Below are 445082 nucleotides of genomic sequence, written 5' to 3' on the forward strand. Positions count from 1 at the left end.
GGCCTGCAGGCTGCCGCCGGTCTGTGCGCCCAGCTGTTGCAGCTGGCCCAGCAGGCCGCGCCCGGCCGGGTCGTCGCCCACGGCGGTGAGCAGATGCACCGGCAGGCCCAGCCGCGCCAGGTTCTCGGCCACATTGCGCGCCACCCCGCCCGGGGTCTCGCGCAGGGCCGCTGGGTTGGAGGTGCGCATTTGCAGCGGCGCCAGGCTGCGCAGCTTGCGGTCCACATTGCTGCCGCCTATACACACGATGGGGCGCGCCTGAGGCAGCACATAGGCGCGCCCGAGGATGCGGCGCTCCCGCGTGAGGGCCGCGATATGCCCGGCCACCGCCGAGCGCGACAGCCCCAGCTGCTGGGCCAGATCCTGCTGGCTCACATAGGGGTTGGCGCGCAGCAGCGCGTAAAGCTGTTCTTTCTTGCTGTCCATCGCGGCATTCTAAAACAATTGTCCGTCCGTGAGGACAAGTGTCCTTGTCGCCTTCTCAGGGGCAGCCAAGCCGGCCGGATCGGACTAGAGTCAGCAAGTCAGGGAGCTTGCGGCGCAAAGACCGTCTGCCTTGGAGACCTCAGGTGCACCAGGATGCCGTGCTTGCCGATTTGCATGCGCCGCCCGCCGAGCCGCAGGGCGCCTGCGATTTCCAGCTGCTGTTCAACACGCTGCCGGGGCTCTACCTGGTGCTGGATCCGGCGCTGCGCATCCTGGCCGCGACCGACGCCTATTTGCGCGCCACGCTGACGCAGCGCGAGGCGGTGATCGGGCGCGCGCTGTTCGAGGTGTTTCCGGACAACCCCGACGATCCCATGGCCGACGGCGTGCGCAATCTGCGCGCCTCGCTGGAGCGGGTGCAGCAGCGCCTTGAGCCCGACCGCATGGCGGTGCAGCGCTACGACATCCGGCTGCCCGACGGCAGCGGCTTCGAGGAGCGCTATTGGCAGCCGCTGAACCTGCCGGTGCTGGGCCCGGACGGCGCGCTGGCCTGCATCGTCCACAAGGTGGAGGACGTGACCGAGGCACAGCGGCGCAGCCGCGAGGTGGCCGCGATCAACAGCCGGCTGCGCCAGGCCGAGCAGGGCTTGCAGGAGTTCGCCGCCATCATCGAGTCCTCCACCGATGCCATCCTCAGCGAGCGGCTGGATGGCGTGATCGTGAGCTGGAACCATGGCGCCGAGCGCATGTTCGGCTACAGCGCCGCCGAGGCCATCGGCCGGCCCAGCGCGATGCTGCTGCCGCCCGATCGCGGCGAGGAGCAGTCGCAGCTGCTGGCGCGGGTGGCGCGCGGCGAGTGGGTGGCGCATTTCCAGACCGTCAGGCTGGCCAAGGATGGCCGCCTGCCGGACATCGCCGCCACCATCTCGCCGATGCTCAACGAACATGGCCAGGTGGTGGGCGCCTCCACGATCGCGCGCGACATCAGCAATGCCAAGCGCGCCGAGCGCATGCTGCGCGAGAGCGAGGCGCGCATGAAGGAGCTGTTCGAGAACCTCAGCAGCGGGGTGGCGATCTTCCGCGCCCTGCCCGATGGCCGGGACTTCCAGCTGATCGGCTTCAACCGCACGGCCGAGCGCATCGAGAACGCCAGCGAGGCCCAGGTGATGGGGAAGCTGGTGCAGCAGGTCTACCCGGGCCAGATCGGCCAGGCGCTGCTGGAGGCCCTGCGTCAGGTCTGGCGCAGCGGCCAGGCGCAGCAGGCGCCGGTCTCGCTGCGCGGCGAGGACGGGCAGATCGCCGGCTGGCGCGCCAACTACATCTGCAAGCTCTCGCTGGGCGAGCTGGCGGTCATCTACGACGACCTCACCGCCGAGAAGCAGGCCGAGGAGCGCATGCTGCAGCGCGCCCATTACGACGCGCTCACCGGCCTGCCGAACCGCACCCTGCTGACCGACCGTGTGCAGCAGGCCCTGGTGGCGGCCAAGCGCGGCAAGGCGCGGCTGGCCGTGCTGTTCGTCGACCTCGACCGCTTCAAGCCCGTCAACGACGAGCTGGGGCATGGCGTGGGCGACCAGCTGCTGTGCGAGGTGGCGCTGCGCATGCGGCGCTGCCTGCGCGAGTCCGACACCGTGGCGCGCGTCGGCGGCGACGAGTTCGTGGTGCTGCTGCCCCAGGTGGCCAGCGGCGCCGATGCCCTGGCGGTGGCCGAGAAGATCCTCTATGCGCTGAACCAGGACTTCGAGCTCGCCGGGCGGCGCGTCAACATCGGCGCCAGCATCGGCGTGGCGCAATATCCCGAGCATGGCGGTAGCGAGGAGCTGCTGGCCAAGAACGCCGACGCGGCCATGTACCGGGCCAAGAACGAGGGGCGCAACTGCGTGCGCATGGCCTGACGCTGCATGGCCGCAAATCCTTGTGCGGTCCGCAGAGTGGCAGAGCGGCGCTCGATGCGTAAGCGCATCGGCAGCGTTCATGTTGCTGCCCGGATATTGTTGCGCCCGCCCTGCTTGGCTTCGTAGAGCAGTTCGTCGGCGCGCTTGATCGCGGCATCAAGCGGCTCGTCCGCGCGCTTGATCACCAAGCCACCGCTGAGGGTGATTGTTGGCCCGTTGATGTCACCGACATGGATGAGTTGCGCATGCGCACGTAGGCGCTCGGCAGAGGCCAGCGCCTGATCGCTGCTTGCAAGCGGCAGAAGCAGCACGAACTCCTCGCCGCCCCAGCGACAGACCAGATCCGAACTGCGCTTGGTACTTCGCAGCGCTGTGCCCAGGTCCTTCAGCACGGTGTCGCCCACCGCATGGCCATGGCTGTCATTGATCTTCTTGAAGAAGTCGATGTCCATGATCAGCACAGCGAGGACCAACTGTTGCCGCTGCGCCAAGGCCAGCAGGCCTTCGGCCTTCTCATAGAAGCCGCGTCGATTCAAAGCCTGTGTAAGCGGGTCGGTACGCATCAGAAGCTTGGCCTGAATCAGGGCTGCGCGTAAGCGCACGGCCATCATGGCCAGCAAGCCGAACAGCAGCACCATCAGCCAGGCCGAGCCGCTTTCCCGTGCCGCTGCCAGATAGAGCTCACGCCTGCGGAGGCGATGCACCAGCCAGAGCTCATCGTCGATGACGCTGCTGCTCAGCCAAAGATCACCACCATCGTCAGCGTTCCAATCAATCAGCTTGTGGCTCAGCGGCGGATGCAGGCGCATCCCCGGCGCGAATCCGCTTTGCTTGGCGATCAGACGCTGGTCGCCGCTGACCATCATGGTCTCGCCCAGTGATCTGCCGACATTGGCCAATTGCTCCAGGGTGTTGATGCGCAGATCGACCGCCACCACGCCCAGCATGTGTTCGGCCGCGTAGACGGGTTCGGCAAACGTCACGATCCAGCCCTGACCGGCCAGATCCTGGTATGGCCCCTTCAGAATCATGCGACGCGCGGGATTGCGCGTCGGGCTCGACGCCTCCCAGTAGCCGCGTTCGTAGAGGGCGTCGCTGAAATGGAAGCTGCCAACTTTGCCGTGTGGCGCGATGTAGATGAAGCGCTGGGCCGAGAGGTAATAGAGCCAGGCCAGATCTGCGTCGTACTGAAGCGCTGCCTTGATCTGCGCATCCATTGCCATGGCGGCCGCGAGCTCGCGGCTTTGTTCGTTGCTCAGCGGAAGGGGGGCGCTGCCGCTGGCGATGCCCGCCGCGTCTGGCTCCGGCAGCAGCGACCAGCTGTCTTGCCCGGCGTGCCGCTCGGCGTTGGGCGCCGGGCTGGGCTGCACGGCGCCCGTGGCATAGCGCTCCTGCATCAGCTTGCGCATCACGGTGACACGGTCGCGATGCAGGGCGACAAACTTGGCAAGCAGCGCGCTGCGACTCGCGAAGGTGCTCTCAGCCTCGGCGCGCAACTGCTCCAGATGGTGGACGAAGGTCGTCGCGCAGATCGTCGCCATGATCAAGCCCGACAGAGCGAGCCAGACGAGGGCGTGATGGCGCAGTTTCAAGGTGGACGGCAGCAGGCTCGGTGGCATGGGCGTGTATGTGTCGACTGGTGGCTTCCCGGCGCGCGCTCATGCGCGGCATTCGAGGCAGTAGCCGTTGCGGCCGGCCCGCTTGGCCCGGTAGAGCAGGGCGTCGGCTGCGCGTATCACCTCGTCGGCCTGCAGGTCCAGGCCGCCGTTCCAGACCAGCGCGCCGACGCTTGTCGTGACCTGTACCGCCCGATCCTCCAGTTGGAAGGGAGGGCGCATGGCACTGACCAGATTCTGCGCGATCAACTCTGCATCGGCGACCTGATCGAGCTGCTCGACAACGATGATGAATTCGTCGCCGCCCAGACGCGCTATCGCATCCTCGCTGCGCAGGGTTCGCGACAGGCGGCCTGAGAAACCGCGCAGCAGCAGGTCACCCACCTGGTGACCCAGGCTGTCGTTGATGGATTTGAAGCGATCGATGTCGAGGTAGAAAAGCGCCATGCCGCGCTTGCTGAACCTGCCGCGATGCAGGGCCTGCGTCAGCGCCAGTTCGAAACCACTGCGGTTGAGCAGGCCGGTCAGTGCGTCGGTCTGGGTCAGCCGGTGTAGTCGCCGCTCCTCCAGCTTCTGGCCGGTCGCGTCGGCGACCACGATGACCATGCCTATGGGGGCCTGCTGGTCGGCCGCAAACTCTGGCAGGAAGCGCGTCTGCCAGCACGCATAGCCACGAGCGGTGGTCTTCTCGACTTCGAGGCTGCCGACCTGGCCGCCAAGTGCACGCTCGACGTGCGGAATGATCTCGGCGTAGTCCGCGCCACCCAGCACGTCGGCAAGCCGTTGGCCGTAGGCCTGATCCCGATCCAGTCCCATTAGCTGGGCATAGTTGCGGTTAAGGAAGCGCAGGCGGCGTTCGGTATCGACAAAGGCCACGCCCATCGGCAGGCGGTCGGTGACGCTGCGCAGCCGCGCCTCGCTCTCGCGCAGTCCGGCCTCGGCTGCCTTGATCCGCGAGATATCGCGTAGCACGGTGGAGAAATACTCGATCCGGCCGCGCGAATCGCGATGCACGATCAACATGTGGCTGACCGGAATTTCACGTCCCTGAGCGTCCAGCACCGCGGACTCACCGCTCCAGCTGCCGTTGACCAGGGCCTGCGGCAGGATCTCGCGCAGCCGCTTTTGGTTGGCCCAGTCAGGCATGCTGCGGCTCAGATCCAGCCCGCCCAGCGCCGCACCGTCCGTCAGGCCCATCGTGCGCCTGGCGGCGGTGTTCATGTAGAACAGCCGGCCCAGTCGGTCGTGCTGCATCACCCAGTCGCTGCTGCTCTCGAACACCGCAGCCAGCATGCCTTGCGCCACTTCGCTGGCACGCCGCTGCGTGATGTCCTCCACCGTGCCCACATGGCCGACGATGCGCCCGTTGACACGCATGGGTGCGCTGCGCAGCGAGAGCTCCAGCTCGCGGCCATCGCTGCGGCGTACGCGCTTGATGCCGTCCAGCAGCAGCTCCCGGCGTCGGTCGGAGCGGCATGCCGTGTCGGTGGTGATCGCGTCGGATGCGGTCTCGGGCAGCAGGGCGGTCCAGTCGTCCGGATGGCTGGGTGCGGGAAGGCCGTGGATCTGGCGCCAGGTGTCGTTGACGTAGACGATCTGGCCGTGCAGGTCGCAGCGGAACAAGCCCAGCGGCGCGGCGTCCTGCACCGCCACCAGCTCGGCGGCGAGCTCCCGGTGGGCGGCGCGGGTGCGGTCAATGTCGTTCAGCACGCGCCCTAGCCGGCGAGCCCATGCCAGTGCAAGGCCGCTGAGCAGGCCGCCCGCGAGCAGTGCCGACAGGGCCAGACGATTGAAATACTGCATGGCCCCCATGAGGTCCTGGCTGAGCAACACGCTGACGGGCGCGTGGCGCAGACGCTCGGCGCTGAGGCGGCGCTGGGCGCCGTGATTGATCAGTCCTGCCGAGGTGATCTCGGCGCTTTCCCTGGCGCGCAACTGCAGATAGTCGGGGTGACTGCTGAGGTCGGCGCCCACCAGATTGGGATCGAAGGGCGTGCGCATGATCATCACGCCGTCATCGCGGATCCAGCTGACAGCGCCCGCGGCCTCGGGCAGGAAACGAAGCTGCTGCGCGGCCAGGCGGTCCAGACTCAGCGAGCCGGTGAGCACCTTGACGCCGGCAGCCGGCGCCGACATGCGCAGCGAGATCGGCAGTATCCAGCTCCCGTCGGTGCGGCTCAGCGTGGGCTCGCCGAGTTCCAGACGTTCGGCAGGTCGTTGCAGCAGCCGCTGGAAATAAGGCCTGTCGGTGACGTCGACGTCGGTGGCGGAAGCCGCTGCCAACGGGTAGCGCAGCCGTCCCGCCGCGTCGATGAGGCCAAGCTCCAGCAGTCCACCGCTGGCCCTGCTCATGGCTTGGGCCTGCGCCATGAAGGCCGGGTTACGCTCCGCCCGGACATTAGGCTGACGCTGTAAATGCGCGGCCAGCTCATGCAGCCCGGTATCCAGCAGCAGGAACAACGCATCGCTCTGGCTGGCAACGCTGCCGCGCAACTGGCGCAGATGGCGGGTATCGTCCGCGGCGATCTCCTGTCGCAGCGCTAGCAACAGCCACAGCAGGGCGCCCCACAACAGCAGCACGAAGCACAGCACCGCATACCAGGTGCGGCGGGCCTGGTTCAGCTGCGGCGGAATCCAAGGCTTGGCCGCAACGCTGTCGCTCATGTATCGGCACTCCGGGCGGCCGGTGCTGCCAGCGGCCGCATGAAGCTGATGAAATGCAGCTCATCGCCCTCGGGCATCAATGCGAACGCCAGCTGGACTGGCAGCTCGTGACCGTCCTTGTGCAACGCCCTCACTTCAACGGCTTGCCACGGCACATGGCGCTGTCGCGTCGCCAGGAAGCGTTCGACACCCAGGCGATGCGCCTGGCGCAGGTCAGGGGGCTGCAGGCGCTCGAGAGGCTGGTTCAGCAACTCGTCGGGCTGATAGCCCAGCACGGCCTGCACCGCGGGGTTGCAGTGTCGAATGATGCTGTCGCTATCGATGATCAGGATGGCGTCGCGACTGGTCTCCCAGATGCCGCGCAGGCGCGCTTCGCTGGTGCGCAGCGCCAGGGTGGCCAGTTGTTGCTCATGCACGTCGGTAATGAAGCCGGCCAGGTGCATATGGCCGGTCTCGCTGTCGCGGCGCAACTGTGCGCGGGAGCGTACCCAGCGCCAACCCCCGTCCGCCATGCGCACGCGCAGGGTCAGGTCGCAGGCAGCACCGGTGTCGCGATGGTCTTTGAAGATGGCCAGGGTGCGGTCGCGGTCATGCGGATGGATCAACGCCTGCAAAGCGGCGATATCGCGTGGCATCGCGCCACTGGCGTGGCCCAGCATGCTTTCCATTCGCTCTGAGACGTAGACGGCACGGCCGCTCTGGTCCCAGTCCCAGAAGCCATCGCCGCCGCCGGTCACGGCGTTGCGGAAGCGCTCCTCGCTGGCGCGCAGGGCCTCGGCCTGGCGCCGCGTGCGACGTCCGTTGCGATAGACCAGGCTGGCGCTGCCCAGGCTCAGCAGCACGGCCGCCGCTGCCAGCGCGCTCACGAACACCGTCTTGATGAGGCGCGCGCCTTCGCCCAGCGTGGCCGAGAAACGGACCTCCAGTTTGGTCAGGCGTGTGTCGATCGCGTCGATGCTGTCCAGCTGGCCGTTCAGGCTGTCGTCGCGTTCGCCACGTTGCACCCGTTCGTGCAGTTGCAGGGCCAGACGATTGATCTCATCGATCAGGCGATCGCCCTCGGCCCAGATCCGCAGCGCCTGGCTCATGATCGCCAGCTCGCTGGTCCAGCGATGCAGGCGGACCATGCTGCCGACGTCGGCCATGTCCGAGCCCCCCGCGGCGAGGTGCCGGCCTGCCTCCGCGTCGTCGTGATGGGGGCGTGCCAGGGTCTCGCGGCTGGCGCGATACGCCAGGGTGATGCCGACCGAGTCGCGATAGCGCTGCCAGTCCGCATCGGCGCCGCGACGCGCGTAGTCGTGCAGGGAGCGCACCGCCGCCTTTTGCGCCTTGGTCCAGAGGCTTTCTGCGCCAACATAGGCGCGCGCGCCCGAAAGCAGATCGAAGCCGATGGCGGCCATGGCGGCGAGCGCGAACAGCACTGCGGCGAAGCCCAGACTCAAGGCGTGCGCGCTCAGCAGCCCCTGCGCGGACCCATGGCGTTTGGCGGCGGGCGTCGAAAAATTCTTTGTCCTGCTCATGATTGCTCAAGGGGTTGCAGCAGGTCGGGCAGCTGCTCAACGGGGCCTGGTCGCCTGAACAGATAGCCCTGAAAGGCCTGACAGCCCTGGCTCATAAGAAAGCCCAGCTGTGCTTCGGTCTCCACGCCCTCGGCGACCACGCCCAGGCCGAGATTGTTGGCCAGGGACAGAATGGTGCGGGCGATGGCCGCGTCATTGCGGTTGAGCAGGACATCACGGACGAACGATTTGTCGATCTTGATCTGGTCCAGCGGGAGCTTCTTGAGATAGCTCAGCGAGGAGTAGCCGGTGCCGAAATCATCCAGCGAGAACTGCACGCCCAGCCCGCGCAAGGTGTTCATCTTCGCGACCGTGCCGTCCAGGTCGTCGTGCAGCATGCTTTCGGTCAGCTCCAGGCGCAGACGGGTGGCGTCGGCACCGCTTTCGCGCAGCGCGCGCAGGACCTTGCCGACGAATTCGGCCTCGTGGAACTGGCGCGCGCTGACGTTGACCGCCACGGTCCAGCCACGACGCAGCGGATGGTCCGCCCACTCGTGGATCTGCTGGCAGGCCTGCTCCAGCACCCACTGACCGATGGGCAGCACCAGATTGGTCTGTTCGGCCAGGGGGATGAAGGCGGCCGGTGGCACCATGCCGCGCTGCGGGTGCTGCCAGCGGATCAATGCTTCGACACCGAGGATGCGCTGCGCGCCGTCGACGACGGGCTGGTAGTGCAGCAGCAACTCGTCGCGCTCGAGCGCCAGGCGCAGATCGCGCAGCAGCGAGGCGCGTGCGGTGATGTCGGCCTGCAGCGATGGATCGAAGAAGCGCAGGCAATTGCGGCCATCCGACTTGGCCTTGTAGAGCGCCATATCGGCCTGCTTGAGCAGTTCGTCGGGTTGGTCGTCGAGGCTCCTGAAGAGCACGATGCCGATGCTGGGCGGGGCGCTGACCTTCTGGCCGTTGAGCAGGTGCGGTTGCGCCAGCGCTTCGCGGACCTTCTCGCCGAGGTCGCCGCAGCGGCTCGTAGCGATCTCCAGGTCTGCACCCAGGTCGTCCAGGATGACAACGAATTCGTCCCCACCCAGTCGAGCGACGGTATCGCTTTTGCGCACCGTATGGCACAGGCGCTCGCCAACCTGCCGCAGCAGTTCATCGCCGACCGCATGGCCCAGCGTGTCGTTGACTTCCTTGAAGTTGTCCAGATCCAGCAGCAGCAGTGCGCCGTGGTGGCGACTGCGTGCCACGCTCTGGATGGCGTGCTTGAGCCGGTCGCCCATCAGGCGGCGATTGGGCAAACCGGTCAAGGCATCGTGCAAGGCCATGCGCTGGGCCTCCTGCTCGGCGTTCTTGCGCTCGGTGATATCGGCGCGAATGGCGATGTACTGCACCGGCTTGCCGCTGGTACCCATGAACGGCACGATGGTGGTGTAAACCCAGTAGAGGCTGCCATCCTTGGCGCGATTGCAGATCTCACCGTTCCAGACCTGCCCGCTGGCAATCGTGTGCCACAGCCCTTCGAAGAAGGTTCTGGGGTGGTGGCCGGAGTTGATGATGCGATGGGTTTCCCCAATCAGCTCCTGGCGGCTGTATTTCGAGATGCTGCAGAACTTGTCGTTGACCTGGGTGATGACGCCGCGGGCGTCGGTGATCGCGACGATGGCATGGGCATCCAGCGCCGCTTTGAGCTCGGCCACCTCGCGCAGCGAGTCCATCAGCTGGAGCTGCGTTCGCTCGCGCTCGGTGGTGTCCATCACGATGGCCAGCACGCCCTCGATTTGGCCTTCGGGGTCGTACTCCGGCACGAGCCTGGCGAGGCGGTAGCGCTCGTCGTGACCGTTGTTTCCGGCGTCGACGCGGTAGTCGAACTCGACGCTCTGCCCCTGCAAAGCCTGTTGCAGCTTGGGGCGCACGAGGTTGCGGACCGAGGGCGTCAGGATCTCGTCGACATGGCGGCCCAGCACCTGCCCGGCCGGCTTGTTCAGATAGCGCAGATGCGTGGTGTTGGCATAGCGGTAGCGCAGCTTGAGGTCCATGCGCGCGATGGCCAAGGGTAGGTTGTCCATCAAGGTCTGCAACTCGTTGCGGCTGCGGCGCAGCTCCTGCTGCGACAGCTCCAGTCTTTGATAGGGCTCGCGCAAGCTGGTCAGGAACGTGGCGCGGTAGATGAAGCCATAGGCCATTACCTTGTAGACATGGCCCAGCAGATTGCTGAGGTCGGATGCGGCCTGGTAGCTGGCCAGCGAGAACTCGCCCAGGCCCATCATCCAGCACGCCACGCCCAGCAAGAGGGTGCGTCGTTCGGGCTGGCAATGGTGGGTCCACAGCAGCCAGGCGGCGGCGGCCAGATTGCCCAGACACAGCAAGTACTCGACGGTGGCTTTGAACGGCGTGACGCCTTCGCCCCGCACAAAAGTGGCGGGGAAGAGCTCCAGGTGGTAGCTGCCCAGATAGCCCAGCACGGCCGCCAGCAGGGTGCCGAGCGCCAGCCATGTCAGGCGATAGCCGCGCAGCGGGATGCGGGCCGCGACCAGCGCGACGGTCGCCAACTCGATCAGGCGTCCGCTGAGCCAGAAGAAGATGGCCTTGGAGGTGCTGTTCTCGGTCAGCAGCGTCGGCATGCCCTCGTAGGCCAGGGCATGGATCAGGTCCAGTCCGGCCACCGCGCTGAAGCCGAAGATCAGCAGCTTGTGCGAGGCGCTGAAGGGCGAATGCTCCAGGCTGTGCCAGGCCACCAGCACCACCATCACCGAGACGATCACGGCGAACAGTTCCAGCAGCAGATGCAGGGTGACCATCTGGGGCGATCCGGCCTCACCCAGCGCGACGCGCGGCAGCTGCGACACCACGGCCATCACCACGGCCGCGCCGGCGCAGTAGAAGAGCGCGCGCCGGTCCTGGGCCGGGTCGTCGATGTTGCCTGTGTTGCGCATGTCAAGTCTCCTGCCTGGCCGGGCTGCCTAGCGGGGGCCGGCCATGGCCATGCTAAGGCCGGCAGGCCGCGAGGGGCGGAAGGCGAGGCGGGACGGATCCAGCGCGGCCAGCAGATCCTGCGCCGGCATCGGGCGGGCGATCAGAAAGCCCTGCAGTTGCTCAACACCGCAGGCCACCAGGCACTCCCGCTGCTGTTCCGTTTCCACGCCCTCGGCGACGGTGCGCAAGCCCAGCGAATGCGCCATCTGCAGCGTGGCCTTGACGATGGGGAGGCTGCCGGTCTGCAGCGCCAGCACGAAGCTGCGATCAATCTTCAGCTCGGTGACCGGCAGCCGGTGTAGGTAGCTCAGGCTGGAGTGACCGGTGCCGAAGTCATCGATGGACAAATCCAGGCCCAGCTCGCGCAGGCGCAGCAGCTGCGCCTGCGTGTGTTGCGGCCTCAGCATGGCGGCGGATTCGGTGATCTCCAGGCACAGCCAGCGCGGCGCGACGCCATGCTGGCGCAGCAACTCGGCAATGCTGTCGACCAGATCGGCCTGCTCCAGTTGCTGGGGCGAGAGGTTGATGGACATCTGCAGGTTCAGCCCCATGGCCAGCCAGCGGGCCTGCTGGTCGATGGCCTCGCGCAATACCCACAGGCCGATCGAGCCCATCAGACCATAGCGCTCCGCCACCGGGATGAAGCTGGCTGGGCTGATCCAGCCCTGATCGGCGCGCCGCCAGCGCAGCAGGGCCTCCACGCCCCGTAGCCGGCCGCTGCACGCGTCTACCTTGGGCTGATAGACCAGGCTCAACTCCCGCCGCTCGATCGCCCGGCGCAGCGCGCCCTGCAGCTCCAGCTCCTCGCGTGCATCGCTGAACATATGGGGCTCAAATGCCAGCCAGTCGGCGCCGGCGCGGCGCGCGAAGTCGCAGGCGGTCCTCGCCATCGGCACCAGCTGCAGCAGTTCGCCCGTGGAGTCCGTACGGGCCCTGCCGAGGTGGCAGGCGAGCGAGACCGAGCGACCGTCGAGCTCGTAGGGCTGCAGCAAGGCCTGGCAGAGTTGTTCGGTCCATGGGGCCAGCGCTTCATCTTCACCCGCATGCCTCAGCAGCAGGGCAAACTGCTGGTCGCTGCTGCGGAAGAGCGTCGCCCCGTCGGGCATCTGCAGCTCAATGCGCTGCTTGGCCTGGCGCAGCAGCTCATGGGCCAGCTCGTGGCCCCATGAATCGCAGACTGTCTGGTAGCCCGACATCTCGATCAGCAGCAGGGCGGCTTCGGACTGCTCGGCCTCGACCATCGCAGCCAGCGCGGATTCGAGCGCTGCGCGGTTGGGCAGGCCGGTCGCGGCGTCTAGGTGGACCAACTGCTCCAGCAACTGGGCGCGTGTCTGCAAGGCATGGTTCTGCTGCTGCAGCCGGCTGGCGGTGCGGGCGTCGTTGATGCTGAGCCACAGCGCCGCGGCAAGAATCGAGACGATGAAAAGTGCCACCAGGGCGGTCAGCTCACGCCCGGACAAGGTGCCCTCGGTGCGGCAGATGGTGCCTGGCAGGAAATCCGCTGCGGCCACGCCAACGTAGTGCACCAGGCCCAGCAGCAGACCCAGGGCCACGGCGGCCTGGGCGCGCCGTCGCAGACCCTGACCGCTCGGCGCCGCGAGCAGCCAGCGCTTCAGGCCGCGCGCGGCAATGCCCAGGCCCAGGGCCAGCAGCACCGAGAGCAGCACCAGGCCCGCATGCCAGTTCGGGCCGGGGGTCGTGTCGGCTGCCAGGATGCCGGTGTAGTGCATGCCGCCCAGCGCCAGCGCAAAGCCCAGCAGCCGGGTAGCGTCGAGCGCGCTGGCGGGGCGCCTGGCGCGCCGCAGCGCGCTCAGCAGGGGCGATGCGCCCAGCACCGACAGCAGCAGCGAGGCGAAGGTCTGCGCGCGGTCGAAGCTCAGGGGCGGGCCGGGTTGCCAGCCCAGCATGCCCAGGAAGTGAAATGCCCAGATGCCGCAACCCAGCACCAGACTGCGGCCGATGTGCCAGCGCCTGGCCAGAGCGTCATCGCCGCTCGCCTCGCCGGCCGCCACGTGCGAGCCCATCACGAACACCGTCCACCAGCAGCCGATGGCGATCAGCAGCGATACCAGCACGACCTGGGGGTCGTGCTCCACGAAAAGAAAACGGTACAAGTCCATGATGGGCCTCGCGTCAGCGGAATACGCCCACCGCCTCGGCCAGGCGAACGGTCTGCTGGTGCAGGCTTGCCGAGGCTGCCGCGCTCTGTTCCACCAGGGCCGCGTTCTGCTGGGTGATCGAGTCCAGATGGTTGACCGCATCGCCCACATGGGCGATGCCGCGGGTCTGCTCATTGGCGGCCGCGCTGATCTCGGCGATCAGATTGGAGACCTTGCGCACCTGGTCGACGATCTCGCCCATGGAGCTGCGGGCCTCGCCGACGATCTTGTGTCCGCCATTGACCTTGCTCACGCTGTCGTCGATCAGGCCCTTGATCTCCTTGGCTGCCACCGCGCTGCGCTGCGCCAGGCTACGCACCTCGCTGGCCACCACCGCGAAGCCGCGTCCATGCTCGCCGGCGCGTGCCGCCTCGACCGCTGCATTCAGGGCCAGGATATTGGTCTGGAAGGCGATGCTGTCGATCACGCCGATGATGTCGGCGATCTTGCCCGAGCTGGCGCTGATTTCGCTCATGGTGGCCACCACTTCGGAGACCGATTGGCCGCCGCGGGCCGCCGCCTCGCTGGCCGCCGCCGAGAGTTGGTTGGCCTGCTGGGCCGAGTTGGCCGTGCCGCTGACGGACTCGGTCATCTGCGTCATCGAGGATGAGGTTTGCTGCACGCTGGCAGCCGCCTGTTCGGTGCGGTTGCTGAGGTCGTCGTTGCCCTGAGCAATCTCGGTCACCGCATGCTGCACCGTGCGCACCTGTTCTGCGACATCGTCGATCAGCCAGCGGAACATCAGGCCCAGTTGGCTCACCGCACGCAAGCTCATGCCGATCTCGTCGACGCGCTCCATATGGGCGACGCTCTGGCTTTCACCAGTGGCGACCTTGAGGGCCTGGTTGCGCAGCTGCTCCAGCGGGCTGGCGATCTGGGCTTCCAGGAACCAACTGCCCAGCAGCGTGGCAAGAGTCATCAGCCCGATCATGGCGCCGGCCTTGCCGGCCGGCAGGTCCAGCAGCAGCGTTGCCAGGCCGCTGGAGCTCAGCAAGGCCACGAGCGCCCAGCGTATGCGCCAGCGCACCGACAGCGTCTTGAGCAGCGTGGTCCAGCCCAGCCAGCCCTTGCGCAGCAGCAGGCCCTTGTGCATGCGCAGATGCGAAGCGCGGCCTTCGCGCATCTCGCGGTGCAGTTGGTCAGCGGCCTTGATCTCCTCGCGGCTGGCTTTGGTGCGCACCGACATGTAGCCAACCTGCTGGCCGTTACGTACCACCGGCACGGCGTTGGCGCGCACCCAGTAGTGATCGCCGTTCTTGCGACGGTTCTTGACCAGGGCGGTCCAGGGCTCACCGTTCTTCAGCGTGGCCCACATGTCGGCAAAGGCCTCGCGCGGCATGTCGGGGTGGCGCACGATGTTGTGCGGCTGGCCCGCCAGCTCTTCGCGGGTGAAGCCGCTGACCTCGATGAAGGCGGCGTTCGCGTAGTTGATGTGGCTCTGCGTGTCCGTGGTGGACATCAGCGTCACGTTGTCGGGAAACTCGTACTCTCGCTGGGTAACCGGCTGGTTGTTGCGCATCGAGGCTCTCCTGTTGAGTCGGCCATCTGCTGACCGTCGTAGTGCATGTGTTTATTTGAAATAAGTGTATAAAATGAACAAAATGAATGCAAGCGGCCTGACTGCGACTGGCGTGCAATAGCGCACAGCCGACGGTTCCTGAGGGCCGTTGCAGCCGCCATGCCTGCCCTACAACGCTGAATGCCATGCTGTTGAAATCCATTCGCCAGTTGCTCGGCCCCGGCCTGTCCACCGAGTCCTTCGCGGCCTATCGGGGGCGGCAGTTCTTCAAGCGGCAGTTGCTGGCTTCGCTGCTGGTGCTGGCACCTCTGCTGGTTCTGCACAGCCTCTGGTTCTACGAGCGCGATCAGCAGCGGCGCGATGCCGAGGTCCGTTTGCTGGAGGAGGGTGCCAAGCAACTGGCGGAAAAGACCCGATTCACGATCGAACGGCTGGATCAGTTGTTGCGTTTCGTGGGGCAACGCGAAGAGGTGCGGAGAATGGACGTGGAGGGTTGCCAGACCCTGCTGCGCGGCCTGCCCAAGATCATTCCGCTGGTGGCCAATGTAGGGGTGGTGGATCTGGATGGTGGCCTGGTCTGCATGTCGCACGAAGGTGATGCGGCCAAGACCCGCTTCGCGGATCGGCCCTGGTTCCAGGAGGGCCTGCGCGTCGACGGTCTGCATGTCGGCAAGCCCTATGCTGGTGTCGTGACCCAGCGTCTGCAGTTCAATCTGGTGCGCCCCCTGCGGGATGGCGCTGGGCGACGCATAGGCCTGGTCACCGTCGCGGTCGACTTGCGGCAGTTCAACGAGCAGGTGCGGTCCCAGGCCCTGGCCGAGCGCGGCGGCGGCATCGTGCTAGTGACCGAGGACGGCTACATCTTCAACCGAAGTCCGGGACTGGAGGACTTTGTGGGCCAGCAGGTCCGTGCCGATGCCCTGCAGCTGGCCAAACAGTCCGTTGGCAAGATCTTTTATCCGCGCTCCCTGGACGGTGAGCCGCGCATGACTGCGGTGGTTCACCTGCCTGAGTACAAGCTGTACGCGATCACCGGGATCGCGACGCGCTACCTCGAAGAGGTGCGCCGCCAGGCGGCGCTGAGCGGCGGCGTGACGGTGCTCATGGCCATGTTGCTCGCGGCAATGACGGCCCTGTATGCCGCACGCTGGTTGACGCGCCCGCTCATGAGCCTGACGCAGAGTGTGCGTGCCTATGCGGCCGACCCTACCGCCGCGTTGGCGGACGAAAGCCTGACGGGCGAATTCGGGGAGCTGGCACGTGAGTTCAACCGCATGGTCGACGCGCGTGCCAAGGCGGCGCAGGCGCGCGAGGCGCAGGCGCTGGCGGAGGCTGCCAACGAGGCCAAGTCGCGCTTTTTGGCCAATATCAGCCACGAGGTGCGGACGCCGATGAATGCGGTGCTCGGGCTGACCCAGCTGACCCTGCGCACCGAGCTGGACGAGCAGCAGCGCAACTATCTGAACAAGACCCGCGAGGCGGCGGAAACACTGCTTAGCCTGCTGGATCAGTTGCTCGATCTCTCGCGCATCGAGGCGGGAAAGTTCCAGCTGGAGCAGCGTAGCTTCCGACTGGACGAGGTGCTGGACAGGCTGGTGCTGATGGTCGGTCAACAGGCCCATGACAAGCAGCTGACACTTCTTTATGAGCTGTCCTGCGAGCCCCTGCCTGCGGTGGTCGGCGATCCCTTGCGCTTGCTGCAGGTGTTGGTCAATCTGTGCGGCAATGCGATCAAGTTCACCGATCAAGGCATCGTGCAACTCAAGCTGGAACGCGTGCCCGTCGGCTCGGAGGCCTTGCAGCTGCGCTTTCGCATTACCGATACCGGCATCGGCATGAGCGAGCAAGAACTGCAGCGCGTTTTCGAACCCTTTGTACAGGCAGATGTCTCGATCACCCGGCGCTATGGTGGCAGCGGCCTGGGCCTGGCCATCAGCCGGCAGCTGGTCGAGTTGATGGGCGGGCAACTGAGCGCGCGCAGTGCCAGGGGGCAGGGCAGCGAGTTCACCTTCAGCCTTCGCCTGCCGCTGGCCGAGCGAGCCGTGCCGCCCCCGCCGCTGGCGGGGCTGGCGGGCTTGCGGGTTTTGGTGGTGGACCCGAATGCGCGCGTCCGCGCCATTCTGGCCACGCAGCTCGAAGAGCTGGGTTGCCGATCCATCACGCTGAGCGATGTCGACACGGCCTGGCGGGTGTGGCAGCACAGCGCGGCGGTTGCATCGTTCGATGTGATTTTGATCGACGTGGCACTCGCCCGACAGCCGGCTTGGAGTCAACTGCTGCGCGCCCATGGTGGCGAGTCTCGGCCGCGCATCGTGGCCCTGACCCGGCACGGCGACGAAGAGGCGCTACAGCAGCTGCGTCAACTGGGGTTGGATGCCTGCCTACCCAAGCCCTGGCGCCCAGCGAGTCTGGCGGCGCAATTGCAGGGCCGGTGCGAGCGGCCCGGCGCCATCGGGCCGGGTGATGGGCAGCTCAGCCAGGCGGCGCAGGACTGCCTTGCGCAACTGCGCGGTCGCCGGCTCCTGCTGGTCGAGGACAACGACTTCAACCAGCTGGTGGCAGGAGATCTGTTGCGCGAAATGGCCGGGATGGAAGTCAGCATCGCCGGCAACGGCGAGGACGCCTTGCAGCAGCTGGCTGAGCAGGTCTTCGACATCGTGCTGATGGACATTCAGATGCCCGGCATGGATGGCTATGAGGTGACCCGACGGATACGCAGCAATCCCGATCTGCGCGGCCTGCCGGTCATTGCGATGACGGCGCACGCCAGTCACCGAGACCGGGAGCTGACGCTGCTTGCGGGCATGAACGATCATGTCACCAAGCCCTTCGAGCCTGAGACCCTGCTTTGCACCCTGGCACACTGGCTGCAGATCCAGCGCAGCTAAGCCCGAACCTACGATGACGACCAACACCGACACGCTCTGCGTCGACACAGGACTGCGCCGCTGCTTCGGCAAGGCGAGCTTGTACCGTCAGTTGCTGCAACGCTATCTGAGCCAGCACGCCACCATGCCTGAGCAGCTGGCGGATATGTATGCGCGTGAGCCGGCGCTGGCGGCGCGCCAAGCGCACAGCCTGATCTCGACCGCCGGTAGCCTGGGGGCGCTGGGACTGTGCCAGTTGGCGGCGGCACTTGAGGCCGCCATTGAGCAGGGTCAGATGGAGCGGACGCTCGCGCTGATGCAGGCGCTGGCACTTGAGCACAATGCACTCTGCGTCGCCGCTGGGCGATATTTGTCCGCGCCTCACGCCTCTCCTTGATACCCATGCCGCGCACCGCCCCCCAACCCGATTCCACCAGCGCCTTGGCGCTGCCCGCGTCTTATTCGACCGCCGAGGTGGCGAATCGGCTCAGGGTCTCCATCCCTACCGTGCAGCGCTGGGTGGATCAAGGGCGGCTGAAGGCCTGGAAGACGCCTGGAGGACATCGTCGACTGGACGCGGACAGCGTCGAGCATTTCATTGCCGCTGCTGGCGGTGCCGAAGCGGCCTTGCCCAAGGGCCTGGCCGGGCAGCCGGCCAAGGTTCTGCTGGTGGAGGACAACCCGAGTGACCGCCTGCTGCTTGGCACTTTGGTCGAGCAGCTGTGGCCCGCCGCCCGGCTGATCGTCTGCGAAAACGGATTTCAGGGCCTGATGGCGCTGGGGCGGGAAGCTCCCGACGTGGTGCTCAGCGATATCGTGATGCCGGAGATGGACGGCATCGAGATGCTGCGCCAGATCAGCCAGTTAGCCGGACCTGCGCCGCGGCTGCTGGTGGCGATCTCGAGTCTGAGCGGCGCGCAGATTGCGCAGCTGGGTGGCCTGCCACCGAGGGTGTTGCGCGTGAGCAAACCGCTTGAGCCGGAGCTGGCGATGGCGGCGGTGGGCTCGGCGTGGCAGCAGGCCTGCTGAGTGATTTGTGAGCGCGATGCAGATGCACCATCCCACCCCCCAAGCCTTCATCGTCGATCTCGACGGCACCCTGGTCGATACCCTGGGTGACTTTGTGGCCGTGCTGCAGCGCGTGCTGGCGGAACTGGAGCTGCCCCTGGTGGGGCGCGAATTCGTCGAGCACACGGTGGGGCAGGGCAGTGAGCATCTGATCCGCAGCACCCTGGCCGAGGTGGGCGGCGCGCCCAGCCTCTACGACCCGGCGTGGCAGCTCTACCAGCGCTTTTACCGCGACATCAACGGCCAGCATGCCGAGGTCTTCCCGGGCGTGCGCGCGGGCCTGGACGCGCTCAAGGCCCTGGGCCTGCCGATGGCCTGCCTGACCAACAAGCCGGCCGCCTTCGCGCGCGAGCTGCTGGCGCGCAAGCAGCTCGCCGGCTATTTCAAGCTGGTGTTCGGTGGCGACGATTTCGAGCGCAAGAAGCCCGACCCCCTGCCCCTGCTGAAGACCTGCGAGGCCCTGGGCACCGCGCCGGCGCATACCTGGATGGTGGGCGACTCCAGCAACGATGCGCGCGCCGCGCGTGCCGCCGGTTGCCCGGTGGTGCTGCTGAGCCATGGCTACAACCATGGCCAGCCCATCCACGCAGTGGATGCCGATGCGGTGTTCGACTCGCTGGAGGAATTTCCGCGCTGGCTGGATGCGAAAGTCAGCCGCGACCCGAACGCTCGCGCTTGATACCCAGCAGGGCATCCTTGAGCTGCTCGTCGGCGGGCGACTTGCCGAGCCAGATCTTCAGCAGCACGTTGTAGAACTCGGCTTCCTTGATGGGCTCGCCCTGCACCTTGCCGTTCACATAGACCACCGTGCCGGTGCCAGGCACCCAGTCGACGCTGAAATGCTCGCCGGTGCTCATGCGCTTCTTACTGGAGAAGATTTCGGCCACGCGCAGCACGCCGTTGATGGCCTTGGAGAACTCCTCGCGTGTGGAGTTGTCTTCCATGCCCTTGGTGAAGAGCTTGCCGAGTTCGTTGCCGTCGATCTCGCGCAGCATCTGGATATGAAGGCGTTTGGCGCCCGTCGCGCCCAGCACGGCCTCGGGCGACGTGGCCTTGGCCGCCAGATAGAGGCCGGCGGTATAGACCTTGAAGAAGGCCTTGTAGCGGATGCCCGCGCCATTGAGCTGCAGCTTGGCGCCGCCGACCTCGGCCGTGGGCTCGTACTTGACCCCGGCCACCTCGACGTTTTGCGCCAGCGCGGTCAGGGGCAGGGCCATGGCCATCGCAGCCGCGGCCATGGAGGCCAGGATTACTCGTCGCATTTGTCTCGCTCCGTTCAGAGTCTGTCTACGCCTGGACCCAACGACCTGCAGGCTTGTGGGCCAAGTATCTGCCATCGACGCGCCTGCTGTGCATAGGGGCGACGCGTAAACCGTGCGAGCCGTGACCGCTGCTACACTTGGCCGCATCATGTTCATCACGCGCAAGCAGATCAAGGGGTCGAACGACCGGGGAGCCTGGCCCTGGCGTCGCCCCCACGACTTCGCCTGAAGCCGCTGCTGCTTGCTGTCTGCCGCCCGTTCCGGCCGGCCTAGATCCAAGACCTTATGCTTTGAGCCACCCCCGGCTTGGAGTGGCCGCAGCGCGGCAACCCTGAGACGGCGTGCGCCTGCCCGGTGCGCGCCCAGAAACGCAAGGTTTGAGCACGTGATCACCGAACTTGAATTCCAGAGCCTGGCCGCCCAGGGCTACAACCGCATCCCCCTCATCAGCGAGGCTTTTGCGGATCTCGAAACCCCGCTATCCCTCTACCTGAAGCTGTGCGCCGGTGCCGGCAATGGCCGCCACAGCTTCCTGCTGGAATCGGTGGTGGGCGGCGAGCGCTTCGGGCGCTACTCCTTCATCGGCCTGCCGGCGCGCACCGTGCTCAAGAGCAGCGGCCTGCGCACCGAGGTGCTGCGCGATGGCGTGGTGGTGGAGACGCACGAAGGCAATCCGCTCGATTTCATCGAGGCCTACCAGCAGCGCTTCAAGGTGGCGCTGCGCCCCGGCATGCCGCGCTTCTGCGGCGGCCTGGCTGGCTACTTCGGCTACGACGCGGTGCGCTATATCGAGCCCAAGCTGGCCAAGACGGCGAAGCCGGGCGGCCTGGACACGCCGGACGTGATGCTGCTGCAATGCGAGGAACTGGCCGTCATCGACAATCTCTCGGGCCGGCTCTACCTGATCGTCTATGCCGACCCGGGCCAGGCCGAGTCCTTCCACAAGGCCAAGAAGCGCCTCACCGAGCTGCGCGACAAGCTCACCTACAGCGTCTCCGCCCCCCAGGTCAAGCGTGGCCAGGCCCATCCGGTGCAGCGCGAATTCGCCAAGGCCGACTACCTGGACGCGGTGCTCAAGGCCAAGGAATACATCGCCGCCGGCGACATGATGCAGGTGCAGGTGGGCCAGCGCCTGTCCAAGCGCTACACCGAATCGCCGCTGAGCCTGTACCGCGCGCTGCGCTCGCTCAACCCCAGCCCCTACATGTATTTCTACGACATGGGGGAGTTCCAGATCGTCGGCGCCTCGCCCGAGATTCTGGTGCGCCAGGAGCGCACGCCGGTGGGCCAGAAGGTCACCATCCGGCCGCTGGCCGGCACGCGCCCGCGCGGCGCCACCCCCGAGCTGGACCTGGCCCTGGAAGCCGAGCTCAAGACCGACCCCAAGGAGCGTGCCGAGCACCTGATGCTGATCGACCTGGCGCGCAACGACATCGGCCGCATCGCCAAGACCGGCTCGGTCAAGGTCACCGACGCCTTCGTGGTGGAGCGCTACTCGCATGTGATGCACATCGTCAGCAATGTCGAGGGCGAGCTGAAGGACGGCATGAGCAGCCTGGACGTGTTCCGCGCCACCTTCCCGGCCGGCACGCTCACCGGCGCGCCCAAGATCCGCGCGATGGAAATCATCGACGAGCTCGAGCCGGTGAAGCGCGGCATCTATGGCGGCGCCTGCGGCTACCTCAGCTTTGCCGGCGACATGGACCTGGCCATCGCGATCCGCACCGGCATCGTGCAGGACCAGGTGCTCTATGTGCAGGCCGCGGCCGGCGTGGTGGCCGACTCCGTGCCCGAGCTGGAATGGCAGGAAACCGAGGCCAAGGCGCGCGCGCTGCTGCGTGCCGCCGAACTCGTTGAGGAGGGCTTCTAAATGCTCTTGATGATCGACAACTACGACAGCTTCACCTTCAACCTGGTGCAGTACTTCGGCGAGCTGGGTGCCGAGGTGCGCGTGGTGCGCAACGATGAGATCACGGTGGAGGAGATCGGTGCGCTGCAGCCGGACCAGCTGGTGTTTTCGCCCGGCCCCTGCTCGCCCGCCGAGGCCGGCATCTGTGTGGAGGCGATCCGCGCCTTCCAGGGCAAGCTGCCCATCCTGGGCGTGTGCCTGGGCCATCAAAGCATGGGCGCGGCGCTGGGCGGCAAGATCGTGCGCGCCAAGACCCAGATGCATGGCAAGGCCAGCACCATCACCACCGACCAGCAGGGCGTGTTCAAGGGCCTGCCGCGCGAGTTCAGCGTCATCCGCTACCACTCGCTGGTGATCGAGGAGGCCAGCCTGCCGGCGGTGCTGGACATCACCGCGCGCAGCGAGGACGGCGAGATCATGGGCGTGCGCCACCGCGAGCTGGCCGGCACGGCCACGCCGATGGAGGGGGTGCAGTTCCATCCCGAGTCCATCCTCAGCGAGCATGGCCATGCGATGTTGAAGAACTTCCTGCAGGGGGCGCTATGACCGTGGTTGATCTGCGCAGCGATACCGTCACCCAGCCGACGGCCGCGATGCGCGCCGCCATGCTGGCGGCGCCGCTGGGCGACGATGTGTTCGGCGACGACCCCAGCGTCAACGCCCTGCAGAGCGCCCTGGCCGAGCGCCTGGGTTTCGAGGCCGCGCTCTTCATGCCCACCGGCACGCAGAGCAATCTCTGTGCGCTGATGAGCCATTGCCAGCGCGGCGACGAGTACCTGGTGGGCCAGTTCGCCCATACCTATCGCTGGGAGGGTGGCGGCGCGGCGGTGCTGGGCTCGATCCAGCCGCAACCGCTGCCGCACCAGGCCGATGGCTCGCTCGCCCTGGCCGACATCGAGGCCAATATCAAGCCGGACGACGCCCATTTCGCGCGCACAAGGCTCTTGACGCTGGAGAACACCATCGGCGGCAAGGTGCTGCCGCTGGCCTATCTCTCGGCGGCCTCGCATTTGGCGCTGGGCAAGGGCTTGTCGCGACATCTGGACGGCGCGCGCCTGTTCAATGCCGCCGTGGCCTTGGGTGGGGACCCCTACCAGGCGGCGCGCCAGATCTGCAGCCATTTCGACAGCGTCTCGGTGTGCTTCTCCAAGGGCCTGGGTGCCCCGGTGGGCTCGGTGCTGTGCGGCAGCCGCGACTTCATTGCGCGCGCGCACCGCTGGCGCAAGATGGCCGGTGGCGGCATGCGCCAGGCCGGCGTGCTGGGCGCGGCGGCCCAGCATGCGCTGGACCATCATGTGGCGCGCCTGGCCGATGACCATGCGCTGGCGCAGCGCCTGGCCGCCGGCCTGCAGGGCCTGCCCGGCGTGACGGTGGAGGCCCCGCAGACCAATATCGTGTTCGTGGATGTGGCGGGCCCGTCGCAAGAACGGGCGGCCGGCGTGATTCCGCACCTGAAGTCGCGCGGCGTGCTGGCCACCGGCCTGTATCGCCTGCGTTTCGTGACCCATCTGGATGTGGATGCGGCCGGCGTGGACCGTGCCATCGCCGCCATGCGTGACTATTTCGGAGCCTGATATGCCGATCACCGACAACGAAGCCCTGACCCGCGTCATCGAGCACCGCGAGATCTTCCACGACGAGATGCTCACTCTGATGCGCCGCATCATGAGCGGCGAGATGTCGCCGGTGATGTCGGCGGCGCTGCTGATCGGCCTGCGCGTCAAGAAGGAGACCATCGGCGAGATCACTGCGGCGGCCCAGGTGATGCGCGAGCTCTCCAACAAGGTGCCCGTGCCGCCCTCGCCGCATCTGGTGGACGTGGTGGGCACCGGCGGCGATGGCGCCCATACCTTCAACATCTCCACCTGCTCGATGTTCGTGGCCGCGGCCGCTGGCGCGCAGATCGCCAAGCATGGCAACCGCAGCGTTTCCAGCAAGACCGGCAGCGCCGATGTGCTGGAAGCCCTGGGCGCCAACATCATGCTGACGCCGGCCCAGGTGGCCGAGAGCGTGCTGCAGACCGGCATCGGCTTCATGTTCGCGCCCAACCACCATCCGGCCATGAAGAACATCGCGCCGGTGCGGCGCGAGCTGGGCGTGCGCACCATCTTCAACATCCTGGGCCCGCTCACCAACCCGGCCGATGCCAAGAACATCCTGATGGGCGTGTTCCACCCGGATCTGGTGGGCATCCAGGTGCGCGTGATGCAGCGTCTGGGTGCCGAGCATGCGGTGGTGGTCTATGGCAAGGATGGCATGGACGAGATCTCGCTGGGCGCCGCCACCCTGGTGGGCGAGCTGAAGAACGGCGAGGTGCGCGAGTACGAGATCCACCCGGAGGACTTCGGTCTGGCCATGGTCAGCAACCGCAGCCTCAAGGTGGCCGGCCCGGAAGAGTCGCGCGTGATGCTGCTGGGCGCGCTGGCCGACGAGCCCGGCGCTGCGCGCGACATCGTGCTGCTGAACGCCGGCGCCACGCTCTATGCCGCCAACGTGGTGGGCAGCATTGGCGACGGCATCGCCAAGGCACGCCAGGCCATCAGCAGCGGCGCCGCGCGCGCCAAGCTCGACCAGTTCGTGGCCACCACCCAGGCCCTGGGGAAGAAGGCCTGAAAACCATGTCGGACATCCTGAACAAGATCAACGCCGTCAAGCATGAGGAAGTGGCCGCCGCCAAGGCGCGCCGCTCGCTCGCCAGCCTGCGCGAGGAGGCCGAGGCGCTGCATGACACCCGTGGCTTTGAAGCCGCGTTGCGCGCCAAGATCGCCGCCGGCCAGAGCGCCGTGATCGCCGAGATTAAAAAAGCCAGCCCCAGCAAGGGCGTGCTGCGCGCGGATTTCCGCCCGGCCGAGATTGCGCTGAGCTATGCGAAACATGGCGCGGCCTGCCTGAGCGTGCTGACGGATGAGCGCTTTTTCCAGGGCTCGGTGGCCTATCTGCAGCAGGCGCGCGCCGCCTGTGCGCTGCCGGTGCTGCGCAAGGATTTCCTGGTGGACGAGTACCAGGTCTACGAGGCGCGCGCCATGGGCGCCGATGCCATCCTGCTGATCGCCGCCAGCCTGGACGACGCCTTGATGGCCGATCTGGAGGCCTGCGCCCTGGGCCTGGGCCTGGACGTGCTGGTGGAGGTGCACGACGGCGCCGAGCTGGAGCGCGCCCTGCGCCTGAAGACGCCGCTGCTGGGTATCAACAACCGCAATCTGCGCAGCTTCGAGGTGACGCTGCAGACCACGCTGGGCCTGCTGGACCGCGTGCCCGCGGAGCGGCTGCTGGTGACCGAATCCGGCATCCTGGGCCGCGCCGATGTGCAGACCATGCGGGCCGCCCGGGTCAACGCCTTCCTGGTGGGCGAGGCCTTCATGCGCGCGCCCGATCCGGGCGCGGCGCTGGCCGAACTGTTCGCGGCCTGATGGCTTCGCTGACCGACGCGCTGCGCGGCGCCACGCTGGATGCCGGCTGGCAGGCGCCGCTGGACGCCTGGCTGGCGAGCCCCGCCGGCCGCGATGTGCTGGCGCATCTGCAGGCCCGTGAGGCGGCCGGCGCCACCATCTACCCGCCCGATCCGCTGCGCGCGCTGCGCCTTACGCCGCTCGCCCAGGTGCGCGTCGTGATCCTCGGCCAGGACCCTTATCACGGCCCGGGTCAGGCCGAGGGCCTGGCCTTCTCGGTGCCCGATGGCAACAAGCTGCCGCCCAGCCTGCGCAATATCTTCAAGGAGCTGCAGCGCGATCTGGGGCAGCCTCCGCCCATGAGCGCCCACCTCGGGCCCTGGGCCGCGCAGGGCGTGCTCTTGCTCAACACCTGCCTGACGGTGGAAGACGGCGCGCCCGCCAGCCACGCCAAGATCGGCAAGGCAGGCGGCTGGGAGGCGCTGACCGACGCGCTGATACGCGCCGCGGCCGCCGACCCCGCGCCCAAGGTCTTCATGCTCTGGGGCGCCCATGCCCAGGCCAAGGCGCCCTTGATCGCCGCGGCCGGCCCGGCGCAGCTGGTCCTCACGGCCAACCATCCCTCGCCGCTGTCGGCCACCCGGCCCCCAGCGCCCTTTATCGGCTGCGGGCATTTTTCCGAGGCGGCGGCCTGGCTGGCGGCGCGGGGCCGGCACATCGCCTGGTAGCCCGCTGGCCTTGCCCGGGGGAGGGTTTGCGATAGGTTAAGTCCAGTGACGTACCAATTGACGCTTTATCGTCTTTGGTACTAAACTGGTATTAACATGAATCGCCCCAACTCCCCGGCCGCACGGCCCGGCCTTTCCCCCGCCACGGCGCCCCTGAACCAGGTGCGCTATCTGGTCGGCGTGGATGGCGGCGGTACCGGCACGCGGGTGCGTTTGAGCGAGCGCTCGGGCCGTATTCTGGGGCAAGGCGAGTCCGGCCCCTCGGCGCTGGGGCAGGGGGTCGAGCAGGCCTGGCGCCATGTGCAGGAGGCGCTGGCCTTGGCGGCCGTGCAGGCCGGGCTGGCGCCGCTGGATCTGAGCCAGGTGGCGATCGGCCTGGGCCTCTCGGGAGCCAATCTGATCGAGGCGGTGGCCGAGTTCCACGCCCAGCAGCCCGGCTATGCCCTGGTGGCGCTGGACAACGATGGCTTCACCTCGGTGCTGGGTGCGCATGGTGGCCGGCCGGGCGGCGTGATCGCGGCCGGCACCGGCGCGGTGGGCGAGGCCTTGCGCGCCGACGGTTCGCGCGTGTGCATCAGTGGCTGGGGCTGGATCAGCGGCGACGAGGGCAGTGGTGCCTGGCTGGGGCTGAAGGCGATGCGCCACGCCCAGCAGGCGCTGGACGGCCGCGCCGTGCCCGGCGCACTGGCGCGCGCGGTATGGGCGGTGGCCGGCCAGGAGCGCCACACCATCCTGGCCTGGTGCGCCAAGGCCGGCCAGCATGGCTACGCCACGCTCGCGCCGCTGGTGTTCGAGGCCGCGCCCGACGATGGCGTGGCCCGGGCCTTCCTGGCCGAGGCCGTGGCCGAGCTGGAGAGCCTGGCGCGCGCGCTGGACCCGAGCGAGCAGCTACCCCTGGCCTTGAGCGGCAGCATCGCGCTGCGCTTGCGCGAAAAATTCTCAGGCAATATGCGTGCCCGTTGTGTCGAGCCGCAAGGCGACTCGGCCGATGGCGCACTGCTGCTGGTACGCAGTGCACTCAACTCAGAACCGGGTGTGTGATGTCGACCAAACTGCCGTTCCAATTCAAGCCTGACGCCGAAGCCGCCTCGCCGCTGTACATGCAGCTGGCCCACAAGCTGGCCCAGGCGATCCGCGAGGGCCAATACCAGGCCGACGAGGCCCTGCCCTCGGAGCGCGTGCTGTCCGAGGCGCTGGACCTCTCGCGCGTGACCGCCCGCAAGGCGATCGACCGCCTGGTGGAGCAGGGGCTCATCATCCGCAAGCGCGGCAGCGGCAACTACATCGCGCCCAAGCTGGAGCAGCCGCTCTCGCGCCTCACCAGCTTCTCGGAAGAGCTGCACCAGCGCGGCTTCCAGCCCAGCTCGCGCTGGCTGCTGCGTGGCTTTGCGATGGCCGCGCCCGACGAGCAGCTCTCGCTGGGCCTGGTGACGGGCCAGCGCGTGGCGCGCCTGGAGCGCCTGCGCCTGGCCGACCGGGTGGTAATGGCCTATGAGGTCAGCGTGCTGCCCGAGGCGGTGCTGCCCGACCCGGAGGCGGTGGACAGCTCGCTCTATGAGCATCTCTCGCAGGGTGCTGGTGCGCCGGCGCGCGCGCTGCAACATATTCGTGCCATCAATGCGGATACCAAGCTGGCCGGCCTGCTGGAAGTTCCAGTCGGCCAGGCGGTCTTGTTCATCACGCGGGTGGGCTATCTGGAGTCGGGTCAGGCGGTGGAGCTGACCCATTCGTATTGCCGCAGCGATTACTACGACTTCGTGGCGGAGATGAGGCGTGACGGATGAGCAAGGTTGAAGGGTTTGTTCTGACGCCGCAGGGCTTCGTCCGCGGCGCGCTGGAACAGACCGATGGGCGCATCACGCGCATCACGGGCGAGGCAGTCAGCGAGTCCGAGGTGCGCAACGGCAAGCAAGACCTGCCCCTGGTGCTGCCCGGCTTCATCGACATTCACGTGCACGGCGGCGGTGGCCGCGACACCATGGAAGGCGGCGATGCCGCCGCGCAGATCGCACGCCTGCATGTGCGCCATGGCACCACGGCCCTGCTGGCCACCACCATGACGGCGCCGCTGGATGAGATCCGCGCCGCGCTTGCCGCCCTCGGCCCGGCCTGCCATAGCCGCGTCTCGCAGGGGGCACGCATCCTCGGCGTGCATCTCGAGGGCCCCTACATCAACCCCGGCAAGCTGGGCGCACAGCCCGACTTTGCCAAGCCCGCCAGCATCGAGGAAATCCAGGCGCTGAGCGCGCTGGCACCGATCCGCCTGATCACGCTGGCGCCCGAGCTGCCCGGCAATCTGGAGCTGATCACGGCGCTGCGCGCGGCCGGCTTCCAGGTGCAGATCGGCCACACCCTGGGCACTTACGAGGACGGCGTGGCCGCACTCGAACGCGGCGCCGGCGGCTTCACCCATCTCTTCAACGCGATGACCGGCCTGCACCACCGCGAGCCCGGCATGGTGGGCGCGGCGCTGGCGCACGCGCGCTATGCCGAGATCATCCCGGACCTGCTGCATGTGCACGAGGGCGCCGTCAAGGTGGCCCTGCGCGCCATCCCCTGCATGTTCTGCGTCACCGATTCGACCGCCGCCGCGGGCATGCCCGACGGCGATTACCAGCTGGGCCGCCACACCGTCACCAAGTGCATGGGAGGCGTGCGCCTGCCCGATGGCACCCTGGCCGGCAGCACCCTGACGATGGACCAGGCGCTGCGCAATCTGGTGGACCTGGGGCTGGAGATCGCGGACGCCTCGCGGCGCGTCTCCAGCTACGCGGCCGAATACATGGGCTTGAGCGAACGTGGCCAGCTGGCCGTGGGCGCCTGGGCGGATCTGGTGGTGATGGACCGTGACTTGCAGCTGCAACGCGTGGTCGTTGAAGGGGAAGAGATTGACCTCGCGAATGTATGAGGAGTGCCTGAGCGCTCCGGCCGTGGTGGCGCGCCAGCTGGCCGCTGATCAAAATGCTTATGCCGCCCTGGGCACGGCGCTGCGCGACAAGCCGCCCACCTCGCTCTTGACGGTGGCGCGCGGCAGCTCGGACCATGCCGCCCACTACATGGCCTATCTGATGATGGCGCGCCTGGGCCGCCTGGTGACCTCGCTGCCGATGTCGCTGATCACCCTGTACCAGAGCAAGATCGCCTGTGAGGGCCTGGTCTCGCTGGCCTTCTCGCAATCGGGCCAGAGCCCCGATCTGGTGGCGCCGACGAAGTTCTTCCGCGCCGGTGGCGCCCGCACCGTGGCCTTCGTGAATGCCGAGGGCTCGCCGCTGGCCGAGGCCGCCGAGCATGTGTTCCCGCTGCATGCCGGCGTGGAGCAGAGCGTGGCCGCCACCAAGAGCTATATCGCCCAGCTGGTGGCCGGCGCCCGCGTGGTGGCCGCCTGGAGCGAGGACGAAGACCTGCAGGCCGCGCTGCAGCAGCTGCCGCAGGCCTTGGAGCAAGCCTCTGCCAAGCGTTGGGATGTGGCGGTGGACGCGCTCAAGGACGCCGACCGCCTGTTCGTGATCGGCCGTGGCACCAGCCTGGCCGTGGCCATGGAAGCGGCGCTCAAGTTCAAGGAAACCTGCGGCATCCAGGCCGAGGCCTTCTCGGGCGCCGAGGTCAAGCACGGGCCGATGGCGCTGGTGGACGAAGGCTATCCGCTGCTGGTGTTCGCGCCGCGCGGCCCGGCCCAGGCCGGCCTGCTGGCCCTGGCCGATGAAATGCGCGGCCGCGGCGCGCGCGTGCTGCTGGCCGCGCCCGAGGGCACGCCGGGCGCCGAGCTGCCCCTTGCCTGCACCGGCAACGAGGATCTGGATGCGATCGCCGCGGTGCAGAGCTTCTACCCCATGGTGGAGGCGCTGGCGCGCGCACGCGGGCTGAACCCCGACCAGCCGCGCCATCTGGCCAAGGTTACGAAGACGCACTGATTAAGGTTCATCGCCCATGTCCAAGGCATTTCATCCGGGCCAGTTGGTGATGGTGGACATCCAGGGCAAGCGCCTGGATGCCGAGACCGCCGCCTTTTTGCGCCGCCACCAGATCCGCGCCGTCTGTCTGTTCCGCAAGAACCTCGGCACCGAGGCCGAGGTGCAGCAGCTCACCCGCGACCTGCGCGAGGTGATGGGCCCCGAGGCCCTGATCGGCCTGGACCAGGAGGGCGGCTCGGTGGTGCGTGCCACCTTCCTGCCGCAAGCGCCCTCGGCCATGGCGCTGGGCGCGGCCGACGACGAGGACCTGGCCGAAAGCGTGGGGGCGGCCGTGGCGCGCGGTCTACGCAGTATCGGCATCAACTGGAACTTCGCGCCGGTGCTGGACATCAACAACAACCCGGCCAACCCGGTGATCGCCGAGCGCAGCTTCTCCGAGGACGCCGATGACGTGACCCGCCTGGCGGGGGCCTGGATGCGCGGCTCGCTGCGCGCGGGTGTGGCCTGCTGCGTCAAGCATTTCCCTGGCCATGGCGACACCCATGTGGACTCGCACCTGGCCCTGCCAACGGTGGACAAGAGCCGTGCCGAACTCGACGCGCTGGAGCTGCGGCCCTTCAAGGCCTTCTGTCACAAGCCCGGTGAGGCGGCACCCGCGGTGATGACGGCGCACATCGTCTATCCGCAGATCGACCCCGAGCATCCGGCCACCCTGTCCACCAAGATCCTGGGCGACATCCTGCGCCGCGAGTGGGGCTACGAGGGCGTGGTGATCACCGATGCGCTGATGATGAAGGCCATCTTCGAGCGCTACGGCTATGCGCGCGCCGCGGTGCTGGCGATCCAGGCCGGTGCCGACATGATCCTGGCCCAGGGCTCGCTGGACGAGCAGGGCCAGTCCATCGCCGCCCTGGAGGCCGCGTTTGCGCGCGGCGAGCTGAGCCAGGCGCAGGGCGAGCGCGCCCGCGCCCGCCTCGATGCGCTGGCGCGTGCCTACCCGGTGCAACATGCCGGCTACGCCGGCGCGCAGCGTGCGGACGACGACGCCCTGATGCGTTGCGCCTGGGCGCGTGGCCTGACGCTGCTGCGTGGCGCCCAGGCGCCCGACCTGCAGGCGCCGCTGCGCGTGTATGTGCAGGGTCAGGTGCCCACCGACGGTGTCTCCGAGGCCGGCCCCACGGGCGCCCAGGTGGCCGCGCTGTTCGACGGCTTTGCCGATGCCGAGGTGCTGGTGCTGCAGGACATCGCCACGCTCGATTGGGCCCGGGTGCCGCAGGACGGCCGCAAGACCGTGATCGCCTCCACCCAGCGCGCCCGCTATGACGAGCTTGGGGGCCTGGCCCAGGGCTGGCGGCCGGATCTGCACCTGGTGCTGTGGAACCCCTTCCAGGCCCTGGACGTGCAGGCGCCCACCGTGATCACCTGGGGCTATGCCGATGGCGCGCTGGAAGGGCTGAAGCAATGGCTGGAAGGCCGGGCCCCGGCCACGGCGCAATCGCCCGTGACCCTGAACTGAACGCCGCACAGCAACGCCAGGAGACTTCATGTCCAGCCGCCCCACTCTTGCGCCGATGCGCTGGATTCCCAGCCTGTACTTTGTGCAGGGCATGCAGTTCTTCGTGGTGATGCTGATCGCCGGCCTGATGTTCAAGAACATGGGCGTGGCCAATGACCAGATCGCGCGCTGGACTGGCGTGTTGGGCCTGGCCTGGGCCTTCAAGCCGCTGTGGAGCCCCTTCCTGGAACTGGCGCGCAGCAAGAAACTGATCGTGGTGGCAATGCAGTTCACCGGTGCGGTGGGCCTGGGCCTGATGGCGCTGGCGCTGCAACTGCCGATGTACTTCGCCGCCAGCATCGCGGTGCTGTTCCTGCTGGCCTATGCCTCGGCCACGCACGACATCGCCTGCGACGGCCTCTACATGGCGGCCCTGGACAGCAAGCAGCAGGCGGCCTATGCGGGCTGGCAGGGCGCGTTCTTCAACGCCTCCAAATTCCTCACCCTGGGTGGCCTGCTGGTGCTGGCCGGGCATCTGGAGAAGAGCCTGGGGGTGTTCAATGCCTGGTCCATCATCTTCGCCGCGCTGGCCCTGCTGCTGGCCTTGCTGGCGGCCTACAACGCCTACGCGCTGCCGGGCACGCTCAACACCGAGCATGCGGACCTGACGGTGAGCAGCGTGTTCGCCACGCTCAAGGAGGTGGTGGCCGATTTCCTCAGCAAGCCCGGCATCTGGCTGGCGATCCTCTTCATCGTGCTGTTCCGCTTCGGCGAGGGGCAGGTGCAGACCATCGGCCCGCTGTTCCTGATCGAGGCACGCGACAAGGGTGGTTTGGGGCTCAGCACCGAGCAGGTGGGCGGCATCTATGGCACGGCGGGTACCGCGGCCTTCCTGGTGGGCAGCATTCTGGGCGGTTATTTCACCTCCTGGCTGAGCCTGAAGCGCGCCATGCCCATGCTGATCCTGGCGATGGCAGTGCCCAACGCGGTGTTCTACTACCTCAGCGCCAGCCTGCCCACCGATCTGTTCCACATCGGTGCGGCCATCAGCGTGGAGATGTTCGGCTACGGCTTCGGCTTCGTCGGCATGATTCTCTACATCATGCAGGCGGTGGCGCCGGGCCGCTACCAGACCGCGCATTACGCGCTGGGCTCGGGCGTGATGCAGCTGGGCTTCATCTTCTCCAAGACCATCAGCGGCGACATCCAGCTGGCGATGGGCTACCAGAGCTTCTTCCTCTGGACCATCGCCTGCGGCCTGCCGGCGCTGCTGCTGATGTTTTTTGTAAAGATTCCGGCGACGGCGTCGCCGGCCACCAGCAGCTGAGCCATGCGCAGACGGTTGCTGGCCATGGGCCTGGGTCTGGCGGCGCTCTCGGCCCATGCCGCCGAGCGCTTTTTCGACGACTTCAGCTACGCCGACCTGCAGCAGCTGCGTGCCGGCGGCTGGACCCCGCGCACCCAGGCCGGCCACCCGGGCGTGGAGGGCGCGAGCTGGAGCGAGCAACAGCTGCAGCTGCTGGCCGATCCGGCCCAGCGCGGCAACCGCCTGCTGCGCCTCAGCGCCAGCACCGATGGCAGCGGCGCGGGCACACGCCAGGCCCAGCTGTGCCACCAGCGCAAATACCTGGAGGGCACCTATGCCGCACGCGTGCGCTTCAGCGATGCGCCGACGCAGGGCATCGATGGCGACCCCGTCATCCAGACTTTTTACGCGGTCACGCCGCTGCGCTTCGACTACGACCCCGAGTTCAGCGAGCTGGACTGGGAGTACCTGCCCAATGGCGGCTGGGGCAGCGCGCAGACGCGGCTCTATGGCATCGCCTGGCAGACCGTGCAGCTCAATCCCTGGAAGAGCTACAACCAGGCGCATGAGGAGTTCGGCAGCCTGCAGGGTTGGCATCAGCTGATGATGCAGGTGGGCGATGGCCAGGTGCGGCTGTTCCTGGACGGGCGCCAGATCGCCCAGCATGGCGGGCGCAACGTTCCCGTGTCGCCGATGTCCATCAACTTCAATCTCTGGTTCTCGCCCGGCGGGCTCTTGCCCAGCAGCGCCGCGCCGCGCGTCTACGAGCAGGACGTGGACTGGGTGTTCCATGCGCGCAAGGAGCTGCTGAGCCCGGCTCAGGTGGAGGCGGCGGTGGCGGCCTATCGCGCGGCCGGCCAGGCGCGGGTGGACGGCGTGCCGGCCGCGCAGCCGGCGCTGCCCAGCCCCTGCGATTTCTGATTCCGGGTCTGAGGAGGCCCGTCCCTCATGCATCAGCAAAAGCGTCTGGCGTCGGTGGATGCCCTGCGAGGCCTGACGGTGGCGGCGATGCTGCTCGTCAACAACCCGGGCGACTGGGGCCATGTGTTCTGGCCCCTGGAGCATGCCGAGTGGCATGGCTGCACGCCCACCGACCTGATCTTTCCCTTCTTCCTCTTCATCGTCGGCGTGTCGCTGTCGCTGGCGCTAGGGCCGCGCCTCGACGCGGGGGCGGCGCCGGGGCCGCTGCTGCGCGGCGCCCTGCAGCGTGCCGGCCGCATCATGGCGCTGGGCCTGCTCCTGCACCTGCTGGCCTGGTGGCTGATGCACAAGCCCGAGTTCCGCGTCATGGGGGTCTTGCAGCGCATTGCCCTGTGCTTCGGCTTTGCCGCGCTGCTGGCCTGCGGCTGGCGGTCCGCCAAGGCGCAGTGGGCCTTGCTGCTGGCGCTGCTGCTGGGCTATGGCGGCTTGCTGCTGGGCGCCGGCGATCTGAGCAAGGCCGGCAATATCGCGTCCTGGCTGGACACGCAGCTGCTGTGGCGCTTCGCCTACGAGTGGGATGCCGGCACGGGCCGCGCACATGACCCCGAAGGTCTGCTCAGCACGCTGGGCGCGCTGGCCACCACCTTGCTGGGCTTGCGCGCGGGTGCCTGGCTGCGCCGCGGTGCGCGGCGCGAGCTGTGCTGGCTGGCGGCCGGTAGCCTCCTGTTGGGGGCCCTGGCCACGGCATGGCTGCCCTGGAACAAGCAGCTCTGGACCCCCAGCTTCGTGCTGTGGACCGGCGGCTGGGCCACCGCGGCCCTGCTGCTGGCCCACCAGCTGGTGGACCGGCTGCAATGGCGCCCGCTGGGGCGCGCCTTCGGCGTGAATGCCATCGCCGCCTATGCGGGCGCCTGGATGTGCACGGTGCTGCTGGAGGGCCTGGGCTGGATGGCGCCCCTGTATGCCGCCGGCTTTGGCTGGCTGGCTCGGCTCGCCGGGCCGAGCATGGCGTCGCTGGCCTTCGCGCTGGTCTTCGTGGCCGTCTGGGCGCTGATCGTCCGTTGGCTCGATCGTCGCGGCTGGTACTTCAAGGTCTAGCCAGGCAAGCAGGCCGCGCTTGTACGATCTGCCGGCGCACTGAAAGAAATGAAGGATCTCCCGCATGAGCCAGCGCTTTGCCGTTCGCATGCCACCCGATGTCCGCTCGGTGCGGATCGGCGATCACGAGGTCGTCTTCATCGACGACTTTCTGGAGGACCCGGACGCGCTGCATGCGCAGGCGCTTGAACAGCGCTTCCAGCCTTATCCGGGCGTGCGCGAGCACAAGGGCTACCCGGGCGTGCGCGCCGAGGCGCCCGGCGATTACACCCACCATCTGGTGGCACTGGTGGAGCCGCTGATACGCATCAACTTCGGTGTGCCCGAGGCGCTGCCGCTGCGCAAGAGCATGTGCGCGTTCTCGCTCATCACCGCGGCGCCCGGGCAGCTGGGGCCGCTGCAGCGCACGCCGCATTTCGATGCCAGCACGCCTCATCACATGGCGGTGCTGCTCTATCTGTGTGGCGAGCAGCATGGCGGCACCGGCTTCTACCGGCACAAGGCCACCGGCATCCAGCGCGTGACGCCCGACAACCGGGATCGCTACCTCGATGCCTACCAGCAGGAGCTCGCACGGCGGCCGCCCAGGCCGCGCTACTTCGCTGACTCCGACGAGCATTTCGAGCTGCTGGGCATGATGCCGGCACGCCGCAACCGGCTCGTCGTCTATCCCGGCAGCCTGCTGCACAGCGCGTGCATCAATCCGGCCATCAGCCTCTCGGACGATCCGCGCAGCGGCCGCCTGACGGTCAATTCCTTTTTCGACTTTGGTTTGATACCAGCGCCGATGTGACGAAAAAAAGCCCGGCAGTTGCCGGGCTTTTGCATTCGGTCAGCGACCGATCAGAACTTGGCGCTCAGGCCGAGGCGGTAGGTGGTCTCGCCCTGGAAGGACCAGGCCGGGAAGCCGGCGCGCAGCGGATCCTTGATGCTCGTGTTGGAGGCATCGGCGGCGCCGTACTGCACGTCGTCCTGCTTGAGCAGGTTGATGACTTCCAGCGACAGCTTCAGGTTCTTGTTGATGTTCCAGCCGAAACTTGCATCCAGCGTGCCGTAGGCATCGTGCATGCGGTTGCCGTACCAGAAGGCGCCTTCGCGAATCATGTACTTCGAGCGCCAGTTGTAGGCCAGGCGGCCGGAGTAGGTTTCGTTCTCGTAGTAGCCGACCAGGTTGACGTTGTGCTTCGAGGCCTGGGTGAAGATGCCGAGGTTGTCGATGTAGCTGCTGGCCGGTGCGGTGCCTTCGGTGAAGGTGTAGTTGGCAATCACGCCATAGCCGTTGTTGAAGGCATGGTTGGCCTGCAGTTCCAGACCGCGGATGCGACCGCCGCCGGCGTTCACGAAGCTCTGCACCGTCCAGTTGTCCAGCTTGGACACCGGATCCACCAAGCCCACCTTCTGGTTGTTCTTGACCTCCGCGGTGATGAAGTTGGAGATGTCCTTGCTGAAGAAGGTGGCCGACAGCAGGTTGCCCTTGCCGTAGTAGTACTCCACACCGATGTCGGCGTTGCTGGACTTCATCGGCTTGAGCGACACGCTGCCGTTGGTCCAGGTCTCGTTGCCGACGCGGTCATCGTTGTAGCCCGACACCGTCACGCCGAACATATTGGCAAAGTTCGGGCGTGTGATGGTTTGCGAGGCGGCGACGCGCAGCACCATGTTGCGGCTCAGGTCGAAGGCCAGGTTGGCGCTGGGCAGCACGTCGTTGTAGCTGGACTTCTTGGTGGCGGTGTTGCGGCCCCAGTTGAGGTTGCCCGAGTAATCGCCGGCGGCCAGCGGCGTGCCGTCGAAGGCATAGCCGGTGCTCTTCACATCGGTGGAGATGTAGCGCAGGCCGAAGTTGCCGCGCATGTTCTGCGCGTCGAACTCAAGCATGCCGTAGGCCGACTTGTTCTTCTCGTTCAGCTCGCTGAAGCCGGAGCGGTCCTCGATCCAGGAGGCGATGTTCTTGTTGGTGTTGGCGATCATCGCGCCGATGTTGGGGCGCGGCACGTCCCAGCCACCCACGCCCACCGAGCCGCTGTAGAGGCTGGCGGTGTCGACCGGTGCAATCGTCGAGTTCCAGACCGGGCGGAAGGTGCGCTTCTCGAAGGTGTGGTCGGCCATGCGGATGCCGGTCTTGAACGAGGAGATCGCGCCCCAGGCCAGGTCGAAGGTGGCGTCCAGCTGGGCGAACTTCTCCTGATCCTTGTTCGGACCCTGCGACGAGGCCCAGGTCTCCGGCGAGCTCTGCTTGGGCAGGGCGCTCACGCCGAACGATTGATCCTTGCTGGGGCTCAGGACGATCTGCTTGCCGGTGGCATCGATGGTGCCCTGCCACTTGGCCGGCGTATCCCACCAGCCGTAGGCGTAGTTGGTGGTCAGCGAGGTGCCGCCCTTGGCCTTGGTGCTGCCGGCGACCAGGTCGAACTTGGCGCCATCGACGCGGTAGTGGCCGTCGAAGGTGACGCTGTCCGAGGTCATGGCTGCGGCGCGGGCCCAGTTCTGGAAGAACTGGTTCATCAGCGGCTTGGCGGCCGTGGTGGTGCTGTGCAGGCACACGCCGTTGGGGTTGAAGTCGGACTTCACGGCGGTATTGCGCTGGTCGCAGTTGGCGTCGTGGAAGATGTAGTCGCTGCTGTTCGAGTTGTCAGCGCCCAGCTTCAGGTGCAGGACATTGAGGCCCAGCTCCAGGCCGTCGATCGGCTTGGCTTGCAGGATGACATTGACGGCATCGCGCTTGCGATCCTGCACGAAGGCGGTCGGCGCGACGTCCGAGGACCAGCGGCTGTCAGCCTCGATGCCCTGGCGGATGTAGGCGCCTTCCGAATGGCCGCCGGCGATCAGCGCGCCGAAACGGCGGCTCTGGTCGCGCCAGCTGTAGAGGCCGGAGACTTCCTTCTCGTCATCGCTGATCGTGCCCTTGCCGTACTTCACGCTGGCGAAGGCGGTGCCGGCCGCCATGTCCAGCGGCTTGCGGGTCTTCACGATCACGGTGCCGCCGATGCCGCCTTCGGTCAGGTCGGCCTGGGAGGACTTGTAGACCTCCATGCCGCCGATCAACTCGGGGGGCAGCAGGGAATAGTTGAACGAACGGTCGATGTCCATCTGGTCGTACCAGCCGGTGGACGCGACGGTCTGGCCGTTCAGCGTGGTGTAGGTCATCTGCGGGTCGGAGCCGCGGATCGACACCGAGGCGCCCTGGCCGAAGGCACGACCCACCGAGACGCCGGGGATGCGGCCCAGCGATTGGCCGACGTCGGAGTCGGGGAGCTTGCCCACATCTTCCGCGGACACGGCGTCGACGACCGCGCTGGCGTTCTTCTTGATGTTGACCGCGGTCTCCAGCGAGGCGCGAATGCCGGTGACAACCACCTGATCCAGCTGCGCCGCCTCAGCCTTCTTGTCGGCCTGTTGGGCTTGCGCGCCAAAGGCGGCACCAAGCAGGGTGATCGTCACCGCTGCCGCGATAGGGGTCTTTCTGACCTTCATGAACTGCTCCTCGATATGGCCGTTGGCTTCGTGCTCGGCCTGTTGAGACTCGGAGCCAAGGCGCATCACCGTGTGAGCGGCATGCGCCTGGCGCCTCGAAATGCAATGCAAATGCAACCAATGCCATGCCACTATAGCCATCAGTAGTGCCACTTTGCTACCACTTTTAGGGGCGTGTTTTCCCTGCTGTGGTGAGCCTGCAATAGCGATTAAGACGCAAATCTGGCCGTTATTGGGGCTACAGGTACGGCATGCCCCGTGATGGTGGTGGCCGGGCTTGGTAGTAAATTGGTATCTATCGACGTCTGCGAAAGCGGGAGATTGCTCCATCGGGCCGTGCGCATGCCATCCCGGCGCAGCGGGCGAGCCGCTTCTTGGGGTCCGCTGCGCTGGATGTCGAAAATTGTTTGCGGCCCAAAAATGCTGTGCTATAGTTGCGGGCTTGCCTCGGAGGGGTGGCCGAGTGGTTAAAGGCAGCAGACTGTAAATCTGCCCGCTAACGCGTACGCTGGTTCGAATCCAGCCTCCTCCACCAAGGCAAACGACAATTCAAGCGATTGAAGCTTGTTTGGCGCAAGGGTCGAAGGGCCTGAGCGATGAGCAAGTGATACTCCCGGGCGGGAGTAGTTCAATGGTAGAACCTTAGCCTTCCAAGCTAATGACACGGGTTCGATTCCCGTTTCCCGCTCCAGTCGGCTTGCTTGGAAGGTGAATGTGTCGGCACTGGTTTGTTGATCTGTGGTCAATAAACCTGTGTCGATGCCCATGTGGCTCAGTGGTAGAGCACTCCCTTGGTAAGGGAGAGGTCACGCGTTCGATCCGCGTCATGGGCACCACCTCTTTTCTTCTTCCCCTTCTCTGATCTGATCGCCAGGAGCGCAAGATGGCAAAAGGTAAATTCGAGCGTACCAAGCCCCACGTGAACGTGGGCACGATTGGTCACGTTGACCACGGCAAGACCACGCTGACTGCTGCGATCGCCACCGTGCTGTCGAAGAAGTTTGGCGGCGAAGCCAAGGCTTACGATCAGATCGATGCGGCCCCTGAAGAAAAGGCCCGCGGCATCACCATCAACACCGCCCACGTCGAGTACGAAACGGCCAACCGCCACTACGCTCACGTGGACTGCCCTGGCCACGCTGACTATGTGAAGAACATGATCACCGGCGCGGCCCAGATGGACGGCGCGATCCTGGTGTGCTCGGCCGCTGACGGCCCGATGCCCCAGACCCGCGAGCACATCCTGCTGGCTCGCCAAGTGGGCGTGAAGTACATCATCGTGTTCCTGAACAAGTGCGACATGGTGGATGACGCCGAGCTGCTGGAACTGGTGGAAATGGAAGTGCGCGAGCTGCTGTCCAAGTACGACTTCCCCGGCGACGACACCCCCATCATCAAGGGTTCGGCCAAGCTGGCGCTGGAAGGCGACACGGGCGACCTGGGCGAGCAAGCCATCATGCGCCTGGCCGATGCGCTGGACACCTACATCCCCCAGCCGGACCGCGCCGTTGACGGCACCTTCCTGCTGCCGGTGGAAGACGTGTTCTCGATCTCGGGCCGTGGCACCGTGGTGACCGGTCGCGTCGAGCGCGGCATCATCAAGGTCGGCGAAGAAATCGAAATCGTCGGTATCCGCGACGTGCAGAAGACCACCGTGACCGGCGTGGAAATGTTCCGCAAGCTGCTGGACCAAGGTCAAGCCGGCGACAACGTCGGTATCCTGCTGCGCGGCACCAAGCGTGAAGACGTCGAGCGCGGTCAAGTGCTGGCCAAGCCCGGCTCGATCAAGCCCCACACCCACTTCACGGCCGAGATCTACGTGCTGTCGAAGGAAGAGGGCGGCCGTCACACCCCGTTCTTCAACAACTACCGTCCCCAGTTCTACTTCCGCACGACGGACGTGACCGGTGCCGTGGAGCTGCCGAAGGACAAGGAAATGGTCATGCCCGGCGACAACGTCGGCATCACCGTGAAGCTGATCGCTCCGATCGCCATGGAAACCGGTCTGCGCTTCGCCATCCGCGAAGGTGGCCGTACCGTCGGCTCGGGTGTGGTTGCCACCATCCTCGAGTAAAGTCTGAAAGACCACAGGGGCATAGCTCAATTGGCAGAGCGTCGGTCTCCAAAACCGAAGGTTGGGGGTTCGAGACCCTCTGCCCCTGCCAGCAGTCACTGACCTGACGCTGGTATAGTGGTCAAAGCAAGCCCGCGGGATTTGGTCCCGGCGGGCTTTGCTGCTGTTGGGTCAATTCATTCCGTATGCGTGCCGAGTCCGCTCAGGCGGGCTTGAAAGTTAGTTCAATGTCGAATCCTCAAGTCGAAACAGTCACCACCAGCGCCGACAAGGCCAAGCTGGCGGGTGCTGTGCTGCTGCTGATTGGTGGTCTGGTGGCGTTCTATGCGCTGGCCAAGCAAGGCCCGATCGCGCAGTGGGCGGCGCTGCTGGTGCTGCTGGCGGCCGCTGCGGGCGCTTTCTTCACCTCCGAGTCCGGCAAGTCGCTGGTGGCCTACGGTCGCGACTCCCTGCGCGAAGTGCGCAAGGTGGTGTGGCCCACGCGCAAGGAAGCGACCCAGATGACCGGCTATGTGTTCGCCTTCGTGGTGGTCATGGCCTTGTTCCTCTGGCTGACCGACAAGACGCTGGAATGGGTCCTGATCGACCTGATTCTGGGCTGGAAGCGCTAAAGGATTCCCGATGAGCGAAGAACTGAACGTCGTTGCGAACGAAGCGGCAGTGCCCGCTGGCCTGCCCAAGCGCTGGTATGTGGTGCACGCCTATTCGGGCATGGAAAAGGCCGTCGAGCGCAATCTGCGCGAGCGCATCGATCGCGCCGGCATGCAGGACAAGTTCGGCCGCATCCTGGTTCCGACCGAAGAGGTCGTGGAACTGAAGAACGGCAAGAAGGCGGTCACCGAGCGTCGCTTCTTCCCCGGCTATGTGCTGGTGGAAATGGTGATGGAAGACGACACCTGGCACTTGGTCAAGCACACCTCCAAGGTGACCGGTTTTGTGGGTGGCGCGAAGAACCGCCCGGCCCCGATCTCGGAAGCCGAGGTGATGAAGATCGTCAACCAGATGCAAGAAGGCATCGAGAAGCCCCGGCCCAAGGTCGAGTGGACGGTGGGCGAGATCGTGCGCGTCAAGGAAGGCCCGTTCACGGACTTCAATGGCGCTATCGAGGAAGTCAATTACGACAAGTCCAAGGTGCGCGTCTCGGTCACGATCTTCGGACGTGCCACGCCGGTGGAGCTGGACTTCGCGCAGGTCGAGAAAGTTTGAGAGCCTGGTGAGGCTCGCTCACTGCGCAAGCGGTGGGCATCTCACTCGTAGTCAGTCCGCAACGAGATGCGGACAAGAGGAGCAAGGGTACGAGGCGTGAGCCTCTAGCCCCTTGCGCTAGCACTCAGGCGTTGCGGCGAGGCCGCCGTGGCGCTGTCAGGAGAAATCATGGCCAAGAAAATTGTCGGCTTTATCAAGCTGCAAATTCCGGCTGGCAAGGCAAATCCTTCGCCTCCGGTCGGTCCCGCGCTGGGTCAGCGTGGTCTGAACATCATGGAATTCTGCAAGGCGTTCAACGCCCAGACGCAGAGCTATGAGCCGGGCCTGAAGCTGCCGGTGGTGATCACCGCCTTCGCGGACAAGAGCTTCACCTTCGTGATCAAGTCGCCCCCGGCGACCGTGCTGATCAAGAAGGCTGCCAAGATCGAAAAGGGCTCGCAGCGCCCCCATCTGGACAAGGTCGGCAAGCTGACCCGCGCCCAGCTGGAAGAGATCGCCAAGACCAAGCAGAAGGATCTGACGGCCGCCGACATGGACGCCGCCGTTCGCACCATCGCTGGTTCCGCCCGTTCGATGGGCATCATCGTGGAGGGTGTGTGACATGGCTAAGCTGACCAAGAAGCAAAAAGCTCTGCAAGGCAAGGTCGAGACCACCAAGCTGTACCCCCTGACCGACGCCCTGGGCCTGGTCAAGGAACTGGCTACCGCCAAGTTTGACGAATCCATCGACGTGGCCGTGCAACTGGGCATCGATGCCAAGAAGTCGGACCAAGTGGTGCGTGGCGCCGTCGTGATGCCTCACGGCACCGGCAAGACCAAGCGCGTGGCCGTGTTCGCCCAAGGCGCCAAGGCTGAAGAAGCCAAGGCCGCCGGCGCCGACGTGGTTGGCATGGAAGACCTGGCCGAGCGCGTCAAGGCTGGCGACATGCCTTTCGACGTGGTCATCGCCTCGCCCGATACGATGCGTATCGTCGGTACCCTGGGTCAGATCCTGGGCCCGCGTGGCCTGATGCCTAACCCCAAGGTTGGCACCGTGACCCCGGACGTCGCTACCGCCGTCAAGAACGCCAAGGCTGGCCAAGTCCAGTTCCGCGTTGACAAGGCCGGCATCATCCACGGCACCATCGGCCGTCGTTCGTTCGACACCGACAAGTTGGAAGGCAATCTGCGCGCGCTGATCGAGGCCCTGAACAAGGCTAAGCCGGCGTCGAGCAAGGGTGTCTACCTGCGCAAGGTCGCCGTGTCGTCCACCATGGGCGTCGGTGCTCGCGTGGACATCGCTTCGATCAACGCTCAGGCTTCGGCCTAAGCGATTCAGATGAGGCGCGGCGCTAGTCTGGCGCCGTGCTGATGAATTGGTGGGGCGCTGCTGGTTTCGGCCGGCGGCGCGTCATCCAAGACCGCTGGAGATGCGCCCCTGAGGTACTGGGGGCAAGGCTTAATCGGAAGCTCAGTTTCCGTCCAGCGCAGATGGCGGTCCCGCTGTAAGGAATGTTTCCTGACAGAAGGTCGCTGAATCCCGGTGTGTCGGAGGCCGCGAGGCCAAAGACACGTTTTTGTGAGGAGTAGACCTTGAGTCTCAATCGCAACGAGAAGGCAACCGTCGTCTCCGAAGTGGCAGCGCAAGCCGCCAAGTCGCAGACGCTGGCGCTGGCCGAGTACCGTGGCCTCACCGTTGAAGCCTTGAACAAGCTGCGCGTCACCGCGCGTGCCCAAGGTGTGTATCTTCACGTGCTGAAGAACACCCTGGCACGTCGTGCTGTCGCCGGCACTTCGTTCGAAGCTGCTTCGGAGAGCATGGTCGGCCCGCTGATCTACGGTTTTTCCGAGGACGCGGTCGCTGCCGCGAAGGTCATCGCTGACTTCGCCAAGACCAACGACAAGCTCGTCATCAAGGGCGGCGCTTATAGCGGCAAGGCTCTGGACGTCAACGGCATCAAGGCCCTGGCATCCATCCCCAGCAAGGAAGTGCTGCTGTCCCAAGTGGCTGGCCTGCTCATGTCGCCGGTGCAACGCACCGCCGCCGTGCTGGCTGCCCTGGCTCAGCAAAAGGGCGGCGGCGCTACTGCCGAAGCCCCGGCCGAAGCTGCTGCTTAAGACGCTACGTCCCCTGCAATCTATCTGTTATTAGGAAACTATCATGGCATTCGATAAAGACGCATTCCTGGCCGCTCTGGACAGCATGACCGTTCTGGAACTGAACGATCTGGTCAAGGCAATTGAAGAGAAGTTCGGCGTGTCCGCCGCTTCGATGGCTGCTCCCGCCGCTGGCGGCGCTGCTGGCGGTGGCGCTGCTGCTGCTGAAGAGAAGACCGAGTTCAACGTCGTGCTGCTGGAAGCCGGCGCGAACAAGGTTGGCGTGATCAAGGCCGTGCGCGAAATCACCGGCCTGGGTCTGAAGGAAGCCAAGGACCTGGTCGACGGCGCTCCCAAGGCTGTCAAGGAAGCTGTGGCCAAGGCCGACGCCGAAGCCGCCAAGAAGAAGCTGGAAGAAGCCGGCGCCAAGGTCGAACTCAAGTAAGACCTTGGGGGCGGGGTGGCGCAAGCCGCCCGGCTCCACTGTGCTAAAGGGGTGGTCCTGCGGGCCTCCCCTTTAGTCGTTTCAAGGGTAAACACTCTTGAGGACAGCTGAAAGGATCGCGTGCGGTATGATGCGCGGTTCTTTCAAGTGTTCTCTGATCCGACTGCAGAGAGCCGGTTTGGTCGGGCCTTGGTGCAATGCCAGGGTTGTCCGCCAGCGGTTGGTAGTGGCCAACCACCAAGCATCGAGCGCAATACTCGAGAAGCCAGTCGCCGACGAAGCCCGTCCCACGGCCAGGGGTGGGCTCTCGACACGGAGTGTTTATGGCGCAAGCAACCCCCTATAGCTATACCGAGCGCAAGCGAATCCGCAAGAGCTTCGGCAAGCGTGAGAGCGTTCTCAACGTTCCCTATTTGCTCACCATGCAGAAGGACTCGTACGTCGCCTTCCTGCAAAAAGACGTCCCCCCTGCCAAGCGCAAGCCCGAAGGCCTGCAAGCAGCGTTCCTTTCCGCGTTCCCGATTGTTTCGCACAACGGTTTCGTGGAAATGAAGTTCCTCGAATTCAATATCGCCAAGCCCCCGTTCGACACCCGTGAGTGCCAGCAGCGCGGCTTGACCTATGCAGCGGCCGTGCGCGCCAAGCTGCAGATGATCATTTACGACCGTGAGAGCCCGCAGGCCAAGACGGTCAAGGAAATCAAGGAACAAGAGGTCTACATGGGCGAAGTGCCCCTGATGACCGATTACGGTTCCTTCATCGTCAATGGCACCGAGCGTGTCATCGTCAGCCAGCTGCACCGCTCGCCCGGCGTGTTCTTCGAGCACGACAAGGGCAAGACCCACTCGTCCGGCAAGCTGCTGTTCTCGGCCCGCATCATTCCCTACCGCGGCTCCTGGCTGGACTATGAGTTCGACCCGAAGGACATCCTGTACTTCCGCGTCGACCGTCGCCGCAAGATGCCGGTCACCATCCTGCTCAAGGCCATTGGCCTGAACCCCGAGCAGATCCTGGCCCACTTCTTCGTGTTCGACAATTTCCGTCTGATGGACTCCGGTGCCCAGATGGAGTTCGTGGCCGACCGCCTGAAGGGCGAAGTGGCCCGCTTTGACATCACCGACAAGAGCGGTGCCGTCATCGTCGAGAAGGACAAGCGCATCACCGCCCGCCACGTGCGCCAGCTGGAGCAATCCGGCACGCAGCATGTGACCGTGCCCGAAGACTTCCTGCTCGGCCGCGTGCTGGCCAAGAACATGGTCGACGGCGACACCGGCGAGATCATCGCCAAGGCCAACGAAGAGCTGACCGAAGCGCTGCTGAAGAAGCTGCGCAGCGCCGGCATCAAGGAAATCCAGGCGCTCTACACGAACGAGCTGGACGAGGGTGCCTACATCAGCCAGACCCTGGCCTCGGACGAGACCGACAGCCAGCTGGCCGCACGCGTCGCGATCTATCGCATGATGCGCCCCGGCGAGCCGCCTACGGAAGACGCGGTGGAAGCGCTGTTCAACCGCCTGTTCTACAGCGAAGACACCTACGACCTCTCGCGCGTGGGCCGCATGAAGTTCAACGCCCGTGTGGGCCGCGACACGCCGGAAGGCGCCATGACCTTGTCGAACGAGGACATCCTCGACGTCGTCAAGATCCTGGTGGAGCTGCGCAATGGCCGTGGCGAAGTCGATGACATCGACCACCTGGGCAACCGCCGCGTGCGTTGCGTGGGCGAGCTGGCCGAGAACCAGTACCGCTCGGGCCTGGCGCGTATCGAGAAGGCCGTGAAGGAGCGTCTGGGCCAGGCCGAGACCGAAGCCCTGATGCCGCACGACCTGATCAACTCCAAGCCGATCTCTGCGGCCCTGAAGGAGTTCTTCGGTGCCTCGCAGCTGTCGCAGTTCATGGACCAGACCAACCCCCTGTCGGAAATCACGCACAAGCGTCGCGTTTCCGCCCTGGGCCCGGGTGGTCTGACCCGCGAGCGCGCCGGCTTCGAAGTCCGCGACGTGCACCCCACCCATTACGGCCGCGTCTGCCCGATCGAAACGCCGGAAGGCCCGAACATCGGTCTGATCAACTCGCTGGCGCTGTTCGCTCAGCTCAACGAGTACGGCTTCCTGGAAACGCCTTACCGTCGCGTCGTCGATGGCAAGGTGACGACCCAGATCGACTACCTCTCGGCCATCGAAGAAGGCAAGTACGTGATCGCCCAGGCGAACGCGACGCTGAACGCCGCTGGCGAGCTGACCGACGAGCTGGTGTCTGCGCGTGAAAACGGCGAATCGGTGCTGACCTCGCCCGAGCGCATCCAGTACATGGACGTGGCGCCGACACAGATCGTCTCGGTGGCCGCCTCGCTCGTGCCCTTCCTGGAGCACGACGATGCGAACCGCGCATTGATGGGCGCCAACATGCAGCGTCAGGCCGTGCCGGTGCTGCGTCCCGAGAAGGCCCTGGTCGGTACGGGCGTCGAGCGCGTCGCCGCCAAGGACTCGGGCACCGTGGTGGCCGCACGCCGCGGCGGTATCGTCGACTACGTGGACACGAACCGCATCGTGATTCGCGTGAACGACGATGAGACCGTGGCTGGTGAAGTCGGTGTCGACATCTACAACCTGATCAAGTACCAGCGTTCCAACCAGAACACCAACATCCATCAGCGCCCGATCGTGCGCCGTGGCGACAAGGTGGCTGCGGAAGACATCATTGCTGACGGTGCATCGACGGACATCGGCGAGCTGGCCCTGGGCCAGAACATGCTGGTCGCCTTCATGCCCTGGAACGGCTACAACTTCGAAGACTCGATCCTGATCTCCGAACGCGTGGTGGCCGAAGACCGCTACACCTCGATCCACATCGAGGAGCTGGTGGTGATGGCCCGTGACACCAAGCTGGGCAGCGAAGAAATCACCCGCGACATCCCGAACCTGAGCGAGCAGCAACTGGCGCGCCTGGACGAATCGGGCATCGTCTACATCGGCGCCGAGGTGAACCCTGGCGACGTGCTGGTGGGCAAGGTCACGCCCAAGGGCGAGACCACGCTGACGCCGGAAGAGAAGCTGCTGCGCGCCATCTTCGGCGAGAAGGCTTCCGACGTGAAGGACACCTCGCTGCGCGTGGATCAGGGCACCAACGGTACCGTGATCGATGTGCAGGTCTTCACCCGCGAAGGCATCCAGCGTGACAAGCGCGCCCAGCAGATCATCGACGACGAGCTGAAGCGCTTCCGCCTGGACCTGAACGACCAGCTGCGCATCGTCGAGGCCGACGCCTTCGACCGTATCGAGAAGCTGCTGAACGGCCGCGTGGCCAACGGCGGCCCGCAGAAGATCGCCAAGGGCACGGTCATCGACAAGGCCTATCTGGCCGGCGTTGAGAAGTTCCATTGGTTCGACATCCGTCCGGCCGAAGACGAGGTCGCCAACCAGCTGGAATCGATCAAGAACTCGCTGGAGCAGACCCGCCACAGCTTCGACCTGGCGTTTGAAGAAAAGCGCAAGAAGCTGACGCAGGGCGACGAGCTGCCGGCCGGCGTGCTGAAGATGGTCAAGGTCTACCTGGCCGTGAAGCGCCGCCTGCAGCCTGGCGACAAGATGGCCGGCCGTCACGGCAACAAGGGTGTGGTGTCCAAGATCACCCCGATCGAAGACATGCCCTATATGGCCGACGGCACGCCCGCCGACATCGTGCTGAATCCGCTGGGCGTGCCCTCGCGGATGAACGTGGGTCAGGTGCTGGAAGTCCATCTGGGCTGGGCCGGCAAGGGCATCGGCCTGCGCATCGGCGACATGCTGCAGCAACACTCGGCCGTGGCCGAGCTGCGCAAGTTCTTTGACGAGCTGTACAACCAGAGCGGCGGCAAGGCCGAGAGCCTGGACGAGCTGAGCGACAAGGAAATCGTCGAAATGGCGCAGAACCTGTCGAACGGCGTGCCCTTCGCGACGCCGGTGTTCGACGGTGCCAAGGAAGAAGAAATCCGCGGCATGCTGAAGCTGGCCTACCCGGACGACATCGCGGCGAAGAAGGGCCTGACCCCGACGCGCACGCAGGCCTTCCTGTACGACGGCCGCACCGGCGAGCAGTTCGAGCGCCCGACCACCATCGGCTACATGCACGTGCTGAAGCTGCACCACTTGGTGGACGACAAGATGCACGCCCGTTCGACCGGCCCGTACTCGCTCGTCACGCAGCAGCCGCTGGGTGGTAAGGCGCAGTTCGGTGGCCAGCGCTTCGGTGAGATGGAAGTGTGGGCCCTGGAAGCCTATGGCGCGTCCTACGTGCTGCAGGAAATGCTGACCGTCAAGTCCGACGACGTGAACGGCCGTACCAAGGTCTACGAGAACATCGTCAAGGGTGAGCACGCGATCGATGCCGGCATGCCGGAGTCGTTCAACGTGCTGGTGAAGGAAATTCGTTCGCTCGGCATCGACATCGAGCTCGAGCGCAACTAAGCATAGGAACAGGAGAAACACATGAAAGGTTTGCTGGACCTGTTCAAGCAATTCACGCCCGACGAGCACTTCGACGCGATCAAGATCGGGCTGGCCTCGCCCGAGAAGATCCGTTCGTGGTCTTTCGGTGAGGTGAAGAAGCCCGAGACCATCAACTACCGGACTTTCAAGCCCGAGCGTGATGGCCTGTTCTGCGCCAAGATCTTCGGCCCGATCAAGGACTACGAGTGCCTGTGCGGCAAGTACAAGCGCCTGAAGCACCGCGGCGTGATCTGCGAGAAATGCGGCGTTGAAGTCACCCAGACCAAGGTGCGTCGCGACCGCATGGGTCACATCGACCTGGCCGCACCCTGCGCTCACATCTGGTTCCTGAAGTCGCTGCCCTCGCGTCTGGGCCTGGTGCTCGACATGACGCTGCGCGACATCGAGCGCGTGCTGTACTTTGAAGCCTATGTGGTCGTTGACCCCGGCATGACCCCGCTGAAGAAGTTCAGCATCATGAGCGAGGACGACTACGACGCCAAGCGCGTCGAGTACGGTGACGAGTTCATCGCGCTGATGGGTGCGGAAGGCGTCAAGAAGTTGCTGGAAGATATGGATCTCGACGTTGAGATCGACAAGCTCCGCAACGACATGACCGGCTCCGAGCTCAAGGTCAAGAAGAACTCCAAGCGCCTGAAGGTCATGGAAGCCTTCAAGAAGTCCGGCATCAAGCCGAACTGGATGGTGCTGGACGTGCTGCCCGTGCTGCCGCCGGACCTGCGTCCGCTGGTGCCGCTGGACGGTGGCCGCTTCGCGACCTCGGATCTGAACGATCTGTATCGCCGCGTCATCAACCGCAACAACCGCCTGGCCCGTCTGCTCGAGCTGAAGGCCCCTGAGATCATCGTGCGCAACGAAAAGCGCATGCTGCAGGAAGCCGTGGACTCGCTGCTGGACAACGGCCGTCGTGGCAAGGCCATGACCGGCGCGAACAAGCGTGCCCTCAAGTCGCTGGCCGACATGATCAAGGGCAAGAGTGGTCGCTTCCGTCAGAACTTGCTGGGCAAGCGCGTCGACTATTCCGGTCGTTCGGTGATTACCGTGGGCCCGACGCTGAAGCTGCATCAGTGCGGTCTGCCCAAGCTGATGGCGCTGGAGCTGTTCAAGCCCTTCATCTTCTCGCGCCTGGAGGCGATGGGTATCGCCACCACCATCAAGGCCGCGAAGAAGGAAGTCGAATCCGGCACGCCGGTGGTCTGGGACATCCTGGAAGAGGTCATCAAGGAGCATCCGGTTCTGCTGAACCGCGCGCCGACGCTGCACCGTCTGGGCATCCAGGCGTTCGAGCCGGTGTTGATCGAAGGCAAGGCAATCCAGCTGCATCCGCTGGTCTGCGCGGCCTTCAACGCCGACTTCGACGGTGACCAGATGGCCGTCCACGTGCCGCTGTCGATCGAGGCACAGATGGAAGCCCGCACGCTGATGCTGGCCTCCAACAACGTGCTGTTCCCGGCTTCGGGCGAGCCCTCCATCGTGCCGTCGCAAGACGTGGTGCTGGGCCTGTACTACGCCACCCGCGATCGCATCAACGCCAAGGGCGAAGGCCTGGTGTTCTCCGACGTCAGCGAAATGCTGCGCGCGCTGGAGAACGGCGTGGTCGAGATCACCGCCAAGATCGCCGTGCGCCTGACCGAGTACAGCAAGGGTGCGGACGGTGAATGGGTGCCCGAGACCAAGCTGGTGGACACCACCGTCGGCCGTGCCCTGTTGAGCGAGATCCTGCCCAAGGGCCTGCCGTTCTCGAACATCAACAAGGCGTTGAAGAAGAAGGAAATCTCGCGCCTGATCAACACCTCGTTCCGCAAGTGCGGCCTGAAGGAAACCGTGGTGCTGGCAGACAAGCTGCTGCAATCCGGTTTCAAGCTGGCCACGCGCGCGGGCATCTCCATCGCCATCGACGACATGTTGGTGCCCAAGGAGAAGGTGCAGCTGATCGAGCGTGCCGAAAAGGAAGTCAAGGAAATCGAGCAGCAGTACGTCTCGGGCCTGGTGACCGCCGGCGAGCGCTACAACAAGGTGGTGGACATCTGGGGCAAGACCGGCGACGAAGTCGGCAAGGTCATGATGACCCAGCTGTCCAAGCAGAAGACCATCGACCGCAACGGCAAGGAAGTGGATCAGGAGTCCTTCAACTCCATCTACATGATGGCCGACTCGGGTGCCCGCGGTTCTGCGGCCCAGATTCGCCAGCTGGCTGGTATGCGGGGCCTGATGGCCAAGCCGGATGGCTCGATCATCGAGACGCCGATCACGGCGAACTTCCGCGAAGGCCTGAACGTGTTGCAGTACTTCATCTCCACCCACGGTGCTCGTAAGGGCCTGGCGGATACGGCGTTGAAGACCGCGAACTCGGGTTACCTGACGCGTCGTCTGGTGGACGTGACCCAGGATCTGGTCGTGACCGAAGCCGATTGCGGCACCGACAACGGCATCGCGATGCGCGCCCTGGTCGAGGGTGGTGAAGTGATCGAATCGCTGCGCGACCGCATCCTCGGCCGCGTGGCAGCCATCGATGTGCTGCACCCCGAGACGCAAGGCCTGCTGCTGCCGGCCGGCCATATGCTGGACGAAGACAACCTGGACATGCTGGAACAAGCCGGCGTGGACGAGGTCAAGGTCCGCACGCCGCTGACCTGCGCCACGCGCTTCGGCCTCTGCGCCAAGTGCTATGGCCGCGATCTGGGCCGCGGCGGCCTAGTCAACACCGGCGAGGCCGTGGGCGTGATTGCTGCGCAGTCGATCGGTGAGCCGGGTACCCAGCTGACCATGCGTACCTTCCACATCGGTGGTGCGGCTTCGCGTGCAGCGGTGGCCTCCAGCGTCGAAGCCAAGTCGGACGGCATCATCGGCTTCAATGCCACGATGCGCTACGTCACCAACGGCAAGGGTGAACTGGTGGTGATTTCGCGTTCCGGCGAAATCATCATCAGCGACCAGCATGGCCGCGAGCGCGAGCGTCACAAGGTGCCGTACGGCGCGATCCTCAACATCAAGGCCGACCAGACCATCAAGGCTGGCCTGATCTTGGCGAACTGGGATCCGCTGACCCGACCCATCATCACGGAATTCGCCGGTCAGGCGAAGTTCGAGAATGTGGAAGAGGGCGTCACCGTGGCCAAGCAGGTCGACGAGGTGACCGGTCTGTCCACGCTGGTGGTGATCGATCCGAAGCGTCGTGGCGCCGCCAAGGTGGTGCGCCCGCAGGTCAAGCTGCTGGACGCCAATGGCAACGAGGTGAAGATCCCCGGTACCGACCACTCGGTGACGATTGGCTTCCAGGTCGGCTCGCTGATCCAGATCCGCGACGGTCAGGACCTCGCGCCTGGTGAAGTGCTGGCGCGTATCCCGGTGGAAGGCCAGAAGACTCGAGACATTACCGGCGGTCTGCCGCGTGTGGCCGAGCTGTTCGAAGCCCGCTCGCCCAAGGATGCCGGCGTGCTGGCCGAGCAGACCGGTACGGTCTCCTTCGGCAAGGAAACCAAGGGCAAGGTGCGCTTGGAGATCACCGATCCGGACGGCAACAAGCACGAAGAGCTGGTGCCCAAGGAAAAGAACATCTTGGTGCACGAAGGCCAGGTGGTCAACCGCGGTGAGCTGATTGTGGACGGCCCGGCCGATCCGCAAGACATCCTGCGCCTGCTGGGTATCGAAGAGCTGGCTCGCTACATCGTCGACGAAGTGCAGGACGTGTATCGCTTGCAGGGCGTGAAGATCAACGACAAGCACATCGAGGTGATCGTTCGCCAGATGCTGCGTCGCGTGCAGATCACGAACTCGGGCGACTCGAACTACATCGTCAACGAGCAGGTGGAACGCTCGGAACTGCTGGACACCAACGACCGTCTGCGCAAGGAAGGCAAGATGATTGCCACCCATGCTGACGTGCTGCTGGGTATCACCAAGGCTTCGCTGTCGACCGACTCCTTCATCTCGGCGGCTTCCTTCCAGGAAACCACCCGCGTGCTGACCGAGGCTGCCATCATGGGCAAGCGCGACGAGCTGCGTGGCCTGAAGGAAAACGTCATCGTCGGCCGTCTGATCCCGGCCGGTACTGGCATGGCCTTCCACGATGCTCGCCGCGTCAAGGAAGAGATGGACGACGCCGAGCGCCGCGCCATCGCCATGCAGGAAGCCGAGGAAATGGCTGCAGCGCAGTTGGCCGCCGTGGACGACGCGAGCGATCGCAGCGCCGACTGATCAAGTCAGCGCGGGCTTTACGCCTAGAAGGGCTGCCGATTCGGCAGCCCTTTTTTCATGCCGGATCGGATTTCGGCGGCTTATGAGGCGGTGGGCGGCATCGCCCATTCGCCAAGCCACTGATGATGGGTAATCCCTTTGTGGCTGAGGATCAGGGCATAGCGTGTCGCGATCCAGTCGATGGGCGCAATGCTGTGCTCGGCGACGAATCCGGGCTGGTAGAGCATCGTCATGTGAGGCGTGCTGGACGCATCGGGCCGAAGTCCGAAACGGCGTAGTTCGAGTGCGAGCAACTGCCTCAGTCGTGCAATGCCAGCGGCGCTGCTGGCATCGCAGCGCAACACGAAGGCTTTGCTTGGCGGAAAGCTCATCGCGTGGTCGAAGACGATGGGCAGTGACGTGCAGCTGACGCGCGCCGCGGCAGCGCGGGCGGCGTCGATGGGTGCTTGAGGGATTAACTCCCGGAACCTTGCAACGGCGTGCAGCGTGATGTGCAAGCGCTCGGCTGGCAAACAAGCGCTAGTCAGTCCATGCCGGCCGCGCAGCGCCGCGGCCGCTCGAGCGATCTGCTGCGCATCCTCGGGCTGGGGGAAGAGGGCCAGGAACAATGTGTAGCCTTCCGGCTCGCCGCGCCAGCTGTTGATGACTTCAGGCCGGAACAGCCCCGTCCTAGCAGGCTCAAGACCCGGCAAACTCAGTTGCTCGGCCATGGTGCGCGTGATGCTGACCATCCGGCTTACCTTTCACGGGCTGAATTCGAGCGGCGCCGTGCTGTCCGCCACGCTTGGCTGGCTCTTGAGCCAAGCCTGTGGCGTGAGGATGCTCAGACCGAAAGCGCGCGCACGCTTCGCCAGTGCGAGCACGGCGCGGTCGCGCGAAATCAGCCAGGCGCAATGCTGAGCAATCGCCAGATCGATGAACATTTGATCGTCCGGGTCGCGGCACATCAGGCGTACCGCGGGTGGCGAGGGCTCATGGACGGGCGAGCACCATTGCTCGAAGGCCGCCTCAATGCTTTGGATATCGGGCCGCCGGCTGGCAGCAATACCTCTCCCCAGCACATGCAGCAACTCGGCGCGCATCGGCGGACTGCCAACCCAGCGCAGGCTGCCGGCTCGCAGCGCCTGTGCCAGCGGCAGCACCGAGGGCTCGCCAAAAACCAGCCAATCCATCACAACCTGGGTGTCGATGACGGCTTTTGGGGGCATGGGCGAGCTTGACACGGCGGAACTCTGGCAGGGCACAGGCTGGGAGCATAGCGTCCGCCGGGGCGGCCGGCACGCCACTTGTGCATGCGCCCGCTTGTGATCTACAATCGCGGGCTCTTCAATGGGCCTTGCTGCGCCTAGGCATCAGCGTCCGGAAAGTTTGCGCACAGCGTCATGCGGCTGCATGGTGTCGTGCGCTTTTGGCTTTTCGTCAGATGTTGCGTGGCAGGGTTGCTGGCCGTCGTGGTCAGTCCATCGAAGACTGTGACTTCAAACGGGAACAAGTTACTTATGCCAACCATCAATCAGCTCGTGCGCCACGGCCGTCAGGTCGAGGTCACGAAATCCAAGTCGCCGGCGATGCAGGACTGCCCGCAGCGCCGCGGCGTTTGCACCCGCGTGTACACCACGACCCCGAAGAAGCCGAATTCGGCGCTTCGTAAGGTTGCCAAGGTGCGCCTGACCAACGGTTTCGAGGTGATCTCGTACATCGGCGGTGAAGGCCACAACCTGCAAGAGCACAGCGTCGTGCTCGTGCGCGGCGGCCGTGTCAAGGACTTGCCCGGTGTGCGTTACCACATCGTGCGCGGTTCCTTGGACCTGCAGGGCGTGAAGGATCGCAAGCAATCGCGTTCCAAGTACGGCGCCAAGCGCCCGAAGAAGTAAGCATTAAGAGTTTGTCATGGCGCGGCACTAGCATCGTCTGGGCTGTCGTCGGATATTTAGCGGTTTGTGCTGGCTCAGTAGAGCGGTAGCAGCCGAGTAAGTGGATGACCCCTGATGTTGGTGGTCGTTCAACGGTAACGGGCTTAAGCCCCGAGCCAAACTGAAGCAAGAGGAAGAATCCCATGCCACGTCGTCGCGAAGTACCCAAGCGCGAGATCCTGCCTGATCCCAAGTTCGGCAATGTTGATCTGTCCAAGTTCATGAATGTTGTGATGGAGTCCGGCAAGAAGGCCGTCGCCGAGCGCATCATTTATGGCGCTCTCGAGCAAATCGAGAAGAAGGTCGGCAAGGATCCGCTGGAAGTGTTCATCGTCGCGTTGAACAACGTGAAGCCCATGGTCGAAGTGAAGTCACGCCGCGTTGGCGGTGCGAACTACCAAGTTCCCGTGGAAGTTCGCCCCGTCCGCCGTATGGCTCTGGCCATGCGTTGGCTGAAGGAATCGGCCCGCAAGCGCGGCGAGAAGTCGATGGCACAGCGCCTCGCCAACGAGCTGCTGGAGGCCTCCGAAGGCCGCGGCGGCGCGATGAAGAAGCGTGACGAAGTGCACCGCATGGCAGAAGCCAACAAGGCCTTCTCGCACTTCCGCTTCTAAACTACACCGTTCCAGCCGCCTCGGGTTTTTACCAACCCGTTGGCGGCTCAATGCATTTGGAGTCACATCATGGCCCGCAAGACCCCCATCGAGCGCTACCGCAATATCGGTATCTCTGCGCACATCGATGCTGGCAAGACCACCACGACCGAACGTATCCTGTTTTACACGGGCGTGAACCACAAGATCGGTGAAGTGCACGACGGCGCTGCCACCATGGACTGGATGGAGCAAGAGCAGGAGCGTGGTATCACCATCACGTCGGCTGCGACCACCTGCTTCTGGAAGGGTATGGACATGTCCTATCCGGAGCATCGCTTCAACATCATCGACACCCCTGGGCACGTGGACTTCACGATTGAAGTCGAGCGTTCGATGCGCGTGCTGGACGGCGCTTGCATGGTCTATTGCGCCGTGGGTGGCGTGCAGCCCCAGTCAGAAACCGTCTGGCGCCAAGCCAACAAGTACAAGGTGCCTCGTCTGGCCTTCGTGAACAAGATGGACCGCACCGGCGCCAACTTCTTCAAGGTCTATGACCAGATGCGTCTGCGCCTGAAGGCCAATCCGGTGCCCGTCGTGATCCCCATCGGCGCTGAAGACAACTTCAAGGGCGTCGTCGACCTGATCAAGATGAAGGCGATCTACTGGGATGAGGCTTCCCAGGGCATGAAGTTCGACTACCGCGACATCCCTGCCGAGTTGCAGGCTGACGCGCAGAAGTGGCGCGACAACCTGGTTGAAGCGGCTGCCGAGTCGAGCGAAGACATGATGAACCAGTACCTGGAAACCGGTGAGCTCAGCGAAGCTGAAATCATGCAAGGTATCCGTGTGCGTACGCTGGCTGCTGAAATCCAGCCGATGTTCTGCGGCACCGCCTTCAAGAACAAGGGCGTGCAGCGCATGCTGGACGGCGTGATCGACTTCCTGCCCTCGCCGGTGGACGTGCCTCCCGTGCCTGGCACGGATGAGGACGACCAGCCGGCCTCGCGCGACGCTTCCGACGAAGCGAAGTTCTCGGCTCTGGCCTTCAAGCTGATGACCGACCCGTATGTCGGTCAGCTGACCTTCGTGCGCGTCTACTCGGGCGTGCTGAAGTCGGGCGACTCGGTCTACAACCCGATCCGTGCCAAGAAGGAGCGTATCGGCCGTATTCTGCAGATGCACGCCAACCAGCGTGAAGAAATCTCGGAAATTCTGGCCGGTGACATCGCTGCCTGCGTGGGCCTGAAGGACGTGACCACGGGCGAAACCCTGTGCGATCCCGAAGCCATCATCACGCTGGAAAAGATGGTGTTCCCCGAGCCGGTGATTTCGCAGGCCGTCGAGCCCAAGACCAAGGCCGACCAGGAGAAGATGGGTATCGCCCTGGGCCGTCTGGCCAAGGAAGATCCGTCCTTCCGTCTGCGTACCGACGAAGAGTCGGGCCAGACCATCATCTCGGGCATGGGCGAGCTGCACCTGGAAATCATTGTCGACCGCATGAAGCGCGAATTTGGCGTGGAAGCCAACGTCGGCAAGCCGCAAGTGGCCTATCGCGAAACCATTCGCAAGACCGCCACCGATGTGGAAGGCAAGTTCGTGCGTCAGTCCGGCGGTAAGGGCCAGTACGGCCACGTCGTGCTGACCGTCGAGCCGCAAGAGCCGGGCAAGGGCTTCGAGTTCGTCGACGCCATCAAGGGTGGCGTGGTGCCTCGCGAGTTCATTCCCGCGGTGGAAAAGGGCGTGATCGACAGCCTGCCGAACGGCGTGCTTGCGGGCTACCCCGTGGTGGACGTGAAGGTCACGCTGACCTTCGGTTCCTACCATGAAGTGGACTCGAACGAAAACGCCTTCAAGATGGCCGCTTCGATGGGCTTCAAGGACGGCTGCCGCAAGGCTTCGCCGGTGATCCTGGAGCCGATGATGGCCGTGGAAGTCGAGACGCCGGAAGACTACGCTGGTACGGTGATGGGCGATCTGTCCAGCCGTCGCGGCATGGTGCAGGGCATGGACGACATGGTCGGCGGCGGCAAGATCATCAAGGCCGAAGTGCCCCTGTCCGAAATGTTCGGCTACTCGACCACGCTGCGTTCGGCCACGCAAGGCCGTGCGACGTACACGATGGAGTTCAAGCACTACGCCGAAGCTCCTAAGAACGTGGCCGACGCCATCATCACTGCCCGCGGCAAGTGATCCCAAGCCGGGGCGCATGCCCCGGCTGCTTGATTTCAAGAATCGTCTTCGCAGAGGCTCTCCCGGTTGCCAGTCGCCGGGGCATCAGGGCACTGCGGAAACGCTAAACCAACAGACTGGCGGATGCTCTTTTCTGGAGAATTGAAATGGCAAAAGGTAAATTCGAACGTACCAAGCCCCACGTGAACGTGGGCACGATTGGTCACGTTGACCACGGCAAGACCACGCTGACTGCTGCGATTGCCACCGTGCTGTCGAAGAAGTTTGGCGGCGAAGCCAAGGCTTACGATCAGATCGATGCGGCCCCTGAAGAAAAGGCCCGCGGCATCACCATCAATACCGCCCACGTCGAGTACGAAACGGCCAACCGCCACTACGCTCACGTGGACTGCCCTGGCCACGCTGACTATGTGAAGAACATGATCACCGGCGCGGCCCAGATGGACGGCGCGATCCTGGTGTGCTCGGCCGCTGACGGCCCGATGCCCCAGACCCGCGAGCACATCCTGCTGGCTCGCCAAGTGGGCGTGAAGTACATCATCGTGTTCCTGAACAAGTGCGACATGGTGGATGACGCCGAGCTGCTGGAACTGGTGGAAATGGAAGTGCGCGAGCTGCTGTCCAAGTACGACTTCCCCGGCGACGACACCCCCATCATCAAGGGTTCGGCCAAGCTGGCGCTGGAAGGCGACACGGGCGACCTGGGCGAGCAAGCCATCATGCGCCTGGCCGATGCGCTGGACACCTACATCCCCCAGCCGGACCGCGCCGTTGACGGCACCTTCCTGCTGCCGGTGGAAGACGTGTTCTCGATCTCGGGCCGTGGCACCGTGGTGACCGGTCGCGTCGAGCGCGGCATCATCAAGGTCGGCGAAGAAATCGAAATCGTCGGTATCCGCGACGTGCAGAAGACCACCGTGACCGGCGTGGAAATGTTCCGCAAGCTGCTGGACCAAGGTCAAGCCGGCGACAACGTCGGTATCCTGCTGCGCGGCACCAAGCGTGAAGACGTCGAGCGCGGTCAAGTGCTGGCCAAGCCCGGCTCGATCAAGCCCCACACCCACTTCACGGCCGAGATCTACGTGCTGTCGAAGGAAGAGGGCGGCCGTCACACCCCGTTCTTCAACAACTACCGTCCCCAGTTCTACTTCCGCACGACGGACGTGACCGGTGCCGTGGAGCTGCCGAAGGACAAGGAAATGGTCATGCCCGGCGACAACGTCGGCATCACCGTGAAGCTGATCGCTCCGATCGCCATGGAAACCGGTCTGCGCTTCGCCATCCGCGAAGGTGGCCGTACCGTCGGCTCGGGTGTGGTTGCCACCATCCTCGAGTAAATCTTTTGCGTGACCGGCCCGGTGTGCTTGCGCGCCGGGCCCGCACCAAACGTGGCATAGACCCAAGCGTCGCGCCACACGTTCTTTGAAGGAATCGTCATGCAAAAGCAAAAGATCCGCATCCGTCTGAAGGCCTTCGATTACAAGCTGATCGACCAATCGGCTCTGGAAATCGTTGAGACCGCCAAGCGTACCGGCGCCATCGTCAAGGGCCCCGTGCCCCTGCCGACGCGCTTCGAGCGTTTCGACATCCTGCGTTCGCCGCACGTCAACAAGACCTCGCGCGACCAGTTCGAAATCCGTACGCACCAGCGTCTGATGGACATCGTTGACCCCACCGACAAGACCGTCGACGCTCTGATGAAGCTCGACCTGCCGGCCGGCGTCGACGTCGAAATCAAGCTGCAGTAAAACGCAGCAATCACTGACTGAGGCGGCTTGCCGCCTCAGGAGGCGAGATAAGGGGCGATCGTAAGATTGCCCCTTTTTCGTGACTCGGCGATGACGGCGCTTGCGGTCAAGCTAGGGTTCACGCTATACTCGCCAGCTTTTCCGCGTAAGCATTTGCTTGCGCGGTTTCGGCGCATCATCAAAACGGGCTTGCATGGAAATGCGGGCCGGTGGTCGATGGTGCACTTGGTCAGCCCGACCAATCGATGTCGGGTGTGTGTAAATGGCTCTCGAGGCGTAGGCCGAAGAGGGCTGGAGAAAAACCATGAGTCTAAGCAATCGTCTCGGATTGCTGGGCCGCAAGGTGGGCATGATGCGCATCTTCACGGACGATGGCGACGCCATCCCTGTGACGGTGCTGGACGTGTCCAACAACCGCGTGACCCAGGTCAAGACCGAAGAGACCGACGGCTACAGCGCCATTCAAGTGGCGTTCGGTACGCGCAAGGCATCGCGCGTCACCAAGCCGGAAGCTGGCCACCTCGCCAAGGCGGGTGTCGAGGCTGGTGAAGTCCTGAAGGAATTCCGTGTTGCCGCCGATGTGGCTGCTGAGTACAAGGCCGGCGCACAAGTGCCCGTGACCCTGTTCGCCGCAGGTCAGTTGGTCGACGTGCAAGGCACTTCCATCGGTAAGGGCTTCGAAGGCACCATCAAGCGTCACAACTTCAGTTCGCAGCGCGCGTCGCACGGTAACAGCCGTTCGCACAACGTGCCTGGCTCGATCTCGATGGCGCAAGATCCTGGTCGCGTGTTTCCCGGCAAGAAGATGTCGGGTCACCTGGGCGACGTGACGAAGACGATCCAAAACCTGGACATCGTGCGCGTTGACGAAGCTCGTCAACTGCTGCTGGTCCGCGGTGCGGTGCCGGGCGCCAAGAACGGCCACGTGGTCGTGCGTCCCGCTGTCAAGGTCAAGCTCAAGAAAGGGGCCAACTGATGCAGCTCGAGCTCCTGAATGAGCAAGGTCAGGCCACCTCCAAGGTGGACGCTCCTGATACCGTGTTTGCTCGCGATTACAACGAAGCCCTGGTGCACCAGGTGGTCGTGGCCTTCCAGGCCAACGCCCGTCAAGGCACCCGCGCCCAGAAGGACCGCGAACAAGTTCATCACTCGACGAAGAAGCCGTTCCGCCAAAAGGGTACGGGCCGCGCACGTGCCGGTATGACTTCGTCGCCGTTGTGGCGTGGGGGCGGTCGGATCTTCCCGAACATGCCCGACGAGAACTTCTCGCACAAGCTGAACAAGAAGATGTACCGCGCCGGTATGGCCGCCATCCTCTCGCAGCTGGCTCGCGAAGGTCGCCTGGCCGTGGTGGATTCGATCGCGATCGAAGCCCCCAAGACCAAGCTGCTGGCTGCCAAGTTCAAGGCCATGGGCCTGGACTCGGTGCTGCTGATCTCGGACGTCGTGGACGACAACCTGGCGCTGGCTTCGCGCAACCTGGCCAATGTGCTGGTTGTTGAGCCGCGTTACGCCGACCCGCTGTCCCTGGTGCACTACAAGAAAGTGCTGGTCACCAAGGCCGCAGTGGAGCAACTCAAGGAGATGCTGGCATGAGCGCCGTGAAATATTCTGAAGGCCGTCTGGCCTCGGTGCTGCTGGCTCCCATCGTGTCCGAAAAGGCCACGGCGGTTGCTGAGAAGCACAACCAAGTGTTGTTCAAGGTCCTGCGCGACGCCACCAAGCCCGAAATCAAGGCCGCCGTTGAACTGATGTTCAAGGTCGAAGTTGAGTCGGTGAACGTGGTGAACGTGAAGGGCAAGGCCAAGCGCTTCGGCGGCCGTGCCGGCCGTCGCGACCACGTCAAGAAGGCGTATGTCGCTCTGAAGGCGGGCCAAGAGCTCAACTTCTCCGGGGAGGCTGCGTAATGGCCGTCGTTAAAGTCAAGCCGACCTCGCCTGGCCGCCGTGCCGTGGTGAAGGTGGTGCACAAGCACCTGCACAAGGGCGCTCCGGAAGCTTCGCTGCTGGAACCCCAAAAGCAAAATTCTGGCCGTAACAACAACGGTCACATCACGATTCGCCACAAGGGCGGTGGTCACAAGCACCACTACCGCGTGGTGGACTTCCGTCGCAACAAGGACGCGATCCCGGCCAAGGTCGAGCGTATCGAGTACGACCCCAACCGTACGGCCCACATCGCTCTGGTGTGCTATGCCGACGGCGAGCGTCGCTACATCATCGCTCCGCGTGGTCTGGAAGTGGGTTCGACGATCTTGAGCGGCGCGGAAGCCCCGATCAAGGCCGGCAACACGCTGCCGATTCGCAATATCCCGGTGGGTTCGACGATCCACTGCATCGAGATGCTGCCTGGCAAGGGTGCCCAGATCGCTCGCTCGGCCGGCACTTCTGCCGTGCTGATGGCGCGTGAAGGCACCTACGCTCAAGTGCGCATGCGCTCGGGTGAAGTGCGCAAGATCCACATCGACTGCCGCGCCACGATTGGCGAGGTGAGCAACGAAGAGCACAGCCTGCGCCAGTACGGCAAGGCCGGTGCGATCCGTTGGAAGGGTATCCGCCCGACCGTTCGTGGTACCGCCATGAACCCGGTGGACCACCCGCACGGTGGTGGTGAAGGCCGTACCGGTGAGGGTCAAGCCCCTGTGTCGCCGTGGAACACCCTCACGAAGGGCTACCGCACTCGTAACAACAAGCGCACGCAGACGTTCATCGTTTCGCGTCGCAAGAAGTAAGGGGTAGGCCATGACTCGTTCACTGAAGAAGGGCCCGTTCGTTGACGCTCACCTGTTGGCCAAGGTCGACAAGGCAGTTGCCAACAAGGACAAGAAGCCCATCAAGACCTGGTCGCGCCGCTCGACGATCCTGCCCGAGTTCATCGGTCTGACGATCGCTGTGCACAACGGCAAGCAGCACGTGCCGGTCTATGTGTCTGACCAGATGGTCGGCCACAAGCTGGGTGAATTCGCACTGACTCGTACCTTCAAAGGCCATCCGGCCGACAAGAAGGCCGGGAAGAAGTAAGGATGCCAACGATGGAAACCAAAGCAATCGTTCGTGGCGTTCGCCTCTCGTGTGACAAGGGCCGCCTGGTGGCGGACCTGATCCGCGGCAAGAAGGTGGACCATGCGCTGAACATCCTGGAATTCACCCAGAAGAAGGCGGCCCTGATCATCAAGAAGGCACTGGAAAGCGCCATCGCCAACGCCGAGCACAACGACGGCGCTGACATTGATGAACTGAAGGTCACCTCGATCTATGTGGAACAAGGTGCCACGCTGAAGCGTTTCTCTGCCCGCGCCAAAGGCCGTGGCAACCGCATCAGCAAGCCCACGTGCCACATCTTCGTGTCGGTCGGCAACTGAAGGCTGAAGGAAGACTATGGGACAGAAAATACATCCGACCGGCTTCCGCCTGCCCGTCACCCGTAACTGGGCTTCGCGCTGGTATGCGTCGAACCAGAACTTCGCCACCATGCTGGCCGAAGATCTGCGCGTTCGCGAATACCTGAAGGCCAAGCTGAAGAATGCTGCCGTGTCGCGCATTCTGATCGAGCGCCCCGCGAAGAACGCCCGTATCACCATCTTCTCGGCACGTCCGGGCGTGGTGATCGGCAAGAAGGGCGAGGACATCGAAAACCTGAAGGCCGAACTGACCAAGCGTCTGGGCGTGCCGGTGGCAGTGAACATCGAAGAAGTGCGCAAGCCTGAAATCGATGCTCAGCTGATCGCCGACTCGATCACCCAGCAGCTGGAAAAGCGCATCATGTTCCGCCGCGCCATGAAGCGCGCGATGCAGAACGCGATGCGTCTGGGCGCCCAGGGCATCAAGATCATGTCCGCCGGCCGCCTGAACGGCATTGAAATCGCTCGTACCGAGTGGTATCGCGAAGGCCGCGTGCCTCTGCACACCCTGAAGGCTGACATCGACTACGGCTTCTCCGAAGCCAAGACGACGTATGGCGTGATCGGCGTGAAGGTGTGGGTCTACCGCGGTGACCGCCTTGCCAATGGCGAGGCACCGGTGATCAACACGCCTCCGGGCGCTGAAGACGACCGTCGTCCTCGTCGTAACGCCCGTCCGGGTGCTCCGAGCGGCCGTGGCCGTCCCGGCAGCGACCGTGGCCCGCGTGATGGTGCAGATAAGCCCGCTGACGCCGCCGCTGGCGACGCAGCCAAGCCCGCCGCAAAGCGTGTGGTCCGCAAGGCCCCCGCTGCCGGTGAGGCCAAAGGAGAATAAGCATGCTGCAACCTGCTCGTCGCAAATACCGCAAAGAGCAAAAGGGTCGTAACACTGGTGTTGCCACCCGTGGTGCTGCCGTGTCCTTCGGTGACTTCGGCCTGAAGGCCACCGAGCGCGGCCGTCTGACGGCTCGCCAGATCGAAGCTGCACGTCGTGCGATTTCGCGCCACATCAAGCGCGGTGGTCGTATCTTCATCCGCATCTTCCCGGACAAGCCGATCTCGCAAAAGCCTGCCGAAGTCCGGATGGGTAACGGCAAGGGCAACCCTGAGTACTACGTCGCTGAAATTCAGCCTGGCAAGGTGCTCTATGAGATCAACGGTGTGCCGGAAGCCCTGGCTCGCGAAGCGTTCACGCTGGCTGCTGCAAAGCTGCCCCTGCGTTGCACCTTCGTCGCGCGCATGGTCGGCGCCTGATTGGAGAACACCATGAAAGCATCTGAACTGCGTGGCAAGGACGTCGCTGCCTTGGAAAAGGAAGTGACCGATCTGCTCAAGGCCCATTTCGGCCTGCGCATGCAAAAGGCGACCCAACAGCTGACGAATCACTCGGTGCTGGGCAAGACCCGTCGCGACATCGCTCGCGTCAAGACCGTCTTGGCCGAGAAGAAGAAGGGAGCCGTGTAATGACGCAAGCTCAAGAAAAGAACACGCGCACCCTGGTTGGTCGCGTGGTGAGCGACAAGCGCGCCAAGACCGTCACGGTCCTGGTCGAGCGTCGCGCCAAGCACGAGCTCTACGGCAAGATCGTGGCCCGTTCCCGCAAGTACCACGCCCACGACGAAAAGGGCGAGTACAAGATGGGCGACGTGGTCGAGATCGCTGAAGGCCGCCCCCTGTCCAAGACCAAGAGCTGGGTCGTGACCCGCCTGGTCGAAAAGGCAGAAGCAGTCTAAGTAGGCCTTGTGCCTGTGCGTCGCGGGGTTTTCAACGCCGCGGCTCACACAAACGGTCGGAACGCTGGAATACTGGCGTCCGGCCGTTTTTCATTGGCGCCCAGCCATGTCCCTGGTGGATGTGCTGGGCGTCGTTCATACAGAAGGAGCGAGACATGTTGAAGATTGGTGACCGCCTGCCCTCGGGCAAGCTGCAGGAATTCATGGAAGTTGAAGGCAACGGCTGCTCCTTGGGCCCCAACACCTTCGAGATCGATGCCCTGACGGCCGGCAAGAAGATTGCCATCTTCGCACTGCCTGGCGCCTACACCCCTACCTGTTCGGCCCAGCATGTGCCGGGCTATGTCCAGCAGGCCGAGGCGCTGCGCGCCGCCGGCGTCGATGAGATCTGGTGCATCTCAGTCAACGACGCGTTCGTGATGGGGGCCTGGGGCCGCGACCAGAAGACCGCCGGCAAGGTGCGCATGATGGCCGACGGCAGTGCGGACTTCACCAAGGCCACGGGCTTGACGCTGGACCTGACGGCCAAGGGCATGGGCCTGCGTTCGCAGCGCTACTCCATGTTGGTGGTGGACGGGGTGGTAAAGACGCTCAATATCGAAGGCCCCGGCAAGTTCGAGGTCAGCGACGCCGGCACCATGCTGGCGCAAGCCAAGGCCGCCTGAGCGCTGCCGTCGGCCGGGCGCCGTCTCGGCTGAGGCGGCGCCTCCAGTATTTGTGCGGTACCGCTTGACATGCGGAAGCCATCTAGTGCACAATCCAATGCTTCGCCGAACGTCAGGCGCATCTTGTGGTGCGTTATGGCCTCGGGTTCGCCCTCAACCACCGGGCGCTTCAAGCGAAGGCTGAACAGCCAAGCGGGAAGCGAACGGGCTACGGGCCCAAGACTGACCGTTGAATTCGCTGCGAATGGTCGCATCGGTGGATACGGGAAAAGTTGGGGACAGACATGATTCAAATGCAATCGCGACTTGACGTCGCGGACAACACTGGCGCCAAGTCCGTCATGTGCATCAAGGTGCTTGGCGGGTCCAAGCGTCGTTATGCCGGCATTGGCGACATCATCAAGGTCAGCATCAAAGAAGCTGCGCCGCGTGGCCGCGTCAAAAAGGGCGAGGTCTACAGTGCTGTGGTCGTGCGCACTGCCAAGGGCGTGCGTCGCCAAGACGGCTCTTTGGTCAAGTTCGACGGCAATGCCGCCGTGCTGCTGAACGCCAAGCTGGAGCCGATCGGCACCCGTATCTTTGGCCCCGTGACGCGTGAACTGCGTACCGAGCGCTTCATGAAGATCGTGTCGCTGGCACCTGAGGTGCTCTAAGCATCGTCAAGTCAAAGGTATTGCCATGAACAAGATTCGTAAAGGCGACGAGGTCATCGTGTTGACCGGCCGCGATAAGGGCAAGCGCGGCACTGTGTCGCAGCGTGTCGATGACGCACACCTCGTGGTGGACGGCGTCAATATCGTCAAGAAGCACGTCAAGCCCAACCCCATGAAGGGCACCACCGGCGGCGTGGTCGACAAGACTATGCCCATCCATCAATCCAACGTGGCGATTTTCAACGCTGCATCCGGCAAGGCCGATCGCGTGGGCATCAAGCTCCTCGCCGACGGCAAGAAGGTGCGCGTTTACAAGTCGACCGGCGAAGAGATCAAGGCTTAAGAGGTCCGACATGGCTCGTTTGCAAGCGTTTTATCGCGAAAAAGTTGTGCCAGGCCTCGTTGAGAAGTTTGGCTACAAGTCGATCATGGAAGTGCCGCGCATCACCAAGATCACGCTCAATATGGGTGTGAGCGAGGCGGTCGCCGACAAGAAGGTCATGGACCACGCCGTGAGCGACCTGACCAAGATTGCCGGCCAGAAGCCCGTGATCACGAAGTCGAAGAAGGCTATCGCCGGCTTCAAGATTCGTGACGGCGTGCCTATCGGCTGCATGGTCACCCTGCGTGGCGTTCAGATGTACGAATTCCTGGACCGTTTCGTGACGATCGCGCTGCCGCGCGTTCGTGACTTCCGCGGTATTTCGGGTCGTTCGTTTGACGGTCGCGGCAACTACAACATCGGCGTCAAAGAACAGATCATCTTCCCCGAAATCGAATACGACAAGGTGGATGCTCTGCGTGGTCTGAACATCAGCATCACGACGACTGCCAAGACGGATGATGAAGCCAAGGCCCTGCTCGGCGCCTTCCGCTTCCCGTTCAAGAACTGAGGTGATCTGTGGCTAAAACTTCGATCAAACAACGTGAACTGAAGCGCGAACAACTCGTCGCCAAGTTTGCCAAGAAGTACGCGGACCTGAAGGCCATCATCAACGACGCCAAGAAGTCGGATGAAGAGCGTTACGCCGCTCGCCTCGAGCTGCAGAAGCTGCCCCGCAATGCATACCCGACTCGCCTGCGTAACCGCTGCGAGTTGACCGGTCGTCCGCGCGGTACCTTCCGCAAGTTCGGCCTGGCCCGTAACAAGATTCGTGAGCTGGCCTTCAAGGGCGACATCCCCGGTGTCGTCAAGGCCAGCTGGTAATCGGCAGGTTTAGGAGATTTCGTATGAGCATGAGTGATCCTATCGCCGATATGCTGACCCGCATTCGCAACGCCCAGAGCGTTGAGAAGGTCAGTGTCGTGATGCCTTCCTCGAAGCTGAAGGTTGCGATCGCCAAGGTCCTGAAGGACGAAGGCTATATCGACGGTTTCGCGGTGCGCGGCGACGCAGCCCGCCCGGAGCTGGAGATCGCGCTGAAGTATTACGCCGGCCGTCCGGTGATCGAGCGCATCGAGCGCGTGAGCCGTCCCGGCCTGCGCATCTACAAGGGCCGCCACGATATTCCTCAGGTCATGAATGGCCTGGGTGTGGCGATTGTCACCACGCCGAAGGGTGTGATGACTGACCGCAAGGCACGTCAAGCCGGTATCGGCGGCGAAGTGCTCTGCTACGTCGCCTAAGCGCAAGGAGAGACAGACAATGTCCCGCGTAGGAAAAATGCCGGTCGCCGTCCCGCAAGGTGTGGACGTGACGATCACCGCTGAGCAGATCAGCGTGAAGGGCTCCCTGGGTACGCTGGTTCGTCCGGCCAATGCTCTGGTGAGCGTGAAGAACGACGCTGGCAAGCTGACCTTCACTCCGGTGAACGAGTCGGCCGATGCCGATGCGCTGAGCGGCACGATGCGCGCTCTGGTGGCCAATATGGTCAGCGGTGTGAGCAAGGGCTTCGAGCGCAAGCTGAACCTGGTCGGCGTGGGCTATCGTGCCCAGGCTCAAGGTCAGAAGCTGAACCTGCAAATCGGTTTCTCTCACCCCGTGGTGAAGGACATGCCGGCTGGCATCAAGGTTGAGTGCCCGACCCAGACCGAAATCCTGATCAAGGGTGCGGACCGCCAAGTGGTGGGCCAGATCGCTGCTGAAGTTCGCGCGATCCGTCCTCCCGAGCCTTATAAGGGCAAGGGCATCCGCTATTCCGACGAGAAGGTCTCCCTCAAAGAGACCAAGAAGAAGTAAGGAGCAGCGCCATGTTGACCAAAAAAGAACAGCGCATCCGTCGCTCGCGTCAAACCCGTGCACGTATCGCCGTGCAACGTGTGGCTCGCCTGACGGTGTTCCGCTCCAACCTGCACATCTACGCCAGCGTCATCTCCGACGACGGTTCCCAAGTGCTGGCCAGCGCCTCGACTGCCGAGAAGGAAGTCCGCGCTCAGCTGGGCGCCGATGGCAAGGGTGGCAACGTCGCCGCTGCGACCCTGATCGGCAAGCGTATTGCCGAAAAGGCGAAGGCTGCTGGCATCGAGAAGGTGGCTTTCGACCGCGCGGGCTTTGCCTACCACGGTCGTGTCAAGGCTCTGGCCGAAGCTGCTCGCGAAGCCGGCCTGCAGTTCTGACGCATAAAGGAATTCGAAATGGCAAAGTTTCAAGCACGTGCGCAGACTGAAGGCAATGACGACGGCCTGAAGGAAAAGATGATTGCGGTCAACCGCGTCACCAAGGTGGTGAAGGGCGGCCGTACGCTGTCTTTCGCGGCACTGACGGTGGTGGGTGACGGCGACGGCCGTATCGGCATGGGCAAGGGCAAGGCGAAGGAAGTTCCGGTCGCCGTGCAGAAGGCCATGGAGTCGGCACGCCGCAATATGGTCAAGATCAACCTGCGCAACGGCACTATTCACCACAGCGTGAACGGCGAGCACGGTGCTGCACGTGTGATGATGATCCCGGCCAAGGTCGGTACCGGCGTGATCGCTGGCGGCCCGATGCGCGCTGTGTTCGAAGTGATGGGCGTGACCGACATCGTGACCAAGAGCCACGGTTCGACCAACCCGTACAACATGGTTCGCGCCACCCTGGACGCCCTCAAGCGCTCCACCACGGCCGCCGAAGTGGCAGCCAAGCGCGGCAAGTCGGTCGAAGACATCGTCGGCTGATCGCTGCACTGGAGAGACACATGTCTGACAAGAAAACTCTGACGGTCAAGCTGGTTCGCAGCCCCATCGGTACGCGTGCCTCGCATCGCGCCACCGTGGCTGGTCTCGGCCTGCGCAAGATGAACAGCACCAGCGTGTTGGAAGACACGCCCGCGGTTCGCGGCATGATCAACAAGATCGCCTACCTCGTGCAAGTGCTCTAAGCACGTCACGGACTAAGGACAACAAGATGCAACTCAATACCATCAAGCCTGCCGCTGGCGCCAAGCACGCCAAGCGTCGCGTGGGCCGTGGCATTGGCTCGGGTCTGGGCAAGACTGCCGGCCGTGGCCACAAGGGTCAAAAGTCGCGCGCCGGTGGCTACCACAAGGTTGGCTTCGAAGGCGGCCAAATGCCTCTGCAGCGTCGTCTGCCGAAGCGTGGCTTCAAGTCGCTGGCTCGTCCCTTCAATGCCGAAATCACGCTGAGCGATCTGCAAGGCCTGGCCGGTGATGAAATCGACGTGCTGACGCTCAAGGCTGTGGGTCTCGTGCCCGAGCTGGCCAAGAACGTCAAGGTCATCCTGTCTGGCGCCATCAGCCGCAAGGTCGCGCTCAAGGGCGTGGCTGCGACGGCCGGTGCCAAGGCTGCCATCGAAGCCGCTGGCGGCTCGGTCGCCTAAGGCGGCAAGGGATCAGGCGAGTGGCTACCAACGCAAACCAACTGGCCAAGAGCGGCAAGTTCGGCGACTTGCGTCGCCGGCTTGTGTTCCTGCTGCTGGCGCTGGTGGTGTACCGACTCGGGGCGCATATCCCCGTGCCCGGTATCGATCCGGCGCAGCTGCAGCAGTTCTTCAAGGGTCAGGAGGGTGGCATCCTGAGCCTGTTCAACATGTTCTCGGGCGGTGCGCTGTCGCGCTTCACCGTCTTCGCGCTGGGCATCACGCCCTACATCTCGGCCTCCATCGTCATCCAGCTGATGACGTATGTGCTGCCGCAGCTGGAGTCGCTGAAGAAGGAAGGCGAAGCAGGGCGTCGCAAGATCACGCAGTACACGCGTTACGGCACGCTGGGTCTGGCCATTTTCCAATCGCTGAGCATTGCGCTCGCGCTGGAAAGCTCGCCTGGCTTGGTGATTGCGCCTGGTTTTGGTTTCCGCCTCACCGCGGTGACGAGCCTGGTGGCCGGCACGATGTTCCTGATGTGGTTGGGCGAGCAGATCACTGAGCGTGGTCTTGGCAACGGGATCTCGATCCTGATCTTCGGCGGTATCGCCGCGGGTCTGCCCGGCGCGATTGGTGGCTTGCTGGAGTTGGTGCGCACCGGTGCGATGGGCCCTGTGTCCTTCCTCATCGTGGCTGCCATCATCGTGGCCGTGACTTATCTGGTGGTGTTTGTCGAGCGCGGTCAGCGCAAGATCTTGGTGAACTACGCCAAGCGCCAGGTGGGCAACAAGGTTTACGGTGGTCAGTCTTCGCACCTGCCGCTCAAGCTGAACATGTCGGGTGTGATCCCGCCGATCTTCGCATCGTCGATCATCCTGTTGCCGACCACGCTGGTGAGCTGGTTTGCCACGGGTGACAGCATGCGCTGGTTGAAGGACATCGCTGACATGCTGCGTCCGGGTCAGCCGATCTACGTGCTGCTCTACGCTGCTGCGATCGTGTTCTTCTGCTTCTTCTACACGGCGCTGGTGTTCAACAGCCGTGAGACCGCAGACAACCTGAAGAAGAGCGGCGCCTTCATCCCCGGGATTCGTCCCGGTGAGCAGACTGCCAAGCACATCGACAAGATCCTGTCGCGTTTGACCATGGCTGGCGCCATCTACATCACTGGTGTGTGCCTGCTGCCTGAGTTCCTGACGCTGAAGTACAACGTTCCGTTCTACTTTGGTGGCACGTCCCTGTTGATCATCGTCGTGGTCACCATGGACTTCTGGGCCCAGGTTCAGTCTTACGTGATGAGTCAGCAGTACGAGTCGCTGCTGAAGAAGGCAAATTTCAAGGCTGGCTGAAAGGCCGACCTGAAGGTGAATTAGACCAACAGAGCAAGAAGCGTAGGCATGGCGAAAGACGACGTCATACAGATGCAGGGTGAGATTCTGGAGAACCTCCCCAACGCTACGTTTCGAGTGAAGTTGGAGAACGGTCATGTCGTTCTCGGTCACATCTCCGGCAAGATGCGTATGCACTACATACGCATCCTGCCTGGCGACAAGGTGACGGTAGAACTGACACCGTACGATTTGAGTCGTGCTCGCATCGTGTTCCGGGCGAAGTGAGCTAAGGTTTCCCCGGGCACGCTGTTTGAGCGTTAATGAGTAGGTCAAGGAGCAGACCATGAAAGTTTCGGCATCCGTCAAGAAGATGTGCCGCAATTGCAAGATCATCCGTCGCAAGGGCGTGGTGCGTGTGATCTGTACCGATCCGCGCCACAAGCAGCGCCAAGGCTGATTGCTGCACGACACGAGCGAATTAGAGGACGCACATGGCACGTATTGCTGGTATCAACATTCCGCCGCAAAAGCACACTGAGATCGGTCTGACTTCGATCTACGGCATTGGCCGTACGACCGCACAGAAGATCTGCACCACTTGCGGCATTCCGTTCGACAAGAAGGTCAAGGACCTCACCGACGCTGATCTGGAAAAGATCCGTGACGAAGTGGGCCGCATGACCATCGAAGGCGATCTGCGCCGTGAGATGTCGATCAACATCAAGCGTCTGATGGATCTGGGCTGCTACCGCGGCTTCCGTCACCGCCGTGGCCTGCCGATGCGCGGTCAGCGTACGCGTACGAACGCCCGTACCCGCAAGGGTCCGCGTAAGTCCGCCGCTACCGGCAAGAAGTAACGCGCGGCCCCACTGAAGAAAGCTCATCATGGCAAAAGCACCCAATAACTCGGCTGCCCAGCGCGTTCGCAAGAAGGTTCGCAAGAACGTTGCCGACGGCATTGCGCACGTCCACGCTTCGTTCAACAACACCATCATCACCATCACCGACCGTCAAGGCGGCGCCCTGTCCTGGGCTTCGTCGGGTGGTCAGGGTTTCAAGGGTTCGCGCAAGTCGACGCCCTTCGCTGCCCAGGTGGCTGCCGAGGTGGCGGGCCGCGCTGCTCAAGAACAAGGCATCAAGAACCTCGACGTCAAGATCAAGGGCCCCGGCCCTGGCCGTGAATCGTCGGTTCGTGCCCTGGCTGCGCTCGGCATCCGCATCAACTCGATTTCCGACGTGACGCCGGTGCCGCACAACGGTTGCCGTCCGCAGAAGCGTCGTCGTATCTAAGACTTCGTCTTTAGTGCGATAATCGCGGTTTTGACCCCCGCGCCGGCGGGCACGCAAGTGCCGCGCCGGCTGTTTTGCTGAGGCCCATGACGCATCCCCCGGATGTCTCGCAAGCCTCCTAAGACCACCGTTCGAGCCTAGAAAAACACTGGCCGGACTCGCGCAAGTTCAGCTGCTTCCTGCGGCAGACCTGCGTCAGATTGAACAAGGACACGCAAAGTGGCACGTTACCTCGGCCCCAAGGCCAAACTTTCCCGCCGTGAAGGCACCGACCTGTTCCTGAAGAGCGCCCGCCGCGCCATCAGCGACAAGGCCAAGTTTGATTCCAAGCCTGGTCAACATGGTCGCACTTCCGGCCAGCGCACCTCGGACTTCGGTCTGCAACTGCGTGAAAAGCAGAAGGTCAAGCGCATGTATGGCGTGCTGGAGCGTCAGTTCCGCCGCTACTTCGCCGAGGCCGAGCGCCGCAAGGGCTCGACCGGCGTGAACCTGCTGACCCTGCTGGAATCGCGCCTGGACAACGTCGTCTATCGCATGGGCTTCGGCTCGACGCGCGCTGAAGCACGTCAGCTGGTCTCGCACAAGGGCATCACCGTGAACGGTGAAGTCGTGAACATCGCTTCCTACCTGGTCAAGGCTGGTGACGTGGTCGCCGTGCGTGAAAAGGCCAAGAAGCAGCTGCGCATCATCGACGCATTCAAGCTGGCTGATTCGATCGGCCTGCCGGCCTGGGTTGCCGTGGACGGCACCAAGCTGGAAGGCGTGTTCAAGAAGGCTCCGGACCGTGATGAATTCGGTGCCGAAATCAACGAATCGCTGATCGTTGAGTTGTACTCGCGCTAATCGACCCGTGTCTGCCGAGCGGCTCCTGAGGGGCCTGCTCGGCTGTTCCTCGTCCGGGTCTGGCTATTGCTGGCCTGCACCCGGTTGGTCCATCAGCCTTATCGGTGTAACGAACCGAGGGTATTGAAAGAAAGACCTCATGCAAACCAATCTGCTCAAACCCAAATCCATCAATGTGGAGCCCCTGGGCGGTCACCGCGCCAAGGTCACCCTGGAGCCGTTCGAACGCGGCTATGGCCACACCCTGGGCAATGCCCTGCGCCGTGTGCTGCTGTCCTCGATGGTGGGTTATGCGCCGACGGAAGTCACGATCGCTGGGGTACTCCACGAGTACTCGGCCATCGATGGCGTGCAAGAAGATGTCGTTCACATCATGCTCAACCTCAAGGGTGTGGTGTTCCGTCTGCACAACCGTGAGGAAGTGACCCTGGTCCTGCGCAAGGAAGGTGAAGGCCCGGTGACGGCTGCCGACATCCAGACTCCGCACGACGTCGAGATCATCAATCCGGACCACGTGATCGCCCATCTGTCGCAAGGCGGCAAGCTGGATATGCAGATCAAGGTCGAGAAGGGTCGCGGCTATGTGCCCGGCACGATGCGCCGTTACGGCGACGAGCCGACCAAGAGCATTGGTCGTATCGTCCTGGACGCTTCGTTCTCGCCCGTGCGTCGCGTCAGCTACGCCGTCGAAAACGCCCGCGTCGAGCAGCGTACCGACCTGGACAAGCTGGTCATGGAAATCGAAACCAACGGCGCCATCTCGCCCGAGGAAGCGATCCGTGCTTCGGCCAAGATCCTGGTTGAACAGCTCGCCGTGTTCGCACAGCTGCAAGGCACCGACCTGGTCGACGCCTTCGACCAGCCGGCCCAGCGTTCCAGCAGCTTCGATCCGATCCTGCTGCGCCCGGTCGACGAGCTCGAGCTGACGGTGCGTTCGGCCAACTGCTTGAAGGCCGAAAACATCTACTACATCGGCGACCTGATCCAGCGCACCGAGACCGAGCTGCTGAAGACCCCGAATCTGGGTCGCAAGTCGCTCAACGAAATCAAGGAAGTGCTGGCCTCGCGTGGCCTGACACTGGGCGCCCGCCTGGAAAACTGGCCGCCGCAAGGCTTGGACAAGCGTTAATAAGAAGTTTTGAAAGTGGCTGGGGCGCTGACCAACCCCAGCCGGTGCACCCGGCAGTACCTGATACGGCTGCCGGCGATTATTTAATGAAAGGACAGCACCATGCGTCACCGTAACGGACTCCGTAAGCTCAACCGTACCAGCGAGCACCGCGCCGCCATGCTGCGCAATATGGCTGTGTCGCTGCTGCGTCACGAAGCCATCAAGACCACGGTCCCCAAGGCCAAGGAACTGCGTCGCGTCGTCGAGCCCCTCATCACGCTGGCCAAGGTGGCTACCGTGGCGAACCGCCGTCTGGCATTTGCCCGCCTGCGCGACCGCGAGATCGTCACCAAGCTGTTCAACGAGCTGGGCCCGCGTTACAACACCCGTCCGGGCGGCTACACCCGCATCCTGAAGATGGGTTTCCGCGTCGGCGATAACGCTCCGATGGCTTTTGTCGAGCTGGTGGATCGCCCCGAAGTGGCCGAAGCCACCGTGGAAGCCGCTGCAGAATAAATTCTTCTGCATCGCGCATCGAGAAAGGCCAGCACCAGCTGGCCTTTTTTTCGTCTGCAGCAAGGTCTGCCGTAAGACCTAAGGCAGCCGCGCTTGAATGGCGCTAAGCTGCGCGCTTCGCTCGAGCGGGCATGCCGTAGGCCCGTGTTCGAGCTCACATCCTGCTGATCTTCATGTCCATCCTGCGTCGCCTATTTTTCTTCGTGCTGCTCGGCCTGGCATCCGTTATTGCCGCGCATGCCGATGATTTCCTCGAGCCCGAACAAGCCTTCAAGCTGGCCGTGCGCACACTGGATGAACGCAGTGCCGAAGTCAGCTTCGTCATTGCGCCCGGGTATTACATGTACCGCGACCAGTTCAAGTTCGAACTGCAGGGCGTCGGGCAGTTGGGCGCCGTGAGCATTCCCGATGGCAAGAAGAAGTACGACGAGACCTTCCAGAAGGAAGTGGAGGTCTATCGCGATGGCCTCAAGGTGCGCGTGGCGATCGAGCAGGGCGCACCAAGTCTTGAGCTGCGCGTGACCGGCCAGGGCTGCGCCGACAAGGGCCTGTGCTATCCCCCCATGACACGCCCCGTCGTGTTGAAGCTCAAGCAGTTCGGTGGTGATGGCTCGGCGAGTCTGCTGCCTGCCGCCGAAGGCTTTGGCAGCTTTGGGGCTGCTAACGACAGCGGCGGGCTGTCGCCTGCCGTGGGCACGGGGGCCAAGTCGACGCTGGCCGGTTCGGGTGACAAGCCAGCCAGCCGCCTCGACGAGGTGCTGCAGTCCGGCCGTTTCTGGCTTGTGGTGGGCCTGTTCTTCATTGGCGGCGTCGGCCTGTCGCTGACGCCCTGCGTATTGCCCATGGTGCCCATCCTCGCATCGATCATCGTGGGCGGCGGCGGCAAGGTCTCGCGCGGCCGTGGTTTCGCACTGGCGCTGGCGTACTCCCAAGGCATGGCCTTGGTCTATACCGCCCTGGGCATCGCGGCAGGCTTGGCAGGGGAGGGCTTGGCGGCCTATTTCCAGTCCACGCCGGTGCTGATCGTCTTCGGCCTAGCGCTGGTGCTGTTCGCGCTGTCGATGTTCGGCGCCTACGAGCTGCAACTGCCCAGCCGTTTTGCCAACAAGCTCAACGACACCACGCAAAAGCTCGAGGGCGGCCGCTTCGTGGCGGTGTTCCTGATGGGGGCGGTGTCGGCGATTCTGGTGAGCCCTTGTGTCACGGGCGTGCTGGCCAGCGCCTTGCTCTACCTCAGCAAGAGTCAGGACGTGGTGCTGGGTGGTTCGGCCCTCTACGCGATGGCCAACGGCATGAGCGTGCCGCTGCTGCTGCTGGGGCTGTCGGCGGGCACCTTGCTGCCGCGCGCGGGCCCCTGGATGGACGGCGTGAAGCATTTCTTCGGCATGTTGCTGTTGGCGGTGGCGCTCTGGACCGTGCAGCCCATCCTGCCTGATGCGCTTCACCAGGCCCTGGTAGGTGCCTTGCTGGTCGGCAGCTCGCTGGCCCTGGGCCTGTTCAAGCCCTGGCATGTCAGTGCCGGTCCGCGTGCTTGGCTGCGCAAGACTCTCGCGTTCGCGGCGCTGGCCTTTGGCCTGCTGCAATGGGTGGGGGCCGCCGCGGGAGGCACCGATCCGTTCAAGCCGCTGAGTGGCGTGAGCCTGGCGCAGGCGTCGCCGCTCAAGAGCGGCGCGGGCCCGCTTGCCGCGGGCGCATCGGCCGAGTTGCCGTTCAAGCTTGTTCGCGACGTGGTCGAGCTGGACCAGATCCTCAAGACCGCCGGCAAGCCGGTGATGCTGGATTTCTATGCCGACTGGTGCAAGTCCTGCAAGGAGATGGAGCGCTTCACCTTCAGCGAACCGGCGGTGCAGCAACGCCTGGCCAAGGCGGTGCTCTTGAAGGCCGATGTCACCGCCAATTCGGCGGCGGATCGCGAACTGCTCAAGCGCTTCAAGCTCTTCGGCCCGCCGGGCACCATCTTCTTCAGCCCGGCCGGCGAGGAACTGCAGGGCGTGCGCGTGATTGGCTTCCAGGACGCGCCGCGCTTTCTTTCTTCGCTTGAGGCTGCCGGCATCTGACAGAACTCGCAATAGTGCGCTATACTGCTAGCTTCAGTCGCGGGGTGGAGCAGTCTGGTAGCTCGTTGGGCTCATAACCCAAAGGTCGTAGGTTCAAATCCTGCCCCCGCAACCAAATACAAGAACTTCGGTTCAGCAAGAGCCGCTCACCAGTCGGGCGGCTTTTTTGTTCAGATCAGTCGCGGGGTGGAGCAGTCTGGTAGCTCGTTGGGCTCATAACCCAAAGGTCGTAGGTTCAAATCCTGCCCCCGCAACCAAGTCAAAAGCCGCTAGCTCCTAGCGGCTTTTTCGTTTCAGGCGCTCGTGACCTCATCCTTGGCGGGCTCATGCACCGCCAGGCGCGCGGGATTGCGCAGATCGATCACCACGGTGTGGGCCGTCTTGTCTTCGATGGTCTGGCAGTTGCTGTCCCAGAAGATCTGCACAAAACCCATGAAGCCGGTGGCCATGCCGGCGGCGTAGCCGCCGTAGCGCTTGAAGCAGGTCATCAGGGTTAGTGGTTTGCCGGTCAACTCGACCACGCGCAATCCGAGCAGGCGCTTGCCAGCCGTCTGGCCGGGCCAGGCCACCGGCAGCAATGTGAAGTACAGCAAGGCCCAGCCGTAGCTGAGCCCGATTTCATCGATCCAATGCTTGATCTGGCCGCGCAAGTCCAGCGGCTGCTTGGCGCGTTCCTTGGCGAGCTTGGCTTCCAGTTCGGCGATGCGCCGGTCCTTGCTGTCTGCTTCGTCACCCGTGCTCGCCGACTCCGCAGCCGCATGCGGCTGGGCGGCGCGCGGTTCACGGGTCAGGTCTTGCCAAGTCTGCTGCGCTCCCAGCGCCAGCATCACGGCGACGATAGCCCAGCCGATCCGGCGTGGCTTCTCGGGCTTGCGGCGCAGCCAAAGCAAGCCACCGACGCCGGTGGCACATAGCCACCAGATATTGCCAAGATTGGATGTCAGCGAGATCAGCAGCAGGTCGATGAGCATCGCCATCGCCCGCTTGGCCGGCGTGGCCAGCGGCTTGCCGAGCAACTCGGGCGCCACGTTCAGGTCCTCGGGCGTGACCCAGGCACGCACGTCGGTGCTGCGGGGGCTGATCAATGCGCGCATGTGGTTCGGTTGCCAAGCATTTTTCGATCGCGGACTGTAGCGCTCATTGGGGCTGCCGTTCCAGTTCGCGCGCGATGAAGGTCTCAAAGCTCTGCCAAAGCGGCTGCCAGTGCGCCGGCCTGCCCTCGAGTTGCTGCAGGGCACAGGCCACGGCCTCCAGCGTGGAGAGCTGATGCTCGGCATGTGCGCGCCGGATGCGGTAGGCCGGTGCTGGTAGGCTCTGTAGCGACAGCCGTGGCAAGGCCTGCAACCAGGGGTTTTGATAGAGCAGCCTGCGGCTCTTGCGCCAGGTGCCGTCCAGCACGATCAGCTGCAGTTGAGCCAGCTGGTTCAGCCGCGCGAAGTCCGCTGCTGGGGTGGCGGGCAATATGGGGTCGGTGGGGCTGCTCGGGTACAGCAGCAGGCTGTAGCGCCCGTCTGTATCTGGATCGGGCGCGAACTGCTCGCCCACGCGCAGCTCGCAATGCTGCAAGGACAACGACAGCAGGCGCGCGGTGCCCTTGGCCTGCCGCTGCTCCGAGGGGTGCTGCAGGATCAGCACCCGCACCTGATTCGACACCGGCTGCACCAGTTCGCACAGGCAGACGCGCAGCGGGCGCTCGCAGCGCGGGCAGAGGGCGCGACTCACAGCGATTTGAGCGGCAGCGGTGCGCCGCTCTTGACGCTGCGGATGGCGAAGTTGCTGGTGATGTCCTGCACCATGGGATGGGCTTGCAGCTTGCGTACGCTCTGTTCGTAGTCGGGTAGGTCGCGTACCACGACCTCAAGCAGATAGTCATGTGCACCCGACACCACATGGCAGGCCACCACCTCGCTCATCGCCTGCATGGCGGCCTCGAACAGGCGCACCGCGTCCTCGCGATGGTGCATCAGGCGCACGTTCACGAACACGGTGGTGGCGAGCTGCAGACGCTGGCGGTCCAGCACAGCGCGGTAGCCGGCGATGTAGCCGCCTTCCTCCAGGCGCTTGAGGCGCCGCGCGCAGGGCGTGGGCGAGAGCGCCACGCGCTCGGCCAACTCGGCGATGCTGAGCCGGCCTTCGGCCTGCAACAACTCGAGCATTTGCACATCGATGCGATCCACAGCGGGGCTCCTTGGACGAAAAACGCCTGATTCTCGCAGTCATTGGTGAATTCGCGCGCAAACGAAGCGGTAATGTGGGAAAGCTGGTCGATTCGGCTCGAGCTTGCTCGCGAAAATGCGTGCTGGTAGTAACCCTAGGCGCACATGCAGATAATTCCCCGCCCCATCCCCGCCACCGCCGGCATGAGTGCCAGCTTTGGTCGCGAGCGCCGCGATACCGCGGGCTGGATCGCCCTGGGCATCACGGTGTTGATCTGGGCCGGCTTCTTTGTCTCGCTGCGCGCCGGTGCGCGCGCGCAGCTGGCGCCGGCCGAACTGGCGTTGGTGCGTTTCCTGCCAGCCGGCCTGGTGTTCGCGCCGGTGCTGTGGATGCGCTGGCGCCGCTTTGCCGCTCTGCCGTGGTCGGCCTGGCTGAGCATCGTGGCCGGCGCCGGGCTGCCCTACTTCTTGATCGCCGGCTGGGGCATGAAGCATGCGCCGGTGCTGGACGGCAGCACCCTGATCCCCGGCACCATTCCTCTGTTCGTGGCGCTGCTCAACGCCCTGCGCGTTGGTCGGGCCGCGTTGTCCAAGCCAGCGCCGCTGGCCATGATTGCCGCGGGCGTGGCCTGCTTGCTGGCCTTCAATCACGGCCAAGGTGATCTCGCCCAGGGCTATGCCCTGTTTCTGCTGGGCAGTCTGATGTGGGCCAACTACACGCTGGTGCTGCGCCGCGCTCAGCTGGCGCCCGTCGAAGCGGCTGCGCTGATCTCCTGCGTGTCGCTGCTGCTGCTGGCACCCTGGTTGCTGCTGCATCCGCCGCTGGGCCTGCTGAGCATGTCGGGACACGACATGCTGCTGCACGGTGCCATCCAGGGCCTCGGCGTGGGGCTGGCGTCCACCCTGTGCTATTCCTACGCGATCGCGCGCCTGGGCGCTCAGCGAGCGGCCACGGGTGGCGCGCTGGCCCCCGTGCTGGCGGCCCTGATGGCCATGCCCTTGTTTGCGGAGTTCCCCGGCCCGGTGTCGGTGATCGGCATGGTGCTGATCGTGGCCGGGGTGATCTGGACCCAGCGCTGAGTTACTGCGCCTCGGGCTTGGCCTTGGGCGGGCGCTGATCGGCCCGGCGCGGTGCCGGCCGGCCATGGCGATCATCACGGCCCGAGGGGCCGCCCGGGCGCTGGCCACGCGGGTCCGGCCGGCGCGCCGGTGGCGGGGCCGCGCGGCGAGCCTGCTCTTCCTCACGCGCCTGCTCCAGCAGGGGTTCCAGCGCCTCCAGGGCTATGCCCTTGAGGGCACAGAAGTTGGCCGGCGTCAGCGTGGTGCGCGAGAAATCGTGCAGGAGCTGGGCGCGCTGGCGCTGCTGCTGTTCTTCCTCGGCGCGGCGTGTCTCGGTCAGATTGCGGCGGCGCGCCAGCTCCTGCACGGCCGCATCGCGGTGTTCCTGGCTCAGCTCACCGGCCGGCTGGCCATCGAGGTCAAAACGATGCTGGGCCTTGCTGAGCGCGATCAGGTAGCCGGTGCCACCGGTATAGCGGCGCAAAAAGGCCGACAGCATCTGCTTGGTGAAGACGCCGGGCGCCCGCTCCTGGATGTCGGCTTGGATGCGCAGCTTCAGCGGCTTGGCGCCGCCGCTGAACAAGGCAGGGAACAGTTGCTTGAGCTGGGCGGCGCAGGCGGCCGGGCTCTGATCGACCGGCGCGGCGGGCTGCGGATTGGGAGACGACATGGATGGCGCCGGCTGGCGGCTTTGTGAGCAGGAAAGGCGGCATTGTGCCCATGCCGCGCCAGCCCTGGCAAATCTCACCCCATTGAGCTGGGCCGCGACAGTGGCCGCGTCGTCGTAGATGCGCGCTATTTACCCGTGGCGCAACCGGGTTTGCAGACCACCTCGGTGCGGCCCAGGATGCGCTTGGACTGCAGGCTGGTGGGTGGGCGGTGCTTGCCGCACTTGAAGCAGGAGCGGGTGTGGCCGCTGCCCAGAAACGGTGATCCCCCCAACTTCGACTCATAGCGCAGGCCGTCTTCGCTGACGCTGGTGTAGGTGTCTTTGCTCATTGTGGTGGCTGTCTGGTTCGAGCCCGTTCCGCCTTGTGTGCGGCCGGCCTCGGTTGATGGTCGCTTGCTTCCCTCTCGGCTCATATTAGGCGCTCCGCTTGTGACAGCGCCATCTCGCTTGCCCGGGGGTCATGCGATAAACCACAAGCATGTTGCGGGCCAGGGGCGGACGCCTGCCATCGCCGAGCGCGGACTGAGGCATCATGGCGCCTTTATCCACGAGCCGAGCAAGCGTTCCATGCAAGACCTGCCCCCCGAGGCACTGGACCAGGTGGCCAGCTACTTTCAGGTGCTGTCCGAGCCCACGCGCTTGCGCATCCTCAACCTGCTGCGCGGCGGCGAACGCAATGTGGGTGACCTGGCGACGGCCTGCGAGTGCACGGCCGCGAACGTGTCGCGCCACCTGAACCTGCTTACCAAGCAGGGCTTCGTCAGCCGCGAGGGGCGCGGCACCAGCGTCTTCTATCGCATCGCGGACCCCTCGGTCTATGCGCTCTGCGATCTGGTCTGCGGCAATATCGCGCGCCAGTTCGAGCAGCAACTGCAGGCGCGCCAGGCCTTTGTGCAGCGCCCGGCGGGCGCGGCGCGCAAGAAGGCCGGCTGAACCGGCGCACTCATTCCACGCACCGAATCCAAGATGGCCAAACTGTTTTTCCGCTATGCCGCCATGAATGCCGGCAAGTCCACCGCCTTGCTACAGGTGGCGCACAACTACGAGGAGCGTGGCCACAGCGTGCGCATCTTCACGGCCCAGGTCGACGATCGCTATGGGCATGGCGTGGTTACCTCACGCCTGGGGCCACAGCGCCATGCGGAGGTGTTCGATGCGACGACGGATTTCCAGGCTCTGCTGGGCGAGCAGCCGGGCATTGCCTGCATCCTGGTGGACGAGGCGCAGTTCCTCACCAAGGCCCAGGTCTGGGCCTTGCACGAGATCGCGCATCTGCGCAATCTGCCGGCCATCTGCTATGGGCTGCGCACCGATTTCCAGGGCGAGCTGTTCCCCGGATCGGCCACGTTGCTGGCCCTGGCGGACGAGATGGATGAGATGAAGACGATTTGCGACTGCGGTCGCAAGGCGACGATGAATATGCGGGTGGATGCCAACAACCGCAAGATCACCGAAGGCGCGCAGGTGGAGATCGGCGGCAACGCCCGCTACCGTGCGGTTTGCGGGCGCTGCTTCAGGCAGAGCTGAGGGGGCTCCAGCTCCTCAGGGCTTCTTGCTCAGCTGCTCTTCCAGTTCCTTGCAAGACGGGGCGCAGACGGGCTGCGACTTGCCCAGCAGCTTCTTGGACTTGAGCATCGCGCGCGGGCGGTGCTTGCCGCAGAGGAAGCACGACATGGTGGCCGCGCCGAAGGAAGAGGTCGCCGCAAAGGGCGAGCCGGGTGCTTTTGATCGGTAGCGCAAACCATCGGCTTCGATGGTGGTTTTGGTACTGTCCTTGGCCACGCTGGTCCTGAGTAGAGTGAGAGTATTGATGCCAGACGGTTGGCGTCAGCCCCGATTTTCCTCTATCTGGGCCACGCACACGTCCAAACCTCTATTTTCCACCATTGCCGGCTCCCCATGATTGGGGGCAATCCGGTTGGTCAAAACCCACGGAACTGTGGTGCGCGTTTTTCCTGCCAGGCGCGCACGCCCTCGGCAAGGTCCTGCGAGGCGTTGGAAACGGCGATGTCGGAGCGCAGTTGGTCGACGTCCAGCCGGCCGCTGGCGATCGCGTTCAAGTGCAGCTTCATGGCCGCCAGGGCCAGTGGCGCATAGCCGGCCAGGCGCGTGCAAAGTTCCTCGGTCGCGGCCTGCAGGGCGCTGCGGTCGGGCAAGAGCTGGTCCAGAAAACCGCAGTCCCTCATGGCCCGGGCATCCAGGGTTTCGCAGGCCAGCAGCACGCGCTTGGCCACGCCCACGCCGAGGCGATTCACGTAACGCTCCAAGCCGCCGCGGTAGAAGTGCAGGCCCAGGCGCGCGGCCGGCACGAACATCTCGCAGCTGGGCACGCCCAGGCGGAAGTCGCAGGCCAGGGCCAGGTCGGTGGCGCCGCCGTAGACCCCGCCTTGGATTGCCGCCACCGTCACCGGCCGGGCGTTCTCCCAGGCGTTGGTGAGGGCCTCGAACAAAGCCCCGGCATCCACGCCTGGAACTGCTTCCATAGCGTCGATATTGAAGCCGCTGCAGAAATGCTTGCCCTCGGCCTGCAGCAGCAGCACGCGCACGGCGGCGTTTGCATTCACCTCGCGCAGCTGCGCGCCGAGGGTCTGCAGGTCCAGCAGTTCGAGGCGGTTGGCCACATGGCTGCGTCTGAGGGTGATGCGCGCCAGTGCGCCATCGATCTGAAGGGAGGGGGTCTTGTCGGGCATCGGCACAGTCTAGTCGTGTGACTCGCGCCACAAGCCTGAGCGAGTCAGTCGGACATAGGCCGGCCGGGCGACATTTGCCGGCCGTCAGCCTCGCGTCAGAACCGGGCCCCGCCCTGGGGTAGTCTGCCGGCGTTTACCCCAAATCAATTTCGACCGACCGGTCGGCTGGGAAATTTGCGCTTTGTCAATGCGGCCCTGTACCAGGGGTGCTTGGAGGCATTTTGTTTAGAGTGGGCTCATGGACTTCTCGATAGCAAGCATCCTGATGCTGGATGGCGTGACCAACGGGGCCATTTACGCCTTGCTGGCGCTGGCTACCGTGCTGGTGTTCGCGGTCACCCGCGTGATCTTCATTCCGCAGGGCGAATTCGTCGCCTTCGGGGCGCTCACCATGGCGGGTCTGCAACTGGGCCAGACCCCGCTGACCGTGCATTTCCTGATCGCGATGGGCGCCCTGGTTGCGCTGATGGATCTGGCAGCCGGCTGGCGTGCCGGGCAGGCCCTGCCGCGTGCCGCGGCAGTGGCGCTCAAGTCGGCCGCGCCGGCGCTGTTGATCGGCCTGCTGGCGCTCTGGGCAGCGCCGCAAAAACTGCCCCTGGTGTTGCAGGCGCTGCTGACCCTGGCCATCGTCACGCCCATGGGCGGCCTGGTCTACCGCCTGGCCTACCAGTCGCTGGCGGATGCCTCGGTGCTGGTGTTGCTGATCGTCTCGGTGGGCGTGCACTTTGCGCTCACCGGCCTGGGCCTGGTGTTCTTCGGTGCCGAGGGTTCGCGCAATCCGAGCTTCTGGGATGCCAGCTTCAACGCCGGCCCGCTGATGCTCTCGGGCCAGACCCTCATCATCATCCTGGCCTCGATCGCGCTGATCCTGATGCTGTGGCTGTTCTTCGAGCGCAGCCTCTATGGCAAGGCGCTGCGCGCCACCGCGGTGAACCGATTGGGAGCGCGCCTGATGGGCATCTCCAGCACCGCGGCGGGGCGGCTGTCCTTCACCATGGCGGCCTTCATCGGTGCGCTCTCCGGGCTGCTGATCAGCCCCACCACGACGATCTTCTACGACAGCGGCTTCCTGATCGGCCTGAAGGGCTTCGTCGCCGCCGTGTTCGCAGGCCTCTCCAGCTATCCCGGCGCCGCGCTGGGTGCGGTGCTGGTGGGCCTGCTGGAATCCTTCAGCTCCTTCTGGGCCAGCGCCTTCAAGGAAGTGATCGTCTTCACCTCCATCCTGCCGGTGCTGCTCTGGCGCAGCCTGCGCGACCCGCATACCGAAGAGCATTGATCGCCATGCAATCGCGCAAACTTCTTCCCGCACTGGGCCTGCTGGTGCTGTTCATGCTGCCGGTGCTGCCGGTGCCCGAGTTTTGGATCACCCAGCTCAACTACATCGGCATGTTCGCCCTCGTGGCCCTGGGCCTGGTGCTGCTCACCGGCGTGGGCGGGCTCACCTCCTTCGGGCAGGCCGCCTTCGTGGGCGTGGGGGCCTACACCACGGCCCTGCTGTCCACGCGTTATGGCATCTCGCCCTGGCTGGCCCTGTTCGCCGGCCTCGCCTGCACGGTGCTGATCGCGCTGCTGCTGGCCTGGCTGACGCTGCGCATGTCGGGCCATTACCTGCCGCTGGCCACCATCGCCTGGGCGCTGAGCCTCAACTACCTGATCGCCAACACCGAGTTCCTCGGCAAGTACGACGGCATCCTGGGCCTGCCGGCCCTGAACCTGTTCGGCCTCAGCCTGCAGGATGGCCGCGCGCTCTACTACCTGGTGTGGATCTTTGCGCTGGCGGGCGCCTGGGGCGTGAAGAACCTGCTCGACTCGCGGCCCGGCCGCGCCATCCGCGCCCTCAACGGCGGCACCGTGATGGCCGAGGCCATGGGCGTTTCCACCTTCCGCTACAAGGTCGTGATCTTCGTCATCGCGGCCATGCTGGCCTCGGTCTCGGGCTGGCTGTTCGCGCATTTCCAGCGCACCGTGAATCCCAGCCCCTTCGCGCTGAAGATGGGCATCGAGTACCTTTTCATGGCGGTGGTGGGCGGTGTCGGCACGGTCTGGGGCGCCTTCGTCGGCTCCGGGGTGCTGAAGATCCTGGAAGACCAGCTGAAGGAATTGCTGCCGCGACTGTTGGGCAGCAATGGCAACTTCGAGGTCATCGTGCTGGGCGTGCTGCTGGTGCTGATGCTCAAGTACGCGCCCAAGGGCTTGTGGCCCTTTTCCCAAGGCCTGACGGCGCGCTGGCTGCCGGCGCGCCGCCGCGCGCACGACTGGGCTGGCGCCGCGCCCCTGCCGGCGCGCGACAAGCCCGAGCCCGGCGAACTGCTGCTCGAGGTGGACAAGGTGCGCAAACAGTTCGGTGGCCTGGTCGCGGTCAACGACGTCAGCTTCAAGATCCGCGCCGGCGAGATCATCGGCCTGATCGGCCCCAACGGTGCCGGCAAGTCCACCACCTTCAACCTGGTCTCCGGCGTGCTGAGCCTGACCAGCGGCAAGGTCAACTTCCGCGGTCTTCCGGTGGGCGGTTTGAACTCGCGCCGCATTGCCGAGCGCGGCATGTCGCGCACCTTCCAGCATGTGAAGATGATTGCCGACATGACGGTGCTGGAGAACGTCGCGCTGGGCGGCTATCTGCGCAGCAGCAGCGGCACCCTGCGCGCCATGCTGCGGCTCGACCGCGCCGAGGAGCGCTGCCTGTTCGCCGAGGCCGAGAAGCAGCTCCAGCGCATCGGCATGCAAGGCCAGATGCACGAGCTGGCCGGCAATCTGGCCCTGGGCCCGCAGCGCCTGATGGAGATCGCGCGCGCGCTCTGCACCGACCCCGCCCTGCTGCTGCTGGACGAACCCGCGGCCGGCCTGCGCCACAAGGAGAAGCAGGCCCTGGCCGAGGTGCTGCGCCAGCTCAAGGCCGAGGGCCTGAGCATTCTGCTGGTGGAGCACGACATGGAATTCGTGATGGGACTGACCGACCGCATCGTGGTGATGGAGTTCGGCACCAAGCTGATCGAGGGCACCCCCGAGGAGGTGCAGGCCAGCCCCGAGGTGCGCGCCGCCTACCTGGGAACCGAGCACTGACAACACCATGGCAAACGAACTGCTGACAGTACGCGACCTGCATGCCGGCTACGGCCGCGCCGAGGTCTTGACGGGCCTGAACCTGCTGCTGCCCGAGGGCAGCGTGGTGACGGTGATCGGCCCCAACGGCGCCGGCAAGAGCACCACGCTGAACGCGCTGATGGGCGTGCTGCCCGCCCGGGGTCAGGTCTTGCTGGATGGCCAGGACATCAGCGCCCTGAGCCTGGAAGAGCGCGTCATGCGCGGCCTGGCCCTGGTGCCCGAGAAGCGCGAGCTCTTCACCACCATGAGCGTGGAGGACAACCTGGTGCTCGGCGGCTACCGTCCGATGCGCCTGGGCCAGCGCGACTGGCGCGAGGAGCTGGAGAAGGTCTACGCCCTGTTCCCGCGTCTGAAGGAGCGTCGCGAGCAGCTCTCGGGCACGCTGTCCGGCGGCGAGCGCCAGATGCTGGCGGTGGGCCGCGCCCTGATGGCCAGGCCCAAGGTGCTGATGCTGGACGAACCCAGTCTGGGCCTGGCGCCGCTGATCGTGAAGGAAATCTTCCGCATCGTCGCGCGCCTGCGCGACACTGGCGTGAGCATCCTGCTGATCGAGCAGAACGCCCGCGCCGCGCTCGAGGTGGCCGATTACGCCTATGTGCTGGAGACCGGCGAGATCGGCCTCGAGGGGCCGGCCAGCGAGCTGGCCAACGACCCGCGCGTCATCGAGACCTATCTGGGCGCGGCCAAGAAGCAGGGTTGAGCAGGGCTGATCAGGCGAGCAGCGCTTCGCGCTGGTCCAGATCGGCCACCAGCGCGGCCCAGTCCTGCGCGCCCAGCCAGGGCTTGGCGCCTTCCAGCACCGCGCTGAACACCTCGCCCGGCATCTGCTTGCGCAGCTCGGCATAGAGGGCCGCGCGCTCGCTGCGCGGCAAGGCCGGCGTCATCCAGCGCAGCACGAGGCCGCGTTCGGCCGGGTCCAGCGAGGCCAGGATCTGCTCGTGGATCTGCACCAGCTCGGCGTCGTCATAGCCCTGCCACAGCAGCTCGTTGTGGCGCGTCTCCTCGATCTGCATGTGCTCGAAGTTGTCGGCCACGAACAGGGCCAGGTGGCGGTACAGGCGCAGATCGGCCGTTGGGCTGGGGGCCTGACGCACCGCCAGGGCCTCGGCCTCCAGCGCGGCGATGGCTTCCAGATGGTCCTCATGCTCGCCGGCAATGCGCTGCGAGCCGCCCGGGCTGCGCGCCTCGATGGCGGGGTGCACGAAGCGGTTCTCGTGCTCCAGGTGCTGGCGGCAGAGGTAGAGCAGGGTGTCGAGCTGATCCAGCGCGGCGCGGCTGGCCTCGCTGTCGCCCGCATCCAGTCGGCCGATCTGCGTCAGCGTGTCGGTCATGAAGTGGCGCAGCGCACGGTGGATCGTGGCGTACATGTCGAAACGGGCGGGCTTGTGCATGGGGACTCCTTGAGGCTGACGCCACCTTGGCGTCGGTGCATGCAGTCTCGGCAATGCGGTGCCCGCTCACATCGCCCGAAGGAGCCATGGCCCGCCCGGCGCGGTGGGCCATGACAGATGGCACCGTGGCTTCAGTCGTCCCGGTCAGTCATCCATCAGGCAGCGCAGCGGCACGGGTTGCAGCGGCGCGCGCGTGCCCCGCCCGCCACTGGCCTCGGGCCAGCCCAGCAGGGTCTGCGTGATGGGCCCGCAGATGCGGCCCTGGCAGGCGCCCATGCCGCAGCGCGTCTGCAGCTTGGCGTCGCGCCATTGCGGCCAGGCCTTGAGAGCGCCCAGGCTGACATCCTCGCAGCGGCAGATCAGGGTCTTGGCATCGGCCAGCTGCAGCAGCTCGGGGCGCAGCGCGAAGCCGCTGGCGAGCCGTCGCGCAAAGGCGAGCTGGCCGGCATGCCGACGCGCATAGGGCTTGAGCCCCTGGCCCAGCATCGCCGCGGCCGCCATGGCGCCCTCCAGGCTGGCCTTGTCCACGCCGCCGATGCCGGTGCATTCGCCGGCGGCGAACACCCCCGGCAGCGAGGTCTGCAGCTTTGCGCCCACGGCGATGGCGCCATCCTGCAGGGCGCAGCCCAGCAGCTCGGCCAGCTCGGTATTGGGCAGGAGGCCGAAGCCCACACCCAGCGCGTCGCAGGGCTCGGCCCATTCGCGCTGGCCATCCGTCAGCAGCACGGCCTCGAGCTTGTTCTCGCCCAGCGCGCGCAGCGGCCAGCAGCCCGGGGCGTAGGGCAGGCCGCGCAAGCGCCAGCCCAGGCCCAGGGCCTGCGCCATCTTGCCCAGCGGCAGACCGGCGGCAAAGCGGGCCAGCGCGCCGCGCGGCGCCTGCTCGTAGATGCCCAGCAGCCGGGCGCCGGCGGCGCGCAGGCTGGCGGCGCTGGCCAGCAGCAGCGGGCCCGAACCGGCCAGCAGCACGCGCCGGCCGGCGATCGGCCAACCGCCCTTCACCAGGGCTTGCAGGCCGCCCGCGCCATGCACGCCGGGCAGGGTCCAGCCGGGGAAGGGCAGCATGCGCTCGCGCGCGCCCAGCGCCAGCAGCAGCTGCGGTGCGCGCACGCGCAGCGTTTGCTGGCCGGCCGCGTCGTGCAGCAGCAGCTCGTGCGGGCTCTCGGCCGCCACCACCGCATGGCCGGGCAGCATGCTGAGCCGGGGGTGCTGGCGCAGCGTATCGACCTGGGGCAGGGCAGCACCGCGCCAGATCTGGCCGCCCGGGCGCGGCTGGTTGTCGACCCAGATCACGCTGCGCCCGGCCGGCAGCAGGTGGCTCACGGCCGCGATGCCGGCCGGCCCGGCGCCCACCACGATGGCATCGGCCTGCAGATGCTTGGTCATGCCAGGGTCTCCACCAGCATGCCCTCGACCGCCAGGCTCATGCAGGCGAGGCGCTCGGGCTGGCCATCGATGCGCACGCGGCATTCCTGGCAGACGCCCATGCCGCAAAAAGCCTGGCGCGGCTGGCCGCTGAGCGAGCGGCGCGTGGCCCCATGGCCGGCATGCGCCAGCGCGGCGGCCACCGTCACACCCGCGGGCACCTCGGCCTCGATACCGTTGATGATGATCTTCATGCGACGAACCTTGCCGGGGCATAGGGTGCCGGGCTCAGCGCTGGCGCGCGGCCCAGGCTCAGATCGGCCAGCAACTCGGCGCTGGCCAGCGAGGTGGTGATGCCCAGACCCTCGTGCCCGGTGGCCAGCCACACGCGCGCCAGCTCGGGGTGCGCGCCGATGAGCGGCTGACCATCGGCGCTGGCCGGCCGGATGCCGCTCCAGCAGCGCAACAGGCTCAGCTCGGGCAGGCCGGGCAGATAGCCGGCCGCGCATTGCAGCATGCGGCGCAGCATCGCCAGGTCCAGCGGCGCATCGCTGCGGCCGACCTGGCGCGAGGAGCCGATCAGCAGCTGGCCGCCGGGGCGCGGCTGCACATTGAAGGACACCGTGTCCTCGTGCGCCAGATGCGCCTTCTTGATATAGCCCAGCTCCACCAGCTGATGGCTTACCGCCGCGGGCGCGCGCTGGGTGATGGCCAACTGGCCCTTCTTGGGCAGCAGGCAGCCGGGCGGCAGAAAGCGCTGGCTGGCCAGGCCCGCGCACAGCACCACCATGGCGCCCCACAGCGTGCGGCCGTCGGCCAGGCGCAGGCTCGCGCCGTCGATGGCCGTGACCTCGCCGCGTATCAGCTGCACCTTGGCCTGCTGCAGCCAGGCGGCCGCTACCTTGGGCGGGTAGACGCGCGCATCGCCCGCCACGCGCAGGGCGCCGGCCAGGCCCGGTCGCAGCTGGGGCTCCAGGCGCGCCAGCGCGGCGGCGTCGAGCAGTTCAGCGGGCAGGCCCCGCGCCGTGAGCCAGGCGCACTTGCGCTCGGCCAGGGCGAGCTCCTCGGCGTCGGCGGCGATCCACAGCGTGCCGCAGCGCTCATGCTCGGCCAGCTCGGCATGGGCCGGCGATTCATCCAGCCAGTCCTGCCACAGCCGCAGCGAGCGCTGCGAGAGCTGGAACTCGCTGGCGTCGCCGCCATCCTCGGCGTCGACCACCAGCAGATGGCCCATGGATGCGGCGGTGGCGCCGCCGCCCAGCGCGGCGCGCTCGACCACCGCCACGCTCAAGCCCTGGCGCGCGTATTCGCGTGCGCAGGCGGCGCCGACGATGCCGCCGCCGACGATGAGGACGTCTGCCGATCTCACCGCTGCGTGATGCCCCAGGCGAACGGGTCGCCGGGCTGGAACACCAGGGTCGCGTCCAGATTCACATGGGCACGGCCGGTGATCGTCGGCAAGACCTGACCCTCAGCGCCGGCCTGCTTGGAAACTTGATAAGAGGCCTCGAACACGCTGCCGATCACGCTTTCCTGCAGCCACAGCGCGCCCGGTGCCAGCTTGCCGTCGGCCGCCAGGCAGGCCACCTTGGCGCTGGTGCCGGTGCCGCAGGGCGAGCGGTCGTAGGCCTTGCCGGGGCACAGCACGAAGCTGCGGCCCTGGTGGCCAGCCTGCAGGGCGGGGCCGATCAGCTCGATGTGGTCGATCTCGGCGCCATCGGCGCCGCCGATTCCCTGGGCCGTGAGGGCCTGGCGCATGGCCCAGGAAAATTCGGTGAGACGCTCGGCATGCGCCAGGGTCAGCTCGAGGCCATGGTCCTCGCACAGGAAGAACCAGTTGCCGCCCCAGGCCACGTCGCCATGGAAGACCCGCCCGCCCAGCTCGACCGGCACGCGCTTGGCCAGGCGATAGGCCGGCACATTGGCGATGCTGACGCGGCCGTCGGCGTGCAACTCGGCACTGATGCGGCCCACCGGGGTCTCGATCTTGTGCACGCCGGGCTTGATGCGGCCCAGGTAGGCCAGCGTGGCGATCAGGCCGATGCTGCCATGGCCGCACATGCCGAGGTAGCCGACGTTGTTGAAGAAGATCACGCCGGCCGCGCTGTCGGGCAGCTCCGGCTCGCACAGCAGCGCACCCACCATCACATCCGAGCCGCGCGGCTCGTTGACGAGGGCGCTGCGCCAGGCGTCGTGATCGTTCTTGAAGCGCTGCAGCCGCTCGGCCATGCTGCCCCGGCCCAGCTCGGGCCCGCCGGAGACGACGGTGCGCGTGGGCTCGCCGCCGGTATGGGAATCGATGATGCGGGTGGGCAGGGCAGGGCTCATGGTCTCTTGCTACTCAATCACTCATTCAATCACTTGCTGCGCGAACTGGCGCAGATAGTCCAGCAGGGCGTCGCTGGCGGCCGCGGCCTCCTCGCCCTTGCCGGCCGCGATGGCGCGCGCCAGCAGCAGGTGGCAGCGCGCACCTTCGCCGATGTCGCCCTGGTGCTGATAGGCGTACCAGAAGCGCCGGCACTGGATCACCATCGGGATCACCGCGGCCACCGCGAAGGGGTTGCGGCAGGCCGCGTGGTTGACGCGGTCCAGCGCCTGGTCGGCCTGCATATAGGCGGCCAGATCGCCGCGCTTGGCGGCGTCCAGCATGTCCTGCGCGCATTGCACCAGGGCCTCGCGCTGCGGCGGCGTGGCGCGGCGCGCCGAGCTGGTGGCGATCAGGCGCTCCAGCGCACGGCGCGCTTCCAGCAGATCGAGATGCTCGGCCAGCAGGATGTCGCTCACCAGCAGGCCGCGCCGCGGCAGCTGCACGATCAGGCCGTTCGCCACCAGGCGCATCAAGGCCTCGCGCGTGGGCGTGCGGCCCAGGCCGGTGCGCTCGATCAGGTCCGCCTCGACGATGGGCGCGCCCGGCTTCAACACCAGGGTGGCGATCATCGATTCGATGGCGTCGTAGGCCTGGTCGGCATAGCGGCGCTTGTCGGCTTCGGGGGCCATGTCGTCGGATTTCACGGCCGGCCTGGTGGCGACCTTGCTGGCGGCTTTGCTGGGGGCCTTGGCGGCGGGGGCTTTCTTGGGGACGGCTTTGGCGTTCATGCCGCGATCATCGCAGCAGCGGGGCCCGGCCCCGCTGCGGGCAAACGCGCAAGCTGGTGCTCAGAACAGGGCGTGCAGGTCCGGGCGGGTGTCCAGGCCGCGCTGGATGATGGCCTGCACGCGCTCGCGCTCGGCGCCCACCAGGGGCAGACGCGGGCGGCGCACATGCTCGTTGCCCACGCCGGCCATGGCCTCGGCCAGCTTGATGTTCTGCACCAGCTTGGCGGAGACATCCAGGTGCAGCAGCGGCATGAACCATTGGTAGAGCTTGAGCGCCTCGTCGTAGCGCTTGGCACGGATCAGCTTGTACATGGCCACGGTCTCGGCCGGGAAGGCATCGCACAGGCCGGCCAGCAGGCCGTCGCAGCCCAGCACCAGGCCTTCGAAGCTGAGGTCATCCACGCCGATGAAGAGCTGGTAGCGGTTGCCCACCACATTGCGCAGGTCGGTGATGCGGCGGATGTTGTCGGTGGACTCCTTGATCGCCACCAGCCAGGGGCAGTCGGCCAGCTCGGCGAAGTCCTCGGGCCTCAGATCGACGCGGTAGGACACCGGGTTGTTGTAGACCATGGTGGGCAGGGCGGCGGCATTGGCCACGGTGCGCACATTGGCCATGGCCTCGCGGGTATCGGCCGGGTAGAGCACGGCCGGCATCAGCATCAGGCCCTGCACGCCCAGCTTGGCGCAGCCCTCCACATACTTGAGCGCCTGGCGCGTGCTGGTCTCGGACACATTGGCCAGCACTGGCACCCGGCCGCGGGCCACGCGCAGGGCGGTGGCGGCCACTTCCAGCTTTTCTTCCAACGTCAGGGTGCTGGCCTCGCCCAGCGAACCGCCGGTCACCAGGCCGTCCACGCCGTTGGCGATCTGGAACTCGAAGTGGCGCTCCATCTCGGCGATGTCGAGCTCTTCGTTGGCGGTGAACTTGGTGGTGACGGCGGGGAACACACCGGTCCAGCGGGGCAGGTTGACAGCGCTCATGAGGCAGCCTTTGAAAGCGAGTTAATATATTTGGAGAATATTTCTTGAAAGAGAGCTTGTCAACCCCAGCTTGGATCGCGGGTGCGGCAATCGCCGCCTCACTTACAATCCGCGGTTCTTCCGCCCGTATCAGTCTGGGCGGACCTAGTCCAAAGGGATATCGACGTGTTTATTTCGAATGCATATGCGCAAGCGGCCCCGGCTGCCGCGGCCGGTGGCGACCTGATGAGCCAGCTGGGTGGCATGCTGCCCCTGGTGCTGATGTTCGTGGTGCTGTACTTCGTGATGATTCGTCCGCAGATGAAGCGTCAGAAGGAGCACAAGGCCATGATCGACGCGCTGGCCAAGGGCGACGAGATCGTCACCTCCGGCGGTCTGCTGGGCAAGGTCAGCAAGCTGGGCGAGACCATCGTCAGCCTGGAAGTGGCCAACGGCGTGGAACTGCAGGTGCAGCGCTCGGCCGTGGTGCAGGTGCTGCCCAAGGGCACGGTCAAGTAAGACCGGCCGGCCCGCCGCTTGCGGGCCTCTTGTTGAATTGAATTCTCCCAGCCCGGCCCATGCCAGACATGGTGCCGGGCTTTATTCAGAGGCGTACCAGCCTGGTGCGCCCATCGGCCTCCCGAGGATGCCCTCATGAATCGTTATCCGTTGTGGAAGTACGCGCTGCTGCTGGTCGCGCTGCTGATCGGATTGGTCTACACCCTGCCGAATCTGTTCGGCGAGGCTCCGGCCGTGCAGGTCTCCAGCGCCAAGGTCACCGTCAAGGTGGACGCCGCGCTGAGCAGCCGCATCGAGCAGGCGCTCAAGGATGCCGGCATCCAGCCGGACTTCGTGCAGCTGGAGGGCAACTCGGTGCGCGCCCGCTTCACCGACCCCGATGTGCAGATCAAGGCCAAGGACGCGATCAGCAAGGCGCTCAACGCCGACCCGGCCGAGCCCACCTATATCGTGGCGCTGAACCTGGTGTCGCGCTCGCCCAAGTGGCTGGCGAGCCTGCATGCCTTCCCGATGTACCTGGGCCTGGACCTGCGCGGCGGCGTGCACTTCCTGATGCAGGTGGATATGAAGGCCGCACTCACCAAGAAGGCCGAGGCCCTCACCGGTGATCTGCGCACGCTCTTGCGCGACAAGGGTATCCGCCACGCCGGCATCAGCCGCGACGGCAACAGCGTGATCGTCAACTTCCGCGAGGCCGAGCTGCGCGACAAGGCGGCCGTGCTGCTGCGCGAGCAGCTGGCCGACGTGGAGTGGACCCCGCTGGGCGCGGGCAGCGAGCTGCAGCTTTCGGGCGCGCTCAAGCCCAAGGCGATGGTGGCGGTGCAGGAGGCTGCGCTGCGCCAGAACATCACCACCCTGCACAACCGCGTGAACGAGCTGGCCGTGTCCGAGCCGGTGATCCAGCAGCAGGGCCTGGACCGCGTGGTGGTGCAGCTGCCCGGCGTGCAGGACACCGCCAAGGCCAAGGACATCATCGGCCGCACCGCGACGCTGGAACTGCGCATGGTGGATGACAGCACCGAGGCCCAGGCGGCCGCGGTGGGCAGCGCCCCCGTGCCCTTCGGCACCGAGCGCTTCACCGAGCGCGGCGGCGCGCCGCTGATCGTGAAGCGCCAGGTGGTGCTGACCGGCGACAACCTGAGCGATGCCCAGCCCGGCTTCGACGAGCACCAGCAGCCCGCCGTGCACCTGACCGTGGATGCCAAGGGCGCGCGCATCATCAAGGATGTCTCGCGCGAGAACATCGGCAAGCGCATGGCCATCATCCTGTTCGAGAAGGGCAAGGGCGAGGTGCTGACGGCGCCGTCGATCCGCGGCGAGCTGGGCAACCGCTTCCAGATCTCGGGCGCGATGACCACGCAGGAAGCGGCCGACACGGCCCTGCTGCTGCGCGCCGGCTCGCTGGCCGCGCCCATGACCATCATCGAAGAGCGCACCATCGGCCCCAGCCTGGGCAAGGAAAACATCGACAAGGGCATCCACAGCGTGATCTGGGGCTTTGCCGCGGTGGCGCTGTTCATGTGCCTCTACTACATGCTGTTCGGCGTGTTCTCGACGCTGGCGCTGGGTTTCAACCTGCTGCTGCTGGTGGCGGTGCTGTCGATGCTGCAGGCCACGCTCTCGCTGCCGGGCATTGCCGCCATTGCGCTGGTGCTGGGCATGGCGATCGACTCGAACGTGCTGATCAACGAGCGCGTGCGCGAGGAGTTGCGCGGCGGTGCCTCGCCCCAGGTGGCCATCAATGCCGGCTATGAGCGCGCCTTCGCGACCATCCTGGACTCCAACGTCACCACGTTGATCGCCGGCATCGCCCTGCTGGCCTTCGGTTCGGGCCCGGTGAAGGGCTTTGCGGTGGTGCATTGCCTGGGCATCCTGACCTCCATGTTCTCCTCGGTGATGTTCTCGCGCGCCCTGGTCAACCTCTGGTACGGCGGCAAGAAGAAGCTCAAGTCGGTGTCGATCGGGCAGGTGTGGAAGCCTGCCGCTGAGCCCGGCACCACGGACGCCCCGCAGGCCTAAGAAAGCGAATCATGGAACTCTTCCGTATCAAGCGGGACATCCCGTTCATGAAGCACGCGTTGGTCTTCAACGCGATCTCCTTCCTGACCTTTGCCGCTGCCGTGTTCTTCCTGATCACGCGCGGCCTGCACTTCTCCATCGAGTTCACCGGCGGCGCGGTGGTCGAGGTCGAATACTCGCATCCGGCCGAGATCCTCAAGACCCGCGAGCACATCGAGTCGCTGGGTTTTGGCGAGGTGCAGGTGCAGAACTTCGGCACCTCGCGCGACGTGCTGATCCGCCTGCCGCTGCGCGGCGACATCAAGCAGGATGTGCTGGTGGACCGCGTCTTTGGCGAACTCTGCAAGGTCGAGGGCGGCAGCATCTCGCAACGCCAGGGTGTTACCGAACAGGGCGAGACCGTCAGCAAGCAGATCTGCGCCAAGGCCGATGGCGCCGAGCCGGTGAAGCTCTCGCGCAGCGAGGTGGTGGGCCCCTCGGTGGGCGCCGAGCTGGCCGCCGATGCGGCCAAGGCCCTGGCCGTGACCGTGGTGGGCATCATGATCTACCTGGCCTTCCGCTTCGAGTGGAAGTTCGCGCTGGCCGGCATCATCGCCAACCTGCACGACGTGGTCATCATCCTGGGCTTCTTTGCCTTCTTTCAATGGGAGTTCTCGCTGCCGGTGCTGGCGGCGGTGCTGGCGGTGCTGGGCTATTCGGTGAACGAGTCGGTGGTGATCTTCGACCGGGTGCGCGAGGCCTTCCGCAAATACCGCAAGCTCACCACCCATGAAGTGATCGATCACGCCATCACCTCGACCATGAGCCGCACCATCATCACCCATGGTTGCACCCAGCTGATGGTGTTGTCGATGCTGATCTTCGGCGGCCAGACCCTGCACTATTTCGCGGTGGCGCTGACCATCGGCATCCTGTTCGGCATCTATTCGTCGGTGTTCGTGGCCGCCGCCATCGCGATGTGGCTGGGCGTCAAGCGCGAGGATCTGGTGAAGGTGCCGCTCAACAAGGAAGATCCGGACGACCCGAACGCCGGGGCGCTGGTGTAGAGTGATCCGCAGAGAACTCCCGCCACTTTCCTGATTCAATGACCCCGACCGCCGACGCCCGTTCCAAAGCCCTGGCTACGCAAGCGCGGCGCGTCTATCTGGACGCCCTCGTGCGCGGCGCGGCGCATGTCGCCAAGGCGCTCGGCGAGGCGGCCCACCAACTGTTGATGCAGCCCGCGGAGTACGCCCTGCAGGTGGTGCGCCGCGATGCGGTGAATGCCTGGCAGCGCCAGGGGCCGGCCTGGCAGAGCGGTTTCGTCAGCGGCCTGCGCCACGCCGCGGTCTATGGCGTGGCCGAGCCCAAGGGCGGGGCGGGCGGCATCGGCAGCATGCCCACGAACACCGGCGCACAGGCGCTCAGCCTGGTGGACGACCTCACCATCGAACGCGAGATCACCGGCTCGCGCCTGGTGCTGGCGATGATGGACAAGGCGTCCTGGGAGTACACCGACCTGCGCACCCGCATGCAGGCGCTGGAGCACAGCGAGGACCTGCCGCCGCATGATCTGCTGCGCGCACAAGTGATTTCGCGCGTGGTGCTGGAGGCCTGGCTGCGCGCCGGCCTGGGCCCTTCGGAATGGCAGCTGCTGCAGCCCTGCCTGCATGAGGAGCTGGGCCTGCTGCTCAGCGAGGCCTATCACGAGACGAATCGCTGGCTGGTGGCCCAGCGGGTCATGCCCGAGGTGGACCTGCGGCCCTTCATACGCCGCACCCGCGGTGCGGCGGGTGAGGGGCCGAGCTCGGGTTTCGGTGCCAGCGGCCCCGGCAATGCTTACGCCCACACGGCTCCGGGCGGTCGCGGGCCTGCGCCGCCGGCGCAGGGCGCGGCGGTACGCAGCCAGTCCGCCACCCAGGCCGAGGAGGTGCTGGCGCAGCTGCAGCGCGTGCTGGCGCGCAATGTGCCGGACATGCTGCCGCGTGCCGCCGCCGCGGTGAGCGCCGCGAGCGCGGGTGCGCCCCGCAGCGCCAGTGCGCCGATGCCGGCGCCGGCAATGGTGACGGTGTCGGCCCGCCTCAGCGCCGCCATCAACCATGCGCAGGACGCGCTGCAACGCCGCCCCATGCCGGCCGAGAGCGCCAAGGCCACCGCACCGCAGGTGCTGGACGACCTGAAGGCGCGCAACCAGGCCTTCAAGCAGGTGCTCAAACAGGCGGCCGACACGCCGGCCGAGCGCGCCACCATCGAGGTGGTGGCCCTGCTGTTCCAGAGCATCCTCACCGAGGAGCGTATTCCGGCCTCGGTGCGCGTCTGGTTTGCGCGCCTGCAGATGCCGGTGCTGCGCGTGGCCGTTTCCGAACCCGATTTCTTCGCCACCACCGACCATCCGGCGCGCCGCCTGATCGACCGCATGGGCGCCTGCGTGATGGGCTTCAATGCCGCGCAGGGCGATGTGGGCGATGCGCTGGAGCGCGAGATCAAGCGCGTGGTGCAGGTGGTCGAAGCCTACCCCGACACCGGCCGGCGCGTGTTCCAGACCGTGCTGACCGAGTTCGAGAAATTCCTCGCGCATTACTTCGAGCAGGAGAACCAGGCCTCGGTGAAGGGTGTCTCGCTGGCGCAGCAGGTCGAGCAACGCGAGACCATGGCGATCCAGTACACCATCGAGCTGCGCAAGATGCTCAACGAGGTGCCGGTGCAGGATGGCGTGCGCGAATTCCTGTTCCAGGTCTGGGCCGATGTGCTGGCCGTCAGCGGGGTGCGCAACGGGCCGCAGTCCGAGAACACCAAGCTGATGAAGCGCGCGGCCGCGGACCTGATCTGGTCGGCCAGCGCCAAGGTGTCGCGCGAGGAGCGGGCCGAGGTGATACGCCGCCTGCCGCCCCTGCTCAAGACCCTGCGCGATGGCATGAGCCATGCGGGCCTCGGCAGCGACAAGCAGGATCAGCACATCCGCGCCCTCAACAATGCCCTGGCCGCCGCCTTCACCGCCAAGACCGCGGCGATACCGCGCGAGCGTCTGGACGATCTGATGGGTCAGCTGGAGGCACTGGAGGCCATGCTGCCCGAGGGCGAGGGCGAGCTCAACGAGTCGCTGGTGCGCGATCTCTCCAGCCATGAGACCGAAGACCTGGAAGTGGTGGCCGAGGGCGGTTCCATGCCCACGCCGGCGATGCTGGCCTGGGCCCATGAGTTGCAGGTGGGCGGCTGGTACATGCTGGACTACCGAGGCCGCAACGATGCGGTGCAGCTGGCCTGGCGCGGCGTGCGCCACGGCCTCACGCTGTTCGTCTCACCCAAGGGGCGCGGTGTGCTGTTCCAGCTGAATCGCCTGGCGGCCTTCCTGCAGGCCGGTCTGCTGCTGCCGGCCCAGGACGAGGCCCTGACGGTGCGCGCCACGCGCAATGCGCTCGCCAAGCTGGACGTGGATCCGAGCCGCCTGGTGAATTGATCGCCCGGCGGGCTAGTGAATGAGGCGGTCTTCGGGGGCGACGAAGAGTTCGTCCAGGATCAGCGCATCGGGCTCCTCGCCCAGGCTCCAGAACACCATCAGCACGATGATCTTCAGGTCCTCCAGGTCCATCGGCGCACCGGGGATGGCCATCGCGCGGTCGATCACCATCTCGCGCATCGGCGGCGGCAGCACGCCGGCCGAAGCCAGGAAGCTGATGAAGCCCACCGAGGCCTCGCCCAGATGGTCCAGCTCGTCGACCGAGTAGACGCGCATGCTCGTGACGCCCTGTTCGCCCTGGTAGGACTCGGCCGCATGGGCCAGCCCGTCCAGCCAGGACAGCGCCTCCTGGATCTCATCGGTCTCGAAGCCTACGGCCGACAACTTGCGCGTCAGCTGGGCGTGGTCCGGGCAAGCGTCCGGGCGCCAATAGGTTTCGTAGAGGTAGACGAGGACGTCAAACATGGGCGCACTATAACCCAGGGCTCCCAAGCCTCCGGCGCGCAAAGGGGGCTGAAAACGGGCTTGAATTGGGGTTGCCGGCGCGCCATCCGGTCAGATTTCAGGGCCGCTTTCAGGTCCACTTTCAGGCCTGTGCACGGCGCTGAAACAAGGCGCCCGGCAGGCGTGCCACCGCCCCGGTGAGCTCGAGGTCCAGCAGCAGGGCACTCAGCTGGGCGGCGCTCCAGCCGCCGCGCGCCATCAACGCATCCAGCGACACCGGGTCATAGCCCATCGCCTCCAGCACCAGACCGGGCTCGTCCAAGGCGGCGCGCGGCGCCGGCAGGGGTGCTGCCGCCGTCGCCGCGCGGTGGCGGGTGCTGGGCTCCAGCGCGTCCAGCACCTCCTGCGCGTTCTCCACCAGCGCCGCGCCCTGGCGCAGCAGGGCATGGCAGCCCTGGCTGAGCGGCGAGTGGATCGAGCCGGGGATGGCAAAGACCTCGCGGCCGGCCTCACTGGCCAGGCGTGCCGTGATCAGCGAGCCCGATTGCAGCGCGGCCTCCACCACCAGGCAGCCGCGCGCGAGCCCGGCGATGATGCGGTTGCGGCGCGGGAAGTTGGCTGCCAGGGCCGGCATGCCCAGGGCGTATTCGCTCACCAGCAGGCCCTGCTCGCTGAGCCGTTCGGCCAGGGCCTCGTGGCGGCGCGGGTAGATCTCGTGCAGTCCGGTGCCCAGCACCGCGATGCTGCTGCCAATCCCCTTCAGCCCGCCCTCATGGGCGGCGCCGTCGATGCCCAGGGCCAGGCCCGAGACGATGCAGTAACCCGCCTCGCTCAGCGCAGCGGCGAAGTGCAGGGCGTTGTCGCGGCCCTGGTGCGAGGGATGGCGGCTGCCGACCACGGCCACCGCGTCGCTGCCCAGCAGCGCGCGCCGGCCCTGCAGATAGAGCAGCAACGGCGGATCGGGGCTGTTCAGCAGGGGCAGGGGATAGTCGGCGTCGCCCAGGCAGAGCAGGCTGCGGCGCGCGTCGGCGGCCAGCCAGGCCAGCGTCCGCGCCAGCAACTCAGGCAGCTGCGGCAGCGGCTGTTGCAGCGCCTTCACCAGCTCGGGCCGGATTAATGCGCCCCAGGCTGGCGGCCCGGCCGCCAGCACCGCCTGGGGGCTGCCCAGGCTGGCGAGCAGGCGACGCACGCCTGCCAGGCCCAGGCCGGGGGTTTCCAGCAACTGCAGCCAGGCGCTCAGCTCATCGCGGTCCATGGTGGCGACGCGATGTGCGCGCAAGCGCTCAGGGCTGGGTGAAGCGGTCGCCGGGCGCGACCGGGTCCTTGACCGAGACGATCAGCGCATAGGACACGCGCTGGTAGACCTGGAACACGAACAGCAGGCCATGGCGCTCGTCGGGCAGGCGGATTTCCTGCGGCTTGTCGCCGGTCTTGTCGCGTGCGATGCGGCCGGCCTGCCAAAGCGCCAGCACATGGCCGCGTTCCATGCCGTCCTGCTTGCCGCGGTTGATGGCGACGATCTGGTTCTGGCCGGCGGTGAGCGCTTCTCCATAGATGGAGATGACCTGGCCAGACACCGGTTGGGCCGGCGAGTGCGGCACATAACGCTCGAAATTGCGCGGCGGCACCAGCGAGAGGCGGTCGCCCTCGCCCATTTCCTGGCGCGCGGTGCGGATGCTCAGGGTCGCCGGCACGATCTCGACCTTGCCGTTGGCGTCCGGACCCTCACGGCCGGGGCGCAGCATGTCCGCCGTGCCCAGATAGGGGGCCTCGTAGCCGAGGATTTCCTTGCTGACCGGATCGCGCAGCGGCGTGGTTTTGCGGAACACGCGGTATTCGCCGCCCTGGATCAGCTCGCCGCGGGCATAGGCGAGGTCGCCGCGCGTCAGCAGCACGCGGCCTTCGGGCGTGGCGACGATGCGCGGCGCCAGCGCCAGCTCATCGGTATCGAACACCACCGCATCGGTCAGGAAGGGCTCGATCAGATGCTGGGGGATCGCGGTGATGGGGTTGTCTTCCAGGCGGCTGCTACGCACCCGTGGCGACAGCTTGGTGGTGCCGGCCGCCTGCGCCGATGCGCTGTTCATCGAGCGCGCCAGCTCCAGCCGGGCGCGGCCGTTGCTCTTCACCAGCAGCAAGACCTGACCCGGGTAGATCAGGTGTGGGTTGGAGACCTGGTCGCGGTTCATTCCCCAGAGCTCGGGCCAGCGCCAGGGGCTGCTGAGGAAGAGCTTGGAGATGTCCCACAGCGTGTCGCCGGGCTTGACGGTGTGCGAGTCCGGCGCGCCGGGCGCCAGCTCGGAAATCGGCACACCGGCATCGGCCACGCGTTGCGCGGTCTCGCGTTGCTCGGGGGTGATGGGATAGTTGGTCGCGTGGCCAGGGCCGCTGGCGATGCAGATGCTCAGGCCAAGGAGGCCGGCAGTGAGTCTTGCGTGGGAGCTCAAGGGCTGCCTTTCTATCGTCATTGCAGGGCGTTTTTTGCTGGTGCAGGCGGCGCACGCGCGGATCGGCGAAAATGCCGCCTCAGCTCGCGGCGATTCTGCCCCCATTCCGGGGTGGTCGCAATGAAAGCGGTGGGCGCCCCGGCGCTCTTGCAAGCACTTACAAACAGACGTTGTGCGGCGTCCACAAGGCGCGCATGGAAGCCCCGATGGCCAAACTGAACATCCTCCGTTATCCCGACCCCCGCCTGCATACCGTGGCCAAGCCCGTGGCCGAGGTGGACGAGCGCATCCGCCAGCTCGTCGACGACATGCTGGAAACCATGTATGCGGCCGAGGGCGTGGGCCTGGCTGCCACCCAGGTGGACGTGCATGAGCGCGTGGTCGTGATCGACACCTCGGAGGACCGCAACAAGCCGCGCGTGCTGATCAACCCCGAGCTGATTGCCACCAGTGCCGAGTTCACCGAGGGCGAGGAGGGCTGCCTGTCGGTGCCCGCCATCTATGACAAGGTGCCGCGCCACAGCCGCGTCACGGTGCGTGCCTTGGGCCGCGACGGCCAGCCGCACGAGTTCGACGCAGAGGGCCTGCTGGCGGTGTGCGTGCAGCATGAGATGGACCACCTGATGGGCAAAGTGTTCGTCGAGTACCTGAGCCCGCTCAAGCGCGAGCGCATCAAGACCAAGATGATCAAGAAGACCCGCGAAGAGCAGGGCCGCGGCCGCTGATGGGTATGCGCGTCGTCTTCGCCGGTACCCCGGAGTTCGCCGCCAGCGCGCTGGCTTCGCTGCTGGCGGCAGGTTTTGAGCTGCCGCTGGTGCTGACCCAGCCGGACCGCCCGGCCGGCCGCGGCATGAAGCTGCAGGCCTCGCCGGTCAAGCAGCTGGCGCTGCAGCACGGCATCAAGGTGGCGCAGCCGATCAGCCTGAGGCTGGACGGCAAATACCCCGATGAGGCCGCGGCCGCACGCCAGGCCTTGCTGGACGCGCGCCCGGATGTGATGGTGGTGGCGGCCTATGGGCTGATCCTGCCGCAATGGGTGCTGGACCTGCCGCGCCTGGGCTGCCTGAACATCCATGGCTCGCTGCTGCCGCGCTGGCGGGGCGCCGCGCCCATCCACCGCGCCATCGAGGCCGGCGATGCCGAAACCGGCATCACCATCATGCAGATGGATGCGGGCCTGGATACCGGCGCCATGCTCATGACCGAGCGCCTGCCCATAGTCGCCACCGACACCACCGCCAGCCTGCACGACAAGCTGGCGGCGCTGGGCGCGCGCCTCATTGTCGAGGCCTTGGAGCTGGCGGCCTGCGGGGGCTTCCATCCGCAGCCCCAGCCGGAGGCAGGGGTGACGTACGCCCACAAGATCGAGAAGAGCGAAAGCCAGATCGACTGGCGCCAGCCCGCCGCCCGGATCGAGCGCCGCCTGCGCGCCTTCGACCCCTTCCCGGGCGGGCTGGCCCAGCTGGGCGACGAGGCGCTGAAGGTCTGGCGCGCCGAGGTCTGCGAGGGCCGCGGCGAGCCCGGCGAGGTGCTGGCCGCCGACGCCACCGGCCTGCTGGTGGCCTGTGGCGAGCAGGCGCTGCGCCTCACCGAGTTGCAGCGCGCCGGCGGCAAGCGCCTGCCGGCAGCGGCCTTTCTGCAGGCGCGTCCGGTCGCAGTTGGCGAACGCTTGAAATCCGCCGCCTGAGCATCATCTAAACGGCTCCAGCCACTCCAACGGAGAGACCCCGATGTTCAACATCATGAAGACCGCCATCCTGATGGCCGCCATCACCGCCCTGTTCATGGCGATCGGTGCGCTGCTGGGCGGGCGTAGCGGCATGATGCTGGCCCTGGTGGTGGCGCTGGGCATGAACTTCTTCAGCTACTGGTTCTCCGACCAGATGGTGCTGAAGATGTACAACGCGCAAGAGGTGGACGAGACCTCGGCGCCGCAGTTCTACGCGATGGTGCGCGAGCTGGCCGCCAAGGCCGAACTGCCGATGCCGCGCGTCTATGTGATCAACGAAGAGGCCCCGAACGCCTTTGCCACCGGGCGCAATCCCGAGCATGCGGCCGTGGCCGCCACCACCGGCATCATGCGCGTGCTCTCCGAGCGCGAGTTGCGCGGCGTGATGGCGCATGAGCTGGCGCATGTGAAGCACCGCGACATCCTGATCTCCACCGTCAGCGCCACCATGGCCGGCGCGATCTCGATGCTGGCCAATTTCGCGATGTTCTTCAGCGGGCGCGATTCCGAGGGGCGGCAGACCAACCCCATCGTCGCCATGCTGGTGATGATTCTGGCGCCCATCGCCGCCAGCCTGATCCAGATGGCGATCAGCCGCGCGCGCGAGTTCGAGGCCGACCGTGGCGGCGCCGAGATCTCGGGCGACCCGCGGGCGCTGGCCTCGGCGCTCGACAAGATCCACCGCTATGCCCAGGGCATTCCGCTGGGCCCGGCCGAGGCGCACCCGGAAACGGCCCAGATGATGATCATGAACCCGCTCTCGACCGACGGCATCAAGGGCTTGTTCAGCACTCATCCGGCCACCGAGGAGCGCGTGGCGCGTCTGCTGGCGATGGCGCCCCGCTGAATCCACATTTAAGACCGGCGCCGCAATGGCCGATAGCTCCGGGATGAAGCGACTTCTTCTCCTGCTGCTGCCCCTGCTCGCCAGCCTGGCGGCCTGCGACCAACTAGGCATCGAAGATCCGGCCAAGCTGGCCGCCGCCAAGGAGGCCGAGGGCAAGGCCGTGGGCAGCGCCTGCCGCCACGCCCTGCGCGCCATCGAGGACTGCTACACCCTCAACCCCAAGGCCCAGAAGGCGGCGGTGTTCGCCGGCTGGAAGGAGATGGACGAGTACATGCGCGAGAACAAGCTCGAGGGCGTGGCGCCGGTGGTGCCGCGTCCTGGTAGCGCCAAGGCTGGTGAAGGCGAGGCCGAAAAGGTTGAGAAGGCCGAGAAGGCGGATGACAAGGCCAGTTCCGTCAAGGACGGCAAGGGCGCCAAGGCCAAGCATTGATGGGGGCGGGTTTCCTGCATCTGGCACCCGCCGGCCAGCACTTGGTCGAATCGTGATGGCTGCTCAGGTGGCATGGATTGCATGATGCGCAGCACCAGATTCATACGGAGCCACTCATGAACACCACCCGTCGTTTTGCCGCCCTGACCCTGATCACCGCCGCCGGCCTGGCCGCCATGGGCTCGGCCCAGGCCTGGAGCTGGAGCATCGGCTCCGAGCGCGTGAACGGCTCGGGCGAAATGAGCACCGAGACGCGCGACGTCGGCAGCTTCGACGCCATCTCGGTCACCGGCGGCTTCAAGGTGCAGGTGCGCCAGAGCAGCAGCCACAAGGTCGAGATCAAGACCGACAAGAACCTTCTGCCCTATCTTGAAACCAAGGTGGTGGACGGCAGCAAGGGCCGCACGCTCGAGATCGGACCCAAGCGTGGCTATTCGCTGAATGCCAGCAACACGCCCATGATCAGCATCGACATGGCGCAGCTGCGCGCCGTCGCCATCGCCGGTTCCGGCGACGTGCGCGTGGAGGCGATGAAGACCGGCGAGCTGGACGCCTCGATCGCCGGCTCCGGCGACATCCGCTTCGAGGAGCTCAATGCCGAACGCCTGGCACTGAAGATTGCCGGCAGCGGCGATATCGTGGCCAGCGGCCGCGCCGCCAACCTGAATGTCTCGGTCTCGGGCAGCGGCGACGTGAAGGCGCGCGCCCTGGTGGCGGAGGACGCCAAGGTGCGCATCGCCGGCAGCGGCGACGTGATCGTGCAGGCCAACAAGAAGCTGGACATCTCGATCGCCGGTTCGGGCGGTGTCAGCTATCTGGGCAACCCCGAGATCAGCATGCACACGGCCGGCAGCGGCACGGTGCGCAAGCTCAACAACTGAGCGCAGGCCGCACGCCGCAAGCCCTGGCGGCGGCGCCAGCCCGAAGCCCATACGACAATCGCCGTATGGGCTTTTCTCCTTGGGCGCAATGGCGTCATCCCGAATTCCGGCGCGGCGCGCGCGAGATGCTGGGTATCACCCTGGGCATCTCGGCCTGGGGGCTGGTGACCGGTGTGGCGATGGTGAAGAGCGGGCTGTCGCTGTGGCTGGCCCTGCTGATGAGCCTGATCGTGTTCGCCGGCAGTTCGCAGCTGGCGGCCCTGCCGCTGATCGCCGGCGGCGCACCGCTGTGGGTGCTGTGGGCCACGGCCTTCTGCGTCAACCTGCGCTTCGTGATCTTCAGCGCCCAATGGCGCCTCTACTTCGGGCATTTGCCGCGTTGGCAACGCCTGACCCTGAGCTATTTCGCGGCCGACCTCAATTACGTCGCCTTCATGCGGCGCTTTCCTGACCCTCGGGCCGAGCCCGAGGCGCAGCAGCCCTATTACTGGGGAGGCGTGGCGCTGAACTGGTGTGCCTGGCAGCTGCCCTCGATCGCCGGCATCCTGCTCGCCGACCGCGTACCCACCGAATGGGGCCTGGGCTTTGCCGGCGTGCTGGCGCTGCTGGGCCTGACCTACTCGCTGCTGTCCTCGGGCAAGTCCTGGATCTCGGCGGGCGTGGCGGGCTGCGCGGCGGTGGCCGCCTACGCGCTGCCGCTGCGGCTCAACATCGTCGTGGCGATCGCCGCGGCCGTGGCCATCGGCCTGCTGCTCGACCATTGGAAGCCCGACGCCGCCAAGCCGGAGCTGCGCGCATGAGCAATTGGGAGGTGACGCTGGGCATCCTCGGTCTGGCCCTGATCACGCTGCTGACGCGGGGCTTCTTCCTGCTGCCCAGGCGCGAGCTGCCCATGCCCGACTGGGCCAAGCAGGGCTTGCGCTACGCGCCGCTGGCGGCGCTGGCGGCCGTCATCGTGCCCGAGATCGTGCTGACCAAGGGCCAGCTGGTGTCGACCTGGCAGGATCCGCGCCTGTTCGCCGTGGCCGTGGGGACGGCCTATTTCTTCTGGAAGCGGGGCATTCTCGGCACCATCGTCAGCGGCACGGCGGTGATGCTGGCCTTGCGCCTGGGCCTGGGTTGGTAAGCTAGCGGTTTGCGGCGCCGCTGGCGCGCCGCCCTGATTACCAACCAAGCAAGCCCATCATGAACGTCCTGCGTTTCTCCGATCTGGTTGCTGCCGGCCAAGTGGCCGGGCAGCGCGTCTTCATCCGTGCCGACCTGAATGTGCCGCAGGACGATGCCGGCAATATCACCGAAGACACGCGCATCCGCGCCTCCATCCCCTGCATCGAGCAGGCCCTCAAGGCCGGCGCCGCGGTGATGGTGACCTCGCACCTGGGCCGCCCCACCGAGGGCGAGTTCAAGCCCGAGGATTCGCTCGCCCCGATCGCCAAGCGCATGGGCGAGCTGATGGGGCGCGAGGTGCCGGTGCTGGCCAACTGGGTGGACGGCGTGAGCGTGGCGCCCGGCCAGCTGGTGCTGCTGGAGAACTGCCGCGTCAACAAGGGCGAGAAGAAGAACAGCGAAGAGCTGGCCAGGAAGCTGGCCGCGCTGTGCGACATCTATGTGAACGATGCCTTCGGCACCGCGCACCGCGCCGAGGGCACGACCTATGGCATCGCCCAGTTTGCCAAGATCGCCTGCGCCGGCCCGCTGCTGGCGGCCGAGATCGATGCCATCGGCAAGGCGCTGGCCGCGCCCAAGCGGCCCCTGGTGGCGATCGTGGCCGGCTCCAAGGTCTCGACCAAGCTGACCATCCTGAAGGCCCTGTCGGAGAAGGTCGACGGCCTGATCGTGGGTGGCGGCATTGCCAATACCTTTTTGCTCGCCGCCGGCCTGCCGATCGGCAAGTCGCTGGCCGAACCCGACCTGGTGGGCGAGGCCAAGGCGGTGATCGAGGGCATGAAGGCGCGTGGCGCGGCCGTGCCCATCCCGGTGGACGTGGTGGTGGCCAAGCGCTTTGCCGCCGATGCCGAGGCCACCGTGAAGCCGGTGGCCGAGGTGGCCGACGATGACCTGATCCTGGACATCGGCCCGCAGACGGCCGCGCATTTGGCCGAGCAGCTCAATGCGGCCGGCACCATCGTCTGGAACGGCCCGGTGGGCGTGTTCGAGTTCGACGCCTTTGCCCATGGCACCGAGACCATCGCGCGCGCCATTGCGGCGTCCAGCGCCTTCTCGATCGCCGGCGGTGGTGACACCCTGGCGGCGATTGCCAAGTACGGCATCGAAAAGGAGGTGGGCTACATCTCCACCGGCGGCGGCGCCTTCCTGGAGGTGCTGGAAGGCAAGACCCTGCCGGCCTTTGAAATCCTGGCGAAACGCGCCGGATCCTAAGGGTTATCCCCGGGTGGGTGTTGCTCTGCAGCCCCACCCCATCAGCACTTGCGTTAGATCAAGTGCGTACTTGCCGTCACCCCGTTAGGCTAGACCTGTCGATAGGAGTGCGCGTGGCCCGAGCCGCGCGGTGCTCCATCCGGCGCTTGTCCAAAGCACTGAAAGGTTGAAGATGAGATCCAAGAGCCTCTCACCGCGCTGGGCCCTGTGTGCCCTGGTCGCAGCCGCCTTCGCCGTCCCGCATGGGGCGCAGGCCGCCGATGCCGATGCCGCCAAGGCGCTGGCCAAGAAGAACGACTGCTTCAAGTGCCACGCGGTCGACAAGGACAAGAAGGGCCCGTCCTTCCAGAAGATTGCCGCCAAGTACAAGGGCAAGGCCGAGGGCGAGGAAAAGGCCATCAAGAACATGACCACCGGCCCCAAGGTCAAGCTCGACGACGGCACCGAGGAAGAGCACAAGATCATCAATACGAAGGACGCCGACGCGATCAAGAACCTCGCGCAGTGGATTCTGTCCAACTAGCGGCATAGCATCCGCTGGGCCCGCTCAGGCGGGCCCCTCCAGGCCTGCCAAGGGCCTCGGCACAACTCCAAAGAAGAAGAACTATGCGCGGCACTCCTTTTGGGCGATGGGCCCGTCGACTGGGTCTCGGTTTGGGTCTGGCCTTGTTGGGCCTGGGTGCGGTGGCCGACAACGAGGGCTGCCTGAGCTGTCATGCCACGGGCACGCACAAGCTTGAAGTGCCGGACGCGCAGGGCAAGCCGCGCACTTTGGCGGCCATGTCGGCGAAGGCCTATGGCAAGAGCGTGCACGCCAAGCTGGAATGCGTGGCCTGCCACACCGCCATCAAGGACCAACCCGCGCCGGGCAATGGCCACCAGAAGGATGGCGCGGCCCTGCCCAAGTCGGCCAGCTGCGCCGATTGCCACCAGCAGCTCTGGGACCAGGCCAAGCAGGACGGCAGCGCCGCCGCCAAGCCGCGCCTTGGCCTGGTGGCCGAGAACGTTGCCGCCTACAAGCAGTCCTTCCATGCCCGCGTGAGCAAGAAGGACGCGAACAAGGTCAACGCCAGCTGCGACAACTGCCACGACACCCACAGCTTCGCCATTCCCACCAAGGGCAGCACCGAGCACGCGCGTTGGCGCAGCAACAGCGCCGCCATGTGCGGCGAGAAGTGCCATAGCGACGAACTCGACGAGTACGCGGAGTCGGTGCACGGCAAGGCGGCGCTCGAGAAGCATGACAGCAAGGCCGCGGTGTGCTCCGACTGCCATACCTCGCACGCCATCGGCAACACCTCGGCCAGCGCGGTGAAGCTGGCCATCACCGCCAGTTGCGGCAGCTGCCACGCCGAGAACTACCAGTCCTACAAGGCCACCTACCACGGCCAGATCAGCACCCTGGGCTATGCCTACACCGCCAAGTGCTTTGACTGCCACGGCAGCCACGGCATCCTGGAGGCCAAGGACCCCGATTCCAAGGTCCATCCGGACAACCGCATGGACACCTGCCGGACCTGCCACAACGGCAAGAAGGAGCTGGCCGAGGCGCCCAAGGGCTTCGCCAGCTTCCAGCCGCACGGCCATCCGCACGACTTCGAGCGCTATCCGCAGATGTGGATCGGCTACCAGATCATGGTGCAGCTGCTGGTCGGCACCTTCGGCTTCTTCTGGCTGCACACCTTGCTGTGGTTCTACCGCGAGTACAAGGACAGGCAGCAGGCCAAGCTGCGCCCTCATGTCAAGCTGGATGCGCTGCCGCCCGAGTTGCAGGGCAAGCATTTCAAGCGCTTCGGTGCGATCTGGCGCCTGGCCCACATCAGCTTTGCGCTCAGCCTGATGATCCTCACGCTCACCGGCATGCCGCTGTTCTATCCGGATGCCGCCTGGGCGCCCTGGGTGATGCAGGCGCTGGGCGGGCCCAAGGTCGCGGGCCTGATCCACCGCGTCAATGCGGTGATCTTTGCCGGCGTGTTCTTCTGGCACCTGTTCTATATCGCGCTGCGCATCTGGAAGAAGCGCAAGACCTTCCGCATCTTCGGCCCGGATTCGCTGGTGCCCAATCTGCAGGACGGCAAGGACATGCTCGCCATGTTTAAGTGGTTCTTCGGCAAGGGCCCGCGCCCGGTGTTCGAGCACTGGACCTACTGGGAGAAGTTCGACTACTGGGCGCCGTTCTGGGGCGTCACCATCATCGGCGTGAGCGGCTTGATGATGTGGCTGCCCAATATCACCGGCGCCTGGCTGCCCGGCTGGGTCTTCAATGTGGCGGCCATCTTCCATGGCGAGGAAGCCTTCCTGGCGGTGGTGTTCCTGTTCACCGTGCACTTCTTCAACAACCACTTCAGGCCCGACAAGTTCCCGCTCGAGGTGGTGATGTTCACCGGCACGATGAGCCTGGAACATTACCGGCGCGAGCATGCGGTGGAGTACGAGCGCCTGCTGAAGTCCGGCGAACTCCAGAAGTACGTGGTCGACGCACCGGCGGCGCCCATGACGCTGGCCTCCAAGGTGTTGGGTTTCACCCTCATTGCGGTGGGTCTGACCTTGCTGGCCGGGGTGGCGATCGGCTTCTTTTCCGGCACTTGATGCGGACTTGATCGAGAACAACTGACCCGCACAAACATGTCGATACAAGCGTGATGTGAATTTCGAATCGCCGTCGGGCCGAACCGATGGCAACAGTTCCTGGAACAAGGAGAAAGCTATGAAGCAGCAGCTGACTCGATGGGGCATGGCCGTGATGACGGCGATCGCCCTTGCAGCGTGCGGCGGCGGCGGGTCCGATCCGGCTCCTGCACCGACACCCACGCCCACCCCCACGCCGGCTCCGACGGTCAAGGAACTGCTCAGCAAAGCGGCCGCGGTGGCCAGCAATGACACCGCCACCAACACCTCGGCGCCCTTCCTGACGGTGCAGGACGCCGGCGTGGCCGCCGTCACCATCGCCAGCCCGCCCAAGGTGAACTTCGCCATCTACTCGGATGGCCAGCTCAAGACCGGCCTGGCCATCACCAACGTCAGCTTTGCGATCGCCAAGCTGGTGCCGGGCAGCAATGGCGAGCCCGACCAATGGGTGAACTACATCTACCGCAAGGAAACCGCGGCGGCGAATGTGGGCCCCAACAACAAGCCGGTGCTGGCCACGGCCATGCAGGCTACCACCGACGGCAAGCAGACCGATGCGGCGCTGCTCGCCGCGCAGCTGGTGGCCAGCCCGGACGGCTACTACACCTACACCTTCAAGACCGACATCAAGGACCCCGCCCAGACCAATGGCGTGGCCTTCGATGCCACCAAGACGCACCGCGTCGCGATCCAGCTGAGCTATCAGAATGCGGCCGGCGAGACGGTGCGGGTGAATCCCTACTTCGACTTCACCATCGATGCGAACGGCAAGTCGGTGCCCGTGACCGACCCGAGCAAGACGCGCAAGATGACCGATGTGGCCAGCTGCAACGGCTGCCACGAGAAGCTCGCCCTGCACGGCGGCGGTCGCGTCGACACGCAGTACTGCGTGATGTGCCACAACCCCGGTACGGTGGATGCCAACAGCGGCAACAACCTCAACCTGGCGACCATGGCGCACAAGATCCACGCCGGCAAGCTGCTCAAGGCCAAGCTGGACGCCGGCAAGGGCGGCGAGGACTACACCATCTGGGGTTATCAGAACACCAAGGTGGGCTTCGCCGAGGTCGGCTTCCCGCAGGATCTGCGCAATTGCACGGTCTGCCACTCGGGTGCCAACGCGTCCACCCCGCAGGGTGACAACTGGAAGGACAAGCCCAGCAAGGAAGCCTGCCTGACCTGCCACGCCAATGGCACGGGCTCGGACTGGGAGACCAGCCACAAGGTCTACGCCGGCACGCTGGTGAAGGCCGGTGCGGCCGCCAAGGATCTGAGCAACGCGCAATGCGTCGAGTGCCACAAGGCCGGCACCAATATCGGCTCGGACCGCGTGCACTGGAACCAGAACGAGGAGAACGGTGCCAAGTACAAGATGAACATCGAGAGCACCAGCTACGACGCTGCCACGCGCAAGGTGACCGTCAAGTACTTCCTCTCCGATCCCACCAACAACAACGCCGCCTACAACCTGGTGACCTCGGAGTGCACCGGCACGGGCGCGAGCCTGGCCTGCGCCAACACCACCAAGTTCGGCAATCTGCGCTTCTATCTGGGTTACCAGAACCAGATCGGCCAGCCCGCGGGCGTGACCGAGTTCAGCGCCAACAACACCGGTGGCAGCGCCGCCAACGTCTATGCCTACAAGGGCACGAACGATGGCAGCAACCACTACACGGTGGACATCGTGGTGCCGCCCGACACGGCCACCTCGGTCGCCTTCGGTACCGCCCGCGTGGTGAGCATCGGCCAGATCAAGGAGCCCAAGCTGCAGGTCAAGTGGGCCACCGACCCGCGCCCTGAAGTGACGCCCAAGGTGCTCGTCAACACCGTGGTGAAGAACACCTTCAAGGAGCTCGCGCTGAGCGGCACGCTGCAACCGCGCCGCGTCATCGTGGCGAGCGAGAAGTGCAATGTCTGCCACGGCGCCCTGGGCACGACCTCGGGTTCCAACACCCTGGCCGAGGCCTTCCACGGCGGTGCACGTGACACGGTGGAAGCCTGCGTGGTCTGCCACGATGCCAACAAGGTGTCGTCGACGGTGATGACCAATGGTCTGGTGCTGAACGAGTCCTACCAGTTCAAGCGCATGATCCACGGCATCCACGGCAACTCGAAGCGGACCTATCCGTTCACGCACGGCAATACCGTGGTGGGCGTGTTCAACAAGGACGGCAGTTCGGCCACCGGCGGTGCACCGCTGGCCGCGAATGTGGAGAACTATGCCGCCGAGGTCGCCTGGCCGGGTGTGGGCGTGAATTGCAACGTCTGCCACGTCAACAACTCGTACAAGCAGGATCTGAGTCCGCTGGCGTCGGTGGTGAAGAAGGACACGGGGGTGACTGACCCCGGCCTTTGGAGGGTGATCACACCCAAGGCGGCAAGCTGCACCGCCTGCCACGATTCGAGCAAGGCCATCGCCCACGTCACCTCCTTCGGTGGTGCCGCCTTCGGCGACAAGACTCAGGCGCAGTTCCTGGCCGGTGCGCGTGAGACCTGCGATGACTGCCACGCCAGTGGCGGCTTCAAGGGCGTGGACATCGTCCACGGTCAGAAGTAGTGATGTGTCCGGGCGGCCGGCGGCTTGCGCCGTCGGCCGGGCTCGGCTCGCCAGACCCGCAGGGAGTTCGAATGCGTATCACAGCTTGGATGGCAGCCCTTGCGGTGAGCTTGCTGGCTTGCACGGGTTGGGCCCGTGCCGAGGCCGAGCCGACCGGTGCCGCCTTCTGCGTCACCTGTCATGACAGCGACGACCTGCCCGACATGAGCCGCTCGGCCCATGCCGCCAGCAAGGATGCGCGCGTGCCCGATTGCATCAGCTGCCACGGGCCCAGCGAGGCCCATGCGCACAAGCCCAAGGATGCCAAGACTCAGCCCAAGCCTGACCGCATGTTCAGCAAGGCGCTGGCCATGCCTGCCCATGAAAGCAGCGCGGTGTGCCAGACCTGCCATGAGAAGGACGCCAAGCGCGCGCTCTGGAACGGCAGCCAGCACCACAGCGCCGATGTGGCCTGCAACAGCTGCCACAAGATCCACACCAACAACGACCGCGCGCTCGCCAAGGCCAGCCAGACCGAGCTTTGCTATGCCTGCCACAAGGAGCAGCGCGCGCAGCTCAACAAGCCCTCGCACCATCCGGTGCCGGAGGGCAAGATGAGCTGCTCGGATTGCCACAACGTGCATGGCTCGATGGGCCCCAAGCTGGCCAAGCGCGACAGCACCAATGCCACTTGCTACAGCTGCCACGCCGAGAAGCGCGGCCCCTTCGTGCACCAGCATGAGCCGGTCAGCGAGGATTGCGCGAGCTGCCACAACCCGCATGGCAGCACCGTGCAGGCGATGCTGAAGTCGCGCCCGCCGATGCTGTGCCAGCAATGCCACACGCCCCATGTGGCCGGCGGCGTGGGCGCGGTGGGCGGGCAGCCCGGCGTCTTCACGCCGCTGCAGCCCGGCCAGCCGGCGCTCATCGGCGGCACCAGCAGCGGCAAGAACGTGGTGAACCTCTGGCAGGGGCGCAGTTGCATGAACTGCCATACCCAGGTGCATGGTTCCAACAACCCCTCGGTCAGCAATCCAACGCCGCACCTGATGCTGCGCTGAGACTCGGAGAGCATCCATCATGACTCACGCAAGGCAGACCGCACTGACCCTGGCGCTGCTCACCGCGCTGGGCGCGGTGCATGCCGAAGGCAGCGAGGTTGAGTCCACCATCCATTTCGGGTTGGGCATGCTGGGCAGCGGGCGCGCGGACAACACGCGCTTCGGCCAGTACAGCGGCGTGCGCCTGGGCGATCGCCCGGTGGGCCTGCTGAGCCTGGACTACCAGCGCCGCGACGACGAGGCCGGCACCTCGATGTGGTTGCGCGGCAGCGATCTGCTGGGCGAGACGCGCGAACTGGCGCTGGGCTGGAACAAGCAGGGCGACTGGAAGCTGCGCGCCCGCTACGGCGAGACCGTGCGCCACGACCCCAACAGCGTCAACACGCTGCTCACGGGCGCCGGCTCGACCAGCCCGCAAGTGGTGGCCGGCGCCGCCGGCGGCGGCAGCGAGCTGCACCTGAAGCAGCAGCGCAGCGGCTTCGGCATCGGCCTGTGGAAGGCGCTCGGCCCGGCCCTGTCGCTGGAGCTGGATCTGAAGACCGAGGACAAGGTCGGCACCCGCCTGTTCGGCGTGGGCATGAACTGCCCCAGCCTGCTGCTGCCGACCTGCCGCGGTGCCACCGGCATCAGCACCGGCTCGGCGCTGGTGATGCTGCCCGAGCCCATCCATGCGAATCACAGCCAGGTCGAGGCCCGGCTCAGCTATGCGGGCGAGCAGCTGCGCGTCAGCGCGGGCTACTACGGTTCCTTCTTCAACAACCGCTACGACGCCCTGACGCCGCAAATCCCCGGCAGCCTCAACAACCCGGTCGGCAGCCTGCTGCCGCTCAGCCCGGGCCTGCTGACGGCGTTGAGCCAGCCGATCGCGCTGGCGCCCGACAACCAGGCGCACCAGCTGGACATCACCGGCGTCTACACGCTCACGCCGATCGCGCTGCTGAACTTCAAGCTGGGCATGGGCCAGGCGATGCAGCACCAGAACTTCGCGGCCTCGGGCCTCAGCGGCGCGCCGGCCGGCGTGGCCGACCTGGGTGGGCGGCTCGACAGCACGCAGGCGCAACTGGGCTTCAGCCTGCGGCCCACACCCAAGCTGGCACTGCAGGCGGAATGGCGCTACGAGGATCGCGACGACAAGACGCCGATCCAGCTCTACAACGTGGAGGACAAGTCCTTCTATACCAACCGCAGCCTGCCCAGCACCAAGTCGCGCGGCAAGCTGCAGCTGAGCTACCGCTTCAGCAACAATCTGCGCGGCACCCTGGTGGGGCAGTTCGAGGCCATCGACCGCGGCGTCTTCACCGCCAGCAGTGCGATCTCGGGCGTGAGCGCGCTGCGCCAGCGCACCGACGAAACGGTCTACAAGGCCGAGCTGCGCCACAGCGTGTCCGAGTTCTTCAGCGGCAGCCTGGGCTTCGAGCGCAGCCAGCGCGACGGCAGCAACTGGCTGAAGGACAACAGCGGTCTGGGTGTCAGCGAGGTCAGCGACCCCACCAACCCCGCCAACGGCTTCGCCACGGCGATCTTCATGCCGACGTTGGCGGATCGCCAGCGCGACAAGCTCAAGCTGCGCGCCGAGCTGCAGCCCAGCGAGGCCCTGACCCTGCAGTTCAGCGCAGAGGGCGGGCGCGACCGCTACACCTCGCCCAGCAGCTATGGCCTGCAGCGCACCGAGATGGACATGGTGGCGCTGGACGCCGACTACGCGCTGTCCGACAACTGGCACCTCAACGCCAATCTGTCGCAGGGCATCCAGACCCTGCACCAGGCGCGGCCGGCCGGCTACCTGCTCTCGTTCCGCAACAAGAACATCGGCGTGGGCGCCGGCTTCAGCGGCAAGCTGTCGGCCAAGTTCAGCGTGGGCGGCAACCTCGGCTATGTTGACGATGTCAATGTCTACACCCAGGCGCTCGACGCCATGGCCGGCGCCGACAGCGCGGCCCTGCTGGCGGCCACCGGTGGCCTGCCCGATGTGGTCTATCGCCAGACCTCGCTGCGCCTGTTCGGCCGCTACGAGATCGACGCCAAGTCCGCGTTGCGGCTGGACCTGGTGCACGAGCGTTCGCGCCTGAGCGACTGGAGCTGGGGCTACCAGGGCCTGCCCTTCGCCTACTCGGACGGCAGCACCGTGTGGCAGCAGCCCAATCAGCGGGCCACGTTGATCGCCATCACCTACAGCTACAAGTGGCGCTGAGCGGGCCCGTGCCAGGGCGCCGCCCCTTGCCGTCTTGCGATATGTCAAGAGCGGGGTAGGCGTGGCCTTTACGATAGGGTCCATGCATGCGCCCGTTCCCGAGTCGAACCCACCCCCCGTGCTGAACGCGCGCGGCCTGGCATGCCGCCGTGGCCGCCGCACCCTGTTCCGTGGCCTGGACATGCAGCTGCGGCCCGGCAGCATCACCTGGTTGCGCGGCACCAACGGCAGCGGCAAGACCAGTCTGATGCGCATCCTGGCCGGCCTGTCGGCGGCCACCGAGGGTGTGCTGCAATGGTGCGACGGCGCGGGCGGGCAGCTCATCTATATCGGCCACAGCAATGCGCTCAAGGATGACCTGACCCTGGCCGAGGCGCTCGCCTTCCTGGCCCGCCTGCAGGGCCTGGACGATGCCGATGCGCGCGCGCACCGGGCCCTGGGCCTGCTGGGCCTGGCCTCGCGCCGCGAGCAGCCGGTGCGCACGCTCTCGCAGGGCCAGCGCCGCCGCGGCGCGCTGGCACGCCTGGCGCTGGACGACGAGCTGCCGCGCCCCTGGATACTGGACGAACCCTATGACGCCCTGGACCGCGACAGCATGGCCACCCTCTCGCGCCTGATCGAGGCGCATGCCGCGCGCGGTGGCATGGTGCTGCTGACCAGCCACCAGAGCGTGGACCTGGCCGGGGCCGCCGAGTTCGATCTCGAACCCTGGCGCTGCGCATGAGAGGGCTGCTGTGGGCCGTCACCAAACGCGATCTGCTGCTGGCGCGGCGCCGGCGCGTCGAGGCCTTGCTGCCGCTGGGCTTCTTCGTGGTGGCGGCGGGGCTGTTCCCGATCGCCATCGGGCCGGAGCCCAACACCTTGAAACTGATAGGGCCAGGTGTTGCCTGGGTCTGCGCGCTGCTGGCGGCGATGCTGTCGGTGACGCAGATGTTCGCCAGCGACCACCACGACGGCTCGCTGGAGCAGATGCTGCTGGCCGCCGAGCGCCTGGAGTGGTTGGTGCTGGGCAAGGTGCTGGCGCATTGGCTCAGCTCGGGCGTGCCCCTGGTGCTGGCCTCGCCGCTGATCGGCGTGCTGTTCGACATGCAGGCGCAGGCGATCGCCACGCTCGCCCTGAGCCTCTTGCTGGGCACACCGGTGCTGAGCCTGCTGGGCGCGGTGGGCGCGGCGCTCACCCTGGGCCTGCGCAGCGGCGCCTCGCTGGTGTTTCTGCTGGTGCTGCCGCTGACCGTGCCGACACTGATCTTCGGCACCGGCGCGGTGGGGGCGGTGGACGCCGGCCTCTCGCCGCAAGCGCATCTCTCGCTGCAGGGCGCGCTGCTGCTGCTGACCCTGCTGGGCGCACCGCTGGCCGCGGCCGCGGCGCTGCGCATCTCGCTCGATTGACACCGGTGTCATCATTCACGCCATGATCTTGCGCTTCAACACCTTTGCCGCCCCCTCGCGCTTCTACGGCCTGGCCGGCGGCCTGCTGCCCTGGTTCTGGGCCTCGGCCCTGCTGTTCGGCCTGGCCGGCCTGTATGTCGGCTTTGCGATGGCGCCCACCGATTTCCAGCAGGGCGAGGCCTATCGCATCATCTTCATCCACGTGCCCGCGGCCTGGATGTCCATGCTGATCTACATGGTGATGGCCTTCTGGGCCGCCTGGGGCTGGATGCTCAATGCCCGCATGGCCTCCATGTATGCACGTGCGCTGGCGCCCACCGGTGCGCTGTTCACCTTCATCGCGCTGTGGACCGGCGCGCTGTGGGGCAAGCCCACCTGGGGCACCTGGTGGGTGTGGGATGCGCGCCTGACCTCGGAGTTCATCCTGCTGCTGATGTACCTGGGCTATATCGCCCTCACCGAGGCGATCGACGATCCGCGCCGCGCCGCCAATGCGGGTGCGCTGCTGGCCCTGGTCGGCGCGGTCAACATCCCCATCATCTATTTCTCGGTGCGCTGGTGGAATACCTTGCACCAGGGCTCCACCATCAGCATGACGGCCGCGCCCAAGATGGTGAGCACCATGCTGACCGCCATGCTGCTGATGACGCTGAGCTTCTGGGCCTACAGCTTCGCGGTGGTGTTCACGCGGGCGCGCGCCATCGTGCTGGAGCAGGAGGGCGAGACCGAATGGGTGCGCGCCCTGACACATTCGCGGGAGCAGGCATGAACTGGCAGTCGCTCGACAATTTCCTGCACATGGGGGGCTATGGCCTCTATGTGTGGGGTTCCTACGGCCTCACGCTGGCGGTGATGCTGGTCGAGGCCCTGGCCGTGCGGCGCCGCCAGCGCCAGGCCTTTGCTGCCGCGCGGCAGCTCGCTGCTGAAGATCCGGAGACCTACCGATGAAGCCCCGTCACAAACGCGCCGCCCTGGTCCTGGGCGTGCTGTCCATCGTCGGCCTCGCCGCCGCCCTGGTGCTGAACGCCTTCAACAGCAATCTGGTGTTCTTCTACACGCCCACCCAGATCGAGGCCAAGGAAGCCCCGGTGGGGCGCACCTTCCGTGTCGGCGGCCTGGTGCAGCCGGGCAGCGTGGTGCGCGAGGGCGTGACGGTGCGCTTCGTCGTCACCGACACGGTGAAGAGCGTGCCGGTCAGCTACGAGGGCGTGCTGCCCGATCTGTTCAAGGAGGGCAAGGGCGTGGTGGCCCAGGGCCAGCTGGGTGCCGATGGCCATTTCGCCGCGCGCGAGGTGCTGGCCAAGCATGACGAGAACTACATGCCGCCGGAAGCCGCCGACGCCCTGCAGCGCGCCGACAAGATGCGCGCCAAGATGCAGGGCACGCTCAGCCCCGCGCCCACGCCTGCCAATGGAGCCCAGAAATGATCCCCGAACTCGGACAAGTTTTGTTGCTGCTGGCGCTGGCCGTGGCCCTGATCCAGGGCGTGCTGCCGCTGGCCGGCGCCCAGCGCGGCCGCGCCGATTGGATGGCGCTGGCGCGCCCCAGCGCCTATCTGCAATGCCTGCTGGTGCTGGCCGCCTTCGCCTGCCTGACCTCGGCCTTTGTGCGCCACGACTTCTCGGTGCTCTACGTCGCCTCCAACTCCAACTCGCTGCTGCCGCTGCCCTACCGCATCGCCGCGGTGTGGGGCGGCCATGAGGGCTCGCTGCTGCTGTGGGTGCTGATGCTGAACGTCTGGACGGTGGCGGTGGCGCGTTTCAGCCGCAGCCTGCCGAACGTGTTCGTGGCGCGCATCCTGGCGGTGCTGGGCCTGGTGGCCGCGGGCTTTCTGCTCTTCATGCTGGTGACCTCGAACCCCTTCGATCGCCTGCTGCCCGCCGCTGCCGACGGGCGCGACCTGAATCCGCTGCTGCAGGACCCCGGCATGGTGGCTCATCCGCCCATGCTTTACATGGGTTATGTCGGTTTCTCGGTGGCCTATGCCTTTGCCATCGCGGCGCTGATCGGCGGCAACCTCGACGCCACCTGGGCGCGCTGGACGCGGCCCTGGACCACCGCGGCCTGGATCTTCCTGACCTTCGGCATCGGCCTGGGCAGCTGGTGGGCCTACAACGAGCTGGGCTGGGGCGGCTGGTGGTTCTGGGACCCGGTCGAGAACGCCTCCTTCATGCCCTGGCTGGTGGGCACGGCGCTGATCCATTCGCTCGCCGTCACCGAGAAGCGCGGCAGCTTCAAGGTCTGGACCGTGCTGCTGGCCATCATGGCCTTCTCGCTCTCGCTGCTGGGGACCTTCCTGGTGCGCTCGGGCGTGCTGTCCTCGGTGCATGCCTTTGCCACCGACCCGCGCCGCGGCCTCTTCATCCTGATCTTCCTGGTGCTGGTGATCGGCGCCTCGCTGCTGCTGTTCTCCTGGCGCGCGCCCAGCGTGGGCCTGGGTCAGCGCTTCGGCCTGCTCTCCAAGGAAACCTCGCTGCTGGTCAACAACATGCTGCTGGCGGTGGCCTGCGGCGCGGTGCTGCTGGGCACGCTCTATCCGCTCTTCCTCGATGCCATGGGCATGGGCAAGATCTCGGTGGGGCCGCCTTACTTCGACACCGTGTTCACCCTCATCATGGCGCCCCTGCTGATGCTGATGGGCATCGGGCCGCTGATGCGCTGGAAGGAAGACGAGCTGTCCGGGCTGGCGCGGCGGCTGCGCTGGGCCCTGGTGCTCGCGATCGGCGCGGCGCTGCTGACGAGCTGGGCGGCCGGCCGCATCGCGCCCGCCACCACCGGCGCGCTGGCGCTGGCCTACTGGATCATCGCCTCGATGGGGGTGGATCTGCTGGAACGCCTGCGCCCACGCGGTGGCATGAGCGGCGGCGTGGTCGGGCGCATGCGCCTGCTGCCACGCGCCATGGTGGGCATGTGGATCGCGCACCTGGGCGTGGCGCTGTTCGCCTTCGGCGTGGCCATGGTCAAGACCTACGAGACCGAGCGCGACGTGAAGATGACGGCCGACGCCAGCACCGAGGTGGCGGGCTACCGCTTCCGCATGGTGTCGGTGAGCGACGTGCAGGGCCCCAACTATGTGGCGGCGCAGGCGCTCATCGAGGTCAGCCGCGATGGCCAGCTGCTCGCCACCCTGCGCCCCGAGAAGCGCATCTACAAGGTGCAGAGCAACCCCATGACCGAGGCGGCGGTGGACAGCAATCTGCTGCGTGACCTCTACATCTCGATGGGCGAGCGCCTCGACAACGGCGACTGGATCGTGCGCGTGCAGCACAAGCCCTTCATCAACTGGATCTGGCTGGGCTGCCTGGTGATGATGGGCGGCGGCCTGCTGGCCACCAGCGACCGGCGCTACCGCAGCCGTCAGACGCGCAGTGCGGAATTGCCCGCGGGCATGGCGGGGGAGGGCACGCGATGAACCGCTTCCTGCTGCCGCTGGGCGCCTTCCTGCTGCTGGCCTTGTTCCTGGCCCTGGGCCTGCGCCTCAATCCGCGCGAGGTGCCGTCGCCCTTGATCGACAAGCCGGCGCCGGCCTTCCAGGCCAGCACACTGGCGCGGCCCGAGGCGACCATCAAGCGCGAGGACCTGCTGGGCAAGGTCTGGGTGCTGAATGTCTGGGCCTCCTGGTGCGCGGCCTGCCGCGACGAGCATGCGCTGCTGGTGGACTTCTCGCGCCGCGGCGTGGCGCCCATCTACGGCCTCAACTACAAGGACAAGCGCGAGGACGGCCTCGGCTGGCTGGGCCGCTTCGGCAACCCCTATACCGACACGCTGTTCGACCCCGAGGGCCGCATCGGCATCGACTACGGCGTCTACGGCGTGCCCGAGACCTTTGTGATCGATAAGGCCGGGCTGATCCGCTACAAGCACATCGGGCCGGTCACGCCCGAGGTGCTGCGCGACAAGATCGAACCGTTGCTGAGGAAACTCGATGCCAATGCTTGAGCGCGGAATCCTGCATGCCCTGCTGGCCTTGCTGCTGGGCCTGAGCCTGGCCGCCGCCCGGGCCACCGAGGCCCCGGTGGTGGCCGCCAACCCCGAGATCGAGGCGCGCATGATGGTGCTGGCTGCCGAGCTGCGCTGCCTGGTGTGCCAGAACCAGACCATCGCCGATTCGCATGCCGGCCTGGCCGAGGACCTGCGCCAGCAGATCCGCGAGATGCTGGCCAAGGGCATGAGCGAGCGCCAGATCCTCGACTACATGACCGAGCGCTACGGCGATTTCGTGCTCTACCGCCCGCCGTTCAAGGCCAGCACCTTGCTGCTGTGGGTGGGCCCGGGCCTGCTGCTGCTGCTCGCCCTGGGCACGCTGTGGCGGGTGCTGCGGCGCCGCCAGGCCATGGCCCCCGAGGCCTTCGATCCCGACACCCCTGACGAAGACGCCGCCCGATGACCTCTCATGACGAACTCAAGACCCGGCTGACCCAGCTGGATGCGTTGATTGCCGGCGGCGTGCTCAATGGCAAGGAGGCGCGCCAGGCGCGCAGCCAGCTGGAGGCGCAGCTACGCACCGCCCAGCAGGTGCCGGCCGCCGCGGGTGGGCCGACGCGACCCTCGCCGCGCCTGCTGGCGGGCCTGGGCCTGTTCGCCCTCACCCTCACCGTCGCGGGCTATGCCTGGCTGGGCAATCCGGCCGGCTGGTCGCAGACGCCGGGGGCCCGGTCGGTGCAGGCGGAAGCGCCCGCCGATGGCGCCGCCCACGCGATGGAGGCCAAGCAGTTCGAGGCCATGGCGGAACGCCTGGCCGAGCGTCTCAAGAGCCGGCCCGACGATGCCGAGGGCTGGACCATGCTGAGCCGCTCCTATGCGGTGCTGGGTCAGTTCGACAAGGCGGTGACGGCCTATCAGCGCGTCGTCAAGCTGCGCCCCGACGATGCCCAGGTGCATGCCGACTACGCCGACGCACTGGCGATGGCGAATGGCCGCAAGCTCGATGGCGAACCCGAGCGCCTGCTCAAGCGTGCGCTGGAGCTGGATCCCGACAATGCCAAGGCCCTCTCGCTGGCCGGCACCCTGGCCTTTGACCGCGGCGACGCGGCCACCGCGGCGCGCCATTGGGAGCGCGCGCTCCAGCGCATCGAGCCCGGCAGCGAGCTGGCGCAGCAGCTGCAGGGCGCGCTGGCCGATGCGCGCCAGCGCGCCGGCCTGCCGGCCAAGCTCGCCGAGGCCCCCGCCCAGGCGCGCGCCGAGGCAGCGGTGCCCGCGCAACCGGCCGCGGTGGGCGCCGCCCTGCGCGTGCGCGTGAGCCTGGCGCCCGAGCTCGCTGCCAAGGCCGCACCCGACGACACCTTGTTCGTGTTCGCGCGCGCCTCGCAAGGGCCCAAGGCGCCGCTGGCGATCCAGCGCCGCCAGGTCAAGGACCTGCCGCTCGAGCTCACGCTGGACGACTCGATGGCGATGAATCCGGCGCTCAAGCTTTCCAGCGTCGAGCAGGTGGTGGTGGGTGCGCGCATCAGCAAGAGCGGCAATGCGATGCCGCAGCCGGGCGACATGCAGGCGTTGTCGCCGGCGCTGAAGGTGGGCGGCGCGGCGGTGGAATTGCAGATCAAGCAAGTGTTGCCCTAGTCCGAACCCTGGCTTGCCATCTTTGCATGCCAGGCAAAGGAGTCGGCATCGCCATGCAGCAATCGCGGGAGTAAGCTCACCTGCCCTAGAACGACGATCAGGAGACCTGGATGAGCAACAAGCCTTTGTCGCCGGCCGAAAGCGCGCTGCGTGAAGCTGCACTCGAGTACCACCGCAGCCCCACACGCGGCAAGATCGCCGTCACGCCGACCAAGGCGCTCTCCAACCAGCGCGACCTCTCGCTGGCCTACTCGCCCGGCGTGGCCTATGCCTGCCTGGCGATCGAGGAAGATCCGTCGCTGGCGGCCGAGTACACCTCGCGCGCCAACCTGGTGGGCGTGATCACCAACGGCACGGCGGTGCTGGGCCTGGGCGACATCGGCCCGCTGGCCGGCAAGCCGGTGATGGAGGGCAAGGGCTGCCTGTTCAAGAAGTTCGCCGGCATCGATGTGTTCGACATCGAACTGGCCGAGCGCGACCCGGACAAGCTGGTGGACATGATCGCGGCGATGGAGCCCACCCTGGGCGGCATCAACCTCGAGGACATCAAGGCGCCCGAGTGCTTCTACATCGAGAAGAAGCTGCGCGAGCGCATGAACATCCCGGTGTTCCACGACGACCAGCATGGCACCGCCATCATCTCCAGCGCCGCGCTGCTGAACGGCCTGGAACTGGTGAGCAAGGACATCGCCAAGGTCAAGGTGGCGGTGTCGGGCGCGGGCGCGGCGGCGATCGCCTGCCTGGATGTGATGGTGGGCCTGGGCGTGCAGCGCGCCAATGTGTTCGTGTGCGACTCCAAGGGCGTGATCCAGAGCGAGCGCGAGGACGCCAAGGCCGGCAAGCTGGACGAGTCCAAGCAGCGTTATTGCCAAGTCACGGGCGCGCGCACGCTGGGCGATGTGGTGGAGGGCGCCGATGTCTTCCTGGGTTGCTCGGCCGCCGGCGTGCTGACGCAGGCGATGGTTAAGACCATGGCCGCTCAGCCCATCATCCTGGCGCTGGCCAATCCCGAGCCGGAGATCCGCCCCGAGCTGGCCAAGGAAGTACGGCCCGATTGCATCATCGCCACCGGCCGTTCGGACTATCCGAACCAGGTCAACAACGTGCTCTGCTTCCCCTATATCTTCCGTGGCGCGCTGGACTGCGGCGCCACCAAGATCACGGAGGCCATGAAGCTGGCCTGCGTGCGCGAGATCGCCGCCCTGGCCAAGGCCGAGACCAGCGACGAGGTGGCCGCCGCCTATGTGGGCCAGGAGCTCAGCTTCGGCCCCGACTACCTGATCCCCAAGCCCTTCGATGCGCGCCTGATCCTGCGCATCGCGCCGGCGGTGGCCAGAGCCGCAGAAGAATCCGGCGTGGCCGAGCGTCCGATCAAGGACCTGGCCGCCTATCGCCAGTCGCTGGAGCGCTTTGTCTACCAGACCGGCATGTTCATGCGCCCGGTGTTCTCCGCCGCCAAGGCCAACCCCGCTCGCGTGATCTACGCCGAGGGCGAGGATGAGCGCGTGCTGCGCGCGGTGCAGGTGGTGCTGGACGAGGGCCTGGCCAAGCCCACCCTGATCGGCCGCCCCGAGGTGATCGCGATGCGCATCCAGCGCGCCGGCCTGCGCCTCAAGCTGGGCGAGGACGTGCAGGTCATCGACCCCGACAACGACGCGCGCTTCCGCCAGTACTGGGAGACCTACCACAAGGCGATGGGCCGGCGCGGCTTCACGCCCGAGATGGCCAAGGCGGCGGTGCGGCGCTCGGCCACCACCATCGGTGCACTGGCCATCAAGCTGGGCGATGCCGACGCGATGATCTGCGGCATGGTGGGCCGCTTTGATTCGCATCTGGAGCATGTGGCCGACCTGATCGGCCTGAAGCCCGGCGCCCAGACCTTTGCCACCATGAATGCGCTGATGCTGGACAAGCACACGCTCTTCATCACCGACACCTTTGTCAACGACGCGCCCAGCGCCGAGCAGCTTGCCGAGATCGCCGCGATGGCGGCCGAGGAGGTGCAGCGCTTCGGCCTGCCGCCCAAGCTGGCCTTCGTCTCGCACTCGATGTTCGGCTCCAGCAAGCGCCCCTCGGCCCTCAAGATGCGGCGCGCGCACGAGCTGTTCGCCGCTGCCCATCCGGAGATCGAAAGCGATGGCGAGATGCACGGCGATGCCGCGCTGTCGGAAAGCGTGCGCCACGCCTTCCTGCCCGACAGCACGCTCACCGGCTCGGCCAATCTGCTGGTGCTGCCGACGTTGGATGCCGCCAACATCCTCTTCAATGTGCTGAAGATCACCAGCGGCCAGGGCGTCACGGTGGGCCCGGTGCTGTTGGGTGCGGCCGCGCCGGTGCACATCCTCACGCCCTCGGCCACGGTGCGCCGCATCGTCAACATGACGGCGCTGGCGGTGGCCGATGTGCTGGCCGGGAAATCCTGAGTCGCCGTAACTCTGCGTAACCGATAGAGCCCTCTAATCCGGGCTCATAATCGTTCGCCTGTAACTGAATTACTGCGAGTGCCCCATGTCCCGAGCCACCAAGATCGTCGCCACCCTCGGCCCCGCTTCCTCGACCCCCGAGGTGCTGGAGCGCATGATCCGGGCCGGCGTCGACGTGGTGCGGCTGAACTTCTCGCACGGCAAGGCGCAGGACCATATCGACCGCGCGCGTCTGGTGCGTGAGGCCGCGGCGGCGGCCGGCAAGCAGGTGGCCATCATGGCCGACCTGCAGGGCCCCAAGATCCGCGTCGGCAAGTTCGAGCACGGCAAGATCGAGCTCATCAACGGCAACAAGTTCGTCCTCGATGCCGACCGCAGCGAGCTCGGCAATGACGAGGCCGTGGGCCTGGACTACAAGGAGCTGCCGCGCGATGTGAAGCCCGGCGACACCTTGCTGCTGAACGATGGCCTGCTGGTGCTGACGGTGGACGCGGTGCGCGGCGCGGCGGTGCACACCACCGTCAAGCTGGGCGGCGAGCTGTCCAACAACAAGGGCATCAACAAGCAGGGCGGCGGCCTCACCGCGCCGGCGCTGACCGCCAAGGACATGGAAGACATCAAGACCGCGATGAGCTTCCAGGCCGAGTACGTGGCGGTGAGCTTCCCCAAGAACGCCACCGACATGGAGATGGCGCGCCAGCTCTGCAATGTGGCCGGTGAGCCCTATCGCCACAAGCCCGGCCTGATCGCCAAGATCGAGCGCAGCGAGGCCATCCCGCATCTGGAAGCCATCCTCAAGGCCAGCGACGGCATCATGGTGGCGCGCGGCGACCTGGCGGTGGAGGTGGGCAATGCGGCCGTGCCGGCGCTGCAGAAACGCATGATCAAGCTGGCGCGCGAACTCGACAAGGTGGCCATCACCGCGACCCAGATGATGGAGTCGATGATCGTCAACCCGGTGCCGACGCGCGCCGAGGTCAGCGACGTGGCGAATGCTGTGCTGGACGGCACCGATGCGGTGATGCTCAGCGCCGAGACCGCGGCCGGCAAGTTCCCGGTCGAGACCATCGAGCAGATGGCCGCGATCGCGCTGGAGGCCGAGCGGGCCGAGTTCGTCAGCCTGGACACCGATTTCGCCGGCCGCCAGTTCGGCCGCATCGACCAGAGCATCGCGATGGGCGCGCTCTTCACCGCCTACCACCTCGGCTGCAAGGCCATCCTGGCGCTCACCGAGTCGGGCTCCACCGCGCTGTGGATGAGCCGCCACCGCATCCAGGTGCCGATCTATGCGCTCACCACGCAAGCGATCAGCCAGACCAAGATGACGCTCTACCGCAATGTGCGCCCGCTCTTGATGCCCAAGTACGAGGACCGCGACACCGCGCTGGCCGCGGCCGAGAAGATCCTGGTGGACAAGGGAGTCCTGATGCCCGGAGACACCTATGCCATCACCTGTGGCGAACCGATGGGTTACCCAGGCGGTACCAATATGCTCAAGGTCTGCCGCGTCGGCTGACCAAGCCCCTTTGCTGAGCCGGCGCGGCTGCCTGCTCACCGGCCTGGCATGGCCGGGCGCGGTGCGCGCGCAGGCGCTGCCGGAGGTGCCGCTGGCGCTGGGCCAGTTTGCCAACATGGCCTTCGTCGGTCCGCTGCTGGAGCTGCTCGCGCAGGGCGCGGGTTTGCGCTGGCGATTGCTGCCGCTGCCCTTCGGGCGCGTTGTCGCCATGGCCGAGCGTGGCCAGGCCCTGGGCTTTGGCCTGGGGCGCACGCCGGCGCGCGAGGAGATCCTGGATTTCAGCAAGGCCTTGTTCGTCAGCCGGGTCTGGCCGGTCAGCCGGCGCGATCTGGGCCTGAACCTGCGTGGCCCGGAGGACTTGCGCGGACTCAAGGTCTGCATGGGTCGCACGGTCAGCTATGGGGCGGCGCTGGATGCGGCCAAGGGCAGGCACTTCCAGGTTGAGTACTCCGACGGCGATCCGGCCGCGCGCCTGCGCATGTTGATGGCGGGGCGCTGTGACGTGCTGCTCACCACGCATCGCAGCGCCGACGCCTGGCTGCTGGAGCGCCGCCTGCGCCAGGCCGGCGGCTATTCCGCCGCCCTGATGGTGGGCCCGCAGGCGTTGGTCACCGATCCGGTCCACATCGCCGCCGCCAAGGGCAGCGAATGGGCGGCCTACCTGCCGCGCATCGACGCGGCCCTGGCGAAGGCGCGCGAGCAGATACGCGAGTTGGTGGACAGCGCGCTCTAGGCGTGCGGTCAGCTGTTCTGCGCGCTCTTCACCAGCGCCGCGATGCGCGGCGTCATGTGGGTGGGCAGCAGCTCTACTTCCTGGTGGGCGCGCGCGAAGACGCGGAACAGCTCGTCGGTGAAGCCATGGCCCACGTCCTCCACCCCGGCGAAGCTGATCTCGGCGCGGCGGAACTGCGGCAGCCGCGCCGCCACGCGCCGCGCCTGGGCGCGGCTGTCCAGCGCCTGGCCGGGGCCGGCCAGCAGGCGCAGATTGATGGTGGTGCGGTCGAACTCGATGCCGGTGCCGTCCATGCTCCAGGCCTCCATCACCTGGTCCAGCGTGCGCGTGGTGTCCAGCGCCACCGACATATAGATCGAGCTGCCCTGGCGCGGCAGCGGCCGGCCCGGCTGCCAGCCGGTGCTCTCCCAGGCGCGGCGCTGGAAGGCCGTGCCATTGGCATGGATGTCGAACACATCGGCCAGCTGCGAGCTGAAGAACAGGCCGCGGCCGGTGTGCTGGGCGGGCTGGCTGGTGAGGCGGCCCTTGCTCAGCTCCAGCATGGCGTGCTGGGCGTCGGCGATGTCGAAGGCCTCGCAGATCTTGCTGAACACGCCGCAACCGTCGTCCGACACCAGCAGCTGCGCGTGGCTGGGGGTCTGGCGCAGCGAGACGGTGACGCTGGTGCCGCCGCTGTGGTCGGCGGCGTTGTTCACCAGCTCGGTGAAGCCATGCTGGACCATGCGGGCCACATGCCGGGGGAGCTCGAAGTTGGGCGCAAAGTCGCGCTGCCAGGGCAGATCCTCCTGCAGGCCATGCAGGGTGTAGCTGCGCACCACCTGGCGCAGCAGGCCGGGGCCGTAGACAGGGCGCCGGCTGCTGCCGCTGCGCGTCAGCCATTGCGCATCGACCAGGCGACGCAGCGCGGCCAGGCTGGCGCGGTGGCTGGCGCCGGTGCGCTCTTCCACATGGGCGGCCAGGTCCAGCGCATGCTCGCGCGCGGCCGCCGTGATCCAGAGCGTCAGGTGATCAAGGGCAAGTCGGGTCATAGGCAAGGGCGTCGGCAACAGGCCAAGTTGCAGCCTAATGGCAGGCCGTGGGCGCCGCAAGCGAGCTTGCACGCCCCCGCGGCTGAGGGGACACTGGGGCGACGCCGCGCAACAGGCATGCCCGCGCAGGGCCGCACCGCTAGAATCGCCAGCAGTTACGGTGCGGTTACATGGCGAGGCCACGCTGCCCCATGTCTGCGCCAGCAGGATTTATCACTTCCTCGGAGAACTTCCATGGCTCTCGTTTCCATGCGCCAGCTGCTGGACCATGCCGCCGAACACGGCTACGGCATCCCTGCCTTCAACGTCAACAACCTGGAGCAGGTGCAGGCCGTGATGGCCGCCGCCGATGAGGCCGGCGCCCCGGTGATCCTGCAGGCCTCGGCCGGCGCGCGCAAGTACGCGGGCGAGAGCTTCATCAAGCATCTGGTGATCGCCGCCGTCGAGTCCTATCCGCATATCCCGGTGGTGATGCACCAGGACCATGGCCAGACCCCGGCGATCTGCCAGGGCGCCATCGACCTGGGCTTCAGCTCGGTGATGATGGACGGCTCGCTGCGCGCCGACGGCAAGACCCCGGCCGACTTTGCCTACAACGTCGACGTGACCCGCCAAGTGGTGGCGCTGGCGCACAAGGTGGGCGTCACGGTGGAGGGCGAGCTGGGCTGCCTGGGTTCGCTGGAAACCGGCCAGGCCGGCGAGGAAGACGGCATCGGCGCCGAGGGCGTGCTGGACCATTCGGCCCTGCTCACCGATCCCGAGGAGGCCGCCCTCTTCGTCAAGGAAACCGGCCTGGATGCGCTGGCCATCGCCATCGGCACCAGCCATGGCGCCTACAAGTTCAGCCGCAAGCCCACCGGCGACATCCTGGCGATCAGCCGCGTGAAGGAAATCCACGCCCGCATTCCCAACACCCATCTGGTCATGCATGGCAGCTCCAGCGTGCCGCAGGAGCTGCTGGCCATCATCAACCAGTACGGCGGCAAGATGAAGGAAACCTACGGCGTGCCCGTCGAGGAAATCCAGGAAGCGATCAAGTTCGGCGTGCGCAAGATCAATATCGACACCGACATCCGCCTGGCGATGACCGGCGCGGTGCGCAAGTTCCTGGCCGAGAATCCCGAGAAGTTTGACGCACGCGAGTGGCTCAAGCCCGCACGCGAGGCCGCCAAGGCCGTATGCAAGCAGCGTTATATGGAGTTCAATTGCGAGGGCCAGGCGGGCAAGATCAAGGCACGCAGCCTGGTCGACGTCGCGGCGGCCTATGCGCGCGGCGAGTTGGCTCAAGTCGTGCAGTAACAGACTCCACAAGAAGAAGGACGATTCGCGTTTGTGGCCCGAGGGTGCGAGCCCCCGGGCCCTTTTTTTGCCCGCTCGATGGCGGGCACTCGGCCGGCCGCGCGCCTAAAATCCAGGCCTCTTCGTTGGAACCCCCGCCATGACCGCTGCTTTGCTGAACTCCTCGCTGACCTCGCTTCCCCTCATCGCCCGTGGCAAGGTGCGCGAAAACTATGCGGTGGGCAGCGACCGCATCCTGATGGTGGCGAGCGACCGCATCTCGGCCTACGACGTCATCATGGGCGAGCCCATCCCGGGCAAGGGCGCGCTGCTGACGCAGATGGCGCTGTTCTGGTTCAAGCAGCTCGAGGGCATTGTGCCCAACCACCTCACCGGCGAGGACCCGCTCTCGGTGGTGAGCGAGGCCGACAAGGCGCAGGTGCGCGAGCGTTCCATGCTGGTCAAGCGCCTCAAGCCCCTGCCCATCGAGGCGGTGGTGCGCGGCTATCTGGCCGGCAGCGGCTGGGCCGAGTACAAGCAGAGCGGTGAGGTCTGCGGCGTCAAGCTGCCGGCCGGCCTGCAGAACGCCGGCAAGCTGCCCGCGCCCATCTTCACGCCGGCCACCAAGGCCGAGATGGGCGACCACGACGAGAACATCAATTTCGCGCGCTGCGTCGAGATCATCGGCCAGGACCTGGCCGAGCGCGTGCGCGACATCTCGATCCAGCTCTATCAGCGCGCCGCCGACTATGCGCTCGGCAAGGGCATCATCATTGCCGACACCAAGTTCGAGTTCGGCCTCGATGCCGACGGCACGCTGACCCTGATGGACGAGGTACTGACGCCCGATTCCTCGCGCTACTGGCCGGCCGAGAGCTATGCGGTGGGCAGCAACCCGCCCAGCTACGACAAGCAGTTCCTGCGCGACTGGCTGGAGCAGGCCCAGGTGGACGGCAAGCCCTGGGGCAAGGTGGCGCCGGCGCCGGCCCTGCCTGCCGCGGTGATCGAACAGACGGCGGCCAAGTACCGCGAAGCGCTGGAACGCCTGACGCGCTGAGGCCCAGCAGGGAGCAGGCCATGCAAGAGATCAAGTCACGCCTGCTCAAGCAGCTGGATCAGCAGATCGCCGCCGCGCCCTCGCCGGTGCAGGCGGCCTGCTTCAAGGCCAAGCGCGCGATGCTGCTGGCGCGCCATGGTGCGCTGGTGGAGGCGCGCGAGGAACTCACCGGCCTGCATCAGCTCGCCTTCCAGCACCCGCATCCCGAGATCGGCGCCTGGCTGCACATGGCCGAGGGCCTGATGAGCTATTACACCGATTTCAGCGCCAGCACCCAGGACAAGGTGCAGCGCGCCTATGCGATCGCCAAGTCGGTGGGCATCGGCGAGATCGAGGCGCTGGCCTGCGCCTGGCTGGCCCAGCTGGCCTATGTGCGTCACGACCTGCCGGCGATGCTGGCGCATGTCCGCACCTGTCTGCAGACGGCCGCGCCCGAGCATCGCGTGGCGCGCAGCCGTGCCTGCATGTGCATGGGGCTGGCCTGGCACTATGCCGGCGCGCAGGAGCTGGCCCAGCCCTGGTATGCGAAGGCGCGCGCGCATGCCGCCGCCGAGGGCGACGACGCCACCCTGTCGGCGCTGATGTACAACATGGCCGAGATGCGCACCGCCGAGGCGCGGCGCCTGGCATTGGCGGCCCCGGCGCAGGCGCGGCCGGAGCTGCTGCTGGGGGTCGACTCGGTGCGCCACTACGATGCCGCCGTGGGCGCGGCGGCGATGGCCGGCCTGACGCCGGTGTTGCGCGCCCAGATCCTGGCCATCCAGGGTGACTACGAGCAGGCGCGCCAGCTCTACGAGGAGCATCTGCCGCTGGCGATGTCGCGCGGGCTGGAGCGCCTGGGCAGCAGCCTGCTGGCCGATTTGGCCTGGTGCCGCATCAACTGCGGCCAGCGCGAACATGCGCTGCATCAGGCCCGCGAGGCGGAGATCGAACTCGATCCGCGCTGCGATGTGGACGACCGGGCCGCCACCCACAGCCGCCTGGCCCAGGTCTATGCGGCGCTGGACGATCAGGCCAATGCCCAGCGCCACACCGCGGCGGCCGAGCGCGAATGGGCCGAGTTCGCGCGCCAGCAGCAGAGCTGGCGCGAGCAGCTGGCCGCCGCCGCGCTGACGCCGTCTTAGAACAGCGCCATGCTGAGCTTGCGGCGGTACTGGTCGATCAGCGGGTCGCTGGGCGCCACGGTGGTCTGACCGGCCAGCTGCAGGGCGCCGCCCTTGGGTTCGCCGGCCGTCGCCGCTGCCTTGGGGGCGGGCTTGGTCAGCAGTTCCAGGATCGCCACATAGGCCTTGCGCGCCGCCTCCTGGTTCCAGCTCTTGTCGCGCATGATGATCTCGAGCAGCTCGTCCATCGCCTCGGTATGGCGCAGCGCCGCCAACTGCAGCTGGGCAAGGGCGTAGCGGGCCTCGAAGTCGCGCTTGTTGGCGGCGATCGCGGCCTGTAGCGCACCGGCGTCGAGGCTGGGCGCGCGCTCGGCGGCGGCCAGCCAGATCGCCAGTGCAGCGAAGCGGGCATGCGGGGTGATGGTGTCGGCAGCGCGCGCGGCCACCGGCTCGAAGGCGCTGCGCGCGGCCGCCACCTGGCCAGCCTCCAGCAGGGCCTTCACCAGATCGAAGCGGGCCTGCTCGTTGGCCGGGTCGGCCGCCACCGCCGCTGCCAGCTTGTCGAGTGCCGAGGCGGTATCGCCCTCGGCCAGCAGGGCCTCGGCCACGGCCACGTCCTCCTCGGCCGCCAGCTCGTCGGGGCTGGGTACATGCTTGTCGAGGAACTCGCGGATCTGCGCCTCGGGGATCGCGCCCACGAAACCGTCCACCGGCTGGCCGCCCACGAACATCACGCAGAAGGGGATGCTGCGCACGCCGAAGGCCTGGCTCAGCTGGCTGGCGATCTCGGGCTGCTCGTCGCTGTTGAGCTTGGCCAGCTGGAAGCGGCCGGCATAGGCCGTCTCGAGCTTTTCCAGTACCGGGCCCAGGCTCTTGCAGGGGCCGCACCAGGGCGCCCAGATGTCCAGCAGCACGGGCTGCTGCACAGAGGCTTGCAAGAGGTCTTGTTCGAAGTTCTGGAGGGTGATGTCGATCATGTCGTCTCGGGGCCTGCGAGGGAATCGGAGGCAGTTGGAGGCTGCCGCCTACAATTCAAGGTTTTCCAGCCTATGGACAGCGCCGTGCAGACTATGCAGAACGCCTCTCCCCTGGTTGGCGTGGTGATGGGTTCCAGCAGTGACTGGGAGACCATGAAGCACGCCGCCGACATTCTCTCCGAGTTCGGTGTCGCTTTCGAGGCGCGGGTGGTCTCGGCGCATCGCATGCCCGACGACATGTTTGCCTACGCGGAAGCCGCCGAGGGCCGTGGCCTGCGCGCCATCATTGCGGGCGCCGGTGGCGCCGCCCATCTGCCGGGCATGCTGGCCGCCAAGACGCTGGTGCCGGTGCTGGGCGTGCCGGTGGCCAGCCGCCATCTGCAGGGCGTGGACTCGCTGCATTCCATCGTGCAGATGCCCAAGGGCATCCCGGTCGCCACCTTTGCCATCGGCACCGCCGGCGCCGGCAATGCGGCGCTGTTCGCGCTGGCCATGCTGGCCCAGGACGATGCCCAGCTGCGCGACAAGCTGGCCGCCTACCGCGTGCGCCAGACCGAGGTGGCGCGTGCCATGAGCAAGGACCTGATCTGATGAGCGGCAAGCCTTTGCTGCCGGGCACGGCAACCCTGGGCGTGATGGGTGGCGGCCAGCTGGGTCGCATGTTTGTGCAGGCGGCGCAAAGCCTGGGCTACCGCACCGTGGTGCTGGACCCGGACGCGGTGAGCCCCGCCGGCGCCGTCGCGCACGAGCATATCCAGGCCGATTACCTCGACGAGGCGGGCCTGGCGCGGCTGGCCGCGCAATGCGACGCCATCACCACCGAATTCGAGAACGTGCCGGCCGCGGCGCTGGAGCGCCTGGCGCAGCAGCGCTTCGTGGCGCCCGCCGGTGCCGCCGTGGCGGTGTGCCAGGACCGCGCCGACGAGAAGGCGCATTTCCAGGCCAGCGGCGTGGCCTGCGCACCCTATGCGCTGCTGCGCAGCGACGCCGACCTGGCGGCCGTGCCGGCCAGCCTGCTGCCCGGCATCCTCAAGACCGCCCGCATGGGCTATGACGGCAAGGGCCAGCTGCGCGTGCGCAGCGCGGCCGAGCTGGCCCAGGCCTGGGACGAACTGAAGCGCGTGCCCTGCGTGCTGGAGCAGATGCTGCCGCTGGCGCTCGAGCTCAGCGTGCTGGTGGTGCGCAATGCCGCCGGGCAGGTGGTGAGCTTCCCGGTGCAGCAGAACCTGCACCGCGACGGCATCCTGGCGGTGACCCAGGTGCCGGCGCCGGCCGCCAGCGCCGCCCTGCAACAGCAGGCGCGTGAATCTGCGGCCCGCATTGCCGCCAGCCTGCACTATGTGGGCGTGCTGTGCATCGAGTTCTTCGTGCTGCAGGATGGCGCCCTGGTGGTCAACGAGATGGCGCCGCGCCCGCACAACTCGGGCCATTACACGATGAATGCCTGCGACGTCTCGCAGTTCGAGATGCAGGTGCGCGCGCTCGCCGGTCTGCCGCTGCCAACGCCGCGCCTGCATTCGCCCACCGTGATGCTGAACCTGCTGGGCGACCTCTGGTTCGAGCCCGGCAGCACTGCCGAGCGCAGCCCCGACTGGGCCGCCGTGCTGGCCCTGCCGGGCACGCATCTGCACCTCTACGGCAAGACCAGCGCGCGCCGTGGCCGCAAGATGGGCCATCTCAACATCACCGCGGCCACGGCCGCCGAGGCCGAGGCGGTGGCGCGCCAGGCGGCGGCCCTGCTGGGCCTGCCGGCCGACTGGTGAGGATGGGTGAAGACGCCATGCTGCTGAACGGCCAGGACCCCGCCGCCATTGCCCGCGCCGCCCAGGCGCTGGCCGATGGCGCCTTGGTGGCGCTGCCCACCGAGACCGTCTATGGCCTCGGCGCGCGCGCCGACAGCGATGCCGCGGTGGCGCAGATCTTCGCGGCCAAGGGCCGGCCGGCCGACCATCCGCTGATCGTGCACGTGCTGGACGTTGCCGATGCCGAACGCTTTGCGCAAGACCTGCCCCCGGTGGCGCGGCGCCTGATGCAGGCCTTCTGGCCCGGCCCGCTGACGGTGATCGTGCCGCGCGCCGCCGGCATGGCCGCCGCCGCCGCGGGCGGGCAGGGCAGCATCGGCCTGCGTTGCCCGGCCCACCCGGTGGCGCGCGCCCTGCTGGCCGAGGCGCGCAAGCTGGGCGTGCTGGGTGTGGCCGCGCCCAGCGCGAACCGCTTCGGCCGCGTCAGCCCCACCTCGGCCCAGCATGTGCTGAGCGAATTCGAGCCCGGCCTGCTGGTGCTGGACGGTGGCGATTGCGAGGTGGGCATCGAGTCCAGCATCGTCGACTGCAGCCGTGGCCATCCGGTGCTGCTGCGCCCCGGCGTGCTGACCGAGGCCGAAATCGCCGCGGTGGCGGGAGAGCCGCTGGCGCCGCGCGATGCCGCGGCACCGCGCGCCTCCGGCACGCTGGCAGCCCATTACGCGCCCAGCGCGGTGGTGCGGCTGCTGGCGCCCGCCGAGTTGCAGGCGGCCCTGTCTAAAGAAACCCCTCATGCCCTGGCGGTATATTCGCGCACGGTCGCCGTGCCGCAAGGCCTGCTGCAGCGCGTCATGCCCAGGCATGCGAGGGCGGCGGCCCAGGAGTTGTTTGCAGTCTTGCGCGCGTTGGACGCGCAGGGCGCACGCGAAATTTGGATCGAAACCCCCCCGGCCGATGCGGCCTGGGATGGCGTGAGGGACCGCTTGTCCCGCGCCGCAGCCGCTTTTTCTGATTCAGCCTCCTGAGGCGGGCGGTCAAGTTTTCTCTCGGAGCGTTCATGAAGAAGAGTTTCAAGCAAGGGTGGGGGCAGGCCGGTCTGGTGCTGCTGGCGGCTGCGGCGGCCATGTTGGCGGGCTGCGGTGGCGGCAGCAGCCAGATCGAGCCCTTTGCGCCCACGCGCATCATGGCCATGGGTGACGAGGCCAGCTACCTGACCGCCGAAGGCAAGAAGTACGCGGTGAACGCCGTGGACGACACCACCCTGGCGCTGAAGTGCCAGAACAACCCGATCTGGGTGCAGGCCCTGGCCACCCAGTTCGGCCTGGTGTTCCCGCAGTGCAACCCCGACAACGTGGCCACGCCCAAGGGCATCATGTATGCGCGCCCGGGCGCCAAGGTCGATGGCGTGAAGGCGCAGATCGACCAGCAGTTCTCGGCCGGCGGCTTCACCAGCAAGGATCTGGTGGCGATCCTGGTGGGCAGCAACGATCTGCTCGATCTGTACCGCCAGTTCCCGGCGCAGAACCGCGACACCCTGCTGGCCAGCGCCGGCGAGCGTGGCCGCGCGCTGGCCGACCAGGTCAACCGCGTCGCCAATGCCGGCGGGCGCGTGCTGGTCGTGACCCTGCCGGACCTGGGCCTGACGCCCTATGCCGCCAAGGAAAAGGCCACCAAGACCGACACCGACCGCGCCGCCCTGCTGAGCGCGCTGACCCAGGCCTTCAATTCGCAGATGCGCCTCAACGTCATCAACGACGGCCGCATGATCGGCCTGGTGCTGGGCGACGAGATGTCGCAGGCGATTGCCAAATACCCCGAGGGCTTTGGCTACGCCAACATCACCGTGGGTGCCTGCAAGGTGGCGCTGCCCGACTGCACCACCAAGACCCTGCTGGACACCGCCTCCGCCGACACCTGGCTGTGGGCCGACGACTACTGGCTGGGCAATGGCGGCCAGAACCGCCTGGGCCTGCTGGCCCAGACGCGGGCGCGCAACAACCCCTTCTGATACCCGCCTCGCAGGACCGCTGCGCAACCCCGACACCGTTCCGCGGTGTCGGGGTTTTTACTTGGTGGCGACCTATTTGTGGAGAAATATAGTCATCGCTCTAAAAAAGAACGACCGTTCTTTTTTAGGCTAAAGATAAAACTCGCAACGAGGTAGGAATGAGCAGCATCAAGACATTGAGCCTGGCGGCGCTGGCCGCCGCCGCCCTGAGCGCCTGCGGTGGTGGCACCGGCGCCGCCGACAATCGCGACGACCCGCCGCCGGCGCGCGGCAATATCGCCACCGCCGTGCTGGCCGGCAAGGCCACCATCGCCGACATCGACGCCGGCACCGCGGCCAAGAGCCTGCAGCCCCTGTCCGGCAAGGCCAAGTGCGATGTCGACATCCGCTACATCGTCTACTTCACGCGCGACCCGCTCGGCCAGGCCGCCACCGCCACCGAGGGCGTGCTGGTGCCCAGCGGCAGCGACCCGGCCTGCAGCGGCGAGCGCCCGGTGCTGCTGTATGCGCATGGCACCAGCACCGCCCACGCCACCAATATGGCCGACGTGAAGAACAACAGCGAGGCCGCGCTGGCCATGGCCATGTTCGCGGCCCAGGGCTTCATCGTGGTGGCGCCCAACTACCTGGGCTACGACAAGTCCAGCCTGAACTGGCACCCCTACCTGAATGCCGAGTCCTCGGGCGTCGACATGGTGGATGGCCTGCGCGCCGCCAAGGCCCACCTGGCCGCCGAAAGCGCCGTCAAGCCCTCCGCCAAGCTGCTGGTGAGCGGCTATTCGCAGGGCGGCCATGTGGCGATGGCGGTGCACAAGATCATCGAGCGCGACTACGCCGCCGAGTTCACCGTGACGGCCTCGGCGCCGATGTCCGGCCCCTACAACATCGTCGGCTTCGGCGATGTGGTGGTGAATGTGCAGCCGAATGCCGGCGCGACCATCTTCGCGCCCATGCAGCTGACGAGTTATCAGAAGTCCTACGGCAACATCTACAGCACGCCCTCGGAGGCCTACCAGGCGCCGTTCGACGCCAGCGCCGAGAGCCTGTTTCCGAGCGACAAGTCGGTCAGCGAGCTGATCGCCGCCGGCAAGTTGCCGGCGGACCCGACCTTCACCAAGCTGTTCGGCACCGGCGGCCTGTTGAAGGACAGCTTCCGCGCCGGTTACGCGACGGGCGGCTTCCGCAAGGCGCTGCAGACCAACACCCTGCTGGGCTGGACGCCCAAGCGCCCGATCGCCCTGTGCGGCGGCAAGCAGGATCCGACGGTGTTCTTCGACATCAACACCAGCGTCTCCGCCGCCGACCTGAAGTCGCGCGGTGCGCCGCTGATGGGCGCGTACGACCTCGAGAACCTCTCCAGCCTGCCCGCGGGCGTGGCCGGCCAGACGGTCTACTTCGGCTTCCAGCAGGCCAAGGCCGCGGCCGGTGCCTCCGCCCAGGGCCAGTACCACGGTGGCCTGGTGCCGCCGTTCTGCACCGCCCTGGCGCGCGGCTTCTTCCAACAAGTGCTGGCCAGCGGCCTGTGAGTCGCAGCAGCACGGAGATACAGACATGAACCACAAGATTTCTTCCGGCCTGCTGGGCGCCCTCCTGATGGGCCTGGCCGGCGCCTGCGCGGCCCAGACCCACACCGTCTATCTGGGCGGTGCCCATATCGATGTGCGCGCCGTCTCGACGCCGCTGACCCATGCCTCCCTGCCCGATGCGCGCCTGAGCGTGGGCGACCAGGACACCCTGGGCTTCGGCTACACCTACCGCTTTGCGCCCAGCTGGAGCGCCGAGCTGGCGCTGGGCCTGCCGCCCACCCACAAGGTCTATGGCGAGGGCTCGCTGAAGCCCTTCGGTCAGATCTCGGCGGTGCAGCAGCTGCCCCCCACGGTGTTCCTGAACTACCACTTCGGCGAGCTGTTGCCCAAGCTGCATCCCTTCGTGGGCCTGGGCATCAACTACACGCGCTTCCCCAAGACGCGCAGCACCGTCGCGGGCGATCTGGCCTCGGGCGGCGCCACCAACATCAAGCTGGCGGACTCCTGGGGCGCGGCCGGCCACGTCGGCCTGACGGTGCAGTTCGACAAGAACTGGTCGCTGGTCAGCACGGTGGCGATGGCCAAGGTGAAGAGCGAGGTGACGGCGGTGAGCCAGACGCGCGAGGGTGTGGTGACGCGCAACACCACCGTGGACTTCCGTCCCATCGTCACCACCCTGTCGCTGGGCTACAGCTTCTAAGGGTTCCTCACGGCGCGGTGCGCGCCGCCCCCGGCATGTCCTGCGCGGTCCAGCGCAGCAGGGCGTCCAGGGCCGGCCGCGCCGCCAGCGCGCGGCCGTGGTTGACGATGGCCACGAAGGCGTAGCGCTGGCCCGAGACCGAGAGCACATAGCCGGCCAGCGCGGTCACGTCGCGCAGCGAGCCGGTCTTCAGGTGCGCGCGGCCCTGGGCGGCGCCAAAGCGCTTGGCATCGCCGCGCGCCAGCGTGCCGTCCTGGCCCGCCAGCGGCAGCGAGGCCAGCATCTCCGGCATGCTGGGGCTGGCCCAGATCTGCAATAGCAGGCCGCCCAGCTGTGCGGCGCTGAGGCGTGAATCGCGCGACAGGCCCGAGCCATTGCTGAGCAGGAAATCGCCGTCGCCCAGGCGCTGGGCCAGCCAGTCGCGCAATTGCTGGCGTGCCAGCTCCAGCGTCACCGGCGCGCCGTCCACCGGCCTGGCCAGGCTCAGCAGCAATTGCTCGGCCATCAGATTGGCACTGAACTTGTTGATGTCGCGCACCACCTCGGCCAGCGGCGGCGAGGCGAACTCGAAGCTCGGGGGCGTGGCCGGCGCCTTGCCCTCCAGCACCTCGCCGCCCAGCTTGCCGCCGAGCTCGCGCCACATCGCCGCCAGCAGGCGGGCGTTGAAGGTGCGCGGATCGGGGTCGGCCACCGGCCAGCGCAGCTCGCCACAGGCGGCCGGGTAGCTGCCGCCGAAGCGCGGCCGCTTGCTGTCGCTCCACTGCGCCTTCAGGGCGCCGCGCCAGTCTTCGCAGGCGCCGCCGCTGAGCGGCAGCTGGCTCAGCGCCGCGCCGCCGTCCAGCGGCGGTACATCGGTGCTGACCCAGGCGACGCGCCGCTCCGGGTCGGGCCGGAAGCTGTAGGTCAGGGCCTTGTAGTTGAGCAGCAGGGCGTCGGGCTGCACATTGCCGGGGCGCCAGGGCTCGCCGTCAAAATCCGCCGGGCTGCCCGCATAAGGCGCGAAGGCGCTGCGGTCCAGCACGATATGGCCGCGGATCTCGCGCACACCCAGGGCCTGCACCTGGCGCAGCAGCAACCAGAGGCGCTCCAGCACCAGCTTGGGATCGCCCGTGCCCTTGATCACCAGATCGCCCTCCAGCACGCCGCTGTCGGGCTGCAACCTGCCGTTCAGCCAGACCGGCGTGCGCCAGGTCCAGGCCGGCCCCAGCTGTTCGAGCGCGGCCCAGGTGGTGGCCAGCTTGGCCAGCGAGGCCGGGTTCATGGCCTGCCTGGCCTGCCACTCGAACTGCGCGCCCGTCGGCCGGATCGCATGGATCCAGATGCCCAGGCTTTCGGGTGGCAGTTTCGCCTGCGCGAGGGCCTGCTGCACCGGCTCCAGCTCGGCCGGCCAGGGCGCGGCGGTGGCCGCGGGGGCGCCGGCAACGGCGCCGGCCAGCAGCCATGCCGCGAGACCTGTTCGGAGGGGATGATGCAAGCTTGTCAAGGGCATGGCGACGATGATCGCACGGCTACACTTGCCCCCATGACCGTGCTGCTGGCCCTCGATAGTTCCACCGAAAGCATGGCGCTGGCCCTGATTACCCCGGCCGAGCGCCTGCTGCATGAGGGCGAGGGCGGCGCCAAGGCCTCGGCCCAGATGGTGCCCGCCGCGCTGGCCCTGCTGGCGCGCGCCGGCCTCGGCCTCGCCGACGTGGACGCGATCGCCTACGGCCAGGGCCCCGGCGCCTTCACCGGCCTGCGCACCGCCTGCGCGGTGGCCCAGGGCCTGGCCCTGGGTGCCGGCAAGCCGGTGTTGGCGATCGACAGTCTGATGCAGGTGGCCGAGGATGCGCGCCAGCAGGCCGCGGCCGCCGGCACCGCGCTGGGCGAGCGGGTCTGGGTGGCGATGGACGCGCGCATGAACGAGATCTACGCCGCTGCCTATGGCTGGCAGGACGGGCGCTGGCAGGCGCTGGCAGCGCCCGCGCTCTACAGCGCCGAGAGCCTGAACGCCCGCTGGGCCGACGCGAGTTCGCTGCCGCCCACCGCGGTGGCCGGCTCGGCGCTGGCGGTGTTCGGCGCCGCGCTGCAGACGAGGGCCGCCAGCCGCTGGCCCGAGTCGCGCTCGCGCGCCGCGGCGCTGGCCGAGCTGAGCCAGCAGGCCTGGGACGCCGGCGCGCTGCGCGACGCCGCCGAGGCCATGCCCGTCTATGTGCGCGACAAGGTGGCCTTCACCACCGCCGAGCGCCTGGCCGCACGCGCCGCATCATGAGCGCTCAGCTCGCCGCCGCCTGGACGCCCGTGCCGGGCCCGCTGGCCCAGTTCGGGCTGCGCGCCATGACGGTGCAGGACCTCGACGCCGTGCTGGCGATCGAGCTGCGCGCCTATCCCTTTCCCTGGTCGCGCGGCAACTTCATCGATTCACTGGCGGCCGGCTATGGCGCCTTCGTCTGGCACGACAGCCTGGGCCAGTTGCAGGGCTATTTCCTCGCCATGAAGGGCGTGGACGAGCTGCACCTGCTCAACATCACCGTGCGCCCCGAGTACCAGGGGCGCGGCCTGGCGCGCCTGATGCTGGACGGGCTCAGCCACTGGGCGCGCGCCCAGGGGGCGCAGCAGATCTGGCTGGAGGTGCGCCAGAGCAATGCGCGCGCGCGCCAGGTCTATGCCCGCTACGGTTTTACCGAAGTGGGCCTGCGGCGTGCCTATTACCCGGCCGCAGGCGGGCAGCGCGAAGACGCCATCGTGATGAACCTGGCGGTGCCCCAATGAGCTATTCGGAACGCCAGCAGGCCATGCTCGAGGCCATGGGCATCAAGGTCTGGACGGCCCCTCCCGCTGCCGCACCTACCGCACCCGCTGCCGCAAGCGCGGCCCCTCCGTCACCCGTTGCCGAGGCGCCGGTGCCGGTCGCTGCCGTGTTGCCGCCCATGCCGGTAGCGCCAGTTACGCCGCCCATACCTGCCGGTGCGCGCGAGCAGGCGATTGCCGCGATGGACTGGCCGGCGCTGCGCGAGAGCGTGGCCGGCTGCCGGGCCTGCGGCCTGTGCGAGGCGCGCAAGCAGACGGTGTTCGGCGTGGGCCATGAGCATGCGCACTGGATGGTGGTGGGCGAGGCGCCTGGCGAGCAGGAAGATCTGCAGGGCGAGCCCTTTGTCGGCCAGGCCGGCAAACTGCTCGACAGCATGCTGCGCGCGCTGGGCCTGGGCCGCGCCGAGGGCCCGCCGGAGCGACAGGTCTTCATCGCCAATACCCTGAAGTGCCGGCCGCCGCGCAACCGCAATCCCGAGCCCGCCGAGCTGGCCCAGTGCGAGCCCTATCTGAACCGCCAGATCGCCCTGGTGCAGCCGCGCATCATCCTGGCGATGGGGCGTTTTGCGGTGCAGTCGCTGCTGCGCAGCAATGAGCCGATCGGTAAATTGCGCGGGCGGGTGCACGAATACCAGGGCGTGCCCCTGATCGTGACCTACCATCCGGCCTATCTGCTGCGCAATCTGGTGGACAAGGCGCGTGCCTGGGAGGACTTGTGCCTGGCCGTGGACACCCTGCAGCAAGGCAAGACCTGACACCGAGCTGAGGAGGCGAGGCCACATGAAGGGCTGGGAACTGCTGCCAAGTGCCGCGACCCGCGTGGATGCGAGCGGCGCCATCCTCGAACGCAATGCGCAGTTTCTCCAGCTCAGCCAGGGGCAGACCGGCTGGAGCTGGCTGCGCCCCGAGGCCGAGGCGCAGCTGCGCGCGCAATGGCCGCAGCCGCAGGACTTCGAGCTCGAGCTGCAGACCGGAGCCAGCGCGCCGACCTGGCTGAGCTGCCGCTCGCGCTGGGATGCCGAGGGCGCCAGCCATGTCTGCCTCTGGACCGATATCTCGGCCAGCAAGCGCGCCCAGCTGCGCGCGCAGGACCAGGCCGCGCAGCTGCGCCTGATGGCCGACAACGTGCCGGTGCTGATCGCGCTCTACGACGCCAAGACCGACCAATGCCTGTTCGCCAACCGCGGCTATGCGCGCATGTTCGGCCTGGACGAGCAGAGCATCCTCGGCCGCACCTTTGCCGAGGTGATCGGCGAGGCCGCTGCCAAGGAGATCCAGCCCCATGTGGACCGCGTGCTGCAGGAGCAGGTGGCGGTGGTGTACGAGCGCAAGATCGAGAGCCCGAACGCCGCGCCGCGCTGGATCGAGGTGAACCTGATCCCGCATCTGGACGGCAAGGGCGAGTCGCGCGCCAGCTTCGTGCTGATCGCCGACATCACGCGGCACCGCGTCGCCGAGATCGCGGTGCGCGAGTCCGAGGAGCGCATGGCCAAGTTCATGCACGCCTCGGTGGAGGGCATCGTGTTCCACCGCGACGGCGTCATCACCGATGCCAACGCGCCGCTGTGCCAGCTGGTGGGCTACACCCTGGCCGAGCTGCTGGGCCGCTCGGCGCTGGCCCTGGTGGCGCCCGACCAGCTGCACAAGGTCAGCCAGGTGATGGGCAAGAGCGAGGAGACGCGCTACGAGACGGCGGTGCAGCACAAGGATGGCAGCCGCATCGACGTGGAATTCATCGTGCGCACGCTCTGGCGCGGCGGCGAGAAGCTGCGCATGACCATCGTGCGCGACATCCGCGAGCGGCTGGCGGCGCAGCAGCGCATGCACCACCTGGCGCATCACGATGCGCTCACCGGCCTGCTGAATCGCGGCGCCTTCCTCGACCGGCTGCGCGAGCGCCTGCTGACGGCGCGCCGCGACGCGCAGAAGCTCGCCCTGCTGTTCATCGACCTCGACAACTTCAAGCGCGTCAACGATTCGCTGGGCCATCTGGAGGGCGACCAGGTGCTGCGCACCGTGGCCGACCGCATCGGCGCCTGCCTGCGCGCCACCGACACGGTGGGGCGCTTCGGCGGCGACGAGTTCGTGGTGCTGCTCGACGAGGTGTCGGGCCGCGAGGACGTGCATGTGGTGCTGATCGCGCTGCTGAGCGTGGTGGAGGTGCCGGTGCGCGCCGATGGCCGCGACCTCTCGGTCACGCCCTCGATCGGCGTGGCGATGTTCCCCGAGCATGGCGACAGCCCCGAGGAATTGCTGCAGCACGCCGACACCGCCATGTACCTGGCCAAGTCCAGCGGCCGCGCCACCTACGAATTCTTCGAGCCCTCGATGGCGGCCAACGCCTATGCCGACCTGGTGCTGGAGAGCGAGCTCGCGCATGCGATTGCGCGCGACGAGTTCGCGCTCTACTACCAACCCCAGGTGGATGCGCGCACCGGCGCGCTCACCGGCGCCGAGGCCCTGCTGCGCTGGCAGCATCCGCAGCGCGGCCTCTTGAGCCCTGAGGCCTTCATCATGGTGGCCGAGCGGCATCGCCTGATGCTGCCGCTGGGCGAATGGGTGATGCGCGAGGCGGCGCGCCAGGCGCGCATCTGGCACGAGACGGGCGTGGCCGAGGTGCCGATCGCGGTGAACCTCTCCAGCATGCAGTTCCGCCTCGCCAGCTTTGCGCGCTCGGTGGCCACGGTGCTGGAGCAGGCCGGCGTGCCGGGCACCTGGCTGGAGCTGGAGCTCACCGAGCGCATGCTCACCGAAGACTTGAGCGGCGTGCCCGAGACGCTCGCCAGCCTGCGCGCCCTGGGCCTGCACATCTCGGTGGACGATTTCGGCACCGGCTACACCTCGCTCTCGCACCTGACTCTGCTGCCGCTGGACAAGCTCAAGATCGACCAGAGCTTCGTCGCCGGCCTGCCCGACGACGAGGGCTCGGTGGCCATCACCCGCGCGATGCTGCAGATGGCCAAGGGCCTGGGCCTGCGCGTCAGCGCCGAGGGCGTGCGCAGCAGCGCGCAATGGGAAGCGCTGGCGCTGTGGGGTTGCGACGAGGTGCAGGGCGAGGCGATCGGCGCGCCGATGTCGGCGGCGGCCTTCGAGGCCTGGCTGCGCGGCCGCGTTTCTACAATCGGGGCATGAGCAAAGAAGTCCAGACCTCGCCCGAGCTAGCCGCCCTGATCCAGCGCGAGATCGAACAAGCCGGGGGTTATCTGCCCTTCGATCGCTTCATGGCCCTGGCGCTCTACGCGCCGGGCCTCGGTTATTACGCCAACCAGCGCCAGAAGTTCGGCCTGATGCCCGACAGCGGTTCTGACTTCGTCACCGCCCCCGAGCTCTCGCCGCTGTTCGGGCGCGCCCTGGCCGCGCAGGTGGCGCAGGCGCTGGAGGCGAGCGGCAGCGACGAGGTCTGGGAGTTCGGCGCCGGCACCGGCGCGCTGGCGGCGCAATTGCTGGAGGCGCTGGGCGAGCGCGTGCGGCGCTACCGCATCGTCGACCTGTCCGGCACGCTGCGCGCGCGCCAGGCCGAGCGCCTGCAGCCCTGGGCGCACAAGCTCGAGTGGCTGGACCAGCTGCCGGCGCGCATGCAGGGCGTGGTGCTCGGCAACGAGGTGCTGGACGCGATGCCGGTGCAGCTGCTGAGTTTTGATGGCCACACCTGGTGCGAGCGCGGTGTCGTGGCCGAAGGGTCAGGTCTTGCCTTTGCCGACCGGCCCAGCGCGCTGCGCCCGCCGCTGCACGAGCACATGCTGCCCGGCACCGTCACCGAGATCCACCCGCAGGCTGAGGCCTTTGTGCGCACCCTGGCCGAGCGGCTCGACCGCGGCGCGATCTTCCTGATCGACTACGGCTTCCCCGAGCGCGAGTACTACCACCCGCAACGCCTGGGCGGCACCCTGATGTGCCACCACGAGCACCGCGCCGATGGCGACCCGCTGGCCCTGGTGGGGCTCAAGGACATCACCGCCCATGTCAACTTCACGGGCGTGGCGCTGGCCGGCCAGGAGGCCGGGCTCAGCGTGCTGGGCTACACCAGTCAGGCGCATTTCCTCATCAACTGCGGCCTGGTCGAGCTGATGGCCGCGGCCGAGCTGCCGCAGCGCGTGATGGCGCACAAGCTGATCGCCGAGCATGAGATGGGCGAGCTCTTCAAGGTGATCGGCTTCGCCGCAGGCGAGCCCTTCGATGCCCTGGGCTTTGCGCAGGGCGATCGCAGCCACACGCTCTAGCGCCGGCGTCGCGCCAGACCGGCCGCCAGCAAGGCCATCCCGGCCAGGGCCAGCGAGGCGGGCTCGGGTACCTGCAGTCCGCCACCGCCAAAGGTCAGCCCGCCCACGGCATCGATCTCATTGTCGCCATCGCGCACCACGGCGCCCGGCCCACCCCAGGTGACTGACGCATATCGGAAAGTGGCGGCAGTCGGCAATTGGTAGACCGCCACGAAACCGTCGGCCACATTCGCACCCGGCGACCAGCCATCACCGTAGACGTGCACGAGCTGGGCCTGCACCCAGTCTGCATCGAGGGCATCGGGGTCGTTCGACAACCAGGCGGTGTTCTCCAGCACCTCGCCGGGCACGGGGCCATGGTCCACAAAGACGAACACGGCCAGTTGATTGGCCTGCCCGCCCAGATCCCAGATCAGGCCCTGCGAGGGCCGTCCGCCCGATGCCCCGCCCACGTTGCCGCCGTTGCCAGCGTCTTGCACCCAGGCGAAGTCGCGCGCGTTGGCATTCGCCGCCGCCGAACCCGCGCCGTTGTAGGCCCCCAGCGTGGTGGGGTCGGTGCCGGTGCCAAAACCGTCCGCGCCCTTGACATAGCTGCCGAGATTGAAGCCGCTGGGGTCGCTCCAGCCGCCGTTCTCGATGCAAGTGACGTTGGGGTTGATGCCCAGGCCGATGAAGGTGCTCACGGTGGCGCCGAACACCGGCGCACCCACGGCGTCAGCGGGGTTGGTGAGGCAGGGTCCGGCGATGGCCGCCGAGCTGAGGCCCAAACCAAGCGCGACGCCGGCCAGGGCGCTGAGACGACGGTATGCAGCATTCATCATGACGAACTCCAGACGCTGTTGAGATAAGCGACCATGCCTGTGCAGGGTCACGCATAAAGCGCGCCAGCATGACAAGTGTTTGATTTGATGACGAGTTGTCAGGGGCGATGCAACAAGCGGCGTGACGCTGTAAATATTCCCGACGCCGACCTTGCGCTCATGTCTGGGCCATGGCGGCCAGCGCCGCCAGCCGCGCCCTGGCAATTGCCGCGCCGATCTGCGGCCCCTTGAGACCCTGCGCCAACGCCGCCGCGCTGAGTTCGGCCTGGTTGAGCCCCTGCAGGCAGCGCAGATCGGCGAGCAGCTTGGGGCGCTGCGGATAGGGCCGGTCTTGCAGCCCCAGGCGGCCGCGCGCATCGCATTCGCAGGCCAAGAGCAGCTCGGCAAAGCGCTCGGGGCGGCGCAGCGCGTCGCAGCGCTCCAACAGGTTCAGCCGCGCCTGCGGCGTGAAGGACAGGCTCTGGTGCACATGGGTGTGCTCGCGCGTCATCAGCTCGGCCAGTTCGCGGCAGTCGCTCGGCACGCGCCAGCGTTCGCTGACGCGCCGCGTTAGCGGCAGGCCACGGCTCTCGTGGGCGATGTGACGTGGCAGCGCCTCGGTGGGCGTGAGGCCCTTGCCGAGGTCGTGGCACAGGCAGGCATAGCGCACCGTCAGCGGCGCGGCCAGCGCGGCGCAGCGGTCCAGCACCATCAGCATGTGCGTTCCGGTGTCGATCTCGGGGTGGTGCTGCGCGGGCTGCGGCACGCCGAAGAGGCGGTCCAGCTCGGGCAGCAGGCGTGCCAGCGCGCCGCAGGCGCGCAGCACCTCCAGCATGCGCGAGGGCTCAGCTTCCATCAGGCCGCGCGCGAACTCCTGCCAGATGCGTTCGGCCACCAGCGCATCGACCTCGCCGGCGGCCACCATCGCGCGCATCAGCGCAAGCGTCTCGGGCGCCACCGTGAAGTCCCGGTAGCGCGCCGCAAAGCGCGCCAGCCGCAGGATGCGCACCGGGTCCTCGGCAAAGGCCGGCGAGACATGGCGCAAGACCTTGTCCTTGAGGTCCCGCTGGCCGCCATAGGGGTCGATGAGTTGGCCGGCCGCGTCCTCGGCCATCGCGTTGATGGTTAGATCGCGGCGCGCCAGGTCCTGCTCCAGCGTGACCTCGGGGGCGGCGTGGAAGGCAAAGCCATGGTAGCCCGGCGCGGTCTTGCGCTCGGTGCGGGCGAGCGCGTATTCCTGCTTGGATTCCGGGTGCAGAAACACCGGGAAGTCCTTGCCCACCGGCTGGTAGCCCAGGGCCAGCAGTTCCTCGGGCCGGGCGCCGACGATGACCCAGTCGATGTCGGCCACCGGGCGGCCCAGCAGGGCGTCGCGCACCGCGCCGCCGACCTTGTAGATCTGCATCATGGTCGGCGCCGGGCTCAGCGCAACTGCCCCTGCGGCCCGCCGGAGACGCGGTAGGGCTCGTCGTCGGCGATGAAATCCTGCTCGGCCAGCGCGTCGGCCACCCAGGCGGCCACGGCGGGATGGGCCTGCATGGCGGCCAGGTAGCGCTGGCAGGGCTCGGACATGGGCAAGCCATAGCGTGTGATGCGCATCACCACCGGCGCGAAATAGGCGTCGGCGGCACTGAACGCGCCGAACAGGAAGGGCCCGCCGCTGGCCGCCAGCGCCTCTTCCCAGGCGGCCTGCATGCGCGCCAGGTCGGCGCGCAGCTTGGGCTCGCTGGCGAGCAGGCGCTGGCCCACCGCGCTCAGGTCGGCCTCGATATTCATCGGGCAGAGGCCGCGCAGGCTGCCGAAGCCGGCATGCATCTCGGCGCACAGGCTACGTGCGCGCGCGCGCTGGCGTGCATCGCGCGGCCAGATCGCCAGCTCGGGGTGGCGATCGGCAATCGTCTCGGTGATGGCCAGGGTGTCCCAGACGGCGAAGCCGTCGTCGTCCAGCAGCACCGGCACCTTGGCGGCCGGCGTGACCTCGGCCATGGCCTGGTAGAAGCTGGAGCCGGGCGTGAAATCGAAGCGCAGCTTGCGCTCGCTGAAGGGGATGTCGAAGGCCTTCAGCAGCACCCAGGGGCGCATCGACCAGGACGAGTAGTTCTTGTTGCCGATCACGAGTTGCATGGGGGATGTTGCTCCTTGTTGTGAGTGGTTCAGCGATGCGCGCCGCGGCGCAGCACGTCCATCTTGCTGACGCCGTGGCGCAGATAGGCCGCGGCGATGGGCTCCACGGCGTGGGCCTGGATGCCCAGTTCGGCCAGGCCGGGCAGGGTGCCGCTGGCGATATTGGGCACCTCCATCGAGGCCAGGTTGTCGCGCGACATCATGGGCTCGCCCGGCAGGCTTTCCATCAGCAGGGCCTGCGCCTTCGCCAGCACGGCGGGCAGGGGCAGCACGCGGCGTTCGTGGCCGCTCAGGCGGCCGGCCAGCTTCACCAGCTCGCCCAGGCGCAGCACCTGCGGGCCGGCCAGCTCGTAGGTCTTGCCGATGGTGCCGCGGTCCTGCATGCAGCGCAGGATGGCGGCCGCCACGTCCTCCACCCAGACCGGCTGGAACTGCGCGTCCGCACCCGCCAGCGGCATCAGCGGGAACCAGGCTTGCAGGGCCGCGAACAGATTGAGGAACTGGTCGTCGGCGCCAAAGATCACCGAGGGCCGCAGCAGCGTGAGATCGAGCTCGGCCGCCGCTTCCTGCAGCACCGCCTCGCCGCGCGTCTTGGAGCGCAGATAGCGCGAGGGCGCGGCCGGCCCCACGCCCAGCGCGCTGACATGGATGAGGCGGCGCACGCTGGCTTCCCGGCAGGCCGCCGCCAGGGTGCGCGGCAGCTGCACATGGGCGCGCTCGAAGGCGGCCTCGTCGCCCTGCAGGATGGCCACCAGATTGACCACCAGATCCTGACCCCGCAGCAGCTGCGTGAGCTGTGCCGCGTCGTGCACATCGGCCTCGATCATGTCGAGGCCGGGCAGCACCTGCAGGCCGCGGTGCGCGGCCGGGCGCCGGCTTGGCACCGTGATGGCCGCGGCGCCGCCATGCTGACGCACCAATTGCTCGCACAAGGCACGGCCGACAAAGCCGCTGCCGCCTAGGATCAAGATCTTGTTGGGGGTCACGGTAGGTCCTGGTTGGAGGAGGGCGCGCTGGCCTCGCGTGGGCCGATGAGCTTTCCCAGGCGCTCGCGCAAGGCGCTGGGCTCGGAACCGAGCAGGCGTGCGTAGACGGTGGCGTTGGACAACACCTTCTTCACATAGTCGCGCGTCTCGTTGAAGGGGATGCTTTCGGCCCACAGGGCGGCGTCGATCACCGGCCCCTCGCGCCAACGGCGCGGCCGGCCGGGGCCGGCGTTGTAGGCCGCCGCGGCCATCGCCATCGAGCCGCCGAAATCGTCCAGCACCAGCTTCAGGTAGTTGGTGCCGATGCGCAGATTGAAGTCGCGGTCGGTGAGGTATTCGGGCTTGTAGTCGAGGCCTGCCTTCTTGGCGGTCCAGCGCGCGGTGGCGGGCATCACCTGCATCAGGCCGGAGGCGCCGACATGCGAGCGCGCGTCCATGATGAAGCGCGACTCCTGGCGGATCATGCCGTAGACATAGGCGGGGTCGAGGCCGATCTCGCGCGCCTTGGCCAGCACCTCGTTGCGGAAGGGCAGGGGATAGCGCTGGTTCAGGTCGACCTCGGCCCTGGTGCGTTCGCTGGTGTTGATGCAGCGGTCCCAGACCTCGCGCTCGCAGGCCAGGCCGGCGGCGGCCAGCAGCTCGCGGTCGCTCATGCCGCGCAGCGAGAAGTTCCACTCGCGCACGCCCTCGTTGCGCAGGCCGGCGGCGATCAGCAGCAGGCTGCGGTTCAGGCCGGGGTGCTGATAGGCCTGGCCCTTCTCCTGCGGGCTCAGCGGCGCCGGTGCGGCCGGCAGGGGCAGGCGCTGCTCCAGCTCGTCGGCCGCCAGCTTGCCGTAGAAGCTCAGCGGCGAGGCCAGGCCCTGCAGCAGCTGGTGCGCCTGGGCGCGCTGGGCCTCGCTCTTGGCGCTGCCGGCGCCCTCGGCCGCGCTGGCCTGCAGGGCGCGCGCACGCCAGTACTGCCAGGCCGGCTCCTGCTGCTCCTTCGCACTCATCAGGCCCAGGGCCTGCAGTGCCAGCGCGGGGCGGCCGGCGCCGTTGTCGGCCCGCAGCGCGGCGCGCACCGCCCAGCCCAGCGTGTCGTCGCTCCACTCCGCGGCGCTGTTATGTTTGTCGAGCAGCCGGAAGGCGCGCGCGTAGTAGTCGGCGCCTTCCGGCTGCAGCTTGAGCGCCGCCTGGCGCGCCAGCTGGGCCCAGGCCCAGGCGGCCAGGTCGTGCGGCAGCCTTGCCTCCCAGCGGTCCACCAGCTCGGCGGCCTGGGCGGTGTCGCTGGCGCTGATGCGCAGCAGCGCCAGGGTGGTGATCTCGGCATGGGTGCGGCCCTGGGTCGAGGCCTTGCGCGCCAGGTAGCGCGCCGCGCTGTCCTGCAGCTCGGTGACATGCAGGGCCAGGCCCTTGGGCAAGAGGGCACTGGCCTGCTTGATGGCGCGCGGGCGGTTCAGCTCGAAGCTCAGGCGCAGCTTGAGCCAGACATCCTCGGGCTTGAGCCGCCCGGCCTCCAGCAGGGTGCTGGCGAGCAGCTGGCAGCCGTCGTCGCCATCCTTCTGGGCCAGCCAGGCCGCGCGTGCCGCGGCGCGCACATCGCGGCCGGCCAGGTGCTCGGTGAGCAGGCCGTAGCAGGCCACCTCGCGGTCGTCGGCCATCTTGAAGCGCGGCAGCTCGCGCGCGAAATTGCCCCAGTCGCGGCGCCGGCCCAGCTCCAGCAGCCAGTCGTTGCGCAAGCGGTCTTCCACATAGCTGCCGGGCCAGCGCGCATAGAAGCCCTCCAGATCGCCCTGGCTCAGCTCGGTGAGGCGCAGGCCCAGGTCCCAGTAGTCGATCCAGGATGCAAGCGGGTACTGCTGCGCCTGCGCGACGGCGTTCACCGCCGCCAGGCGCTTCTTGTCCTTCAGGCGCAGGGCCTCGCGCGCCTCGCCGATCAGCTCGGGCTTGGGCGGCGCAGCGTCTTGCGCGCGGGCGCCGCATGAAAGAAAACTCAGCCCGCAGGCCAGCGCGAGCGCTGCGATGCGCGTCAGATTCCGTGCTCCATATACTGCCGACAAGATTGTTCTCTCTCTGCTTTCTCTTTGCTGGATAAACCGCTGATGCCGTCAGACCACGCCACCCTGCCGCACGAGCGCGCCGCGCTGCGCCGTCATTTGCTGGTCGCACGCGCGCAATGGTGGGCGAGCGCGGAGGCGCAAAAGGCGCAGGCCGCGCAGGCCGCTGCGCTGCGTGAACTGCTGGCTCAATTAGAGCCCCAATGCCTGGGTCTCTACTGGCCCTTCGAAGGGGAATTTAACGCAGCCGAGTTTGTGCAGTCGCAAGGCCTGGTCAAGCAATGCGGTCTGGCCCTGCCCTTCGCCCGCAAGGAGGGTCGGCAGATGGACTTTCGGCGCTGGCAGGGCGAGGCGCCCGCGCTGAAGGATGAGTGCGGCATTCCCAGCAGCGATGGCGCGGTGGTGGTGCCCGACGTGCTGCTGGTGCCCTGCGTGGGCTTCACCCGCGAGGGCTACCGGCTGGGCTATGGCGGCGGCTATTTCGACCGCTGGCTGGCCAGGCATCCGGGCGTCACCACCATCGGCCTTGGCTGGAGCGGCGGCGAGGCGGCCTTTGCGATCGAGGCGCATGACCAGCCCCTGACCGTGATCCTGACCGAGCGCGAGCTCGTGACGCCTTAGCTGCGGCTAGTCGTGCTCGCCCAGCCCGCCCTCGTCGCCATGCTGCGTTTCGCCGATGTCGCGGCGCGATTGTGCGGCCTGGGCCTCGACCCAATGCGCGAACTGCACCACCTCGGGCCGGCTGCGGCCCTGGCGTGACAGCAGCAGCCAGTAGGCCGAGGGGCTGCTCATGCGCCCGGCCGGGCCGAAGGGCTCGACCAGCTCTCCGCGCTGCAGCGACTCGTACACCAGCGCCAGCCGCGCTAGCGCCACCGCCTGGCCCGAGAGCGCGGCCTGGATCTGCTGGTAGGTGAAGTTCAGGTACATCCAGCGCCGCGGCTGCAGCTCGGGCGCGCCATGCTCGGCCAGCCAGCGCCGCCAGCTCAGGTATTGGGCGGTGGGGCGCTGGTCGTCTTCCTCGGCCAGGCTGTGCTGGGCCAGGTCGCTGGGCTGGCGCAGCGGCGGCGCCAGGCCGCGGGCCGCCTGCTCCACCAGCCAGGGGCTGGCCACCGGCACCAGGGTTTCGCCAAACAGCCGCACCGCACCGGGTGGCACCTGGCCGGGCGCGCAATAGCGCAGCGCGAGGTCGATCTCGCTGTCGTCGATGTCGACGATCTGGTCCAGCGCCGAGACGCGGATGTCGATGTCGGCATGCGCGCGCTGGAAGGCTTCCAGGCGCGGCAGCAGCCACAGCGAGGCGAAGGAGGCGAAGGTGGTGACGTTGACGACGCGGCGCCCGCGCGACTGGCGGATCTGCCGCACCGTGGCGTCCAGGCGCTCGATCATGCTCACCACCTGGGTGCGCAGTAGCGCGCCGTCGGTGCTCAGCTCGACATGGCGGGTGCCGCGCAGGAACAGGGTGCAGCCGATCTCGTCCTCCAGGCTGCGGATCTGGCGGCTGATGGCCGACTGCGTGAGATGCAGCTCCTCGGCCGCCGCGCGGAAGCTGAGCAGCCTGGCCACCGCCTCGAAGGCGCGCAGGGGGCCGATGGCGAGGGGGCGATGGCGCGGCGCGTTATTCATGCGCGAATGGTATCAATCCGGGGCGTGCAACTCATTGGACCGGATTCCGGGTAGTCCCTAGTATTGCCCCATGCCCGCCGAGTGCGGCGGGCGGATCAGGAGGACACCATGTCTTTGGCTCAACGCTCATCAATCGATGCATTCCACCCCGCCTATGCCGGCACCGCCTGGGAGCTGGGCCAGGGCCAGGCCCTGAGCCTGCCGATCGGGCCGGGCGCACGCGAGTTGCGCGTGCTGGAGGGGCGCGTCTGGCTGACCCGCAGCGGCCGTGCCGACCGGCCGGCCCAGGACGTCTGGCTGGCCGCCGGCGAGGCCATCATCCTCGGCTCCGGCGAGCAGGTGGTGCTGGAATCCTGGCCCAGCGCGCGCTTCCAGCTGCTGGTGCCGCCGCTGGCCTGCCCGGAAGCCTGGAGCCAGCTGAAGGCCAAGCGCGCGGCGCGCCCGGCCAGCTCGGCCCTGGCAGCGGCCTGAACCATGGCCGGCCCGCTGTTGAAGGCGGCGGACATTGCCGCCATGGCGGGTCAAGCCAAGACCCATCTGCTGAACGCCAACGCGGTGCGCGTCGCCAAGTCGCTGGGCGGCGCCACCGGCATGACGACGCTGGGTTTCCATGTGATGACGCTGGCGCCCGGCCGCGAGGCCGCCGAGTACCACCGCCATCTCTATGAGGAGCAGTGCTTCTACATCCTGTCGGGGCGGGGCACGGCCATCATCGACGAGCAGGCCCATGCCGTCGAGGCGGGGGACTTTCTCGGCTTCGCGAAGAATGGCGCGGCGCATACGCTGCTGAACACGGGGGCGGAGCCGCTGGTGTTCATCGCCGCCAGAACGAACCTGGAGCAGGATGTCTGCGACTACCCGCGCCAGCGCAAGCGGCTCTACATGAATGGCGCCGAAGAGGCGCTGGTGGACTTCGATCAGCTGCGCGTCGAGCGGCCCTAAGCCTTGCCGCGGCGCGGCGCCGGTTTGCTGCCCTTCGCCGCGCGGGCGCGCAGCGCCGCCGCCAAGGCCAGGCGTGCCCAGGGCTGCATCAGCGCGGGCGATTCCATCGCCTCTTCCGGCGCGGCGTAATAGGCCATCGTCATGACCTGGCCCTGCTTGTCGTAGCGGAAGGGCGCGCAGCCGGCCTGCTGGAAGGCCGGGATGGTCTCGGCATCGGCCTTCAGCCAGAGCTGCTCGAAGGCAATGATGGCGATGAAGATCTCGTCCGCATAAATGCCATAGCCGCCGAACATGCGGCGGCTGCGCAGCGCACCCAGGGGCGCCAGCAATTCCAGGCTGTGGGCCAGCAGTTCCTTGGACATGGCGCAACTATAGGTGGTGGCTTAGGCAAACCCGCAAGTCACAAGACCTGACCCTCGCGCACAATCACGGCAGCCAGCCTTGGGAGACTCTCGCGTGGATGTAGCCAATGACCGTGCCGCCCTGCGCCACAAACTGATTGCCGACCGCTTGGCCCTGCCCGGGCGGCTGGAGCTGGCCGAGGAGCTGCAGCGTGTGCTGCGCGTCTGGCTGGTGCGGCGGCGCGAGCTGACCATCGGCGCTTACTGGCCCATCAAGGGCGAGTTCGACCCGTTGCCGGCGCTGTACCGCTGGGCCGAGGCCAACCCGGTGCGGCGCATCGGCCTGCCGGTGGTGGACAAGGAGCATGGCACGCTGCGCTTCCATGTCTGGTATCCGGGCTGCCCGATGGAGGAAGACGCCTACGGCATTCCCAAGCCCAAGGACACCGAGGTCTTCGAGCCGCAGCTGCTGGTGGTGCCCTGCGTGGGCTACGGGCCCTGCGGCCTGCGCCTGGGCTATGGCGGTGGCTTCATGGACCGCACCCTCGCCAGCCTGCAGCCGCGCCCCGCCACCGCCGGCGTGGGCTATGCGCATGGTTTTCTGCCCCTGCTGAAGGCCGAGCCGCACGACATGCCGCTGGACGCCATGCTCACCGAGGAGGGGGTGGTGTGGGACAAGGAGGGCTGAGTCGGGACCAAGGCCGGCAACTGCTTGCCGGCCGACGCCCGACGAAGGCCTGGACGCCTGTCAGCGGCCGGGCTGAGGCCGGCGGGCGGCCGGGCTGAGAGAATGCGGCGATGAACAGTGCCGCCTACGCCCACCACCTCGCCAGCCTGCAGCAGCGCGCCGAAGACGCGCTGGCGCGCTGCGGTTTCGATGCCCTGCTGATCGCCTCCGGCATCGAGAAATACGCCTTCCTGGACGACCGGCCCTATCTGTTTGCGCCCAATCCGCATTTCAAGCATTGGCTGCCGCTGACCCAGCACCCCAACAGCTGGCTGCTGATACGCCCGGGGCAGCAGAAGCCCCTGCTGGTCTACTACCAGCCCGACGACTACTGGCATGTGCCGCCGTCGGCGCCCAGCGGCTTCTGGGTCGAGCATTTCGAGATCCGCATCATCAGCACGCCGGACGAGGCGCGCCAGCACCTGCCCCTGCAGCTGGCGGCGGCCGGCCGCCTGGCCATCATCGGCGAGGCGGATGCCGCGCTGGAGGGCCTGGTGCCCAACAACCCGGCCGCCCTGCTGAACCTGCTGCACTACGCGCGCGGCTGCAAGACCGAGTACGAACTGACGCAGATGCGCGCGGCCTCGGCGCGGGCGGTGCGCGCCCATGTGGCGGCGCGCCAGGCCTTTCTGGCCGGCGCTTCCGAGGCGCAGATCCATGCCGCCTACCTGGCGGCCAGCGGCCATACCGATCGCGACCTGCCCTACGGCAATATCGTCGCGCTCAACGAGCATGGCGCGGTGCTGCACTACCAGTATCAAGACCTGACTCCACCGACGCAGTCGCGCTCGCTGCTGATCGACGCCGGCGCCCAGGTGGCCGGCTACGCGGCCGACATCACGCGCAGCTGGAGTGCCGGTGATGCAGATTTCGATGCCTTGCTGGCGGCGATGGAGTCCGCCCAGCTTGCCCTGGTGGGCGAGGTGCGCGCCGGCGTGGACTATCGCGACATCCACCTCAGCACCCATGCGCGCATCGCCAGCATCCTGAAGACCCTGGGCATCGTGAAGGCGATGAGTGAGGAGGCCATGCTGGCCGAGCGCATCACTTCCACCTTCATGCCGCATGGCATCGGCCATCTGCTGGGCCTGCAGGTGCACGATGTGGGTGGCTTCATGGCCGATGAAACCGGCGCGCTGGCGCCCAAGCCCGAGGGCCACCCCTATCTGCGCCTGACGCGCACGCTGCAGCCCGGCATGGCGGTGACGATCGAGCCCGGGCTCTACTTCATACCCACCCTGCTCAAGGCCCTGCGCGCCGGCCCGCACGCGGGCGCGGTGAACTGGGGCCTGGTGGAGCACCTGAGCCGGTATGGCGGCGTGCGCATCGAGGACGACGTGGTGTGCCGCGCCGCGGGTGCGCCGCCGGAGAACCTGACGCGGGATGCGTTCGCGGCGCTAGGCTGAGCATCAAGCGCCGCGCCCCAGGGAATAGAACTCGTCATTGGGGCGCATGCTCGTGACGTTGGCCATGCGGTTGGACATGCCGAAAAAGGCGGCAATGCCGGCGATGTCCCACGCGTCAGCCATGTCGAAACCATGGCGCTGCAGTGTCTCGAAGTCGTCGTCGCCCACGGCGTACGCTTCGGCAGACACCTTCATCGCGAAGTCCAGCATGACCATCTGGCGCGGCGTGATGTCGGCCTTGCGGTAGTTGATGGCGACTTGGTCAGCGACCAGCGGATTCTTGGCCCGGATGCGCAGGATGGCACCGTGCGCGACCACGCAGTATTGGCACTGGTTCGCGTTGCTCGTGGCCACCACGATCATTTCGCGCTCGGCCTTGGTCAAGTTGCCCTTCTTCTCCATCAAGGCGTCGTGATAGGCAAAGAACGCGCGGAACTCATCCGGCCGGTGCGCGAGAACGAGGAAAACGTTCGGCACGAAGCCGGACTTCTCCTGGACGGCGAGGATGCGCGTGCGAATGTCTTCGGGCAGATCCTTGATCTCAGGGACTGGGAAACGGCTGATCTTGAATGGCGTAGCGGTGGACATGGAGGCTCCTGGGCGAGGGCGGGGAGAAGAACTCACCGGCTGCGTTGTGACAGGCAAGGCATGGCGATGTACGAAGTACCGTGACGCTACACCAAGGCGACGCCACGCAGCATCGCCAGCCCGCACCCGGCCTGGAGCCGCCATGAAAAAAGCCGCCAAGCCCTTGCGGGCCGGCGGCCTTGTCGTCAGGCGACGTGCTTGATCAGAAGCGCATGCCCAGGCCCACGCCCACCAGCAGCGGGTCGACCTTGAACTTGCCGACTTCGGTGCCGCTGGAGTAGACCTTGGTGCCGATCTGCACCTTCTTCACGTCCACGTTCAGGTACAGGTTCTTGGACAGCTCGATGTCGGCACCGATCTGGGCCGAGAGGCCGAAGCTGTTGTGCTTGATGCTGGGATGCAGGGCGGTCTCGACCGCGGGGGCGAACTTCACCGACGAGAAGTTGGTGTAGTTCAGGCCAACGCCCACATAGGGACGGAAGCTGGCGGCGGGGGCGAAGTGGTACTGCAGGCTCAGCGTGGGCGGCAGATGCTTGAGCGAACCGATTTCGGCGCCGCCGGCCTTCAGGGTGTGCTTTTGCGGATAGGTCAGGATCAGCTCGGCCGCGATATTGGGCGAGAAGAAGTAGCTGATGTCCACCTCGGGGATGGCCTTGTTGTTGATCGTCAGACCCAGGCCGGTCGTGTCCTTGTTGGCCGAGTCGATGTTGACGACGCGGGCGCGCACCAGCCAGGGGCCTTCAGCCTGCGCCTGAGCAGCAAAGCTGGCGGCGGCGAGGGCAACAGCGGCGAAGGTGCTTGCAATCTTTCCCATCATTCCAATAACTCCTTGTTTGCCGGGACCAATCCCGATGAAGCCATTGGACGCAGATCGATCGGGTTAACCCTTGATCTGACGCAAGTGCAAAAAAGCCCTCGTCATGAGGGCTTGGTGGTTTTGCGTTGCCTCAAGAAACTCAGCCGAGACCGAGGCGTTTGCACAACTCCAGCGTCAGCGCCGACTGGTTGAGCGTATAGAAGTGGATGCCCGGCACGCCATCGGCGATCAGGCGTTCGCACACGCGCGTCATCACGTCCAGCCCAAAGGCGCGGATGGAGGCGGCGTCGTCCATATAGCCCTCCATCTTCAGCGCCACCCAGCGCGGGATCTCGATGCCGTCGCGCGCCGCGAACTGGGCGATGCGCGCGTAGTTGTGGAAGGGCATGATGCCCGGCACGATGGGGGCATCCACGCCCAGCTTGCGCACCTCGTCCACGAAGTTGAAGTAGGCGTCGGGGTTGAAGAAGAACTGGGTGATGGCCTCGTCGGCGCCGGCACGCATCTTGTCGGCGAAGTGCTGCAGGTCGCGGGCGGCATAGCGCTGCTGCGGGTGGTACTCGGGATAGGCCGCCACCTCGATCTTCCAGTCCGCCCCCTGCGTTTCGCGGATGAAGCGCACCAGCTCGGCCGCATAGCGGAACTCGCCCGCGGTGGCCGTGCCGCTGGGCAGATCGCCGCGCAGCGCCACCACGCGGCGGATGTTCTGCGCGCGGTAGGTGGCCAAAATCTCTGCGATGTTCTCGCGCGTGGAACCCACGCAGGAGAGATGCGGCGCGGCCTCATAGCCCATCGCCGCGATCTCGCTCACGGTGGCCAGGGTCTTCTCGCGGGTGGAGCCACCGGCGCCGTAGGTGACGCTGAAGTACTGCGGCTTCAGCACGCTCAGCTCCTGCACCACGGTCTTGAGCTTCTCCGCCCCCACGGGGGTGTTGGGCGGGAAGAATTCGAAACTCACCGCTGTCATGGTGTGTGTTCCTTTGCTGCGTTCGTCTTCGCTGCCTGCGGACCTTCGGCCCACAGGAAGAATTCCTTGTTGCCATCACCACCGGTGATGGGGCTTTCAAAGTAGTCGCGTACCTGCCAGTCCAGGGCGGCGGCGGCCTCGCGGGCGCGCGCCTCCAGCAGCGGGTACTGCTTGGCGTCCTTCACCAGGCCGCCGCGCGCCAGGGCCTTGGGCCCCAGCTCGAACTGCGGCTTGATCAGCAGCAAGACCTGACCCCCGGGCGCCAGCCAGGGCGCCAGCTGGGGCAGGGCGCCGAGCATGGAGATGAAGCTCAGGTCGCCGACGATGAGCGCAAAGCCCTCGGCCGGGGCCTGCTCGCGCAGCGCCGAGCCCGCCAGCTCGCGCACATGCAGGCCTTCCAGCGCGCAGATACGCGGGTCGGCCGCCAGCGCGGCATGCAGCTGGCCATGGCCCACGTCCACGCCCACCACGCGCGCGGCACCCGCCTTCAGCAGGCAATCGCTGAAGCCGCCGGTGCTCTGGCCCATGTCCAGCACCGTCAGCCCGGCGACCGCCAGGCCCGTGTGCGCCAGCGCGCCTTCGAGCTTGAGCCCGCCGCGCGAGACATAGCGCAGCTCCGCGTCATCGCTGATGCGGAGCTCGGCGAACTCCGGCAACTCCTCGCCCGCCTTGCGAATGGCCGACCAGCCCTTGGCCGAGTGCCACTCGGCCGCGGCCGCGCTGATCAGCCGCTGCGCGGCCGAACGCGTGGGCGCCAGGCCCTTGGCGACCAACAACTGGTCTGCGCGCATTGCTCGCCGCTCAGTAGCGGTAGGTGTCGGGCTTGTACGGGCCCTGCTTGGGCACGCCGATATAGGCCGCCTGCTCATCGCTGAGCTCGCTCAGCTGCGCATTCAGCGTGGTCAGCTGCAGGCGCGCCACCTTCTCGTCCAGGTGCTTGGGCAGCACATAGACCTTGCCGATGTCGTAGGCGTCCTTGTGCGCGAACAGCTCGATCTGCGCGATCGTCTGGTTGGCAAACGAGGAGCTCATCACATAGCTCGGGTGGCCGGTGCCGCAGCCCAGGTTCACCAGGCGGCCCTTGGCCAAGAGGATGATGCGCTTGCCGTCCGGGAAAATGACGTGATCGACCTGCGGCTTGATCTCTTCCCACTCGTACTTCTCGATCGAGGCGATGTCGATCTCGTTGTCGAAGTGGCCGATATTGCAGACGATGGCGTTGTGCTTCATCGCGGCCATGTGCTCGTGGCGGATCACGCCCTTGTTGCCGGTGGTGGTGACGAAGATGTCGGCCTTGTCGGCGGCGTATTCCATCGTCACGACGCGGAAGCCTTCCATCGCCGCCTGCAGCGCGCAGATCGGGTCGATCTCGGTGACCCAGACCTGCGCCGACAACGCGCGCATCGCCTGGGCCGAGCCCTTGCCCACATCGCCATAGCCGGCGATCACGGCGATCTTGCCGGCGATCATCACGTCGGTGGCGCGCTTGATGCCGTCCACCAGCGATTCGCGGCAGCCGTAGAGGTTGTCGAACTTGCTCTTGGTGACCGAGTCGTTGACATTGATGGCGCGGAACAGCAGCGAGCCCTTGGCCGACATTTCCTTCAGGCGGTGCACGCCGGTGGTGGTCTCCTCGGTCACGCCGATGATCTCGGCGCTCTTGCGGGTGTACCAGCTCGGGTCCTGGGCGATCTTGGCCTTGATGGCGGCGAACAGGATGCGTTCTTCCTCGCTGCCCGGGTTGGCCAGCACGGAGAGATCCTTCTCGGCCTTCTGGCCCAGGTGCATCAGCAGCGTGGCGTCGCCGCCATCGTCCAGGATCATGTTGGGGCCTTCGCCCGGCGTGCCGGCCGCACCGAATTCAAAGATGCGGTGCGTGTAGTCCCAGTAGTCTTCCAGGGTCTCGCCCTTGTAGGCGAACACCGGCGTGCCGCGGGCCACCAGGGCGGCGGCGGCATGGTCTTGCGTGGAGAAGATATTGCACGAGGCCCAGCGCACTTCGGCACCCAGGGCCTGCAGGGTCTCGACCAGCACGCCGGTCTGGATCGTCATGTGCAGCGAGCCGGTGATGCGCGCGCCCTTGAGGGGCTGGCTGGTGGCGTACTCGCGGCGGATCGCCATCAGCGCGGGCATCTCGCTCTCGGCGATGTTCAGTTCCTTGCGACCCCAGTCGGCCAGCGACAGGTCGGCAATCTTGTATTCGGTGGTGGTGGCAGCGGCATTCATCAGCGGGCTCCTTCAATGACAAAACGTCGAAGCCGCTGACGCCGTGAGGGAGGGTCTGAAAAGACAACGATCACCCACGCAGGACGTCAGCGGGTGAGCGCGGTTGCAAAGAAAGTCTCCGAGCCTGGCCTCTAAGCAAGAGGTTGCAACGCTCCTCGGAAGCCACGGATTCTAAACGCATCGCGCAGCTCGTTCGCTCGAACAGGCATGGGGAATGGGCACAATCGGCGCCCATGCTGCCTCTTGCCTCCTGCCCGCCCGCGGCTCTCGGCCGCCTGCGCGGTGTGCTCACCGATATCGACGACACCCTCACCGCCGAGGGCGCCATCGCGCCGGCCGCCTTGCAAGCCTTGCACGATCTGGCCGCCGCCGGGCTGCCGGTGATCGCGATCACCGGGCGCCCGGCCGGCTGGAGCGAGCCCTTCGCGCTGGCCTGGCCGGTGCGCGCCATCGTGGCCGAGAACGGTGCGGTGATGCTGCAGAACCAGGGCGGCCAGTTGCGCCGCAGTTTTTATTGCCAGGACGAGGCGACCCGCCGTGAAAACTTCGCGCGCCTGCAGCGCTGCGCCGCCGACGTGCTGGCGCGCGTGCCGGGCGCCACGCTGGCCGAGGACAGCGCCGGCCGCCTCACCGACATCGCGGTGGACCACAGCGAGTTCGCGCATCTGGACGCGGCGCAGATCGATGCCGTCTGCGCGGTGATGCGCGCGCATGGCCTGCAGGCCACCGTCAGCTCCATCCACATCAATGGCTGGATCGGCGCGCACAGCAAGCGCACGGCGGCCGACTGGGCGGTGCAGGCCCTGCTGGGCGAGGCCTTCGTGCCGGCCGACTGGTTGTATGTGGGCGACTCCAGCAACGACGAGCAGATGTTCGCGTCCATCCCGCTCAGCGTGGGGGTGGCGAACATCGCGCGCTTTGTGCCGCAGCTGCGCAGCCTGCCGGCCTATGTCACGGCCGCCGAGCGCGGCGCGGGCTTCGCCGAGGCGGCGGCGGCGCTGCTGGCGGCGCGCGCCGCTGGGGCTTAGGCGGCAGCCGCTCCGCGCCACTGCGCCATATCGCTGCGCGGCGGCGTGCCGAACAGGCGCCGGTATTCGCGGCTGAACTGCGAGGGGCTTTCGTAACCCACCTGGTGCGCGGCCGCGGCGGCGTCCAGACCCTCGGCCAGCATCAGGCGGCGCGCCTGCTGCAGGCGCAGCTGCTTCTGGTATTGCAGGGGCGAGAGGCTGGTGAGCTGCTTGAAATGCTGGTGCAGGCTGGAAGGGCTCATATGCGCCAGCGTGGCCAGCTCCTCGATGCGCAGCGGCTCGGCATAGCGCTGCGTGAGCGCATCGACGGCGCGCGCGACGCGCTGGGTGCTGCTGTCGCCGCTGGCCAGCGCGCGCAGCTGAGCGCCCAGCGGGCCGGTGAGCACGCGGTAGAAGATCTCGCGCTGCAGCATCGGCCCCAGCATGGCCTGGTCCTGCGGCGTATCCAGCAGCTGCAGCAGGCGCAGCGCGGCGTCCAGCAGCGGCGTGGTGACGGGGCTCAGGTTCAGCCCCACCGGCGCGGCGGCGCGCGCGGCCTGGGCTGGCGAGGGGGCCGGGGCGGCCGGGCCGCACTGCAGCAGCAGATCGGCCAGCATCTGCGTGCTGCTGCTCAGGCGCAGGCACAGATAGGGCTGGGCGGGGCTGGCCTCGGTGATCTGGCCGAGCGGCAGCATGGTCATCGAGACCAGCAGGCAGTGCAGCGGGTCATAACGCAATGTCTGCGCGCCCAGCTGGGCCTGCTTGCGGCCCTGCAGCACCAGCACCAGGCCGGGCGCATAGACGGCCGGCAGGGCCTGGGCGGTGGCACTGGCGCGTATCAGGGCCAGGCCGGGCAGGGCGGTGTCGTGCAGGCCATCGGCGGGGGCGTGGCGCAGGGCCAGGGCCAGCGCGCGTTGGCGCAGGCGCTCCAGCTCGGCGGCGTCTTGGGGGTGTGGGGCTTCGGCCATGGGGCGGATTGTGCAAGCCTACGGCCAGGTGCGAGGCGGCCGGCGCGGCAGATTCGGAGTTTTGGGCAAGCATGGGCGAGCTTTTCGCTGGGCTCGGCGTGCCCTCGTTCCTATGCTGCGAGGGGTCAACAAACCAAGGAAAGAGAACAGCATGAGCAAGCAAGAATTGACGATGCCGCGCCGCCGGCTGGGCGCCCAGGGCCCCGAGGTTTCGGCCCTGGGGCTGGGCTGCATGGGCATGTCGGACTTCTACGGCCCGGCGGACGAGCAGCAGTCGCTCGCGGTGTTGCATCGGGCGCTGGACATCGGGCTGAACTTCCTCGACACCGCCGATATGTACGGCGTGGGCGCCAACGAGCGCCTGCTGGCGCGCCTGCTGGCCGAGCGCCGCGAGGAGGTGGTGCTGGCCACCAAGTTCGGCAATGTGCGCGCCGCCGATGGCCGGCTGCTGCGCATCGACGGCAGCCCGGCCTATGTGCACGAGGCCTGCGACGCCAGCCTGCAGCGCCTGGGCGTGGAGCAGATCGATCTCTACTACCAGCATCGGGTGGATCGCAGCGTGCCGATCGAGGAGACGGTGGGCGCGATGGCCGAGCTGGTGCGCGCCGGCAAGGTGCGGCATCTGGGCCTGTCCGAGGCCTCGGCGGCCACGCTCAGGCGCGCCCATGCGGTACACCCGATCGCCGCGCTGCAGACCGAGTACTCGCTCTGGACGCGCGACGTCGAGGCCGAGATCCTGCCCACCTGCCGCGAGCTGGGCATTGCCCTGGTGCCCTACAGCCCGCTGGGGCGCGGCTTCCTCACCGGCGCGATCCGCAGCGCCGAGCAGTTGCCGGCGGGCGACTGGCGGCGTGCCAATCCGCGCTTCCAGGCCGAGCAGCTGGCCGCCAATCTGGCGCTGGCGGATGCCCTCGGTGCGCTGGCGCAGGGCGAGGGGCTGAGCCCGGCGCAGCTGGCGCTGGCCTGGCTGCTGGATCAAGGGCCCGACATCGTACCCATCCCCGGCACGCGCAGCGTCAGCCGCCTGGCCGAGAACGCCGCCGCGGCCCAGGTGCATATCGGCGCCGCGCTGCGCGAGCAGCTGGCGGGCCTGCTGGCCGCGCATCCGGTGGCCGGCAGCCGCTATCCGGAGGCGGCGATGGCGGCGCTGAATGCCTGAGTTAGGCTGGTGAGTCCAGGCCCAGGAATTCGCTGACGCGCTGCAGCTCCTCCTCAAGCGCCAGCTTGAAGGCCGCGCCCTTGGGCCGGCCATGCACGAAGCCCAGCTCATGCTGGAGCCGGCCGTCTTTTTCGAGCCGCAGATTGGCCCAGCCCAGCATCGCGTCGCCCCATAGCAGGGGCAGGGCGTAATGGCCCATCTTGCGCTTGGGCGCGGGCGTGTAGGCCTCGAACTTGTATTCCCAGCCCCACAGCAGCTGGAAGCGGCGGCGGTCCCACACCACCGGGTCGAAGGGCGCCAGCATGCGCAGCTGGGTGTCGAGCCGGTGGCGCTTGGAGCGCGGGTTCTCGTCAGCGGGCCAGAACCAGGTGCGGCCGTCGATCTGCGCATGGGCATAGCGCGCCTTGGCGCGCTGGAAGGCCTGGCGGGTCTCGGTGCGCAGCTGCGGCGCGCCATAGCCCAGCAGCGAGGTCAGGTAGCCGAGGCTGGGCGCGGGCAGCGGCGCATACAGCGCCACCACCATGTCCAGCAGCGCCTCGGCGCGGGCCTGGCGCGCGGCCGGGCTCTGTTCGGCTTCGGGGTGCTGCACCGCCTCGTAGACGCGCGTGCCGGCGTCGCGCCGCTTGACGCGCAGCTGGCTGCGGTAATGCAGGCCGTCGAGCAGCTGGGTGCTGACGTTCAGCTCGCCGCCCCAGTAGCCGGGCATGCGGCCATGGTGGCTGAATTCCTCCAGCAGCTGCTTGGGATGGGTGGGGCCGCGCTCGCGCACCACCGCCAGCAGCTGCTCGGCCTGGGCGCGGGTCTTGGCGTCCCAGCTGCGCCTGGGCTCGCGCGGATGCAGCAGGGCCAGGTGTTGCCTGGGCAGGAAGCCGTAGTTGACGAAGCAGTCTTCCTCGACTGCCAGCCGGGTGTAGCGGCGCTCCAGGTCGCCGGCGCGGTAGTCCTTGACGCGATGGCGCAGGATCAGGTCCTGGGCGCGCGCCGGGGCGCGCATCGGGTCGGCCTGCACGAAGCCGAGCTTGCGGATCGCGGTGGGCAAGGTGGTCGGCCTGAAGAGGCTGCGCGCGATCGCATAGCGGCGCAGTTCCTCAAGGCTGGGGGCGGGGGTGGCTGCGGTCGTGCTCATCGGCCGCGAGCATCGCAAACAACTGTTTATTTGTCCAGCGGTCTGGCGGACGCCGGTTGGCGCTGCTCCAGCGTGTCCATCTGCATCTCGTAGCTGAAGAAGCGGTTGCGGCCATGCGCCTTGGCGTTGTAGAGCGCATCGTCGGCGCGCAGCAGCAGGCCCTCGGCGGTGGTGCTGGCATCGGCCACGCAGGTGGTGATGCCGCCCGAGACGGTGATGTGCGGGGCGATGTCGGAGTCCGGGTGCGGGATGCCGGCCAGCGCCATGGTGCGTATCAGGGCGCGCGCATAGGTCATCGCGCCGGAACGCGGCGTGTTGGGCAGGATCAGCGCGAACTCCTCGCCGCCGTAGCGGCCCACGCAGTCGCTGGGGCGGCGGCAGGCCTCGCGCAAGAGCGCGGCCACGCGCTTCAGGCAGGCATCGCCCTCCACATGGCCCAGGCTGTCGTTGTAGCGCTTGAAATAGTCCACATCGCACAGCACCAGGGTGAGCGGCAGACCATCGCGGCGCGCCTGGGCGATGCATTGGTGCAGGCGCTCGTCGAGGGCGCGCCGGTTCATCAGGCCGGTGAGGGCATCGGCGTTGGAGAGCTCGTGCAGCTGCGCGTTGGCGCTGCGCAATTCGTCGGAGAGCTGCACCAGGCGCTGGCGCATGCCCAGCAGGCGCTGCATGGCGCGCAGCTTGGCGTGCAGAATCATCGGCGAGACCGGCTTCACAAGGTAATCGTCGCCGCCGGCCTCGATGCCGCGCCAGACGTCCTGGTCCTGGTCGCGTTGCGAGAGAAAGATGATGGGGGTCCAGCCGCCCGGCTCGGCGGCGCGGATCTGCCGCGCCGTCCAGTAGCCGTCGTGTGCGGGCATCTCCACGTCCAGCAGCACCAGGTCGGGGCGGTAGCGCTTGAACAGCTCCAGCCCCCAAGCGGCGCTGTCGGCCTCGAGGGCGCGATGGCCGGCGCGGTCCAGCTCGGCCACCACCGCCACGCGCGAGGCGCTCTGATCGTCGATCACCAGGATGGTGAGCGGGGAGGGGCTGCTGGGGAGCATGGGGCGCCGGGTGCTACTGCGGAGGCCTCAAGTATGGCCGCGAAGCTGACGATATGTGATGGGATAAGGCGGCTTGCCGTTCGCCTGTTGGGAAAACCGGGCCATGACAGACACCACCCATCTCGAGGCCAAGGTCTTGCTGCTCGAGCACGACCCGGCGCAATACCAGCTGCTGGCGGATTTCTGCGCCGAGGTGGGCCTGCTGGCCTTGCCGCGCAGCGCGCGCGATGCGCTCAGCACGCTGGCACAGCACAAGGATCTGGCGGGCGTGCTGCTGGCGGAGGATCTGCCCGGCGTGGAGCCCGATGCCCTGAGCCTGGCGCAGGCCATCCACAAGCTGCGGCCCGAGCTGCCCACCTTTCTGCGCCGCAGCAGCACGCGCGAGCTGCTGCCCGAGGAGCAGGCGGCGCTGCGTCATGCCTGGCAACTGGGCGGCATCGAGGATCTGCGCGCCGCCGTGCAGCGCGCCATCTTCAGCCTGCGCTACCCCAGGAAGCTGGTGGACGGCATCGTCGAGCTGACCTGCGCCTCGCTGAGCTCGATGTTTCCCTACGCCAAGGTGCAGGCCGAGTCGCCCTATGTGGTGCACGACCGCATCATCTTCGGCGAGGTCTCGACCCTGATCCCGATCGAGAGCACCTGGTGCCGCGGCTACATGATGCTGCAAACCGAGGAGGGCGCGCTGCGCCAGGGCCTGATCCAGGGCTTCAGCTACGAGGGCCTGGGCGGTGATTTCAATTTCCGCGAGCTCAACAACCTGCTGGGCGAAACCACCAACCTGATCTGGGGCGCGTTCAAGAACCGCTACATCCCGCCGCAGGCCTTCACCACCCAGCAGATCCAGGTGCCGCTGGTGATCAACCACGAGCACAAATACATGTCCTTCGGCTCGCAGGACCCGCAGCTGTGCATACGCTACCAGCTCTCCGATCCGCGCCGCCCAGGGTTGCCACCCTTGATGATCGTGCAGCGTTTCATCTTCAATCTCTACTGGTCGCCCGAAGGCTTTGCGGAATTCGCGGCGGCCCCGCCCCCCGCCGCGACCGGCGAGCTCGATCTATTCTGAAGGGAACCCCTGCATGGCTCAGATTCTGGTGGTCGACGATTCCAGCACCATGCGGGGCATCGTGACGACTTTCCTGAGCAACAACGGCTTCGAGGTGGTGGTGGCGGTGGACGGGGTCGACGGCCTGCTGCAGCTGCGCCGGGACCCCGGCATCAAGCTGGTACTCAGCGACATCAACATGCCCAATATGGACGGCCTCACCATGGCCGAAAAGATCCGCGTGGAGCTGGGCAACCGCGCGGTGCACATCGTGATGCTGACCACCGAAGACAATCTGCAGGTGCGCGAGCGCGGCAAGGCGATCGGCGTCACCGGCTGGATCGTCAAGCCCTTCCGCGGCGAGGCGGTGCTGGGGCCGTTCAGGAAGATGTGCGGGCTGGAGTGACGCTCGTCACCCCAACCGCAGCGCGCTCGCTCAGCCCTTCAGTCCGGCCAGATCGCGCAGCACGTTCACCTTGTCGCGCGCTTCCCAGCTGAACTCGGGCTCTTCGCGGCCGAAGTGGCCGTAGGCCGCGGTCTTGCCGTAGATCGGGCGCAGCAGGTCCAGCATCTGGATGATGCCCTTGGGACGCAGGTCGAACACCTCGTTGACGATGGCGGCGATCTTGTCGTCCGAGATCACGCCCGTGCCCTCGGTGTAGACGGTCACGTTCATGGGCTTGGCCACGCCGATCGCGTAGGCCACCTGGATCTGGCACTGGCGCGCCAGGCCGGCGGCCACGATGTTCTTGGCCACGTAGCGGGCGGCATAGGCGGCCGAGCGGTCCACCTTGGTCGGATCCTTGCCCGAGAACGCGCCGCCGCCGTGCGGGCAGGCGCCGCCATAGGTGTCGACGATGATCTTGCGGCCGGTGAGGCCGCAGTCGCCCTGCGGCCCGCCGATGACGAAGCGGCCGGTCGGGTTGACCAGGTACTTGGTCTCCTTGAGCCATTCCTTGGGCAGCACCGGCTTGATGATCTCCTCGATCACGGCCTCGTAGAACTCGGGCTTCATCTTGTCGCCCAGGCTCATCTCGGGTGCGTGCTGGCTGGACAGCACCACGGTGTCGATCGAGTGTGGCTTGCCGTCCACATAGCGCATCGTCACCTGGCTCTTCGCATCGGGGCGCAGGAAGGGCAGGCGGCCGTCCTTGCGCAGCTGGGCCTGGCGCTCCACCAGACGGTGGGCGTAGTAGATCGGCGCGGGCATCAGCTCGGGCGTCTCGTCGCAGGCATAGCCGAACATCAGGCCCTGGTCGCCGGCGCCGGTGTTGAGGTGGTCGTCGCTGGCGTGGTCCACGCCCTGGGCGATGTCGTTGCTCTGCTTGTCATAGGCCACCAGCACCGCACAGCCCTTGTAGTCGATGCCGTACTCGGTGTTGTCGTAGCCGATGCGCTTGATGGTGTCACGCGCCACCTGGATGTAGTCCACATGGGCGTTGGTCGTGATCTCGCCCGCCAGCACCACCAGGCCGGTGTTGGTGAGGGTTTCCGCGGCCACGCGCGAACGCGGGTCCTGGGTGAAGATTGCATCCAGAATCGCGTCCGAGATCTGATCGGCTACCTTGTCGGGGTGGCCCTCGGAAACGGATTCGGAAGTAAACAGAAAGTCGTTCGCCACTTTTACACTCCTTGTTGTCAGTCCATCGGCGTTGCCGTGCTGCGGGAGTCGCGGCGAACGCTTTAGCGGCATTTGTTGAGCATCGCAGCCCGGCAGTGTTTCAATCCGCGGATCAAACCCTGCATCGCCCCGCAAGTTGTTCAGTAACTCGGCGATGCGCTCATTATAGAAATATGTGGTTTCTGCGTCTGCTTTCACGCTCCCCCCTGTGGTTTCAGCAAGGATTGGGCGCCCTGCTGGGCCGCCTGACCTGGTGGCTGGCGCCGGTCTATCGCCAGCGTTTCAAGGCCAATGTGGCGCAGGCCGGCCTGGGCATGGCCGAGGCCGGTGCGGCCATCGGCCACATCGGCCGCATGATGGGCGAGCTGCCCTGGATGTGGTTGCGCCCCTTCAGTGAGCCGCTGGGGGCGCGCGTGCAATGGGATGGTGCGGAGCTGATCACGGCGGCGCTGGACCAGGGCCACGGCCTGATCCTGCTGACGCCGCACCTGGGCTGCTTCGAGGTCACGGCGCAGGCCTATGTGGAACATTTCAGTGCCAAGTACGGGCCGCTGACGGTGCTGTTCCGCCCGGCGCGCAAGGCCTGGATGCGCGAACTGGTGGATGCCTCGCGCGAGCGCCCGGGCCTGCTGCCGGCGCCCGCCAGCCTGGCGGGTGTGCGTCAGATGCTGCGCGCGCTGCGCCAGGGCCAGGCGGTGGGCCTGCTGCCCGACCAGGTGCCGCCCGATGGCCTGGGCGTGTGGGCGCCGTTCTTCGGCAAGCCGGCCTACACCATGACCCTGGCCGGCCGCCTGGCCCAGCAGACCGGTGCCGTGCCGGTGCTGATCTGGGGTGAGCGCCTGCCCTGGGGGCGTGGCTTTGTGGTGCGGGTGCGACCCGGCCCGGTGATCGCGCGCGAAGACACGCCAGAATGCGCGGCCACCGCCGTCAATCAGTCCATGGAATCCATCATCCGCCAGCTGCCCGGGCAATATCTCTGGAGCTACAACCGCTACAAGGCACCGCGCCGCGTGGACGTGGCCGCCCTGGGGGATGGCTCGTGATCGGACGGGCGGGTGCCCATCTGCTGATCGGCCTGGTGTGGCTGCTGCACTGGCTGCCCTTCGGGCTGCTGGCGGCGCTGGGGCGCGGCCTCGGCGGCCTGCTGCATGGGCTGGCGCGCTCGCGGCGGCGCATTGCACTGCGCAATGTCGAGCTGTGCTTTCCCGCGCTCAGCGAGGCCGAGCGCCGCGCCCTGGTGCGCGAGCATTTCGCGCTGATTGGCCGCAGCATCCTGGAGCGCGGCCTGCTCTGGTTTGCCCCGCCCGAGCGGCTGCTGAGCCTGATGCGCGTGAAGGGCGACATCCAGCTGGCCGAGCGCGGCGAGCGCCCGGTGATGTGGCTGCTGCCGCATTTCGTCGGCCTGGAATGGAGCGCGCCGGCGCTCATGCTCAAGCAGCGCTGCCCGGGCGTGGACGTCTACCAGCGCCAGAGCAATGCGGTGTTCGACGCCCGCATGCTGGCCGGGCGCGCGCGCTTCGGCACTACCGCCTTCGTGGACCGGCACGAGGGCATACGCCCGGTGCTGCGCCTGATCAAGCAGGGCTATGCCTTCCTGAATGCCCCCGACATGGACTTCGGCGCCAAGGACTCGGCCTTCATCCCCTTCTTCGGCGTGCCCGCCTGCACCCTGCTGGCGCCCTCGCGCATTGCGCGCAGCATGGGCATGGCGGTGCAGCCCATCGTGGTGCGCATGCTGCCCGGCAGCGAGGGCTACGAGGTCGAGGCCTGTGAGCCGCTGCCCGGCTATCCGAGCGACGACCCCGAGGCCGACGCCCATACCCTGCATGCCTGGCTGGAGGCGCGCATCCGCGAGCAGCCGGCGCAGTACCTGTGGGTGCACAAGCGCTTCAAGACCCGACCGGCGGGCGAGCCCTCCCTTTATGCCTGAAGCGCGCGCGGATAATCGCGGCATGAATGTGCATTTCACCAAGATGCAGGGTGCCGGCAACGACTTCGCCGTCATCGATGCCACCCGCGCCCCGCTGGCCCTCAACCGCACCCAGCTGCAACGCCTGGGCGATCGCCGCTTCGGCGTCGGCTGCGACCAGATCCTGGTGATCGAGGCCAGCCCGGCCGCGGGCGTCGACTTCCGCTACCGCATCTTCAACGGCAGCAGTGGCGAAGAGGTGGAGCATTGCGGCAATGGCGCGCGCTGCTTCGTGCGCTATGTGGTCGACAAGGGCCTCACAGCCAAGCGCAGCATCCGCGTGCAGACCGTCAACAAGCTGCTCGAACTGCATCTGCAGGACGACGGCCGCGTCACCGTGGACATGGGCGCGCCCATCTTCACGCTGGCCGACCTGCCCTTCGTGGCCGCGGGTTTGCAGCCGCGCCTGCAGCAGGGCTTCGAGCTCTGGCGGCTGGCGTTGCCCTCCGGCCCCTGCGAGGTGGCGGTGCTGTCGATGGGCAACCCGCATGCGGTGCAGTTCGTGGCCGATGTCGATGCGGCCCCGGTGCTGCGCGTCGGGCCCGAGGTCGAGCATGACGCGCATTTCCCGCGCCGTGTGAATGCCGGTTTCGTGCAGATCATCAGCCGCAGCGAGATCAAGCTGCGCGTCTACGAGCGCAGCGCCGGCGAGACCCTGGCCTGCGGCACCGGCGCCTGCGCCGCGGTGGTGGCGGGCATACGCCTGGGGCTGCTGGACGAGGCCGTCGAGGTGCATGCGCGCGGCGGCGATTTGAAGATTGAATGGGCCGGCCGTTCGGCGGGCCTGGACGCACCGGTGCGCATGACGGGCCCGGCGCAAACCGTGTTTGAAGGAGAGATCGAGCTGTGACGACAAGCGAACAAGGTGTGACTGGCATCACCGAGCAGGACATTGCCAACTACCTGGCCAACAACCCGAGCTTCTTCGAGCGCCACGCCGAGTTGCTGGCTGCGGTGCAGCTGAGCCATCCGCATGGCCAGCGCGCGGTTTCGCTGCAGGAGCGCCAGGCCGAGATGCTGCGCGAGAAGATCAAGGGCCTGGAGCACAAGATCGTCGAGATGATCCGCAATGGCCAGGAGAACGTCGCCATCGCCGACCGCCTGCACCGCTGGACCACCGCGCTGATGCTCACCGCCGAGGCCGGTGCCATCCCCGAGGTGCTGCTGCGCGAGCTGCGCCATCACTTCCTGATCCCGCTCGCCGGCCTGCGCCTGTGGGTGGTGGACGAGGCCCATGCGCAGGCCGACTTCGCCGCTGCCGTGGGCCCCGATGTGAAGAGCTTCGCCGGCAGCCTGACCCAGCCCTATTGCGGCGTGAACTCGGGTTTCGAGGCGGCGCGCTGGCTGGGCGAGGATGCCGCGGTGAGCTCGCTGGCGCTGATCCCGCTCAGCTACGGCAGCCCGGCCAAGGCCTTCGGCATGCTGGTGCTGGCATCGCCCGACCCGACGCGCTACACGGCCGAGATGGGCACCGAATTCCTGGCGCGCATCGGCGAGATCGCCAGCGCCGCGCTGGTGCGCCTGCTGCCCGATGCCCAACGCAGCGACCATCCTGGCGCCTGAGGCCCAGGCCTATCTGGAGCACCTGCGGGTGCAGCGGCGCCTGGCGCCGCGCACGCTGGCGCTCTACCGCGATGCGCTGGGCCGGCTGGCCGCGCTGGCGCAGCGCGATGGCGTCGAGCTGCTGAAGCTCCAGCCCCACCAGGCGCGCCGCTGGCTGGCGCAGTTGCACGGCCAGCAAGACCTGGCCCCGCGCAGCCTGGCCCTGCTGCTCTCGGCCTGGCGCGGCTATTACCGCTGGCTGGGGCGCGAGCAACTGGTGAGCCTCAATCCGATCGACGGCCTGCGCCCGCCCAAGGCCGCCAAGCCCCTGCCCAAGGCCTTGGCCGTGGATGACGCGGTACAGCTGGCGGACTTTCAGGGTGGGCATGCCGATCGGCGGCTGGAGGCGCGCGATGCCTGCATCGTCGAGCTGCTCTACGGCTGCGGCCTGCGCGTGGCCGAACTGGTGGGGCTGGACCTGCAAGCCCATCGCGATGCCCAGGCCTGGGTGGACCTGGCCAGCGCCGAGGCCCAGGTGCTGGGCAAGGGCAGCAAGCGCCGTTCGGTGCCGCTGGGTGCGGCCGCCTTGCGGGCGCTGCGCGCCTGGCTGGATCTGCGCGGCGAGCTGGCCAGGCCGCAGGAGCAGGCGCTGTTCGTCGGCCTGCGCGGTGCCCGCCTCGGCGCCGCCCAGGTGCGCGTGCTGCTGAAGGCGCGCGCCCTGCAGGCCGGCCTGCCCACCCATGTGCATCCCCATATGCTGCGCCATTCCTTTGCCTCGCACCTGCTGCAGTCCAGCGGCGATCTGCGCGGCGTGCAGGAGCTGCTGGGGCATGCCAACATCAGCACCACTCAGGTGTATACCAAGCTCGACTTCCAGCATTTGGCCAAGGTCTACGACGCGGCCCATCCGCGTGCCAAGAAGCGCTGAGCCCATGCCGATGCTGGTATCGTGCGCGCCCATGCCTTCTCACCACCGTCTCGCCCGCTTGTTGCCGCTCTTGCTGGCTGTCTCCGCTGCATATGCGGCGGATGCGCCGGCTTCTTTCGTGACCTCGGCCGAAACCCGCCCCGCCGCCTTTGAAATGAGCTGGACCCCGCTGCGCCTGCCCAATGGCGACCGCAGCGCGCTGTTTGGCGGCAGCTATCTGGTGGCGGTGAACGAGGATTGGGGCTTCGGTCCCAGCGTCTATGGCGCCGCGCGCGGCAATTACGGCGGCGTGTTTGCCGCCGGTTTGACGGCGCAGCGCCGTTGGCGCCTGAGCGGCGACAGCCATCTGGCGCTGGGCCTGTATGCGGGCGCGGGCGGGGGCTTGAGTTCCGAGCAGATCCGCTATGGCGGCGGCCTGATGCTGCGCCCCGAGCTGTCGCTGCGCACCCAGGTGGGCAATTGGTACAGCGGCCTGGCGCTGAGCCATGTGCGCTTTCCCAGCGGCAATGTGAAGAGCAGCTCGATCGCCCTGGTGCTGGGCCGCTCCGACAGCTTTGCCAGCTTCGCCCCCAGCGACGCCGGCCGCCTGGGCCGCTCGTCGGGGCGCAGCGGCATGGGCTTTGACGAGATTGCGCTGAGTGCCGGCGTCTACCTGCCGCGCAAGGGCGCCAAGACGCGCTCGGGCCAGCCGAGCGCTAGGCGCATGTACACCGCCGGCGCCGACCTCAGGCAATACCTGGCCCCGGGATCCTGGTGGGGCCTGGAGGCCTCGGGCGCGGCCAAGGGCGGCGCCGACGGCTATATGGAAATCCTCGGCACCGCCGGGCAGGATTGGGCGCTCGGTACGCCCAATCTGCGTGCCGGCCTGCATGTGGCGGCCGGCCTGGGCGGCGGCGGCAATGTGGCCACCGGCAATGGCTGGCTGCTGCGCGCCGGCCCCAGCCTGCGCTGGCTGGCGCCCTGGGGTGGCAGCGTCAGGCTGGAGGGCGGCTGGCTGCGCAGTGCCTCGGGCGGCTTCAGTGCGCCCTATGGCCGGCTCTCGCTGGCGCTGCCGCTGGAGCGGCGCTCGCGCGCCGATTCCTTCTGGCAGCTGGAGGATGGCGTGGTGCGCACCCAGAGCTTCTATGCCGCCGTGCAGCAGCTGCCCAGCATGAGCTACAAGAACGGCAGCAGTGCCTCGATCGGCCAGATTGGCCTCTTGATGACGCGCGAGCTCAATCCCTGGCTGTATGGCGCCGCCCAGGCTGGCAGTGCGGCCTTCGGCAAGGCGGGCGCCTATTCCTATGGCCTGTTCGGCCTGGGCCTGCAGACGCCGCTGTGGGCGCAACAATGGCGCGCTGGCGCCGAGCTGCTGGTGGGCGCCGCCGGTGGCGGTGGCGTCGCCGTGGGCGGCGGCGCGGTGATGCAGGCCGAGGCCTGGGGTCAGTGGGAAGGCCGGGGCGACTGGGATCGCCTGCGCCTGCGCGCCGGCCTGGGCCAGTGGCGCACCATGAAGGCGGGCACGCAGTCCTCGCCGGTCTTCAGTCTGGCCGTGGGCTATGCCTTCGGTACCATGGCGCCATGAAATCGATACGCATACGTGCCGGCAAGGAGCGCTCGCTGCAGCGCCGCCATCCCTGGGTGTTCCAGGGCTCGGTGGAGCGCGGCCGCGCTGACGCCGGCGAAACCGTGCGCGTCGAATCCGCCGAGGGCCAGTTCCTCTGCTGGGCCGCCTACAGCCCCGACTCGCAGATCCGCTTGCGCGCCTGGAGCTTCGACGAGGCCGAGCGCATCGACGCCGCTTTCTTCCAGCGCCGCATTGCCGCCGCCATCGCGGTGCGCGCGCGCCTGCCCATCGCCTCCGACGCGGTGCGCCTGCTGCACGGCGAGGCCGACGGCCTGCCGGGCCTGGTGGTGGACCGCTATGGCGACACCCTGGTGGCGCAGTTCGGCACCGCCGGCACCGAGCGCTGGAAACAGCAGCTTGCCGATCAGCTGCTCGCCGCCACCGGCCTCACGCGCTTGTACGAGCGCTCCGACGCCAGCGTGCGCCAGCTCGAGGGCCTGGAGGCCCAGACCGGCTGGCTGCGCGGCGCGGGCGACACCGAGCTGGTGATCCGCGAACACGCGTGGCAGCTGAGCCTGGACGTGGCCGAAGGCCACAAGACCGGCTACTACCTGGACCAGCGCGACAACCGCAAGCGCTTTGCCGACACGGTGCGCCAGTACGGTTGCCGCGAGGTGCTGAACTGCTTCAGCTATACCGGCGGCTTCTCGGTGGCGGCGCTGGCCGGCGGCGCTTCGAGCGTGATCAGCGTGGACTCCTCGGGTCCGGCGCTGGCGCGCGCCAACCAGCATGTGGCGTTGAACGGCTTCGATGCCGCACGCCACCAGGCCCTGGATGCGGATGTGAACCACACGCTGCGCGCCTATCTGGCCGAGGGGCGGCAGTTCGATGCCATCGTGCTGGACCCGCCCAAGTTCGCGCCCACGGCGGCCCATGCCGAGCGCGCCGCGCGCGCCTACAAGGACATCAACCGCCTCGGGCTCAAGCTGCTCAAGCCGGGCGGCATCCTGTTCACCTTCTCCTGCTCGGGCGGCATCCCGCCCGATCTGTTCCACAAGATTGTGGCGGGGGCGGGCCTGGACGCGCAATGCGATGGCTATATCCTCGAGCGCGTGGGCGCGGCGCCCGACCATCCGCAGACCATCTACTTCCCCGAGGGTGAGTACCTCAAGGGCCTGCTGATCCTGAAGCGCTGAGCCGCCTAGCCGCGCGGCAGGGCCAGCTGCGGGGCGAACTTGGCGCGATGCACGCTGAAGAAGCTCTTCACATTGCGCACATTGGCGTCCTGTGTGAAGAGGCGCTGCACCAGCGCGTGATAGGCCGCCATATCGGCCACCTGCAGTACCAGCACGAAGTCCGGCCCGGGTGAGACGCGCCAGCATTGCTGCACCTCGGGGGCTGCCACGGCGCGCTGCTCAAAGGCGGCCAGATGCTCGGCGCCCTGGCGATCCAGCGTGATCTCGACGATGGCCGACAGGCCCGCGCCCAGCTTCTCGGGCGAGAGCAGGGCCACGCGCTTTTCGATCACGCCCAGTTCCACCAGGCGCTTGACGCGCCGCAGGCAGGTGGCCGGCGAGACATGGGCGCGCTGCGCCAACTCCTGGTTGGACACCGCCGCGTCCTGCTGCAGCAGATCCAGCAAGCGGTAGTCGGTGCTGTCTAGCCCCAGGGTTGTGGCTGATTCCGTCATTTCATCCGCTTTCGTGAAATATTGAGGCGCTGATTTATGAATGTGGATGATTGTTGCAAATGGCGATGAATTTTGAAAGCAACCATCTTCGCCATCTGCCTACGATGCGCAGCATTCCCTCCAGCCTCATCCTTCCTTCACGGAGACAACAGCTTATGTGCGGCATCGTCGGCGCAGTCAGTCAGCGCAACATCGTTCCCATCCTGATCGAGGGCCTGAAGCGCCTGGAGTACCGCGGCTACGACTCCTGCGGCGTGGCCGTGCACCAGGGCGGCGAGCTCAAGCGTGCGCGCAGCACCTCGCGCGTGGCCGAGCTGCACAGCCAGACCGCCGAAGACGGCATCGCCTCCGGCACCGGCATCGCCCACACGCGCTGGGCCACCCATGGCGTGCCGGCGGTGCACAACGCCCACCCGCATTTCTCGCATGGCCCGAATGCCGCCGCCGACAGCGTGGGGCGCATTGCCCTGGTGCACAACGGCATCATCGAGAACCACGACGAGCTGCGCCATGAGCTGAAGGCCAAGGGCTACCAGTTCAGCAGCCAGACCGATACCGAGGTGATCGCCCACCTGGTGGACCATCTCTACCATGGCGACCTGCTGGAGGCCGTGCAGGCCGCCCTGCCGCGCCTGAAGGGCGCCTACGCCATCGCCGTGTTCTGCCGCGACGAGCCGCACCGCGTGATCGCCGCCCGCGAGGGCTCGCCCCTGGTGCTGGGGGTCGGTACCGAGGCAGGGCAGGGCGAGAACTTCGTCGCCTCGGATGCGATGGCGCTGGCCGGCGTGACCGACCAGATCGTCTACCTGGAAGAAGGCGATGTGGTGGACCTGCAGCTGGGCCGTTACTGGCTCAGCCATCGCAACGCCGAGACCGGCCGCTTCGAGTCGGTGATGCGCGAGGTGCGCACCGTGCATGCGCACAGCGGTGCGGCCGAGCTGGGCCCTTACCGCCACTACATGCAGAAGGAAATCTTCGAGCAACCGGTGGCGATTGCCAACACCCTGGACGCCGTGGCCGGCATCACGCCCGAGCTGTTCGGCGACGGCGCCTACCGCATCTTCAAGGAGATCGACTCGGTGCTGATCCTGGCCTGCGGCACCAGCTACTACTCGGGCTCCACCGCCAAGTACTGGCTGGAGAGCATCGCCAAGATCCCCACCAGCGTCGAGATCGCCAGCGAATACCGCTACCGCGACAGCGTGCCGAATCCGCGCACCCTGGTGGTGACCATCAGCCAGAGCGGCGAGACCGCCGACACCCTGGCCGCCCTCAAGCATGCCCGCGCACTGGGCATGAAGCACACGCTGACGGTCTGCAACGTGGCCACCAGCGCGATGGTGCGCGAATGCGAGCTGGCCTACATCACGCGCGCCGGCGCCGAGATCGGCGTGGCCTCCACCAAGGCCTTCACCACCCAGCTGGTGGGCCTGTTCATGCTGACCCTGGCACTGGCGCAGACGCGCGGCCACCTCAGCGACGAGCAGGAAGCCGAACACCTCAAGGCCCTGCGCCACCTGCCGGTGGCGGTGCAGGCCGTGCTGGCCCTGGAGCCGCAGGTGATCGCCTGGAGCGAGGAGTTCGCGCGCAAGGAAAACGCGCTCTTCCTGGGCCGCGGCCTGCATTACCCGATCGCGCTGGAAGGCGCGCTCAAGCTGAAAGAGATCAGCTACATCCACGCCGAGGCCTACCCGGCCGGCGAACTCAAGCATGGCCCGCTCGCGCTGGTCACCGCCGAGATGCCCGTGGTGACCGTGGCGCCCAACGACGCCCTGCTCGAGAAGCTCAAGAGCAATATGCAGGAAGTGCGCGCCCGCGGCGGCCAGCTCTATGTGTTCGCCGACGGCGACACCCAGATCGAGAGCGAGCCCGGCCTGCACGTGATCCGCATGCCCGAGCATTACGGCGCGCTCAGCCCGATCCTGCACGTGATCCCGCTGCAGCTGCTGGCCTACCACACCGCCTGCGCGCGCGGCACGGATGTGGACAAGCCGAGAAATTTGGCGAAAAGCGTGACAGTTGAATAACGGGTTAGGTTTGCGTCTTTATTTGTTCTCGACAATTAAAGTCGTAAACAGGTAAATAAAGTCGTAAACGACGAGTGAGAAATGGCGCGGCTTGGCGCAGCGCCGTCGGTCAGGTCGCAATGTCGTAAACAACGACTGAGCATTGGTGCGGCTTTGCTGACGATGTCTCGATCAGGTGGGCCTGCGGGGGCATAGGGCCGCAGCGATTGGCTGGGTTGCCAGGCGAGCAACCGCTTCAGGCTGGCAGGAGTCGCTCAGGCAATAACGGTGAACGACCGTTGCCACCCATTGCAGCGATTCACATGGCGGTCACTCAACCCCAACCCCAACCCCAACCCCAACTGCAACTGCAACTGCAACTGCAACTGAACTTTAGGACTAGCTGATGTCGCGAATGCCAAGTGCTGGGCGGAATGCAGGGTTCATGACGTATACGGCATCACCGCCGGCGCGCGCAGCGCGGATTTGAAGCACCTTGAGGTCGTAGTTCACGCCAAAGATGTAGTGAACTTGTTCCGTTGCGTCTTGAATCCCAAGGATCACCGCGGTACGGCGGTGCGTAGCTGGTGAGTGGGAGGAGCTTGACCGCCGTCTCTCGATGCCCCAGGGAGAGGTACTCACCGCGATCGCACATGAGGCAATAGGACAAGGTTGGGTGAGGAACCAGAGAGAGGATGGGTTCATAGCCCCACAGCTCACCGAGTTGCTTGGGATCGAACGCCGCGTTGAACAAGCTGATCTTTGCAGTGTTCCAACTCGGACCTGTCAGGCAAACATAGAAGCCGACGATCGCGGTCGACCAGATGTCCACGATGACATAGACGATGGGGCGGCCGACGATCCAGGAGCGGTCGAGCGACGAGCGGAGGTAGATGTCACCAACGGTCGAATCGATGGCCCAGGTATGGCCGGGCCCCGCGACGCCTTGCCAGTTGCGCGCTACAAGCCCTCGCATCGAGCTGTTGAAATGCCTAGCTGTGGTTGACTCGATCAGGCGCTTGAGCTTTTCGACCTCGACGGTCAGGACGCGTTTGATCTGGCGGGCATTGGGATAGGTGAAGATCTCCGGTTTGACGAGTTCGATCTTGCCGTTGACCTCTTCAGCGCGCCCAATGAACTGGCTCTTGATGATCTGGTCGGTTCGGGTTGGCCATGGCGGCTTAGGCGTTGCAATCTGATTGTCAGCGACCATGATTGCGGCAGCCCATTCCGTCGACATGCCTGGCTGTCCGGGGGGCGGCGGCTCGCCGAAAGCGCGCGCGATGCGCTCGTGGAGCGTCTTTCGGCCGGGTTTCTTCCTTTCTCCAGGGTCACAACGTCTCACGACGCCCTTGGCGCCACATCGGTCGCGCCTTGGCAGCAAACTCTTCGGGTCAAAACCATGGCGGCAGATCGAAGACCACTGCTTGTAGACGAAGGACCGACTCACGCCCGCGACGGTCGTGGCTTCTTTCACCATGCCGCTCAATCCTCCGTAGACAAGTACACCTTCTTCCAGGCGTCTGTTGGCCGGGAATTGACCAGGCACAGCGGCAGCTGCCCCAAGGACTTGCCGGCAAGACGCTTTTTGACCGCTTTCAGCGGGCTGGCCGGCGCAATCAGCAACTGGCGGGTACCGGCTTGCCGCGCAAATCGGACAGTCCCCTTTTCGGCTGAATTCACCTGGGCCTTCCGCCTTGGCCAAGGCGCGCTGCAACGAAGGTGGACATTGAGCGCGCTGACGTTGGATACTTTGTCCACGGTGGCCTTCGTGTTCGTCGCAGATGCCGCGCTTGGGCTGCCCCACCAAACACGCTGAAGACGTGCTTGTGTGCGTCGAGCAGCAGTTCGTGGCGCCGCAGCAGGCAGGTCCGGGCGTAGATGGCTCGGAAATGAGCATGCACGGGCGTTGGAGCTGCAGCAATTGGCAGTGGGTCCCGAAGGCCAATGCACAATGGTGCAATGAGCAGTACCAATTTGATGGCGGGGACCCAACAGCAATTCGTCGACAAGCAGATGGCCGGGGTGATCGAGTCGATCATGCTTCACAGCTACAGCTTGGCGAACCGGGGGATGATTCCCTCTGATGCCCAGCTTGTCGACTACATCCACCAAATGGAAGATGCCGTGGTGCTCGACAAGGTGCGCAAGCACCCGGCTGCCGCTTCTACCAAGGTGCTGTCGGCAGAAGACGCTGAAGTGCTGCGTTGGTCCCGCCTTGTTGGGCAGCGCAGCACTTCGTGAGCCTTCGCCGTCAGTGCTGGTTGTTCGCTGCCGGATTCGGTCCGACTGGAACCGCTGCAGCGCCTGATGCGGGAGGGACTGCCTTCTGCAAAGCACCGCGATCAAGAACGCTTTCGTTCTCCGTCGTGACATGACGCTGCCCGCCTAGATAGGCGAGACCCAGCGTGCATGCCAGGAACAGCGAAGCGCAGATGGCGGTGCTGCGAGACAGGAAGTTGGCGCTGCCGGTTGCGCCAAACAGACTTCCCGACGCGCCACTGCCGAAGGACGCGCCCATGTCAGCGCCCTTGCCATGCTGCATGAGCACCAAGCCAATCATCGCCAGGGCGCTCAGCAACTGCACCGCCAGCATCAAGTTCATCAAAACTTGCATCTCAACATCTCCTGTTGCTAGCGGCCTGACTCGGCCGCGCCTTCTTCGGCCACCGGGGCAGCGACGGGCGCTGCTTGCGGTGCGAATGCGGGCGCAGCGTCGCGGTCGATCAGGGCCTTCATCGACAGCTTGATGCGACCCTTCTCGTCGGTCTCCAGCACCTTGACCTTGACGATCTGGCCTTCGGTCAGGAAGTCGGTGACCTTCTCGACGCGCTGGTGGGCGATCTGGCTGATGTGCAGCAGACCGTCCTTGCCGGGCAGCAGGTTCACGAGCGCACCGAAGTCCAGGATCTTGGTGATCGGGCCTTCGTAGACCTTGCCCACTTCCACTTCGGCGGTGATCTCTTCGATGCGCTTCTTGGCGTGTGCGGCCTTGTCGGCGTCGGTCGAGGCGATGGTGATGGTGCCGTCTTCGCCGATGTCGATGGTGGTGCCGGTCTCTTCGGTCAGCGCACGGATGGTGGCGCCGCCCTTGCCGATCACGTCACGGATCTTCTCGGGGTTGATCTTCATGGTGTACAGACGGGGCGCGAACTCCGACACCTCGGTCGAGGCGCCGGCCACCGCTTCCACCATCTTGCCCAGGATGTGCAGACGCGCCTCCTTGGCTTGCGCCAGTGCGACCTGCATGATTTCCTTGGTGATGCCCTGGATCTTGATGTCCATCTGCAGGGCCGTGATACCGGTGGTGGTACCCGCAACCTTGAAGTCCATGTCGCCCAGATGATCTTCATCGCCCAGGATGTCGGTCAGCACGGCGAAACGGTTGGCGTCCTTGATCAAGCCCATGGCGATACCGGCCACATGCGCCTTCAGGGGCACGCCGGCGTCCAGCAGCGAGAGGCAGCCGCCGCACACCGAAGCCATCGACGAGGAGCCGTTGGACTCGGTGATTTCCGACACCACGCGGATCGAGTAGGGGAAGTCTTCCTTGTTCGGCAGCACCGCCACCAGGGCGCGCTTGGCCAGACGGCCGTGGCCGATTTCGCGGCGCTTGGGGCTGCCCACGCGACCGGTTTCGCCGGTGGCGAACGGAGGCATGTTGTAGTGCAGCATGAAGCTCTCGCTGAACTCGCCGGCGAGCGCGTCGATGGTCTGCGAATCGCGGTCGGTGCCGAGGGTCGCGGCCACCAGGGCCTGGGTCTCGCCACGCGTGAACAGCGAGGAACCGTGGGCGCGCGGCAGCACGCCGGCGCGGATCTCGATCGGGCGCACGGTGCGGGTGTCGCGGCCGTCGATGCGGGGCTCACCGGCCAGGATCTGGCCGCGCACGATGCGGGCTTCGATCTCGAACAGCAGGCCGTCGACCTCGACACCGTCGAATTCCACGCCCTCGGCCTTCAGGGTCTCCTTGACCTTGGCATAGGCCTCGCGGCAGGCCACGGTGCGGGCTTGCTTGGAGCGGATCTGGTAGGCGGCGCGCAGCGCCTCTTCGGCCAGGGCCGTGACCTTGGCGATGAAGGGTTCGTTCTTGGCCGGAGCCACCCAGTTCCAGCTCGGCTTGCCGGCGTCGCGCACCAGTTCATGGATCGCGTTGATGGCGATCTTGCCTTGCTCATGGCCGAACACCACGCCACCCAGCATGATGTCTTCGCTGAGCTGGTCGGCTTCGGATTCCACCATCAGCACGGCGGCCTCGGTACCGGCCACCACCAGGTCCAGCTTGGAGTCCAGCAGCGCGGTCTTGCCGGGGTTCAGCACGTATTCGCCGTTCACATAGCCCACGCGCGCAGCGCCGATCGGGCCATTGAAGGGGATGCCGGAGATGGCCAGCGCGGCACTGGTGGCGATCAGGGCAGCGATGTCGGCCTGCACCTCGGGGTTCAGCGACACCACATGCACCACCACCTGCACTTCATTGAAGAAGCCTTCGGGGAACAGCGGGCGGATCGGGCGGTCGATCAGGCGCGAGGTCAGGGTTTCCAGCTCGCTGGGGCGGCCTTCACGCTTGAAGAAGCTGCCGGGGATCTTGCCGGCGGCATAGGTCTTCTCGAGATAGTCGACGGTCAGCGGGAAGAAGTCCTGGCCGGCCTTGGCCTCACCCTTGGCCACCACGGTGGCCAGCACCACGGTGTCCTCGATATTCACCAGCACGGCGCCGGAAGCCTGGCGTGCGATCTCGCCGGTTTCCATGATGACCTGGTGGTTGCCCCATTGGAAGGTCTTGGTGACTTTGTTGAACAAGCTCATGTTCATCTCCTCTAGTGTTTGGGCGCTTGCGGTGCGCCTGCGAACCGGGAGTGGGGCTGGGTTTGGCCGGATGCCATTCCAGGGGGCCTCGGGTGAAACACCTTGGAATGACACATCTCAACCACGTCAGCTCAACTCCAAAACGTTGAACTACAAAGACAAAGAGCCTGTGCTGGCAGTAGTTCCAGACAGGCTCCTTGATCGCGACAGCTGCTTACTTACGCAGACCCAGCTTCTGGATCAGTGCGGTGTAACGCGAAGCGTCCTTGCGCTTCAGGTAAGACAGCAGGCTCTTGCGGGCGTTGACCATCTTCAGCAGACCGCGGCGGCCGTGGTGGTCCTTGGCGTGCAGCTTGAAGTGGGGGGTCAGCTCGTTGATGCGAGCGGTCAACAGGGCCACTTGGACTTCCGGCGAACCGGTGTCGTTGGCGCTGCGAGCGTTCGACTTGACGATGTCTGCTTTGTTCAGATCGGCGACTGCCATGGTGCGTTCCTAGATGCAGGAAGCCGCTGGCAGCGCACGCTCTCGCTAGAGACTCGTGACGCTCTCAGACGGTTTCCTATGATTGACTTGCGGTCACAGGTGAAACCGACCCGTGCCGTGCGAAAGCGCTGATGCACCTTCCAAAATCTCATGGAGCGGCGGCATCAACAGGTGTGGATTATCGCGGAAATGCGCGGGAGCTACGACTTCAGCCGCGGTGGGGTGTTAGACGGCGCAGCTAAGACCTGGCTAATGGCTGCTGTTCAGTGCAGCGAACTTACGCATCCGACCCAATGCATTCGGTCGGCTTGGCAAGCTCGACGACTGCTTCGCAGCGGGAGCGGGCCTTGAACAACGGCGACCGAACTCACGCTTCCTGACACCAACCAGCCATTGGGTCTGGTGTAAGGAGCTGACCCTCCCACGCCCTGAGGGCCAATGCGTTGACGATTTAGGACAATTGCCCTATTCTCGCCAACGCTAGGTCAATCGTCCTAACTGCGGATATTCATGAGCACTCGCGAATGTATTGTTCAAGCGGCTGACGCTCTGTTCTACGAACGCGGCTTTGAGCGCACCTCCTTTGCGGACATCGCCGAGGCGGTGCAGATTTCGCGTGGAAACTTCTACTACCACTTCAGGACCAAGGACGAGATCCTCGACGCAGTCATTGCGGCGCGGACGATGCGCACGCAGTGCATGCTTGCCCAGTGGGAGGCTGAATGCGAGGGTCCGCAGAATCGCATTCGGCTCTTCGCGGAGTTATTGATTCGCAACCAGGCCAAGATCATGAAGCACGGCTGCCCGGTTGGCGGCCTGTGCATGGAGTTGTCCAAGCTCGGTCACGCCGCTCAGGATGGTGCCAATGCCATCCTTGACCTTTTCCGGGCCTGGCTGCGCCAGCAGTTCGAACAGATGGGGCGCAAGAAGGACGCCGATGCGCTGGCGCTTCACCTGCTGATGCGCAGCCAGGGCGTAGCCACGCTGGCACAGGCGCTGCACGACAAGCAGTTCGTACAGCACGAGGTAGACCAGATCATGTCCTGGGTCCAGTCCTGCGCGCCCAGCACCAAGCGCAGGGTTGCCTGACATTTTTACAACGAGGAGGTTTCATGTTCGTGGTGTTCCTCAAGTTCTCGAGCAAGCAGTCGCAGGCAGCGCAGCACATGAATGGGCACAAGTCCTGGCTGCAGCAGGGTTTCGATGACGGCGTGTTCTTGATGTCCGGCAGCCTGCAAGCCAGGCAAGGTGGCGCGCTGCTGGCGCATAACACCTCTCGAGAGGAACTGGAGGCGCGGGTCAGGCTCGATCCCTTTGTGACCGAAGACGTGGTGACTGCGGAGATCACTGAATTCCTGCCCGGCAAGGCAGATGCCCGACTGCAATTCCTGCTGGAGCCAAGCTGATATGGGGTCGACGATTGCTGGTCCCGATGGGCTGCCTCGATGTGCCTGGTGTGCCGCGGCGCCGGAGTTTCTCCACTATCACGATACCGAGTGGGGTTTCCCGGTCTCGAACGATCAGCGCCTGTTCGAGAAGCTCAGTCTCGAGGCATTCCAATCGGGTTTGAGCTGGCGGACTATCCTGGCCAAGCGCGAGAATTTCAGGGCCGCCTTTGATGGCTTCGACTTCCGCCGCATCGCGACGTTTGGTGAGACGGATGTCGAACGCCTGCTGGGCGATAGCGGCATCGTGCGTCATCGCGGAAAGATCGAGGCAGTGATTCACAACGCCCGCATGGCCGAGCAGCTTGCCGAGCGGAATGGCTCGCTGGCCGCCTACTTTTGGGGTTTCGAACCCGATACAGAGCAATTGGCTGCGCCTCAGTCGGCATCGACGTCCCCCGCCTCGGTGGCCTTGTCGAAGGATCTGAAACGCTCAGGCTGGAAGTTCGTAGGTCCCACCACCGTCTACGCCTTCATGCAGGCCACGGGCCTCATCAATGACCATGCGGTGGGGTGCACGATCCGAAACAGGGCCGACGAAACGCGCAAGGCATTCCGCCGACCTGGCCGCCCAGGCTGAGACTCTGCATTCAAACCACCTGCTCCCATGGCGCCGACAGCCGCACCGCCCCGTGGATGATGCCCACCATCGAGTAGGTCTGCGGAAAGTTGCCCCAAAGCTCGCCGGTGGCAGGCGAGAGGTCCTCGCTCAACAGCCCCAGAGGATTGCGGCGTGCCAGCATCGCCTCGAAGGCCTCCCGGGCCTGTGCATGGCGGCCGATGCGCGCCAGTGCGTCGATACGCCAAAAGGAACAGACATTGAAAGCCGTCTCCGGGAACCCGAAATCATCCCTGGCCTCATAGCGCCTCATGTACGGTCCGTCGCACAGCGCCTGTTCCAGCGCATGGACGGTGCTGATAAACCGTGGATCCTTCGGCCTCAGAAACCCGACTTCGCCCATCAACAGGACGCTGGCGTCCAGGTCGGTGCCATCAAAGCTTTCGACGAAGGCCTGTCGCTTCTCGCTCCAGGCGCGCTCGACAATTTTGGCGTGAATGATCCGGGCGCGTTCGCGCCAGCACCGGGACCGCTCTGGCAGCGCCAGGCTGTCGGCCACATGGGCAAGGCGATCGCAGGCCGCCCAGCACATCAACGCTGAGGAGGTGTGAACGCGCGCGCGGGTGCGCAACTCCCAGATACCGGCATCGGGCTGGTCATGCAGGCGCCAGGCCTGCTCCCCCATTGACTCCAGAGCAGCAAAGTCACTCGCGTCACCACGCCGGAATAGTCGGTGGTCGTGGAAGGCCTGTGCGGCACCCAACACCACGCTGCCATACACATCGTGCTGGAAATGCTCCTGGGCCTGGTTGCCTATGCGCACCGGCCCCATGCCGCGGTAGCCGCTGACATGGGGCAGCACGGATTCTGGAAGCTCGGCCTCCAGGCCGATGCCATACAGCGGCTGCACATGACCGCCCTTGGCGCCACGCACCACGTTGTAGAGCCAGTTCAAGTAGCTCTCCATCGTGCCCACTTCAGACAGGCTGTTGAGCGCCCGCACGACAAAGAAGGCGTCGCGCAACCAACAGTATCGGTAGTCCCAGTTGCGGCCGCTGTTCGGCGCTTCGGGAATGCTGGTGGTCATCGCCGCGACGATGGCCCCCGTCTCCTCGTACTGACACAGCTTTAGGGTGATCGCAGCCCGGATCACTGCGTCTTGCCATTCAAGTGGCAAGGCCAGGCGATGGGTCCAATGACGCCAGTAGAGTGCCGTCTGTTCTTCGAAGCTGCGGGCGGTTTCCTCGATTCCCTCTCCCAACGTCTCGTCCGGCCCCAGCAACAGGCTGACCGGCCTGTGCAACGCAACCCAGGTGCCATCGACCAGATAGGTCAGTGGCACGTTGGTGGTCAGTCGCAAGGTGATCTCAGGCAAGACGTAGCGCAGGTGGTGGCTGCCGCGCGTGATGCTCGGTTGCGCCCGTCCCCAATCTCCGCGTGGGCATAGGCGAAAACGCACCCGAGGGTGGCCAGAGATTGGGTGAATGCGACGCACGAGCTGCGCAGGGCGGTAGGGACGATCTCTTGTGATGAAGCGCGGCGCAAAGTCGACCAGCTCAATGCCCTGGCCCTGCGTATCCCAAAGCCGCGTGCGGACGATCGCCGTTCCCGGGTCATAGCATTGCTCCGCGCGCTCGAAGTCTTCGAGCTCAATGCTGAATGCGCCCTCGGCGTCGACGCCTTGCGCCGAATGCATGAGGGCATCGAAGACCGGGGTGCTGTCGAAGCGCGGCATGCAGCACCAGACGATGCGGCCTCGTTCGTCAATCAGTGCGCTGACATTGCAGTTGCCGATCAACGCAAGGTTCAAAGAGGCCCGCTGGGCGGGAGCATTTGTCGTTGCTTGCATGAGGGCCTTCCTACGTCACAGGAAATCTTGTCGCTTTAGAGGCATGTATATTGGCACAAATGTAGTTTTGAAATACACACGACAAATCGCACTCCAACACCTCCCGATGAAGACCCTTCGCCTGCAGCTCAGGTTTCTGCTTCCGCTGGCCTTGACCCTCGTGGCTGCGGCCTATGTCGCGGTGCCCCTGCTCGACCAGGTCACGCTGCGCTGGTTCTCCCGCGACCTCAACAGCCGCGGCGTGCTCGTGGCCAATGCCCTGTCCGACTCCGTCGCGGAAGCCCTGCTGGCTGGCAAGCCTGAACGGCTTGAGGCCCTGTTTGACCGCACCATTCAGGACGAGCGCCTGTTTGCCATTGCCGTCTGCGGCGTCGACGGCCGCGTTTTGCAGAGCACACGCGCATTCCCGGCAGACCTGAGCTGCGCACGCGGCCTGGAACTTGCAGGCCGCCCGGACCCTCGCCTGGACCTGGCTGGGGGGGCGGTCCATGTCGGCGTCCACGCAGTGATGGGGCTGCGACAGGCCGTCGAGGAGCCAGTGTCGCCTGCATCTGCCGCCGCCGAGCCTGCAGCATCCTCTTCTGAGTCGGCGGCCGAGGTCGACCCGGTACGCCCATCGCCGGAGCCCGTGCTCGTCGGCAGGCTGGTCCTGCTTCACGACCTCAGCTTTATCGAGAAGCGCAGCCAAGACACGCGCCGGTACCTGATCGGCTTCATTGCCAGCCTGGGCTTCCTAATTGCCCTCATAACGGTGATCGTCGCGCAGCTGAGCTGGCGCGGCTGGGTCAATGGCGTGCGCGCCGTGATGCGGGGCGAGGGGCTGGTCAGCCCTTTGCTACCGCCGCCCGAGCTAGCGCCTTTCGTCGACGACCTGCGCGCCAGTCTGCGCGACCTCGAGGACGAGTACCGCCGCATGCAAGGCCCCGAGGTCGACTGGACCGGCGAGCGCCTGCGGATGCTGCTGCATACGCAGCTGCGCGGCGATCAGGTCATCGTGGTGTCAAACCGTGAGCCCTACATCCATGAGCATGGACCGGACGGCATCGTCGTGAAGCGGCCAGCCAGCGGTCTCGTGACGGCCGTGGAGCCGGTCATGCGGGCCTGCTCGGGCACCTGGATTGCGCATGGCAGTGGCAGCGCTGATCGAGACGTGGTCGACCGCGCCGATCGTGTCGGCGTGCCGCCCGGCCATCAGGACTACCAGTTGCGACGCATCTGGCTGACGCCCGAGGAGGAGCAGGGCTACTACTACGGCTTCGCCAACGAAGGCATGTGGCCGCTGTGCCATGTGGCCCACGTGAGGCCGGTATTCCGCGAATCGGATTGGGAGGCCTACAAGCAGGTCAACCAGCGTTTCGCTGATGCCGTGGTGGCCGAAGCGCGCAGCGAGGATCCTGTGGTTCTGGTGCAGGACTATCACTTCGCCTTGTTGCCGGCCATGATCCGGGCAAAGCTGCCCCAGGCCACCATCCTCACCTTCTGGCACATCCCATGGCCCAACCCGGAGTCCTTCGGCATCTGCCCATGGCGCCGGGAGATCCTGCAGGGCATGCTGGGCAGCACCATCCTTGGCTTCCATACGCGTTTTCACTGCAAGAACTTCATGGAGACCGTCGATCGCTATCTGGAGGCTCGCATCGAGGACGAGCACTCGACGATCAGCTTCCAGGACAAGGAAACCCTGGTCGAGAGCTACCCCATTTCGATCGAATGGCCTGACGAGGCCGTTGCTGCAGCTTGGCCTCCGATCGCCGAATGCCGCCGCCGCGTGTCTGAGCGCCTGCAGTTGCCGGCCGTCGTGCGGCTGGCCGTCGGCATCGACCGGTTTGACTACACCAAGGGCATCATTGAGCGGCTCAATGCCGTGGAACGAATGCTCGAGAAGGCCCCCGAATGGATCGGCCGCTTCGTGTTCGTCCAGGTGGCAGCGCCCACCCGCGCGGCGCTCGACGAGTACCGCAGCTTCCAGGAGCGTGTCGAGCGCATCACCGAGCGGATCAATTCACGCTTCTCGAGGCCTGGCTATCAACCCATCCATCTGCTGGCCCAGCACCATGAGCCGGAAGCAGTGAATGAACTATTTCGCGCGGCTGACATCTGCGTTGTCACGAGCCTGCATGACGGCATGAACCTCGTCTGCAAGGAGTTCGTGGCCGCGCGAGATGACCAGCAAGGCGTCCTCGTGCTGAGCCGGTTTGCCGGTGCGGCTCGCGAAATGACCGAGGCGCTGATCGTGAACCCCTATCACGTCGAGGAGACGGCCGATGCATTGCTGCGCGCAGCCCTCATGCCGGCGGCCGAACAGCGTGAGCGCATGGCCAGCCTGCGCAGCACGGTGCGGGAATTCAATGTATTTCGCTGGGCCGGCCGCATGCTGTCGGACGCAGGCCGTTGGCGCCTGCGAGCGCGTGTGGAAGCCAGGGTTCGACGGCTCGGCGAAGGGTGAGGACCGGGTCTCGATGCTGCATGTCTTCAGTCCCCAGGGTGAGGCGCATCTCGCGGTCACGATGTGTGCCCGACCTCTGCTCGCTTTCGATTTCGACGGCACGCTGGCGCCCATCGTGGCCCGACCCGACCGGGCGCGCATGGCCCCTGGCGTCGCAGCGCGGCTTAGCAAGTTGTCGGAGCATCTGCCCGTGGCCATCGTGACCGGGCGGGAAATCGCCGATGTCCGCCCCCGGTTGGGATTCGAGCCCGAGTTCATCGTTGGCAGCCATGGGGCCGAGAGCGAAGTCGGCAGTGACGATGCGCCATGGCGTTCTGCGCTACAGGACGCTCGCGTCTGGCTGCAGTCCTATCGGCCCGAGCTGCAGCAGCTCGGGGTTCAAATGGAGGACAAGCGCCATTCCATCGCCCTGCATTACCGCCTGGCCCCGGATCCGGAACGCGCGAGCCGCAGGCTCGAAGAGATCCTGCGTGGAGCCAGCCCTGCGCTGCATGTGTTCGGCGGCAAGCGGGTCTTCAATGTCGTCGCCGCCATGGCTCCCGACAAGGCAGATGCCGTGCACCGCCTGGCCCTGCTGGCGCAACGCGAAGCGGCGGTCTTCGTCGGCGACGACCTCAATGACGAACCCGTCTTCGAGCGCGCACCGCCAAGCTGGTTGACCATCAAGGTCGGCCGGACCGATCCACCCTCCAGGGCACGCTTCTATCTGGACAGCCCCAACGAGATGGCCATGCTCCTGGATCGCATGATCGTCCTGCTCGGCGAGCGGAGCCCTTGACGATTGTTGGCTACGCGGCCGCTGACTCGCGCTGTACCGGGGCAGCATCAAGGCGGCAAAGTTGCGCCTGTGCAAGCGCCGAGTACAAGGGCACGCTGATCCAGCGCGAGATCAGGTTGGCGCCGAGCGCACCGGTCATCAGGCTCAGCACCATGGCATGACCATCGACCATTTCCATCACGATGATGAAGGCCGTCAACGGCGCCTGGGTCACGGCCGCGAGGAAGGCCGCCATGCCGATCGCGATCAGTGGCGCCGAGCCCTCGTGCATGCCGGCCAGCAGCGCCATGTCATTGCCGATGCCGGCACCGATGGCCAGCGAGGGCGCGAAGATGCCGCCAGGTACGCCTGACCAGACCGCCAGCCAGGTCGCGACGAGTCTCAGCGTGACATAGAGCATGGGCATGTCCATATGGCCTTCAACCAGGCGGCGCGTGTAGCCGTAGCCACTTCCGAAGGTGGCACCATCGCTCACCAGTCCGACCACCGCAACGACCAGCCCGCAGGCAGCCGCGAAGCGGATCGGATGGCGGTGCTTGAGGCGGCTGAAGTAATCCTGGCCGCCGACCATGCTTGTGTGGAGCAGTCGCGAGAACAGGCCGCCGGTCAGGCCACAGCCCAGCACCACCAGCAGACCGGGCAGCAGGTAGTGCCAGCTCAGCAGCCCCACATGGATTTCGCCAAAATAGCTGGCATTGCCATAGGCCGAAACGGCCATCAGGCCAGCCAGCACGATGGCGGCCACGATGAGCCCGCTGTTGCGCTCCTCCAGCTTGCGTGACAATTCCTCGATGGCGAACATCACGCCGGCGAGCGGCGCATTGAAAGCGGCTGCAATGCCCGCGGCCCCTCCGGCCACCAGCAGGCCGTGGTGGTTGATCGCTGAACGCTCAGGCAGCCAGCGGCCAGCATGTTGCATCACGCCGGCGGCAATCTGGACCGAGGGGCCTTCTCGCCCTATGGCCAGACCGCCGAGCAAGCCGCCTGCAGTCAAGAGGATCTTGGCCATGCTCAATCGCAAGGACACGAACAAGGAGCAACGTTCGCGATCGACCATGGGCGACAGGGCAGCCATCACCTGAGGAATGCCCGACCCGGACGCGCCCGGCGCAAAGCGGCGCGTCAGCCAGACGAGGCTCGCCGTGCATGCCGGAACCCAGACGAGCGGCAGCCACGGGCTCCAGCTCCTGAGTGCAAAGAATCCGCCCAGCGCCTGTTCACTGAGCCAGGTGAAGGCCACCACGGCCAGGCCGGCGCCTGCCGCATAGGCCAGCACGACGACGCGGCCCACCCACTGACGCCAGTCGGCGAGGTCACGGCGAAGTGCCGTCACGAAGTCAGGTTGTTGCATGGGCGGCACTAGCGTCCTGTAGTTGCAGGGCTCCGTTGCGGAGCCCTTCACGACATGCACATGTCTTGCCTTCGGCAACAAAAGCAATAACATTGGCACAAATGCAATTAGTGTAAGCTTGCGCGCCGGCCGATCGAGCGCCGGTCAAGACAACCAAACAAACTACTGGAGACATCGTGCGTCGTTCACTACTCATCCTTGGCCTGATCTCAGCCCTTCTGGCTGCCTGCTCGAGCACCCCAGTCGCAACTCCGGCGCCCCCAACCCCTGTGGCGCCGGCTCCGGCGGCGGCACCGCCAGCCCCTGCACCCAAAGCCGCGCCTGCACCGGTGGCGGTGTCGCGCATCGTGCCCCTGCACCTGGATCCCAGCAGCGCGCTCAGCCGGGAGCACAGCGTCTTCTTTGACTTCGACAGTTCGATCATCGGCAGCGACTACGCTGGCGTGACCGAGCGTCATGGTCATTACCTGGCGCAGCAGGGCAATCTGAAGGTGACCGTTCAGGGAAATACTGACGAACGCGGCGGGAGCGAGTACAACCTGGCTCTGGGCCAGCGCCGCGCGGAAGCCGTGAAGTCGGCGCTGAAGCTGATGGGCGCCAAGGACGCGCAGATTGAAGCCGTCAGTTTCGGCAAGGAGAAGCCCGTCGCCATGGGTCACGACGAAGCAGCATGGCGCCAGAACCGGCGCGCGGACATCGTCTATCTGAAGTAATGCGTGAGGCAGCCTCGCGATGACTCGAGCCTTCGCGAAGCGGGTCTCCCGCAGTGGGAGTCCTAACGGGATTTGGGCGCCTCTTGGGGCGCCATTTTTTTGCCGAATATGATCTGCGTATGACGAAGAAGGCACGTACCCGACTCAGTAATCCCGACGTCGAAGACGAGGCGGCGATTCGTGTGTTGCGGCAGTTCAGGCAGATCTTTAATGCCGTCAAGACGCACTTTCAGCGCGTCGAGAAGAAGGTGGGCCTCGGCGGCGCGCAGCTGTGGGCACTGGGCGTCATCCGAGACCGGCCGGACATTGGCATGGGCGAACTTGGCAAAGCCTTGAACATTCATCAGTCCACGGCAAGCAACCTGGTGAAGTCGCTGGTAGAGCGCGATCTGGTTGTCGCCGCCAAGACCGGCAGCGATCGTCGGGCCGTCAGCCTGCGACTGCTGCCGGAAGGTGCGAAGCTGCTGAAGCGCAGCCCCGGTCCCTTTACGGGCGTGTTGCCGGAGGCGCTCGCCGCTCTCGATGCAGAGTCGCTCGAGCGGCTGGAAGCGGATCTGGCGCGTCTGATCGATGTGCTGCACGCCGACGAGCGCGGCGGAAATATTCCCCTCGGCAATCTCTGAGTGCCCCGCAAGCTCGGCGGCTGCCTGCGGTGAGCGCCACCGCTGACCTGCTACATTTGTACAAATGCATTTTTGCAGAGCGCCGCGACCCTGTGTCGCAGAGGCCGCATGCTCAGCAGCCATTGATCATCGCTAGAGGCCTGGGACCATGTTCGCGAGGATTCTTGTCGCCGTCGGTTTCGGTCGCAGCACAGGCGTCGCTGTCGAAGATGGACTGCGCCTGGCGGCCGAATTGAATGCGCAGGTCACTTTTGTTCACGTCGTGACGTCATTCGATCTGCCGATTGTCGAGGCCCCTGCCCAGGCCTACCTCACGCCCGATGAATTGCGCGCTGGGCTGGGTGCCGCCGCGGCGGCCGTCCTCGCTTCCGCAATGGCGCAAGCGAAGGCGCACGGCATTGACGCCAGGTGCGCCGCAATCAGTGGCGTCTCGATTGCCCGGCCTCTTTCCGAATTCGCGCGCGAAGAAGGCTGTGAGTTCATCGTTGCCGGCTCCAGCGAGCGCACTTGGTGGCGCCGATTGTTCGGCACCTCAGTTGCCAGCACCCTGGCAGACATCACCGATATGCCCATCTGGGTGAGTAGTCAACATCCCTGGCGGGAGGGCGGCAACTTTGCATCGCGGCGGGCGCTGGCACCTAGGTGAGCCCTCAGCTGGCTACGCTCCCGCCTGGTACTGAGCCTATCCCCGGGGCAGCAGGTTGCTCGCGCTGGTCGGGCCACCACGCGGTGCTGTCATGACCAGGCACCCGGTGCCCGATCAGACCATTCAGTACTTTGCACTCGCCGTCTTTGTGCTGACGCTGGCACATACCGGGCAATGATGCTGAACATGCTGGCGTTGCTCGGCGTGCTGTTGACGGCGCTCTATTTCATCGGACTGGCCGCGGTGGCTCTTGCAATCCCCGAGAGGGCGGGACGATTCTTGGCGAGCTTCGCGGAGACTCCAATTGCGCACTTCGTCGAAATGACCCTTCGCCTGAGGTCTCCGAGCTGAGACGGCGAGGAGAGGCTCTTCATGAACTTTCCGAGGTCCACAATAAGTTCAGCTGGACGTGCCGGCGGAACGTTTGCCACTGCCTTGACGCAGGCGGTTGGCGTGCCGCCGCACTTCGCTTGCCGGCAATGGTCCGCCGTGCCCCATGAAGAAGTGGAGGGAACCTTCCGCTGTCAAGCGATCCAGGGCGTCGGCAACACGCGATGGGTCGTCTTCGAAAGGCGGGCGCTTCGCCCGGCCCGTCAGCGCGATCCCGCCGAGGAGAATTCCGGATGAGATGAGATCGCCGACAAGCGCCTGGCCATCGTCAAGCGCGACACTCAACGATCCGCAGGTATGGCCGGGTGTGGAAACAACCGTACCGGCGACGCCATACGGCCGCAGGTCCAGCGTCTGGTTTCCCGAGAGCAGGATGTCTGGCTCAAAGGGCTCGTAGGCACGTTGGATCAGGCCGGTGCGATAGAAGAGCCGGCCGAATGCCCCAGTTGCACAGAACGTCATCCGCTTGTGCTGCCTGTAGTGATCCAGATCGCCCTGATGTGCACAGACGGGAGCCCCGGTCAGCGCCCGGATCCTGCCTGCATTGCCGGCATGGTCAATATGGGCGTGCGTGACCACGATCAGCTTGACGTCCGACCAAGCCAGATTCCGCGCCCGTAACGCTTGCTCCACGACATCCTGAGTGTCAGGTAGACCGGCGTCGACCAAGATTGCGCCGTCAGTGCCCAGCACAAGATGCGCGTTCACGAGTCCGAAGGGAAGGATGGGAATGCGCACGACTTCCTGACGCACTCTCATGCCGTGCCTTCCACGGAGCCATTGCCAGTGCTCGGCAGCCTTCCATGAACCCATGAGGTGACTTCGCTGAGTGGGACGTGTTCCGCGGCGGCACGCGCGTAGAAGGCGCGCTCGATGCGGCCGTCCGCGCCTATGAGAAAGTCTGCGGGCATTCTGTCGATGGGGCCATCCACGCGTCCGGGCAAGAAGCCCCGGAAGAAGGCGCGGAAGGCATGGAACACGTTGGCTGGGGCCAGCAGCCCCGCCCAGCTCCGTTCAACGCCATAGAGACGGTAGAGATGCATCTCCGGGTCTGGAATGAGGGAAAACGGCGAGTCCTGTCGACCCACGTACTCCCCCATGCTCTCGGCGCTGGACTGGAAGACGACCAGCATGACGAGCCCCGCTCTCGCCAAACGCTCATGCGCAAGCACCATATCGCGCACCCTGAGGTTGCACATCGGGCAAGACGCGTAGCGCATGAACGAAAGGAGTACCGGCCGCCCCTTGAAGTCAGAGAGTCGGATGGACTGGCCGAACATATCGGCGGTGACGAACTCAGGCGCCAAGGCGCCCTCTTGAAGTGGCATGGTCAACCTCATTTGGACGATCGACCAATATTATCAGGACGACTGTCCAAATTGCAATCAACTTTTGGACGATCGTCCAGATACAATTCGCCCATGAGCAACTCCTCAACCACACGTGATCGCGTTGTCGACGAAGCCCTGCGCCTCTTCGCCACGCGTGGATTCGCCGCCACGTCGATCGCTGATGTGGCTGAAGCCTCCGGGCTCTTGAAAGGCAATCTGGCGTACTACTTCAAGTCGAAAAAGGATCTGCTGGATGCTGTTCTCGACAAGAGATCCAAGACGCTATGGGCAGAGCTCGTCGAGCCCGCGCAGGAGGGAGAGGACGCCCGGACCACGATCACGCGGCTGCTGCAGCATGTCAGGGACACTGCCGAAGAGCTAGCGCTCTATGGTTGCCCTGTCGGCGGCTTGTCTACCGAATTGGGAAAGACCGACGCCGACCTGCACTCCCCCGCGGCCTCTCTGCTCTTGCAGCTTGAGAACTACTTGCGAGAGGCCTTCGCTCAGGTCCTGCCCAAGGCGCAGGCGCAGCGAGCTGCTGAACACCTGCTCTCCGTGTTGCAGGGTGCCGCGGTGGTCGCGCAAGCACGGCGTGACCCTGGCGTCGTTCATCGTCAAGTGGATGAAGCAACGGCCTGGCTGGGCACGGTGCTGCAGACTCCCAAGCAGCAGCGGGTGCGTGGCAAATAGACGGCGAGCGCGAGGGGCTGCTGGTGTCCCCGGATCACTTTGCCAACTTTGCATTTCGGCGGCGCTGGCAGCGAGATGAGCCCTCAGCTGGCTACACTCGCGCCGGGTGCTGAGCCGATTCACGGGGCAGCAGGTAGATCGCGCTGGTCGGGCCGCCACGCGGAACTGTCACGACCATGCAGCCGACGCCCGATCAGACCATTCAGTACCTTGCCCTCGCCATCTTTGTGCTGGCACTGGCGCATACCTTCGCCGCCAAGCAGTTCGAACGCCTTTCCCACCGATTCCCCAAACATGCCGGGCTGTTCCACCTGCTCGGCGAGGTGGAGGTCGTCTTCGGGTTCTGGGCGATCGTCCTGGTCCTCGCGATGGCCGGCATGCAGGGCGGGACGCAGGCGCTGGCCTATGCGGAAACGCGCAACTACACAGAACCGCTCTTCGTCTTCGTCGTCATGGTGGTGGCGGCTTCGCGGCCGGTTTTGCGCACTGTGGTCTGGGCAGTCGATGCCTTTGCCCGTCTGTTGCCGCTACCGACGCCGATGGCCAGCGCCTGGTTGGGCCTGGCGGCGGTGCCGCTGCTGGGTTCGCTGATCACCGAACCGGCAGCCATGACCATCGCCGCGCTGATGCTGGCCCCGCAGGTGTTCCGTCCCCAGGTGCCCGAGAAGCTGAAGTACCTGGCACTCGGCGTCCTGTTCGTCAATGTCTCCATCGGTGGCACGCTCACCTCCTACGCCGCACCGCCGGTGCTGATGGTGGCCACGACCTGGCACTGGGACAGCGCCTTCATGTTCGCGCATTTCGGCTGGAAGGCAGCGCTGGCTGTGCTGGTCAACGCCTCGGTCGTCACACTGCTGCTGCGCAAGCACCTGGTCATTGGGGGGGGAAGCGTCGCGCCGGAAGAGGCCGTGCCCCTGCCCGTCGTGCTGGTGCACCTGTCATTGCTCGCTGGCGTCGTGCTGCTGGCCCATCACCCGGTCGCGTTCCTCGGCCTCTTCCTGATGTTCCTCGGTTTCAGTCAGGCCTATGAGCGGCACCAGAGCCCGCTCATCATCAAGGAGGCGCTGCTCGTGGCATTCTTCCTGGCTGGCCTGGTGGTACTCGGCGGGATGCAGGCCTGGTGGCTGCAACCCCTGGTGTCCAGCCTCGAACCCTTGGCCCTGTTTTTCGGCGCGCTCGGCTTGACAGCCGTCACCGACAACGCGGCGCTGACCTACCTGGGCTCGCTCATCACCAGCATCTCCAGCGAGGCCAAGTACATGCTTGTGGCGGGCGCTGTTGCCGGTGGCGGCCTGACGGTGATCGCCAATGCACCCAACCCGGCGGGCGTGGCCCTGCTCAAGCGGGGCTTCGAGGACGAGTCGATCGGCGCCGGCGAGCTGCTGCTTGGGGCGCTGGGGCCGACACTGGTGGCGGCCGCGGCCTTCTTGCTGCTGTGAATAACGCCCCTCTCGTCATCGTGCTGCTGACAGGCAGCTACTTCGTCGGGCTCGCGGTCCTGGCCGTGATGGCCCCGGCGAAGGCCCGGCGTTTCCTGTCGGGCTTCGCGGGATCGGCGCTCGCGCACTACGCCGAGCTCTCCCCTCGCCTCGTCGCGGGTGGCGCTTTCGTGCTTCAGGCACCGTACCTGCTGCTCACAGATGCCTTCAGCTTGTTTGGATGGGCTCTTGTGGGGACGACAGCTTGCCTCCTGGTATTGCCATGGGGATGGCATCGGCGCTTCGCACAGATGGCGGTCCCGCGTGCGCTTGAACGACTGGGATGGATTGCTGTCGCGTCATTTGCGCTCGGCTGTCTAGTGCTGTCCTGCGCCGCGCTGGGACCGACTGGCGCTCCAGCGTGACATGCACGAGCGGGCTGCCTGAGAATGGGAGACACGCTCCCTCCAGACAGCGACCGAGCCTGAAATGCAAGCGGGGTGTCGGGCGGCGCGGAAGGCTTCCATGTCCACCAAGGGGAACTCATGAAGATCCATGGCCAATGCCATTGCGGCAGCATCAGCTTCACAGCCGAGGCGGACCCATCGAAGGTCGTTGTCTGCCATTGCACGGACTGCCAGACGATGTCGGGTGCACCCTATCGGGCCGTGCTGCCCGTGCCCGCTCAAGACTTCACGTTGACAGGCACGCCGAAGGTCTACATCAAGACCGCGCAGAGCGGCAACCGTCGCGCCCAGGCCTTTTGCGGAGAATGCGGCACGCCGCTGTATGCGACCTCGCCCGATGCTCCCGCCGTCTATGGCGTGCGTCTCGGATGCGTGGCCGAGCGTTCGCAGTTGGAGCCGGTCAAGCAGATCTGGACCGCCTCGGCAATGCCATGGGTCCACGACCTTGAGAACCTGCCGGGAACGCCAGGACAGTAAAGGCCTCGCGCCACGAGCCTCGCTGCGGGGCCGCCATTCAAGCTCATGCAGCTGACGTGCCCCAGCCCCCAGACGCCAGCAAGGAAAGCATTGCCCACTCATTGCCCTGGCCCATCGCGAAGCGTGAGCCGATGCCTTGAGCACAATGGTTCAGGAAAGCACACATGCCCTTCGATCCCCACCTCGCCGACTTGATGCGGAGCGCGCTCACGGGTCGCCCGGGCATCGAGGAAAAGAAGATGTTCGGCGGCTACTGCTGGATGCTGCGCGGCCACATGCTGTGCGGCGTTGAAGTCGGCAGGTTCATGTTTCGGGTCGGCAAGGACCTGGAGTCCGAGGCGCTCGCCCGACCGGGCGCGACACCGATGGACATCACGGGACGCCCGATGCGCGGCATCGTCTGGGTCAACGCCGATGACGCCATCGACGTCGGCCTGGACACCTGGATAGCGCTCGCCGCGCGCTTCGCCGGCTCGCTGCCGCCCGAGTAGCCTTGCGCTGCGGCCTGCACGGACCCAAGGCCGATTCGACAAGACTGGCGCACAGCAACAGCGCGCCGCCGTTCCGCCCAGCGAAACATTGCATTCGGCTCGGTGGTCATTCTGTTTTCTGACGTGCTCAACCATAGTTCGGTCACTCGCTGCAGCGCTTGCAGCGGGGTCAACGCCACGGACCGAACCATGAGCCGCGCCTACTCAGACCTTGCCTTCACGCCCACCGTGCGTGCCATGCAGACCCGCATGGGCAGCCGGTCGTCCTACGCACGCCTGGACCAGGCCGAGGATCGCCGCGATGCCTTGACTGAACGCGAAGCCGAGTTCATCAGCGAGCGCGACGGCTTCTATCAAGCCACCGTGGGCGAAACCGGCTGGCCCTATGTGCAGTTCCGCGGCGGCCCGGCCGGCTTTCTGAAGGTGCTGGACGCCAAGACGCTGGCCTACGCCGATTTCCGCGGCAACCTCCAGTACATCAGCGTCGGCAATCTCCAAGGCAACGATCGCGTCTCGCTCATGCTGATGGACTATGCGAACCAGCGACGCCTGAAGATTCTTGGCAGGGTGCGCCTGGTGAGCGAGGCCGAGGATCAGGCCTTGCTGGCCAGGCTCAGGCCGCCGCAGTACCGCGCGCACGTCGAACGGGCCTTCGTCATCACGGTCGACGCCTACGACTGGAACTGCCCGCAGCACATCACGCCGCGCTTCACCGAAGCCGAGATCGAACAGGCCGTGCTGCCGCTGCGCGCCGCGCTCGAGCAAGCGCGCAGCGAACTGGCCCGACTGCGGGCCGCGTCGCCACATCGGCCCTAGTCGGTCGACCCACTGTCAAGCCAGTCCCGGCGCGAGGCCGCCGGGGCGGGCGAACTCGTCCCGCCTCAACCCCAGGAGTTCCACCATGCACATCAAGCAAATGCTCACCAAGGCCCGTTCCGACGCTGCCATCACCCCGGTCGAGGCGCGCGACGCCATGCTCGGTTGCTTCGTCACCATTCATGGCGAGACGCTCAAGCGCGGTGCCGCGCTGCTGGGCAAGCCGCTCAATGACGATCAGGCCGAGCACCATGCCACCGTCATCATGAAGGGACTGCTGGGTCCGCAATGGGATCGCCCGACCAAGGCGGCCCTGGCCGAAGCGCGCATTCGCATGGACCAGAAGATGAACTTCTCGCAGGCACCGCAAGACTTGCAGGACCTGCACGAACAGGTGTGCAACCTGATCGTCAGCAAGACGGCCTGAGGCCGCTGCGAGCGCTTCAGCCGGGCGGCGCCAGCCGCTCGCGCAGCCGTTCGATGGCCAGGTCTATGAAGGCCCGCGCCTTGTGCGAGGCGTGGCGACCTTCGCGGTGCACCAGATGCACCGGCAGAGGCGCGAGTTCATACTGCTCCAGCACCAGGCGCAGCTCGCCGCTACGGACGAGGCCGTCGACCTGGTAGGACATCAGGCGTGTCAGCCCGAAGCCGCCCACGGCGGCCGCGATGGCCGAATCATTGGTCGTGGTCAACATGCGCGGCGCGAGCTTCACCGCCTTGACCTCCCCCTCCACCTTGAAGCGCCACTCCGGCGCCGGCGTGACCGCATTGGCCGAAATCAGCGCATGGCCGAGCAGGTCCTCGGGCAGCTGCGGCTCGCCGTGCTCGGCCAGATAACCCGGCGCGCCACAGATGACGCGGCGCACGCTGCCGACGCGGATCGCCTGCAGTGAGGAGTCCGGCAACTCGCCAATGCGCACGGCCACATCCACCCCTTCGTCCGTCAGGTTCACCACCCGGTCCAGGAACCAGCAGGAGGCCGTGACCTCGGGATAGCGCTGCAGGAACTCGGTCACGACCGGCGTGACATGCAGCGCGCCGAACAGCACCGGCGCGGTGACGGTCAGGCGCCCCCGCGGCGCGCCGTGCAGGCCGCTGACCGATTCATCGGCCTCCGCCAGCTCTGCCAGGATGCGCCGGCAATCCTCCACATAGCGCGCGCCGGCCTCGGTCACGCGAACCACCCGCGTGGTGCGTGTCAGCAGACGTGCGCCCAGGTGCGCCTCCAGCTCGCTGATGGCCCGCGTGACGGCCGGGGGCGAAATGCCCAGCTTGCGCGCCGCGCCGGCAAAGCCGCTGGCATCGACCACCGCCACAAAGACATTGATGAGATGCAGTCGGTCCAACTGTTCCTCCAGCCGTAACGGTGTATTGGATCTGGCGGTGATTCTAATCATCAGCCGATTCAACGACAGTTCAGTCATTCGCTGAACACCCAGTGAATGCCAGCCGAATCACCCATCACCCCACCGGAGTTTGAACATGTCCCGTCTCAGCATCCCCACCGTCGAGCAATCCCTCCAAGCCGCCAAGCCCCTGCTGGCCGCGGTCGAGAAGCAACTGGGCGTCGTGCCCAATCTGATGAAGCTGGTCGGCCACAGCCCGGCCGCGCTGGAAGGCTATCTGTCGCTGAGCGGCGCCGTGGCCAAGGGCAAGCTGAGCGCGCAGCTGCGCGAGCGCATCGCGCTGACCATCGCCGAGTTCAATGGCTGCGACTATTGCCAGTCGGCGCACAGCTATCTGGCCGCCAACGTCGCCAAGCTCAGCGCCAGCGAGATCGACGCTGCCCGCGACGCCCGCTCCGACGATGCACGCACGGCCGCAGCACTGCACTTTGCCCGCCGCGTGGCCGAGTCGCGAGGCCGCGTCTCCGATGCCGACCTGGCTGCCTTGCGCGCCGCCGATTTCGACGAAGCCGCGGTGCTGGAAATCGTGTTGAACGTGGCGCTCAACGTGCTGACCAACTACGTCAACAACGTGGCGCAGACCGACGTCGACTTCCCCCTGGTCACGGCCAAGCTGGCGGCCTGAGCACCCGAAGGACGGCCTGGCCGTCCTTTCCCACACTATTTCCCATTCGCTGCCATCATGACCACGACGAACGAAGCCCCACGCCCGCCCTTGCCACCGTTCACCATCGAGACTGCGGCACAGAAGGTCCGCATGGCCGAAGACGCGTGGAACACGCGTGATCCGCAGCGCGTGGCACTGGCCTACACGCCGGACAGCCGCTGGCGCAACCGCAGCGAGTTTCCGCGCGGTCGCGAACAGATCCGGCAACTGCTCGCGCGCAAGTGGGCGCGCGAGCTGGACTATCGCCTCATCAAGGAGCTCTGGGCTCACGAAGGTAACCGGATCGCTGTGCGCTTTGCCTATGAATGGCATGACGACGCCGGCAACTGGTTCCGCTCCTACGGCAACGAGAACTGGGAATTCGATGCGGGCGGCTTCATGGCCGTGCGGCACGCCAGCATCAACGACATGCCGATCCAGGCGCAGGAGCGCCTGTTCCATTGGCCCCAGGGTCCACGCCCCGTCGACCATCCAGGCCTCAGCGAATTGGGGCTTTGAACGATCCCAGCCGAGCAGGCTTGGGACTACCATGGTTGCCGGCTCTGGCCCGCAACATGACGCACAGAGAAATGACGAGTACTGAACCGCAATTGAATGAAGTACTGAGCCTGCGCCAGGAACTGGCGGGCCAACGCCAGGCGCTGCTGGCCAGCCTGCTGGTCTCTGCCTGGATGGTCGAGGCGCGCGACCCCTATACCGGCGGCCACCTCTGGCGCGTGGCGCGCATGGCGCACGCCTTGGCCCTGGAGTCCGGCAGCACGCCGCGCGAAGCGAGCCGCATCGCGATGGCAGGCTTTCTGCATGACCTGGGCAAGGTAGGTATCCCAGACGCCATCCTGCGCAAGCCGGGCCGCCTCACCGACGAGGAGTTCGCGACGATCAAGACCCATCCACGGGTCGGGGCCCGCATGCTGTCGGGCCATCCGCTGGCCGAGTTGGTCATCGGCGTGATTCATCACCACCACGAAATGCCGAACGGACACGGCTATCCCATGGGCATGGAGGGCGCTGAGATTCCGCACGATGCCCGCCTGGTCGGCATCTGCGATGCATTCGATGCGATGACGAGCACGCGACCCTACCGCGCAGGCATGCCCATCGCCAAGGCCCTGGACATCATCGAGTCCGAACTGGGCAAGCAGTTCGATCAGGTGCTGGGGGCGAAGTTCGTGCGCATGGGACGCGACGGAGCCTTCGACGCCATCGTCGGCCACAGCGACGACGGCATTCCGCTGCAACATTGCCCGGCATGCGGCCCAACGCTGGTCCGCACGCGCGATGCACGCGCTGGCGACCATCTGGGCTGCCCGGCTTGCACGGCGCGCTTCACGTGGACGAGCACCGAGCAGGGGCTGCAAGCCGTGCCGACTGGCGAGCACGCGCCGGCGCAAGAGCTGGAGCCTGGTTTGGACCGCGCCCAGATCGAAGCCCTGGTACTCGATTGGGCTGACGCAATCGCAGGCAACTAGAGGTGCCGGCTCAACGATTTCGAGAACACAAAATATGCGCTGCTTCTACTTGTACGTCGGCATCCTGACATCCGCACTCGTCTGCGCATGCGGCAGCCTGCCCGACCCTGGCGGACACCCCGTGGTGTCTCTGCCCTTGAACTTTGCCTGGGTGGATGGTCGCAAGGTCGAATACGTCACCACGGACATCTCCGATCCAGCGATGGCGAAAGCGCTGGGCGTCAACCTCGTTCCCCGCTTGGCCCAGGCCGTCCCGGCGCAAGGCCGGCCCTCGCTCGTCGAGCGGGTCTACAAGTTCGTGGACGACTCGCAGATCACCGTTTTCCAGTCGGCGCCCTCGCCGACAGGCCCGAGCAACGCAGACGCCTCCTACAGTCCGCTGTGGCGCATGGTGCTGGTACGGTGGAACAAGTCAGCGCAGGCCCGAGAGATGAAGTCGGAGGAGCAGATCCTGCGTGCCGTTGACGCCAATGAAGTGTCGCTTGAGATGACGAACATCGTCGTCAACTGTCCGATCACGCGGTCCGTGGACGGCCTGGCGATAAAAGGAGCACGCTAGCGCCGTGAAGTCGGGAAGGGGCTGACCCGCTCCAAGCCGCAGGCTGGCAAATTGCGTCAGTGACTGGTTATGACCAAAGCTGCCGTTCAGCCCATCCGAAACGAATGACCGAGTTCAGCCTGAAGAAGCCGTAGCTTGGGGAGGAACAGCTTTGCGGTTGCCGTCCTTGGGGCCCGCCTCGAGACCGACGGCTTAAGAGCCCATGGCGGTCAGCCGTTTGCTCGGACTTGCGCTTGTAGCGCTGTGTGGCAGCGGGATCTGGTTGTGGTGGCGACGCCGTTGAAACCAGCAAGTCGATCAGCGGAATGAAGCGGTGAGCAAGACGAACCACGGCGCGACGAGCCCGGCGCTGCGGTTCACTTTCTCGTGGGCATTTGCACTCGTGCGGCCGCTACGTTGGCTGCGACATGGCGTCGAGCGAGCCGCCGATGCCGCCACCATGAAGACAGCGCCATTACGGCCGTTCCGGCATGCGCCCACCCGGCGCCTGCATGCAGCGATTCTGGGAACATATAGCTGAGCCCATAAGCCAGCAGCACGCACAGCGCAAGACTGACGCTGACCCACAGACCAGTGCTTCGCTGCTGTGCCCATCCCATGCGTCCACTCAAGCGCCAGCCAGGCAGCAGATGGCTGCTGGTCAGCATGCCAAGCCCTAGCAGGCAGAACATGCTGGCCAGGCCATGCAGGCGCATCAACCAGGCCTCCCCGGTGGTGGGCAGGGCATCGGCATCGCGGCCGTAATGCAGCAGCAGCCAGGGCAGGCCGCTCAACAGCAGCAGCGCAAAGCCGGTATAGAGCCAGCGTTTTTGCCAGCGAGGAATCTTCAGTGCGTGGTGGTGGCGCATGGTTCAGACTGCGGGGTCGACGTGCCAGGTCCAGGCCAGGGCCCGCAGCCGATCAAGGAGGGCGGATTGTCCCTCAAGCCCAAGTGCCACCAGCTTGCACAGCGCGTCGGCCCATAACGCGCTGGGTGCGGCCACCGCCACCTGTACGTCCAGGCCAGGTGCTGCACCCGTCAGGCGGCTGCGGCTGTCGGGCCCGTAATAGCTGCTAGCAAAGGCGCCGTCGGCCAGGCTGCCGATCTCGCGCAGCCCACCGTGGTGCTCGTCGCGCAGGTACAGCGGCAGGGGCAGGGGTCCGAACACGCGCAGGTCGCCACCGGCATTCACCGCGCCCCAGGCGCAGCCGGCGCGGCGCAGCTGGGCGATCAGGCGGTCCACCACATAGCCTTTGGCAATACCGCCCAAGTCAAGATGGGTGCCAGCCTCCGTTTTGCACAGGCGGCCGCGCGCGAGGGTCCAGCCCCGGCAACCGCTGCCCTGGCTGATGTCGAAGGCGCCGCCGCTGCGGTTGCGCAGCCAGGCCGCCACGGCCAGCACATGCTGAGCCGCAGGCCTCAGGGTCAGGTCTTGCCCCGGCGGCAGAGCGTTGAAGCGCGCGATGTCGCTGTCTGGCTCGAAACGAGAGAGCTCGCCCTGCAGCCGAGCCACCAGCGCAAAGCCTGCCTGCAGGGCCGCCGCGCCGGCGGCCGCATCGGCATGCCGCAGGCTGATCTCCAGCAGCGTGCCCAGCCAAGGCTGGGCGCGGCGCTGCAGCTGCATATCAGCCCAGGCGCCCGGAGCGGCGCGCCTGCTCCACCACCGTGACGATGCGCTTCACGCCGTCGGTGACATGGCTGCAGGAGAGCGTGGCACCGGAGATATTGGCGATGTCCTCACCCAGCTTGATGGGCGCGCCCTGGGCTTTGCCAACGAACTGCTTGCGCCAGGCGGCGCTGCGGATCTCGTGTCCATGGCTTTCGCGGTAGGCCAGGATCTCCAGGCCGCGCAGCCGGCCGTCGGCGCCCACGCCCACCGCGTAGCTGATGAGCTCGAACTTGCCCAGCACCTCGTCGGCCACCAGCACGCCCAGCAACTCCTTGCCCTTGTAGGCCAGGCGCAGTTGCCAACGCGCGCTGCGTGGCTTCACGCCCAGGGCTGCGATGGCCTGCAACTGAGCCGCGTCGAGCAGCCAGTCCTGCAGCTCGAAACGGTCGGCCTCGGCGAACATCAGCTTGGCGGCGGCCTCGGCCGTCATGTAGTCCACGGCAAAGGCACCGCTGGGCGCCATGGCCGCGACGCTGCAAATGGCCGTCGTCAGAGCCAGGCGCATCAGAAGCTCCAGCCCAGGCCCAGGTTGACGCGGTTCAGATCCTTGTTGAGACGGAAGCGCTGCAAGTCGGCCTTCAGCACCACGCCGGGGGCGAATTCGAAGTTGGCGCCCAGGGTGACGACGCGTTCGCTGTCGCTCGCTTCGGGTGTCAGGCCGGCGCCCAGTTCGGCATAGCGGCTGGCGGTGTTGAAACGCTCCCAGCGCGCGAAGGGCTTGAGCACATAGCTGCCCTGTTCCCAGAGCTTGTAGGCGGCCTGCAGATAGGCGCCATCGAAGCGCGCCGGGATCAGGCTGTCGCTGCCCACCAGGGGCATGTTGAGCGCTGCGGTGTTGGAGATGCTGCCGCGGCTATAGAGGGCTGAGAGGTCCCAGCGGCCGGGCGTCCAGCGCGCATGCAAATCCCACAGGGTGATGCGCGAGCTGGCGGCCTGCTGACTATGGGTCGCCTGGCCGCTGAAGACGCTGGCGCCCAGCAGCAGACCGGGGATACCGCGGTAGTTGGCAGCGCCAAACAATGCCAGGTCGCGCGAGCGCGCCAACGCCAACTCCTGGTGGATGGCGCCCAGCGGCGACTCGCGGCCCTCGCTGCTGGCGGCATCCCATTTGTTCAGGTCAAAGCCGGTAGCGATGCCCGCCTGGAGCGTCCAGCCGCTGTCCAGTTGGCCGACCAGTTGGATGCCACCCTCGCGCCAGGTGCTGGGGATGATGGCAGTCTCGACGAAGTTGCGCTCCACACCGTAGTAGGCGGTGGGCTCGTGGTTCTCGTTCAGCAGGCCCATGGGCATCAGAAACAGGCCGCCGCGCAGCGCCCAGTTGGGGTGGAACTGATGCTCCACATAGGCCTGCTCGATCGCCACCTCGCCGGGGTCCCCGGCAGAGGCCACGGCATGCTCGACCTCGATTTCGGTGACGATCTTGGTCTTCTCGTCGAAGCGATGCTGGACCCCCAACACCAGGCGGCGCAGATCGGCCTGCGCGTCCTTGCCGTTGTTGTTGGGGCGGTTGTAGTTGAGTTCGGCGTAGCCGCCCAGCACGGTGCGGGCTTGAGCCGCGGGTGCGGGTTCCACCAGGGCTGCGATGCTGGCAGCCGGCGCCGAAGGCTGCGTAGGCGCCTGCTGCTGCAGTTGCGCCAGCTCGGTGCGCAGCTTGGCCAACTCGGCGGCGAGCTGGTCCACGCGGCGCAGCAACTCCTGTTCGGCAGGGGTCTGGGCTTGGGCCGTGCCGATCGCCAGCATCAGGCTCAAGCTGAGGGTGTGTAGCAGCGGTGTGCGAGAGAGTTTCTTGTTCATGACGGGTTTGCTTGGAGAGGGACTTTGGGAGCGGACTCAGCGTGCGTCGCTGAGCGTGCGCAGAAATGCCAGCAGATCGTCGATCTCAGCCTCACTGAGCGCTGGGGCCTGGCCGGGCCGGCGGTTGTAGGGCCCCTCGCTGACATTCACGTTGCCGCGTAATTCGACCGGCAGGTCGTTGAACTTGTCGATGCTGCCGTCAGGCAGGCGTGGGTACCACTTCTCCGGGGCGACGTCGCGCTGCACGTAAAAGCTCAGCACCTCGCGCAGATCGGTAAAGCGGCCGTTGTGAAAGAAGGCCTTGCGCAGCGCCACATTGCGCAGCGAAGGCACCTTGAATGCACCGCACAGATCGCGTCGCGCCGCCATGTCACCGCCTTCGCGGGCGCACAGCCCCAGGTCATAGAAGCTCGGGTCGGCGTTCTGTGCCAGCGCGGTATTGCGCGGCACGCCCAAGGCGTCGTAGCTGAAATCGGTAAAGAGCGGGAAGCTGCCGTCGGCGCCCCTCGCCGAGGGGTGGCAGGCGGCGCAGTTGCCCTTGTCCTTGGCATTGAAGAGGGCCAGGCCGCGCAGTTCGGGCTCGCTGAGCGTGATACGGCCGCGCAGGAACTCGTCGTACTTGCTGCTGAAGGCGCGCAGGCTCGCATCCTCCAGCTGGAAGGCCTGCAGGGCCAGCTGCATACGGGCCAGGGCGTCGGCCGGGCGCCGCAGGATGTCGGCGCCGAACTCCTGCTGGAAGGCTGGCGCATAGGGGGCCTTGGCCAGCCGCGCGATCAGTTCCTCGGTGCTGGCGTTGGCCATCTCCTTGGGGTTGAAGAAGGGCTTGCCAGCTTGATCCTGCAGGCTGGCAGCACGGCCGTCCCAGAAGAAGCCGCCGTTGGGCGTGCCCTCGGCGTCGAAGCCAAAGGCCTTGTTGCCGGCCAGGTAGCGGATGCTGGGGGAGGTGCGGCCACCTTGCAGTTCCAGCGCGACGCCACCAGGCTCGGTGACGCCGGTGCTGCGCGGGCCGGCATTGCCGGTTTCGGCCGCATGGCAGCTGGCACAGGACTGGCGGCCAGACGCTGACAGTGAGGCGTCATGGAAGATTTGCTTGCCCAGGCTGGCGCGGGCGCTGAGCGCGCCGTCCGTGGTTTCGCCGGGCCCGGTCTCAGGGGCGCTGGAGCCGCCACCGCAGGCCTGGAGGGCAAGGGCCAGCAGTGTCGCCAGCGCGGCCATGTAGCCTGTGCTGCGGGTCGATGGTGATCGATACCTCATGTTGTGAATCTGCTCATTGCAATCAATTTTGTGATGCGAATGATATCAATTCGCATTTGCGATTTGTAAAAACTTCCCGCCAGCGTTGCCTGAATGAGCGTTTGATCTCACGGCAGGGCTGGAACTTCCATGGATGACTGGGGGCCGTTGGCGCCCACGGACACAGCCCCGGCCGAGATCAGTCAGCGGCGGAAGTCAACCTTGGAAGTTGCTACTGGGCCACCGTGAGAGAGGCGCCACTTGGTCGAGCGTGAAGCGCATGCATTTGCGCCCGAACTGAAGCCGGAGGCGCGTTGGAGGTGGCCTGCGGATGCGTCGAGTTTGATGGCCCTCAACAAACCGAGCAATGTTGAGCGCAGCGCCTGGAACAGACGTTGACAGCTCTTTGGCAGGGCTCCTACATTGGCACGCAATGCGAATCATTCGCATCTGATGCCTCATTGGTCGCGTTGGGCGAACTTCCAGCGGTCCGAATCTACACACCTCAATTTCAGATACATCCGTGAACCAAGACCATGCCTTGAGCACCCTCGGCCAGACGCCGTTTGTTCGCCGCAGAACCGCCACTGCCGTCCGCCTCGTGATCTCCCTCGCAGTCACTTCCCAATGGGCATCTGCCCGTGCGCAAACGACGCCTGAAGACACCGTGCTCCCGGTCGTGAGGGCGGCAGCACAGGCCGAACGCGACAAGTACGCGGTCAAGCGCACCATGGGCGCCACCAAGACCGAGTTGGCCGTGCTCGACGCGCCGCAAACCATCACTGTCGTGACCGAAGCCTTGATCAAGGATCTGGCGATGCAAAGCATGGCGGACGTCACCCGCTATGTGCCAGGCATTGGCATGGCCAATGGTGAGGGCAATCGTGACTCGCCCGTCTTCCGGGGGAGCAACAGCGCCTCGGGCGACTTCTACATCGACGGTGTGCGCGACGACGTCGAGTACTACCGGGACCTGTACAACGTCGAGCGCGTGGAAGCGCTCACCGGGCCCAATGCCATGATCTTCGGGCGGGGTGGTTCCGGAGGCGTCATCAATCGCGTGACCAAGCAGGCGGATTGGCGCAAGGTTCGCGCCTTCGATTTGACACTAGGCTCGAATCAGAATCGGCGCCTGGTCGCCGACCTTGGCCAAGCACTCAGTGATGCCGCGGCCGTGCGCGTGACGGGCATGGTGGAGGACTCGGGGGGCTATCAACGCAACTTCAGCCTGAAGCGCTCCGGCGTCAATCCAACGGTGGCCCTTCACCCAAGCAGGGACACGACCGTGGTCCTAGGCCTTGAGCATCTTGAGGATCGGCGCACCACAGACCGTGGCGTCCCTTCCTTGCAGGGCCGCCCCGTCGATTTGCCGGTTGATGCGTTCTTTGGTGACGCCAACCCGGACAGCCGTCCGACGCGGCTGATCTCCAACGCACTGAGTGCCACTCTCGAGCACGACCTTGGCAGCGGCGTGCATGTGAGCAACAAGACGCGCTACACCGACTACGACAAGTTCTATCAGAACTACAACGCTGGCGCGGTGAACGTCGCTACCAAGCAGGTGCCGATCAGCGCCTACAACAACCACCAATGGCGCAAGAATCTGTTCAACCAGACCGACCTGACCTTCGACATCGCCAGCGGCAGCATCAAGCACAGAATCTTGGCGGGGGTGGAACTCGGTCTGCAAGACACCGACTACCTTCGCATGACGGGCAAGTTCGCGAATGCAACGGTCACGTCGGTCAACGTCCCGCTGGCGGCACCGGATGGTCCGCTGCCCGTCACCTACGTCCTGGGCGGCAGCAGTTCCGATCGCGACGGCCAGAGCAAGGCGAAGATTGCCGGCATCTACATGCAGGACCAGCTTGAGCTGTCGCCGCAGTGGCAGCTGATTGCCGGTCTGCGCTACGACAGCTTCAAGCTGCGCTATCGCAACCACGTCGCTACCGGCATCCTTGCACCGACGCCGTCGGCCCCGGCCGAGTTGTCGAGCAACGATCATCTGGTTTCACCGCGCGTCGGCATTCTCTTCAAGCCCGAAGCGGCTCTGTCGCTCTACGCCAACTACAGCGTGGCATCCTTCCCGCGCGGCGGAGACCAGCTGAGCAGCCTGAGCAACGTCAACAAGGGGCTCAAGCCAGAGAAGTTCATCAACTATGAGGTCGGCGGCAAATGGGAGATCAAGCCCGAGCTGCTGGCCACCCTTGCTATCTACCGCTTGAACCGCACCAACGTGGCGGTCCCCAATGCTGTCACTGGCATCGTGGACCAGCTGGTCGATGGCCAGCGCACCAAGGGTGTTGAAGTCGGTATCAGCGGCGACGTGACGAGGAACTGGCACATCCATGGCGGCTTCGCATACCAAGACGCCAAGTTGACCGCCAAGGCCTCAGCCACGGCCCTCGCTGGCGCCACCGTGCAGAACGTTCCCAAGCACACCTTGTCGCTCTGGAATCGCTACGACCTCACGCCATCGCTCGGTGGGGGCCTGGGCTTGATCCACCGCGGCGACAGCTACACCTCGACGGCGAATGCCGTCACCCTGCCCGCCTATACCCGCATCGACGCGGCGCTGTTCATGGCGCTCAGCGCGAACTACAAGGTCCAGCTGAACGTCGAGAATCTGACTGACAAGAAGTACTACGCCTTGGCCAATGGCGACAACAACATCACCCCTGGTTCGCCACGGGCGTTCCGTGCCAGCCTGCATGGCAGCTTCTGAGGCTCGGGCAAGGCCAGCAAGACGCCAGCTGAGTTAGGGCGCGGCGGCATGCTGCTCAAGCGCGCTCTGGTCGGTAAGATCCCGCCATCTATAACGCTGACCAGACCAGATGCCCGACCAGGGAAACACCCGCTACGAGCAGTTGGCGGATGAGATGGCACAGGCCATGCGCGACGGTCTGTTGCAGGCCGGCGAGCGCCTGCCGTCGGTGCGCCAGACCTGCCAGCGCCGCGGCGTCAGCCCCTCCACGGTGTTCCAGGCTTATGGCCTGCTGGAGACGCGCGGACTGATCGACGCGCGACCGCGCTCGGGCTACTACGTCCGAGCGCAAAAGCGGTCGGCGCGCGCCTTGCCGCAGCTGGCACCGCCGCGCACCGAGGCCACCGCGGTGGCCGTCAGCGCGCTGGCCTTCGAGCTGCTGGAGTCCACCCGCGATCCCGCCGTAGTACCGCTGGGATCGGCCTTTCCGGCGGCGCACCTGTTTCCGTTCGATGCCTTGGCGCGCAGCGGTGCGCGGGCCATGCGGCGCGTCAAGCCCGCGCAGATCACGGGGGCGCTGACGGCCGGCGATGCCGCCCTGCGCCAGGCACTGCGCCGCCGCTACACCTTGCAGGGCGTGCCGCTGGCCGAGGACGAGCTGGTGATCACCAACGGCGCGATGGAGGCGCTCAATCTGTGCCTGCAGGCCGTTACCGTGCCGGGCGATGTGGTGGTGGTGGAGAGCCCGACCTTCTATGCCGCGCTGCAAGCGCTGGAGCGGCTGAATCTGAAGGCGGTCGAGGTGGCGACGGATCCGCAGGAGGGCGTGGACCTGGCGGCCCTGGCCGAGCTGCTGGCGCGCCAGAAGGTGGCGGCCTGCTGGTTCATGCCTACGCTGCAGAATCCCTTGGGCGCCTTGATGCCCAGCGCGCGCAAGCAGGCACTGGTGGCCCTGCTGGCTCGACATGGCGTGCCTCTGATCGAGGACGATGTGTATGGCGAGCTGTATGCCGATGTACGGCGGCCGCCGCCCGCGAAAGCCTTCGACCAGGCAGGCGGCGTGTTGCATTGCGCCTCGTTCAGCAAATGCCTCGCGCCCGGGTACCGGGTGGGCTGGGCGGCCGCCGGGCGCTATGCGCCTCTGGTGCAGCGCCTGAAGATGATGACATCGCTGGCCACTGCCCTGCCGCCCCAGCTGGCCATCGCCGACTACCTTGCCCAGGGTGGCTACGACCGCCATCTGCGCAGGCTGCGCGCCGAGCTGGCGGGCGAGCAGCAGCGCGCGCGGCGCTTGATCGAGCGGCATTTCCCGGCCGGCACGCGGGTCTCCCGCCCGGCCGGCGGTTACTTCCTATGGCTGGAACTCCCGCCCGCCGTCGATGCCTTGGCACTGCACCATCGCGCGATGGCCTTGGGCATCAGCACCGCACCTGGCGTGCTGTTTTCGGCCGACCGGCGCTTTGTGCACCATCTGCGCCTCAATGTCGGCCACCCTGGCGATGCCCGTGTGGATGACGCCCTGCGTCGGCTTGGCGAACTGGCCATTGCGGAACTGGCTGCCGTCCGCTAACGACGCAAGCGTGCGGCGCGGATCCGGCCAACTGCCGCCGCGCTCAGGTGGCGGCCAATGCCCGGGCCAGGGCCGCGATGTCCACCTGCGCATTGCGCGGGTCCAGGGCTTTGACAATGCCGTCCCGGCGCAGGCCGCTGATCTGGCGGCTCACGGTCTCCTCGGTCAATCCCAGCATCGCGCCCATGTCATGCCGGCGCGGCAGCCAGACCGTCGGATGGCTACCGCGCGCGGCGCTGAGCAGCAGCAAGCGCTGGATCAGCTGCAGCGTGCGCTGCCGTGCGCAGCCGCGCAGCAGTTCGGCGGACCAGGCCTGCGCCTCGCTCAGGCCCTGCTGCCAGTGCCGCAGCAGCCGTGTGTAGCGCTGCGGTTGCCGCCGCATGGCGCGGTCCGCATCCCCGCAGCGCAGGCGCAGCAATCGGACCTCGGTGCAGCTGACCAGATCGTCGGCATGGGTCTGGCCGAGCCAGGCTTCCAGTCCCAGCAGCATGCCGCGTCCGGCCAGACCGACGATGCGCCGCTCGCCGGCGGCCGTCACCCGCTCCAGGCGCAGGATGCCCTGCCGCACGAACAGCAACTCGCCCCTGGGCGCGGCGCCCTGAGACCAGACGTGGTGGTCGGGGCCGAGCGCCAGACAGGGCAGCCGGCCCAGGGCAGCGTTCTTCCTGCTCATGAAGAGGGCGCCTCAGGCAGGCAGAAAGGTGCTGACCGCCTGCGCCTGTGCCGCAGCGCCGGGCGCCGCGTCATCGACCACGAAGCGGATCGGCACGGGTGTTCCGGCGCGGTGGCCATGGGCCTGCCCGGCCTCCATGCGCACGGTGACGACCAAGGTGGTGGCGCCGGCCGCGCCGACGCTCAGGGCCTCACGGTAGGCCAGTTGCAGCGGCCTGGCCTCGGACCCTTCTCCAGCCAGGGCCTGCAGGCGCAGATTGCGCGGCTGGATGCTGGCGTTCATCACCTGCAGGCGGTAGACGTTCTCCACCGCGCCATCGTCCACCTGCCGGGCCATCACGCTGCGGTCGCGCATCACGTTCAGCCGCAATTCGGGGCGCTGCGCCCAACCCCAGGCCATCGCCGCGGCCAGCACCGCCAGCGCCGTGCCATACACCAGCACCCGTGGCCGCCTCAGCGCCTGGCGCCAGCCGTCGGGGCCTGCGCCTGCACCAGCCGGCTGCATGGCCCCGAAGTGCACCAGGCCGCGGGGCGAACCGAGCTTGTCCATCACCTGGTCGCAGGCGTCGATGCACAGGCCGCAGCTGATGCAGGCGGCCTGCAGGCCCTGGCGGATGTCGATGCCCACCGGGCAGACCTGGACGCACAGCGTGCAGTCCACGCAGTCGCCCTGGCCCTTGGCACTGGCCTCCGTGCCGCGGGCACGCGCACCGCGCGGCTCGCCGCGCGCCACGTCATAGCTCACCACCAGGGTGCGGGCATCCAGCATCGAGCCCTGGAAGCGGCCATAGGGGCAGGCGTGCTGGCAGACCTTCTCGCGCAGCAGGCCGGCATGCAGATAGGTAGCCGCGCCATAGAACAGGATCCAGAACGCCTCCCAGGGCCCGAACGTGAGGGCGGGCAGGGCACTGGCCAGCTCGCGCACCGGCGCGAACCAGCCGACCAGGCTGAAGCCGGTGAGCAGGCTCAGGCCCACCCAGGCCGCATGCTTGCCGGCGCGACGCAGCAGCTTGGCACCCGACCAGGGGGCGGCATCCAGGCGCAGGCGGGCCAGGCGGTCACCTTCGGTGCGCTGCTCGATCCACATGAACAGCTGGGTGTAGACGGTTTGCGGGCAGGCGAAGCCGCACCACACGCGACCGGCAATGGCCGTGGCCGCGAATAGCAGCAGGGCGCTGAACACCAGCAGCCCGGTCAGGTAGATCAGGTCCTGGGGGAAGAGCACGGCGTCAAACAGGTAGAAGCGCCGCGCCTCGAGGTCAAACAGCACGGCCTGCCTGCCCTGCCAGTTCAGCCAGGGCAGGCCATAGAACAGCAGCTGCGTGAGCCACACGAAGGCCCAGCGCCAGCGGGCAAAGCGGCCGTTGACATGGCGCGCCTGGATCTTGATTGACGGCTCGACCCCGGGGCCGCCGGTGAGGTCGGTGACAGGGACCAGCGGGATGACCCGGCGGGTGGCAGACATGATGTGCTCCTGCAGTCGGTGCGCCTGGCTGCAGAACCCCACGTGGGGCAGAGCATGGCCAAGCTGGAGCGAATCGTCACAGCCCTTGCACTGGGTGCCAAGATTCAGATATTCGTCAAATTGACCATATCAGTTGTTGCGGCAATCGATCTGATCCGGTAGTGATAGGCCAGCTCTGATCCGGCTTGCCCCGGGTGCCGCCCTCCACAATGGAGCTCATGCTGGATCGCGTTCATATCCGTGTTTGCCTGGCTCTGCAATGGCTGCTTGGCGCAGCGCTGCTGCTTGCTTGCCAGTTGGCCGGGGAGGCTGCGGTTCGCGCCTTGTCCTGGCCGGTGCCCGGGGCTGTGGTGGGGATGCTGCTGCTGTGGGGCGGCCTATGCCTCGTTGGTTGCGTGCCCCGTGGCCTTGCGCTGGTGGCAGGTGCGCTGCTGTCGCATCTGATGCTGCCGCTGATCCCGCTGGTGGCGGGTGTTGGCGAGCATCTTGCGCTGCTGCGGCAATATGGGGTCGCTGTGCTGCTGGTGTGCGCTGCCGGAGTCGTGGCCACGACGATTTGCGCGGCAGTGGCCTACACGGCGGCAGCCAGACGGTCGCGATGAGTGACCCCGCAACGACGATGCTGTGGTGCGGGGTCACCGGCCTGGCCTATGCGGGGGCGCGTCGCCTGCAGGGGAAATGGGGTGCGCACTGGTACACGCTGCCCGTGGTCAGCGGCACGGCCCTGCTTCTGTCTGTCTTTGCGCTCGGTGGCACAAGCTACCAGCACTATGCCGAAGCCACCATCTGGCTTCAGCGCCTGGCCGGTCCGGCCGTGGTGGCACTGGCGGTGCCGCTGTACCAGCAGATGCCGTTGTGGCGGCGCCGCGCCATGCCTGTTCTCGCGGCCGTGCTGGCCGCTTGCACGGCCGCCCTGGCGAGCGGCTGGCTGCTGGGGCGCACGCTGCAATTGCCTGGGCCACTGATGCTGTCGCTGCTGCCGCGCTCGGCGACCATGCCGATGGCCATGGCTGCGGCCGGACAAGTAGGCGGCAATGCCGCATTGGCAGGGATTGGCGTGGTCATCACCGGGGTGCTGGGCAGCAGCATGGTGCCGATACTGCTGCGTCTGATCAGGTGTAAGGGCGCGGAGCCGACGGCCCTGGCGCTTGGGCTCGTCGCACATGCCATCGGAACAGCCAAGGCTCAGCAACTGGTGCCCCAGGCGCTGGCCTTCGCAGCGCTGGCCATGGGATTGATGGGCGCATTGACGGTGCTGGCGCTGCCGTGGATCTCGCGCTGGATGTGAAGTCGACCGGGCGCCCAGATTTCCGACCTGTCAACGCGCGAGGCAAAACGCCATGCGCTGGTCTAGTCTTCCTCCAGCTCCTTGAACTTCATCGCCAGGAAGTCGATCAGGCCGCGCACGGCCGGCAGCAGGCCACGCCGTGACGGGAATACTGCATGGACGATGGCGCCCTTGGAGCACCAGCCCGGCAGCAGCCGCACCAGCTGTCCGTTGCGCAGTTGATCGCCCAGCATCATCGCGGGCAATTGCACGATGCCTAGCCCTGCGACGGCCGCCGCGCGCAGCGAGTACATGTCGTCGGTGATCAGGCGCGGGGCATGGGTGATCATCGCCGTGACCTCGCCGGGGCCGATCAGATGCCATTTGTGCTCGCGTTCGGTGTGTCCGTCCGCCAGGCTGGGCAGGCCGGTCAGGTCGGCCGGGATGGCGGGCAGGGGATGCCGTTTGCAGAAGTCTGGGCTGGCGACCAGATACCAGTCGCGTTGCGCGAGTTCCCGCATGACCAGGCTGCTGTCTTCCTGCGGTGGGGTGCGTGCGCGGATGGCGATGTCGTAGCCCTCGGCCAGCAGGTCGACGGGGCGATTGATGCCTTTCAACTGAATCTCGACCTTGGGGTTCAGCGCCATGAACTCCACCAGCATGGCCGCAACGCGGGCGTGCAGCAGGGCGATGGGACAACTGATCCTGACCAGACCGCGCGCTTCGCCGGACACCTGCTCGACTGCTTCCTGCGCCGCCTGGGCCTCCACGAGCATGGCCTTGCAATGACGGTAGTAGTTGGTCCCGACCTCGGTGACCGCAAAGCGCCGCGTCGAGCGCTGGATCAGGCGTACCCGCAGCCGCTCTTCAAGCAGGGCGATGCGGCGGCTGAGCTTGGATTTGGGTACGCCCAGCGCTCGCGCGGCCGGCGCGAAGCCGCCGTGATCGACCACATGGGCGAAGTACATCAGATCGTTAAGGTCTTGCATGGCTCTTGGTCATTGTCCTATTCGTAGAACGATGAGGCCCGATATTAGGGACTACCGGGCGCATTGGTCAAAACCAACATTCAATTCACGACGGAGGCAGCCCGCCTCCAATCGGCAAGGAGCGTGAGATGAAGAAGGTTCTTGGCATCTATGGCAACCGCAGCCAGCATTGGGTCGGCAACGGTTTTCCGGTGCGCAGCCTGTTCTCGTACGACACGCTGGGTCGCCATGCCAGCCCCTTCTTGCTGCTGGACTATGCCGGTCCGGCCGTCTTCAAGGCGGGCTCGCATCGGCGCGGTGTCGGCGAGCGCCCGCACCGCGGCTTCGAGACCGTGACCGTGGTCTATCAGGGCGAGGTGGAGCATCGCGACTCCACTGGCGCGGGCGGGCGCATCGGCCCCGGCGACGTGCAGTGGATGACGGCTGGCAGTGGCATCCTGCACGAGGAATTCCATTCGGCGGATTTCACCCGCCAGGGCGGCACGCTGGAGATGGTGCAGCTGTGGGTCAACCTGCCCGCGAAGGACAAGCTGACGGCGCCGCGCTACCAGACGCTGACGAACACCGCGATCCCGGTGGTCCCGCTGCTCGACGAGGCGAGCCAGGATGCCGGCTCGCTGCGTGTGATCGCGGGCGACTATCTCGGCCACATTGGCCCGGCGCGCACCTTCACGCCCATCGACATGTGGGACCTGCGGCTGGATGCCGGCAAGGCCGTCGAGCTCGAACTGCCCGAGGGCCGCGACGTGGCCGTCGTGGTGCTGCGCGGCACGGTGCTGGTGAACGACAGCCAACTGGCCCGTGAGGCCACCATGGCCCTGCTCGACCGCAGCGGACGCCGCGTGCGCCTGGAGGCCAACAACAGCGCCACGGTGCTGCTGCTCAGCGGCGAGCCGATCGACGAACCGATCGTCGGCCACGGCCCTTTCGTGATGAACAGCGCCGAGCAGATCGAGCAGGCCATCGCCGATTTTCGTAGCGGCCGCTTCGGACGCATCCCGCCGCAGGAGCTGGCGCGGTCCGCCGCATCCCACTCCGAGTCGCCCGCAGATTGACCCTGAACCCCACCCCACCCCGAGAACCCACCGAAGGAGAGTTTCACTCATGACTGCATTTGCCCAAGTCGCCAACTTCAACGGCGCCCGCCCCGTTATCGATCCCGCCAACGCGGCGATACTGCTGATCGACCACCAGAGCGGCCTGTTCCAGACCGTCAACGACATGCCTTTCACGCGGCTGCGTGCCCATGCCGGGGCGCTGGCCAAGATGGCGACGCTGGCCAAGATTCCGGTAATCACCACCGCCTCGGTGCCGCAAGGCCCCAACGGCCCGTTGATCCCCGAGATCCATGAAAGCGCGCCGCACGCCAAGTACGTGGCGCGCAAGGGCGAGATCAACGCCTGGGACAACCCCGACTTCGTCGCCGCCGTCGAGGCTACCGGCCGCAAGCAGCTGATCATTGCCGGCACCATCACCAGCGTCTGCATGGCCTTCCCCGCGATCAGTGCGATCGCGGCCGGCTACCAGGTCTTCGTCGTCATCGATGCCTCGGGCACCTACTCGAAGATGGCGCAGGAGATCACGCTGGCGCGCGTGATGCAGGCCGGCGCCGTGCCGATGGACACCGCCGCCGTGGCCTCCGAGATTCAGAAGACCTGGAACCGTGACGACGCCATGCAATGGGCCGAGATCTACACCAAGATCTTCCCCGAGTACGGCCTGCTGATCGAGAGCTACACCAAGGCCCAGGCCGTCGCGCAGAGCCACGAGCAGCTCGACTCGGCGCGCTGATCTTTCCCCTCATTCAGTCATTCAACCGGAGTTCACCATGTCCAAGCCCTATGTTCGTCTCGACAAGAACAATGCCGCCGTGCTGCTGGTCGATCACCAGGCCGGTCTGTCGTCGCTGGTGCGCGATATCGACCCCGACAAGTTCCGCAACAACGTGCTGGCGCTGGCCGATCTGGCCAAGTACTTCAAGCTGCCGACCATCCTGACCACCAGCTTCGAGAACGGGCCCAACGGCCCGCTGATGGCCGAGCTGAAGGAGACCTTCCCCGACGCGCCCTACATCGCCCGCCCCGGCCAGATCAATGCCTGGGACAACGAGGATTTCGTCAAGGCGGTGAAGGCCACCGGCAAGAAGCAGCTAATCATTGCCGGCATCGTCACCGAGGTCTGCGTCGCCTTCCCGGCACTGTCGGCCCTGGAGGAAGGCTATGAGGTGTTCGTCATCACCGATGCGTCGGGCACCTTCAACGAGGTGACGCGCCAGTCGGCCTGGGACCGCATGACGGCAGCCGGCGCGCAGCTGATGGGCTGGTTCGGCGCCGCCTGCGAACTGCACCGCGACTGGCGCAACGACGTCGAGGGTCTGGGCGCACTGTTCGCCAACCACATCCCCGACTACCGCAACCTGATCAACAGCTACACCACGGTGCAGCGCGCCAAGTAAGCTGATCTGGCCCTTGCCCTCAAACCGCGAGCAGGCGGGGAGGGTGGGGGTGGCTAGCCAAGGAGAAAGCCGTGCAGATGCAGAGCACCGTGGAAATTGTGAGCCCGCGCGGCGGCGTCGTCCTGCGCGCCGCAGATGGCAGCTATGTGCTGGCGCAGCAGATCGATGCCAAGCCGCTGCGGGCGGCCCAAGTTCTCGTGGGGACGTTGGACGACGTTGGCATCGACGGCGCCACCGATCTTGATACGGGTGCCAGCTACCAGTTCTTCGTCGAGGCCTATGGTCTTTCGCGCGAGGCGGCGCTGATGGCCCTGGCCTGAGTCGGCACACACGGAGCCATAGCCATGACCAAGCGATTTCCCATGCACCCGAAGAACCCCGAACGGATCTGTTGGGGTTGCGACAGATACTGCCCGGCGGGCGACATGGCTTGCGGCAATGGCTCGGACCGTACGCAACACCCGGTCGAACTGCTGGGCGAGGACTGGGCCGAATGGAGCCCTTTGGATCATCCCGCCGAGCCCGATGACGCAGCTTAATTAGGCTGCGCCCGTTGATTCATCAAAAAGCAAGGCTCTCGTTTGTCCTTGCTGGCACCGCAGCTTTCGCGCTAGCTGCCGAGGCCACAGTACGATCCAGCAGACCTTTCCAGGAGGTTCGGTATGAATGGCGAACTGAGCTTTTGTACGGTTGCGTGGATTGAAGCTGGGCGGAGAAAGGTCGCGCTGCGCATGGCGGATGGCTCGTTTCGCCTGGCGGAAATTCATGACGCCTACTCACCGAAACTTGGCGATCGGCTTTGCGGGAATTTCTCTGACGCTGACCCCGTGACCGTCACCACGATTCAGCCGACGACTGCGGTCTGCTTGACCGTCCGCCTGAGTGCTGGCTCGCTAGGCGAACTGCGGGCTGGACTGCTGGATTCAACCGGCCACACACAGCGTCAAACGGTCACCAGAAGTGTGGGAGCGAATCCCTTCGTGTAGCCGGGTGCGGAGATGACTTCCGGTCTTAGTCTGACGATCGCAAGCTCAACTGGCGTGGGCATCGGCGTCTGACCGGGGGCCGATCGGCCTCAACGCCATGCCACCCTGTTGCGGCCTTCTTCCTTGGCCTGGTACAAGGCCTCGTCCGCCCGGATGACAGCCTCCTCCTCGTTCTTGTCCTCGGCACGGATGGCCGAGGTGCCAATGCTGACGGTCACGGGCGCGCCCGTGATGGAGACCGACTCAGCAATCGCACTTCGAACCTTTTCGGCGATGACTTGAGCGCCGGCAACATCCGTGTCCGGCAGCACGACCACGAATTCTTCGCCGCCATAGCGGGCTGCAAAGTCGGTGGCGCGCACCGTACCGCGCAGCACCTCTGCCAATCGCCGCAACACTTGATCGCCGGTCTCGTGGCCGTAGCTATCGTTGATTTTCTTGAAATGGTCGATGTCGATGAAGAGTACGGCATAGATGCTGCCGGTGCGCTTCTGGCGCAGGAACTCCTGTCGCAGCCTGTCGTTGGCGGCGTAGCGGTTCTGCAAGCCGGTCAACACGTCTGTGCGGGAGAGGCGTTCAAGCTCCTGGTTTGCTGCTTTGAGCGAGGCCGTCCGCGCCGCGACCTCCTGCTCCAGTTGCCGCATGTGCGACTGCCGGCTTTGGTCCAGGGCCAGCTCTGCCTGCTTGCGTTTCGTGATGTCCAGAATGCTGCCGCGCAATTCACAGACGCGGCCTGCCGCGTCAAAGAGCGGCTTGCCCTTCAAGTTGACCCAGACGATTGAACCGTTGGCGTGGTTGACTTGCAGTTCCAGGTCATAGGCTTCACCGCTCCGGGCGGCCTCCTCGCCGGCGGCCTTCAACTGCTCCCAGCACGGCACAGAAAAAAGCGTGCCACGTTGACTTGGGAAGGACGGTACCTCCTGCCCGAACATTTCGTGGATCGAGTCTGAGACGACCAGCTCCTTCGTCCTCAGGTCATGCCGCCAGACGCCAAAGCCCGCGGCACGCTGGATCGCCGTGATTTCGGCCGCGCGTGCGGCCAGCAGCTGTGCCGTCTCGCTGATAGCCTGGGCCACTTCGGCGGACTCCTCAATCTCCAGATGGGGCATGGGCGCCAAATCGCCTTCGCGCATCGCCAAGGCCGGGGCAGTCAGACCCCGTACCGATACCGCAATCTTTCTGGCGACGAACCAGGCCAGGCCGAGGCCAATGGCCAGCAGCGCCGTCATGCCGAAACCCAACCAGGCGAGCCTGAGCATCAGGGCGTGTTCGAGCGAAGCCGACGGTATGCCGATGCCGACGCTCCAGCCGGTCTCGGCCGAGCGGCTCCAGACGGACAAGGTCGGTATGCCTTCACGGGTGATCGTCCGCATTCCGCCTTCGGGAGTCTGTCGAATCTGCTGGATGTATTCGGCCGTACCCTTCTGCCCGACGAATTTCTCGGGCGAATGGGTCCGAGCGACGATGGTTCCCTCGGGGTCGAACACCGCCGCAACGAGGTCAGTCGAGAAGTGCTGGGCCACCAGAATGCTGTTGAGATCGCCGGGCAGCATACCGACAGACAGCACATAAGCTACCTTGCCGCCCACCAGCACCGGCACGTCGACACTGATGACCGGTTTGTGCAGTGCGCCGCCGACGTACAGGCCGGAAACGACCGGACGCGCGGTGATGAGAACCTGCCGCAACACCTCTGGGTTGCCGTGTTGAGGCAAAGGTGCTCCGAGCTCCCGTAGGGTGTTCAGGATCTGCTGGCCGCTTGGATCGCTGACGACGACGTTCATCCCGACACCTGTCGATGCCAGTACATCGCGAGCAAGCTGGTGGAACTCTTTGAAGTCGCCACGGAGCAAGACTCTGGACGCGGCGAGCGTCTGAGCCGTGGCCCTGGCAATGAACAGCTGCCCGTCGACCGCTTGCGTCATGGCCCTAGCCCGGGCGATCGTATCTTGCTGCAACTGAACCATGCCGTCCGCGTACTCGAGCCCGAAGAGTACGCTCGTGCCGATCATTCCAGGCAGCAGGCACGCGAGCACCAGCCAAGTCAGGACCGTGCGAATCCGCCACCGCGATGGACGGGTGGGCAACTGAGAAGATGACATCTTGTGAGAGTGAGCCGGCGCCGCCAATCCAGAGCCGGTCCCAACGACCTTGTTTTGCTAGTTGTAACTGCAGATCATTTCACGACTAGCCTAGGCGCAGCAGCCTCTGTGTGAGTCTGGCGCGACATCGGGGCTATGCCGCATCGGTGCGCTCACTGGCGCAGGCAGCATCCTCGGCTTCGATGCAGAAACGATCGCGTCCAGCGGCTTTGGCGGCGTAGAGCAGGTCGTCGGCGCGCTTGCTGATATCGCGTGGGGTAACGCCAGGTTCGTCGCGATACAGCGCTACGCCAATGCTGGTGCTGACTTGGACGGAGCGGTGCTCCAGCACGAAGGGCGCGCGCATCGCTTGAACGATGTTGTCTGCAATGGTGGCAGCGTCGGCGGGTGTGGCCAATTGCTCGATGATGATGGCGAACTCGTCACCGCCGGGACGGGCCACGATGTCGGCTGCACGCAGACTGCGGGCCAAGCGGCCCGCGAAGGCCTTCAAGAGCAGATCACCAGCGAGGTGCCCCAACTTGTCGTTGACTTGCTTGAAACCATCGAGGTCGAGCAGCATCAAGGCCATGGCACTGCCTGTGCTTCGGGCGCGTTGCACCGCCTCGTGCATACGTTGTTCGAAGCCTGCGCGATTCAGCAGACCCGTCAGGCTGTCCGACTGACTCAACTCGATCAGGCGGCGCTCCTCTTGCTTTTGTGCCGTGGTGTCCAGGATCATGGCGACGAAGCCGAGTACCTCGCGGCCGTCGTCCGCAAATTGAGGCAGGTAGCTGGCGCGGTAGCAGCGATAGCCTTCGCGCGTGGTGATCTCACTGTCGAAGCTTACGGTCTCACCAGCAAGGGCGCGCCGGATGCGAGGCGCGGCCTCTCCATAGGCCCCATCGCCAATCACCTCGCGGACCGTGCGTCCCAACAACTCCTGGCGCGGTCTGCCGAATGCGCGTTCGTAGGCGAGGTTGATAAAGCGGTACCGTTCGTCAGTACCAATATAGGAGATTCGCATGGGCAACTGGTCGGTGATGCTGCGCAAGCGCTGCTCGCTCTGCCGCAGGGCCTGCTCAGCGCGAAGGCGCGGCGTGATGTCGCTGGCCAGGGCGTAGAAGCCTTCCACCGAACCCGCTACATCGCGCCGAGGCACCAGCGCTACATGAATCCAACGGTCCTCCGCCCGACCTTGAATGTGGCGTTCGTAGGTCGCGGGCTCGCCGCGCAATGCGGCTTCCATGGCCGGCCGCACCTCGGCCCAGGCCGCGTCGCCCAACACGGAGGCCACGGTCTGACCGAGCACCGCGTCGGGCGCGACACCCAGCCAGTCCTGGTAGGTGCGGTTGGCGAAGCGATAGCGGAATTCGCGGTCGTGATCGGCGATCAGGGCGGGCGCGTTGTCGGTGATGGCGCGCAGCCGTTCCTCGCTGGCGGCCAGCTTGGCCTGGGCCTCGCGGCTGTCGGTCACGTCACGCAGCAACAACTGCGACAACTGACGGCCGCGTGCGTCACGGAAGCGTGCAATCTGCGCTTCCACTTCGATGTGCTGGCCATCACGGCGGCAAAGCCTCAGCAGGCGTGGCGCGCCCGAAGGCTGTTGCAGACATTCGGCGAGGCGTGCGCCATTGTCGCGAGGCAGTTGCAACAACTGGACTTCGCCTGTGCCGGACACCTCAGGCGCCGGCAGTTCCAGCATGGCCCGCGCCACGGGATTGATCGCGTTCAGCTTGCCTGTGGAATCGACCACCAGGATGCCCTCGCTAGCATGCAGGAACTGCGCCTGCTGCTGGCGCTGGCTGGCCAGCAACTCGGCGGCCAGGCCACAGATCAGCACGCCGGTGCAGACCTGGGCCGTGACATAGCTCCACAGGGCGAGCAGGCCGGCATGGGTATCGTGTCCAGCGAATGGGCCGATACCATTGGCGGTGCCCCAGGCGGCCGTAGCCGACAATAGCAAAACCGCTAGCGAGGCCGCCAGCACGCCTGCACGCAGCGCCAGCACGGCCATCAGGAACAGCGGCAGGGCCAGCAGGGGGAAGGTCAACGCCGTCGAGGGCGCCGTCCAGGGCGAGAAGGTCAGCAGGCCGCAGGCCAGCACGAGGCCCAGCAAGGCCATGTTGAAGCGGCCGCGCCGGCCGGCAAAGCTGGTGCGTATGTTGGCACGGGACATAGCAACTAGCGGAATCCCACCCAGCAGGGCCCCGACCGCATCGCCGGTCCACCAGGTGAGCCAGGCGGGCGCCCATTGTTCGGCCGTCAGGAAACCTGCCATGCGCAGCCAGGCACAGCCGTTGCTGGCGGTGACCAACATGCCCAGTGCCACGGCCAGCAGGTACTGGCCCAAATCGACGCGGCGTGTCAACGCCGCGTCGAAGCCCAGCCGGCCGAGCAGTTGGGCGCTTAGCCACGGCCCCAGTGCATTGCCTGCCGCCATGCCAGCAGCAGCCCAGGCGGGCGTACCAATCTGGTAGTTGATCAAGAAGGCGGAAAACAGCATGGCCGGTGCCATTGAGTGGCCCCAGCGCAGGTAAGCCGCCAGCGCGATGCCGGTGGGCAGCCAGATCAACGAGACGTGCGATCCGATATAGGGGATCAGCAGCCCCAGGCGTGCTGCCAAGTAGTAGGCGAGCGCGGTAACGCCCATGCGCACGAACTGCTGTGGGCCTGATGCCTGCAGCGGCGCTTCGTATTGGGTGCTCGAGTTCACGGCCAGCCCAGGCAATGGCGCTGCGTTGGCACCAAACTGCTCCCATGACGTTCTCGGCCTGGTGGGTAACCGGCCGGACGCCATCTTCGTCGCCCGCCCTGTCTGTTGCCTGACATTTGGGCGTAGCCGTCGCGTTGCCTGGGCGCGAATAAGATCGACCATGCCCGGAGATTGCACGCAGTTGGCTTCCAGTACCTATGAATGAGCAGCAGACCGACCTTCCATCTGAGTTGCCAGCAGAGAATCCGCACTATGTGCGCGCCGTCACGGACCTAGGGGAGAAGCAAGACGTCGTCGTCCAGCATGACATCTACTCCCAGACGGGCATCAAGCTGGTGGCCAAGGGGGCGCGGATCAACCGCGGCACCTATGAGCGCTTGTCTCAACATCAGCTTCGCGAGCCCCTTGACAGCATGCTCAGTGCGGCTGATGCCGTATCTGCAACGCAGCTTGCCTTTGACAGTGCGGAACTGTTGGCGTCCAACAGTTCGCTGAGCATATTGGCGGCACAAACCGGTGGAGCCGAGGTGGTGAAGCACGCGTTCGCACAACTCGTGCTGCCGACACCGATTTGTTTCCGACTGACCGTCATGCGCGATAGTCGACTGGAAATGCTCCAGCATTCCTTGCGTGTGGCCGTGATCGCCTTTGCGACGGCGCGCCGGCTGGGCATGAGTGTGCAGGAGCAAGCACAGCTACTGGTGGCAGGCCTGTGTCATGACTTCGGGGAAATGCATACCGACCCTAGTCTGCTGGAACCTGCGCACCTGATAACGCCGCAGGAGCGGCGCTTTGTCCATGTCCACCCTATTACCAGCTACGTGGTCATCAAGGACCTTCCGGGCGTGCCCTCAGCAGTTGCCCATGCCGTATTGACTCACCATGAGCGCCTGGATGGCAGTGGCTATCCGTATGGCCTTCGTGGGCGAGACATCCATCCGCTTGGCAAGGTGCTTGCTGTGGCCGAAGTCATGGACGCTTTGCTGCGCCGCTTCGATGCCAAGCACCTGGACGTCGTCTACCGGCTCAACTTGAGTCGATTTGATCCTGCCGCCATCCGCGCGTTGCGCGACATGCTCAAGCCACGGCATGACGTTGGCGCAAGCCCTCTTTCGGAAGGCAGTACGTCAACGCAGCTCCAGTTCGTGGAAGGCGTCCTTCAATCTTGGCAGGACCTGCACAGCAAGTCGTTGGGACTGCTGCCTTCGCAAAGTCAACCGCTTGGTTTCATTGCTGAACGCATGGCGCGCATCCATTCTCTCTTGCTCCAGGTCGGTTTCAACCCGGACTACCTGGGCACCATGCTGGACATGGCACGGGACGATTCAGCGCTGCTGGCGGAGTTGCAAGCAACCTTGGACGAGTTGACCTGGCAATTGCAGGATTTGGCTAATGAGATCACCCGCCGCAAGCCGGCCGTAGACCGCGAGTTGCAGGAAGGCTTTGAGGCGTTCGTCGTTCGCTTGTGCCCAGCCTAGCGGAGCTGCCGCCTGGGGTGCCTGACGGCCGACAGGAAGAGATCAGCAGTCGTTGCAGTTGCATGGCAGCGGTTGGGCGAATCATCGCGGGCCCTCATCAAGCGCCCTGCGGAATCACGACCCTGAAGGTCGCGCCGGCGGGACTGTTGCGAATCAAGATGACTTGGCCGCGGTGCCTCTCCATGATGCGACGGACGATGTAAAGACCCAGGCCGTGACTGAGGCCGGTGCGGGCGTTGCCCGCGCGTGCTCCTCGGGTGAACAGGCGGTCAATCAGTTCGACAGGCACGCCTGGGCCTTCGTCGGCCACATCGAGTAACAAGGCCAGCGGCTCTTCGCTCTCGATGATGTGGATCGTTATCTGGGCGTTCGCCGGAGAGCAGCCAAGCGCATTGGCCAGCAGGTTGCGCAGGGCCAGTCGCATCAGCCCCATATGCATGGTCGCGGTGCGGGTGAGGGTTTCGCGGACAACTTGGATGCGCTCGCGCTCAGAAGGGGCGAAGTCGCCCAGCGTCAGGTCGATCAATGTGTCGATATCCACATCGTCCTTCTCGAGCGGCAAGGCATCGTCAAGCAGGACAGCATCGGCCAGAGTGTTGTCTACGGCGGCCGTTACATGCGACATCACATCGGCCGCGCGCTGTAGGGTGGCGCCGGCTCGGCGCCAGTCGTTCGACTGCTGGAGGATCGCGGCGCGCGCGCTCTGTAAGGCCGCCGAAGCATTGTTGAGGGGTTGACGGACCTCATGGGCGAGTGAGGCCAGCAAGGCCTCGCGTTGCATCAGAAGCTGCTCGCGTTCGTGCAGAAGCTGCGCCAGTTCGGTAGCACGTAGCTCTGACTGTCGGCGCTGCTCGAGTTCGCGCGTCAGCGCTACGGTACGAGCCACTTCCATGGCCTGCGACGATTCGAGTGTGATGCCGATATAACCAAGATTGCCGTATAGCGCGGCAACCAGGCTTGCGATATAGACGACGGCGACTTCCGCTCCTGGCGCGAAGGCCCGGTACTCCTGCTTCTGAAGCGCGACCGACAGGCCCCGCACGACAAGGGCCAACGCAAAGAACAGGTAGGCGCCCGACACCAAGCCGGCGCTGCGATATCGCGTATGCCGGTAGAGCCGTGCTGCGGTCCATGCCACCCAGCTTGATGCGAAGACGTAGAAGCTGCTGACCACGATTACGCGCGTGCCGTCGGACGCGTCGACGATCCGCATGGTCACGTAGGACGCACAGGCAAGCAGCCACAGGCCGAGCATGCGAGCCAAGGGCGGCCGTTCCCCGAGAGCCCGGATCAGCGCTGAGCCCAGCAGGACCCAGGCTGTAAACACGACCAAATTGGCGACGGTCAAGGTCAGCCAGTCAGGCAGTTGCCCGCGTAGACCGAGCAGGACGAATGAAACACCGTAAAGAGTGCTTCCCAAGCTCCAGAGCCAGGCGGATTGGCGATAGTCGCTGGTGCGGACAATGCTCCAGGCAACGAAGGGCAGGGCGACGTACAGGAAGCCGATGACTTGCAGTGCGGTCTGCGGATGGAAATTCATGAGCCGATCAACGGTTGCGGGCCATCCGTTCAACTGGCCGACAACTGGGCCCTGAATTGGTACCCGACGCCTGACTTCGATTGCAGCGGTACCAGGCAGGGGGTTGCGCGCTCGATGCGTCGACGCAGGCGGTAGATGGCTGCGTTTACGCTGTCTCCGGTCTCAACGTCGGCTGACGGCTTGCCAAGCAGTTGCCGCAGCGTCTCCCGGGGTACGACCTCACCCGCTGCCTGCGCAAAACAATCAACCAGCGCCAGATCAGTCTCACTGAGATCGATCCTTGCGCCATCCGGCGCAATCAATTGCTGCCCCTGTCTGTCGAGATGCCAGCCGCTGGGATTCAGCGCTGCCGATTTGACGCGCCGCTGCACCGCCCTGATGGCAAGGCCAACCTGCTCAAACTGGACAGGCTTGGCCAGATACATGTCGGCACCGGCAAGAATGACCTGGTTGAACGCGTCGGGCGCCAGGCGGCCCGACACGACCAGTAAACCGGCAACGCTTCGTTTGCGAATCACCTTGATCAATTCGACTCCGTCGACGCCAGGAAGCATCAGGTCGATGACGAAGAAGTCGAAGTCGAAGGCCGACACGTGGGCCAGCAGGTCGTTGCTGTCGTCAAAGACGTCGACCTTGATCCCCAGCGAACGTAGGTACTCCGACAGGAACTCGGTGTACTGGCGATCGTCATCAACAAGTGCGAGCGTCTTTGGAAGCATGGCCAATCTGAGTCAGCGAGTCGTGCAAGGCGGCGGTTGGTTTCATGTGCGACCGCGAAGTTCCGAGGCGGGCCGGTCTACGCCGATCAAATTGCAACGCTCACAGCCATGGCCATCTACACATACACACGCTACGTGGGCGATGTCGAGCACACGGATCGCACGATGGCCTTGAAGCTGTTCGCTGGCAAACACCACACGAAGGCCTACCCGACGACCGAGGAGTTGATGCAGTTCGGCACAGAGGTGTGCGGCGTGGTGCGCCCAGGCCCAGTACTGCAGCGCATTGCGCAGGCCATGCAGGAGACGCTGGATGATGCGAAGGGGGACGCGCGCATCCCACCGGACTTACTTGCACTCATGGAGCCGGTCTGGCAGGACGGGATGGCTTACGCGCCAAAAGCGTAAGACTCAATGGGCATGGATCATCCTGGCCCATATTCTGTTGTTTACGGCTTTGGGTTGGCGGTGAAGCTGATTGCCTCCCGGCAAACCCGCAGCAACGCTGTGTCGTTGTTTACGACTTTAATTGCCCGGAACACCTGGCGACCGAAAGCCGGATTGCGGGAACAAGCTCGTCCCCGCGGTCGGCGCCGAACGCCTGAACCTGGATCTGCTTCAGTGGCTCCCGGGCGAGACCCTATTCAGCCTTGTCAGCCGGCTCCACCGCCTGTGGGGCCATCGATTGGCAGATCAAACGGCAGACGTCCTCTTCGGGCGTCGTCGGCAGGGCTATCAGCACGACTTCCCGAGCGGCCTGCATGAGTTCGAGCAGAACACGGCAGGACTGCTCGGCGACGTCAAGGCCATCGCGCTCGAGCGAACGCTTCTTCGCTTCTATCGCCCGTTCCTGAGCTCAGCCAAGGTGGATGAAGCCATCGCCGCGATGGCCGGCCCGTCCGTGGCGCACCTCAAATTCCGCCTGGGCCTACTCACGAGCCGATTCCGAGCGCATCACCCGCTGAAGGCTTGCGCAGCGTGTATCGCCGAGGACCGTACCACCTACGGGTGGGCTTGGTGGCACCTTGATCATCAGTACCCGGGCTTCTGGGTCTGCTTGACACATGGCGAACGCCTGCTGGAATCCGCGACCAAAACCAACGGAGTCGCGCGATTCCAGTGGCAGCTGCCGGAGCTCGATAGGCCACATGCGTGGCTGCCGTGGGATGCAGCGCCAGATCGCGGCGCCGCAGAAGGGTTGTCCCGGCTTGCCAGACTTGTCGTCGAGCTGGTTGATCAGCGCGCAGTGCCACACCTGGACGGCGACGTGCTGAAGCGCCTCTAGCAGTGAGTGCTCGGTTGATGCCTTCGTCATCGACAGAAATCGCTGCGGAGCCGAAGTCCGAAGAACTTCGGCATCAGGTTGGTTGCGACCGTGCAGTCGCGGTAGTTGAGCGGCGCCTGAGAAGGAAGCAGCCGGCGCTCAGATTCCGTGCCAGTCAACGCAAGCGTGTAAGCTGACGGGCATCTGTGATTTGCTTGAGGCTGCTGGCAGCTCTATGAGTTCTGGAAAAAGTTCTGCTTGGGTTACTTCCGCCGACGTTGCGCGCCACGCCGGCGTCTCCAGATCAGCCGTTTCGCGCACGTTCACTGAAGGGGCAAGCGTCGCCCCCGAGACGCGAGCCAAGGTACTCAAATCGGCTGAAGCCTTGGGGTACCAAGTGAATATGCTGGCTCGCAGCATGATCCAGCAGCAAAGCAATCTGGTTGGTGTGGTGGTGTCGGGGTTCGACAACCCATTCCTACTGAGCTTGCTCGGCCCATTGACGCACCAGTTGGCGCTTCGGTCGCAGGCGCCCTTGCTGATGGATGCGAGCGAACCGGAGCAACTTTCGAACAGCTTGCGCCAGTTGATGCAGTATCGAATCTCCGGCGTGATCCTGACCTCCGGCACGCCGCCGATTCAATTGGCCAAGGAGTATCTGCGCCTGCGCATTCCTGTTGCCATGATCAACCGCGAGCCGCTGCTGGAAGGTGTTGATGTCATCAACAGCGACAATCGGCAGGGCGGGGCATTGGCTGCCGAGGTCTTGTGTCGTGCAGGCGCTCGCAACTTGGTCTTTCTGAACGTGGTGACCGGCACGCTCAGTCCCAGTGCTCGCGGTGCCGCTTTTGCGAAGGCTCTCGCGGGTCAGGTCAGGCGCGGCGCTGTGAAGCTACGCCAGGCCACGGCAGGAGGTGTTTCCTATGCCCATGGTTTCGAAGCCGCGCGACAACTGTTCGCCGAGCCTTCGGCACGGCCCGATGGCGTGTTCTGTACCAACGATGCGCTGGCTTGTGGCTTGATCGATGGCGCACGTGCGCTGTATGGCTTGCGCGTTCCGGAAGATGTGAAGGTGGTCGGTTTCGACGACATCCCGATGGCCGCATACGAGGCCTACGCGCTGACGACCTTTCGTCAGGACATTGGTGCATTGGCTGAGCGTGCCGTGGCTTGTCTGGCTGAACGAATGGGTGCGCCGGACATGCCAAGCCGTACGCTGGAACTTCCCGTGAGCCTGGTCGAGCGCCGGTCGACCCAGATTCCGTCCATTGAATCTACGGAGTCGGCTAAGGCGCCGGTGCGCCGCCGTCGGCTGGTTTCGCCACCCGTCTAGGGAAGACCCTGACTTGCTGATCCGGGCCTGGGCAGTACATTGCACACGTGTGCAGTGCACACGTGTGCAATCAAAAGAACCTGCAAGATAAACAGACGCTGGCCAGCGATGCCAGCCTCTTTCCGGAGACGAAGATGAAGATCAAATGGATCTGTGGGCTGTTGCTCGCGTCCCTTTCGGCCGTGCCGCTGAGCAGCCAGGCCGCAGAGCGATTGAACGTGCTGTGCGCCGCTGACAACGACTGGTGTGAATTGATGCGTAACAGCTTCGAAAGCGAGACCGGCGTTCAGGTGTCGATGGTGCGAAAAAGCGCTGGCGAAATCTTTGCGCAGATCCGCGCTGAGGCTGGCAACCCGAAGACCGACATCTGGTGGGCCGGCACAGGCGATCCGCATCTGCAAGCCGCTGCTGCCGGCTACACCGAGGTCTACAAATCGCCGCAGCTGGATAAGTTGCAGCCCTGGGCGCAGAAACAGGCCGAGATCGCTGGCTACCGTACCGTAGGTGTCTATGCCGGCCTGCTGGGCATTGGATACAACCCCGAGGTGCTCAAGCGCAACAACGCGCCGGCGCCAAAGTGCTGGAAGGACCTGCTCACCCCGGCCTACAGGGGCGAGATCCAGATTCCGAATCCGAACTCCTCGGGCACTGCCTACGCCGCCATCGCGACCCTGGTGCAGTTGCAGGGCGAGGCCGAGGCTTTCGCCTTCATGAAGAAGATGAACGACAACGTCAATCAGTACACCAAGAGCGGATCGGCTCCGGCCAAGGCGCTGGCACGTGGCGAGATCGGCGTGGGCATCACCTTTCAGCATGACCTGCTGAAGGAAACCGTCGCGGGCTTCCCGGTTGAAGTGGTGTCGCCCTGCGAGGGCACCGGCTACGAAGTCGGTTCGATGAGCATCGTGAAGGGGGCGAAGAACATGGCCAGTGCCAAGCGCTTCTACGAGTTCGCGCTGCGCGCCGACGTGCAGTCCCTCGCAGTCAAGGCCAATGCCTTCCAGGTGCCCTCGAACAAGGCCGCCACTATCCCGCCGCGTGCGCCGCGCCTGGAGACGGTGAAGACGATCAACTACGACTTCGCCAAGTACGGCAGCGAGGAGACACGCAAGCGTCTGCTCAAGCGCTGGGACGACGAGATCTTCTCTCTGCCGCGCTGAGCAGCCACAAGGAGCGCCGTCGTGGACAAATCATTGCGTGTCTGGCTGTTGCTGGCCTTGCTGAGCAGCCTGCTGCTGCCCTGGCACCAGCAGGAGGCAGGACTTCTGGCTGGCGAGTGGTTGGGAGCCGGCTGGCCCGGGGACCGGGCCACCGCCACTGCAGCCTGGCAGGTGCTGGGGCTGGGCCGTCTGGAACTGCTGCCGCTGCTGCTGCTGCCGATCGTGGCCGGTCTGCTGGACATGGCCAGGCTTGCGCGGCCCGCGCTTGGTACGGTCCTGATGGCCCTGGCCGTCGCGGCCTTGGCTTGGCTGGGATGGCTGAGTTGGGGCGCTGCCCCAGCCGATCAGCCGGGGCTCGGCTGGGGCGCGCTCCTGTACGCGATCTGCACGCTGTTCATGCTGAGCACCGGCGCAGCTTGGCGCGGCGCCTGCCGCGGGGACGTTTTTGTCTGCGGTGTGATTGCCTTGCTGGTGGCTCTGGTTGGCCTGTTCGTGATGTTTCCCGTACTGCGTGTGCTGGTCGGTGCCTTCGAGCAGGATGGCGCCTTCAGCTTGGCCGCGCTGTGGTCACGCACCACCGACGCTCGCGTCTGGTCCTTGGCGTGCGTGGCAGGCGGGCAGCGTTGCGGCGTGGCCTGGAACACCTTGTTTCTGGGGCTCAGCACCGCCGCAGGTGCAACCCTGCTGGGTCTGGCATTCGCCCTGGTCATGACGCGCACCGGCTTTCGGTTCAAGAAGGTTCTGCGCGCATTGACGGTGCTGCCCATCATCACCCCGCCCTTTGTGATCGGGTTGGCGCTGATCCTGCTGTTTGGCCGCAGCGGTGTTGTAACCGGCTGGGTCTCGGCCTGGTTCGACGTGGCGCCAGGCCGTGGCCTCTATGGCTTCTATGGCGTATGGCTGGCGCAGTTGCTCTCGTTCACGCCGATCGCTTTCATGGTGCTGATCGGCGTGGTTGAGGGCGTGAGCCCTTCTGTGGAGGAGGCGTCGCAGACCTTGGGTGGCTCGCGCTGGACCACATTCTGGCGGGTCTCGTTGCCCCTGATGCGTCCGGGCCTGGCAAATGCCTTCCTGGTGGCCTTCATCGAGAGCATGGCCGACTTTGGCAACCCGATGGTGCTGGGCGGCAATTTCGGAGTGCTGTCCACCGAGATCTACTTTGCCATTGTCGGCGCGCAGAACGACGCCGGCCGTGCCGCGGGTCTCGGCCTGATCTTGCTCTGCTTCGCCGTTGCAGCCTTCGTGGCACAGCGGCGCTGGGTGGGCAAGAAGTCATACGCCACCGTCACCGGCAAGGCCGACAACGGCCAGCATGCCGGGCTGGACAAGCGCATGTCCATGGCGCTCGCCCTGCTGGTGAGTCTGTGGACGGCCTTCACCCTGGTGCTCTACGGCATGATCCTGGCCGGCGGCTTCGTCCACCAATGGGGCCGCGACAACAGCTTCACCCTGCGCCACTACAGCGACGCCTTCGGCATCAGCTTCGGCGAGCAGGGCCTGCGCTGGGTCGGTACCGCCTGGGACTCGCTGTTCACCACCCTGGCCATCGCCGGCATCTCCGCCCCGCTGACGGCCGCCCTGGGGCTGCTTGCCGCCTGGCTGCTGGTGCGTCAGCGCTTTGCCGGCAAGGCAGCATTCGAGTTCGCCACCATGCTCAGCTTCGCGATACCGGGCACGGTGATCGGTATCAGCTACATCCTGGCCTTCAACGCGGCACCGATCGAGCTGACCGGTACAGGCTCCATCCTGGTGTTGTGCTTTGTGTTCCGCAATATGCCGGTGGGACTGCGCGGTGGCGTTGCGGCCATGAGCCAACTGGACGGCAGTCTCGACGAGGCCTCGACCATGCTGGGTGCCAACAGCTTCACCACCGCCCGGCGGGTCGTGTTGCCGCTGATGCGACCGGCGCTGACCTCGGCCCTGGTCTACAGCTTCGTGCGCTCCATCACCTCCATCAGCGCCGTGATCTTCCTGGTCAGCGCGAAATACAACATGGCCACGGCCTACATCGTCGGCCTGGTCGAGAACGGTCAATACGGCATCGCCATCGCCTACGCGAGCGCGCTGATCGTGGTGATGTTGCTGTGCGTGCTAGTCGCGCAAAAGCTGGTCGGCCAGCGCCGCTTGCGGCGTGTCGAGCGCGTGCAGGGCGCGGCGCCTCAAGCCACACCGACCCCCAGTGAATTAGTTTTGAAGAAGGTTCAATCATGAAAGCCGACAACTCGTCCGCGATGACGGCCGGCCTGGCCTCGGGGGCCCTGGTCTTCGATCAGGTGAGCAAGCAGTACGGCTCGGTCACTGCCGTCGACAACGTCTCGTTCAGCATTCCCAAGGGCGATCTCGTCACCTTGCTGGGTCCGAGCGGCTGCGGAAAGACCAGCACCTTGCGACTGATCGCCGGGCTGGAACACGTAAGCCGCGGGCGCATCCTGATTGGAGGACAGGACGTAACTCGTCAGTCCGCCATAGAGCGCAATGTCAGCATGGTGTTCCAGTCTTACGCCCTGTTTCCTCATATGACGGTGCAGGAAAACGTGGCCTATGGCCTGGAAGTGGGCGGAGCCCGCAAGACGGAGGCCAAGGAGCGCGCCATCGAGGGCCTGCGCTTGGTAGGTCTGGCCGACTTCGGCCCACGCCTGCCGAGCGAACTCTCAGGTGGGCAACAGCAACGCGTGGCGGTGGCGCGCGCGCTGGTGCTGGAACCCCAGGTGCTGCTGCTCGACGAGCCGCTGTCCAACCTCGACACCAAGCTGCGTCGCCGTGTGCGCGACGAGATCCGTGAGATCCAGCAGCGATTGCGGCTGACCGCCGTCTACGTAACCCATGACCAGGAAGAAGCCTTGGCCGTGTCAGACCAGATCATTGTGATGAACAAGCAGAAAGTAGCCCAGCAGGGCAGCCCGCGTGACCTGTTCGAAACCCCGGCCGATGAGTTCGTGGCCGACTTTATCTGCGACGCCAATCTGGTGGCGGGCGAGTTGCAGGGCGAGGCCTGCGAGATCGGCGGCATTAAGCTGCAACTGGCCAATCCGCGGCGCTATCGTGGCGCCGTGCGCGTTGCCGTGCGCCCCGATGCGATGCGCTTGCGCCCGGCTGCTGCTAACGATCCACTGGTGGGGGCGGTGCTGCACGCGGCCTTCCTCGGCACCGAGATGCAATACACCCTGGCCTCGCCCTTGGGAGAACTGTTCGTGCGTCAGGCCGAGGTGCGCCGCCCCCTGGCGGTCGGATCCTCTGTCGCCATCGATTTCGCAGACCACGGCCTGTGCGTTGTCGGAGGCCAGGCATGATGCTGCTGCAGGATCGCTATGAACTGGCCCGCAGCGTGGCCCGCGAGGCCGGCTTGCGCGCGCTGGAGATGTTCCGCCGCCGCGATGAGCTGGTGATCGAATCCAAGGGTTTGCAGGACATGGTCAGCGCTGCCGATCAGGACACCGAGGCCTTTATCCGCCAGCAAGTGCTGGCCCGTTTCGCCGCCGATGGATTCCTCGGCGAGGAAGGCGGCCTGGACCGCGGCGATGCCGATTTCCTCTGGGTCATTGATCCGATTGACGGCACTGCCTGCTTCGTCAACGGCATGCATGCTTGGTGCTTGTCGATCGGCGTGCTGTGCCAGGGGCGGCCGGTCATCGGCGTCGTCTACGACCCGAACAGCGACGAGATGTTCCATGCCGCACAAGGGCAGGGCGCGTTTGCCAATGCCAAGCGCCTGCAGGTGCATTCGGCCGCCCGGGTCAGTGAGGGTGTGCTCGGCGTGGGCTTCTCACATCGGGTGCCGGTTGATGCCTTCGTGCCCTTTCTTGGCCGTGTGTTGGCCGATGGAGGCATGTTTATACGCAATGGTTCGGGTGCCTTGATGCTGGCCTATGTGGCCGCGGGGCGCTTGATCGGCTACTACGAGCCGCACATCAACGCCTGGGACTGCCTGGCGGCCATCGTCTTGCTGCAGGAGGCTGGCGGAGTCGTCAACGATTTTCTGGCTGATGGGGGACTGCAGCACGGCAATCCAATCATCGCCGCCGGGCCGGCGCTGTACCCGCAGTTGCTGGCGCTGATCGCCCCGGAGTCCTGCAGCCCGCCGCTGCAGTCCAACAAATTGCCAGCGCTTTTTTGAGCCCTGAAATGCACACGTGTGCATTGCCTTTGCGATACCTGCCCGATACCGCCCGGGCCAACAAATCAATCAAGGCGGGCAGCCTACGGAGACATGGCATGACGACAACAGCAATCCTCTCGCGACTCTGGGTCGCCGCCGCACTAACGGCGGGACTGGCCGCATGCGGTGGCGGTGACGACACCAGCACACAGACCCCGCCTCCGCCTGCACCGCCGCCGGCGCCGACCAATTTCTACTACCAGACCAAGACGCCTTACGCGCCGCAGCAGGACGCGGCCAGCTACGAGGCGCCGCCCAGCGGCTTCAGCACCGTCTTCACCGAACTGGTGGCGCGCCATGGCTCGCGCGGCCTGTCCAGTCTGAAGTACGACCTGGCGGTCTACAACATGTGGCTCAAGGCGGCATCCGAGGGGGCGCTGACCGATCTGGGCCTGAAGCTGGGCCCCGACGTCCTGAAGCTGATGAAGGCCAACTTCCTGCTCGGCTACGGCGTGCCTGGCATCAGCAAACCCGGCTACGGCAACGAGACGCAAGTCGGCATCGACGAGCACACCAACCTGGCCAAGCGCCTGCTGAGCCGCCATGCCGCGTTGTTCGAGCAGGTGGTCGGCACGGCCGCCACCAGCCCTCGGCGTATCGAGGTCGTGACCTCGGGCGTGGACCGTGCCGTGGACAGCGGCGCCTTCTTCGTCAAGGGCATGTTGGCCACGCAGCCCAAGCTGGCCGAGCTGGTCAGCTACCCGGCCGCGCCCGGCCCCTACCCGGTCAGTGCACCGGTGGCGCAGCCGGCCGGCACCGACCGCTTCCTGCTCTATTTCCACAAGCTGGTGGCGGCGACCGATCTGGTAAGCAACGCCTCCGATCCGCTCTACACCACTTACCAGGACAGCCTCGCCTTCCAGAAGTGGCTGAAGGACGCCGACCTGGCGGCCAAGCAGGCGGCCATCCTCGCCGACCCGGCGGCCAAGACGGCCGGCCGCGTCGTGCTGGAGCGCCTGTTCACCAAGGCCTTCGTCGACAAGATCGAGTCCGGCGCCTACAGCTTTGCCAACACCGGCAGCTTCACCTACAGCAGTGCCGATGGCAAGTTCACCAGCACCCTCAGCGGTGACGGCGAAACGCCCATCGGCAATCTGGCCGAGGCGGCCTCGCGCATCTACGAGCTGTATGTGATCGCTCCGGCGATGAAGGCCGAGGCCGGTGTCGACTTCTCGCCCTATATGCCGCTGGAGCAGGCCAAGTACTTTGCCTTCACCCAGGACGCGGCCGACTTCTACAAGATGGGCCCCGGCATCACCGAGAAGGGCAGCGTCACCTGGAAGATGGCCCAGCACCTGGAGGATGACTTCTTCAACCAGGTTGATGCCATCGCCAAGGGCCAGCTGGGCAAGGTCGCCAAGCTGCGCTTCGCCCATGCCGAGATCATCATTCCCTTCGCCTCGAAGATGGGCCTGAAGAACGTGCTGCAGCAGGTGCCGCTGGCCACCATGTACAGCTACGAAAACAACCCCTGGCGTGGTGACTATGTCTCGCCGATGGCGGCGAATATGCAGTGGGACGTGGTGCGCAACGCCAGCGGCACCCTGCTCGTGAAGATGCTCTTCAACGAGAAGGAAACCGACTTCAAGGCCGACTGTGATGGCGCTCGCTATGCCGCCAACAGCCACTTCTACGACTACACGAAGCTGAAGGCCTGCTACGGCCACACGCCGGCGCCCTGAGTCGCAGCGTTTCGCTCCCAAGGAGAATCCAATGAAAGCAAGACTCAGCGCCGCAGCGCTGGCCGCCGCCGTCGCCCAGCTGCTGGCCGGCTGTGCCGCATCGACCGGCCCCTCGGCACAAGACCCGGCCCCCGATCCCAAGCTCGCCAAGATCGGTCAGATCGTCGTCGTCTACATGGAGAACCGCAGCTTCGACCATCTGTTCGGCCTCTATCCCGGCGCCAACGGCCTTGCCCAGGCCCGGGCCGAGGGCCGCACCGTGCAGACCGACAGGGACGGCAAGCCCTATGCCCAGCTGCCGGTGCCCCTGGCCGACAAGAACGGCAAGCCCGATGCGCGGCTGCTGGATCCGATTCCCAACGGCCCGTTTGCACTGGAGCCGCGGGTGGCGCTGAACCAGCCCATGTTCAGCCCCATTCACGCCTATTACGCCAACCAGCGCCAGATCAATGGCGGGCGCAACGACCGCTTCGTCGCCGAGGGCAATAGCGGCGGCCTGCTGATGGGCTATTACGACGGCAGCCAGATGGGTTTGTGGAAGCTGGCCCAGCGCTTCACCCTGGCCGACAACTTCTTTCAATCGGCCTTTGGTGGCTCCTTCCTGAACCACTTCTGGCTGGTCTGCGCCTGCACGCCGGTGTTCCCCGACGCCCCGGCCACTATCAAGGCAGTGGACGAGGCCGGCAATGTGCCGGGCAGCCACGAGGAGGCCTATGTCACGACCGACGGTCATGCGGTCAACACGATGCAGGGCAGCTGGCTCTACGACCCGACGAAGAAGCAGGCACTGCTGCCGCCGCAAAGCCTGCCGACGATAGGCGACCGGCTGAGCGACAAGGGCATTGCCTGGGCCTATTACGCCCAGGACTATCAGCGCGCGGTGGCGGCCACGGCGGCGGGCAAGGGACTGTCGAGCTTCTCCTACCACCACCAGCCCTTCACCTTCTTCAAGCGCTTCATCGACAGCCCGGCGCAGCGCGCCACCCATCTGAAGGACCGCGAGGATTTCATCGCCGACGCCCGCGCCGGTCGCCTGCCACCGGTGTCGTTCTACAAGCCGACCGGCGGCAAGAACATGCACCCGGGCCGTGGCAATGTCGCCGATGGCGACGCCGAGGCAGTGGCCATCGTGCAGGAGGTGATGAACGGCCCGCAGTGGAAGAACACCGTCGTCATCGTCACCACCGACGAGAACGGCGGCTTCTGGGACCACGCCGCGCCGCCCAAGGGCGACCGCTGGGGCCCGGGCTCGCGTATCCCGGCGCTGGTGGTCTCGCCGTTCAGCGAGGGCGGCCACGTCGATCACACCCCGTACGAAACCGTGTCCATCCTGCGGCTGATCGAGGAGCGCTTCGGACTCAAGCCTCTGAGCAACCGGGATGCCAAGGCCACCAGCCTGGCACGCGCACTGAAGCTGTAAGCACACTGCAACCATACTGAGAAAGAACGAGACAAATGCAAACCCATCAAAAACTCACCGTGGCCCTGGCCGCCCTGCTGGCTCTTGGTGCCGCCCAGGCCCAGGTCAGCCTCGGCGGCCGCATCGACCAGAGTGTCGTTAAGAGCTCGCCTGGCGTCTGGCAGCTGACCCACGGCTCGGCCAACCGCATCATCTTCAAGGCCGAGGACGATCTTGGCGACGGCATGAAGGCTTACAGCTATCTGCAGCATCGCTTCCTGGGCGACACCGGGGCGCAGCGCTCGGGCCCGTTCTGGTACTACTCCTATGTCGGCATCAAGGGCCGCTTCGGCGACATCCGCCTGGGCCACCAGAAGTCGCCGCTGGACGACGCCACCGGCAGCGACTACGAGGTCTGGGACGGCGACACCGTTGCCTCCAGCTACTCGCGCATTGCTGGCGGTCAGAAGATCTGGGACAACGCCGTCAACTACACCTCGCCCGTGCTGGCCGGCTTCAGCATCAATGTCGGTGTGTCGCCCAGCGAAGGCGTGGCCAAGACCGTGCGCGGCCAGGGCTTCTCGCTGATCTACGAGATGGGCGGCCTCAGCGCCAGCCTGTCCACGCAGCGCAGCCCGACCAATGTGCAGACCCATGGCATCGGCGGCCGCTACACCTTCGACAAGTTCCGCCTGTTCGGCACCTGGGCCAGCTCCACCCGCGTGGGTGGCAACAAGAAGCAGACCGATCTGCAGTTCAGCGCCGGCTACCAGGTCACGCCCGAGGGCGAGGCCCGGGTGCTCTACAACAGCAGCAAGCTGGTCAATGTGAAGACCGAGGTCTATGGCCTGGGCTACTTCCACTTCCTCAGCAAACGCACCGCGGTGTACGCCTCGCTGTCCGACACCCGGGCCGACAACGCCGCCACGGTCAACGCCTACCAGCTGGGCGTGCGGCACTCGTTCTGATCGTTCCGACACCGGCGGCGGGCGCAGCAGTGCTCGCCGTCGTCCGACCCTCTGTTGTACCGCCCCCGCCATGAGACTTTCCGATATCCCTTCAGGCCGCCGCCACGACCTGGCCTGCCTCGGCCGCCTGGCCGTGGACCTCTATGCCCAGCAGCTGGGCAGCCGGCTCGAAGACGTGAGCAGCTTCGCCAAATACCTGGGCGGCTCCTCGGCCAATATCGCCTTCGGCGCGGCGCGGCTGGGGCTGCGCGCGGCGATGATCTCGCGCGTCGGCGACGAGCAGATGGGCCGCTTCCTGACCGAGACGCTGCAGCGAGAGGGCTGCGACACCTCGCAACTGCAGATCGATCCGCAGCGCCTGACCGCGCTGGTGCTGCTGGGCCTGAAGGACCGCGACACCTTCCCGCTGCTGTTCTACCGTGAGAACTGCGCAGACATGGCGCTGGCTGCCGACGCCATCAGCGAAGACTTCATCGCCAGCTGCCGTGCGCTGCTGATCACCGGCACCCACCTGAGCACGCCCACCGTGCTGGCCGCCTCGGAGCGGGCTCTGGGCTTTGCCCAGCGCCATGGTGTGCTGCGCGTGCTCGACATCGACTACCGCCCGGTGCTGTGGGGGCTGACGGCCCGCGGCGAGGGCGCCAACCGCTTCGTCGCCGATGCAGCCGTGACCACGCGGCTGCAGGCGGTGCTGCCGCAGTTCGATCTGCTGATAGGCACCGAGGAGGAGTTCCTGATTGCCGGTGGCGTGCCCGGCGATCTGCTGGCCTCGCTGCGGGCGGTGCGGGCCGTCACCCAGGCGGCGCTGGTCGTCAAGCTCGGTGCAGCCGGCTGCTGCTTCATTGACGGCGAGATCCCGGCGCGCCTGACCGACGCCGTCACCGTGCGCGGTGAGCGCATAGCGGTCATGAATGTGCTGGGCGCCGGCGACGCCTTCGCCGCCGGCCTGATGACGGGCCTGCTGCGCGGCCAGGGCTTCGAGCAGGCCGCGCGCCTGGCCAATGCCTGCGGCGCCATCGTCGTCTCGCGTCATGGCTGCGCGCCGGCCATGCCGACGCCGGCCGAGCTGGAGCACTGGTTCAGCGGCCAGCGGCTGCCGCGGGTCGATGCCGACGTGCAGCTGGCCCATCTGCACCGCACGACCGCGGCGCGCAAGGCCTGGCCCCAGCTCTGCGTGCTGGCCTTCGACCACCGCAGCCAGTTCTTCGAGCTGGCGCGCCAGGCCGGCGCCGACCCGGCGCGCCTGCCGGCACTGAAGCAGCTGCTGGTGCGCGCGGCCGAGCGCATCGAGACCAGCCACCGCCTGCAAGGCCAGGTCGGCGTGCTGATCGACGATGTCTATGGCGAGGACGCCTTGGCCTCGGCCACCGGTCGCGGCTGGTGGGTGGGCCGGCCCGTCGAGCTGCCCGGTTCGCGGCCGCTGCGCTTCGAGCATGGTGCCTCGCTGGCCACGCGCCTGCAGCAATGGCCGGCCGAGCAGGTCGTCAAGTGCCTGGTGCACTACCACCCAGACGACGCGACCGACCTGAGGCTTGAGCAGGAGCAGCAGCTGCGCCAGGTCTGGGACGCGACACGGGCCAGCGGCCATGAGCTGCTGCTGGAGCTGATCTCTCCGCCGGCCGTGACGCCGCCCGGCACCGCCGACACGGCCGTGCTGCGCAGCGTCAAGCGTCTCTACAACCTCGGCTTCAAGCCCGAGTGGTGGAAGCTGGCGCCCATGACGGCGGCCGGCTGGGAGGCCCTGGCCGCGCTGATCGCCGAGCGCGATCCGCAATGCCGCGGCGCCGTGATACTGGGCCTGAACAAACCGCTGGCCGAGCTCGCCGAGGGCTTTGGCCGGGCCCGCCATCCCATCGTCAAGGGCTTCATGGTCGGCCGCACGCTGTGGGCCGGGCCGGCGCTGGCCTGGCTGCGCGGCGAGTTGGATGACGAGGGCCTGGTGCGCCAGGTTTGCGGCAACTTCGCCACCCTGGTCGAGGCCTGGCGCGACGCTCGTGCGGAGGTGGCAGCATGAGCAGCAAGACGGTACGCCTGACGATGAGCCAGGCGCTGGTGCGCCACCTGGCCGCGCTGCGCATCGAGCTGGCCGATGGTTCGGTGCAGCCCTATGTGGGCGGTGTGTTCTCGATCTTCGGTCACGGCAATGTGGCCGGCCTGGGCGAGGCCCTGTGGGCCGAGCGCGAGGCGCTGCCGACCTACCGCGCGCACAACGAGCAGGGCATGGCCCATGCGGCGATTGCCTACGCCAAGGCGCAGCACCGCCAGCGCATCATGGCCGTCACCAGCTCGATCGGCCCCGGTGCCACCAATATGGTCACGGCCGCCGCGTTGGCCCACGTCAACCGGTTGCCGCTGCTGCTGCTCCCCGGTGACGTGTTCGCCACGCGCGCACCCGACCCGGTGCTGCAGCAGATCGAGGATTTTCATCACGGCGATCTGTCGGCCAACGACTGCTTCCGCCCGGTGACCCGCTACTTCGACCGGCTGATGCGGCCCGAGCAGCTGCTGACGGCGCTGCCGCGGGCGATCCAGGTGATGACTGACCCCGCGCTGTGCGGCCCGGTCTGCCTGGCCCTGCCGCAGGACGTGCAGGCCATGGCCTTCGACTGCCCGGACGACTTTCTGCAGCCGGCCCTGCTGCGCCTGCGCCGCCCCATGGCCGACGCTCGCGAGCTGCAGCGCGCGGTCGAGCAGCTGCGTGCCGCCCGCCGGCCGCTGATCATCGCCGGTGGCGGCGTGCTCTACAGTCAGGCCTGGGAGGCGCTGCGGCAGTTTGCCGAGCGCCACGGCATTCCGGTCGTCGAGACCCAGGCCGGCAAGAGCAGCCTGCCCTGGGACCATGGCCTGAACCTGGGCGCCATCGGCGTCAGCGGTGCGCCGTCCGCCAACGAGCTGGCCTGCACCGCCGATCTGGTGCTGGCCGTGGGCACGCGGCTGCAGGACTTCACCACCGGCTCGCATGCGCTGTTCAGCCAGGCCGCGCTGCTGAGCCTGAATGTGCAGGCGCTGGACGCCGCCAAGTGGAACGGTCAGGCCCTGGTGGCCGATGCCCGCGAGGGCCTGCTGCAGCTCGACGCCGCCCTGCGCGACTGGCAGGCGGTGCCGGCCTGGACCGCGCACGCGCAGCGCCTGGCCGAGATCTGGCGACGGCGCGTCACCGAGCTGACCCTGGCCGAGCCGCAGCGCCAGCTGCCCTATGACGCCGAGGTGATAGGCGCGGTGCGCGACTCGACGCCGGACTCGCCGGCGCACGATGTCGTCGTCTGCGCGGCGGGCACCCTGCCGGCCGAGCTGCACAAGCTGTGGCGCGCCGGCGCACCGGCCAGCTACCACGTCGAGTACGGCTACTCCTGCATGGGCTACGAGATCGCCGGCGGCCTGGGCGTGAAGATGGCCCTGCCCGAGCGCGAGGTCATCGTCATGGTTGGCGACGGCTCCTATCTGATGATGAACTCGGAGATCGCCACCTCGGTGATGCTGGGCCACAAGCTGATCATCGTCGTGCTGGACAACCGCGGCTACGGCTGCATCCACCGGCTGCAGCGTGCCAGCGGCGGACCACGCTTCAACAATATGCTGGACGACTGCGTGCCCGAGGGCGGCACCCTGCCCCAAGTCGACTTCGCCGCCCATGCGGCCAGCCTGGGCGCCGAGGCCTGCCATGTGGCCGATCTGGCCGAGCTGCGCGAGGCCCTTGTCCGCGCCCGCGCCGCCAGCCACACCCAGGTCATCGTCATCGACACCACCGCCGAGCGCACCACCCCTGATGGCGGCTGCTGGTGGGAGGTGGCCATTCCCGAAGTCTCGACCCGCGTCGAGGTGCGCGAGGCGCAGATTCTTTACCGCGCCCAGAAGGCGCAGCAGCGACCGTGATGATGATGAAAGAGCAGCAGAAGATGAAACCCTGGAACGTCCGCATCGGCATCAACCCGATCTCCTGGAGCAATGACGACCTGCCGGCGCTGGGCGGCGAAACCTCGCTGGACACGGCGCTGAGCGAGGGCGCCGAGATCGGCTATCAGGGCTTCGAGCTCGGCAATAAGTTTCCGCGCGAGCCCGAGGCGCTGAAGGCCAAGCTGGCCGAGTACGGCGTGGCCTGCGTGTCGGGCTGGTACTCGGGCCGACTCGCCGAGGGCGGGCTGGAGGAGGAGATCGCGCGCTGCCATGAGCACATGGCCAAGCTGCAGCACAACGGCTGCAAGGTGGCGGTCTATGGCGAGGTGGCGGGCTCCATCCAAGGGGCTATGGACGTGCCGCTGGCCCAGCGCCCGCGCTTCGCCGACGACGCACAGTGGCAGGCCTATGGCCAGCGCCTGAGCAGCTTCGGCGAGCACCTGCAGGCCCGTTACGGCCTGACCCTGGCCTACCACCACCATATGGGCGCCTATGTCGAATCGCCCGAGGACGTGGACCGCCTGATGGCCGTGACCGGCCCCACCGTGGGCCTGCTGTTCGACACCGGCCATGCCTACTACGGCGGCGCGCAGGACCCGGTGGTGCTGCTGAAGAAGCATCTGTCACGCGTCGTCCATGTGCATTGCAAGGACGTGCGGGCCCAGGTGGTGGCGCTGGCTCGCAACGACGGCTGGTCCTTCCTGGACGGCGTGCTGAACGGCACCTTCACCGTGCCCGGCGATGGCGTGATCGACTTCGAGCGCGTGCTGCGCACCCTGCACGGCGGCGGCTACGAGGGCTGGCTGGTCGTCGAGGCCGAGCAGGACCCGGCCGTGGCGCCGAGCTTCGAGTACGCGGCCAAGGGTTATCAGACCCTGGCCCGTCTGGTGGCACAGATCAACCCGGCCTGACGGCGATGCGCGGGCAGGCGGCATTTCTCATCGCGTGGCTGCTGGCCGGTGCGGCGGCGCTGGCTCAACCGGTCGCGCCGACGGCGCAGGAGCTGCGCCCGGTGCTGCAGCACCATGCCGCCCTGGTCCATGCCACCTATGCCGACACGCTGACCCTGGCCCGCCGCCTGCAGCAGGCGGTGCGGCGCTTCACGCAGGCGCCCTCGGCCGCGGCCTTGGCCGGCGCCCGCCAGGCCTGGCTGCAGGCGCGCGAGCGCTATGCGCTGACCGAGGCCTTCCGCTTCCACGGCGGCCCCATCGATGGCGACGACGGCCCAGAGCCCCGGCTCAACGCCTGGCCGGTCGACGAGACCTATATCGATGCGCTGATCGCCCGGTGCCGGCAGCCCATCAGCAAACGCACACTGAGCGCGCTGAACACCCGCGACGGCGAGGAGAACGTGGCCACCGGCTGGCATGCGATCGAGTACCTGCTGTGGGGGCAGGACCTCAGCGCCGAGGGCCCCGGCGACCGGCCGCATACCGACTACGTCGATGGCCGGGCCACCAACGCCGACCGGCGCCGCCTGTACCTCGCCACCGTCACCGCCCTGCTGGTCGACGACCTGGCCTGGCTGGAGCAGGCCTGGGCACCGGCCCGCGCCAACTACCGCCGGCGTTTCGAGCGGGGCGATCAGGAGTCCCTGCGCGGCCTCATCGTCGGCCTCGGTTCGCTGTCGCGCGCCGAGCTGGCCGGCGAGCGGCTGGAGGTGGCGCTGGCCAGCCGCGACCAGGAGGACGAGCAGTCCTGCTTCTCCGACAGCACGCACCGCGACATCGTCGGCGACGCGCTGGGCATACAGAACGCCTGGCTGGGACGCTATGCCGGGCTCGACGACAGGCAGCTCAAGCAGGGGCCGGCGCTGCGCGATCTGGTGGCTGCCCGCGATCCGGCCCTGGCCGAACGCCTGACGGCACAGATGGCCGAGTCGCTGCAGGCGGCCGAGGCGATCGAGCCGCCGTTCGACCGCGAGATCCTCGGCGGCAGCGATGCGCCTGGGCGGCAACGCATCAAGCGCGTCATCGATGCACTGCTGCGCCAGTCGAGCTCGCTGGTCGAAGCCGCGCGGGCGCTGGGCATACAGAAGCTCAACTGGGTGCGCAAGCCATGAGGGCCGGCATCGCGTTGTTGCTGGTCGCCACGCTGGCCGGCGCGGCGCTGGGCCAGGCGGCGAGCGATGACCAGCAGCGCCCCGGCGGCGCCACCACGGTGGAGGTCAATGGCCGGCGCGCGTTCTCGCTGGCCGCCGCCAATCTGACGGCCGAGGAGCAGACGCGCTTTGCCGTCGGCAACTCCTTCTTCCGCCGCAACTGGGTCGCGGCGCCGGCCTCCACCGGCGCACGCGATGGCCTGGGGCCGCTGTTCAACGCGCGCTCCTGCAGCGGCTGCCATGTCAACGACGGCCGCGCCGCGCCGGGCGAGGCCGGCCTGCTGCTGCGCCTGTCGGTGCCGGGCCGCGACGCCCACGGCGGCCCGCTGCCCGAGCCGCGCTATGGCGCGCAGCTGGCCACGCAGGCCATTCCGGGCGTGCCGGTCGAAGGGCGCCTTCAGATGACCGAGCAGGCGCTGCACGGCCGCTACACCGACGGCACGCGCTACACGCTGCAAAGTCCCCGCTACCGCCTGGCCGCGCTGCGCCACGGGCCGCTGGACCGCCAGGCACTGCTGGGCCCGCGCATCGCGCCGCAGCTGATCGGCCTGGGCCTGCTGGAGGCTATTGCCGAGGCCGACATCGAGGCCAATGCCGCGGCCCAGGCCGCGCGTGGTGACGCCATCCGCGGCCAGGCCAACCGGGTCTGGGACGCGCCCAGCGGGCAGCAGCGCATCGGCCGCTTCGGCTGGAAGGCCAACGTCGCCTCCCTGGCCCACCAGACCGCCGCGGCCTTTGCCGGCGATATGGGCATCACGTCCCGCCTGTTCCCGCTGACCGATTGCACGGCGGCCCAGCGCGAGTGCCTGGCCGCGCCCAGCGGCGGCGCGCCGGAGATCGAGGACGACGTGCTGGCCGAGGTGGTGTTCTACGCCGCCACGCTGGCACCACCGCTGCGCCGCGATGGGGGCGATGCCGAGGTGCAACGTGGCCAGCAGCTGTTCCAGCAGGCGCAGTGCGCGGTCTGCCACCGGCCCAGCTATGTCACCGCGCAGCCACCGTTCCCGCGTCTGAGCAGCCCGGCCCTGGCCGGCCAGGCCATTCATCCCTACACCGACCTGCTGCTGCATGACATGGGCGAGGGCCTGGCCGATGGCCGGCCCGACTTCCTGGCCAGCGGCCGGCAATGGAAGACGCCGCCGCTGTGGGGCCTGGGCCTGATCCATGGCGTCAACGGCCACCAGCGCCTGCTGCATGACGGCCGCGCGCGCGGCGTGCTGGAGGCCGTGCTGTGGCATGGCGGCGAGGCCGATGCCAGCCGCAAGCAGGTGCTGGCGATGAGCCGCGCCGAGCGGCAGGCCCTCATCCGTTTCGTGGAGTCGCTGTGATGCGCCGCCTCGTCGGCTGCTTGATCCTGCTGTTTGCGGGCACTGTTGCCCGAGCAGCCGATCCGCTTCCCTACGCGGCCTACGCCGCCTTCGTGCGCCAGCTGCACCAGCACTGGTATGTGCCGCGCAGCGCCGAGTTCGCCGAGCAGAGCCGACGTCTGGCCGCGGTGCTGCAGGGCGACTGCGCCGACACCGCCGCGCTGCGTGCGCAATGGCTGCAGACGGTGGCCAGCTGGGAGCGCTTCTCGGCGGTGCGCGGTGGCGCCCTGCTGGCACGTCGCTCGCCGCGCGAGATCGACTTCATGCCGACCCGGCCCGAGGCGATTGCCAAGGCGATACGACGTGCGCCTGCGGATGCCGCGGCGATGGACCAGATCGGCTCGCCGGCCAAGGGCCTGCCGGCGCTGGAGTGGCTGCTGTGGTCCGGCGCGACGCCCCTCGATGCGGCGGGCTGCCGCTATGCACAGCTGGCTGCCGCGGCCGTGGCCGCCGAGGCGCAGCTGCTGCAGCGGGCCTACGAGCTGGCGCTGGCGCGGGGCTGGGATGACGGCGAGGCCGAGTACGCGATGTACGAGTTCCTCAACCTCTGGGACGCCGGCCTGCAAAAACTCTGGTGGGAGGAGCTGGACCGGCCCTTGCAGAAGGCGGCACCGAACCGGCCCGCGCTGTTCTCGCGCGCGCTCAGCGGCCACAGCCTGGCCGGCTGGCGCGGGCAGTGGCAGGGCCTGCGCCAGCTGGCCTTGGGTGTGGAGGCGGGTGGCCCCTCGATCAGCGCCTATCTGCGTGCCAGCGGCCAACAGCCGGCCGCCGACAAGCTGCTGCAACAGGTGCTCGAGGTCGATCGCGCGATGGCGGCGCTGGAGCTACCTGCGCATGCCGCGCAGGCCCGTGCGGCCGTGTCCGCGCTGAAGGCGCTGCAGCAGTTTGCCGAGGGCGAGATGGCGACGGCCCTGCATTTCGTCATCAGCTTCTTCGATGAAGACGGAGACTGAGCGATGCGCCGCCGTGACTGCCTGATCTGGACCGGGGCGTTGGCGCTGCCGCAGGCCCATGCGCGAGCGGATGCGCCCCTGTTGGCTGCCAGCTGGGCCAGCGGTGGCCAGCATCAGCTGGGCGTGCTGCGGGTGCATGAGGGGCGCACGGTGGTCGCCGCCGCCATCGATCTGCCCACCCGCGCCCATGGCCTGCTGGCCGAGCCGGGCGGCAGCTTGCTGGCCGTGGCCCGGCGGCCCGGTGACTGGCTGCTGCGCTGGCGGGCTGATGGCCAGGTGATGGCGCGGCAGTGGATAGAGCCGCAGCGTTGCTTCAACGGCCACCTGCTGCTCAGCCGTGACGGCCGTTGGCTGTTCAGCAGCGAAACCGACCTCGACAGCGGCCAGGGCCTGATCGGTGTGCGCGATGCCGCGACCTTGGAGAAGCTGGCCGAATGGCCGACGCAGGGCCTGGACCCTCACCAGCTGCTGCTGGACGACGATGACCATCTGCTGGTCGCCAACGGCGGCGTGGCTACGCAGGCGGAGACCGGCCGGCTGAAGCTGCAGCGGGCGACGATGGATGCCTCGCTGGTGCGGCTGGACGGACGCAGCGGAGCCCTGCTGGGGCAGTGGCGCTTGGCCGATGCGCGACTGAGCCCGCGCCATCTGGGCTGGGCCGGCACCGGCACCAGCGGGCGCCGCCTGCTCGGCATCGCCCTGCAGGCCGAGCATGACGATGCGGCCGCGCGCGCGGCAGCGCCTGTGCTGGCCCTGTTCGATGGCCAGCGCCTGACGCCCTGTGCGCAGCCGGCTGCGCTGGCCGGCTATGGCGGCGACATCGCCTTCGATGGCTCGCGCTGGGCCGTCAGCTGCCCGCGCGCCGACGCCCTGGCCTGGTGGCAGGCCGATGGTCGCTGGCTGGGCATGCAGCCCGCGGCCGGGGCCTGCGCGCTGGCCGGCGACGTGCAGGCACTGTGGTCGGGCGGCGGTGCGCTCGGCCGTTGGCGCGCGGGCCTGGCTGACGGATCAGCTCCTCTGCCCGAGGCCGCGCTGCGCCTCGACAACCACTGGCTGCGCCTGCCATCGGCGTGACCCCTCTGATTCCCTATTCCGAACCCAAGGAGACACCGTGAGTCTGCTGAAAAAAGCCCACAAGACCGGACGCGAGATCGTCAACATCACGCCGGAGTCGGCCGGCTGGCAGTTCGTTGGCTTCCGCGCGCTGCGGCTGGGCGCCGGCGAGCGCGAGGCGCTGTCCACCGGCAAGCGCGAGCTGTGCCTGGTGGTGCTCAGCGGCAAGGTCGATGTGGCCGTGGGTGGCCAGACCTTTGTCGGCCTGGGCACGCGCGAGCATGTGTTCGATCCGGTCTCGCCGGCCGCGCTCTACGTGCCACCGGGCCAGCCGCTGGTCATCACCGCGCAGGGCGAGGCCGAGATCGCGCTGGCCACCGCGCCGTCCAGTGGCCGCCATCCGCTGCGCCTGATCGACCCGGCGGCGATGCAGCGCAGTGTGCGCGGCCAGGGCAGCAATCTGCGCCATGTCTGCGACATCCTGCCGCACACCGACCCCGGCGCCGACCACCTGCTGGTGGTGGAGGTGCTGACGCCGGCCGGCCATTCGTCCAGCTACCCGCCGCACAAGCATGACCGCGACGCCGCACCGCTGGAGACGCAGCTGGAGGAGACCTACTACCACCGCATCGATCCGCCGCAGGGCTTCGGCTTCCAGCGCGTCTACACCGACGACCGCAGTCTCGACGAGGCGATGGCCGTCGAGGACCGCGACACGGTGATGGTGCCGCGTGGCTATCACCCGGTCGTGGCACCCCACGGCTACAGCCTCTACTACCTGAACGTGATGGCCGGGCCGACACGCAACTGGGTGTTCATGAATGACCCGGCGCACGAGTGGATGCTGAACAGGACATGAAGACAAGGCGATTGGACGAGCTGTCCCTGAAGGCCCTGCTCAGTGCCGGCTTCGGCAGCGTGGCGCTGCTGATTGCCGCCCTGGGCGCCGCCGGCTGGCTGGGCATTGGCGCGCTCAATGCGCGGGTCGATGAGCTGGTGCGGGGCCAGTATCCGCGCATGGCCCTGGTCGGCGAGGTCGAGCGCGATGTGCGCGAGATGGGCCGCTCGCTGCGCAATCTGCTGCTGTGGAACGACATCCGCGAGATCAAGCAGGAGACGGCCAGGGTACAGGCCGCGCGCAAGCAGCTGGGGCAGGACCTGGAGGCGGTGGCGGCGCGGATCACGACCGCGGAGGGCCTGGCCATACTGGCCCGCATGCAGCAGGCGGGCAAGACCTATCTGCTGCTGCAGCGCCGCTTCGAGGACCTGGTGAATGCCGGCTCCAGCGACGATGGTCGCGATCTGCTGAAGGCCGAGGTGATACCGGCCGAGGCGGTGTTCCAGGCCGGCGTGCAGGAGTTGCTGCGCCACGAGACCGAGGCGATGGCGGCCGCGGCGGAGCAGGCCACCGCCAGCGCGACGCGGCTGCAGCGGGGTATTGCCGCCGGCGCCCTGTTCGCCCTCTTGCTGGCCCTGCTGCTGGCCTGGTGGATAGTCCGCACGACGACGCGGCCGCTGCAGCGGGCGGTGCTGCTGGCGCGGGGCGTTGCGGCCGGCGATCTGAGCCTGGCCATAGCCGCGCCGGGCCGCAGCGAGACCGCGCAGCTCTTGCAGGCGCTGGCCGAGATGCAGGTCGGCCTGTCCGGCGTGGTCGGACAGGTGCGCAGCAATGCTGAGCACCTGGCAGCGGCCAGTCAGGAGATTGCCCAGGGCAATCAGGATCTGTCGGGCCGCACCGAGCAGCAGGCCGGTGCGCTGGAGCAAACGGCGGCGGCGATGGAGCAGCTGGGCAGCACGGTGCGCAACAACGCCGAGCAGGCCGGCCAGGCCAGCCGGCTGGCGCAGGACGCCAGCGCCGTGGCCCTGCGCGGCGGTGCCGTGGTGGGTGAGGTGGTGGCGACGATGAAGGGCATCATTGACAGCTCGCGCCGCATCGCCGAGATCACCAGCGTGATCGACGGTATCGCCTTCCAGACCAATATCCTGGCGCTGAATGCCGCCGTCGAGGCCGCACGGGCCGGCGACCAGGGCCGCGGCTTCGCCGTCGTCGCCGGCGAGGTGCGCAGCCTGGCGCAGCGCAGCGCCGAGGCGGCCAAGACCATCAGCGGCTTGATAGACACCAGCGTCGGCCGTGTCGAGCAGGGCAGCCTGCTGGTCGATCGCGCCGGCGCGACGATGCAGGAGGTGGTTGCGGCCATCGAGCGCGTCAGCGGCCTGGTGGCCGACATCAGCCGCGCCTGCGCCGAGCAAAGCAGCGGCGTGGCCCAGGTCGGCGAGGCCATCACGCATATGGACCGCGCCACCCAGCAGAACGCCGCCCTGGTCGAGCAGAGCGCCGCCGCGGCGCTGTCGCTGCAGCAGCAGGCAGCTCAGCTGCTGCAGGCGGTGGCGGTGTTCAAGCTCGCCCAGACCTCTGTTTCCCCTTCTTTCCCATCCACATCCAAGGAATCTCGATGAAAAACGTCGCCCTCTTCGGCGCAGGCCGCATCGGCCGCATCCATGCCGCCAATCTCGCGGCCCTGCCGGGCATACGGCTGAAGACCGTCAGTGACCCGATGGCAGATTCGGCCCGTGAGGTTGCCGCCCTGCACGGTGCCGACGTGGCCCCCGATATCGACGCGGTGTTTGCCGATGCAGCCATAGACGCGGTGGTGATCGCTTCGCCGACGACCACGCACAGCGACCTCATACTGCGCGCCGCCGCCGCGCGCAAGCACGTGTTCTGCGAGAAACCGGTGGACCTGTCGGTGGCGCGCGCCCAGGCCTGCGCGGATGCGATCGCCACCGCCAATGTCGCCTGCATGATTGGTTTCCAGCGCCGCTTCGACCCCACCTTCAATGAAGCCAAGGCGCGGGCGCAGCGGGGCGAGATCGGCACGCCGGAGATGCTGGTCATCACCAGCCGCGACCCCGGCGCGCCGCCGGTGGACTACATCAAGCAGTCGGGCGGCATCTTCCGCGACATGCTGATACATGACTTCGACGTGTTCCGCTGGATGCTGTGCGAGGAGGGCGATGAGGCGGTCTGGCTCAGCGCCACCGGCTCCTGCCTGACCGACCCGGCAATAGCCACCGCTGGCGACGTGGACAGCACCGCCGTTACCCTGCGCACGCGCAGCGGGCGCCTCTGCCAGATCAACACCAGCCGCCGCGCCGCCTACGGTTACGACCAGCGCTTCGAGCTACTCGGCTCCAAGGGCCTGCTCGCCTGCGGCAACCACCGGCCCACCGAGGTGCTGCAGATGGACGGCCAGGGCGTGCGCACCGATCTGCCGGAGAACTTCTTTCTGCAGCGCTACCGCGAGGCCTACCGGCTGGAGTTGGCGCATTTCTTCGGGCAACTGCAGGCGGGCAGGGCGGTTCGAACCACCATCGAGGATGGTGTCGCTGCGCAACGCTTGGCAGACGCCGCTGCCGAGTCCTTCGCGCAAGGGCAGCCCGTGTTGTTTTAGGTTATGGACAGTCGGCCTGCATCGGTAGCTGAGTCACAACCGTGACGCTCGGGCTAGCTTGAGCACGCGGAATGGCGCCCTGCAAGCTCCTAGCTGGCCCGTTTCAACTTCTCCGTCCGTTTCTGCGGCTTCAGTCTGGCGGGCTGAATTCTTGGTCGGCAAGAATGCCTGCAGGGATCGAGGCCCGACTACTGGCTGAACTGGGTCCAGTTGCTGAAAGGTGATCCCGTTGTTTACGACTTTGGGTTGGCGGGGTAACTGATGCCTAACCCCTCCGTCAAAGAGACGTCTTGCGCCAGGGCGCAAGCCGCCCCTTGCGTCGAACGTTAGACCCCATGAAATCCAACACGCGCAGGACGTTGCTTCATTGGCTGCTCGTCGCCGGGTTCGCAGGCAGCCTCTTTTGCGCCGCTCGTGGCGCGATGCTGGTGTACTCCCTGAATTCTGTTGGTGGCATTTCGATCCTTCAATCGGCGAGCGCGGAGACAATCAGTGCACAAGCTGCCGGGTTTAGTCCAATACACCGGAAACAGATGGTCTGTTTCGCATTGTTCAGAGGCAGCACAGTGAGCTTGACCTCATGTATTCATCGCTAGAAACAGCAAGCGAACTTAACTGGGAGCTAGCGATTTTTGGAACTGCCGGATTCACGTTGCTGTCGTGCCTGTTTTCCGTCTGCCTTGCCATTCAAGCGCGCGGAGTGGGGAGTCAGAACCATGTGGTCTAACCGGTCGGTCAAGGGGACACACAACGGCGGTCCTGGCCTGTCCGCCTATGCTAGCGCCGTGCCGCCGTCGCGTGCCACTTACCTCCAACGTTAAAGCGCCAGCCACATGCGGGAACTGCACCGGTCTTCACAAGTTGTCCTAGCCTTTGCGATCGGTGTCGGCCTGCTTTCTGCACTTCGCTATCTGGTTGGCGCGGGCGCGCTCTTAGTTGCTGCCTTGCTTGCGATCCTCGGTGTCCTTGCACTTACCTGGTCAGGTTGGCGCGCTGTGAGCTTTCGGACAGCCGAAACGACGAACTACTTCGTTGTCGCTGCAACTGTTTGGCTTGCTTGGGTCTTCGCACCGTTGGATACCGCTGGTGTCTATGTGAAGTTTTGGCTGGAGCGCCCGTCATACGACTCAGCGGCGCGGGAAGCTGCACGAGGCGTTCAGCCCCCCTGCGCAACCACAAAGGCCTGCATGTTCGAGGCTGGATCCGATGCGAACTTGGCTTTCCCTTGGGAGGGAATCATTGATAACTGGATTGGGGTTGTTCATGACCCCTCCGGTCGGATTGAAGATGTGGACTCGCACAAGGGAGCTTTTGGCGGAGATTTGGTAGGCTGCCAACACCTTAGCGGACCCTACTACCTGTGCAGCTTTACATGAGCCGCTTTAACCATTTGCTCGATCCGACTCGCGTCGGCCAGCCGCCGCTCGCGGCTCAGCGTCACCGTTGAACAGCGGCAATGCGGCCAGGCACAGCTTTCATTGCTGTAGGAATTCTGGGTGCACTCTACGGATGCGACGCGGGATGTGGGAACGATGTCACGTCAACCTTTGAATCGCCTGGAGGTGGTCACATCGCGGTGATTTTCAGTCGCAACTGCGGGGCAACTACTGGCTTCAATACGCAGCTATCTGTCTTGGCGCGAGCCGACGCGTCTTCCAGCGAAGCTGGAAACACTCTTATTGCCGATGGCAAGCTGCCGCTAAAGGTTCGCTGGGCTTCGGAGTCCGAGCTTGTGGTCACAGGCTATCAGGGCGCGCGGCATTTTAAGCAGGAGAAGCTCGCCAACGGAGTGACGGTCACATATGAATGAAACGCTTCTGTTCAACCCTGCGCCCAAGCGGACCTGCGCCAGCTATGCTGGCTGGTCCGCTTAGCTAGATCGTTGAGTGTCCGCATTGGGGCTGCGAATTCGACAGTGTGACTGACTGCAATCGCTGCCAAGGCGCCCTTCAATTGGGGCTCAGATGTGTATTGCCAACGGGTTGAATCTGCCTTGATGCCGCTTGAATCTGGGAGAAGCCTGGCTCCGACTGATTTTATTTGGAGCGACTCGCTGAAGGTCGCAGATTTAAGGAGTTCCGACGGACTTTCCAGTTTCGCACCCGGTAGAAAAATCAATGACATACGCGCGTCAATCCCGACGGACCTTATTTGTTGGAGTCACATTCTTTCTGTCTATTTAAAGCCGTAAATGGTCTGTCCACTAGTGGCGCTTAAGCAGCCTTCGCCATGGTGAGGTCAGCTTTGCAGCGATTGCAGTCAGTCACATTGTCGAATGCGCAGCCCCAATGCGGATACTCAACGTTCGAGCTGAGCTGAGCTGAGCTGCGCGCGGAGGATTGCCGACGCGATTCGGCTCGAGCGAGGGGTTAGGCAGCGTTCGGCGAGCTTGCAACATGACCAGGAGCGGTCTCCAAACCTTGTGTCATCCGACCTGCGTCTCGGATCAGGCGCTCCGCCGCAAGCTCCAGGAAGAAGAAGCCGAATCTAGGGTTCTGGTAGTACATCTGCCGGACCTCGTCGTAGGTGAGGAGCAGGAGCTGGCCGTCTTGGTCGCATACAACGGTCTGCGTTCGCTTGTGCCCTTTCGTGATCAGCCCAAGCTCGCCGATAACTTCACCTTGCTTCAACACGATATCAGCCTCTACGGCGCGAAACCTTCCGCTGAGCACGAACATAAACTCCGCGGCCTCGTCGCCCTGCTTGAAGAGAGTCTCCCCGGCGTGAACGGCCTTGCGGCGCGAGAACGGTCTGAGCCAGTCCATGGACAGGTGCCCCGTGGAGGCCTCCTCAATCTGACGGGTCAGTTGCAGCAGCTGCCGCAGGCGCCAAAGGTTCAAGGGCAGCAGAGTCAAGTGCAGAAGCAGCACTGGGTAGACGCTGCCCATCGCACCATAGGTGACAAACGCTAGATTGGAGACAATTCCAGCCATGCGTAGGTGCAACATTGTCTTCATTGAGAAGGTCGTCAGCGTCAGCAGTGCGCCCAGATAGCCAAACATCTCCACCCATTGCATGTCCGCCCCTCCATGAGCACTGAAGGCCCTTGGGGGCCTGGAGGAATACATTGTGCTCTGTGACAGACGGCCCCCAAGTTCTGTGAGAGCTAACGTTGACGCTGAGCAGCGCGCGGCGCCTGCCGGCGCTTCAACATTCGGGCGCCCATCCGAGCATGCAGCTTGCCACCCCAGCAAGGAAGGCCATGCAAATGCTGATAGCTTAAGCGGCGAGATGCGTCTATCCGTTGATCTGGAGTCGGCCGCAAAAGTGGCCGATTTGTTGTTTACGACTTTGGGTTGGCGGTGAGGCTGACTGCCTCCCCGTAAAGTGCGTAAACACGGGCTGAGCATTTATGCAGGCTGGCGACCGAAATCCGATTTGCGGTGACGTCCAGGTCCCCGCCGTCGGCGTTCAACGCCTGAATTGGTGATTGCTCCAGTGGTTCCCGGTTGAATAGCTGTTCAGTTTGGTCAGCCGGTACCACCGAATGTGGGGCCACCGGTTGTCAACGTGACATCGTGTCAGGAGTCCGACGTACACGGCGCTTCTGCAGAGCCGAGACAGAAGCGGTCCCGTCCTCCTGCCTTGGCGGCGTACAACAAGTCGTCCGCCCGTTTGCTGAGGTCGCGCGGCGTCAGCCCAGGCTCGCCGCGATAAAGCACCACGCCGATGCTGGTGCTGACGTGGACGGACCGGTTCTCCAGCACAAACGGCGTGCGCATCGCCTCAACGATATTGCCTGCAATGGTGACGGCATCGGCCGGCGCGGACAGTTGCTCGACGATGACGGCGAACTCGTCGCCGCCGGGGCGGGCCACGATGTCGGCGCCGCGCAGGCTGCGCGACAGCCGGCCGGCGAAGCCGCGCAGCAGCAGGTCGCCGGCCAGGTGCCCCAGGCTGTCGTTCACCTGCTTGAAGCCGTCCAGGTCCAGCAGCAGCAGGGCCATCGTGCCGCCCACGCTTTGGCAGCGCTGCACGGCCTCATACGCGCGCTGCTCGAAGCCGGCACGGTTCAGGAGGCCGGTGAGGCTGTCGGACTGGCTCAGCTCGATCAGTCGGCGCTCCTCCTGCTTCTGCGCGGTGGTGTCCAGAATCATCGCCACAAAGCCCAGCACCTCGCGGCCGTCGTCGGCGAACTGGGGCAGGTAGCTGGCGCGGTAGCAGCGGTAGCCTTCGCGCGTGGTGATCTCGCTGTCGAAACTCACGGTCTCGCCGGCCAGCGCGCGTCGGATGTGCGGTGCGGCCTCGCCGTACGCGCCCGCGCCAATCACCTCGCGGACGGTGAGGCCCAGCAGCTCGTGGCGCGGCCGGCCAAAGGCGCGCTCGTAGGCCAGGTTGATGAAGCGATAGCGCTCGTCCGCGTCGACATAGGACACGCGCATGGGCAGTTGATCGGTGATGCTGCGCAGGCGCTGCTCGCTCTGACGCAACGCCTGTTCGGCACGGCGGCGCGGCGTGATATCGCTGGCCAGGGCGTAGAAGCCGTCCACCGCACCGGCGGCGTCGCGCCTGGGTACCAAGGCGACGTGGATCCAGCGCTCCTCGGCCCGTCCCTGGATGTGGCGCTCGTAGCTCGCGGCTTCGCCGCGCAGTGCGGCTTCCATGGCCGGCCGCACCTCGGCCCAGGCCGCCTCGCCCAGCACCGAGGCCACGGTCTGCCCGAGCACGGCCTCCGGCGCGATGCCCAGCCAGTCCTGGTAGGTGCGGTTGGCAAAGCGGTAGCGGAATTCGCGGTCGTGATCGGCGATCAGCGCGGGCGCGCTGTCGGTGATGGCGCGCAGGCGCTCCTCGCTGGCCGCCAACCTGGCCTGGGCCTCGCGGCCCTCGGTCACGTCGCGCAGCAGCAGCTGCGACAACTGGCGGCCGCGCGCATCTCGGTAGCGTGCGGTCTGGACCTCCACCTCGAGGCGCCGGCCATCGCTGCGGCATAGCGTCAGCAGGCGCGGCTGGCCCGCCGGCTGTTGCAGGCATTCGGCAAGCGATGTGCCATTGCCATTGGGCAGTTGCGTGAGCGCCAAGCCAGGCGTGCCTGGCGGCTCTTTCGGCGCCAGCTCCAGCATCAGCCGCGCCATCGGGTTGAGCGCGGTCAGCCGGCCTTCCGGATCGACCACCACAATGCCTTCGCTGGCATGCTGGAACTGCGCCTGTTGCTGACGCTGGCTGGCCAGCAGCTCGGCCGCCAGGCCGCAGATCAGCACGCCGGTGCAGACCTGGGCGGTGACATAGCTCCACAGGGCCAGCAGCCCGGCGTGGGTGTCGTGTCCGGCAAACGGGCCGATGCCGCTGGCGGTGCCCCAGGCGGCCGTGCCCGACAGCAGCAACACCGCCAGCGAGGCCGCTAGCACGCCGGCACGCAGCGCCAGCACGGCCATCAGGAACAGCGGCAGGGCCAGCAAGGGAAAGGTCAAGGCCGTCGCGGGCGCCGTCCAGGGCGAGAAGGTCAGCAGCCCGCAGGCCAGCACCAGGCCCAGCAAGGCCATGTTGAAGCGGCCGCGCCGGCCGGCAAAGCTGGTGCGCATGCTGGCGCGGGACATGGCGACCAGCGGAATACCGCCCAGCAGGGCCCCGACCGCATCGCCGGTCCACCAGGTGAGCCAGGCGGGCGCCCATTGGCCGGCCGACAGGAAGCCCGCCAAACGCAGCCAGACGCAGCCATTGCTGGCGGTGACCAGCATGCCCAGCGCCACGGCCAGCAGGTAATGTCCCAGGTCGGCGCGGCGCGTGAGTGCCGCGTCAAAGCCCAAGCGGCCGAGCAGTTTGGCGCTTAGCCAAGGGCCCAGCGCATTGCCCGCCGCGATACCGAGCGCCGCCCAGGCGGGCGTGCCGATCTGGTAATTGATCAGAAAGGCGGCCAGCAGCATGGTCGGCGCCATCGAGGTGCCCCAACGCAGATAAGCAGCCAGTGCGATACCGGTGGGCAGCCAGATCAGCGAGACATGCGATCCGATGTAGGGAATCAGCAGGCCCAAGCGCGCTGCCAGGTAGTAGGCGAGCGCGGCCGCGCCCATGCGCGCGAACTGGTGCGGGCCTGATGCCTGTGACGGCGCTTCGTATGGGGTGCTCGAGTACACGGCCAGCCCAGGCAATGGCACTGCGTTGGCACCAAACTGCTCCCATGACATCCTTGGCCTGATGGGTAACCGGCCGGACTCCATCTTCGTCGTCCGTGCTGTCTGTTGCCTGACATTTGGGACGGACCGCGGGCTGAATATGTCGCTACGCTTGCGGATGCCGGACGCACCGGGCTGCGCGATGCTGTGAAGGCTGCCTGGGCGGTCAAGGGCATCGCTCCGGCCTGAGATGGCGAGGCCCTGTGGCGATTGGCGGTCTACCTTGATTGAGGAGTCGGCGATGAAGTACAAACTGCTCTCGTTTCTGTTTGCTGCCTTGCTGCTGTCCAACGCGAGCGCGCAGGTGCAAGGGGTGGTCGCCATGCCCAGCAAATTCTCGGTTGCTGAAACCATCGACCGCGCCGAAGCCGCAGTCAAGGCAGCCAGCGGCTTTCAGATCTTTGCAAGAGTCGACTTTCAGGCCGTGGCGGCGACGCAGGGCGGCAAGGTGCGCCCCGCCCAGCTGTTGATCTTTGGCCGAGGCACGGTGCTCCCAGCCCTGCTGCCGCAGTACCCCGCCACTGCGATCGATCTTCCGCTCAAGATCGTTGCCTGGGAGGATGAAACGGGCAAGGTCATGCTGGCCTACAACACCGGCGAGTACCTGGCGCAACGGCATGGAGTCATGGGCAAGGACGACGTCCTCAAACGCATCACCGACGCCACCGCCTCTTTTGCAAAGCTGGCGATTGAGTAGTGCCCGAGCCGGCTGCACACGCGCCCTAGCGAAAGCAGCGGACGCGCGCCGGTGATCGCAGGATTGACGCTTTCCAACTCCGGTGCGCAGAATCAAAAAGAGAGCCCTCGGGTGAAGACTCTCGTCCGCATCGGTGGCGCGCCGATCCTGCGCTCTGTCCAACCATACGGCGCGAAGAGAGGTTTATCCTATGTCTCCGACCAGGTTTCTTGGACTCAGGCCGCTCATCGTGGCCGCGATCACCGCGCTGGGTACGACGAGTGCGCACGCGCTGATCTTGTGTGTGGATTCGGGCGGCAACCTGTCCGCCGGAACGACGTGCAAGAAGGGTTGGACGCCTCTGGATCCGGTTGCTACGGGCCTTCAGGGGCCGATGGGTCCACAGGGTCCGCAAGGTCCGCAGGGGCCACAAGGGTTGACAGGGCCTCAAGGCAACGTCGGGCCCATGGGGCCGCAAGGTAGTCGGGGCCCCAGTGATGTCTACGCCGTCGACGGGGTATTCGCGCCGGATCTGCTGAACGACGTCATCACCAATGTCGTTTCCATCAACCTTCCCCCTGGAAGTTACCTCGTTGTCGGGCGCGTGATGGTGGAGAACGACGATGTTCAAAGCAGGGCGACATGGTGCCGCCTCAGCGAGCCAAGCTTCACCCTGGACAACGCCGGACCGGAATACCAGCGAACGCTGCCGGCGGGGACGATGGACAACATCAGCCTTCAGCACACGCTGGTTTTCTCGTCGGCAAGCACAGTGACGATGCAATGCAAGTCCTATAACGCGAGAGTGTTCTTTCCCCGTCTCGCGGCCATTCAGGTGGGGGCCGTTCACAAGTAGGAAACGGCGTGGCGCAGCGGGAGCGCCTGAGCTCTTCCGCTGACCTGGCCGACCAGGGGCGCACGTTGAAGGACCGATAGCCTCTGGAGGGCAATCAATGCAGTCAGGCTGACGCTGGCGTCGCGGCAGCGAACGGCAGTTGTGCAGCGATGGCAGCCTGAGCCCGACTAACTCTATGGGCTGCTCTCGGCCAGGCGCGGCCGTTCAACAACGACAGTGCGCATGCTTCAAGCATCGCTCACGGTCTCGTGCTCGGCAGGAATGAAGATCTCGAGCAGTTCGCAATCCTCGGACCATCCGACCACGGTGTGGCGGATGTTGGGTGGCTGCACCCAGCTCGAGCCCGCATGCAGCCGGCGCCGGCCGACACCCTCAAACTCGGTCTCGAACCACCCTCTCAGGCAGTAGACCATCTGGAACTGCACGTCATGGCGATGACGGACGCTCAACTCGGGCCGGTAGGGCTCGATCATGCGGATCACATGCGCTCGCGCGAGGCCGTTCGTCGCCTCAGCGACACCCAGATCACGATAGGACGAGTAGCTGCGTAGCCCCCCGGTCTTGAAGGCAGCCTCGTCATGGTGGCTGAGGACGAAGTGGTGCTGCTCGTTGGATGACGGCGTGTTCATGTGAGCTCCAGTGACTGCCCGAATTCCGATCAGACCTCGCGACAGCGAGCTTGGCAATCCTAAGACCACGCTTGCAGCGCTCATCGGGGCTGTCTGCAGGCGTGCGCTGGGCCAGCGTTCAAGGGTTGCGGATTTGATCGGGCGCGCGGCGTACATGACGAGCGACGGTATTTGGACTTCCATGTCCACGCAGCCCAGGCGCTCACAGACCTGGACCAGGCCGAGCTGTCTGTCACTGATGCCAGCGCCAAACTGTTCGGCACGATCCGCCTCGCTGCGCCGATCGTGCTTAGTCCATAGGCAGATCTAGCGCGGGCCGCCTAATGCTCCCGTTCTTTACGAAGTTACCGTAGGAGAGCGGCGGAGTGCTCCTGGGCTTCAGCGATCTCAACCCGGGCGAGGCCGTCATCGTCGATTTCCTGCCACTGCCGCCGGACGCTCGCCACAGCACAGGGCACTTCGAGCGAGGCGTCGAAGGGTTACTGGTGGAACGTCTTCAGCAATTGCTTCAAGCGTTTTCGTCCGTCGCTATTCGTCTCGCGAAACGTCTTCAGCGCCAGTGCCAGGAACTGCTGTTCTCCTGGTGACAGACCCGTTGGCTCGCGCTCTTCGTCCAGCCACCCGGGCTCCTTGCTGCAATGCTGCTCGATCTGTCGAGCCAGCTTGTCGCCGATCGGCCGAGCGCCGCTCTTGGCCATGGACCAGGTGGCGCTACTCACCTCGATCTTGCTTGCCCAGGCCGACTCAAGTCCCTTGGGTGGGTCGCCGGCGGCGATGCGTTCTTCCGCAAAAGTCTGGAAGAGCGCAATGGCGTTGAGTCGGCGAAATGTAGAGATGCTGGACACGGCGTGTGTTGTTAAAACACTTCACATGCATTCTAGGGGATCGAAGGAGTTGACGGGGCCGTGAACACTCTTCACAATTCATCCATTCGTTAATTCACCCCAACCCGCCAGGTCTCATCATGCTTCGCACAGCCTACGTCACCAACGCCAAGCGCCCCCTTTCGGGTGAGATGGCTGTGTGCTTCGCTGCGGCTCGCCATGAGATTGCGCTGGCACTGAGCCAGCCGCGCCAAGACCGATACGAAGGTGAATCAATGCTACCGGGGAAGGCTCCAGCCCGCTGAAGCTTTCGTACTCCAGGGATCCGTCGATCCCATGAAGCCCGGTCTCCTGCAGGAACCGGGCTTTTTGTTTGGCTCCTGCGAATCGGATTGATGCCATCTCGGGTGTGCCCGTGCACAAGCACCGGCCGGCCCGGTGCGCATGTGTGCCCAAGCACGTTCTGCAGACGGAGCCGGCATGCAGCGGTCAAGACAAGCCTTGCTTGCCTGGGTCGCGTGCGGACACAGCCGAGATGCCATCGCCTCGTTAGCTCAGTGGATCAGAGCGTCGGCCTACGAAGCCGGAGGCCGGAGGTTCGACTCCTTCACGAGGCACCAGTTTTCATTTCTGTCCCGTTGGACTTCCGGTGAGGTCCTCGGCCCTTCAAGCCGAAGAGGCGGGTTCGACTCCCGCACGGGATACCAGATCAAAAGCCTGTCGTCGAGCTCGCGCTTCGACAGGCGCAAACCGGCCGCAACGATTGGGCGGCGTCGGAACCCGTCACCGACAGCTATAGCGAGCAAGACCCGTGTGTAGCGCAACTGGTAGCGCATCTGCTTTGGGAGCAGGCGGTTGCAGGTTCAAGTCCTGCCGCACGGACCAGGAGAAACATGTCGCCATAGCTCAGTTGGAAGAGCAGCGGGTTTTGATCCCGCAGGTCGCAGGTTCGAACCCTGCCGCCCCTGCCAGAACACATGAATCGTGCCCAGTCACAGAAAGGAGGACGCCATGCACGACGTATTGCAGCTGGACATCATCGGCCAGCCTCAGGCCTGGATCTCGATCAAGCAGGCGGCCGTCCATGTGGCTACGCGCTCGGTCGCCTGGTCGATCGGAGAACTGCCACTGGCTGTGCTGCGTGGTGGAACGAACGTTCGCAGCGGCCAGCAGTCGATCCTCGAGGTACCGGCCATCCTGGCTCTCAGCGGCAACTCGCGTCTGAATCTGTTCGACATGACGCCAAGCTTCAACAAGGCCAAGGTGATCCGGCGCGACCGCCAGACCTGCGCCTACTGCGGCGATGCGCATGATGTGCGCTGCCTCACGGTCGACCACATCCTGCCGGCATCGCGTGGCGGGCCGCTCAGCTGGATGAACACGGTCGCTGCCTGCCGCGCCTGCAATGCGCGCAAGGCCGACCGCACGCCCGAGGAAGCCGGGATGCCGCTGCTGTTCACGCCCTACGTGCCCAGCCGTTTCGAGGACTTCCTGCTCAAGGGCAGGCGGATCCGCGCGGACGTGCACGAGTGGCTGGCCGCGCGGCTACCGAAAGAATCGCGTCTGAGCTGACCCACCCGGTCGGCCCAGACGCCCACAGATCTGCCTTGGAAGGTAGGGCTCACAGCTTGGGGGTTCCACCCCACCGGTGCGTTGTGGCCGGGCTCGTCCCGTCGCTATGACGCATGCCGCCCTGCTGAAAGGGGCCGATACGGTGAAACACGGTTGTCCTGCAAGGGTTCGGGTTCGACTCCCGGGTTCGCCACCACTGGATAGCTCAGTCGGGTAGAGCAACGGATTCGTAATCCGTGTGTCGTGGGTTCGACGCCCACTCCACCAATGGCCTGTCACGCCAGTGAAAGAAGCGGTCGCAAGACCAACCCGCCGAACGTGCCGGCCTGCCCTCGGGTAAACCGGCATCAGCGCGGCCACCCGTGCTTCGGGCACGCGGGGCCTGCGTCCACGGCCAGTTCGAAGTGTGTCCAGGGAGGGCATGCCGACGACGCGCCGCGGCACCCAGTCCCAGGCATCCGGGGTCCGTGGCCGTGCTGTAACGGCACCCCTATTCAAACAACACGCTGCAAAACAAGGAGAACCTCATGATGATCAAGCGTGTCACTGTGAAGAAGAACGAGCGCGGCCTGCTGCTGCGCAATGGTGATTTCGAGCGCGTGCTGCAACCCGGCACGCACTGGCTGTTCGCCGGCCTGGACCAGCTTCAGGTCGAGCTGTTTGCCATTGGAGCGCCGGCCTTCGTGCACCCTCTGACCGATTACCTGCTGGCCAAGGAGCCGGCGGTGGTCGAGGCCGAGTTCGTGCGCGTCGAGTTGAACGCCAACCAGGTTGGCCTGCGTAGCGAGAACGGCGTGCTGGTTGAGCTGCTGCCGCCCGACACGCGGCGCCTGTACTGGAAGGGTCTGGTGGATGTGCGGGTCGAGGTGATCGACCTAGCGAGCTCCATCGAGCTGTCCCCGGCGCTCACCGCTCGGCTGCTGCAGACCCAGTTACGCCCACGGAGCATCACCGGCCTGGCCGGCGCGCTGCAAGTGGTCGTGCCGGAGCACGGCGCCGGCCTGCTGTGGGTCGACGGCAAGGTCGAGCGGCTGCTTGGCGCTGGCTCGTTCGCGTTCTGGAAGTTCAACCGCAACGTGAGCGTGGATCTGGTGGACCTGCGGCTGCAGGCTGTCGAGGTGACGGGGCAGGAAATCCTGACCCGCGACAAGGTGGCTCTGCGGCTCAACCTCTCGGCCACCTGGCGCTACTCGGACGTGCTGAGCGCCTACAAGGCCTTGGCCAAGCCGGCCGAGCATCTGTACCGTGAGCTGCAGTTCGGTCTGCGCGCGGCGGTGGGCACGCGCTCGCTCGATGAGCTGCTCGAAAACAAGGGCGTCATTGACGAGGTGGTGACCGCCCAGGTCAAGGCCAAGCTCGCGGCGCTCGGGCTCGAGCTGACCAGCGTCGGCGTGAAGGACATCGTGCTGCCGGGCGAGATGAAGACCATCCTTGCCCAGGTGGTGGAGGCCGGGAAGTCGGCCGAAGCCAACGTGATCCGCCGCCGCGAGGAAACCGCCGCGACCCGTTCGCTGCTGAACACCGCCAAGGTGATGGAGGACAACCCCGTCGCCCTGCGCCTCAAGGAGCTGGAAACCCTGGAGCGCGTGGCGGAGCGCATCGACAAGATCTCCGTCTTCGGAGGTCTGGACCAGGTGCTCAATGGGCTGGTGAAGCTGCGTTGAGTGCCGCCCCGGCCTGGCTCAATTTGAATCTCGCCCGGCTGGGGCTCTACATTGGAACAACATCATGGAAGCTCAACACATTCACGAAGACGTCCCAGGCGGTGTGCCGCTGAAGATGTGGACGCGTGGCGTGCCCGTCGAGTCCGAGGCCAAGCGCCAGCTCACCAACGCGGCGCGCCTGCCCATCGTCTTCAAGCACATCGCCGCGATGCCTGACGTGCACTTCGGCATCGGTGCCACGGTGGGCTCGGTCATCCCGACCATCAAGGCCATCATTCCGGCGGCCGTGGGCGTGGACATCGGCTGCGGCATGATCGCCTGCAAGACCACGCTGCGCGCCGAAGACCTGCCCGACAACCTCGCCCCGCTGCGCGCAGCCATTGAGCGCGCAGTGCCGCATGGCCGCGTGCCCGGCAACCGTGACCCGGGCGCCTGGCAAAAGCCGCCGGGCTCGGTGGATACGGCCTGGGCGCAGCTCGAGCCCGAGTTCGCTGAGCTTTGCCGCAACTACCCCAAGCTGGAAAAGACCAACCATCACAAGCACCTGGGAACGCTCGGTGGCGGCAACCACTTCATCGAGGTCTGCCTGGACGAAGCTGGCGCGGTCTGGTTCATGCTGCATTCGGGCTCGCGCGGCGTGGGCAATGCCATCGGCACGATGTTCATCGAACTGGCCAAGCAGGACGCGATGCGCCATCAGGCCAACCTGCCTGACCGCGACCTGGCCTACTTCGAGGAAGGCAGCCGCTACTTTGGCGACTATGTCCGTGCCGTGAGCTGGGCTCAGAAGTACGCCGCTATGAACCGTGAGGTCATGATGCGCCGCGTCATCGAGGCTGCAAAGACGGTCCTGCACAAGAACTTCCAGAGCCACATCGAGGCGGTGAACTGCCACCACAACTATGTGCAGCGCGAGCAGCACTTCGGCGAGGACGTGTTCGTGACCCGCAAGGGTGCGGTGAGCGCCAAGGCAGGCCAGCTGGGCATCATCCCGGGCAGCATGGGCGCGCGCAGCTACATCGTGCGCGGCAAGGGCAACCCGGAGTCCTTCGAGTCCTGCTCACATGGCGCGGGCCGCGTCATGAGCCGTGGCGATGCCAAGCGCAGCTTCACGCTAGCCGACCACCGCGCGGCCACGGAAGGCGTCGAGTGCCGCAAGGACAAGGACGTGCTGGATGAAACGCCCGCGGCTTACAAGGACATCGATGCCGTCATGGCCGCGCAGGCGAACCTGGTCGACGTGGTGCATACGTTGAAGCAGGTGGTTTGTGTGAAGGGTTGAGCCGCAGGGCTGCTCGGATGTTGTCTCCCGGCTTGACCATGGCGCCGCGCGAGGTCTCGAACACTTTCGGGAACGCAACCCCCGGATTCCGCATCCAATGGGCAACACTCGCAAACTCCGGTGAACGCACCATGCCAGCCAAGCTCGCCATACCCGCCATTAGCCACGCCCAAGCGCATCCCGCCAGTCAGGCGGATGGCGAACTCGCGCGCCTTGCCGCGGGCGGGGACGAGGCCGCCTTCGAGGCCTTGATGCGGCGCCACAACCGGCGCCTGTTCCGCACCGCGCGCAGCATCGTGAAGTGCGACGAGGAAGCCGAGGACGCGTTGCAGGAGGCCTATCTGCGGGCCTGGTCCGCCTTGCCCGGCTTCCGTGCCGAGGCGCAGTTGTCCACCTGGCTGGTGCGCATCGTGGCCAACGAAGCCCTGGGGCGGCTGCGCAAGCGTGCCCGCGGCGCACAGGTGATTGCCTTGGAGGGTCTGGCCATGCCGTCCGACGATGAGTCCGCTGCGTCGACGACGCTCGAAGCGCTGATGAGCGATCCTGCCGCGCAGGAGCAGCCCGAGCGGCTGGCGATGCGCGGGCAGATGCGCCAGCTCATCGAGGCGCGCATCGATCAGCTGCCCGCCCTGTTCCGCACGGTGTTCGTGCTTCGCGCCGTCGAGGAGATGAGCGTGGAGGAGGTGGCCCTGGCGCTGCAGTTGCCGGCCGCCACGGTGCGCACCCGCTTCTTCCGCGCCCGCGCCCTGCTGCGCGAAGCGCTCTCGCAGGACATGGACGTCGCAACCGGCGACGCCTTCTCCTTCGACGGCGCGCGCTGCGACCGCATCGTCGCCGCGGTGCTGTCACGCCTGGCCGCGCAAGCCAGCGCCAGCCCCGCGGCCTCGGACCCCTAGCCGCCCGCGCCCGGCCGGCGCCGCCGGCCTCACCCACCCCGTTCGGCACTGACGCCAGCGCGCCAGCGCCTGCCCACGCCCCTGCGCGCTCGGTTTTGCAGGGGCATCCACTTCACTCGTTACCACCCCGCGCAAGGAGTTTCATATGTCGTTCCTTCAAATCTCGAATCCCGCCATGGCGCGTCGCCTGTTCCTGGGCAGCTCCGGCCTGTCCTTGTCCGGTGCCGCCGTGGCGCTGCTGGCCGGCAAGCATGCGCTGGCGGCGGCCAGCCCGGCCGGTTCGACGGCCAATGATGTGCAGATCATCAATACCGCCCTGGGGGCGGAGCTCGAGGCCATCGCGGCCTACCAGCTGGGCGCGGAGAGCCAGCTGCTGCAAAAGCCGGTGCTGGAGCTGGCGCTCGGCTTCCAGGGCCACCACAAGGAGCATGCGCAGACGCTGGCCAAGGTGGTGGAGCAGCTCGGCGGCAAGCCCGTCACGGCCAAGCCGGCCTACAACTTCCCGGTGGATCAGCTCAAGACCCAGGCCGATGTGCTGCGCTTTGCGGCGCGGCTCGAACAGGGCGCCGTGAGTGCCTACCTGGGGGCCGTGCCGCTGTTCGCGGACCGCGCGCTTGCCAAGGCGGCGGCCAGCATCCTCGGCGACGAGGCCATGCACTGGGCCATCCTGCGGCAGGCGCTGGGCGAGGTGCCGGTCCCCAGCGCCTTCATGGCGTGAGCCGCCGGATGTGGGCGCGCGCATCCAGTCGGCTGTGGTGCCAGGTCTTGATCGCCGGCTTGGCCGCCGCGGCCAGCATCACCGCCGTGGCCGGCCCCGGCCAGCAGGCCCCGGATGTGCTGCGCGGCGAGCAGCTGTACGGGCGCTGCATGGGCTGCCATGCGCCGGCGTACGACAGCGTCGGGCCGCGGCACTGCGGCCTGTTCGGGCGGCGCGCCGGGAGCCTGCCGGGCTATGCCTTCAGCGCGGCCATGAAGGCGCAGCCCTGGGTCTGGAATGCCGCCACGCTGGACCGCTTTCTGGCCGCACCGCTGGCGGCCGTACCCGGCACCAGCATGACTTACGACGGCATCGCCGACGCGCGGGAGCGGCGCGACCTCATTGCCTACCTTCGCGCGCTGGACGCCAGCCCGCAATGCCGGGCCGCGAGTCCGGCCAAACATCAGGAGTGAGCGACATGCTTGAACGCAACACAGCAAACAAGGCCTGGCCGGTGATGGGCAAGGGCCTGCGAACGTACTGGGCCCTGCCGCTGGCCGCGGCCGTGACGCTGACGGCCTGCGGCGGCGCGGACGAGACCTCGCCCGCCGACACCGCCGCAGCGGATGCGGCGGCCATGGCCGAGCAGGGGCGGCAGATCTTTCGCTACGACACCTTTGGCGACGAAGCACATTGGACCGACACCCTGCGCATGCACGAGGTCATCAGCGCGGCCGTCGATCCGGCCACGGCCCTGTCCGTCGGCCTGAAGGTCGATGCCCAGGCGCTGCCGGCCAGCGTCGTCGAAGGCATCAAGAACGGCAGCATCGACCTGAGCAAGCCCGCGACGACGATCGCCCTGCTGAAGCTGGACGCGGTGCTGGGCCTCAAGGGCACGGTCGAAACGGTGAACGGGCAGGACGTGCTCAAGCGTGTCGGCATCACCTGCGCGCTATGCCATTCGACGGTCGACAACTCGTTCGCGCCGGGCATCGGCAAGCGCCTGGACGGCTGGGCCAACCGCGACCTCAACGCCGGCGCCATCATCGCCTTGTCACCCGCGCTCAGCGACGCAATGAAGAAGGTGTACCGGAGCTGGGGGCCGGGCAAGTTCGATCCGCGCCACAACATCGACGGACTGAACAAGCCCGTCGTCATTCCTCCCGCCTATGGTCTCAAGGGCCTGCACGCCATCACGGTGACCGGCGACGGGCAGGACCTCGCGTACTGGAACCGCTACGTGGCCGTTGCGGAAATGGGTGGCCAGGGCACGGTGACGGAGCCGCGCCTGCAGCTGAGCATCAGCAACGGCAACCAGGATCTGGTCTCGGCCAAGCTGCCGGCGCTGCAGGTCTATCAGCTGACGCTCGCGGCCCCGCCCGCGCCGGCGGGGAGCTTTGATGCCAATGCCGCCGCCCGCGGGAAGCTGGTGTTCGAAGGGCAGGGCCAATGCGCAAGCTGCCACAGCGGCAGCCTGTTCAGCGATGCCAACAGCACCCTGCACCCAGCCGCGGACTCGATGGCCGAACCGGAGACGCCGAGCTACGCCGCACGTTCGGCCAGCCGGCAGTACCGCAGCTCACCGCTCAAGGGGGTGTGGCAGCACGCGCCGTACTTCCATGACGGCTCTGCCGCCAGCTTGCTCGACGTCGCACGCCGCTACAACGCCAGGCGAGGGCTGCAACTCACGGAGCAGCAGATGGCCGAGCTGGCCGAATACCTGAAGTCGCTGTGAGCCCGGCCTTAGACGACGACGAGATCCGTGTGCGCAAAGCCCTTGGTGTAGTCGAGCACGGAGACGATTTCCGGCACCACGCGGAAGATCGCCACCTCCTCCGGCCTGGGCATCGTCATCTGCGCGGTCGCGGGCGGCGCGTCGGCGTACTTCAGCGGCAGCATCGCGATGACCTTCACCGCCTCGGCGCGGTCGTTCACGCGCTGGGCTCGCGCCGCCATCGTCAGGCCGGTGATCGACATGATGTCGGGCGTGTCATGGTCAACCGTGAGCGAAACGCGATCATCGTGCGCGAGGTTCCTGGCCTTCTGGCTGTCGAGGCCGCAGAGAAACCACAGCGTGAGGCCCTCGTTCACGTAGCCCACCGTGGTTGCCTGGGGCCAGCCGTCCGGCCGCAGTGTCGCAATCGTCATGATTCTGTGGCCATCAAGCAGGGCCAGGATCTTCTGCTTCATCAGATCGTCCATGGGGATCTCCATAGCTGCCGTTCGGCGGGATGCCAGGGCCAGCCTGCCATGGCGGTGCCCGGGCCGCGTTGACCGCAGTCAACGCAAATTCCCCCTCGGAGACGCCGCGACTGAGGCCGGGAGACAATCCGCAACTCATCCACCACGGGGCGTTGGCATGGAAGCAAAGAACCATTGGGACAGGGTCTACGCGAGCAAGCCGGCCGAAACGGTCAGCTGGTTCCAGCCGCATGCCCAGCAGTCGCTGGCGCTGATACGGCGGATCGCCGGCCCGGGCCCGATCCGCGTGATCGATGTGGGCGGCGGTGCCTCGACGCTGGTCGACGACCTGATGGCGCAGCCGCGGTTCGAGGTCTCGGTGCTCGACATCTCCGCGGCCGCACTCGCCGTGGCGCAGCAGCGGCTGCAGGCGCGGGCCGATGCCGTGCGTTGGATCGTCGGCGACATCACCCAGGTCGAATTGCCCGAGAACGCCTACGACATCTGGCACGACCGCGCGGTGTTCCACTTCCTGACCGAACCGGCGCAGCGCGCGGCCTATGTGGAACGGGTGCGGCGCGGGGTGCGGCCCGGCGGGCATGTCATCGTGGCCGCCTTCGGACCCGAGGGCCCCACGCAATGCAGCGGCCTGCCGGTGGTGCGCTACGCGCCAGGCGAACTCCACGCCCAGTTCGGCGGCTCATTCGAGTTGCTGGAGCACCTCAGCGAGGCGCATCAGACGCCGGCCGGTGCGATCCAGCAATTCGTCTATTGCCACTGCCGGATGCACTGAGCCGCCGGCGTCCGCCGGGCATCCTTGAGTACGCGCTGCAGCGGTTGGTGGCGCCGGCGCTCAGGCGGCCAACTTGGCGTGCACCGCCGGGAAATCGATGTCGGTGGCGGCCACGTTGTTGACGTAGTTGGTCAGCACGTTGAGGGCCACGTTTAGCACGATCTCGACCACGCTGGCTTCATCGAAGTCGGCAGCGCGCAGGGCGGCCAGGTCAGCGTCGGAGACGCGCCCACGGGTCTCTGCCACGCGGCGAGCAAAGTGCAGCGCCGCCGCGCTGCGCGCGTCATCCGAGCGGCCCGCACGTGCGGCGTCGATTTCGGCGGCACCGATCTTGGCGACGTTGGCGGCCAGGTAGCTGTGTGCCGACAGACAGTAGTCGCAGCCGTTGTATTCGGCGATGGCCAGAGCGATGCGCTCACGCAGCTGCGCGCTCAGCTTGCCCTTGGCCAGGGCGCCGTTCAGCGACAGATAGCCTTCCAGCGCGGCGGGGCTGTGGCCCACCAGCTTCATCAGATTGGGCACCACGCCCAGTTGCTGCTTGACGGCTGCCAGCAGGGGCTTGGAGGCTTCGAGCGAGGTTTCGACGCTGGGGATGCTGATGCGCGACATGTTCAATCTCCGGTGGGTAGCAGGGGCAAGTTGATTGGGGTTTGGTCTCATCCGCTCTGTGTTGAGCGAATGGCTGAACTGTCCTTGAATCGCCCGCTGCTTAGAATCACCTGCAAATCCAAGACACCGTTACGTGGAGTGAAACAGTGGACCGACTGCACCTGATCAATGTGTTCACGGCGGTGGTGGACGCGAACGGTTTTGCCGGCGCCGCGCGCAAGCTCAACATCTCGCCGCCCGCGGTCACGCGGGCCATCAGCGAGCTGGAAGCCCATCTGGGCGTGCGCCTGCTGACCCGCACCACGCGGGTGGTGCGGGTCACGGACGCGGGGGCGCGCTATGTGGAAGATTGCCGGCGCATCCTGGCCGAACTGGCCGAGGCCGACGAATCGGTGAGCGGCCTGCACGGCGCACCACGTGGGCGGCTGACGCTCACGGCGCCGGTGCTCTTCGGCGCGCTCTACGTCACCCCCATCGTGACGGAGTATTTGCAGCGCTATCCCGAGGTGACGGCCTCTTGCTGGTTTCTCGATCGCGTCGTGAACATGATGGACGAGGGCGTGGACATCGCCGTGCGCATCGGCGAATTGCCCGACTCTTCGATGCAGGCGATCCGTGTCGGCAAGGTGCGGCGCGTGATCTGCGCGGCGCCCAGCTATCTGGAGCGGCATGGCGAGCCGCAAAGCCCGGACGAGCTGGCGGCCCACACCATTGTTTCCGCCAGCGGCGTCACCCCCGCGCCCGAATGGCGCCTGGTGGAGAACGGTGCAGCCAGGATCGTCAAGCTGCAGCCGCGCATGATCACCACCACCAATGATTCGGCGGTGGCCGCCGCCGTGGCTGGCTTTGGCTTGTCGCGCCTGATGTCCTACCAGGTCGCGGAACATGTGCGCGAAGGGCGCCTCAAGATATTGCTGAGCGAGTTCGAGACGGCGCCCCTGCCGGTGCAGCTGGTGCACCGCGAGGGGCGTCATGCCTCGCAGAAGGCGCGCGCATTTCTGGATCTGGCGATCGAACGGTTGCGCGCCAGCCCGGCGCTCAACTGAAGCGCATTGCCGAGCGCGGCGCGCGGCGGCTGGTTTCCAATGCACCGGCACCCAGCCGGACTACCCTGACACCTCAAGGAGCGATGCATGCGTGAACACCGGGTCGATGTTGCCATCATTGGCAGTGGCACAGCGGGCATGTCCGCCTATCGCGCCGCCTTGGCGCACACCAGCAGCGTGCTGGCCATCGAGGGCGGCCCTTATGGCACCACCTGCGCCCGCGTTGGCTGCATGCCCAGCAAGCTGCTGATTGCCGCGGCCGAGGCGGCGCATGCGGTGGCCGAGGCGGGCCGCTTCGGGGTGTGCGTCGATGCCCCGGCGCGCATTGACGGCACCGCCGTGATGGCCCGGGTTCGCAGCGAGCGGGATCGCTTTGTCGGCTTCGTGACCGAGGCGGTGGAGGGCTGGGCGCCCGAGCACCGCCTGCGAGGCTGGGCACGCTTCATCGCGCCGCTGACCCTGGAAGTCAGCGGTGCGGACGCTCAGGCGCATCGCGTGCACGCCGAGCGCATCGTCATCGCCACGGGCTCGGAGCCGCATATCGAGCCGGCCTGGGCTGCGGCCCTGGGCGAGCGCCTGATACGCAACGACGAGCTGTTCGACTGGCACGACCTGCCGCGCGCCGTGCTCGTGCTCGGCACCGGGGTGATCGCGCTCGAGCTGGCGCAGGCCCTGCATCGCCTTGGCGTGCGCGTGCGGGTGCTGGGCCGCAGCCAGCGCGTCGGCCCCCTCACCGACCCGGCATTGCAGGCCTTGGCGCGCGAGTTGTTCGGCGCCGAACTGGCGCTGTCGCTGAACCAGCCCACGCCCAGGCTGCGGCGTACGGGCGAGGAAGTGCTGCTGGAATTGGACGGCCGCACCGAGCGCTTCGACTATGTGCTGGCGGCGGCCGGGCGCCGCCCCCGCCTGAGCGGGCTGGGGCTGGAGCACAGCGGTCTGATGCTGGGCCCCGATGGCCTGCCGGCCTACGACCGGCACACCGGCCAGATCGGCACGGCCCCCGTGTTCATCGCCGGCGACGCCAACGGCGAGCGCGAGCTGCTGCACGAGGCGGCGGACGAGGGCCGCATTGCCGGTGACAACGCCGGCCGCTGGCCCGACGTGCGCGTGCGGCCGCGCCGCGCGCCCCTGGCCGTGGTGTTCAGCGACCCGCAGATGGCCATCGCCGGCCACAGCCATGCCGAGCTGCGGGCCGCCGGCAAGGCCTTTCTGGCGGGCCATGTGTCCTTTGCCGACCAGGGGCGCAGCCGTGTCATGGGCGTCAATCGCGGTGCCCTGCATGTCTATGCCGCGCAGGGCAGCGGGCGCCTGCTGGGCGCCGAGATGCTCGGCCCGCGCGCCGAGCATCTGGCGCATCTGCTGGCCTGGTCGGTGCAGCGCGGCGATACCGTGCAGGAGATGCTGGACAGCCCCTTCTACCACCCGGTCATCGAGGAGGGCTTGCGCACCGCGCTGCGCCTGCTGCAGCGCGATCTGCGCATGGGGCCGCCGCCGGTCGAGCGCTGCCTGGATTGCGGGCCGGGCGCCTGAGCGCCGCGCTGATACGGCCGCTGCAACTCAGTCTTTCACGCGGCGGCGGTTCCGCAAGCGGGGCAAGCCCGGCACAGTGCAAGCTTGTTCTGCTCGCTTTGCCCGAGGTTTGCCTTGAAGCTCTACCACTTCCCCCTCTCCGGAAACGCGCACAAGGTGCGCCTGCTGCTCGCCATGCTGGGGCTGCCGCACGAGTTGCTGGCGCCCACCGGCGGCGCGCACAAGCAGCCCGAGTTCCTCGCCATGAATCCCTTCGGCCAGGTGCCGGTGCTGGTGGATGGCGAGGTGGTCGTGCGCGACAGCCAGGCCATCCTGGTCTACTTGGCGGCGCGTTACGGCGGGCCGGCCTGGTGGCCCGAGGACGCGGCGCGGCTGGGTGCGCTGCAGGCATGGCTGTCCACGGCCGCCAACGAAGTGGCGCACGGTCCCGCGCTCTTGCGCATGCACAAGAAGTTCGGCCGCAGCATCGATGTGGAGGCGGCCACGCAGCGCAGCCAGGCCTTGCTGCAAGTGCTGGACGCACAGTTGCGCGATCAGGCGTGGTTGCTCGCGGGCGAGCGGCCCAGCATCGCCGATCTTGCCATCTACCCCTATATCGCCCTGGCGCCGGAGGGTGGTGTCGAGCTGGCGCCATACGTCCACCTCTGCCGCTGGATCGCGCGCCTTCAGGCCCTGCGTGGGCATGTCGACATGCCCGGTTTGTGGCATCCCCAACAGCAGGCATGAACATCATGAACAGCTACGCAAGCGAAGCCCCCCGTCCCCCGCTGCCGCCCTTCAGCCTGGAGACCGCCATGCAGAAGGTGCGCGCCGCGGAAGACGGCTGGAACACCCGCGACGCCCAGCGCGTCGCCATGGCCTACACGGCCGACAGCCGCTGGCGCAACCGCGCCGAGATCTTCCACGGCCGCGCGGCCATCCAGGCCTTTCTGGAGCGCAAATGGGCCAAGGAGCTGGAGTACCGCCTGATCAAGGAACTCTGGGCCGTGAGCGGGAACCGCATCGCCGTTCGCTTCGCCTACGAGTGGCGCGACGACTCCGGCCAGTGGTACCGCGCTTACGGCAACGAGAACTGGGAGTTCGACGCCGCCGGCTATATGGCGGTGCGCCACGCCAGCATCAATGATCTGCCGATCAAGCCCGAGGAGCGCAAGTTCCACTGGCCGCAAGGGCGTCGCCCCGACGACCATCCATCGCTCAGCGAGCTGGGTCTGTGAGCTGCGTGGGCCGCCGGGCTCACAGCTCCAGCGTCAGTTCCGCACTGCTGGCCCAGCCCACGCAGATGCACAGGCCCTGCTCGCGCTGTGCCGCGCTCAGGCAGAGGTCGCGATGCAGCGGGCTGCCGTCCAGCACACGGCTGTGGCATTGCCCGCATTCGCCGCGTTTGCAGTCATAGGGCACGAAGGCATCGGCGGCGATCAAGGCATCCAGGATCGAGGTGCCGGGCGCCACGTCCACGCTCTTGCCGCTGAGCGCCATGTGCACGCGCAGGGGGCGGTCGCCGCTGGCGGCGCGCGCGCCAAAGCTCTCGAAGTGCAGCGCCGCCTCCGGCCAGCCCAGCGCAGCCCCGCGCTCGCGCAGCGTGTTCAGCAGCGGCACCGGGCCGCAGCCATGCAGGCTGGCCCCGGCCTGGTAGCGTCCCAGCATGTCGTCCAGCGCGGCAGCCGTGCCACCGACGTGCAGATGTAGGCGCGCGTGCGGCAGGGCGCGCAGTTCGTCGAGCAGCACCAGCCGCTCGGCACTGCGCGCCAGGTAGTGCAGCTCGAAGTCCTGCCCGCGCGCGTTGAGCGCATGGGCCATGGCGTGCATGGGCGTGATGCCGATGCCGCCGCCTACCAGCACGCTGCGGCCTTGCCCGGCCTGCAGGGGGAAGCTGTCAACCGGCGCGTCAACCTCCAGCAGCGCGCCCTCGCGCAATTGGGTGTGAATCCAGCGGGAGCCGCCGCGCGAGTTCGGGTCCTGCAGCACGGCGATGCGGTACTCCTGCGCCGCGCCCTCCGGGCCCAGCAGCGAGTAATGGCGTTGCAGCGGCTCGCCTTGCGCCAGCGGCAGCTGCAGGCGCAGATGCGCACCGGCGTGCCAGGCAGGCAAGACCTGACCCTGTAGGTCGCGCAGGCGGATCTCGCGCACCGCCGCACCATGTTGCAGGATTTGATGGACGACGAGCTTCATGCGGAGGCCTTGGGCAAGAAGGGCGATGCGTCCAGGTATTCCCAGGCCAGCCCGCTCGCCGCAGGGCGCGCCAGCCAGTCGTCCACCTCGAACTCCCAGAAGCGCTGGGTGCCGCCGCTGAGCCCCTGCGGATCCGGCAGGTCCCAGCGCAGGCTGGCACGGCCGCTGAGATGCAGCAGCCGGCCATGCTCGAAGTCCGGCACCACCAGGCCGCAGGCGGGGTCGAGCGCCAGGTTGCCGAGGGTGTTGAACATGCTGTTGCCGGCGTAGTCGGGCACGCGCAGGCGCCTTGTATCCAGCAGCTGGATGAAGCCGGGCGGGCCGCCGCGGTGCGAAGCATCGAGCTCGCCGCCGGGGGCGCCGGTGGCCATGAACAAGGTGTCGGCCGCGGCCAGCAGGGCCATGGCCGCGGCATCCAGCGCGTGGCCGCGGCGCGTCGACGCCGGCTCGGCCGCCGGGGCCGAAGCATCACTCCGGGGGTGACGGCGCTGGATGTACTTGGGGCAGTTGGGGTAGGCCTCGGCGATGCCCAGCCGCGCCATCTCGGCGTCCAGATGCTCGACCTGGCCGTTCACGCGGTAGCGCCGCCGTGTCGCCAGTTCGATGAAGAGCAGGCCGGCCCGCGATCCCGCGGCTAGGCCTTGCCAGAAGGGATCGTCCGCCGGGCGGCGCTCGACCCCGAGTTGAATCTCGATCGCGCGCCCCTCCGGGCTGCGCAGAAAGCCCGGCGGCCCGGACAGCAGCGAGGCCCAGAGCTGGCCCTCGGCGTTGCGCGTCGCCGTGGCGACCATGAGCTGCTTCTCGATGAAGGCGCGGGCGCCCGCGATCACCGTGTCGGTGATCACGCTGGCATTGCGCAGCGCCATCGCCGCCTCGCCGGCGCGTGCCTGCACGGCGCGTTCGCCCTCATGGAATGCAAAGGCCATGGTCGTTTCTCCTCAGCGCTGCGTCAGAAGGTGAAGACGGTGAAGCCGTCGGCCACCAGCTTGCCCAGGCTGGGCAGGCCGGAGGTGCCGGGCACGCTGTTGTCGGTGATCAGATCGAAGCCGCTCTTCACGGCGTCCTCACGCGAGCCGAACACATCGGCGCAACCGCAGGAGACGCCGGCGATCTCGCCCTCGACGGCCTTGAACAGCGCATGCACCGGGTGCTCGGCCTGGCTGATCACGCCGGGCCAGCGCGTGCCCGCGCCCTGGAAGTAGATCGAGACGGCGGTGCCGCGCTGCTTGAAGTCGTAGGCGGCGGCCAGGCCGTTGAACATGCGGCCCAGGGCGTCTTCGCCGCCGTTCTTGGGGTCCGACAGGATGATGATGGCTGCTTTCATGGGGTTTCCTTTGTGGATGCGATTTGGAGTGTTGGCAGGTCCTGCGCAATGCCGCAGGCCTGGGTCGGCACTCTAGGGAGCGCCCCGCATTTGAGAAATCACCCATGGGGAAATTGGCTGTTCCGGCGCGCGGAAGAATCACCCGCCGTGCCTCAAGGGTGTACGGAGCGCCCGTCGGCAGCCCCTTGATCGCGCAGCTATCGGCGCCGCCGCGGACCGCCTGAGCGAACTGGTCCTGATCCATCTGCTGCGCGCGGTGCTGACATAGGGTCATCTCAAGGCTGGCGCATCGGCCTGGCCCAAGGTCTGCTGGCCAAGGGGCGGCAGCTCAAGCATGTGGCGGACGAGGTGGGCTATGGCAGCCCCAACGCCTTGACGCGCGCCTTCGTGCTGAGGACGGGGTCCACGCCGACCGAATGGCTTGCCGCGCGGCGCCGCGCCGTGCCGGAAGTCTCGGCCCCTGGCCGGCGCTCAAGGCCCAAGCAAAGCGCGCCTTAAGTTCTATTTCGCCGGCGGCTCATCCCAAGCGCTAGCAGGCCCGCCCAAAGCAGGGTGATGGTGGAAGGCAGGGGGACCTGCCCATCCGTCACGCGCACCACGCCCACGAAGTCGTCCATCCCGAACACGTCAGGGCTGCCCGTATCGGCGTTGGTATTGAAGGTGATGCTGGAATAGCGAACAGTGAGATCGGACTCAAGGACGCCGAAAAACAGCAGGCTGGCATTCTCGCCACCACGCTGGACATCCACTTGCGCCGTGCCGCCGCCGACCAGCGCCACGGTCGCCGTGAGCAGGGCGCCATTGAAGTCACCCAGGTCGGTCAGGTAGAGGCCGAAACCCGAGAGCGCCTGGCCGAAGGTGATCGTCACGTCGCCCGTCGCATCGATGAACTTCGACCCACCACTGGTGGTGTTGAACACACCGGTGACGGGCAGGCTCACAGCCTCAGTCGACGGGGTGACGGCCGTGCCCGTCACGCTGCCGAAGGAAAACGCAATCGGGGACTTGTTCAGGAGGTCCGTGACGCTCATGCCCTCCATGTCCTCGCGCAGCAACGGACCACCCAGATTGGAGAGCGCCGTCTCGAAGCTGGCCCGCGCTATCGCCGGCGCATTGCCTGGCACGACCACCTTGTTGGCCGTTGCATCGTAGCCAAAGGTCACGAGAGGCACCGCCAGGGCGGACGCCGCGCTGGCTGACAACAGGCCGGCCAATGCCGTGTTTCGGTAGAGCTTGCGCATGGATGCTCCAGTTGTTCAGTCCAAGATGCGCGCCATGAGGCGCGCCTGTGCCTGGCGTCGCAATCCGCATGCCCGCATGAAGATCACCTCTGAAATCAACAGCCTGCGCCCGTCTTCGGCGATGGCATGGCGCCGGGTGTCAAGAATCCCGACGACGCAGCCAAGCCATGCCGCCGGACTTACGGATTGGGGGGAGCCCCAAGAATGAACCCCGGCGCGCGTCCCTTCAGCGGGCCTGCCCCCGCAGAATGGGCCGCCATCAACGAATCCGAGCGGGGTACCCACCATGTTCAACAGAATCTCGCGGGGGTTGACCGGGCCGCTGCTGGCCCTGCTTGCCGGGCCGGCGCTGGCCGCCGTGGTCTCGCTGAGCGGCAAGCTCGACGATCCCAGCAACACCGCGCTCGTGGCATCGGACATGGGCGCGGCACAGTTCATCGACGAACTGGCAAGCGCGAACAACGTGGCCCTGCATGTGCTGCATGTCGCCCTGGGCGGAACGGTGAGCGTCACCAGCCTGGGCTTTGCGGCGGGCGGCATCGATCCCTACTTCACGCTGTTCAGCGGCACGGACTGGGCCACGGCCGGCTTCAGCGCATCGAATTACCTGCACGCGGTGAGCGTGGGAGGTGACTTCACGCAGGACCTGCTGCTGAGTGCCGGCGACTACACCCTGGCGATCGGCGTTTTCGAGAACCTGTCGTTCGCGGAGAACCTCGGCAGTGGTGTTCTGGGCGATGGCTTCACAGCCCTGGGCGGGCCGCTCTACTTTGGCGACGGCCACTACGCGTTCACGGTGACGTTGCCCGAGGCGGCCACCGTGCCCGAACCCGGCGGCGCCCTGTTGGGCTTGACGGCGGCTTGCGCCGCCGGCTGGTCCGCGCGGCGTCGCAGGCCCTTGGCCCCCAACGAAGGATGAAGAACATGACATTGACCTTGATTTCCCGTCACGGCCTGACCTCAGCCATGGCCGTTGCCTTCGCGATGGCTGGTGTGTCCTGGGCTCCCGCCGCGATGGCGCAGACCCGCGCTGCGCTGGTCCAGTCGATCGATGAACCCGGGCGCAATCCCTACCAGGAGACCCAGGCCAACACGAACTGCCGCGGCAGCACGGTCTGCGTCTTCAACTTTGCCCAGGTCCCGGTGGGCAAGCGCCTGGTGCTGACCCACATCAGCGGCTATGTGGATACCGCCGCCGGCACGCTGCCCAATGGGTTCGTGAGCTCCGGCTTCGGCGGCTCCACCTATGCCACGCTCGCCTTCACCGGCGTGCGCGGGCCAACCGGCGTGCTGGGCACGCGCAACTTCATCAACCACAACGTGCTGGCCTACTTTGGCCCTGGCGAACCGATCAATGCGAGCTACCACGTCAATGGCACCGGCGACACCATGTCGGGTGGCGCGCTGTTGATGCTGACGGGCTATTTCGTCAACCTGCCCTGAGACGCCGGCGCAGCGGTCTTGGCGCTAAGCTAGCGGCCGAGACTGCCGCCATGCCCGCCGACGCACTGCCTTCAAGCCAAGACCCCGAACTGCTGCGCCGCTTGCTGCGCGCCAAGGACCGCATCGATGCCGCGTCGCATGAGGCCTGGCCGGTGGCCCGGCTGGCCGACGTCAGCGGCGTCTCCGCCGCGCATTTCGCGCGTTCCTTCAAGCAGGCCTTCGGCGTGCCGCCGCACCGCTACCTGCTGACGCGGCGCATCGAGCGCGCGACACCGAGCTGCCCATCACCGAGATCGCCTTCCAGACCGGCTGGGAGAGCCTGGGCACCTTCGGCCGCACCTTTCGGGATGTCACCGGCGAGAGCCCCAGCGCCAACCGCGAGCGCGGGCGAGCCCAGCGCCAGCAGCTCGACCGCGTGCCCCACTGCATCGTCAGCGCCGCCCAGCGCCCCGGTCTGGTCATCGCAGTTTCGGAGAAGCGGCGCCGTGCGGCGGGCGCTACAAACAAGCCTTCGAAATGAACAGGAGGCTCCATGAGTCAAGGTATCGATGTGGTCGGCTTGTATGTGCGCAGCCAGGACGAAGCGCTTGCGTTCTACGTTGAGAAGCTGGGTTTTCGCGTTCACACCGACGTGCGCAACGGCGCTTTCCGCTGGCTGACGGTGCAGCACCCGGAACAGCCCTCGTTCCAGCTCGGCCTTTTCGAGCCCGGGCCGCCGATGCAGGATGAGGCCACCGCCCAGGCACTGCGCGCGCTGGTCGCCAAGGGCGCGATGCCGCCGCTGGTGCTGGTGGTGAACGACTGCCGCGCCGCCTACGAGCGCCTGCGCGGCCTGGGGGTGGAATTCACGCAGGAGCCGGTCGAGCGCTATGGCAGCGTCGACGCGGGCTTTCGCGACCCTTCGGGCAACGGCTGGAAGATGATCGGCGCGCGCGCTTGACGCCGGCCGGGAAACGCTTAAGATACATTAAAAATGTATCTTTAAGTGCCCGCATGGCCAAGCGATTCCCGATCCATCCCGCGCAACCCTCGCGCATCTGCTGGGGTTGCGACAAATACTGTCCCGCGGACGCGATGATGTGCGGCAATGGCAGCGTGGCCACGCTCCATCCGTCCGAACTCTTCGGCGAGGACTGGATGTCCTGGGGGCTGGACGCCGCCGAGACGCCGGCGCCGCCCCAGGGCCCGCCTACATCGGGCGAAACAGATGGCTGAAGGCGCGGCTGACTTTCAGCGGCCGCTGCAGGCCGCGCACGCTCAGGCTGTAGTGCCCGTTCTCATCGCGCGTCGCGCTCACGATGCAGCTTGAGTTCACCAGCACGCTGCGATGCACCTGGATGAAGTCCTCCGAGTCGATCGACGCCATCAGCTCGCGCAAGCTCATGCGCACCAGGGCCTCGCCCGCCGGGGTCACCACGTTGACGTATTTTTCCGTCGCCTCGAAGCACACCACCTCGGCGAGCGGGATCATGCGCACCGTGTTGCCGACACCGGCGCGTATCACCTTGATGCGCTCGCGCGGCGCGGCCTCCTGGGTCGCCACCGACTGCATGCGCTGCATCAGGGCGGCCATGTCCCCGGCATGCGGTGACGCGGCGCGCTCGGCCAGCCTGGCCTGGAGCCGCTCGACGCTTTGCCGCAGGCGCTCGTTGGTGACGGGCTTGAGCAGGTAGTCGACCGCGGCGCGCTCGAACGCCGACACGGCAAAGCCGTCATAGGCGGTGATGAACACGAACAGCGGTTCGGGCTTGCCCTCGGGCCATTCGTCGGCAACGGCCTCGGCCACCTCGATGCCGGTCCGGCCGGGCATCTTGATGTCCAGAAACATCACGTCGGGCAGCTGGCCCAGCGCCAGCTCGGTGGCCTGCAGGCCGTCCTCGGCCACGCCGGCGATGTGCAGCGCCGGCCATACCTCGGCCAACAGGCGGCACATGGTGCGCGCGAGCACGGGTTCGTCTTCGGCAATCACGGCGGTCGGCGGGGCGGGCAGGGTCATGTCGGTTTCCTCGAGGCGTCGATAAGGGTCGGCTCAGTGGGGGATGCACACCACGGCGCTAACGCCGGTGGGCTCGCGCCGCTCGAGGCTGAGCCGGGCCGCCGGGCCATAGACGGTGCGCAGTCGATCGCGCACATGTTGCAGGCCATAGCTGGCGTTGGCGGGGCGCGCGGACGGGCCGGGGTCTTCGTCGGCCGGCAGGCCCAGGCCGCTGTCGCTGACGCGGATCTCGATGCCCGCCGCGGTGGCGCGCGCCACCACCTCGATGCTGCCCGCGCCGACCTTGGGTTCCAGGCCATGCTTGATGGCGTTCTCCACCAGCGGTTGCAGCAGCATCGGCGGCACCAGGGTGGCTTCGAGCGCGCCCGGCAATTCGAGCCGGTAGCTCAGCCTGGGCCCCATGCGCAGCGACATGATGTCCAGATAGGCGCGCAGCTGCGCGAACTCGCGGCTCAGCGTCACCGCCTCGGTCTGCGAGGCCGCCAGCGCGCTGCGCAGATACACGATCAACTGGTCGATCATCGACTCGGCCCGCCCCACGTCTTCCCTGAGCAGCGAGCGGACATTGGCCAGGGTGTTGAAGAGCATGTGCGGCTCGAGCTGCGCGCGCAGCAGGCGCAGCTGCGCTTCGACCGCAAGGCGCTGCGCTTCCGAGCGCGTGGCGGCCTCGTTGGCGAGCTGCTCGCGCGTGGCGTAGTAATGCAGCGCCAGCCCGCCGACCAGCACGGTGAAGATGATGGGAACCACGCTGACCTGCTCGAGCCCGACCATGCGCGCCGGCTCGCCCAGCAGCAGGAAGGCGATCTGGTGGCCCACGAAATAGCCGGTCGGGATCGCGATCGCGCCGGTGAGCAGCCAGCGCGTGCCGGTCTGCAGCTGCGCAAAATGGCGCGTGCGCCTGAGCAGCAGGGTGCAGACAAGCATCGTCAGGCCGACGCATTCCGAGAACATCAGCAGCCGGGGAAAGGTCTCCAGCCCCGGGGCGAGGAAGAACAGCAGGGTCGCCGCCAGGGCCCAGACCAGCGCGGCGACGAGGGCGATGCGCAGCGCGCCGCCGAGCGTGTCGGGCCAGAGGCTGGCGGTTCGAAACTTGGAAGACGACATGATGGGCTTGGGCCGGGTCTGGATCGCTGAGCGGGCAACAGCGCCACTCTAGGGCCACCCATGCCGCCCGCCAAGCGCGGGGCAGCAAGGGTGGGATTGCCGCACCCGCGGGCTCAGGCCTTGGGGCAGGCGCAATCGGCGCCGCACTTGCATTGCGGGCCACAGGCGCAGGCCTGCGCCGCGGCGCCTGGCTGGCAGCCGCAGGGGCATTGCTGGCCGGGGCAGGCGGCACAGCCGCAGTTGTTGGTGCTGGTGCTGGGGGTTTGCTGGTTGGCGTTCATGGTGAAAAGTCCTTGAGTTTGGTCGACGACGGGATGTGGTCGACAGCCAGACTTTCGGCGCCGCGGCGCCGGCCCGAAAGCCGTATGAGACGAGCCGTGCGCGGCAGTGCCGCAGTGGTGCCTGCTGTCGACCGAACGGTGGCGAACGGTACCGACGGGCCGCCCGGCGGGCCGGGCTGCGCCTGAGCGGCCGGATCGACCGTTCGATCGCCGCACCCAACCCTTGCCGGATGGAATCCGACGGCCGATCGCAATCCGCTGTCGCGCGGCGGCGGCGCCAACGAAAGTTCGTACCGCCAATCCGTTCAGCTTCAGCAAGGAGTCCTCACCATGTCTCGATCTTCCCTCTCGTTCGCCCTGGTCGCCGCCGCCAGCACCGCGCTGGCGGGCCTGCTCACGGCCTGCGGCACCCCGCCGGCCGACCTCGACCTGAGCCTGCAGCACCCGAGCGTGCAGCGCCGCTTCGTGGTGGCGATGGAGCCGCCCGCGCAGGGCCCGGCCGTCGGCCAGATGCATGCCTGGCGGCTCAAGCTCGCCACCGCCGAGGGCCAGCCGGTGAGCCAGGCGCGCATCAGCATCGCCGGCGGCATGCCGCAGCATGGCCATGGCCTGCCCACCCAACCGCGCGTCACCAAGGAACCCATCCTCGGCACCTATGTGATCGAGGGCATGAAGTTCAGCATGACCGGCTGGTGGGATCTGCGCCTGGACATCGATGCGGCCGGTGCGCGCGACCAGGCCGTGTTCAACCTCGTCATGACCGACGCCGGCCTGCAGCGCTGACGCCGGCACTTGTTGAAGGGAGACCCCATGATGCACCAAGCCCTGCTGATCGCCACCATGCTGCTCGCGCTGCCCGCCTGCGGCGCCGGACGCGAGGCCGCGGGCGGCGAGCGCTGGTCGCAGGCCGAGCGCGCGCAGCTCGCCTCGATGAGCCTGGCGCGCCTGCCCGCGCCGCCGCCGGACCCCTCCAATGCCGTGGCCGACCAGCCCGCGGCGGCGGCGCTGGGCCGGCAGCTGTTCGCCGATGCGCGCCTGTCGCGCGACGGCAAGGTCTCCTGTGCCAGCTGCCATGACCCGCAGCGCCAGTTCCAGGACGACCGGGCGCTGGGCCGCGGTGTCGGCACGGGCCAGCGCCGCACCATGAGCGTGCCCGCGGCGGCGCACAGCCCCTGGCTGTTCTGGGACGGCCGCAAGGACAGCCTGTGGTCGCAGGCGCTCGGGCCCCTGGAAGACGGCCTCGAGCATGGCAGCAACCGCACGCGCCTGGTGCAGCAACTGCGCAGCCACCATCGCCCCGGCTACGAGGCCGTGTTCGGGCCATTCCCTCCGCTCAGCGGGCTGCCCGCCGATGCCGCCCCGGCCGGCACGCCCGACGAGCGCCAGGCCTGGTCGCGCATGAGCGAGGCGCAGCGCGACAGCGTCAACCGCGTGTTTGCCAACCTGGGCAAGGCCCTGGCCGCCTATGAGCGCAGCCTGGCCTACGGCGCGTCGCGCTTCGACCGCTATGTGCAGGCCCTGCAGGCCGGCGATGCGGCCGGGCAGCAGCAGTTGTCGCGCGACGAGGTGCAGGGCCTGCGCCTCTTCATTGGCAAGGCGCAGTGCTCCACCTGCCACAACGGCCCGCTGTTCAGCGACCAGCATTTCCACAACACCGGCGTGCCGCCGCGCGACCCCGCCCGCCCCGACCGCGGCCGCGCGCCGGCCATCGCCAAGGTGCAGGCCGACGAGTTCAACTGCCTGGGCCGCTACAGCGACGCGCCGGCCGAGGCCTGCGCCGAGCTGCGCTTCATGGCCGACCAGGACCCCGCCATGGAGGGCGCGTTCAAGACCCCGGGGCTGCGCAATATCGCGCTGCGTCCGCCCTATATGCACGCCGGCCAACTGGCGACGCTGGACGAGGTGCTGGCGCATTACCGGCGCGCACCGGCCGCCGCCGCCGGCCAGACCGAGCTGGCCCGCCCCGGTGCCGCCGTGGCGGGGCGGCAGCCGATCCGGCTGTCGGATGACGAGGCGCGGCAGCTGATCGCTTTCCTGCACAGCCTGTCGGGGCCGGTCGAGGAGCGCCCGAGCGGGGGCGGCGCGAGATGACGGCCTGAATCAAAATGCTGCCATTCGATGCCGGTGCTCGGCACGGAAGGAGACACAGCATGGACCGATTCAACGGAGGCTGCCTGTGCGGCCAGGTGCGCATGGTGGTATCGGGGCGGCCCTACCGGGTCGGCATTTGCCACTGCCTCGATTGCCGCAAGCATCACGGCGCGCTGTTCCATGCGTCGGCGGTGTTTCCGCAGCAGGCGCTGGTGGTGGAGGGCGAGACGGGCGCGTACGCCGGGCGGCATTTCTGCCCGCGCTGCGGCTCCTCCGTGTTCTCGCGCAGTGCCGACGAGGTCGAGGTGAACCTGGGCTCGCTGGATGCGCCCGATCAGCTGACGCCAAGCTACGAAATCTGGACCCTCCGCCGCGAGTCCTGGCTGCCGCCGTTTCCGCTGGCCCGACACTACGAGCGCGACCGCGACCCGAGCAGCCGCATCGAGGCATAGCCCAGCACCCGCGTCGCCTACAGTCGCTAGCCCATATTGACGAGGGCAACAGCGATTTCATGGCACCAGAGATTCTGGTTCTGGGCGCTGGATGGGCGCGCGCTCGCCGCGGCCGAATAGGCGTTTCGCCTGCCGCTGGCGGGCGCCGTGCATTGGCTGGAGTCCTGCAAGGTCAGCGACCCGGGCGAGCTTGTGGAGCGTTATGCCGCGCTGTTCCGGCAGCGCGGCGCCGCGGCACCGCGGGCTGTGGATCAACTGCGGCCATGGCCATCAGGGCTTCACCCTGGGGCCGGCCAGCGCCAGGCTGCTGGCCGACCTGATCGAGGGCGGCACGCCCTATACCGAGGCCGCGGCCTTTGCGCCGCTGCGCTTCGGGCGCTGAGCGTTCACGCGGGCCAGGCGCGCGTGCGGAAGGCCTTGGCCAGGAAATCGATCATCAGCCGGACCTTGGGCGAGACGAATTTGCGCGAGGGATAGACCGCGTAGACGCCCAGCTCGATCGAGCGCCAGGCCGGCATCACTTCCACTAGGGTGCCGGCCTGCAGGTCGGGCCCGACCAGGAAGCTGGGTTGCAGCACGATGCCCTGGTGGCGCAGCGCGGCCACACGACAGGTGTCGCCGCTGTTGGTGCGCAGGCGCGGCCTCACCCTGACCGTGACCGCCCCCTCGGAACCCGTGAACTCCCATTGCTCGCCCATCGAGAACAGGCTGTAGGTCAGCACGTCGTGGTCGGCCAGCTCGGAGGGGTGGCCGGGGTGGCCGCGTGCCTGCAGATAGGTCGGCGAGGCGCACAGCACCATGCGTGTTGAGGTGAGCTGCCGGCTCACCAGCGACGAGTTGGGCAGGCGCGCGATGCGCACCGCCATGTCGAAGCCCTCCTCGACGAGGTCGACCACGCGATCGGCCAGGGTCACGTCCAGCACCACCTGCGGGTGCTGCGCCATGAACTCGGCCCACAGCGGCGCGAGGTGCAGCAGGCCGAAGGAGAAGGGCACGTTGATGCGCAAGAGGCCGCTGGCCTCGCCGCTGCTCGAGGTGATTTCGGCTTCGGCCTCGCTGACTCCGCTCAGCAAGTCGCGGCAGCGCGCCTGGAAGACCTCGCCTTCCGGTGTCAGCGAGAGCTTGCGCGTGGTGCGATGCAGCAGCCTGACCCCCAGGCGCGCTTCAAGTTCCGCCAGGTAGCGCGAGACCGCCGCTTTCGAGACGCCGAGCGTCTCGGCGGCTTTGACAAAGCTGCCGGCATCGGCCACGGCGACGAAGGCCTGCATTTCGGTGAACCTGTCCATATGGGTCGGGATTGTCTCGTATGGCGAGACAGTCAAACCTTGTTTGGCTTGTTTATCTCTATCCACGGCGCTTCTACAGTTTCAGTCATCGCAGCAAATCGCTGCAGCAACCCGAGGAAACAAGTCATGAAGATCACCGTCATCGGCGCCGGCCCCATGGGCTCGGCCTTTGTCAGCCAACTCGTCCGCGCTGGCCACCAGGTCAGCGTGACGGCACGCAACGGCGCCAAGGCGGCCCAGCTGGCCGCCGCCAACCCCGGCGCCAAGGCCGTGGCTTCCGCCGGCGCAGCGGCCGACGCCGATGCCATCATCCTCGCCACCGGCTATGCCGATGCGGTCGGCGCGCTGCTGGCCGTCGGCGAGCTCAAGGGCAAGGTGGTGATCGACATCACCAACCCGCTGACGGCCGACTACATGGGCCTGACGATAGGCCACAGCAGCTCGGCGGCCGAGGAGATCGCCAAGGCGCTTCCCGGTGTCGAGCTCGTCAAGGCCTTCAACACCGTCTTCGCGCAGCTGTTGGCCGAGGGCCCGGACTTCGGCCAGGGCCGCAAGGTCGAGGTGTTCGTGGCCAGCGACAGCGAGCGCGCGAAGCTGACCGCCAGCACGATCGCGCAGAGCCTCGGCTTTGCGGTGGTCGACGCCGGTGGCCTGAAGAATGCACGCTACCTCGAGCCGCTGGCCGGCTTGAACATCTACCTCGGCTACGGCGCCGGCCTGGGCACGGCGATCGCGCCGAGCTGGATCCGCAAGGCCTGAGGCGCGCGCGGGCCAAACATCGAAAGGTATGCCATGAGCACCCATGATCTGACCCGCCTTGCCTCGAATGCCAGCCCGCCCACCGATGCAGGATCACAGGCTAACGAATTGGATGCCTTGCTTGAGACCGCAGCGACGCAGATCGCCGGCAACTTGTTCCGGCACGATCCGCCGCGCTCCGGCGAGATCGAGCGCGCCATCGACTTCATCGAGGATGAGTTGATGCGGCCGGGGGCTCCGGTGGCTCCGGCGGCACCCGGCGCCGCGCTCTGGAGTACGGCGCCGGCCTTGCAGGCCTGGGCCGCGGTGTCCGGCCCGACCCTGACGGTGGAGCTGGTCGAGCAGTGGTTCCAGCGCCTGGCCCTGGCCGCGCACGGCCAGACTGGCGCGTTGCAGGGGCTGCCGCCCGGCGGCGAGGCAGCTGCGAGCCTGCTGGTGCTGCGCGAGTTCATGCATCACCGCGGGCATGCGGCCATCACCGTCGCCGCCGCGCGGAAAACGCTTGTGGCCCCACCCCCATCGGCGTAGAAACAGGCTCCAGCCCAAACTTCCAAGGAGCAGCGTATGGCCAGCTACAAGGTCGGCTATTTCGTCGGCAGCCTCTCGTCGACGTCCATCAACCGCCTGCTCGCCAAGGCGCTGGTGCGGTTGGCGCCGCCCGAGCTGGTGCTCAGCGAGATCGCCATCAGGGACCTGCCGCTCTACAGCCAGGATTACGACGCCGACTATCCGCCGGTGGCGCGCGCCTTCAAGCAGGCCATCGCCGATGTCGACGCGGTGCTGTTCGTCACGCCCGAATTCAACCGCTCGATCCCGGGCGCGCTGAAGAACGCCATTGACTGGGCCAGCCGACCCTGGGGCAAGAACTCCTTCACGCGCAAGCCCTCGGGCGTGATCGGCACCTCGCCGGGCGCCATCGGCACCGCGGTGGCACAGCAGAGCCTGCGCGGCGTGCTGTGCTTCTGCAACTCGCCCCTGATGAACCAGGTGGAGGCCTATATCCAGTTCAAGCCCGGCCTCATCACCGCCGACGGCGAGGTCACCGACGAGGGCACCCGGCAGTTCCTGCAGAACTACATGAGCGAACTGCACGCCTTCATCGTGCGCGTGCTGACGGTGCTGCCGCGCAATCCCTGAGGCCGTGCCACCGGCCCGGCTGCCGGCTCGGCCTCAGGCGGCGCGCTTTGGTGCCGCGGTGTAGCGCAGATAGGGGCGCACCGCGTCCCAGCCCTGCGGGAACTTCTGTTTCAGCAGCGCCGGGTCCTGCAAGGAGGGCACGATCACCACATCGTCGCCCTCCTTCCAGTTGGCCGGAGTCGCCACGCTGTGCTCGTCGGTGAGTTGCAGCGAGTCGATCACGCGCAGGATTTCGTCGAAGTTGCGCCCGGTGCTGGCCGGGTAGGTGATGATCAGGCGCACCTTCTTGGCCGGATCGATGATGAAAAGCGAGCGCACCGTCGCGGTACTGCTGGCGTTGGGGTGGATCAGGTCGTAGAGCTCGCTGACCTTGCGGTCGGCATCGGCCAGGATCGGGAAGTTGAGCTCGGTGCCCTGCGTGTCGTTGATGTCGGCGATCCAGGCATGGTGCTTGTCCACCGGGTCCACCGAGAGCGCGATGGCCTTGACGTTGCGGCGCGCGAACTCGTCCCTTAGCTTGGCCGTGCGGCCGAGCTCGGTGGTGCAGACGGGCGTGAAGTCGGCGGGGTGCGAGAACAGCACGCCCCAGCTTTCGCCCAGCCAGGCGTGAAAGCGGATGCGGCCTTCGGTGGAGTCCTGTTCAAAGTCGGGGGCGAGGTCGCCCAGGCGTAGGCTGGTCATGTGCTTTCCTGTGTTGGTTGGTAGAACGGGGATCTCGAAGCTCGGGTGGCGATGCGGCCTTGCGCGCCCCAGCTTGTGTCAGGCCGCCAGCAGGCCCAGCCTGGCCTCGGCCACGGTCGCGCGCGTCAGCGGCGCGGCGAAGGTGGAGATGAAGGCGTAGACGTAGTCGCGCAGATAGGCGTCCTTGCGCACCGCCAGCCGCGTCATGTTGTCGGCGAACAGATGGCGGCCGTCGATCGGATGCAGCTGCTTGTCGCGCTCCTCGTCGTAGGCGATGGCGGCCACGATGCCCACGCCCAGGCCCAGCTCCACATAGGTCTTGATGACGTCGGCATCCATGGCCACCAGCACCACGTTCAGTTCCAGCCCGGCGGCGCGGAAGGCGTCGTCGATGTGCGAGCGGCCGGTATAGCCGCTCTCGTAGGTGATGATGGGGAACTGGGCCAACCGCTCCAGCGTCAAGGCCTGACCCTCGGCCGATTCGCGCGCCAGCGCATGCTCGGGCGGTACCAGCACGGTGTGGGTCCAGCGGTAGCAGGGCAGGGCCACCAGCTCGTCGTACTGGGCCAGCGCCTCGGTGGCGATGCCCACATCGGCATCGCCGTCCAGCAGCAGGCGCGCCACCTGCTGCGGCGAGCCCTGCTGCATGTGCAGCAGCACGTCGGGGTGGGCGGCGCGGAAGTCGCGCACCACCGGCGGCAGCGCATAGCGTGCCTGGCTGTGGGTGGCGGCGATGCGCAGCGTGCCGCTGCCGGCGCGGGCGAAGTCGTCGCCGGCGCGCCGCAGGTTGTCGGCCTCGTGCAGCAGGCGCTCGACGATGGGCAGCACCTGGCGGCCCGGCTCGGTGAGCCCGGTGAGACGCTTGCCGGCGCGCACGAAGATCTCGATGCCCAGCTCGTCCTCCAGTTCGCGGATCTGGCGGCTCACGCCGGGCTGCGAGGTATGCAGGGCGTTGGCCACCTCGGTGAGATTGAAGTCGCGGCGCTGGGCTTCGCGGACGGATCGCAATTGCTGGAAATTCACGTTGCAGGGCTCTCGTTATGCGTTGTGCATTTTTTGCGCGCGGCGCGGGCCTTGTCCTCCAAGAAATTCAGCAAAGCATTTCGGCCCGCCGCGGGCAAGCTATCAAAGCCGCCAGCCGTAGGAGATGCCCAGCAGGGTCTCCTGCAGGCGCACATGGGCATTGCCACCGCCGAAGCCGCCCGGCGGCAGGCCTGCCGGGATCGAGCCGCTGCCCCGCACCGTCTTGCCCGGGGCGTAGGCGAGGTAGCCGCTGAGCTCGCCGCCGCCGAGCTGCCAGCTCGCGCCCAGCGAGACATGGTCCTGCACCACACCGGGGGCCAGGATGTTGAACAGGGTCTCGCCGCCCGGCACCGGCTGGCGCGCATGGCTGATGCCGGCGCGCAGCGTCAGCTCGCGGCTGAGCTGGTGGCTGACGGCCAGCTTGAGCACCGTCAGGTCGCGCCAGCCAAAGCCCGGGCCCTCGGCCGCACCCAGGGGCTGGCCCTGCAGCAGGCGCGCCAGCGAGTGGCCCACCGCCGCCACGCGGCTGTAGCGGATCGTCTGCACATCGGCGCCCAGGGTCCAGTCGCGGCCGGCCTGCCAGGCCAGGCCGATGCCGTAGTTCTCGGGCACGTCGAAGCGCCCGCCATCGGCGAACAGGCCGGCATAGTCCTTGAACCGGCCGCGCACCTTGGAGGCCCAGCTCAGGCCCAGCGTCAGCTCGGGGCTCAGGCGTGCCTGCCAGCCCAGGCGCAACCCCAGGCCCAGGCTGCTGTCCGTGCCCCGGTCGCTGAGCTGGCCGGGCGCCTGCGAGAAGCCCGCGAACAGACCCAGGCCCTGGGCCGCAAAGCGCTGGTAGGCGATGTTGGCGGCCAGGCCCAGGCTATGGTCGGCGCCGGGCTTCCAGGCGATCGAGGGCGCGACGAAGAGCTGCTCCAGATTCACCCCCGCGGTGCCGCTGGCGCCGAAGCGCGCATAGGGGTTGCTGGCGTACTCGGTGTTCATGCCGCCGTTGCCGTACACGGCCAGGCCGGTGCTCAGGCGCGGCGACAAGGCGCGCACATAGCCGAACTCGGGGATGAAGAAATTCTTCCTGCCGTTGCCGCCATAGCTGGCATCCGGGCCGAAGGCATTGCCCTGGATCTCGGCGCTGCGGCGCGGCGCAAACCAGCTCAGGCCCAGGTCCAGGCGCGCCTGCTGCCCGGCCTGCTCCGCCACCAGGGCGGTGCCGGCCGGGTTGCTGGCGGCCGCCAGCGCATCCTGCGACCAGGCGATGCCCACGCCGGCCTGGCCCAGCGCCTTGACGCCGTAGCCATGCGAGAAATAGCCGTTGGTGGCCTGGGCGGCGCAGGGGATCAGGCCGAGGGCGAGGAGGGCGGCAAGGCGGGTGAGGTGCTGGGGGCGCATGGCTTCGCAAAGGGTCGGTGAAGCCGCCCAATCTAGTCAGCCCGAGCCACCGCCGCCACGAAGCAAAGCGGTTTTCGATATGCGCAAAAAATGCTGCGTCACGGCGTTGCGCCGAACTCCTTCAGCAACGCCCGGTGCTCGCCCTTGTGCAGCGCCACCAGCTCCTCCAGCACGCGCTCGCCCTTCTCGAGCAGATGGATCTCCACCACGCGCTGATCCTCGCGGCCCGGTCGGCGCTCCAGCAGGCCGAGCTCGGCGCAGCGGTCGACCAGCGCCACCACGCCATGGTGATGCGCTTGCAGCCGCTGTGCCAGCTCGCTCACCGTGGCCCAGCTGCGTTCGGGGAAGCCCATCACATGCAGCAGCAGCTGGTATTGCAGGGCGGTCAGGCCGAAGCGCTTGCACAGCAATTCGCTGTTGCGCAGGAACTGGCGCAGGCGATGCCGAAAATCGGACAAGCGTTCGTAGTCGCGCTTGCCCACCGTGGCCCTTGCCTTGCCCGCGCGCGTCGATGCTGGTTTCATGATTGAATTTAGTATCACAACATGATATTGTTTACGCACTCGAGACCACCTTGTCGGGAGTGCCGCATGAACCTTCGTAGTTTGTCCAGGATACCGATCTCGCTGGATAGCGCCTGGCCCGAGCTGATCGAGCGGCGCCTCGATGTGCAGCGTCTGTTCATTTTCCTCGTCCTGCCGGCGGTGCTGGTGACGCCGGTGTCCCTGCTGGTAGCGAGCGGTCGGCAGACGGGCTACTTGCCCGAAATGCTGAGCCGCAAGCCGGTCCAGGACCTGATGGGGTTCCTCTTCATCGCCGAGGTGTTCAGCTTCGTCTTGCTGGGTTGGCTGCTCAAGCAGGTGGCCAGGACGGTGGGCTTGCCGCTCGGCCACGACGATGCCTATCGGCTCGCCGCGATCGGCCCGGTGCCGATGTGGCTTTCGGGGCTGGGGGTGCTGGCGCCCGATCCGCTGCTGGGGTCCTGCGCCATGGTGCTGGGGCTGGGCCTTTCCTGTGGCACGCTGTACCACGGGCTTTGCGCGCTGAGCCGCTCGCGGGGCGACGCACTGCTCGTCGCCAGCGTCGTCCATGTGTCCATCGGTGCCTGCGTCGCCGCCTGGGCGGTGCTGCTCGTCGGTGTGCTGGTTTGAGCCGCTGAGCCAGGCCGTGCTCGCAATGGGTTAGGCCAGGGCCGTGCCGTCGGCCAGGGCGCTGGCCAGCGTGTCGGCGCTCGGCATCGCGGCCATCTCGGCCGCCAGGCGCCAGGCCGCGGCGGCGTATGGGCCGCCGGCGAACAGCTGCCGCGCCGCGGCACGCAGGCCGTCGGCCGTCTGCGCCGCCGGCGCCACCACCAGGCCGGCGCCGGCCGCGGCCAGGGCGCGCGCGTTGCGGAAATGGTCCGCACCCTGGGGCAGCACGAGCTGGGGCAAGCCATGCGCGGCCGCCCCCAGCAGGGTGCCGGCGCCGCCATGCGAGACCACCGCGTCGCAGCAGGGCAGCAGGGCGGCCTGATCGATGAAGCGGTGCACATGCAGCCGCGGCAGGTGGGGGGCGAAGCGCTGGGGATCGCCATCCGCGCCAACGGTGACGACGAGCTCGGCGCCTAGGCCCAGCAGCGCATGCGCGGCCGCCGCCAGGGCGGGCTGCCGGTTGAAGACGGTGCCGAAGCTGAGGTAGACACGCGGCCGCCTGCCGGCCTGCAGCGCGCGCTGCAGCGCCTCGGGCAGCGGCGGGCCCGCAGCGGCGCGCGGCGCGTAGGGGTTCAGCGCCAGCCGGCGCGGGGCCGGCGGGCCGGCGTGGCCTGGCGGCTGCAGGCTGGGCGGGGCGATGTCGATGTAGCCATGCCGGTACAGGCCGCCCGCGGCCGGCGCGGCCAGGCCATGCGCCGCCCAGCTGGGCGCGAAGCATTGCGTTGCCGCCTCCAGGTAGGCGGGCGGCAGCGGCAGGCCATAGCCATGGGTGAGGTAGCGCAGGCCATGCAGGGCGCAGGCCAGCGGTCCGGCCAGGGCCGCCGGCTCCAGCACCATCAGCTCGGGCCGCCATTGCGCGATCGCCGCGTTCACGCCCGCCAGCATCGCCGGTGCCAGGCTGCCGCCAAAGAGGCGCGGAAAGGTCTGCGCCGAGCGCTGCTCAGCCTCGAGCTCGAGCAGCTCGGGGTGCTGGGCGCGGAACTGGCGCCGGCTGGTCTCGAAGTCCAGGCCGGCCGGGAACAGCGCGATGCCCTGGCCGGCGAGCATTTGCAGGGCATCGGGTGCGCTGACCCAGCCGACGGCGTGGCCCTGGCGCTGCAGCGCCAGCGCGAGCGGGCGCAGCGGCTGGAGATGGCCGGCGCCGCCGGTGGAGCAGAACAGCAGCCGCATCGCCGACCCGGGTGCCTGAAGGCCGCGTCAATCCGCCGTCAGCTTGTAGGCGTCGATCAGCGCCGCCCAGCTGCCCAGGTCCTGCGCGATGGTGGCAGCGAGCTCCTGCGGCGAGCCGGTCTCGACGGCCAGCAGGCGCTTGTCCAGCTCGGCACGCATGTCCGGCCGTGCCGCCACCGTGGCGAGGGCACGGGCGAGCTGCTGCTGGCGCGTGCCGGCCACGCGCGCCGACACGTACAAGGCCTGCCAGGTGGGCACCGCCACGGCCGCGAAGCCGGCTTCGCGCATGGTCGGCACCTCGGGGAAGGCGGCGCTGCGCTCCGGGCCGAGCACCGCCAGCAGGCGCAGCGCCCCCGCCCTGACCTGCGCCTGCAGCGCGGCGAGCGGGCCGAACATCAGCTGCACGCGGCCGGCCAGCAGATCCGGCAATGCCTGTGTGGCGCCGCGGTAGGGCACGCGCGTCAGCTCCACGCCGGCGGCCTGCATGAACTGCGCCGCCGCCATGATCTCGCTGGGCGTGCTGGTCGCCACATTCAGCCGGCCGGGCTGGCTGCGCGCATGGGTGGCCAGCTCGGCAACCGTGGTCGCGGGCAGCGCCGGATGCACGGCCAGCCCGAAGGGTACGCGGCCGATCTTGCCGAGCGGCGCGAGCTCCTGCACCCAGTCGAAGCCCGAGCCCTTGGCGAGCAGGGGCGTGGCGATCATCGAGCCGGGGGCATACAGCAGGGTCTGGCCCTCCGGCCCGGCGGCGGCCACCTCGCGGGCGGCCAGCAAGCCGTTGCCGCTGGGCTTGTTCTCCACGATCACGGTCTGGCCCAGCGCTTCCGACAGATGCTGGGCGGCCTGGCGCGCGATGAAGTCGCTCGGGCCTCCGGCCGGCAGCGGCACGAGCAGGCGCAAGGCCTTGCCGGCATTGGCGGCGCCGGCTTCGGTGGCATGCGCCTGTCCGGCCGGGCCCAGCAGGCAGCAGGCGGCGAGGAGGGTGATCTGCAGCAGTGAGGGCATGGCTTGCTCCGATCGGTGCGTGGGCAGCGAGATGGGAAGGAGGGGCGATGGCTCGGACTGTAGGCAGGCATGGGCAAAGCAGAAAGCGCCGCCGCGGCACAATGGGTTTGAACCAATGGTTAAAGCATGGACAAGCTGCGCGCCCTTCAGTACTTCATCGCGGCCGCCGAGGAAGGCAGTTTCTCGGCGGCCGCGCGGCGTTTCGAGCTCAGCGTGCCGGCGGTCACCAAGCTGGTGGGGGCGCTGGAGCGCGAGCTGGGCGTCCGGCTGCTGGAGCGCAGCACGCGCGGCCTGGCGCTCACGCCACAGGGCGCGGCCTACCGCGAAGCCTGCGCGCCACTGCTGGCCCAGCTGGCCGAGGCCGAGCGCGCGGCCGCCGGCCCGGTGCGGGCGCGCACCCTGGTGGTCGGTGCGCCGGCCCTGCTGGCGCGCGCGCTGCTGATCCCGGCGCTGCCGGGCTATCGCGACAAGCACCCGCATGTGCAGATCGAGCTGAGCACGGTGGACCAGCTGACCGTCACCGATGCCGAGGCGCGCGGCTTCGACGTGCTGATCGCGCTGGGCTGGCCCGGCGCGCTGGACCTGGTGAAGCGCCCGCTGGCGCAAAGCCGGCTGATCGTCTGCGCCAGCCCGGCCTATTGGCGCAACCACGCGGTGCCGGCGCGGCCCGCCGAACTGGCGCAGCACGACTGCGTGCTGGTGCGCTCACCCGAGGGCACGGTGCTGGATCTGTGGCGCCACCGCCGCGGCGAGGAGGTCGAGGAGGTGGCGGTGCGCGGCTGGCTGACCTGCGAGAGCCGCGACGACGCGCTGCAAGCGGTGCTGCACGGCCAGGGCGTGGGCCGCTTTGCGGATCTGTCGGTCTGGCACCATGTGCGCGACGGCCTGCTGCAGCCGGTGCTGCTGGACTGGGACAGCCCCGACGCGCCACCCTTCAGCGCGCTGCTGCGGCCGGATGCGCGGCGCGACGAGGCCACGCAGGACTTCGTCGCCTTTCTGGCTCGGCTGCTCGGCGAGATCGAGGCCCAGTGCGTGCGGCTGATCGGCCCGCGGCCGCAGCCCGAGCGGCCCGCCTGGTATGCAAGGCGCCAGGGCAGGGCGTCGGCGGGCCAGCGCTGAGCGAGGCTCAGGCGCGCGCGCAGAAGCGCTCGATGTCCAGCGCGCGCGAGGCGCCGATCAGGGCCGGCGAGACCTCGGCGTTGATCAGCCAGCAGGGGATCTGCGCCAGATAGGCCTGGAAGCGTCCCTTGCCCTCGAAGCGCTCGCGGAAGCGCGAGGCGCGCAGCTCGGGCAGCAGGCGCGGTGCGATGCCGCCGCCGATGTAGACGCCGCCGCGCGCGCCCAGCGTGAGCGCCACATTGCCGGCAAAGCTGCCGAGGAAGCGGCAGAACAGCTCGATGGCGAGGCGGCACAGCGGGTCGCCGCTGTGGCGTGCGCCGTCCACGATCTCGGCCGGCGTGAGCGTCAGCGCGGCCTGGCCCGCCAGGCCGGCCGCCGCCTCGTAGAGATTCACCAGGCCCGGGCCGGACAGCACGCGCTCGGCCGAGACATGGCCGAAGCGCCCGCGCAGCCACTCGATCACCGCGGCCTCCTGCGCGTCGTTGGCCGCCAGCGTGCTGTGCCCGCCTTCGCCCGCCACCGGCAGGTAGCCGCCACCGGGCGCGGGCAGCAGCCCCGATACCCCCAGGCCGGTGCCCGGCCCCAGCACGGCCATGGCCTCGTCGGCAATCGCCGCGCCCGGGCCCAGGGGCAGCAGTTCGTCGGGGCCCAGGGCCGGCAGGGAGAGGGCCAGCGCCGTGAAGTCGTTCACCACCGCCAGCCGGTTCACCGCCAGTTCCTTCTTCAGGGAGGCGATCGAGAAGGACCAATGGTGGTTGGTCATCCTGACCTCGTCGCCGGTGACCGGATTGGCGATGCCGATGGCGCAGGCACGCGGGCCCTGCTGCTTGCCATGGTCCGACAGATAGCGCTGGATGGCCGCCGCCAGCGAACCATGCTCGGCGCAGCGGTAGCTGGCGATGTCGGACAGCGGCGCACCCGCCTCATGCGCCCAGGCCAGGCGGGCATTGGTGCCGCCGATATCGCCGAGCAGCCGCGGGTAGGTGAGGGTGGAGACCGTATTTGCCATGTTCGTGATGTTAATGAAAGCGCTTTCAGGCATCAAGCAATGGTTTACCCGGCGCCCCGCCGGGCGCGCCACGCGGGCCGTGCTTTTCTCATTGACCGCCGGCCGACGAGGCCCTATTCTGAAAAAAGAAAGCGCTTTCATAAAACCAAAAGCGTCCTCTTGCCACCCATGCCGCGGCAGCGCGGCCCTCCTGCCCATGAGTTTCACGCCCCCCTCCCGCACCGGCGACTTGCGCTGCGTGCTCAGCGCCCTCGGCCAGGGCAGCAGCGCGGCGCTGCAGCTGGCGCCGCAACCGTCGCTGGCCTTGCGGCCAGCAGCGGATCTGGCCGAGGCCGCCCGCGGCCTGCCGCAGCTGATGGTGAACAGCGACAAGCGCTTCCAGCGCATCGAGGGCTTTGGCGGCGCCTTCACCGAGGCCGCCGCCGTGACCTGGCAACAGCTGCCATGGGCCGAGGCGGAACGCCTGCTGCACGCTTACTTCGATGCGGCGCAGGGCCATGGCTACACGCTCTGCCGCGTGCACATGAACAGCTGCGATTTCGCGCTGGGCAACTATGCGCATGCCGAGGTGCCCGGCGATGCGACCTTGCAGAATTTTTCGATCGAGCGCGACCGGCGCGCCCTGCTGCCCATGATCAAGGCGGCGCAGGCGGTGGCGGCGCAGCCCATCAAGCTGCTGGTCTCGCCCTGGAGCCCGCCGGCCTGGATGAAGAGCAACGGCCAGATGAACCAGGGCGGCAAGCTGCTGCCGCAATACGCCGCCGCCTGGGCGCAATGCTATGTGCGCTTCATCCAGGCCTATGCGGCCGAGGGTGTGCCGGTCTGGGGCGTGACGGTGCAGAACGAGCCCGACGCCACGCAGCGCTGGGACTCCTGCATCTACAGCGCCGCCGAGGAGCGCGACTTCGTGCGCGACCATCTCGGCCCGGCGCTGCATGCCGCCGGCCTGGGCGAGGTGAAGATCGTCATCTGGGATCACAACCGCGACCAGATGGTGCAGCGTGCCGACACCGTCTACGCAGACGCGCAGGCGGCGCGCTATGTCTGGGGCTGCGGCTTCCACTGGTATGGCGAGGATGCTTTTGACCATGTGCGGCTGGTGCACGACGCCTGGCCCGACAAGCAGCTGCTCTTCACCGAGGGCTGCCAGGAGGGCGGCCCGCACCTGGGTTCCTGGGCGCTGGGCGAGCGCTATGCGCGCAACATCATCAACGACCTGAACCGCTGGACGGTGGGTTGGATCGATTGGAACCTGCTGCTGGACGAGACCGGCGGCCCCAACCATGTGGGCAATCTCTGCAGCGCGCCGATGCTGGCGGACCGCAGCTGCGGGCTGCTGATGCCGCAGAGCTCCTACCATTACCTGGGCCATTTCGCGCGCTTCATCAGGCCCGGCGCGCAGCGCCTGCTGTGCGCGGCCAGCAAGCAGGATCTGGAGTGCACGGCGGCACTCAATATGGATGGCGAGCTGGCCCTGGTAGTGCTGAACCGGAGCGAGGCGGCGCTGCGCTTTGTGCTGTGTATCGACGAGCTGGCCTGTGTGGCGGAGTTGCCGCCGCGCGCCATCGCCAGCTACGGCCTGGCACGATGACACGGCGCCGCGCCTTGCTGGGGGCGGGTCTCGCCGCGGCACTGCCGGTGCGCGCGGGCGCGCGCGCCGTGCTCACGGTGGCCGCCTTTCCGCTGGTGGACGAAATCGCCCGCGCCGCCACGCCGGCCTGGCAGCGCCTGCATCCCGAGGTGGAGCTGCGCGTGCTGAGCCGCCAGTACAGCGACCACCACACCGCCATGACCACGGCGCTCTCCACCGCGGTGGCCCTGCCGGACGTGATGGCGCTGGAGTCCAGCTTCGTCGGCCGCTTCGCCCAGGGCGGCGGGCTGGAGGATCTGCGCCAGCCGCCCTATGAGGTCGAGCGCTTTCGTGCGCGCCTGGTGCCCTATGCCTATGAACAGGCGGTCGCGCGCAACGGCGCGGTGGTGGCCATGCCGGCCGACATCGGGCCCGGCACCCTGCTGTACCGGCAGGACATCCTGAGCCGCGCGGCGCTCGCCGAAGACGATCTCACGCGCTCCTGGGAGCATTACGTGGCCGCCGGTGCGCGCATCAAGGCACGCACCGGCGCCTACCTGATCGCCCATGTGCAGGAGATCAAGGACATCCTGATCCGCAGCGGCCTGCGGCCGGGCGAGGGCCTGTACTTCGATACCGATTCGCGCGTGCTGGTGAACTCGCCGCGCTTCGAGCGGGCCTTCGAGGTGGCGAGGGAGGCGCGCCGGCAGGGGCTGGACGCGCGCGTGCCGGCCTGGTCCAACGACTGGGCCGAGGGCTTCAAGCGCGGCCGCCTCGCCACCGAGCTCTCGGGCGCCTGGCTGGCGGGGCAGCTGAACAGCTTCATCGCCCCCGGCACGCGCGGCCTGTGGCGGGCCGCGCCGCTGCCCGAGGGCGCCAGCGCCGCCTATGGCGGGGCCTTCTACGCGATGCCGCGCCACGCCGCGCCGGCACGCAAGGCGCTGGCCTGGGACTTCATCCGCCTGATGACGCTGGACCCGCAGCTGCAGCTGCAGGCCTTCAAGGCCTACGACGCCTTCCCCGCCCTGCTGGCCACCCACGAGGATGCCTTCTTCAGCGAGCCCCTGCCATTTCTGGGCGGGCAGCCGGCGCGCCGGCTCTGGCGCGAGGCGGCACGCCGCATCAGCGCCGCGCCCGTGCACAAGCAGAACCAGTTTGCCGAGGAAGTGGTGCAGACCGAACTCGACAAGGTGCTGAACCGCGCCAAGCCGATACGCCAGGCGCTGGCCGACGCCGAGCAGCTGCTGGAGCGGCGCGCGCGCCGTTGACGACACGACACTAGCCACAGGAGAGCTTACGCATGAACCGACGATTTGCCCGCGCCTGCACCCCGCTGCTGGCGGCATTGAGCCTGGGCGGCTGCGGCGGTGCCGGCGGCGCCACCGCGCCCCAGCCTGCCCCCGCACCCGTGCCCGCACCGGAAACCCTGGCCGTGCCGGCCGGCTACCGGCTGGTCTGGTCCGATGAGTTCGAACCCGCCGGCCTGCCCGACCCCGCCAAATGGGCCTACGACACCGGCATGAACAAGCAGGGCTGGCACAACCACGAGCAGCAGTACTACAGCGCCGCGCGCGCTGAGAACGCCGAGCAGCGGGAGGGCAAGCTGGTCATCACCGCGCGCAAGGAGCAGCTCTCCGCTGCGGCCGACTGGGGTGGCCAGCCCTATACCTCGGCGCGCCTGATCACCGCCGGCAAGGCGGAGTGGACCTATGGTTTCTTCGAGATCCGCGCCAAGCTGCCCTGCGGCAAGGGCACCTGGCCGGCGATCTGGATGCTCGGCAGCCAGGGTGAATGGCCCGCCGCCGGCGAGCTGGACATCATGGAACAGGTGGGCAAGGAGCCCAGCAAGGTCTTCAGCACCACCCACACCAGCGCCGGCAGCGGCGGCAATGGTGCGGGCGCGGCCACCCAGGTCGGCGACGCCTGCAGCGCCTTCCACACCTACCAGATGGACTGGACGCCCCAGCAGGTGCGCTTCGGCATCGATGGCAAGAGCCACTTCGTCTACAAGAACGCAGGCACCGGCAAGGCCCAATGGCCCTTTGACGCGCCGCAGTTCCTGATCCTCAACATCGCCATCGGCGGCGACCTGGGCGGGCCGGTGGACGACGCCATCTTCCCGGTGCGCATGGAGATCGATTACGTGCGCGTGTACCAGGCCGCCAAGTAGCGCGGCCCGCTACCAGCGCCCCGCATGGCGCAGCACCCGGCCCGCCATGGTCTCGGCCACGTAGAGTCGGCCCTGGCGGTCGAACACCGGGTCGCGCGGCTCCCTGAGACCCTCGGCCAGCAGCTGCTGCCTGCCGTCGGGGCCGATGCGGGTGATGCGCCGCGCCTGCGGCTGCGCCACGATCAGCTCGCCCGCCGGGCTGAACGACAGGCCCACCGGGCCGGCGAGATCTGCAAACGGATGCAACAAGCCCTTGGCGTCGAGCCGCACGACCTGGTTGCCACGCCAGTCGTTGATGAAGGTGTCGCCGTTGCGCGCAAATGCCAGGCCATGCGGCCCCTTCAAGGCGACGACGGTACGCGAGCGCGTCGCCGAGGCGAAGGCGCGCACCTTGCCAGTCAGCTCGCAGACCCAGAGCTCGCCGTTGGGCGCAAACGCCAGATCGACCGGCGACTCGAGCTCATCGACAAAGGTCGAGACCGCGCCAGCGCGATCGATCTTGGCGATGCGACCGGCGCCGGTGTCGGCCACGTAGAGATGGCCCGCGGCGTCGAGTTCGAGGTCGTGCGGGCTTTCAAAGCCGCGCGCGATGCGCGTGAGCCGCCCGTCGACACCGATGCGCGCGATCTCGCCGCTGAGCTGCTCGGCCACATAGAGGCTGCCGTCGGGCGCGAACAGCAGGCCGCGCGGCTGCGCCAGCCCGCCGGCAAACTCGGCAAAATCGGTCGGCAAGCTAGCGGCATCGGCGGCCGTCGCCCCGCGCCAGGGAGGCAGAGCCATCAGCATGCAGGCGAGGAGTTTGCGTCTGGTGTGCATCATCACGAGTCCCCCGTCAGCCGTCGTCAAGGCCCGGTGCGCGGCGGCGGTGTCGGCGATGTTGCTACGGCCACCGCCCGCATGCAAGCCGGGCGCGGCGCGAGCCGGCGGACGCGCTTCTCAATCGAGCCGCGCGGCGCAATGCTTGGCGATGAACTCGGCGTGCGTGGGCATGGCCTGGGCGCATTTGCCCACCACGCGCTGGACGTTGTCCAGGTAGGCCTGCACCTCGGCCTCGGGCAGCAGGTCGGCAAAGGGGTGGTAGCCGCGTGGCTGCAGGCGCTGGCCCAGCATCACCTGCAGCCAGCTGACCTCGGTGAACAGCTCCACGCCATCGCGGTAGACGCGGCCATTGCTGGCGAACAGGTCCAGCTTGCGCTGCAGGCCCTCGGGGACGGGCATGTTGCGGCAGTAGTTCCAGAACTCGGAGTCGTCGCGCTGGGTGAGCTTGTAGTGCAGGATCAGGAAGTCGCGGATGCGCTCGTACTCCACGCGGGTGATGGCGTTGTACTCGGCGATGTCGGCGGCGTCGAAACCCGCGCGCGGGAAGTAGTCGAGGATGCGCGCCACCGCCATGTGGATGAGGTGGATGCTGGTGGATTCCAGCGGCTCCAGGAAGCCGCTGGCGAGGCCCACCGCCACGCAGTTGCGCACCCAGAAGGTCTTGGCGCGGCCGGTGCGGAAGGCCAGGTGGCGCGGCGCGGCGGTGGCCGCGCCATCGAGGTTGCGCAGCAGGATGGCCTCGGCCTCTTCCTTGTCCATGAAGCGGCTGCTGTAGACATGGCCATTGCCGATGCGGTGCTGCAGCGGGATGCGCCATTGCCAGCCGGCCGCGTGGGCGGTGGAGCGCGTCATCGGCAGCAGCGGGCTGACCGACTCGCAGGGCACGGCGATGGCGCGATCGCAGGGCAGCCAGTGCGACCAGTCCTCGTAGCCGGCATGCAGGGTCTGCTCGATCAGCAGGGCACGCATGCCCGAGCAATCGATGAAGAAATCGCCGGCCACGCGTTCGCCACTCTCCATCACGATCGCGGCAATGCCGCCATCGCCGTCGCACTGCTCCACCCGCGTGACCTTGCCCTCCAGGCGCTGCACGCCGCGCTGTTCGGCAAAGCCGCGCAGAAAGCGTGCATAGAGGCCGGCATCGAAATGGTAGGCATGGGCGATCTCGGCCAGCGGCGAGCCCGCCATGTCGTGGCGCGCGCGCATGAACTTGGCCTGGCGCGGCGCCACCGTGTTGATCGAGTACTCGCCCAGCGGCGCGGCCTTGCCCTGCGCCGCCATGCGCAGCCAGAAGTGATGGAAGGGCACGGTGTCGGCCATCTGGCCGACCTTGCCGAAGCCGTGGATATAGCGGTCGCCCAGCGCGCCCCAGTTGACGAACTCGATGCCCAGCTTGAAGCTACCGCGCGTGGCGCGCAGGAACTCGTCTTCGTCGATGCCCAGCGCCCGGTTGAACTCGGTGAGGTTGGGAATGGAGGCCTCGCCGACGCCGATGATGCCGATCTCGTCGGACTCGATCAGCCGGATCGAATAGGCCCGCCCCAGCGCCTTGGCGAATGCCGCGGCCGTCATCCATCCGGCGGTGCCTCCACCGACGATGACGATATTGCGCAGGGGCGGGTTGCTGTCCATGGCGGCGATTGTGGCCCGATCAGAACTTGTAGTTCACGCCCAGCAGGGTGGCGCGGCCGAAGTAGCGGATGTAGTTGGGCGTGAGCCCCGTGGCATCCGGGGCATTCGGGCCGACCGTCTTGCGGTTCATGGTGGGCTTGTCGAACAGATTGCTGACCTGCAGCAGCACCGACAGCCCCTTGTAGCTGCCATCCTCGAAGGCGTAGCCGAGCTGCAGGTCGGCCACCTTGTCGGCCGCCTGCTGCAGGGTGGTCGAGTTCAGGAAGATGTCGCGCGTGGTGGCCGTGAAGGGCGAGCGGTAGCGCTGGCTGATGCGGGCCGAGATGCCGTGGTTCTCGTAGTAAAGCGTCAGGCTGTTGGACAGGCCCGAGAGGCCGTTCAGTGGCACGTTGCGCTCGGTGCTGACGGTCGGGTCGGGGTTCTGGTCGCGGATCGAGCTGCTCAGCTTGGAGGCGCTGAACACCAGGCCGTAACCTTCCAGCGCCGGGTGCAGCAGGGCACCTTCCAGCGAGGCCGCGAACTCATAACCCTCCACCTTGCCGCCCGAGCCATTGGCCGGGCGGATCAGCGGTGCGATCGGCTTGGGCGTCACGCCGGGAGGCGCCACCTGCGGGAAGCCGCTGGCATCCACCGCCGTCAGCTGGTTGTAGATATAGCTCAGCAGGTTCTTGCGGAAGGCCGCCACCGAGACATAGCTGCGCTTGCCGAAGTAGCGTTCCACCGAGAGGTCGAAGCCGGTGGCGCGCCAGGGCTTGAGTTCGGGGTTGCCGGCATAGGCGGTGGTCCATTCGCCGGCATGCGGGGTGCCGGCCAGGTCGCCGATCACCGAGGGCGTGCTGGTGCCGGCGCGCATGTCGACGATATTGGGCCGCACGATGGTGGTGGCGGCGCCGAAGCGGGCGATCCAGTTGTTCCTGAAGTCGGCCACCAGGTTCAGGCTGGGCAGCACATCGGTGTAGCTGGTGCCGCCGCTGCGCTTGTACAGCAGGGTGGGATCCGGCGCCTCGTCATTGCCGCGGTATTCCCAGCCGTCGGAGTTCTGCTTCGCATGCGCCACCTGCACGCCGACATTGCCGCGCAGCGAGACGCCGAAGAACTCGCTGTCGATGTCGAGCTTGCCGAAGGCGGTGGTGACCTTCTCGCGCACATTCGAGTTGTTGGCCACCCATTTGCTGAACTGCCCCTCCTCCAGCGAGACCGTGCCGCCCTGCACCAGCGCCGGCACATCCACGCGCAGCAGCTCGGGGATGCCGGCCCAGCTCATGTCGAAGGGCGTGCCCACCACCGCGCTGGGGATGCTGCGGATGTAGTTGCCCGCGGCGTCCTTGGACATCAGGATGCGGTCCTCGTTCTTGGCCACGTCCTTGCTGCGCTCGGTGTAGTTGACGCCGCCGGTGAGGCCGCTGAAGAAGCCGTCCAGGTCGCGCTTCAGCGAGAGGCGCAGCGACTTGATCTCGTCCTTGATCTCGGGGTGGCGCACCGCGCCGATCCAGGCCTCGTTGGGCACCCAGTCCATGCCCTGCACGTCGCCGAAGGCCATCTTGGAGGGATTCGACAGATAGCCAGCCTGCACCGGCGTGAAGGTCTGCGGGCTGCCGTCGATGGGCACGTTCCACTGGTAGGCGCCATAGGTCCATTGCTTGGCGGCATGGTCGTAGGGGCCGCCGTAGGCCTCGGTGTAGCGCTCGTTGCGCTTGTCGCGCGAGTAGCTCAGGTCGGCCACGCCCTTCCAGTGATCGGAGAGCTTGAGTTCGGTGTTCCAGCCCAGCGCCGCGATATTGTCGGTGCGTTTGGTGTCGAAGTTGCCCACATTGGCCACCAGCTGCGAGGTGGTGGCGCTGGTGGCATAGGTGTTCTGGCCGATCTGGGTGGTGCCCACATTGGAGAGCGCGGGCGCGATGCCGGCCGACCAGTTGCCGAACAGGCTCTGCGCGAACTTGCCGCCCACCTCATGGGTGTCGAACTTGGAGTAGTACAGGTCCAGCTGGCTGTGCAGGCTGTCGTTGGGCTTGTATTCCAGCACCACCATCAGGCCGTCGCGCACATTCTTCTTGGTGGACGAGGTGGCGGTCCAGAACATCGGCAGCAGGGCCTGGTTGCCACCCACCTGGGCGGGCTTGTTGCCGCTCAGCGGCAGGCCGAAGGGCGTGTAGTCGCCATATTCCACCAGCTCGGTCTGCTTGGTCTGGCTGGAGGAATCCAGGCGCGCGAAGCCGGCCGCCACGCCGATGGTGTTGTTGGCGAACTGGTCCACATAGGAGAGGCTGAAGCGCGTGCCGGTGGGACTGGCGACGCCGGGCACCAGGGTGCCGTTGGAGTTGCGCTCGCCGCGCAGGTTGACGGCGATCTGGCGGCCGCGCGAGTCCAGCGGCCGCACCGTGCGGATGTCCACCGTGCCCGAGAGGCCCTGGCCGATCAGCGTGCCGTCGGGCGTCTTGTAGACCGAGGCGCCGCTCACCAGCTCGGCCGGGAACTGGTCGAACTCCACCGCACGGCTGTCGTTGCTCGAGACCATCTCGCGGCCGTTCAGCAGCACGCCGGAGAACTCGGGCGAGAGGCCGCGGATCGAGATCACATTGACGCGCCCATCGGGGCCGCGCTGGCCGGTCAGGCCGGGCAGGCGTGCCAGCGATTCGGCGATGCTGGCATCGGGCAGCTTGCCCAGGTCTTCGGCCGAGATCACCTCGATGATGGAGTCCGAGCCGCGCTTGAGCGCCACCGAGGACTCGATGCTGCGGCGGATACCCGTGACCACCACGGTCTCGAGCTGTTCGGGCTGCTGGGCCTGCTGCGCCTGCGCGGCGCCGGCGGCGATGAACAGCAGCGCGCAGGCTGCTGCCACCGGTTGAACGTCATGGCGGCCGCGGGCGGGCCGCTGGCGATGCTGCTGGGCGGTTTTCATAGGTCTCCTTATGTGTTGTCGGTCAGCTTCTTCAAATGCCTGAAAGCGCTTTCACGTTTTCTCAAATTTAACTGGTCCGGCTGCGCGCCTTCTCCAGACTTACCCTAGCGAGTGATTCGCGCCACATGGCCGTGGCGCCGGTTCTCTTCAGTCCAGGCCGCGGCCCTGGGCATCAAAGCCCAGCGCCTGGCCGGCGGCGGCCGCGAGGCCGACCGCAGCGCCGCTGTGCAAGCCCGGCGCGCCGGCCGCCAGCTTGGCGGTCAGCAGTTCGGCGATGCCGTCCACGCGCAGGTGCACGATGGAGACATCGCCCAGATGCTCGGCCAGCACCACGCTGGCGGGCACGCCACCCTCGGCGAGCCGCAGATGCTCGGGGCGCAGGCCCAGGCGCTGTGCGTCCGGCTGGGCGGCAGCGCCCAGCAGCGCCCAGAGCTGCCGGTGCGCCGCGCTGGCCCCGGCCCCGGGGCGATCCACGAAGTTGATGCGCGGTGCGCCGATGAAGCCGGCCACGAACTCGTTGGCCGGGCGCTGGTAGAGCGTGAGCGGGGCGCCCAGCTGCTCGATGCGACCCTGCCGGAACACGGCGATGCGGTCGCCCATGGTCATGGCTTCGACCTGGTCGTGGGTTACGTAAATCATCGTCGTGCCCAGCTCGCGGTGCAGGCGCGTCAGTTCGATGCGCATGTCCACGCGCAGCGCGGCGTCGAGATTGGAAAGCGGCTCGTCGAACAGGAACACCTTGGGCTTGCGCACGATGGCGCGGCCGATCGCCACGCGCTGGCGCTGGCCGCCCGAGAGTTCCTTGGGATAGCGTCCCAGCAGCTCGGTGATGCGCAGGATCTCCGCGCTGCGGCCCACCTGCTGCTGGCGCTCGGACTTGCTCACGCCGGCCATCTTGAGCGCGAAGCCCATGTTCTCGGCCACCGTCATGTGCGGGTAGAGCGCGTAGCTCTGGAACACCATGGCGGCGCCGCGGTCGGCCGGGCGCAGCTCGTTGGCGCGCTGGCCGTCGATCAGCAGCTCGCCGCCGCTGATCTCCTCCAGGCCGGCGATCATGCGCAGCGTGGTGCTCTTGCCGCAGCCCGAGGGGCCGACGAAGACCATGAACTCGCCATCGCGCACCTCCAGGTCCAGCCCCTGGATGACTTCGTTCTGTTCGTAGCGCTTGCGCAGGCCGCGCAGGGTCACTTGTCCCATCTGATCGCCCTCGCTGTCAGCGCACTGCGCGCTGCTGTTGCAGGAATTCGCGGTACCAGCGTGCGCTGTCCTTGAGCGTGCGCTGCTGGCTGGCGTAATCCACATGCACGATGCCGAAGCGCTTCTCGTAGCCCGAGGCCCATTCGAAGTTGTCCATCAGGCTCCACACCATATAGCCGCCCATGCGCACGCCCTGGCGCATGGCCTCGGCCACCGCGGCGATGTGGGCCGCGATGTAGCGGGTGCGGCCCTCGTCGTGCACGCGGCCGTCGGCGCTCAGCACATCCTTGAAGGCGCCGCCGTTTTCGGTCACGAACAGCGGCGGCACCGGATAGTCGCGCTGCAGGCGCAGCAGCAGTTCGGTGAGGCCCTCGGGGTAGACCTCCCAGCCCATGTCGGTGACCTCGCGGCCGCTGCTGTGCACGTCCCAGGGCTGGCCCGCGCTGACCACCGAGCGCGAGTAGTAGTTGACGCCCAGGAAGTCCATCGCCGCGGTGATGGCCTGCATATCGGCGGGCTGCACCGCGGGTGCGTCGCCGCCCAGCTCGTCCAGCACGTCCTGCGGATAGCGGCCCTTGAACAGCGGGTCCATGTACCAGCGCAGCAGGCGGCCGTCTTCCAGCCGGGCCTTGGCGCGGTCGGCCGCCGCGTCGCTGGCCGGGTGCATGGGCGAGAGGTTCAGCACGATGCCCAGCTCGGCCTTGCAGCCCTGGGCGCGCAGGGCCTGCAGCGCCAGCCCGTGGCTCAGCAGCAGGTGGTGCGAGACCTGCGCGGCCAGCTTGCGGTCCTTCAGGCCCGGTGCGAACACACCGCTTTCATGGCCCAGCTGCGCCACCACCCAGGGTTCGTTGTGGGTGGCGATCGAGACCACCCGGTCGCCCAGGCGCGCTGCCATGCCGCAGGCGTACTCGACAAAGCGCTGCACCGTCTCGCGGCTGCCCCAGCCGCCGATGTCCTGCAGCGCCTGTGGCAGGTCCCAGTGGTTGAGCGTCAGATAGGGCTTGATGCCGCGCGCCAGCAGGCCGTCCACCAGGCGCTCGTAAAAGGCCAGGCCGGCCTCGTTCCAGGCACCGCTGCCGCTGGGGCGTACGCGCGGCCAGGAGACCGAGAAGCGGTAGGCATCCACGCCCAGGCCGGCGATCAGGTCCAGGTCCTGCTCCCAGCGCTGGTAATGCTCGCAGGCGATGTCGCCGTTGCTGGCGTCGGCGATCGCGCCGGGCTGGCGGCAGAAGCTGTCCCAGATGGAAGGGCCCTTGCCATCGGCGCTGGCGGCGCCCTCGATCTGGAAGGCGCTGGTGGCCACGCCCCAGACGAAGCCGGGCGGGAAGGATGTAGAAGATGAGTCTGGCAGGTGTTGCATTACTTGACGGCGCCCACGGTGAGGCCCGAGATGAGTTGTTTGGAGCACAGCACGAAGAGCACGATGAGCGGCAGGGTGGCGATGGCCGAGCCGGCCATCAGCGCGCCCCATTCGGTGTCCACCGGGCTCTGCAGGCTGCGCAGGGCGAGCGGCAGGGTGTACATATCGGGCGAGCGCATCACCACCAGCGGCCCGATGAAGTTGTTCCAGGAAGCGATGAAGGTGATCAGCCCGAGCGTGCCCAGCGCCGGCTTGAGCAGGGGCAGCACGATGCGCGCGTAGATGCCCAGCTCGCTGCAGCCATCCATGCGCGCCGCCTCCACCAGCTCGCGCGGAATCGCGCTGCCGACGAACTGGCGCATCAGGAAGATGCCGAAGGCGCTGGCGGCGCCGGGGATGTAGAGGGCGCGCGGCTGATCGATCCAGCCCAGCAGATCCATGATCATGAAGCTGGGGATCATGTTCATGAAGCTGGGCAGCAGCATGGTGCCCATCACCAGGGCGAACAGGGCCTTCTTGAAGCGGAACTCGAACATCGCGAAGGCATAGCCGCCCATCGAGCAGAACAGCAGGGTCAGCAGCGTGGAGGCGATGCCCACATAAAGGCTCCAGCCCAGATTGCGCCAGAACGGCAGGCGCTTGGTGAGGATGGCCAGGTTGTTCGCCAGGTCGTCGCCGAACCACATCGGTGGGGGCAGGCTGAAGATCTCGCTGCGCGAATGCGTGGCGAACACGAACATGAAGTAGAAGGGCGCCAGCATGATGAGCGTGCCGAGGCCGACCAGACAGTAGGCGGCCCAGGGGGCCATGTGTTGGGCTTGTCGTCTCATCTCGTGCTCAGCGTGTGCGCGGGCGGAAGGCGCGGTTGGTCAGCCAGGTGAGCAGGGCCACCACCAGGAACAGCAGCCAGGACATCGCGCTGGCGGCGCCGAAGTCGTTGAAGTCGAAGGCGTTGCGGTAGAGATAGACCGCGGCCGTCATGCCGGCCTGGTCGGAGCCGCCCTTGCCGCCGGTGAGGATGAAGGGCTCCTCGAACAGCTGCAGGCCACCGATCACGCTCAGCGTGACGCCGAAGAAGATCATCGGCCGGATGCTGGGCAGTGTGATGTGGAAGAACTGCTGCAGGCGGCCGGCGCCGTCCATGGTGGCGGCCTCGTAGAGATCGGGCGGGATGGTCTGCAGGGCGGCGAGATAGAGCACCACGTTGAAGCCCACATAGCGCCAGAACACGATCATCGAGATGGCGGGCTTGAGGGCATCGGGGTCGTTGAGCCAGTCCACCGCCTGTGCCGGCAGCAGGGCGCCCAGCAGCGGCACTTCGCGCAGCAGCGCCAGCAGCAGGTTGATGAGGCCGTAGTCGGTCGAGAACAGCGAGCTGAACAGGATCGCGATGGCCACCGAGGAGGTGATGTAGGGCAGGAAGTAGGCCCCCACCACGGCATTGCGCCAGCGCTTGAAGCCCAGGTGCAGAAAGCTCGCCAGCGGGATCGCCACCAGGTGCTGGGGCAGGCCGGAGGCCAGCGCCAGCCAGCCGGTGTTGGCGAGCGATTTCCAGAACCATTCGTCCCGCAGCGCGAAGGCGAAGTTGTCCAGGCCGACGTAGTGCATCGCCGCCAGGCCGCTGGTGGGCTCCCAGCTCTGGAACGAGAGGTAGAGCGAGAAGGCCAGCGGGAACAGGCCGAACACCAGGAACAGCAGCAGAAAGGGTGCCAGCAGGGCATAGGGCGCCCAGCGCGGGGAGAGGCGGAGGTGCTTCATGGTCTTGTTGTCTCAGCGCAGCGCGCGTTGCTGCAGCAGGCGTTGGGCGTCGGCCAGGGCGCGATCGATGGCCTTGCCGCGCTCCAGCACCTTGTCGAGCTCGGTATCGATCACCTCGCGTGCAAAAGCGTCCTGCTTGTGCACCTGCACTGCGCGGATCTGGCCGGCCGCGGTGCGCCAGTCGCGCCGCGCGCGCTGGCCACCCAGGAAGGCCAGGGGTTCGTCGAAGAAGGCGTCGTCATAGGTCTCCAGCAGGGCTGGAAAGGCGTCCTGCGACTTGAAGGCCGCCAGCTGGCGCGCGCGGTTCAGCGTCATCAGCTGGATGAACTGCCAGGCCAGCGGCTTGTTGGCCGCATCGGCCAGGCGCGGGATGGCGAAGAAGGTGCCGCCATAGGCCGCGAAGGCGCCCTCGGGCAGCTGCGCGGCGCGCCACAGGCCGCGTGTGCTGGGCGCCAGCCAGTTGTTCAGATGCCCGGCCAGCCAGGCCCCCGACATCTGGGTGGCGACGCCGCCGCGTTTGAAGCCCTCGCTCCAGTCGGAGGACCAGGCGGTCACGCGCGCATCGAGCTTTTGCTGGCGCACCGCACGCGCCAGCTCGAAGGCGCGCACGAAGCGCGCCGTGGTCACCAGCGGGCGCGAGTCCTTGTCGAAGTACATGCCCTCGCCGGGCTGGATGCCGGTGCGTATCAGGATGTCCTTCATGTCGCGGGCATGGGCCAGCAGGTAGGCGCCGGTGGCGGCCTTGATCTTCACGCCGGCGGCCACATAGCCCTCCCAGCTGCCGGTCAGATTGGCCTCGCCGAGGCCGGCCTTGGCGAGCAGGTCCTGGCGGTAGAGCAGGGTGCCGGGGCCGATGTCGGTGGGCACGGCCAGCACCGCGCCGGCGGGCGTGCTGGCCTGCTCGAAGGCATAGGGGACGAAGCGCGCCTGGTAGCGCCGCAGCTCGTAGGGCGGGCGCGCCAGGTCTTCCAGCCCGGCGCCCTGGGCAAAGCGGCCCAGATAGCCCACCTCCAGCGCCATCACATCGGGCAGGTAGACGGCGGTGGAGAGCGCCGTGGTCATGGCGGTGTGGTGGTCGTTGAGCTCGCGGCTCACCACCTTCACCGCCACCGTCGGATGCAGCTGCTGCCAGGCCGGCAGGGCGGCGCGCACGATCTCGTCCACGGCGGGGAAGGCGGCCACGGTGATGCTCTGCTGGGCCGCGGCCGGCCCGGCCAGCAGCCCCACGCTCGTACAGATGCCAACCAAGGTCCGGGCCGCAAGCCGCATGCCGATGTCTCCGCCGCGCCTGTCGACGCCGTCGTTATGTGATGTTTATGAAAGCGCTTTCATGATAAGTGGCGGGCGGCCTCGATGTCAATCGAGGGTAATTGCCGGGGCCTACTTCAGAGGCCGGGTGGACGAGCGCACGATCAGGCGCGGTTCGGGCAACTTGCCGCTGGGCTTCTGGCCCGCCAGCAGTTGCAGCAGCGCTTGCGCCGCCAGCCGGCCCAGCTCATGGGCGGCCTGGTGGATGGTGGTGAGCGGCGGCAGCGAATGGGCGGCGCCGGCCAGATCGTCGAAGCCCACCAGCGATACATCCTCCGGCACGCGCAGGCCGCGCCGATGCAGGGCCAGCGAAGCGCCGAAGGCCATCTGGTCGTTGGCGGCAAAGATGGCCGTGAAGGGTTCGCGACTGTCGATCAAGCGCTCCACCGCCATCAGGCCGCTTTCCTCATGGAACTTGCCGGGCAGCACCAGGCTGGGCTTGTAGGGCACGCCGGCGGCCTCCAGCGCGGCGCGGTAGCCGCGCAGGCGCTCCTGGGCGTCGGGGTGCACCGGGTCGCCGGCGATGAAGGCGATCTGGCGGTGGCCCTGGCTGAGCAGGTGGTGGGTGGCCAGGCGCGCGCCCTCGAAATCGTTGAAGTCCAGCGCATAGAGGCCGCTGGCCTTGAGGCTGCGGCCGGTCACCACCACCGGCAGCTCCTTGGCGAGCTTGCGCAACGCCTCGTCGCTGAGGCGGCCGGTCAGCACGATGATGCCGTCCACGCGGCGCGAGCGCAGCACGTCGATACAGCGCTGCTCCTCCTGCGCGTTCCAGTGGCCGCTCACGAACAAGGGGCTGTAGCCGGCCGGGCTCAGTTCCTCCTCGATGCCGCGCAGCGCCACACCGTAGAAGGGGCTGTCGATCGCCTGCGTCACCACGCCCACGCTCAGGGTGCGCCCGCCGGCCAGGCCGCGCGCGATCGGGTTGGGGATGAAGCCGAGCTCGGCAATCGCGCGATCGACGGCCTCGCGCTTTTCCTGGCTCACCACCGCCGTGCCGTTGAGGATGCGTGACACCGTGCTGGGCGAGACGCCGCAGGCCTCGGCCACCATGCCCAGGGTCACCTTGCTGCCCGGCTTGCCCGTGGTGGTCGTTGCATTCTTGCGTGCGCTGCTTTTCATGGCCTGTGTGCGGTTGCGGCGGGCTAGTTTAAGCGGCAGGATTGCGAACCCCGCCGCGAGCGCCTCAGTACAGCCGGATCGCCATGTCGAAGTGCCAGCTGCGGCGGATCTCGACGACGTCGTATTCGCGCGCCAGCGCGGGCTGGAAGGCTGGGTAGTTGGCCTGGCTCTGCACCACGCGGCGGATCGCCTCGTCGATGGCCGGCACGCCGCTGGAACGCACGAAGCTCACCGATTCCACCGAGCCATCGCTGCGTATCGCCACCGTCACCATGGGGTCGGTGTGGGGCTGCTTCACCGCCTCGCGCACCAGTTCAAACGTCATGTTGAACTGGATCTTGCGGGCCCAGGCTTCCGCGTACATGAGCAGTTCGGCATTGGCGTCGCTGCGCCCGAACAGGCGCCCGCGGCGCGCGCTGCTGGCCGCGGCCGGCAGCGTCGGCGACTGACGTGCCGCGGCCGCTGCCGCTGCCGCTGCCGCGTCGCGCCGGTCGGCCTCCTCGTTCAGCTGGCGCCCGATGGCCCGGAGCCGGGCTTCGCGCTGCTCCACCTCGGCCTGCGCGGCCGCCAGCTTGGCGGCGTCGGCGCGTGCGGCTTCCTGCCGGGCAGCGTCCTGACGTGCCGCCTCCTGCCGGGCGGCCGACTGCCGCGCCGCTTCCTGGCGCTCGGCCTCCTGGCGTGCGGCTGCGGCGCGCACCCCCTCCTGCCGTACTTCCTCCTGTCGGGCCAGCTCCTGCCGCGCGGCCTCCTGCCTGCTCGCCTCCAGCCTGGCATCCTCGGCGCGCTGTGCCTCGCGCCGCTCGGCCTCCAGCCGCGTGGCCTCGACGCGCGCCGCCTCGAGTCGCGCGGCCTCCTGCTTGGCCGCGGCCTGCCGCGCCAACTCCTGTCTGGCCGCCTCCTGCCTGGCCGCCGCGCGCGCGGCCTCCTGGCGTTCGCTCTCCAGTCGCAGGGCCTCCAGGCGCGCGGCCTCGATGCGCGCCACGTCCTGGCGCGCCTGCTCCTGCTGCTCGGCCTGCTGGCGCGCCTCCTGCCTGGCCCGCTCAAGCTCGGCGCGTTCCAGCGCGCGTTCCCAGGCGCGCAGGTCCGCGCGCAGCTGCATGGCCGCGGCCGCCTCGCGCGGCGGCAGCATCGGCGCGGCAGGCGCGGGCCGGACCTGCGGGCTCGATGCGCTGGCCATGGCAGCCATCGCCGGCATGGATGCGGCCACCGGCGGGACCGGCACGTTCCACCTGGCGGCGTCGGCGCGCGGCAGCGCGATCACCGCCGGGCTCGGTGCGATGGCGGGGCTGAGCTCCGCGGACGGCTCGGCGCTCAGGGTCGGGGCGCTGAGCTCCGCCGTGGCCGTGGGCGGCAGCGCTGCCGGCGCGGGTGCCTGGGCCGCCGCCTGTTCCAGCTTGGGCGCGGCGGCCTGCTCAGGCGGCGGCAGCGCGGGCGGTGCCGGCTGCGTTGCCGGCTGGGTTGGCGCCTGCGGTGGGGGCGAGGGCGCGACGGCAGGTGCAGGGGCGAGGCGCACGCGCAGCTCGGGCACCTCGGCGCGCCGATCCTGCCAGGGCAGGCCCAGGCCCGGCAGGCCCAGCCCCTGGCCGCCCAGGGTCAGGCTCAGCAGCAGGCCATGCACCAGCAGCGAGACGAGCAGCGCGCGCTGCGCGTCCGGCCCGGGCAGCGCGTGGACATTCCTCGTGATTCGCATTGCCGCCATTTTCGTATGCAAACCGCCCTGGCCCTGCACAGGGTGAGCCCGGGGGCCCTACCCATCGGCGGGGCGGCGACTACCCGCCGCTTCGATGGCGCTTTGCCGGGGCGGCGGCCAACATGCTGACCAGCCCCGCGGCGGTTTGCGCAGCAGCTCCAAGCCACGGGAATTCCGCTCTCTCAGGTCCGCTACGCCAACGTCAGGAGAATCCGATGCCTCTGTCCCCAAGCCCATCGCGTCAACGCCGTCCCGTTGCCCTTGCCATCGCCGCCATGTTGGCGGCCGCGATGACGACCCTGCCCACCGCGGCGCGCGCCGCCGATGCCGCCGTGCCGGCGGCCGAGCCGGATCGCGCCACCGAGCCGGACGGGGAGAAGGTCCGCATCGAGCGGGTGGTCGTCACCTCGCAGCGGCGGCACGAGCTGCTGCAGGACGTGCCGATCGCCGTGAAGGCCTTCTCGGCCAAGCAGATCGAGAACGCCGGCATCAAGAGCACGCAGGACTTCATCAACCTGACGCCCAATATGTCCTTCGACAACTCCTTCACCTACGGCAATTCCTTTGTCGTGATTCGAGGCGTCACCGAGGTCAACAACGCCGACTCGCCGGTCGCGGTGATCGTCGACGGCGTGCCGCAGAACAACCAGAAGCAGCTCAAGATGAGCTTGTTCGACGTCGACCGCATCGAGGTGCTGAAGGGCCCGCAGGGCGCGCTGTATGGGCGCAATGCGATTGGCGGTGCGATCAATATCGAGACCAAGCAGCCCTCCAACCAGCTGGAGGGTTTCGCGAATCTGCTGCTGGGCAGTGGCGCCGAGAAGGAGCTCTCCGCCGGCCTCAGCGGCGCCCTGGTCGACAACGTGGCGCTGTTCCGAGTGGCCGCACAGACCAAGCGCTCGGATGGCCTGACGCGCAATACCTATCTCGGTGCGGCGATCGACGCGGTCGACCACGACAACACGCTGCGCGCCAAGCTGGCGCTGATGCCCAGCAACGAGCTGCGGCTCGATCTGCGCGCCAGCGTCACCGACTTCAGGGCCGGCGCGACCTGGGACAGCATCGTCCCCAGCGGCCAGGCGGGCGACATCCGGGCACCGCGCTCCAACCTGCTCGGCCAGACCTGGGGCAGCACGCGCGATCTCAGCTTCAAGCTCGATGCCGACACGCCGCTGGGCGCCCTCACCGCCATCACCGGCTACACCCGGCTGATCGAGAACTACCGTGGCGACAACGACTTCTCGAATGCGCTGGAGCGTCCCGAGGGCCTGTTTGGCGAAGGGCAGACCGGCCAGGGCATGGAGCTGCGCACGCGCATGCTGAGCCAGGAGCTGCGCCTGACCTCACCGGACGGCCGGCCCCTGCGCTGGATTGCCGGCGCCTACTACCTGCACACGCAGCGCAGCCTGCAAACCCGCGTGTTCAGCGACGAGGGCGGCGGGCTGGCGCAGTACGACAACCCGGGCCTGCAGATCTTTCTGGCCAACGAGGACAACAGCAACCGGGCCTCGGCCGCGTTCGGCCAGGTCGACCTGGACCTGCGCAAGGACCTGACGCTTTCCACCGCGCTGCGCTACGACCGCGACGCGCGCCGCCAGGTCGATCTCGCCACCGGGCTGGGCACGCGCTCGGCCAGCTTCTCATCGTGGCAGCCCAAGCTCACGCTCACCGAGCGCTTTGACCGCGACACCTTGGCCTATGCCACCTTCAGCACCGGTTTCCGCTCGGGCGGCTTCAACACGCCCGGCCTGGACGAGTTCAAGCCGGAACACCTCAGCAACTACGAGATCGGCAGCAAGACCATGCTGCTGGACCAGCGCCTGGTCCTGAACGCGGCGCTGTTCCATTCCCGCTCCAAGGACTTCCAGTACTTCTACGTCAAGGACAATCTGTATCAGATCATCGCCAACATCGACCGCGTCAACATCCGCGGCCTGGACGTCGATTTCCGCTACATCCCGTTCAAGGGCCTGGAGCTGGACGGTGGCGTCGGCATCACGCACAGCAAGATCGCGCGCAACGATGTCGACCCGAGCACGGTCGGCAACTACACGCCCAAGTCGCAGCCCTTCAAGGCCACGCTGGGCGTCCAGCTCGCCCGCCCGGTGGGCGACGGCCTGAGTGCCAGCCTGCGCTTCGACGTCGAGCACCGCAGCCAGCGCTACTGGCATGCCGACAACGCCGCGCTGACGCCGCGCATGACGCTGCTGGGCCTGCGTCTGGGCTTGCGGGGCGCGCGCGAGCGCTGGAGCGTGGAGCTGTACGGCCGCAATCTCGGCGACCGGCGCTACTACGCCGACTACAACGCCGCCAAGTACACCGGCCTGCCCTTCGACATCGGCTCGCTGGCGCAGGGGCGCACCCTGGGCCTCGAGGCACGGGCACGGTTCTGATCGGGAGCGGACTATGTACAGGGTAGGAATCGACGTTGGCGGGACCAACACCGATGCGGCGTTGATGCAGGGGCGACGCGTGGTGCATGCCGTCAAGACGCCGACCACGGCGGACGTCACCACCGGCGTGCTGGAGGCCTTGCGCCAGGTCACCGCGGGCGCGGGCATCGCGGCCGCGCAGCTGGGCGCCGTGATGATAGGCACGACGCATTTCATCAATGCGCTGGTGGAGCGGCGCCGCCTGGCCGCCGTCGGTGTGCTGCGCCTGGCGTTGCCCACCACCACGGCGATCCCGCCGCTCTCCGGCTGGCCGGAGGAGATGCGCGCCGCGCTGAACGTGCACAGCCGCATGGTGGACGGGGGGCTGGAGGTCGATGGCCGGGAGATCGCGCCGCTGGTGCCGCGGCAGATCCAGGACTTCGCCACCGACTGCAGCCGGCGCGGCATCCGGCACCTGGTGGTGTCCGGCGTGTTCTCGGCGCTGGACGACAGCCAGGAGCGCGCCGCCGCGCAGCTGATACGCGAGGTCTACCCCACGGCGCAGATCACGCTGTCCTCGCAGATCGGCCAGATGGGGCTGCTGGAGCGCGAAAACGCCGCCATCCTGAACGCAGCCTTGGGCGATCTCGCACAGCTCACCGTGGACGCCTTCGCCGCGGCCTTGCGCGCGGCCGGCGTGAGCGCGCCCTTCTTTCTGACCCAGAACGACGGCACGCTGATGAGCGCGGCCACCGCGGCCCGCTTCCCCATCATGACCGTGTCTTCCGGGCCGACCAACTCGATGCGCGGCGCGGCCTTCCTGTCGGGTTGCGCGGACGCCATCGTCGTCGACATCGGCGGTACCACCTCGGACATCGGCGCGCTGGTGAAGGGCTTTCCGCGGCAGGCGGGCCTCGCCGTGGAGCTGGCCGGCGTGCGCACCAACTTCCGCATGCCCGATGTGTATTGCGTCGGCCTTGGCGGCGGCAGCCTGGTGTCGCCCGACCTGGCGTCGATCGGCCCGCAGAGCGTGGGTTACCGGCTCACCAGCGATGCGCTGGTGTTCGGCGGCAGCACCCTCACCGCCTCCGATCTGGCGGTGGCGGCCGGGCTGGCGCAGTTGGGCGAGGCGGCGGCCGTCGCCCATCTCGATCGCCAGCAGGCGCGCGCCTGCATGGACCGCATCCAGCAACGCCTGAGCGATGCCATCGAGCGCGTGCGGACCTCGGCGGCGATCGTGCCGGTGGTGATCGTGGGCGGCGGCAGCATCCTGGTCAGCGCCGATCGCTTGGGCGAGCTGCCCGTCGTCATCCCGCCGCACCATGGTGCGGCCAACGCGGTGGGCGCGGCAATGGCGCAGGTGAGCGCGCAGGAAGACCGCGTCGTCGACCTGGCGGCGATGCCGGCCGAGGCGGCGATCGAGGCCATCCGCGCCGACGTGCGCGAGTCGCTCATCGCCGCCGGCGCCGACCCCGGCAGCATGGCCGTGGTCGATGTCGAAACCCTGCCGCTTTCCTATCTGCCGGGCCAGCTCACGCGCATCAGGGTGCGCATGGTGGGCGAGCTCCTGTTGACTGACTGAATCGGATCAAAGCATGAAAATCATTGACGCAGCCGATCTGGAGGCGATTGCACTGGGCGGGGCCGTCTATGGCACCGGTGGCGGTGGCGATCCCTATATCGGCAAGTTGCTGGCACAGAACGCCATCCGCAAGAGTGGCTCGGTGCACCTCATCGATGTGGAGAGCCTGGCCGACGACGCGCTTGTCTTCGAGGTCGGCGGCATCGGCGCGCCCACCATCGTGATCGAGCGCCTGGCCAGCCTGGCGCCCTTGCTCAACGCGGTCGAGGCGCTGGAGACCCATCTGGGGCGGCGCGTCACGGCGCTGATGTCGGGCGAGGCGGGCGGGCTGAACTCCACCATCCCGTTTGCCGCGGCCAGCGCGCTGGGGCTGCCCTTGCTGGACGGTGACCCGATCGGGCGCGCCTTTCCCGAGCTGCAGATGTCGCTGTGCACCCTGCAGGGCATCGCCGCGTCGCCGCTGGCGCTGGCTGACGAGAAGGGCAACAGCGTCATCATCGACGCCCACAACAACGCCACCGCGGAGCGCTTCGCGCGTTCCATCACCATCGATATGGGCGGTTCCGTGTTCGGGGCGCTGTATCCGATGAGCGGCGCGCAGGTCAAGAAGGCCCTCATCCGCGGCTCCATCAGCCGCCTGCTCGACGCCGGCTACGCGCTCTTCAATGCCAGGGCCAAGCATGCCGATCCGGTGCAGGCCCTGTTGCAGGCCAGCGGCGGCCGCCTGCTGCACGCGGGCAAGGTGACAAGCGTCGAGCGCGCCACCGGCGGCGGCTTTGTGCGCGGCCATGCGGACATCGAGGGGCTGGACGGCTACGCCGGCGGCTGCCTGCGGCTGAGCTTCCAGAACGAGTTCCTGCTGGCGCGTCGCGGCGATCGGGTGCTGGCCAGCACGCCCGACCTGATCTGCGCGGTCGACAGCGAAACCGGTGAGCCCATCACCAACGAGAAGATGCGCTTCGGCCTGCGCGTGGCTGTGCTGGGCATTCCCTGCGACGCGGCCTGGCGCAGCGATGCCGGCCTGGCGCTGGCGGGGCCGCGCTACTTCGGCCACGACGTCGACTTCGTGCCCGTCGAGCTGTCGCGCTGAGCCGCCCGTGCGACCATCGCTGCCTGCCCAGGCGGCGCCGAACCCTGCAACCAGAGCCCGTCCATGCCCGCACCCATCGATACCGCCGCGACTGCCGCACAGGCCGCACCTGCAGCGAGCGCCGCGGCGCAGTCCCACAGCACGACGCCCGTGCCCCTGCACCTGTCGGTGCCGGGCTACCGCGTGGCGCTGGTCTCGATCGGCATCGCCTTCACGCTGACCGGCCTGTACACGGGCGCCGAGCTGGCGGCCTCGCTGGGTCTGGCGCAGGGCCTGCGCGCCGTGCTGGTGGGCTGCCTGGTGCTGGTGGCGATGTCGATGCCGGCGGCGCTGATGGGGGCGCGCACGCGCCTGTCCACCTACATGATCGTGCTGCATGTGTTCGGCAGGCGCGGCGCGACGCTGGTCAATCTGGCGCTGGCCCTGGTGCTGCTGGGCTGGTATGCGCTCACCGCGGAGCTGTTCGGGCGCACCTGCTACCTGACCGTGGCGGCCTGGCTGTCGGCCAGTCCGCTGCCGCAGTGGGTCTACACGGTGGTCTGCAGCGCCATGGTGGTGGCCACGGCGGCGTTTGGCTTTCGCGCTATCGAGCGCCTGTCGGTGGCGGTCGCGCCGCTGCTGGTGCTGCTGTCCGCCTATGTGGCCTGGCGCACCCTGGACCATGCCAGCTGGACGGGTCTGATGGCGCTGCCCGGCCAGGGCCGCGATCTCAGCACCGGCATTTCGGCCGTCATCGGTGGCATGGTGGTGGGCGTGGTGCTGATGCCCGACATCACCCGCTACACGCGCTCGGCGGCCGATTGCGCGCTGGTGAGCCTGGCGGGCAACGGCCTGGGCAACGCGGCAGCGCTGATCCTGGCGATGCTGCCGGCGCTCGCCTTCGGCGAGGTCGATCCGATGAAGTACATGGCCAGCCTGGGCCTGGTCGGCGCGGCCTTCGTCACCCTGCTGCTGTCCACCTGGGCCATCAATGCGGTGAACCTCTACTCCACCGGCCTGGTCAGCGCCACGGTGTTGCGCCATCTGAGCTATGGCTGGCTGGTGGCCGGCTGCGGCCTGCTCGGCACCCTGCTTGCGCTCACCGGCCTGGCCGAGCACCTGATCGGCTTCCTGGTCCTGCTGGGCCTGGTGGTGCCGCCGATTGCCGCGGTCTACCTGACCGACTTCTTCGTGCTGGGGCGCCAGGACTACAGCCGCAGCGACAGCGCCGCCAATGTCAACGCCCTGCTCGCCGGCCTGTTCGGCGGCGCCGTCGGCATCGCCAGCGACCTCAGCCATGCCTCGATCACCGGGCTGCCGACGGTCGAGTCCTTTGCCTGTGCCGCCCTTGGCTATGTGGCGAGCGAGTGGCTGCGCCTGCGCCTGGGCCGGGCGCGCGACTGGCGCCGCGCACCGGCGCGCTAGGATCCAGACGGTGAAGTTCCAGCCCATTGCCCACATCGAAGGCAGCCTCTGGCGCCAACGCGTGATGGCACGCGTGGCCGAGGCGGCGCCGGCCTCGGCGCGGCTGACCCTGGTGGTGGCGCCCGCCGGCTTCGGCAAGACCACGCTGCTGGCCCAGCTGGCCCAGCGCGAGCGCGAGCAAGGCGTCAAGGTGGCCTGGCTCAACTGCGACAGCCGCGACGCCGATGCCCAGGTCTTCAGCGACAACCTGCTGGCCGCGCTCAAGCAGAGCGAGGTGAGGGCGGGGCCGGGGCGCTCGCTGCTGGATCACTTTGCGACGGTGGTTGCCGGCATTGCCGATCCGGTCGCGCTGTTCATCGATGACTACGACCAGGCCGCCGGCGCGGCGGTCGACGAGCTGCTGTGCAGCATTGCGCTGGCGGCGCCGCCGCATGTGCGCGTGATGCTGGCCTGCCGCTCGATGCCGGCCATCCCGCTCGCGCGCCTGCAGCTGGCCGGCCGCGTGCGCCAGCTGGATGCCGACCTGCTGCGCTTCGATCATGAGGAGACGCAGCGCTTGCTGGCCGGCTGCTTCCCGAGCCAGGCGCTGGAGAGCGTTGCGGCCTACACGCAGGGCTGGCCCTTCGCGCTGCAGCTGGCGCGCCTGCGCGCGGCCAGCGGGCGGGGGGAGGGCTGGTCGCCCGAGGCGGACAGCCCGCTGCCGCGCCGCCAGTTGTTCGACTATCTGGCCCGGGAGGTGCTGGGCACGCTCAGCCAGGCCAGCCAGGCCTTTTTGTCCGACGTGGCGATCCTGGAGGAGATCGATGTGGCGGCCGCCAATGCCATCCGCCAGCACGACAACAGCCTGCACCACATCCAGGAGCTGGCCATGCTCGAGCCGGTGGTCGTCATCGCCGCCTCGTGCCAGAGCGCGCGTCTGCATCCCTTGCTGCGCGACTTTCTGCTGCACCGGATGAGCGTGCAGGCGCCCGGCCGCGCCGCCGAGCTGCACCTGCGCGCCGCGGCGTATTTCTCGGCGGCCGGCCGGGTGGATGACGCGGTCTTTCACGCCGTGGCGGCCGCGCGCTTCGACCTGGCGGCGCAGATGATCGAGGCCGCCGGCGCGATCCGGCTGCTGGTGACGCTGGGCGAGCCGCGCGTGCGGCTGCTGCTGCGCCAGCTGCCCGCCGCGCTGCAGCAGCAGCGCCCGCGGCTGCGTCTGCTGCTGCTGGGCCTGCAGATCGAGGACCATGATGCCCAGGGTGCCGAGGCGGAGATCGCGCGCATCGAGCTGCAGGCCGATCTGCAAGAGCCGGCCGAGGCCGCCGAGCTGGCGGTCGATCTGCGGCTGACGCGCTGCCTGCTGCTGCTGGATGACGCGGAGCGCCTGCTGCATTTCAGCCCCTGGGCGCAGCTGCAGGCCGCCCGCGCCGAGGGGCGGCACCGCCGCCTGATCGATCCGCTCTTCCTCGGCCTGGTGTTGCCGGTGGAGCTGTTCCTGCTGCAGCGCTATGGGCCCACCGATCGCGCCGAGCGCCGCGTCGGCGAGGTCGACGCGCTCTATGACGACATCCGGCCGCTCAACACCAGCCCCTGGGTCTGGATGTACCAGCTCTGCAATGCCTTGGCGCGCGGCGAGCTGGAGCGCTGCGAGCAGATCGCCAACGAATCGCTGAAGCGCGATCTCAACTACATCAAGCACAGCCAGAAGTCGCTGGGTCAGCTGCTGGCGGCGGTGCTCGGGCGCGCGCTCTACGAGCAGGGCCGGCTGACGGAGGCGCTTGGACTGCTGACGACCCTGGTGCCCACCGAGTCGGTGCGCTTTCTCGAGGTGTTGGCCGGCGCGATGGTCGACACCGCCCGCTGCCAGTTCGTGCTGGGCCATCCCGGGCCGGCGATCGAGCTGCTGAAACAGGCCCGCGACCTGGCCTTCGAGGAAGGTCTGCCGCATCTGCGCCTGCTGGCCGCCGCCGTGCAGGCCGAACTGGAACTGCGCCAGGACCATGGCGAGGCCGCCGCCAGCCTGGCCGACGCCGAGCAGCTGGCGCAGCGCTGGGAGGAAGCCGCCGCGGGCGCTGTCTTCCCCTGGCTGGTGGTGGAAGCGCTGGCGCGCAGCCGCTTCGCCCTACAGCTGCAGGCGGCCGATGGCGCGGCGGCCCTGCAGACCGCCGAGCGCCTGCTGACGCTGGCCGCCCAGGCCGGCCGGCAGCTTGCGGAAATCCTCGCCCATGGCATGCGGGCGCGCGCGCTGGCGAGGCTGCAGCGCGTGCCGGAGAGCGAGGCCGCGCTGCTGGACGCGTTGCAAAGGGCGGCCAGCTGCGGTGCGCGGCAGCTCTTCATCGACCTGGGCGCCGACACCATGCTGCAGCTGCGCGCCATGGCGCCCAAGCTGGCGGAGCCCCTGCAGCGCTGGACCGGCCAGACGCTGCAGCTATGGGAGACGCTGTTCCAGCGCGGCTTGAGCGCAGCCGAGACCTTCAGCGAGCGCGAGCTCGAGATCCTGCGCGAGCTGGCCAAGGACCAAACCACCAAGATGATCGCGCGCACCCTGATGCGCTCGCCGGAGACGGTCAAGTACCACTTGAAATCGATCTTCGCGAAGCTGGGCGTCAACAACCGCGAGGATGCGGTGGCCGAGGCGCGGCGCCGCGCGCAGCTGCCCTGAGGCGCCGGTGGCCGCCCCGCCGCCGCCGCTGGTCCCATACCATCGGGCCCATCACTGACCCTTTCCACTCAACCCATGCCCATCGCAAAGATCGAGGTCTGCCGCCCCCGTACGCGGGAGGAAGTCGCGGCGCTTATCGAGGCCGTCTACCAAGCGCAGCTGCTGGCGCTGAAGGTGCCCGAGGACGACAAGCAGATCCGCTACATCGAGCACAAGCCCGAGCATTTTCCGGTGCCGCCCAGCAAGACCGCGAACTACACCCTGGTGGAAATCCAGATCTTCCCCGGGCGCTCGCTGGACGCCAAGCGCCGGCTGTATGCCGAGATTGCGCAGCGCTTCGGCGCCTTGGGCATTCAGCCCACCGACATCACCATCGTCCTGCATGAACCGCCGCTCGACAACTGGGGCGTGGGCGGCAAGCCCGCGTCCGAGATCGAGCTCGGCTTCAGGCTCGACGTGTGACGGGGCGCTGGCGCCGCCGCAGCAGGCCCGGTGCGCCGGCCGCCAGCAGCGCCAGGCCCAGCAGCCCGTAGCTGGCCGGCTCCGGCACATTGCAGGCACCGGTGCCCACAGCGATGCAGGCGCCTTGTACCGTCACGTCCAGGCTCAGGGCGTTCAGACCCACGAAGTTGCGCTGGAAGTCGAGATCGGGGCCCAGCGTGAACAGGCTCGTGCCGTCGGCATCGGCCGAGAACGCGAAGTGCGCCAGCAGGAAGCTGTCGGCCTGCGCGGCCGCGACGGTGGCATCGTCGGCCAGGGCCGAAGCCTGCAGGCCCCAGTCGCCCAGGGCGACGCTGTCGATGACCAAAAGCGGGTCGATGCCGTAGGCGCTGCCCAGCTGCTGCTGGGCGTTGGTGGCGTCGATGAGCCGGTAGGCGTAACCGATGACGCTGCCGTCAAAGATGAAGTTCAGGTCAAAGGCCGAGAGGATCTCGGCGCCCAGGCCGGCGATCGTGACGTCCACGCTCAGCGTCTCGCCGATATTGGCGTGCTGGGTGGAGGGCGTGAAGCTCACGACGATGCCGGCGCTGGCCGGCGTCGCCAGCAGGGTGCCAAGGCTCAGCGCGAGCGCGGGCAGAAGGTTCTTGCTCATGGTGTGGCTTTCTTCGGTTCGGCGCGCCCTCACAGTGCGCAATTCGGCTTGCTGCACTTCAGGGCGCAAGTGCGCGCGTCGTTGACGGTGATCTTGCCGTCGCCATTGGCATCGCGCGGATCGCTGGCGCTGGGCGTCTGGCCGATGCCGGCGCGGATCAGGTTGATGTCGGTGATGTTGATGGCGCCGTCGCGGTCGACGTCGCAGACCAGGCTGGCGCTGTTGAGCGTGACGTCGTAGACCACCGGCGATTCGTTCTGCGGGTTGGCGTTGAGCGTCAGCCGCAACTCCATGTAGCGGCCGCTCTGGCCGCTCAGCGTGGCACCGCTGAGGGCGGGCGCGAAGGGCTTGCCGGGCAGCAGGGCCGGGTCGTCGGCGCTGCGCACCTCGGCGAGCAGGCTGGCGCCCGAGGGCAGCGTGGCATTCCAGGCCACCGAGGCCCAGGGCGTGGCGGCCGCGCCGCTGTCCTGCGTCACCGTCCAGCTGCCGGTCTTGGTGGTGATGCTCAGCGCCGCGGTGCCGGACGCGTCACTGTAGGTATAGGGCTCGTAGCCCACCGGCAGAACGCCGAGGAAGTCGCCATTGCTGCCGCGGTACTTGGCCATATTGTGCGAGCCGCGATGCACCTGCCAGATGTCGTTGTTGGCGTCGGCGATGACGCCGCGGCTGTCCGAGCTGCCCACCTGGCTGCCCTTGTCCCACAGCACATTGCCGCTGGGGCCGAACTTGACCACGCCGCCATTGGTCTTGCTGACGGTGATATTGCCCTCGTTGTCGGTGCCCACCGCATAGCTGCAGTAGTTGATGGCCGCCGGCAGGGTGTAGCTGGGCGCGCCGTCCACATACTCGACATAGCTGTTGCAGGAGCCGCCCATGATGACGTGGGTGGTGTTGGCCGCGTCGCGCCGCAGCGCGAGGCCGTAGACCTGCGGCACGCTGATGCGCTGCAGGGGATAGGGCCCGACGTTGCTGGCCGTGTTGGCAATGCGTATCAGCGCGCTGCTGCCCCAGCTGGCACCCCATAGCGTGCCGTTCTGGTCGATCAGGCAACCATAGTTCGGCGAGCCGCTCGGCACCGGGCCGGCGATGGTGTGGCCGTCGACGGCGCTGATCTTGTAGTACTCGTAGGCGTTGTAGAGGCCCACCCAGAGGTTGCCGTCGGTGCCGATGCAGAGCGCGCGGCCGATGCCGTTCACGCGCGTCAGGCCGCCGCTGTAGCTGCCGTCCGGCACGCGCCTGACCCAGGCGATGCGTTCGTCCCTGATCTCGCTGTCGTCGATCACGCCGTTGCCGTTGCTGTCCACCAGGGGCAGCATGGTGGCGGCGCCGCCGGTCGTGGTGTCGAGCACGCCGTTGCCGTTGCGATCGATGAAGCTGCTGCCGAGGATCTTGAACACCGTCGGGTGGCCACCGAACCAGCGGTCCAGCACATAGGCGTTGCCGGCGGCGTCCACCGCCGTGCGCGAGGGCGCCGGGCCATTCCAGGCATCGTGGGCATAGGCGCCGGAATTGAACCAGGTGCGGTAGCGGCCCACCTCGCGGCCGGGCGAGCCGCCGATCTGGGTCGAGTCGACCTTGGACAAGGTGTCTTCGCCGGCGTTGGCGATCCACAGCACCGGGAAGCTGGTGCCGGTGACATTGAGCTGCAGCTGGTTGCTATTGGGCGCGCTGTGGTTGACGCCGGTGGCCAGGCCCTTGTCGAAGTCGGCATCGCTGGTGTAGATCCAGCTGCCGGCGGCGGCCGGGCCGACCATCAGGCTCAGCGCCAGCGCCACGGGGGACGGTCCGAAACGGCGAAGGGTTCTCATGGCTTGCTCCTGGTTGTCATGGAGGTGGCCTGGGCGGGCGGCGGCGCTTGCGGGCGGATCATCAGATCGAAGCCCTCGCTGCGCGTCAGGCGCGTGGCCGCGCCACCCTGGGCCGCCACGCTGTAGATCTGTGCCTTGCCGTCGCGCAGGCTGACGAAGAAGATGCTGCGGCCGTCGGCCGACCACGCCGGGTAGTTGTCCTCATCCGGGTGGCGGGTGAGGTTGGCGGCGGCGCTGCCGTCGGCATTCATCACATAGATCTCGCCGCGCGCCATCTCGGTGCGCGTGCCCTCGCGGCTGGAGACGAAGGCGATGCGCTGCCCGTCGGGCGACCACGCCGGGTAGGCGTTGGTGTAGACGTTGTCGGTGATGCTGCCGGCATGGCTGCCGTCGGCGTCGATGACCTTGACGTTGAGCGCCAGGCCCTGGCTCTCCAGATAGAGCAGGCGCCGGCTGTCGGGCGACCAGGCGGGGAAGCTCTTCGCCTGCTTGGAGAGGCTGCCGGTGAGATTGCGCGCCTCGGTACCGCCGCGGCTGGGCAGGATGAAGATGTCCGCGCCGCCACGGTCGTCATGGCCCACATAGGCGATCCAGGCGCCGTCGGGCGAGAGCGTGGGCGGGCCCTTGTCCTGCGGCGTGGCGCTCAGCACCTGCAGGCCGCCGCCGTCGGCATTCATCGCGTAGAAGTTGGCCCAGCGCTGGCGCATCGAGCGGAACACGATGCGGCCGTCGGGCGTCCAGCCCGGTGCGCTGTCGGCCTGGGCCTCGTGGGTGAGGCGTTGCTGATGGCTGCCGTCGGCCTCCATCACATAGATCTCGGCATTGCCGTCGCGGTAGGAGGTGAAGGCGATGCGCCGGCCGTCGGGCGACCAGGCCGGTTCGGTGTTCTCCTGCGGCGTGGCGGTCAGCGCGTGCTCGTCGCTGCCATCGGCGTTCATCACATGGATCTGCGCATTGCCGCCGCGGTTGGAGACGAACAGCAGCCGCCCCTGCGGCTCGGCCGCCGCGGCGGCGCCGCTCAGCAGGGCGGCGGCCAGGCCGGCGAGCAGGGCATGCCTGAGGGAGGATGGCTTCACGGCGACTCCGGCCTGCGGGCTCAACGGATCAGGCTGAAGCGGCCCTGGCCGAGCGGCTGGCCCTTGGCGTCGAACACGGTGACGGCATAGGCGCCGGCCAGCGGCGGCTGGAACTTGAGCGCGAAGCTGCCGCCGGCGCTGGTCTGCACCATCATGTCGATGGGCGCGGCCTGCGCATGGGCGAAGCGCACCGTGACATGGCTCAACGCCGCCAACGCCTGGCCCCTGATGGTGATCTGGCCGCTGGCGTCCGGCGTCGAGGGCACCGAGATCGCCGCCATTGGCAGCGCTGGCTGGGCCTGCGCCGCAGCGCCCAGCGCCATGCCCAGGGTCAGCAGCGATGCTGCGAGAGAACGGGTCCAGCGTGCCATGGTGTTGCTCCTCTTCCAGGCGACCGGGCGCGCGATGGCGCCCTGTTGCCGGCAGTCTTTGCCCGCATGCGGGGCGCAGCGTTGCGTTGCATCAAGTTGGACAAACTGTTTCAATGTGCCCCCCTACTGTTGGGGGTCTCGCACGTCCACAACGCCAGCCCTCTGCGCCCTCCTCATGAGCACCTGCCCCTCGATCCAATGCCGCGACTATGGCCAGCTGCCCGATGGCCGCACGGTGCATGAGTACCTGCTCGACAACGGCGCCGGCCTGCGCCTCAGCGCCATCAGCTATGGCGGCATCGTCAACGGCCTGTGGGTGCCCGATCGCAGCGGCCGCGTCGCCAATGTGGTGCTGGGCTTCGACGCGCTGGACGACTACGTGCAGCGCAACCCGCATTTCGGCGTGATCGCGGGCCGCTATGCGAATCGCATCGCCGGCGGGCGCTTTTGCCTGGACGGCCAGACCTACCAGCTGGACCGCAACGACGGCCCCAACACCCTGCATGGCGGCACGCATGGCTTCGGCACCCAGCTCTGGCAGGCCGAGCCCGCGCCGCCCGCGCCGGGCGAGGCGGTGGCGCTGCGGTTGCGCTACACCAGCGCGGCCGGTGAACAGGGCTTTCCGGGCTGCCTGCGCGTGCAGGTGCGCTACAGCCTGGGCACAGACCTGAGCTGGCGCATAACCTACGAGGGCGAGACCGACGCGCCCACCCTGGTCAACCTGACCCACCACGACTACTTCAACCTCGCCGGCCAGGGCTCCGCGCTGGGCCATGAGCTCTGCATCCCGGCCAGCCGCTACAGCGAGGTCGGGCCGGGCCTGATCCCGCTGCGCCATGCCGAGGTGGCGGGCACGCCCTTCGACTTCCGCACCGCCCAGCCCATCGAGGCGCGCATCCGCCAGGCGCATGCGCAGCTGCGCATCGCCAAGGGCTACGACCACAACTGGCTGCTGGACCATGCGCTGGACGGCCGCCTGCACCTGGCCGCGCGCCTGCGCGATCCCGCCTCCGGCCGCTGCATGGAGGTCCTGAGCAGCGAACCGGCGCTGCAGTTCTACTCGGGCAACTGGCTGGACGGCAGCCTGAGCGGCTTTGGCGGCCAGGCCTATCGCCAGGGCGATGGGCTGTGCCTGGAAACCCAGCACAGCCCCGACTCGCCCAACCGCGCGGTGAGCGAAGATTGGCCCTCCACCGTGCTGCGCCCCGGCGAGATCTACCGCAGCAGCACCCTGCATCGCTTCACTGTTTGAAAGAGGCCGCCATGGACCTGCCCGCCCACCAGCTCACGATGACGGTGCTGATGACGCCCGACACCGCCAACTTCGCCGGCAATGTGCATGGCGGCAACATCCTCAAGCTGCTCGACCAGGTGGCCTATGCCTGCGCCAGCCGCTACGCCGGCCGCTATGTGGTGACGGTGTCGGTGGACCGCGTGATCTTCCGCCAGCCCATCCATGTGGGCGAGCTGGTGAGCTTCCTGGCCAGCATCAACCACACCGGCAGCTCCTCGATGGAGGTGGGCATCAAGGTGGTGGCCGAGAACATCCGCACCCAGGAGTCGCGCCATGTGAACAGCTGCTACTTCACCATGGTGGCGGTGGGCGACGACAACAAGCCCGTGCCGGTGGCGCCGCTGCGCCCCTTCACGCCCGATGAACGCCGCCGCCACCAGGCGGCGATCGCGCGCCGCCAGGCGCAGGCCACGCTGGAGCCGCGCGGTGCAGCCTGAACGTCTCGAGCTGGCCCTGGCGCAGGGCGCCACGCTGGGCGAGGGCCTGCAATGGCATGGCCCCAGCGGCCGCTGGTGGTGGACCGACATCGAGGCGCGCTGCATCCACGCCTGGACGCCCGGCGCGAGCGCCACGCTCAGCTGCCGGCTGCCCGATCGCGTCGGCAGCTTTGCCCATACCCGCTCGGGCGGCCTCTTGCTGGCGCTGGCCAAGCGCCTGGTGCTGGCGCGCCTGCCGGATGCGCAGGCCTGCGGCGAGATCACGCTGGAGACGCAAGACCTGACCCCGGTGGAGCCGGAGCTGGCCGGTACGCGCAGCAACGACGGCCGCTGCGACCGCGCCGGCAACTTCGTGTTCGGCACGCTCAGCGAGGCCAGGCCGCGCGAGGCGGTGGGCGGCTTCTACCAATACTCCGCGCGCCACGGCCTGCGCCGCCTGGCCCTGCCGGCGGTGGCGATCGCCAACAGCATCTGCTTCAGCCCGGATGGCACGCGCATGTACTACTGCGACACCACCAGCCGCAGCATCATGCAATGCGATTACGACGCCGAGCGGGCCGCGGTGGCGCAGCCGCGCCTGTTCACGCGCGTGGCGCGCGCCCACGGCTGGCCCGACGGTGCGGTGATCGATGCCGAGGGCTGCCTGTGGAACGCGCAATGGGGCGGAGCCAGCGTGGCGCGCTATGCGCCGGACGGCCGGCTGCTGGGTTATGCGGAGGTGCCGGTGCCCAACCCCAGTTGCCCGGCGCTGGGCGGCCCGCAGGGCGACTGGCTGCTGGTCACCACGGCGCGCCAGGAGCTGGCGCCGGCCGAGCTGCTGGCGCATCCGCTTTCGGGCAGCCTGTTCGGCGGCCGCTGCGCCGCCGGGCTCTACCTGCCCGAGCCGCTGTTCAGGGACGCGTGAGCCGGCCGCGCCGGCCGTAGCGCTGCAGCGCCACCGTGCGCAGGGTCTGCAGCGTGGCTTCGGCGCCCGGCGAGAGCCGGTGCCGCTTGCGCGTGACGATGCCGTAGACATCCATGCGCAGGCCCAGCTCGAAGGGCAGCACCGCCAGCAGGCCGGCATCCAGATAGGCCTGCACCAGCTCCTCGGGCAGGGCCACCAGCAGATCGCTGCCCAGCAGCAGCTGGATGACGACGGGCAGGGCGGTGGTCTCGATGGTCTCGGCCGGCTGGCCCAGGCCATGGGCGAGGAACAGCGCGGTAAGGCGGTCGCGCAGGATGCTGCCGGGCGCCGGCATGATCCAACCCTGCTGAGCCAGATCGTCCAGGCGCAGGTCGGGGCGCTGCAGCAGCGGATGCTGGGCGCGCACGATCAGGCTGTGGGGCTCGTCGGTGATGGGCTCGAAGTTGAGCTCGTCGGCCGAGTCGCCGTCGAGGATGCGGCCGATCACCAGGTCCAGCTGGCCCTCGCGCAGGCGCTGTATCAGCGGCTTGCTGGTGTCCACCGTGATCGCCACCTGCACTCGCGCATGGGTCTGCTTGAGTAGCTGGATGGCCTCCGGCAGCAGGCCGGTGGAGGGCGTCATCACCGTGCCCACCGCGACCCGGCCGCTCAGGCCCGAGGCCAGCTGCATGACCTCCTGGTGCGCCGCGTCCATCTCGGCCAGGGCGGCGCCGGCGCGCCGTATCATCACCTCGCCATAACGCGTGGCCTGCACGCCGCGCGGCAGGCGCTCGAACAGCGGCACGCCCAGCGCATGCTCCAGCTCGCCGAGCAGCTTGGAGGCGGCCGGCTGCGTCAGGTGCGCGGCCTGGGCCGCGTGCAGGATCGAGCCATGCCGGCCCAGCTCCACCAGCAGCACCAGATGCCGCGTCTTCAGATGCGATCGGACAAAGCGGTTGGTGCGCGGGTCGGACATGGGGCGTCTCGTCGGCTTACTCGTGATAGAGCTGCGAGCGGCCGCCGTCGACCAGCAGGTCGCTGGCGTTGATGAAGCGCGCCTCGTCGCTGGCCAGGAACAGCGCCGCGTAGGCCAGCTCCTCGGGCTCGCCGATGCGCTTGCAGGGCAGCAGCTCGATCTGGCGCTGGCGCTCGGCCGCGGGCAGCGCGGCCAGCCAGGCCTCCACGCGTTCGCTGCGTATCAGGCCCGGCGAGATCGAGTTCACGCGCACGCCGCGCGCCGCGTACTCGATGCCCAGCGAGCGCGTCAGGCCGATCAGCGCATGCTTGGCCACCGGGTAGGGGAAGCAGCCGGGAATGATCTTGTGGCCATGCACCGAGGCGATGTTGACGATGCTGCCGGCGCCGTTGGCCAGCATGGCCGGCAGCACGGCGCGGCAGCAGTTCCAGGCGCCCTCCAGGTCCACCGCGAAACAGCGCTGCCATTGCTCGGGCGTGAGCTGCAGCGGGTCGGCAAACACGTCCATGCCGGCGTTGTTGACCAGCACGTCCAGCCGCCCGAAGCGCGCCAGGCCTTGCGCCACCATGGCGTGCACCGCGGCGGCGTCGGCGATGTCGGCGGCGACGAAGAGGCTCAGCGCCTCGCCCAGCTCGGCGCGGATGGCGGCGGCATCGGCGTCGTCGCGGTGGCTGTTGAGGATCACGCGCGCGCCCTCGGCGACGAAGCGCCGCGCGATCGCCTTGCCGATGCCCAGCGTCGAGCCGGTCACCAGCGCGACCTTGCCGTGCAGCCGGCCCGGATTCACTGCCTCAGCCATGCTGGCCTCCGCGCGTCTTCAGTTGGTCCAGCAGCACCGCGGCCAGCAGGATGAGGCCGCGCATCAGGTATTGGTAAAAGGCGTCGACGTCCAGCAGGTTCATCACGTTCTCCAGCGTGCCCATGATGAGCACGCCGATCAGCACGCCGAAGATGCGTGCGCGGCCGCCCTGCAGCGAGACGCCGCCCAGCACGCAGGCCGAGATCACGTCCAGCTCGAAGCCCTGGGCCGAGTTGGGCTGGCCGCTGGTGATGCGCGCCGCCAGGATCAGCCCGGCCAGTGCGGTGATCAGGCCCTGCAGCGCAAAGATCCAGACACGCAGGCGCTCCACCCGCACGCCGGCCAGGCGCGCGGCCTCGGGGTTGCCGCCGATGGCCAGGGTGTTGCGCCCGAACACGGTGTGGTTCAGCAGCACGCCGAACACGAGGAAGCAGGCGGCGCTGGTCCAGACCGGCAGGGGCAGGCCCAGCAGCTGGCTGTCGCCCAGCGCGATGAAGCCCTCGCTGGCAATGCCCACCGCCTGGCCCCGGCTGACGATGAAGGCCAGGCCGCGCACCATCAGCATGGTGGCCAGGGTGGCGATCAGGGCATTGACGCGCAGGTAGGCGATCAGCATGCCGTTGGCCGCGCCGATCAGCGCCCCCGCCAGCAGGCCGCCGCCCAGCGCCAGGCCCAGGCTGCCGCTGCGCTCCAGAATGATGGCGCCCAGCACGCCGGCGAAGGCGATGGTGGAGCCGACGGAGAGGTCGAAGTCGCGCGAGGCCAGGCACAGCATCATGGTGCAGGCCACCATGCCGATCTGCGCCACCGAGAGCATCAGGCCGACGATGTTGGCGGCCGTGAAGAAGTTCTCCACCAGGGCCGCGAGCAGCAGGAACAGCAGCAGATAGCCCAGCGTCATGCTGTGCTCCTTCAGCCAGGGGCGCGCCGGCAGGGTCGGCAGGGGCGTGAGGGTGGAAGCGTTCATGGGGGCAATCAATCGCAGAAATCGGAGCAGGCAGGGTCGGGCAGGGCCAGCGCCAGCGCGGCGGTCTCGCTGGCCTGGGCGCGCGGCAGTTCGCCGCTGATGCGGCCGTCGCGCATCACGAGCAGGCGGTCGGCGATGCCCAGCACCTCGGGCAGCTCGCTGGAAACGACGATCACGCAGCAGCCGCGCGCGGCTACCTCGTGGATCAGGCGGTAGATCTCGTTCTTGGCGCCGACGTCGATGCCGCGCGTGGGCTCGTCGAGTATCAGCACCTTGAGCCCCGGCTCGGCCAGCCAGCGTGCCAGGATCACCTTCTGCTGGTTGCCGCCGGAGAGCAGGCTTACCGCCTGCCGGCGGTGCGGCGTCTTGATGCGCAGGCGCTGGATGAAGTCGTCGGCCAGCGCCGCCTCGCGCCGGTGGCGCAGGAACAGCCCCGCCAGCAGGCCATGGCGGCGGCAGCTGATGTTGATGTTCTCGGCCACCGAGGCCTGCGTGAGCAGGCCCTGTTCCTTGCGGTCCTCCGGGCACAGCACGATGCCGGCGGCGATCGCCGCCGCGGGCCCGGCGGCGCTGACCGGCACGCCGTCCAGCAAGACCTGACCCCCACGGCGTCGGTCCGCGCCATAGAGCAGGCGCATCAGCTCGCTGCGGCCGGCGCCTACCAGGCCGAAGAAGCCCAGCACCTCGCCGCCGTGCACCTCGAAGGAGAGGCCATGCGGCAGCGCCTGGCTGCGCAGCTCCTGCACCTGCAGGCGCTGTTGCCCGGCCGGGCGCGGGCGGTAGTCGTAGATGTCGCTGAGCTCGCGGCCCACCATCTCGCTGATGAGGCGCTCGCGCCGCACCTCGGCCATCACCGCATGGCTGGCCACCTTGCGGCCGTCGCGGAAGATGGTGCAGCTGTCGCAGAGCGCGTACAGCTCCTCGAGGCGGTGCGAGATATAGATCAGGGTGCGACCCTCGGCGCGCAGCGCGTGCACGAGGCGGAACAGGATCTCGCTCTCGCGGTGCGAGAGGCTGCTGGTCGGCTCGTCGAAGGCGATGACCTGCGCGTCCTGCGCGACTGCCTTGCAGATCTCGACCATCTGGCGCTGGGCGATCGAGAGCTCGCCGAGCCGGGCGGCCGGGTCCAGCTCGATGCCGATGGCGGCCAGCTGCGCGGCCACGCGGCGCTGCGCCTCGGCGTGGTCGACCAGGCCGAAGCGCGTGGGCAGGCGACCCAGCAGCACGTTCTCGGCCACGCTCAGCTCGGCCACGTACTGCAGCTCCTGGTGGATCACCGCGATGCCGGCGGCGATGGCGTCGCCGGCGCTGTGGAAATCGCAGGGCCGGCCGTTCAGCAGCAGGCGGCCGCCGTCGGGGCGGTACTGGCCGCCCAGCATCTTCAGCAGCGTGCTCTTGCCCGCGCCGTTCTCGCCCAGCAGGCCATGCACGCGGCCGGCATGGGCCTCGAAGCTGACCCCGTCGAGCGCCTTGACGCCGGGGAACTGCTTGCTGACGTTCTCGAAGCGCAGCACGGCCGTGGACATGGCGATCACAAGCCCATCTGCCGACGCACGTCGGCCTGGTTCTTGCGCGTCATCAGCGTGCCGCTGGTGAGCGTCAGCGGCGGTGGCGCCTGCTGTTCGGCCACCCATTGCGCCACCAGCGCGGCGGTCTCGTAGCCATGGCGGCGCGGGCTGATCAGCACGGTGCCGAAGAAGGCGGTGGCGGCGGCCTTGGCGAACTCGTTGAGCGCGGTCTGGCTGCCGCCGATGCCGATGCCCAGCAGCGCGTCCTGCCTGAGACCGCGGCCCTCGCCGGCGCGCACGGCGCCCAGCACCGCCTCGTCGTTCATGCCGAACACCACCCAGCGCTTGAAGCCGGGATGCTTGGTAAAGGCGATGTTGGCGGCGTTGAAGGCGTTCTCGGTATCGGTCTTGGCCTGCGGCGCGTCCACCAGATTCGCCGCCGGCAGGCCGGCGGCCTTGAGCGCGTCCAGCGCCCCCTGGGTGCGTTCGCGCGCGGTGGGCAGCTGGTCGAAGGCCACCCGCAGCGCGCCCACCTCGGCCGCACGCCAGCCGCGCGCCCGCATCTCCTCGGCCAGGCCCTGGCCCACCTGCCTGCCGATCTCGTAGGCCGAGATGCCCATGTGCGGGATGCTGGCGATGGGCTTGCCGGCGCCGTCCACCAGCTGGTCGTCCACCGACATCACCTTGAGGCCATGGCGCTTGGCGGCGCGTTCCACCGCCATGCCCAGCTTCACGTCCGGCGCGCAGATCACGAAGCCCTGGGCCTTCTGGGCCGCCAGGTTGTCGATCGCGGCCATCATCTTTTCGCCGTTGGGGATGCCGATCTTCACCAGGCTGAAGCCCTTGTCCTTGGCCGCCTGTTCGGCGAAACGCCATTCGTCCTGGAACCAGGGCTCCTCGGCCTGCTTGACCAAGAAGCCGATCTTGAGCGGCTCGGCGGCGCGGCTTGGGCCGGCCAGCAGCCAGGCGGCGCCCGCCGTCAGGGTCTGGCGTCTTGTCGGGCTCATGTCTTGTCTCCGTGGTACGTGTCGTCAAACAGCGTTTCGGCCACCGCCAGCGGCCGCGCCAGGCTCAGGCCGAACAGGCTGCCCGAGAGCGGCATCGCCTGCAGGGCCTCGCGGGTCAGGCCCTGGCGCGCCGTGCTCACCAGCAGCTGGTCGCCGGCCGGGCCGCCCAGCGCCGGGCAGCTGGGGTTGGCCACCGGCACGCGATGGCGTTCCAGCAGGCTGCCGTCGGGTGCATAACGGCAAATCTGGCCGGCACCCCATTGCGCATTCCACAGGCAGCCCTCGGCATCGATCACCGAGCCATCGGGCCAGGCCTCCGCGTCGTCCATGGTGGTGAAGCGGCGCACATTGGCGACCCGGGCCGTCTCGGCCTCGTAGTCGCATTGCATGATGGTCTGCGCCAGCGTGTCGCAGAAGTACATGCGGCGGCCGTCCAGGCTGAAGCAGATGCTGTTTGCGATGGCCACCGCCGGCAATGCCAGGCGGCGCAGGCCGTGCTGCAGCGAGTACTGGTAGAAGCTGCCGATGGTGTCGACGGGGCGGCGCTCGCGCGCCTCGTTCATGGTGCCGAACACGAAGTAGCCGCGCCGGTCGCAGCGGCCGTCGTTGACGCGGGTGCGCGGCTCCAGCGCGTCCACCGCCAGCAGCGGCGTGAGCTGGGTCGGCTGCGGGCCGGCGGCCTGCCGGTCTGCCAGCGTGGCCAGACACAGGCGCTTGGCCAGGCCCAGCAGCAGGCGGCCCGAGCGCGCGTGGGCAAAGCAGCCGAGCCGGTCCGGCAGGCGGCAGCTCAGCAGCGCGCCGCTGGCGGGCGTCCAGGCATGCAGGGCGCTGGCCTCGATGTCGGTCCACCACCAGCGCTGGCTGCCGGCATGCCATTGCAGGCCTTCGCCGAGCATGGCGGTCTGAGCCAGGCTCAGCGCAAGGGGCTTGGATGACAAGCGAATATCTCCGATATATTTATATTTGCAGCCAGCTTAACCAGGCCATGCATATCCGTCCTATAGATATTTCCCCTCTACCTATCTCGAATTCGCATAGCTGCTGACGAAGCCGCGCGCCCGCTCGGCGACCTCGGCGGCGGTCATGCCCGGCGCATAGAGCGCGCCGCCGAGGCCGAAGCCGGCGGCGCCGGCGGCGCGGTAGGCCGCCATCGCCGCCGGCGTGATGCCGCCCACCGGCAGCAGGCGCAGGTCGGGCGGCAGCACCGCGCGCATCGCCTTCACCACCACGGGCGTGAGCAGCTCGGCCGGGAACAGCTTCACCGCATCGGCGCCCGCTTCCACGCAGGCCAGCGCCTCGGTGGGCGTGGCGGCGCCGGGCACGCAGCTGAGGCCCTGCGCCTTCACATGGGCGATCACGCGCGTGTCGGCATGCGGCATCACGATCAGCTCACCGCCGGCCTCGCGCACGCGGTCGGCGGCGTCGGGGCTCAGCACCGTGCCGGCGCCCAGCAGCGCGTCTGCGGGCAGGCAGCGCGCCAGCCGGGCGATCGAGTCCAGCGCCTGCGGCGAATTGAGCGGCACCTCGATGAGGCGAAAGCCCTGCTCGTACAGGCGCAGCGCGATGGCCTCGACCTCGTCGGGCCGGATGCCGCGCAGGATCGCCACCAGGGGCAGGGCGGCGAAGGCCGCGTCGAATTTGCTGCTCGGCATGGGGGCGTCCTCAGCAAGATTGGCTCAGCCGCCACAGGCCCAGCGCGGCGGTATTGGGCAGCAGGCGCGGCGCGGCAAGGTCGAACAGCGCCAAGGCGCTGGCATAGCGCTGGCACAGCGCCGGCTCGCCGACCAGCACCAGCGGCGCATCGGCATCGCGAGCCGCCAGGCCGGCGCGCAGCTCATGGCCGATCAAGAGGCCGGAAAGATAGTCGGGCAGGGCGCTGCCGGCCAGGTGCCCGCCGAGGCCCAGGGTGCGCACCGCAAACAGCTGATGCGAAAGGCCTTCCTCGCCGCGCTCGCGTGCCGCGCGCACGCCCGCGGCAAATGCGCTTGGATCACTGAAGTCCTCGCTGGGCATCAGGCGTGCGAGCACCGAATGCCGGCGCAGCAGCGCGTAGAGCTCACCGGTCAGATGGGTGGCAAAGCCGAGCAGCCCGCCATCGACGACGCGGGCCCATTTGCTGTGCGTGCCGGGCATGACGACGCAGCTGCGCGCGCCCAGCTCGGGCGCCAGCGTGAGCGCGCCCAGCAGCTGGGTCTCCTCGCCGCGCATCAGGTCGGGCACGCCGGCGGCGCTCTCGCAGCGCAGGCCCGGCAACAGGCGCAGCGCATGGCCGCGCCAGGGCACCGCCAGCGCGCCCGCGGCCAGGGCCTGGGCATCGGCCGGGCAGTCGGCGTACGGTACTTCGCGCCAGCCATGCTGGCTGCCTACCATGCCGCAGGCCAGCATCGGCAGGCCCAGCGGCGCCCAGTCGGCGATCAGCTCGTCCAGCGCCGCCGCAAAGGCGGCCGGACCGGCCGGGCCGCCCGCCAGCGTCGAGGCGCCCTGCGCCGAACGCCGCTCGCTCAAGACCTGACCCCGGGCATCGATGAGCATCGCGCGCAGGCTGGTGCTGCCCCAGTCCAGCCCGATCAGTTCCGCCTTGCTCATGACGATGCATCCTGGACGGAGCATGGCTTGCAGGCGAGCGCTCGTGCCCAGCGGAGCGCGCGGATCCGGCTCTGCCGGGCCGCCGGGCTTGCCCCCTTGAGGGGGAGGTGCGAAGCGCCTCGGGGGTGGGCCATCCTCACCATTCGGCCACGCTGCCATCGGCGTGGCGCCACAGCGGGTTGCGCCAATCGGGCGCGCTGCGGCTGGCCGCGATGACGCGCTCCTCGTCCACCTCCACGCCCAGGCCGGGCCCGGGCAGCGGGCGGATATAGCCGCCCTCGATATGGAAGTCGGTGCGGTTCCTCACATAGTCCAGCAGCTCGCCGCCCTGGTTGTAGTGGATGCCCATGCTCTGCTCCTGCAGCACGGCGTTGTGCGAGACGAAGTCCACCGCCAGGCAGGCGGCCAGCGCCACCGGGCCCAGCGGGCAATGCGGCGCGAAGGCGATGTCGTGGGCCTCGGCCATGCCGGCGATCTTCAGGCATTCGCTGATGCCGCCGGCATGCGAGAGGTCGGGCTGCGCGATGGCCAGGCCGCCGGCGGCGAACACGCGCTTGAACTCGAAGCGCGAGTACATGCGCTCGCCGGCGGCCAGCGGGATGCTGGTGTGCTGGGCCAGGCGCGCATAGCTCTCGTCCTGCTCGGCCAGCACCGGCTCCTCGACGAACAGCGGGCGGTAGGGCTCCAGCTCGCGCAGCATCACTTTGGCCATGGGCGCACCGATGCGGCCATGGAAATCGATGCCGAACTCGATGGTCTGGCCGAAGGCGGCGCGGATCTCGGCGATGCGGGCCACCGCGGCATCGACCTTGGCGGCGCTGTCGATCAGCCCCATCTCCTCGCTGCCGTTGAGCTTGAAGGTATCGAAGCCGCCTTCGCGCAGGCGCCGGATGCCGGCGATCACATCGGCCGGGCGGTCGCCGCCGACCCAGGAATAGGTCTTCATGCGATCGCGCACCAGGCCGCCCAGCAGTTCGTAGACCGGCACGCCCAGGGCCTTGCCCTTGATGTCCCACAGCGCCTGGTCGATGCCGGCAATGGCGCTCATCAGGATGGCGCCGCCGCGGTAGAAGCCGCCGCGGTACATGGTCTGCCAAAGGTCGTTAATGCGCGCCGGGTCGCGGCCGATCAGATAGGGCTCGAATTCGTGCACGGCGGCCTCCACCGTGCGGGCCTTGCCCTCGATCACGGGCTCGCCCCAACCTGCGACGCCGGCGTCGGTCTCGATCTTCAGGAACAGCCAGCGCGGGGCCAGGCGATAGGTGGTGAGCTTGGTGATCTTCATGGGCATGGTCGATTTGCCCGGCGAGCTTAGGGGTGCGCCCTACATGGGAAATATGCTTTGTTGAGGCCCAGCTATGTCAACTTCGGATAGGCCCGCATGGCAAGATGGACGGCCTCTTTCTTCATCTTGTGCATCCACGCAGGGAGCCCGCATGCGCCAGCGTTACCGCCGCCGCCCCGACCAGGCCGTCACCGCCGTGCGCCTGGCGCTGGATTTCGACGGCTTTCTTGCCTACCGCAAATGGGGCCATGAGCAGCGCGCGCAGGCGGGCGACTGGCTGGTGGACAACGGCGGCGAGGTCTACACCGTGGCGGCCGACTCCTTTGCCCGGAGCTACCGCGAGCTCAGCCCCGGGCGCTGGATCAAGGCGGCGCCGGTGTGGGCCGAGCGCGCCGCCCGCGCCGGCAGCGTGGCCACCAAGGAGGGCCTGACCGCCTACCAGGCCGGCGACTGGCTGGTCTCCAACGCCGCCGATGGCAGCGATGCCTATGCCATCGCTGCGGCGCGCTTCGAGCAGCTCTACGAGCTCGACCCCGAGGGCTGAGCCTCTCAGGCCTGGTGCAGCGTGCGCGCGCCGGCCGGCGCCGCCGCGGCCGGCGCGGAGCCGCGCAGGCCCAGCAGCTGCAGCGTGGCCAGGCCGGTCACGCCCAGCGCATGCACGAGCAGGAAGCCCAGGCCCCAGGCGCTGGGCGCCACCAGGCCGGACAGCGCCAGCGCCAGGCAGCCCAGCGCCCAGCCGAGGTTGCCGAAGGCCACCAGCCTCACCAGCCCGCGCGCCAGCGCCGGCCGGCTCAGCATCCAGGCCAGCAGCAGGCCATAGCCCAGCATGAAGAGGCCGCTTTCCACCAGCAGCGGCTGCGGCAGCGCCAGCAGTGCACCGAGCGGGCGCGCCAGCAGCAGCTGCAGCGCGGCCAGGCCGCCGCTGATGACGATGTCGGCCAGCAGGGCGGCCTTCAGCAGACGCGAGGGACGGATATGGGACATGGCTGACTCCTTCGAGGTGGTTGTGAATCGGTGCCTGCAGTATTTCCAGGCCGGGCGGGCGCGTCGATTACCTGGCAGGTAAGCGGCGCGAGCTTGGCGACAATGGCGGCCGGCCGCAGCATCCGCGGCAGGCGGGAGAAGGCATGCAGACACAGCAGCAGGCACAACAGCTTGTCGAGCCGAGCGCGCTCTTGCGCAGCTGGCGCAGCAAGCGCAGGCTCAGCCAGATGGAGCTGGCGCTCGAGGTGGGCGTCTCGCCCCGCCATCTGAGCTTTGTCGAGACCGGCCGCGCGCGCCCCAGCGCCGAGCTGCTGCTGGCCCTGGCGGCGCGCCTGGACATGCCGCTGCGCGAGCGCAACCACCTGCTGCTGGCCCATGGCCATGCGCCGCGCTACTCGCAGCAGCCGCTGCAGGCGCAGGACATGCAACCGGTGCGCGCCGCCCTGCAACGCCTGCTGGACGCTCACCAGCCCTATCCCGGCGTGGTGCTGGACCGGCACTGGAACGTGGTGCTGGCCAACCGGGCTGCGCTGGATCTCACCGCGCTGCTGCCGCCCGAGTTGCGCGCCGCGCCGCCGCAGCCGCAGCCGCTCAACATCATGCGCGCCAGCCTGCATCCGCAGGGCATGGCGCGCTTCACCAGCAATTTCGCCGACTGGGGCGGCTATCTGGTCGAGGCCTTGCACCGCGCCGTGCTGGAAAGCGGCGATGCCGAGCTGCTGGCGCTGGAGCGCGAGGTCAGCGCCTATCCGAATGTGCAGGCGCTGCCCGCAGCCGCGGCGCCGGCCGCGCCGGCCCTGCTGGTGCCCTGCCAGCTGGAGCTGCCGATCGGCCGGCTCTCGCTCTTCACCACCCTCACCAGCTTCGGCACGCCGCGCGACGTGACGCTGCAGGAGCTGTGCGTGGAACTGTTCTATCCCGCCGACGACGAGACCGAGCGCCTGCTGCGCGGCTAGGATGCAGCGCATGCAAAGCCAGAAAAAAACCGCCGCCCAGCGCTGCCTCGATGCCGATGATCTCTGGTCCATGGACCGCATCGGCCAGCTGGCCCTGGCCCCCGACGGCCGGCGCGCCGTGTGCACGCTCACGCGCAGCAGCATGGCCGAGAACCGCTCGCGCTCCAGCCTCTGGCTGCTGCTCACCGAGCGCGCCGCGCCGCTGCAGCTGACCCAGTGCGGCGACAAGGACGGCCAGCCCGCCTGGTCGCCGCAGGGTGATCGCATCGCCTTCCTGGCCAGGCGCGAGCAAGGCGAAGGCGCCCGCGACGAGACGCCCCAGCTCTACCTGATCTCGCCCGATGGCGGCGAGGCGCGGCGCGTGAGCCAGTTTGCGCCCGGCATCGAATCCTTCAAATGGCTGGCCGACGGCAAGCGCATCCTGTTCGCCGCCTGGGTCTGGCCCGGGCTCAAGGGTGCGGCCGCGCAGGCGCGCCAGTACCGCGAGTTCAGCCAGCGCAAGGAAAGCGGCTACGCCACCAGCGAGGCCTATTACCGCTACTGGGACCACAACATCCCGCAGGGCCGCGTGCTGCACCTGCTGCTGCTGGAGCTGGCCACCGGCCGGGTGCGCGATCTGTTCGAGGGCACGGCCTACGAGCTGCCGCGCGACGCCGCCGGCAACGAGGTCTACGACCCGAGCCCGGATGGCCGCCGCGTGGCCTTCCAGCATGACCCGGCACGCCCGCCCCTGCCTGGCAACCGCCTGGCGCTGGCCGAGATCGATCTCGGCACGCGCCGCGTCAAGCCGCTGGCCGACGACGCGCAATGGGATTTCGGCGCACCGCGCTACCGGCCCGACGGCAAGGCCCTGGCCTGCACCGCCGCCCAGGTCGGCCATCGCCACACCGCCCTCAACCAGCTCGCCCTGGTGGGCCCGGGCCGCGGCTGGCGCTTGGCTGACGAGCATGCCGACCTGCATGTGCAGGCGCCGCTGCGCTGGGCCGCCGATGCCTCGGCCCTCTTCTTCACGGCCGAGCAGCGTGGCCGCTGCCATCTGTGGCGGCATGGCCTGGCCGCGCAGGACCTCGCCATCGCGCATCAGGGCGGCTGGGTGCAGGGCTTCGACATCGCGGGCGAGGTGCTCGTCACCGCCAGCGACAGCGCCATGCATCCGGTGCGCGTGCAGGCAAGGCGCGCCGGCATGGATGCACCCATGCGCCTGGAAAGCTTCAACGACGGCCTGCTGGCGCAGCGCCAGCTCGGCGAGCTGCGCGAGGTAAGCGTCACCGGCGCCCTCGGCGAGCCGGTGCAGCTGTGGCTGACCTTGCCGCCCGGCTTCGACGCCAAGGCCAAGGCCAGCAAGAAGTATCCGGTGATGCAGGTCATCCACGGCGGCCCCTTTGCCGCCGCCGGCGACACCTTCAGCTACCGCTGGAACCCCCATGTGCTGGCCGGCCGCGGCCATGTGATCGCGCAAGTGAACTACCACGGCTCCAGCGGTTTCGGGTTCGCCTTCCGCGACAGCATCATGGGCCGCCAGGGCCAGCTCGAGCTGGAGGACATCGAGGCCGCGAGCGACTGGCTGCGCAAGCAGCCCTGGGCCGACAAGCAGCGCCTCAGCGCCACCGGCGGCAGCTATGGCGGCTTCCTGGTCGCCTGGATGAACGGCCACGTCAAGCCCGGCCGCTACCGCAGCTATGTCTGCCACGCCGGCGTGTTCGACCGCGTCGCCACCTTCAGCGCCGACTCCTATATGGACCGGCCGCGCGACCTGGGCGCGCGCTACTGGGACGACGGCCCGAAGGTGCTGGCCCAGAGCCCGCACAGCGCCGCCGCGCAGATGCACACGCCCACCCTGGTGATCCATGGCGCGCTGGACTACCGCGTGCCCGACTGCAACGGCCTGGCCTACTACAACACCCTCAAGGCCCGCGGCGTCGATGCCCGCCTGCTCTGGTTCCCCGACGAGAACCACTGGGTGCTGAAGCCGCAGAACTCGCGGCTCTGGTACCGGGAGTTCCTGGACTGGATCGTGGCGCACGATGCGCCGGCAGGTGCAAGGCGGGCTTGATCTGGTCAAATTCGGCGGCTGCGTCTTGTATCAACCCTGAGCACCATCGGCCATGCAAGCACTGAAACTCCGACTCTTCGATTGGGGCCCGTCGCCCTTCTGCATGAAGCTGCGCTCGGTGCTGAGCTACAAGGGGGTGCCGTACGAGCGCGTGCCCGTGCTGGGCCCCTCGCTGATGGAGCTGCTGCGGCGCAGCGAGGTGCGCAAGGTGCCCGCGCTGGACATCGACGGGCGGCTGCTGATCGACTCGACCGATATCGCCCACGAGCTCGAACGCCTGTTCCCGATGCCGCGGATCCTGCCTGCGGATCCGCGCCTGCAGGGGCTCTCGCATGCGCTCGAGGACTGGGCGGACGAGGCGCTGTATTTCCTGGGCCTGTACTTCCAGTGGCTGGAGCCGCGCGGCAAGCCGATGGTGCGCAAGGCCTTCGGCGCCACGCCGCTGGGCATCGGCGCGCGCCTGTTCTATCAGCGCCGCATCGCGGCGCAGCTGCGCGGGCAGGGCACGGGCCGCAAGTCGGCCGGCCACATCGCCAGCGACCTGCGGCGCGAGCTCGCGGCCCTGACGGGCATGCTGGCCGGCCAACCCTTTCTGCTGGGCGCGCAGCCCTATCTGTGCGACTTTGCCGTGAATGCCCAGCTGGTCTACATGTCCCGCCCGCCCGGCAGTGCCGAGATCCTGGGCGAATACCCCGCGCTGGCGGCCTATATGGAGCGCATGAAGTCCCTGCGTGCAGCGCCTGGGCAGGCGGGCGGCTGAGCGCCGGAGCGCACCTCGCCCCGGATTGGAACTCGGCCGCAGCGCGGCCTAAGCTGATCCTGCATCCCTCAGCAAGGAGGTCCTATGACCGCATACAACGTCGTTCGCTTCAAGGTGAAGCCGGGGCTCGAGGACGCGTTCGTGAACGAGCATCGGCAAGTCAGGGCCGAGCTGCCGGGCATGCGCAGATTCTCCCTGCTCAAGACCGGCGAGCGCGCCTACTGCGTGATCGGCGAGTGGGACAGCATGGAGAGCATCGTCAGCGCGCGCCCCAGCATGATTGCGCTGCTGGACCGCCTGCGCGGCATGCTGGAGGACCTCGGCAACGGGCTCGGTGTCACCGACCCGGTGTCAGGCGAGGCCATCGTCGAGTTGCGCGGCGATTGATGGCGGCCGCCGTTGCAGCACGTCCTGCGCCGCATCCTCATAGGCCTGGCTGAGCTGCAGCAGCGCCAGATCGGCCTGCGGCCGGCCGATGATCTGCAGCCCGCAGGGCAGCCCGGTCGGGCCGAAGCCGGCGGGCAGGCTGATGGCGGGCAGGCCGGCGAAGCTGGCGTAGATGGTGACCTCCATCCAGCGGTGGTAGGTATCCATCGCGCGGCCGTTGATCTGCTGCGGCCAGCGCTGGCTCGCCTCGAAGGGCCAGACCTGGGTGGCGGGCAGGGCGATGAAGTCGCAATGCGCGTCGAACAGCGCCAGCATCTGCTGGTAGAAGGCGCTGCGCTGGGTGCTGGCGGCCAGGGTCTGTGCGCCGCTGAGGCCGGCGGCCTGGTCGGCCTCCCACAGCGCCTCGGGCTTGATGAGGGCGCGGTTGCTGGGCTTGAAGAGATAGGGCGCGAGCCGCCCCGCCACCAGCCAGCGCCGCCACACCAGCCAGGCCTGCCAGACCGCCTCGGGCGAAAAGAAGCCGGGCTGCCGGGGCTCGACCACGCAGCCCAGGCCCTGCAGGCGCTGCAGGCCCTGCTCGCAGACCTCGAGGATGCCGGGCTCCATCGCCAGATAGCCGCCCAGATCGCCCAGCCAGGCGATGCGCTGGCCGCGCGGCTGAAAATCGCGCAGCCGCTGCGCATAGCGCTCGCCGCCAGGCAGGGAGAGCGGCACGCGCGGGTCGTGGCCGGCCTGGGTCTCGAGCAGCAGGGCCAGGTCTTGCGTGTGGCGCGCCATCGGGCCCTCGGTGCCCAGCTGCGTGACCCAGACATCGCTGGCCGGCCACAGCGGCACGCGGCCCTGGCTGGGGCGCAGGCCGAACACGTTGTTCCAGGCCGCCGGGTTGCGCAGGCTGCCCATGAAGTCGCTGCCATCGGCCACCGCGAGCATGCGCGTGGCCAGCGCCACCGCCGCGCCACCGCTGCTGCCGCCGGCCGACTTGGCCGGGTCGTAGGCATTGCCGGTGCAGCCGAACAGCTCGTTGAAGCTGTGCGAGCCGAGGCCGAACTCGGGCGTGTTGGTCTTGCCGATGACGATGGCGCCGGCCGCCTTCATGCGCGCCACCATCAGGCCGTCTTCCTTGGGGATGAAGTCCTTCATCAGCGGCGAGCCCAGCGTGGTGCGCAAGCCGGCGGTGAGGGCCAGGTCCTTGATCGCCTGCGGCAGGCCATGCATCCAGCCCATCGCCTCGCCGCGCTGCAACTGCGCGTCGCGCGCATCCGCTTCGCGTAGCAGCTCGGCCTCGTCGCGCAGGCTGACGATGGCCTTGTGCACCGGGTTCAGCGCGGCGATGCGGGCCAGCGTGGCATGCATCAGCTCGCGGCAGGAAAGCTGCCGCGCATGGATGGCGGCGCTGAGGGCGTGGGCGGGCAGTTCGGTGGGGTCCATGGCGTGGCCCGGCTCAGGGCGTCTGCGGCAGCAGGCGCTGCTCCACCGCCGGCAGCTCATGCACCGAAACCCATTCCGACTTGTCGGCCCGGAACAGGTAGGCCGGGCCGTCGCGCCTGATGGCGGCCAGCGTGGCCCTGGCCTCGTCGTGGCGGCCCAGTGCCTGCTGGGCCTTGGCCTTGACGATCAGGGCCAGATCGCACCAGGGGAACTGGGCGAGCGCGGCCTGGGTCTTGCGCAGCGCGGCGTCCGCGTCCTTGCCCTGCAGCGAGATCCAGGCATCCAGGGCCCGCAGGTTGGGGTCGGTGGCATCCAGCAGCAGGGCTTCCTTGAGCTGGATGGTGGCGGCCTCGGTGCGGCCGGCGCGCAGCAGGTCGCGCACATAGTCGGCGCGCAGCGGCACGAGGCCGGTGCGCAGGCGCAGCACCTTCTCGTACTGCGCAAAGGCTTCGTCCCAGCGCTGCGCCAGCGCCAGCGTGGCGGCGCGGCCCCAGAGGCCCTCGGGGCTGTCGGCCTGGTAGGCCAGCACCTTTGCATAACTGTCCAGGGCCGCGTCCACATCGCCCTGCTTGCGCTGGTAGTCGGCCAGCGCCAGGTCGACGCGGAACTGGTCCTCGCCCTTGAGCTCGTCGCGCCGCGCGCTTAAGCCGGCGATCACCTCGGCCAGCGGCTGGCCGGTGTGCCAGAGCGCCTCGGCGGCGGCGGTCTTGATGCCGCCGCTCAAGGGGTGGCGCTGCAGGGCGCGCGTTGCCAGCGCGTCGACCGGCGCGCGCTCGCCCTTCAGCGAGATGCCGTAGAGCGCGGCACCCAGCACCACCTCGTCGTCCGGCGCCACCTGCAGCGCGCGTTCGAAGCGCGTCAGGGCCGGCGCCAGCTCGCCGTCTTCCAGCTGCTGGCGCGCGCCGTTCACCAGCGCGATCGGCAGGCTGGCCTGCACGTCCTGCTTGGCCATCAGCCGGCGCTCCAGCGCCTGCAGCTCGGGGTCGATGCTGGCGAGGCGCTCGCGCACGATCTCGCGCGGGTCGTAGGCATCTCGGCGCGGCGAGTCGAGCGCGTTGGCGCCCTCGGCGAAGTATTCCCATACCGAGCCGCCGGCATAGCGCGAGAGGAAGCCGTTGCCGGTGGCGGCGTCGCGCTCCTTGGCGCGGCGATACAACTCCTGGATCTCGCGCCACTGGTCGGCGGTGAGCACGCCGTGCACCTGGTGGCTGAGCTCATGCAGCACGGTGTTGTAGCGCTCGAAGATGGAGCGCTCCACATCCTCGATGCCGGTGACGGTGTGGTGGCCGCCCATGCCGCGCACATCGTCCCAGAGGCGCGAGTCGTACTCGATACGCGCGTCCTTCAGCGCCTTGGCGCCCGGGGTGTCCGAGAGCTTCATGTAGAGCGGCTTGATGTAGTGGGTGGCGCCGCCCTCCACCAGCAGGGGGATGAAGGCCTGCCAGGGCGCGACCGAGAGCGCCACGCGCTTTTGGTGGCGCGGCGAGAGCTCGGCCCAGTTCAGCACATAGCGCTCGATCGCCGGCACGGTGGGCATGGGGGTGGCGGCAAAGCGGCGCTCGTCGGCGGCGCGGTGCACGCTCTGCAGCATGCGCTGCGATTCCAGCGCCTTGGCCAGCACCGCGTGCGCCCGGCCCAGGCCGGGCAGGCGGCGCAGCGCGGCAAAAGCATGGTCGCGCGCGGCCTCGAAGCGGCCGGCGGCAAACGCGTCGGAGGCCTGGCGCACCAGGGCCGTCGCGGCCTGGAAGGCGCTGGCGTCGGCGGCGGCGAGCTGGCTGTAGTTCTGGCGCGCGTAGCCATTGCCCAGCAGGTAATGCGCGGCCTCGTGATAGGGGTTGAGCTTGACGGCCTGCTCGGCGGCGGCGATGGCATCGTCGGTGCGGCCCAGGCGTATCAAGGTATCGGCCAGGGCCTGGTAGCCGTCGGCCGTGGGCGCGGCCGCGAGGCTGGCGCGCAGCTGCTGGTGCGAGGCGTCGAAGTCGCGCTGCTGGTAGGCCAGCTGGCCCAGGCCCTTGAGCGCGGCGGCCTTGTCTGCCGCGGTTCCCTCGGCCATTCCTTCGGCCGCACTGGCGCGCTGCAGCGCGCCGTCAAAGCATTGCCTGGCGCGCTCGAAGTCGCGCGTCTCCAACGCCAGCCGGCCGGCGTACTGCAGGTCCACCGGCGCGCTGTTGGCGGCCAGGCGCGTGCGGCGGTCCAGCTCGGCCATGTCCTCGCGCATCCACAGCCATTGGTAGATCAGCGCGCGCTCGGCCGGGCTCGGCGCGGCCTTGGCCAGCAGGGGCTTGAGCCGCGGCGCGGCGGCGCGGAAGTCCTGCCGCTGCAGCAGCGCGGCAAGGCGGGACGGCGCCGATGTCGTTGCGGTGGCGGCCGTGGTGCTGGCGACGGCAGCGGCTACGCCGGGGGTGGCCAGACCTTGCAGGGCGGCCAGCAGCAGCATCAAGCTGCCGAGGTGTTTGTGGTGTGGCGCTGCGCGCATCGGGCTTGTCTCCTTCTTGGAAGCCGCGATGCTAGCGCCTCAAGGGCGCCGTGCCTGTCGGCACTGACCCCGCTCAGGCCACCGTCAGCGTCGGCTCCGGCAGCGCCACCTGGTCGTCCACGCTGAACTGGTAGTCGCGGAAGACATGCTCGGCGGTGAGCAGCTGGTAGCTGCCGTCGGGCAGGCGGTGGGTGGTGTCCTTCAGGCGCCAGGCGGTCTGGCCGCAGGTCCAGATCTCGAAGTTGCGCATGTGCGTGCACAAGCAGGTCTTGTCCATCACATGGATGCGGCGCTCGCCCGGGTGCGCGGCCACCTCGCGGTTGTAGGCCGTGACGTAGGCGCATTTGCCGTTGGCGTCGAGCAGATAGCCGTAGGCCTCGCAGTTCGGGCGGATGCCGTCGCCGATGCCGGGGCTGGCCTTGATCATGCGCATCGGGTAGCCGGTGGGCGAGATCTGGTTGACCTCGATGTCGTCCTCGCCGGCCTTGAAGTACTCCTGCTTCACGTCATCGGGCAGGCCGCATTCCTTGGTGACGGTGAAGCGCGTGGCCACCTGCACGCCGGCCGCGCCCAGCTGCAGCATGCGCACCGCGTCGCTGCCGGTGAAGATGCCGCCGGCCGCGATCACCGGGATCTCTAGCTTCTCGTCCTGCAGGTACTGGACGATTTCCTTCACGATGGTGGCCAGGTCGTACTCGGCCCAGTCCATGCCGAAGCCCAGGTGGCCGCCGGCCAGCGGGCCTTCCACCACCACGTAGTCGGGCAGGCGGTTCAGGCGGCTGTTCTTCTTCAGGAACAGCTGCAGCGCGCGCAGCGAGGAGACGATGATGCCCAGCTTGGCCTCGCGGAAGCGCGGGTGCTGCTCGATCAGCGCAAATGAGCCCAGGTGCAGGCCGGCCGCCAGGGTGATGCCGTCGATGCCCGCATCCAGCGCGGCGTTCATGCGCACCGCCAGGGTCTCCTTGGGCGCATTCATCGTCAGCTTTTCCATGCAGTTGATGAAGATGAGGCCCTTGCCCTGCTTGCGGGCCATGGTGCCCTCCACATGCAGGCGGGTGGCCTCGGTCAACTGCTCCAGGCTGAACTTGACCGGAGACTTGTCCTCCGAGTCCATGTTGTATTTGTAGAGGGCCTGCTTGGCCTTGACGAACTTGGTCTGGTAGCGGCGGTCGGTCACCGTCGGCACCATGGCGTCGGAGATATGGCCCACGCCACCGAGGCGGGCCGCTTCCAGTGCCAGATCGGCAGAGGAAATGTCCACCCCCATACCGCCGATCACGATGGGCACCAGTTCGTGGCGGCCCATCTTGAGGCGGAAATCGTCCAGGCGTTGCATCATCGGCTTTCTTCAATCAGGAAGGGGCGTGAGCGCCCCGGAGCCGGTCGGCTCCATGAAATTGGGTTGCCGAGTCTAAATCATCGGCACCCAGGATCCCTGAAAACCCACCCCGACGCTATTGAGCTTGGTCAAGCGCGCGGCACATGGCCGGCGCGCGCCAGCGTGGCCGCCACGGCCGCCGGGCAACAAATGAAACCGCCGCCGCCGCGCATCGAAACCGGGCTGATACCTGCGCTTCGCACCATCTCGACATCGCCAACCAGCGAGTCAAGCCCTCTTTCCCTTATCCAACTCAACCGTTCAGGAGTCCACCATGACATGCGCACGCAGCATCAGCTTCACCATCCCCGGCTCGGCCCAGGCGCCGGGCGTGCTCGTCACCGCCACCGAGCATGACGGCAAGATCGACTTTGCGCTGGCCCTGAGCGGCCCGGCCGGCACCACCGCCGACATGCGCGGCCTGTTCTTCGACCTGGCCGACGACAGCAAGCTGGCCGGCCTCAAGACCAGCGGCAGCCCGCTGATCACTGATTTCGACACCGTGGACGTGATCGACCTGGGCAACGGTGCCAATATGAGCGGCGCGGCCTCGCCCTATGACGTGGGCCTGGAGTTCGGCACCCAGGGCATCGCCAAGGACGACATCAAGTCCATCAGCTTCACCCTGTCCAATACCGCCAACAACCTGACGCTGGACGACATCGCCCATATGGACTTCGGCGCCCGGCTGGCGAATGTGGGCGTCACCGGCGGCCCGCGCAACGACCTGGCCAAGCTGACCACCGTCGCGCCAGCAGCCCCCGACGCCCATGACGACAGCGTCAGCGGCTTCGAAGACGGCCAGGCCGGCCTTGCCAGCCCCAGCCACCAGCCCGCCGGCCTGCTGCTGCAGGTGCTGGCCAACGACAGCGACGCCGATGGCCAGACCCTCACCATCACACATGTGGAAGGCGCCCAGCACGGCACGCTGCAGATCGTCGACGGTGCCGACGCCGACAACCTGGCCGGCGATGCCATCCTCTACACCCCCGATGCCGACTTCGCCGGCACCGAGACCCTGGGCTACTGCATCAGCGACGGCCATGGCGGCGTGGACGGCGCCCACATCAACCTCAGCCTGGCCGCGGTGGCCGACCGCCCGCAGCTGGACGTGCAGATGCTGGAGGGCGACAGCGTCAACCAGATCAAGTTCATCGTCACCGCCACCCAGACCGACGCCGATGGCTCCGAGTACATCGACCGCATCGAAGCCCTGGGCCTGCCGGCCGGCGCCACGCTGACGCCCTCGGGCGTCAACCCGGGCACGCAGCCGGGCCAGCTGGTGCAGGAATTCGTGCTCACCCTGCCCGAGGGCCAGGACAGCAAGTTCGACCTCAGCTTCCAGGCCATCGCCAAGGAAAAGAGCAATGGCGACGAGCAGGCCGCCAGCCAGAGCTTCAAGATCGAGATCGACCATACCCACCAGCAGGCCGAGCAGCGCTTCGATACGCTGGACCAGAGCATGTGGGGCAGCGGCGCCGCCACCGACATCCACACCGACGACTTCTACGGCCTGGACGAGCATGGCGCCGCCAAGAGCGAGCCCGGCGACACCCTGGTGTACGACTTCTCGGCCGGCTACACGCTGGGTTTTCGCCAGCAGATCGACATCGAGGGCGGCGACATCGACGCCTCGCTGACCTATGACGTGACGCTGGACGCCACCCACAACAAGACGCTGGACACCTTGCTGATCAAGACCGACGCGGACCTGGTCGCTGGCAGCTTCGACACCTCCGGCCCGCAGGCCGCCTACCAGCTCGACTTCAAGGCCCTGCTCTCGCTCTATGCCTATGCGGGCGTCAACATCGGCGATGTGCTGGAGATCCCGCTGACCGTGCCGCCGGTGGACATCAAGCTGGACGGCAGCACCAACATCATCGATTTCGACACCCACGACCTCGACTTCGACATCGACAGCATGGGCCTGCAAGCGCATATGTCCTGGCCCGATCTGCTCGCCGATGGCAGCGTCAAGTCGCTCGCCGACGGCCAGTTCGCCGGCACCGCCGAGGCGCAGTTCCTGAACATGAATTTCGACGTCGACCAGTTCCTGCTGGGCGGCAACGATGCGATGAAGCTGGAGCTGGACCTGGGCCTGGTGTGGGGTTCGCTGGACCTGATCGACTTCGACATCTTCGGCGGCGCCAGCATCCAGCAGAAGTTCCTGATGGACGAGCAGAAGCTCACCGGTGTGCTGCACTTCGAGGACGGCTCGACCCAGACCTTCCAGATGGGCGAGGACATCAAGATCGCGAACGCCTCGCAGATCGACCTGCACGGCGACGCCGACGGCACGGTGGAATACCAGCTGGAGCTGGTGCCCACGGTCAACCTGAGCAACCGCACCGATCTGCTGGTGGACCTGGACTTCAGCTACGACCTCCTCAAGCTGGCCGGCGGCTACGACGTGGGCTTCTCCTCGGGCAGCCTGAACGAGACCGCCTACCACCTCGGTGGCGCGCTGGTGAACACCGCCATCAATCTGCACGACGAGACGTCGCTGCTGCACTTCGACAGCGAGATGGTGACCTTCGCCTGATGCCGATCTGGGGCGCCCTGAAACAAACGAAACGCACGGGCGCCCACCCCTGAAGCGGGCCTGAAACCCAGGCTTCGGACACTTTATTCATCGACCCGCCCGGAGCCTCTTCATGTCCGCCAAGCCCAGCACCGAACTTTCTCCTCCCCTGGCCCTGGTGGCGCGCGCGCTGCGCCGCTATGCCGGCGCGCTGGGCGGCTTCAGCGTGGCGATCGCCCTGCTGCTGCTGGTGCCCACGGTCTACATGCTGCAGGTCTACGACCGCGTGCTGAGCAGCCGCAACGAGGTCACCCTCGCGCTGCTGACACTGGGGGCGCTGGGCCTGTTCGCGCTGCTGGCGGCGCTCGAGTCGGTGCGCAGCGCGATCTGCGTGCGGCTGGCGGCGGGCGTCAACCGCAGCCTGGCGCCGGAGGTGTTCCGCGCCGCCTTCAGCGCGCCTGCCGGCAGCGCCCAGCAGCTGATGGCCGGCGACCTGGCGACGCTGCGCCAGTTCGTCGCCGGCCCGGTGCCGGCGCTGTGCTTCGACACCCCGCTGGGCCTGCTGTTCCTGGCCATGGCCTTCGCGGTGGATCTCTGGCTGGGCCTGTTCGTGGCCGGCAGCCTGGCCCTGCTGGTGGGCGTGGCGGTCTGGCATGAGCGGCGTGCCCGCGCGCCGGCGCTGCAGGCCAACCGCGCCGCGGCCGAGGCGGCGCAGGCGCTGGCCGAGACCATCAACCATGGCGAGGCGGCGCGTGCCCTGGGCATGCGCGGCGCGCTGGCGCGGCGCTGGCTGGGCCTGAACGAGCAGGCCGCCGGCCTGCAGGCCGAGCTCAGCGTGGAAGCGGCGCATGCCGCCGCGGTGACGCGGCTGCTGCGCCTGGCCACCCAGTCGCTGGCGCTGGGCCTGGGCGCCCTCTTGGTGCTGGAGCAGCGCATCAGCCCCGGCATGATGATGGCCACGACCCTGCTGCTGGGGCGCGCGCTCAGCCCCATCGAGGGCCTGGTGGGGCAGAGCCGCCAGATCCTGTCGGCGCGCGAGGCCTGGCAGCGCCTCAACGGCCTGCTGAGCCAGGCCGCGCCGGCCGAGCCGCTGGCCCTGCCGGCGCCCAGCGGCCGGCTGAGCGTGGAAGGCCTGGGCTGGCAGGCGGGTGCCGGCCAGGCGCCGCTGCTGCAGGGCATCCGTTTTGAACTGGCGCCCGGCCGCGGCCTGGCCGTGGTGGGCCCCAGCGGTGCCGGCAAGTCCACGCTGGCGCGCCTGCTGGCCGGCGGCCTGGCGCCGACGCTGGGCGCGGTGCGGCTGGACGGCGCCGAGCTGGCGCAATGGCCGGAGGCGCAGCGCGCCAGCGCGATCGGCTACCTGCCGCAGGACGTCGAGCTGTTCGAGGGCACGGTGGCCGAGAACATCGCCCGCATGGGCGAGGTGGATGCGGCCGCGGTGGTGCAGGCCGCCCAGCAGGCCGGCATCCACGAGCTGCTGCTGCGCCTGCCCGAGGGTTACCAGACCCGGCTGGGCCGCGGCGGCCTGCAGCTCTCGGGCGGCCAGCGCCAGCGCCTGGGGCTGGCCCGCGCGTTGTTCGGCAAGCCGGTGCTGCTGGTGCTGGACGAGCCCAACGCCCATCTGGACGAGCAGGGCGAGCAGGCCCTGCGCCAGGCCCTGCAGGCCCACAAGGCCGCCGGCGGTGCCTTCGTGGTGGTGTCGCACCGCCTGCCGCTGCTGCAGGTGGTGGACGACATGCTGGTGCTGCAGGCCGGCCGCCAGGCCGCCTTCGGCCCGCGCGACGAGGTGCTGCACCACACGCTGCGCGCCGTGCCCCAGGCACATCAGGCACGCCAGGCCTGATGCTCAAGGAGAGATGAACATGATGACGACCGCTGCTGTTGCTGCCAACGAGGCCTGGACGGCCGACGACGAGATCCGCCCCCTGCTGCGGCGCGGCCTGGCCCTGCTGGGCCTGGGCCTGGGAGGCCTGCTGCTGTGGGCCGCGCTGGCGCCGCTGGGCCAGGCCCTGCCGGGCCAGGGCACCGTGGTGGTGGCCGGCCAGCGCCAGGCGGTCCAGCATGCCGAGGGCGGCAGCGTCGCCGCGCTGGCGGTGGGCGAGGGCGATGCGGTGCACAAGGGTCAGGTCTTGCTGCGCCTGGAGATGGCGCCGCAGCGCGCCGAGCTGGCCAATCTGCAACGCCAGGAGGTGGCGCTGGGGGCCACCCGGGCGCGCCTGCAGGCGCTGCTGGCGGGCGCCGCCAGCCTGCAGTTCGATGCCGCGCTGCAGGCGCGGGCGCGCGAGCTGGAAGGTGGCGACAGCGCGCTGGCCCTGCAGCAGGCGCTCTTCAACAGCCAGCGTCATGGCACGGCGCAGGAGCGCCAGCAGCTGGAGGCGCGGCTGGCCCAGCTGCGCACCGAGATCGGCGGGCGCCAGGCCCAGATCGAGCGCCAGCGCGAGCAGCGCGGCCTGGTCGACGCCCAGCTGGCCACGCTGGAGCAGCTGGCGCGCGACGGCTACTACCCCAAGCTCAAGCTGATCGATGCACAGCGCCAGGCGGTGAGCGCGGCGCAGGAGGAGGCGCAGGGCGTGTCCGAGCTGCAGCGCGTGCGCGAGGCCCTGCAGGAGGCCGGCTCGGCCCAGGGCAAGCGCCTTGGCGAGACGCGCCGCGACTGGGAGCTGGAGCTGCTCGACGTGGATCGCCAGCTTTCCGGCGCACAGTCGCGCGCCGCGGCGCTGCGCCACCAGATCGCGCGCGCCGAGGTGCTGGCGCCGGTCTCGGGCAAGGTGGTGGGCCTCACCGCGCACACGGTGGGCGGGGTGGTGAAGGCGGGCGAAACGCTGATGGAAGTGGTGCCCGAGGATGGCGCGCTGATCGTCGAATCGCGCTTTGCGCTGAGCGCGGCCGAAAAGCTCGCCGCCGGCCTGCCCGCCGATCTGCACTTCACCAGCATGGACCAGACGCGCACGCCGGTGATCCATGGCGAGGTGCTGACGGTCTCGGCCGACCGCCTGCAGGATGCGCGCAGCGGCGAGCCCTACCTGCTGGTGCGCCTGACCGTGCCCGCCGCGGAACGCGCGCGCCTGGCCGCCAGCGGCGCGCAGCTGCGCCCGGGCCTGCCGGTGCAGGTGTTCGTAGCCCTGGGCGAGCGCAGCGCGCTGGCGATGCTCACCAAGCCGCTCACCGACCGGCTGGCGCGCGCCTTCATCGACTGAACTGTCCTGCGCTAGCAGCCCTCGATCTGGTGGCCGACGATGCGCTCGCTCTGCGCTTCGATCTGGTAGCGCACCACGCAGCTGAAGAGGCTGGGGCCGTTGGGGCCCTTGATCTTGGCGGACTTGGCGTAGACCAGCACCTGGCTGCCATCGGCGGCGCGGGTGTTGCTGCTGGGCTTGCCCAGCTTGCTCACGAGTTCTTGCAATTTGGCGCCATGCCAGCGCGCCTGGCTGCGGTCGAACTCGGCCTGGCGCTGGGCATCGATGCTGGGCTGGGGCGGCGTGGCGGGCGCTGTGGCCGGCGCGGCCGGGGGCGGCACGCTGGCGCAGGCGCCCAGCAGGGCCAGGCCGAGCAGCAGGGCGCGTGTGAACAGGGTGTGGATGTGCATGGGCGTCCCGTGTTGAAGATGCGCTGTGCGCAGCCTAGTGCCTGCCGGCGGCGCCGGTGATCGAGCTTGTATCCAAATGCGCGGCGAGAATGGGACCATGTCCACCCCTGCCAGCCTCTTGATCCAAGCCGAACAACTGGGCTTCGATGTCGGCGCGCGCGCGCTGCTGGCAGGCCTGTGCTTCACGCTGCAGCCCGGCCTGACGCTGGTGCGCGGCGGCGACGGGCGCGGCAAGACCACGTTGCTGCGCCTGCTGGCGGGCCAGCTGGCGCCCACGCACGGCCGGCTGCAGCGCCGGGCCGAGCTGAGCTGTTTCTTTTTCGACGAGGCGACGGCCGCCCGGCATGACGCGGTGATGGCGCGCGCCTGGCTGGCCGCGCAGCGCGAGGGTTTTGCCGCCAGCTGGCAGGCCGGTACCGAGGCCGCCCTGGTGGCGGCGTTGCAGCTCGCCGAACACCTCGACAAGCCGCTCTACATGCTGTCCACCGGCAGCCGGCGCAAGCTACACCTGCTCGCCGCGGCGGCCAGCGGTGCGGCGCTGACCCTGCTGGACACGCCTTATGCGGCGCTGGACGGCCGCTCGATACGGGTGCTCAACGAGCTCTTGAGCGAGGCGGCGGCGGAGCGCAGCCGCGCCTGGGTGCTGGCGGACTATGCGCTGCCGGCGGGCCTGGCCGGGGTGGCGCTGGCAGGGCAGATCGACTTGGGCGATTGACTAAACCGCGCCGCCCTCCACCGGCAGCGCCTCGGCGCGCCAGCGCAGCATGCCGCCGGCCAGGTTGGCAACCTGCTTGAGCCCCTGCTTCTGCAGCAGCACGGTGGCCTGGGCCGAGCGCGCGCCGGAGCGGCAGACGGCGACGATGGGCCGATCGGTGGCCAGCTCGGCGGCCTGCTGCGCCAGCTGCGACAGCGGCATCAGGCGCGCGCCCTGGATATGGCCCAGCGCATCGTTGAACTCGTCGGGCTCGCGCACGTCGACGATCTGGATCGCGCTGCCCGCGCCGCCGGCGACGCAGTCGTAAAGGGCATTGGGCTGGATCTCCCAGATGCCGCTGAAGGTGCAGGTGAGCGGCGCCCAGTCGGGCTCGCCCGCGCCGGCGCCGGGATCTTCGGGCTCGCCGCAGCGCAGATTGGCGGGCACGGCGATGTCCATCAGCCTGGGATGGGGCAGGCCCAGGTTCTTCATATAGCCGCTGAAATCGCCCTCGTTGACGTCACCGCCCAGGCGCGGGTTGTAGCGCCGCTCCTCGGCCACGCTGGTGACGGTGAGGCCACGGTAGTCATGGCCGGGGTAGAGCAGGCAGGCCTCGGGCAGGCTGAGGATCTGCTCGCGCACCGAGTGGTAGAGCCGGCTCGGGCTGCCCTGCTGGAAATCGGTGCGGCCGCAGCCGCGTATCAGCAGCGCGTCGCCGGTGAAGGCCATGCGCTGGTCGTCCAGCACATAGCTGACGCAGCCATTGGTATGGCCCGGGGTGGCGCGCACCTCCAGGTGGCGGCTGCCGAAGGCGACGCGGTCGCCATGCTGCAGCGCGCGGTCGGCGCCCGCGGCGCCGGCGGCGGCGGCGAGCATGATCCGGCTGCCGCAGCGCTGCTTGAGCAGCCAGGCCGCCGTCACATGATCGGCATGCACATGGGTGTCCAGCGTCGCCACCAGCTGCAGACCCAGCTCGCGCAGCAGGGCCAGATCGCGGCGCTCGTGCTCGAACACCGGGTCGATCAGGAGGGCCTCGCCGGAGGCCGAGTCGCCCAGCAGATAGGTGTAGGTGGACGACGTGGGGTCGAAGAGTTGGCGGAATACCAGCATCGCGGCCTCCTCAGCGTGGTTGGGTGAACTGATCGTGCAGCAGCATGCCGGCCAGCATGGCGGGCACGAAGATCAGCGCGGCGTCCATGCCGCTGCCCAGCGCCACCAGGGCCGGGCCGGGGCAGAAGCCGGCAATGCCCCAGCCGATGCCGAACAGCAGGCCGCCGACGATCAGGCGCGCGTCGATCACGCGGATGTTGGGGATCTCCATGCGCTCGCCGCTCCAGGCGCGTTCGCGCCGCTTGCCCGTGGCGAAGGCGAACACGCCCACCGCGATGGCGCCGCCCATCACCAGGGCCAGGCTGGGGTCCCAGGCGCCGGCGAGGTCGAGAAAGCCCTTCACCTTCGCCGGATTGCTCATGCCGCTGGCGATCAGGCCGAGGCCGAAGACGAGGCCGCTGAGGCCTGCAATGAGGAGTCGCAACATGTTTTTTCGTTCAGCCCAGGTGACGCAGCAGGTAGACGGTGGCGAAGCCGGCGCCCATGAAGGCCAGCACGTTCACCAGCGAGCGCGGCGAGAAGCGGCTCAGGCCGCACACGCCATGGCCGCTGGTGCAGCCATTGGCCATGCGCGTGCCCACCCCCACCAGCAGGCCGGCGCCCAGCAGGGCCAGCGGGCCCACATCCACCGCAGCCGCCGGCAGCGGCGCGAACAGGCGCCACAGCCAGGGCGCCAGCAGCAGGCCGGCGATGAAGACCAGGCGCGGGACTTCGGGCGCCAGGCTGCTGCGGCTCAGCAGGGCGCGCAGCGGGCTGGCGACGATGCCGGTGATGCCCGCCACGCGGCCGTTGCCCAGCAGATAGAGGGCCGTGGCCAGGCCGATCAGCAGGCCGCCGAGCAGGGCGCTCCAGGGGGTGAAGAGATTCCAGGCAATGGTCATGGGGGAGCTGGGCAGGCTGTGAGGGAGCCAAGTCTAATTCGCCTGCCGCCGGCGCGGGGCCAGCAGCAGCGCCAGCAGCAGCAGCGCCGCCGCCGCGACAAAGGTGATGCGCATGCCGGCCACCGCGAACAGCACGCCCAGCGCCGATGCGCCGGTGATGAGGCCGAGGTTGCGCGCCAGGTTCAGCAGACCGGAGATGACGCCGCGCTGCTGCGGGGCCAGCTCGCTCATCAGCGCGCTGTTGTTGGCGGCCTGGAACAGCGCGTAGCCGGCGGTGATGACGACGATGGGGCCCAGGTAGCCGGCCAGCGCCAGCGCCAGCGGTGCGGCCGCCGCCACCATGCTCAGCGCCAGGCAGCCGGCCAGCATGGCGGCCAGGCCATAGATGCTCATGCGCGCGGCGCCCAGGCGATCGACCCAGCGCCCCGCGGGCACGCCGCTGAATGCCGCCACCACCGGCCCGACCGCCATGACCATGCCGGTGCGGGCCATGTCCAGCCCCAGGGTCTGCGCGAGGTAGAAGGGCCCGGCCACCAGGGTCGCCATCATCACGGTCGAGACCAGGGCCGTCATCGCGAGGCCGGCACGCAGCCGCGGCGCTCGCAGGCTCGCCCAGGGGATCAGCGGCGTGGCGCTGTGGGCCTCCAGCAGCAGGAACAGGGTCAGCACCAGCGCCGCCGCGCCCAGCAGGGCCAGGTTGAGCGCACCGAAGCTGCCACGCCCCAGCGTCATAGCGAGCGCATAGGCGGCCAGGCCCAGCGCCAGCAGCAGGGCGGCCAGCAGCAGCGTGGCCAGCGTGCTGAAGCGCGGGCGCGCCGAGTCCTGCACCGCGCGCTCAGCGGGCAGATAGCGCCAGGCCAGGCCCAAGGCCAGCAGACCCAGCGGCACGTTGACGAGAAAGATCGACCGCCAGCCCAGCGCGGCGATCAGCAGACCGCCTAGCGCCGGGCCCAGTGCGGTGCCCAGCGCCGACATGCTGCCCAGCAGCCCCATGGCACGCCCGGCGCGCGCCTTGGGCACCGCCGCGCTCACCAGGCTGGTGGCCAGCGCCAGCATGGCGGCCGCGCCCAGGCCCTGGGCCGCACGCGCGGCGACCAGGGGCCACAGCCCCGCGCCCAGGCCGCACAGCGCCGAGGCGGCGGTGAACAGCAGCACGCCGGCCAGCAGCAGGCGCCGGTGGCCGAGCATGTCGGCCAGCCGCCCGACGCCGACCATCAGGCCGGTGCTGGCCAGCAGATAGGCCAGCACCACCCACTGCACCTGCTGCATGGGCGCGCCCAGGGCCTCGACCAGGGCGGGCAGGGCGATATTGGCGCTGCTGGTGCCCAGCGCGGGCAGCAGCACGCACAGGGCCAGGCTGGCCAGCAGCCCCGTCAGCGTGGGCCTTGCGGGCGGCGCCTGCGCCTTGTCGTTCGCCAGGTTTGTGGCCGTGTTTGTGGCTGTATCCATCGCATGCTCTCCGGTTGCCTGGCAACGATAGGTGCCTGGCTGGCATGGCGGAAGGCGCAGCATTTGCACTTCATCCGTGCGCCTGACGCCATATCATGGGCGCTAGCCTGTGCCGCCACCATGTCCAGACCCGATCTCAACCTCTTGGTCACGCTCGACGTACTGCTTGCCGAGGGCAGCGTGGCGCGCGCCGCGCGCCGCCTGCACCTCAGCCCCTCGGCGATGAGCCGGGCCCTGGCGCGGCTGCGCGAGAGCACCGGCGACCCGCTGCTGGTGCGTGCCGGGCGGGGCCTGGTGCCCTCACCGCGCGCGCTGGAGCTGCGCGAGCGCGTCGGCCAGCTGGTGCACGAGGCCGAGGCCGCGCTGCGGCCCGCCAGCCGGCTCAAGCTGGGCCAGCTGAAGCGCAGCTTCACCCTGCGCAGCAGCGAGGGCTTTGTGGAGAACTTCGGCGCCGCCCTGCTGGCCCGCATCGAAGCCGAGGCGCCGGCCGTGCGCCTGCGCTTCCAGCCCAAGCTCGACAAGGACAGCGCCCCGCTGCGCGAGGGCAGCGTGGACCTGGAGACCGGCGTGGTGGGTCGCAGCGCCGGGCCGGAGCTGCGCGCGCAGGCGCTGTTCCGCGACCGCTTTGTCGGCGTGGTGCGGCCGGGCCATGCGCTGGCGCAGGGCGGCGAGCCCAGCGCCGAGCGCTACGCCGCCGCCCGCCATGTGCTGGTGTCGCGCCGCGGCAGTAGCGACGGCAAGGGCCCGATCGACACGGCCCTCGCGGCCCTGGGGCTGGCGCGCGAGATCGTCACCACGGTGGGGGGTTATTCGGCCGCGCTGGCGCTGGCGCGCGACAGCGAGCTGGTGGCCAGCGTGCCCGAACGCCACACCGGCCATCTGCGCGCCGGCCTGCACAGCTTTGCCCTGCCGCCGGCCCTGGCGCCGCAGTTCACCGTCTCGCTGCTCTGGCACCCGCGCATGGACGGCGACCCGGCGCACCGCTGGCTGCGCGGCTGCGTGCGCGCGGTCTGCGGCGCAGACTCCTAGGCTTCGGTGAGCCGGTGCGCCGCCTCGGCGCCCAGCTCCAGCCCATAGATGCGCTTCAGGTCGGCGATGCGTTCCAGGCTCTGCGCGCCGAACGCCGACTTGCCCTCGAAGGCGTGCAGCACGATGCCCTCGACCAGATCTCCCAGGGCCAGGTCGTGGTACTCGGCCAAGGCCTTCAGCACCTTGAGCATGCGCTTCTCCATGCGGAAGCCGGTCTGCACGCGCTCGACCACGAAGGTCTCGGTGGCGGCGGCGGCGGGGGATTTCGTTTTTTTGCTCTTGCTGGTGCTCATGTGGATGCTGCCTCTTTTCCTTCTTGCGCGGCGCGTGGGTTGAGCAGCAGGACATGGCGCGCGGCCGCGTCCTGCAGACGTTCGGGGCTGTAGTAGCGCGACAGCAGATCGCGCTCGCACAACTCGGGCTCAAGCCGCAGCAGGGTCTGCCAGTCGGCCCCGGGATGGCGCGCCATCTGCTCGGCCACCAGGCTCATGAAGGCGAGCGTGATGGTCTCGTGATACAGCCCGGCTTTACCGATGCTGGCGGCAAAGCGCTGCAGGCTGTCGCGCATCGCGATGCAGGCCTCCAGAAACGGGCGCCCCGAAAGGTAAAGCCAGGCCGCGCGCAAATGCGCGCGATGGCCAAACTCGGCGGGGCTCAGCCGCGCGCTCTCCAGCGCGGCGAGGAACTCGGCGTCGGTCATGGTGTGGATATTCGTTGCTGCAAAGTGATAATGTTACCATGGTAACTTTGTCGCAGCTTGCCCCGGCATAGGGTCAGGCGTCAGCCATCGGCGCGACCGTTCGTGGCGTCCGGGTTGTCAGGGTCGGCGACATAGTGTCCGGACTGGTCGAGACCGCGCGTACCGACGATGAGATACGAGCAAGGGGCATCCGACCTGTTGGACACGGTGTGCCCGTTGGCGATGCCGGCCGGCCAGCAGGCGGCGTCACCAGGGACCAGCGTGTGATGCCCGTCGTTCTCGGTTACGGTCACTTCTCCGCTGACCACGAACAGGAACTCGTCGACATGCTCGTGCCAATGCCTGATCGAGGCTTTCGCGCCAGGCGAGAGAACCTGGAGCGAGGCGCCGAACTGGGTGAGCGCGCCGGCGTCCGACAGTCGGAACGTATCAACGCGGCCCCAGCCGGGCTTGGCGTTGACGTGCGGGGGGACTTGGGCTTGTCTGATGATCATTTGCGGGTGTCTGGTGTGAGCGATACGAAGGGGCCAAGATTGGTCGCCCGCGCCATCGAGGTTAAGGGCTTAGGCTGCATCGCGTGCCTCAAGCTCGAGCAAGAACTCATGAGCCTCGACGAACTGCTCCTCGCTGAAGACCCTGACTCCCGTGCGCTCCAGCAGCGCCGACGTGACGCCCCGCTCGGGAACCTTGGTACCCGTGAACGTTCCGTCGTAGATGTAGCCCGAACCGCAGGACGGGCTGCCTTCCTGGAGCACGGCGACCCGAATGCGCCTGGACTGCGCCAGCTGCAAGGCGTGATGGGCGCCCGTGACGAATGCGGCCGAGATGTCGTTGGCGCTCGGATCCACGACCTTGGCGAGGCCGGCAAGAACCTTGGCTCCCCCAGCGCCTGCAAGCACCTCCGCAGGCGGGCGAGGCACTGGCAGACCGCCGGCAAGCTCCGGGCACACCGGCACGACTCGCCCCTCGTTCAACCACCGCTGCAGAACCTTGCTGCCCGAGCGCCGGTGCGCTCCGTCGTAGCGGACGGGACTTCCGAGCAGACAGGCACTGACGAGGACGAAGTGCATCCTTGCGGCCTAACGACGCTGTCCAGCAACGCATCCCCGGAGCGTGCGGTCGGTCTTCGAGGCGAACTGGGAACGGTGCAGCGGAATTTTCATGGCAGGTGACGTGGTTGCACTTGACGGCGTTTGAGCCCGATGAGGCATGTGTTGCACGCTCTGCACGCCGCGCAGCCGGGGTCAAGTCTCCCATTTCTCATGCTTGCCAGTTGCGAATCGAATGGGGAGGAGGAACGTCGCCTTCTTGGGAAGAAATGCAACATGGGAGACCTGATCCTCTGGCCCGACCCTCTGGCCCTGTGAGCGGCATTTGCGCGGGGGCAAAATTCAATAGCCTATTAACTTTGACGCTAACCGGCCCGCGACGGCAGGATGCCGAAGGGCCAGAATGAACTGAGGCCCGTAGGCGCCATGCCTTCGCGGGTCCGGTTGAGTGACCGGTCAGAGCGCTGATTCCCTACGCTGAAGAAACACTTCATTGGGTTAGATTCTTGAAAACGGCCACCCCGGCCAGCATGGACAGGCACTGACCGCGGCATTGGACAGACACTGCCGCCCCTCTGGAGAACCCCACAGCGGGCATGGCTCATTGATGACTGAATCTTCACCACTTTCGCCGGACTCCGCGGACTGCAGCACTGCCGCAGACGCACGGCAAGTCTCAAAGCGCAGCAGGAGCAACGTAAATGCCTTAAAGGCACCGTACTTGCGAATTGCTCGCCTTGCAAACGCCGAGCAAGAACAGCGGTTGGTGTGAACACGATGTGCGCAAGCGAACCCTTTGTAAGGCGACAGGTACCGCTGATAGGCGCCAATAGCAAAGTCGCAGGTGGCGGAAAGCATGGCGCTCTAACGTTTGAGATAACCGGCGCGGAACAGCTTCGTGCCGGTAGGGCCAGAATGAAATGACGGCCCGGACGGCGGCAAGCTGTGTAGCGTCCGGTTGAGCGAGGGGTTAGGCATCACTTCGCACTCTTTGCGATGTCGTACTTGGCGCGGGTTTTTTCAAAGAACGCCTCGTTCACCTCGAACTGCGCGACTATCCAATCGACGAACTGCTGCGAGTAGCGTGGCGATGCGAAGTTCTGGGTGTAGCAGAAGCTGATCTGCTTCTGTACCTCGTACACGCGTCGGATGCAAACGATATCGTGCATGTTGATTGTTCGCTTGCCACCGAGCCGCACGTTCACCTCTTTGACGACCTCCTTCTGCCGATGTGGATGCGTTTGATCTAGAGGCACGGCATAGTACGCAGGGGCTTCCGGATCGCTCGTTAGCTGCATTGGCAAGCTGCCGGATGGTCCAGTTGGTGAGCCTTCTGGCGGAAGTACGGCAAATCGCGAGCCAGCCGGCGCTTCAACTACCTTAACGATCCCGTCCAGCCAAGACCGGCGTGTGAGCTCAAGCTCTCGGTCGAGGAAGCGCCTGAGGTCTTCCGTTGTGCCCGGCTCACTCTTGGTGCCATGGCGGAAATACACGGTACCCAGGGCAAATGCAGTCTTCTTCTTTCCGTCAGGCAGTTCGGTTTCGCCAACCCGCGCAAAAACGATCGGCACACGTGCCGGAGGAATGCGAACGGCGCAGACCTCCTGCCCAGCCCTCTGCGTCTCGATAAGCTCCACACCGAACAAGTGCTGGCCGAAGTATTTATGCAGGCGGTTGGCGAGGTCCGCAGGATCGACCGCGAGGAGCGAAGTCACGTCTTGAGCGGAAGGTGTTCCGTCGTCGTTAACGCCAACGAGGATGTATCCGCCGCCGGAATTCGCGAACGCCGCAACATCCTTGATCAGCTCAAGCCAGTCCCGATTCGAGGACGGGTCGAAGCTGGCCTTGAAGTCAACGTCGTCGCGTTCGTTGTTTAGACCAAGCGCGATTAGCAGGGCGTCGTCTGCGGACATGGCGGTTGTGTGATGCCTAACTATGTTGCAGGTGGATCGTTAGCGATTCTTGCCTAACATTTGAACATGCGTCCCTACCGCCTCGCCACCAGCGCTGAGCGCCACGCTCGCGCGGAACGGCGGCTTGGCCGCACAGGGGACGATGGGTTTGAGCACCCGCAGCTTGTTCGAGAGGATCACTGGCAGCCTTTCGACTGGACCTTCGCTTGTGGCGGTATCTCCTGGTCCTTGCATTTCGAGCCCAATCCCAGAGACCTGAGGCAGTGGCGCGTGTTCAGGGACGGTCAGCCTTGGATGTGCGCCGGGCTCAGGCTTGCCCCCGCATCCACCCCAGCCCCGCCGTCGTGCCGCCCGCCACCGCGCCGCGCCTTGGCCGGTATTCGCAACCCACCCAACCCTGCCAGCCCAGCTGGTCGATCAGCTCGAACAGCCAGGGGTAATTCAGCTCGCCCTGGTCGGGCTCGTGGCGGTCCGGCACGCCGGCGATCTGCAGATGGCCGACCTGGCCGCCGGGCAGATAACGCCGCAGCTTGGTGGCCAGGTCGCCCTCGACGATCTGGCAGTGGTAAAGGTCCATCTGCACCTGCAGCGCGGGCTCGGCCAGCGTGTTCACGATCCGATGCGCCTCGTCCTGCCGGTTCAGGAAGTAGCCGGGCATGTCGCGCGGGTTGATGGGCTCGATCAGGATGCGGCGGCCGGCGGCCGCGGCCTGCTCGGCGGCCCAGGCGAGATTGGCCTCGTAGGTGGCTTGCAGCCGCGCGCGCTCCACGCCCGCGGGCGCCAGCCCGGCCATCACATGGATGCGCGGGCAGGCCAGCGCCTCGGCGTAGGCGAGCGCCTGGGCGATGCCGGCACGGAACTCGGCGCCGCGCCCGGGCAGGCAGGCCAGGCCGCGCTCGCCGGCGGCCCAGTCGCCCGGCGGCGCATTGAAGAGCACCTGCTCCAGGCCGGCGTCGCCCAGCCGCGCGGCCAGCTCGTCGGCCGGATGTTCGTAGGGGAAGAGAAACTCCACGCCCTTGAAACCGTCGCGGGCGGCGGCGGCAAAGCGGTCGAGGAACTCATGCTCGGGGTAGAGCATGCTGAGGTTGGCGGCGAATTTTGGCATCGATCAGCGGGGCAGTTTCAGTTGTCGGGCCGAGGGCCCGGGTTCGCGCCAGAAGCGCGGCAGGTGCGCCTGCGGCAGCAACTCGGCCACGGCGCGTGTGGCCTGGTCGATCGCGCCCTGCGCATAGGCGTAGGCGCCGGCATCGCTGTTGGCGATCGCGATGCGGCCCCAGCCGCGCCGCGCGCTGTGCATGGGCAGGGGGCCGGCGGGCCAAAAGCTGTCCCAGGGCCGCATGTACTCGTAGGCATAGCCATGCGCCCAGCGGTTCAGGGTGATGGCCTCGATGTCGGCGGCGGCGTCGAAGCCGAAGGGGCCCAGCGCGCCTTGCAGGATGCTGCGGATCTCGCGTTCCAACTCGGCGAAGCCCAGGCCCAGCAGCTTGCGCCGGCCGGCCGCGGCCTGCACGCGCTCAGGCGCGCCGGCCGGGCCGTCCAGCACCACGCTGCTGAGGTGCAGCAGGATGGGATCGTCCGGCGAGTCGGGGAAGCGGTAGCGGCCGATGCTGACCGGGAAGTCGATGCGCAGGCTGTCGAACAGATGGCCGGGCAGGCCGAGGCCGGCGATGCCGGCGCGCTGGAAGGGCCGCCAATGGCTCAAGAGCACATTGCCGTAGATCAGCGGCACCCTGACCTGGTCGTTCAGCGCCTCGCGCTGCGCCGCCGGCAGCTCGGGGCAGAGCTGGGGAATGACGCGGTGGAAACAGGCCAGCACGACCTGGCCGGCGCGCAGCCGGCGCAGGCCGCCATCGGCGCCGCGGTAGCCGATGTCCACCGCCATGCCGCCGGCGGCGTGCTGCACGCGCAGCACCGGGCTGTTGAGGCGGATGCGCAGTGGCGCATCCGGGCGGTCGAGCTGGGCGTCGTCGCGCTCGGCCAGCACCAGCGACTCCATGCCGCTGCCGGGCAGGGCGGCCGGGATCAGGCTGCGCAGCAGCGCGCGCACCAGGCCCGCATTGCCATCGGGGAAGTGGTAGATGTAGTCGTCCCGCCCACCCTTGGCCTGGCGGCCGCTGGGGCTCATCAGCGCGTCCACCGCCTCGCCCAGCGCCAATCCGGCGAAACCGGGCAGGCCCAGGGCATAGGCGTCGAGCGCGCTGCAGGCGTCGCTGCCCACGCCGATGTAGCCGCTGGTGCGGTTGCGGTAGAGCAGGGTCAGCTGCGGGTGCAGGCCCAAAACCTCGGTGAGGAAGCGGTCGTAGCTGAGGCCGGCCAGGCGGGCGCGCTTCTGGGCGCGCGTGAGTTGCGGCCAGGGGTCATGTCTTGCCTGCAGCAGCTGCAGCAGGTCGCGCTGCGCCGCGGGCAGCAGCGGCGTGCGCGCCACCCAGTCGGCCGCCGGCTCGCCCGGGGCGTGGCGCACCAGCCGGCCCTCGCCCCACAGCTGGGGCGCATACCAGGCGGCGCTTTGCGTGAGGCCGTGGCGGGCCTGCCAGCCGCTGTCGTAATAGTCCTTGAACTGTTCCAGCTCGATGCCCACCGAGCGCACCAGCGCATGCGCGGCGGGCGACCAGAGGCCGGGCGAGTCCAGCGACTCGGAGCCGCCATAGCCGATCAGGCGCCGGCCGTTGCGGGCGGTGAATTCATTGCGCAGCGCGTGGCCGCCCAGCTCGGGTGCGGCGTCGAGGATCAGCATGGACACCGGCCGCCCGGCATGCTGACGGTACATCTGCGCGGCCGCCAGGCCGCTGATGCCGGCGCCCACCACCACCAGATCGAAGCGCTCGCCGTCGTCGGAAAACTCGGACCAAGCGGGCAGCGGCGCACCATCGCGGCGCGCGTGCAGGGGCGCGGCGGCGGCGAGCGACTGGCCGCCGAAATCACCTGCCGCGCCCGCCCCCTCCTGCGCCTGCGCATGCGGGCAGGCTGGGGCCGCCAGGCCGCCCGCGGCCACGGCGATGCCGTTGATGAAGTCGCGCCGTGTGATGGCGCGGTCCATGCCCAGTTGCTGGTCGCTTGGCATGTGGGCGCGCCCCTTCACAAGCTGGGCCAGCGGTAGCCGGCCGCCGGCCGCAGCTGCCAGGCCCCCTGGCCCTGCAGCTCCAGCACCTGCTGGTGGTATTGCAGCAGCGCGGCGTGGTGGCTGACGCTGATGGCGGTGATGGACAGGCCCTGCAGCTGGGCGTAGAGGCGCGCCTCGTTGTCGGCGTCGAGCGCGCTGGTGGCTTCGTCCAGCAGCAGGTAGCGCGGCTTGGCGAGCAGGGCGCGCGCAAAGGCCAGGCGCTGCTGCTCGCCCACCGAGAGCAGCTTGGCCCAGTCCTGCACCGCGTCCAGGCCGCCGAAGCGCTGCGCCAGGTCGCCCAGGTTGACGCGCTCCAGCCATTGCTGCAGCTCGGCGTCCGAGGTGTCCTGGCTGAGCTGGGGGTAGAGCAGCTGCGAGCGCAGATCGCCCAGCGGCAGATAGGGATGCTGGGGCAGGAACAGCATGTCGTGGCCGGCCGGGCGCCGCACCAGGCCCGAGCCGCTGGTCCAGAGCCCGGCGATGGCGCGCAGCAGCGAGCTCTTGCCGGCCCCGCTGGCGCCCACGATCAGCAGGCCCGCGCCCGGCGCCACGCCGAGGCTGAGATCGCGCAGCAGCAGATGCTCGTGCCCCGGCGTGTAGAGGTTGAGCTGCTGCAGCTCCAGCGTGAAGCCGTCCTGGCGGCGGATCTGCTGCGCGTCGTCCGCGTCCGGCGCCGCGAGCGCCTTGGCAAAGCCATGCAGGCGGTCGATGCCGGCGGAGAAGCGGCTCAGGCTCTCGAAATGCTCCACCACCACGGTGAGCGCGCTGAGGATGGCGGCAAAGGCGCCGGCGGCCTGGATGGCGCGGCCCACCTCCAGCTCGCCCTCGAGCACCTGCTGCGCCACGATCACGCTGGGCAGCACGGTGGTGAGAAAGCTGTGCGCATACTGGAACAGATTGAGCTTGAACTGCCAGCGCAGCACCTGCTGGTAGTTGGCATAGATGGCGGCGAAGACGCGCTGCAGCGTCGACATCTCGCGCGCCTCGCCGCGGTGGAAGGCGATCGGCTCGGCATGCTCGCGCACCCGCACCAGGTTGAAGCGGAAGTCGGCCTCGCGCTGCAGCTGGCGGAAGTTCAGCCCGATCAGCTGGCGGCCGAACACGCCGGCGGTGAACAGGGTGCTGAACACCGCATAGCCCAGCAGAAAGTAGACCAGGGTGCGCGAGATCGACCACAGCACGCCGGCAAAGGCACTCAGCTGCAGCACCGCGCCGAGCAGGATCATCGAGAAGTAGAGCGACTGCTGGGTGAAGGCATTGATGTCCTCGGCAATGCGCTGGTCCGGGTTGTCGATGCCGGTGATGGTGTTGAGGCGGTAGTAGGCGCGCCGGCCGAAGTAGCGCTGCAGAAAGTCCTCGGTGAGCCAGCGCCGCCAGCGCAGGCCCAGGGTGTCGCGCACGAAGTAGTAGAGGCCGTAGATCGGCACGGCGGCCGAGAGCAGGGCTAGGCAGCGCCAGATCGAGGCCCAGAAGCGCTCGGCGTCGCGCGCCGCCAGCGCCGAGGTGAACTCGCCGGTCTCGTGGTTGAAGAGCACGTTGAAACCGGTCTGGCCCAGCAGCAGCACGATCAGCAGGGCCAGCATGCCGCGCGCGCGCCAGCGCTCGTCGGAACGCCAGTAGGGGGCTGCCATGGCCAGGAAGCGGCGCCATAGCCGGGTGTTGAAGCCGGGTTGCTCAATGCCATTCATTCCGCTTATCTTGCCTTGTTCGTGCTGCGGCTACGATGCGCGGCTGCCCGCATGGCTGAAATCTTTCTTCCTTTCTTCCTACTCTTCGCATCGTGGACGTTCGAACCCTGTTCCTGGCCCAGACCCTCGCCCTGGTGACGAGTGCGGCCATGCTGTGGGCGGCACGCGCACAAGCGGACGAGCGCAATGGCCTGCGCACCTGGATGCTGGCGATCAGCTGCCAGGGGCTGGCCTATCTGCTGCTGGCCAATGCGGGCCGCCTGCCGGCGCTGCTCTCGGGCGGCCTGGGCAATGCGCTGGGCAGCCTGAGCGTGGCGGGCTTCTATATCGCGATCCGCCAGTTCCTCGGCCTGCCCTACAGCCGCGCCTGGCTGGCGGCGATGTGCCTGGCCGTCACCTTGATCGGCTTCATCGCCGGCGCCAACTACGTCGGCGCCACCATCTTCAACGGCTTTGTCTACGGCCTGGTGGAGCTGATGAATGCGCGCGTGCTGTGGCGCGCCGGCCGGCCGGGCCTGGGGCGCATGCAAAGGCTGGTGGCCTTGTTCTATCTGCTGATGGGCCTGGTGCTGCCGCTGCGTGCCGCCGGCCTGCTGCTGGCCGGGGCGCAGCTGCATTACCTGGACCTGCCGCCGGCCTGGCAGGAGCCGATCTACATCTTCGGCTTCGTCTACATCATCGTCACCAATCTGGGCTTTCTGCAGCTGTGCAAGATGCGGGCCGAGGCCGAGGTGCGCGAGCAGGCGCTCACCGACGGGCTCACGGGCCTGGGCAACCGGCGCGCGCTGGACGAGGCGATGGCGCGCATGCTGGCGCGCGCGCAACGCCAGGAGCAGCCGAGCTTCGCGGTGATGATGGCCGACCTCGACCACTTCAAGTCCATCAACGATCGCTTCGGCCACCGCGAGGGCGACCTCGCGCTGGCCGCCTTTGCCGCGCGGCTGAAGAGCGGGCTGCGCGCCCAGGACCAGGCCTTCCGCTATGGCGGTGAAGAGTTCTCGGTGCTGCTGCCCGATAGCGATGCGGCCGGCGTGCTGCGCCTGGCGGAGCGCCTGCGCACCCTGGTGGCGCGCCCCGGCTCGGCCAGCGAGCCGGCCATCTCGGCCAGCTTCGGCATCGCGCTGTGGCAGGCCGGCGACAGCGCGGACAGCCTGTTCGGCCGCGCCGACCGGGCGCTCTACCGCGCCAAGCAGGCGGGACGCGACCGCGTCGAACTGGGGTGAACCCTCAGTAGTGCGGCGGCAATTCGTCGCGTAGGCTGCGGAACGGTGTCGAGCCCGGCTCGGGTGCCTGTTGACGCAGGTGCATCAGCTCACGCAGCAGCAGGTCGATCTGTTGTTGCTGGCGCACGATCACCGCGTTGAGTTGCTCCACCGCGTCTTCGGTGTAGCTGGCCTTGATTTCAAGCTCGGTGAGCCGGGCATCGATCTGCTGCTGAATGTCCATGCCCGTATTGGACGCCAGATTTGTCCGCCCGGTCCGGCTGTGGCTTTCACGGCCGGGCTGATCTAGATCAAGTGCGCCGCCCAGTCAGCGACCTAGGCTGGCAGCGCCGACATCGGAAACAAGAGAACAAGGAATCGCCGCATGACGCCGCCCACCCCCCGCGCTGCCGATCTGACCCTCGAGGCCTTCAGCCCGCCGCCAGCGCCGATGGTGCCGCGCTACCTGGAACAGGTGTATTGGTGGGCTTATGTGCATCCCAAGGCGGTACAGACCTTCGAGCGCGAGTGGCTGGTGAATGCCATCCTCTTTGGCAATTACGCCCGCCTGCGCGACCTGGCCCTGGCCGAGCTGGGCAGCCCGGCGATCCACGGCCGCAATCTGCAGGTGGCCTGCGTCTATGGCAACCTGACCCCGCGCCTGAGGCAAAACCTGGCCCCCGATGCCAGCCTGGACGTGCTGGACATCCTGCCGGTGCAGCTCAACAACCTGGCACAGAAGCTGCCGGCCGACGAGCGCATCAAGCTGATACAGGGCGACTCCTCGTCCCTGGCCGCGGCCGATGCCAGCTACGACCAGGTGCTGATGTTCTTCCTGCTGCACGAGCAGCCCGAGGCCGTGCGCCGCGGCACCCTGGCCGAGGCGCTGCGCGTGCTCAAGCCGGGCGGCAAGCTGGTGATCGTGGACTACCACCAGCCGGTGCGCTGGCATCCGCTGCGTCCGCTCATGCGCCAGGTGTTCCGCAAGCTCGAGCCCTTCGCGATGGACTTGTGGAACCACCCGCTGCGGGAATTTCTGCCGTCCGGCGTGCAGTTTGCATCGACCGATCATCAAACCTACTTTGGCGGCCTGTACCAGAAACTGGTGCTGACACGCTGACACCATCATGGACAGCTACAAGACGGATGTGCTCATCATCGGTGCCGGTGGCGCCGGGCTGAGAGCGGCGATCGCGGTGGCCCAGGCCGACCCGAGCGCCCGGGTGGCGCTGCTTTCCAAGGTCTACCCGATGCGCAGCCACACGGTGGCGGCGGAGGGCGGAGCCGCTGCGGTGACGCAGGCGCATGACAGCCTGGAAGCCCATTTCCACGACACCGTGGCCGGCGGCGACTGGTTGTGCGAGCAGGACGTGGTGGAGTACTTCGTCGGCCAGGCCCATGAAGAGCTGGTGCAGATGGAGCATTGGGGCTGCCCCTGGAGCCGCCGGCCCGACGGCCATGTGAACGTGCGCGCCTTTGGCGGCATGAAGATCGAGCGCACCTGGTTCGCCGCCGACAAGACCGGCTTCCACATGCTGCACACGCTGTTCCAGACCTCGATCCAGTTCCCGCAGATCGAGCGCCTGGACGAGCATTTCTGCGTGGACCTGATCGTGCACGACGGCCGCGTGCAGGGGGCGGTGGCGATCGAGATCGCCAGCGGCGAGTTCAAGCTCATCCAGGCCAAGGCGGTGATCATCGCCACCGGCGGCGCCGGCCGGGTGTTCCGCGAGAACACCAACGGCGGCATCGTCACCGGCGACGGCATGGCCCTGGCCTACCGCCATGGCGTGCCGCTGCGCGACATGGAGTTCGTGCAATACCACCCCACCTGCATGCCCGGCACCGGCCTGCTCTTCACCGAGGCCTGCCGCGGCGAGGGCGGCTTCCTGCTCAACAAGGACGGCTACCGCTACCTGCAGGACTACGGCCTCGGCCCCGCCACCCCCGAGCCGCGCAACAAGGCCATGGAGCTGGGCCCGCGCGACCGCCTGAGCCAGGCCTACTGGCACGAGAAGCAGAAGGGTCGCACCGTGCAGGGCCCGCATGGCCATGTGGTGCACCTGGACCTGCGCCATCTGGGCGAGAAGAAGCTGCGCGAGCGCCTGCCGCAGATCTACGAGCTGGCCGTCGAATACCTGGGCGTGGACCCGGCCAAGGAACCGATCCCGGTGCTGCCGGCGGTGCACTACACCATGGGCGGCATCATGGCCGACGGCAAGACCGCGGCGCCGCTGCCGGGCCTGTACTCGGCCGGCGAATGCTCCAGCGTGGGCATCCACGGCGCGAACCGCCTGGGCTCCAACTCGCTCACCGAGCTGCTGGTGTTCGGCAAGCTGGCCGGCACCGAGGCCGCGGCGTTCGCGCGCAAGCATGGGCATGGCGATGCCGCGGCGATCGGCGCCCTGGCCGAGGAAGTGCGCGGCCATGCGCTCTCGCTGGTGACGCGGCCCAGCGGCGGGGAACGCATCGCCACCCTGCGCAAGGAGATGGCGCAATGCATGGAAGACGGCTGCGGCATCTACCGCAGCGCCGACACCATGCGCGCCGCCTGCGCCAAGCTGGCCGAGCTGAAAGCTCGCTACCAGCACCTGCACCTGGACGACCATTCGCGCGCCTGGAACACCGAGTGGCTGCTGGCCATCGAGCTGGGCTATCTGCTCGACGTGGCTCAGGCGATCGCCCACTCGGCCCTGCAGCGCGAGGAATCGCGCGGCTCGCACCAGCGCCTGGACGGCTTCGCCGAGCGCGACGACGCGCGTTTCCTCAAGCACAGCCTGGCTTACTACGCTGGCGCCGAGGCACCGCGCATCGCCTACGGCGACGTGAAGATCACCAGCTCGCCGCCGGGCACGCGCGCCTATGGCGCGGCGGGCGAGAAAGCGGATGCGGAGGCGCGCCATGTCTGAAACCATCACCAAAAGCATCGTCATCGAAGTGATGCGCTACCGGCCCGAGCAGGAAAGCGAGCCGGTCTGGGAACGCTTCACCGTGCCCTATACCGACGACATGTCGGTGCTGCAGGGCCTGCAGGCGATCAAGGACGACCAGGACGGTTCCCTGAGCTTCCGCTGGTCCTGCCGCATGGCCATCTGTGGCAGCTGCGGCATGATGATCAACGGCAAGCCCATGCTGAGCTGCCAGACCTTTTTGCGCGACTTCGCCCCCGGGCCGATCCGCGTCGAGGCGCTGGCGCATCTGCCGATCGAGCGCGATCTGGTGGTGAGCGTCGAGCCCTTCGTGAAGAAGCTCGAGAGCGTCAAGCCCTACATCATTCCCAAGGAGCCGCGCGCGCTGGCGCAGGGCGAGTACTTGCAGACGCCCGAGGAGCTGGAGCGCATCGAGCAGTACAGCTCCTGCATCAACTGCATGCTCTGCTACGCCGCCTGCCCGCAGTTCGGCATCGACCCCGAGTTCACCGGCCCCGGCGTGCTGGCCCTCTTGCACCGCTACAACGCCGACTCGCGCGACGGCGGCCAGGCCGAGCGCATGGAGGTGCTGAACGCGCAGGACGGCGTCTGGAGCTGCACCGCGGTGGGCTATTGCTCCGAGGTCTGCCCCAAGGGCGTGGACCCGGCGCGTGCGGTGAACCAGAACAAGATGAACAGCGCCACCGATTACTTCAAGCGCTTTCTGCTGCCCGGCTCCAAGCGAGGAGGCAAGCCATGAACGTCAAACGCCATCCGCCCTACCGCCGCCCGATGACGGGCTGGTGGAAGCGCGATCCCTTCTTCATGCGCTATATGTTGCGCGAGACCACCGCCTTCGCGGTGGCCGCCTACGCCATCGTGCTGTGCGTCGGCGTGGTGCGCCTGGCGCAGGGCGAGGCGGCCTGGAACGGCTGGCTGCAGGCGCTGCGCTCGCCGCTCTCGCTGCTGCTGCACCTGGTGCTGCTGATCGCCTTCGTGATCCATGCCTACAGCTGGTTCCAGATCATGCCCAAGACCCTGCCGATGATCAAAATGGGCGGTGAGCAAGTCAGCGCCGGTGCCATCCAGCGCACCGGCTGGAGCGCCGCCGCCATCGCGACGGTGCTGGTCCTGGCCCTCGCCGCATGGTGGCAATCATGAGCAAGCCGCGTTCGAATGCACCGATCTTCTGGCTGATGTTTGGTGCCGGCGGCATGCTGTCGGCGCTGCTGGGCACGGCCCTGGTCTTCATCACCGGGCTGGCGGTGCCGCTGGGCTGGTTCTACTCGCCCGAGCTGCTGAGCTACCCGCGCGTGCTGGCGCTGGCGCAGCATGGCCTGGGCAAGCTCTTCCTGCTGGCGGTGATCGCGCTGTTCGCCTGGCATGCCGCGCACCGCATCCTCTGCAGCCTGCACGACATCGGCATCCACAAGGGCCTGGTGGCCAAGCTCTGCTGCTATGGCAGCGCCTTTGCCATCAGCGTGGTGGCGGCGGTCAATCTACTGCGGGTCGGCTTCTGAACATTTCGTTGTTCGCGGTGCTGCTGGCGCTGGCCCTGCCGGCCCATGCCGGCCTGTGCGAGAGCGGCCGGCAGCAATCGCCGGTGGACATCGTCGCCCCGCAGCGCCATACCATGCCGACCTTGCGTTTTGACTACCGCGCCGGCCCGGCTCGCGTGCAGCACGACGGCCATACGGTGCGGCTGCGCGTGGCCGCCGGCAGCCGGCTGCTGATCGGTGGCCAGCCCTATGCCCTGCAGCAGCTGCATTTCCACCTGCCCGGTGGCGACCGCCTGCGCGGCGAAGACTTCCCCATGGCCATGCATCTGCTGCACAAGAGTCGCAGCGGCCAGCTGCTGGCCCTGGTGCTGTGGTTCCGCCTGGGTGCCGAGCACCCGGCCCTGGCCAGGCTGCTGCCCGAGCTGCCGGCGCAGGGCGAGGCCGAGCGCCGGCTGGCGCTGGACGCGGCGGCGCTGCTGCCCGGCGAGCGCGGCTACTTTGCCTACACCGGCTCGCTCACCGCGCCGCCCTGCACCGAGGGCGTGCAATGGCTGCTTGCGCAACAGCCGCAGACGCTCTCGGCCGCGCAACTGCAGCGGCTGGCAAGCTTGATAGCGCCCAATGCACGCGCGCCGCAGCCGCTGAATGGCCGGGCGGTGCGCGAGAGTCTGTAGCAAGGTTCTTCATCGATGTGGGAAAGCGACCGCCAAGGTGGGCGGACGGCAAAGCCCTGGGCGGGTGGCCGCTGCGGCCCGGATGCGCAGGCCCTCGCAATGCTCGGGCTCCCCTGCGGTGCTCGGCCCTTGCGGCCTGGCGCACAACTCACTGCGCTCACCTACGGCTCGCTGCGTTCAGACAGAGTGCGCCATTCCAGTGCTTGAAGCGCGCGGGTACGCGCGCGGCCGCAAGGCCCTGTGCTCCTCGGCAGCGCAAGAGGGCCGCCGCAACCACCCGCCCCGTGCTTTGCCAACACCGATCGGTGTGCGCGCCCCTCGTGCCACGGGCCGCGGCGCGAACGCACTTCGCTGCCAAAATTCTGGGAGCTTCACGCCTACTGGTGAAGCACCTTTGTCAGCCCCTTTGCCCGCGGTCAAAGCCGCGCCGAGCGCACTCGGGCATGGTGACGCCATGAAGCTGCTCATACCCCGCCATTGCCTTTCTTTTCTCACCCTCGCGGCGCTGATGCTGCTGTGCGAGCCGGCCGCTGCCAAGGCGCCCAAGCCAGCTCAGCGACCCGACGCGCCGGGCACACCGGTCGAGGTCACGAGCGAGATGCTGGGCGCCGGCATGGTGTCCAGCGGCACGGTGCTGCCGCCGATTCCGCCCGTCACCGGCAGCCGGGGCAAGCCGGTGGCCTCCTGGGGCAAGCCGCTGCCTTATCCCATCGTGATCGCCGACCGGCGCAACAACCGGCTCATCGAGGTGGCGCCCGACAAGCGCATCGTCTGGGAATTCCCCTCGCCCAATCTCAAGCTCTACCGCGGCAACGAGGACGTGAACTTCTCGGCCGATGGCCGCCAGCTGGCGGTCAGCGAGGAGGACAACTTCGACGTGCACCTGGTGGACTATGAGCAGCGCGCCATCACCTGGACCTATGGCGTGCCCGACACGCGCGGCAGCAAGGGCAATCTGCTCAACTACCCGGACGATGCGCACCTGCTGGCCGACGGCATGTTCCTCACCGCCGACATCCGCAACTGCCGCGTGCTCATCGTCGATCCCAAGGACAGCAGCATCAAGACCCAATGGGGCCAGCCCGGCCATTGCAAGCACCAGCCGCCGCAGTACCTGGGCCATCCCAACGGTGCCACGCCGATGGACAACGGCGACATCCTGGTGACCGAGATCAGCGAGGCCTGGGTCTCGCGCATCACGCGCGCCGGCCAGGTGCTGTGGAGCGTGCGCGCCCCGCATGTGCGCTATCCCTCCGACACCTTTCCTACCGTGGACGGCAAGCAGCTGATCGTGGCCGACTTCAGCAAGCCCGGCCGCGTGGTGATCTTCGACCCCGCCAGCGGCAAGCCGAGCTGGGAATACTTCGTGCGCGAGGGCGAGGGCATGCTGGACCATCCCTCCATCGCCCGCGAGCTGCCCGACACCGGCGACGTGCTGGTGGTGGACGACCTGCACGACCGCGTCATCGTGGTGGACCGCCAGACCAAGGCCATCATCTGGCAGTACGGGGTGAAGGGCGTGAAAGGCCACCTGCCCGGTTACCTGAACTACCCGGACGGCGTGGACCTGGATCTGTTCCGCGACTGGCGCGTCGCGAAGCCCTAGCGCGCTATTTCAGCTGCCGCGTCAGCGCGCCGCTGACGCGCCGCAGCAGCCACTTGGGCGTGGCGCGGCCGGCCAGCACGGTGGCCAGGTTGAGCACGCCCGGCACGCGTATCACCTCGCCCTGCATGCAGGCCTCGAAACCCTCGTCGGCCACCGCCTCGGCGCTGCCGATCACAAAGCCGGGCAGCCTGGCGAGTTCGGCATGCTCGGCGCGCGCCTGCTCCAGCATGCCCGTCGCGGTGATGCCGGGGCACAGCGCCGTGATGCTCACGCCCGTGCCCTTCAACTCCTCCGACAGCGACTCGGTGAGCGAGAGCACATAGGCCTTGGTGGCGGCATAGCTGGCCAGGCTGGGCACCGGCTGGAAGGACGCGATCGAGGCCACGTTGAGCACCCGGCCCTGGCCGCGCGCCACCATAGGCGGCACAAAGGCGGCCAGCATGGCGGTGAGGCCGCTGACGTTCAGGTCGATGAGCTGCTGGTGGCGCTGCGCCGGCAGCTCCACAAAGCTGCCATGGGCCAGCACGCCGGCGTTGTTCACCAGCAGGTCGATGGGCCGGCGCGCCCGCTTCATCGCGCTGGCCAGGTTGGCGGCGGCGTCGGGCCGGGCGAGATCGGCCGCCACCGCCCAGGCCTTCACACCATGCTCGGCCGCCAGCGCCTTGGCCAGGGCCTCGAGCTTGTCGGCGCTGCGCGCCACCAGCACGACGTTGAAACCGCCACGCGCAAAGCGCCGGGCCAGCGCCGCGCCTATGCCCGAGGAGGCGCCGGTGATGAGGGCGGTCAATCTGCGTGGGGCTGTCATGCGGCCATACTACGCCCATGTGCCATGCCAGCGACGCCAAGCGCGTAACCCTCGAAATCACTGGGCGGCGGGCGCTCGGCTGGCTGGTCGGCCTGCTGACAGGGTCGTTGGCAGGGTCGCTGGCTTTGAGGCCGGCCTTGGCGGCCGAGCCGCTGCCGGCCAGGCCCAGCATCTCGGCGGACGGCGCCGCGGTGCTGGACCCGCAGGCCAGGCTGGCGTGGGCGCGCTGCGTGGAAGGCATGGCCTGGACCGGCAAGTTCTGCCGCGGCACGCCCCAGCTGATGAGCCTGCCGCAGGCACTGGCCCATGCGCGTGGCCGCAGCCAGGCCGATGGCCTGGCCTGGCGCCTGCCACGCGTCCAGGAGCTGCAGCGGCTGGTGGAGAGGGGAAAGCAAGCGGCCAGGCCCGCCGGGCCGGACCCGCTGCTGTTTCCCGATACGCCGCGCGAGCTGTTCTGGAGCGCCACGGCCCAGCTCGGCGGGCGCGCCAGCAACCCCTACAACTACGGCACGGTGATGCGTGGCGGCGGCGGCGAGGCGCCCAGCGCCGCCATGCTGGGCTGGGCCGTGCATCTGGGCAGCGGCGCGGCGCATGGCGACGTGAGCAAGAGCAGCCGCCTGCTGGTGCGGTTGGTGCGCACGCTGGATTAGCCCGCGATCAGCTCCGCGATCGCGCACCCCATCTCGGTGGTGCTGGCGCTGCCGCCCAGGTCCGGCGTGCGCGGGCCGTGGGCCAGCACCTGCTCGATCGCCGCCAGCATCGCGTCATGCGCGGGCCGGCAGCCGAGGAAGTCCAGCAGCAGCGCCGCCGACCAGATCATCGCCACCGGGTTGGCGATGTTCTTGCCATAGATGTCGGGCGCCGAGCCATGCACCGGCTCGAACAGCGAGGGATAGCTGCGCTCGGGATTGAGATTGGCCGATGGCGCCAGGCCGATGGTGCCGGTGCAGGCGGGGCCCAGGTCGGAGAGGATGTCGCCGAACAGGTTGGAGGCCACCACCACGTCGAAGCGCTGCGGCTGCAGCACGAAGCGGGCGCAGAGGATGTCGATGTGCTGCTTGTCCACCGCCACCTCGGGGTAGGCCTGCGCCATCTCGGCGGCGCGCTCGTCCCACCAGGGCATGCTGATGGCGATGCCATTGCTCTTGGTGGCGACGGTGAGCTGTTTGCGCGCACGCGCGCGCGCCAGCTCGAAGGCATAGCGCAGCACGCGTTCGGTGCCATGGCGGGTGAACACCGACTCCTGGACCACCAGCTCGCGTTCGGTGCCCTCGAACAGCCGGCCGCCCAGGTTGGTGTACTCGCCCTCGGTGTTCTCGCGCACCACGAAGAAGTCGATCTCCCCGGGCTGGCGGCCGGCCAGCGGGCAGGGCACGCCCTCGAACAGGCGCACCGGGCGCAGATTGATGTACTGGTCGAACTCGCGGCGGAACTTCAGCAGCGAGCCCCACAGCGAGATGTGGTCCGGCACCGTGGCCGGCCAGCCCACCGCGCCGAACAGGATCGCGTCCATGCCCTGCAGCTGCGCCTTCCAGTCGGCGGGCATCATCTGGCCATGGGCCAGGTAGTAGTCGCAGCTGGCCCAGTCGATGTGGGTCAGTTCCAGCGCGATGTCGAAGCGCGCGGCCGCCGCCTGCAGGGCGCGCAGGCCCTCGGGCATGACCTCGCGGCCGATGCCGTCGCCGGGGATGACGGCGATCTTGAAGGGCTTGTGCTTGCTCATGCGTGGGTTGCTTTCTTTTCTCATGCGGCCGAGGCGGGCAGGCCGAAGACCTTGTCGAAGCCCCAGGTGAAGGCGATCGAATAGACAAAGAAGAAGGCCAGCAGCACCAGGTCGGCGAGCAGGGCGTTCCACAGCGAGGTCTGCAACCACCAGGCCATGATGGGCACCAGCCACAGCACCAGGCCGCCCTCGAAGCCGATGCCATGGGCCAGGCGGCGCCAGACGGAACGCCCGCGCCGCGCCTGGCGGGCCTCCCAGCGCTCGAACCAGCTGTTGAACAGATAGCTCCAGCCCAGCGCGATGGAGGACATCAGCAGCGCCAGCGCCAGCGTGGAGCCGGCCTGCTGCTCGAAGGCCAGGCTCAGCAGCGGGCCCACCACGGCCACGGCAATGGCTTCATAGAGCAGGGCCTGGACGATGCGGCGCGTTCTGGGATGTTGGGGGTGCATGGGGCGAGGCGCGGCGCGCGCGAACAACAACACAGACGCGCGATGCTAGCTGCTTCATGCGCCCTAGAGCGTGTTTACGCTCCCGTCATAGCGTCCGTTGCCCCGCAAAGGCTGTGGATGCAAGGCGCAAGCCGCAGCCGGGTTGGGCACCCGGCGAGGATTTGCAACGCCGCAGACGCAGTCTTTGCGGGGCAACCCGAAGGGCAAGGCAGCCCAGGGGCGCACTCGTCGTAGCCCACCTTGGCCAGGCGTGAGCCTGGCCTGCGGCGTGCGCCTAGATTGCGCCCCTGGGCTGCCTTGCGGGCACTATGACGGGATCGTAAACACGCTCTAAACCTGCTCGGGCCGCATCTCGATGGCGCCGCAGGGGCATTCGGCCGCGCACATGCCGCAGCCCTTGCAGTAGTCGTAATTGAACTCGAAGCGCTGGCCGGGCCCCAGCTTGATGACGGCGTTGTCGGGGCAGACGCCGTAGCAGTTGTCGCACTCGAAGCAGTTGCCGCAGCTCAGGCAGCGGCGCGCCTCGAACAGCGCGTTCTCGGCGGTGAGCCCGCCCTGCACCTCGTCGAAGCTGCTGCTGCGGCGCGCCAGGTCCAGCTGCGGGCGCATGGTCTTGGGCGCGTCGCTGTAGTACCAGGGGTTGAGGCGCTCGAAGCTGGCGGGCTCATGCTTGGGCGGCCGGTTCAGCGCGTGGCCGCGCAGCCAGGCGTCGATGTTGCGGGCGGCCTTCTTGCCATGGCCCACCGCCACCGTGACATTGCGCTCGGCCGGCACCATGTCGCCGCCGGCGAAGATGCCGGCATGGCCGGTCATCATGGTGGCCGGGTCCACCTGCACCACGCCGTCCTGCACGGCAAGACCTGGCACCCGGTCCAGCAGCGAGAGGTCCACGTCCTGCCCGAGCGCCAGCACCAGCGAGTCGGCCTCCAGCATCTCGAACTCGCCGGTGGGCTGGGGGCGGCCCTGCGCGTCCAGCGTCATCTTTTCGATCATCAGCGCGCCCTCGCTGGCGTGCTTGATGGTGGAGAGCCACTTCACCATCACGCCTTCCTCCAGCGCCTCCTCGACCTCGAGGTCGTGCGCGGGCATCTGCGCGCGCGTGCGGCGGTAGACGATGATGGCCTCGGTGGCGCCCAGCCGCTTGGCGGTGCGTGCCACGTCGATGGCGGTGTTGCCGCCGCCATAGACCACCACGCGGCGGCCCAGCATGGGCCGCTCGGCGCCCTCCATCGAGCGCAGCAGCGCGACGGCGTCGAGGATGTGCGCGCCGTCCTTGGCGGGGATGAAGGCGCGCTTGGCGATATGCGCGCCCACCGCCAGGAAGGCGGCGTCGTAGCCACCGATGCGCATGGTCTCGGCCAGGTCGCTGACCTTGCAGTTGAGCTTGACCTGCACGCCCATCGCGACGATGCGCTGCAGCTCCGCCTCCAGCACCTCGCGCGGCAGGCGGTACTTGGGGATGCCGAAGCGCATCATGCCGCCCAGCATCGGGCCGGCCTCCAGCACGGTGACGCGGTGGCCCAGGCGGCGCAGCTGATAGGCCGCCGACATGCCCGAGGGCCCGGCGCCCACCACCAGCACATGCTTGCCCGACTCATCCGCCGGCGGCGCGAACTGCCAGCCCTGCTTCAAGGCCTCGTCGCCGAGAAAGCGTTCCACCGAGTTGATGCCCACCGCCGCGTCGAGCTGGCCGCGGTTGCAGGCGCCCTCGCAGGAGTGATAGCAGACCCGACCCATGGTGGCGGGGAAGGGGTTGTCGCGCGTGAGATGGCGCCAGGCCGCCTCGTAGGCGCCGCTCTCGGCGTGGAACAGCCAGCCCTGGATGTCCTCGCCGGCCGGGCATTGCGCATTGCAGGGCGGCAGGCGATCCACATAGACCGGGCGCTCGGTGCGCCAGGAGCCGGTCTTGTTGGCCAGCGAGGAGCCGGGGTCCAGCGTGATCGCGAAAGGTCGTGCGTCCTTCATACCGTCACCTCTTCGTCCAGCAGCTTGAAGCGGCGGATGTTCTTGTCGGCATCGGCCTGGATGCGCGCCAGCATCTCGGGGTGACCGGGTTGGCCGGGCTGGGCGAACAGATGGGCAAAGCGCTTCTGCGGCTTCAGGTATTCGGCCACCGGCACGCGGTGGCGGATCTTGGTGACGCTGGTGATCTCGCCATGCTCGGCCTCGAAGACCGGGAAGATGCCGGTCTCGCGCGCCAGCCTGGCGAGCCTGATGGTGTCGTGGCTGGCGGCGCCCCAACCCAGCGGGCAGGGCACCAGGATGTGCAGGTAGCGCGCGCCGCGCAAGCTCATGGCGCGCTCGACCTTGGCCTCCAGGTCGCGCAGATCGGCCACGGTGGCGGTGGCCACGTAGGGGATCTCGTGCGCCATCGCGATCAGCGGCAGGTTCTTGCCCTGGCCGAAGGACGCGCCGGGCTGCACGCCCACGGCCATGGTAGTGGCGGTGCGCGCGGCCGGCGGCGTGGCCGAGCTGCGCTGCACGCCGGTGTTCATATAGGCCTCGTTGTCGTAGCAGATGTAGAGCACATCGTCATTGCGCTCGAACATGCCCGACAGGCAGCCGAAGCCGATGTCGGTGGTGCCGCCATCGCCGCCCTGGGCGATCACGCGCGTGGCGCTTTCGCTCATGCCGGCCTTCAGGGCCTTGACCTTGAGCGCCGCGGCGATGCCGGTGCCCACCGCTGCGGCATTGCCGAACAGCGAATGGATCCAGGGCAGCTGCCAGGAACTCTCGGGGTAGGGCGTGGAGAACACCTCCAGGCAGCCGGTGGCGTTGGCGGCGATCAGCTGGCCGCGGGTGGCGCGCATCGCGGCGTCCACAGCATAGCGCGCGCCCAGCGCCTCGCCGCAGCCCTGGCAGGCGCGGTGGCCCGAGTTGATCGAGTTGCTGCGCTCGCTGGACGACTGCACGCTGCGCTGCTCGGGCGCCAGCAGGCGGTTGCCCACCGTGAAGGTGCCGGTCTGGTAGAACTTGATCTGGGGAGCATTCATTCAGGCCACCTTTGAAGCAACCGTGCCCACATCGCGCAGCAGGTTCTCGGCAATCGGGCCGCTGCGCCGCATCTGCGCCTCGCGCTGCAGCTGGCGCTGCACGATGCGCTCGTCGAGGTCCAGGAAGCTCAGCGGCGGCAGCGCATCGGCCACCGCCTGCAGCAGCATGCGCTGCAGCGAGGCCTGGGTGATGGCGCGCCCGCCCAGGCCGGCCACCACGGTATAACCATGCAGCTGCAGGCCCGACAGCGCCAGCCGCACGTCGGTGGAGACCACCCCGCCCAGGCCCACCGAGAAGCTCTTCTCCAGCACCACCACGCGCCGCGCGCCCTGCAGCGCGGCGCGCACCGCGGCGAGCGGGAAGGGGCGGAAGGAATGGATGCCCAGCACGCCGATCTTCAAGCCCTGCTGCTCGCGCAGGCCGTCCACCGTGTCCTTGAGCGTGCCCAGCACCGAGCCCAGCGCGACGACGATGGTCTCGGCGTCCTCGCAGCGGTAGCCGCGCACCAGCCCGCCCGAGGCACGGCCGAAGCGCGCCGCATAGTCCTCGGCGATGCGCGGGATCACCTCCAGCGCCATCAGCTGCTTGGCATGCGCCAGATAGCGCACCTCCATGAAGGCCTCGGGCCCGACCATCGCGCCGATCGACACCGGCTCGGCCGGGTCCAGCAGCTGGCGCGGCTCGTAGGGCGGCAGGAAGTCGTCGACCTCGTGCTGCGCCGGGATGTCCACGCGCTCGTAGGCATGGGTGAGGATGAAGCCGTCCATGCACACCATCACCGGCATGGAGAGTTCCTCGGCCAGCTTGAAGGCCTGGATGTGCAGGTCCACCGCCTCCTGGTTGGTCTCGGCGAAGAGCTGGATCCAGCCGCAATCGCGCTGGCTCATCGAGTCGCTGTGATCGTTCCAGATATTGATGGGCGCACCGATGGCGCGGTTCGCCACCGTCATCACGATCGGCAGGCCCAGGCCCGAGGCGTTGTAGACCGCCTCGGCCATGAAGAGCAGGCCCTGGCTGGCGGTGGCGGTGTAGCTGCGCGCGCCGGCCGCCGAGGCGCCGATGGCCACGCTCATGGCCGCGAATTCACTCTCCACATTGATGAACTCGCAGGGCGTGAGCGTGCCATCCTTCACCAGCTCGCCGAGGCCCTCGACGATATGCGTCTGCGGCGAGATCGGGTAGGCGCAGATCACCTCGGGGCGGCACAGCGCCACCGCTTCGGCCACGGCGTGCGAGCCTTCACATTGCTTGAGCATGGTGGGCCAACTCCTGCATTTCCTGGCTGACGAACTCGAAGGCCTCGGCGGCTGCGGCGATGTTGGCGGCAGCCAGCTTGGCGCTGAACTTGGCCTGGATGGCATGCGACACCGCCGCCAGCGACACCAGGCCCGAGAGCGCCGCAAAGCCGCCCAGCAGCACCGCATTCGGCAGCGGCCGACCGAGATGCTTGAGCGCGATCTCGGTGGCCGGCACGGTGGTGAGGCGCTCGTGGCGGAAGCGCGCCGCCACCTCGGCCAGGCCCAGCTCGTCGAAGCTGCGCCGGCTGTTGATGAGCACATAGCCATCCGGCTTGAGCCCCTGGAACACATCCACCTGGTGCAGGAGCGTGGGGTCCTGCACGATCAGCACATCGGGCGCCAGGATGGGCTCGCGCAGGCGGATTTCGCGCTCCGCGATGCGGCAGAAGGCCACCACCGGCGCGCCGGTGCGCTCCGAGCCGAAGCTGGGGAAGGCCTGGGCATGGCGGCCCTGCTCGAAAGCGGCGACCGACAGCAGCTCGGCCGCCGTCACCACGCCCTGGCCACCACGGCCGTGAATACGGATCTGCAACATCGGGGGCGCTCCCTCCCTTGAGTGGGTGCTGCCTATTCTTCGCCCGCGCAAGGCCCGGCGACATGACGAATATCAACCTCGGCCTTGCTCCGGCGCCGCATCCACCAGGTCGAGGATGCCGGGCCCGGCCGGGCTGGCTACGCTTCGAGGCCCCCCACTGCCCGCTCACTGCCATGCCCTTGCTCCAGGTCGACCCCAAGCTGCTTGACGCCGCCAACGCCTTTCGCAAGAACCCCGCCGCCGGCCTGCCGCCGCTGCTGGCTGCCGCGGGCGCCCCGCACGACGTGCAGTTGCTGGTCACGCCGCTGGGTGAGCTGAAGAACGAGCAGCAGCCGGAGCTCAGCGCCAAGCTGCTCGACGCCGCCGGCAAGACTGCCACCACGCAGCTTGGCTGGGAATGGTCGGCGCAGGCCGATGCCTCCCTGAACCTCAGCATCGCCCCCATGCTGGACGCCGAGGAGAACCGGCAGCTGGGCATAGCACCGGCCGACGGCCATGTCGTGATGTCCTATGGCGCGGCGCTGAGCCTGTCGGCCGGGCTGAGCGGCCAGCAGAGCATCGGCGCATGGGGCCAGGCCAGCGCCAATCTCTCGGCCGGCACCGATGCCCGTCTCTGGTGGTATGTGCAGGCCGAGAACAGGGCCAGCGTGGTCGACGCGGCCGCAGACGCCGCGCGCTACTGGCTGCTGCCCAACGATCTGGAGGGCCTGCTCAGGCTCGCCCCCGATCCGATGTTCTGGGGCCTGCGCCTGGACCTGAAGGCCCAGCTGACGGCGGGCCTGAGCGTGGGGGCGAAGGCCGGCTGGACCGCCTGGACCTATGGCCTGGACGGCGCGCGCGCCGGCGTCGGGCTGAGCGTGGGCATGGATGCGCGCCTGCAGCTGCAGCACCAGGGCGGCATGCGCCTGCATGTGCGGCCCGAGCAGCGCGGCGGCGCCTGGGGCCTGAAGCTGGAGCTGGAGACCCTGGACGCGCATGACGAGCGCTTCGGGGTGACGCTCAGCGCCGGCCTGGATCTGCGTGCGCTGGCCGCCAGCGCCGAGCGCGCGCTGCGCGCCGGCTGGCCCGCGCTCGATGCCGGCAGGCTGAGCGCGCTGACCCAGCCCGGCACGGCCCTGGGCGCACAACTGGGCGAGCTGCTGAGGGCGAAGATTGCCAATCCGGAGCTGGAGCAACTGGCATTGCTGCTGTTCGGCCAGCGCGCGCTGCCGGATGTCGAGCGCCAGCTGGTGGACCGCCTCACGGCGCCGCTGGTGGACGCGCTGGACAACGCCTCGCAGGAGCTGGCCAGCCAGTCGGCGGATGCCGCGCAGCTCGCCAGCGACTGGATGGAGCGCCTGCTGGGCAAGGCGGCTGGCGACACCCTGCTGGGCAAGCCGTCGGTCGCCAAGGCCGCGAATGCCGCGCTCAAGGCCGCCAGCAGCGCCCTGGCCGCCGAGCTCAAGAAGCTCGATGGCGAGATCCAGGCCGCGCAGGCCAAGGTCAAGGCGGGGGCCAGCGACGCGCTGGACACATTGCTGGCGCCGCTGGGTGCCTTCGGCGCGCGCCTCAATGAGGAGCTCGCCAAGCTCGATCAGAACCCGGTGTCCACGGCCATCGCCAAGGCGCTGCAGGCCTACAACGACGCACGCACCGGGCTGCTGGCGGCGCTCAGCGAGGCCAAGAAGGCCAGGCTGGGCATCACGCTGTCGGAGCAGGTGCAGCGCAGCCGCAATGCCAGCCTGGCCTTCGAGGGCTGGTTCGGCCCGAACGGCGACCGGGCGGCCGCGCAGCGCCTGTACCAAGCCTTGTGCAGCGGCCGCATCGGCCTGCTGGGCGAGCTGGTGGATGCTGCTAGCGCCGGGGGCTGCTTCGAGCTGGGTAGCGGCTGGTTGTCGGAGACCAGCAAGCTGGTCGACAGCGAGTCGGCCCTGCTGAGCCTGTTCGGGCGGGACTTCTCGAGCTCGCGCGTGAGCCTGATCGGCATGCGCTTCAAGGCCGACCTCTGGGGCCATCTGAGCGCCGCCGACGCCAATGTCGACATCGAGGCCGTCACCAAGAATCAGTGGCTGCAGCGCAGCGTCTCGCTGGGCGTGTATGTGAGCCTGGCGCAGCGCGACGGGCAGGCCGAGCTGAGCCTGTCGCTCAAGGGGGCTTACGCGGCGCGCGGCAAGGCCACCACCAAGGCCTTTGTGCAGCATGTGGTGGACGACTACGCGGCGCTGCTGGGCGCGCGCACGCACCGCGATGTCGGCCTGCTGCTGAACCCGCCGGTGGCGCCGGAGAACGCCAAGGCCTATTGGCGCGACCTCGTGCTGACCCTGCCTATGGCGCTGAATGCGCCAGCCTGGCGCCGCTTCGAGGCCCTCGACCCTGCCCAGGTGCAGGCCTGCTTCCTGGCGCATGGGCTGGATTGCCTGGACCAGTACTACGCGGGCATGGCGGGTTTCTCGCACACCTCGCCCAGCGAGGTCTTGAAGGAGCTGGCCGATGAGAACTTCAAGGGCGGCGGCTCGCAGCAGGCCCGCATGCTGGCCTACCTGGGCCTGTACCGGCCGGGCCATGTCTCGGCCCGCAACCCGGATCTCGACGCTGCGAACCGTGTCGGCATCGCGGTGCAAAGCGGTACCTGGACGGATGGCAGCCGCCGCCTGTCAGTGTTCCATCGCTTCGCCGCCGTGCTGCGCTGCGCCCGCACCCTGCATGCCGCCGGGCCGAGGCTGCGCGCCATCCTGCTGGCCGAGCCCATGCAGGGGCCGCCGGCCGCGTTTCGCGCCGGCATCGAGCCGCTGCTGATGGAGATTCGCGATGCGCTGGAAGCGGTGGCGGTGGCCAGCGAAACCATGAGCGGCATCGGCATCGGCACCTTCGACGAAGGCATGACCTGGGCCTTCAACACCTTCGTCCTCGCCATGGCCGATCTGATCGGGCAGCTGCCGCCGGGCTTTCTGCTGATGGCGGCCGGGCCGGGCGATGCGCAGCCGGTGCCGCTGCTGCTCAGCTAGGGCCTGAGCGGCAGCGGGCGTGGTCCGCGCGCGGCGCGACTACTTGCGGAACACCAGGTAGAGCGGGTCTTCCGAGGTGGCGTGCCGCACCTGGGCGTTGTCGAAGGCGGAGAAGCCGAAGCCGTAGCGCGCGCCGAGGTCGGCAAACTGCACGTCGTACTTGCTGCCCGTGACCAGCTTGCGTGCCACCACCGAGGTGTACATGCCGTTCTTCCAGCTCACCGCGACGCGGATGTCGGCACGGTCGCCCTGCAGCGGGTTGATGATGTAGGAGGCCACCTCGTCGCCGGGCTTGAACTTGCTGTCGTCGAAGGCCACCTCTTCGCCGCGCTTGATGAAGTAGCTGCCGCCGGCATTGCCCGCCTTGGCCTCGCGGCTCATGAACTGCGGCTTGCCATCCACCAGGGGCACGGCGTTGTACTCGCCGGTGGCCGTGCCCGGATCGCTCTTGCGGCCGGCGTTCGGGCTGGCCTTGGCGTCGTAGCGGGTGTGGTCCACGTACTGGTCGTCCACATAGCCGAAGGGGGCGGTGCGCGAGCCCTTCATATGCCACATATCGGCCAGCTCGCCCTCCTTGGACGTGTACTTGTTGCCATAGGGCTTGCCCTGGTCCAGATGGCATAGCGCGGCGCAACCCTGCTTGTCGAAGCCGGGGATGGAGTTGCCGATCGGCCAGATCATGGCCCACTTGTCTTCGTAATAGATGTTGTCGTCGCCGCCTTTGTCAGCCGGGTCCTTGAGCTTCTTCCAGCTGCCGTCGGCCTGCTTCTGGTAGGGGCCACGGCGCAGCGAGTGGGTGGGGTCGGCGTACTGGATCAGGAAGTAGACCGAGTCGCCGGCGTAGACCGCCTTCAGCGTCGCCTGGGTGTCGCCCTTGCCGCCGAAATTGGCGCCATCGGTCAGCGCCACGCTGAGCGGCCTGGCCTGCGCCCAGGCGGGGTCGGCGGCGCCGGCCTGCAGATTGGGCGCGGCCTTGGCCTGCAGGGCCACCAGGGTGTTAGGTGGCATGGCTTCTTCGCGTGCCGATTGGCAGCCAGCCAGACTCAGCGCCAGGCCGGCGAGTGCAATGGCATGAAGGACGTTCTTCGACATGGAGATCTCCCGATCAGGATTGAACCCCGTGGTTGACTGCATCGTCGCCTGAACCCAAGCGGCACCCCAAGGGGATTGCTTGCAGTGTCGATCTGCCGGGGCGGGAGGGGCTTGCGCCATGTCAAGGCGGGCCGCGCGCACGTGGCCGGGCCCGCTTGTCTATAGTCGCAGCTACGCGCCCGCTCCGGGCGCCCGCAAAAATCTTCATGCCGCATCGCACACTCCATATGGCAAGCCTGCATCACGGCGCCGGTTTCGCCGCGCCGGCGCCGCGCAGCCTGGCCATGCGCCGTCGCCTCCAGGTCTTCGTTGCGGTGTTCGGCCTTGGCCTGCTGCTGGGGCTGGGCCTGGACTTCATGCGCAGCGCCGTCTACACGGCCAGTGCCAAGCTGCAGATCATCCCGGCGCCGGGCCTGGTGGCGGGTGCGGCCTCGTCAGCGGCCACGCTGACGCCGGTGGCACCGGCGCTGCAGCTGGAGGGCGAGATCCTGCGCAGCCGCGCCCTGGTGCAGCAGGCGGTGGAGCAGCTGAGCGCCCAGGGGCTGATCAAGGCGGGGGCGGATGACCCGGTGCTGGCGGTGCAGCAGCTGCTCTCGGTGCGGCCGGTGGCCGACAGCCAGCTGCTGCAGCTGCAGGCCCAGAGCCCGGACGCCGCGCTGGTGGCGCCCCTGGTCAACACCCTGGTGGAGGTGTACCGGCGCGCCCAGAGCGAGAGCGGCAGCCTGGCCTCGAACGAGAAGCTGGATGCGGCGCGCGAGGAGATCCGCGTGATCGAGGCCAGGCTGGCGGACAAGCGCCACGCCGCCGAGAGCTACCGGCAGCAGAACCACATCGTGTCCAGCGAGCGCGACGAGAGCCAGGCGCTCGCACGCCTGAAGGGCCTGAACACCTCGCTGCAGCAGGCCACCGACCGCCAGGCGGTGAGCGAGGGCAAGGTGCAGGCGCTGGAGCAGGCCGTGGCGCGCGGCGCGCGCCTGCCCCAGGCCCGGGACAACCCCACGGTGGCCGGCCTGGAGGCGCGGCTCTCGCAGGCGCGCGAGGACTGGCGCGGCATGGAGCGCCAATACACACCGCAGTATCTGGACATGGACCCGGGCGCGCGGGCGCTCAAGGCGCGCATCGCCAATCTGGAACAGCAGCTGGACGCCGAGCGCAGCAAGTCGCAGCAGATGGCCCTGGCCGAGGCGCGCGAGGAACTGGCCTCCGCCAAGAGCACGGTGCAGCGCCTGCAGCAGCAACTCAGCGGCGATCGCCAGGAAGTGCAGTCTGCCAGCCAGCAGCTGGGCGCCTACCAGGTCATGCAGGCCGAGGTCCACGGCCTCGAGCAATTGCTGCAAACGGCCAGGCAGAAGCTGCTGGCGCTGGAGTCCAGCGAGCGCGCGCGGCGGCCGCAGCTGCTGGTGCTGGAGCCGGCGGTGACGCCGGCGGCGCCCAGCAGCCCGGCCTATTGGCGCGATGCCGGCCTGGTGCTGGCGGGCGCGCTGCTGCTGGGCTTTCTGGCGGTCTGGTTCGTCGAGTTCTTCAACCGCAGCGAGGCGGCCGCGCCGGTCACCACCACGGTGGTGATCCCCCCAGCCATGATGGGTCTGCCGGGGCAGGCCGGCATGCCGCCGCAGGCCGTGCTGCCGGCGGCGCCGGAGCGGGCCCTGCTGGCCGGCGCCCCGCCGCGCGAGTTGCAGGCCGGCGAGGTGGGGCAATTGCTCGCGGCCGCGACGCCCGAGCACAAGCCGGTGCTGGCGGCGCTGTTGTGCGGCCTGACGGTGGACGAGCTGCTGGCCCTGCAGCTGCAGCATGTGGACGCCAAGCGCGGCCAGCTGCAGGTGCCGGGTGCCGACGCGCGCCGCCTGCCGCTGGCGGCGCCCTTGCGCGCGGCCTGGGCGCTGAATGCCGGTGGCGCGGCCGAGCTGCCGCTGCTGCAGCATGCGAGCGGGCGGGCCCTGCAGGCCGATGAGGTGCACATGATCGTCGCCGCCACCGCGCACGACGCGCAGCTCGACGGCGCCGACGCCCTCACGGCCGAGATGCTGCGCCACAGCTACATCGCCTTCCTGGTGCGCCAGGGCCTGCGCTTCAGCGAGCTGGGCCAGCTGGTGGGGCGGCTCAGCAGCGAGGCCCTGAATGCCCTGGCGCCGCTGGCGCCCGCCAGCGAGCGGCGTGGTATCGAGGACATCGAAGCACTGCTGCCGCCGCTGCGCGACTGAGGTGGGCGCCAAGCCCGCCCAAGCGTGCAATATTGCCGCTGTACGCCGGATGTAAGTCGATGTATCGCGCCCGGCATTGACGCCTATCAGGGTAAACACCAGAATCCGCCGCTTGGCACACCTGCGCGAAAGCCAGGGTCGCAAAGCCTCCGGTCTGCCTTCCGCCCTCTCGGGCGGGAAACGATAGCGGGGTTGCCGTGGTAGTTGCTGCCCCTGCGCCCGCGCGCATGGGCCGGGCCGCCTCGTCAAGGCGTTATCACGCCCTTTGTTTCCCCATGCTTCATGCGCGCGTGCCGGCCGGCCTCAGGGCTGGCACCGCAGCCGCGCGGACCGCGGCCGACCGAACCGGAATGCCCAGCCACCCGCGCTGCGGCCGCGACGCGACATGAAGTCCCTGAACCTTTCCACCCGGCTGGCGCTGAGCTTCGCGCTCGTGGTCGGCATCTTCCTGGTCGTGCTGGGCAGCGCGGCATTCAGCGCGCGCCAGGTGATGGAGGCCACGGCCGACATGAACCGCGAGGCCGAGCTGCTCAAGCTGGCCGACCAATGGCTGGGCGATGTGCGCCAGAACTCGGCGCGTTCGCTGGCGGTGGCCCAGGCCGACGGCAGCCAGCTGCTGGACTTCTTCAAGGAGGCCATGGCGGCCACCAGTCGCAGCACCACCGAGACGCAGAAGCGCTTCAACGAACGGGCCGTGCTGCCCGCGTCCAAGCAGGGTGCGGAGGAGGTGGGCCGGGTGCGCGCCGAGTGGCTGGCCATGCGCGAGGAGATCAACAAGGCCAAGACGGCCGGCGACGATGCCGCCGCCAAGGCGCTGATCGCCTCCAAGTTCCTGCCCATTACCGACAAGTACGTGGCCGCGGTGCAGGCCCTGGCCGACACCCAGCTGAGCCAGCTGCACGAGCTGGAGGCGCAGGTGGAGGCACGCTTCGGCCAGCTCTTCATGCTCGCCGGTGCGCTCACGCTGGCGGCCGTGCTGCTGGCGGTGGTGGTGTGCTGGCGCTTCGTCAGCCAGCTGACCCGCACGATCGGCGAGACCGTGCAGGCGGCGCGCCGCTTCGGCCATGGCGACCTGACCCAGGACATCGTGGTGCGCGGCGACGACGAGCTGGCGCAATTGCAGCTGGCGCTCAACGAGGCGCAGGCCCAGCTGCGCAAGCTGGTGGCGGCGGTGCGCGCCGGCACCGAGAACATCAATGTGGCGAGCCGCGAGATCGCCACCGGCAACCATGACCTGAGCGCGCGCACCGAGCAGACCGCCAGCAATCTGGAAGAGACGGCGGCCAGCATGGAGCAGATGTCGGGCGCGATCCGCCAGTCCGCCGATTCGGCCCGCGTCGCCAATCAGCTCGCCAGCACGGCCGGCGCCAGCGCCGAGCAGGGCGGCCGCGTGGTCGGCCAGGTGGTCAGCACGATGGGCGAGATCAACGAGTCATCGCGCCGCATCAGCGACATCATCGGCGTGATCGACGGCATCGCCTTCCAGACCAATATCCTCGCCCTCAATGCGGCGGTGGAGGCGGCGCGCGCCGGCGAGCAGGGGCGCGGCTTCGCGGTGGTGGCGGCCGAGGTGCGCACGCTGGCGCAGCGCAGCGCGCAGGCGGCCAAGGAGATCAAGACCCTGATCAGCGACAGCGTGGAACGCGTCAGCGCCGGCTCCGAGCTGGTCAATATGGCGGGCGCCTCGATGCAGGAGATCGTGCAGAACGTCAGCCGGGTGCGCGACATCATCGGCGAGATCGCCAGCTCGGCGACCGAGCAGGCCGAGGGCGTGAACCAGATCAACGCCGCCGTGGCCCAGCTGGACCAGATGACGCAGCAGAACGCCGCCCTGGTGGAAGAGAGTGCCGCCGCCGCCACCAGCATGAGCGAGCAGGCCTCGCAGCTGTCGGCGGTGGTGCAGACCTTCCGCGTGCACACCGCATCCTGAATCCAAGCGAATCCAAGCGAGCGAGCACCCCATGCAACACGACGAAATCCTGAGCTTCCGCCTCGGCGCGGAGGAGTACGGCATCCCCATCCTCGACGTGCAGGAGCTGCGCAGCTTCGAGCTGCCGACGCGGCTGGCCAATTCGGCCCTACATGTGCTGGGCATCATCGACCTGCGGGGTCAGATCGTGCCCATCCTCGATCCGCGCGTGCTGCTGGGCGTCGAGGAGCAGGCACCGCTGGCGCAGACGGTGGTGGTGATCGCCAATCTGCGCGGCCGCCTGGTGGGCCTGGTGGTCGATGCGGTGCACGATGTCGTCAAGCTGGCGCCCGAGGCGATCCGGCCCGCACCCGAGATGAACGGCGGCGGGCTTGCCGCCAGCATCGCGCTGCTGGGCGAGCGCCGCATCCTGCTCACCGATGTGGCGGCCCTGCTGGGCGAGGCGCCGCGCGCGCCCGCGCCCGCTCTATTGCCGGCTTGAGGCAGCCCGAGCCGAGCGTCAACAGGCGCTCAGCGGTATTTGGCCAGCAGGTTCTGCAGCGCGCCGGATTGGCGCGCCGCCACCGTGGCCGCTTCCATGCGGGCCACGATGGCGCTGCAATCGGCATGGCTGCGCCGCAGGCCGAAGCAGAACTGCGCCGGTGGCAGGAAGGGCAGGGGCGTGAAGCCGATCTTGCCGGCCAGGCCCAGCTGCCTGATGCGCGTGCCGGCAATCAGCTCGCTCTCCATGAAGATGTCCAGCGAACCCATCACGATGCGGCGCAGCACCGATTCGGCATCGTTGTCGATCTGCACCTGGTCCATCTTGAGCAGGCCGCGGCTGTAGCCGCTGCCGCGGTAGCTGCCCAGGCGCAAGGCGCGCAGATCTTCCAGTGACTGGGCCTGGGCGGCGCGTGCATCGTCGCTGCGGTGGAACACCCCGTAGGCCAGGCTCACCAGCGGCGTGCCGCAGAACTCCAGCCAGGCCTGGCGCGCCGGCGTGGGCACGGTGCAGAGGGCGTCGAGTTCGCCGCGTTCCACCAGCAGCTGGGCGCGCGCCCAGGGGTAGCCGTGGTGCTCGAAGCCGATGCCGCAGGCGCGGCCCAGCAGCTCGATGCCGTCGATCAGCGCCCCGCTCATCGTGCCGTCGGCCGCGCGCTGGCTGAAGGGCTCGTACTTGTCGAAGTAGGCCATGCGGATGGGCGCAGAGATGGGTGCGGCCGCGGGCGCAGCGAACGCGCGGCCCGCCATCGCCAGGCCGCTCAGCGCCATGAACTCGCGACGATGCATCTTGCTTGCCTCCTGCAACAGTATCGCCGCGCCGCTGATCCTCAGCGCCCGAACAAACCCTTCAGCACATCGGTCACGCCGGGCTTCTTGGGCGGCTCCTTGGCCGTTTCCTTGGCCGGCTCATCGGCATCGTCGCCCTTGGCCGGGCGCCCGCGCTGCTCCATCATCATGTCGCCCATGTCCATGCCCAGCATGGCCGAGGCCACCGACTTGAGGCGCAGCTTCACCGCCCATTGCGGCTCCCAGGGGATCTTCACGTCGCTGGGGCGCGGCGGGTGCGCGAGGTTGAGTTCGCTGCCATAGGCAATCATGCGCAGCATTGCGCCCTGGCCGCTGCCGAACACGCCCTTGGGCACGTTGCAGCGCGTGGTCTGCGGGGCCAGCAGCACCTGCTCCTTGAGCCAGCGGTCCACCGCGGCATTGGTCTGGTAATCCTGCAGGCCGAAGCCCATGTCGGGCTGCTCGCTGCTGGTCCAGATCACCATCTCCTGGTTGTCGCGCGCCCCCATCGCCGAGATGAAGTAGGCGCGCGCCGTCGGCAGGGCCTGCCAGCTCAGCTGGGTGGCGCCGTCCTGCTCCTGCTGCTTGAGCGCGATGGCGGGCATCAGGTCCTGCGCGGCCGGGATCTGGAAGCGAAAGCCCTCGGGCAGGCCGGCGGCGCTGTAGGCATGCTCGCCCACCAGCGATGCCGCGGCGGGGACCATGCGGCTGTCGTCGCGGCTGGGCCAGAGCGGGCGGCCGCTGGCGGCATGGCTGCCGCGCTGGGTGGCGCGGCGCGACTGGAAGAACTTGGCCAGCTCGGCCGGCGTGGCGGTGGCGAAATCGATCACGCGTGGCTGGCCCGGGCGCACCGTGTCGCCGCAGCCCCAGTACAGCAGCATCTTGCCCCTGGGGCGCTCCTGCTCGGGCTCGACGACGCGCTCGTCGCCCGGCTCGGGCGGCGCACCGCGCGTCTCCAGCGGGCTCTGCAGCTTGAGTGCCGGACTCATGAAGCCGGGCGGCACGCTTTGCTGGGCCTCGGCCAGCTTGGGGTTGGCGCGGCTGTACAGCGTCACGTCCATCCAGCGGCCGGCCGCCATGCTCTGGGTCTGGCCAAAGCGGTTCGCCTCGTCGCGCCTGGCGCCGCCGCCGAACAAGCCACCCAGCGCCGCCATCGGATTGCCGCCGCCGCCGCCCGCGCCCATGCCCCCCGGCATGCCCATGCCGCTGAAGGTGGCGAGATCGATCCAGGCCTGGGCCTGCGGCGGCTTGACCACCTGCTGGCTGTTGCCCTGCGCGAGCGCGAGCAGGGGAAGAAAGGCGGCGCTCAGCGCGGCGGCGAGCGGGCGAAGCGAAGTTCTGATCATGGGATCCTCCTGGCAACAAGTGACCCCATGTTTTTGCCCGCCGGCCTGCACGGCGTCAATCCCTTGTCTTGCGGCGGCTCAGCGCGGGCCCAGCAGGAACAGCAGTGGGATCTCCAGCCGCGCGGCCCAGGCGGCCTCGTTGTGGCCGCTGCCGGGGAAGACGCGGCTGAGGAAATTGGCCTGCGCGCCCTGCTCGCGGTAGCCGCGCTCGCGCACCAGCTCGTCGACAAAGGGCTGGTAGGGCGCGTAAAGCGCGTCCAGCTCGGTCGTGCCATGGTCCTGGTAGAGGCGGTGGCCCTCGGGCGCGGCCAGCGCGCCCTGCAGATAGCGGTAGGCCGCCAGCGGCAGGGTGGCGTTGGGCCGGTGCGCGCCCACCCAATGCGTGGAGAGGCCGGCCGCGCCGCCGAACACCTGCGGGTACTCGTTCATCGCATAGACCGAGATCAGCCCGCCCATGCTGGAGCCCATCACGAAGGTATGGGCGGCATCGGGCAGGGTGGGATAGCGCTGGTCGATCGCCGGCTTGAGCTCCTCGACCAGAAAGCGCAGATAGGCATCGGCCAGCGGCTTGCCCTGCAAGGCCTCGCGGATGTAGCGCTCGCGCAGGTCGGCGGGCATGAAGGGCAGGAACTTCTGCGGGAAATACTCGGCATGCCGGTATCGGCCGTTGTTCCAGATGCCCACCACCAGGGTGTCGGGCACCTGGCCCTGCTGCAGCAGCCGGCCGAGTGCGCGGTCCACCTTCCAGGCCTGTCGGTTCCAGCTGGTGCTGGGATCGAACAGCATCTGGCCGTCGTGCATATAGAGCACCTGGTAGCGCCGCGCGGGGCTGTAGCCCTCGGGCAGCCAGACGTCCACATGGCGGGCATCGACGAACTTGGAGGGGAAGTTCTCGAGCCGCTCGATGCGGCCGCTTTCCACCGCGGGCAGGGGCAGGGGGTCGGCGGCCCGGGCGGGTGCGCCCAGGCCCAGGGTGGCGGCGAGGGCCAGGGTGATGAATCGCTTCATGGCTGGGCGGGGCTTGCTGTATCGCTGACCGCCACCTTAGCAGCGCCGCGCCGCAGCTCCCAGCGCTTGAGCAGCGCATACAGGGCCGGTATCACCGCCAGCGTCAGCACGGTGGAGGAGATCATGCCGCCCACCATGGGCGCGGCGATGCGGCTCATCACCTCCGAGCCGGCGCCGCTGCCCCACATGATGGGCAAGAGGCCAGCCATGATGGCCACCACCGTCATCATCTTGGGCCGCACCCGCTCCACCGCGCCCTCCATCACCGCGGCATAGAGCTCCGACGCGCCGGCGGCGCGCCCCGCGGCGGCGCAGCGCGCCTGGGCATCGCGCCAGGCATGGTCCAGGTAGATCAGCATCACCACCCCGGTCTCGGCGGCCACGCCGGCCAGGGCGATGAAGCCCACCGCCACCGCCACCGAGAGGTTGTAACCCAGCCACCACATCAGCCACACCCCGCCCACCAGGGCGAAGGGCACCGAGAGCATCACGATCAGGGTCTCGGTGAGGCGCCGGAAGTTCAGGTAGAGCAGCAGGAAGATGGTCAGCAGGGTGATGGGCACCACCACCTTCATCTTGGCGATGGCGCGCTCCATGTACTCGAACTGGCCGCTCCAGCTGATGTAGTAGCCGGGCGGGAACACCACCTGCTCGGCTACCGCGCGGCGCGCCTCGGCCACATAGGAGCCGATGTCGCGGCCGCGGATGTCCACGAAGATGTAGGCCGAGAGCAGCGCGTTCTCGGTGCGGATGCCGGGCGCGCCGCGCGCCACCTGCACGCGCGCCACCTGGCCCAGCGGCACCACGCCACCGTTCATCAAGGGCACCATCACCTCCGCCGCGATCTGCTCGGGGCTGCTGCGCAGCGCGCGCGGGTAGCGCACCGTGATGCCGAAGCGCTCACGCCCCTCCACCGCGGTGCTGACCATCTCGCCGCCCAGCGCCGTGGCAATCAGCTCCTGCAGCTCGCCCACCGAGATGCCCAGCCGCGCCAGCGCCTCGCGGTCGGGTTCGATGTTCAGATAGCTGCCGCCGGTGAGGCGCTCGGCAAAGGCCGAGGTGGTGCCGGACACCGCCTTCACGACGCGCTCGATCTGCTGCGCCAGGCGCTCCATCTCGGCCAGGTCGCGGCCGAACACCTTGATGCCGATGGGCGTGCGTATGCCGGTGGAGAGCATGTCGATGCGCGCCTTGATGGGCATGGTCCAGGCATTCGAGATGCCGGGAAACTGCAGCGCGCCGTCCAGCTCGGCGATCAGCTTGTCCATCGTCATGCCGGGCCGCCACTCGCTCTCGGGCTTGAGGTTGATGACGGTCTCGAACATCTCCACCGGCGCGGGGTCGGTGGCGCTGTTGGCGCGCCCGGCCTTGCCGAACACCGAGGCCACCTCGGGGAAGCTCTTGATGAGCTTGTCCTGGGTCTGCATCACCTCGGCCGCCTTGGTGATGGACATGCCCGGCAGCGAGGCCGGCATATAGAGCAGGCTGCCCTCGTTGAGCGTGGGCATGAACTCGCTGCCCAGCTGCGAGGCCGGCCACCAGCTGCAGCCCAGCACCAGCAGCGCCAGCGCGATGCTGAGCTTCTGCCAGCGCAGCACCCAGGCGATCACCGGGCGGTAGAGCCAGATCAGCAGGCGGTTCACCGGGTTGCGCGCCTCCGGCATCACCTGGCCGCGGATGAACAGCAGCATCAGCACCGGCACCAGGGTCACCGAGAGCAGGGCCGCGCCCGCCATCGAGAAGGTCTTGGTATAGGCCAGCGGTGCGAACAGGCGCCCCTCCTGCGATTCCAGCGTGAACACCGGCAGGAAGGAGACGGTGATGATGAGCAGCGAGAAGAACAGCGCCGGCCCCACCTCCTGGCAGGCCGCCAGCATGGCGGCGCTGCGCTGCTGCAGCGTGTGCCCCGCCGGCAGGCGCTCCAGGTGCTTGTGCGCGTTCTCGATCATCACGATGGCCGCGTCCACCATCGCGCCGATCGCGATGGCGATGCCGCCCAGGCTCATCAGGTTGGCATTGATGCCCAGCGCGTGCATGGCGATGAAGGCCATCAGCACGCCCACCGGCAGCATCAGCATGGCCACCAGGGCCGAGCGCAGATGCATCAGGAAGACCACGCAGACGGCCGCCACGATCAGGCTCTCTTCCACCAGGGTGCGCTTGAGGGTGGCGATGGCGCGCTCGATCAGCTCGGAGCGGTCGTAGACGGCTTGGATGCTCACGCCCTCGGGCAGGCCGGCCGCCACCTCGGCCACCTTGGCCTTGATGTTGTGGATCACCTCCAGCGCGTTCTGGCCGTAGCGCGACATCGCGATGCCCGACACCACCTCGCCCTCGCCATTCAGCTCGGCCAGGCCGCGGCGCTCGTCGGGCGCCAGCTCCACGCGCGCCACATCGCGTATCAGCACGGGCGCGCCACCCTCGCTCTTCAGCGCCAGCATCTCGATGTCGGCCTTGCCGCGCAGATAGCCGCGCCCGCGCACCATGTACTCGGTCTCGGCCATCTCGACCACGCGGCCGCCCACGTCGCGGTTCGAATCGCGGATCGCCTGCGCCACCTTGGCCAGCGGGATGCCGTAGCTGCGCAGCCGCATCGGATCGACGGTGACCTGGTAGGTCTGCACAAAGCCGCCCAGCGAGGCCACCTCGGCCACGCCCGGCGCCTTGGTGAGCTGGTAGCGCAGATACCAGTCCTGGATGGTGCGCAGCTCGGCCAGGGTCTTGTTCTTGGCCAGCAGCACGTACTGGTAGACCCAGCCGACGCCGGTGGCGTCGGGGCCCAGCGTGGGCGTGACGCCCTTGGGCAGCCGGCTTGCGGCGAAGTTCAGGTACTCCAGCACGCGGCTGCGCGCCCAGTAGATGTCGGTGCCGTCCTCGAAGATCACGTAGACGAAGGAGGCGCCGAAGAAGGAGAAGCCGCGCACCACCTTCGAGCGCGGCACCGCCAGCATCGCGGTGGTGAGGGGGTAGCTGACCTGGTCCTCCACCACCTGCGGCGCCTGGCCGGGGAACTCCGTGTAGACGATCACCTGCACGTCGGAGAGATCGGGCAGGGCGTCCAGCGGCGTGCGCGCCAGCGCCAGCACGCCGGCCACGACGATGAAGAGCGTGGCCAGCAGCACCAGCACCGGGTTGCGCCCCGACCATTGAATCAGTTTGGTGAGAAGCATGGCGGCGCCCTCCTCAATGAGCCGCAGAGGCTGCCGAAGCCGGCGCCATGCCCTGCACCGCGGCCTTGAGATTGCTCTCGGCATCGATCAGGAAGTTGGCCGAGGTCACCACCTGCTCGCCCGCCCGCAGGCCCTTGCGCACCTCCACATAATCCTGCGCATGCGCGCCCAGCTCGACCTCGCGCGGCTCGAAGCGGCCCTCCTTGAGCTGCACCAGCACCAGCTTGCGCAAGCCGGTATCGAGCACCGCTGATTCGGGCACCGCCAGCACCGGCGCCGCGCTGCCCACCGCCAGCTCGACCTGGGCGAACATGGCGGGCTTGAGCAGGCCGCCGGGGTTGGCCAGCTCCACCCGCACCGGCACCGTGCGGTTCTCGGCCTTCAGGGTGGGGTAGATGTAGCCGATGCGGCCCGTGAAGCGCCGGCCCGGGTAGGCGTCCAGGCTCACCGTGGCCGCGGCGCCGGGCTTCACCAGGGCCAGGTCTTGCTCGAACACCTCGGCGATGACCCAGACGCTGGAGAGGTCGGTGATCTGGTAGAGGGTCTCACCGGCCATGAAGCGCATGCCCTGCTGGGCCTTCTTCTCGGTGACGATGCCCGACACCGGCGAGGCAAAGCTGAGCGTGCGCTGCACCTGGCCGGTCTGCTGCAAGGCGGCCACCTGGGCGGGCGAGAGATCCCAGTTGCGCAGCCGTGCCAGGCCGGATTCGGCCAACTGCTGCAGGCCGCGCTGAGCCTCGCTGCCCGCCTGTTGCATGGCCTGTGCGCCCTGCGCGGCCAGCAGGACCTCGCGCTGGGCCGCCAGCAGCTCGGGGCTGTAGGCCTCGAACAAGACCTGACCCTTGGCCACGAACTGGCCGGTGGCGTTGACGTGCAGGCGCTCCACATAGCCCTCGAACTTGGGCGCCACCACGGCGATGCGGCGCTCGTCGGCCTCCACCCGGCCGGCGGCGCGCAGGCCGCGGCCCAGCACGCGCAGGGCCGCGGCCTCGCTGCGCACGCCCAGTTTTTGAATCTTCTCGGTGCTGATCTTGAGCGTGGCGGCGTTGTTGCTGCTCGCGGGCGCCTCGTCTTCGTCGGCATAGACGGGGATGTAGTCCATGCCCATCTCGTCCTTCTTGGGCACCGGCGAGGTGTCGGCCAGGCCCATGGGGTTGCGGTAGTAGAGCGGCTTGCGCACCGGGGCGGCGGCGGAGGTGGCCGGCGCGGCGGCGCTGCTGCCGCCATGCTGCGTCTGGGTGCCGAGCCAGTAGCCGCCACCGGCAGCGGCAAGGGCCAGCAGGATGACGGCGAGGAAAAAAAGCATGGTCTTGTTGTTGCTCACAGCTCTTCTCCCAACAGGCGTTCGATCTCGGCCAGGGCCATGCGGGCCTCGACCTGGGTTTTCAGCAGCGCCATCCGGCTGCGCCGGATCTGGCCCTGGGCCTCCAGCAGCATCGCGAACTCGGCCTTGCCGCTCTCGTAGCCGGCCAGCGCCGACTGCAGCGCCAGCTCTGCCTGCGGCAGCATCTGCCTGGCAATCAGCTGTTCGCTCTGGCGCGCCGCCTCCAGCGCCGCCAGCCGGCCGGCCAGCTCGCCCAGCAGCTGGTTCGTCAGCGCCTCGCTGCGCGCACGCGCCGCCTCGGCCATGGCCGCGGCCTCGCGCTCCTGGCTGCGCCGCGCGCCCTGCTGCAGCGGCAGATTCAGCTCCAGCATCAGGCCCCAGGTGGTGATGCGCGAACCCATCTGCGAGGGCGAGATGCCGACGTTGAGGTCGGGATAGCGGTTGCGATCCACCAGTTCCTGGCCCTTGCGCGCGGCGGCCAGGCGGGCCTGCTCGGCGCGCAGCAGCGGGTTGTTCAGGCGGGCGCGCTCGGCCAGGCCGGCGGCGTCGGCGGTGCTCAACACCGGCAGCGGTGGCAGGGCGGGCGGGTCCGCCAGCGGCGTAGCGGCGGGGCGCGCCAGCAGGCCGTTGAGCCTGGCCAGCAGCTGGCGCTGCTCGGCCTCCAGCATCAGCAGCTCGCCGCGCATGGCGGTCTGCTCCAGCTGGGCGCGCAGGGCATCCTGCTGGCCGGCAAGGCCTTGCGCATAGCGCAGCTGGGCCGCCTGCTCCAGCCGCACGCCCAGGGCCAGCAATTCACGCGTCAGTGTTGCGCTGCCGGCGGCACGGGCGAGCTCCGCATAGCTGCTCTTGACGCGCATCGCCAGCTCGGCCCAGCTGGCCGCGGCGCGCGCCTCGGCCTCGCGGGCCTGGGCGTCGGCCTGCTCGCGGCGCAGCTCGCGCTTGCCCCAGCCGGGCAGGGTCTGCATCAAGGTGTACTTGGTCTCGCCGACCTTCCAGGGCAGCAGGTTGGGGCTGCGCTCGCTGCCATAGTTGTTGACGTCCATCAGCTCGACGCGCAGCACCGGGTCGGGCAGGGCGCCGGCGGGCTGCACGCGCTGGGCCGCGGCATCGGCCTCCAGCCGCATGGCCGCGACTTCGGGGCTTTGCGCGCGGGCCAGCGCCAGCAGGGCCGGCAGCTCCTGCGCACCGGCGCCCAGGCTGCAGGCCAGCAGGGCGACGGCCAGGCAAGAGCGCGGCGCCTTCAGGGAAAAATGAAAGCAGAGTTCTTCATCAGGCATGGTGATCCTCGGTTGATGCGTAACGGCAGGCAGCGCTGCCGCCGATCAATTCCGCAGGATCAGGAGCGCAAGATAGAGCGGTGGGTCACCCGGGTGGCTGGCCGGGGGCGCGGCGCGCTGCAGCAGCTGCAAGCCAGGCGCCGGCGCCGCCGGCAGCGGTTGCACCAGCAGCAGGCCGGCGGGGTTGCATTGCAGGTCCGGCAGCGCATGGGCCGCGCTGGCCTGGGCCGCCTGGGTGCAATGGGCCTTGCAGAGCTGGGGCTGCGCGGGGTCGGCCATGGCGGCCATGCCCTGGCAGTCGGGCATGTTTTTTCTTTGCTGCAGCTGTGGGCAGGCATAGGCGGCGGTGGCCAGCTGCATGAACAGCATCGCCACCATCAGGGCGCCGCTGAGCCAGCGCCGCAAGCCTTTTGAGATTGCCATGGACGCAGCTTAGCGCGGGTGGCTCGGTGAAGGTTGATGTGTGTCAAGCCGCGCGCAGGGGAGCGACAAGGCGTGGCTGGCGCTGGGTGCCTCAGCCCATTTCGGCTTTCTAGCGGAGGATCAGCGCTTTCACTTCTTACTTACTCCCACGGCGGCGGACGGGCGCCTGGGCTTCAGCCACGCTCGTCATCGTGCAACAAGCTCATCACCTTGGTGGTGATGATGTCCACCGCCGGACCGTTGGCGCCGTGCGGCAGGATCACGTCGGCGTTGCGCTTGGTCGGCTCAATGAACTGCTTGTGCATGGGGCGCACGGTTTCCAGGTACTGCTGCACCACAGACTCGGTGCTGCGGCCACGCTCCGAAATATCGCGCTGCAGCCGACGGATGAACCGCACGTCCGAGGCCGTGTCCACATAAATCTTCAGCGACATCATGTTGCGCAGCTTGGTGTCGTACAAGGCGAACAGGCCCTCGACCACGATCACCGGTGCGGGCTTCACGGTAATGGTTTCGCTGGAGCGGTTGTCGGCCGAGAAGTCATACACCGGCATCTCGATCGCCTCACCCTTGCGCAGCGCGGCCAGATGCTGCGCCATCAGCGGCCAGTCAAAGGCATCGGGATGGTCGTAGTTCTGCTTGCGCCGGTCCTCAGGCGGCATGTGGGACTGGTCCCGGTAGTAGTCATCCTGCATCACCACCGCCACCTTCTCCGGCCCGATGGCGGCCAAGACCTGGCGCGTCACCGTCGATTTGCCGCTGCCGCTGCCCCCTGCGACACCGATGACGAAAGGCTTCTGAGGGGTTTTTGGCATGAGGTAGGGGTGCGTGCTTGGGTGATGCCTGGGAATGTACAAGCTGGCGAGCAGATGTTGAGCGGCCTCGGGGGCCGCATCAGGCTGGTCTGAGTCGTTCGAATCGGAGAGGCCACCGGATGGCTGCAATCTCCAAGATCGGCAATTGGATGTCTGCAGCCCTTGTCGGCCACCACCCCGACCCGGGCCCTTCACGACGATTCGCCGGGCCTGCAGGCAAAATCCACATGATCAGGGCGAGCCTGGCATCAGGCCTGCCGGGAAGCCCACCTTGAAGAATGGAGCAGCATCAATGGCACTGACGAAGAAGGGCGAGTTCTGGTACGGGACGACGTCCGGCGACACCCAAGCCGAACTGCGCAGCTACAGCATTGCGAATCGCCATGAGACCGTCAGGTTTGCCGCGTCCAAATGTGATTGCGGGTGCCGGACCTTCGCGCTGCAGACGGATGAAGAAGCCGGCGTGGCAATCCGCACCTGCACCGACTGCGGGCAGGAACACCTGATGGGCGACAGCGCGGACTACGTTGAAGAAGCCGCGCCCGAGACGCACGAGTGCGTGTGCGAGAACGAGGTGTTCGAGCTGATGTCCGGCGTCTCCGTGCACGAGGGCACACATAACGTACGCTGGTACTACATCGCTTGCCACTGCGTGGAATGCAATCTGGTCGGGGTCTTCGCAGACTGGAAGTGCGAAGCTGGTGATGCGGCGGCTTTCCTCGCCAAGGTATGAGCGGCCGAACCCCGGAGGACTTCAGGATCAGGCTGAGGGCAGGCGTTCAACGATTACCGCTTTCAGGCCGACAAAGCGGCATAGATCGTGCCGCGGCAGCCCATTCGATCACGAGTACCAACCGAGTGCGGGGCGATTCAAATGGAGCTGACCACGTGCCGGTTTCATCGGTCTGTTCATGCAGTGTGAATTGACGGCCCATTGGTCATAATCCAGCAATGGCGCGGCATGCAGGCCGGGGAGGCGTCCGATGTTATGCAGACAGGTTCCGGTGTTATGCAGCAAATCTGTCGCCCTACAACCTAGTTAGGCGTCATGGCCACCACTCTCTGCCCAATCTGCTCGACGTCACTGTCAGAACGTGACGTTGCACCATGTTTCGACTGCGGCCACTCCGAATCTGAGTTGGATGAGTTCAGGCGCGACGAGCATGAATACAACTCCTTTGAGCTTTGGGGTCACGAGCTCGTTCTTTGCGACTTCTGCGATGCAGACTTCGGCTCCTACTTCCCGGGGCATTGGGGGCTGCCAGCGGGGACGTTGCCTGACTACCCGCTTCATTTGGTTGGGCCCGCTGAAGCATTGGCAATCACTAAGGATTCGTACTGCTCCAAATGCAAGCACCGGCTTGCGTTTCTCCGCGTTCTGGCCGCAGTGAGGAAGCAAAATGCCGCCTAACCAGTCGCTCGAGCCGACTCGCGTCGGCAAGCCGCCGCTCGCGGCTCAGCTTCAACGTTAGGCATCACGAATGGAAACGCTCACACTCGATTCATTGGGCGACTTACATCGCCACATCGAACCTCACGGAAGGGCGTTTGTCTATCGTGGCGTTTCGGATGTCGCCAGGCATAAACTCGTCCCAACGATCGGACGTTCAACTTCTGATCTCGAAGCCACCCTCAAAGTTGAGCAAGAGCTATTGTGGCTTTTCAAGTCGCACGCAAGGCCCTTCGTGCCGCACCAACCAAGAAGCGACTGGGAGTGGCTATCGCTTGCCCAGCATCACGGCTTGCCTACACGCCTTCTTGATTGGACACGCAATCCACTAGTCGGATTGTTCTTCGCATGCCGCTCGTCACCGGCCGAAGACGGCGCTCTGTACTGTCTCCACGCGCCCGAACTGCTCAATCCCGGCGTTGACACAGATCCATGGAACGTTGCGCGCCCTACGTTGGTCTTGCCTGCGCATGTGACTCCTAGACTGTCGGCGCAAGCCGGACTGTTCAGCATCCACCCGAACCCAACTGATCCACTGCTGCTCAACGACGACATGAAACTGATCGTTCGGGCAGATGCAAAGCATGCTTTGCTTGAAGCATTGGCTCAGTATGGCGTTCATGCAGGCAGCATGTTTCCCGATCTTGATGGTCTATGCGCCCAACTGACGTGGCTGAAGTTTCAGCAGTGATGCCTAATTGGCCATTCAACCGGAGCGACAACGGTTGGCCACCATGCTCGCGAGGCGCACCTGCCTATCCTGCGCCTCGCGTGCAAGGCGTCCATCCGCTGTCGCCCGGTTAACTCTGCGTTAGAGCCCATGAAACCACTTAGACCTTGGCGTGAAGTTCTTCAAGACTGGGCGCCGGACCTCTCAGAAAAGTTGGAGCGCCCAGCGGAAGAGATCCTGTCCAAGGGACTCTCTGCGTACGATTTTTCTCCATCCTCTCTGGTTGAGGTGCGCACCCCTGGTGGCGCGGTTTTCCGTTTTCCCTTTGCGTTTGCGGCTGTTCGTCCAGGCGCCGCGCAGGCAGCTGTGTTTACTGAGCATGACGGTTACTTGGAGTTTGACCTTCAGGAGGACACCGTAGTCGCTGAGATCAAAGAGCACATATACCGGCATGCACAAGATGGGCTCTAACAATTCATTTAAGCCGAAGCCGCTTCGCGGATCGGATCAATTCAGGCGTTAGGCGTCTTCCGATGTTGCGCATACCGATCTATTCGCCCAAGTTTTGGGCCGCGGTAGCGCTTTGTGCTGCGCTGGCAGTGGCCAATGCAGTTGAACCGCCGCCGATCCGCATAGTCAAGGGCGCATGCGGGACCTTAAGGTTCGGATCACAACTTGCAAGCGACTACAAATCAGCGCTGGCAATCGTGCAAGCACGTTATGACGCCGGCGCTTTCTGTACCGCACGAGATGTGCCATGCAGGAACGAGCCTTTCGAGATCACTGTCACGCCTGAGCAAAATACGCGATTCTTCGCGTTGAAAGTCCTTGATTCAAAAGGGATGCTGGTCCACAGCGTTTCACAGGTGCTCACGACTGACGGGCGCGCATTCAACATTCAGTGGTGTCCGGACTAGCCGCCTCCCTATGAACCAGACGCCTAACCTGTCGCTCGAGCCGACTCGCGTCGGCGAGCCGCCACTCGCGGCTCAGCTTCAACGTTGGGCATCATGAAGGCAGAACCTAGTTACCTCGCGGATTTGGGCGAACTGGCTACGCTCAAGAACGCCATCGGTGGCTGGTACCACCAGGACGCCTACCTCGACTTCGAGACAGACGAGGACATCTGGCAGAGCATCGTCGAAGGGCTAGGCGAAGACGGAATGCATCGCCTTACCGCTCAGATCAGTGAACTTCTCGCAAGGAAGGACCACGAGGTTCTCGAACTCTGGAATGCCAACTCACACTGCCACGGGTTCGCCAATGCCCACGAAGCTCGCGAGTTTCTTGGGTCGATGGTTTGGTTTTTCAAAGGAGCCGCGAAGTGATGCCCAACCCTGCGCTCGAGCGGACCTGCGCCAGCTACGCTTTCTCGTCCGCTTATCTTTAACGTTAGGCGTCAACCCACATGAGCGCGGAGCCTCAGCATTCGTCGAACGGTGAAATCGGCCTTGGTGGCGCGCTGCTTGGCTGTGGGTTCAGCGCCTACTTGTTGTACGGCGCCTTTTGCTCCTTTACGGGTGCACGTTGGCCAGGCTTCATGCCGCCGCAACTGGATGTCGTTGCCTTTGTATTCTCATTTATTTCCGAGGCTGCCAGTGCATATGTGGCCGGCGCTGTAGCGGCGCTTCTTGGTGCCGCTATCCTTGCCGGTACTGTCTTTGTAGCTATTCGTGGCGCAAGAAATGCTAGTTCTCCAAGGCCTGACGCCTAACCAGTCGCTCGAGCCGACTCGCGTCGGCAAGCCGCCGCTCGCGGCTCAGGTTCAACGTTGAGCGACCGGTTTCGGGCGTCGATCCCGTCCAGTCGTATGGCTGCTGTCGCTGCCAAGCTGCCTGTCGTCCCACGTCGCCTACGGGGATCTAAAAAAACGAGGACTCAGCTCCGACCACTCGCGCAGGCCGAAATCCTGCCCACCTCTCAAGGTGAATCCTGGCAACTCACCTTGCTCCCCACGATGTCGCAGCGCTTCAGCGCCTTGCCGTCCACGCTCCATTCGGTCAGCAGCCAGCCCTCGCCCTGCCGGTCCAGGGTGGCGAAGCCATAGCCGCCATAGGTGGCCACGCTCTGCACCACCGCGCCTGGCGCGGGCTGCGCCTGCAAGGCCTTGGCCTCGTCCACCGTCCAGCCATTCGCCGATCCGGAGTTGCCCAGTACCAGGGTGCCGGGATGATCGCTGGCAAAGCCGATGGCCTCGAACAGGTGCTCGTGCCCATTCATCACCAGGTTCACGCCGGGCGGGTAATAGCGCTGCGGATGCAGGGTCACCATGGCCGAGCGCAGGCCCGCCGAGCCCGGCCGGGGGGTGCCATCGGCGCTGCTACTGAAGCCCAGCACCGGGTGGTGGTGCAGCAGGAAGTTGTGTGGGCGCGCGCCGCTCAGTTGCTCGACCTGGCGCAGCTGTGCCTGGTAGCGCTGCAGGGCTGCGTCACCTGCCGGGTAGGCGCGGTTCACGACCGCCGAGGAGTCGAACACGATCAGCTGGGTCTGGGCGTCCAGCGGCAGCACGAACGGCGCGGTGAAGTCCTCGCAGGCCTCGGGGCCCTGCCAGGCATGGGCATCGAGATAGCGGAACCAGCCCAGGCCGGCGCGCGCGCAGCTCTCGTGATTGCCCCGCACCATCACCCAGGGGGCGGCCTTCAGCAAGGGCGCCGAGGGCGCAAAGAAATCGGCCTGCCAGGCATCGTCGCCATAGCCCCAGGGGCTGCCGGCGCAGCCGGCGCGGTCGGCGGGGCAGGGGCTTTCGCGGTAATGCATGTCGCCCACATGGATCACCAGATCGGGCTGCATCGTGGCGGCCCGGCGCACCACCGCCGCATAGGGCCAGGCGGCGGGGTCGTTGCAGTCCTGAAAAGCGTTTTCGGAGGCCTTCATGCGGCAGCCGGTGTCGCCCAGCAGCAGCAGGCGGCGCGGCTCGGCCACTGGGGCGGCCAGCTCCAGGCTACCCACGCGCAGCTGGCGCGCGCCCGCGGGCAGCTCCAGTTCGCAGCTGCGCTGCGTGAACACCGCGGGCTTGGCGCCCGCCTGGCTGGCCGGCACGCTGGCGGGCCCGGCGCGCAGGCGCATCGGTAGCGCGCCGCTCTCCCAGCTGAGGGTGGGGCAGCTGGCCGCGGCGGTGTTGGCGCGCACCATCCAGGCACCGCCGGCCGCGGCCTGCACCCAGGCCTGGTCGTCAATGGCTTGCAGCGGGAGCTGGGCGCAGGCGGCCAGGAAGGCGGCCATTACGGCGGCCATTACGGCGGCCAAGCGGGCCGGCACTGTCTTGATCAACAAGTTCATGGGTGGGGGCTCAGGGTTCAGGGCAGTTCCTGCCCGCGGGCACTTTCGTAAAGCCGGTACCAATGTTCGCGGCTCAGGGTCAGGTCTTGCGCCTGGGCGCAGGCGCGGATGCGCGCCGGGTCGCTGCTGCCGAGCACCGCGCTGATGCGCGCCGGGTGGCGCAGCAGCCAGGCCAGCACCACCGCCTCGGGGCTGGTGGCAAGTTCCTCGGCAAGCTTGCGCACCAGGCCGGCCGTGGCATGCACGGCGGCCGGCGCATGGCCCGGCGCGGCGCCGCTGTACCAGCCGCGCGCCAGCGCCCCCCAGGCCTGCAGCTCCACACCCTGCAGCTGGCAATGCGCCAGGGTGTCGCCCCAGGCGGAGGCAGCCGGTGCAAGTGAAGGCGCCTGGGCGTCGTTGAAGCAGGCGCCGCTGTCCAGCCAGTCGCGCTTGAGCAGGCTCATCTCGAGCTGGTTGGCCGCCAGCGGCGTACCGATGGCGCGCTCGATCGCGCGCATCTGCGCCCCATGCATGTTCGACACCCCCAGCCGGCCCACCTTGCCGCTGGCCTTGAGGCGCTGCCAGGCCTCGGCCAGCTCGTCGGCCTCTAGCAGCGGATCGGGCCGGTGCAGCATCAGCAGCTCCAGATGATCGGTGTGCAGGCGCGCCAGGCTGGCGTCCACGCTGGCGAGGATGTGCGCCGCACTCAGGTCATAGCGCTTGGGCGCGCAGGCATCGGCAAAGCGGATGCCGCACTTGCTCTGCAGCTGCAGGCGCCCGCGCAGCGCCGGCTGGCGGCGGAACAGCTCGCCAAAGCATTGCTCGGCCTTGCCCAGGGTGTAGATGTCGGCATGGTCGAAGCGGCGGATGCCGGCATCGAGCGCCGCTTCCACGGCAGCGTGGGCGCGCGCGATGTCGGCTTCGCCGATGGGATTGGCGTCCCAGCCGCCGCCCAGGCCCATGCAGCCGAGGACGAGGCGTTGGGTGGTGGTGTGGTGAGGCATGGCCCGCATGCTATCTTGCGGCCGCCATGCCCGCCGACGCCCTCCCGCTTGCCCTCATCGATGCCGCCCTGCGCGGCGCGGCGCTGGCCCTGCTCGCCCTGCTGGGCGCGCGCCTGCTGCACGCCCGCCCCGACCTGGCGGCGGCGCGCGCGGCCGCCCTGCTGTGCCTGGGCCTGGGCGTGCAGCTCATCAGCTCCACGCCGCTGTTCGAGGCCGAGGTGAGCCTGCGCTGGCAGGCGCCGCTGATTGCCGTCTCGGTGGGCAATGCGGTGCTGTTCTGGGTGTTTGTGCAGACCCTCTTCAACGACGAGTTCCGGCTGCGGCCCCTGCATGTGCTGCTCTGGTGCGGCGCCGCGGGCGTGAGCCTGCTGAACTGCCTGCTCGCGGCCAATGGTGCCGCCTCGCCCTTGCTGCCCTATACCCACGGCCTGCAGCGCGCCATGCCGCTGGTGTTCACCGCGCTGTCGGCCGCCGCCGCGGCCGCGCATTGGCGTGGCGATCTGGTCGAGCGCCGGCGCCGCTTGCGCGTCTTCGTGGTGGTGGCGGGCGGCTTGTATGCCCTGACGATGCTGGCGCTGCGCCTGGCCTCGCCGCAGGGCCGGCTGTCGGGCGCGGCGGCGCTGCTGGATGCGGCCTGGCTGCTGCTGATACTGGCGGCCCTGGCCAGCGCGCTGCTGGGCCTGCGCCCGCTCGAGCTGCTGCCGCTGCCGGCCGCGCCGCCGGGCGGCCCACCCGACCCGGCCGCAGCGCCCGCCGAGGTCGCCGAGGTCGCCGAGGTCGACGCGGCCGAACGCGCCCAGGCCCTGGCGCTGCAGGCACGCGTGCGCGCCGAGCGCCTCTACCAGGCCGAGGACTTGAGCCTGGCCAGCCTGGCCACGCGCCTGGGCCTGCCCGAATACCGCCTGCGCCGCCTCATCAACCAGCAGCTGGGCCATCGCAACTTCAATGCCTTCGTCAACGGCCTGCGCCTCGAGGCTGCCTCGGCCGCGCTGGCCGACCCGGCGTGCCGCGAGCAGCCGGTGCTGAGCATTGCGCTGGAGGCGGGGTTCCAATCCATCGGCCCCTTCAACCGTGCCTTCAAGGCGGCGACGGGTCTGACCCCGAGCGAGTTCCGGCGGCAGCGGCTGGCGGCACTGCGATGACAATCGCTGCCATGGACATGCAGCAATCGATGGACTTTCGTTGGCGCCAGGCGATCGAAGCGGGCGAGCTCGGGGTCTGGGATCTGCGCCCCGAACTCGAGACCGTCCATCATTCGCCGCAGTGGAAGCAGCGGCTGGGATTTCCGGCGCCGCATGGCGCCGACAGCACGCATTTCTGGCGCTGCCGCGTCCACCCCGATGACCTTGAAATGATGCTGGCGGCGATGCGCGCACATGCGCGCGGCGCCCAGCCCGGCTACGAGGCCACGTTCCGCCTGCGCAGCAATGGCTCGGGCTACCGCGTGATGCATTCCCGCGGCCGCGCCATCGAGCGCAGCGCCGAGGGGCGTGTGCAGCGCATGGTCGGCACCATGATCGACCTGACCGGCCGCCCGGCCACGCCCGCCGGCGGACTGCCGGACGGGCCGCGCGGCCTGATGGACGGCTTGCCGCTGACGCTGCCGTTCCATCTGCTGCTGAGCGCCGAGCTGTCCGACGCGGGCCAGCCCGATGCGCAGCGCGCGCCCATCGCGGTCGAGCGGCGTCGCGTGCTGGGCATGGTCGAAGACCTGCTGCATGCCGCGGTGGCCCAGCTGGATGGCTTGCGCCAGCGCTAGGGCAGCGAGAAGCGGGAATTCGACGGCCGTCCAAGACTTCGGGAGCATCGAACCATGCGCCAGCTTCGCTTCTTGATCGCCGCCCTTGCAGCGCCGCTGCTGTGCGCCTGCGCGGCCCTGCCCGATCCGGGGCGGACGCCGCTCGTCACCTTGCCGCTGAACTTCGCCTGGGTGGACGGGCGCAAGGTCGAATACGTCACCACCGACATTTCCGACCCGACCATGGCCCAGGCGCTTGGCGTCAATCTCGTGCCCCGGCTGGCCGAGGCCGTCGCTGCGCCGGGCCGGCCGTCGCTGGTCGAGCGGGTCTACAAGTTCGTGGACGATTCACAGATCACCGTGTTCCAGTCGGCGCCTGCGCCGACGGGGCCGGGCAACGCGGACGCGTCCTACAGCCCGCTCTGGCGCATGGTGCTGCTGCACTGGCACAAGCCGTCGCTGGCCCGCGAGCTGAAATCCGAGGAGCAGATCCTGAGTGCCGTGGAGTCCGGGGAACTGTCGATGGCGATCACCAACATCGTCGTCAACTGCCCGATCACGCGTTCCGTGGACGGCAAGGCGATACGCGGGGCCCGCTAGCGCCCCCCGGTATCGCGGTTTCGTACGCTGCCGCACAGACCGCGGCTGTGTGACCCAGCGAACATAGCTTGCCTCGGCTGGTGTCGCGGCTCGGTCTTGCCGGGCGCCGCGCAGCCGAAACCCGCAGTCCGCGGTTCGGATCCGACCGGCCAAGCGAAGGTCCGCACATGCACAAGCTCCAGCCTCAGCTCCTGAACGCGGGGCGCGCTCGCAGCACGCTCGAAGCGCGCCGCCGCAAGGCCTTGCTGAAGACCGGCGCCTTGCAGGATGCGATCCTGAACAGCGCCAAATTCTCCAGCATCGCCACCGACGAGCAGGGGGTGATCCAGGTCTTCAATATCGGTGCCCAGCACATGCTGGGTTATGCGCCGGCTGATGTGCTGAACTGCGTCACGCCGGCTGATATTTCGGATCCCCAGGAAATCGTCGAGCGCGCCCGCGCCCTGAGCGCGGAGTTCGCCACCACCATCGCCCCGGGCTTCGAGGCCCTGGTGTTCAAGGCCCGGCGCGGCATCGAGGACATCTACGAGCTCACCTATGTGTGCAAGGACGGCACCCGCCTGCCGGCGGTGGTGTCGGTCACGGCGCTGCGCGACCTGCAGCACGACATCATCGGCTACCTGCTGATCGGCACGGACAACCGGGCGCGCAAGCGCGTCGAGGCCGAGCAGGAACGCCTGGACCAGTCGCTGCGCGACACCAACCTGGCGCTGCAGGAGGCCAAGACCGCGGCGGACCGCGCCAACCTGGCCAAGTCGGAGTTCCTCTCCAATATGAGCCATGAGCTGCGCTCGCCCCTCAATGCCATCCTGGGATTCGCGCAGCTGATCGATTCCGGCAGCCCTTCGCCCACGCCGGCGCAGCAGGACAGCCTGGACCAGATTCTCCAGGCCGGCTGGTATCTGCTGGAACTGATCAACGAGATCCTGGACCTCGCGCTGATCGAGTCCGGCAAGCTCTCGCTGTCGCCGGAGCCGATGTTGCTGGACGAGGTGCTCGCCGATTGCCAGGCCATGATCGAGCCGCAGGCGCGCCAGAGCGGCATCCGCCTGAACTTCATCGCGGCCGAGGCGCCGATCTTCGTCAGGGCCGACCGCACCCGGGTCAAGCAGGTGTTCGTGAACCTGCTGTCCAACGCCATCAAGTACAACCGCGTCGGCGGCAGCGTGGAGGTGCGTTGCAGCGCCCGCGCCGGTGGGCGGGTGCGCATCGCGTTCCAGGACACCGGCGAGGGACTTTCCGCCGAGAAGCTGGCGCAGCTGTTCCAGCCCTTCAACCGGCTCGGCCAGGAGGGCGGCGTCGAGGAGGGCACCGGCATCGGCCTGGCGGTGAGCAAGCAACTGGTTGAATTGATGGGCGGGGTCATCGGCGTCGAAAGCACCGAGGGCGCGGGAAGCCTGTTCTGGGTCGAGCTGCAGGCCGCCGCAGCGCCGCAGTTGGTCGAGGCCCTGCCGACGCCGACGGCCCATGCCAGCGCCGAGGCACTGCCGGGCGTGCCGCAGCGCAGCGTGCTGTGCGTGGAGGACAACCCTGCCAATCTCACCCTGGTGGCACGCCTGCTGGCGCGCCGCTCCGACCTGCGCCTGCTCAGCGCCAGGGATGGGCGCCGCGGCGTCGAGCTTGCGCATTCCGCGCAGCCCGATGTCATCCTGATGGACATCAACCTGCCCGGCATCAGCGGTCTCACCGCGCTGAAGATCCTGCTGGACAACCCCGCCACCGCGCATATCCCGGTCATCGCGATGAGCGCCAATGCGATGCCGCGCGATATTGCCAAGGGCCTGGAAGCCGGGTTCTTCCGCTATCTCACCAAGCCGATCAAGGTGAAGGAATTCATGGACACGCTGGACCTGGCGCTGGCGTGCGAGCGCGACGGCGCCGGCGAAGCCTTGCTGCAGGAGATCGTGTGATGCTCGACAAGCGCGACATTCTTCAGGCCAGCATCCTGATCGTGGACGATCAGCTCGCCAATGTGCGCCTGCTCAGCCGCCTGCTGGCCGATGCGGGCTACACCCGGGTTGCGTCCACCATGAACCCGGCCGAGGTGTGCGCCCGCCATCGCGACCAGGCCTTCGACCTGATCCTGCTCGACCTGCAGATGCCGCTGATGGACGGCTTCGCCGTGATGGAGGGGCTCAAGACGAATGACGATGACGGCTACCTGCCCGTCATTGTGCTGACCGCCCAGCCGGGGCACAAGCTGCGCGCCCTGCAGGCCGGCGCCAAGGACTTCATCAGCAAGCCCTTCGACCTGGTGGAGGTGAAGACGCGCATCCACAACATGCTCGAGGTGCGTCTGCTGTACCGCAAGCTGGAAAGCTACAACAAGGCCCTGGAGCAGGCGGTGCACGAGCGCACGGCCGAGCTGCGCGAGAGCGAGGCGCGCTACCGCAGCCTCACCGAGCTGGCCTCCGACTGGTACTGGGAGCAGGACGAGGCGGGCGAGTTCACCAAGGTCTGTGGCCCGGTGCTGGAGATGCTGGGGCTGCGCGTCGCCGGTCTGGACGGCCAGGGCGGCCATGCGCTCGCGGAGGGCTGGGACGAGGGCGAGCGCCAGGCCCTGCAGGGCAATATCGCGGCACGCCGGCCCTTCATCGACATGCTGTTTCACCATGTCGACGCGGCAACCGGCACGAGGCGCCAGTTCCGTGTCAGCGGCGAACCCATGTTCGACCAGGGCTGCCGGCTCATCGGCTACCGCGGCATCGGCGTCGAAGTGACGGCCGGCAAGTAGGCGCGGGCTAGACGCTCCAGCAGCCGCTCATGCATGCCGCCCACAGCCTCCTGCAGAACCAGCTGCTGGCCGCACTGCCCGAGCCCGAGCGCCAGGCGCTGGGCGTGCACCTGAGGCTGGTGCCCATGCTGGTGGGCGAGCCCATCTACGAGGCGGGCCAGCCGCTGCGCCACGTCTACTTTCCGACCACCGCGGTGGTGTCGCTCTACGGCGCGCTGGCCTCGGGCGACTGCGCCGAGACCAGCGGCGTGGGCAACGAGGGCATGGTCGGCGTGTCCGCATTCATGGGCGGGCTCAGCATGCCCAGCTCGGCCATCGTGCAGTCCGGCGGCCATGGCTACCGCCTGGAGCCGCAGCGCTTGCTGCAGGCCTTCGAGCGCGACGGCCCGTTGCGCCAGGTGCTGCTGCAATACACGCAGGCCCTCATCACGCAGATCTGCCAGACCGCCGTCTGCTACCGCCACCACACGGTCGAGCAACAGCTCAGCCGCTGGCTGCTGGCCACCTTCGACCGCGTGCCCGCGGGCGACCTGGTGATGACGCAGTCGCTGGTGGCCGGCCTGCTGGGCGTGCGCCGCGAGAGCATCAGCGAGGCGGCCTGCCGGCTGCAGGAGCAGGGCTATATCCGCTACCGGCGCGGCCACCTCTGCGTGCTCGACCGCATCGGCCTGGAGTCCCGGGCCTGCGAATGTTTTGGGGCCGTGGCGGCGGAGCTGTTGCGGCTGCGCGCGGGCCAGCCGGGCTTGCTGGTGAGCTGATGGCCGGCAGGCGCTGGCCGATTCCTGCAATCGGCCAGCCGAAAGCGCGCATGGCGGCTTTCGGCGAGACGCGGCGGCGCGGCGCCGGCATCGTGCGCGCACCGAGGGCAGGGGCCCTCGATGTGGAGGAAAAACGATGCGATGGCAGAGATGGATGGGCGCGCCGCTGTGCGCGCTGTTGCACGGCCTGGCCTGCGCCTCGGTGGGCCTGAGCCAGATCCCGGCCTCCGGCCAGGATGGCCCGGTGACCCTTTACTACCCCAGCGCGGCCGCGCCGCAGCGCCTCGACAAGGGCCGGCAGATGCGCTTGCAGGTGGCGCCGGATGCCGCGCCGGTGGCCGGCAACGGGCGGCTGGTGCTGATCTCGCATGGCTCGGGCGGCTCGCCCTGGGTGCATGCGGACCTGGCCAGCGCCCTGGTGGAGGCCGGCTTCGTGGTGGCCCTGCCCGAGCACCAGGCCGACAACTACAAGGACCCCAGCCGGCCCGGCCCCGAGAGCTGGAGCCAGCGCCCCGCCGAGGTCTCGCGCGCCATCGACGCGGTGGCCGCCGACGCCCGCTTTGCACCGCTGCTGCGGCTGGACAAGGTGGGCGTTTACGGCATGTCGGCCGGTGGCCACACGGCGCTCACCATGGCGGGCGGGCGCTGGTCGCCGGCGGGTTTCAAGCGCCACTGCGAGGCGCATCTGGCCGAGGATTTCCAGAGCTGCGTGGGCCTGATCACGCAGCTGCGCGGCAACTTCCTGGACGGCCTCAAGAAGGCGCTGGCGCTGCTGGTGATAGGGCTGCGCTTCGACGATGAACGCCCGCGCAGCCACGAAGACCCGCGCGTGGCCGCGGTGGTGGCGGGCGTGCCGGCCGCCGCCGACTTCGACATGGCATCGCTGGCCCATCCGCGCGTGCCGCTGGCGCTCATCACGGCCGGCCAGGATCGCTGGCTGATTCCGCGCTTCCACAGCGAGCGCGTGCTCGCCGCCTGCGAGGCCTGCGAGCGCCTGGCCGAGCTGCCGCAGGCCGGGCACGGCGCCCTGCTGTCGCCGCTGCCGGCCGGCCTGGATGGGCTGTTGGGCGAGCTGCTCAACGATCCGCCCGGCTTCGATCGCGCCGAGATGGCCGAGGTCGATCGGCGCATCGTGGACTTCTTTGCGCGGCATCTGCTGCCGCGCTGAACCGACGCGTCCGTCGGCGCTGTACGGCGTGCTGTAGAACTTGTGGATGCCGCTCGCCCAGGTCCTCGTCGTCCTTGTTGTAGACGTCGTTGCCCAGCAGGGTGTTGGCGCCCATCAGCTGCGGGCCGGGCCCGGCCGCTGTGTTCGATAGCGCACGGAAAAGCGCGGCCCGCATGCGTAGATTGGGCTTGGCTGGCTGCCGCACCCGGGTGGTGGGGCAGGATCCCAATTCGAGGAGAACGACATGCTTGAATCACTGATCGTCATTCTGGTGGTGCTGTGGCTGCTGGGCCTGGTCAGCTCCTACACCATGGGTGGCATGATCCACCTGTTGCTGGTCGTGGCGGTGGTGGTGCTCATCGTCCGCGTGGTGCAGGGCCGGCGCATCTGAAACCTGCAAGGGGGCCGTCATGAACACCTGGAAGATCGCTGGTATCGCGCTGTTGATCGCGGGCGTGCTGGGGCTGCTGTATGGCAGCTTCAGCTACACCAAGGAGACCCACGACGTGAAGCTGGGGCCGATCGAGTTGTCCGTGAAGGAAAAGCAGACCGTCAATGTGCCGGTGTGGCTGGGCGTGGCGGCCATCGCGGCCGGCGGCGCCTTGCTGCTGCTGGGTGGCAGGCGAGGCTAGCAAGGCTGATCCAGCGCAAATGACCGCGCGCGCACCGCGCCATGGGCCTTGACGCAGCGGCCGGAAAGGCGCTTACTAGGGCTGCAGAGGGGGCCGGATCGTGGCCTGCCACTGCGACAGGCGCGTCATTCCAAGCACGCTGGAAGGAGGGTAGACCGATCGAGAAGCCGTTCCTAAAGACCTCCCCCACCATCGGCACGCAGTTGCCGACAGACATCACCCCCATGTGATGTGATGATGCAAAACGAATAGCATCACGGCATGCCCGGCTTCAGACGGCCGGGCATCGCCGTTTCTGGGCCGCTCGTTTGCGCGCCCCCATCCCGACTTGCTATGCCTATGACAAGACTTCAGGCCGAACTGCAGCGCCTCTATGGTTTTTCGCAGACCCCGCCCAGCGATGCCGACGCGAATGGAAACGGCGGGTTGCGCGCCGCGGCGCTGGAACTCTCCGCTCCGGCCGACTGGCAGGCGATGGGCCAGCTGTGGCGCGGCGTGCAGGCCGATCTGGGTCTGCCGGCCCCCGCCATCGCGGTGTCCGGGCGCAATGGCTACCAGCTCTGGTTCTCGTTTGCGCAGCCGCTGCCGGCATCGCGGGCCGCGGCGTTTCTCGAGGCCTTGCGCCTGCGCTATCTGGGGGATCTGGCCGCCGGGCGGCTGGCTTGTCTGCCGGCTCGCGCCGAAGCCTATGCTGATGCCGATGGGGCGGACGCGCTGACGCTGCCGCCGCAGCAGCTGACGCCCGAGCGCTGGTCGGCCTTTGTGGCCCCGGACCTGGCGCCGGTGTTTGCCGAGGAACCCTGGCTGGACACCGCGCCCGGCATGGAGGGCCAGGCGGATCTGCTGATGCGGCTGGAAAGCATCCAGAGCGCCGATCTGGGCGTGGCGCTGAAGCGGCTGGGCGGCTTGCCGGCCGCGGTGACGCCGGCGCCTGTGCCGGTGCCGGTGCCTGGCGATGCGGCTACGGACGCCCCGATGCAGCAGGCCAGGCGTTTTCTGCTCGCGGTCATGAACGACGAGAGCGTGGCGCTGGCGTTGCGCATCGAGGCGGCGAAGGCGCTGCTTACTGCTTGCTGTTCACCGCGTCCTTGAGTGCCTTGCCGGGCGTGAACTTGGGGACGTTCGAGGCCGGGATCTCCAGCGCTTCGCCGGTGGCGGGGTTCTTGCCGGTGCGGGCAGCGCGGGCGCTGACCTTGAAATTGCCGAAGCCGAGGATGGCAACCGCGTCGCCGGCGACCAAGGCTTCGGTGATCGTGCCCAGGGCAGCGTCCAGCATGGTGGCGGCGGCCGCGCGGGTGACGCCACTCTTGGTGGCGATGCTTTCGATCAGTTCACTTTTATTCATCAGAGTTCCATTGGCTACCTCAGGGAAGAAATTCCCCTGAGGGGGCGGCGATTATCAGCGCTGCGGAGATGCCGTAGAGCGCCAGCAGTCCCATCACATGGCCGATCGCGACCCCGGGTTCGCCGGACTCGATGCGGGCGATGGTCTGCACATGCACGCCCAGCCGCGCCGCCGCCACGGCCTGACCCTCGCCCGCGCGCAGGCGCGCCTGCTTGGCCGCCGCCCCGATGTCCTTGATGGTCTGGAGCGCGTCGCCGCCGATCTCCGCCGAAATTCGCTTGCCTTGTGCCATGGGCGGATTGTCACCGCTGCCCTTCATTGGGCGGCGAGAAAAAAGGCCCCAAGGCACCGACCACGGCCTGCACGCTCTCCCCATGCAGGCCGGGTCGGGCCCGGGACCCGGAAGGGCCGGCAGCGCTGCCGCCGGCCGGCATGCTCAGCGGATCACCGCCAGCGATTCGCGGTTGCCTGCCTTGTAGGTGTAGAGGGTCAGCGCGCCGTTCTTGATGTCGCCCTTGGCATCGAAGCTGATATTGCCGGTCACGCCCTTGTAGTTCTCGGTCTTGGCCAGCACCGGCAGGTACTTGGCAGGGTCGGCGGAGCCGGCCTTGACCATGGCGGCGACCAACACGCCCACCGCGTCGTACGAATAGGGCGCATAGACCTGCACCTCCAGCTTGGTGGCGGCTTTGAAGCGGGCGCGGAAATCTTCCATCGCCTGCTTCTGTCCGGCGTCCACACCGCCGGCTTCGGCGCAGAAGACCTGGCTGTCGCCCATCGTGCCGGCGGCCAGCTTGGGCAGTTCGGCGGTGCAGATGCCGTCGCCGCCCACCAGCTTGGCGTTCATGCCCAGCTGCTTCATCTGGCGCAGGATGGGGCCGGCCACGGCGTCCATGCCGCCGAAGAAGATCACGTCGGGCTTCTTGGCCTTCAAGGTGGTCAGGATGGCGGTGAAGTCCGTGGCCTTGTCGTTGGTGAATTCGCGGCCGACGATCTTGCCGCCGGCGCCCTTCACGCCTTTCTCGAATTCATCCGCCACGCCCTGGCCGTAGGCGGTGCGGTCGTCGATCACGGCGATGGCCTGGCCCTTCAGGTCCTTGGCGGCATAACGCCCCAGCGTGCCGCCCAGATGCACGTCATCGGCTACCACGCGGAAGGTGGTCTTGTAGCCGTTGCGGGTGAACTTGGGGTTGGTGGAGGAGGGCGAGATCTGCGGCACGCCAGCGTCGGCATAGACCTTGGACGCGGGGATGGAGGTACCCGAGTTCAGGTGGCCGACCACGCCGTTGACCTTGGAGTCCACCAGCTTCTGCGCGGCTTGCGTGCCTTGCTTGGGGTCGCCGGCATCGTCTTCGCCCAGCAATTCGAGCTTGACCTTCTTGCCGGCGATCACCACACCCTTGGCGTTGAGTTCATCCACGGCCAGGCGGGCGCCGAGTTCGTTGTCCTTGCCCAGGTGGGCGATGGCGCCGCTGGTGGGGCCGACGTGGCCGATGCGCACCACGTCCTGGGCAAAGGCGGGGGCGGCCAGCAGGCTGGCCAGCAGGCCGGCCAGGAGGGTAGGGGAGAGAGCGTTTTTCATGGGTTTCCTTTCGGGGATTGCGCTCAGCGCTTGAGGTCGAACTTGGGGGCACCCAGCAGCGGGGTCGAGACCGCGTAGGCACCGTGGTTGGTGAAGACCCAGATCAGGTTGCGGTCCCACTCGATGAAGACGCCGTGGGTCTGGTCACCGAAGCTGAGGTTGACCTTGGGGTCCACCGTCTTGGGCACGAAGTAGCCGGCGATCTTGGGTTCGGCCGGGTTGCTCACGTCATAGATCTGGGCGCCGGCGTTGTAGAAGGCGTAGACCAGATACTTGTCGCTGGGCGTGCCAGGCTGGTGCCAGTAGCCGCTGCGCTTCGGGCCGAAGCTGCCGCGGCGCTGGCAGTAGTCGGTGATGGGCGCGCCCTTGGGCGGGGTGGGGCGGGGCAGGGTGTTGAGGATCTTCGGGTTGGCTGGGTCCTTCACGTCGATCGAGTAGATCTCCTTGTAGGGCTCGTAGCAGTCGTCGTTGAGCGGGTAGCCGCTGTAGTAGACGACGCCGCTCTTCTCCACCTTGCTGATGTCGATGTTGTCGCCCTCGGTACCGGCTTGGCTGACCGGCATGTCGAGCTTGCCCACCGGTTTCATGCGCGCCGGGTCGGAAACGTCGAGCACGTGGAAGCCCATGCCGCCCATTGCCGCGTAGCCATACTTGCCGCCCTTCTCGGGATCGCGCGGGATGTTGAGCGGCATGCGCGCGCCCATCCAGGCGGTCTTCTTGCCGACGCGCGGGTTCTTGCGGTATTCCTCCTCCTCGCCCAGGCGGGCGCCGGGCACCCACCAGGTGGCCAGGCGCTTGGGGTGGTAGGGGTCGCTCAGGTCGAAGGCCATCTGCGCCTCGTTGTAGAGGAAGTTGGCGTATTCCTGGTTGGCAAAGGTGTCGTCCGGCGCGCCCGAGACGAACAGGTATTTGCCGCCCCAGTACACCGGCACCTCGCCGCAGCCCGAGCCCTGCTGCGGGAATTTGTCGGGCGGGCTGTAGGGGTCCAGCGGCAGTTCGGAGATCTTCTTCCACTGCGCCGGATCGGGGTTGTTCACCTCGAAGACGCGGAAGCCGCGGAAGATCTTCTGGTTGCGGATCTTGGCCACGTTCTCCGCCTCTTCGGGCAGGTACTTGTTCTTCAGGATGCCGAAGCGGGTGACCTCGTAGCACTGCACCGCCACGTTCTTCTGCAGCTTGGCGTTCCACTGGATGGTCAACGGGCCGAACTCATTGCTCCAGCCCCAGTTCTTCGAGGCGATCACCTTGATCTCGCGCGGATCGGTGATGTCGTAGACCTTGTAGACGTTCTTCTCGTGGTGAATCATGTAGCGCCGGCCGTCCAGGTCCAGCGTGGTCTGCCACGAGTGGTAGGGGCTGATCAGCATCTCGGCCTGGTAGGCCTCGACCTTGGTGTTGTGCAGGTAGGTGTTCTGGTCCAGGTAGTCCAGGCTGCCCTTGAAGGGGCGGGTGCCGGGAATGGCCGGCACTTCGGCGGGGTGCTTGAACTTGCCGGTCTTGGCGTCCATGCCGTAGTCGGGCTCGCTGACATGGGCCGGCTCGCCGGGTACGCGCTTGGGTTCGCTGAGGTCTTCCTTGACCGGGATGGGGGCCTGGCCGGCGGGGCCGGGCACGATGGTCTGGGCCGTGGCGCTGCTCGCCAGGACGGCGAGCAGCAGGCTGCTGAGCAGGGAACGGTTCATGGTGCTGTCCTGATGTGGTGGAGGCGTTGACTCAGAAGGCGTGGCGCAGGCCGATCTGCAGGCCCGAGGGGTTCTCTCCGGCCTTGGGGCTCAGGCCCCAGTCGATCGGGTATTCGGCGCCGGCGCTGCCGGGGCTGCCGTTGCGCACCGTGCCGTAGGTGGCGTAGACGGTGGTGCGCTTGGAGAAGTTGTAGAGCGCGCCCACCGCGATGCCGGTGGCATCGGCCAGCGCACCGGTGGCGTCATCGCGGCGCACCACGCTGCCGAACAGGCGCACGCCATTGCCCAGGTCGATGCGGGTGCCCAGCTGCACGCTTCGGCCATGGGTGTCGAAGTCCACATAGGGCGGGTAGGCGTAATAGCCGCGATAGTCGTGCAGGATGCCGGTCAGCTCCACGCCGCCGATGCGGTAGATGGCCGCCAGATAGCTGTCGCGCGAGCGCTCGTTGCGGCTCTTGGTCTTGTCCCAGATATTGGTCTTGTCCTGCGTGTCGGTGGCGATGCCGATGTAGAGCGGGCCGTCCGAGTAGGCGGCGGCCAGGCTCAGCACGCGGCCGTTCTTCTTGTTGTCGCTTTCCTCCTTGCCGGCGGTCAGCGTGGCGCGGAACTGGAAGCCGTTGATGCGGGCCGAGTTGACGGAGATGGCATTCGACTCGCGCCAGGGCGCGTAGAACACCATCATGTTGTTCACCGGGCTGTAGCCGGAGCCGAAGCTCGGGTCGGCATAACCGTAGAGGTGGTAGGACGAGAGGTTCAGGCGGCCGAGGTTGATGTCGCCCCAGTCCTTGTGGGCCAGCTGCACATAGGTCTCGCGCGAGTTGGTGTCCATCGCGCCGGTGTCGGACTTGAAGATCATCTCGTGGCGCGCCTTGGCCGAGAGGCCGCCGCCCAGGTCTTCCTTGGCGGTGAACTCCAGGCGCGAGGTGGTGAGGCCACCGGAGGTGAGGCGGTTGAGCGTCTTGCCGCCCGAGCTGATGCGCTCGATGGCGGCGTCGACATAGCCTGAAATGGTGACCTGGGCCTGGACGGGGCCGGCGGCCATGGCTGCTGCAGCGGCAAGCAGGCTGATGGACAGTTTGGTTTGCACGGAAATCTCCTCGGGATGGCGGGGTGGGGTGGATTCCGGGGGAGCGGAGTGGAGGGGAGGGAAGAAACTCGATCCGGGGTGCTCAGGTCACGGCCTTCCTGGCCATGAACTCGGGCGTGGCCCAGCTGCGCCGGTCCATCACGTCCTTGAGCGTGGTCACGGCGTCCCAGACATCGGCATGGCTGAGGTAGAGCGCGGCAAAGCCGAAGCGCAGGATGTCGGGGGCGCGGAAGTCGCCGATCACGCCGCGTGCGATCAGGGCCTGCACGATGGCGTAGCCCTGCTCGTGCGTGAGCGAGACCTGGCTGCCGCGCAGGGCGGGGTTGCGCGGCGTGGCCAGGCCGAAGCCATGGCCGCTCAGCTGCTGGTCCACCAGGGCGATAAAGAGGCTGGTGAGCGAGAGGCTTTTGGCACGCAGCTGCTGCAGGTCCACGTCATCGAAGGCGCTGAGAGCCGCCTCCAGCGAGAAGAGGCCCATCTGCGGCGCGGTGCCCACCAGCATGCGGTCGATGCCGGGCGCGGGCGTGTAGGTCTGGCCGAAGGCAAAAGGCGTGGCGTGGCCGTGCCAGCCGGTGATGGGCTGGCGCAGCGCGGCCTGGTGGCGCGTGGCCACGAAGGCGAAGGAGGGGGCGCCAGGCCCGCCGTTCAGGTATTTGTAGCCGCAGCCCACCGCGAAGTCGGCCTCGCAGGCGTTCAGCTCGCAGGGCATGGCGCCGGCGGTATGGGCCAGGTCCCAGATCACCAGCGCGCCGACTTCGTGCGCGCGCCGCGTGATGGCCGCCATGTCGTAGACCTGGCCGCTCTTGTAATTCACATGGGTGAGGGTGAGCACGGCCACGTCTTCATTGAGTGCGGCCAGCACCTCGTCGGGCGCCACGGCGCGGTGCTGCACGCCGGTGAGCTCGGCCACGCCGGCGGCCACATAGGCGTCGGTGGGGAAGTTGCCGTTCTCGCCCAGGATGGTCTGGCGGCCCGGCCGCATGCGCAGTGCCGCCACCAGCAGCTTGAAGAGATTCACCGAGGTGGAGTCGGCCACGATCACCTCGCTGCCGCTAGCGCCGATCAGCTCGGCGATGCGGGCACCCACACGCTGCGGGGCGGGGTACCAGTCGGCATCGTTCCAGGAGCGGATCAGGCCCACGGCCCATTCCTGCTCGATCGCCTGCCGCATGCGCGCCGGCACGGCCGCGGGCATGGCACCCAGCGAATTGCCGTCCAGGTAGATCACGCCGGCCGGCAGCGTGAAGCGCTCGCGGCAGGCGGCCAGGGGGTCTTGGGCATCCAGCTGCAGACAGTGCTCGCGGCTCAGCAAATCGGCCTGGGCCAGGGCTTGGGATTCGGTGCGGTGGTTGGAACTCATGGTCGGGAAGTCTGTATTTGTTTGAGTGCGCATGTATACATGAAGGCCAGTCTATGCAGCAAAATACGAATGTGACCAATCGATAACCCTACATGCTGTTGTTTGGGGTTAAAGTTTCCTGAAACAGCCAATTCGGAGAAATTCAAATGCAGGTTGAGATCGATGCGACCGACCGGGTGTTGCTGGATGCGCTGCAAAAAGACGCGCGCCTGACCACGGGCGAGCTGGCACAGCTCACGGGCATGTCCCAATCGCCCTGCTGGCGGCGTATCAAGCGCCTGGAGGAGGCCGGCCTGATCACCGGCTACCAGGCCCGGCTGGACCGCCGCGCGCTGGGCTATGGCGTGATGGCCTTTGTGACCATCGGCATCGACAGCCAGGATGAAGACCATTCGCTGGATTTCGAGCGCGCGGTGCGCGACATCCCCGAGGTGGTGATGTGTCATGGCGTCTCCGGCCCGGAGGACTTCGTACTCGTGGTGGTGGCCCAGGACCTGGACGGGTATTCCGCGCTGATGCAGCAGAAGCTGCGCCGCCTGCCCGGGGTGAAGATGGTGCGCACCAGCTTTTCCATGCAGGAGGTGAAGGGCCTGGACGGGCTGCCGATACCGGCTATGCCCACAGCCAAGGCTTGATCAGGCCCCAGGCCATGCGCGTGCCCAGCACCAGCAGCAGCAGCGCGAACAGCTGCTTGAGCCGCGCCACCGGCAGCGCATGTGCCAGCCGAGCGCCCAGCGGCGCGGTGAGCACCGAGCCCAGGGCGATGCCGGCGAGGGCCGGCAGATAGACATAGCCCAGGCACAGCGCAGGCAAGACCTGACCCCGTGCCTCGGCCTGCAGGCCGTTGGCGATGAAGCCCAGGCTGCCGGCCAGCGCGATCGGAAAACCCAGTGCCGCCGAGGTGGCGATGGCGCGGTGCAGGGGCACGCTGCACCAGCTCATGAAGGGCACCGACACCGAGCCGCCGCCGATGCCCACCAGGCTGGAGAACACGCCGATGCCGGCGCCGGCCAGATGCAGGCCGGCTGGCGCCGGCAGCGTCCGCGCCGCCGTGGGGCGCAGGTTCAGGAGCATCTGCACGCCCACGATCCAGGCGAAGCAGACGAACAAGGCCTTCAATGCCGGCGTGGAAAGCGCCGCTGCCAAGGCCGTGCCGGCCAGGGTGCCCAACACCAGGCCGGGGCTGAGGCGCTTCACCAGCCCCCAGTCCACCGCGCCGCGGCGGTGGTGGGCGCGCACGCTGGCGAGCGAGGTGAACACGATGCTGGCCAGCGAAGTGCCCAGCGCCAGGTGCGCCATATGAGCCGCATGTGCCGGCCCCCAGGGCAGGGCGCCGAACATCAGCACCAGCAGAGGCACGATCACGATGCCGCCGCCCACGCCCAGCAGGCCGGCCAGCACCCCGGTGGCGGCACCCAGGCCGATGTAGGCGATCAACTCCATCCCCATCACAGCACCTTGCAGGCTTGCTCGAAGCGCAGGCGCGGCAGGCGCTCGAACAAGCCTGCCGGGTCGCCATAGCCGAGGTTGCAGAGGAAGTTGGCCTCCACCGCGTCGCCGGCAAAGGTCGGTTCCGGGGTGAAGAACTCGGCCGTCACGGCGGCGGCGTCGAAGCCCGAGAGCGGCCCCACGTCCAGCCCCAGACCGCGCGCGGCTAGCATCAGGTAGGCGCCCTGCAGCGTGGCGTTGCGCAGCGCCGTGCTCTCCGCCAGTGCGGCGTTGTCGTCGAATTGACGACGAGCCTCGGGCCGGTGCGGAAACAGCTGGGGCAGGCGTTCCTGGAAGCGCTGCGCGGTGCCGATCAGCACGGTGACCGGCGCGGTGCGCACTTTTTCCACATTGCCGGGCGAGACCAGCGGCAACAAGCGCGCGCGCGCCGCCGCGCTGCACACGAAGACCAGCCTGGCCGGCGCGCAGTTCATGCTGGTGGGGCCCATCTTCATGAGCTCGTAGAGTTCACGCAGCAGCTCGGGTGCCACCGGCCGGTCCAGCCAGCGGTTCTGGCTGCGCGCGCGGCGCAGCAGCTGGTCGAAGGCGCTGTCGTCAAGTCGAGGCGGGCGGCTCATCGTGGCTCCCCGAGGCAGGCGGTGGCCGTGATCTCGATGCGCATCTGCGGATGGGGCAGCTGGTGTACCGCGACCGTGGTGCGCGCCGGGCCGGTCTCGGCATCGAAGAACTCGGCGTAGGCGCGGTTGTAGGCGGCGAAGTCGCGCATGTCGGTGAGGTAGCAGCTCAGGCTGACGCAGTCGCCCAGCTCGCCGCCCTGGCTTTGCAGCGCGGCGCGGATCTTGGCGATGACGACGCGGGTCTGCTCGGCCACATCGATCTGCAGCTCGCCACCGGGCAGCCGCGTCACACCGGCGCAGCTGCCGTCGGCCTGGCGCGCGCTCATGCCCGAGACAAACACCCAGGGACCGCGGCGCCGCAGCATGGGATAAGCCCCCAGCGGGGCAAGTGCCTGCGCCGTCATGCCAGCTGGAAATCGATGGCTTGCAGCGCGGCGTGCAGGGCCACGGACTGGCTGGCACTGAGTGCCGTCAGCGGCGCTCGCACGCGGCGCCATTGCGCGTCGTGCAGCTCGGTGGCGAGCACCTCCTTCAGCGCGGCAATCATGGGATAGGCCTGCACGATCTTGCGCAGCTGGTCCACCTCGGCCTGCAGGGCCGGGCCCTGTTCGCTGTTCCACTCGCTCACCAGCCGGCTGATGCGGCCGGGGTTGATGTTGACGGTGGCCGAGATGCAGCCGCGCGCGCCCAGCGGCCGGGTGCGCGAGATAAAACTCTCCGAGGCCGGGAAGATCTCCAGCGTCGGGAAGCGCGCCAGCATGGCGGCGAGGTTGTCCCAATCGCCCGAGCTGTCCTTGATGCCCACCACGGTGCCAGGGAAGTCGCGCAGCAGGCGTTCGATCACGGCGTGGGTGATGGGAACGCCGCTCAGCGCCGGGATGTGATACAGGTAGAGCTTGAGCCGCAGATCGGCGATGCGCGCAATCACCTCGGCATACCAGGCGTACAGGCCTTCGTCGCTGAGGCCCTTGTAGAAGAAGGGCGGCAGCATCAGCACACCGGCACAACCGGCCTGTACCGCATGGCGGCTCAATTGCGCGGCCTCGCCGGCCGAGCAGGCGCCGGTGCCGGGCAGCAGCTTTGCGGCGGGGATGCTGGCCTCCAGCAGGGCCTCGAGCAGCTGGCGGCGCTCGTCCAGGGTGAGCGAGTTGGCCTCGCTGTTGGTGCCAAAGGGCGCGAGCCCGGCGCCTTGCTGCACGAGCCAGCGCGCATGGGCAATGAAGCGCTGCACGTCGGGGCTGCCATCGGCGGCGAAGGGGGTGACGACGGGCGCAAACGCCCCGGTCAGTCCGGTGGTGACCATGGGTGACTCCTGAAGGTGATGATGGGATGGAGGCCGGTGGCCTCGGCGCGGATGCGCCGCTAGGAGGGGATGGGCGGACGCAGCAACTGGGCAAAGGCCAGCAGCTGCTCGCCAAAGGCTGAATCGGCGCCACCGCTGTCGAGGTGCGCGACGATGGAGGTGTGGTTGTGCTCGGGCACGCAGATCAGGCGCGGGATGCGCCCCTGCGCCTGGCCCACGCGGTGGCAGAACTCGGCCGCGTACACGTCCAGCCAGGGGTTCTCATGCTCGGCCACGGCCAGCAGGGTGGGCACGCTCAAGTGCTGCGCATGCTGCACCGGTGAATCGGCCTCCAGCCGCGCGGCCTCGTCGCCGAAGTAGGCGCGCACGCCGCCGGCATTGGGGTTGTCTGCGCGCAGATCGGCGCGCAGCCGGGCGCTGATCAGCACCGCCGCCGCCACCGCCGGACGCTGTGCCTGCAGGCGCGGGTCGCACAGCAGCGTGGCCACATGGGCGCCGCCGGCCGAATGGCCGATCAGCAGGATGCGCGTGGCGTCGCCGCCCCAGCCGGCGGCATGGGCCTGGACATGGCGCAGCGCCGCGGCCACGTCCTCGGCGCCGCCGGGGAAGGGCGCCTCGGGCGCGAGCCGGTATTCCACGTTCACGCCCACGAAACCATGGCGGGCGAAGAAGCGCAGCACATTGCCGTAGACCTGCTCGTTGGCATTCATCTGCCCGCGCACAAAGGCGCCGCCATGCACGAACACGGCGATGGGCCTGGGCGCGGCCGCAGCAGTGCCGGGTGGCAGGTAGACATCCAGCACGTGGCGCGCATGGGCGCCGTAGGGAATGGCGCGCTCGATCTGCAGGCCGGGCAGCGGGTGCGCGGCTTGCAGCGGGGTGTAGGCGCGCAGCACCTGGTCGCGGTGGGCGTTGATGTCCTCGGCCCAGCGCGGGCCGATCTCGCGCAGCAGGGCGCGCAACTCAGCCTCAGTGTTCATCCTTGAACACCCCCATCAGCGATGACAGCTCCGCGATGTATTCGCCATAGCGCGGGTTCTCCTTGATGGATTCGGGCCGGCGCGGGCGTGGCAGGTCGATCGTGATCTCCTTCACCACGCGCCCGGGGCGGCCCGACATCACCAGCACGCGGTCCGAGAGGAACACCGCCTCGGCGATCGAATGGGTCACCAGCAGCACGGTCTGGCGCTGCTCCTGCCAGATGCGCAGCAGCTCCACATTGAGGCGGTCGCGCGTCAGCGCGTCGAGGGCGCCAAAGGGCTCGTCCATCAGCAGGATCTGCGGGTCCAGCGCCAGGATCTGGCCGATCGCCGCGCGCTGGCGCATGCCGCCCGAGAGCTGGTGCGGGTGATGCTGCTCGAAGCCCTTCAGCCCCAGCATGCCCATCAGCTGCTCGAGCTTGGGTGCCCAGACGGATTCGGGCAGCTTGCGCAGCCTGGCACCCAGGGCCATGTTCTCGCGCACCGTCAGCCAGGGCAGCATATTGCTGCTCTGGAACACCACGCCGATCTCGGGGCTGGGGCCCATCACCGCGCGGCCGTTCACACTCACCTCGCCGCCCTGGTAGGGCGTGAGCCCGGCGACGATGCGCAGCAGCGTGCTCTTGCCACAGCCGCTGGGGCCGAGGATGGAGACGAACTCGTGGGCGCCGATGGCGAGGTCCACCGCTTCCAGTGCCTTCACCTCGCGCTTGCCGGCAAAGGTCTTGAGCACCTGGCGAACTTCAATCACCGGCTTGGACGGATGCTGGGACATGAATGGTTTCTTCAGTAGGAAATGCTGCGCCACCAGACCGCACGCGCAAGGCGTTCGACCAGGGCGTAGAGGAACACGGCCAGGGCGGTGATCACCAGGATGGCGGCGAACATCAGATCGGTCTGCGCGTTCGCGGTGGCCAGCGTCATCAGATGGCCCAGGCCCTGCTCGGCACCGATGAACTCGCCCACGATGGCGCCGATCACCGCCAGCGGCATGGCGATCTTGATGCCGTCCACGAAGGCGGGCAGGGCCGAGGGCATCTGCAGGCGCCAGAAGCGGTCCCAGCGCGAGGCACCCAGGGCATGGAAATGCTCGTCCAGGTTGATGGGCACGTTCTGCATGCCGCCCAGGGTGGCCACCACCACGGGGAAGAAGGCGAACAGAAAGGTGGCCGCCACCTTGGAGCCCAGGCCGTAGCCGAACCACACGATCATCAGCGGCGCCAGCGCGATCTTGGGCATGCTCTGAAGCGCGGTGATGAGCGGGTAGAGCGTGCGGCGCGCCAGCGGACTCAGGTGTATCAACACCCCGAGCAGGATGCCGCCCACCACCGCCAGGCCAAAGCCCATCAGCACCTCGGTGGTGGTGACCCAGGTCTCACTCAGCAGCATCTCGCGGGCCTCCCAGCCCGCCGCCAGCACCGCCGACAGCGGCGGCAGCAGGTAGCGGCGTATGCCTAAAGCGCCCACGCCGTATTCCCACAGCGCGGCCAGCAGGCCCCAGAAGATCAGCGATTCCAGCGCGCGTCTCATCTCAGGCCTCGTCCTTGGGCTTGCCCTGCTTGGCGGCCACCACGGCGGCCGGCGGCGGCACCACGAAGCGGGCAAAACGCCATTGGTCGAAGGAATCGATATTGCGTTCCCAGACCTTGGCCTCGTAGGGCTGCGCCGGAGTGATCTGGGTCATCTCGCAGTAGAGCTCGACGTTGTTGCCATCCGGATCCTTGAAGACCAGGAAGAGGTTCTCGCCCGGGCCATGCTTGCCGATGCCGCGCACGATCTCCACGCCATGCGCTTGCAGCAGCTGCACCGCGCGCTCCATCTCGGCCAGGTCGTCCACCAGGTAGGAGAAATGCTCCAGGCCGGGGCGGCCATAACGCGGCAGTTCCTCGCGCTCGGGCGAGTCGGCGGGGATCTGGGCCAGGGCCAGGTCGTGATGATCGCTGCCGGCGCGCAGGAACACCATCTGGTCGCTGATCCAGTCGGACACTTCCAGGCCCAGGATCTCGGTGTAGAAGTGCACGGACTTGTGGATGTCGCGCACCATCAGCACCAGATGGCCGAGCTTGCGAGGTTTGATCTTGCCGGGTGTAGTCATGGTGGCGCGTCTCAGTCGACGATGAAACGGTTGGTGTAGACCTCGCCGCCGCGCACGTCGGCGGTGACCTTGAAGGCCTTCTTGGCGAATTCGATGGTGGCGTGCATGCGGTCGGCACGGATGTAGCCAAGCTTTTTGTTGTCGGCGCCGGCGTCGCTGATGATGTCCAGCGTTTCCTTGATCTGCTGCATCAGGATCGGTTTGCTCAGCAGCTTGTTGCTGGCGACGATGAGGTCCGCAGCCTCATCCGGGTTCTTGCGCATGTACTCGTAGCCGCGGTAGGTGGCGGCGACGAAGCGCTTCACCAGTTCGGGCCTGGCCTGCACCAGGGCCTCGCTGGCGACGATGCCATTGCCGTAGATGTTGAGGTTGTAGTCGCGGTAGCGCAGGGCGGCGAGCTGCTTGCCCTCGCGCTGCACCAGGGCCTCCAGCAGGGGCTTGTTGGCGCCTTCCCAGCATTCGGCCAGGTCCACCTTGCCCTCGAGGAAGCTGGGGTTGATGACGGCCGGGTCCAGGCGCAGCAGCTTGAGGTGATTGGCCGGCAGGCCGTTGGCCTGCAGCCAGGCGGGCACCAGGTTCTGCAGCGGCGAGGCCGCGCCGCCGCCCACGCTCATGCCCTTGAGTTCGGCCAGCTTCGGTGCCTTGCCCAACTTGCCCGGCATATAGCAGAGCGCGCCGGGCCACTGGGTGTTGATGGCGCCCACCATCACCGTCTTGCCGCCATTCGCACGGTTGAGCATCACGCTGATCGGATCGCCGTAGCCGAACTCGAACAGGCCCTGGTCGATCTCGTTGACGGTGCGCTGGCCGCCGTAGCCACGCTGCGTCTGCACCTCCAGCCCGGCTTCGGCATAAAAGCCCTTGGCTGCCGCTACCAGCACCCCGCCGGTGCTGCCCTGGGGCAGCCAGGCGAGGTTGAATTTGACCTTGTCCAGGGCCTGGGCGGCGCTGCAACTCAGCGCGGCAAAGGCAAGTGCCCAGAGTTGGCGGTGGATGGACATGGGGGCTTCCTTGAAGGAGTTGGGGTGGATCAGCCCGCGACCACGCGGTTGCGGATGCTGCCGATCTGCTCGATGCTGGCCATCATCACATCCCCGGGCTGCAGAAAGCGCCCACGCGCCATGCCCACGCCGGTGGGCGTGCCGGTGGCGATCAGGTCGCCGGGCTTGAGGGTGAGCATGCTGGAGAGGTAGGCGATCTGCTCGGCAATGTTGAAGATCATGCCCTCGGTCGTGTCGTCCTGCATGGTCTCGTCGTTGACGGTCAGGCGCATGCGCAGATTCTGCGGCGCGGCAATGCAGTCGCGCGGCACCAGCCAGGGGCCCATGGGGCCGAAGGTGTCAAAGCTCTTGCCGCGGAACCAGTCGTGCGTGAAGGGGTAGTCGCTGCGGCGGTTCAGGTCGCGCGCACTGATGTCGTTGAACACGGTGTAGCCGGCGATCACCTCGTAGGCCTCTTCGACACCGACGTTGCGGCATTCACGGCCGATCACCACGCCCAGTTCGACCTCCCAGTCCAGCTTGGCGGTGTGGGCGGGTTTGACCACATCCTCCTCGGTGGCCAGCACGCTGGTGTCGGCCTTCATGAAGACATAGGGGGCGCTCTCGGTGCGCGGCGCCAGCTTGGTGCCCATCTCCTTGGCGTGCTCCACATAGTTGGAGGCGGCGCCGAAGATGCGGCCCGGGCGGTAGGGCGTGCACAGCCGATAGCTTTGGGCGGGCAGCGCATGCAGCGCGCCGGCGGCGGCCAGCTCCTGCACCTGTCGGGCCAGTGCGGCGATCGCGCCGGCGCTGTGCGGCCAGTCAGCGATCGCCAGCTGGGTGCTGTTCAGGAAGGCGGCCAACTGCGGCTGCTGCTCCATGCCGCAGGCGCGTGCCGCGGCGGCGGCGTCATAGAGCTGGTCATCCAGCACCAGGGCGGGGCGGGGGCCGTGGCCGTTGTCGTAAGAGGCGAGTGCGTACCAGATCACGGGTTGTCCTTTGCTTGTCGTTCCGATGCAGCGCGCTGCAATATGTGAATACAATAACATCGCCATGTATACATGGCAAGCGATGCAGGGTAATTCCCTGTGTTTGATGTTTCTTGCCACCGGGTCCAAGACATGAACGAAATCCGACCATCGCTGCTGGCGCTGATCCCGCTGCAGCCCGCCCTTGTGCAGGCGCTGGGCGAGCACTGCGAGCTCAGCTACGAACCGCAGGGCCCGGCGGGCCTGGACTGGCCCGCCATGGCGCGGCGCGGCGTGCGCGCGGTGCTCACCAATGGCACGACCGGGCTCAGCCGCGCGCAGATGCAGGCCCTGCCCGGCCTGGGCCTGGTGTGCGCCTTCGGTGCGGGCTTCGAAGCCATCGATCTGGCGGCGGCACGCGAGTTGGGAATCGCCGTCACGCATGCGCCCGGCGTCAACAACGCCACCGTGGCCGACCACGCGCTGGCCCTGATGCTGGCGCTGGCGCGCGGCCTGGCGCCGCTGGACCGCGCGGTCAAGGCAGGCCTGTGGCAACACAGCCGCGCCGAGCGGCCGACCTTGCACCGGCGCCGGCTCGGCCTGCTGGGCATGGGGAACATAGGCCAGCAGATCGCGCGCCGCGCGCTCGGCTTCGAGATGAGCGTGGCCTACTGCACGCGCCAGCCCCGGCCCGAGCTGCCCTATCAGCACCACGCCTCGGTGCTGAGCCTGGCCGCGGCCAGCGACTATCTGGTGCTGGCCTGCCCGGGCGGGCCGGCCACACGCCATCTGGTGAATCGCGAGGTTCTGCGCGCGCTGGGGCCGACCGGCTTCGTGGTGAATGTGGCGCGCGGCAGCGTGCTGCACAGCGGCGATCTGATCGCCGCGCTGCAGGCCGGCGAGATTGCCGGCGCGGGCCTGGATGTGCTGGATGACGAGCCCGCCGTGCCGGCCGAACTGTGCCGCCTGGACCAGGTGCTGCTGACGCCGCATATCTCGGGCCGCTCGCCCGAGGCGCAGCGCGCCCAGCTGGCCTGCCTGCTGGAGAACCTGCAGGCCTTCTGCGCCGGGCGGGCCTTGCCCAACCCGGTGCCGGGCTGAGCTTCAGCGCGCGGCCTTGAGGTCGGGGTGGCGCAATGCCGGCGCCTCCGACACGCCCACCACGTCCTTGGCGGCGCCGCCCCAGCCGCGGTCGGTCATGTCGATCATCACGCCGTTGGGGTCGAAGTACTTCACCTCGTAGAAGCTGTTGCCCTTCACCGGCACCTCGCCGAGGAAGTAGGTGCCGCCGGCGGCCTCGCAGTCCTGGCGCGAGGCGGCGATGTCGTCCACCCAGAAACCGATGTGGTGCAGGCCCACATGCGCGCGGCCCAGCGGCCCGGCATGGGCGTCGTTCTTGAAGTTGAGCAACGCCAGGCACATCACGCCGTCGCTGAGGTAGACGCCACGCGCCAGCGAGGAATCGGTCTCGCCGACCTTTGTCATGCCGAAGGATTGCTCGTAGAAGGGCGCGATGGCCCAGGGATCGGGAACGGAAATAGCGATGTGACGCAGCTTGCCAGCCATGGGGGCCTCCAGAGGTAGATGGATAGGTTCAGGATTCAATGAATCCAAAAACATCTATATGTATACATGAAAAGTATTGCGCATGCAAAGAGGCTGAACCGCAATGCAGTTGTGCGCGCCGTCGCTAGAATCGCCTCAACCTGACACTTCCCAGCCTGGATCACCCATGGGTAACGCTTCCGCCAGCATCTGCCGCAGCCTCACCGAAGACATCGTCAGCGGCAAGCTGCCACCCGGGCAGAAGCTGGAGGAGCTGGTGCTGGCTGAGCGCTTCCAGGTCTCGCGCACGCCCATCCGCGAGGCGCTGCGCGAGCTGCATGCGCGTGGCCTGATCGATCTGCAGCCGCGCAAGGGCGGCATCGTGCGCAGCATCGGGCTGGACGATCTTTCCGACATGCTGGAGGCGATGGTCGAGCTGGACGCTCTGTGCTGCCGCATCAGCGCCGAGCGCATGAGCGCGGTGCAGAAGAAGCAGCTGCAGATGGTGCAGCAGCAGAGCGAGGACTGCGTGGCGCGCGGCGACGAGGCCGGCTATCTGCAGCTGAACCACCAGTTTCACCAGCTCATCAGCGCCGGCGCGCAGAACCGCAGCCTGGCCGCGATGCTGAGCAATCTGCGCGAGCGCCTGGCGCCCTTCCGCGCCGCACAGACCCATGTGGAGCGGCGCCTGCCGGTCTCGCACGACGAGCACCAGGCCATCCTCAACGCCATCCTGGCCTCGGATGCCGAGGCCTCCTACGAGGCCATGCGCAACCACACCGCGCGGCTGAGCATCAATGTGCTGGACCTGCTGAAGGCGCAGCAGGGTGGCGACGCCCCGGGGCGTGCGCCGAGCGAGGCGCCGGCTGCGCCCAAGCTGCGCAAGCCTGCCGCCAAAGTGGCTGCTACAGCAGCCGTGAAGAAGCCCGCCAAGGCCGCTGCCGTCAAGCGTCGAGCCTGAACACCCCCACCACGGCGCGCAGGCGCCGGGCCTGATCGCGCAGCGACGTGGCGGCTGCGGCCGATTGCTCCACCAGCGCGGCGTTCTGCTGGGTCATCTGATCCAGATTCGCTACCGCCTGGTTCACCTGCGCAATGCCCTCACCCTGTTCGCTGGCGCCGACGGCGATCTCATGGAGGAGGGCCGCCACCTGGTGCACGCTGGCCACGATGTGCTGCATGGAGCTGCCGGTCTGATCCACCAGCTGGGCGCCCGAGGCCACCGTGTTGCTGCTGGCCTGTATCAGGCCCTTGATCTCCTTGGCGGCCGCGGCCGAACGCTGCGCCAGGCTGCGCACCTCGGCGGCCACCACCGCGAAGCCGCGGCCCTGCTCGCCGGCGCGCGCCGCTTCCACCGCCGCATTGAGGGCGAGGATATTGGTCTGGAAGGCAATGCCGTCGATCACGCCGATGATGTCGGCCATGCGCGCCGAGCTCTGGCTGATCTGCGCCATGGTGCCGACCACCTCGTTCACCACCTGGCCGCCGCGGCCGGCCGCCTGCGCCGCGCCGGCGGCCAGCTGATTGGCCTGGCGCGCGGTGTCAGCGGACTGCCGCAGCGTGCCGGTGAGTTGCTCCATCGAGCTGGCGGTCTGCTGCAAATTGGCCGACGCCTGCTCGGTGCGCACGCTCAGATCCTGGTTGCCCTCGGCGATCTCGCTGGACGCCGTGCTCACCGAGTCCACGCCCTTTAGCACCTCGGCCACCAGCGCACGCAGGCGCCGCGCCATCGCCTCCATGGCTTGCATGAGCTGGCCGAATTCGTCCTGGCGGTCGCCGAGCGCTGGTGGCTGGCTGAGGTCGCCCTCGGCGATGCGCTCGGCCAACTGCACCGCCTGGCGCAGCGGCGCGCTGATGGCGCGCACCAGCAGCGCCACCCCGGCGAGGGCGAACGCGTACACCAGGCCCATCACCAGCAGGCCCAGGCCTTGCGCGCGTTCGCTGGCCAGCAGGGCGGCGGCTTTGGCCTCGTCGCGCAACTGGCTCTGCACCTCCACCAGCTGTTCAAGCGCCGCGAGGTAATTGGCCACGGCAGGCAGCAAGTCCTTTTCAACCAGCGCGCCGGCGGATTCGCCGCGCTGCTTCAAGGCGTCCACCTGCTTCATCAAGGCCACCACCGGCTGGCGCCGATCGGCGATGCGTGCCAGCGCTTCGCGCTCGCGCGGCGTGCCGGCTTCCTTGGCGATGCGTTCCTGCAACTCGTTGATCAGCCCGGTGGCCTGCTTGCGGCCCCGGCCGAAGGTCTGGGTCAGCAGCGGCTCCTGGCTCAAGGCCATCGCGATGACGCGCTGCACATTCGCCTCCAGCGCGCCGGCCCAGCGCGTGGAGAGGCCGATGCGTTCATCGACGGCCGCCACCTCGTCCATGGCGTCTTGCATGGCCAGGACGGCCGAGCGCTGGCTCAGTACGGCGGCGGCCACCATCAGGCTCAGGGCGGCCAGGCTGGCGGCCCAGAGTTTGCGGGAGACGGTGAAATGCATGGCGATGCTCAGAACTTGTGGGTGATGCCCAGGCCCAGCCCGCGCTGGCTGCTGCCGGGTTTGAGGCCGTTGATCGGGTTGGCGGAGAGCTTGTAGGCGGCCGTGGCGCCGTTGTGCAGCGAGGTCCAGGCGGCCCAGAGCTCGCTGCGCTTGGAGAGGCTGTGGCCATAGCCCAGTGAGAGCTGGCGCGCGCCCGAGTCGGTGCCTGGCGCACCGATGCCGCCCACGCCCTGGCTGGCGTTGCCGCTGGCGGCCTGGCCGCGCACCAGGCTGGCGCGCCACTGGCCGGCACCCATCTCGTGCGTGAGGGCCAGTTGCCAGGCTTGGCGGTTCAGCACGCGGCCCGGCGCGGGTTCGTAATGCAGCCGCTCCCAGGTAGCGCGCAGGCGGGTGTTGCCCAGGGTGAGGGCGGCGCCCAGACGATGGGCGTTGTCGAGGCTGCCGGCGGCCAGGTAGTCACGATGCCGCTCATGGCCCCATGCGAGATAGAGCGGCCCCTCGTTGTAGCTGACCAGCGTGGAGATCAGGTCGGGTGCGACCGTGGCCGTCTTCTCCTCGGGCATGGCGTAGGCCAGGCGTGCACTGAAGCCCTGCAGCGTGGGGCTGCTGTATTGCACGAGATTGGGCTGGCGGCGGTCGAAGGAGGCGGGCGCGAGGCCGTTGGCAGCGGTGGCAAAGCCATTGCCCAGGATGCTGTTGGAGGCAAAGATGCCGGCGGTGAAGGGGTCGATGGCATAGACCGACACAAAGCGCAGCGGCGTCTCCCATTGCCCCAGCAGCAGCTCGCCCCAGGGCCCGCGCAGGCCCACGCCGGTGTTGCGACCGCCCCAGGGACCATCGCCGGTGTCGACCTTCACATTCGTCTCGATCTGGGCCCAGGCGCTCCAGCCCGCGCCCAGGTCCTCGCTGGCGCGGAAGCCCAGCACCGAGAGGTTGTTGGACAGGCGCCGCAGCGGCCCGTGCAGGCCGCTCGCGCTGACCTGCTCGACATCGGCCTTCAGAAAGCCGTACAGGCTGACGCTGGCGCCGGGTGCCGGCGCTTGTGCATGGGCCGCGTTGATGGCGAGCAGGGCGGCTGCCAGGGCCAGGCCAGAGAAAACCGAGCGGCGCATGATGCTTCCTTGTGTATTTGGTGAAGATTGTATGTATACACAATACGAATTGTGAATTCATCGTGTGAAAGTCGTGACTCCCCTGCAAATGCCGCATGCAATCCTTGAATCAGAAGTAAAACAGCACAATCAATCAATTCTTTGCGTTTGCATTCATTCGTGGCCATGGCTCCAATGGCGCCCATGGCAAGCACAGAGATCCACGCAGACCCACACACCGAGCCGCAGCCCGACCTGCTGCGCCGTGAAGACGCCCGCTTGCTGCGCGGGCAGGGTGGCTTTGTCGCCAACCAGCCCACAGCGCAGATGGCGGGCCTGGCCCATGCCGTGTTCCTGCGCAGCCCGCATGCCCATGCGCGCATCCTCGGCATGGAGCTGGACGCGGCACGCGCCGAGCCCGGCGTGCTGGCGGTGCTGGGGCCGGCGGACTTCGCGGGGCTGCAGCAGCCGCGTGTGAATGGCCTGCTGCCCGGCATGAAGCTGCCCCAGGCGGCCCTGATGCCGGCGGACCGCGTGCTGGCCGTGGGCGCACCGGTGGCCCTGGTGCTGGCCGAGACGCGCCAGCAGGCCCAGGCCGCGGCCGAGCTGATCTGGGTGGACTATCAAGACCTGCCCTCGGTGGCGGACTTCGATCGCAGCGGCGCGGATCTCTATGCCGAGGTGCCCGGCAATCTGGCCCTGCGCAGCGAGACCCGCGTGGGCAGCCTGCCGGCCGGTGAGGCCAGCGCCAGCGCGCAGATCGAGCTGCCGCGTGTGGCCGCCGCGCCTCTGGAGCCACGTGCGGCCTTGATGCGCTGGGATGCGAGTACGCAAACACTGCAGGCCTGGCTCTCCACCCAGACGCCCAGCCGAGCGCGCGAAGACCTGGCCCATGCACTTGGCATTGCGCCCGAGCAGGTGCAGGTGGTGGCCACCGATGTGGGCGGCGCCTTCGGTGGCAAGGCCTCGGTGTTCGCCGAAGACCTCTTGCTGGCCGTGGCCGCGCGCCGCCTGCAGCGCCCGCTGCGCTGGCTGGCCACGCGCGGCGAGGACTTGCTGGCCGGCACCCATGGCCGCGCCTCACGCCTGCTGGGCCGCCTCTGGCTGGACGACGCGGGCCGGATGCAGGCGCTGGACGCGCAGCTGGAGTTCGCGCTGGGCCACTGGCTGCCCTTCAGCGCGGCGGCGCCGCTGCGCAACGCCTGCCGCATCCTGCCCGGCCCCTACCGGCTGCCTAACTGGCAGGTGCAGGGCGAGGGGCGCCTGAGCCATGCGGCCGCGGTGGGTATCTACCGCGGTGCCGGCCGGCCCGAGGCCTGCATCCTGATGGAGCGCCTGGTGGACGAGGCCGCGCGGCAGCAGGGCATCGACCCGCTCGCCCTGCGCCTGGCCAATGTCTGGCCGGCCGATGCGCTGCCGCGCCGCCTGGCCAGCGAGGTGTGGCTGGACCGCTGCGACCTGCCGGCCTTGCTGAAGCGCGCCGCCACGCTGTTCGACTACACGCAGCGCCGCGCCCGGCAGCGCCAAACGCCGGACGGCGACTTCCTCACCGGCATCGGCATGGCCCTGTATGTGGAACCCTGCGGGCAGGGCGGTGAAAGCGCGCGCCTCACCGCCCTGGCCGATGGGCGCTACCAGCTTGCCACCGGCGCCACCGCACAAGGCCAGGGCCGCGAGACCAGCTACGCCAAATTGCTGGCTGGGGCGCTGGGCTGCGCGCCCGCACAGATCGAGGTGCTGCATGGCGACACCGCGCGTTGCCCGGCCGGCATCGGCGCCTTGGCCAGCCGCAGCACGGCCATTGGCGGCTCGGCGGTGCTGAAGGCGGCCGAGCAATTGCAGCAACGCCTGGCCGAAGGCGCGGCCCTGCCGTGCACGGTGGAGCTCTTCCACCACACGGCCGAGGAGGCCTGGGCCTCGGGCTGCGTGATGCTGGAGCTGCAGATAGCACGCGCCACCGGCCAGCCGCGCATCACTGAGCTGGTGTGGGTGGATGACGCCGGCGTGCTGGTCTCGCCCGAGCTGGTGCATGGCCAGCTGGTGGGCGGGCTCGCGCAGGGCCTGGGTCAGGCGCTGATGGAGCGCATCGTCTATGACGCCAACGGCCAGTTGCTCACCGGCTCCTTGATGGACTACGCCCTGCCGCGTGCC

434 protein-coding genes, 10 tRNA genes, 3 pseudogenes and 2 riboswitches (2 of these 449 only partly in view) are annotated in these 445082 nt (G+C 67.5%); of the genes and pseudogenes, 276 read left to right on the forward strand and 171 right to left on the reverse strand.

Annotated features, from left to right (window positions below):
- On the reverse strand, window positions 1-426 hold the beginning of the coding sequence (locus tag PFX98_RS09990; protein ID WP_285235053.1) for a carbohydrate kinase family protein. It extends 660 nt beyond the left edge of the window; 426 of the gene's 1086 nt are visible here — the first part of the coding sequence; its start codon is at window positions 424-426; the stop codon falls past the left edge of the window.
- Window positions 427-584: 158 nt separating this feature from the next.
- Here PFX98_RS09990 and PFX98_RS09995 point away from each other — a divergent pair, with 158 nt between their 5' ends.
- Complete coding sequence (locus PFX98_RS09995; protein ID WP_285235054.1) at window positions 585-2321, forward strand: sensor domain-containing protein; 1737 nt, start codon at window positions 585-587, stop codon at window positions 2319-2321.
- Between the two features lie 77 nt (window positions 2322-2398).
- Here PFX98_RS09995 and PFX98_RS10000 read toward each other — a convergent pair whose 3' ends face one another.
- The 7 genes and pseudogenes from PFX98_RS10000 to PFX98_RS24720 all read right to left on the reverse strand — a co-directional run.
- Window positions 2399-3940, reverse strand: a complete 1542-nt coding sequence (locus PFX98_RS10000; protein ID WP_285235055.1) for a sensor domain-containing diguanylate cyclase — start codon at window positions 3938-3940, stop codon at window positions 2399-2401.
- A 39-nt stretch (window positions 3941-3979) separates the two neighbouring features.
- Window positions 3980-6601 (reverse strand): diguanylate cyclase domain-containing protein, encoded by a 2622-nt coding sequence (locus tag PFX98_RS10005; RefSeq protein ID WP_285235056.1) that lies wholly within the window; start codon window positions 6599-6601, stop codon window positions 3980-3982.
- Complete coding sequence (locus tag PFX98_RS10010; RefSeq protein WP_285235057.1) at window positions 6598-8121, reverse strand: PAS domain-containing protein; 1524 nt, start codon at window positions 8119-8121, stop codon at window positions 6598-6600. Before PFX98_RS10010 ends, PFX98_RS10005 begins: the two co-directional genes overlap by 4 nt.
- The gene (locus PFX98_RS10015) at window positions 8118-11033 is read right to left on the reverse strand and encodes a bifunctional diguanylate cyclase/phosphodiesterase (protein ID WP_285235058.1); all 2916 of its coding nucleotides are present in this window, start codon (window positions 11031-11033) and stop codon (window positions 8118-8120) included. The genes PFX98_RS10010 and PFX98_RS10015 overlap by 4 nt, the downstream gene beginning before the upstream one ends.
- 27 nt (window positions 11034-11060) lie before the next feature.
- Window positions 11061-13193 (reverse strand): putative bifunctional diguanylate cyclase/phosphodiesterase, encoded by a 2133-nt coding sequence (locus PFX98_RS10020; protein WP_285235059.1) that lies wholly within the window; start codon window positions 13191-13193, stop codon window positions 11061-11063.
- A gap of 13 nt (window positions 13194-13206) precedes the next feature.
- The gene (locus tag PFX98_RS10025; RefSeq protein ID WP_425334696.1) at window positions 13207-14418 is read right to left on the reverse strand and encodes a methyl-accepting chemotaxis protein; all 1212 of its coding nucleotides are present in this window, start codon (window positions 14416-14418) and stop codon (window positions 13207-13209) included.
- A 51-nt stretch (window positions 14419-14469) separates the two neighbouring features.
- Window positions 14470-14751 (reverse strand): annotated as a pseudogene (locus PFX98_RS24720) (PAS domain-containing protein); the annotation flags it as partial.
- Window positions 14752-14936: 185 nt separating this feature from the next.
- Between PFX98_RS24720 and PFX98_RS10030 the strand changes: the two are divergent.
- Genes PFX98_RS10030 through gph form a run of 4 tightly spaced genes read left to right on the forward strand, consistent with a single transcriptional unit; the run spans window position 14937 to window position 19365 of the window.
- On the forward strand, window positions 14937-17639 hold the full coding sequence (locus tag PFX98_RS10030) for a hybrid sensor histidine kinase/response regulator (protein ID WP_285235061.1): 2703 nt from the start codon (window positions 14937-14939) through the stop codon (window positions 17637-17639).
- 13 nt (window positions 17640-17652) lie between these two features.
- The gene (locus PFX98_RS10035; protein WP_285235062.1) at window positions 17653-18015 is read left to right on the forward strand and encodes an Hpt domain-containing protein; all 363 of its coding nucleotides are present in this window, start codon (window positions 17653-17655) and stop codon (window positions 18013-18015) included.
- A 5-nt stretch (window positions 18016-18020) separates the two neighbouring features.
- A complete protein-coding gene (locus PFX98_RS10040) occupies window positions 18021-18647 on the forward strand; it encodes an excisionase family DNA-binding protein (protein WP_285235063.1) in 627 nt (208 codons plus the stop codon).
- Between the two features lie 16 nt (window positions 18648-18663).
- On the forward strand, window positions 18664-19365 hold the full coding sequence (gene gph / locus PFX98_RS10045; RefSeq protein ID WP_285235566.1) for a phosphoglycolate phosphatase: 702 nt from the start codon (window positions 18664-18666) through the stop codon (window positions 19363-19365).
- On the opposite strand, the gene PFX98_RS10050 is transcribed toward gph, so the two are convergent.
- A complete protein-coding gene (locus PFX98_RS10050; RefSeq protein ID WP_285235064.1) occupies window positions 19337-19948 on the reverse strand; it encodes a chalcone isomerase family protein in 612 nt (203 codons plus the stop codon). The two genes, gph and PFX98_RS10050, sit on opposite strands and share 29 nt — an antisense overlap.
- 385 nt (window positions 19949-20333) lie before the next feature.
- Here PFX98_RS10050 and trpE point away from each other — a divergent pair, with 385 nt between their 5' ends.
- The 15 genes from trpE (at window position 20334) to PFX98_RS10125 (ending at window position 35498) form a co-directional block, all read left to right on the forward strand.
- Window positions 20334-21818 (forward strand): anthranilate synthase component I, encoded by a 1485-nt coding sequence (trpE, locus tag PFX98_RS10055; protein ID WP_285235065.1) that lies wholly within the window; start codon window positions 20334-20336, stop codon window positions 21816-21818.
- Window positions 21819-22403: an anthranilate synthase component II gene (locus PFX98_RS10060; RefSeq protein ID WP_285235066.1), complete on the forward strand. Its 585-nt coding sequence runs from the start codon at window positions 21819-21821 to the stop codon at window positions 22401-22403.
- Entirely contained in the window at window positions 22400-23431 is a 1032-nt protein-coding gene (ltaE, locus tag PFX98_RS10065) for a low-specificity L-threonine aldolase (protein WP_285235067.1), read from the forward strand. The genes PFX98_RS10060 and ltaE overlap by 4 nt, the downstream gene beginning before the upstream one ends.
- A gap of 1 nt (window position 23432) precedes the next feature.
- The gene (gene trpD, locus PFX98_RS10070) at window positions 23433-24470 is read left to right on the forward strand and encodes an anthranilate phosphoribosyltransferase (protein WP_285235068.1); all 1038 of its coding nucleotides are present in this window, start codon (window positions 23433-23435) and stop codon (window positions 24468-24470) included.
- A gap of 5 nt (window positions 24471-24475) precedes the next feature.
- Complete coding sequence (gene trpC, locus PFX98_RS10075) at window positions 24476-25267, forward strand: indole-3-glycerol phosphate synthase TrpC (RefSeq protein WP_285235069.1); 792 nt, start codon at window positions 24476-24478, stop codon at window positions 25265-25267.
- Window positions 25267-25974, forward strand: a complete 708-nt coding sequence (locus PFX98_RS10080) for a uracil-DNA glycosylase (protein ID WP_285235070.1) — start codon at window positions 25267-25269, stop codon at window positions 25972-25974. Before trpC ends, PFX98_RS10080 begins: the two co-directional genes overlap by 1 nt.
- 96 nt (window positions 25975-26070) lie before the next feature.
- The gene (locus PFX98_RS10085; protein ID WP_285235071.1) at window positions 26071-27015 is read left to right on the forward strand and encodes a glucosamine kinase nucleotide-binding domain-containing protein; all 945 of its coding nucleotides are present in this window, start codon (window positions 26071-26073) and stop codon (window positions 27013-27015) included.
- Window positions 27015-27758, forward strand: coding sequence for a GntR family transcriptional regulator (locus PFX98_RS10090; protein ID WP_285235072.1), 744 nt, complete (start codon window positions 27015-27017; stop codon window positions 27756-27758). The genes PFX98_RS10085 and PFX98_RS10090 overlap by 1 nt, the downstream gene beginning before the upstream one ends.
- On the forward strand, window positions 27755-28882 hold the full coding sequence (gene nagA, locus PFX98_RS10095; protein ID WP_285235073.1) for an N-acetylglucosamine-6-phosphate deacetylase: 1128 nt from the start codon (window positions 27755-27757) through the stop codon (window positions 28880-28882). The genes PFX98_RS10090 and nagA overlap by 4 nt, the downstream gene beginning before the upstream one ends.
- Window positions 28875-29885: an SIS domain-containing protein gene (locus tag PFX98_RS10100; protein ID WP_285235074.1), complete on the forward strand. Its 1011-nt coding sequence runs from the start codon at window positions 28875-28877 to the stop codon at window positions 29883-29885. Before nagA ends, PFX98_RS10100 begins: the two co-directional genes overlap by 8 nt.
- Before the next feature lie 16 nt (window positions 29886-29901).
- On the forward strand, window positions 29902-31401 hold the full coding sequence (gene nagZ / locus PFX98_RS10105) for a beta-N-acetylhexosaminidase (protein WP_285235075.1): 1500 nt from the start codon (window positions 29902-29904) through the stop codon (window positions 31399-31401).
- Window positions 31402-31429: 28 nt separating this feature from the next.
- On the forward strand, window positions 31430-32707 hold the full coding sequence (locus PFX98_RS10110) for an MFS transporter (RefSeq protein ID WP_285235076.1): 1278 nt from the start codon (window positions 31430-31432) through the stop codon (window positions 32705-32707).
- A gap of 3 nt (window positions 32708-32710) precedes the next feature.
- Complete coding sequence (locus PFX98_RS10115; protein WP_285235077.1) at window positions 32711-33607, forward strand: glycoside hydrolase family 16 protein; 897 nt, start codon at window positions 32711-32713, stop codon at window positions 33605-33607.
- Between the two features lie 27 nt (window positions 33608-33634).
- Entirely contained in the window at window positions 33635-34705 is a 1071-nt protein-coding gene (locus PFX98_RS10120; protein WP_285235078.1) for an acyltransferase family protein, read from the forward strand.
- 64 nt (window positions 34706-34769) lie between these two features.
- The gene (locus PFX98_RS10125; protein ID WP_285235079.1) at window positions 34770-35498 is read left to right on the forward strand and encodes a DUF6445 family protein; all 729 of its coding nucleotides are present in this window, start codon (window positions 34770-34772) and stop codon (window positions 35496-35498) included.
- Between the two features lie 50 nt (window positions 35499-35548).
- Here PFX98_RS10125 and PFX98_RS10130 read toward each other — a convergent pair whose 3' ends face one another.
- Complete coding sequence (locus PFX98_RS10130) at window positions 35549-38176, reverse strand: TonB-dependent receptor (protein WP_285235080.1); 2628 nt, start codon at window positions 38174-38176, stop codon at window positions 35549-35551.
- 449 nt (window positions 38177-38625) lie between these two features.
- Between PFX98_RS10130 and PFX98_RS10135 the strand changes: the two genes are divergently transcribed.
- From PFX98_RS10135 to rpoC, 13 genes are all read left to right on the forward strand, one after another.
- A tRNA-Tyr gene (locus PFX98_RS10135) sits at window positions 38626-38711 on the forward strand.
- An 82-nt stretch (window positions 38712-38793) separates the two neighbouring features.
- Window positions 38794-38867: transfer RNA gene (locus tag PFX98_RS10140), tRNA-Gly, on the forward strand.
- A 70-nt stretch (window positions 38868-38937) separates the two neighbouring features.
- A tRNA-Thr gene (locus PFX98_RS10145) sits at window positions 38938-39012 on the forward strand.
- Between the two features lie 47 nt (window positions 39013-39059).
- Window positions 39060-40250: an elongation factor Tu gene (gene tuf / locus PFX98_RS10150; RefSeq protein ID WP_285235081.1), complete on the forward strand. Its 1191-nt coding sequence runs from the start codon at window positions 39060-39062 to the stop codon at window positions 40248-40250.
- 15 nt (window positions 40251-40265) lie between these two features.
- Window positions 40266-40341, forward strand: a tRNA-Trp gene (locus PFX98_RS10155).
- Between the two features lie 136 nt (window positions 40342-40477).
- Complete coding sequence (gene secE, locus PFX98_RS10160; RefSeq protein WP_285235082.1) at window positions 40478-40861, forward strand: preprotein translocase subunit SecE; 384 nt, start codon at window positions 40478-40480, stop codon at window positions 40859-40861.
- A 10-nt stretch (window positions 40862-40871) separates the two neighbouring features.
- Window positions 40872-41456 carry a transcription termination/antitermination protein NusG gene (nusG, locus tag PFX98_RS10165; protein WP_285235083.1) on the forward strand — a complete coding sequence of 195 codons (585 nt, stop codon included), beginning with the start codon at window positions 40872-40874 and terminating at the stop codon, window positions 41454-41456.
- Between the two features lie 168 nt (window positions 41457-41624).
- Window positions 41625-42056, forward strand: a complete 432-nt coding sequence (gene rplK / locus PFX98_RS10170) for a 50S ribosomal protein L11 (protein WP_058933584.1) — start codon at window positions 41625-41627, stop codon at window positions 42054-42056.
- Between the two features lies 1 nt (window position 42057).
- On the forward strand, window positions 42058-42765 hold the full coding sequence (rplA, locus tag PFX98_RS10175) for a 50S ribosomal protein L1 (protein ID WP_285235084.1): 708 nt from the start codon (window positions 42058-42060) through the stop codon (window positions 42763-42765).
- Window positions 42766-43028: 263 nt separating this feature from the next.
- Window positions 43029-43553 carry a 50S ribosomal protein L10 gene (gene rplJ, locus PFX98_RS10180; protein WP_285235085.1) on the forward strand — a complete coding sequence of 175 codons (525 nt, stop codon included), beginning with the start codon at window positions 43029-43031 and terminating at the stop codon, window positions 43551-43553.
- A gap of 43 nt (window positions 43554-43596) precedes the next feature.
- Window positions 43597-43977, forward strand: coding sequence for a 50S ribosomal protein L7/L12 (gene rplL / locus PFX98_RS10185; protein ID WP_285235087.1), 381 nt, complete (start codon window positions 43597-43599; stop codon window positions 43975-43977).
- A 323-nt stretch (window positions 43978-44300) separates the two neighbouring features.
- Window positions 44301-48422, forward strand: coding sequence for a DNA-directed RNA polymerase subunit beta (rpoB, locus tag PFX98_RS10190; RefSeq protein WP_285235089.1), 4122 nt, complete (start codon window positions 44301-44303; stop codon window positions 48420-48422).
- 21 nt (window positions 48423-48443) lie between these two features.
- Window positions 48444-52661: a DNA-directed RNA polymerase subunit beta' gene (rpoC, locus tag PFX98_RS10195; protein ID WP_285235091.1), complete on the forward strand. Its 4218-nt coding sequence runs from the start codon at window positions 48444-48446 to the stop codon at window positions 52659-52661.
- A gap of 80 nt (window positions 52662-52741) precedes the next feature.
- Here the strand turns inward: rpoC and PFX98_RS10200 are convergent, their stop codons facing one another.
- The gene (locus PFX98_RS10200) at window positions 52742-53392 is read right to left on the reverse strand and encodes a 2'-5' RNA ligase family protein (protein WP_285235093.1); all 651 of its coding nucleotides are present in this window, start codon (window positions 53390-53392) and stop codon (window positions 52742-52744) included.
- 12 nt (window positions 53393-53404) lie between these two features.
- Window positions 53405-53869, reverse strand: coding sequence for a PIN domain-containing protein (locus PFX98_RS10205; protein ID WP_285235095.1), 465 nt, complete (start codon window positions 53867-53869; stop codon window positions 53405-53407).
- 291 nt (window positions 53870-54160) lie between these two features.
- Between PFX98_RS10205 and rpsL the strand changes: the two genes are divergently transcribed.
- From rpsL to PFX98_RS10390, 37 genes are all read left to right on the forward strand, one after another.
- Window positions 54161-54535 carry a 30S ribosomal protein S12 gene (rpsL, locus tag PFX98_RS10210; RefSeq protein WP_285235097.1) on the forward strand — a complete coding sequence of 125 codons (375 nt, stop codon included), beginning with the start codon at window positions 54161-54163 and terminating at the stop codon, window positions 54533-54535.
- Between the two features lie 182 nt (window positions 54536-54717).
- A complete protein-coding gene (gene rpsG, locus PFX98_RS10215; protein ID WP_285235099.1) occupies window positions 54718-55188 on the forward strand; it encodes a 30S ribosomal protein S7 in 471 nt (156 codons plus the stop codon).
- Window positions 55189-55257: 69 nt separating this feature from the next.
- On the forward strand, window positions 55258-57360 hold the full coding sequence (fusA, locus tag PFX98_RS10220) for an elongation factor G (RefSeq protein ID WP_285235100.1): 2103 nt from the start codon (window positions 55258-55260) through the stop codon (window positions 57358-57360).
- A gap of 146 nt (window positions 57361-57506) precedes the next feature.
- The gene (gene tuf / locus PFX98_RS10225; protein WP_285235081.1) at window positions 57507-58697 is read left to right on the forward strand and encodes an elongation factor Tu; all 1191 of its coding nucleotides are present in this window, start codon (window positions 57507-57509) and stop codon (window positions 58695-58697) included.
- Between the two features lie 99 nt (window positions 58698-58796).
- On the forward strand, window positions 58797-59108 hold the full coding sequence (gene rpsJ / locus PFX98_RS10230; RefSeq protein ID WP_285235101.1) for a 30S ribosomal protein S10: 312 nt from the start codon (window positions 58797-58799) through the stop codon (window positions 59106-59108).
- A gap of 304 nt (window positions 59109-59412) precedes the next feature.
- A complete protein-coding gene (gene rplC / locus PFX98_RS10235) occupies window positions 59413-60084 on the forward strand; it encodes a 50S ribosomal protein L3 (protein ID WP_285235102.1) in 672 nt (223 codons plus the stop codon).
- Window positions 60084-60704 (forward strand): 50S ribosomal protein L4, encoded by a 621-nt coding sequence (rplD, locus tag PFX98_RS10240; RefSeq protein WP_285235103.1) that lies wholly within the window; start codon window positions 60084-60086, stop codon window positions 60702-60704. Before rplC ends, rplD begins: the two co-directional genes overlap by 1 nt.
- Window positions 60701-61015 carry a 50S ribosomal protein L23 gene (gene rplW, locus PFX98_RS10245; protein ID WP_285235104.1) on the forward strand — a complete coding sequence of 105 codons (315 nt, stop codon included), beginning with the start codon at window positions 60701-60703 and terminating at the stop codon, window positions 61013-61015. Before rplD ends, rplW begins: the two co-directional genes overlap by 4 nt.
- Complete coding sequence (gene rplB, locus PFX98_RS10250; RefSeq protein WP_285235105.1) at window positions 61015-61839, forward strand: 50S ribosomal protein L2; 825 nt, start codon at window positions 61015-61017, stop codon at window positions 61837-61839. Before rplW ends, rplB begins: the two co-directional genes overlap by 1 nt.
- Before the next feature lie 10 nt (window positions 61840-61849).
- Complete coding sequence (gene rpsS / locus PFX98_RS10255; protein ID WP_195795806.1) at window positions 61850-62128, forward strand: 30S ribosomal protein S19; 279 nt, start codon at window positions 61850-61852, stop codon at window positions 62126-62128.
- Between the two features lie 11 nt (window positions 62129-62139).
- A complete protein-coding gene (gene rplV / locus PFX98_RS10260; protein WP_285235567.1) occupies window positions 62140-62469 on the forward strand; it encodes a 50S ribosomal protein L22 in 330 nt (109 codons plus the stop codon).
- A gap of 16 nt (window positions 62470-62485) precedes the next feature.
- Window positions 62486-63343: a 30S ribosomal protein S3 gene (rpsC, locus tag PFX98_RS10265; protein ID WP_285235106.1), complete on the forward strand. Its 858-nt coding sequence runs from the start codon at window positions 62486-62488 to the stop codon at window positions 63341-63343.
- Window positions 63344-63345: 2 nt separating this feature from the next.
- Window positions 63346-63762 (forward strand): 50S ribosomal protein L16, encoded by a 417-nt coding sequence (rplP, locus tag PFX98_RS10270; protein ID WP_285235107.1) that lies wholly within the window; start codon window positions 63346-63348, stop codon window positions 63760-63762.
- A 12-nt stretch (window positions 63763-63774) separates the two neighbouring features.
- On the forward strand, window positions 63775-63972 hold the full coding sequence (gene rpmC, locus PFX98_RS10275; RefSeq protein ID WP_282824718.1) for a 50S ribosomal protein L29: 198 nt from the start codon (window positions 63775-63777) through the stop codon (window positions 63970-63972).
- On the forward strand, window positions 63972-64241 hold the full coding sequence (gene rpsQ, locus PFX98_RS10280) for a 30S ribosomal protein S17 (protein ID WP_285235108.1): 270 nt from the start codon (window positions 63972-63974) through the stop codon (window positions 64239-64241). The genes rpmC and rpsQ overlap by 1 nt, the downstream gene beginning before the upstream one ends.
- Before the next feature lie 155 nt (window positions 64242-64396).
- Window positions 64397-64906, forward strand: a complete 510-nt coding sequence (locus PFX98_RS10285) for a peroxiredoxin (protein ID WP_285235109.1) — start codon at window positions 64397-64399, stop codon at window positions 64904-64906.
- 284 nt (window positions 64907-65190) lie between these two features.
- Window positions 65191-65559 carry a 50S ribosomal protein L14 gene (gene rplN / locus PFX98_RS10290; RefSeq protein ID WP_088286487.1) on the forward strand — a complete coding sequence of 123 codons (369 nt, stop codon included), beginning with the start codon at window positions 65191-65193 and terminating at the stop codon, window positions 65557-65559.
- Between the two features lie 25 nt (window positions 65560-65584).
- Window positions 65585-65902 (forward strand): 50S ribosomal protein L24, encoded by a 318-nt coding sequence (gene rplX, locus PFX98_RS10295; RefSeq protein WP_285235110.1) that lies wholly within the window; start codon window positions 65585-65587, stop codon window positions 65900-65902.
- 10 nt (window positions 65903-65912) lie between these two features.
- Entirely contained in the window at window positions 65913-66452 is a 540-nt protein-coding gene (gene rplE / locus PFX98_RS10300; protein WP_285235111.1) for a 50S ribosomal protein L5, read from the forward strand.
- Between the two features lie 8 nt (window positions 66453-66460).
- On the forward strand, window positions 66461-66766 hold the full coding sequence (rpsN, locus tag PFX98_RS10305) for a 30S ribosomal protein S14 (RefSeq protein ID WP_285235112.1): 306 nt from the start codon (window positions 66461-66463) through the stop codon (window positions 66764-66766).
- 23 nt (window positions 66767-66789) lie between these two features.
- Window positions 66790-67185, forward strand: coding sequence for a 30S ribosomal protein S8 (gene rpsH / locus PFX98_RS10310; protein WP_285235113.1), 396 nt, complete (start codon window positions 66790-66792; stop codon window positions 67183-67185).
- Window positions 67186-67204: 19 nt separating this feature from the next.
- Window positions 67205-67738, forward strand: a complete 534-nt coding sequence (gene rplF, locus PFX98_RS10315; RefSeq protein WP_285235114.1) for a 50S ribosomal protein L6 — start codon at window positions 67205-67207, stop codon at window positions 67736-67738.
- Window positions 67739-67749: 11 nt separating this feature from the next.
- Window positions 67750-68115: a 50S ribosomal protein L18 gene (gene rplR / locus PFX98_RS10320; protein WP_285235115.1), complete on the forward strand. Its 366-nt coding sequence runs from the start codon at window positions 67750-67752 to the stop codon at window positions 68113-68115.
- Window positions 68116-68133: 18 nt separating this feature from the next.
- Window positions 68134-68652, forward strand: a complete 519-nt coding sequence (gene rpsE / locus PFX98_RS10325) for a 30S ribosomal protein S5 (RefSeq protein ID WP_285235116.1) — start codon at window positions 68134-68136, stop codon at window positions 68650-68652.
- Window positions 68653-68672: 20 nt separating this feature from the next.
- Window positions 68673-68855 carry a 50S ribosomal protein L30 gene (gene rpmD / locus PFX98_RS10330; RefSeq protein ID WP_285235117.1) on the forward strand — a complete coding sequence of 61 codons (183 nt, stop codon included), beginning with the start codon at window positions 68673-68675 and terminating at the stop codon, window positions 68853-68855.
- A gap of 26 nt (window positions 68856-68881) precedes the next feature.
- Entirely contained in the window at window positions 68882-69313 is a 432-nt protein-coding gene (gene rplO / locus PFX98_RS10335) for a 50S ribosomal protein L15 (protein WP_285235118.1), read from the forward strand.
- Window positions 69314-69333: 20 nt separating this feature from the next.
- The gene (gene secY / locus PFX98_RS10340) at window positions 69334-70644 is read left to right on the forward strand and encodes a preprotein translocase subunit SecY (protein WP_285235119.1); all 1311 of its coding nucleotides are present in this window, start codon (window positions 69334-69336) and stop codon (window positions 70642-70644) included.
- Window positions 70645-70692: 48 nt separating this feature from the next.
- Window positions 70693-70911, forward strand: a complete 219-nt coding sequence (gene infA, locus PFX98_RS10345; protein WP_009855680.1) for a translation initiation factor IF-1 — start codon at window positions 70693-70695, stop codon at window positions 70909-70911.
- A 58-nt stretch (window positions 70912-70969) separates the two neighbouring features.
- Entirely contained in the window at window positions 70970-71083 is a 114-nt protein-coding gene (gene rpmJ, locus PFX98_RS10350) for a 50S ribosomal protein L36 (protein WP_035036301.1), read from the forward strand.
- 34 nt (window positions 71084-71117) lie between these two features.
- Entirely contained in the window at window positions 71118-71483 is a 366-nt protein-coding gene (gene rpsM / locus PFX98_RS10355) for a 30S ribosomal protein S13 (RefSeq protein WP_124448784.1), read from the forward strand.
- Between the two features lie 28 nt (window positions 71484-71511).
- A complete protein-coding gene (rpsK, locus tag PFX98_RS10360; protein WP_056194196.1) occupies window positions 71512-71916 on the forward strand; it encodes a 30S ribosomal protein S11 in 405 nt (134 codons plus the stop codon).
- Window positions 71917-72135: 219 nt separating this feature from the next.
- On the forward strand, window positions 72136-72759 hold the full coding sequence (gene rpsD, locus PFX98_RS10365) for a 30S ribosomal protein S4 (RefSeq protein WP_285235120.1): 624 nt from the start codon (window positions 72136-72138) through the stop codon (window positions 72757-72759).
- 139 nt (window positions 72760-72898) lie between these two features.
- Window positions 72899-73888, forward strand: a complete 990-nt coding sequence (locus PFX98_RS10370; protein WP_285235121.1) for a DNA-directed RNA polymerase subunit alpha — start codon at window positions 72899-72901, stop codon at window positions 73886-73888.
- Between the two features lie 102 nt (window positions 73889-73990).
- Entirely contained in the window at window positions 73991-74386 is a 396-nt protein-coding gene (gene rplQ, locus PFX98_RS10375) for a 50S ribosomal protein L17 (protein ID WP_285235122.1), read from the forward strand.
- A 173-nt stretch (window positions 74387-74559) separates the two neighbouring features.
- On the forward strand, window positions 74560-76443 hold the full coding sequence (dsbD, locus tag PFX98_RS10380) for a protein-disulfide reductase DsbD (RefSeq protein WP_285235123.1): 1884 nt from the start codon (window positions 74560-74562) through the stop codon (window positions 76441-76443).
- A 38-nt stretch (window positions 76444-76481) separates the two neighbouring features.
- A tRNA-Met gene (locus PFX98_RS10385) sits at window positions 76482-76558 on the forward strand.
- 65 nt (window positions 76559-76623) lie between these two features.
- Window positions 76624-76700, forward strand: a tRNA-Met gene (locus PFX98_RS10390).
- Between the two features lie 36 nt (window positions 76701-76736).
- Here PFX98_RS10390 and PFX98_RS10395 read toward each other — a convergent pair.
- From PFX98_RS10395 to PFX98_RS10405, 3 genes are read right to left on the reverse strand one after another with little or no spacing between them, the layout of a single operon-like run.
- Window positions 76737-77537 (reverse strand): RDD family protein, encoded by an 801-nt coding sequence (locus tag PFX98_RS10395; protein ID WP_285235124.1) that lies wholly within the window; start codon window positions 77535-77537, stop codon window positions 76737-76739.
- Window positions 77538-77580: 43 nt separating this feature from the next.
- Entirely contained in the window at window positions 77581-78165 is a 585-nt protein-coding gene (locus PFX98_RS10400) for a tRNA-uridine aminocarboxypropyltransferase (protein WP_285235125.1), read from the reverse strand.
- Window positions 78162-78620, reverse strand: a complete 459-nt coding sequence (locus PFX98_RS10405; protein WP_285235126.1) for an Lrp/AsnC family transcriptional regulator — start codon at window positions 78618-78620, stop codon at window positions 78162-78164. Before PFX98_RS10405 ends, PFX98_RS10400 begins: the two co-directional genes overlap by 4 nt.
- 144 nt (window positions 78621-78764) lie before the next feature.
- Here PFX98_RS10405 and PFX98_RS10410 point away from each other — a divergent pair, with 144 nt between their 5' ends.
- Window positions 78765-79679, forward strand: a complete 915-nt coding sequence (locus tag PFX98_RS10410) for a DMT family transporter (RefSeq protein WP_285235127.1) — start codon at window positions 78765-78767, stop codon at window positions 79677-79679.
- A 1-nt stretch (window position 79680) separates the two neighbouring features.
- Here the strand turns inward: PFX98_RS10410 and PFX98_RS10415 are convergent, their stop codons facing one another.
- Together PFX98_RS10415 and PFX98_RS10420 are read right to left on the reverse strand one after the other, a co-directional pair.
- Complete coding sequence (locus PFX98_RS10415) at window positions 79681-80328, reverse strand: ProQ/FINO family protein (protein WP_285235128.1); 648 nt, start codon at window positions 80326-80328, stop codon at window positions 79681-79683.
- A gap of 125 nt (window positions 80329-80453) precedes the next feature.
- Window positions 80454-80657, reverse strand: a complete 204-nt coding sequence (locus PFX98_RS10420; RefSeq protein WP_285235129.1) for a hypothetical protein — start codon at window positions 80655-80657, stop codon at window positions 80454-80456.
- Between the two features lie 238 nt (window positions 80658-80895).
- Here PFX98_RS10420 and PFX98_RS10425 point away from each other — a divergent pair, with 238 nt between their 5' ends.
- Together PFX98_RS10425 and PFX98_RS10430 are read left to right on the forward strand one after the other, a co-directional pair.
- Entirely contained in the window at window positions 80896-81261 is a 366-nt protein-coding gene (locus tag PFX98_RS10425; protein ID WP_285235130.1) for an ArsR/SmtB family transcription factor, read from the forward strand.
- Window positions 81262-81294: 33 nt separating this feature from the next.
- Window positions 81295-81855, forward strand: coding sequence for a thymidine kinase (locus PFX98_RS10430; RefSeq protein ID WP_285235131.1), 561 nt, complete (start codon window positions 81295-81297; stop codon window positions 81853-81855).
- Window positions 81856-81870: 15 nt separating this feature from the next.
- On the opposite strand, the gene PFX98_RS10435 is transcribed toward PFX98_RS10430, so the two are convergent.
- On the reverse strand, window positions 81871-82110 hold the full coding sequence (locus PFX98_RS10435; protein WP_285235132.1) for a hypothetical protein: 240 nt from the start codon (window positions 82108-82110) through the stop codon (window positions 81871-81873).
- Window positions 82111-82250: 140 nt separating this feature from the next.
- Window positions 82251-83018: an enoyl-CoA hydratase/isomerase family protein gene (locus PFX98_RS10440; protein WP_285235133.1), complete on the reverse strand. Its 768-nt coding sequence runs from the start codon at window positions 83016-83018 to the stop codon at window positions 82251-82253.
- Window positions 83019-83256: 238 nt separating this feature from the next.
- Here PFX98_RS10440 and PFX98_RS10445 point away from each other — a divergent pair, with 238 nt between their 5' ends.
- Genes PFX98_RS10445 through PFX98_RS10455 form a run of 3 tightly spaced genes read left to right on the forward strand, consistent with a single transcriptional unit; the run spans window position 83257 to window position 86820 of the window.
- Window positions 83257-84294, forward strand: coding sequence for a branched-chain amino acid ABC transporter permease (locus PFX98_RS10445; RefSeq protein WP_285235134.1), 1038 nt, complete (start codon window positions 83257-83259; stop codon window positions 84292-84294).
- 5 nt (window positions 84295-84299) lie between these two features.
- On the forward strand, window positions 84300-86078 hold the full coding sequence (locus PFX98_RS10450) for a branched-chain amino acid ABC transporter ATP-binding protein/permease (protein ID WP_285235135.1): 1779 nt from the start codon (window positions 84300-84302) through the stop codon (window positions 86076-86078).
- Window positions 86079-86085: 7 nt separating this feature from the next.
- Window positions 86086-86820 carry an ABC transporter ATP-binding protein gene (locus tag PFX98_RS10455; RefSeq protein ID WP_285235136.1) on the forward strand — a complete coding sequence of 245 codons (735 nt, stop codon included), beginning with the start codon at window positions 86086-86088 and terminating at the stop codon, window positions 86818-86820.
- Between the two features lie 10 nt (window positions 86821-86830).
- Here the strand turns inward: PFX98_RS10455 and PFX98_RS10460 are convergent, their stop codons facing one another.
- The 7 genes from PFX98_RS10460 to PFX98_RS10490 form a co-directional block, all read right to left on the reverse strand.
- Complete coding sequence (locus PFX98_RS10460; RefSeq protein WP_285235137.1) at window positions 86831-87511, reverse strand: hemerythrin domain-containing protein; 681 nt, start codon at window positions 87509-87511, stop codon at window positions 86831-86833.
- 144 nt (window positions 87512-87655) lie between these two features.
- On the reverse strand, window positions 87656-88894 hold the full coding sequence (locus PFX98_RS10465; RefSeq protein ID WP_285235138.1) for an NAD(P)/FAD-dependent oxidoreductase: 1239 nt from the start codon (window positions 88892-88894) through the stop codon (window positions 87656-87658).
- A complete protein-coding gene (locus tag PFX98_RS10470; RefSeq protein ID WP_285235139.1) occupies window positions 88891-89127 on the reverse strand; it encodes a 2Fe-2S iron-sulfur cluster-binding protein in 237 nt (78 codons plus the stop codon). The genes PFX98_RS10465 and PFX98_RS10470 overlap by 4 nt, the downstream gene beginning before the upstream one ends.
- Window positions 89124-90242, reverse strand: coding sequence for an NAD(P)/FAD-dependent oxidoreductase (locus PFX98_RS10475; protein ID WP_285235140.1), 1119 nt, complete (start codon window positions 90240-90242; stop codon window positions 89124-89126). Before PFX98_RS10475 ends, PFX98_RS10470 begins: the two co-directional genes overlap by 4 nt.
- A complete protein-coding gene (locus PFX98_RS10480; protein WP_285235141.1) occupies window positions 90239-91201 on the reverse strand; it encodes a proline racemase family protein in 963 nt (320 codons plus the stop codon). Before PFX98_RS10480 ends, PFX98_RS10475 begins: the two co-directional genes overlap by 4 nt.
- Window positions 91202-91222: 21 nt before the next feature.
- Window positions 91223-91870, reverse strand: coding sequence for a GntR family transcriptional regulator (locus PFX98_RS10485; protein WP_285235568.1), 648 nt, complete (start codon window positions 91868-91870; stop codon window positions 91223-91225).
- A gap of 159 nt (window positions 91871-92029) precedes the next feature.
- Window positions 92030-92950, reverse strand: a complete 921-nt coding sequence (locus PFX98_RS10490; protein ID WP_285235142.1) for a dihydrodipicolinate synthase family protein — start codon at window positions 92948-92950, stop codon at window positions 92030-92032.
- Window positions 92951-93115: 165 nt separating this feature from the next.
- Here PFX98_RS10490 and yajC point away from each other — a divergent pair, with 165 nt between their 5' ends.
- From yajC to PFX98_RS10510, 4 genes are all read left to right on the forward strand, one after another.
- The gene (yajC, locus tag PFX98_RS10495) at window positions 93116-93448 is read left to right on the forward strand and encodes a preprotein translocase subunit YajC (RefSeq protein ID WP_285235143.1); all 333 of its coding nucleotides are present in this window, start codon (window positions 93116-93118) and stop codon (window positions 93446-93448) included.
- Window positions 93449-93583: 135 nt separating this feature from the next.
- Window positions 93584-95467 carry a protein translocase subunit SecD gene (gene secD / locus PFX98_RS10500; protein ID WP_285235144.1) on the forward strand — a complete coding sequence of 628 codons (1884 nt, stop codon included), beginning with the start codon at window positions 93584-93586 and terminating at the stop codon, window positions 95465-95467.
- Between the two features lie 11 nt (window positions 95468-95478).
- Window positions 95479-96513, forward strand: a complete 1035-nt coding sequence (secF, locus tag PFX98_RS10505) for a protein translocase subunit SecF (RefSeq protein WP_285235145.1) — start codon at window positions 95479-95481, stop codon at window positions 96511-96513.
- 38 nt (window positions 96514-96551) lie between these two features.
- Window positions 96552-98903, forward strand: coding sequence for a DUF1631 family protein (locus PFX98_RS10510; RefSeq protein ID WP_285235146.1), 2352 nt, complete (start codon window positions 96552-96554; stop codon window positions 98901-98903).
- 12 nt (window positions 98904-98915) lie between these two features.
- Here the strand turns inward: PFX98_RS10510 and PFX98_RS10515 are convergent, their stop codons facing one another.
- From PFX98_RS10515 to PFX98_RS10525, 3 genes are all read right to left on the reverse strand, one after another.
- Window positions 98916-99368 (reverse strand): Smg family protein, encoded by a 453-nt coding sequence (locus tag PFX98_RS10515; protein ID WP_285235147.1) that lies wholly within the window; start codon window positions 99366-99368, stop codon window positions 98916-98918.
- 121 nt (window positions 99369-99489) lie between these two features.
- Window positions 99490-100602 carry a DNA-processing protein DprA gene (gene dprA, locus PFX98_RS10520; protein WP_285235148.1) on the reverse strand — a complete coding sequence of 371 codons (1113 nt, stop codon included), beginning with the start codon at window positions 100600-100602 and terminating at the stop codon, window positions 99490-99492.
- Between the two features lie 28 nt (window positions 100603-100630).
- The gene (locus PFX98_RS10525; protein WP_285235149.1) at window positions 100631-101815 is read right to left on the reverse strand and encodes a LysM peptidoglycan-binding domain-containing protein; all 1185 of its coding nucleotides are present in this window, start codon (window positions 101813-101815) and stop codon (window positions 100631-100633) included.
- Between the two features lie 185 nt (window positions 101816-102000).
- Between PFX98_RS10525 and def the strand changes: the two genes are divergently transcribed.
- From def to PFX98_RS10650, 25 genes are all read left to right on the forward strand, one after another.
- Window positions 102001-102519, forward strand: a complete 519-nt coding sequence (def, locus tag PFX98_RS10530; RefSeq protein WP_285235150.1) for a peptide deformylase — start codon at window positions 102001-102003, stop codon at window positions 102517-102519.
- 5 nt (window positions 102520-102524) lie between these two features.
- Window positions 102525-103481, forward strand: a complete 957-nt coding sequence (gene fmt, locus PFX98_RS10535) for a methionyl-tRNA formyltransferase (protein WP_285235151.1) — start codon at window positions 102525-102527, stop codon at window positions 103479-103481.
- Window positions 103482-103524: 43 nt separating this feature from the next.
- A complete protein-coding gene (gene htpX, locus PFX98_RS10540; RefSeq protein ID WP_285235152.1) occupies window positions 103525-104370 on the forward strand; it encodes a zinc metalloprotease HtpX in 846 nt (281 codons plus the stop codon).
- A 43-nt stretch (window positions 104371-104413) separates the two neighbouring features.
- Window positions 104414-104800 (forward strand): hypothetical protein, encoded by a 387-nt coding sequence (locus PFX98_RS10545; protein ID WP_285235153.1) that lies wholly within the window; start codon window positions 104414-104416, stop codon window positions 104798-104800.
- A gap of 116 nt (window positions 104801-104916) precedes the next feature.
- A complete protein-coding gene (locus PFX98_RS10550; RefSeq protein ID WP_285235154.1) occupies window positions 104917-105681 on the forward strand; it encodes a head GIN domain-containing protein in 765 nt (254 codons plus the stop codon).
- Between the two features lie 65 nt (window positions 105682-105746).
- Entirely contained in the window at window positions 105747-106481 is a 735-nt protein-coding gene (locus tag PFX98_RS10555) for an AzlC family ABC transporter permease (RefSeq protein ID WP_285235155.1), read from the forward strand.
- Entirely contained in the window at window positions 106478-106807 is a 330-nt protein-coding gene (locus PFX98_RS10560) for an AzlD domain-containing protein (protein WP_285235156.1), read from the forward strand. Before PFX98_RS10555 ends, PFX98_RS10560 begins: the two co-directional genes overlap by 4 nt.
- 59 nt (window positions 106808-106866) lie before the next feature.
- Window positions 106867-108060, forward strand: coding sequence for a phosphoglycerate kinase (locus PFX98_RS10565; protein ID WP_285235157.1), 1194 nt, complete (start codon window positions 106867-106869; stop codon window positions 108058-108060).
- Window positions 108061-108232: 172 nt separating this feature from the next.
- Entirely contained in the window at window positions 108233-108583 is a 351-nt protein-coding gene (locus tag PFX98_RS10570; protein WP_285235159.1) for a c-type cytochrome, read from the forward strand.
- A 131-nt stretch (window positions 108584-108714) separates the two neighbouring features.
- Window positions 108715-110649, forward strand: coding sequence for a cytochrome C (locus tag PFX98_RS10575; RefSeq protein ID WP_285235161.1), 1935 nt, complete (start codon window positions 108715-108717; stop codon window positions 110647-110649).
- A gap of 118 nt (window positions 110650-110767) precedes the next feature.
- Window positions 110768-113245 (forward strand): OmcA/MtrC family decaheme c-type cytochrome, encoded by a 2478-nt coding sequence (locus PFX98_RS10580; RefSeq protein ID WP_285235163.1) that lies wholly within the window; start codon window positions 110768-110770, stop codon window positions 113243-113245.
- Window positions 113246-113316: 71 nt separating this feature from the next.
- The gene (locus tag PFX98_RS10585; RefSeq protein ID WP_285235164.1) at window positions 113317-114285 is read left to right on the forward strand and encodes a DmsE family decaheme c-type cytochrome; all 969 of its coding nucleotides are present in this window, start codon (window positions 113317-113319) and stop codon (window positions 114283-114285) included.
- 19 nt (window positions 114286-114304) lie between these two features.
- A complete protein-coding gene (locus PFX98_RS10590; protein WP_285235166.1) occupies window positions 114305-116476 on the forward strand; it encodes an MtrB/PioB family decaheme-associated outer membrane protein in 2172 nt (723 codons plus the stop codon).
- Window positions 116477-116558: 82 nt separating this feature from the next.
- A complete protein-coding gene (ccmA, locus tag PFX98_RS10595; RefSeq protein WP_285235168.1) occupies window positions 116559-117200 on the forward strand; it encodes a heme ABC exporter ATP-binding protein CcmA in 642 nt (213 codons plus the stop codon).
- Window positions 117197-117865 carry a heme exporter protein CcmB gene (gene ccmB, locus PFX98_RS10600; RefSeq protein WP_285235169.1) on the forward strand — a complete coding sequence of 223 codons (669 nt, stop codon included), beginning with the start codon at window positions 117197-117199 and terminating at the stop codon, window positions 117863-117865. The genes ccmA and ccmB overlap by 4 nt, the downstream gene beginning before the upstream one ends.
- A 22-nt stretch (window positions 117866-117887) precedes the next feature.
- Window positions 117888-118634 (forward strand): heme ABC transporter permease CcmC, encoded by a 747-nt coding sequence (gene ccmC / locus PFX98_RS10605; RefSeq protein WP_285235170.1) that lies wholly within the window; start codon window positions 117888-117890, stop codon window positions 118632-118634.
- Complete coding sequence (gene ccmD / locus PFX98_RS10610) at window positions 118631-118813, forward strand: heme exporter protein CcmD (RefSeq protein ID WP_285235171.1); 183 nt, start codon at window positions 118631-118633, stop codon at window positions 118811-118813. Before ccmC ends, ccmD begins: the two co-directional genes overlap by 4 nt.
- A complete protein-coding gene (gene ccmE, locus PFX98_RS10615; RefSeq protein WP_285235172.1) occupies window positions 118810-119292 on the forward strand; it encodes a cytochrome c maturation protein CcmE in 483 nt (160 codons plus the stop codon). Before ccmD ends, ccmE begins: the two co-directional genes overlap by 4 nt.
- Complete coding sequence (locus tag PFX98_RS10620; RefSeq protein WP_285235173.1) at window positions 119289-121277, forward strand: heme lyase CcmF/NrfE family subunit; 1989 nt, start codon at window positions 119289-119291, stop codon at window positions 121275-121277. The genes ccmE and PFX98_RS10620 overlap by 4 nt, the downstream gene beginning before the upstream one ends.
- Complete coding sequence (locus PFX98_RS10625) at window positions 121274-121804, forward strand: DsbE family thiol:disulfide interchange protein (protein ID WP_285235174.1); 531 nt, start codon at window positions 121274-121276, stop codon at window positions 121802-121804. Before PFX98_RS10620 ends, PFX98_RS10625 begins: the two co-directional genes overlap by 4 nt.
- Window positions 121791-122252, forward strand: coding sequence for a cytochrome c-type biogenesis protein (locus PFX98_RS10630; protein ID WP_342399179.1), 462 nt, complete (start codon window positions 121791-121793; stop codon window positions 122250-122252). The genes PFX98_RS10625 and PFX98_RS10630 overlap by 14 nt, the downstream gene beginning before the upstream one ends.
- Window positions 122249-123424 (forward strand): tetratricopeptide repeat protein, encoded by a 1176-nt coding sequence (locus PFX98_RS10635; RefSeq protein WP_285235175.1) that lies wholly within the window; start codon window positions 122249-122251, stop codon window positions 123422-123424. The genes PFX98_RS10630 and PFX98_RS10635 overlap by 4 nt, the downstream gene beginning before the upstream one ends.
- A 110-nt stretch (window positions 123425-123534) precedes the next feature.
- A complete protein-coding gene (locus PFX98_RS10640; protein ID WP_285235176.1) occupies window positions 123535-125847 on the forward strand; it encodes an NADP-dependent malic enzyme in 2313 nt (770 codons plus the stop codon).
- An 85-nt stretch (window positions 125848-125932) separates the two neighbouring features.
- The gene (pyk, locus tag PFX98_RS10645; RefSeq protein WP_285235177.1) at window positions 125933-127363 is read left to right on the forward strand and encodes a pyruvate kinase; all 1431 of its coding nucleotides are present in this window, start codon (window positions 125933-125935) and stop codon (window positions 127361-127363) included.
- 10 nt (window positions 127364-127373) lie between these two features.
- Window positions 127374-128096, forward strand: coding sequence for a substrate-binding periplasmic protein (locus PFX98_RS10650; protein ID WP_285235178.1), 723 nt, complete (start codon window positions 127374-127376; stop codon window positions 128094-128096).
- An 8-nt stretch (window positions 128097-128104) separates the two neighbouring features.
- On the opposite strand, the gene PFX98_RS10655 is transcribed toward PFX98_RS10650, so the two are convergent.
- Window positions 128105-129124 carry an ATP-binding protein gene (locus PFX98_RS10655; RefSeq protein WP_285235179.1) on the reverse strand — a complete coding sequence of 340 codons (1020 nt, stop codon included), beginning with the start codon at window positions 129122-129124 and terminating at the stop codon, window positions 128105-128107.
- A gap of 234 nt (window positions 129125-129358) precedes the next feature.
- Between PFX98_RS10655 and fba the strand changes: the two genes are divergently transcribed.
- The 3 genes from fba to PFX98_RS10670 all read left to right on the forward strand — a co-directional run bounded on the left by fba (window position 129359) and on the right by PFX98_RS10670 (window position 132583).
- Window positions 129359-130423, forward strand: coding sequence for a class II fructose-bisphosphate aldolase (fba, locus tag PFX98_RS10660; protein WP_285235180.1), 1065 nt, complete (start codon window positions 129359-129361; stop codon window positions 130421-130423).
- A 139-nt stretch (window positions 130424-130562) separates the two neighbouring features.
- Window positions 130563-131459, forward strand: coding sequence for a phosphoribosylaminoimidazolesuccinocarboxamide synthase (locus tag PFX98_RS10665; protein WP_285235181.1), 897 nt, complete (start codon window positions 130563-130565; stop codon window positions 131457-131459).
- A 20-nt stretch (window positions 131460-131479) separates the two neighbouring features.
- On the forward strand, window positions 131480-132583 hold the full coding sequence (locus PFX98_RS10670; RefSeq protein WP_285235182.1) for a hypothetical protein: 1104 nt from the start codon (window positions 131480-131482) through the stop codon (window positions 132581-132583).
- Here PFX98_RS10670 and PFX98_RS10675 read toward each other — a convergent pair.
- Complete coding sequence (locus PFX98_RS10675; protein WP_285235183.1) at window positions 132580-133539, reverse strand: tetratricopeptide repeat protein; 960 nt, start codon at window positions 133537-133539, stop codon at window positions 132580-132582. The two genes, PFX98_RS10670 and PFX98_RS10675, sit on opposite strands and share 4 nt — an antisense overlap.
- 93 nt (window positions 133540-133632) lie before the next feature.
- On the opposite strand from PFX98_RS10675, the gene purE reads away from it, so the two are divergent.
- From purE to PFX98_RS10705, 6 genes are all read left to right on the forward strand, one after another.
- The gene (purE, locus tag PFX98_RS10680; protein ID WP_285235184.1) at window positions 133633-134130 is read left to right on the forward strand and encodes a 5-(carboxyamino)imidazole ribonucleotide mutase; all 498 of its coding nucleotides are present in this window, start codon (window positions 133633-133635) and stop codon (window positions 134128-134130) included.
- Window positions 134130-135302, forward strand: coding sequence for a 5-(carboxyamino)imidazole ribonucleotide synthase (locus tag PFX98_RS10685; RefSeq protein WP_285235185.1), 1173 nt, complete (start codon window positions 134130-134132; stop codon window positions 135300-135302). The genes purE and PFX98_RS10685 overlap by 1 nt, the downstream gene beginning before the upstream one ends.
- 2 nt (window positions 135303-135304) lie before the next feature.
- Entirely contained in the window at window positions 135305-136306 is a 1002-nt protein-coding gene (locus PFX98_RS10690; protein ID WP_285235186.1) for an L-threonylcarbamoyladenylate synthase, read from the forward strand.
- 32 nt (window positions 136307-136338) lie between these two features.
- Complete coding sequence (locus PFX98_RS10695) at window positions 136339-137289, forward strand: SGNH/GDSL hydrolase family protein (RefSeq protein ID WP_285235187.1); 951 nt, start codon at window positions 136339-136341, stop codon at window positions 137287-137289.
- 158 nt (window positions 137290-137447) lie between these two features.
- Window positions 137448-138815 carry an alpha/beta hydrolase family protein gene (locus PFX98_RS10700; protein ID WP_285235188.1) on the forward strand — a complete coding sequence of 456 codons (1368 nt, stop codon included), beginning with the start codon at window positions 137448-137450 and terminating at the stop codon, window positions 138813-138815.
- Between the two features lie 25 nt (window positions 138816-138840).
- Window positions 138841-139515 (forward strand): OmpW/AlkL family protein, encoded by a 675-nt coding sequence (locus PFX98_RS10705; RefSeq protein WP_285235189.1) that lies wholly within the window; start codon window positions 138841-138843, stop codon window positions 139513-139515.
- Between the two features lie 7 nt (window positions 139516-139522).
- Here PFX98_RS10705 and dacB read toward each other — a convergent pair whose 3' ends face one another.
- On the reverse strand, window positions 139523-140989 hold the full coding sequence (gene dacB, locus PFX98_RS10710; protein ID WP_285235190.1) for a D-alanyl-D-alanine carboxypeptidase/D-alanyl-D-alanine endopeptidase: 1467 nt from the start codon (window positions 140987-140989) through the stop codon (window positions 139523-139525).
- 48 nt (window positions 140990-141037) lie between these two features.
- On the opposite strand from dacB, the gene tsaB reads away from it, so the two are divergent.
- From tsaB to PFX98_RS10735, 5 genes are read left to right on the forward strand one after another with little or no spacing between them, the layout of a single operon-like run.
- Window positions 141038-141766 carry a tRNA (adenosine(37)-N6)-threonylcarbamoyltransferase complex dimerization subunit type 1 TsaB gene (gene tsaB, locus PFX98_RS10715; protein WP_285235191.1) on the forward strand — a complete coding sequence of 243 codons (729 nt, stop codon included), beginning with the start codon at window positions 141038-141040 and terminating at the stop codon, window positions 141764-141766.
- Window positions 141763-142266: a ribosomal protein S18-alanine N-acetyltransferase gene (rimI, locus tag PFX98_RS10720; RefSeq protein WP_285235192.1), complete on the forward strand. Its 504-nt coding sequence runs from the start codon at window positions 141763-141765 to the stop codon at window positions 142264-142266. Before tsaB ends, rimI begins: the two co-directional genes overlap by 4 nt.
- Window positions 142263-143060, forward strand: a complete 798-nt coding sequence (locus tag PFX98_RS10725) for a uracil-DNA glycosylase (RefSeq protein WP_285235193.1) — start codon at window positions 142263-142265, stop codon at window positions 143058-143060. Before rimI ends, PFX98_RS10725 begins: the two co-directional genes overlap by 4 nt.
- 25 nt (window positions 143061-143085) lie before the next feature.
- Window positions 143086-145437: a putative bifunctional diguanylate cyclase/phosphodiesterase gene (locus PFX98_RS10730; protein ID WP_285235194.1), complete on the forward strand. Its 2352-nt coding sequence runs from the start codon at window positions 143086-143088 to the stop codon at window positions 145435-145437.
- On the forward strand, window positions 145434-146525 hold the full coding sequence (locus tag PFX98_RS10735) for a class I SAM-dependent methyltransferase (protein ID WP_285235195.1): 1092 nt from the start codon (window positions 145434-145436) through the stop codon (window positions 146523-146525). Before PFX98_RS10730 ends, PFX98_RS10735 begins: the two co-directional genes overlap by 4 nt.
- Here the strand turns inward: PFX98_RS10735 and PFX98_RS10740 are convergent.
- From PFX98_RS10740 to PFX98_RS10760, 5 genes are all read right to left on the reverse strand, one after another.
- The gene (locus tag PFX98_RS10740; protein WP_285235196.1) at window positions 146522-147346 is read right to left on the reverse strand and encodes a PEP-CTERM sorting domain-containing protein; all 825 of its coding nucleotides are present in this window, start codon (window positions 147344-147346) and stop codon (window positions 146522-146524) included. The two genes, PFX98_RS10735 and PFX98_RS10740, sit on opposite strands and share 4 nt — an antisense overlap.
- 157 nt (window positions 147347-147503) lie before the next feature.
- Complete coding sequence (locus PFX98_RS10745; RefSeq protein ID WP_285235571.1) at window positions 147504-148730, reverse strand: multifunctional CCA addition/repair protein; 1227 nt, start codon at window positions 148728-148730, stop codon at window positions 147504-147506.
- Between the two features lie 17 nt (window positions 148731-148747).
- Window positions 148748-149449: a glutathione S-transferase family protein gene (locus PFX98_RS10750; RefSeq protein WP_285235197.1), complete on the reverse strand. Its 702-nt coding sequence runs from the start codon at window positions 149447-149449 to the stop codon at window positions 148748-148750.
- Window positions 149450-149478: 29 nt separating this feature from the next.
- A complete protein-coding gene (locus tag PFX98_RS10755) occupies window positions 149479-150435 on the reverse strand; it encodes a complex I NDUFA9 subunit family protein (RefSeq protein WP_285235198.1) in 957 nt (318 codons plus the stop codon).
- Window positions 150432-152474, reverse strand: coding sequence for a lytic transglycosylase domain-containing protein (locus tag PFX98_RS10760; protein ID WP_285235199.1), 2043 nt, complete (start codon window positions 152472-152474; stop codon window positions 150432-150434). The genes PFX98_RS10755 and PFX98_RS10760 overlap by 4 nt, the downstream gene beginning before the upstream one ends.
- Before the next feature lie 42 nt (window positions 152475-152516).
- Here PFX98_RS10760 and PFX98_RS10765 point away from each other — a divergent pair, with 42 nt between their 5' ends.
- On the forward strand, window positions 152517-153092 hold the full coding sequence (locus PFX98_RS10765) for a 5-formyltetrahydrofolate cyclo-ligase (RefSeq protein WP_285235200.1): 576 nt from the start codon (window positions 152517-152519) through the stop codon (window positions 153090-153092).
- A 6-nt stretch (window positions 153093-153098) separates the two neighbouring features.
- Here the strand turns inward: PFX98_RS10765 and PFX98_RS10770 are convergent, their stop codons facing one another.
- Window positions 153099-154094 carry a LysR family transcriptional regulator gene (locus PFX98_RS10770; RefSeq protein WP_285235201.1) on the reverse strand — a complete coding sequence of 332 codons (996 nt, stop codon included), beginning with the start codon at window positions 154092-154094 and terminating at the stop codon, window positions 153099-153101.
- A gap of 108 nt (window positions 154095-154202) precedes the next feature.
- On the opposite strand from PFX98_RS10770, the gene PFX98_RS10775 reads away from it, so the two are divergent.
- Both PFX98_RS10775 and PFX98_RS10780 read left to right on the forward strand, forming a co-directional pair.
- Window positions 154203-154565, forward strand: coding sequence for a DUF2917 domain-containing protein (locus PFX98_RS10775; protein ID WP_285235202.1), 363 nt, complete (start codon window positions 154203-154205; stop codon window positions 154563-154565).
- 3 nt (window positions 154566-154568) lie between these two features.
- Window positions 154569-155036, forward strand: coding sequence for a cupin domain-containing protein (locus tag PFX98_RS10780; protein WP_285235203.1), 468 nt, complete (start codon window positions 154569-154571; stop codon window positions 155034-155036).
- On the opposite strand, the gene PFX98_RS10785 is transcribed toward PFX98_RS10780, so the two are convergent.
- On the reverse strand, window positions 155033-155398 hold the full coding sequence (locus PFX98_RS10785) for a TfoX/Sxy family protein (RefSeq protein WP_285235204.1): 366 nt from the start codon (window positions 155396-155398) through the stop codon (window positions 155033-155035). The genes PFX98_RS10780 and PFX98_RS10785 overlap by 4 nt on opposite strands.
- 94 nt (window positions 155399-155492) lie before the next feature.
- Between PFX98_RS10785 and PFX98_RS10790 the strand changes: the two genes are divergently transcribed.
- Both PFX98_RS10790 and pepQ read left to right on the forward strand, forming a co-directional pair.
- On the forward strand, window positions 155493-156065 hold the full coding sequence (locus PFX98_RS10790; RefSeq protein WP_285235205.1) for a 5-formyltetrahydrofolate cyclo-ligase: 573 nt from the start codon (window positions 155493-155495) through the stop codon (window positions 156063-156065).
- 110 nt (window positions 156066-156175) lie between these two features.
- The gene (pepQ, locus tag PFX98_RS10795; RefSeq protein WP_285235206.1) at window positions 156176-157510 is read left to right on the forward strand and encodes a Xaa-Pro dipeptidase; all 1335 of its coding nucleotides are present in this window, start codon (window positions 156176-156178) and stop codon (window positions 157508-157510) included.
- Window positions 157511-157513: 3 nt separating this feature from the next.
- Here pepQ and PFX98_RS10800 read toward each other — a convergent pair whose 3' ends face one another.
- The 5 genes from PFX98_RS10800 to ahcY all read right to left on the reverse strand — a co-directional run bounded on the left by PFX98_RS10800 (window position 157514) and on the right by ahcY (window position 162108).
- Entirely contained in the window at window positions 157514-158098 is a 585-nt protein-coding gene (locus PFX98_RS10800) for a peroxidase-related enzyme (protein ID WP_285235207.1), read from the reverse strand.
- 202 nt (window positions 158099-158300) lie between these two features.
- Window positions 158301-158915, reverse strand: a complete 615-nt coding sequence (locus tag PFX98_RS10805) for an OmpW/AlkL family protein (RefSeq protein WP_285235208.1) — start codon at window positions 158913-158915, stop codon at window positions 158301-158303.
- A 139-nt stretch (window positions 158916-159054) separates the two neighbouring features.
- Window positions 159055-159882, reverse strand: a complete 828-nt coding sequence (gene metF / locus PFX98_RS10810; RefSeq protein ID WP_285235209.1) for a methylenetetrahydrofolate reductase [NAD(P)H] — start codon at window positions 159880-159882, stop codon at window positions 159055-159057.
- A complete protein-coding gene (locus tag PFX98_RS10815) occupies window positions 159879-160673 on the reverse strand; it encodes a TlyA family RNA methyltransferase (protein WP_285235210.1) in 795 nt (264 codons plus the stop codon). Before PFX98_RS10815 ends, metF begins: the two co-directional genes overlap by 4 nt.
- A gap of 10 nt (window positions 160674-160683) precedes the next feature.
- Window positions 160684-162108, reverse strand: a complete 1425-nt coding sequence (gene ahcY / locus PFX98_RS10820; RefSeq protein ID WP_285235211.1) for an adenosylhomocysteinase — start codon at window positions 162106-162108, stop codon at window positions 160684-160686.
- Between the two features lie 88 nt (window positions 162109-162196).
- Window positions 162197-162271: riboswitch (S-adenosyl-L-homocysteine riboswitch) on the reverse strand.
- A 70-nt stretch (window positions 162272-162341) separates the two neighbouring features.
- On the opposite strand from ahcY, the gene PFX98_RS10825 reads away from it, so the two are divergent.
- Window positions 162342-163136 (forward strand): HAD-IIB family hydrolase, encoded by a 795-nt coding sequence (locus PFX98_RS10825; protein ID WP_285235212.1) that lies wholly within the window; start codon window positions 162342-162344, stop codon window positions 163134-163136.
- On the opposite strand, the gene PFX98_RS10830 is transcribed toward PFX98_RS10825, so the two are convergent.
- Window positions 163133-164083, reverse strand: a complete 951-nt coding sequence (locus PFX98_RS10830) for an AraC family transcriptional regulator (protein ID WP_285235213.1) — start codon at window positions 164081-164083, stop codon at window positions 163133-163135. The two genes, PFX98_RS10825 and PFX98_RS10830, sit on opposite strands and share 4 nt — an antisense overlap.
- 151 nt (window positions 164084-164234) lie before the next feature.
- Between PFX98_RS10830 and PFX98_RS10835 the strand changes: the two genes are divergently transcribed.
- Window positions 164235-165242 (forward strand): aldo/keto reductase, encoded by a 1008-nt coding sequence (locus PFX98_RS10835; protein WP_285235214.1) that lies wholly within the window; start codon window positions 164235-164237, stop codon window positions 165240-165242.
- A 1-nt stretch (window position 165243) separates the two neighbouring features.
- On the opposite strand, the gene PFX98_RS10840 is transcribed toward PFX98_RS10835, so the two are convergent.
- Together PFX98_RS10840 and PFX98_RS10845 are read right to left on the reverse strand one after the other, a co-directional pair.
- Entirely contained in the window at window positions 165244-166368 is a 1125-nt protein-coding gene (locus PFX98_RS10840) for a DNA glycosylase AlkZ-like family protein (RefSeq protein WP_285235215.1), read from the reverse strand.
- 26 nt (window positions 166369-166394) lie between these two features.
- Window positions 166395-167411 carry a GGDEF domain-containing response regulator gene (locus PFX98_RS10845; RefSeq protein WP_285235216.1) on the reverse strand — a complete coding sequence of 339 codons (1017 nt, stop codon included), beginning with the start codon at window positions 167409-167411 and terminating at the stop codon, window positions 166395-166397.
- Window positions 167412-167514: 103 nt separating this feature from the next.
- Between PFX98_RS10845 and PFX98_RS10850 the strand changes: the two genes are divergently transcribed.
- Together PFX98_RS10850 and PFX98_RS10855 are read left to right on the forward strand one after the other, a co-directional pair.
- On the forward strand, window positions 167515-168477 hold the full coding sequence (locus PFX98_RS10850; protein ID WP_285235217.1) for a chemotaxis protein CheX: 963 nt from the start codon (window positions 167515-167517) through the stop codon (window positions 168475-168477).
- A gap of 13 nt (window positions 168478-168490) precedes the next feature.
- On the forward strand, window positions 168491-168862 hold the full coding sequence (locus PFX98_RS10855) for a response regulator (RefSeq protein ID WP_285235218.1): 372 nt from the start codon (window positions 168491-168493) through the stop codon (window positions 168860-168862).
- 30 nt (window positions 168863-168892) lie between these two features.
- Here the strand turns inward: PFX98_RS10855 and metK are convergent, their stop codons facing one another.
- Window positions 168893-170077, reverse strand: a complete 1185-nt coding sequence (metK, locus tag PFX98_RS10860; protein WP_285235219.1) for a methionine adenosyltransferase — start codon at window positions 170075-170077, stop codon at window positions 168893-168895.
- 224 nt (window positions 170078-170301) lie between these two features.
- Here metK and PFX98_RS10865 point away from each other — a divergent pair, with 224 nt between their 5' ends.
- The 7 genes from PFX98_RS10865 (at window position 170302) to PFX98_RS10895 (ending at window position 177258) form a co-directional block, all read left to right on the forward strand.
- Complete coding sequence (locus PFX98_RS10865) at window positions 170302-171120, forward strand: lysophospholipid acyltransferase family protein (protein WP_342399180.1); 819 nt, start codon at window positions 170302-170304, stop codon at window positions 171118-171120.
- Window positions 171117-172007, forward strand: a complete 891-nt coding sequence (locus PFX98_RS10870) for an LpxL/LpxP family acyltransferase (protein ID WP_342399181.1) — start codon at window positions 171117-171119, stop codon at window positions 172005-172007. Before PFX98_RS10865 ends, PFX98_RS10870 begins: the two co-directional genes overlap by 4 nt.
- A gap of 22 nt (window positions 172008-172029) precedes the next feature.
- Window positions 172030-172896: a diaminopimelate epimerase gene (dapF, locus tag PFX98_RS10875; RefSeq protein WP_285235221.1), complete on the forward strand. Its 867-nt coding sequence runs from the start codon at window positions 172030-172032 to the stop codon at window positions 172894-172896.
- Complete coding sequence (locus PFX98_RS10880) at window positions 172893-173609, forward strand: DUF484 family protein (protein WP_285235222.1); 717 nt, start codon at window positions 172893-172895, stop codon at window positions 173607-173609. The genes dapF and PFX98_RS10880 overlap by 4 nt, the downstream gene beginning before the upstream one ends.
- Window positions 173578-174516 carry a tyrosine recombinase XerC gene (locus PFX98_RS10885; RefSeq protein WP_285235223.1) on the forward strand — a complete coding sequence of 313 codons (939 nt, stop codon included), beginning with the start codon at window positions 173578-173580 and terminating at the stop codon, window positions 174514-174516. Before PFX98_RS10880 ends, PFX98_RS10885 begins: the two co-directional genes overlap by 32 nt.
- A gap of 154 nt (window positions 174517-174670) precedes the next feature.
- Window positions 174671-176080: a hypothetical protein gene (locus PFX98_RS10890; RefSeq protein WP_285235224.1), complete on the forward strand. Its 1410-nt coding sequence runs from the start codon at window positions 174671-174673 to the stop codon at window positions 176078-176080.
- The gene (locus tag PFX98_RS10895) at window positions 176077-177258 is read left to right on the forward strand and encodes a class I SAM-dependent rRNA methyltransferase (RefSeq protein ID WP_285235225.1); all 1182 of its coding nucleotides are present in this window, start codon (window positions 176077-176079) and stop codon (window positions 177256-177258) included. Before PFX98_RS10890 ends, PFX98_RS10895 begins: the two co-directional genes overlap by 4 nt.
- Before the next feature lie 5 nt (window positions 177259-177263).
- Here the strand turns inward: PFX98_RS10895 and PFX98_RS10900 are convergent, their stop codons facing one another.
- Window positions 177264-177752, reverse strand: a complete 489-nt coding sequence (locus PFX98_RS10900; RefSeq protein ID WP_285235226.1) for an Lrp/AsnC family transcriptional regulator — start codon at window positions 177750-177752, stop codon at window positions 177264-177266.
- A gap of 155 nt (window positions 177753-177907) precedes the next feature.
- Between PFX98_RS10900 and glmS the strand changes: the two genes are divergently transcribed.
- Window positions 177908-179779: a glutamine--fructose-6-phosphate transaminase (isomerizing) gene (gene glmS, locus PFX98_RS10905; RefSeq protein WP_285235227.1), complete on the forward strand. Its 1872-nt coding sequence runs from the start codon at window positions 177908-177910 to the stop codon at window positions 179777-179779.
- Between the two features lie 439 nt (window positions 179780-180218).
- Here the strand turns inward: glmS and PFX98_RS10910 are convergent, their stop codons facing one another.
- Window positions 180219-181238, reverse strand: a complete 1020-nt coding sequence (locus PFX98_RS10910) for a hypothetical protein (RefSeq protein ID WP_285235228.1) — start codon at window positions 181236-181238, stop codon at window positions 180219-180221.
- A gap of 5 nt (window positions 181239-181243) precedes the next feature.
- The gene (locus PFX98_RS10915; protein WP_285235229.1) at window positions 181244-181519 is read right to left on the reverse strand and encodes a hypothetical protein; all 276 of its coding nucleotides are present in this window, start codon (window positions 181517-181519) and stop codon (window positions 181244-181246) included.
- Window positions 181520-181720: 201 nt separating this feature from the next.
- Here PFX98_RS10915 and PFX98_RS10920 point away from each other — a divergent pair, with 201 nt between their 5' ends.
- Complete coding sequence (locus tag PFX98_RS10920) at window positions 181721-182002, forward strand: hypothetical protein (protein ID WP_285235230.1); 282 nt, start codon at window positions 181721-181723, stop codon at window positions 182000-182002.
- Window positions 182003-182012: 10 nt separating this feature from the next.
- Here the strand turns inward: PFX98_RS10920 and secG are convergent, their stop codons facing one another.
- From secG to rpsO, 3 genes are all read right to left on the reverse strand, one after another.
- Window positions 182013-182375 carry a preprotein translocase subunit SecG gene (gene secG, locus PFX98_RS10925; protein ID WP_285235231.1) on the reverse strand — a complete coding sequence of 121 codons (363 nt, stop codon included), beginning with the start codon at window positions 182373-182375 and terminating at the stop codon, window positions 182013-182015.
- A 17-nt stretch (window positions 182376-182392) separates the two neighbouring features.
- Window positions 182393-184567 carry a polyribonucleotide nucleotidyltransferase gene (pnp, locus tag PFX98_RS10930; RefSeq protein WP_285235232.1) on the reverse strand — a complete coding sequence of 725 codons (2175 nt, stop codon included), beginning with the start codon at window positions 184565-184567 and terminating at the stop codon, window positions 182393-182395.
- A gap of 214 nt (window positions 184568-184781) precedes the next feature.
- Window positions 184782-185051, reverse strand: a complete 270-nt coding sequence (gene rpsO / locus PFX98_RS10935) for a 30S ribosomal protein S15 (RefSeq protein WP_285235233.1) — start codon at window positions 185049-185051, stop codon at window positions 184782-184784.
- A 510-nt stretch (window positions 185052-185561) separates the two neighbouring features.
- Between rpsO and PFX98_RS10940 the strand changes: the two genes are divergently transcribed.
- From PFX98_RS10940 to PFX98_RS10950, 3 genes are read left to right on the forward strand one after another with little or no spacing between them, the layout of a single operon-like run.
- The gene (locus tag PFX98_RS10940) at window positions 185562-186140 is read left to right on the forward strand and encodes a TetR/AcrR family transcriptional regulator (RefSeq protein ID WP_285235234.1); all 579 of its coding nucleotides are present in this window, start codon (window positions 185562-185564) and stop codon (window positions 186138-186140) included.
- Window positions 186141-186163: 23 nt separating this feature from the next.
- Window positions 186164-186457: a YciI family protein gene (locus tag PFX98_RS10945; RefSeq protein ID WP_285235235.1), complete on the forward strand. Its 294-nt coding sequence runs from the start codon at window positions 186164-186166 to the stop codon at window positions 186455-186457.
- A gap of 1 nt (window position 186458) precedes the next feature.
- Window positions 186459-187076, forward strand: a complete 618-nt coding sequence (locus tag PFX98_RS10950) for a DNA-3-methyladenine glycosylase I (RefSeq protein ID WP_285235236.1) — start codon at window positions 186459-186461, stop codon at window positions 187074-187076.
- Window positions 187077-187086: 10 nt separating this feature from the next.
- Here PFX98_RS10950 and PFX98_RS10955 read toward each other — a convergent pair whose 3' ends face one another.
- Window positions 187087-188904 (reverse strand): glycoside hydrolase family 15 protein, encoded by a 1818-nt coding sequence (locus tag PFX98_RS10955; RefSeq protein WP_285235237.1) that lies wholly within the window; start codon window positions 188902-188904, stop codon window positions 187087-187089.
- A gap of 106 nt (window positions 188905-189010) precedes the next feature.
- Between PFX98_RS10955 and PFX98_RS10960 the strand changes: the two genes are divergently transcribed.
- Both PFX98_RS10960 and otsB read left to right on the forward strand, forming a co-directional pair.
- Complete coding sequence (locus PFX98_RS10960) at window positions 189011-191350, forward strand: alpha,alpha-trehalose-phosphate synthase (UDP-forming) (RefSeq protein ID WP_285235238.1); 2340 nt, start codon at window positions 189011-189013, stop codon at window positions 191348-191350.
- Window positions 191351-191363: 13 nt separating this feature from the next.
- On the forward strand, window positions 191364-192128 hold the full coding sequence (gene otsB, locus PFX98_RS10965) for a trehalose-phosphatase (RefSeq protein ID WP_285235239.1): 765 nt from the start codon (window positions 191364-191366) through the stop codon (window positions 192126-192128).
- 10 nt (window positions 192129-192138) lie between these two features.
- On the opposite strand, the gene PFX98_RS10970 is transcribed toward otsB, so the two are convergent.
- On the reverse strand, window positions 192139-193479 hold the full coding sequence (locus tag PFX98_RS10970; RefSeq protein ID WP_285235240.1) for a chloride channel protein: 1341 nt from the start codon (window positions 193477-193479) through the stop codon (window positions 192139-192141).
- Between the two features lie 335 nt (window positions 193480-193814).
- Here PFX98_RS10970 and pal point away from each other — a divergent pair, with 335 nt between their 5' ends.
- The 4 genes from pal to PFX98_RS10990 all read left to right on the forward strand — a co-directional run bounded on the left by pal (window position 193815) and on the right by PFX98_RS10990 (window position 195812).
- Entirely contained in the window at window positions 193815-194192 is a 378-nt protein-coding gene (gene pal / locus PFX98_RS10975; RefSeq protein ID WP_342399182.1) for a peptidoglycan-associated lipoprotein Pal, read from the forward strand.
- Between the two features lie 119 nt (window positions 194193-194311).
- Window positions 194312-194815, forward strand: coding sequence for a MarR family winged helix-turn-helix transcriptional regulator (locus PFX98_RS10980; RefSeq protein WP_285235241.1), 504 nt, complete (start codon window positions 194312-194314; stop codon window positions 194813-194815).
- A gap of 148 nt (window positions 194816-194963) precedes the next feature.
- Complete coding sequence (locus PFX98_RS10985) at window positions 194964-195461, forward strand: universal stress protein (RefSeq protein ID WP_285235242.1); 498 nt, start codon at window positions 194964-194966, stop codon at window positions 195459-195461.
- 174 nt (window positions 195462-195635) lie between these two features.
- Window positions 195636-195812, forward strand: a complete 177-nt coding sequence (locus tag PFX98_RS10990) for a hypothetical protein (protein WP_285235243.1) — start codon at window positions 195636-195638, stop codon at window positions 195810-195812.
- 48 nt (window positions 195813-195860) lie between these two features.
- On the opposite strand, the gene PFX98_RS10995 is transcribed toward PFX98_RS10990, so the two are convergent.
- Together PFX98_RS10995 and PFX98_RS11000 are read right to left on the reverse strand one after the other, a co-directional pair.
- Window positions 195861-196610 carry an MBL fold metallo-hydrolase gene (locus PFX98_RS10995; protein ID WP_285235244.1) on the reverse strand — a complete coding sequence of 250 codons (750 nt, stop codon included), beginning with the start codon at window positions 196608-196610 and terminating at the stop codon, window positions 195861-195863.
- Window positions 196607-197179, reverse strand: coding sequence for a peroxiredoxin-like family protein (locus PFX98_RS11000; protein ID WP_285235245.1), 573 nt, complete (start codon window positions 197177-197179; stop codon window positions 196607-196609). Before PFX98_RS11000 ends, PFX98_RS10995 begins: the two co-directional genes overlap by 4 nt.
- Window positions 197180-197272: 93 nt before the next feature.
- Between PFX98_RS11000 and PFX98_RS11005 the strand changes: the two genes are divergently transcribed.
- The 7 genes from PFX98_RS11005 (at window position 197273) to PFX98_RS11035 (ending at window position 201968) form a co-directional block, all read left to right on the forward strand.
- Complete coding sequence (locus PFX98_RS11005; protein WP_285235246.1) at window positions 197273-197872, forward strand: TetR/AcrR family transcriptional regulator; 600 nt, start codon at window positions 197273-197275, stop codon at window positions 197870-197872.
- 176 nt (window positions 197873-198048) lie between these two features.
- Window positions 198049-199311: a putative Na+/H+ antiporter gene (locus PFX98_RS11010; RefSeq protein WP_285235247.1), complete on the forward strand. Its 1263-nt coding sequence runs from the start codon at window positions 198049-198051 to the stop codon at window positions 199309-199311.
- On the forward strand, window positions 199308-199715 hold the full coding sequence (locus PFX98_RS11015; RefSeq protein ID WP_285235248.1) for a hypothetical protein: 408 nt from the start codon (window positions 199308-199310) through the stop codon (window positions 199713-199715). The genes PFX98_RS11010 and PFX98_RS11015 overlap by 4 nt, the downstream gene beginning before the upstream one ends.
- Window positions 199716-199835: 120 nt before the next feature.
- Window positions 199836-200234 (forward strand): GFA family protein, encoded by a 399-nt coding sequence (locus PFX98_RS11020; protein ID WP_285235249.1) that lies wholly within the window; start codon window positions 199836-199838, stop codon window positions 200232-200234.
- A gap of 164 nt (window positions 200235-200398) precedes the next feature.
- Window positions 200399-200725, forward strand: coding sequence for a TfoX/Sxy family protein (locus tag PFX98_RS11025; RefSeq protein ID WP_285235251.1), 327 nt, complete (start codon window positions 200399-200401; stop codon window positions 200723-200725).
- Window positions 200726-200914: 189 nt separating this feature from the next.
- Window positions 200915-201541: a pyridoxamine 5'-phosphate oxidase family protein gene (locus tag PFX98_RS11030; RefSeq protein WP_285235252.1), complete on the forward strand. Its 627-nt coding sequence runs from the start codon at window positions 200915-200917 to the stop codon at window positions 201539-201541.
- 85 nt (window positions 201542-201626) lie between these two features.
- Window positions 201627-201968 carry a hypothetical protein gene (locus PFX98_RS11035; protein WP_285235253.1) on the forward strand — a complete coding sequence of 114 codons (342 nt, stop codon included), beginning with the start codon at window positions 201627-201629 and terminating at the stop codon, window positions 201966-201968.
- A gap of 16 nt (window positions 201969-201984) precedes the next feature.
- Here the strand turns inward: PFX98_RS11035 and PFX98_RS11040 are convergent, their stop codons facing one another.
- Window positions 201985-202887 (reverse strand): LysR family transcriptional regulator, encoded by a 903-nt coding sequence (locus tag PFX98_RS11040; protein ID WP_285235254.1) that lies wholly within the window; start codon window positions 202885-202887, stop codon window positions 201985-201987.
- A 136-nt stretch (window positions 202888-203023) separates the two neighbouring features.
- On the opposite strand from PFX98_RS11040, the gene PFX98_RS11045 reads away from it, so the two are divergent.
- The 4 genes from PFX98_RS11045 (at window position 203024) to PFX98_RS11060 (ending at window position 205642) form a co-directional block, all read left to right on the forward strand.
- On the forward strand, window positions 203024-203572 hold the full coding sequence (locus PFX98_RS11045) for a carboxymuconolactone decarboxylase family protein (protein WP_285235255.1): 549 nt from the start codon (window positions 203024-203026) through the stop codon (window positions 203570-203572).
- Between the two features lie 57 nt (window positions 203573-203629).
- Window positions 203630-204112, forward strand: coding sequence for a nuclear transport factor 2 family protein (locus tag PFX98_RS11050; RefSeq protein ID WP_285235256.1), 483 nt, complete (start codon window positions 203630-203632; stop codon window positions 204110-204112).
- 71 nt (window positions 204113-204183) lie between these two features.
- Window positions 204184-205083, forward strand: a complete 900-nt coding sequence (locus tag PFX98_RS11055; protein WP_285235258.1) for an HD-GYP domain-containing protein — start codon at window positions 204184-204186, stop codon at window positions 205081-205083.
- A 34-nt stretch (window positions 205084-205117) separates the two neighbouring features.
- Window positions 205118-205642 (forward strand): DUF7482 domain-containing protein, encoded by a 525-nt coding sequence (locus tag PFX98_RS11060; protein WP_285235259.1) that lies wholly within the window; start codon window positions 205118-205120, stop codon window positions 205640-205642.
- 356 nt (window positions 205643-205998) lie between these two features.
- Here PFX98_RS11060 and PFX98_RS11065 read toward each other — a convergent pair whose 3' ends face one another.
- From PFX98_RS11065 to PFX98_RS11085, 5 genes are read right to left on the reverse strand one after another with little or no spacing between them, the layout of a single operon-like run.
- Window positions 205999-206490, reverse strand: coding sequence for a hypothetical protein (locus PFX98_RS11065; protein ID WP_285235260.1), 492 nt, complete (start codon window positions 206488-206490; stop codon window positions 205999-206001).
- Window positions 206491-206493: 3 nt separating this feature from the next.
- Window positions 206494-207246, reverse strand: a complete 753-nt coding sequence (locus PFX98_RS11070; RefSeq protein ID WP_285235262.1) for an FAD:protein FMN transferase — start codon at window positions 207244-207246, stop codon at window positions 206494-206496.
- 1 nt (window position 207247) lies between these two features.
- Entirely contained in the window at window positions 207248-207796 is a 549-nt protein-coding gene (locus tag PFX98_RS11075) for an FMN-binding protein (RefSeq protein ID WP_285235263.1), read from the reverse strand.
- Complete coding sequence (locus tag PFX98_RS11080) at window positions 207796-209085, reverse strand: porin (protein WP_285235265.1); 1290 nt, start codon at window positions 209083-209085, stop codon at window positions 207796-207798. The genes PFX98_RS11075 and PFX98_RS11080 overlap by 1 nt, the downstream gene beginning before the upstream one ends.
- 36 nt (window positions 209086-209121) lie before the next feature.
- Window positions 209122-210339 (reverse strand): cytochrome-c peroxidase, encoded by a 1218-nt coding sequence (locus PFX98_RS11085; RefSeq protein WP_285235267.1) that lies wholly within the window; start codon window positions 210337-210339, stop codon window positions 209122-209124.
- 520 nt (window positions 210340-210859) lie between these two features.
- On the opposite strand from PFX98_RS11085, the gene PFX98_RS11090 reads away from it, so the two are divergent.
- Both PFX98_RS11090 and PFX98_RS11095 read left to right on the forward strand, forming a co-directional pair.
- Window positions 210860-213043 (forward strand): TonB-dependent receptor, encoded by a 2184-nt coding sequence (locus tag PFX98_RS11090; protein WP_285235268.1) that lies wholly within the window; start codon window positions 210860-210862, stop codon window positions 213041-213043.
- A gap of 109 nt (window positions 213044-213152) precedes the next feature.
- A complete protein-coding gene (locus tag PFX98_RS11095; RefSeq protein WP_285235269.1) occupies window positions 213153-214592 on the forward strand; it encodes an aminotransferase-like domain-containing protein in 1440 nt (479 codons plus the stop codon).
- Window positions 214593-214635: 43 nt separating this feature from the next.
- Here the strand turns inward: PFX98_RS11095 and PFX98_RS11100 are convergent, their stop codons facing one another.
- Both PFX98_RS11100 and ccoG read right to left on the reverse strand, forming a co-directional pair.
- The gene (locus PFX98_RS11100; protein WP_285235270.1) at window positions 214636-215265 is read right to left on the reverse strand and encodes a Crp/Fnr family transcriptional regulator; all 630 of its coding nucleotides are present in this window, start codon (window positions 215263-215265) and stop codon (window positions 214636-214638) included.
- Between the two features lie 12 nt (window positions 215266-215277).
- A complete protein-coding gene (gene ccoG, locus PFX98_RS11105) occupies window positions 215278-216729 on the reverse strand; it encodes a cytochrome c oxidase accessory protein CcoG (protein WP_285235271.1) in 1452 nt (483 codons plus the stop codon).
- A gap of 218 nt (window positions 216730-216947) precedes the next feature.
- On the opposite strand from ccoG, the gene PFX98_RS11110 reads away from it, so the two are divergent.
- Together PFX98_RS11110 and PFX98_RS11115 are read left to right on the forward strand one after the other, a co-directional pair.
- Entirely contained in the window at window positions 216948-217331 is a 384-nt protein-coding gene (locus tag PFX98_RS11110) for a CidA/LrgA family protein (protein WP_285235272.1), read from the forward strand.
- Entirely contained in the window at window positions 217328-218017 is a 690-nt protein-coding gene (locus PFX98_RS11115; RefSeq protein ID WP_285235273.1) for an LrgB family protein, read from the forward strand. The genes PFX98_RS11110 and PFX98_RS11115 overlap by 4 nt, the downstream gene beginning before the upstream one ends.
- Window positions 218018-218079: 62 nt before the next feature.
- Here PFX98_RS11115 and PFX98_RS11120 read toward each other — a convergent pair whose 3' ends face one another.
- Window positions 218080-218985 (reverse strand): LysR family transcriptional regulator, encoded by a 906-nt coding sequence (locus PFX98_RS11120; protein WP_285235274.1) that lies wholly within the window; start codon window positions 218983-218985, stop codon window positions 218080-218082.
- A gap of 128 nt (window positions 218986-219113) precedes the next feature.
- Here PFX98_RS11120 and PFX98_RS11125 point away from each other — a divergent pair, with 128 nt between their 5' ends.
- The 6 genes from PFX98_RS11125 (at window position 219114) to PFX98_RS11150 (ending at window position 222426) form a co-directional block, all read left to right on the forward strand.
- Entirely contained in the window at window positions 219114-220040 is a 927-nt protein-coding gene (locus PFX98_RS11125; RefSeq protein ID WP_285235275.1) for a pirin family protein, read from the forward strand.
- Window positions 220041-220089: 49 nt separating this feature from the next.
- Complete coding sequence (locus tag PFX98_RS11130; protein ID WP_285235276.1) at window positions 220090-220776, forward strand: hydrolase; 687 nt, start codon at window positions 220090-220092, stop codon at window positions 220774-220776.
- A 37-nt stretch (window positions 220777-220813) separates the two neighbouring features.
- Window positions 220814-221440 (forward strand): isochorismate family cysteine hydrolase YcaC, encoded by a 627-nt coding sequence (ycaC, locus tag PFX98_RS11135; RefSeq protein ID WP_285235277.1) that lies wholly within the window; start codon window positions 220814-220816, stop codon window positions 221438-221440.
- A gap of 71 nt (window positions 221441-221511) precedes the next feature.
- Window positions 221512-221760, forward strand: coding sequence for a hypothetical protein (locus tag PFX98_RS11140; RefSeq protein ID WP_285235278.1), 249 nt, complete (start codon window positions 221512-221514; stop codon window positions 221758-221760).
- A gap of 24 nt (window positions 221761-221784) precedes the next feature.
- Window positions 221785-221979 carry a DUF3079 domain-containing protein gene (locus PFX98_RS11145; protein WP_285235279.1) on the forward strand — a complete coding sequence of 65 codons (195 nt, stop codon included), beginning with the start codon at window positions 221785-221787 and terminating at the stop codon, window positions 221977-221979.
- A 123-nt stretch (window positions 221980-222102) separates the two neighbouring features.
- Window positions 222103-222426, forward strand: coding sequence for a hypothetical protein (locus tag PFX98_RS11150; RefSeq protein WP_285235280.1), 324 nt, complete (start codon window positions 222103-222105; stop codon window positions 222424-222426).
- 89 nt (window positions 222427-222515) lie between these two features.
- Here the strand turns inward: PFX98_RS11150 and PFX98_RS11155 are convergent, their stop codons facing one another.
- Together PFX98_RS11155 and PFX98_RS11160 are read right to left on the reverse strand one after the other, a co-directional pair.
- The gene (locus PFX98_RS11155; protein ID WP_285235281.1) at window positions 222516-224438 is read right to left on the reverse strand and encodes a diguanylate cyclase; all 1923 of its coding nucleotides are present in this window, start codon (window positions 224436-224438) and stop codon (window positions 222516-222518) included.
- Window positions 224439-224661: 223 nt separating this feature from the next.
- On the reverse strand, window positions 224662-227223 hold the full coding sequence (locus PFX98_RS11160) for a sensor domain-containing diguanylate cyclase (protein WP_285235282.1): 2562 nt from the start codon (window positions 227221-227223) through the stop codon (window positions 224662-224664).
- A gap of 197 nt (window positions 227224-227420) precedes the next feature.
- Here PFX98_RS11160 and PFX98_RS11165 point away from each other — a divergent pair, with 197 nt between their 5' ends.
- Window positions 227421-228701, forward strand: coding sequence for an HD-GYP domain-containing protein (locus PFX98_RS11165; RefSeq protein WP_285235283.1), 1281 nt, complete (start codon window positions 227421-227423; stop codon window positions 228699-228701).
- Window positions 228702-228798: 97 nt separating this feature from the next.
- Here PFX98_RS11165 and PFX98_RS11170 read toward each other — a convergent pair whose 3' ends face one another.
- Both PFX98_RS11170 and PFX98_RS11175 read right to left on the reverse strand, forming a co-directional pair.
- Window positions 228799-230241, reverse strand: coding sequence for a sensor histidine kinase (locus PFX98_RS11170; RefSeq protein ID WP_285235284.1), 1443 nt, complete (start codon window positions 230239-230241; stop codon window positions 228799-228801).
- Window positions 230242-230270: 29 nt separating this feature from the next.
- A complete protein-coding gene (locus PFX98_RS11175; protein ID WP_285235285.1) occupies window positions 230271-230960 on the reverse strand; it encodes a response regulator transcription factor in 690 nt (229 codons plus the stop codon).
- Window positions 230961-231068: 108 nt separating this feature from the next.
- On the opposite strand from PFX98_RS11175, the gene PFX98_RS11180 reads away from it, so the two are divergent.
- The 21 genes from PFX98_RS11180 to PFX98_RS11280 all read left to right on the forward strand — a co-directional run bounded on the left by PFX98_RS11180 (window position 231069) and on the right by PFX98_RS11280 (window position 257118).
- Complete coding sequence (locus PFX98_RS11180; RefSeq protein ID WP_285235286.1) at window positions 231069-231368, forward strand: hypothetical protein; 300 nt, start codon at window positions 231069-231071, stop codon at window positions 231366-231368.
- A 121-nt stretch (window positions 231369-231489) separates the two neighbouring features.
- Window positions 231490-232245 carry a TniQ family protein gene (locus tag PFX98_RS11185; RefSeq protein ID WP_285235287.1) on the forward strand — a complete coding sequence of 252 codons (756 nt, stop codon included), beginning with the start codon at window positions 231490-231492 and terminating at the stop codon, window positions 232243-232245.
- Window positions 232246-232459: 214 nt separating this feature from the next.
- Window positions 232460-233557 carry a LacI family DNA-binding transcriptional regulator gene (locus PFX98_RS11190; RefSeq protein WP_285235288.1) on the forward strand — a complete coding sequence of 366 codons (1098 nt, stop codon included), beginning with the start codon at window positions 232460-232462 and terminating at the stop codon, window positions 233555-233557.
- A gap of 62 nt (window positions 233558-233619) precedes the next feature.
- Window positions 233620-234717, forward strand: a complete 1098-nt coding sequence (locus PFX98_RS11195) for an ABC transporter substrate-binding protein (protein WP_285235289.1) — start codon at window positions 233620-233622, stop codon at window positions 234715-234717.
- Window positions 234718-234738: 21 nt separating this feature from the next.
- Window positions 234739-236928 (forward strand): ABC transporter permease, encoded by a 2190-nt coding sequence (locus PFX98_RS11200; RefSeq protein ID WP_285235290.1) that lies wholly within the window; start codon window positions 234739-234741, stop codon window positions 236926-236928.
- A complete protein-coding gene (locus PFX98_RS11205) occupies window positions 236925-238007 on the forward strand; it encodes an ABC transporter ATP-binding protein (protein ID WP_285235291.1) in 1083 nt (360 codons plus the stop codon). Before PFX98_RS11200 ends, PFX98_RS11205 begins: the two co-directional genes overlap by 4 nt.
- The gene (locus PFX98_RS11210) at window positions 238004-238831 is read left to right on the forward strand and encodes an inositol monophosphatase family protein (RefSeq protein ID WP_285235292.1); all 828 of its coding nucleotides are present in this window, start codon (window positions 238004-238006) and stop codon (window positions 238829-238831) included. The genes PFX98_RS11205 and PFX98_RS11210 overlap by 4 nt, the downstream gene beginning before the upstream one ends.
- Window positions 238832-238929: 98 nt before the next feature.
- Window positions 238930-240555 (forward strand): histidine-type phosphatase, encoded by a 1626-nt coding sequence (locus PFX98_RS11215; RefSeq protein WP_285235293.1) that lies wholly within the window; start codon window positions 238930-238932, stop codon window positions 240553-240555.
- Between the two features lie 31 nt (window positions 240556-240586).
- Window positions 240587-241975 (forward strand): acid phosphatase, encoded by a 1389-nt coding sequence (gene acpA / locus PFX98_RS11220; RefSeq protein WP_285235294.1) that lies wholly within the window; start codon window positions 240587-240589, stop codon window positions 241973-241975.
- Between the two features lie 35 nt (window positions 241976-242010).
- Window positions 242011-242922, forward strand: coding sequence for a porin (locus PFX98_RS11225; RefSeq protein ID WP_285235295.1), 912 nt, complete (start codon window positions 242011-242013; stop codon window positions 242920-242922).
- Between the two features lie 70 nt (window positions 242923-242992).
- A complete protein-coding gene (locus PFX98_RS11230) occupies window positions 242993-244936 on the forward strand; it encodes a bifunctional 5-dehydro-2-deoxygluconokinase/5-dehydro-2-deoxyphosphogluconate aldolase (protein ID WP_285235296.1) in 1944 nt (647 codons plus the stop codon).
- The gene (gene iolD, locus PFX98_RS11235; protein WP_285235297.1) at window positions 244933-246795 is read left to right on the forward strand and encodes a 3D-(3,5/4)-trihydroxycyclohexane-1,2-dione acylhydrolase (decyclizing); all 1863 of its coding nucleotides are present in this window, start codon (window positions 244933-244935) and stop codon (window positions 246793-246795) included. The genes PFX98_RS11230 and iolD overlap by 4 nt, the downstream gene beginning before the upstream one ends.
- Before the next feature lie 5 nt (window positions 246796-246800).
- The gene (gene iolE, locus PFX98_RS11240; protein ID WP_285235574.1) at window positions 246801-247727 is read left to right on the forward strand and encodes a myo-inosose-2 dehydratase; all 927 of its coding nucleotides are present in this window, start codon (window positions 246801-246803) and stop codon (window positions 247725-247727) included.
- A 5-nt stretch (window positions 247728-247732) separates the two neighbouring features.
- Entirely contained in the window at window positions 247733-248878 is a 1146-nt protein-coding gene (locus PFX98_RS11245; protein ID WP_285235298.1) for an imelysin family protein, read from the forward strand.
- Window positions 248875-250245, forward strand: coding sequence for a di-heme oxidoreductase family protein (locus PFX98_RS11250; protein WP_285235299.1), 1371 nt, complete (start codon window positions 248875-248877; stop codon window positions 250243-250245). Before PFX98_RS11245 ends, PFX98_RS11250 begins: the two co-directional genes overlap by 4 nt.
- Entirely contained in the window at window positions 250245-251237 is a 993-nt protein-coding gene (locus PFX98_RS11255) for an imelysin family protein (protein WP_285235300.1), read from the forward strand. Before PFX98_RS11250 ends, PFX98_RS11255 begins: the two co-directional genes overlap by 1 nt.
- Before the next feature lie 3 nt (window positions 251238-251240).
- Window positions 251241-252311, forward strand: a complete 1071-nt coding sequence (locus PFX98_RS11260; protein WP_285235301.1) for a DUF1513 domain-containing protein — start codon at window positions 251241-251243, stop codon at window positions 252309-252311.
- Between the two features lie 37 nt (window positions 252312-252348).
- A complete protein-coding gene (iolB, locus tag PFX98_RS11265) occupies window positions 252349-253149 on the forward strand; it encodes a 5-deoxy-glucuronate isomerase (protein ID WP_285235302.1) in 801 nt (266 codons plus the stop codon).
- A gap of 11 nt (window positions 253150-253160) precedes the next feature.
- Window positions 253161-254747: a methyl-accepting chemotaxis protein gene (locus PFX98_RS11270; protein ID WP_285235303.1), complete on the forward strand. Its 1587-nt coding sequence runs from the start codon at window positions 253161-253163 to the stop codon at window positions 254745-254747.
- The gene (gene iolG, locus PFX98_RS11275) at window positions 254744-255742 is read left to right on the forward strand and encodes an inositol 2-dehydrogenase (protein WP_285235304.1); all 999 of its coding nucleotides are present in this window, start codon (window positions 254744-254746) and stop codon (window positions 255740-255742) included. Before PFX98_RS11270 ends, iolG begins: the two co-directional genes overlap by 4 nt.
- Window positions 255743-256575: 833 nt before the next feature.
- On the forward strand, window positions 256576-257118 hold the full coding sequence (locus PFX98_RS11280; RefSeq protein ID WP_285235305.1) for a hypothetical protein: 543 nt from the start codon (window positions 256576-256578) through the stop codon (window positions 257116-257118).
- A gap of 993 nt (window positions 257119-258111) precedes the next feature.
- On the opposite strand, the gene PFX98_RS11285 is transcribed toward PFX98_RS11280, so the two are convergent.
- The gene (locus tag PFX98_RS11285; RefSeq protein WP_285235306.1) at window positions 258112-258759 is read right to left on the reverse strand and encodes a Crp/Fnr family transcriptional regulator; all 648 of its coding nucleotides are present in this window, start codon (window positions 258757-258759) and stop codon (window positions 258112-258114) included.
- A 504-nt stretch (window positions 258760-259263) separates the two neighbouring features.
- Entirely contained in the window at window positions 259264-261750 is a 2487-nt protein-coding gene (locus PFX98_RS11290) for a sensor domain-containing diguanylate cyclase (protein WP_285235307.1), read from the reverse strand.
- 343 nt (window positions 261751-262093) lie between these two features.
- On the opposite strand from PFX98_RS11290, the gene PFX98_RS11295 reads away from it, so the two are divergent.
- Entirely contained in the window at window positions 262094-262549 is a 456-nt protein-coding gene (locus PFX98_RS11295) for a DUF302 domain-containing protein (RefSeq protein ID WP_285235308.1), read from the forward strand.
- Between the two features lie 229 nt (window positions 262550-262778).
- The gene (locus PFX98_RS11300; protein ID WP_285235309.1) at window positions 262779-263384 is read left to right on the forward strand and encodes a hypothetical protein; all 606 of its coding nucleotides are present in this window, start codon (window positions 262779-262781) and stop codon (window positions 263382-263384) included.
- 227 nt (window positions 263385-263611) lie between these two features.
- On the opposite strand, the gene PFX98_RS11305 is transcribed toward PFX98_RS11300, so the two are convergent.
- Window positions 263612-264013 (reverse strand): cupin domain-containing protein, encoded by a 402-nt coding sequence (locus PFX98_RS11305; RefSeq protein WP_285235310.1) that lies wholly within the window; start codon window positions 264011-264013, stop codon window positions 263612-263614.
- A 479-nt stretch (window positions 264014-264492) separates the two neighbouring features.
- A complete protein-coding gene (locus tag PFX98_RS11310) occupies window positions 264493-264858 on the reverse strand; it encodes a hypothetical protein (protein WP_285235311.1) in 366 nt (121 codons plus the stop codon).
- A gap of 522 nt (window positions 264859-265380) precedes the next feature.
- On the opposite strand from PFX98_RS11310, the gene PFX98_RS11315 reads away from it, so the two are divergent.
- The 11 genes from PFX98_RS11315 (at window position 265381) to PFX98_RS11365 (ending at window position 272683) form a co-directional block, all read left to right on the forward strand.
- A tRNA-Arg gene (locus PFX98_RS11315) sits at window positions 265381-265457 on the forward strand.
- 12 nt (window positions 265458-265469) lie between these two features.
- Window positions 265470-265544: transfer RNA gene (locus PFX98_RS11320), tRNA-Glu, on the forward strand.
- 102 nt (window positions 265545-265646) lie between these two features.
- Window positions 265647-265722: transfer RNA gene (locus PFX98_RS11325), tRNA-Pro, on the forward strand.
- 126 nt (window positions 265723-265848) lie between these two features.
- Entirely contained in the window at window positions 265849-266409 is a 561-nt protein-coding gene (locus PFX98_RS11330; RefSeq protein ID WP_285235312.1) for an HNH endonuclease, read from the forward strand.
- A gap of 198 nt (window positions 266410-266607) precedes the next feature.
- Window positions 266608-266676 (forward strand) — tRNA-Thr (locus PFX98_RS11335).
- Window positions 266677-266939: 263 nt separating this feature from the next.
- Complete coding sequence (locus PFX98_RS11340; RefSeq protein ID WP_285235575.1) at window positions 266940-268073, forward strand: slipin family protein; 1134 nt, start codon at window positions 266940-266942, stop codon at window positions 268071-268073.
- Window positions 268074-268137: 64 nt separating this feature from the next.
- Entirely contained in the window at window positions 268138-269355 is a 1218-nt protein-coding gene (locus PFX98_RS11345) for an RtcB family protein (protein WP_285235313.1), read from the forward strand.
- Between the two features lie 131 nt (window positions 269356-269486).
- On the forward strand, window positions 269487-270251 hold the full coding sequence (locus PFX98_RS11350) for an RNA polymerase sigma factor (protein WP_285235314.1): 765 nt from the start codon (window positions 269487-269489) through the stop codon (window positions 270249-270251).
- 145 nt (window positions 270252-270396) lie between these two features.
- Window positions 270397-270969, forward strand: a complete 573-nt coding sequence (locus tag PFX98_RS11355; RefSeq protein ID WP_285235315.1) for a ferritin-like domain-containing protein — start codon at window positions 270397-270399, stop codon at window positions 270967-270969.
- An 8-nt stretch (window positions 270970-270977) separates the two neighbouring features.
- Window positions 270978-271421, forward strand: a complete 444-nt coding sequence (locus PFX98_RS11360) for a c-type cytochrome (protein WP_425334684.1) — start codon at window positions 270978-270980, stop codon at window positions 271419-271421.
- A 5-nt stretch (window positions 271422-271426) separates the two neighbouring features.
- Complete coding sequence (locus tag PFX98_RS11365) at window positions 271427-272683, forward strand: c-type cytochrome (protein WP_285235316.1); 1257 nt, start codon at window positions 271427-271429, stop codon at window positions 272681-272683.
- Window positions 272684-272691: 8 nt separating this feature from the next.
- Here PFX98_RS11365 and PFX98_RS11370 read toward each other — a convergent pair whose 3' ends face one another.
- Window positions 272692-273150, reverse strand: coding sequence for a pyridoxamine 5'-phosphate oxidase family protein (locus tag PFX98_RS11370; protein WP_285235317.1), 459 nt, complete (start codon window positions 273148-273150; stop codon window positions 272692-272694).
- A gap of 157 nt (window positions 273151-273307) precedes the next feature.
- Between PFX98_RS11370 and PFX98_RS11375 the strand changes: the two genes are divergently transcribed.
- Window positions 273308-273922 (forward strand): class I SAM-dependent methyltransferase, encoded by a 615-nt coding sequence (locus tag PFX98_RS11375; RefSeq protein WP_285235318.1) that lies wholly within the window; start codon window positions 273308-273310, stop codon window positions 273920-273922.
- A 60-nt stretch (window positions 273923-273982) separates the two neighbouring features.
- On the opposite strand, the gene PFX98_RS11380 is transcribed toward PFX98_RS11375, so the two are convergent.
- Window positions 273983-274531, reverse strand: a complete 549-nt coding sequence (locus PFX98_RS11380) for a carboxymuconolactone decarboxylase family protein (protein ID WP_285235319.1) — start codon at window positions 274529-274531, stop codon at window positions 273983-273985.
- Between the two features lie 146 nt (window positions 274532-274677).
- Between PFX98_RS11380 and PFX98_RS11385 the strand changes: the two genes are divergently transcribed.
- The 4 genes from PFX98_RS11385 to PFX98_RS11400 all read left to right on the forward strand — a co-directional run bounded on the left by PFX98_RS11385 (window position 274678) and on the right by PFX98_RS11400 (window position 278324).
- Window positions 274678-275577, forward strand: a complete 900-nt coding sequence (locus tag PFX98_RS11385; protein WP_285235320.1) for a LysR family transcriptional regulator — start codon at window positions 274678-274680, stop codon at window positions 275575-275577.
- Between the two features lie 87 nt (window positions 275578-275664).
- Window positions 275665-277107: a dihydrolipoyl dehydrogenase gene (locus PFX98_RS11390; RefSeq protein ID WP_285235321.1), complete on the forward strand. Its 1443-nt coding sequence runs from the start codon at window positions 275665-275667 to the stop codon at window positions 277105-277107.
- 114 nt (window positions 277108-277221) lie between these two features.
- Window positions 277222-277833, forward strand: a complete 612-nt coding sequence (locus tag PFX98_RS11395; protein ID WP_425334685.1) for a glutathione S-transferase family protein — start codon at window positions 277222-277224, stop codon at window positions 277831-277833.
- Window positions 277834-277838: 5 nt separating this feature from the next.
- Complete coding sequence (locus PFX98_RS11400) at window positions 277839-278324, forward strand: nuclear transport factor 2 family protein (protein ID WP_285235322.1); 486 nt, start codon at window positions 277839-277841, stop codon at window positions 278322-278324.
- Window positions 278325-278343: 19 nt separating this feature from the next.
- Here PFX98_RS11400 and PFX98_RS11405 read toward each other — a convergent pair whose 3' ends face one another.
- Genes PFX98_RS11405 through PFX98_RS11415 form a run of 3 tightly spaced genes read right to left on the reverse strand, consistent with a single transcriptional unit; the run spans window position 278344 to window position 280603 of the window.
- Window positions 278344-279279 (reverse strand): PDR/VanB family oxidoreductase, encoded by a 936-nt coding sequence (locus PFX98_RS11405; protein ID WP_285235323.1) that lies wholly within the window; start codon window positions 279277-279279, stop codon window positions 278344-278346.
- A complete protein-coding gene (locus PFX98_RS11410; RefSeq protein WP_285235324.1) occupies window positions 279276-280205 on the reverse strand; it encodes a pyridoxamine 5'-phosphate oxidase family protein in 930 nt (309 codons plus the stop codon). Before PFX98_RS11410 ends, PFX98_RS11405 begins: the two co-directional genes overlap by 4 nt.
- 23 nt (window positions 280206-280228) lie before the next feature.
- Window positions 280229-280603: a DsrE family protein gene (locus tag PFX98_RS11415; protein WP_285235325.1), complete on the reverse strand. Its 375-nt coding sequence runs from the start codon at window positions 280601-280603 to the stop codon at window positions 280229-280231.
- A gap of 282 nt (window positions 280604-280885) precedes the next feature.
- Here PFX98_RS11415 and PFX98_RS11420 point away from each other — a divergent pair.
- Window positions 280886-281101 (forward strand): annotated as a pseudogene (locus tag PFX98_RS11420) (helix-turn-helix domain-containing protein); the annotation flags it as partial.
- On the opposite strand, the gene PFX98_RS11425 reads toward PFX98_RS11420, so the two are convergent.
- Window positions 281098-281844 (reverse strand): hypothetical protein, encoded by a 747-nt coding sequence (locus tag PFX98_RS11425; protein WP_285235326.1) that lies wholly within the window; start codon window positions 281842-281844, stop codon window positions 281098-281100. The pseudogene PFX98_RS11420 and the gene PFX98_RS11425 sit on opposite strands and share 4 nt — an antisense overlap.
- A gap of 286 nt (window positions 281845-282130) precedes the next feature.
- Between PFX98_RS11425 and PFX98_RS11430 the strand changes: the two genes are divergently transcribed.
- From PFX98_RS11430 to PFX98_RS11450, 6 genes and pseudogenes are all read left to right on the forward strand, one after another.
- Complete coding sequence (locus tag PFX98_RS11430; RefSeq protein WP_285235327.1) at window positions 282131-282763, forward strand: DVUA0089 family protein; 633 nt, start codon at window positions 282131-282133, stop codon at window positions 282761-282763.
- Between the two features lie 5 nt (window positions 282764-282768).
- On the forward strand, window positions 282769-283287 hold the full coding sequence (locus PFX98_RS11435; protein WP_285235328.1) for a hypothetical protein: 519 nt from the start codon (window positions 282769-282771) through the stop codon (window positions 283285-283287).
- A gap of 50 nt (window positions 283288-283337) precedes the next feature.
- Window positions 283338-283484 (forward strand): annotated as a pseudogene (locus PFX98_RS24725) (AraC family transcriptional regulator); the annotation flags it as partial.
- Window positions 283433-283807, forward strand: a complete 375-nt coding sequence (locus PFX98_RS11440) for a helix-turn-helix domain-containing protein (protein ID WP_425334697.1) — start codon at window positions 283433-283435, stop codon at window positions 283805-283807. The pseudogene PFX98_RS24725 and the gene PFX98_RS11440, both read left to right, overlap by 52 nt.
- Window positions 283808-283819: 12 nt before the next feature.
- A complete protein-coding gene (locus PFX98_RS11445; protein WP_285235329.1) occupies window positions 283820-284227 on the forward strand; it encodes a VOC family protein in 408 nt (135 codons plus the stop codon).
- 53 nt (window positions 284228-284280) lie between these two features.
- Window positions 284281-284502: a DUF3079 domain-containing protein gene (locus tag PFX98_RS11450; protein WP_285235330.1), complete on the forward strand. Its 222-nt coding sequence runs from the start codon at window positions 284281-284283 to the stop codon at window positions 284500-284502.
- Here PFX98_RS11450 and PFX98_RS11455 read toward each other — a convergent pair.
- The 3 genes from PFX98_RS11455 to PFX98_RS11465 form a co-directional block, all read right to left on the reverse strand.
- Window positions 284477-285283, reverse strand: coding sequence for a LytR/AlgR family response regulator transcription factor (locus PFX98_RS11455; protein WP_285235331.1), 807 nt, complete (start codon window positions 285281-285283; stop codon window positions 284477-284479). The genes PFX98_RS11450 and PFX98_RS11455 overlap by 26 nt on opposite strands.
- 33 nt (window positions 285284-285316) lie before the next feature.
- Window positions 285317-286387 (reverse strand): sensor histidine kinase, encoded by a 1071-nt coding sequence (locus PFX98_RS11460; RefSeq protein ID WP_285235332.1) that lies wholly within the window; start codon window positions 286385-286387, stop codon window positions 285317-285319.
- Window positions 286388-286500: 113 nt separating this feature from the next.
- Window positions 286501-286668: a hypothetical protein gene (locus PFX98_RS11465; protein WP_285235333.1), complete on the reverse strand. Its 168-nt coding sequence runs from the start codon at window positions 286666-286668 to the stop codon at window positions 286501-286503.
- A gap of 330 nt (window positions 286669-286998) precedes the next feature.
- Here PFX98_RS11465 and PFX98_RS11470 point away from each other — a divergent pair, with 330 nt between their 5' ends.
- The 4 genes from PFX98_RS11470 (at window position 286999) to PFX98_RS11485 (ending at window position 289593) form a co-directional block, all read left to right on the forward strand.
- Window positions 286999-287451, forward strand: coding sequence for a FixH family protein (locus PFX98_RS11470; RefSeq protein ID WP_285235334.1), 453 nt, complete (start codon window positions 286999-287001; stop codon window positions 287449-287451).
- Window positions 287452-287478: 27 nt separating this feature from the next.
- Window positions 287479-288759, forward strand: a complete 1281-nt coding sequence (locus PFX98_RS11475; RefSeq protein ID WP_285235335.1) for a cytochrome-c peroxidase — start codon at window positions 287479-287481, stop codon at window positions 288757-288759.
- A 59-nt stretch (window positions 288760-288818) separates the two neighbouring features.
- Complete coding sequence (locus PFX98_RS11480) at window positions 288819-289211, forward strand: GFA family protein (protein WP_285235336.1); 393 nt, start codon at window positions 288819-288821, stop codon at window positions 289209-289211.
- Between the two features lie 91 nt (window positions 289212-289302).
- The gene (locus tag PFX98_RS11485) at window positions 289303-289593 is read left to right on the forward strand and encodes an FAD-dependent oxidoreductase (protein WP_285235337.1); all 291 of its coding nucleotides are present in this window, start codon (window positions 289303-289305) and stop codon (window positions 289591-289593) included.
- Window positions 289594-289597: 4 nt separating this feature from the next.
- Here the strand turns inward: PFX98_RS11485 and PFX98_RS11490 are convergent, their stop codons facing one another.
- Window positions 289598-290497, reverse strand: a complete 900-nt coding sequence (locus PFX98_RS11490; protein ID WP_285235338.1) for a LysR family transcriptional regulator — start codon at window positions 290495-290497, stop codon at window positions 289598-289600.
- A 126-nt stretch (window positions 290498-290623) separates the two neighbouring features.
- On the opposite strand from PFX98_RS11490, the gene PFX98_RS11495 reads away from it, so the two are divergent.
- From PFX98_RS11495 to PFX98_RS11505, 3 genes are read left to right on the forward strand one after another with little or no spacing between them, the layout of a single operon-like run.
- A complete protein-coding gene (locus PFX98_RS11495; RefSeq protein ID WP_285235339.1) occupies window positions 290624-291256 on the forward strand; it encodes an NADPH-dependent F420 reductase in 633 nt (210 codons plus the stop codon).
- A gap of 33 nt (window positions 291257-291289) precedes the next feature.
- Window positions 291290-291784, forward strand: coding sequence for a hypothetical protein (locus tag PFX98_RS11500; RefSeq protein WP_285235340.1), 495 nt, complete (start codon window positions 291290-291292; stop codon window positions 291782-291784).
- 36 nt (window positions 291785-291820) lie between these two features.
- Complete coding sequence (locus tag PFX98_RS11505; protein ID WP_285235341.1) at window positions 291821-292393, forward strand: NADPH-dependent FMN reductase; 573 nt, start codon at window positions 291821-291823, stop codon at window positions 292391-292393.
- A gap of 33 nt (window positions 292394-292426) precedes the next feature.
- Here PFX98_RS11505 and PFX98_RS11510 read toward each other — a convergent pair whose 3' ends face one another.
- The 4 genes from PFX98_RS11510 to PFX98_RS11525 all read right to left on the reverse strand — a co-directional run bounded on the left by PFX98_RS11510 (window position 292427) and on the right by PFX98_RS11525 (window position 296007).
- Window positions 292427-293074 carry a peroxiredoxin gene (locus PFX98_RS11510; RefSeq protein ID WP_285235342.1) on the reverse strand — a complete coding sequence of 216 codons (648 nt, stop codon included), beginning with the start codon at window positions 293072-293074 and terminating at the stop codon, window positions 292427-292429.
- 78 nt (window positions 293075-293152) lie between these two features.
- Entirely contained in the window at window positions 293153-294097 is a 945-nt protein-coding gene (locus PFX98_RS11515; RefSeq protein WP_285235343.1) for a CysB family HTH-type transcriptional regulator, read from the reverse strand.
- Window positions 294098-294199: 102 nt separating this feature from the next.
- Window positions 294200-295483, reverse strand: a complete 1284-nt coding sequence (locus PFX98_RS11520; RefSeq protein WP_285235344.1) for an OmpP1/FadL family transporter — start codon at window positions 295481-295483, stop codon at window positions 294200-294202.
- Window positions 295484-295581: 98 nt separating this feature from the next.
- Window positions 295582-296007: a MarR family winged helix-turn-helix transcriptional regulator gene (locus PFX98_RS11525; RefSeq protein WP_285235345.1), complete on the reverse strand. Its 426-nt coding sequence runs from the start codon at window positions 296005-296007 to the stop codon at window positions 295582-295584.
- Between the two features lie 66 nt (window positions 296008-296073).
- On the opposite strand from PFX98_RS11525, the gene PFX98_RS11530 reads away from it, so the two are divergent.
- Complete coding sequence (locus PFX98_RS11530) at window positions 296074-296634, forward strand: YIP1 family protein (protein ID WP_285235346.1); 561 nt, start codon at window positions 296074-296076, stop codon at window positions 296632-296634.
- A 30-nt stretch (window positions 296635-296664) separates the two neighbouring features.
- On the opposite strand, the gene PFX98_RS11535 is transcribed toward PFX98_RS11530, so the two are convergent.
- Together PFX98_RS11535 and PFX98_RS11540 are read right to left on the reverse strand one after the other, a co-directional pair.
- Complete coding sequence (locus PFX98_RS11535; RefSeq protein ID WP_285235347.1) at window positions 296665-297843, reverse strand: glycosyltransferase; 1179 nt, start codon at window positions 297841-297843, stop codon at window positions 296665-296667.
- A 27-nt stretch (window positions 297844-297870) separates the two neighbouring features.
- Entirely contained in the window at window positions 297871-298848 is a 978-nt protein-coding gene (locus PFX98_RS11540) for a Bug family tripartite tricarboxylate transporter substrate binding protein (RefSeq protein WP_285235348.1), read from the reverse strand.
- A 126-nt stretch (window positions 298849-298974) separates the two neighbouring features.
- Here PFX98_RS11540 and PFX98_RS11545 point away from each other — a divergent pair, with 126 nt between their 5' ends.
- Complete coding sequence (locus PFX98_RS11545; protein ID WP_285235349.1) at window positions 298975-299967, forward strand: LysR family transcriptional regulator; 993 nt, start codon at window positions 298975-298977, stop codon at window positions 299965-299967.
- A gap of 7 nt (window positions 299968-299974) precedes the next feature.
- On the opposite strand, the gene PFX98_RS11550 is transcribed toward PFX98_RS11545, so the two are convergent.
- A complete protein-coding gene (locus PFX98_RS11550; RefSeq protein WP_285235350.1) occupies window positions 299975-300976 on the reverse strand; it encodes a glucokinase in 1002 nt (333 codons plus the stop codon).
- Between the two features lie 196 nt (window positions 300977-301172).
- Between PFX98_RS11550 and PFX98_RS11555 the strand changes: the two genes are divergently transcribed.
- From PFX98_RS11555 to PFX98_RS11565, 3 genes are read left to right on the forward strand one after another with little or no spacing between them, the layout of a single operon-like run.
- Window positions 301173-302567, forward strand: coding sequence for a glycoside hydrolase family 30 protein (locus tag PFX98_RS11555; RefSeq protein WP_285235351.1), 1395 nt, complete (start codon window positions 301173-301175; stop codon window positions 302565-302567).
- Complete coding sequence (locus PFX98_RS11560; protein ID WP_285235352.1) at window positions 302564-303814, forward strand: extracellular solute-binding protein; 1251 nt, start codon at window positions 302564-302566, stop codon at window positions 303812-303814. Before PFX98_RS11555 ends, PFX98_RS11560 begins: the two co-directional genes overlap by 4 nt.
- Before the next feature lie 32 nt (window positions 303815-303846).
- Window positions 303847-304716, forward strand: a complete 870-nt coding sequence (locus PFX98_RS11565) for a glycoside hydrolase family 16 protein (RefSeq protein WP_285235353.1) — start codon at window positions 303847-303849, stop codon at window positions 304714-304716.
- A 9-nt stretch (window positions 304717-304725) separates the two neighbouring features.
- On the opposite strand, the gene PFX98_RS11570 is transcribed toward PFX98_RS11565, so the two are convergent.
- The 10 genes from PFX98_RS11570 to PFX98_RS11615 all read right to left on the reverse strand — a co-directional run bounded on the left by PFX98_RS11570 (window position 304726) and on the right by PFX98_RS11615 (window position 318501).
- Window positions 304726-305496: a Vgb family protein gene (locus PFX98_RS11570; protein ID WP_285235354.1), complete on the reverse strand. Its 771-nt coding sequence runs from the start codon at window positions 305494-305496 to the stop codon at window positions 304726-304728.
- A 156-nt stretch (window positions 305497-305652) separates the two neighbouring features.
- Window positions 305653-307167 (reverse strand): tryptophan halogenase family protein, encoded by a 1515-nt coding sequence (locus PFX98_RS11575; protein WP_285235355.1) that lies wholly within the window; start codon window positions 307165-307167, stop codon window positions 305653-305655.
- 19 nt (window positions 307168-307186) lie between these two features.
- Window positions 307187-310069, reverse strand: a complete 2883-nt coding sequence (locus PFX98_RS11580; RefSeq protein WP_285235356.1) for a TonB-dependent receptor — start codon at window positions 310067-310069, stop codon at window positions 307187-307189.
- A 147-nt stretch (window positions 310070-310216) separates the two neighbouring features.
- Window positions 310217-311266: an ABC transporter ATP-binding protein gene (locus PFX98_RS11585; protein WP_285235357.1), complete on the reverse strand. Its 1050-nt coding sequence runs from the start codon at window positions 311264-311266 to the stop codon at window positions 310217-310219.
- A 16-nt stretch (window positions 311267-311282) separates the two neighbouring features.
- The gene (locus PFX98_RS11590; RefSeq protein WP_285235358.1) at window positions 311283-312626 is read right to left on the reverse strand and encodes a GH1 family beta-glucosidase; all 1344 of its coding nucleotides are present in this window, start codon (window positions 312624-312626) and stop codon (window positions 311283-311285) included.
- Window positions 312626-313456 carry a carbohydrate ABC transporter permease gene (locus PFX98_RS11595; protein WP_285235359.1) on the reverse strand — a complete coding sequence of 277 codons (831 nt, stop codon included), beginning with the start codon at window positions 313454-313456 and terminating at the stop codon, window positions 312626-312628. The genes PFX98_RS11590 and PFX98_RS11595 overlap by 1 nt, the downstream gene beginning before the upstream one ends.
- 7 nt (window positions 313457-313463) lie before the next feature.
- Window positions 313464-314384: a carbohydrate ABC transporter permease gene (locus tag PFX98_RS11600; protein ID WP_285235360.1), complete on the reverse strand. Its 921-nt coding sequence runs from the start codon at window positions 314382-314384 to the stop codon at window positions 313464-313466.
- 12 nt (window positions 314385-314396) lie between these two features.
- Window positions 314397-315653, reverse strand: a complete 1257-nt coding sequence (locus tag PFX98_RS11605) for an ABC transporter substrate-binding protein (RefSeq protein WP_285235361.1) — start codon at window positions 315651-315653, stop codon at window positions 314397-314399.
- Between the two features lie 111 nt (window positions 315654-315764).
- Window positions 315765-316811 carry a LacI family DNA-binding transcriptional regulator gene (locus PFX98_RS11610; protein WP_285235362.1) on the reverse strand — a complete coding sequence of 349 codons (1047 nt, stop codon included), beginning with the start codon at window positions 316809-316811 and terminating at the stop codon, window positions 315765-315767.
- A gap of 64 nt (window positions 316812-316875) precedes the next feature.
- Window positions 316876-318501: a TonB C-terminal domain-containing protein gene (locus tag PFX98_RS11615; protein WP_285235363.1), complete on the reverse strand. Its 1626-nt coding sequence runs from the start codon at window positions 318499-318501 to the stop codon at window positions 316876-316878.
- Between the two features lie 275 nt (window positions 318502-318776).
- Here PFX98_RS11615 and PFX98_RS11620 point away from each other — a divergent pair, with 275 nt between their 5' ends.
- The 6 genes from PFX98_RS11620 to PFX98_RS11645 all read left to right on the forward strand — a co-directional run bounded on the left by PFX98_RS11620 (window position 318777) and on the right by PFX98_RS11645 (window position 328055).
- Window positions 318777-320894, forward strand: a complete 2118-nt coding sequence (locus PFX98_RS11620) for a TonB-dependent receptor (RefSeq protein ID WP_285235364.1) — start codon at window positions 318777-318779, stop codon at window positions 320892-320894.
- A 13-nt stretch (window positions 320895-320907) separates the two neighbouring features.
- Window positions 320908-322455, forward strand: coding sequence for a hydantoinase/oxoprolinase family protein (locus tag PFX98_RS11625; protein ID WP_285235365.1), 1548 nt, complete (start codon window positions 320908-320910; stop codon window positions 322453-322455).
- 13 nt (window positions 322456-322468) lie between these two features.
- On the forward strand, window positions 322469-323545 hold the full coding sequence (locus PFX98_RS11630; RefSeq protein ID WP_285235366.1) for an S-methyl thiohydantoin desulfurase family protein: 1077 nt from the start codon (window positions 322469-322471) through the stop codon (window positions 323543-323545).
- A gap of 63 nt (window positions 323546-323608) precedes the next feature.
- Window positions 323609-324949 carry a cytosine permease gene (locus PFX98_RS11635; RefSeq protein ID WP_285235367.1) on the forward strand — a complete coding sequence of 447 codons (1341 nt, stop codon included), beginning with the start codon at window positions 323609-323611 and terminating at the stop codon, window positions 324947-324949.
- Between the two features lie 10 nt (window positions 324950-324959).
- Window positions 324960-327593, forward strand: coding sequence for a LuxR C-terminal-related transcriptional regulator (locus tag PFX98_RS11640; RefSeq protein ID WP_285235368.1), 2634 nt, complete (start codon window positions 324960-324962; stop codon window positions 327591-327593).
- A gap of 75 nt (window positions 327594-327668) precedes the next feature.
- The gene (locus PFX98_RS11645; protein WP_285235369.1) at window positions 327669-328055 is read left to right on the forward strand and encodes a tautomerase family protein; all 387 of its coding nucleotides are present in this window, start codon (window positions 327669-327671) and stop codon (window positions 328053-328055) included.
- On the opposite strand, the gene PFX98_RS11650 is transcribed toward PFX98_RS11645, so the two are convergent.
- From PFX98_RS11650 to PFX98_RS11665, 4 genes are read right to left on the reverse strand one after another with little or no spacing between them, the layout of a single operon-like run.
- Window positions 328039-328686 carry a PEP-CTERM sorting domain-containing protein gene (locus PFX98_RS11650; RefSeq protein WP_285235370.1) on the reverse strand — a complete coding sequence of 216 codons (648 nt, stop codon included), beginning with the start codon at window positions 328684-328686 and terminating at the stop codon, window positions 328039-328041. The genes PFX98_RS11645 and PFX98_RS11650 overlap by 17 nt on opposite strands.
- Before the next feature lie 29 nt (window positions 328687-328715).
- On the reverse strand, window positions 328716-330494 hold the full coding sequence (locus tag PFX98_RS11655) for a dockerin type I repeat-containing protein (RefSeq protein ID WP_285235371.1): 1779 nt from the start codon (window positions 330492-330494) through the stop codon (window positions 328716-328718).
- Window positions 330491-331570: a hypothetical protein gene (locus tag PFX98_RS11660; RefSeq protein WP_285235372.1), complete on the reverse strand. Its 1080-nt coding sequence runs from the start codon at window positions 331568-331570 to the stop codon at window positions 330491-330493. The genes PFX98_RS11655 and PFX98_RS11660 overlap by 4 nt, the downstream gene beginning before the upstream one ends.
- Window positions 331571-331590: 20 nt before the next feature.
- A complete protein-coding gene (locus PFX98_RS11665; RefSeq protein ID WP_285235373.1) occupies window positions 331591-331941 on the reverse strand; it encodes a hypothetical protein in 351 nt (116 codons plus the stop codon).
- A 175-nt stretch (window positions 331942-332116) separates the two neighbouring features.
- Here PFX98_RS11665 and PFX98_RS11670 point away from each other — a divergent pair, with 175 nt between their 5' ends.
- The 3 genes from PFX98_RS11670 to PFX98_RS11680 are packed head-to-tail and all read left to right on the forward strand — an operon-like array spanning window position 332117 to window position 334576.
- Entirely contained in the window at window positions 332117-333193 is a 1077-nt protein-coding gene (locus PFX98_RS11670) for an aldose epimerase family protein (RefSeq protein ID WP_285235374.1), read from the forward strand.
- Between the two features lie 11 nt (window positions 333194-333204).
- Window positions 333205-333672, forward strand: a complete 468-nt coding sequence (locus tag PFX98_RS11675; protein WP_285235375.1) for an acyl-CoA thioesterase — start codon at window positions 333205-333207, stop codon at window positions 333670-333672.
- Complete coding sequence (locus PFX98_RS11680; RefSeq protein WP_285235376.1) at window positions 333662-334576, forward strand: SMP-30/gluconolactonase/LRE family protein; 915 nt, start codon at window positions 333662-333664, stop codon at window positions 334574-334576. The genes PFX98_RS11675 and PFX98_RS11680 overlap by 11 nt, the downstream gene beginning before the upstream one ends.
- Here the strand turns inward: PFX98_RS11680 and PFX98_RS11685 are convergent.
- From PFX98_RS11685 to dgoD, 9 genes are all read right to left on the reverse strand, one after another.
- Window positions 334563-335531, reverse strand: a complete 969-nt coding sequence (locus PFX98_RS11685) for a LysR substrate-binding domain-containing protein (protein ID WP_285235377.1) — start codon at window positions 335529-335531, stop codon at window positions 334563-334565. The genes PFX98_RS11680 and PFX98_RS11685 overlap by 14 nt on opposite strands.
- 16 nt (window positions 335532-335547) lie before the next feature.
- A complete protein-coding gene (locus PFX98_RS11690; protein WP_285235378.1) occupies window positions 335548-336330 on the reverse strand; it encodes an SDR family oxidoreductase in 783 nt (260 codons plus the stop codon).
- A complete protein-coding gene (gene araH, locus PFX98_RS11695) occupies window positions 336323-337297 on the reverse strand; it encodes an L-arabinose ABC transporter permease AraH (protein ID WP_285235379.1) in 975 nt (324 codons plus the stop codon). Before araH ends, PFX98_RS11690 begins: the two co-directional genes overlap by 8 nt.
- A gap of 8 nt (window positions 337298-337305) precedes the next feature.
- Window positions 337306-338823, reverse strand: coding sequence for an L-arabinose ABC transporter ATP-binding protein AraG (gene araG, locus PFX98_RS11700; RefSeq protein ID WP_285235380.1), 1518 nt, complete (start codon window positions 338821-338823; stop codon window positions 337306-337308).
- A 5-nt stretch (window positions 338824-338828) separates the two neighbouring features.
- Window positions 338829-339812: an arabinose ABC transporter substrate-binding protein gene (locus PFX98_RS11705; RefSeq protein ID WP_285235381.1), complete on the reverse strand. Its 984-nt coding sequence runs from the start codon at window positions 339810-339812 to the stop codon at window positions 338829-338831.
- Window positions 339809-340750, reverse strand: a complete 942-nt coding sequence (locus tag PFX98_RS11710; protein ID WP_285235382.1) for an SMP-30/gluconolactonase/LRE family protein — start codon at window positions 340748-340750, stop codon at window positions 339809-339811. Before PFX98_RS11710 ends, PFX98_RS11705 begins: the two co-directional genes overlap by 4 nt.
- An 81-nt stretch (window positions 340751-340831) precedes the next feature.
- Window positions 340832-341464 carry a 2-dehydro-3-deoxy-6-phosphogalactonate aldolase gene (locus PFX98_RS11715; protein WP_285235383.1) on the reverse strand — a complete coding sequence of 211 codons (633 nt, stop codon included), beginning with the start codon at window positions 341462-341464 and terminating at the stop codon, window positions 340832-340834.
- Window positions 341465-341474: 10 nt separating this feature from the next.
- The gene (locus PFX98_RS11720; protein ID WP_285235384.1) at window positions 341475-342398 is read right to left on the reverse strand and encodes a 2-dehydro-3-deoxygalactonokinase; all 924 of its coding nucleotides are present in this window, start codon (window positions 342396-342398) and stop codon (window positions 341475-341477) included.
- A 136-nt stretch (window positions 342399-342534) separates the two neighbouring features.
- Complete coding sequence (gene dgoD, locus PFX98_RS11725) at window positions 342535-343683, reverse strand: galactonate dehydratase (protein ID WP_285235385.1); 1149 nt, start codon at window positions 343681-343683, stop codon at window positions 342535-342537.
- A gap of 151 nt (window positions 343684-343834) precedes the next feature.
- Here dgoD and PFX98_RS11730 point away from each other — a divergent pair, with 151 nt between their 5' ends.
- Window positions 343835-344227 (forward strand): PGDYG domain-containing protein, encoded by a 393-nt coding sequence (locus tag PFX98_RS11730; protein ID WP_285235386.1) that lies wholly within the window; start codon window positions 343835-343837, stop codon window positions 344225-344227.
- Window positions 344228-344232: 5 nt separating this feature from the next.
- Here PFX98_RS11730 and PFX98_RS11735 read toward each other — a convergent pair whose 3' ends face one another.
- Entirely contained in the window at window positions 344233-344667 is a 435-nt protein-coding gene (locus PFX98_RS11735; RefSeq protein ID WP_285235387.1) for a hypothetical protein, read from the reverse strand.
- Between the two features lie 143 nt (window positions 344668-344810).
- On the opposite strand from PFX98_RS11735, the gene PFX98_RS11740 reads away from it, so the two are divergent.
- The 4 genes from PFX98_RS11740 to PFX98_RS11755 all read left to right on the forward strand — a co-directional run bounded on the left by PFX98_RS11740 (window position 344811) and on the right by PFX98_RS11755 (window position 348823).
- Entirely contained in the window at window positions 344811-345623 is an 813-nt protein-coding gene (locus tag PFX98_RS11740) for a helix-turn-helix transcriptional regulator (RefSeq protein WP_285235388.1), read from the forward strand.
- 10 nt (window positions 345624-345633) lie between these two features.
- On the forward strand, window positions 345634-347676 hold the full coding sequence (locus PFX98_RS11745) for a dipeptidyl-peptidase 5 (RefSeq protein WP_285235389.1): 2043 nt from the start codon (window positions 345634-345636) through the stop codon (window positions 347674-347676).
- A gap of 52 nt (window positions 347677-347728) precedes the next feature.
- Window positions 347729-348436 (forward strand): glutathione S-transferase family protein, encoded by a 708-nt coding sequence (locus PFX98_RS11750; protein WP_285235390.1) that lies wholly within the window; start codon window positions 347729-347731, stop codon window positions 348434-348436.
- Window positions 348437-348520: 84 nt separating this feature from the next.
- A complete protein-coding gene (locus PFX98_RS11755) occupies window positions 348521-348823 on the forward strand; it encodes a putative quinol monooxygenase (protein ID WP_285235391.1) in 303 nt (100 codons plus the stop codon).
- Here PFX98_RS11755 and PFX98_RS11760 read toward each other — a convergent pair.
- The 3 genes from PFX98_RS11760 to PFX98_RS11770 form a co-directional block, all read right to left on the reverse strand.
- Window positions 348788-350251, reverse strand: a complete 1464-nt coding sequence (locus PFX98_RS11760) for an amidase (RefSeq protein WP_285235392.1) — start codon at window positions 350249-350251, stop codon at window positions 348788-348790. The genes PFX98_RS11755 and PFX98_RS11760 overlap by 36 nt on opposite strands.
- A 13-nt stretch (window positions 350252-350264) precedes the next feature.
- Window positions 350265-352727, reverse strand: a complete 2463-nt coding sequence (locus tag PFX98_RS11765; RefSeq protein WP_285235393.1) for a tetratricopeptide repeat protein — start codon at window positions 352725-352727, stop codon at window positions 350265-350267.
- A gap of 73 nt (window positions 352728-352800) precedes the next feature.
- Window positions 352801-354063: a nitronate monooxygenase gene (locus PFX98_RS11770; RefSeq protein ID WP_285235578.1), complete on the reverse strand. Its 1263-nt coding sequence runs from the start codon at window positions 354061-354063 to the stop codon at window positions 352801-352803.
- A 316-nt stretch (window positions 354064-354379) separates the two neighbouring features.
- On the opposite strand from PFX98_RS11770, the gene PFX98_RS11775 reads away from it, so the two are divergent.
- The 3 genes from PFX98_RS11775 (at window position 354380) to PFX98_RS11785 (ending at window position 359820) form a co-directional block, all read left to right on the forward strand.
- Entirely contained in the window at window positions 354380-356647 is a 2268-nt protein-coding gene (locus PFX98_RS11775; protein ID WP_285235394.1) for an Ig-like domain-containing protein, read from the forward strand.
- A gap of 112 nt (window positions 356648-356759) precedes the next feature.
- Window positions 356760-358466, forward strand: a complete 1707-nt coding sequence (locus PFX98_RS11780; RefSeq protein WP_285235395.1) for a type I secretion system permease/ATPase — start codon at window positions 356760-356762, stop codon at window positions 358464-358466.
- Window positions 358467-358485: 19 nt separating this feature from the next.
- Window positions 358486-359820, forward strand: coding sequence for an HlyD family type I secretion periplasmic adaptor subunit (locus PFX98_RS11785; RefSeq protein ID WP_285235396.1), 1335 nt, complete (start codon window positions 358486-358488; stop codon window positions 359818-359820).
- A gap of 11 nt (window positions 359821-359831) precedes the next feature.
- Here PFX98_RS11785 and PFX98_RS11790 read toward each other — a convergent pair whose 3' ends face one another.
- On the reverse strand, window positions 359832-360209 hold the full coding sequence (locus PFX98_RS11790) for a hypothetical protein (protein WP_285235397.1): 378 nt from the start codon (window positions 360207-360209) through the stop codon (window positions 359832-359834).
- A 97-nt stretch (window positions 360210-360306) separates the two neighbouring features.
- On the opposite strand from PFX98_RS11790, the gene PFX98_RS11795 reads away from it, so the two are divergent.
- Complete coding sequence (locus PFX98_RS11795) at window positions 360307-360924, forward strand: ATP-binding cassette domain-containing protein (protein ID WP_285235398.1); 618 nt, start codon at window positions 360307-360309, stop codon at window positions 360922-360924.
- On the opposite strand, the gene PFX98_RS11800 is transcribed toward PFX98_RS11795, so the two are convergent.
- From PFX98_RS11800 to PFX98_RS11815, 4 genes are read right to left on the reverse strand one after another with little or no spacing between them, the layout of a single operon-like run.
- A complete protein-coding gene (locus PFX98_RS11800; RefSeq protein WP_285235579.1) occupies window positions 360925-362010 on the reverse strand; it encodes an MBL fold metallo-hydrolase in 1086 nt (361 codons plus the stop codon). It lies immediately after the preceding gene.
- Window positions 362011-362023: 13 nt separating this feature from the next.
- Window positions 362024-362440, reverse strand: coding sequence for a DUF6691 family protein (locus tag PFX98_RS11805; protein ID WP_285235399.1), 417 nt, complete (start codon window positions 362438-362440; stop codon window positions 362024-362026).
- A 10-nt stretch (window positions 362441-362450) separates the two neighbouring features.
- Window positions 362451-362894: a YeeE/YedE family protein gene (locus PFX98_RS11810; protein ID WP_285235400.1), complete on the reverse strand. Its 444-nt coding sequence runs from the start codon at window positions 362892-362894 to the stop codon at window positions 362451-362453.
- A gap of 33 nt (window positions 362895-362927) precedes the next feature.
- Window positions 362928-364343, reverse strand: coding sequence for an MFS transporter (locus PFX98_RS11815; RefSeq protein WP_285235401.1), 1416 nt, complete (start codon window positions 364341-364343; stop codon window positions 362928-362930).
- Between the two features lie 120 nt (window positions 364344-364463).
- Between PFX98_RS11815 and PFX98_RS11820 the strand changes: the two genes are divergently transcribed.
- The gene (locus PFX98_RS11820; RefSeq protein WP_285235402.1) at window positions 364464-365372 is read left to right on the forward strand and encodes a LysR family transcriptional regulator; all 909 of its coding nucleotides are present in this window, start codon (window positions 364464-364466) and stop codon (window positions 365370-365372) included.
- On the opposite strand, the gene PFX98_RS11825 is transcribed toward PFX98_RS11820, so the two are convergent.
- The 9 genes from PFX98_RS11825 to PFX98_RS11865 all read right to left on the reverse strand — a co-directional run bounded on the left by PFX98_RS11825 (window position 365369) and on the right by PFX98_RS11865 (window position 373822).
- Entirely contained in the window at window positions 365369-365665 is a 297-nt protein-coding gene (locus PFX98_RS11825) for a hypothetical protein (protein ID WP_285235403.1), read from the reverse strand. The two genes, PFX98_RS11820 and PFX98_RS11825, sit on opposite strands and share 4 nt — an antisense overlap.
- Window positions 365662-366072, reverse strand: coding sequence for a hypothetical protein (locus tag PFX98_RS11830; protein WP_285235404.1), 411 nt, complete (start codon window positions 366070-366072; stop codon window positions 365662-365664). Before PFX98_RS11830 ends, PFX98_RS11825 begins: the two co-directional genes overlap by 4 nt.
- An 80-nt stretch (window positions 366073-366152) precedes the next feature.
- On the reverse strand, window positions 366153-366566 hold the full coding sequence (locus PFX98_RS11835) for a cupin domain-containing protein (RefSeq protein ID WP_285235405.1): 414 nt from the start codon (window positions 366564-366566) through the stop codon (window positions 366153-366155).
- A gap of 69 nt (window positions 366567-366635) precedes the next feature.
- Window positions 366636-367142: a 2-thiouracil desulfurase family protein gene (locus PFX98_RS11840; RefSeq protein ID WP_285235406.1), complete on the reverse strand. Its 507-nt coding sequence runs from the start codon at window positions 367140-367142 to the stop codon at window positions 366636-366638.
- Between the two features lie 477 nt (window positions 367143-367619).
- The gene (gene yidD / locus PFX98_RS11845) at window positions 367620-367979 is read right to left on the reverse strand and encodes a membrane protein insertion efficiency factor YidD (protein WP_285235407.1); all 360 of its coding nucleotides are present in this window, start codon (window positions 367977-367979) and stop codon (window positions 367620-367622) included.
- 119 nt (window positions 367980-368098) lie between these two features.
- Entirely contained in the window at window positions 368099-369034 is a 936-nt protein-coding gene (locus PFX98_RS11850) for an RNA-binding domain-containing protein (protein ID WP_285235408.1), read from the reverse strand.
- Window positions 369035-369341: 307 nt separating this feature from the next.
- Complete coding sequence (gene otnI / locus PFX98_RS11855; RefSeq protein ID WP_285235409.1) at window positions 369342-370139, reverse strand: 2-oxo-tetronate isomerase; 798 nt, start codon at window positions 370137-370139, stop codon at window positions 369342-369344.
- 3 nt (window positions 370140-370142) lie between these two features.
- Window positions 370143-372095, reverse strand: a complete 1953-nt coding sequence (locus PFX98_RS11860) for an NAD(P)-binding protein (RefSeq protein ID WP_285235410.1) — start codon at window positions 372093-372095, stop codon at window positions 370143-370145.
- A 14-nt stretch (window positions 372096-372109) separates the two neighbouring features.
- Entirely contained in the window at window positions 372110-373822 is a 1713-nt protein-coding gene (locus tag PFX98_RS11865; protein ID WP_285235411.1) for an ABC transporter ATP-binding protein/permease, read from the reverse strand.
- A 92-nt stretch (window positions 373823-373914) separates the two neighbouring features.
- Between PFX98_RS11865 and PFX98_RS11870 the strand changes: the two genes are divergently transcribed.
- Window positions 373915-375045 (forward strand): GGDEF domain-containing protein, encoded by a 1131-nt coding sequence (locus tag PFX98_RS11870; RefSeq protein WP_285235412.1) that lies wholly within the window; start codon window positions 373915-373917, stop codon window positions 375043-375045.
- A 4-nt stretch (window positions 375046-375049) separates the two neighbouring features.
- Here the strand turns inward: PFX98_RS11870 and PFX98_RS11875 are convergent, their stop codons facing one another.
- Window positions 375050-375268 (reverse strand): SlyX family protein, encoded by a 219-nt coding sequence (locus PFX98_RS11875; protein WP_285235413.1) that lies wholly within the window; start codon window positions 375266-375268, stop codon window positions 375050-375052.
- Window positions 375269-375409: 141 nt separating this feature from the next.
- Between PFX98_RS11875 and rquA the strand changes: the two genes are divergently transcribed.
- The 7 genes from rquA to PFX98_RS11910 all read left to right on the forward strand — a co-directional run bounded on the left by rquA (window position 375410) and on the right by PFX98_RS11910 (window position 381712).
- The gene (rquA, locus tag PFX98_RS11880; RefSeq protein ID WP_285235414.1) at window positions 375410-376144 is read left to right on the forward strand and encodes a rhodoquinone biosynthesis methyltransferase RquA; all 735 of its coding nucleotides are present in this window, start codon (window positions 375410-375412) and stop codon (window positions 376142-376144) included.
- Between the two features lie 7 nt (window positions 376145-376151).
- Window positions 376152-377933 carry a fumarate reductase (quinol) flavoprotein subunit gene (gene frdA / locus PFX98_RS11885; protein WP_285235415.1) on the forward strand — a complete coding sequence of 594 codons (1782 nt, stop codon included), beginning with the start codon at window positions 376152-376154 and terminating at the stop codon, window positions 377931-377933.
- Window positions 377926-378693: a succinate dehydrogenase/fumarate reductase iron-sulfur subunit gene (locus PFX98_RS11890; RefSeq protein WP_285235416.1), complete on the forward strand. Its 768-nt coding sequence runs from the start codon at window positions 377926-377928 to the stop codon at window positions 378691-378693. The genes frdA and PFX98_RS11890 overlap by 8 nt, the downstream gene beginning before the upstream one ends.
- Window positions 378690-379094: a fumarate reductase subunit C gene (locus PFX98_RS11895; RefSeq protein WP_285235417.1), complete on the forward strand. Its 405-nt coding sequence runs from the start codon at window positions 378690-378692 to the stop codon at window positions 379092-379094. The genes PFX98_RS11890 and PFX98_RS11895 overlap by 4 nt, the downstream gene beginning before the upstream one ends.
- Window positions 379091-379453 carry a fumarate reductase subunit FrdD gene (gene frdD, locus PFX98_RS11900; RefSeq protein ID WP_285235418.1) on the forward strand — a complete coding sequence of 121 codons (363 nt, stop codon included), beginning with the start codon at window positions 379091-379093 and terminating at the stop codon, window positions 379451-379453. The genes PFX98_RS11895 and frdD overlap by 4 nt, the downstream gene beginning before the upstream one ends.
- Before the next feature lie 17 nt (window positions 379454-379470).
- A complete protein-coding gene (locus PFX98_RS11905) occupies window positions 379471-380106 on the forward strand; it encodes a carbonic anhydrase family protein (protein WP_285235580.1) in 636 nt (211 codons plus the stop codon).
- 454 nt (window positions 380107-380560) lie between these two features.
- Complete coding sequence (locus PFX98_RS11910; protein WP_285235419.1) at window positions 380561-381712, forward strand: outer membrane protein assembly factor BamB family protein; 1152 nt, start codon at window positions 380561-380563, stop codon at window positions 381710-381712.
- A 4-nt stretch (window positions 381713-381716) separates the two neighbouring features.
- Here PFX98_RS11910 and PFX98_RS11915 read toward each other — a convergent pair whose 3' ends face one another.
- Window positions 381717-382517 carry an SDR family NAD(P)-dependent oxidoreductase gene (locus PFX98_RS11915; RefSeq protein ID WP_285235420.1) on the reverse strand — a complete coding sequence of 267 codons (801 nt, stop codon included), beginning with the start codon at window positions 382515-382517 and terminating at the stop codon, window positions 381717-381719.
- Between the two features lie 137 nt (window positions 382518-382654).
- Here PFX98_RS11915 and PFX98_RS11920 point away from each other — a divergent pair, with 137 nt between their 5' ends.
- Window positions 382655-383167, forward strand: a complete 513-nt coding sequence (locus PFX98_RS11920) for an Lcl C-terminal domain-containing protein (protein WP_285235421.1) — start codon at window positions 382655-382657, stop codon at window positions 383165-383167.
- Here the strand turns inward: PFX98_RS11920 and PFX98_RS11925 are convergent.
- The 6 genes from PFX98_RS11925 to PFX98_RS11950 all read right to left on the reverse strand — a co-directional run bounded on the left by PFX98_RS11925 (window position 383164) and on the right by PFX98_RS11950 (window position 389516).
- The gene (locus PFX98_RS11925; protein ID WP_285235422.1) at window positions 383164-384240 is read right to left on the reverse strand and encodes a tartrate dehydrogenase; all 1077 of its coding nucleotides are present in this window, start codon (window positions 384238-384240) and stop codon (window positions 383164-383166) included. The two genes, PFX98_RS11920 and PFX98_RS11925, sit on opposite strands and share 4 nt — an antisense overlap.
- A gap of 20 nt (window positions 384241-384260) precedes the next feature.
- Window positions 384261-384689 (reverse strand): PACE efflux transporter, encoded by a 429-nt coding sequence (locus PFX98_RS11930; protein ID WP_285235423.1) that lies wholly within the window; start codon window positions 384687-384689, stop codon window positions 384261-384263.
- Window positions 384690-385019: 330 nt separating this feature from the next.
- Window positions 385020-386654 carry an NAD(P)-binding protein gene (locus tag PFX98_RS11935; protein ID WP_285235424.1) on the reverse strand — a complete coding sequence of 545 codons (1635 nt, stop codon included), beginning with the start codon at window positions 386652-386654 and terminating at the stop codon, window positions 385020-385022.
- Window positions 386651-387682 carry a thiamine pyrophosphate-dependent enzyme gene (locus tag PFX98_RS11940; RefSeq protein ID WP_285235425.1) on the reverse strand — a complete coding sequence of 344 codons (1032 nt, stop codon included), beginning with the start codon at window positions 387680-387682 and terminating at the stop codon, window positions 386651-386653. The genes PFX98_RS11935 and PFX98_RS11940 overlap by 4 nt, the downstream gene beginning before the upstream one ends.
- Window positions 387683-388939 (reverse strand): pyruvate ferredoxin oxidoreductase, encoded by a 1257-nt coding sequence (porA, locus tag PFX98_RS11945; protein ID WP_285235426.1) that lies wholly within the window; start codon window positions 388937-388939, stop codon window positions 387683-387685.
- Entirely contained in the window at window positions 388923-389516 is a 594-nt protein-coding gene (locus tag PFX98_RS11950) for a 2-oxoacid:acceptor oxidoreductase family protein (protein WP_285235427.1), read from the reverse strand. Before PFX98_RS11950 ends, porA begins: the two co-directional genes overlap by 17 nt.
- 173 nt (window positions 389517-389689) lie before the next feature.
- Between PFX98_RS11950 and PFX98_RS11955 the strand changes: the two genes are divergently transcribed.
- The gene (locus PFX98_RS11955) at window positions 389690-392500 is read left to right on the forward strand and encodes a hypothetical protein (protein WP_285235428.1); all 2811 of its coding nucleotides are present in this window, start codon (window positions 389690-389692) and stop codon (window positions 392498-392500) included.
- A 39-nt stretch (window positions 392501-392539) separates the two neighbouring features.
- Here the strand turns inward: PFX98_RS11955 and PFX98_RS11960 are convergent, their stop codons facing one another.
- Complete coding sequence (locus PFX98_RS11960; protein WP_285235429.1) at window positions 392540-393592, reverse strand: ethylbenzene dehydrogenase-related protein; 1053 nt, start codon at window positions 393590-393592, stop codon at window positions 392540-392542.
- A gap of 227 nt (window positions 393593-393819) precedes the next feature.
- On the opposite strand from PFX98_RS11960, the gene PFX98_RS11965 reads away from it, so the two are divergent.
- The 3 genes from PFX98_RS11965 to PFX98_RS11975 all read left to right on the forward strand — a co-directional run bounded on the left by PFX98_RS11965 (window position 393820) and on the right by PFX98_RS11975 (window position 398204).
- Complete coding sequence (locus PFX98_RS11965) at window positions 393820-395793, forward strand: GumC family protein (protein WP_285235430.1); 1974 nt, start codon at window positions 393820-393822, stop codon at window positions 395791-395793.
- Window positions 395794-395897: 104 nt separating this feature from the next.
- Window positions 395898-395993, forward strand: a riboswitch (cyclic di-GMP riboswitch).
- Window positions 395994-396178: 185 nt separating this feature from the next.
- A complete protein-coding gene (locus PFX98_RS11970) occupies window positions 396179-397723 on the forward strand; it encodes a methyl-accepting chemotaxis protein (protein WP_285235431.1) in 1545 nt (514 codons plus the stop codon).
- 31 nt (window positions 397724-397754) lie between these two features.
- Window positions 397755-398204 carry a chemotaxis protein CheW gene (locus tag PFX98_RS11975; RefSeq protein ID WP_285235432.1) on the forward strand — a complete coding sequence of 150 codons (450 nt, stop codon included), beginning with the start codon at window positions 397755-397757 and terminating at the stop codon, window positions 398202-398204.
- A gap of 29 nt (window positions 398205-398233) precedes the next feature.
- Here PFX98_RS11975 and PFX98_RS11980 read toward each other — a convergent pair whose 3' ends face one another.
- The 8 genes from PFX98_RS11980 to udk all read right to left on the reverse strand — a co-directional run bounded on the left by PFX98_RS11980 (window position 398234) and on the right by udk (window position 408355).
- The gene (locus PFX98_RS11980) at window positions 398234-398992 is read right to left on the reverse strand and encodes a substrate-binding periplasmic protein (RefSeq protein WP_285235433.1); all 759 of its coding nucleotides are present in this window, start codon (window positions 398990-398992) and stop codon (window positions 398234-398236) included.
- Window positions 398993-399033: 41 nt separating this feature from the next.
- The gene (locus PFX98_RS11985; RefSeq protein WP_285235434.1) at window positions 399034-400338 is read right to left on the reverse strand and encodes a hypothetical protein; all 1305 of its coding nucleotides are present in this window, start codon (window positions 400336-400338) and stop codon (window positions 399034-399036) included.
- Between the two features lie 78 nt (window positions 400339-400416).
- On the reverse strand, window positions 400417-401346 hold the full coding sequence (locus PFX98_RS11990) for an alpha/beta hydrolase (RefSeq protein ID WP_285235435.1): 930 nt from the start codon (window positions 401344-401346) through the stop codon (window positions 400417-400419).
- A complete protein-coding gene (locus tag PFX98_RS11995) occupies window positions 401343-404516 on the reverse strand; it encodes an efflux RND transporter permease subunit (protein WP_285235436.1) in 3174 nt (1057 codons plus the stop codon). Before PFX98_RS11995 ends, PFX98_RS11990 begins: the two co-directional genes overlap by 4 nt.
- 13 nt (window positions 404517-404529) lie before the next feature.
- Window positions 404530-405822, reverse strand: coding sequence for an efflux RND transporter periplasmic adaptor subunit (locus tag PFX98_RS12000; protein ID WP_342399183.1), 1293 nt, complete (start codon window positions 405820-405822; stop codon window positions 404530-404532).
- Window positions 405823-405836: 14 nt separating this feature from the next.
- Window positions 405837-407117, reverse strand: a complete 1281-nt coding sequence (locus PFX98_RS12005) for a TolC family protein (RefSeq protein WP_285235437.1) — start codon at window positions 407115-407117, stop codon at window positions 405837-405839.
- 45 nt (window positions 407118-407162) lie between these two features.
- Entirely contained in the window at window positions 407163-407540 is a 378-nt protein-coding gene (locus PFX98_RS12010; protein ID WP_285235438.1) for a hypothetical protein, read from the reverse strand.
- A 173-nt stretch (window positions 407541-407713) separates the two neighbouring features.
- Complete coding sequence (udk, locus tag PFX98_RS12015) at window positions 407714-408355, reverse strand: uridine kinase (protein ID WP_285235439.1); 642 nt, start codon at window positions 408353-408355, stop codon at window positions 407714-407716.
- A gap of 292 nt (window positions 408356-408647) precedes the next feature.
- Between udk and PFX98_RS12020 the strand changes: the two genes are divergently transcribed.
- From PFX98_RS12020 to PFX98_RS12035, 4 genes are all read left to right on the forward strand, one after another.
- Window positions 408648-409088 (forward strand): hypothetical protein, encoded by a 441-nt coding sequence (locus PFX98_RS12020; protein ID WP_285235440.1) that lies wholly within the window; start codon window positions 408648-408650, stop codon window positions 409086-409088.
- A gap of 748 nt (window positions 409089-409836) precedes the next feature.
- Window positions 409837-410496, forward strand: coding sequence for an FRG domain-containing protein (locus PFX98_RS12025; protein WP_285235441.1), 660 nt, complete (start codon window positions 409837-409839; stop codon window positions 410494-410496).
- A gap of 512 nt (window positions 410497-411008) precedes the next feature.
- Window positions 411009-411392 (forward strand): hypothetical protein, encoded by a 384-nt coding sequence (locus PFX98_RS12030; protein WP_285235442.1) that lies wholly within the window; start codon window positions 411009-411011, stop codon window positions 411390-411392.
- A 93-nt stretch (window positions 411393-411485) separates the two neighbouring features.
- A complete protein-coding gene (locus tag PFX98_RS12035; RefSeq protein ID WP_285235443.1) occupies window positions 411486-411803 on the forward strand; it encodes a contact-dependent growth inhibition system immunity protein in 318 nt (105 codons plus the stop codon).
- 592 nt (window positions 411804-412395) lie between these two features.
- Here PFX98_RS12035 and PFX98_RS12040 read toward each other — a convergent pair.
- Together PFX98_RS12040 and PFX98_RS12045 are read right to left on the reverse strand one after the other, a co-directional pair.
- Window positions 412396-413754: a metallophosphoesterase family protein gene (locus tag PFX98_RS12040; RefSeq protein ID WP_285235444.1), complete on the reverse strand. Its 1359-nt coding sequence runs from the start codon at window positions 413752-413754 to the stop codon at window positions 412396-412398.
- A 17-nt stretch (window positions 413755-413771) separates the two neighbouring features.
- Window positions 413772-414737, reverse strand: coding sequence for an aldo/keto reductase (locus tag PFX98_RS12045; RefSeq protein ID WP_285235446.1), 966 nt, complete (start codon window positions 414735-414737; stop codon window positions 413772-413774).
- Window positions 414738-414763: 26 nt separating this feature from the next.
- Between PFX98_RS12045 and PFX98_RS12050 the strand changes: the two genes are divergently transcribed.
- The 10 genes from PFX98_RS12050 (at window position 414764) to PFX98_RS12095 (ending at window position 423459) form a co-directional block, all read left to right on the forward strand.
- Window positions 414764-415879, forward strand: a complete 1116-nt coding sequence (locus tag PFX98_RS12050) for an AraC family transcriptional regulator (protein ID WP_285235447.1) — start codon at window positions 414764-414766, stop codon at window positions 415877-415879.
- 11 nt (window positions 415880-415890) lie between these two features.
- Window positions 415891-416496, forward strand: coding sequence for a PAS domain-containing protein (locus PFX98_RS12055; protein WP_285235448.1), 606 nt, complete (start codon window positions 415891-415893; stop codon window positions 416494-416496).
- 54 nt (window positions 416497-416550) lie between these two features.
- Entirely contained in the window at window positions 416551-417075 is a 525-nt protein-coding gene (locus PFX98_RS12060) for a DUF7482 domain-containing protein (protein ID WP_285235449.1), read from the forward strand.
- Window positions 417076-417242: 167 nt separating this feature from the next.
- Window positions 417243-418985 (forward strand): PAS domain-containing hybrid sensor histidine kinase/response regulator, encoded by a 1743-nt coding sequence (locus PFX98_RS12065; protein WP_285235450.1) that lies wholly within the window; start codon window positions 417243-417245, stop codon window positions 418983-418985.
- Entirely contained in the window at window positions 418985-419809 is an 825-nt protein-coding gene (locus tag PFX98_RS12070) for a response regulator (RefSeq protein WP_285235451.1), read from the forward strand. The genes PFX98_RS12065 and PFX98_RS12070 overlap by 1 nt, the downstream gene beginning before the upstream one ends.
- Window positions 419810-419838: 29 nt before the next feature.
- On the forward strand, window positions 419839-420567 hold the full coding sequence (locus tag PFX98_RS12075) for a Crp/Fnr family transcriptional regulator (protein WP_285235452.1): 729 nt from the start codon (window positions 419839-419841) through the stop codon (window positions 420565-420567).
- Window positions 420568-420703: 136 nt separating this feature from the next.
- Window positions 420704-421735, forward strand: coding sequence for an alpha/beta hydrolase family protein (locus tag PFX98_RS12080; protein WP_285235453.1), 1032 nt, complete (start codon window positions 420704-420706; stop codon window positions 421733-421735).
- Between the two features lie 244 nt (window positions 421736-421979).
- Entirely contained in the window at window positions 421980-422126 is a 147-nt protein-coding gene (locus PFX98_RS12085) for a lmo0937 family membrane protein (RefSeq protein ID WP_285235454.1), read from the forward strand.
- 19 nt (window positions 422127-422145) lie between these two features.
- On the forward strand, window positions 422146-422367 hold the full coding sequence (locus PFX98_RS12090) for a hypothetical protein (protein WP_285235455.1): 222 nt from the start codon (window positions 422146-422148) through the stop codon (window positions 422365-422367).
- Between the two features lie 339 nt (window positions 422368-422706).
- On the forward strand, window positions 422707-423459 hold the full coding sequence (locus PFX98_RS12095) for a hypothetical protein (protein WP_285235456.1): 753 nt from the start codon (window positions 422707-422709) through the stop codon (window positions 423457-423459).
- Here PFX98_RS12095 and PFX98_RS12100 read toward each other — a convergent pair.
- From PFX98_RS12100 to kynU, 6 genes are all read right to left on the reverse strand, one after another.
- Window positions 423431-423712, reverse strand: coding sequence for an HU family DNA-binding protein (locus PFX98_RS12100; RefSeq protein WP_285235457.1), 282 nt, complete (start codon window positions 423710-423712; stop codon window positions 423431-423433). The two genes, PFX98_RS12095 and PFX98_RS12100, sit on opposite strands and share 29 nt — an antisense overlap.
- A 19-nt stretch (window positions 423713-423731) precedes the next feature.
- Window positions 423732-424004: a helix-turn-helix domain-containing protein gene (locus PFX98_RS12105; protein ID WP_285235458.1), complete on the reverse strand. Its 273-nt coding sequence runs from the start codon at window positions 424002-424004 to the stop codon at window positions 423732-423734.
- A 144-nt stretch (window positions 424005-424148) separates the two neighbouring features.
- Window positions 424149-425294 (reverse strand): branched-chain amino acid ABC transporter substrate-binding protein, encoded by a 1146-nt coding sequence (locus tag PFX98_RS12110; RefSeq protein WP_285235459.1) that lies wholly within the window; start codon window positions 425292-425294, stop codon window positions 424149-424151.
- A gap of 23 nt (window positions 425295-425317) precedes the next feature.
- Window positions 425318-426976, reverse strand: coding sequence for an LVIVD repeat-containing protein (locus PFX98_RS12115; protein WP_285235460.1), 1659 nt, complete (start codon window positions 426974-426976; stop codon window positions 425318-425320).
- A gap of 31 nt (window positions 426977-427007) precedes the next feature.
- Window positions 427008-428063, reverse strand: coding sequence for a porin (locus tag PFX98_RS12120; RefSeq protein WP_285235461.1), 1056 nt, complete (start codon window positions 428061-428063; stop codon window positions 427008-427010).
- Window positions 428064-428145: 82 nt separating this feature from the next.
- On the reverse strand, window positions 428146-429423 hold the full coding sequence (kynU, locus tag PFX98_RS12125) for a kynureninase (RefSeq protein WP_285235462.1): 1278 nt from the start codon (window positions 429421-429423) through the stop codon (window positions 428146-428148).
- 146 nt (window positions 429424-429569) lie between these two features.
- Between kynU and PFX98_RS12130 the strand changes: the two genes are divergently transcribed.
- Window positions 429570-430058 carry an Lrp/AsnC family transcriptional regulator gene (locus PFX98_RS12130; protein WP_285235463.1) on the forward strand — a complete coding sequence of 163 codons (489 nt, stop codon included), beginning with the start codon at window positions 429570-429572 and terminating at the stop codon, window positions 430056-430058.
- Here the strand turns inward: PFX98_RS12130 and PFX98_RS12135 are convergent.
- Genes PFX98_RS12135 through PFX98_RS12180 form a run of 10 tightly spaced genes read right to left on the reverse strand, consistent with a single transcriptional unit; the run spans window position 430036 to window position 437836 of the window.
- Window positions 430036-430872, reverse strand: a complete 837-nt coding sequence (locus PFX98_RS12135) for a sulfite exporter TauE/SafE family protein (protein WP_285235464.1) — start codon at window positions 430870-430872, stop codon at window positions 430036-430038. The two genes, PFX98_RS12130 and PFX98_RS12135, sit on opposite strands and share 23 nt — an antisense overlap.
- On the reverse strand, window positions 430872-431489 hold the full coding sequence (locus tag PFX98_RS12140) for a malonic semialdehyde reductase (RefSeq protein ID WP_285235465.1): 618 nt from the start codon (window positions 431487-431489) through the stop codon (window positions 430872-430874). The genes PFX98_RS12135 and PFX98_RS12140 overlap by 1 nt, the downstream gene beginning before the upstream one ends.
- Complete coding sequence (locus PFX98_RS12145; protein ID WP_285235466.1) at window positions 431486-431893, reverse strand: RidA family protein; 408 nt, start codon at window positions 431891-431893, stop codon at window positions 431486-431488. The genes PFX98_RS12140 and PFX98_RS12145 overlap by 4 nt, the downstream gene beginning before the upstream one ends.
- Window positions 431890-432792, reverse strand: a complete 903-nt coding sequence (locus PFX98_RS12150; RefSeq protein WP_285235467.1) for a dihydrodipicolinate synthase family protein — start codon at window positions 432790-432792, stop codon at window positions 431890-431892. Before PFX98_RS12150 ends, PFX98_RS12145 begins: the two co-directional genes overlap by 4 nt.
- A gap of 59 nt (window positions 432793-432851) precedes the next feature.
- Window positions 432852-433772 carry an alpha/beta hydrolase gene (locus PFX98_RS12155; protein WP_285235468.1) on the reverse strand — a complete coding sequence of 307 codons (921 nt, stop codon included), beginning with the start codon at window positions 433770-433772 and terminating at the stop codon, window positions 432852-432854.
- Complete coding sequence (locus PFX98_RS12160; RefSeq protein ID WP_285235469.1) at window positions 433762-434547, reverse strand: ABC transporter ATP-binding protein; 786 nt, start codon at window positions 434545-434547, stop codon at window positions 433762-433764. The genes PFX98_RS12155 and PFX98_RS12160 overlap by 11 nt, the downstream gene beginning before the upstream one ends.
- Window positions 434548-434558: 11 nt before the next feature.
- The gene (locus tag PFX98_RS12165; RefSeq protein WP_285235470.1) at window positions 434559-435302 is read right to left on the reverse strand and encodes an ABC transporter permease; all 744 of its coding nucleotides are present in this window, start codon (window positions 435300-435302) and stop codon (window positions 434559-434561) included.
- A gap of 1 nt (window position 435303) precedes the next feature.
- The gene (locus tag PFX98_RS12170) at window positions 435304-435867 is read right to left on the reverse strand and encodes a VOC family protein (protein ID WP_285235471.1); all 564 of its coding nucleotides are present in this window, start codon (window positions 435865-435867) and stop codon (window positions 435304-435306) included.
- An 11-nt stretch (window positions 435868-435878) separates the two neighbouring features.
- Window positions 435879-436868 carry an ABC transporter substrate-binding protein gene (locus tag PFX98_RS12175; protein ID WP_285235472.1) on the reverse strand — a complete coding sequence of 330 codons (990 nt, stop codon included), beginning with the start codon at window positions 436866-436868 and terminating at the stop codon, window positions 435879-435881.
- A 29-nt stretch (window positions 436869-436897) separates the two neighbouring features.
- Window positions 436898-437836, reverse strand: coding sequence for a fumarylacetoacetate hydrolase family protein (locus PFX98_RS12180; RefSeq protein WP_285235473.1), 939 nt, complete (start codon window positions 437834-437836; stop codon window positions 436898-436900).
- Between the two features lie 132 nt (window positions 437837-437968).
- On the opposite strand from PFX98_RS12180, the gene PFX98_RS12185 reads away from it, so the two are divergent.
- Window positions 437969-438916 carry a 2-hydroxyacid dehydrogenase gene (locus PFX98_RS12185; protein ID WP_285235474.1) on the forward strand — a complete coding sequence of 316 codons (948 nt, stop codon included), beginning with the start codon at window positions 437969-437971 and terminating at the stop codon, window positions 438914-438916.
- A 3-nt stretch (window positions 438917-438919) separates the two neighbouring features.
- Here the strand turns inward: PFX98_RS12185 and PFX98_RS12190 are convergent, their stop codons facing one another.
- Window positions 438920-439381, reverse strand: a complete 462-nt coding sequence (locus tag PFX98_RS12190; RefSeq protein ID WP_285235475.1) for a VOC family protein — start codon at window positions 439379-439381, stop codon at window positions 438920-438922.
- A gap of 166 nt (window positions 439382-439547) precedes the next feature.
- On the opposite strand from PFX98_RS12190, the gene PFX98_RS12195 reads away from it, so the two are divergent.
- A complete protein-coding gene (locus tag PFX98_RS12195) occupies window positions 439548-440321 on the forward strand; it encodes a GntR family transcriptional regulator (RefSeq protein WP_285235476.1) in 774 nt (257 codons plus the stop codon).
- Here PFX98_RS12195 and PFX98_RS12200 read toward each other — a convergent pair.
- Together PFX98_RS12200 and PFX98_RS12205 are read right to left on the reverse strand one after the other, a co-directional pair.
- Window positions 440305-441840, reverse strand: coding sequence for a methyl-accepting chemotaxis protein (locus PFX98_RS12200; RefSeq protein WP_285235478.1), 1536 nt, complete (start codon window positions 441838-441840; stop codon window positions 440305-440307). The genes PFX98_RS12195 and PFX98_RS12200 overlap by 17 nt on opposite strands.
- An 8-nt stretch (window positions 441841-441848) precedes the next feature.
- Window positions 441849-442952, reverse strand: a complete 1104-nt coding sequence (locus PFX98_RS12205; RefSeq protein ID WP_285235479.1) for a porin — start codon at window positions 442950-442952, stop codon at window positions 441849-441851.
- 183 nt (window positions 442953-443135) lie between these two features.
- Here PFX98_RS12205 and PFX98_RS12210 point away from each other — a divergent pair, with 183 nt between their 5' ends.
- Window positions 443136-445082 carry the 5' portion of a xanthine dehydrogenase family protein molybdopterin-binding subunit gene (locus PFX98_RS12210; RefSeq protein ID WP_285235480.1) on the forward strand. Its footprint extends 231 nt past the window's final position, so the window shows 1947 of its 2178 coding nt (coding positions 1-1947); it begins with the start codon at window positions 443136-443138; the stop codon falls past the right edge of the window.

The organism is Paucibacter sediminis (genome assembly GCF_030254645.1).
In the GTDB taxonomy this organism is placed as follows: domain Bacteria; phylum Pseudomonadota; class Gammaproteobacteria; order Burkholderiales; family Burkholderiaceae_C; genus Paucibacter_B; species Paucibacter_B sediminis.

Bases quoted from the DNA above. Each gene is read 5' to 3' on its own strand.
- PFX98_RS11730 (WP_285235386.1), top strand. From the start codon at position 343,835: ATGCGCCAGCGTTACCGCCGCCGCCCCGACCAGGCCGTCACCGCCGTG.
- nagA (WP_285235073.1), top strand. From the start codon at position 27,755: ATGAGCAAGGTTGAAGGGTTTGTTCTGACGCCGCAGGGCTTCGTCCGC.
- araH (WP_285235379.1), bottom strand. From the start codon at position 337,297: ATGAACGCTTCCACCCTCACGCCCCTGCCGACCCTGCCGGCGCGCCCC.
- PFX98_RS10705 (WP_285235189.1), top strand. From the start codon at position 138,841: ATGAACCACAAGATTTCTTCCGGCCTGCTGGGCGCCCTCCTGATGGGC.
- PFX98_RS10745 (WP_285235571.1), bottom strand. From the start codon at position 148,730: ATGCAGATCTACAAGGTCGGCGGCGCGGTGCGCGACGCCCTGCTGGGC.
- PFX98_RS10910 (WP_285235228.1), bottom strand. From the start codon at position 181,238: ATGGTGAAAGAAGCCACGACCGTCGCGGGCGTGAGTCGGTCCTTCGTC.
- PFX98_RS10040 (WP_285235063.1), top strand. From the start codon at position 18,021: ATGCCGCGCACCGCCCCCCAACCCGATTCCACCAGCGCCTTGGCGCTG.
- PFX98_RS11405 (WP_285235323.1), bottom strand. From the start codon at position 279,279: ATGAAGCTCGTCGTCCATCAAATCCTGCAACATGGTGCGGCGGTGCGC.
- PFX98_RS10775 (WP_285235202.1), top strand. From the start codon at position 154,203: ATGTCTTTGGCTCAACGCTCATCAATCGATGCATTCCACCCCGCCTAT.
- PFX98_RS11260 (WP_285235301.1), top strand. From the start codon at position 251,241: ATGCGCCGCCGTGACTGCCTGATCTGGACCGGGGCGTTGGCGCTGCCG.
- yidD (WP_285235407.1), bottom strand. From the start codon at position 367,979: ATGCTTTCCGCCACCTGCGACTTTGCTATTGGCGCCTATCAGCGGTAC.
- PFX98_RS11790 (WP_285235397.1), bottom strand. From the start codon at position 360,209: ATGCACATCCACACCCTGTTCACACGCGCCCTGCTGCTCGGCCTGGCC.
- PFX98_RS11245 (WP_285235298.1), top strand. From the start codon at position 247,733: ATGCGCGGGCAGGCGGCATTTCTCATCGCGTGGCTGCTGGCCGGTGCG.
- PFX98_RS10000 (WP_285235055.1), bottom strand. From the start codon at position 3,940: ATGCCACCGAGCCTGCTGCCGTCCACCTTGAAACTGCGCCATCACGCC.
- PFX98_RS12085 (WP_285235454.1), top strand. From the start codon at position 421,980: ATGCTTGAATCACTGATCGTCATTCTGGTGGTGCTGTGGCTGCTGGGC.
- ccmC (WP_285235170.1), top strand. From the start codon at position 117,888: ATGATCTTGCGCTTCAACACCTTTGCCGCCCCCTCGCGCTTCTACGGC.
- rplW (WP_285235104.1), top strand. From the start codon at position 60,701: ATGAGCGCCGTGAAATATTCTGAAGGCCGTCTGGCCTCGGTGCTGCTG.
- PFX98_RS11280 (WP_285235305.1), top strand. From the start codon at position 256,576: ATGCGGGAACTGCACCGGTCTTCACAAGTTGTCCTAGCCTTTGCGATC.
- PFX98_RS10885 (WP_285235223.1), top strand. From the start codon at position 173,578: ATGCCCAACGCAGCGACCATCCTGGCGCCTGAGGCCCAGGCCTATCTG.
- PFX98_RS11150 (WP_285235280.1), top strand. From the start codon at position 222,103: ATGAATGGCGAACTGAGCTTTTGTACGGTTGCGTGGATTGAAGCTGGG.
- PFX98_RS10370 (WP_285235121.1), top strand. From the start codon at position 72,899: ATGCAAACCAATCTGCTCAAACCCAAATCCATCAATGTGGAGCCCCTG.
- dgoD (WP_285235385.1), bottom strand. From the start codon at position 343,683: ATGAAGATCACCAAGCTCACCACCTATCGCCTGGCCCCGCGCTGGCTG.
- frdA (WP_285235415.1), top strand. From the start codon at position 376,152: ATGGACAGCTACAAGACGGATGTGCTCATCATCGGTGCCGGTGGCGCC.
- PFX98_RS11970 (WP_285235431.1), top strand. From the start codon at position 396,179: ATGAAGTCCCTGAACCTTTCCACCCGGCTGGCGCTGAGCTTCGCGCTC.
- PFX98_RS11590 (WP_285235358.1), bottom strand. From the start codon at position 312,626: ATGCAACACCTGCCAGACTCATCTTCTACATCCTTCCCGCCCGGCTTC.
- PFX98_RS11665 (WP_285235373.1), bottom strand. From the start codon at position 331,941: ATGGCACGCTGGACCCGTTCTCTCGCAGCATCGCTGCTGACCCTGGGC.
- PFX98_RS10730 (WP_285235194.1), top strand. From the start codon at position 143,086: ATGAAGGGCTGGGAACTGCTGCCAAGTGCCGCGACCCGCGTGGATGCG.
- htpX (WP_285235152.1), top strand. From the start codon at position 103,525: ATGTTCAACATCATGAAGACCGCCATCCTGATGGCCGCCATCACCGCC.
- PFX98_RS12135 (WP_285235464.1), bottom strand. From the start codon at position 430,872: ATGGGGATGGAGTTGATCGCCTACATCGGCCTGGGTGCCGCCACCGGG.
- rpsL (WP_285235097.1), top strand. From the start codon at position 54,161: ATGCCAACCATCAATCAGCTCGTGCGCCACGGCCGTCAGGTCGAGGTC.
- PFX98_RS10890 (WP_285235224.1), top strand. From the start codon at position 174,671: ATGAGCTGGACCCCGCTGCGCCTGCCCAATGGCGACCGCAGCGCGCTG.
- PFX98_RS11950 (WP_285235427.1), bottom strand. From the start codon at position 389,516: ATGTTGCAGATCCGTATTCACGGCCGTGGTGGCCAGGGCGTGGTGACG.
- PFX98_RS10670 (WP_285235182.1), top strand. From the start codon at position 131,480: ATGCAAGAGATCAAGTCACGCCTGCTCAAGCAGCTGGATCAGCAGATC.
- fba (WP_285235180.1), top strand. From the start codon at position 129,359: ATGGCTCTCGTTTCCATGCGCCAGCTGCTGGACCATGCCGCCGAACAC.
- PFX98_RS11860 (WP_285235410.1), bottom strand. From the start codon at position 372,095: ATGCCAAGCGACCAGCAACTGGGCATGGACCGCGCCATCACACGGCGC.
- PFX98_RS11330 (WP_285235312.1), top strand. From the start codon at position 265,849: ATGCACGACGTATTGCAGCTGGACATCATCGGCCAGCCTCAGGCCTGG.
- PFX98_RS12100 (WP_285235457.1), bottom strand. From the start codon at position 423,712: ATGAATAAAAGTGAACTGATCGAAAGCATCGCCACCAAGAGTGGCGTC.
- PFX98_RS10555 (WP_285235155.1), top strand. From the start codon at position 105,747: ATGGGCTTTTCTCCTTGGGCGCAATGGCGTCATCCCGAATTCCGGCGC.
- PFX98_RS12065 (WP_285235450.1), top strand. From the start codon at position 417,243: ATGCACAAGCTCCAGCCTCAGCTCCTGAACGCGGGGCGCGCTCGCAGC.
- frdD (WP_285235418.1), top strand. From the start codon at position 379,091: ATGAGCAAGCCGCGTTCGAATGCACCGATCTTCTGGCTGATGTTTGGT.
- PFX98_RS11775 (WP_285235394.1), top strand. From the start codon at position 354,380: ATGACATGCGCACGCAGCATCAGCTTCACCATCCCCGGCTCGGCCCAG.
- PFX98_RS11705 (WP_285235381.1), bottom strand. From the start codon at position 339,812: ATGAGCCCGACAAGACGCCAGACCCTGACGGCGGGCGCCGCCTGGCTG.
- secD (WP_285235144.1), top strand. From the start codon at position 93,584: ATGAATCGTTATCCGTTGTGGAAGTACGCGCTGCTGCTGGTCGCGCTG.
- PFX98_RS12205 (WP_285235479.1), bottom strand. From the start codon at position 442,952: ATGCGCCGCTCGGTTTTCTCTGGCCTGGCCCTGGCAGCCGCCCTGCTC.
- PFX98_RS11370 (WP_285235317.1), bottom strand. From the start codon at position 273,150: ATGGACGATCTGATGAAGCAGAAGATCCTGGCCCTGCTTGATGGCCAC.
- PFX98_RS11670 (WP_285235374.1), top strand. From the start codon at position 332,117: ATGAGCACCTGCCCCTCGATCCAATGCCGCGACTATGGCCAGCTGCCC.
- PFX98_RS11545 (WP_285235349.1), top strand. From the start codon at position 298,975: ATGGACAAGCTGCGCGCCCTTCAGTACTTCATCGCGGCCGCCGAGGAA.
- PFX98_RS10570 (WP_285235159.1), top strand. From the start codon at position 108,233: ATGAGATCCAAGAGCCTCTCACCGCGCTGGGCCCTGTGTGCCCTGGTC.
- PFX98_RS10545 (WP_285235153.1), top strand. From the start codon at position 104,414: ATGAAGCGACTTCTTCTCCTGCTGCTGCCCCTGCTCGCCAGCCTGGCG.
- PFX98_RS10655 (WP_285235179.1), bottom strand. From the start codon at position 129,124: ATGACCCGACTTGCCCTTGATCACCTGACGCTCTGGATCACGGCGGCC.
- PFX98_RS11675 (WP_285235375.1), top strand. From the start codon at position 333,205: ATGGACCTGCCCGCCCACCAGCTCACGATGACGGTGCTGATGACGCCC.
- PFX98_RS11010 (WP_285235247.1), top strand. From the start codon at position 198,049: ATGCAGCCGACGCCCGATCAGACCATTCAGTACCTTGCCCTCGCCATC.
- PFX98_RS10560 (WP_285235156.1), top strand. From the start codon at position 106,478: ATGAGCAATTGGGAGGTGACGCTGGGCATCCTCGGTCTGGCCCTGATC.
- rpsC (WP_285235106.1), top strand. From the start codon at position 62,486: ATGGGACAGAAAATACATCCGACCGGCTTCCGCCTGCCCGTCACCCGT.
- PFX98_RS11720 (WP_285235384.1), bottom strand. From the start codon at position 342,398: ATGAGCAAGGCGGAACTGATCGGGCTGGACTGGGGCAGCACCAGCCTG.
- PFX98_RS11760 (WP_285235392.1), bottom strand. From the start codon at position 350,251: ATGGACCCCACCGAACTGCCCGCCCACGCCCTCAGCGCCGCCATCCAT.
- PFX98_RS11990 (WP_285235435.1), bottom strand. From the start codon at position 401,346: ATGAAGCGATTCATCACCCTGGCCCTCGCCGCCACCCTGGGCCTGGGC.
- PFX98_RS11495 (WP_285235339.1), top strand. From the start codon at position 290,624: ATGAAGATCACCGTCATCGGCGCCGGCCCCATGGGCTCGGCCTTTGTC.
- PFX98_RS10980 (WP_285235241.1), top strand. From the start codon at position 194,312: ATGACGAAGAAGGCACGTACCCGACTCAGTAATCCCGACGTCGAAGAC.
- PFX98_RS11980 (WP_285235433.1), bottom strand. From the start codon at position 398,992: ATGCATCGTCGCGAGTTCATGGCGCTGAGCGGCCTGGCGATGGCGGGC.
- PFX98_RS12165 (WP_285235470.1), bottom strand. From the start codon at position 435,302: ATGAGACGCGCGCTGGAATCGCTGATCTTCTGGGGCCTGCTGGCCGCG.
- PFX98_RS10415 (WP_285235128.1), bottom strand. From the start codon at position 80,328: ATGTCGTCTCCCAATCCGCAGCCCGCCGCGCCGGTCGATCAGAGCCCG.
- PFX98_RS10580 (WP_285235163.1), top strand. From the start codon at position 110,768: ATGAAGCAGCAGCTGACTCGATGGGGCATGGCCGTGATGACGGCGATC.
- PFX98_RS11350 (WP_285235314.1), top strand. From the start codon at position 269,487: ATGCCAGCCAAGCTCGCCATACCCGCCATTAGCCACGCCCAAGCGCAT.
- PFX98_RS11085 (WP_285235267.1), bottom strand. From the start codon at position 210,339: ATGAGGTATCGATCACCATCGACCCGCAGCACAGGCTACATGGCCGCG.
- PFX98_RS11685 (WP_285235377.1), bottom strand. From the start codon at position 335,531: ATGTCCGACCCGCGCACCAACCGCTTTGTCCGATCGCATCTGAAGACG.
- PFX98_RS11780 (WP_285235395.1), top strand. From the start codon at position 356,760: ATGTCCGCCAAGCCCAGCACCGAACTTTCTCCTCCCCTGGCCCTGGTG.
- PFX98_RS11345 (WP_285235313.1), top strand. From the start codon at position 268,138: ATGGAAGCTCAACACATTCACGAAGACGTCCCAGGCGGTGTGCCGCTG.
- PFX98_RS10585 (WP_285235164.1), top strand. From the start codon at position 113,317: ATGCGTATCACAGCTTGGATGGCAGCCCTTGCGGTGAGCTTGCTGGCT.
- infA (WP_009855680.1), top strand. From the start codon at position 70,693: ATGGCGAAAGACGACGTCATACAGATGCAGGGTGAGATTCTGGAGAAC.
- PFX98_RS10460 (WP_285235137.1), bottom strand. From the start codon at position 87,511: ATGCACAAGCCCGCCCGTTTCGACATGTACGCCACGATCCACCGTGCG.
- PFX98_RS11035 (WP_285235253.1), top strand. From the start codon at position 201,627: ATGCACATCAAGCAAATGCTCACCAAGGCCCGTTCCGACGCTGCCATC.
- PFX98_RS11795 (WP_285235398.1), top strand. From the start codon at position 360,307: ATGTCCACCCCTGCCAGCCTCTTGATCCAAGCCGAACAACTGGGCTTC.
- rplD (WP_285235103.1), top strand. From the start codon at position 60,084: ATGCAGCTCGAGCTCCTGAATGAGCAAGGTCAGGCCACCTCCAAGGTG.
- PFX98_RS12150 (WP_285235467.1), bottom strand. From the start codon at position 432,792: ATGGTCACCACCGGACTGACCGGGGCGTTTGCGCCCGTCGTCACCCCC.
- PFX98_RS12170 (WP_285235471.1), bottom strand. From the start codon at position 435,867: ATGACTACACCCGGCAAGATCAAACCTCGCAAGCTCGGCCATCTGGTG.
- PFX98_RS12040 (WP_285235444.1), bottom strand. From the start codon at position 413,754: ATGAACTTGTTGATCAAGACAGTGCCGGCCCGCTTGGCCGCCGTAATG.
- rplL (WP_285235087.1), top strand. From the start codon at position 43,597: ATGGCATTCGATAAAGACGCATTCCTGGCCGCTCTGGACAGCATGACC.
- PFX98_RS11785 (WP_285235396.1), top strand. From the start codon at position 358,486: ATGATGACGACCGCTGCTGTTGCTGCCAACGAGGCCTGGACGGCCGAC.
- PFX98_RS11610 (WP_285235362.1), bottom strand. From the start codon at position 316,811: ATGAAAAGCAGCGCACGCAAGAATGCAACGACCACCACGGGCAAGCCG.
- PFX98_RS10490 (WP_285235142.1), bottom strand. From the start codon at position 92,950: ATGAGCGCTGTCAACCTGCCCCGCTGGACCGGTGTGTTCCCCGCCGTC.
- PFX98_RS10625 (WP_285235174.1), top strand. From the start codon at position 121,274: ATGAACCGCTTCCTGCTGCCGCTGGGCGCCTTCCTGCTGCTGGCCTTG.
- PFX98_RS11465 (WP_285235333.1), bottom strand. From the start codon at position 286,668: ATGAACGCCAACCAGCAAACCCCCAGCACCAGCACCAACAACTGCGGC.
- trpD (WP_285235068.1), top strand. From the start codon at position 23,433: ATGCCGATCACCGACAACGAAGCCCTGACCCGCGTCATCGAGCACCGC.
- PFX98_RS12030 (WP_285235442.1), top strand. From the start codon at position 411,009: ATGTTGCGCATACCGATCTATTCGCCCAAGTTTTGGGCCGCGGTAGCG.
- PFX98_RS10735 (WP_285235195.1), top strand. From the start codon at position 145,434: ATGAGCAAAGAAGTCCAGACCTCGCCCGAGCTAGCCGCCCTGATCCAG.
- PFX98_RS11125 (WP_285235275.1), top strand. From the start codon at position 219,114: ATGAAGAAGGTTCTTGGCATCTATGGCAACCGCAGCCAGCATTGGGTC.
- PFX98_RS11000 (WP_285235245.1), bottom strand. From the start codon at position 197,179: ATGCCACTTCAAGAGGGCGCCTTGGCGCCTGAGTTCGTCACCGCCGAT.
- PFX98_RS11830 (WP_285235404.1), bottom strand. From the start codon at position 366,072: ATGACCGACGCCGAGTTCCTCGCCGCGCTGGAGAGCGCGCGGCTGAGC.
- PFX98_RS12050 (WP_285235447.1), top strand. From the start codon at position 414,764: ATGCCCGCCGACGCCCTCCCGCTTGCCCTCATCGATGCCGCCCTGCGC.
- PFX98_RS11815 (WP_285235401.1), bottom strand. From the start codon at position 364,343: ATGGATACAGCCACAAACACGGCCACAAACCTGGCGAACGACAAGGCG.
- PFX98_RS11190 (WP_285235288.1), top strand. From the start codon at position 232,460: ATGAGTTCTGGAAAAAGTTCTGCTTGGGTTACTTCCGCCGACGTTGCG.
- PFX98_RS10115 (WP_285235077.1), top strand. From the start codon at position 32,711: ATGCGCAGACGGTTGCTGGCCATGGGCCTGGGTCTGGCGGCGCTCTCG.
- PFX98_RS11375 (WP_285235318.1), top strand. From the start codon at position 273,308: ATGGAAGCAAAGAACCATTGGGACAGGGTCTACGCGAGCAAGCCGGCC.
- PFX98_RS10770 (WP_285235201.1), bottom strand. From the start codon at position 154,094: ATGAATAACGCGCCGCGCCATCGCCCCCTCGCCATCGGCCCCCTGCGC.
- PFX98_RS12140 (WP_285235465.1), bottom strand. From the start codon at position 431,489: ATGAGCCGCCCGCCTCGACTTGACGACAGCGCCTTCGACCAGCTGCTG.
- PFX98_RS10465 (WP_285235138.1), bottom strand. From the start codon at position 88,894: ATGACCAAGCATCTGCAGGCCGATGCCATCGTGGTGGGCGCCGGGCCG.
- PFX98_RS11445 (WP_285235329.1), top strand. From the start codon at position 283,820: ATGAGTCAAGGTATCGATGTGGTCGGCTTGTATGTGCGCAGCCAGGAC.
- PFX98_RS10675 (WP_285235183.1), bottom strand. From the start codon at position 133,539: ATGATCGACATCACCCTCCAGAACTTCGAACAAGACCTCTTGCAAGCC.
- PFX98_RS10020 (WP_285235059.1), bottom strand. From the start codon at position 13,193: ATGGACTTGTACCGTTTTCTTTTCGTGGAGCACGACCCCCAGGTCGTG.
- PFX98_RS10450 (WP_285235135.1), top strand. From the start codon at position 84,300: ATGCAATCGCGCAAACTTCTTCCCGCACTGGGCCTGCTGGTGCTGTTC.
- dprA (WP_285235148.1), bottom strand. From the start codon at position 100,602: ATGGACCGCGATGAGCTGAGCGCCTGGCTGCAGTTGCTGGAAACCCCC.
- rpsG (WP_285235099.1), top strand. From the start codon at position 54,718: ATGCCACGTCGTCGCGAAGTACCCAAGCGCGAGATCCTGCCTGATCCC.
- PFX98_RS11630 (WP_285235366.1), top strand. From the start codon at position 322,469: ATGAAAATCATTGACGCAGCCGATCTGGAGGCGATTGCACTGGGCGGG.
- PFX98_RS10955 (WP_285235237.1), bottom strand. From the start codon at position 188,904: ATGCAAGCAACGACAAATGCTCCCGCCCAGCGGGCCTCTTTGAACCTT.
- PFX98_RS10480 (WP_285235141.1), bottom strand. From the start codon at position 91,201: ATGAGCCCTGCCCTGCCCACCCGCATCATCGATTCCCATACCGGCGGC.
- PFX98_RS10840 (WP_285235215.1), bottom strand. From the start codon at position 166,368: ATGAGCACGACCGCAGCCACCCCCGCCCCCAGCCTTGAGGAACTGCGC.
- pnp (WP_285235232.1), bottom strand. From the start codon at position 184,567: ATGAGCTTGTTCAACAAAGTCACCAAGACCTTCCAATGGGGCAACCAC.
- PFX98_RS10750 (WP_285235197.1), bottom strand. From the start codon at position 149,449: ATGCAACTCGTGATCGGCAACAAGAACTACTCGTCCTGGTCGATGCGC.
- PFX98_RS11380 (WP_285235319.1), bottom strand. From the start codon at position 274,531: ATGTCGCGCATCAGCATCCCCAGCGTCGAAACCTCGCTCGAAGCCTCC.
- PFX98_RS10725 (WP_285235193.1), top strand. From the start codon at position 142,263: ATGAGCTATTCGGAACGCCAGCAGGCCATGCTCGAGGCCATGGGCATC.
- secE (WP_285235082.1), top strand. From the start codon at position 40,478: ATGTCGAATCCTCAAGTCGAAACAGTCACCACCAGCGCCGACAAGGCC.
- PFX98_RS11170 (WP_285235284.1), bottom strand. From the start codon at position 230,241: ATGAATTTCCATCCGCAGACCGCACTGCAAGTCATCGGCTTCCTGTAC.
- PFX98_RS11805 (WP_285235399.1), bottom strand. From the start codon at position 362,440: ATGTTGCGACTCCTCATTGCAGGCCTCAGCGGCCTCGTCTTCGGCCTC.
- metF (WP_285235209.1), bottom strand. From the start codon at position 159,882: ATGACAGCGGTGAGTTTCGAATTCTTCCCGCCCAACACCCCCGTGGGG.
- secF (WP_285235145.1), top strand. From the start codon at position 95,479: ATGGAACTCTTCCGTATCAAGCGGGACATCCCGTTCATGAAGCACGCG.
- PFX98_RS10100 (WP_285235074.1), top strand. From the start codon at position 28,875: ATGTATGAGGAGTGCCTGAGCGCTCCGGCCGTGGTGGCGCGCCAGCTG.
- PFX98_RS11120 (WP_285235274.1), bottom strand. From the start codon at position 218,985: ATGCAAGACCTTAACGATCTGATGTACTTCGCCCATGTGGTCGATCAC.
- PFX98_RS11485 (WP_285235337.1), top strand. From the start codon at position 289,303: ATGGGCGCGCGCTCGCCGCGGCCGAATAGGCGTTTCGCCTGCCGCTGG.
- PFX98_RS11400 (WP_285235322.1), top strand. From the start codon at position 277,839: ATGAACAGCTACGCAAGCGAAGCCCCCCGTCCCCCGCTGCCGCCCTTC.
- PFX98_RS10835 (WP_285235214.1), top strand. From the start codon at position 164,235: ATGAGCAAGCAAGAATTGACGATGCCGCGCCGCCGGCTGGGCGCCCAG.
- PFX98_RS10525 (WP_285235149.1), bottom strand. From the start codon at position 101,815: ATGACGATAGAAAGGCAGCCCTTGAGCTCCCACGCAAGACTCACTGCC.
- PFX98_RS10985 (WP_285235242.1), top strand. From the start codon at position 194,964: ATGTTCGCGAGGATTCTTGTCGCCGTCGGTTTCGGTCGCAGCACAGGC.
- PFX98_RS11600 (WP_285235360.1), bottom strand. From the start codon at position 314,384: ATGAAGCACCTCCGCCTCTCCCCGCGCTGGGCGCCCTATGCCCTGCTG.
- PFX98_RS10200 (WP_285235093.1), bottom strand. From the start codon at position 53,392: ATGGTCAGCATCACGCGCACCATGGCCGAGCAACTGAGTTTGCCGGGT.
- PFX98_RS10285 (WP_285235109.1), top strand. From the start codon at position 64,397: ATGTTGAAGATTGGTGACCGCCTGCCCTCGGGCAAGCTGCAGGAATTC.
- PFX98_RS12070 (WP_285235451.1), top strand. From the start codon at position 418,985: ATGCTCGACAAGCGCGACATTCTTCAGGCCAGCATCCTGATCGTGGAC.
- PFX98_RS12195 (WP_285235476.1), top strand. From the start codon at position 439,548: ATGGGTAACGCTTCCGCCAGCATCTGCCGCAGCCTCACCGAAGACATC.
- dsbD (WP_285235123.1), top strand. From the start codon at position 74,560: ATGTCCATCCTGCGTCGCCTATTTTTCTTCGTGCTGCTCGGCCTGGCA.
- rpsM (WP_124448784.1), top strand. From the start codon at position 71,118: ATGGCACGTATTGCTGGTATCAACATTCCGCCGCAAAAGCACACTGAG.
- PFX98_RS11475 (WP_285235335.1), top strand. From the start codon at position 287,479: ATGATGCACCAAGCCCTGCTGATCGCCACCATGCTGCTCGCGCTGCCC.
- PFX98_RS11225 (WP_285235295.1), top strand. From the start codon at position 242,011: ATGCAAACCCATCAAAAACTCACCGTGGCCCTGGCCGCCCTGCTGGCT.
- fusA (WP_285235100.1), top strand. From the start codon at position 55,258: ATGGCCCGCAAGACCCCCATCGAGCGCTACCGCAATATCGGTATCTCT.
- rpoB (WP_285235089.1), top strand. From the start codon at position 44,301: ATGGCGCAAGCAACCCCCTATAGCTATACCGAGCGCAAGCGAATCCGC.
- rpsS (WP_195795806.1), top strand. From the start codon at position 61,850: ATGACTCGTTCACTGAAGAAGGGCCCGTTCGTTGACGCTCACCTGTTG.
- PFX98_RS11255 (WP_285235300.1), top strand. From the start codon at position 250,245: ATGCGCCGCCTCGTCGGCTGCTTGATCCTGCTGTTTGCGGGCACTGTT.
- PFX98_RS10830 (WP_285235213.1), bottom strand. From the start codon at position 164,083: ATGGCCGAAGCCCCACACCCCCAAGACGCCGCCGAGCTGGAGCGCCTG.
- PFX98_RS11355 (WP_285235315.1), top strand. From the start codon at position 270,397: ATGTCGTTCCTTCAAATCTCGAATCCCGCCATGGCGCGTCGCCTGTTC.
- PFX98_RS10700 (WP_285235188.1), top strand. From the start codon at position 137,448: ATGAGCAGCATCAAGACATTGAGCCTGGCGGCGCTGGCCGCCGCCGCC.
- PFX98_RS11910 (WP_285235419.1), top strand. From the start codon at position 380,561: ATGAAGCTGCTCATACCCCGCCATTGCCTTTCTTTTCTCACCCTCGCG.
- PFX98_RS11650 (WP_285235370.1), bottom strand. From the start codon at position 328,686: ATGAGCAAGAACCTTCTGCCCGCGCTCGCGCTGAGCCTTGGCACCCTG.
- ycaC (WP_285235277.1), top strand. From the start codon at position 220,814: ATGTCCAAGCCCTATGTTCGTCTCGACAAGAACAATGCCGCCGTGCTG.
- PFX98_RS11740 (WP_285235388.1), top strand. From the start codon at position 344,811: ATGCAGACACAGCAGCAGGCACAACAGCTTGTCGAGCCGAGCGCGCTC.
- PFX98_RS12010 (WP_285235438.1), bottom strand. From the start codon at position 407,540: ATGGCAATCTCAAAAGGCTTGCGGCGCTGGCTCAGCGGCGCCCTGATG.
- PFX98_RS10420 (WP_285235129.1), bottom strand. From the start codon at position 80,657: ATGAGCAAAGACACCTACACCAGCGTCAGCGAAGACGGCCTGCGCTAT.
- PFX98_RS11360 (WP_425334684.1), top strand. From the start codon at position 270,978: ATGTGGGCGCGCGCATCCAGTCGGCTGTGGTGCCAGGTCTTGATCGCC.
- PFX98_RS10765 (WP_285235200.1), top strand. From the start codon at position 152,517: ATGCCGTCAGACCACGCCACCCTGCCGCACGAGCGCGCCGCGCTGCGC.
- tuf (WP_285235081.1), top strand. From the start codon at position 57,507: ATGGCAAAAGGTAAATTCGAACGTACCAAGCCCCACGTGAACGTGGGC.
- PFX98_RS11210 (WP_285235292.1), top strand. From the start codon at position 238,004: ATGATGCTGCTGCAGGATCGCTATGAACTGGCCCGCAGCGTGGCCCGC.
- rpsH (WP_285235113.1), top strand. From the start codon at position 66,790: ATGAGCATGAGTGATCCTATCGCCGATATGCTGACCCGCATTCGCAAC.
- PFX98_RS11110 (WP_285235272.1), top strand. From the start codon at position 216,948: ATGCTGGATCGCGTTCATATCCGTGTTTGCCTGGCTCTGCAATGGCTG.
- PFX98_RS11635 (WP_285235367.1), top strand. From the start codon at position 323,609: ATGCCCGCACCCATCGATACCGCCGCGACTGCCGCACAGGCCGCACCT.
- PFX98_RS11340 (WP_285235575.1), top strand. From the start codon at position 266,940: ATGATCAAGCGTGTCACTGTGAAGAAGAACGAGCGCGGCCTGCTGCTG.
- PFX98_RS12190 (WP_285235475.1), bottom strand. From the start codon at position 439,381: ATGGCTGGCAAGCTGCGTCACATCGCTATTTCCGTTCCCGATCCCTGG.
- secG (WP_285235231.1), bottom strand. From the start codon at position 182,375: ATGCAAGTTTTGATGAACTTGATGCTGGCGGTGCAGTTGCTGAGCGCC.
- PFX98_RS11305 (WP_285235310.1), bottom strand. From the start codon at position 264,013: ATGAACACGCCGTCATCCAACGAGCAGCACCACTTCGTCCTCAGCCAC.
- PFX98_RS11020 (WP_285235249.1), top strand. From the start codon at position 199,836: ATGAAGATCCATGGCCAATGCCATTGCGGCAGCATCAGCTTCACAGCC.
- PFX98_RS10685 (WP_285235185.1), top strand. From the start codon at position 134,130: ATGAGCGGCAAGCCTTTGCTGCCGGGCACGGCAACCCTGGGCGTGATG.
- PFX98_RS11055 (WP_285235258.1), top strand. From the start codon at position 204,184: ATGACGAGTACTGAACCGCAATTGAATGAAGTACTGAGCCTGCGCCAG.
- PFX98_RS10845 (WP_285235216.1), bottom strand. From the start codon at position 167,411: ATGCTCCCCAGCAGCCCCTCCCCGCTCACCATCCTGGTGATCGACGAT.
- PFX98_RS11750 (WP_285235390.1), top strand. From the start codon at position 347,729: ATGCAAGCACTGAAACTCCGACTCTTCGATTGGGGCCCGTCGCCCTTC.
- nagZ (WP_285235075.1), top strand. From the start codon at position 29,902: ATGTCCAAGGCATTTCATCCGGGCCAGTTGGTGATGGTGGACATCCAG.
- PFX98_RS10015 (WP_285235058.1), bottom strand. From the start codon at position 11,033: ATGCGCAACACAGGCAACATCGACGACCCGGCCCAGGACCGGCGCGCG.
- PFX98_RS10850 (WP_285235217.1), top strand. From the start codon at position 167,515: ATGACAGACACCACCCATCTCGAGGCCAAGGTCTTGCTGCTCGAGCAC.
- PFX98_RS11215 (WP_285235293.1), top strand. From the start codon at position 238,930: ATGACGACAACAGCAATCCTCTCGCGACTCTGGGTCGCCGCCGCACTA.
- iolG (WP_285235304.1), top strand. From the start codon at position 254,744: ATGAAAAACGTCGCCCTCTTCGGCGCAGGCCGCATCGGCCGCATCCAT.
- rplA (WP_285235084.1), top strand. From the start codon at position 42,058: ATGGCTAAGCTGACCAAGAAGCAAAAAGCTCTGCAAGGCAAGGTCGAG.
- PFX98_RS10815 (WP_285235210.1), bottom strand. From the start codon at position 160,673: ATGCGCGCAGACCAGTTGTTGGTCGCCAAGGGCCTGGCGCCCACGCGT.
- PFX98_RS12035 (WP_285235443.1), top strand. From the start codon at position 411,486: ATGAAGGCAGAACCTAGTTACCTCGCGGATTTGGGCGAACTGGCTACG.
- PFX98_RS11230 (WP_285235296.1), top strand. From the start codon at position 242,993: ATGAGACTTTCCGATATCCCTTCAGGCCGCCGCCACGACCTGGCCTGC.
- ccmD (WP_285235171.1), top strand. From the start codon at position 118,631: ATGAACTGGCAGTCGCTCGACAATTTCCTGCACATGGGGGGCTATGGC.
- PFX98_RS10125 (WP_285235079.1), top strand. From the start codon at position 34,770: ATGAGCCAGCGCTTTGCCGTTCGCATGCCACCCGATGTCCGCTCGGTG.
- iolE (WP_285235574.1), top strand. From the start codon at position 246,801: ATGAAAGAGCAGCAGAAGATGAAACCCTGGAACGTCCGCATCGGCATC.
- PFX98_RS11500 (WP_285235340.1), top strand. From the start codon at position 291,290: ATGAGCACCCATGATCTGACCCGCCTTGCCTCGAATGCCAGCCCGCCC.
- PFX98_RS10035 (WP_285235062.1), top strand. From the start codon at position 17,653: ATGACGACCAACACCGACACGCTCTGCGTCGACACAGGACTGCGCCGC.
- PFX98_RS10515 (WP_285235147.1), bottom strand. From the start codon at position 99,368: ATGTTTGACGTCCTCGTCTACCTCTACGAAACCTATTGGCGCCCGGAC.
- PFX98_RS10805 (WP_285235208.1), bottom strand. From the start codon at position 158,915: ATGATGGGAAAGATTGCAAGCACCTTCGCCGCTGTTGCCCTCGCCGCC.
- araG (WP_285235380.1), bottom strand. From the start codon at position 338,823: ATGTCCACGGCCGTGCTGCGCTTCGAGAACGTCAGCAAGCAGTTCCCC.
- PFX98_RS10090 (WP_285235072.1), top strand. From the start codon at position 27,015: ATGTCGACCAAACTGCCGTTCCAATTCAAGCCTGACGCCGAAGCCGCC.
- rplP (WP_285235107.1), top strand. From the start codon at position 63,346: ATGCTGCAACCTGCTCGTCGCAAATACCGCAAAGAGCAAAAGGGTCGT.
- PFX98_RS11985 (WP_285235434.1), bottom strand. From the start codon at position 400,338: ATGATCAGAACTTCGCTTCGCCCGCTCGCCGCCGCGCTGAGCGCCGCC.
- PFX98_RS10640 (WP_285235176.1), top strand. From the start codon at position 123,535: ATGAGCAACAAGCCTTTGTCGCCGGCCGAAAGCGCGCTGCGTGAAGCT.
- PFX98_RS10635 (WP_285235175.1), top strand. From the start codon at position 122,249: ATGACCTCTCATGACGAACTCAAGACCCGGCTGACCCAGCTGGATGCG.
- trpC (WP_285235069.1), top strand. From the start codon at position 24,476: ATGTCGGACATCCTGAACAAGATCAACGCCGTCAAGCATGAGGAAGTG.
- PFX98_RS11820 (WP_285235402.1), top strand. From the start codon at position 364,464: ATGTCCAGACCCGATCTCAACCTCTTGGTCACGCTCGACGTACTGCTT.
- PFX98_RS12080 (WP_285235453.1), top strand. From the start codon at position 420,704: ATGCGATGGCAGAGATGGATGGGCGCGCCGCTGTGCGCGCTGTTGCAC.
- PFX98_RS11555 (WP_285235351.1), top strand. From the start codon at position 301,173: ATGAGTTTCACGCCCCCCTCCCGCACCGGCGACTTGCGCTGCGTGCTC.
- PFX98_RS11935 (WP_285235424.1), bottom strand. From the start codon at position 386,654: ATGAAGGACGCACGACCTTTCGCGATCACGCTGGACCCCGGCTCCTCG.
- PFX98_RS10855 (WP_285235218.1), top strand. From the start codon at position 168,491: ATGGCTCAGATTCTGGTGGTCGACGATTCCAGCACCATGCGGGGCATC.
- rplK (WP_058933584.1), top strand. From the start codon at position 41,625: ATGGCCAAGAAAATTGTCGGCTTTATCAAGCTGCAAATTCCGGCTGGC.
- porA (WP_285235426.1), bottom strand. From the start codon at position 388,939: ATGCTCAAGCAATGTGAAGGCTCGCACGCCGTGGCCGAAGCGGTGGCG.
- PFX98_RS11490 (WP_285235338.1), bottom strand. From the start codon at position 290,497: ATGGACAGGTTCACCGAAATGCAGGCCTTCGTCGCCGTGGCCGATGCC.
- PFX98_RS12000 (WP_342399183.1), bottom strand. From the start codon at position 405,822: ATGCTTTTTTTCCTCGCCGTCATCCTGCTGGCCCTTGCCGCTGCCGGT.
- PFX98_RS12025 (WP_285235441.1), top strand. From the start codon at position 409,837: ATGGAAACGCTCACACTCGATTCATTGGGCGACTTACATCGCCACATC.
- rimI (WP_285235192.1), top strand. From the start codon at position 141,763: ATGAGCGCTCAGCTCGCCGCCGCCTGGACGCCCGTGCCGGGCCCGCTG.
- PFX98_RS11115 (WP_285235273.1), top strand. From the start codon at position 217,328: ATGAGTGACCCCGCAACGACGATGCTGTGGTGCGGGGTCACCGGCCTG.
- PFX98_RS11735 (WP_285235387.1), bottom strand. From the start codon at position 344,667: ATGTCCCATATCCGTCCCTCGCGTCTGCTGAAGGCCGCCCTGCTGGCC.
- PFX98_RS10085 (WP_285235071.1), top strand. From the start codon at position 26,071: ATGAATCGCCCCAACTCCCCGGCCGCACGGCCCGGCCTTTCCCCCGCC.
- PFX98_RS10620 (WP_285235173.1), top strand. From the start codon at position 119,289: ATGATCCCCGAACTCGGACAAGTTTTGTTGCTGCTGGCGCTGGCCGTG.
- PFX98_RS10740 (WP_285235196.1), bottom strand. From the start codon at position 147,346: ATGATGAATGCTGCATACCGTCGTCTCAGCGCCCTGGCCGGCGTCGCG.
- PFX98_RS11455 (WP_285235331.1), bottom strand. From the start codon at position 285,283: ATGACCCTGCCCGCCCCGCCGACCGCCGTGATTGCCGAAGACGAACCC.
- PFX98_RS10025 (WP_425334696.1), bottom strand. From the start codon at position 14,418: ATGTCGGTGCGCACCAAAGCCAGCCGCGAGGAGATCAAGGCCGCTGAC.
- PFX98_RS11765 (WP_285235393.1), bottom strand. From the start codon at position 352,727: ATGCGCGCAGCGCCACACCACAAACACCTCGGCAGCTTGATGCTGCTG.
- PFX98_RS11430 (WP_285235327.1), top strand. From the start codon at position 282,131: ATGTTCAACAGAATCTCGCGGGGGTTGACCGGGCCGCTGCTGGCCCTG.
- PFX98_RS12105 (WP_285235458.1), bottom strand. From the start codon at position 424,004: ATGGCACAAGGCAAGCGAATTTCGGCGGAGATCGGCGGCGACGCGCTC.
- PFX98_RS11505 (WP_285235341.1), top strand. From the start codon at position 291,821: ATGGCCAGCTACAAGGTCGGCTATTTCGTCGGCAGCCTCTCGTCGACG.
- PFX98_RS11290 (WP_285235307.1), bottom strand. From the start codon at position 261,750: ATGGGCGCGGCCGCGCTCGCCTACTACCTGGCAGCGCGCTTGGGCCTG.
- PFX98_RS11825 (WP_285235403.1), bottom strand. From the start codon at position 365,665: ATGAGCACCAGCAAGAGCAAAAAAACGAAATCCCCCGCCGCCGCCGCC.
- otsB (WP_285235239.1), top strand. From the start codon at position 191,364: ATGCTGCATGTCTTCAGTCCCCAGGGTGAGGCGCATCTCGCGGTCACG.
- PFX98_RS11080 (WP_285235265.1), bottom strand. From the start codon at position 209,085: ATGAACAAGAAACTCTCTCGCACACCGCTGCTACACACCCTCAGCTTG.
- rplR (WP_285235115.1), top strand. From the start codon at position 67,750: ATGTTGACCAAAAAAGAACAGCGCATCCGTCGCTCGCGTCAAACCCGT.
- PFX98_RS11250 (WP_285235299.1), top strand. From the start codon at position 248,875: ATGAGGGCCGGCATCGCGTTGTTGCTGGTCGCCACGCTGGCCGGCGCG.
- PFX98_RS11975 (WP_285235432.1), top strand. From the start codon at position 397,755: ATGCAACACGACGAAATCCTGAGCTTCCGCCTCGGCGCGGAGGAGTAC.
- PFX98_RS11435 (WP_285235328.1), top strand. From the start codon at position 282,769: ATGACATTGACCTTGATTTCCCGTCACGGCCTGACCTCAGCCATGGCC.
- PFX98_RS12200 (WP_285235478.1), bottom strand. From the start codon at position 441,840: ATGCATTTCACCGTCTCCCGCAAACTCTGGGCCGCCAGCCTGGCCGCC.
- PFX98_RS12005 (WP_285235437.1), bottom strand. From the start codon at position 407,117: ATGCCTGATGAAGAACTCTGCTTTCATTTTTCCCTGAAGGCGCCGCGC.
- PFX98_RS10445 (WP_285235134.1), top strand. From the start codon at position 83,257: ATGGACTTCTCGATAGCAAGCATCCTGATGCTGGATGGCGTGACCAAC.
- glmS (WP_285235227.1), top strand. From the start codon at position 177,908: ATGTGCGGCATCGTCGGCGCAGTCAGTCAGCGCAACATCGTTCCCATC.
- PFX98_RS11525 (WP_285235345.1), bottom strand. From the start codon at position 296,007: ATGAAACCAGCATCGACGCGCGCGGGCAAGGCAAGGGCCACGGTGGGC.
- rplO (WP_285235118.1), top strand. From the start codon at position 68,882: ATGCAACTCAATACCATCAAGCCTGCCGCTGGCGCCAAGCACGCCAAG.
- PFX98_RS11620 (WP_285235364.1), top strand. From the start codon at position 318,777: ATGTTGGCGGCCGCGATGACGACCCTGCCCACCGCGGCGCGCGCCGCC.
- ccmA (WP_285235168.1), top strand. From the start codon at position 116,559: ATGCATGCGCCCGTTCCCGAGTCGAACCCACCCCCCGTGCTGAACGCG.
- PFX98_RS10695 (WP_285235187.1), top strand. From the start codon at position 136,339: ATGAAGAAGAGTTTCAAGCAAGGGTGGGGGCAGGCCGGTCTGGTGCTG.
- PFX98_RS10665 (WP_285235181.1), top strand. From the start codon at position 130,563: ATGACCGCTGCTTTGCTGAACTCCTCGCTGACCTCGCTTCCCCTCATC.
- PFX98_RS11615 (WP_285235363.1), bottom strand. From the start codon at position 318,501: ATGCGAATCACGAGGAATGTCCACGCGCTGCCCGGGCCGGACGCGCAG.
- PFX98_RS11925 (WP_285235422.1), bottom strand. From the start codon at position 384,240: ATGAGCAAGCACAAGCCCTTCAAGATCGCCGTCATCCCCGGCGACGGC.
- PFX98_RS12095 (WP_285235456.1), top strand. From the start codon at position 422,707: ATGACAAGACTTCAGGCCGAACTGCAGCGCCTCTATGGTTTTTCGCAG.
- PFX98_RS11095 (WP_285235269.1), top strand. From the start codon at position 213,153: ATGCCCGACCAGGGAAACACCCGCTACGAGCAGTTGGCGGATGAGATG.
- rplQ (WP_285235122.1), top strand. From the start codon at position 73,991: ATGCGTCACCGTAACGGACTCCGTAAGCTCAACCGTACCAGCGAGCAC.
- PFX98_RS12145 (WP_285235466.1), bottom strand. From the start codon at position 431,893: ATGACGGCGCAGGCACTTGCCCCGCTGGGGGCTTATCCCATGCTGCGG.
- PFX98_RS11585 (WP_285235357.1), bottom strand. From the start codon at position 311,266: ATGGGACAAGTGACCCTGCGCGGCCTGCGCAAGCGCTACGAACAGAAC.
- PFX98_RS10080 (WP_285235070.1), top strand. From the start codon at position 25,267: ATGGCTTCGCTGACCGACGCGCTGCGCGGCGCCACGCTGGATGCCGGC.
- PFX98_RS11365 (WP_285235316.1), top strand. From the start codon at position 271,427: ATGCTTGAACGCAACACAGCAAACAAGGCCTGGCCGGTGATGGGCAAG.
- PFX98_RS10825 (WP_285235212.1), top strand. From the start codon at position 162,342: ATGCTGCCTCTTGCCTCCTGCCCGCCCGCGGCTCTCGGCCGCCTGCGC.
- PFX98_RS10425 (WP_285235130.1), top strand. From the start codon at position 80,896: ATGCAAGACCTGCCCCCCGAGGCACTGGACCAGGTGGCCAGCTACTTT.
- PFX98_RS10550 (WP_285235154.1), top strand. From the start codon at position 104,917: ATGAACACCACCCGTCGTTTTGCCGCCCTGACCCTGATCACCGCCGCC.
- PFX98_RS11450 (WP_285235330.1), top strand. From the start codon at position 284,281: ATGGCCAAGCGATTCCCGATCCATCCCGCGCAACCCTCGCGCATCTGC.
- rpmD (WP_285235117.1), top strand. From the start codon at position 68,673: ATGTCTGACAAGAAAACTCTGACGGTCAAGCTGGTTCGCAGCCCCATC.
- PFX98_RS10110 (WP_285235076.1), top strand. From the start codon at position 31,430: ATGTCCAGCCGCCCCACTCTTGCGCCGATGCGCTGGATTCCCAGCCTG.
- PFX98_RS11510 (WP_285235342.1), bottom strand. From the start codon at position 293,074: ATGACCAGCCTACGCCTGGGCGACCTCGCCCCCGACTTTGAACAGGAC.
- ccmE (WP_285235172.1), top strand. From the start codon at position 118,810: ATGAAGCCCCGTCACAAACGCGCCGCCCTGGTCCTGGGCGTGCTGTCC.
- PFX98_RS12045 (WP_285235446.1), bottom strand. From the start codon at position 414,737: ATGCCTCACCACACCACCACCCAACGCCTCGTCCTCGGCTGCATGGGC.
- ccmB (WP_285235169.1), top strand. From the start codon at position 117,197: ATGAGAGGGCTGCTGTGGGCCGTCACCAAACGCGATCTGCTGCTGGCG.
- PFX98_RS12090 (WP_285235455.1), top strand. From the start codon at position 422,146: ATGAACACCTGGAAGATCGCTGGTATCGCGCTGTTGATCGCGGGCGTG.
- PFX98_RS11180 (WP_285235286.1), top strand. From the start codon at position 231,069: ATGGCCATCTACACATACACACGCTACGTGGGCGATGTCGAGCACACG.
- PFX98_RS11070 (WP_285235262.1), bottom strand. From the start codon at position 207,246: ATGCAGCTGCAGCGCCGCGCCCAGCCTTGGCTGGGCACGCTGCTGGAG.
- rplE (WP_285235111.1), top strand. From the start codon at position 65,913: ATGGCTCGTTTGCAAGCGTTTTATCGCGAAAAAGTTGTGCCAGGCCTC.
- pepQ (WP_285235206.1), top strand. From the start codon at position 156,176: ATGAACAGTGCCGCCTACGCCCACCACCTCGCCAGCCTGCAGCAGCGC.
- PFX98_RS11025 (WP_285235251.1), top strand. From the start codon at position 200,399: ATGCCCTTCGATCCCCACCTCGCCGACTTGATGCGGAGCGCGCTCACG.
- PFX98_RS11060 (WP_285235259.1), top strand. From the start codon at position 205,118: ATGCGCTGCTTCTACTTGTACGTCGGCATCCTGACATCCGCACTCGTC.
- rpoC (WP_285235091.1), top strand. From the start codon at position 48,444: ATGAAAGGTTTGCTGGACCTGTTCAAGCAATTCACGCCCGACGAGCAC.
- PFX98_RS11565 (WP_285235353.1), top strand. From the start codon at position 303,847: ATGAACCGACGATTTGCCCGCGCCTGCACCCCGCTGCTGGCGGCATTG.
- PFX98_RS10780 (WP_285235203.1), top strand. From the start codon at position 154,569: ATGGCCGGCCCGCTGTTGAAGGCGGCGGACATTGCCGCCATGGCGGGT.
- PFX98_RS11410 (WP_285235324.1), bottom strand. From the start codon at position 280,205: ATGGCCTTTGCATTCCATGAGGGCGAACGCGCCGTGCAGGCACGCGCC.
- PFX98_RS11205 (WP_285235291.1), top strand. From the start codon at position 236,925: ATGAAAGCCGACAACTCGTCCGCGATGACGGCCGGCCTGGCCTCGGGG.
- rplX (WP_285235110.1), top strand. From the start codon at position 65,585: ATGAACAAGATTCGTAAAGGCGACGAGGTCATCGTGTTGACCGGCCGC.
- rplV (WP_285235567.1), top strand. From the start codon at position 62,140: ATGGAAACCAAAGCAATCGTTCGTGGCGTTCGCCTCTCGTGTGACAAG.
- PFX98_RS11755 (WP_285235391.1), top strand. From the start codon at position 348,521: ATGACCGCATACAACGTCGTTCGCTTCAAGGTGAAGCCGGGGCTCGAG.
- PFX98_RS11480 (WP_285235336.1), top strand. From the start codon at position 288,819: ATGGACCGATTCAACGGAGGCTGCCTGTGCGGCCAGGTGCGCATGGTG.
- PFX98_RS12115 (WP_285235460.1), bottom strand. From the start codon at position 426,976: ATGAACCGTTCCCTGCTCAGCAGCCTGCTGCTCGCCGTCCTGGCGAGC.
- PFX98_RS11100 (WP_285235270.1), bottom strand. From the start codon at position 215,265: ATGAGCAGGAAGAACGCTGCCCTGGGCCGGCTGCCCTGTCTGGCGCTC.
- PFX98_RS12185 (WP_285235474.1), top strand. From the start codon at position 437,969: ATGAACGAAATCCGACCATCGCTGCTGGCGCTGATCCCGCTGCAGCCC.
- PFX98_RS12160 (WP_285235469.1), bottom strand. From the start codon at position 434,547: ATGTCCCAGCATCCGTCCAAGCCGGTGATTGAAGTTCGCCAGGTGCTC.
- PFX98_RS10565 (WP_285235157.1), top strand. From the start codon at position 106,867: ATGAACGTCCTGCGTTTCTCCGATCTGGTTGCTGCCGGCCAAGTGGCC.
- PFX98_RS10630 (WP_342399179.1), top strand. From the start codon at position 121,791: ATGCCAATGCTTGAGCGCGGAATCCTGCATGCCCTGCTGGCCTTGCTG.
- PFX98_RS11470 (WP_285235334.1), top strand. From the start codon at position 286,999: ATGTCTCGATCTTCCCTCTCGTTCGCCCTGGTCGCCGCCGCCAGCACC.
- PFX98_RS10950 (WP_285235236.1), top strand. From the start codon at position 186,459: ATGGGGTCGACGATTGCTGGTCCCGATGGGCTGCCTCGATGTGCCTGG.
- PFX98_RS10030 (WP_285235061.1), top strand. From the start codon at position 14,937: ATGCTGTTGAAATCCATTCGCCAGTTGCTCGGCCCCGGCCTGTCCACC.
- PFX98_RS11940 (WP_285235425.1), bottom strand. From the start codon at position 387,682: ATGAATGCTCCCCAGATCAAGTTCTACCAGACCGGCACCTTCACGGTG.
- otnI (WP_285235409.1), bottom strand. From the start codon at position 370,139: ATGCCAAAATTCGCCGCCAACCTCAGCATGCTCTACCCCGAGCATGAG.
- rplN (WP_088286487.1), top strand. From the start codon at position 65,191: ATGATTCAAATGCAATCGCGACTTGACGTCGCGGACAACACTGGCGCC.
- tuf (WP_285235081.1), top strand. From the start codon at position 39,060: ATGGCAAAAGGTAAATTCGAGCGTACCAAGCCCCACGTGAACGTGGGC.
- rplC (WP_285235102.1), top strand. From the start codon at position 59,413: ATGAGTCTAAGCAATCGTCTCGGATTGCTGGGCCGCAAGGTGGGCATG.
- PFX98_RS11840 (WP_285235406.1), bottom strand. From the start codon at position 367,142: ATGCACTTCGTCCTCGTCAGTGCCTGTCTGCTCGGAAGTCCCGTCCGC.
- acpA (WP_285235294.1), top strand. From the start codon at position 240,587: ATGAAAGCAAGACTCAGCGCCGCAGCGCTGGCCGCCGCCGTCGCCCAG.
- PFX98_RS11850 (WP_285235408.1), bottom strand. From the start codon at position 369,034: ATGTCCGCAGACGACGCCCTGCTAATCGCGCTTGGTCTAAACAACGAA.
- PFX98_RS11145 (WP_285235279.1), top strand. From the start codon at position 221,785: ATGACCAAGCGATTTCCCATGCACCCGAAGAACCCCGAACGGATCTGT.
- tsaB (WP_285235191.1), top strand. From the start codon at position 141,038: ATGACCGTGCTGCTGGCCCTCGATAGTTCCACCGAAAGCATGGCGCTG.
- PFX98_RS11995 (WP_285235436.1), bottom strand. From the start codon at position 404,516: ATGCTTCTCACCAAACTGATTCAATGGTCGGGGCGCAACCCGGTGCTG.
- PFX98_RS11625 (WP_285235365.1), top strand. From the start codon at position 320,908: ATGTACAGGGTAGGAATCGACGTTGGCGGGACCAACACCGATGCGGCG.
- PFX98_RS11045 (WP_285235255.1), top strand. From the start codon at position 203,024: ATGTCCCGTCTCAGCATCCCCACCGTCGAGCAATCCCTCCAAGCCGCC.
- PFX98_RS12020 (WP_285235440.1), top strand. From the start codon at position 408,648: ATGGCACTGACGAAGAAGGGCGAGTTCTGGTACGGGACGACGTCCGGC.
- PFX98_RS10440 (WP_285235133.1), bottom strand. From the start codon at position 83,018: ATGCCCGACAAGACCCCCTCCCTTCAGATCGATGGCGCACTGGCGCGC.
- rpsJ (WP_285235101.1), top strand. From the start codon at position 58,797: ATGCAAAAGCAAAAGATCCGCATCCGTCTGAAGGCCTTCGATTACAAG.
- PFX98_RS10895 (WP_285235225.1), top strand. From the start codon at position 176,077: ATGAAATCGATACGCATACGTGCCGGCAAGGAGCGCTCGCTGCAGCGC.
- PFX98_RS11165 (WP_285235283.1), top strand. From the start codon at position 227,421: ATGAATGAGCAGCAGACCGACCTTCCATCTGAGTTGCCAGCAGAGAAT.
- PFX98_RS11175 (WP_285235285.1), bottom strand. From the start codon at position 230,960: ATGCTTCCAAAGACGCTCGCACTTGTTGATGACGATCGCCAGTACACC.
- PFX98_RS11605 (WP_285235361.1), bottom strand. From the start codon at position 315,653: ATGCGGCTTGCGGCCCGGACCTTGGTTGGCATCTGTACGAGCGTGGGG.
- PFX98_RS10510 (WP_285235146.1), top strand. From the start codon at position 96,552: ATGACCCCGACCGCCGACGCCCGTTCCAAAGCCCTGGCTACGCAAGCG.
- rplF (WP_285235114.1), top strand. From the start codon at position 67,205: ATGTCCCGCGTAGGAAAAATGCCGGTCGCCGTCCCGCAAGGTGTGGAC.
- PFX98_RS10470 (WP_285235139.1), bottom strand. From the start codon at position 89,127: ATGAAGATCATCATCAACGGTATCGAGGCCGAGGTGCCCGCGGGTGTG.
- PFX98_RS10205 (WP_285235095.1), bottom strand. From the start codon at position 53,869: ATGCCCCCAAAAGCCGTCATCGACACCCAGGTTGTGATGGATTGGCTG.
- PFX98_RS12175 (WP_285235472.1), bottom strand. From the start codon at position 436,868: ATGTCCATCCACCGCCAACTCTGGGCACTTGCCTTTGCCGCGCTGAGT.
- fmt (WP_285235151.1), top strand. From the start codon at position 102,525: ATGCGCGTCGTCTTCGCCGGTACCCCGGAGTTCGCCGCCAGCGCGCTG.
- nusG (WP_285235083.1), top strand. From the start codon at position 40,872: ATGAGCGAAGAACTGAACGTCGTTGCGAACGAAGCGGCAGTGCCCGCT.
- PFX98_RS11690 (WP_285235378.1), bottom strand. From the start codon at position 336,330: ATGGCTGAGGCAGTGAATCCGGGCCGGCTGCACGGCAAGGTCGCGCTG.
- iolD (WP_285235297.1), top strand. From the start codon at position 244,933: ATGAGCAGCAAGACGGTACGCCTGACGATGAGCCAGGCGCTGGTGCGC.
- ccoG (WP_285235271.1), bottom strand. From the start codon at position 216,729: ATGTCTGCCACCCGCCGGGTCATCCCGCTGGTCCCTGTCACCGACCTC.
- rpmJ (WP_035036301.1), top strand. From the start codon at position 70,970: ATGAAAGTTTCGGCATCCGTCAAGAAGATGTGCCGCAATTGCAAGATC.
- PFX98_RS11955 (WP_285235428.1), top strand. From the start codon at position 389,690: ATGCCCTTGCTCCAGGTCGACCCCAAGCTGCTTGACGCCGCCAACGCC.
- PFX98_RS11865 (WP_285235411.1), bottom strand. From the start codon at position 373,822: ATGAATGGCATTGAGCAACCCGGCTTCAACACCCGGCTATGGCGCCGC.
- rquA (WP_285235414.1), top strand. From the start codon at position 375,410: ATGACGCCGCCCACCCCCCGCGCTGCCGATCTGACCCTCGAGGCCTTC.
- PFX98_RS11050 (WP_285235256.1), top strand. From the start codon at position 203,630: ATGACCACGACGAACGAAGCCCCACGCCCGCCCTTGCCACCGTTCACC.
- PFX98_RS10130 (WP_285235080.1), bottom strand. From the start codon at position 38,176: ATGAAGGTCAGAAAGACCCCTATCGCGGCAGCGGTGACGATCACCCTG.
- PFX98_RS11535 (WP_285235347.1), bottom strand. From the start codon at position 297,843: ATGCGGCTGCTGTTCTGCTCCACCGGCGGCGCCGGCCATCTCCAGCCG.
- PFX98_RS11030 (WP_285235252.1), top strand. From the start codon at position 200,915: ATGAGCCGCGCCTACTCAGACCTTGCCTTCACGCCCACCGTGCGTGCC.
- PFX98_RS11520 (WP_285235344.1), bottom strand. From the start codon at position 295,483: ATGCGCCCCCAGCACCTCACCCGCCTTGCCGCCCTCCTCGCCCTCGGC.
- PFX98_RS10990 (WP_285235243.1), top strand. From the start codon at position 195,636: ATGATGCTGAACATGCTGGCGTTGCTCGGCGTGCTGTTGACGGCGCTC.
- PFX98_RS11770 (WP_285235578.1), bottom strand. From the start codon at position 354,063: ATGCAACGCCTGGACGATTTCCGCCTCAAGATGGGCCGCCACGAACTG.
- def (WP_285235150.1), top strand. From the start codon at position 102,001: ATGGCCAAACTGAACATCCTCCGTTATCCCGACCCCCGCCTGCATACC.
- PFX98_RS10690 (WP_285235186.1), top strand. From the start codon at position 135,305: ATGGGTGAAGACGCCATGCTGCTGAACGGCCAGGACCCCGCCGCCATT.
- PFX98_RS11890 (WP_285235416.1), top strand. From the start codon at position 377,926: ATGTCTGAAACCATCACCAAAAGCATCGTCATCGAAGTGATGCGCTAC.
- PFX98_RS11915 (WP_285235420.1), bottom strand. From the start codon at position 382,517: ATGACAGCCCCACGCAGATTGACCGCCCTCATCACCGGCGCCTCCTCG.
- PFX98_RS11960 (WP_285235429.1), bottom strand. From the start codon at position 393,592: ATGTCGAAGAACGTCCTTCATGCCATTGCACTCGCCGGCCTGGCGCTG.
- PFX98_RS10060 (WP_285235066.1), top strand. From the start codon at position 21,819: ATGCTCTTGATGATCGACAACTACGACAGCTTCACCTTCAACCTGGTG.
- PFX98_RS11295 (WP_285235308.1), top strand. From the start codon at position 262,094: ATGAAGTACAAACTGCTCTCGTTTCTGTTTGCTGCCTTGCTGCTGTCC.
- PFX98_RS11875 (WP_285235413.1), bottom strand. From the start codon at position 375,268: ATGGACATTCAGCAGCAGATCGATGCCCGGCTCACCGAGCTTGAAATC.
- rpsQ (WP_285235108.1), top strand. From the start codon at position 63,972: ATGACGCAAGCTCAAGAAAAGAACACGCGCACCCTGGTTGGTCGCGTG.
- PFX98_RS12130 (WP_285235463.1), top strand. From the start codon at position 429,570: ATGCAGGTTGAGATCGATGCGACCGACCGGGTGTTGCTGGATGCGCTG.
- PFX98_RS12060 (WP_285235449.1), top strand. From the start codon at position 416,551: ATGCGCCAGCTTCGCTTCTTGATCGCCGCCCTTGCAGCGCCGCTGCTG.
- PFX98_RS11530 (WP_285235346.1), top strand. From the start codon at position 296,074: ATGAACCTTCGTAGTTTGTCCAGGATACCGATCTCGCTGGATAGCGCC.
- PFX98_RS11895 (WP_285235417.1), top strand. From the start codon at position 378,690: ATGAACGTCAAACGCCATCCGCCCTACCGCCGCCCGATGACGGGCTGG.
- PFX98_RS11715 (WP_285235383.1), bottom strand. From the start codon at position 341,464: ATGCCGAGCAGCAAATTCGACGCGGCCTTCGCCGCCCTGCCCCTGGTG.
- PFX98_RS11550 (WP_285235350.1), bottom strand. From the start codon at position 300,976: ATGGCAAATACGGTCTCCACCCTCACCTACCCGCGGCTGCTCGGCGAT.
- PFX98_RS10010 (WP_285235057.1), bottom strand. From the start codon at position 8,121: ATGAGCAGGACAAAGAATTTTTCGACGCCCGCCGCCAAACGCCATGGG.
- PFX98_RS11285 (WP_285235306.1), bottom strand. From the start codon at position 258,759: ATGCAATGGGTGGAGATGTTTGGCTATCTGGGCGCACTGCTGACGCTG.
- PFX98_RS10940 (WP_285235234.1), top strand. From the start codon at position 185,562: ATGAGCACTCGCGAATGTATTGTTCAAGCGGCTGACGCTCTGTTCTAC.
- PFX98_RS10005 (WP_285235056.1), bottom strand. From the start codon at position 6,601: ATGAGCGACAGCGTTGCGGCCAAGCCTTGGATTCCGCCGCAGCTGAAC.
- gph (WP_285235566.1), top strand. From the start codon at position 18,664: ATGCAGATGCACCATCCCACCCCCCAAGCCTTCATCGTCGATCTCGAC.
- pyk (WP_285235177.1), top strand. From the start codon at position 125,933: ATGTCCCGAGCCACCAAGATCGTCGCCACCCTCGGCCCCGCTTCCTCG.
- PFX98_RS10395 (WP_285235124.1), bottom strand. From the start codon at position 77,537: ATGCGCGCATTGATCAGCCCCCGCAGCACCGACGTGCGTGCCTGGGTC.
- udk (WP_285235439.1), bottom strand. From the start codon at position 408,355: ATGCCAAAAACCCCTCAGAAGCCTTTCGTCATCGGTGTCGCAGGGGGC.
- PFX98_RS11065 (WP_285235260.1), bottom strand. From the start codon at position 206,490: ATGCGCCACCACCACGCACTGAAGATTCCTCGCTGGCAAAAACGCTGG.
- PFX98_RS11580 (WP_285235356.1), bottom strand. From the start codon at position 310,069: ATGAAAACCGCCCAGCAGCATCGCCAGCGGCCCGCCCGCGGCCGCCAT.
- rpsK (WP_056194196.1), top strand. From the start codon at position 71,512: ATGGCAAAAGCACCCAATAACTCGGCTGCCCAGCGCGTTCGCAAGAAG.
- dapF (WP_285235221.1), top strand. From the start codon at position 172,030: ATGAATGTGCATTTCACCAAGATGCAGGGTGCCGGCAACGACTTCGCC.
- purE (WP_285235184.1), top strand. From the start codon at position 133,633: ATGCAGAACGCCTCTCCCCTGGTTGGCGTGGTGATGGGTTCCAGCAGT.
- PFX98_RS10430 (WP_285235131.1), top strand. From the start codon at position 81,295: ATGGCCAAACTGTTTTTCCGCTATGCCGCCATGAATGCCGGCAAGTCC.
- PFX98_RS11155 (WP_285235281.1), bottom strand. From the start codon at position 224,438: ATGATCGGCACGAGCGTACTCTTCGGGCTCGAGTACGCGGACGGCATG.
- PFX98_RS11390 (WP_285235321.1), top strand. From the start codon at position 275,665: ATGCGTGAACACCGGGTCGATGTTGCCATCATTGGCAGTGGCACAGCG.
- PFX98_RS10960 (WP_285235238.1), top strand. From the start codon at position 189,011: ATGAAGACCCTTCGCCTGCAGCTCAGGTTTCTGCTTCCGCTGGCCTTG.
- PFX98_RS11425 (WP_285235326.1), bottom strand. From the start codon at position 281,844: ATGCGCAAGCTCTACCGAAACACGGCATTGGCCGGCCTGTTGTCAGCC.
- PFX98_RS11745 (WP_285235389.1), top strand. From the start codon at position 345,634: ATGCAAAGCCAGAAAAAAACCGCCGCCCAGCGCTGCCTCGATGCCGAT.
- PFX98_RS11570 (WP_285235354.1), bottom strand. From the start codon at position 305,496: ATGGCTCTGCCTCCCTGGCGCGGGGCGACGGCCGCCGATGCCGCTAGC.
- PFX98_RS10410 (WP_285235127.1), top strand. From the start codon at position 78,765: ATGCAGATAATTCCCCGCCCCATCCCCGCCACCGCCGGCATGAGTGCC.
- PFX98_RS10970 (WP_285235240.1), bottom strand. From the start codon at position 193,479: ATGCAACAACCTGACTTCGTGACGGCACTTCGCCGTGACCTCGCCGAC.
- PFX98_RS11130 (WP_285235276.1), top strand. From the start codon at position 220,090: ATGACTGCATTTGCCCAAGTCGCCAACTTCAACGGCGCCCGCCCCGTT.
- PFX98_RS11460 (WP_285235332.1), bottom strand. From the start codon at position 286,387: ATGTCGTCTTCCAAGTTTCGAACCGCCAGCCTCTGGCCCGACACGCTC.
- PFX98_RS10590 (WP_285235166.1), top strand. From the start codon at position 114,305: ATGACTCACGCAAGGCAGACCGCACTGACCCTGGCGCTGCTCACCGCG.
- PFX98_RS10900 (WP_285235226.1), bottom strand. From the start codon at position 177,752: ATGACGGAATCAGCCACAACCCTGGGGCTAGACAGCACCGACTACCGC.
- kynU (WP_285235462.1), bottom strand. From the start codon at position 429,423: ATGAGTTCCAACCACCGCACCGAATCCCAAGCCCTGGCCCAGGCCGAT.
- PFX98_RS11810 (WP_285235400.1), bottom strand. From the start codon at position 362,894: ATGACCATTGCCTGGAATCTCTTCACCCCCTGGAGCGCCCTGCTCGGC.
- PFX98_RS10945 (WP_285235235.1), top strand. From the start codon at position 186,164: ATGTTCGTGGTGTTCCTCAAGTTCTCGAGCAAGCAGTCGCAGGCAGCG.
- PFX98_RS12110 (WP_285235459.1), bottom strand. From the start codon at position 425,294: ATGAAAAACGCTCTCTCCCCTACCCTCCTGGCCGGCCTGCTGGCCAGC.
- ltaE (WP_285235067.1), top strand. From the start codon at position 22,400: ATGACCGTGGTTGATCTGCGCAGCGATACCGTCACCCAGCCGACGGCC.
- PFX98_RS11930 (WP_285235423.1), bottom strand. From the start codon at position 384,689: ATGCACCCCCAACATCCCAGAACGCGCCGCATCGTCCAGGCCCTGCTC.
- PFX98_RS11075 (WP_285235263.1), bottom strand. From the start codon at position 207,796: ATGCGCCTGGCTCTGACGACGGCCATTTGCAGCGTCGCGGCCATGGCG.
- PFX98_RS10995 (WP_285235244.1), bottom strand. From the start codon at position 196,610: ATGAGAGTGCGTCAGGAAGTCGTGCGCATTCCCATCCTTCCCTTCGGA.
- rpsO (WP_285235233.1), bottom strand. From the start codon at position 185,051: ATGGCAGTCGCCGATCTGAACAAAGCAGACATCGTCAAGTCGAACGCT.
- PFX98_RS11655 (WP_285235371.1), bottom strand. From the start codon at position 330,494: ATGAGAACCCTTCGCCGTTTCGGACCGTCCCCCGTGGCGCTGGCGCTG.
- PFX98_RS12155 (WP_285235468.1), bottom strand. From the start codon at position 433,772: ATGAACACTGAGGCTGAGTTGCGCGCCCTGCTGCGCGAGATCGGCCCG.
- rpsE (WP_285235116.1), top strand. From the start codon at position 68,134: ATGGCAAAGTTTCAAGCACGTGCGCAGACTGAAGGCAATGACGACGGC.
- ahcY (WP_285235211.1), bottom strand. From the start codon at position 162,108: ATGAATGCCGCTGCCACCACCACCGAATACAAGATTGCCGACCTGTCG.
- PFX98_RS11415 (WP_285235325.1), bottom strand. From the start codon at position 280,603: ATGAAAGCAGCCATCATCATCCTGTCGGACCCCAAGAACGGCGGCGAA.
- PFX98_RS10785 (WP_285235204.1), bottom strand. From the start codon at position 155,398: ATGTCCAAGGAACTGCTGGCCCACAGCCTGGAATTGCTGGCGCCCCTG.
- PFX98_RS11575 (WP_285235355.1), bottom strand. From the start codon at position 307,167: ATGGACAGCAACCCGCCCCTGCGCAATATCGTCATCGTCGGTGGAGGC.
- PFX98_RS10120 (WP_285235078.1), top strand. From the start codon at position 33,635: ATGCATCAGCAAAAGCGTCTGGCGTCGGTGGATGCCCTGCGAGGCCTG.
- PFX98_RS10050 (WP_285235064.1), bottom strand. From the start codon at position 19,948: ATGCGACGAGTAATCCTGGCCTCCATGGCCGCGGCTGCGATGGCCATG.
- PFX98_RS10920 (WP_285235230.1), top strand. From the start codon at position 181,721: ATGAGCAGTACCAATTTGATGGCGGGGACCCAACAGCAATTCGTCGAC.
- PFX98_RS11595 (WP_285235359.1), bottom strand. From the start codon at position 313,456: ATGAGACGACAAGCCCAACACATGGCCCCCTGGGCCGCCTACTGTCTG.
- PFX98_RS11835 (WP_285235405.1), bottom strand. From the start codon at position 366,566: ATGATCATCAGACAAGCCCAAGTCCCCCCGCACGTCAACGCCAAGCCC.
- PFX98_RS12055 (WP_285235448.1), top strand. From the start codon at position 415,891: ATGGACATGCAGCAATCGATGGACTTTCGTTGGCGCCAGGCGATCGAA.
- rpmC (WP_282824718.1), top strand. From the start codon at position 63,775: ATGAAAGCATCTGAACTGCGTGGCAAGGACGTCGCTGCCTTGGAAAAG.
- PFX98_RS11645 (WP_285235369.1), top strand. From the start codon at position 327,669: ATGCCCATCGCAAAGATCGAGGTCTGCCGCCCCCGTACGCGGGAGGAA.
- PFX98_RS10800 (WP_285235207.1), bottom strand. From the start codon at position 158,098: ATGTCCACCGCTACGCCATTCAAGATCAGCCGTTTCCCAGTCCCTGAG.
- PFX98_RS11005 (WP_285235246.1), top strand. From the start codon at position 197,273: ATGAGCAACTCCTCAACCACACGTGATCGCGTTGTCGACGAAGCCCTG.
- PFX98_RS11965 (WP_285235430.1), top strand. From the start codon at position 393,820: ATGGCAAGCCTGCATCACGGCGCCGGTTTCGCCGCGCCGGCGCCGCGC.
- rplB (WP_285235105.1), top strand. From the start codon at position 61,015: ATGGCCGTCGTTAAAGTCAAGCCGACCTCGCCTGGCCGCCGTGCCGTG.
- PFX98_RS12075 (WP_285235452.1), top strand. From the start codon at position 419,839: ATGCATGCCGCCCACAGCCTCCTGCAGAACCAGCTGCTGGCCGCACTG.
- PFX98_RS11540 (WP_285235348.1), bottom strand. From the start codon at position 298,848: ATGCCCTCACTGCTGCAGATCACCCTCCTCGCCGCCTGCTGCCTGCTG.
- PFX98_RS11560 (WP_285235352.1), top strand. From the start codon at position 302,564: ATGACACGGCGCCGCGCCTTGCTGGGGGCGGGTCTCGCCGCGGCACTG.
- PFX98_RS10485 (WP_285235568.1), bottom strand. From the start codon at position 91,870: ATGGCCCCCGAAGCCGACAAGCGCCGCTATGCCGACCAGGCCTACGAC.
- PFX98_RS10455 (WP_285235136.1), top strand. From the start codon at position 86,086: ATGGCAAACGAACTGCTGACAGTACGCGACCTGCATGCCGGCTACGGC.